Annotated in this window: 454 protein-coding genes, 7 tRNA genes, 1 other RNA gene, 6 pseudogenes, 1 riboswitch and 1 other annotated feature (2 of these 470 running past the window's edge); of the genes and pseudogenes, 299 read left to right on the forward strand and 169 right to left on the reverse strand. The window is 30.6% G+C overall.

The window, feature by feature from the left end:
- The 3 genes in view from M6G78_RS03700 to M6G78_RS03710 are tightly spaced (at most 5 nt apart) and all read right to left on the reverse strand, a layout consistent with a single transcriptional unit that may run on beyond the window.
- Positions 1–265: the beginning of a hypothetical protein gene (locus tag M6G78_RS03700; protein WP_138267889.1), read on the reverse strand. Its footprint begins 617 nt before the window's first position; only the first 265 of its 882 coding nucleotides appear in the window; its start codon is at positions 263–265; the stop codon falls past the left edge of the window.
- A gap of 3 nt (positions 266–268) precedes the next feature.
- Entirely contained in the window at positions 269–1150 is an 882-nt protein-coding gene (locus tag M6G78_RS03705; RefSeq protein WP_138267888.1) for a ParB/RepB/Spo0J family partition protein, read from the reverse strand.
- Positions 1151–1155: 5 nt separating this feature from the next.
- Complete coding sequence (locus M6G78_RS03710; RefSeq protein WP_138267887.1) at positions 1156–1920, reverse strand: ParA family protein; 765 nt, start codon at positions 1918–1920, stop codon at positions 1156–1158.
- 646 nt (positions 1921–2566) lie between these two features.
- Here M6G78_RS03710 and guaB point away from each other — a divergent pair.
- Positions 2567–4030, forward strand: coding sequence for an IMP dehydrogenase (guaB, locus tag M6G78_RS03715; RefSeq protein WP_138267886.1), 1464 nt, complete (start codon positions 2567–2569; stop codon positions 4028–4030).
- Positions 4031–4042: 12 nt separating this feature from the next.
- Positions 4043–5590 carry a glutamine-hydrolyzing GMP synthase gene (gene guaA, locus M6G78_RS03720; RefSeq protein WP_253229638.1) on the forward strand — a complete coding sequence of 516 codons (1548 nt, stop codon included), beginning with the start codon at positions 4043–4045 and terminating at the stop codon, positions 5588–5590.
- 160 nt (positions 5591–5750) lie between these two features.
- Here the strand turns inward: guaA and M6G78_RS03725 are convergent, their stop codons facing one another.
- On the reverse strand, positions 5751–6254 hold the full coding sequence (locus M6G78_RS03725; RefSeq protein ID WP_253229639.1) for a hypothetical protein: 504 nt from the start codon (positions 6252–6254) through the stop codon (positions 5751–5753).
- A gap of 19 nt (positions 6255–6273) precedes the next feature.
- A complete protein-coding gene (locus M6G78_RS03730) occupies positions 6274–6798 on the reverse strand; it encodes a helix-turn-helix domain-containing protein (protein WP_253229640.1) in 525 nt (174 codons plus the stop codon).
- A gap of 294 nt (positions 6799–7092) precedes the next feature.
- On the opposite strand from M6G78_RS03730, the gene M6G78_RS03735 reads away from it, so the two are divergent.
- The 6 genes from M6G78_RS03735 to M6G78_RS03760 all read left to right on the forward strand — a co-directional run bounded on the left by M6G78_RS03735 (position 7093) and on the right by M6G78_RS03760 (position 11665).
- Positions 7093–7290, forward strand: coding sequence for a helix-turn-helix domain-containing protein (locus M6G78_RS03735; protein ID WP_253229641.1), 198 nt, complete (start codon positions 7093–7095; stop codon positions 7288–7290).
- Between the two features lie 3 nt (positions 7291–7293).
- The gene (locus M6G78_RS03740; protein ID WP_253229642.1) at positions 7294–8367 is read left to right on the forward strand and encodes a site-specific integrase; all 1074 of its coding nucleotides are present in this window, start codon (positions 7294–7296) and stop codon (positions 8365–8367) included.
- Between the two features lies 1 nt (position 8368).
- Positions 8369–8698, forward strand: coding sequence for a hypothetical protein (locus tag M6G78_RS03745; RefSeq protein ID WP_253229643.1), 330 nt, complete (start codon positions 8369–8371; stop codon positions 8696–8698).
- Positions 8699–8709: 11 nt separating this feature from the next.
- Positions 8710–9870, forward strand: a complete 1161-nt coding sequence (locus M6G78_RS03750) for a helicase RepA family protein (protein WP_256476246.1) — start codon at positions 8710–8712, stop codon at positions 9868–9870.
- A gap of 259 nt (positions 9871–10129) precedes the next feature.
- On the forward strand, positions 10130–11263 hold the full coding sequence (locus M6G78_RS03755) for a plasmid recombination protein (RefSeq protein ID WP_305883222.1): 1134 nt from the start codon (positions 10130–10132) through the stop codon (positions 11261–11263).
- 24 nt (positions 11264–11287) lie between these two features.
- Complete coding sequence (locus M6G78_RS03760; protein WP_253229645.1) at positions 11288–11665, forward strand: TnpV protein; 378 nt, start codon at positions 11288–11290, stop codon at positions 11663–11665.
- 108 nt (positions 11666–11773) lie between these two features.
- Here the strand turns inward: M6G78_RS03760 and M6G78_RS03765 are convergent, their stop codons facing one another.
- Both M6G78_RS03765 and M6G78_RS03770 read right to left on the reverse strand, forming a co-directional pair.
- The gene (locus M6G78_RS03765) at positions 11774–12157 is read right to left on the reverse strand and encodes an integrase core domain-containing protein (protein WP_371922820.1); all 384 of its coding nucleotides are present in this window, start codon (positions 12155–12157) and stop codon (positions 11774–11776) included.
- A 36-nt stretch (positions 12158–12193) separates the two neighbouring features.
- On the reverse strand, positions 12194–12550 hold the full coding sequence (locus M6G78_RS03770; protein WP_253229899.1) for a hypothetical protein: 357 nt from the start codon (positions 12548–12550) through the stop codon (positions 12194–12196).
- A gap of 517 nt (positions 12551–13067) precedes the next feature.
- Between M6G78_RS03770 and rsmI (M6G78_RS03775) the strand changes: the two genes are divergently transcribed.
- From rsmI (M6G78_RS03775) to M6G78_RS03790, 4 genes are read left to right on the forward strand one after another with little or no spacing between them, the layout of a single operon-like run.
- Entirely contained in the window at positions 13068–13970 is a 903-nt protein-coding gene (gene rsmI / locus M6G78_RS03775) for a 16S rRNA (cytidine(1402)-2'-O)-methyltransferase (RefSeq protein WP_253229646.1), read from the forward strand.
- Positions 13963–15054, forward strand: coding sequence for a tRNA guanosine(34) transglycosylase Tgt (gene tgt, locus M6G78_RS03780; RefSeq protein WP_253229647.1), 1092 nt, complete (start codon positions 13963–13965; stop codon positions 15052–15054). The genes rsmI (M6G78_RS03775) and tgt overlap by 8 nt, the downstream gene beginning before the upstream one ends.
- Complete coding sequence (locus M6G78_RS03785) at positions 15055–15846, forward strand: Rmt family 16S rRNA (guanine(1405)-N(7))-methyltransferase (protein WP_253229648.1); 792 nt, start codon at positions 15055–15057, stop codon at positions 15844–15846.
- Positions 15847–15863: 17 nt separating this feature from the next.
- Positions 15864–16301: a hypothetical protein gene (locus M6G78_RS03790; RefSeq protein WP_253229649.1), complete on the forward strand. Its 438-nt coding sequence runs from the start codon at positions 15864–15866 to the stop codon at positions 16299–16301.
- 532 nt (positions 16302–16833) lie between these two features.
- Here M6G78_RS03790 and M6G78_RS03795 read toward each other — a convergent pair.
- Entirely contained in the window at positions 16834–17019 is a 186-nt protein-coding gene (locus M6G78_RS03795; RefSeq protein WP_253229650.1) for a hypothetical protein, read from the reverse strand.
- 302 nt (positions 17020–17321) lie between these two features.
- On the opposite strand from M6G78_RS03795, the pseudogene M6G78_RS03800 reads away from it, so the two are divergent.
- A pseudogene (locus M6G78_RS03800) lies at positions 17322–18530 on the forward strand (GTP-binding protein).
- A gap of 3 nt (positions 18531–18533) precedes the next feature.
- Positions 18534–19133 (forward strand): hypothetical protein, encoded by a 600-nt coding sequence (locus M6G78_RS03805; protein WP_253229651.1) that lies wholly within the window; start codon positions 18534–18536, stop codon positions 19131–19133.
- Positions 19134–19150: 17 nt separating this feature from the next.
- On the opposite strand, the pseudogene M6G78_RS03810 reads toward M6G78_RS03805, so the two are convergent.
- Positions 19151–19378 (reverse strand): annotated as a pseudogene (locus tag M6G78_RS03810) (IS3 family transposase); the annotation flags it as partial.
- Positions 19379–19437: 59 nt separating this feature from the next.
- The gene (locus M6G78_RS03815; protein WP_253229652.1) at positions 19438–19707 is read right to left on the reverse strand and encodes a transposase; all 270 of its coding nucleotides are present in this window, start codon (positions 19705–19707) and stop codon (positions 19438–19440) included.
- A 612-nt stretch (positions 19708–20319) separates the two neighbouring features.
- On the opposite strand from M6G78_RS03815, the gene M6G78_RS03820 reads away from it, so the two are divergent.
- The 6 genes and pseudogenes from M6G78_RS03820 to M6G78_RS03840 all read left to right on the forward strand — a co-directional run.
- Entirely contained in the window at positions 20320–20673 is a 354-nt protein-coding gene (locus M6G78_RS03820; protein ID WP_076779364.1) for a hypothetical protein, read from the forward strand.
- A 136-nt stretch (positions 20674–20809) separates the two neighbouring features.
- Positions 20810–21637 (forward strand): ParA family protein, encoded by an 828-nt coding sequence (locus M6G78_RS03825; protein WP_253229653.1) that lies wholly within the window; start codon positions 20810–20812, stop codon positions 21635–21637.
- Positions 21591–22526 (forward strand): ParB/RepB/Spo0J family partition protein, encoded by a 936-nt coding sequence (locus tag M6G78_RS03830; RefSeq protein WP_076779359.1) that lies wholly within the window; start codon positions 21591–21593, stop codon positions 22524–22526. Before M6G78_RS03825 ends, M6G78_RS03830 begins: the two co-directional genes overlap by 47 nt.
- Before the next feature lie 257 nt (positions 22527–22783).
- The gene (locus M6G78_RS10350; RefSeq protein WP_371922821.1) at positions 22784–23353 is read left to right on the forward strand and encodes a thioester domain-containing protein; all 570 of its coding nucleotides are present in this window, start codon (positions 22784–22786) and stop codon (positions 23351–23353) included.
- 15 nt (positions 23354–23368) lie between these two features.
- A pseudogene (locus M6G78_RS10355) lies at positions 23369–24493 on the forward strand (collagen binding domain-containing protein); the annotation flags it as partial.
- A 166-nt stretch (positions 24494–24659) separates the two neighbouring features.
- Positions 24660–25898, forward strand: a pseudogene (locus M6G78_RS03840) (lysozyme family protein); the annotation flags it as partial.
- A 192-nt stretch (positions 25899–26090) separates the two neighbouring features.
- Here the strand turns inward: M6G78_RS03840 and M6G78_RS03845 are convergent.
- On the reverse strand, positions 26091–26513 hold the full coding sequence (locus M6G78_RS03845; protein ID WP_087161969.1) for a response regulator transcription factor: 423 nt from the start codon (positions 26511–26513) through the stop codon (positions 26091–26093).
- A 60-nt stretch (positions 26514–26573) separates the two neighbouring features.
- Positions 26574–27260, reverse strand: a complete 687-nt coding sequence (locus M6G78_RS03850; protein ID WP_253229654.1) for a D-alanyl-D-alanine carboxypeptidase family protein — start codon at positions 27258–27260, stop codon at positions 26574–26576.
- A gap of 393 nt (positions 27261–27653) precedes the next feature.
- Here M6G78_RS03850 and M6G78_RS03855 point away from each other — a divergent pair, with 393 nt between their 5' ends.
- Entirely contained in the window at positions 27654–28274 is a 621-nt protein-coding gene (locus M6G78_RS03855; protein ID WP_140398027.1) for a Spy0128 family protein, read from the forward strand.
- 193 nt (positions 28275–28467) lie between these two features.
- A complete protein-coding gene (locus M6G78_RS03860) occupies positions 28468–29430 on the forward strand; it encodes a helix-turn-helix transcriptional regulator (protein WP_087161966.1) in 963 nt (320 codons plus the stop codon).
- A gap of 117 nt (positions 29431–29547) precedes the next feature.
- On the opposite strand, the gene M6G78_RS03865 is transcribed toward M6G78_RS03860, so the two are convergent.
- The 3 genes from M6G78_RS03865 to M6G78_RS03875 form a co-directional block, all read right to left on the reverse strand.
- Positions 29548–29997, reverse strand: a complete 450-nt coding sequence (locus M6G78_RS03865; protein WP_076779351.1) for a hypothetical protein — start codon at positions 29995–29997, stop codon at positions 29548–29550.
- A 19-nt stretch (positions 29998–30016) separates the two neighbouring features.
- Entirely contained in the window at positions 30017–31459 is a 1443-nt protein-coding gene (locus M6G78_RS03870; protein ID WP_253229655.1) for a response regulator transcription factor, read from the reverse strand.
- Positions 31460–31750: 291 nt separating this feature from the next.
- Positions 31751–32326 carry a hypothetical protein gene (locus M6G78_RS03875; protein WP_204550137.1) on the reverse strand — a complete coding sequence of 192 codons (576 nt, stop codon included), beginning with the start codon at positions 32324–32326 and terminating at the stop codon, positions 31751–31753.
- Between the two features lie 657 nt (positions 32327–32983).
- On the opposite strand from M6G78_RS03875, the gene M6G78_RS03880 reads away from it, so the two are divergent.
- The 5 genes from M6G78_RS03880 to M6G78_RS10360 all read left to right on the forward strand — a co-directional run bounded on the left by M6G78_RS03880 (position 32984) and on the right by M6G78_RS10360 (position 38893).
- Positions 32984–33295, forward strand: a complete 312-nt coding sequence (locus M6G78_RS03880) for a hypothetical protein (RefSeq protein ID WP_253229656.1) — start codon at positions 32984–32986, stop codon at positions 33293–33295.
- Positions 33296–33440: 145 nt separating this feature from the next.
- The gene (locus M6G78_RS03885; RefSeq protein WP_253229657.1) at positions 33441–35198 is read left to right on the forward strand and encodes a leucine-rich repeat protein; all 1758 of its coding nucleotides are present in this window, start codon (positions 33441–33443) and stop codon (positions 35196–35198) included.
- Between the two features lie 530 nt (positions 35199–35728).
- Positions 35729–37591, forward strand: a complete 1863-nt coding sequence (locus M6G78_RS03890) for a hypothetical protein (protein WP_253229658.1) — start codon at positions 35729–35731, stop codon at positions 37589–37591.
- Positions 37592–38383: 792 nt separating this feature from the next.
- A complete protein-coding gene (locus M6G78_RS03895; protein ID WP_083582569.1) occupies positions 38384–38752 on the forward strand; it encodes a hypothetical protein in 369 nt (122 codons plus the stop codon).
- Positions 38753–38764: 12 nt separating this feature from the next.
- A complete protein-coding gene (locus M6G78_RS10360; protein WP_083582714.1) occupies positions 38765–38893 on the forward strand; it encodes an HTH domain-containing protein in 129 nt (42 codons plus the stop codon).
- A gap of 20 nt (positions 38894–38913) precedes the next feature.
- On the opposite strand, the gene M6G78_RS03900 is transcribed toward M6G78_RS10360, so the two are convergent.
- The gene (locus tag M6G78_RS03900; RefSeq protein ID WP_226385040.1) at positions 38914–39171 is read right to left on the reverse strand and encodes a hypothetical protein; all 258 of its coding nucleotides are present in this window, start codon (positions 39169–39171) and stop codon (positions 38914–38916) included.
- Positions 39172–39362: 191 nt separating this feature from the next.
- Here M6G78_RS03900 and M6G78_RS03905 point away from each other — a divergent pair, with 191 nt between their 5' ends.
- The 14 genes and pseudogenes from M6G78_RS03905 to M6G78_RS03970 all read left to right on the forward strand — a co-directional run bounded on the left by M6G78_RS03905 (position 39363) and on the right by M6G78_RS03970 (position 52852).
- Positions 39363–39728 carry a type II toxin-antitoxin system PemK/MazF family toxin gene (locus M6G78_RS03905; protein ID WP_076779338.1) on the forward strand — a complete coding sequence of 122 codons (366 nt, stop codon included), beginning with the start codon at positions 39363–39365 and terminating at the stop codon, positions 39726–39728.
- Positions 39729–40075: 347 nt separating this feature from the next.
- Complete coding sequence (locus M6G78_RS03910) at positions 40076–40525, forward strand: sigma-70 family RNA polymerase sigma factor (RefSeq protein WP_076779336.1); 450 nt, start codon at positions 40076–40078, stop codon at positions 40523–40525.
- A gap of 714 nt (positions 40526–41239) precedes the next feature.
- Positions 41240–41758: a type II toxin-antitoxin system PemK/MazF family toxin gene (locus M6G78_RS03915; protein WP_087175046.1), complete on the forward strand. Its 519-nt coding sequence runs from the start codon at positions 41240–41242 to the stop codon at positions 41756–41758.
- A gap of 134 nt (positions 41759–41892) precedes the next feature.
- Entirely contained in the window at positions 41893–42078 is a 186-nt protein-coding gene (locus M6G78_RS03920) for a MarR family transcriptional regulator (protein WP_087175036.1), read from the forward strand.
- A 3-nt stretch (positions 42079–42081) separates the two neighbouring features.
- Positions 42082–43155: pseudogene (locus M6G78_RS03925) on the forward strand (tyrosine-type recombinase/integrase).
- Positions 43156–43160: 5 nt separating this feature from the next.
- On the forward strand, positions 43161–43505 hold the full coding sequence (locus tag M6G78_RS03930) for a hypothetical protein (protein WP_230107085.1): 345 nt from the start codon (positions 43161–43163) through the stop codon (positions 43503–43505).
- A gap of 370 nt (positions 43506–43875) precedes the next feature.
- Positions 43876–44919 (forward strand): RNA-binding domain-containing protein, encoded by a 1044-nt coding sequence (locus M6G78_RS03935; protein WP_253229659.1) that lies wholly within the window; start codon positions 43876–43878, stop codon positions 44917–44919.
- Positions 44895–45275: a winged helix-turn-helix transcriptional regulator gene (locus tag M6G78_RS03940; protein ID WP_253229660.1), complete on the forward strand. Its 381-nt coding sequence runs from the start codon at positions 44895–44897 to the stop codon at positions 45273–45275. Before M6G78_RS03935 ends, M6G78_RS03940 begins: the two co-directional genes overlap by 25 nt.
- Before the next feature lie 50 nt (positions 45276–45325).
- On the forward strand, positions 45326–46357 hold the full coding sequence (locus tag M6G78_RS03945) for a hypothetical protein (RefSeq protein ID WP_253229661.1): 1032 nt from the start codon (positions 45326–45328) through the stop codon (positions 46355–46357).
- A gap of 125 nt (positions 46358–46482) precedes the next feature.
- Positions 46483–47961 carry a hypothetical protein gene (locus M6G78_RS03950; protein WP_253229662.1) on the forward strand — a complete coding sequence of 493 codons (1479 nt, stop codon included), beginning with the start codon at positions 46483–46485 and terminating at the stop codon, positions 47959–47961.
- A 521-nt stretch (positions 47962–48482) separates the two neighbouring features.
- Positions 48483–48764 (forward strand) — a binding site (T-box leader).
- A 122-nt stretch (positions 48765–48886) separates the two neighbouring features.
- Complete coding sequence (locus M6G78_RS03955) at positions 48887–50575, forward strand: carbon starvation protein A (protein ID WP_253229663.1); 1689 nt, start codon at positions 48887–48889, stop codon at positions 50573–50575.
- Positions 50576–50789: 214 nt separating this feature from the next.
- Positions 50790–51956 carry a DUF4062 domain-containing protein gene (locus tag M6G78_RS03960; protein ID WP_253229664.1) on the forward strand — a complete coding sequence of 389 codons (1167 nt, stop codon included), beginning with the start codon at positions 50790–50792 and terminating at the stop codon, positions 51954–51956.
- 95 nt (positions 51957–52051) lie between these two features.
- Positions 52052–52561, forward strand: a complete 510-nt coding sequence (locus M6G78_RS03965; RefSeq protein ID WP_253229665.1) for a helix-turn-helix domain-containing protein — start codon at positions 52052–52054, stop codon at positions 52559–52561.
- Between the two features lie 99 nt (positions 52562–52660).
- On the forward strand, positions 52661–52852 hold the full coding sequence (locus tag M6G78_RS03970; RefSeq protein ID WP_253229666.1) for a PF20097 family protein: 192 nt from the start codon (positions 52661–52663) through the stop codon (positions 52850–52852).
- A gap of 39 nt (positions 52853–52891) precedes the next feature.
- Here M6G78_RS03970 and M6G78_RS03975 read toward each other — a convergent pair whose 3' ends face one another.
- Entirely contained in the window at positions 52892–57271 is a 4380-nt protein-coding gene (locus M6G78_RS03975; RefSeq protein ID WP_253229667.1) for an InlB B-repeat-containing protein, read from the reverse strand.
- A 514-nt stretch (positions 57272–57785) separates the two neighbouring features.
- On the opposite strand from M6G78_RS03975, the gene M6G78_RS03980 reads away from it, so the two are divergent.
- The 8 genes from M6G78_RS03980 to M6G78_RS04015 all read left to right on the forward strand — a co-directional run bounded on the left by M6G78_RS03980 (position 57786) and on the right by M6G78_RS04015 (position 65840).
- Entirely contained in the window at positions 57786–59153 is a 1368-nt protein-coding gene (locus tag M6G78_RS03980; RefSeq protein WP_253229668.1) for a GDSL-type esterase/lipase family protein, read from the forward strand.
- Positions 59154–59471: 318 nt separating this feature from the next.
- Complete coding sequence (locus tag M6G78_RS03985) at positions 59472–59885, forward strand: MerR family transcriptional regulator (RefSeq protein ID WP_138269238.1); 414 nt, start codon at positions 59472–59474, stop codon at positions 59883–59885.
- 2 nt (positions 59886–59887) lie between these two features.
- Complete coding sequence (locus M6G78_RS03990; RefSeq protein ID WP_253229669.1) at positions 59888–60628, forward strand: ABC transporter permease; 741 nt, start codon at positions 59888–59890, stop codon at positions 60626–60628.
- A gap of 126 nt (positions 60629–60754) precedes the next feature.
- Positions 60755–61387 (forward strand): DUF4230 domain-containing protein, encoded by a 633-nt coding sequence (locus M6G78_RS03995; protein ID WP_253229670.1) that lies wholly within the window; start codon positions 60755–60757, stop codon positions 61385–61387.
- Between the two features lie 357 nt (positions 61388–61744).
- A complete protein-coding gene (locus M6G78_RS04000; protein WP_253229671.1) occupies positions 61745–62980 on the forward strand; it encodes a hypothetical protein in 1236 nt (411 codons plus the stop codon).
- Between the two features lie 144 nt (positions 62981–63124).
- Positions 63125–63820, forward strand: coding sequence for a response regulator transcription factor (locus M6G78_RS04005; protein ID WP_253229672.1), 696 nt, complete (start codon positions 63125–63127; stop codon positions 63818–63820).
- Positions 63807–65237, forward strand: a complete 1431-nt coding sequence (locus M6G78_RS04010) for a HAMP domain-containing sensor histidine kinase (protein WP_253229673.1) — start codon at positions 63807–63809, stop codon at positions 65235–65237. The genes M6G78_RS04005 and M6G78_RS04010 overlap by 14 nt, the downstream gene beginning before the upstream one ends.
- Before the next feature lie 87 nt (positions 65238–65324).
- Entirely contained in the window at positions 65325–65840 is a 516-nt protein-coding gene (locus M6G78_RS04015; RefSeq protein WP_253229674.1) for a hypothetical protein, read from the forward strand.
- Positions 65841–66222: 382 nt separating this feature from the next.
- Here the strand turns inward: M6G78_RS04015 and M6G78_RS04020 are convergent, their stop codons facing one another.
- The 3 genes from M6G78_RS04020 to M6G78_RS04030 all read right to left on the reverse strand — a co-directional run bounded on the left by M6G78_RS04020 (position 66223) and on the right by M6G78_RS04030 (position 69738).
- Positions 66223–67182, reverse strand: a complete 960-nt coding sequence (locus M6G78_RS04020; protein WP_253229675.1) for a hypothetical protein — start codon at positions 67180–67182, stop codon at positions 66223–66225.
- A gap of 57 nt (positions 67183–67239) precedes the next feature.
- A complete protein-coding gene (locus tag M6G78_RS04025; RefSeq protein ID WP_138269515.1) occupies positions 67240–67653 on the reverse strand; it encodes a cupin domain-containing protein in 414 nt (137 codons plus the stop codon).
- An 84-nt stretch (positions 67654–67737) separates the two neighbouring features.
- Positions 67738–69738 carry a BglG family transcription antiterminator gene (locus M6G78_RS04030; protein WP_138269516.1) on the reverse strand — a complete coding sequence of 667 codons (2001 nt, stop codon included), beginning with the start codon at positions 69736–69738 and terminating at the stop codon, positions 67738–67740.
- A gap of 275 nt (positions 69739–70013) precedes the next feature.
- Between M6G78_RS04030 and M6G78_RS04035 the strand changes: the two genes are divergently transcribed.
- Positions 70014–70649, forward strand: a complete 636-nt coding sequence (locus M6G78_RS04035) for a class II aldolase/adducin family protein (protein ID WP_138269517.1) — start codon at positions 70014–70016, stop codon at positions 70647–70649.
- Between the two features lie 4 nt (positions 70650–70653).
- Positions 70654–71801: pseudogene (locus M6G78_RS04040) on the forward strand (iron-containing alcohol dehydrogenase family protein).
- Positions 71802–71821: 20 nt separating this feature from the next.
- On the opposite strand, the gene M6G78_RS04045 reads toward M6G78_RS04040, so the two are convergent.
- The 8 genes from M6G78_RS04045 to pflA form a co-directional block, all read right to left on the reverse strand.
- Positions 71822–72172: a heavy-metal-associated domain-containing protein gene (locus M6G78_RS04045; protein WP_138269520.1), complete on the reverse strand. Its 351-nt coding sequence runs from the start codon at positions 72170–72172 to the stop codon at positions 71822–71824.
- 4 nt (positions 72173–72176) lie between these two features.
- Positions 72177–72329, reverse strand: coding sequence for a hypothetical protein (locus tag M6G78_RS04050; RefSeq protein WP_171020662.1), 153 nt, complete (start codon positions 72327–72329; stop codon positions 72177–72179).
- Positions 72330–72340: 11 nt separating this feature from the next.
- Positions 72341–72502, reverse strand: coding sequence for a FeoB-associated Cys-rich membrane protein (locus M6G78_RS04055; protein ID WP_207734448.1), 162 nt, complete (start codon positions 72500–72502; stop codon positions 72341–72343).
- Between the two features lie 61 nt (positions 72503–72563).
- Positions 72564–74744, reverse strand: a complete 2181-nt coding sequence (feoB, locus tag M6G78_RS04060; RefSeq protein ID WP_138269522.1) for a ferrous iron transport protein B — start codon at positions 74742–74744, stop codon at positions 72564–72566.
- A gap of 42 nt (positions 74745–74786) precedes the next feature.
- The gene (locus M6G78_RS04065) at positions 74787–75005 is read right to left on the reverse strand and encodes a FeoA family protein (RefSeq protein ID WP_138269523.1); all 219 of its coding nucleotides are present in this window, start codon (positions 75003–75005) and stop codon (positions 74787–74789) included.
- 35 nt (positions 75006–75040) lie between these two features.
- Positions 75041–75253, reverse strand: a complete 213-nt coding sequence (locus M6G78_RS04070) for a FeoA family protein (protein WP_347559333.1) — start codon at positions 75251–75253, stop codon at positions 75041–75043.
- A gap of 283 nt (positions 75254–75536) precedes the next feature.
- On the reverse strand, positions 75537–77765 hold the full coding sequence (gene pflB / locus M6G78_RS04075; protein WP_138269524.1) for a formate C-acetyltransferase: 2229 nt from the start codon (positions 77763–77765) through the stop codon (positions 75537–75539).
- A 23-nt stretch (positions 77766–77788) separates the two neighbouring features.
- Positions 77789–78490 carry a pyruvate formate-lyase-activating protein gene (pflA, locus tag M6G78_RS04080; RefSeq protein WP_138269525.1) on the reverse strand — a complete coding sequence of 234 codons (702 nt, stop codon included), beginning with the start codon at positions 78488–78490 and terminating at the stop codon, positions 77789–77791.
- A 241-nt stretch (positions 78491–78731) separates the two neighbouring features.
- On the opposite strand from pflA, the gene M6G78_RS04085 reads away from it, so the two are divergent.
- From M6G78_RS04085 to M6G78_RS04095, 3 genes are all read left to right on the forward strand, one after another.
- A complete protein-coding gene (locus M6G78_RS04085; protein WP_253229676.1) occupies positions 78732–79901 on the forward strand; it encodes a cation diffusion facilitator family transporter in 1170 nt (389 codons plus the stop codon).
- Between the two features lie 54 nt (positions 79902–79955).
- A complete protein-coding gene (locus M6G78_RS04090) occupies positions 79956–81149 on the forward strand; it encodes a deoxyguanosinetriphosphate triphosphohydrolase family protein (protein WP_253229677.1) in 1194 nt (397 codons plus the stop codon).
- A gap of 101 nt (positions 81150–81250) precedes the next feature.
- A complete protein-coding gene (locus tag M6G78_RS04095; protein ID WP_253229678.1) occupies positions 81251–82444 on the forward strand; it encodes a hypothetical protein in 1194 nt (397 codons plus the stop codon).
- Positions 82445–82465: 21 nt separating this feature from the next.
- On the opposite strand, the gene udp is transcribed toward M6G78_RS04095, so the two are convergent.
- Both udp and M6G78_RS04105 read right to left on the reverse strand, forming a co-directional pair.
- Positions 82466–83239 (reverse strand): uridine phosphorylase, encoded by a 774-nt coding sequence (udp, locus tag M6G78_RS04100; RefSeq protein WP_371922826.1) that lies wholly within the window; start codon positions 83237–83239, stop codon positions 82466–82468.
- Positions 83240–83259: 20 nt separating this feature from the next.
- Positions 83260–83796 (reverse strand): TIGR00730 family Rossman fold protein, encoded by a 537-nt coding sequence (locus M6G78_RS04105; protein WP_253229679.1) that lies wholly within the window; start codon positions 83794–83796, stop codon positions 83260–83262.
- A 210-nt stretch (positions 83797–84006) separates the two neighbouring features.
- On the opposite strand from M6G78_RS04105, the gene M6G78_RS04110 reads away from it, so the two are divergent.
- Positions 84007–84465: an S-ribosylhomocysteine lyase gene (locus M6G78_RS04110; RefSeq protein ID WP_253229680.1), complete on the forward strand. Its 459-nt coding sequence runs from the start codon at positions 84007–84009 to the stop codon at positions 84463–84465.
- 23 nt (positions 84466–84488) lie between these two features.
- Here the strand turns inward: M6G78_RS04110 and secA are convergent, their stop codons facing one another.
- Positions 84489–86984, reverse strand: coding sequence for a preprotein translocase subunit SecA (gene secA, locus M6G78_RS04115; protein WP_253229681.1), 2496 nt, complete (start codon positions 86982–86984; stop codon positions 84489–84491).
- Positions 86985–87205: 221 nt separating this feature from the next.
- On the opposite strand from secA, the gene dcd reads away from it, so the two are divergent.
- The gene (gene dcd, locus M6G78_RS04120) at positions 87206–87727 is read left to right on the forward strand and encodes a dCTP deaminase (RefSeq protein WP_138268294.1); all 522 of its coding nucleotides are present in this window, start codon (positions 87206–87208) and stop codon (positions 87725–87727) included.
- Between the two features lie 69 nt (positions 87728–87796).
- Here the strand turns inward: dcd and M6G78_RS04125 are convergent, their stop codons facing one another.
- Positions 87797–88018, reverse strand: a complete 222-nt coding sequence (locus M6G78_RS04125) for a hypothetical protein (protein ID WP_253229682.1) — start codon at positions 88016–88018, stop codon at positions 87797–87799.
- Between the two features lie 647 nt (positions 88019–88665).
- On the opposite strand from M6G78_RS04125, the gene dnaA reads away from it, so the two are divergent.
- The 3 genes from dnaA to bilS all read left to right on the forward strand — a co-directional run bounded on the left by dnaA (position 88666) and on the right by bilS (position 91920).
- Positions 88666–90039: a chromosomal replication initiator protein DnaA gene (dnaA, locus tag M6G78_RS04130; protein WP_138269670.1), complete on the forward strand. Its 1374-nt coding sequence runs from the start codon at positions 88666–88668 to the stop codon at positions 90037–90039.
- Positions 90040–90223: 184 nt separating this feature from the next.
- Complete coding sequence (gene dnaN, locus M6G78_RS04135; RefSeq protein ID WP_138269669.1) at positions 90224–91327, forward strand: DNA polymerase III subunit beta; 1104 nt, start codon at positions 90224–90226, stop codon at positions 91325–91327.
- A gap of 89 nt (positions 91328–91416) precedes the next feature.
- A complete protein-coding gene (gene bilS, locus M6G78_RS04140; RefSeq protein WP_138269668.1) occupies positions 91417–91920 on the forward strand; it encodes a flavodoxin family protein BilS in 504 nt (167 codons plus the stop codon).
- Between the two features lie 35 nt (positions 91921–91955).
- On the opposite strand, the gene M6G78_RS04145 is transcribed toward bilS, so the two are convergent.
- Both M6G78_RS04145 and M6G78_RS04150 read right to left on the reverse strand, forming a co-directional pair.
- A complete protein-coding gene (locus M6G78_RS04145) occupies positions 91956–93614 on the reverse strand; it encodes a hypothetical protein (RefSeq protein WP_253229683.1) in 1659 nt (552 codons plus the stop codon).
- 3 nt (positions 93615–93617) lie between these two features.
- Positions 93618–95690 carry an RND family transporter gene (locus M6G78_RS04150; RefSeq protein WP_253229684.1) on the reverse strand — a complete coding sequence of 691 codons (2073 nt, stop codon included), beginning with the start codon at positions 95688–95690 and terminating at the stop codon, positions 93618–93620.
- A gap of 184 nt (positions 95691–95874) precedes the next feature.
- Here M6G78_RS04150 and M6G78_RS04155 point away from each other — a divergent pair, with 184 nt between their 5' ends.
- The 3 genes from M6G78_RS04155 (at position 95875) to M6G78_RS04165 (ending at position 98173) form a co-directional block, all read left to right on the forward strand.
- Positions 95875–96480, forward strand: a complete 606-nt coding sequence (locus tag M6G78_RS04155) for a TetR/AcrR family transcriptional regulator (protein ID WP_253229685.1) — start codon at positions 95875–95877, stop codon at positions 96478–96480.
- A gap of 113 nt (positions 96481–96593) precedes the next feature.
- Positions 96594–97454: an ABC transporter ATP-binding protein gene (locus M6G78_RS04160; RefSeq protein ID WP_138267863.1), complete on the forward strand. Its 861-nt coding sequence runs from the start codon at positions 96594–96596 to the stop codon at positions 97452–97454.
- A complete protein-coding gene (locus M6G78_RS04165; protein ID WP_138267864.1) occupies positions 97454–98173 on the forward strand; it encodes an ABC transporter permease in 720 nt (239 codons plus the stop codon). Before M6G78_RS04160 ends, M6G78_RS04165 begins: the two co-directional genes overlap by 1 nt.
- 24 nt (positions 98174–98197) lie before the next feature.
- Here the strand turns inward: M6G78_RS04165 and ybaK are convergent, their stop codons facing one another.
- Positions 98198–98665: a Cys-tRNA(Pro) deacylase gene (gene ybaK / locus M6G78_RS04170; RefSeq protein ID WP_253229686.1), complete on the reverse strand. Its 468-nt coding sequence runs from the start codon at positions 98663–98665 to the stop codon at positions 98198–98200.
- A 136-nt stretch (positions 98666–98801) separates the two neighbouring features.
- Here ybaK and M6G78_RS04175 point away from each other — a divergent pair, with 136 nt between their 5' ends.
- The 5 genes from M6G78_RS04175 (at position 98802) to M6G78_RS04195 (ending at position 101553) form a co-directional block, all read left to right on the forward strand.
- Positions 98802–99212, forward strand: a complete 411-nt coding sequence (locus tag M6G78_RS04175; RefSeq protein ID WP_253229687.1) for a MarR family winged helix-turn-helix transcriptional regulator — start codon at positions 98802–98804, stop codon at positions 99210–99212.
- A 25-nt stretch (positions 99213–99237) separates the two neighbouring features.
- Positions 99238–99786 (forward strand): ferredoxin domain-containing protein, encoded by a 549-nt coding sequence (locus M6G78_RS04180; RefSeq protein WP_253229688.1) that lies wholly within the window; start codon positions 99238–99240, stop codon positions 99784–99786.
- Between the two features lie 105 nt (positions 99787–99891).
- Positions 99892–100218 carry a helix-turn-helix transcriptional regulator gene (locus tag M6G78_RS04185; protein WP_253229689.1) on the forward strand — a complete coding sequence of 109 codons (327 nt, stop codon included), beginning with the start codon at positions 99892–99894 and terminating at the stop codon, positions 100216–100218.
- A 10-nt stretch (positions 100219–100228) separates the two neighbouring features.
- On the forward strand, positions 100229–100993 hold the full coding sequence (locus M6G78_RS04190) for an EFR1 family ferrodoxin (protein WP_253229690.1): 765 nt from the start codon (positions 100229–100231) through the stop codon (positions 100991–100993).
- Positions 100994–100995: 2 nt separating this feature from the next.
- Positions 100996–101553 (forward strand): DNA-3-methyladenine glycosylase I, encoded by a 558-nt coding sequence (locus M6G78_RS04195; protein ID WP_253229691.1) that lies wholly within the window; start codon positions 100996–100998, stop codon positions 101551–101553.
- A gap of 5 nt (positions 101554–101558) precedes the next feature.
- Here the strand turns inward: M6G78_RS04195 and M6G78_RS04200 are convergent, their stop codons facing one another.
- Positions 101559–103028 (reverse strand): FAD-dependent oxidoreductase, encoded by a 1470-nt coding sequence (locus M6G78_RS04200; protein WP_253229692.1) that lies wholly within the window; start codon positions 103026–103028, stop codon positions 101559–101561.
- Between the two features lie 211 nt (positions 103029–103239).
- Here M6G78_RS04200 and M6G78_RS04205 point away from each other — a divergent pair, with 211 nt between their 5' ends.
- Positions 103240–103992: a threonine/serine exporter ThrE family protein gene (locus M6G78_RS04205; RefSeq protein ID WP_253229693.1), complete on the forward strand. Its 753-nt coding sequence runs from the start codon at positions 103240–103242 to the stop codon at positions 103990–103992.
- A gap of 1 nt (position 103993) precedes the next feature.
- A complete protein-coding gene (locus tag M6G78_RS04210; RefSeq protein WP_138267873.1) occupies positions 103994–104440 on the forward strand; it encodes a threonine/serine exporter family protein in 447 nt (148 codons plus the stop codon).
- A gap of 25 nt (positions 104441–104465) precedes the next feature.
- Here M6G78_RS04210 and M6G78_RS04215 read toward each other — a convergent pair whose 3' ends face one another.
- Positions 104466–105806: an MATE family efflux transporter gene (locus tag M6G78_RS04215; protein ID WP_253229694.1), complete on the reverse strand. Its 1341-nt coding sequence runs from the start codon at positions 105804–105806 to the stop codon at positions 104466–104468.
- A 93-nt stretch (positions 105807–105899) separates the two neighbouring features.
- On the opposite strand from M6G78_RS04215, the gene M6G78_RS04220 reads away from it, so the two are divergent.
- Positions 105900–106649, forward strand: a complete 750-nt coding sequence (locus M6G78_RS04220) for a MerR family transcriptional regulator (protein ID WP_138267875.1) — start codon at positions 105900–105902, stop codon at positions 106647–106649.
- An 8-nt stretch (positions 106650–106657) separates the two neighbouring features.
- On the opposite strand, the gene M6G78_RS04225 is transcribed toward M6G78_RS04220, so the two are convergent.
- Positions 106658–107590: a sugar-binding transcriptional regulator gene (locus M6G78_RS04225; protein ID WP_138267876.1), complete on the reverse strand. Its 933-nt coding sequence runs from the start codon at positions 107588–107590 to the stop codon at positions 106658–106660.
- Between the two features lie 176 nt (positions 107591–107766).
- On the opposite strand from M6G78_RS04225, the gene M6G78_RS04230 reads away from it, so the two are divergent.
- Both M6G78_RS04230 and deoC read left to right on the forward strand, forming a co-directional pair.
- Positions 107767–108864 (forward strand): galactitol-1-phosphate 5-dehydrogenase, encoded by a 1098-nt coding sequence (locus M6G78_RS04230; protein ID WP_138267877.1) that lies wholly within the window; start codon positions 107767–107769, stop codon positions 108862–108864.
- A gap of 47 nt (positions 108865–108911) precedes the next feature.
- Positions 108912–109583: a deoxyribose-phosphate aldolase gene (deoC, locus tag M6G78_RS04235; RefSeq protein WP_138267878.1), complete on the forward strand. Its 672-nt coding sequence runs from the start codon at positions 108912–108914 to the stop codon at positions 109581–109583.
- Positions 109584–109639: 56 nt separating this feature from the next.
- Here the strand turns inward: deoC and M6G78_RS04240 are convergent, their stop codons facing one another.
- Entirely contained in the window at positions 109640–110509 is an 870-nt protein-coding gene (locus tag M6G78_RS04240; protein WP_243112181.1) for a Sir2 family NAD-dependent protein deacetylase, read from the reverse strand.
- On the reverse strand, positions 110463–111233 hold the full coding sequence (locus M6G78_RS04245; RefSeq protein WP_138267880.1) for a protein-ADP-ribose hydrolase: 771 nt from the start codon (positions 111231–111233) through the stop codon (positions 110463–110465). The genes M6G78_RS04240 and M6G78_RS04245 overlap by 47 nt, the downstream gene beginning before the upstream one ends.
- Positions 111234–111839: 606 nt before the next feature.
- Between M6G78_RS04245 and M6G78_RS04250 the strand changes: the two genes are divergently transcribed.
- Entirely contained in the window at positions 111840–114647 is a 2808-nt protein-coding gene (locus M6G78_RS04250; protein ID WP_253229695.1) for a vWA domain-containing protein, read from the forward strand.
- A gap of 120 nt (positions 114648–114767) precedes the next feature.
- Here the strand turns inward: M6G78_RS04250 and M6G78_RS04255 are convergent, their stop codons facing one another.
- On the reverse strand, positions 114768–115271 hold the full coding sequence (locus tag M6G78_RS04255; RefSeq protein ID WP_347559332.1) for an ion channel: 504 nt from the start codon (positions 115269–115271) through the stop codon (positions 114768–114770).
- A 6-nt stretch (positions 115272–115277) separates the two neighbouring features.
- Positions 115278–115520, reverse strand: a complete 243-nt coding sequence (locus M6G78_RS04260; protein WP_243112235.1) for a helix-turn-helix domain-containing protein — start codon at positions 115518–115520, stop codon at positions 115278–115280.
- A 152-nt stretch (positions 115521–115672) separates the two neighbouring features.
- Positions 115673–115785, forward strand: a riboswitch (FMN riboswitch).
- Between the two features lie 82 nt (positions 115786–115867).
- Between M6G78_RS04260 and M6G78_RS04265 the strand changes: the two genes are divergently transcribed.
- Positions 115868–116434 (forward strand): ECF transporter S component, encoded by a 567-nt coding sequence (locus M6G78_RS04265; RefSeq protein WP_138269242.1) that lies wholly within the window; start codon positions 115868–115870, stop codon positions 116432–116434.
- A gap of 111 nt (positions 116435–116545) precedes the next feature.
- On the opposite strand, the gene spoVG is transcribed toward M6G78_RS04265, so the two are convergent.
- Positions 116546–116824 (reverse strand): septation regulator SpoVG, encoded by a 279-nt coding sequence (gene spoVG / locus M6G78_RS04270; protein ID WP_138269243.1) that lies wholly within the window; start codon positions 116822–116824, stop codon positions 116546–116548.
- A gap of 272 nt (positions 116825–117096) precedes the next feature.
- Here spoVG and murC point away from each other — a divergent pair, with 272 nt between their 5' ends.
- The gene (gene murC / locus M6G78_RS04275) at positions 117097–118497 is read left to right on the forward strand and encodes a UDP-N-acetylmuramate--L-alanine ligase (protein WP_138269244.1); all 1401 of its coding nucleotides are present in this window, start codon (positions 117097–117099) and stop codon (positions 118495–118497) included.
- A 24-nt stretch (positions 118498–118521) separates the two neighbouring features.
- Here murC and M6G78_RS04280 read toward each other — a convergent pair whose 3' ends face one another.
- Both M6G78_RS04280 and M6G78_RS04285 read right to left on the reverse strand, forming a co-directional pair.
- Positions 118522–119442 carry an AEC family transporter gene (locus M6G78_RS04280; RefSeq protein WP_138269245.1) on the reverse strand — a complete coding sequence of 307 codons (921 nt, stop codon included), beginning with the start codon at positions 119440–119442 and terminating at the stop codon, positions 118522–118524.
- Between the two features lie 15 nt (positions 119443–119457).
- Positions 119458–120099, reverse strand: a complete 642-nt coding sequence (locus tag M6G78_RS04285; protein ID WP_138269246.1) for a GNAT family N-acetyltransferase — start codon at positions 120097–120099, stop codon at positions 119458–119460.
- Positions 120100–120455: 356 nt separating this feature from the next.
- Here M6G78_RS04285 and M6G78_RS04290 point away from each other — a divergent pair, with 356 nt between their 5' ends.
- On the forward strand, positions 120456–121841 hold the full coding sequence (locus M6G78_RS04290; RefSeq protein WP_138269247.1) for an MATE family efflux transporter: 1386 nt from the start codon (positions 120456–120458) through the stop codon (positions 121839–121841).
- Positions 121842–121927: 86 nt separating this feature from the next.
- Here M6G78_RS04290 and M6G78_RS04295 read toward each other — a convergent pair whose 3' ends face one another.
- The 3 genes from M6G78_RS04295 to M6G78_RS04305 form a co-directional block, all read right to left on the reverse strand.
- Positions 121928–122245: a thioredoxin family protein gene (locus tag M6G78_RS04295; protein WP_138269248.1), complete on the reverse strand. Its 318-nt coding sequence runs from the start codon at positions 122243–122245 to the stop codon at positions 121928–121930.
- A gap of 18 nt (positions 122246–122263) precedes the next feature.
- Complete coding sequence (locus M6G78_RS04300; RefSeq protein WP_207734421.1) at positions 122264–123271, reverse strand: permease; 1008 nt, start codon at positions 123269–123271, stop codon at positions 122264–122266.
- Positions 123272–123347: 76 nt separating this feature from the next.
- Positions 123348–123650 carry a helix-turn-helix transcriptional regulator gene (locus M6G78_RS04305; RefSeq protein ID WP_138269250.1) on the reverse strand — a complete coding sequence of 101 codons (303 nt, stop codon included), beginning with the start codon at positions 123648–123650 and terminating at the stop codon, positions 123348–123350.
- Positions 123651–123832: 182 nt separating this feature from the next.
- Between M6G78_RS04305 and M6G78_RS04310 the strand changes: the two genes are divergently transcribed.
- The gene (locus M6G78_RS04310) at positions 123833–124369 is read left to right on the forward strand and encodes a stage V sporulation T C-terminal domain-containing protein (RefSeq protein ID WP_138269251.1); all 537 of its coding nucleotides are present in this window, start codon (positions 123833–123835) and stop codon (positions 124367–124369) included.
- Positions 124370–124395: 26 nt separating this feature from the next.
- Here M6G78_RS04310 and M6G78_RS10365 read toward each other — a convergent pair whose 3' ends face one another.
- Both M6G78_RS10365 and M6G78_RS04315 read right to left on the reverse strand, forming a co-directional pair.
- Positions 124396–124689 carry an EamA family transporter gene (locus M6G78_RS10365; protein ID WP_371922822.1) on the reverse strand — a complete coding sequence of 98 codons (294 nt, stop codon included), beginning with the start codon at positions 124687–124689 and terminating at the stop codon, positions 124396–124398.
- Between the two features lie 5 nt (positions 124690–124694).
- A complete protein-coding gene (locus M6G78_RS04315; protein ID WP_371922823.1) occupies positions 124695–125267 on the reverse strand; it encodes a DMT family transporter in 573 nt (190 codons plus the stop codon).
- Between the two features lie 137 nt (positions 125268–125404).
- Here M6G78_RS04315 and M6G78_RS04320 point away from each other — a divergent pair, with 137 nt between their 5' ends.
- From M6G78_RS04320 to M6G78_RS04340, 5 genes are all read left to right on the forward strand, one after another.
- The gene (locus tag M6G78_RS04320) at positions 125405–126052 is read left to right on the forward strand and encodes a DNA alkylation repair protein (RefSeq protein WP_253229696.1); all 648 of its coding nucleotides are present in this window, start codon (positions 125405–125407) and stop codon (positions 126050–126052) included.
- Between the two features lie 61 nt (positions 126053–126113).
- Positions 126114–126785, forward strand: coding sequence for a response regulator transcription factor (locus M6G78_RS04325; protein ID WP_253229697.1), 672 nt, complete (start codon positions 126114–126116; stop codon positions 126783–126785).
- The gene (locus M6G78_RS04330; RefSeq protein WP_253229698.1) at positions 126785–128116 is read left to right on the forward strand and encodes a HAMP domain-containing sensor histidine kinase; all 1332 of its coding nucleotides are present in this window, start codon (positions 126785–126787) and stop codon (positions 128114–128116) included. The genes M6G78_RS04325 and M6G78_RS04330 overlap by 1 nt, the downstream gene beginning before the upstream one ends.
- 84 nt (positions 128117–128200) lie before the next feature.
- Positions 128201–128965 (forward strand): hypothetical protein, encoded by a 765-nt coding sequence (locus M6G78_RS04335; RefSeq protein WP_253229699.1) that lies wholly within the window; start codon positions 128201–128203, stop codon positions 128963–128965.
- Positions 128966–129185: 220 nt separating this feature from the next.
- Positions 129186–130358 (forward strand): LuxR C-terminal-related transcriptional regulator, encoded by a 1173-nt coding sequence (locus tag M6G78_RS04340; protein WP_253229901.1) that lies wholly within the window; start codon positions 129186–129188, stop codon positions 130356–130358.
- A gap of 30 nt (positions 130359–130388) precedes the next feature.
- Here M6G78_RS04340 and ftsY read toward each other — a convergent pair whose 3' ends face one another.
- The 5 genes from ftsY to plsX form a co-directional block, all read right to left on the reverse strand.
- Complete coding sequence (ftsY, locus tag M6G78_RS04345) at positions 130389–131285, reverse strand: signal recognition particle-docking protein FtsY (RefSeq protein ID WP_253229700.1); 897 nt, start codon at positions 131283–131285, stop codon at positions 130389–130391.
- Entirely contained in the window at positions 131272–134850 is a 3579-nt protein-coding gene (gene smc, locus M6G78_RS04350) for a chromosome segregation protein SMC (protein ID WP_253229701.1), read from the reverse strand. Before smc ends, ftsY begins: the two co-directional genes overlap by 14 nt.
- 10 nt (positions 134851–134860) lie before the next feature.
- Positions 134861–135550, reverse strand: a complete 690-nt coding sequence (gene rnc / locus M6G78_RS04355) for a ribonuclease III (protein ID WP_138269260.1) — start codon at positions 135548–135550, stop codon at positions 134861–134863.
- Between the two features lie 91 nt (positions 135551–135641).
- Positions 135642–135866: an acyl carrier protein gene (gene acpP / locus M6G78_RS04360; protein ID WP_138269261.1), complete on the reverse strand. Its 225-nt coding sequence runs from the start codon at positions 135864–135866 to the stop codon at positions 135642–135644.
- 59 nt (positions 135867–135925) lie between these two features.
- Positions 135926–136912, reverse strand: coding sequence for a phosphate acyltransferase PlsX (gene plsX / locus M6G78_RS04365; protein WP_253229702.1), 987 nt, complete (start codon positions 136910–136912; stop codon positions 135926–135928).
- Positions 136913–138102: 1190 nt separating this feature from the next.
- Here plsX and M6G78_RS04370 point away from each other — a divergent pair.
- Positions 138103–139584: a replication initiation protein gene (locus M6G78_RS04370; protein WP_253229703.1), complete on the forward strand. Its 1482-nt coding sequence runs from the start codon at positions 138103–138105 to the stop codon at positions 139582–139584.
- A gap of 12 nt (positions 139585–139596) precedes the next feature.
- Positions 139597–140079 carry an HD domain-containing protein gene (locus M6G78_RS04375; RefSeq protein ID WP_253229704.1) on the forward strand — a complete coding sequence of 161 codons (483 nt, stop codon included), beginning with the start codon at positions 139597–139599 and terminating at the stop codon, positions 140077–140079.
- A 28-nt stretch (positions 140080–140107) separates the two neighbouring features.
- Here M6G78_RS04375 and ilvC read toward each other — a convergent pair whose 3' ends face one another.
- The 6 genes from ilvC to M6G78_RS04405 all read right to left on the reverse strand — a co-directional run bounded on the left by ilvC (position 140108) and on the right by M6G78_RS04405 (position 147362).
- Positions 140108–141133, reverse strand: a complete 1026-nt coding sequence (ilvC, locus tag M6G78_RS04380) for a ketol-acid reductoisomerase (RefSeq protein WP_138268392.1) — start codon at positions 141131–141133, stop codon at positions 140108–140110.
- A 190-nt stretch (positions 141134–141323) separates the two neighbouring features.
- Complete coding sequence (locus M6G78_RS04385) at positions 141324–142016, reverse strand: FadR/GntR family transcriptional regulator (protein WP_138268393.1); 693 nt, start codon at positions 142014–142016, stop codon at positions 141324–141326.
- An 80-nt stretch (positions 142017–142096) separates the two neighbouring features.
- On the reverse strand, positions 142097–143029 hold the full coding sequence (locus M6G78_RS04390; protein WP_253229705.1) for an AEC family transporter: 933 nt from the start codon (positions 143027–143029) through the stop codon (positions 142097–142099).
- A 101-nt stretch (positions 143030–143130) separates the two neighbouring features.
- Positions 143131–145350: a DNA helicase PcrA gene (gene pcrA / locus M6G78_RS04395; protein WP_253229706.1), complete on the reverse strand. Its 2220-nt coding sequence runs from the start codon at positions 145348–145350 to the stop codon at positions 143131–143133.
- On the reverse strand, positions 145337–146689 hold the full coding sequence (locus M6G78_RS04400) for a cell wall metabolism sensor histidine kinase WalK (RefSeq protein ID WP_253229707.1): 1353 nt from the start codon (positions 146687–146689) through the stop codon (positions 145337–145339). Before M6G78_RS04400 ends, pcrA begins: the two co-directional genes overlap by 14 nt.
- Positions 146679–147362, reverse strand: a complete 684-nt coding sequence (locus tag M6G78_RS04405) for a response regulator transcription factor (protein ID WP_253229708.1) — start codon at positions 147360–147362, stop codon at positions 146679–146681. Before M6G78_RS04405 ends, M6G78_RS04400 begins: the two co-directional genes overlap by 11 nt.
- 142 nt (positions 147363–147504) lie before the next feature.
- Here M6G78_RS04405 and M6G78_RS04410 point away from each other — a divergent pair, with 142 nt between their 5' ends.
- A complete protein-coding gene (locus M6G78_RS04410) occupies positions 147505–147675 on the forward strand; it encodes a hypothetical protein (protein ID WP_171020566.1) in 171 nt (56 codons plus the stop codon).
- A gap of 103 nt (positions 147676–147778) precedes the next feature.
- Here M6G78_RS04410 and metA read toward each other — a convergent pair whose 3' ends face one another.
- A complete protein-coding gene (gene metA / locus M6G78_RS04415; protein ID WP_253229709.1) occupies positions 147779–148723 on the reverse strand; it encodes a homoserine O-succinyltransferase in 945 nt (314 codons plus the stop codon).
- A gap of 71 nt (positions 148724–148794) precedes the next feature.
- Complete coding sequence (locus tag M6G78_RS04420; RefSeq protein ID WP_253229710.1) at positions 148795–150081, reverse strand: O-acetylhomoserine aminocarboxypropyltransferase/cysteine synthase family protein; 1287 nt, start codon at positions 150079–150081, stop codon at positions 148795–148797.
- 352 nt (positions 150082–150433) lie between these two features.
- Between M6G78_RS04420 and M6G78_RS04425 the strand changes: the two genes are divergently transcribed.
- Complete coding sequence (locus M6G78_RS04425; protein WP_253229711.1) at positions 150434–150910, forward strand: hypothetical protein; 477 nt, start codon at positions 150434–150436, stop codon at positions 150908–150910.
- A gap of 25 nt (positions 150911–150935) precedes the next feature.
- Here the strand turns inward: M6G78_RS04425 and M6G78_RS04430 are convergent, their stop codons facing one another.
- From M6G78_RS04430 to M6G78_RS04445, 4 genes are all read right to left on the reverse strand, one after another.
- Positions 150936–151457 carry a methylated-DNA--[protein]-cysteine S-methyltransferase gene (locus tag M6G78_RS04430; protein ID WP_253229712.1) on the reverse strand — a complete coding sequence of 174 codons (522 nt, stop codon included), beginning with the start codon at positions 151455–151457 and terminating at the stop codon, positions 150936–150938.
- 142 nt (positions 151458–151599) lie between these two features.
- Positions 151600–153666, reverse strand: coding sequence for an ABC transporter permease (locus M6G78_RS04435; protein ID WP_253229713.1), 2067 nt, complete (start codon positions 153664–153666; stop codon positions 151600–151602).
- The gene (locus tag M6G78_RS04440) at positions 153656–154423 is read right to left on the reverse strand and encodes an ABC transporter ATP-binding protein (protein ID WP_253229714.1); all 768 of its coding nucleotides are present in this window, start codon (positions 154421–154423) and stop codon (positions 153656–153658) included. Before M6G78_RS04440 ends, M6G78_RS04435 begins: the two co-directional genes overlap by 11 nt.
- A gap of 10 nt (positions 154424–154433) precedes the next feature.
- Entirely contained in the window at positions 154434–154910 is a 477-nt protein-coding gene (locus tag M6G78_RS04445; RefSeq protein ID WP_253229715.1) for a hypothetical protein, read from the reverse strand.
- A 490-nt stretch (positions 154911–155400) separates the two neighbouring features.
- Between M6G78_RS04445 and M6G78_RS04450 the strand changes: the two genes are divergently transcribed.
- On the forward strand, positions 155401–156939 hold the full coding sequence (locus tag M6G78_RS04450) for an FGGY-family carbohydrate kinase (protein WP_253229716.1): 1539 nt from the start codon (positions 155401–155403) through the stop codon (positions 156937–156939).
- Positions 156940–156950: 11 nt separating this feature from the next.
- Positions 156951–157913 carry an acetylxylan esterase gene (locus tag M6G78_RS04455; protein ID WP_138268405.1) on the forward strand — a complete coding sequence of 321 codons (963 nt, stop codon included), beginning with the start codon at positions 156951–156953 and terminating at the stop codon, positions 157911–157913.
- Between the two features lie 278 nt (positions 157914–158191).
- Here the strand turns inward: M6G78_RS04455 and M6G78_RS04460 are convergent, their stop codons facing one another.
- A complete protein-coding gene (locus tag M6G78_RS04460; RefSeq protein ID WP_253229717.1) occupies positions 158192–159076 on the reverse strand; it encodes an AbiJ-NTD4 domain-containing protein in 885 nt (294 codons plus the stop codon).
- Between the two features lie 385 nt (positions 159077–159461).
- Here M6G78_RS04460 and M6G78_RS04465 point away from each other — a divergent pair, with 385 nt between their 5' ends.
- The 4 genes from M6G78_RS04465 to M6G78_RS04480 all read left to right on the forward strand — a co-directional run bounded on the left by M6G78_RS04465 (position 159462) and on the right by M6G78_RS04480 (position 164233).
- Positions 159462–160124: a CopG family transcriptional regulator gene (locus M6G78_RS04465; protein WP_138268407.1), complete on the forward strand. Its 663-nt coding sequence runs from the start codon at positions 159462–159464 to the stop codon at positions 160122–160124.
- 30 nt (positions 160125–160154) lie between these two features.
- Positions 160155–162743: an ATP-dependent chaperone ClpB gene (clpB, locus tag M6G78_RS04470; protein WP_253229718.1), complete on the forward strand. Its 2589-nt coding sequence runs from the start codon at positions 160155–160157 to the stop codon at positions 162741–162743.
- Positions 162744–162846: 103 nt separating this feature from the next.
- Entirely contained in the window at positions 162847–163641 is a 795-nt protein-coding gene (locus M6G78_RS04475; protein WP_253229719.1) for a hypothetical protein, read from the forward strand.
- Between the two features lie 85 nt (positions 163642–163726).
- The gene (locus M6G78_RS04480) at positions 163727–164233 is read left to right on the forward strand and encodes a helix-turn-helix domain-containing protein (RefSeq protein ID WP_253229720.1); all 507 of its coding nucleotides are present in this window, start codon (positions 163727–163729) and stop codon (positions 164231–164233) included.
- A gap of 7 nt (positions 164234–164240) precedes the next feature.
- Here the strand turns inward: M6G78_RS04480 and M6G78_RS04485 are convergent, their stop codons facing one another.
- The 7 genes from M6G78_RS04485 to M6G78_RS04515 form a co-directional block, all read right to left on the reverse strand.
- On the reverse strand, positions 164241–164762 hold the full coding sequence (locus M6G78_RS04485) for a DUF6652 family protein (protein WP_253229721.1): 522 nt from the start codon (positions 164760–164762) through the stop codon (positions 164241–164243).
- A gap of 92 nt (positions 164763–164854) precedes the next feature.
- Positions 164855–167968: a type I restriction endonuclease subunit R gene (locus tag M6G78_RS04490; RefSeq protein ID WP_253229722.1), complete on the reverse strand. Its 3114-nt coding sequence runs from the start codon at positions 167966–167968 to the stop codon at positions 164855–164857.
- A complete protein-coding gene (locus M6G78_RS04495; protein WP_253229723.1) occupies positions 167965–168249 on the reverse strand; it encodes a hypothetical protein in 285 nt (94 codons plus the stop codon). The genes M6G78_RS04490 and M6G78_RS04495 overlap by 4 nt, the downstream gene beginning before the upstream one ends.
- Positions 168250–168264: 15 nt before the next feature.
- Entirely contained in the window at positions 168265–168618 is a 354-nt protein-coding gene (locus M6G78_RS04500) for a hypothetical protein (RefSeq protein WP_253229724.1), read from the reverse strand.
- A gap of 26 nt (positions 168619–168644) precedes the next feature.
- Entirely contained in the window at positions 168645–169862 is a 1218-nt protein-coding gene (locus tag M6G78_RS04505; protein ID WP_253229725.1) for a restriction endonuclease subunit S, read from the reverse strand.
- Positions 169859–170881, reverse strand: coding sequence for a virulence RhuM family protein (locus tag M6G78_RS04510; RefSeq protein ID WP_253229726.1), 1023 nt, complete (start codon positions 170879–170881; stop codon positions 169859–169861). Before M6G78_RS04510 ends, M6G78_RS04505 begins: the two co-directional genes overlap by 4 nt.
- Position 170882: 1 nt before the next feature.
- Positions 170883–172445 (reverse strand): type I restriction-modification system subunit M, encoded by a 1563-nt coding sequence (locus M6G78_RS04515; protein WP_253229727.1) that lies wholly within the window; start codon positions 172443–172445, stop codon positions 170883–170885.
- A 182-nt stretch (positions 172446–172627) separates the two neighbouring features.
- On the opposite strand from M6G78_RS04515, the gene M6G78_RS10300 reads away from it, so the two are divergent.
- Complete coding sequence (locus tag M6G78_RS10300) at positions 172628–173176, forward strand: sugar O-acetyltransferase (RefSeq protein ID WP_305883220.1); 549 nt, start codon at positions 172628–172630, stop codon at positions 173174–173176.
- Between the two features lie 117 nt (positions 173177–173293).
- On the forward strand, positions 173294–173716 hold the full coding sequence (locus M6G78_RS04530) for a hypothetical protein (protein ID WP_253229728.1): 423 nt from the start codon (positions 173294–173296) through the stop codon (positions 173714–173716).
- A 129-nt stretch (positions 173717–173845) separates the two neighbouring features.
- Here M6G78_RS04530 and M6G78_RS04535 read toward each other — a convergent pair whose 3' ends face one another.
- Complete coding sequence (locus M6G78_RS04535; RefSeq protein ID WP_253229729.1) at positions 173846–174523, reverse strand: Crp/Fnr family transcriptional regulator; 678 nt, start codon at positions 174521–174523, stop codon at positions 173846–173848.
- Between the two features lie 138 nt (positions 174524–174661).
- Between M6G78_RS04535 and M6G78_RS04540 the strand changes: the two genes are divergently transcribed.
- The 3 genes from M6G78_RS04540 to hcp are packed head-to-tail and all read left to right on the forward strand — an operon-like array spanning position 174662 to position 176837.
- A complete protein-coding gene (locus M6G78_RS04540; RefSeq protein WP_138268419.1) occupies positions 174662–174994 on the forward strand; it encodes a cupin domain-containing protein in 333 nt (110 codons plus the stop codon).
- A gap of 16 nt (positions 174995–175010) precedes the next feature.
- Positions 175011–175199, forward strand: coding sequence for a ferredoxin (locus M6G78_RS04545; protein WP_253229730.1), 189 nt, complete (start codon positions 175011–175013; stop codon positions 175197–175199).
- A gap of 6 nt (positions 175200–175205) precedes the next feature.
- Complete coding sequence (hcp, locus tag M6G78_RS04550; protein ID WP_253229731.1) at positions 175206–176837, forward strand: hydroxylamine reductase; 1632 nt, start codon at positions 175206–175208, stop codon at positions 176835–176837.
- A 547-nt stretch (positions 176838–177384) separates the two neighbouring features.
- Here the strand turns inward: hcp and M6G78_RS04555 are convergent.
- A tRNA-Arg gene (locus M6G78_RS04555) sits at positions 177385–177459 on the reverse strand.
- A gap of 188 nt (positions 177460–177647) precedes the next feature.
- Here M6G78_RS04555 and ptsP point away from each other — a divergent pair.
- From ptsP to upp, 5 genes are all read left to right on the forward strand, one after another.
- Complete coding sequence (gene ptsP / locus M6G78_RS04560) at positions 177648–179363, forward strand: phosphoenolpyruvate--protein phosphotransferase (protein ID WP_371922827.1); 1716 nt, start codon at positions 177648–177650, stop codon at positions 179361–179363.
- Between the two features lie 457 nt (positions 179364–179820).
- The gene (locus tag M6G78_RS04565; protein WP_253229733.1) at positions 179821–181983 is read left to right on the forward strand and encodes a X2-like carbohydrate binding domain-containing protein; all 2163 of its coding nucleotides are present in this window, start codon (positions 179821–179823) and stop codon (positions 181981–181983) included.
- Between the two features lie 246 nt (positions 181984–182229).
- Positions 182230–183822 (forward strand): ClC family H(+)/Cl(-) exchange transporter, encoded by a 1593-nt coding sequence (locus tag M6G78_RS04570; protein WP_253229734.1) that lies wholly within the window; start codon positions 182230–182232, stop codon positions 183820–183822.
- 16 nt (positions 183823–183838) lie between these two features.
- Positions 183839–184915 (forward strand): MORN repeat-containing protein, encoded by a 1077-nt coding sequence (locus M6G78_RS04575; RefSeq protein WP_138268425.1) that lies wholly within the window; start codon positions 183839–183841, stop codon positions 184913–184915.
- A 177-nt stretch (positions 184916–185092) separates the two neighbouring features.
- On the forward strand, positions 185093–185722 hold the full coding sequence (upp, locus tag M6G78_RS04580) for a uracil phosphoribosyltransferase (protein ID WP_138268426.1): 630 nt from the start codon (positions 185093–185095) through the stop codon (positions 185720–185722).
- Between the two features lie 23 nt (positions 185723–185745).
- Here the strand turns inward: upp and M6G78_RS04585 are convergent, their stop codons facing one another.
- The 3 genes from M6G78_RS04585 to M6G78_RS04595 form a co-directional block, all read right to left on the reverse strand.
- Complete coding sequence (locus tag M6G78_RS04585; RefSeq protein WP_138268427.1) at positions 185746–186240, reverse strand: pyridoxamine 5'-phosphate oxidase family protein; 495 nt, start codon at positions 186238–186240, stop codon at positions 185746–185748.
- Positions 186241–186252: 12 nt separating this feature from the next.
- Entirely contained in the window at positions 186253–187086 is an 834-nt protein-coding gene (locus M6G78_RS04590; RefSeq protein WP_253229735.1) for a pyridoxamine kinase, read from the reverse strand.
- Positions 187087–187200: 114 nt separating this feature from the next.
- Entirely contained in the window at positions 187201–187656 is a 456-nt protein-coding gene (locus M6G78_RS04595; protein ID WP_138268429.1) for a hypothetical protein, read from the reverse strand.
- A 278-nt stretch (positions 187657–187934) separates the two neighbouring features.
- Here M6G78_RS04595 and M6G78_RS04600 point away from each other — a divergent pair, with 278 nt between their 5' ends.
- From M6G78_RS04600 to M6G78_RS04635, 8 genes are all read left to right on the forward strand, one after another.
- Positions 187935–188696, forward strand: coding sequence for a DeoR/GlpR family DNA-binding transcription regulator (locus M6G78_RS04600; protein ID WP_138268430.1), 762 nt, complete (start codon positions 187935–187937; stop codon positions 188694–188696).
- A 22-nt stretch (positions 188697–188718) separates the two neighbouring features.
- Entirely contained in the window at positions 188719–189006 is a 288-nt protein-coding gene (locus M6G78_RS04605; protein WP_138268431.1) for a PTS galactitol transporter subunit IIB, read from the forward strand.
- A gap of 31 nt (positions 189007–189037) precedes the next feature.
- Complete coding sequence (locus M6G78_RS04610; RefSeq protein WP_138268432.1) at positions 189038–190306, forward strand: PTS galactitol transporter subunit IIC; 1269 nt, start codon at positions 189038–189040, stop codon at positions 190304–190306.
- 11 nt (positions 190307–190317) lie between these two features.
- Positions 190318–190638 (forward strand): hypothetical protein, encoded by a 321-nt coding sequence (locus tag M6G78_RS04615; protein WP_138268433.1) that lies wholly within the window; start codon positions 190318–190320, stop codon positions 190636–190638.
- A complete protein-coding gene (locus M6G78_RS04620; protein WP_253229736.1) occupies positions 190635–191771 on the forward strand; it encodes a hydrolase in 1137 nt (378 codons plus the stop codon). Before M6G78_RS04615 ends, M6G78_RS04620 begins: the two co-directional genes overlap by 4 nt.
- Positions 191772–191876: 105 nt before the next feature.
- Positions 191877–192542 carry a response regulator transcription factor gene (locus tag M6G78_RS04625; protein WP_253229737.1) on the forward strand — a complete coding sequence of 222 codons (666 nt, stop codon included), beginning with the start codon at positions 191877–191879 and terminating at the stop codon, positions 192540–192542.
- A complete protein-coding gene (locus M6G78_RS04630; RefSeq protein ID WP_253229738.1) occupies positions 192539–193555 on the forward strand; it encodes an ATP-binding protein in 1017 nt (338 codons plus the stop codon). The genes M6G78_RS04625 and M6G78_RS04630 overlap by 4 nt, the downstream gene beginning before the upstream one ends.
- Before the next feature lie 296 nt (positions 193556–193851).
- Positions 193852–196455: a calcium-translocating P-type ATPase, PMCA-type gene (locus M6G78_RS04635; protein WP_253229739.1), complete on the forward strand. Its 2604-nt coding sequence runs from the start codon at positions 193852–193854 to the stop codon at positions 196453–196455.
- Between the two features lie 34 nt (positions 196456–196489).
- Here the strand turns inward: M6G78_RS04635 and M6G78_RS04640 are convergent, their stop codons facing one another.
- From M6G78_RS04640 to M6G78_RS04650, 3 genes are all read right to left on the reverse strand, one after another.
- Positions 196490–196699, reverse strand: a complete 210-nt coding sequence (locus tag M6G78_RS04640) for a helix-turn-helix transcriptional regulator (protein ID WP_138268457.1) — start codon at positions 196697–196699, stop codon at positions 196490–196492.
- 99 nt (positions 196700–196798) lie between these two features.
- Positions 196799–197113, reverse strand: coding sequence for a DUF6442 family protein (locus tag M6G78_RS04645; RefSeq protein WP_138268437.1), 315 nt, complete (start codon positions 197111–197113; stop codon positions 196799–196801).
- A gap of 131 nt (positions 197114–197244) precedes the next feature.
- Positions 197245–198438, reverse strand: a complete 1194-nt coding sequence (locus M6G78_RS04650) for a hypothetical protein (protein ID WP_253229740.1) — start codon at positions 198436–198438, stop codon at positions 197245–197247.
- Between the two features lie 332 nt (positions 198439–198770).
- On the opposite strand from M6G78_RS04650, the gene M6G78_RS04655 reads away from it, so the two are divergent.
- Positions 198771–200363, forward strand: a complete 1593-nt coding sequence (locus tag M6G78_RS04655; protein ID WP_253229741.1) for a Na/Pi cotransporter family protein — start codon at positions 198771–198773, stop codon at positions 200361–200363.
- 63 nt (positions 200364–200426) lie between these two features.
- Here M6G78_RS04655 and M6G78_RS04660 read toward each other — a convergent pair whose 3' ends face one another.
- The gene (locus M6G78_RS04660) at positions 200427–201806 is read right to left on the reverse strand and encodes an MATE family efflux transporter (protein WP_371922828.1); all 1380 of its coding nucleotides are present in this window, start codon (positions 201804–201806) and stop codon (positions 200427–200429) included.
- The gene (locus tag M6G78_RS04665; RefSeq protein ID WP_253229743.1) at positions 201793–202254 is read right to left on the reverse strand and encodes a MarR family winged helix-turn-helix transcriptional regulator; all 462 of its coding nucleotides are present in this window, start codon (positions 202252–202254) and stop codon (positions 201793–201795) included. Before M6G78_RS04665 ends, M6G78_RS04660 begins: the two co-directional genes overlap by 14 nt.
- A gap of 217 nt (positions 202255–202471) precedes the next feature.
- Between M6G78_RS04665 and M6G78_RS04670 the strand changes: the two genes are divergently transcribed.
- The 5 genes from M6G78_RS04670 to M6G78_RS04690 all read left to right on the forward strand — a co-directional run bounded on the left by M6G78_RS04670 (position 202472) and on the right by M6G78_RS04690 (position 204608).
- Positions 202472–203578, forward strand: a complete 1107-nt coding sequence (locus tag M6G78_RS04670; protein ID WP_253229744.1) for an SLC13 family permease — start codon at positions 202472–202474, stop codon at positions 203576–203578.
- A gap of 126 nt (positions 203579–203704) precedes the next feature.
- A complete protein-coding gene (locus tag M6G78_RS04675) occupies positions 203705–204280 on the forward strand; it encodes a hypothetical protein (RefSeq protein ID WP_138268443.1) in 576 nt (191 codons plus the stop codon).
- A gap of 81 nt (positions 204281–204361) precedes the next feature.
- A tRNA-Met gene (locus M6G78_RS04680) sits at positions 204362–204437 on the forward strand.
- 12 nt (positions 204438–204449) lie between these two features.
- Positions 204450–204526, forward strand: a tRNA-Met gene (locus M6G78_RS04685).
- 7 nt (positions 204527–204533) lie between these two features.
- Positions 204534–204608 (forward strand) — tRNA-Glu (locus M6G78_RS04690).
- A 276-nt stretch (positions 204609–204884) separates the two neighbouring features.
- On the opposite strand, the gene M6G78_RS04695 is transcribed toward M6G78_RS04690, so the two are convergent.
- Positions 204885–206249, reverse strand: coding sequence for a PTS galactitol transporter subunit IIC (locus tag M6G78_RS04695; protein WP_253229745.1), 1365 nt, complete (start codon positions 206247–206249; stop codon positions 204885–204887).
- 286 nt (positions 206250–206535) lie between these two features.
- Here M6G78_RS04695 and M6G78_RS04700 point away from each other — a divergent pair, with 286 nt between their 5' ends.
- Entirely contained in the window at positions 206536–206958 is a 423-nt protein-coding gene (locus M6G78_RS04700) for a PPC domain-containing DNA-binding protein (protein WP_253229746.1), read from the forward strand.
- A 22-nt stretch (positions 206959–206980) separates the two neighbouring features.
- Here M6G78_RS04700 and M6G78_RS04705 read toward each other — a convergent pair whose 3' ends face one another.
- On the reverse strand, positions 206981–207700 hold the full coding sequence (locus M6G78_RS04705; protein ID WP_253229747.1) for a MerR family transcriptional regulator: 720 nt from the start codon (positions 207698–207700) through the stop codon (positions 206981–206983).
- Between the two features lie 231 nt (positions 207701–207931).
- On the opposite strand from M6G78_RS04705, the gene M6G78_RS04710 reads away from it, so the two are divergent.
- The 12 genes from M6G78_RS04710 to M6G78_RS04765 all read left to right on the forward strand — a co-directional run bounded on the left by M6G78_RS04710 (position 207932) and on the right by M6G78_RS04765 (position 227347).
- Positions 207932–217570: a DNRLRE domain-containing protein gene (locus M6G78_RS04710; protein ID WP_253229748.1), complete on the forward strand. Its 9639-nt coding sequence runs from the start codon at positions 207932–207934 to the stop codon at positions 217568–217570.
- 23 nt (positions 217571–217593) lie between these two features.
- Entirely contained in the window at positions 217594–218529 is a 936-nt protein-coding gene (locus M6G78_RS04715) for a DUF6560 family protein (protein WP_253229749.1), read from the forward strand.
- A 110-nt stretch (positions 218530–218639) separates the two neighbouring features.
- The gene (locus M6G78_RS04720) at positions 218640–219563 is read left to right on the forward strand and encodes a DUF6560 family protein (RefSeq protein ID WP_253229750.1); all 924 of its coding nucleotides are present in this window, start codon (positions 218640–218642) and stop codon (positions 219561–219563) included.
- A gap of 256 nt (positions 219564–219819) precedes the next feature.
- Positions 219820–220200 carry a DUF5412 family protein gene (locus M6G78_RS04725; RefSeq protein WP_253229751.1) on the forward strand — a complete coding sequence of 127 codons (381 nt, stop codon included), beginning with the start codon at positions 219820–219822 and terminating at the stop codon, positions 220198–220200.
- A 208-nt stretch (positions 220201–220408) separates the two neighbouring features.
- Entirely contained in the window at positions 220409–220825 is a 417-nt protein-coding gene (locus tag M6G78_RS04730) for a hypothetical protein (protein WP_253229752.1), read from the forward strand.
- 65 nt (positions 220826–220890) lie between these two features.
- Complete coding sequence (locus M6G78_RS04735; protein ID WP_253229753.1) at positions 220891–222090, forward strand: hypothetical protein; 1200 nt, start codon at positions 220891–220893, stop codon at positions 222088–222090.
- Positions 222091–222114: 24 nt separating this feature from the next.
- Positions 222115–222816 carry a hypothetical protein gene (locus tag M6G78_RS04740; RefSeq protein ID WP_253229754.1) on the forward strand — a complete coding sequence of 234 codons (702 nt, stop codon included), beginning with the start codon at positions 222115–222117 and terminating at the stop codon, positions 222814–222816.
- A 296-nt stretch (positions 222817–223112) separates the two neighbouring features.
- Positions 223113–224378: a pitrilysin family protein gene (locus M6G78_RS04745; RefSeq protein WP_253229755.1), complete on the forward strand. Its 1266-nt coding sequence runs from the start codon at positions 223113–223115 to the stop codon at positions 224376–224378.
- A gap of 82 nt (positions 224379–224460) precedes the next feature.
- Positions 224461–225090, forward strand: coding sequence for a hypothetical protein (locus M6G78_RS04750; protein WP_253229756.1), 630 nt, complete (start codon positions 224461–224463; stop codon positions 225088–225090).
- A 26-nt stretch (positions 225091–225116) separates the two neighbouring features.
- Positions 225117–225524: a DUF5412 family protein gene (locus tag M6G78_RS04755; protein WP_253229757.1), complete on the forward strand. Its 408-nt coding sequence runs from the start codon at positions 225117–225119 to the stop codon at positions 225522–225524.
- A 293-nt stretch (positions 225525–225817) separates the two neighbouring features.
- A complete protein-coding gene (locus tag M6G78_RS04760; RefSeq protein ID WP_253229758.1) occupies positions 225818–226336 on the forward strand; it encodes a hypothetical protein in 519 nt (172 codons plus the stop codon).
- A gap of 45 nt (positions 226337–226381) precedes the next feature.
- Positions 226382–227347, forward strand: coding sequence for a DUF6560 family protein (locus tag M6G78_RS04765; RefSeq protein ID WP_371922824.1), 966 nt, complete (start codon positions 226382–226384; stop codon positions 227345–227347).
- A 120-nt stretch (positions 227348–227467) separates the two neighbouring features.
- On the opposite strand, the gene M6G78_RS04770 is transcribed toward M6G78_RS04765, so the two are convergent.
- Positions 227468–227815, reverse strand: a complete 348-nt coding sequence (locus M6G78_RS04770; RefSeq protein ID WP_253229760.1) for a type II toxin-antitoxin system PemK/MazF family toxin — start codon at positions 227813–227815, stop codon at positions 227468–227470.
- A gap of 200 nt (positions 227816–228015) precedes the next feature.
- Between M6G78_RS04770 and M6G78_RS04775 the strand changes: the two genes are divergently transcribed.
- The 11 genes from M6G78_RS04775 (at position 228016) to recR (ending at position 238127) form a co-directional block, all read left to right on the forward strand.
- Positions 228016–229530, forward strand: a complete 1515-nt coding sequence (locus tag M6G78_RS04775; RefSeq protein ID WP_138268450.1) for a DUF3794 domain-containing protein — start codon at positions 228016–228018, stop codon at positions 229528–229530.
- Positions 229531–229594: 64 nt separating this feature from the next.
- On the forward strand, positions 229595–230413 hold the full coding sequence (locus M6G78_RS04780; RefSeq protein WP_253229761.1) for a putative ABC transporter permease: 819 nt from the start codon (positions 229595–229597) through the stop codon (positions 230411–230413).
- Between the two features lie 87 nt (positions 230414–230500).
- Positions 230501–231394 carry a DUF5655 domain-containing protein gene (locus M6G78_RS04785; RefSeq protein ID WP_253229762.1) on the forward strand — a complete coding sequence of 298 codons (894 nt, stop codon included), beginning with the start codon at positions 230501–230503 and terminating at the stop codon, positions 231392–231394.
- Positions 231395–231485: 91 nt separating this feature from the next.
- Positions 231486–232559, forward strand: coding sequence for a hypothetical protein (locus tag M6G78_RS04790; RefSeq protein ID WP_253229763.1), 1074 nt, complete (start codon positions 231486–231488; stop codon positions 232557–232559).
- Between the two features lie 63 nt (positions 232560–232622).
- Positions 232623–232835 carry a hypothetical protein gene (locus M6G78_RS04795; protein WP_138269151.1) on the forward strand — a complete coding sequence of 71 codons (213 nt, stop codon included), beginning with the start codon at positions 232623–232625 and terminating at the stop codon, positions 232833–232835.
- A 25-nt stretch (positions 232836–232860) separates the two neighbouring features.
- On the forward strand, positions 232861–233337 hold the full coding sequence (ispF, locus tag M6G78_RS04800; RefSeq protein ID WP_253229764.1) for a 2-C-methyl-D-erythritol 2,4-cyclodiphosphate synthase: 477 nt from the start codon (positions 232861–232863) through the stop codon (positions 233335–233337).
- A complete protein-coding gene (gene cysS, locus M6G78_RS04805) occupies positions 233338–234744 on the forward strand; it encodes a cysteine--tRNA ligase (protein WP_253229765.1) in 1407 nt (468 codons plus the stop codon).
- Positions 234726–235136 (forward strand): ribonuclease III domain-containing protein, encoded by a 411-nt coding sequence (locus M6G78_RS04810; protein WP_253229766.1) that lies wholly within the window; start codon positions 234726–234728, stop codon positions 235134–235136. Before cysS ends, M6G78_RS04810 begins: the two co-directional genes overlap by 19 nt.
- Positions 235136–237154 carry a DNA polymerase III subunit gamma/tau gene (dnaX, locus tag M6G78_RS04815; RefSeq protein ID WP_253229767.1) on the forward strand — a complete coding sequence of 673 codons (2019 nt, stop codon included), beginning with the start codon at positions 235136–235138 and terminating at the stop codon, positions 237152–237154. The genes M6G78_RS04810 and dnaX overlap by 1 nt, the downstream gene beginning before the upstream one ends.
- 15 nt (positions 237155–237169) lie before the next feature.
- Positions 237170–237520, forward strand: coding sequence for a YbaB/EbfC family nucleoid-associated protein (locus M6G78_RS04820; protein ID WP_138269156.1), 351 nt, complete (start codon positions 237170–237172; stop codon positions 237518–237520).
- Position 237521: 1 nt separating this feature from the next.
- Positions 237522–238127, forward strand: a complete 606-nt coding sequence (gene recR / locus M6G78_RS04825; RefSeq protein WP_138269157.1) for a recombination mediator RecR — start codon at positions 237522–237524, stop codon at positions 238125–238127.
- A 35-nt stretch (positions 238128–238162) separates the two neighbouring features.
- Here the strand turns inward: recR and M6G78_RS04830 are convergent, their stop codons facing one another.
- Positions 238163–238543, reverse strand: coding sequence for a helix-turn-helix domain-containing protein (locus tag M6G78_RS04830; RefSeq protein WP_253229768.1), 381 nt, complete (start codon positions 238541–238543; stop codon positions 238163–238165).
- A gap of 204 nt (positions 238544–238747) precedes the next feature.
- Here M6G78_RS04830 and M6G78_RS04835 point away from each other — a divergent pair, with 204 nt between their 5' ends.
- From M6G78_RS04835 to M6G78_RS04845, 3 genes are all read left to right on the forward strand, one after another.
- Positions 238748–239227 carry a sigma factor-like helix-turn-helix DNA-binding protein gene (locus M6G78_RS04835; protein ID WP_253229769.1) on the forward strand — a complete coding sequence of 160 codons (480 nt, stop codon included), beginning with the start codon at positions 238748–238750 and terminating at the stop codon, positions 239225–239227.
- Positions 239228–239325: 98 nt separating this feature from the next.
- Positions 239326–239781, forward strand: coding sequence for a MarR family winged helix-turn-helix transcriptional regulator (locus M6G78_RS04840; protein WP_253229770.1), 456 nt, complete (start codon positions 239326–239328; stop codon positions 239779–239781).
- Positions 239772–240617, forward strand: a complete 846-nt coding sequence (locus M6G78_RS04845) for a DegV family protein (protein ID WP_253229771.1) — start codon at positions 239772–239774, stop codon at positions 240615–240617. Before M6G78_RS04840 ends, M6G78_RS04845 begins: the two co-directional genes overlap by 10 nt.
- Before the next feature lie 26 nt (positions 240618–240643).
- Here the strand turns inward: M6G78_RS04845 and M6G78_RS04850 are convergent, their stop codons facing one another.
- The 3 genes from M6G78_RS04850 to gatC all read right to left on the reverse strand — a co-directional run bounded on the left by M6G78_RS04850 (position 240644) and on the right by gatC (position 242064).
- A complete protein-coding gene (locus M6G78_RS04850) occupies positions 240644–240817 on the reverse strand; it encodes a hypothetical protein (RefSeq protein ID WP_253229772.1) in 174 nt (57 codons plus the stop codon).
- A gap of 63 nt (positions 240818–240880) precedes the next feature.
- A complete protein-coding gene (gene ispE / locus M6G78_RS04855) occupies positions 240881–241765 on the reverse strand; it encodes a 4-(cytidine 5'-diphospho)-2-C-methyl-D-erythritol kinase (RefSeq protein ID WP_253229773.1) in 885 nt (294 codons plus the stop codon).
- 14 nt (positions 241766–241779) lie between these two features.
- On the reverse strand, positions 241780–242064 hold the full coding sequence (gene gatC / locus M6G78_RS04860; protein ID WP_138269163.1) for an Asp-tRNA(Asn)/Glu-tRNA(Gln) amidotransferase subunit GatC: 285 nt from the start codon (positions 242062–242064) through the stop codon (positions 241780–241782).
- A gap of 177 nt (positions 242065–242241) precedes the next feature.
- Between gatC and rplI the strand changes: the two genes are divergently transcribed.
- The 4 genes from rplI (at position 242242) to M6G78_RS04880 (ending at position 245305) form a co-directional block, all read left to right on the forward strand.
- Positions 242242–242685, forward strand: a complete 444-nt coding sequence (gene rplI, locus M6G78_RS04865) for a 50S ribosomal protein L9 (RefSeq protein ID WP_138269164.1) — start codon at positions 242242–242244, stop codon at positions 242683–242685.
- Between the two features lie 34 nt (positions 242686–242719).
- Positions 242720–244093: a replicative DNA helicase gene (gene dnaB / locus M6G78_RS04870; protein WP_253229774.1), complete on the forward strand. Its 1374-nt coding sequence runs from the start codon at positions 242720–242722 to the stop codon at positions 244091–244093.
- A gap of 15 nt (positions 244094–244108) precedes the next feature.
- The gene (locus M6G78_RS04875) at positions 244109–244711 is read left to right on the forward strand and encodes a hypothetical protein (RefSeq protein ID WP_253229775.1); all 603 of its coding nucleotides are present in this window, start codon (positions 244109–244111) and stop codon (positions 244709–244711) included.
- 114 nt (positions 244712–244825) lie between these two features.
- A complete protein-coding gene (locus tag M6G78_RS04880; RefSeq protein ID WP_253229776.1) occupies positions 244826–245305 on the forward strand; it encodes a hypothetical protein in 480 nt (159 codons plus the stop codon).
- Positions 245306–245348: 43 nt separating this feature from the next.
- Here the strand turns inward: M6G78_RS04880 and M6G78_RS04885 are convergent, their stop codons facing one another.
- From M6G78_RS04885 to M6G78_RS04905, 5 genes are all read right to left on the reverse strand, one after another.
- The gene (locus M6G78_RS04885) at positions 245349–245699 is read right to left on the reverse strand and encodes a P-II family nitrogen regulator (protein WP_138269168.1); all 351 of its coding nucleotides are present in this window, start codon (positions 245697–245699) and stop codon (positions 245349–245351) included.
- 12 nt (positions 245700–245711) lie between these two features.
- Positions 245712–246947 carry an ammonium transporter gene (locus M6G78_RS04890; RefSeq protein WP_138269169.1) on the reverse strand — a complete coding sequence of 412 codons (1236 nt, stop codon included), beginning with the start codon at positions 246945–246947 and terminating at the stop codon, positions 245712–245714.
- 172 nt (positions 246948–247119) lie between these two features.
- Positions 247120–247899: an HAD family hydrolase gene (locus M6G78_RS04895; RefSeq protein WP_253229777.1), complete on the reverse strand. Its 780-nt coding sequence runs from the start codon at positions 247897–247899 to the stop codon at positions 247120–247122.
- Between the two features lies 1 nt (position 247900).
- Positions 247901–248551, reverse strand: a complete 651-nt coding sequence (locus M6G78_RS04900; protein WP_253229778.1) for an HAD family hydrolase — start codon at positions 248549–248551, stop codon at positions 247901–247903.
- A gap of 138 nt (positions 248552–248689) precedes the next feature.
- On the reverse strand, positions 248690–249499 hold the full coding sequence (locus M6G78_RS04905; protein ID WP_253229779.1) for a glucosaminidase domain-containing protein: 810 nt from the start codon (positions 249497–249499) through the stop codon (positions 248690–248692).
- A gap of 130 nt (positions 249500–249629) precedes the next feature.
- On the opposite strand from M6G78_RS04905, the gene M6G78_RS04910 reads away from it, so the two are divergent.
- The 6 genes from M6G78_RS04910 to nrdG all read left to right on the forward strand — a co-directional run bounded on the left by M6G78_RS04910 (position 249630) and on the right by nrdG (position 258180).
- Complete coding sequence (locus M6G78_RS04910) at positions 249630–251825, forward strand: transglycosylase domain-containing protein (RefSeq protein ID WP_253229780.1); 2196 nt, start codon at positions 249630–249632, stop codon at positions 251823–251825.
- 13 nt (positions 251826–251838) lie between these two features.
- Complete coding sequence (gene ligA, locus M6G78_RS04915; protein ID WP_138269183.1) at positions 251839–253815, forward strand: NAD-dependent DNA ligase LigA; 1977 nt, start codon at positions 251839–251841, stop codon at positions 253813–253815.
- A gap of 151 nt (positions 253816–253966) precedes the next feature.
- Entirely contained in the window at positions 253967–254719 is a 753-nt protein-coding gene (locus M6G78_RS04920) for a TIGR02206 family membrane protein (RefSeq protein WP_138269174.1), read from the forward strand.
- 262 nt (positions 254720–254981) lie between these two features.
- A complete protein-coding gene (locus M6G78_RS04925; protein WP_138269175.1) occupies positions 254982–257315 on the forward strand; it encodes an anaerobic ribonucleoside triphosphate reductase in 2334 nt (777 codons plus the stop codon).
- Between the two features lie 11 nt (positions 257316–257326).
- A complete protein-coding gene (nrdD, locus tag M6G78_RS04930; RefSeq protein ID WP_138269176.1) occupies positions 257327–257662 on the forward strand; it encodes an anaerobic ribonucleoside-triphosphate reductase in 336 nt (111 codons plus the stop codon).
- Positions 257662–258180: an anaerobic ribonucleoside-triphosphate reductase activating protein gene (gene nrdG / locus M6G78_RS04935; RefSeq protein WP_138269177.1), complete on the forward strand. Its 519-nt coding sequence runs from the start codon at positions 257662–257664 to the stop codon at positions 258178–258180. The genes nrdD and nrdG overlap by 1 nt, the downstream gene beginning before the upstream one ends.
- A gap of 11 nt (positions 258181–258191) precedes the next feature.
- On the opposite strand, the gene M6G78_RS04940 is transcribed toward nrdG, so the two are convergent.
- Positions 258192–258749: a GNAT family N-acetyltransferase gene (locus tag M6G78_RS04940; RefSeq protein ID WP_138269178.1), complete on the reverse strand. Its 558-nt coding sequence runs from the start codon at positions 258747–258749 to the stop codon at positions 258192–258194.
- 185 nt (positions 258750–258934) lie between these two features.
- Here M6G78_RS04940 and M6G78_RS04945 point away from each other — a divergent pair, with 185 nt between their 5' ends.
- The 4 genes from M6G78_RS04945 to M6G78_RS04960 all read left to right on the forward strand — a co-directional run bounded on the left by M6G78_RS04945 (position 258935) and on the right by M6G78_RS04960 (position 262594).
- Entirely contained in the window at positions 258935–259840 is a 906-nt protein-coding gene (locus tag M6G78_RS04945) for a PHP domain-containing protein (RefSeq protein WP_171020631.1), read from the forward strand.
- 13 nt (positions 259841–259853) lie between these two features.
- Entirely contained in the window at positions 259854–260729 is an 876-nt protein-coding gene (locus tag M6G78_RS04950; RefSeq protein ID WP_138269180.1) for a PHP domain-containing protein, read from the forward strand.
- 140 nt (positions 260730–260869) lie between these two features.
- Positions 260870–262378, forward strand: a complete 1509-nt coding sequence (locus M6G78_RS04955) for a Mur ligase family protein (protein WP_253229781.1) — start codon at positions 260870–260872, stop codon at positions 262376–262378.
- Between the two features lie 15 nt (positions 262379–262393).
- Positions 262394–262594 (forward strand): hypothetical protein, encoded by a 201-nt coding sequence (locus M6G78_RS04960; protein ID WP_138269182.1) that lies wholly within the window; start codon positions 262394–262396, stop codon positions 262592–262594.
- Positions 262595–262805: 211 nt separating this feature from the next.
- Here M6G78_RS04960 and M6G78_RS04965 read toward each other — a convergent pair whose 3' ends face one another.
- Complete coding sequence (locus M6G78_RS04965) at positions 262806–263138, reverse strand: helix-turn-helix domain-containing protein (RefSeq protein WP_253229782.1); 333 nt, start codon at positions 263136–263138, stop codon at positions 262806–262808.
- A 129-nt stretch (positions 263139–263267) separates the two neighbouring features.
- Here M6G78_RS04965 and M6G78_RS04970 point away from each other — a divergent pair, with 129 nt between their 5' ends.
- Genes M6G78_RS04970 through M6G78_RS04995 form a run of 6 tightly spaced genes read left to right on the forward strand, consistent with a single transcriptional unit; the run spans position 263268 to position 267017 of the window.
- On the forward strand, positions 263268–264410 hold the full coding sequence (locus M6G78_RS04970; RefSeq protein ID WP_253229783.1) for an immunoglobulin-like domain-containing protein: 1143 nt from the start codon (positions 263268–263270) through the stop codon (positions 264408–264410).
- Between the two features lie 21 nt (positions 264411–264431).
- Positions 264432–264722 carry a hypothetical protein gene (locus M6G78_RS04975; protein ID WP_138269750.1) on the forward strand — a complete coding sequence of 97 codons (291 nt, stop codon included), beginning with the start codon at positions 264432–264434 and terminating at the stop codon, positions 264720–264722.
- Positions 264723–264741: 19 nt separating this feature from the next.
- A complete protein-coding gene (locus M6G78_RS04980; protein ID WP_138269751.1) occupies positions 264742–265179 on the forward strand; it encodes a zinc ribbon domain-containing protein in 438 nt (145 codons plus the stop codon).
- Between the two features lie 18 nt (positions 265180–265197).
- Positions 265198–265938 carry a hypothetical protein gene (locus tag M6G78_RS04985; protein WP_138269752.1) on the forward strand — a complete coding sequence of 247 codons (741 nt, stop codon included), beginning with the start codon at positions 265198–265200 and terminating at the stop codon, positions 265936–265938.
- 21 nt (positions 265939–265959) lie between these two features.
- A complete protein-coding gene (locus tag M6G78_RS04990) occupies positions 265960–266529 on the forward strand; it encodes a zinc ribbon domain-containing protein (RefSeq protein WP_253229784.1) in 570 nt (189 codons plus the stop codon).
- Positions 266530–266567: 38 nt separating this feature from the next.
- The gene (locus M6G78_RS04995; protein WP_253229785.1) at positions 266568–267017 is read left to right on the forward strand and encodes a hypothetical protein; all 450 of its coding nucleotides are present in this window, start codon (positions 266568–266570) and stop codon (positions 267015–267017) included.
- Between the two features lie 22 nt (positions 267018–267039).
- Here M6G78_RS04995 and M6G78_RS05005 read toward each other — a convergent pair whose 3' ends face one another.
- The 7 genes from M6G78_RS05005 to radA form a co-directional block, all read right to left on the reverse strand.
- Positions 267040–267606, reverse strand: a complete 567-nt coding sequence (locus tag M6G78_RS05005; protein ID WP_138269347.1) for a sugar O-acetyltransferase — start codon at positions 267604–267606, stop codon at positions 267040–267042.
- A complete protein-coding gene (locus M6G78_RS05010) occupies positions 267607–268191 on the reverse strand; it encodes a sugar O-acetyltransferase (RefSeq protein ID WP_253229786.1) in 585 nt (194 codons plus the stop codon). It lies immediately after the preceding gene.
- Positions 268184–269107 (reverse strand): ribonuclease HIII, encoded by a 924-nt coding sequence (gene rnhC, locus M6G78_RS05015; protein ID WP_253229787.1) that lies wholly within the window; start codon positions 269105–269107, stop codon positions 268184–268186. The genes M6G78_RS05010 and rnhC overlap by 8 nt, the downstream gene beginning before the upstream one ends.
- A gap of 9 nt (positions 269108–269116) precedes the next feature.
- Positions 269117–270229 carry a PIN/TRAM domain-containing protein gene (locus tag M6G78_RS05020; protein WP_253229788.1) on the reverse strand — a complete coding sequence of 371 codons (1113 nt, stop codon included), beginning with the start codon at positions 270227–270229 and terminating at the stop codon, positions 269117–269119.
- 186 nt (positions 270230–270415) lie between these two features.
- Positions 270416–270805, reverse strand: coding sequence for a DUF1284 domain-containing protein (locus M6G78_RS05025; RefSeq protein ID WP_253229789.1), 390 nt, complete (start codon positions 270803–270805; stop codon positions 270416–270418).
- A complete protein-coding gene (locus M6G78_RS05030; RefSeq protein WP_253229790.1) occupies positions 270798–271331 on the reverse strand; it encodes a biotin transporter BioY in 534 nt (177 codons plus the stop codon). Before M6G78_RS05030 ends, M6G78_RS05025 begins: the two co-directional genes overlap by 8 nt.
- Positions 271332–271450: 119 nt before the next feature.
- On the reverse strand, positions 271451–272818 hold the full coding sequence (radA, locus tag M6G78_RS05035; RefSeq protein WP_253229791.1) for a DNA repair protein RadA: 1368 nt from the start codon (positions 272816–272818) through the stop codon (positions 271451–271453).
- Positions 272819–273223: 405 nt separating this feature from the next.
- On the opposite strand from radA, the gene M6G78_RS05040 reads away from it, so the two are divergent.
- The 4 genes from M6G78_RS05040 (at position 273224) to M6G78_RS05055 (ending at position 282554) form a co-directional block, all read left to right on the forward strand.
- The gene (locus M6G78_RS05040; protein ID WP_253229792.1) at positions 273224–276976 is read left to right on the forward strand and encodes a DNA-directed RNA polymerase subunit beta; all 3753 of its coding nucleotides are present in this window, start codon (positions 273224–273226) and stop codon (positions 276974–276976) included.
- A 91-nt stretch (positions 276977–277067) separates the two neighbouring features.
- Positions 277068–280736, forward strand: a complete 3669-nt coding sequence (gene rpoC, locus M6G78_RS05045) for a DNA-directed RNA polymerase subunit beta' (RefSeq protein ID WP_253229902.1) — start codon at positions 277068–277070, stop codon at positions 280734–280736.
- Between the two features lie 82 nt (positions 280737–280818).
- Positions 280819–282060: a homoserine dehydrogenase gene (locus M6G78_RS05050; protein ID WP_253229793.1), complete on the forward strand. Its 1242-nt coding sequence runs from the start codon at positions 280819–280821 to the stop codon at positions 282058–282060.
- A gap of 14 nt (positions 282061–282074) precedes the next feature.
- Positions 282075–282554 carry an ACT domain-containing protein gene (locus M6G78_RS05055; protein ID WP_138269356.1) on the forward strand — a complete coding sequence of 160 codons (480 nt, stop codon included), beginning with the start codon at positions 282075–282077 and terminating at the stop codon, positions 282552–282554.
- Positions 282555–282577: 23 nt separating this feature from the next.
- On the opposite strand, the gene M6G78_RS05060 is transcribed toward M6G78_RS05055, so the two are convergent.
- Positions 282578–284329: a 3D domain-containing protein gene (locus M6G78_RS05060; protein WP_253229794.1), complete on the reverse strand. Its 1752-nt coding sequence runs from the start codon at positions 284327–284329 to the stop codon at positions 282578–282580.
- Positions 284330–284667: 338 nt separating this feature from the next.
- Between M6G78_RS05060 and M6G78_RS05065 the strand changes: the two genes are divergently transcribed.
- The 3 genes from M6G78_RS05065 to M6G78_RS05075 are packed head-to-tail and all read left to right on the forward strand — an operon-like array spanning position 284668 to position 288207.
- Positions 284668–285417, forward strand: a complete 750-nt coding sequence (locus tag M6G78_RS05065; protein WP_138269358.1) for a DeoR/GlpR family DNA-binding transcription regulator — start codon at positions 284668–284670, stop codon at positions 285415–285417.
- On the forward strand, positions 285417–286319 hold the full coding sequence (gene pfkB / locus M6G78_RS05070; protein WP_138269359.1) for a 1-phosphofructokinase: 903 nt from the start codon (positions 285417–285419) through the stop codon (positions 286317–286319). Before M6G78_RS05065 ends, pfkB begins: the two co-directional genes overlap by 1 nt.
- Before the next feature lie 7 nt (positions 286320–286326).
- Positions 286327–288207 (forward strand): fructose-specific PTS transporter subunit EIIC, encoded by a 1881-nt coding sequence (locus M6G78_RS05075; protein ID WP_253229795.1) that lies wholly within the window; start codon positions 286327–286329, stop codon positions 288205–288207.
- A 57-nt stretch (positions 288208–288264) separates the two neighbouring features.
- On the opposite strand, the gene M6G78_RS05080 is transcribed toward M6G78_RS05075, so the two are convergent.
- Positions 288265–288948, reverse strand: a complete 684-nt coding sequence (locus tag M6G78_RS05080; protein ID WP_253229796.1) for a metallophosphoesterase — start codon at positions 288946–288948, stop codon at positions 288265–288267.
- 120 nt (positions 288949–289068) lie between these two features.
- On the opposite strand from M6G78_RS05080, the gene M6G78_RS05085 reads away from it, so the two are divergent.
- The gene (locus M6G78_RS05085) at positions 289069–289959 is read left to right on the forward strand and encodes a DMT family transporter (protein ID WP_138269362.1); all 891 of its coding nucleotides are present in this window, start codon (positions 289069–289071) and stop codon (positions 289957–289959) included.
- A gap of 1 nt (position 289960) precedes the next feature.
- Positions 289961–290137: a DUF4250 domain-containing protein gene (locus M6G78_RS05090; protein ID WP_138269363.1), complete on the forward strand. Its 177-nt coding sequence runs from the start codon at positions 289961–289963 to the stop codon at positions 290135–290137.
- A 28-nt stretch (positions 290138–290165) separates the two neighbouring features.
- Here M6G78_RS05090 and M6G78_RS05095 read toward each other — a convergent pair whose 3' ends face one another.
- From M6G78_RS05095 to M6G78_RS05120, 6 genes are all read right to left on the reverse strand, one after another.
- The gene (locus tag M6G78_RS05095) at positions 290166–290678 is read right to left on the reverse strand and encodes a VanZ family protein (RefSeq protein ID WP_253229797.1); all 513 of its coding nucleotides are present in this window, start codon (positions 290676–290678) and stop codon (positions 290166–290168) included.
- Positions 290679–290764: 86 nt separating this feature from the next.
- Positions 290765–291415 (reverse strand): YitT family protein, encoded by a 651-nt coding sequence (locus M6G78_RS05100; RefSeq protein WP_138269263.1) that lies wholly within the window; start codon positions 291413–291415, stop codon positions 290765–290767.
- Between the two features lie 177 nt (positions 291416–291592).
- Positions 291593–292495, reverse strand: coding sequence for a DMT family transporter (locus tag M6G78_RS05105; RefSeq protein ID WP_138269264.1), 903 nt, complete (start codon positions 292493–292495; stop codon positions 291593–291595).
- 26 nt (positions 292496–292521) lie between these two features.
- An RNA gene (ffs, locus tag M6G78_RS05110) (signal recognition particle sRNA large type) lies at positions 292522–292787 on the reverse strand.
- A 165-nt stretch (positions 292788–292952) separates the two neighbouring features.
- On the reverse strand, positions 292953–294323 hold the full coding sequence (locus M6G78_RS05115) for an MATE family efflux transporter (protein WP_138269265.1): 1371 nt from the start codon (positions 294321–294323) through the stop codon (positions 292953–292955).
- A gap of 235 nt (positions 294324–294558) precedes the next feature.
- A complete protein-coding gene (locus M6G78_RS05120; protein ID WP_253229798.1) occupies positions 294559–296244 on the reverse strand; it encodes a CoA-disulfide reductase in 1686 nt (561 codons plus the stop codon).
- A 283-nt stretch (positions 296245–296527) separates the two neighbouring features.
- Here M6G78_RS05120 and M6G78_RS05125 point away from each other — a divergent pair, with 283 nt between their 5' ends.
- From M6G78_RS05125 to M6G78_RS05135, 3 genes are read left to right on the forward strand one after another with little or no spacing between them, the layout of a single operon-like run.
- Complete coding sequence (locus tag M6G78_RS05125; RefSeq protein WP_138269267.1) at positions 296528–297424, forward strand: DMT family transporter; 897 nt, start codon at positions 296528–296530, stop codon at positions 297422–297424.
- Between the two features lie 15 nt (positions 297425–297439).
- Positions 297440–298348 carry a UDP-N-acetylmuramate dehydrogenase gene (gene murB / locus M6G78_RS05130; protein ID WP_138269268.1) on the forward strand — a complete coding sequence of 303 codons (909 nt, stop codon included), beginning with the start codon at positions 297440–297442 and terminating at the stop codon, positions 298346–298348.
- Positions 298349–298358: 10 nt separating this feature from the next.
- Positions 298359–298832 carry a hypothetical protein gene (locus tag M6G78_RS05135; RefSeq protein WP_138269269.1) on the forward strand — a complete coding sequence of 158 codons (474 nt, stop codon included), beginning with the start codon at positions 298359–298361 and terminating at the stop codon, positions 298830–298832.
- Between the two features lie 20 nt (positions 298833–298852).
- Here the strand turns inward: M6G78_RS05135 and M6G78_RS05140 are convergent, their stop codons facing one another.
- The 4 genes from M6G78_RS05140 to M6G78_RS05155 all read right to left on the reverse strand — a co-directional run bounded on the left by M6G78_RS05140 (position 298853) and on the right by M6G78_RS05155 (position 300519).
- Positions 298853–299092 carry a heavy metal-binding domain-containing protein gene (locus M6G78_RS05140; protein ID WP_256476263.1) on the reverse strand — a complete coding sequence of 80 codons (240 nt, stop codon included), beginning with the start codon at positions 299090–299092 and terminating at the stop codon, positions 298853–298855.
- A gap of 158 nt (positions 299093–299250) precedes the next feature.
- Positions 299251–299562, reverse strand: a complete 312-nt coding sequence (locus M6G78_RS05145) for a YbjQ family protein (protein ID WP_138269270.1) — start codon at positions 299560–299562, stop codon at positions 299251–299253.
- Positions 299543–299770 (reverse strand): hypothetical protein, encoded by a 228-nt coding sequence (locus M6G78_RS05150; protein WP_138269271.1) that lies wholly within the window; start codon positions 299768–299770, stop codon positions 299543–299545. Before M6G78_RS05150 ends, M6G78_RS05145 begins: the two co-directional genes overlap by 20 nt.
- A gap of 8 nt (positions 299771–299778) precedes the next feature.
- Positions 299779–300519, reverse strand: a complete 741-nt coding sequence (locus M6G78_RS05155; protein WP_138269272.1) for a tyrosine-protein phosphatase — start codon at positions 300517–300519, stop codon at positions 299779–299781.
- Positions 300520–300738: 219 nt separating this feature from the next.
- Between M6G78_RS05155 and M6G78_RS05160 the strand changes: the two genes are divergently transcribed.
- On the forward strand, positions 300739–301089 hold the full coding sequence (locus tag M6G78_RS05160) for a cupin domain-containing protein (protein ID WP_138269273.1): 351 nt from the start codon (positions 300739–300741) through the stop codon (positions 301087–301089).
- An 11-nt stretch (positions 301090–301100) separates the two neighbouring features.
- Here the strand turns inward: M6G78_RS05160 and M6G78_RS05165 are convergent, their stop codons facing one another.
- From M6G78_RS05165 to M6G78_RS05175, 3 genes are read right to left on the reverse strand one after another with little or no spacing between them, the layout of a single operon-like run.
- On the reverse strand, positions 301101–301622 hold the full coding sequence (locus tag M6G78_RS05165; protein ID WP_138269274.1) for a hypothetical protein: 522 nt from the start codon (positions 301620–301622) through the stop codon (positions 301101–301103).
- Positions 301623–301625: 3 nt separating this feature from the next.
- Positions 301626–302687, reverse strand: coding sequence for an endonuclease (locus M6G78_RS05170; RefSeq protein ID WP_138269275.1), 1062 nt, complete (start codon positions 302685–302687; stop codon positions 301626–301628).
- A gap of 60 nt (positions 302688–302747) precedes the next feature.
- A complete protein-coding gene (locus tag M6G78_RS05175) occupies positions 302748–303251 on the reverse strand; it encodes an HD domain-containing protein (protein WP_138269276.1) in 504 nt (167 codons plus the stop codon).
- Between the two features lie 167 nt (positions 303252–303418).
- Here M6G78_RS05175 and M6G78_RS05180 point away from each other — a divergent pair.
- Positions 303419–303501: transfer RNA gene (locus tag M6G78_RS05180), tRNA-Leu, on the forward strand.
- Between the two features lie 98 nt (positions 303502–303599).
- Here the strand turns inward: M6G78_RS05180 and M6G78_RS05185 are convergent.
- Positions 303600–304436: a GH25 family lysozyme gene (locus tag M6G78_RS05185; protein ID WP_138269277.1), complete on the reverse strand. Its 837-nt coding sequence runs from the start codon at positions 304434–304436 to the stop codon at positions 303600–303602.
- Positions 304437–304669: 233 nt separating this feature from the next.
- Here M6G78_RS05185 and M6G78_RS05190 point away from each other — a divergent pair, with 233 nt between their 5' ends.
- The 9 genes from M6G78_RS05190 (at position 304670) to M6G78_RS05230 (ending at position 312843) form a co-directional block, all read left to right on the forward strand.
- Positions 304670–305629 (forward strand): GerMN domain-containing protein, encoded by a 960-nt coding sequence (locus tag M6G78_RS05190; RefSeq protein ID WP_253229799.1) that lies wholly within the window; start codon positions 304670–304672, stop codon positions 305627–305629.
- A gap of 12 nt (positions 305630–305641) precedes the next feature.
- The gene (rph, locus tag M6G78_RS05195; protein WP_138269279.1) at positions 305642–306367 is read left to right on the forward strand and encodes a ribonuclease PH; all 726 of its coding nucleotides are present in this window, start codon (positions 305642–305644) and stop codon (positions 306365–306367) included.
- A gap of 8 nt (positions 306368–306375) precedes the next feature.
- The gene (locus M6G78_RS05200) at positions 306376–306966 is read left to right on the forward strand and encodes an XTP/dITP diphosphatase (protein ID WP_138269280.1); all 591 of its coding nucleotides are present in this window, start codon (positions 306376–306378) and stop codon (positions 306964–306966) included.
- 13 nt (positions 306967–306979) lie between these two features.
- Complete coding sequence (locus tag M6G78_RS05205) at positions 306980–307456, forward strand: YfcE family phosphodiesterase (RefSeq protein ID WP_253229800.1); 477 nt, start codon at positions 306980–306982, stop codon at positions 307454–307456.
- 8 nt (positions 307457–307464) lie between these two features.
- A complete protein-coding gene (locus tag M6G78_RS05210; RefSeq protein WP_253229801.1) occupies positions 307465–308271 on the forward strand; it encodes a CPBP family intramembrane glutamic endopeptidase in 807 nt (268 codons plus the stop codon).
- 140 nt (positions 308272–308411) lie between these two features.
- A complete protein-coding gene (locus tag M6G78_RS05215; RefSeq protein WP_253229802.1) occupies positions 308412–308834 on the forward strand; it encodes a MarR family winged helix-turn-helix transcriptional regulator in 423 nt (140 codons plus the stop codon).
- Between the two features lie 46 nt (positions 308835–308880).
- Entirely contained in the window at positions 308881–310617 is a 1737-nt protein-coding gene (locus M6G78_RS05220; RefSeq protein ID WP_253229803.1) for an ABC transporter ATP-binding protein, read from the forward strand.
- Positions 310617–312497 (forward strand): ABC transporter ATP-binding protein, encoded by a 1881-nt coding sequence (locus M6G78_RS05225; RefSeq protein WP_253229804.1) that lies wholly within the window; start codon positions 310617–310619, stop codon positions 312495–312497. The genes M6G78_RS05220 and M6G78_RS05225 overlap by 1 nt, the downstream gene beginning before the upstream one ends.
- A 157-nt stretch (positions 312498–312654) precedes the next feature.
- Positions 312655–312843, forward strand: coding sequence for a ferredoxin (locus M6G78_RS05230; RefSeq protein WP_253229805.1), 189 nt, complete (start codon positions 312655–312657; stop codon positions 312841–312843).
- Between the two features lie 23 nt (positions 312844–312866).
- On the opposite strand, the gene M6G78_RS05235 is transcribed toward M6G78_RS05230, so the two are convergent.
- On the reverse strand, positions 312867–313838 hold the full coding sequence (locus M6G78_RS05235) for an AIR synthase family protein (RefSeq protein WP_253229806.1): 972 nt from the start codon (positions 313836–313838) through the stop codon (positions 312867–312869).
- A gap of 90 nt (positions 313839–313928) precedes the next feature.
- On the opposite strand from M6G78_RS05235, the gene M6G78_RS05240 reads away from it, so the two are divergent.
- From M6G78_RS05240 to M6G78_RS05250, 3 genes are all read left to right on the forward strand, one after another.
- Positions 313929–314096, forward strand: coding sequence for a hydroxymyristoyl-ACP dehydratase (locus M6G78_RS05240; protein ID WP_138269288.1), 168 nt, complete (start codon positions 313929–313931; stop codon positions 314094–314096).
- 154 nt (positions 314097–314250) lie between these two features.
- A complete protein-coding gene (locus M6G78_RS05245; RefSeq protein WP_253229807.1) occupies positions 314251–315318 on the forward strand; it encodes an NADH-ubiquinone oxidoreductase-F iron-sulfur binding region domain-containing protein in 1068 nt (355 codons plus the stop codon).
- A gap of 19 nt (positions 315319–315337) precedes the next feature.
- Positions 315338–317083 (forward strand): NADH-dependent [FeFe] hydrogenase, group A6, encoded by a 1746-nt coding sequence (locus tag M6G78_RS05250; RefSeq protein ID WP_138269290.1) that lies wholly within the window; start codon positions 315338–315340, stop codon positions 317081–317083.
- Positions 317084–317108: 25 nt separating this feature from the next.
- Here the strand turns inward: M6G78_RS05250 and M6G78_RS05255 are convergent, their stop codons facing one another.
- Entirely contained in the window at positions 317109–317615 is a 507-nt protein-coding gene (locus M6G78_RS05255) for a DUF4358 domain-containing protein (RefSeq protein ID WP_253229808.1), read from the reverse strand.
- Entirely contained in the window at positions 317612–318313 is a 702-nt protein-coding gene (locus M6G78_RS05260) for a glycerophosphodiester phosphodiesterase family protein (protein WP_253229809.1), read from the reverse strand. The genes M6G78_RS05255 and M6G78_RS05260 overlap by 4 nt, the downstream gene beginning before the upstream one ends.
- A gap of 113 nt (positions 318314–318426) precedes the next feature.
- Here M6G78_RS05260 and M6G78_RS05265 point away from each other — a divergent pair, with 113 nt between their 5' ends.
- From M6G78_RS05265 to M6G78_RS05300, 8 genes are all read left to right on the forward strand, one after another.
- Positions 318427–319491: a hypothetical protein gene (locus M6G78_RS05265; protein WP_253229810.1), complete on the forward strand. Its 1065-nt coding sequence runs from the start codon at positions 318427–318429 to the stop codon at positions 319489–319491.
- An 83-nt stretch (positions 319492–319574) separates the two neighbouring features.
- The gene (locus tag M6G78_RS05270; protein ID WP_253229811.1) at positions 319575–320198 is read left to right on the forward strand and encodes a YhcN/YlaJ family sporulation lipoprotein; all 624 of its coding nucleotides are present in this window, start codon (positions 319575–319577) and stop codon (positions 320196–320198) included.
- Positions 320199–320449: 251 nt separating this feature from the next.
- Positions 320450–321310: a diadenylate cyclase CdaA gene (gene cdaA, locus M6G78_RS05275; protein ID WP_171020672.1), complete on the forward strand. Its 861-nt coding sequence runs from the start codon at positions 320450–320452 to the stop codon at positions 321308–321310.
- A complete protein-coding gene (locus tag M6G78_RS05280; RefSeq protein WP_138269622.1) occupies positions 321297–322514 on the forward strand; it encodes a YbbR-like domain-containing protein in 1218 nt (405 codons plus the stop codon). The genes cdaA and M6G78_RS05280 overlap by 14 nt, the downstream gene beginning before the upstream one ends.
- A gap of 7 nt (positions 322515–322521) precedes the next feature.
- Complete coding sequence (locus M6G78_RS05285) at positions 322522–324093, forward strand: NAD(P)/FAD-dependent oxidoreductase (protein WP_171020671.1); 1572 nt, start codon at positions 322522–322524, stop codon at positions 324091–324093.
- A gap of 10 nt (positions 324094–324103) precedes the next feature.
- Positions 324104–325453, forward strand: a complete 1350-nt coding sequence (glmM, locus tag M6G78_RS05290; protein WP_138269620.1) for a phosphoglucosamine mutase — start codon at positions 324104–324106, stop codon at positions 325451–325453.
- Positions 325453–326181 (forward strand): elongation factor P 5-aminopentanone reductase, encoded by a 729-nt coding sequence (ymfI, locus tag M6G78_RS05295; RefSeq protein ID WP_253229812.1) that lies wholly within the window; start codon positions 325453–325455, stop codon positions 326179–326181. The genes glmM and ymfI overlap by 1 nt, the downstream gene beginning before the upstream one ends.
- A gap of 122 nt (positions 326182–326303) precedes the next feature.
- Positions 326304–327170 (forward strand): DegV family protein, encoded by an 867-nt coding sequence (locus M6G78_RS05300; protein WP_253229813.1) that lies wholly within the window; start codon positions 326304–326306, stop codon positions 327168–327170.
- A 36-nt stretch (positions 327171–327206) separates the two neighbouring features.
- Here the strand turns inward: M6G78_RS05300 and rplS are convergent, their stop codons facing one another.
- From rplS to M6G78_RS05315, 3 genes are all read right to left on the reverse strand, one after another.
- Positions 327207–327551, reverse strand: a complete 345-nt coding sequence (rplS, locus tag M6G78_RS05305) for a 50S ribosomal protein L19 (RefSeq protein WP_138269617.1) — start codon at positions 327549–327551, stop codon at positions 327207–327209.
- Between the two features lie 241 nt (positions 327552–327792).
- Positions 327793–328293, reverse strand: coding sequence for a flavin reductase family protein (locus M6G78_RS05310; protein ID WP_253229814.1), 501 nt, complete (start codon positions 328291–328293; stop codon positions 327793–327795).
- A gap of 35 nt (positions 328294–328328) precedes the next feature.
- The gene (locus tag M6G78_RS05315) at positions 328329–330332 is read right to left on the reverse strand and encodes a UvrD-helicase domain-containing protein (RefSeq protein WP_253229815.1); all 2004 of its coding nucleotides are present in this window, start codon (positions 330330–330332) and stop codon (positions 328329–328331) included.
- Between the two features lie 98 nt (positions 330333–330430).
- On the opposite strand from M6G78_RS05315, the gene M6G78_RS05320 reads away from it, so the two are divergent.
- Positions 330431–331105 carry a hypothetical protein gene (locus tag M6G78_RS05320; protein ID WP_138269725.1) on the forward strand — a complete coding sequence of 225 codons (675 nt, stop codon included), beginning with the start codon at positions 330431–330433 and terminating at the stop codon, positions 331103–331105.
- 43 nt (positions 331106–331148) lie between these two features.
- Here M6G78_RS05320 and M6G78_RS05325 read toward each other — a convergent pair whose 3' ends face one another.
- Both M6G78_RS05325 and M6G78_RS05330 read right to left on the reverse strand, forming a co-directional pair.
- Positions 331149–331592: a hypothetical protein gene (locus M6G78_RS05325; RefSeq protein WP_253229816.1), complete on the reverse strand. Its 444-nt coding sequence runs from the start codon at positions 331590–331592 to the stop codon at positions 331149–331151.
- A gap of 25 nt (positions 331593–331617) precedes the next feature.
- A complete protein-coding gene (locus M6G78_RS05330; protein ID WP_138269723.1) occupies positions 331618–332730 on the reverse strand; it encodes an aminopeptidase in 1113 nt (370 codons plus the stop codon).
- 135 nt (positions 332731–332865) lie between these two features.
- On the opposite strand from M6G78_RS05330, the gene rimM reads away from it, so the two are divergent.
- Positions 332866–333354 carry a ribosome maturation factor RimM gene (rimM, locus tag M6G78_RS05335; protein WP_253229817.1) on the forward strand — a complete coding sequence of 163 codons (489 nt, stop codon included), beginning with the start codon at positions 332866–332868 and terminating at the stop codon, positions 333352–333354.
- A gap of 9 nt (positions 333355–333363) precedes the next feature.
- Complete coding sequence (gene trmD / locus M6G78_RS05340; protein ID WP_253229818.1) at positions 333364–334032, forward strand: tRNA (guanosine(37)-N1)-methyltransferase TrmD; 669 nt, start codon at positions 333364–333366, stop codon at positions 334030–334032.
- Between the two features lie 24 nt (positions 334033–334056).
- On the opposite strand, the gene M6G78_RS05345 is transcribed toward trmD, so the two are convergent.
- The 5 genes from M6G78_RS05345 to M6G78_RS05365 all read right to left on the reverse strand — a co-directional run bounded on the left by M6G78_RS05345 (position 334057) and on the right by M6G78_RS05365 (position 337326).
- Positions 334057–334878 carry an EFR1 family ferrodoxin gene (locus M6G78_RS05345; RefSeq protein WP_138269720.1) on the reverse strand — a complete coding sequence of 274 codons (822 nt, stop codon included), beginning with the start codon at positions 334876–334878 and terminating at the stop codon, positions 334057–334059.
- A gap of 10 nt (positions 334879–334888) precedes the next feature.
- Positions 334889–335335, reverse strand: coding sequence for a GNAT family N-acetyltransferase (locus tag M6G78_RS05350; RefSeq protein ID WP_253229819.1), 447 nt, complete (start codon positions 335333–335335; stop codon positions 334889–334891).
- Positions 335336–335348: 13 nt separating this feature from the next.
- Positions 335349–335996, reverse strand: coding sequence for a pentapeptide repeat-containing protein (locus M6G78_RS05355; RefSeq protein WP_138268927.1), 648 nt, complete (start codon positions 335994–335996; stop codon positions 335349–335351).
- A gap of 17 nt (positions 335997–336013) precedes the next feature.
- Positions 336014–336904 (reverse strand): radical SAM protein, encoded by an 891-nt coding sequence (locus M6G78_RS05360; protein WP_207734412.1) that lies wholly within the window; start codon positions 336902–336904, stop codon positions 336014–336016.
- An 86-nt stretch (positions 336905–336990) separates the two neighbouring features.
- Positions 336991–337326: a hypothetical protein gene (locus M6G78_RS05365; RefSeq protein ID WP_138268926.1), complete on the reverse strand. Its 336-nt coding sequence runs from the start codon at positions 337324–337326 to the stop codon at positions 336991–336993.
- Positions 337327–337434: 108 nt separating this feature from the next.
- Between M6G78_RS05365 and M6G78_RS05370 the strand changes: the two genes are divergently transcribed.
- The 5 genes from M6G78_RS05370 to rsmA all read left to right on the forward strand — a co-directional run bounded on the left by M6G78_RS05370 (position 337435) and on the right by rsmA (position 343513).
- Positions 337435–338682 (forward strand): pyridoxal phosphate-dependent aminotransferase, encoded by a 1248-nt coding sequence (locus tag M6G78_RS05370; protein ID WP_253229820.1) that lies wholly within the window; start codon positions 337435–337437, stop codon positions 338680–338682.
- Positions 338675–340111 (forward strand): D-alanyl-D-alanine carboxypeptidase family protein, encoded by a 1437-nt coding sequence (locus M6G78_RS05375; RefSeq protein WP_253229821.1) that lies wholly within the window; start codon positions 338675–338677, stop codon positions 340109–340111. The genes M6G78_RS05370 and M6G78_RS05375 overlap by 8 nt, the downstream gene beginning before the upstream one ends.
- The gene (locus M6G78_RS05380; protein WP_253229903.1) at positions 340098–341012 is read left to right on the forward strand and encodes an RluA family pseudouridine synthase; all 915 of its coding nucleotides are present in this window, start codon (positions 340098–340100) and stop codon (positions 341010–341012) included. The genes M6G78_RS05375 and M6G78_RS05380 overlap by 14 nt, the downstream gene beginning before the upstream one ends.
- A gap of 65 nt (positions 341013–341077) precedes the next feature.
- On the forward strand, positions 341078–342643 hold the full coding sequence (locus M6G78_RS05385) for a polysaccharide biosynthesis protein (protein WP_253229822.1): 1566 nt from the start codon (positions 341078–341080) through the stop codon (positions 342641–342643).
- Positions 342644–342646: 3 nt separating this feature from the next.
- Positions 342647–343513, forward strand: coding sequence for a 16S rRNA (adenine(1518)-N(6)/adenine(1519)-N(6))-dimethyltransferase RsmA (gene rsmA / locus M6G78_RS05390; protein ID WP_138268921.1), 867 nt, complete (start codon positions 342647–342649; stop codon positions 343511–343513).
- A 30-nt stretch (positions 343514–343543) separates the two neighbouring features.
- On the opposite strand, the gene M6G78_RS05395 is transcribed toward rsmA, so the two are convergent.
- The 3 genes from M6G78_RS05395 to M6G78_RS05405 all read right to left on the reverse strand — a co-directional run bounded on the left by M6G78_RS05395 (position 343544) and on the right by M6G78_RS05405 (position 347127).
- Complete coding sequence (locus M6G78_RS05395) at positions 343544–345448, reverse strand: YgiQ family radical SAM protein (RefSeq protein WP_253229823.1); 1905 nt, start codon at positions 345446–345448, stop codon at positions 343544–343546.
- Positions 345449–345451: 3 nt separating this feature from the next.
- The gene (locus M6G78_RS05400) at positions 345452–346333 is read right to left on the reverse strand and encodes an MBL fold metallo-hydrolase (protein WP_253229824.1); all 882 of its coding nucleotides are present in this window, start codon (positions 346331–346333) and stop codon (positions 345452–345454) included.
- 95 nt (positions 346334–346428) lie between these two features.
- Entirely contained in the window at positions 346429–347127 is a 699-nt protein-coding gene (locus M6G78_RS05405; RefSeq protein ID WP_138268918.1) for a class II aldolase/adducin family protein, read from the reverse strand.
- Positions 347128–347439: 312 nt separating this feature from the next.
- On the opposite strand from M6G78_RS05405, the gene M6G78_RS05410 reads away from it, so the two are divergent.
- The 4 genes from M6G78_RS05410 to M6G78_RS05425 all read left to right on the forward strand — a co-directional run bounded on the left by M6G78_RS05410 (position 347440) and on the right by M6G78_RS05425 (position 357952).
- Complete coding sequence (locus tag M6G78_RS05410; RefSeq protein WP_138268917.1) at positions 347440–347919, forward strand: PTS sugar transporter subunit IIA; 480 nt, start codon at positions 347440–347442, stop codon at positions 347917–347919.
- A gap of 45 nt (positions 347920–347964) precedes the next feature.
- Positions 347965–348405, forward strand: coding sequence for a hypothetical protein (locus M6G78_RS05415; protein WP_138268916.1), 441 nt, complete (start codon positions 347965–347967; stop codon positions 348403–348405).
- Between the two features lie 702 nt (positions 348406–349107).
- On the forward strand, positions 349108–357093 hold the full coding sequence (locus M6G78_RS05420) for a Cna B-type domain-containing protein (protein ID WP_253229825.1): 7986 nt from the start codon (positions 349108–349110) through the stop codon (positions 357091–357093).
- 247 nt (positions 357094–357340) lie between these two features.
- The gene (locus M6G78_RS05425; protein WP_138268914.1) at positions 357341–357952 is read left to right on the forward strand and encodes an SIS domain-containing protein; all 612 of its coding nucleotides are present in this window, start codon (positions 357341–357343) and stop codon (positions 357950–357952) included.
- Between the two features lie 130 nt (positions 357953–358082).
- Here the strand turns inward: M6G78_RS05425 and M6G78_RS05430 are convergent, their stop codons facing one another.
- Positions 358083–359027: a TIGR01212 family radical SAM protein gene (locus M6G78_RS05430; RefSeq protein WP_253229826.1), complete on the reverse strand. Its 945-nt coding sequence runs from the start codon at positions 359025–359027 to the stop codon at positions 358083–358085.
- A 245-nt stretch (positions 359028–359272) separates the two neighbouring features.
- On the opposite strand from M6G78_RS05430, the gene rpe (M6G78_RS05435) reads away from it, so the two are divergent.
- The 14 genes from rpe (M6G78_RS05435) to M6G78_RS05500 all read left to right on the forward strand — a co-directional run bounded on the left by rpe (M6G78_RS05435) (position 359273) and on the right by M6G78_RS05500 (position 370323).
- Positions 359273–359920 carry a ribulose-phosphate 3-epimerase gene (rpe, locus tag M6G78_RS05435; RefSeq protein ID WP_253229827.1) on the forward strand — a complete coding sequence of 216 codons (648 nt, stop codon included), beginning with the start codon at positions 359273–359275 and terminating at the stop codon, positions 359918–359920.
- A 31-nt stretch (positions 359921–359951) separates the two neighbouring features.
- Entirely contained in the window at positions 359952–361025 is a 1074-nt protein-coding gene (locus tag M6G78_RS05440; protein ID WP_138268911.1) for a galactitol-1-phosphate 5-dehydrogenase, read from the forward strand.
- Positions 361025–361504 carry an RpiB/LacA/LacB family sugar-phosphate isomerase gene (locus M6G78_RS05445; protein ID WP_253229828.1) on the forward strand — a complete coding sequence of 160 codons (480 nt, stop codon included), beginning with the start codon at positions 361025–361027 and terminating at the stop codon, positions 361502–361504. The genes M6G78_RS05440 and M6G78_RS05445 overlap by 1 nt, the downstream gene beginning before the upstream one ends.
- A gap of 142 nt (positions 361505–361646) precedes the next feature.
- Positions 361647–362330: a ribulose-phosphate 3-epimerase gene (gene rpe, locus M6G78_RS05450; RefSeq protein WP_253229829.1), complete on the forward strand. Its 684-nt coding sequence runs from the start codon at positions 361647–361649 to the stop codon at positions 362328–362330.
- A 1-nt stretch (position 362331) separates the two neighbouring features.
- Positions 362332–363006 (forward strand): ribulose-phosphate 3-epimerase, encoded by a 675-nt coding sequence (rpe, locus tag M6G78_RS05455; RefSeq protein WP_138268908.1) that lies wholly within the window; start codon positions 362332–362334, stop codon positions 363004–363006.
- A 20-nt stretch (positions 363007–363026) separates the two neighbouring features.
- Complete coding sequence (locus M6G78_RS05460) at positions 363027–364079, forward strand: zinc-binding dehydrogenase (protein ID WP_253229830.1); 1053 nt, start codon at positions 363027–363029, stop codon at positions 364077–364079.
- Between the two features lie 184 nt (positions 364080–364263).
- The gene (locus M6G78_RS05465) at positions 364264–365025 is read left to right on the forward strand and encodes an SDR family NAD(P)-dependent oxidoreductase (protein WP_138268906.1); all 762 of its coding nucleotides are present in this window, start codon (positions 364264–364266) and stop codon (positions 365023–365025) included.
- A 1-nt stretch (position 365026) separates the two neighbouring features.
- Complete coding sequence (locus M6G78_RS05470) at positions 365027–365407, forward strand: hypothetical protein (protein WP_138268905.1); 381 nt, start codon at positions 365027–365029, stop codon at positions 365405–365407.
- A 276-nt stretch (positions 365408–365683) separates the two neighbouring features.
- Positions 365684–365968, forward strand: coding sequence for a PTS sugar transporter subunit IIB (locus M6G78_RS05475; RefSeq protein WP_138268904.1), 285 nt, complete (start codon positions 365684–365686; stop codon positions 365966–365968).
- An 86-nt stretch (positions 365969–366054) separates the two neighbouring features.
- Complete coding sequence (locus M6G78_RS05480) at positions 366055–367365, forward strand: PTS transporter subunit IIC (protein ID WP_253229831.1); 1311 nt, start codon at positions 366055–366057, stop codon at positions 367363–367365.
- Between the two features lie 174 nt (positions 367366–367539).
- Positions 367540–367616: transfer RNA gene (locus tag M6G78_RS05485), tRNA-Arg, on the forward strand.
- Positions 367617–367790: 174 nt separating this feature from the next.
- On the forward strand, positions 367791–368978 hold the full coding sequence (locus M6G78_RS05490) for a CHAP domain-containing protein (protein ID WP_253229832.1): 1188 nt from the start codon (positions 367791–367793) through the stop codon (positions 368976–368978).
- Between the two features lie 93 nt (positions 368979–369071).
- A complete protein-coding gene (locus tag M6G78_RS10305; protein ID WP_138268901.1) occupies positions 369072–369722 on the forward strand; it encodes a rubredoxin in 651 nt (216 codons plus the stop codon).
- Position 369723: 1 nt separating this feature from the next.
- Positions 369724–370323, forward strand: coding sequence for a rubredoxin-like domain-containing protein (locus M6G78_RS05500; protein WP_253229833.1), 600 nt, complete (start codon positions 369724–369726; stop codon positions 370321–370323).
- A gap of 30 nt (positions 370324–370353) precedes the next feature.
- On the opposite strand, the gene M6G78_RS05505 is transcribed toward M6G78_RS05500, so the two are convergent.
- From M6G78_RS05505 to M6G78_RS05525, 5 genes are all read right to left on the reverse strand, one after another.
- Positions 370354–370629 carry a hypothetical protein gene (locus M6G78_RS05505; RefSeq protein ID WP_138268900.1) on the reverse strand — a complete coding sequence of 92 codons (276 nt, stop codon included), beginning with the start codon at positions 370627–370629 and terminating at the stop codon, positions 370354–370356.
- Between the two features lie 74 nt (positions 370630–370703).
- Positions 370704–371522, reverse strand: coding sequence for an SDR family NAD(P)-dependent oxidoreductase (locus M6G78_RS05510; RefSeq protein WP_138268899.1), 819 nt, complete (start codon positions 371520–371522; stop codon positions 370704–370706).
- 27 nt (positions 371523–371549) lie between these two features.
- The gene (locus M6G78_RS05515; RefSeq protein ID WP_138268898.1) at positions 371550–372302 is read right to left on the reverse strand and encodes an SDR family NAD(P)-dependent oxidoreductase; all 753 of its coding nucleotides are present in this window, start codon (positions 372300–372302) and stop codon (positions 371550–371552) included.
- A 282-nt stretch (positions 372303–372584) separates the two neighbouring features.
- Complete coding sequence (locus M6G78_RS05520; RefSeq protein WP_138268897.1) at positions 372585–372869, reverse strand: PTS sugar transporter subunit IIB; 285 nt, start codon at positions 372867–372869, stop codon at positions 372585–372587.
- Positions 372870–372988: 119 nt separating this feature from the next.
- A complete protein-coding gene (locus M6G78_RS05525) occupies positions 372989–373294 on the reverse strand; it encodes a PTS sugar transporter subunit IIB (protein WP_138268896.1) in 306 nt (101 codons plus the stop codon).
- 316 nt (positions 373295–373610) lie between these two features.
- Here M6G78_RS05525 and M6G78_RS05530 point away from each other — a divergent pair.
- The 13 genes from M6G78_RS05530 to M6G78_RS05590 all read left to right on the forward strand — a co-directional run bounded on the left by M6G78_RS05530 (position 373611) and on the right by M6G78_RS05590 (position 384896).
- Positions 373611–373685: transfer RNA gene (locus M6G78_RS05530), tRNA-Arg, on the forward strand.
- Positions 373686–373701: 16 nt separating this feature from the next.
- A complete protein-coding gene (locus tag M6G78_RS05535) occupies positions 373702–374535 on the forward strand; it encodes a PIG-L family deacetylase (RefSeq protein WP_138268895.1) in 834 nt (277 codons plus the stop codon).
- 167 nt (positions 374536–374702) lie between these two features.
- Positions 374703–375803 (forward strand): hypothetical protein, encoded by a 1101-nt coding sequence (locus M6G78_RS05540; RefSeq protein WP_253229834.1) that lies wholly within the window; start codon positions 374703–374705, stop codon positions 375801–375803.
- A gap of 296 nt (positions 375804–376099) precedes the next feature.
- Positions 376100–377236, forward strand: coding sequence for an ATP phosphoribosyltransferase regulatory subunit (locus tag M6G78_RS05545; protein ID WP_138268043.1), 1137 nt, complete (start codon positions 376100–376102; stop codon positions 377234–377236).
- A 1-nt stretch (position 377237) separates the two neighbouring features.
- Positions 377238–377864 (forward strand): ATP phosphoribosyltransferase, encoded by a 627-nt coding sequence (gene hisG / locus M6G78_RS05550; RefSeq protein ID WP_138268044.1) that lies wholly within the window; start codon positions 377238–377240, stop codon positions 377862–377864.
- A gap of 4 nt (positions 377865–377868) precedes the next feature.
- Positions 377869–379152, forward strand: a complete 1284-nt coding sequence (gene hisD / locus M6G78_RS05555; protein WP_138268045.1) for a histidinol dehydrogenase — start codon at positions 377869–377871, stop codon at positions 379150–379152.
- On the forward strand, positions 379152–380210 hold the full coding sequence (gene hisC, locus M6G78_RS05560; RefSeq protein ID WP_138268046.1) for a histidinol-phosphate transaminase: 1059 nt from the start codon (positions 379152–379154) through the stop codon (positions 380208–380210). Before hisD ends, hisC begins: the two co-directional genes overlap by 1 nt.
- Positions 380211–380789 (forward strand): imidazoleglycerol-phosphate dehydratase HisB, encoded by a 579-nt coding sequence (gene hisB, locus M6G78_RS05565; RefSeq protein WP_138268047.1) that lies wholly within the window; start codon positions 380211–380213, stop codon positions 380787–380789.
- Positions 380786–381391, forward strand: a complete 606-nt coding sequence (gene hisH / locus M6G78_RS05570; RefSeq protein WP_138268048.1) for an imidazole glycerol phosphate synthase subunit HisH — start codon at positions 380786–380788, stop codon at positions 381389–381391. Before hisB ends, hisH begins: the two co-directional genes overlap by 4 nt.
- Positions 381392–381393: 2 nt before the next feature.
- Positions 381394–382098: a 1-(5-phosphoribosyl)-5-[(5-phosphoribosylamino)methylideneamino]imidazole-4-carboxamide isomerase gene (hisA, locus tag M6G78_RS05575; protein ID WP_138268049.1), complete on the forward strand. Its 705-nt coding sequence runs from the start codon at positions 381394–381396 to the stop codon at positions 382096–382098.
- On the forward strand, positions 382092–382847 hold the full coding sequence (gene hisF, locus M6G78_RS05580) for an imidazole glycerol phosphate synthase subunit HisF (RefSeq protein ID WP_138268050.1): 756 nt from the start codon (positions 382092–382094) through the stop codon (positions 382845–382847). The genes hisA and hisF overlap by 7 nt, the downstream gene beginning before the upstream one ends.
- A 1-nt stretch (position 382848) precedes the next feature.
- Entirely contained in the window at positions 382849–383490 is a 642-nt protein-coding gene (gene hisIE, locus M6G78_RS05585) for a bifunctional phosphoribosyl-AMP cyclohydrolase/phosphoribosyl-ATP diphosphatase HisIE (RefSeq protein WP_138268051.1), read from the forward strand.
- Between the two features lie 29 nt (positions 383491–383519).
- Positions 383520–384896, forward strand: coding sequence for a citrate/2-methylcitrate synthase (locus M6G78_RS05590; protein ID WP_138268052.1), 1377 nt, complete (start codon positions 383520–383522; stop codon positions 384894–384896).
- An 8-nt stretch (positions 384897–384904) separates the two neighbouring features.
- Here M6G78_RS05590 and M6G78_RS05595 read toward each other — a convergent pair whose 3' ends face one another.
- On the reverse strand, positions 384905–385807 hold the full coding sequence (locus M6G78_RS05595) for a DMT family transporter (RefSeq protein ID WP_138268053.1): 903 nt from the start codon (positions 385805–385807) through the stop codon (positions 384905–384907).
- A gap of 57 nt (positions 385808–385864) precedes the next feature.
- Complete coding sequence (locus M6G78_RS05600; protein ID WP_138268054.1) at positions 385865–386059, reverse strand: hypothetical protein; 195 nt, start codon at positions 386057–386059, stop codon at positions 385865–385867.
- A gap of 75 nt (positions 386060–386134) precedes the next feature.
- On the opposite strand from M6G78_RS05600, the gene uvrC reads away from it, so the two are divergent.
- Together uvrC and M6G78_RS05610 are read left to right on the forward strand one after the other, a co-directional pair.
- On the forward strand, positions 386135–388003 hold the full coding sequence (uvrC, locus tag M6G78_RS05605) for an excinuclease ABC subunit UvrC (protein WP_138268055.1): 1869 nt from the start codon (positions 386135–386137) through the stop codon (positions 388001–388003).
- Positions 388004–388012: 9 nt separating this feature from the next.
- Positions 388013–388504 (forward strand): phosphatase PAP2 family protein, encoded by a 492-nt coding sequence (locus tag M6G78_RS05610; protein ID WP_138268056.1) that lies wholly within the window; start codon positions 388013–388015, stop codon positions 388502–388504.
- Here M6G78_RS05610 and M6G78_RS05615 read toward each other — a convergent pair.
- Positions 388501–389088, reverse strand: a complete 588-nt coding sequence (locus tag M6G78_RS05615; RefSeq protein ID WP_138268057.1) for a YitT family protein — start codon at positions 389086–389088, stop codon at positions 388501–388503. The genes M6G78_RS05610 and M6G78_RS05615 overlap by 4 nt on opposite strands.
- Positions 389089–389166: 78 nt before the next feature.
- Here M6G78_RS05615 and M6G78_RS05620 point away from each other — a divergent pair, with 78 nt between their 5' ends.
- Both M6G78_RS05620 and M6G78_RS05625 read left to right on the forward strand, forming a co-directional pair.
- Positions 389167–389970, forward strand: coding sequence for a MerR family transcriptional regulator (locus M6G78_RS05620; RefSeq protein ID WP_138268058.1), 804 nt, complete (start codon positions 389167–389169; stop codon positions 389968–389970).
- A 139-nt stretch (positions 389971–390109) separates the two neighbouring features.
- On the forward strand, positions 390110–391009 hold the full coding sequence (locus M6G78_RS05625) for a helix-turn-helix domain-containing protein (RefSeq protein ID WP_138268059.1): 900 nt from the start codon (positions 390110–390112) through the stop codon (positions 391007–391009).
- Between the two features lie 23 nt (positions 391010–391032).
- Here the strand turns inward: M6G78_RS05625 and M6G78_RS05630 are convergent, their stop codons facing one another.
- The 5 genes from M6G78_RS05630 to M6G78_RS05650 all read right to left on the reverse strand — a co-directional run bounded on the left by M6G78_RS05630 (position 391033) and on the right by M6G78_RS05650 (position 395850).
- Complete coding sequence (locus M6G78_RS05630; RefSeq protein WP_138268060.1) at positions 391033–391950, reverse strand: SufD family Fe-S cluster assembly protein; 918 nt, start codon at positions 391948–391950, stop codon at positions 391033–391035.
- Positions 391943–392674, reverse strand: a complete 732-nt coding sequence (locus M6G78_RS05635) for an ABC transporter ATP-binding protein (RefSeq protein ID WP_138268061.1) — start codon at positions 392672–392674, stop codon at positions 391943–391945. The genes M6G78_RS05630 and M6G78_RS05635 overlap by 8 nt, the downstream gene beginning before the upstream one ends.
- 99 nt (positions 392675–392773) lie before the next feature.
- Positions 392774–393703 carry a DMT family transporter gene (locus tag M6G78_RS05640; protein ID WP_138268062.1) on the reverse strand — a complete coding sequence of 310 codons (930 nt, stop codon included), beginning with the start codon at positions 393701–393703 and terminating at the stop codon, positions 392774–392776.
- 36 nt (positions 393704–393739) lie between these two features.
- Positions 393740–394567 carry a 16S rRNA (cytidine(1402)-2'-O)-methyltransferase gene (gene rsmI, locus M6G78_RS05645; protein ID WP_138268063.1) on the reverse strand — a complete coding sequence of 276 codons (828 nt, stop codon included), beginning with the start codon at positions 394565–394567 and terminating at the stop codon, positions 393740–393742.
- Between the two features lie 2 nt (positions 394568–394569).
- On the reverse strand, positions 394570–395850 hold the full coding sequence (locus M6G78_RS05650) for an adenylosuccinate synthase (RefSeq protein ID WP_138268064.1): 1281 nt from the start codon (positions 395848–395850) through the stop codon (positions 394570–394572).
- A gap of 194 nt (positions 395851–396044) precedes the next feature.
- Between M6G78_RS05650 and M6G78_RS05655 the strand changes: the two genes are divergently transcribed.
- Positions 396045–396866, forward strand: a complete 822-nt coding sequence (locus M6G78_RS05655) for an MBL fold metallo-hydrolase (RefSeq protein ID WP_138268065.1) — start codon at positions 396045–396047, stop codon at positions 396864–396866.
- 3 nt (positions 396867–396869) lie between these two features.
- Here the strand turns inward: M6G78_RS05655 and M6G78_RS05660 are convergent, their stop codons facing one another.
- Positions 396870–397358 carry a hypothetical protein gene (locus M6G78_RS05660; RefSeq protein WP_138268066.1) on the reverse strand — a complete coding sequence of 163 codons (489 nt, stop codon included), beginning with the start codon at positions 397356–397358 and terminating at the stop codon, positions 396870–396872.
- A gap of 155 nt (positions 397359–397513) precedes the next feature.
- On the opposite strand from M6G78_RS05660, the gene spoIIIAA reads away from it, so the two are divergent.
- From spoIIIAA to M6G78_RS05705, 9 genes are all read left to right on the forward strand, one after another.
- Positions 397514–398428 (forward strand): stage III sporulation protein AA, encoded by a 915-nt coding sequence (gene spoIIIAA / locus M6G78_RS05665; RefSeq protein WP_253229835.1) that lies wholly within the window; start codon positions 397514–397516, stop codon positions 398426–398428.
- Positions 398425–398943: a stage III sporulation protein AB gene (locus M6G78_RS05670; RefSeq protein ID WP_253229836.1), complete on the forward strand. Its 519-nt coding sequence runs from the start codon at positions 398425–398427 to the stop codon at positions 398941–398943. The genes spoIIIAA and M6G78_RS05670 overlap by 4 nt, the downstream gene beginning before the upstream one ends.
- An 11-nt stretch (positions 398944–398954) precedes the next feature.
- The gene (spoIIIAC, locus tag M6G78_RS05675) at positions 398955–399152 is read left to right on the forward strand and encodes a stage III sporulation protein AC (RefSeq protein ID WP_138268069.1); all 198 of its coding nucleotides are present in this window, start codon (positions 398955–398957) and stop codon (positions 399150–399152) included.
- Positions 399139–399537, forward strand: coding sequence for a SpoIIIAC/SpoIIIAD family protein (locus M6G78_RS05680; RefSeq protein ID WP_253229837.1), 399 nt, complete (start codon positions 399139–399141; stop codon positions 399535–399537). Before spoIIIAC ends, M6G78_RS05680 begins: the two co-directional genes overlap by 14 nt.
- Positions 399534–400691, forward strand: a complete 1158-nt coding sequence (locus M6G78_RS05685) for a stage III sporulation protein AE (protein WP_253229838.1) — start codon at positions 399534–399536, stop codon at positions 400689–400691. The genes M6G78_RS05680 and M6G78_RS05685 overlap by 4 nt, the downstream gene beginning before the upstream one ends.
- 1 nt (position 400692) lies before the next feature.
- The gene (locus tag M6G78_RS05690; RefSeq protein ID WP_253229839.1) at positions 400693–401205 is read left to right on the forward strand and encodes a stage III sporulation protein AF; all 513 of its coding nucleotides are present in this window, start codon (positions 400693–400695) and stop codon (positions 401203–401205) included.
- A complete protein-coding gene (locus tag M6G78_RS05695; protein WP_138268073.1) occupies positions 401198–401761 on the forward strand; it encodes a hypothetical protein in 564 nt (187 codons plus the stop codon). Before M6G78_RS05690 ends, M6G78_RS05695 begins: the two co-directional genes overlap by 8 nt.
- A 13-nt stretch (positions 401762–401774) precedes the next feature.
- Positions 401775–402404, forward strand: coding sequence for a SpoIIIAH-like family protein (locus M6G78_RS05700; protein ID WP_138268074.1), 630 nt, complete (start codon positions 401775–401777; stop codon positions 402402–402404).
- A gap of 115 nt (positions 402405–402519) precedes the next feature.
- Entirely contained in the window at positions 402520–402696 is a 177-nt protein-coding gene (locus M6G78_RS05705; protein ID WP_371922825.1) for a toxin-antitoxin system protein, read from the forward strand.
- A gap of 26 nt (positions 402697–402722) precedes the next feature.
- Here M6G78_RS05705 and M6G78_RS05710 read toward each other — a convergent pair whose 3' ends face one another.
- From M6G78_RS05710 to M6G78_RS05735, 6 genes are read right to left on the reverse strand one after another with little or no spacing between them, the layout of a single operon-like run.
- On the reverse strand, positions 402723–403634 hold the full coding sequence (locus M6G78_RS05710) for an RluA family pseudouridine synthase (protein ID WP_371922829.1): 912 nt from the start codon (positions 403632–403634) through the stop codon (positions 402723–402725).
- A gap of 6 nt (positions 403635–403640) precedes the next feature.
- Positions 403641–404384, reverse strand: a complete 744-nt coding sequence (locus tag M6G78_RS05715) for an RNA-binding protein (protein ID WP_138268077.1) — start codon at positions 404382–404384, stop codon at positions 403641–403643.
- 6 nt (positions 404385–404390) lie between these two features.
- On the reverse strand, positions 404391–404858 hold the full coding sequence (locus M6G78_RS05720; protein ID WP_138268078.1) for a cell division protein SepF: 468 nt from the start codon (positions 404856–404858) through the stop codon (positions 404391–404393).
- Entirely contained in the window at positions 404848–405549 is a 702-nt protein-coding gene (locus tag M6G78_RS05725; protein ID WP_138268079.1) for a YggS family pyridoxal phosphate-dependent enzyme, read from the reverse strand. The genes M6G78_RS05720 and M6G78_RS05725 overlap by 11 nt, the downstream gene beginning before the upstream one ends.
- Before the next feature lie 10 nt (positions 405550–405559).
- Positions 405560–406924, reverse strand: a complete 1365-nt coding sequence (locus M6G78_RS05730) for an HlyD family efflux transporter periplasmic adaptor subunit (RefSeq protein ID WP_253229840.1) — start codon at positions 406922–406924, stop codon at positions 405560–405562.
- Between the two features lie 13 nt (positions 406925–406937).
- Positions 406938–407561: a sugar transferase gene (locus M6G78_RS05735; protein WP_138268081.1), complete on the reverse strand. Its 624-nt coding sequence runs from the start codon at positions 407559–407561 to the stop codon at positions 406938–406940.
- A gap of 161 nt (positions 407562–407722) precedes the next feature.
- Between M6G78_RS05735 and M6G78_RS05740 the strand changes: the two genes are divergently transcribed.
- From M6G78_RS05740 to M6G78_RS05750, 3 genes are all read left to right on the forward strand, one after another.
- Complete coding sequence (locus M6G78_RS05740) at positions 407723–408823, forward strand: LCP family protein (RefSeq protein WP_253229841.1); 1101 nt, start codon at positions 407723–407725, stop codon at positions 408821–408823.
- 4 nt (positions 408824–408827) lie between these two features.
- On the forward strand, positions 408828–410738 hold the full coding sequence (gene abc-f / locus M6G78_RS05745; protein WP_253229842.1) for a ribosomal protection-like ABC-F family protein: 1911 nt from the start codon (positions 408828–408830) through the stop codon (positions 410736–410738).
- A gap of 61 nt (positions 410739–410799) precedes the next feature.
- On the forward strand, positions 410800–411390 hold the full coding sequence (locus M6G78_RS05750) for a hypothetical protein (protein WP_253229843.1): 591 nt from the start codon (positions 410800–410802) through the stop codon (positions 411388–411390).
- 25 nt (positions 411391–411415) lie between these two features.
- Here M6G78_RS05750 and M6G78_RS05755 read toward each other — a convergent pair whose 3' ends face one another.
- Entirely contained in the window at positions 411416–412408 is a 993-nt protein-coding gene (locus tag M6G78_RS05755) for an isocitrate/isopropylmalate dehydrogenase family protein (RefSeq protein WP_253229844.1), read from the reverse strand.
- A 202-nt stretch (positions 412409–412610) separates the two neighbouring features.
- Between M6G78_RS05755 and M6G78_RS05760 the strand changes: the two genes are divergently transcribed.
- The 5 genes from M6G78_RS05760 to M6G78_RS05780 all read left to right on the forward strand — a co-directional run bounded on the left by M6G78_RS05760 (position 412611) and on the right by M6G78_RS05780 (position 416748).
- Positions 412611–413411, forward strand: coding sequence for a Cof-type HAD-IIB family hydrolase (locus M6G78_RS05760; RefSeq protein WP_138268086.1), 801 nt, complete (start codon positions 412611–412613; stop codon positions 413409–413411).
- Between the two features lie 51 nt (positions 413412–413462).
- Entirely contained in the window at positions 413463–414260 is a 798-nt protein-coding gene (locus M6G78_RS05765; RefSeq protein WP_253229845.1) for a Cof-type HAD-IIB family hydrolase, read from the forward strand.
- Between the two features lie 3 nt (positions 414261–414263).
- Positions 414264–415055, forward strand: coding sequence for an HAD-IIB family hydrolase (locus tag M6G78_RS05770; protein WP_253229846.1), 792 nt, complete (start codon positions 414264–414266; stop codon positions 415053–415055).
- 2 nt (positions 415056–415057) lie between these two features.
- Positions 415058–415861, forward strand: a complete 804-nt coding sequence (locus tag M6G78_RS05775) for an HAD family hydrolase (RefSeq protein WP_253229847.1) — start codon at positions 415058–415060, stop codon at positions 415859–415861.
- Positions 415862–415935: 74 nt separating this feature from the next.
- Positions 415936–416748, forward strand: coding sequence for an HAD-IIB family hydrolase (locus M6G78_RS05780; RefSeq protein WP_253229848.1), 813 nt, complete (start codon positions 415936–415938; stop codon positions 416746–416748).
- Positions 416749–416773: 25 nt separating this feature from the next.
- Here M6G78_RS05780 and M6G78_RS05785 read toward each other — a convergent pair whose 3' ends face one another.
- The 4 genes from M6G78_RS05785 to M6G78_RS05800 form a co-directional block, all read right to left on the reverse strand.
- Complete coding sequence (locus M6G78_RS05785) at positions 416774–417409, reverse strand: SdpI family protein (RefSeq protein WP_253229849.1); 636 nt, start codon at positions 417407–417409, stop codon at positions 416774–416776.
- A complete protein-coding gene (locus tag M6G78_RS05790; RefSeq protein WP_253229850.1) occupies positions 417390–417674 on the reverse strand; it encodes an autorepressor SdpR family transcription factor in 285 nt (94 codons plus the stop codon). The genes M6G78_RS05785 and M6G78_RS05790 overlap by 20 nt, the downstream gene beginning before the upstream one ends.
- A gap of 90 nt (positions 417675–417764) precedes the next feature.
- Positions 417765–418373 (reverse strand): GNAT family N-acetyltransferase, encoded by a 609-nt coding sequence (locus M6G78_RS05795; protein WP_253229851.1) that lies wholly within the window; start codon positions 418371–418373, stop codon positions 417765–417767.
- Positions 418374–418447: 74 nt separating this feature from the next.
- Complete coding sequence (locus M6G78_RS05800; protein ID WP_253229852.1) at positions 418448–418960, reverse strand: putative ABC transporter permease; 513 nt, start codon at positions 418958–418960, stop codon at positions 418448–418450.
- A 116-nt stretch (positions 418961–419076) separates the two neighbouring features.
- Between M6G78_RS05800 and M6G78_RS05805 the strand changes: the two genes are divergently transcribed.
- From M6G78_RS05805 to M6G78_RS05815, 3 genes are read left to right on the forward strand one after another with little or no spacing between them, the layout of a single operon-like run.
- Complete coding sequence (locus M6G78_RS05805) at positions 419077–419679, forward strand: N-acetylmuramoyl-L-alanine amidase (protein ID WP_253229853.1); 603 nt, start codon at positions 419077–419079, stop codon at positions 419677–419679.
- Between the two features lie 44 nt (positions 419680–419723).
- Positions 419724–420152 carry a hypothetical protein gene (locus tag M6G78_RS05810; protein WP_253229854.1) on the forward strand — a complete coding sequence of 143 codons (429 nt, stop codon included), beginning with the start codon at positions 419724–419726 and terminating at the stop codon, positions 420150–420152.
- A 56-nt stretch (positions 420153–420208) separates the two neighbouring features.
- Entirely contained in the window at positions 420209–420820 is a 612-nt protein-coding gene (locus tag M6G78_RS05815; RefSeq protein ID WP_305883221.1) for a M23 family metallopeptidase, read from the forward strand.
- A 61-nt stretch (positions 420821–420881) separates the two neighbouring features.
- Here the strand turns inward: M6G78_RS05815 and trxA are convergent, their stop codons facing one another.
- Positions 420882–421217 carry a thioredoxin gene (trxA, locus tag M6G78_RS05820; protein ID WP_279222098.1) on the reverse strand — a complete coding sequence of 112 codons (336 nt, stop codon included), beginning with the start codon at positions 421215–421217 and terminating at the stop codon, positions 420882–420884.
- A 127-nt stretch (positions 421218–421344) separates the two neighbouring features.
- On the opposite strand from trxA, the gene M6G78_RS10275 reads away from it, so the two are divergent.
- The 7 genes from M6G78_RS10275 to dnaJ all read left to right on the forward strand — a co-directional run bounded on the left by M6G78_RS10275 (position 421345) and on the right by dnaJ (position 428124).
- Positions 421345–421470 carry a hypothetical protein gene (locus M6G78_RS10275; RefSeq protein WP_256476278.1) on the forward strand — a complete coding sequence of 42 codons (126 nt, stop codon included), beginning with the start codon at positions 421345–421347 and terminating at the stop codon, positions 421468–421470.
- Positions 421471–421698: 228 nt separating this feature from the next.
- Positions 421699–422376, forward strand: a complete 678-nt coding sequence (locus M6G78_RS05825; RefSeq protein ID WP_253229855.1) for a Crp/Fnr family transcriptional regulator — start codon at positions 421699–421701, stop codon at positions 422374–422376.
- A gap of 31 nt (positions 422377–422407) precedes the next feature.
- Positions 422408–423169 (forward strand): SDR family NAD(P)-dependent oxidoreductase, encoded by a 762-nt coding sequence (locus tag M6G78_RS05830; RefSeq protein WP_253229856.1) that lies wholly within the window; start codon positions 422408–422410, stop codon positions 423167–423169.
- Between the two features lie 196 nt (positions 423170–423365).
- The gene (gene hrcA / locus M6G78_RS05835) at positions 423366–424406 is read left to right on the forward strand and encodes a heat-inducible transcriptional repressor HrcA (protein ID WP_253229857.1); all 1041 of its coding nucleotides are present in this window, start codon (positions 423366–423368) and stop codon (positions 424404–424406) included.
- A 9-nt stretch (positions 424407–424415) separates the two neighbouring features.
- The gene (gene grpE / locus M6G78_RS05840; protein WP_138268102.1) at positions 424416–425039 is read left to right on the forward strand and encodes a nucleotide exchange factor GrpE; all 624 of its coding nucleotides are present in this window, start codon (positions 424416–424418) and stop codon (positions 425037–425039) included.
- A gap of 25 nt (positions 425040–425064) precedes the next feature.
- Positions 425065–426912: a molecular chaperone DnaK gene (dnaK, locus tag M6G78_RS05845; protein WP_253229858.1), complete on the forward strand. Its 1848-nt coding sequence runs from the start codon at positions 425065–425067 to the stop codon at positions 426910–426912.
- 72 nt (positions 426913–426984) lie between these two features.
- On the forward strand, positions 426985–428124 hold the full coding sequence (dnaJ, locus tag M6G78_RS05850) for a molecular chaperone DnaJ (RefSeq protein ID WP_138268104.1): 1140 nt from the start codon (positions 426985–426987) through the stop codon (positions 428122–428124).
- Between the two features lie 79 nt (positions 428125–428203).
- Here dnaJ and M6G78_RS05855 read toward each other — a convergent pair whose 3' ends face one another.
- Together M6G78_RS05855 and M6G78_RS05860 are read right to left on the reverse strand one after the other, a co-directional pair.
- Complete coding sequence (locus M6G78_RS05855; protein ID WP_253229859.1) at positions 428204–431314, reverse strand: FtsX-like permease family protein; 3111 nt, start codon at positions 431312–431314, stop codon at positions 428204–428206.
- 33 nt (positions 431315–431347) lie between these two features.
- Positions 431348–432052: an ABC transporter ATP-binding protein gene (locus M6G78_RS05860; protein ID WP_253229905.1), complete on the reverse strand. Its 705-nt coding sequence runs from the start codon at positions 432050–432052 to the stop codon at positions 431348–431350.
- A 173-nt stretch (positions 432053–432225) separates the two neighbouring features.
- Between M6G78_RS05860 and M6G78_RS05865 the strand changes: the two genes are divergently transcribed.
- From M6G78_RS05865 to M6G78_RS05885, 5 genes are all read left to right on the forward strand, one after another.
- A complete protein-coding gene (locus M6G78_RS05865) occupies positions 432226–433068 on the forward strand; it encodes a fumarate hydratase (RefSeq protein WP_138268108.1) in 843 nt (280 codons plus the stop codon).
- 1 nt (position 433069) lies between these two features.
- Positions 433070–433624 (forward strand): Fe-S-containing hydro-lyase, encoded by a 555-nt coding sequence (locus M6G78_RS05870; RefSeq protein WP_138268109.1) that lies wholly within the window; start codon positions 433070–433072, stop codon positions 433622–433624.
- A 98-nt stretch (positions 433625–433722) separates the two neighbouring features.
- The gene (locus M6G78_RS05875) at positions 433723–434367 is read left to right on the forward strand and encodes an HAD hydrolase-like protein (protein ID WP_171020550.1); all 645 of its coding nucleotides are present in this window, start codon (positions 433723–433725) and stop codon (positions 434365–434367) included.
- Positions 434368–434483: 116 nt separating this feature from the next.
- A complete protein-coding gene (gene ileS, locus M6G78_RS05880) occupies positions 434484–437582 on the forward strand; it encodes an isoleucine--tRNA ligase (RefSeq protein ID WP_253229860.1) in 3099 nt (1032 codons plus the stop codon).
- Positions 437583–437742: 160 nt separating this feature from the next.
- Positions 437743–439290: a hypothetical protein gene (locus tag M6G78_RS05885; protein ID WP_253229861.1), complete on the forward strand. Its 1548-nt coding sequence runs from the start codon at positions 437743–437745 to the stop codon at positions 439288–439290.
- A 98-nt stretch (positions 439291–439388) separates the two neighbouring features.
- Here M6G78_RS05885 and M6G78_RS05890 read toward each other — a convergent pair whose 3' ends face one another.
- On the reverse strand, positions 439389–439634 hold the full coding sequence (locus tag M6G78_RS05890; protein WP_253229862.1) for a helix-turn-helix domain-containing protein: 246 nt from the start codon (positions 439632–439634) through the stop codon (positions 439389–439391).
- A 127-nt stretch (positions 439635–439761) separates the two neighbouring features.
- Between M6G78_RS05890 and M6G78_RS05895 the strand changes: the two genes are divergently transcribed.
- The 3 genes from M6G78_RS05895 to M6G78_RS05905 all read left to right on the forward strand — a co-directional run bounded on the left by M6G78_RS05895 (position 439762) and on the right by M6G78_RS05905 (position 441911).
- Entirely contained in the window at positions 439762–440019 is a 258-nt protein-coding gene (locus tag M6G78_RS05895) for a DUF6809 family protein (protein WP_253229863.1), read from the forward strand.
- A gap of 75 nt (positions 440020–440094) precedes the next feature.
- Positions 440095–440610 (forward strand): SLOG family protein, encoded by a 516-nt coding sequence (locus M6G78_RS05900; RefSeq protein WP_253229864.1) that lies wholly within the window; start codon positions 440095–440097, stop codon positions 440608–440610.
- 101 nt (positions 440611–440711) lie between these two features.
- Positions 440712–441911 carry a MalY/PatB family protein gene (locus M6G78_RS05905; protein WP_253229865.1) on the forward strand — a complete coding sequence of 400 codons (1200 nt, stop codon included), beginning with the start codon at positions 440712–440714 and terminating at the stop codon, positions 441909–441911.
- A gap of 32 nt (positions 441912–441943) precedes the next feature.
- Here M6G78_RS05905 and rbr read toward each other — a convergent pair whose 3' ends face one another.
- On the reverse strand, positions 441944–442483 hold the full coding sequence (gene rbr / locus M6G78_RS05910; protein ID WP_138268116.1) for a rubrerythrin: 540 nt from the start codon (positions 442481–442483) through the stop codon (positions 441944–441946).
- Between the two features lie 255 nt (positions 442484–442738).
- Between rbr and rpsU the strand changes: the two genes are divergently transcribed.
- The 23 genes from rpsU to secD all read left to right on the forward strand — a co-directional run.
- Entirely contained in the window at positions 442739–442918 is a 180-nt protein-coding gene (rpsU, locus tag M6G78_RS05915; protein WP_138268117.1) for a 30S ribosomal protein S21, read from the forward strand.
- 16 nt (positions 442919–442934) lie between these two features.
- Positions 442935–443378: a GatB/YqeY domain-containing protein gene (locus M6G78_RS05920; protein ID WP_138268118.1), complete on the forward strand. Its 444-nt coding sequence runs from the start codon at positions 442935–442937 to the stop codon at positions 443376–443378.
- Positions 443379–443424: 46 nt separating this feature from the next.
- On the forward strand, positions 443425–443868 hold the full coding sequence (locus tag M6G78_RS05925) for a DUF523 domain-containing protein (RefSeq protein WP_253229866.1): 444 nt from the start codon (positions 443425–443427) through the stop codon (positions 443866–443868).
- A gap of 169 nt (positions 443869–444037) precedes the next feature.
- On the forward strand, positions 444038–444262 hold the full coding sequence (locus M6G78_RS05930) for an acyl carrier protein (protein ID WP_138268120.1): 225 nt from the start codon (positions 444038–444040) through the stop codon (positions 444260–444262).
- 165 nt (positions 444263–444427) lie between these two features.
- Positions 444428–444874 carry an acetyl-CoA carboxylase biotin carboxyl carrier protein gene (accB, locus tag M6G78_RS05935; protein ID WP_171020551.1) on the forward strand — a complete coding sequence of 149 codons (447 nt, stop codon included), beginning with the start codon at positions 444428–444430 and terminating at the stop codon, positions 444872–444874.
- On the forward strand, positions 444875–446245 hold the full coding sequence (accC, locus tag M6G78_RS05940) for an acetyl-CoA carboxylase biotin carboxylase subunit (RefSeq protein WP_253229867.1): 1371 nt from the start codon (positions 444875–444877) through the stop codon (positions 446243–446245).
- On the forward strand, positions 446229–447104 hold the full coding sequence (gene accD / locus M6G78_RS05945; RefSeq protein WP_253229868.1) for an acetyl-CoA carboxylase, carboxyltransferase subunit beta: 876 nt from the start codon (positions 446229–446231) through the stop codon (positions 447102–447104). The genes accC and accD overlap by 17 nt, the downstream gene beginning before the upstream one ends.
- Positions 447101–448024, forward strand: a complete 924-nt coding sequence (locus M6G78_RS05950; RefSeq protein WP_138268124.1) for an acetyl-CoA carboxylase carboxyltransferase subunit alpha — start codon at positions 447101–447103, stop codon at positions 448022–448024. The genes accD and M6G78_RS05950 overlap by 4 nt, the downstream gene beginning before the upstream one ends.
- 1 nt (position 448025) lies before the next feature.
- A complete protein-coding gene (locus M6G78_RS05955; protein ID WP_253229869.1) occupies positions 448026–448994 on the forward strand; it encodes a beta-ketoacyl-ACP synthase III in 969 nt (322 codons plus the stop codon).
- A gap of 9 nt (positions 448995–449003) precedes the next feature.
- Complete coding sequence (locus M6G78_RS05960) at positions 449004–449948, forward strand: DUF561 domain-containing protein (RefSeq protein ID WP_253229870.1); 945 nt, start codon at positions 449004–449006, stop codon at positions 449946–449948.
- Positions 449948–451036 (forward strand): nitronate monooxygenase family protein, encoded by a 1089-nt coding sequence (locus tag M6G78_RS05965; protein ID WP_253229871.1) that lies wholly within the window; start codon positions 449948–449950, stop codon positions 451034–451036. Before M6G78_RS05960 ends, M6G78_RS05965 begins: the two co-directional genes overlap by 1 nt.
- Positions 451036–451953, forward strand: coding sequence for an ACP S-malonyltransferase (gene fabD, locus M6G78_RS05970; protein ID WP_253229872.1), 918 nt, complete (start codon positions 451036–451038; stop codon positions 451951–451953). The genes M6G78_RS05965 and fabD overlap by 1 nt, the downstream gene beginning before the upstream one ends.
- Entirely contained in the window at positions 451950–452690 is a 741-nt protein-coding gene (gene fabG / locus M6G78_RS05975; protein ID WP_253229906.1) for a 3-oxoacyl-[acyl-carrier-protein] reductase, read from the forward strand. The genes fabD and fabG overlap by 4 nt, the downstream gene beginning before the upstream one ends.
- Positions 452691–452701: 11 nt before the next feature.
- A complete protein-coding gene (gene fabF, locus M6G78_RS05980; RefSeq protein ID WP_253229873.1) occupies positions 452702–453940 on the forward strand; it encodes a beta-ketoacyl-ACP synthase II in 1239 nt (412 codons plus the stop codon).
- A 2-nt stretch (positions 453941–453942) separates the two neighbouring features.
- Positions 453943–454371: a 3-hydroxyacyl-ACP dehydratase FabZ gene (gene fabZ, locus M6G78_RS05985; protein ID WP_256476280.1), complete on the forward strand. Its 429-nt coding sequence runs from the start codon at positions 453943–453945 to the stop codon at positions 454369–454371.
- Between the two features lie 72 nt (positions 454372–454443).
- Positions 454444–455205: a class B sortase gene (gene srtB, locus M6G78_RS05990; RefSeq protein WP_253229874.1), complete on the forward strand. Its 762-nt coding sequence runs from the start codon at positions 454444–454446 to the stop codon at positions 455203–455205.
- 216 nt (positions 455206–455421) lie between these two features.
- On the forward strand, positions 455422–456603 hold the full coding sequence (locus M6G78_RS05995) for an iron-containing alcohol dehydrogenase (protein ID WP_253229875.1): 1182 nt from the start codon (positions 455422–455424) through the stop codon (positions 456601–456603).
- A 14-nt stretch (positions 456604–456617) separates the two neighbouring features.
- On the forward strand, positions 456618–456857 hold the full coding sequence (locus M6G78_RS06000; RefSeq protein WP_138268134.1) for a glutaredoxin domain-containing protein: 240 nt from the start codon (positions 456618–456620) through the stop codon (positions 456855–456857).
- A gap of 164 nt (positions 456858–457021) precedes the next feature.
- Positions 457022–458176, forward strand: a complete 1155-nt coding sequence (locus tag M6G78_RS06005) for a cysteine desulfurase family protein (RefSeq protein WP_253229876.1) — start codon at positions 457022–457024, stop codon at positions 458174–458176.
- Positions 458177–458188: 12 nt separating this feature from the next.
- The gene (locus M6G78_RS06010) at positions 458189–458566 is read left to right on the forward strand and encodes an iron-sulfur cluster assembly scaffold protein (RefSeq protein WP_138268136.1); all 378 of its coding nucleotides are present in this window, start codon (positions 458189–458191) and stop codon (positions 458564–458566) included.
- 69 nt (positions 458567–458635) lie between these two features.
- Positions 458636–458770 (forward strand): six-cysteine ranthipeptide SCIFF, encoded by a 135-nt coding sequence (scfA, locus tag M6G78_RS06015; protein ID WP_138268137.1) that lies wholly within the window; start codon positions 458636–458638, stop codon positions 458768–458770.
- Between the two features lie 61 nt (positions 458771–458831).
- Positions 458832–460196, forward strand: coding sequence for a thioether cross-link-forming SCIFF peptide maturase (gene scfB / locus M6G78_RS06020; protein WP_253229877.1), 1365 nt, complete (start codon positions 458832–458834; stop codon positions 460194–460196).
- 54 nt (positions 460197–460250) lie between these two features.
- A protein-coding gene (gene secD / locus M6G78_RS06025) for a protein translocase subunit SecD (RefSeq protein WP_253229878.1) crosses the window boundary here: on the forward strand, positions 460251–461373 show its 5' portion. The gene runs 170 nt beyond the window's last position; the window shows 1123 of its 1293 coding nt (coding positions 1–1123); it begins with the start codon at positions 460251–460253; its stop codon lies beyond the right edge, outside the window.

The raw sequence follows: 461373 nt of genomic DNA on the forward strand, positions 1-461373 counted from the left end.
CAATGGAAGTATAAACCAAGATAGGAACTATTGCAATAAAAGCACCTACAAACAACTTCCAGAATTTATCCATTTTACCGCTTACCGCAAGTTTAAATCCACATACAAGCCATATAATCATTTCCGCTATAAGCATAACTCCCGCAATGATTACATTATTTACTCCGATTATCAGACTTACAAGATAAATTATAAAACATAATAATAACTGAAGTCCGTTTACTAACATAGCTGTTGCAAAATATTTTGTTTCTTTATTATTCATAGTTTATTTTTCCTCTATTTTAAAAAGTTCTAAAAGTCTTGATAAATCATCATTTGAATAATAATCTATCACAATACTGCCTTTATTATTTCCATTATCTTTTAATTTTACTTTTGTTCCAAATGTAAAAGACAATCTGTTTTCCAAATCTTTAATATAAGGATTTTCCTTCTTTTCTTTTTTTATAGGTTTTTCTTTTTCTTTACCTTTAAATTCTTTAGCCAATTTTTCACTTTCCCTAACAGAAAGCTTTTTACTTATAATAAGTTCCAAAAACTCTTCTCTGTATTCTTCTTCCACAGAAAGAATCGCTCTTGCATGCCCCGCAGAAATAAGATTATTTCTTATTGCATCTTTTACTATTTCGCTTAAAGATAAAAGTCTTAATGTATTTGCAATTGAAGCCCTGCTTGTTCCAAGTCTTTTTGCGATATCTTCTTGAGTCATATTAAAACTTTCTTTAAGCTCATTATAAGCCACAGCTTTTTCAATTTCATTTAAATCCTCTCTTTGAAGATTTTCAATCAAAGCAACTTCGCTTATTTCTTTTTCGCTGTATTCTTTAACGATAACAGGAATTTCTTTAAGACCTGCAACAATGGCAGCTCTGTATCTTCTTTCCCCTGCAACGATTATATAATCATCATCTTTTTTAACAACCAGTAAAGGTTGAATAATTCCATGTTCTTTAATAGAGCTTGCAAGCTCGTTTATTTTTTCTTTATCAAATTGTTTTCTAGGCTGATTTGTATTAGCTCTTATTAAATTTATGTCAATATGTTTTATGTCTCGTTCTTCATTTTCAGAAAAAACTCCATCCACATCTTCCTGCGGAATCAACGCCGAAAGTCCTCTTCCAAGCCCTCCTGACTTTTTCTTTGCCATATTATTTATTCCCCTTTCTTAATAAGCTCATCTGCAAGCTGCATATAAGCTTTATATCCTTTTGAAGATGGATCATAATCAACAATAGTTTGTCCATAACTTGGTGCTTCCGCAAGTCTTATATTTCTTGGAATAATAGTTTCATAAACTTTTTTTCCAAAAAATCTTTTAACTTCTTCCACAACCTGCATTGAAAGATTAGTTCTATTATCAAACATAGTAAGTAATACCCCTTCAACCTTTAATTTAGGATTGATACCTTTTTTTACAAGGTTGATTGTATTCATAAGTTGGCTTACCCCTTCAAGTGCATAATATTCACATTGAATTGGGATAAGAACACTATTTGAAGCGCAAAGTGCATTTACAGGTAAAAGTCCAAGAGAAGGTGCACAGTCTATTATTACATAATCATAATTATTTACTATGCTTTTTATCCCTCTTTTTAATATTGTTTCTCTTTTAGGTCTTCCCGCAATTTCTATTTCTGCACTTGCAAGATCTATGCTTGAAGGAATTAAATCCAAATTTTCAACTTCTGTTTTTATTACAACATCAGCTGCATCCATTTCATTTACTATAATATCATATGTACTGTTTTCCAATGTTGTTCTATCGATATCAAGTCCGCTTGTAAAATTACTTTGAGGGTCAAGGTCTATTCCCAAAACTTTTTTACCCATTTTTGTAAGACAAGCGGATAAATTTACGGCAGTTGTAGTTTTCCCTACCCCGCCTTTTTGATTAAATAATGATATAATTTTAGTCATAAACATTCTTCTTCCTATATTTTTTTACTAACACATTGTAACATAGAAAAACTACCCCTTCAATAAATTTAATATTAAAAATTGTTTCACGTGAAACATAATATTACTAAATTTCAAAGGAGTAAATTTAAACTGTTCATATTAAATATCACATTAATGTTTTATATATTATAAGAAATAAACATAAATATTATATGAAATTAAAATGAAAAAATGATTATATTTTTTTCTAATATAAAATAATTAATAAGAAAGTATATATATTATAGATTAAATATATAAATGTATAATTAAAATTAAAAAAATTTAGTTAATAATTAGCTGTATATCATACGATGAAGCTATATAAGACACAAAGTAATATTAAAATATAACTTAATTTATAAATATTTTATAACCATGATTTATTATATATGAATAGCAAAAATAAAAAATATATACTATATAATAATAAGATAAATAAAAGCAGTAAATGTTTCACGTGAAACATTTGGAAAAACTGAAAATATTTTCTTATTTTTTGTTAAAATTACTGTTTACAAAAATCAATTTTTGCATTAATATATATATAAATTAAATATAGTTTACATTTTAGAAGATAGGCAAAACATATCTTCGATTTTTTTATATTTTAAAGGAGGCTATCATGGGAAAAATTTTAAAAGAAGGATTAACATTTGACGATGTATTATTAATACCAAGAAAAAGCGATGTTATCCCTTCACAAGTAGACACATCAACATATTTAACAAAGAAAATTAAACTTAACGTTCCACTAATAAGTGCCGGAATGGATACAGTTACAGAATCAAAACTTGCTATTGCTATGGCAAGACAAGGCGGTATCGGTATAATTCATAAAAACATGACAATAGAGCAACAAGCAGCCGAAGTAGATAAAGTAAAAAGAAGTGAACATGGTGTTATAATAGATCCTTTCTTCCTATCACCTGAACACGTAATCGAAGATGCAAATGAAATAATGGCAAGATATAAAATATCAGGTGTTCCAATTACAGACGAAAGCGGAACATTGGTTGGTATAATCACAAATAGAGATTTAAGATTTGAAAGAGATCCTAAAAAGAAAATTAAAGATGCAATGACTAAAGATAATTTAATCACTGCACCTGAAGGAACAACTCTTGAAGAAGCAGAAAAAATCTTAAAGAAAAATAGAATAGAAAAACTTCCTATAGTAGATGAAAATTATAAACTTAAAGGTTTAATTACAATTAAAGATATTGAAAAGAAAATCCAATATCCAAATGCGGCAAAAGACGAACAAGGAAGACTTCTTGCAGGCGCAGCCGTAGGTACTGCTGCTGACACAATGGAAAGAGTTGCAGCTTTAGTTAAAGCTAAAGTTGATGTTCTTGTTCTTGATACAGCTCACGGACATTCTACAAACGTATCAAACTGGTTAAAGAAAATTAAAGACGCTTATCCTGATTTACAAGTTATCGCAGGTAACGTTGCAACAGGAGAAGCAACAGAAGATTTAATTAAAGCAGGGGCAGATGCAGTAAAAGTAGGTATGGGTCCTGGTTCAATTTGTACAACAAGAATCGTTGCAGGTATCGGGGTGCCTCAAATCACAGCTGTTATGGACTGTGCAGAAGTTGGAGATAAATACGGCGTTCCTGTAATCGCAGACGGTGGTATTAAATTCTCAGGTGATATTTCAAAAGCAATCGCAGCAGGTGCAAGCACTGTAATGCTTGGAAGCATGTTCGCAGGAACAGAAGAAGCACCTGGAGAACTTATCATATATCAAGGAAGACAATTTAAAGCATACAGAGGAATGGGTTCTGTTGCAGCAATGTCACAAGCAAATAACTCTTCAGACAGATACTTCCAAAGCGGAGCTAAAAAACTTGTTCCTGAAGGAGTTGAAGGAAGAGTTGCTTATAAAGGAAGCATAGCAGATAATGTATTTCAACTTATCGGTGGTCTTCGTGCCGGTATGGGATACTGCGGATGTGCAACAATTGATGAATTAAGACATGATGCAAACTTCGTTAAAATAACAGCAGCATCACTTCAAGAATCACATCCTCATGATATTTCAATAACAAAAGAAGCACCAAACTATACAAGAGAATTTTAAGGAAAATAAAATATGAGTAACAAAAATGAATTAGTAGTAGTATTGGACTTTGGAGGGCAATATAACCAACTAATCGCAAGAAGAGTTAGAGAGTGTAATGTGTACTGTGAAATAAAACCTTATACAATTTCCCTTGATGATTTAAAAGCCTTAAATCCTAAAGGTATCATTTTCACAGGCGGACCTAACAGTGTATACAAAGAAGATTCTGCATCATATACAAAAGAAATCTTCGATTTAAACATTCCAATCCTTGGAATATGTTATGGTTCACAATTAATGGCTCATAAACTTGACGGCGAAGTTGCCACAGCTCCTGTAAGTGAATATGGTCACACAAACGTTAAGCTTGATACTTCTTCCCTATTATTTGAAGGAATCGATGAAGAAAATGTTTGCTGGATGAGCCATACAGATTATATTAAAAAACAACCTGAAGGTTTTAAAATAACAGGTCATACACCTGTATGTCCCGTTGCGGCAATGGAAAACAAAGAAAGAAATCTTTATGCTGTACAATTCCACCCAGAAGTAATGCATACAAAAAACGGAACAAAGATGATTCATAACTTCCTATACAATGTATGTAAATGTAAGGGTGATTGGAAAATGGATTCTTTCGTTGAAGAAACCATTGAAGCAATTAGAAAAAAAGTAGGAAACGGAAAAGTACTTTGTGCCCTATCAGGCGGAGTTGACTCTTCTGTTGCAGCAGTACTTCTTGCAAAAGCAGTAGGAAAACAACTTACTTGCGTTTTCGTAGATCACGGTTTACTTCGTAAAAACGAAGGAGATGAAGTAGAAGCAGTATTTGGTCCGGACGGTCCTTATGACTTAAACTTTGTAAGAGCAAATGTACAACAAAGATTCTACGACAAACTTGCAGGAGTAACAGATCCTGAAACAAAAAGAAAAATCATCGGTGAAGAATTCATAAGAGTATTTGAAGAAGAAGCCAAAAAAATCGGTGCGGTTGATTTCCTTGTTCAAGGAACAATCTATCCTGACGTTGTAGAAAGCGGACTTGATAAAAGTGCGGTTATAAAATCTCACCACAACGTTGGAGGACTACCTGATCATGTAGACTTCAAAGAAATTATCGAACCACTTAGAGATTTATTTAAAGATGAAGTAAGAAAAGCAGGAAAGGAACTTGGAATACCTGAGTATTTGGTAATGCGTCAACCATTCCCTGGTCCTGGACTTGCAATTAGAATAATCGGTGAAGTTACCGAAGAAAAAGTAAAAATAGTTCAAGATGCCGATGCAATATATCGTGAAGAAGTTGCAAAAGCAGGAGTAGACAAAGACCTTGGACAATATTTTGCAGCACTAACAAATATGCGTTCAGTAGGTGTTATGGGAGACTTCAGAACATACGACTACGCAATAGCACTAAGAGCAGTTATGACATCTGACTTCATGACAGCAAGTGCCGCACAACTTCCATGGGAAGTTCTACAAAAAGTAACAACAAGAATCGTAAACGAAGTGGACCATGTCAACAGAGTACTGTATGACTGCACAAGCAAACCACCTGGAACGATTGAGTGGGAATAAGTTCGCACCCGTGAAAAAGCCCGCGAATAAAGGCTTTTCGCCGTTTGAAAGCCCTCTGTGGCAACAAAATGGCAACATTATTTGAATTATTGTAAAAGTAAAGAGCTATCAGATTTTTTGAAAGTCTGATAGCTCTTTTTGTATGCTGTAAAATTTGAATTCACCGATTATGTAAGTCTTCTTTGTTAGTGTTTTCAACCCAGCTATACTTTTCACTTTTATAAAGGTTATAGAATTCATCTCTATCATTATAATGATGTCCAAACAAATTTGGGCGAACTTCATCTCTTACAGAGAGAATCAACTCTTTCGGTGCGTTGTTATCAACCAGAGATATCATAGATAGAGCGTATCCAGCATATAAGCCATCAATATATCCATCCTGATGCATATTGTCAATCAAAAGATTATCGGGCAATCCCGCATATTCTTTGGGAAGAAGACCTTTATCTTCAAGTGTGGAAGACCAAAGAGAAACAATTTTCTCTTTATCTTTTTTGCTAAAAAGTTTTTCAAAGTCAATGTCTTGGACTTTTCCCTCTAAATACTCGAATAAACGCTCAAAAAGCAGATTGCAAATGCCTAATGCTCCTTGATTAACTTTGCTTTTTACGCCATCAGAAATGCCTTCACCTAGTCGGACTTTGCTTTCTTTTTCTGACATTATCATTTCCCCCTATCATTTATTTCAGTTTATCTTTATATGTTTCAAGAAGTGTATCACTGAGTGCCTGTGACGGGACTTTTACATAGCTAGAAGTTTCATCATACTTCGGGTAATTGTAACGCCACTTGTCGTAGTCCTCACGGCTGATGTCACCGTTATGGTAATTTTCAGCTTGTTCTGCCCACGCATTTATCATTTCGGAAAGCTCAGCAGCGTCTTTGCCCTTGCGGGGATCAACACGCAGAGAAACGCCGTTTTCCGTCTTTTCAACTGTCAATCCATAGCGATCCTCTAATGTAAACAGTGTGTGCATTAAACCAAGATAGCTGTCAATGTCGGGTACAGATAGAGCCAGCGGCGAAACTCCAAGCACGCCGGCAAGGTTTTCGGTTAAATCAGATTTCGGTGTTCTTGAGCCTGATTCATATTGCGCCATACGGATGTCAGCGGTCTTTTCGGGAAAGCCGACTACCGTTCCTAAATACTTTTGTGTCATTCCCCGCAGATTGCGGAAGAAACGAATTCTTTCACCGATTGCCATAGCAATTACGCTCCTTGTTTATGTAATGTGCAATAAGTATAGCATATATATTTAAGCGATGTCAAGATAACAATAGCAAAAAAGTTAAATATTTTTTCATAAACCACTTGACTTTACGGAATATGCTTAGTATAATATGAAATGTGGACTTAAACAAATAAGTTATAGTTCAAAATTAAATAACTGTCGCACATCACAGTAATGGTGTGTCCGCTCGGGCAAATCGGAATGCGGTCAGAAAGTTCTCCGACACTAAATAATTGAATTATCAAAAATCAGTAAGGGGGTGATTATATGGAAAGTACAAGCTTTATGAAAGTTGATGAAGTAGCTCAGGAATTGGGTGTTTCCAAATCCTATGCTTATAAAATCGTCCAAAAGCTAAATGCCGAGTTAAAAGAAAAAGGCTTTATGACAATTTCAGGGCGAATAAACAAACAGTATTTTATGGAACGCACCTGCTATGGTGCAGCTAAGAAAGAGAGGGATTAAACAATGGCAGTATATAAAGAAGAAAAAACTAACACTTGGCGTGTAATTTACCGTTACACTGACTGGAAAGGTGAGCGAAAGCAATCTCAGAAACGAGGGTTCAAAACAAAGCGTGAAGCACAGGCTTGGGAGCGAGAACAGCTTAACAAGCTGGGCGGTGATTTAGATATGAGCTTTAAGAGCTTTGTGCAGCATTATACAGAAGATATGCAGACTCGTATTAAGGAAAACACTTGGGCAACAAAAGAGCATATCATCCAGAAAAAGCTAATTCCTTATTTCGGTAAGCTGAAGATGTGCAACATAACCGCACAACAAATAATCACTTGGCAAAACAAGCTTATCAATTATAAGGACGATAAAGGCAAGCCGTATTCTCCCGTATATTTGAAAACAATTCACAATCAGCTGTCTGCGATATTTAACCACGCTGTCAGGTACTACAAACTGAAAGAAAATCCTTGTCAAAAAGCCGGCAGTATGGGGAAAAAGAAAAATCGTGAAATGCTTTTCTGGACGAAAGAGGAATATTTGAAGTTTGCCGATGCGATGATGGATAAGCCGTTATCATATTATGCGTTTGAAGTACTTTACTGGACGGGTATTCGAGAGGGAGAATTATTAGCTCTTACCCCTGCTGATTTCGATTTTGAAAAGCGAACGGTCACAATCAATAAATCGTTTCAGCACTTAAACGGCAGAGATATTATTACTTCCCCGAAAACAGAAAAAAGCAACCGCACAATTCAGATGCCGAAGTTCCTTTGTGATGAAATGCAGAACTATCTGAAAATGCTTTACGATGTAGGCTTGGAGGACAGAATGTTTCCTGTTACAAAAAGCTATCTGCACAGAGAAATGGACAGAGGCGCAAAAGAAGCTGGCGTAAAGAGAATCCGTATTCACGATATCCGTCACAGCCACGTTAGTTTGCTGATTGATATGGGATTTTCAGCAACGGCTATTGCAGACCGTGTGGGACATGAAAGCATTGATATAACTTACAACTATGCGCACTTGTTCCCGTCAAAGCAAGCTGAAATGGCAGATAAATTAGATATGGAAAGGGGCGAGTAAAATGTCACTGAAAAACAGAGATGAGCATAACCGCTGGCGTAACAAAACCGTAGCGTTTCGTGTATCGCCGGAGGAAGATAAGCAAATTGAAACTTATGTACGGCTTTCAGGACTAACTAAACAGGATTATATCACAAGGCGACTCACGCACAGAGATATAGTCGTGCAAGGTAATCCGAGAGTGTTCAAAGCCTTGCGAAATCAGCTTGCCGAGGTGCTTGCAGAATTGCAGCGTATTGAGTCGGGAAGCGAAGTTGATGATGAGTTGCTGAATGTAATTGAAATGATAGCCGATATTCTCGGCGGATTAAAGGAGGAATCAGAATTATAGATAAAAAAGAAATGACCGCTCTGAATGTATCTGTTGGCGCAGATACGGAGCAGTCAGCAAATGTATGTACAGATAGTATAACCGATTTGGAACAAGATTTCAAGGAAATTGAAGAAATGCAAAGAGAAATGTTTCGTCAAATGCAACCGTCATATTTGAAAACGGTTTCAATGACTGATTTGTATGAAACGGATTTTGAGGCACAAAGCGCACTGATAGATAATTTGCTTTATCGAGGAACATATTTATTTGTCGGTTCTCCGAAAGTGGGTAAAAGTTTTATGATGGCGCAGCTTGCGTATCACATCAGCACAGGCAAGCCTCTTTGGAATTACAAAGTGAAACAGGCAACCGTACTCTATTTTGCACTTGAAGATGATTACCCACGCTTACAGCGAAGATTATTCAAAATGTTCGGTGCTGACGGAACGGAAAATCTATACTTTGCAACGCAATGTAAAACGTTAGACGGAGGTTTGGACGAACAGATAAGAGGGTTTATTCGGGAACACCCGGATACAGGACTTATAATAATCGACACATTAAAGCGAGTGCGTGAGGTGGGTGGAGCCGATTACAGTTACGCAAGCGATTATGATGTGGTTGCGAAGCTGAAAGCATTAGCTGACAGTTGCAAGGTTGCAATGCTGATAGTTCACCATACCCGAAAGCAACAAGCCGGTGATAAGTTTGATACTATTTCCGGTACAAACGGTTTGCTCGGTGCAGCCGATGGTGCGTTTGTGCTAAGCAAAGAAAAACGAACTTCAAATAATGCTACGCTCGACATTACCGGCAGAGATCAACCCGACCAAAGAATACAGCTTGTGAAAGACCCGGAAACATTGGTATGGAATTTTGAAAAAGCGGAAACAGAGCTTTGGATTGAACCACCGGATCCATTGCTTGAAAAAATTTCAAATACTCTTTTTGCGGAAAGTAATTCTTGGAGCGGAACGGCTTCTCAACTGTGTGAAATAATCGGCGACGATATTAAGCCGAATGTTTTGTCTTTGAAGTTGAGCATAAATGTAAACAGACTTCTAAAAGATTATGACATTCATTACAAAGCAAGCCGAACGCACAGCGGTCGCAAGTTATCTCTATGGAAAGACAGCGTGTCAATGTGTGACGACCGTGACAAACATTTTGAGAGCTGTGGCACTGTATAAAACATTGTCACCACCGTCACGGTTTGTCACGCAATAAAGTTTTTGCAGGGTGCAGGTGGCTTTTTTCAAAAAGCCGTTCCTGCCCCTCGGAGAGCGCAAAACCTGCTTGCAGGTTGCATTTTTGATAGGCTCGCCTGTCAAAAGTGCTTTTGCGTTACTCTTGGCAAGAGTAACAGAACCTGAGTTAGAGATAATTCAGTGAGATAACCATATTATTATACAGATTTGAGGTAGATAAATGAAGAGAACGATCAGCGCAATGGTGGGTAAAGGCTCCGTCACGCACAACAGCCGCAGCTTCACAGCGGAGAATGTGGACAGCGAGCGCACCCACCTCAATATAGATTACTGTAACGAGCCAATCAAGAAAGTGTATCACGAAATGTTTGATGAAGCTCTGAAACAGTACAATGATAAGCAGAAACGTAAGGACAGAAAAATTCCCGATTATTACAAGCACATCGAGTCCGGAAAGCAGGAAAAGCTGTTCCATGAGATCATCTTCCAAATCGGCAACAAGGACGATATGTCAGCGACAGGAGAGCACGCCGAGCTTGCGAGGACAGTCCTCGACGAATACTATCAGGGCTTCCAAGAGCGTAATCCCTACCTGAGAGCGTTCTCAGCTCACCTTCATATGGACGAAGCGACGCCGCATATCCATATCGACTTTGTGCCGTTCACCACCGGGAGCAAGCGAGGTTTGGAAACACGAGTTTCGCTGAAACAGGCTTTGCTCCATATGGGCTTCAAAGGCGAGGGCAAAAGCGACAATGAGCTGAATCACTGGATACTTTCCGAAAAGAAAGTCCTCGCTCAGATTATGGAGCGGCACGGAATCGAGTGGGAGCAGAAGGGTACCCACGAGCAACACCTGTCCGTCCTTGATTACAAAAAGCAAGAGCGAGCCAAAGAGGTTGCCGAGCTTGACAGGGAGATTGAGGAAAAACAATTAGAGGTCAAAGGACTGAAAGCTACAGTTGAGAAAATCAAGGAAACAAAGGAGCTTCTCGGCGACGTCGAAAAACAGCTTGACGAAGATCTACAGCTGCAACTCCCTGAGCCGCAGGGGCTGATGACGGCAAAGAGCTACAAGAAAAAGTTTGTAGAGCCGCTAATCAAGCGCCTGAAAAATCTTGTCCGAACCGTCCTCGCCAAGAGCTATCAGGGCTGGGAAAACTACCACCGTATCAATAATCTGAACGGCAGACTGCACCGTGAGAACGAACATCTGAAATATGAAAACTCCAAGCTCAAAGAGGTCAACGGTATGCTCCGTGAACAAAATAAAGCCTATCGCCTGTTGGAAAAGGTTTTCGGAAAGCACAAGCTCAATGAGATTATCGAGCAGGCGAGAGGATTTAAAAAGTCAAAACAGCGTGACACACGCTAATATATTTTGAAAGGTTGATGTATAATGGAAAAGAGAATTTACGACAAGAAAACAGGTATTCACTACGAGCTGCAAGGAGATTACTATCTGCCGTGTTTAGAACTCCCCAAACAACCGAAGGTTGAAATCGGGATATGGGGCAAGCGGCATTTGAGGTACATCAAGCAGCACCACAAAATCCGCTATACCAATCTGATGACAAGCTGTAAGCTCACCGCCTACCTCGCCGACATCGACGAGCAGGCAGAGGATATGTTCTTCCGGTTAGTAAAACAACTCTCCGAAAAAGAAGACGTAACCGAACAGCTCAAAGCGGAAAACCAAATGATGTGGGTTGCGAGAATGAACAATATCCGTAATCGTGCGGAAGAGATTGTAAATGCAGAGTTGATTTACACCTAATCAGCATAGCTGCCAAGTGGGACACTCTCCTGCTTGGCGGCGTGTTTTTTGTTTTTTTGATGCTCATCTTATCTATATGTTGGTTTGTCAATGATGTGTTACACAAATTCAAGAAAAGGTGACCTCGCCAGTATTGAGGAAATGGTAAAGGAACTCGCGAGGAGATTTCCAACCGAGAGGACGCATAGGAAAGTTGTTGTATTTTCTGCTTTGAACAGCTAATTGCTTTTTGAAATCGTCAAATGAATAGAAAATATGTGAAGCGTAGAAGTATTCATTATCCTTACGATGAGAACGCTCCACTTTTCCATTATGTCTGGGCGTGTAAGGTTTAATAAGCTTGTGTATGATACCTAACTCTTTCAGCTTTTCCTCAAACAGAGTCAGATCATTTTCCTTCTGTAATCGCTTAGTGAATTCACAGCCATTGTCAGTCTGGACACAATCGACCTTGAACGGAAAGGCTTTGAGCATATGTTCAAGAAAGATCATGGATGAGTAGCTGTTATGCTCTTGAAAAGCCTCAATTTATCTAAAGCGTGAGTATTCATCGATAGCAGTATACTGAAAGAAACTCTCATCTTTAACCGCATGCAGCAGGAACATATTTAACGTCGATTTGAACTCGTTGACGGGATAGCACATCTTTTCATAAGGTTTAGGGATGTATTTTGGGTTCGGCAAAGTCTTTCTCGGCTCTCCAAGTTTACGCAGAATCCTGTAAAGAGAAGTAACGCTCCTTGTGTAGCCTCTTTGCCTTAGCTTCACCCAAAAGACAACCAAGCCGGCGTGTGGATTACGGCGGCGCATATCCCTTATTAACTTCAATTCATCCTCGGTATGTTGATTGGGGTGTGAATGGGGGCGATGGGACTGATCCGCCAAGGATTGCAGCGTTCCGTCATATCTGTTCTTCCAACGATAGACATACTGGCGGCTGACGTTGTGCTTGATAAATAACCTTGAACCCATTGGATTCAAAGTTCCCCAAAAACAAAACGCTGGCATGATCGCCAGCGTTTGTTATCATCTGGTCAATGCAGAAAGTGTTCAAAAGTGGTCTTTTTTAATCTTTGCACTTGACATATCATACAGAATGTGATATAATGATATAATCTATTATTGTAGATGTTGCTTGCCGGACATTATATTCGTTAATTTTTTGTAACGTGAATTTGATATCTTCCTTTCATCGGAAATGGAGGGCGAAATCATGGTAGTCATTATAGTTCTAGTAAATAAAGAAGTTGTCTTCTTTGACATGACTGAGTCCTGCCCCAGTGACTGCTGGGAATAAGAACATGAATGTTATAATTCCCGCTAGTATGCAGCCTAGGTAGAAATTAATCTGCTTGGGTTGCTTTGATTTTTATACAATATTTATTATTTTGGAGTGAATGAATTGAGTGGAGTTTTATATGTTGTTGCAACACCAATCGGCAACATGGAGGATATAACTGATCGTGCGAAGCGAATCCTTGGCGAAGTGGATATTATAGCCGCTGAAGACACGCGCAATACCATAGGATTGTTACGCCGTTTAGGGATTAATAATAATTTAGTTGCTAATCATAAGTTTAATGAGAGACATCAATGTGATTATTTGATTTCACAGCTTTTGGAGGGAAAAAATATTGCAGTAGTATCTGACGCTGGAACACCTTGTATATCTGATCCTGGCTCTATAATTGTCGATGCGGCTGTAAAGAATAACATTCAGGTCATTGGTGTATGCGGTGCAAGTGCTGTTATAACAGGTATTTCAATTTCCGGTTTTAGTGCTTTGACCTTTGCTTTTTATGGGTTCTTCCCGAAAACGAATCATGAAATTCGTGAGAAGATTGAACAGGTTAAGGAAAATGGAATTCCTGTATCCGTTTTCTATGAGTCTCCTTTACGGATCAAAAAAACTATAAATTTATTGTGTGAATTGTTGTCTGATTCCGAAATGTGTTTATGCAATGATATGACAAAAATGTACGAGCGAGTGTATAGAGGAAGCCCACAATCAATACTTGAAGAACTAAAAAAGAACCCCTCATCAGAAAAGGGAGAATATACACTCATAATTAAAACAAATGTTGTACGCAAGATCGTTGCTAAACCAGTTTCAACCACCTCACTCGAATCACAGATAGTTGATTATATGATTACTCATAATGCTACTGCCAAGCAAGCAGTGAAAGAGTTGTCTAAGAAGAATGGAATGACAAAGAATGAGTTGTATGCGGCTTCCTTGCATTTAAAAGAAATGTTTACAAAAGGTCCTAATAAAAGCGATAGCGAGGATGACATAAATGAGTGATTTATTACATCTTAGACATGGTAATATCAAGCTTCCAGCATTTTTCCCTGATGGAACTTACGGAGTAGTTCGATGCATTGATGTAGGTGATTTAATTGATTGTCAAATTCCTGGGCTCGTTATGAATAGTTATCATTTATTATCGAAACCAGGGGTAAATATTCTAAAATCATTTGGAGGATTAAATACGTTTACTGGTTGGGAGCGCCCAATCTTGACGGATTCTGGTGGCTTTCAGGTTTTCTCAATGATTAGAGAAAACTCAAAATATGGAGAAATAAGAAAGAATGAGATTATATTCAGACCAGATGGTGATAAAAAAAGAATAATACTTACCCCTGAAAAAAGCATTCAATCCCAATTCGTTTATGGTTCAGATATTATGATGTGTTTAGATTATTGCACTCATCCAGATGATTCGATGGAAATTAACGAGTTTTCTGTAGAAGTAACAATCGAATGGGCTAAGAGATGTAAAATTGAATATGAAAAGCAATTAAAGTCAAGGCATATCGACAAAGATAAACGACCTTTGCTGTTTGCTATTATTCAAGGTGGCAATTTTCCTGAATTAAGAAAATATTGTGCCTCAGAATTAATAAAAATCGGCTTTGACGGTTTCGGTTTCGGAGGATTCCCCGTTGACTCAAAAGGGAATTTGGTTGATGATATTTTAGAGCTCACAGCTCAATTGATGCCAGATGATAAGCCGAAATATGCAATGGGTTTGGGAAAACCAGACGGAATAATAAAATGTGTCAAGTGGGGATATAACCTTTTTGATTGCGTTATACCAACACGAGAAGCTCGTCATAATCGTCTATATGTATTTGATGATGAATCATCACTAAAGTATCATTGCTATTATATTCTGGACGAAAAACATATCCGAGAAAAAAAACCTATTTCAGATGTGTGTGATTGTTATACTTGTAGGCACTATTCCAGATCATATCTTCAGCATTTATATAAAGTTGGCGACTCATTGGCGTACCGACTTGCAACAATTCATAATTTAAGGTTTTATAGTATGCTGATGGAAAGAATAAATGATAATAAGACTAATATTAATGGAGATCAGTAAATGAATGATGTTTTTGAAGAAGTAATAAAGAGTAGAAAATACTCAAACATAGATAGATCTATTGTAATGCGCATTTGTGAAGAAGCGCTACATAAATACCCCAAAAAGAAAGAGGCAATAAAAGCCGCTAAGAATCAGCTCCATATAATACATGAGTCATTTTTAATGGCGGATTGCTATAAGGTCGCATATTCAATTCTGGATGATGAAAAAGATTCCATTATTCTTAATGGATTGAATAAAGATACAAGTATAAGAATAATGGGATTACACGCTTCAACCAAAGAACGAATTGCGAATATTGAAGAAACTTACAGCTGGCTTTCAGAATATATAGATATCGAAAGCACTTTGATTGATGTTGGGTGTGGTTTTAATCCCTTTGCAATTCCGTTCATAATTAACAGGCCTAAAAGATATTATGCATATGATATCAGCAATGAATCAGCAGAACTTTTGAACTACTTTTTTTCTATGGCAAAATTAACTGATTATAAGGCGATGATTTTAGATGCAACTGTGAATACTCCCTCTGAGAGTGCAGACGTATTATTAGCCTTCAAATTACTCCCTTTGCTACAACAACAAAAAAAGGGACGTGCGTTTTCATTTTTAGAAGAAGCCTTATTTCATAAAGCAATCATTTCCTTTCCAATTAAGAGCTTATCCGGAAAAGAGAAAGGAATGCTCGACTTTTATACTCGTTTTTTTGAGGAAGGACTTCCACAAGGCATTGACATCATTGAAAGAAAAGTTATAAACAACGAACTGTTTTATGTTATCTCCAAATAGAGGGAAGTGCAATAATAATGGATGTAATTAACATTACGATTGAAGATGCAAATTATAATTATTTAGTATTTGAAAACAATTCGCAAATATCCTCCAAGATTACTGAAATGGGTATACATTGTGCGCTAGGAATAATCAAAATAATCGGTGATTCATGTCAAATTATTTTTCAAAACGGAACAACAATTAGTGCCAGTCCAACAGAAGCAGATTATATAGACTTCGGTGAAGGTGCAAAAGAATACTGGGGAACTTCACATTATAAACTTATAAAAGATTACTATACCAACGATAATCCAATGAATTGGAATAAAGAAAAACATCCTGGATATCTTCAAACACAATTGCTAATAAACTCTATATATGATTCATCAAAACGATCCTCACCTATTATACTTGACGACAATTGTCAAGTTAGAACACATGACAAAACATATGATATTGACAATGCGTAGGATTATATTCATTATATATCGTAGGGATAGCCAGCATGGCCGTCCATATGTTATATGATTTCTGTATCACAACAATCTCGAACTTCACCTCGAAGTTCACTTGAATAAACGTAACCGCCAACCCCACCAGCTGTTTTAACCAATTCGAACTAACAAATATCTGCTTACACCTGGTGAATAATCAATTATTAGTAACTAGATTAAATTCAAGGTTAAAGCGGAAGTTCTGATCTGAACTTCCGCTTTTGGTTTTATATTACGTTTATCCCTGTCAGCTGGCCATACGATAATGCCTCCCAATGAGCAAGTGTGTTTCGCACATCACGCATTTTTTCAGCATTTCAAACTCCGGCAAGTCAATGATTTTTTGCGAACGGCAGATAAAGTACAGCTGTCCGATTTCCAAATCAGTAGCCTTGTCAACAATATCATTGTTTGAACTCTTGATTGGGAGAAATCGTGAGATCTTGCTTTCGTACTTCCTGATGAGGTCAGCTCTGAAATTCTCGATCTTTGGAAATACAAGTTTTATCTAAGCTTCCCATACAGCCATCCTCACTCGTTCTTTAAGATTAGTGACCTTGACTTCGTTTTCTTCAAAGACCTTTGCTGAAACTTTGTAAGGATCCTGTATCAGGTCTGTTCTTCTTGATGCGAGCAGTGCCGCAAGCTCCACATTGTTGTGTGCTATGTTGCTTGCGGCTTCGCATAAGTACATCTTTTCGGCTCTGCTGCATTTAAGGTCGGAAACCAATGTCAGACAAAGCATCATGCAGTCGTAGTCCGTTACATAATCGTTATACCTGAAAGCTGTCAGATGTTTTGAAACCGGTACGTTGACACCCTCCAAGATGATAGTGAACACACCATGTTCATGTACATCTTCACAATTATCCAGGTACTCGGCAAGAGAAGATGTCCATTTAGAAGCATCGTCCGGCTTTATGCCCGTAAGACAAACATAACGTTTGTTCAGCGGTGTTATCTTATTCTGTCCAAGAAACCTTTCAGGACTGCCGTGTGTTGTTGGCCAATACTTCTTTTGCTCCTATAGGTGTTTTTGCTCATGCAAATGCCGGTAAAACTACTGTTACCGAGAATATTTTAAGAGATACTGGAGTTATAAATACTGTCGGAAGAGTTGATAGTGGCAATACGATTACAGATAATATGGGCGTAGAAAGAGAAAGAGGAATTACAATAAAGTCGTCATATGTTACTTTTTAAATAGACGATACAACATTTCAGCTTCTCGATACACCTGGTCATGTTGATTTTTCTGCTGAAGTTGTACGTGCCATGAGTATATTGGATGCGGCAATATTTGTAATTTCGGGTGTTGAGGGAATTGAAGCTCAAACAACGGTCATTTGGAATATGTTGCAAAAAATGAATGTCCCTACCATTCTATTTATCAACAAACTTGATCGAATGGGGGCTGATTATAATCGTGTGTTAACCGAATTGCGAGAGTCTTTATCAAACAGAATGATAACACTTCAGAATATAACAAACAACCATGAATTGGCCATTACAAGTTGTTCGCCAGCTGAGATCCTTGAACAGTTAGCTGAGTTTGATGATATTTCATTAGAAAAGTTCCTTGATAATGAAAGTGTTGATGCCAAATGGATTGATCGAAGAATAGGTGAATTGTATTGTGAGAAAAAGGTCTTCTGTGTTTTAGGAGGAAGTGCGCTTTCTGAACTTGGTGTTAGTGATCTTATACAGGCCGTTCATAAATACATTCCAACATTTAAAAAAATAAATGATTGTACTGATTTTTCGGCTGAAACATATATGGTTAAACGAAACGATGGAGTTAAGGAAATATATGTAAAAATACTTTCTGGTGAACTTATGAACAGAGATATCGTTTCCGTATATGAAGATAACCAAAAAGTTAAAACTCTGACAGGAATAGAAGGCAACAAGAGAATTGCTCTTGATAGCGCTAATGAGGGGCAACTTGTCATACTTACTGGCATTGACTGTTCAGCTGGTGATGTATTAGGTATCAATTATGAGCAAACACACAAAAGAATATCTGTTTCTCCAATGTTCACCGCAGTTTTATCTATAACTGGTGAAGAAGAAAAAATTAGACTTTGGAATGCTGCCAAAGAGCTTAACGAGGAGGACTCGTTTTTAAATGTTCGTCTTAATCCAGATACTAATGATATACAGATAGATTTGATGGGAAAACTTCAGGGCGAAACTGTAGTATAAATTTTGGCGGAAAGGTATGATATTCACGCTTTGTTAAGCGAACCAACAATAATTTATAAGGAAGCTCCTGTTGATACCGCAATCGGGAAAGCAAGTTACACTAAAACCTCAAATGTTGCAATTAAAATTGAACCGACTAAACGTGGAGCCGGGGTTATATATCATTCGTTGCTTGCAACAGATTACCTATTTACAAAATATCAAAAGCAAGTAGAACGGTTAATGCATCAATATATAAAGTATGGAAATTATGGATGGGAACTGACAGATATAGATATCAGTCTGATTGGCGGAAAATGTGATAATGTTGGTTCAGATCCATTGGATTATGCTATTGCGGCTCCAATTGCATTAGCACGAGCTATATCTGAAGCGGGAACAAAATTATTGGAACCTGTTGTTGCATATACACTTTCTATTCCATCGGTTTATTATTCAGAAGTTATTGGAAGGTTAATGGGAATGAGAAAAGGCTTACCGTCTTTACAAGGCACTTTGGTGATATCCGAAAGCAGCTTTGTTACAGGTTTTTCCGCAGTAAAATCACGCTTAATTATGTTTTCGGCTTCCTGCTCTTCGTCAGTCGCTTTTGTAATTCCGTGAGGAATTCTGCGTTTATGCAGTAATCCACCCTCGTTCATAGTTCGGTAAACAGTTCTGAGGCTGACTTTTTTACCTCTTTGTTCCAACGCTGTTTGTATGCGGTTTATGCCGTAATTTCGGTTTTCCGGTGCTTCACCGATTAGGTTTTTTATTTCGACCAGAAGAAGCTCTCTCTTTGCAGGCTTTGCTGTGTTTCTGAGCCAACGGTAAAAGCCGGACTCGGTTACGCCAAGAACCTTGCACATTTATTTTACCGTATATTTGTCACGAAATTTTACAATGAACAGATGTCTTTCGCTTGTTTTTACTTCTTCCGGTCTTTTGCGAAAAAACCGAGTGCATCTTTTAAGATTTCGTTTGCAGTCTTTAGCTCTGCGTTTTCCTTTTCAAGTTCACGAATGCGTTTCTCGGCTTCTGTTTCGGGAAGCCTTGGACGCTTCATTTCTTCTTTACGTTTGTTTCGCCAATCCGACAATGTGTAATACGGCAGTCCGAGTTGAGCGGCTGCTTTCTTTACACTTACTTCGTCTGATAGCTTTAATGCCTCTTCTTTAAAATCTTTACTGTACTTCATTCTAAACACACCTTTCTGATTCTGTTATATCAGATTTTAGTGAGTTTGTCGACTGTACTTAAAGGATAACACTTCATTTACATATTGCATTCCGAAGAATCAATAACATACAAAAGTTATCCAAATTCAATAGTACCATTCGAATTGTCTATGATGTAGTATAAGGAAAGTATGATTCTCTTTCAATATATTAGAAAATATTATTTAATTTTTCGCTTTAAAGAGTTGATTCGAGGGATTGTTTGTATTATAATAATCTTGTATCGTGGCAACAAAATGGCAACAGAGTTTTTGATAGCCTGTATTTTATTTACAATACAAATAATAGAAATACTCCGTGCTAAAATACTTAAACAAATACTGTTAAGATTGTTTTGTAGGGAGCGAGTTCGAGTAGTAAACAGAGAGCCGGGAAGCCGCATAAACACTGGGTTTCCCGGCTTATCATATGCTCCGTGGTACTATTTTGGAACTAAAATTGCAATGAGTAAAAATGAATAAAGAGATAGAAATGTGCAGAAAGCCGTTTGTTCTTTTAACTGAGAGCAGGCGGCTTTTTGGCGTTCTATAAATATATGGCTGCCTGCCAAAAGAGAAAGAGAGGAATTATTTATGAAAAAAATGAGAAAATCCGCTAGTAATGTGAACAATGCTGTTAATCTGATCTCCGGAGCCTATACCTTGCCCCTGATCGACAAACTGTTTTCCAACAGCCAGAGGATTGAGAATATGGATGATGTTTATTTCGCCATAACTGCATTGGTGGATACAGACAGAATCAGCGAGGCGTTCCATATGATAAGAGGATTGTTTGGAATTTCCGGTATGGAATATCCGCAGGAGATTGCACAGTTGGAAAAATCGGAAGAACTGCAGGAATCTTTTGTGTCGGAATTTATTTTTGATTTTTATGATGTGATAGAGGATAAGAGGATAGAAACAGAAGAACAGGAAATTCCCGTTTAAAATGCGGGAATATTACATAGCCGGAAGGTTTTCAATTTGCGAAAATCATCCGGTTTTTTCATGCCTATTTTTATACATAGTCATTTCCCTACACGGGAAGATGGCTATTAAATTTTCAGGAAAGGAGGGAACCGTTATGGCGAATTGCAAAGTAATTGCGATTGCCAACCAGAAAGGCGGAACGGGGAAAACCACCACGACTGTCAACTTAGGGATCGGACTTGCCAGAGAAGGGAAAAAGGTCCTTCTGGTAGACGCTGATCCACAGGGCGATCTGACCACTTCATTAGGGTGGCCGGAGCAGGATAATCTTTCTGTGACGCTTGCCACACAGTTAGAGGGCATTGTGGCTGACCGGGAAATGGATAGCCACGCCGGGATTTTACACCATGAGGAAGGCGTTGATCTGATCCCGTCTAACATTGAACTTGCAGGACTGGAAGTTATGCTTGTCAATGCCATGAGCCGGGAACTGACGCTGAAAAACTATCTGAATGAAGTGAAAAACGGATATGATTATGTGTTGATTGACTGTATGCCGAGTTTGGGTATGCTGACAATCAATGCACTGGCGGCGTCAGATAGTGTAATTGTTCCGGTACATGCTCAGTATCTTCCGGCAAAGGGAATGACACAGCTTATGAAAACAATCGGGAAGGTACAAAGGCAGATCAATCCGGCGCTGAAGGTAGACGGAGTGCTTTTAACACTTGCGGATATGAGGACAAATCTGGCCCGTGTGACCGCAGAAAGTATCCGGCAGAATTATGGGAGGATGGTCAAGGTTTACCAGACGGTCATTCCGGTTGGCGTGAAAGCAGCGGAAACGAGTGCCGCAGGACAAAGCATTTACAGCTATGACAAAAACAGTACAGTCGCTAAAGCCTATGCGTCATTTACAAGGGAGGTGGTACGGGATGGCGAAAGGCAGAGAAATAAAATTGCCCCTTCCCGCAGCCGATGATCTGTTCAGCACGCAGGAGGAACGTGATGAGGCTAAGCGGGAGTATGTGGCAGATATTCCTCTGATAGAAATCAGCGACTTTCCCAATCATCCGTATAAAGTAAAGCAGGATGAAAGTATGCTGGAACTGGCGGCGAGTATCCGGGAGAAAGGCGTGGTCAATCCTGCTCTGGTGCGTCCGAAACCGGAAGGCGGTTATGAAATGGTAGCAGGACACCGGAGAAAATTCGCCAGTGAACTTGCCGGGAAAGCAGTCATGCCCTGTATCGTGCGAAATCTGACAGATGATGAGGCTACGATTATCATGGTTGACTCTAACCTGCAAAGGGAGAAAGTCTTACCCTCAGAGAAAGCCTTTGCTTATAAGATGAAACTGGACGCAATGAAACGGCAGGGGAAGCGCAGTGATTTAACTTCTGTGCCACTGGCACAGAAGTTACAAGGAAAGACATCAAGACAGCTTTTAGGAGAGCAAGTGGGAGAAAGCCAAGACCAAATCCGCCGCTATATCCGTCTTACCGAACTTATCACACCTATTCTGGATATGGTGGATGAGGGAAAGATTGCCATGCGCCCGGCAGTAGAACTGTCTTACCTGCCGAAAGAGCAACAGCAGGTGCTTTTGGACACAATGGAGCAGGAAGACTGTACTCCAAGCCATGCACAGGCGATTAAAATGCGGAAATTTGCGGAGGCGGGAAAGCTGAATGAGGACGTGATCCTGTCGATCATGACCGAAGAGAAACCGAACCAGGTGGAGCAGTTTAAAATCCCGAAAAAGAGGATTGACAAATATTTTTCTCCGGGAACCACGCCAAAGCAGATGGAGGACACGATCATTAAGGCATTGGAGCTGTACCGCAGACGGGAACGAGGACGGGAAAGGTAAGAGGACGCCTGGGGGAAAGTGGGTTCCTTTGGTGCTTCCCTTTTTCCGGGGTTTCCGGAGTCTCCGCTCCGGTCAGTGCTAAACGTGTGTCACCGGCACACAGCACCCCCTCCCCACACCCTACCCCTTCCGGATTACCAGCAGTTTACCAGCCGAAAAGAAGAATAAGGAGCCGGTGGCTATCCACATTCCACCGGATCAGTACCCAGCCCTGCCAGCAAGCAGGGATTTTTTTATGTGGGCCGAAAGGCTCGGAAATGGAGGAGAATGAAGTGAAGAAAATCAAACAGTTATTCAGGAAAGGAGTCGCATTGGCACTGGCGGCGGTCACGACACTGTCCGTCCTGCCGGCGGCCACGGTATCGGCTGCGTCCCAGCGGGCAACGATCACATTCGCTTACTGCTATGACGGGAACGGGAATACCATCCGTTATCAGCAGACGGCGTCTCATAACGGAATTACGTTCAGCCATGCGGGGGAGGCCAGAACCCGGATCTATGCAGACGGGGATAATGCCTACTGTATCGAGCCGGGAATCTCCCTGCATACCGGGAACACGCTGGAGAAGTACGCTTCTGTTGTGTGGAACAACTTAGGAAAGGCAAAACAGGACGCTGTGAATTTGGCGCTTCTGTATGGCGCACAGGGAAGTATGGGCAGCATGTCCGGTACAGAGGATGAAAAAGTCCTTGCCACACAGATGGTCATCTGGGAGATTGTGACCGGGTGCAGGAATGCGTCTGCGCCTTATGCCCAGACAGACGCCAAATTTTATAACAGCCTTTGCGTAGGCGGGGTGAACAGCGGGATAGCGGCGGCCTATTAGCAGATTATTTCCGGCATGGTCAGCCACGGGACTATCCCCAGCTTTGCGTCCGGAAGTACAGACAGCACTCCCCAGGAACTGAAATGGGACGGCAAACAGTATGTATTGAAACTGACAGACAGCAACGGCGTTCTGTCAAAATTCAATTTCACATCATCCAACAGTGATGTGAAAGTCAGCAAATCCGGAAATACACTGACCATCACGTCCAGCAAAGCGATTGCCGGGAACGTGCAGTTATCCGCAACCAAGAAGATCCCTACCGTGAGCAGCAGCGCCAAGCTGATTGCTTACGGAGATCCGTCTTTGCAGGATATTGTCACAGGTGTGGAGAATACCGCAGCCGTGAAAGCATATCTGAATGTGAAAATCCCTTATGGGCACATCCAGATCGTGAAAACTTCCGAGGACGGCGTGGTGGCCGGATTGAAATTCCAGATCACTGGCAACGGGATTGACCAGACTGTTACCACCGGGGAGGATGGAACGATCAAGGTGGAGAACCTTCAGCCGGGAACCTACACGGTAACGGAGCTGACGGAGAACCGGTATGAACCGCAGAAAGCGCAGACGGTGGAGGTCAAAGGCGGGGAAATCGCTGCGGTGGATTTTTCCAATATCCTCAAGCGTGGAGATTTGAAAGTGACCAAAACTTCCGAGGACGGTCTGGTGGAAGGCATGAAGTTCCATCTCTACGGAACTTCTCTTTCCGGTATTCCGGTGGATGAATATGCGGTTACGGACAGTACAGGTGTTGCCACGTTTTCTGATATTCTGATCTCCGGCGATACGCCTTATACGTTGGAAGAAGTGGAGACCGCAGACCGCTATGTGGTCCCGGCGGCCCAGAGCGTGACCATCAACTGGAACGAAGTGACCAATGCCACGGTTCATAACGTACTGAAGAAATTCCGGGTAACCGTCACAAAGACAGACCGGGAGACAGGAATCCCGCAGGGAGACGCTACGCTGGCAGGAGCAGTGTATGGGATCTATGACGGGGAAACTCTGATCGATACCTATACCACGGACAGCAACGGCAGCTTTACCACGAAATATTATGTATGTGGAGACAACTGGACAATCCGGGAGATCAGCCCGTCCGAAGGGTATCTGTTGGACGATACTTCCTACCATGTGGGAGCGGAGGCTGTTCTGTATACGGTAGAACTGAACGATACTTCCAATGATGTGACGGAACAGGTCATCAAGGGAAGAATCTCTATCATCAAGCATACCGATGACGGAAGTACGCAGATTGAGACACCGGAGGAAGGCGCAGAGTTCCAGGTGTATTTAAAGAGCGCAGGCAGCTATGACAGCGCAGAGAACAGGATACACCGCAGTCCGGACTACGGAGGTTACTGCCAGAGCTGCAGGCCAGGGAGCAAGAGCAGCGGTTCTGACTACCCAGAGGACCGCTCTGGCTGCGAGGCAGGCAGCGATTACCGCAGCGCAGGCCGCAAAAGCGGCCGCGAAAGCTGTGGCTGCTGCAGTAAAAGCAGTCATTGCGTCAACGAAGGCTCTTGTTTCTGCTATTCTTGCAGGCGGTTGGATCGTGGTGCTGATCCTGCTGATCGTCATCCTGTTTGGCGCATTGTTCAGTATGGTAGGAGGAAGTAATTCCAGTACCGTGACACCTGTCAGTGCTGAGGTAGAGGCATATGAGCCGCTGATCCGGCAGTATGCCAGACAGTATGGGATTGAGGAATATGTGGAGCTGATCAAAGCGGTCATGATGCAGGAAAGCGGAGGACAGGGAACAGATCCCATGCAGGCATCCGAGTGCGGTTATAATACCAGATACCCGAATACGCCAAACGGGATCACTGATCCGGAGTATTCCATTGATGTTGGTATCCAGAACCTTGCAGTTTGTCTGCGTGAGGCAGGTGTGGAAAGCCCGGTAGACATGAACAACATTAAACTGGCATTACAGGGATACAACTATGGAAATGGGTATATCTCATGGGCGAAAGAGAATTATGGAGGATACACCTATGCCAATGCAGTGGAGTTTTCCACGATGATGGCAGAGCAGAACGGATGGAGCGGTTACGGAGATACCGAGTATGTATCTCATGTACTGCGATACTACGTGTTTGGCCGTATCCCTACAGGAACCGGAAGTCAGGCGATTGTGCAGGTGGCGTTGACGCAGGAAGGAAATGGAGGCGATACCTACTGGAGCTGGTACGGATTTACAAAACGGGAGGAATGGTGTGCCTGTTTTGTAAGCTGGTGTGCTGACCAGTGTGGATACATTGAGGCGGGAGTTATCCCTAAATTTTCTCTGTGTTCTGCAGGCATGGAATGGTTTGAGAGCCGTGGTCAGTTCATGGACGGCAGCTATGTTCCCACATCTGGAGATCTTGTTTTCTTTGACTGGGGAAATGACGGGAGTGTTGATCACGTAGGGATTGTGGAGAGTGTGGTAGACGGAACCGTTTATACAATAGAAGGAAACAGCGGGGATAAAGTGGCCAGACGGAGTTATCCGATAGGATATGCGAAGATCGTGGGATATGGAGTGCCGGCATATTGATTGAACGGCAAAAGAAAAGTGGGAGATTTTCTGCTATTTCTTTTGCCATACATAATGGCTTTAAGATGTGTCTACATATTATTTATATTGAATGTTGATCATTCTTTCATTATTTGGATATTTTAGAATTTTTTTAATTTGAAAAATTAGAGAAGAAAGAACAGCAGCCTGAGTGGATCAGACTGCTGACTCTTATTTCTCTGCTTGTATTTCAAAGCAATATCCGACTTCCCGGACGGATCGGATGGTAAAAGGGGCATTGGGAGTTGCCTCATACAGCTTCTCCCGTAGATTGCAGATGTGAAAGCCGATGGTGTTGTTTTCACTACCAGACGGGTAATTTCCCCAAACTTTCTCATAAATCTGATTGTAAGTAAGCACATACCCCTTATGAGTTACGAGTAGCAACAGGATTTCATACTCTTTTGTCGTGAGCTGAATTTCCTGGCGGTCACGAAAAACCTTCCGCTTGCTCGGATAAATCTCCAGACCTGGGAGGGATAGTATCGGCTCCTTGGCTAGCTCGAATTTTTCTATTTCCGGATGGCATTGGAGAATGGAAACGATCTCCTCAAATGCTTTAGAGTCTTGCTCTTGCAACTCCAAAATGATCATTCTCCCAATAATATCACCACCTTATTTAATGTTTTTTTCTAAAAGACTTATTACCCCAGGCTATTCCAATGTTTCAATGTATTCCTCTAAACAAATATTTTGAGAAAAGATTTCAAATGCAGCATCATTTCCGACATACCGATAATGCCAAGGTTCGTAAATTGTATGGGTAATATCCGTTTTATTCTCCGGGTATCGTTGTATAAATCCATACTTATACGCATTTTTGGAGAGCCACTCATAAACTTCTTCACTGGTACTTTGAGATTTATCTGCATTGATGTCAACAGCCAGTCCTAATTGATGTTCACTCGTTCCGGGAACAGCAACCCATTCCTTGGCTTTCTTCTCAGCTTCTTCGCTAGAATAACCTTCGTTTTTGTATGCCTCTATTTTTCCTTCCAAAATCTGCTGTTGTGTTTCTGCGGTACGATAACCATCAGCTACAAAAAGTCCAAGACCTTCTGCTCTGGCAGCATCGAACATCTCTTGGAGAGAAGGATAGATTCTGGAATCAACTTTCTGGCCATTTGACAATTCTGTCAGTTCCACTGTATAGTCATCTGGGATGTAATTATCTCTATTGACCAGAATTAAGTTCCAACCATATTCTCCGCTGGCAACATGATGATACTGAAAAACATCTCCCAAATTGGGTAATATGTTTCTAAATCCAACGATGCCGAGCAGTAGCAGTGAAAGTAATACAATAAGACGTTTTGTTCGTTTTTTCCTTCGTACTCTCATTTATTTAATTTGTGTCCTCCGATATACAATAAATAGAATCGGAAAGATTAGGCAGAACAAAATCAGGTACAAAGGAATAATGACAGATACGCTACCAAGTATATTTCCGCCAATATGATATAGACTGAAATCCTCCAGATTTTTATTGATGGACAATAACTGATCTGGGAACAAAGTCATAACACGCGCAAATGCCTCAAGCCGTCCCACAAAAGGCGGGATACAAGTGATTATAAACGGAATCGTAATTGCAAATACCGTAGAATGCGTTTTAGCGGAAGACCCGCAGGTGCTGGTGTTGACTACTTGTTCTTCGGAGTTTACCGACGCAAGAACTGTGATCCTGGCTTTCATGGAACCGAGTACAGTAAGGGAAGATGTGAGGAATATAAAATGAAGAAGAAACGATTCGGAGTCATCGGAATCGCACTGGCTATACTGTTTCTATTGGGAGCAGCCCCGTCGGTTTTAGCTGCCGGCCTGCCATCTGTTGCCATACCGGTCAAGGTGGAGGTGGAAGGAGCGGCGCCATCGGTTCCGGAGGAATTTGTGGTTCAAATGGAGGCGGAGGATCCTTCCTATCCAATGCCGGAGGGAAGTGTGGATGGAATCTTTGAAATGGTAATTTCGGGAAATTCTTTTATGTCTTTTCCCTCCATGTCCTACACGGAGCCGGGCATTTATACTTATACCATAGAGCAGATAGCGGGTTTGAATCCATTATGCGCCTATGACCCATCGGTTTATCATCTGAAAGTATCGGTGACAAATGCGCAGGACGGTTCAGGACTGACGGCGATGGTTGCGCTCCGTTCGGAGGATGCGGACGAAAAACTGGCGGAGGCAATGTTTACAAACCGATACGGCACATCGCCCGTTCCACGCGATTCCAACCCGCCCAAGACTGGTGATGAATCCAATATATTGCTGTATGGGTATTTGGCGCTTGTAAGTATCGCCGGCCTTGTGGTGAGCGTCGTCATACAGAAAAGGGGAAAACGGCGCTCAAGCTGATATTGGGCGCGTTGGCGCAGGAAGGTATACGGCGTGATACTTGCGCTGTTTGCCCGAAAACTGGATTATGCTATGGAACAGCGCCTTGTGATGCTTATTACAGGGCGCTGTTTTGTATGGGCGGCGATGCGTATGCATACCTCAATACAAGGAAAAGAGAAGACGTGAGACATAGGGTTATGGGAGAGTTACTATGGAGTTCAAAGACGTTCTAAACCGATATATGGAGCGGACCGGATGCTCCGCCAGGGATCTGGCGGAACGCTCCGGCCTGTCCACAGCTACAATTAGCCGATATCGCTCTGGAGACCGTGTGCCGGAAGCAGATTCCAGGCAATTGGAGAATTTAGCCAAGGGGATTGCGGCGATAGCAGCCGAAAAGAAAATTCGGGAGATGGAAGAGGAAGCGGTTCGGCAGGCGCTCTCCGAGCAGGCACAGGGGCCTGGTATCGAGATAGAAAAACTCAGATTGAATTTTGATACCCTGCTGAAGACATTGTCCGTCAGCGTATCCGATCTTGCGCGTTTTTTGAGCTACGATCCTTCGTACCTGTCCCGTATCCGAAAGGGGCAGCGCAAGCTGTCCGATCCTCAAAAATTTACGGCGGATGCCTTTTTAAAGCTTGATGCAAAAACAGAAGGTACAAGGCGGTCAATCCTGTCATCCCTGCCGCTCTACACGGCCGACGATGAGCTTGTCTTTCAGGTTTTGAGGGACAATCGTGTTTCGGAGAAAAACCAGATCAGGATCATGGAACATATTGCTTTTCAAAGGGAATTGACGGAAGAAATTCTATCCCACGACTCCATCTTTGAAGCGTATCCCAACTTTTCAAAAGATGAGTTTGCCCAATACCCCATGACGCTATCCTTGGCTGGCGCTTTTTATGAAGAGGATATCGTCTACACCTATGAGCAATATCGGGAACATCTGGAGATGATGAAGCGCTTTTCTCAGATGCATAAAAACTACCATATTGAGGAAAACAAATCTCCTGCGTTCCGCCATATCCAAATTCTTATCCATGAGGGAAGCTGGGCGATCGTGTCCAAGGAAAAAACGCCGGCGATTCATTTTGTTATCCGGCACCCCAAAATGCGAGAAGCCATGGAAAACATCACAATGCCCATTGTGGAAGGGGAAGAGTATAAATGAGGCTAAATCCGAGTCCCTTGCGTTTGAAAAATGGGTATAAATAAACCAGGCATTCCCTGCTTGCACAGCCTTAGCTGGATACAAGTAAGGAATGCCTGGTTTTGCGATGTGCCTTTTTTACTCCATCGCTTCCCTGTACTCTGGATATGTTTCTTGGATTTTCCGCGCCAGATCCCAAATCTCCTCGTCGCCGGAAAGCACATAGGATGTTCCGCCGGCGCCATGGAACCGGTTTTCATCAAACCAGAAGAGGCAGGTATCCCCATCCGCTGTCTCAAACTCCAGGATCCGGCTGTCTGTAGAGCCGCTGAAAGCTTTGGATACAATGGTCGTTTCCCGTAATGCCTGCAGGATTTCGGAGATGATTTCTTCATCCGTCGTTTCGTAGCGTCCTAGGATGTTATCGTTGTGATGATAGGTAAGCGCGACCGGCAGCTCTTCCAGCGACTGATCCAGAAATTCCTGCTGGCTTTCGGTGCAATAGGCCCGAAGCGATGTGTCTTTTGGGGAACACCCCGCCAGTACGCACAATAAAATCAGCAAAACGGTAATTTTAATCCTCTTCATCCGAATCCCTTTCTGACTGTCATAGCCTGCGCTGTTTTTCTATGTAGAGCTGGTACAATCCCAAGCGTGATTTTACACCCGCTTTCTCATAGATCGCCGCGATATGCCGCTGACAGGTTCGCCGGGATATATACAGTCCATCTGCGATCTCCTGAATACTTTCCTCTGAATTGACCAGCTTGTCAAATACTTCGGTTTCCTTGGGCGTAAGGATAAACAGCTCCGACAAAAGACGGAACGCTTCCTGAGGGTCCAGGTCTGTCGTGATATCCTTGGGGGTGCCGGATGAAACCGGCATCCAGGCTGTATAAAGATAGATGACTACGCTGACGGCCACAAACAGGACCAGTGCCAGAATGATGGATGCCATGCCATTGCTGTCAGAAACAAGCAACGCTACAGAGGCGTTGGTAAGCAAAGCGGCGCTCACGTTATTCATGGCGCGCCCCATACCGGCCCACAGCGCTGGCGTGGGCATATGGCGGGCAAAATCCAGAAAGCTGGTGGTGAAGAATACCACAAAAAATCCAGCCGAAAGATAAAATACGATCAGGCCGATCAAAAACGGGCCGCCCAGCTTGAGTACTACCAAACAGATGACGGACATCAGCATGACGCAGTACATCATCATGGACATAAATTTCCGCTTTCGGATATCAAAAAGAAAGCCGGCAGAAAGGCCGCTTACCGCCAGCAAAAGCCGCGGCCATTGCCCGATGTCAGTGCCTGCTGCATGATGCATGGTGACCGCGTTGTCCAGCGTACTGAAGATACATGCCATCAGGATGACAAGCAGTGCAAGGAGTCCGCCGGCGGCGATCTTCTTTCGGGTTCCCTTCCCATCATCCTCTATGGCGGGGGACTGGAGTTCTTCCGCTTCTGCGTTTTCCTGGCGGCAAAGCCTTTCTGCCTTCAGCAACAGCGCTAACGCTACAAGGGCAAAGAGTGAAAGTATCAAGGCTTCCGCAGTTTCCAGATCCACAAGATTGTTATTTAGAAACTGCAGGAAGATCCCAAGGGCATAGGAGACACCAACCATACGCGCCAGATGGGTGCGATCCCTCGCCAGTTTGAAAAACAGGTAGTGGGCCGCGCTTCCCAATATCCCCAGAAACAGGAACAATGTCATTCCGGAGAGCAGAGTGGACGAATAAGAAACATGTTTTTGAACCAAAAAATTGCATACTGCCGCTGCTAGTGCAAGGATAAAAAGTCCAACGATTTGTACCCGCCTTTTCAAAAAGCGATGAAACAGCGGATAGAGCAAAAAACCGACAGCGCTTATTCCTAACGCGTAGTTTTGCGCAATCACCGGTTTTTCATCCCCTGCCGTAAGCGAGATCATATTCACATATAGGTACTCGGCGCCAAGAAATAGAAAAGTAAAAATACCAAGCAGCAGAATCGCATAAATGGATTTTGGATTTGTGAAGCTTTTCTTTATTATTATCATACGTCCCATTCCACCCCCTTTCTCCGCAATGGTACAATTATAGATTATTATACTATAAACGTCATGGATTTTCAACGATTTCGGTCGGTTAGAGACTTTTTTTCGCTGACGTTTTTGCGGAATATACAATCCTTCCTGTTTGACCTAAACCAGGGATTCTCCTGGATAAAACCGTATATTTTTGGAGCTACGTTCCGCATCCGGGAACTACCGGTTTTTTGCGCCCGCACATGCCATTTTACCGCAGCCACACGGTGCAGCCGCGGTAAACAAGGAAATATCCTGAATGAGAGAAGCTGTCTAGTAGGTGATATTGTGGACGTAAAAATAAATCAGCAGGGCACCCAGCCCAGCGCCGCTTATCAGGCTTGCCCACGTCCAGAATAAAGACAGCAGAAGCCCCAGGAAAATAAACACGCAGAACACCACGACAAAAGCGTCTCTCTGGAAGAGCATGATGAATTTGATACAGGCGATCACAACCCCTGCCATCATAACGAGAGCCCCAAGAAGAGCCAGAACAAAAACGTACACCCCCGCCATCTGGAGAATTGAGATCAAGATATTAAAGCCAAGACCTATCCCCGCGATCAGGCTGCCTACTTTGATGAGGCTGTCACGGGTAGCGCTGAACGCGCCAAAGAAATAGGTTGCGATTAACCCGTTGGAGCCAATGAGCAGCATGTTTACAATAATGACCCATTCTGCGCTTATGTAGTACGATGTGGAAACTGCCAAGCTAATAATGGCGGTGAGGGCAGTGAGGAACCCACCGATGGCGCCAATGAGATGGTACGGCCTGAACCTTGCATACATACGATATATCCTCTTTCTGATCCTGCGTTCCGAAAAGGCCAGCTGAAGCTTTTTAGACATTCTGTGTCCTGGCCGGTCTTCCATCATGTGAACTTTTAGTTTTTTATCATAGCAGGAAGCTGGTGTTTCTAACAGGCCGCTTTAGCGCCAAACTAAAAAAACACTGTGGCGCACCTGCGCCATTTTGAGAAACGAAGCTTTGAGCGGAAAATTGAGGCCATCCACCCTGTACAGAGTATAATACCTCTTAAGTTTACAGGACGTAGCAGGCCGCCTGTCATGATCGGCAATCCCTTTTGCACAATCAAGGTGTTTTGGAATTTTCACACAAAAAATAGATTGGCGCAGGTGCGCCATGCGTTTTTTGATAAATTGGCGCGAAAGCAGCCTGCACAGATCCTTAAAAAACGATACAGTAAAACCATAAAAGGACAAAAAAAGAGTTTGGATCGACTTTGGCGTTACAGTCCGAGCAGCAAAGCGATTCATGAGACCAGGACAGAAGAAAGGAGGCACGAATGAAAAAAAAGAGGGGCAGCGGCACTTCTGGCAGCCATCTGTTTGCTGGCGGGGTGTGCAGCATCAGATCCTGCGCTTCCAGCAGAGACTCCGACCCCGACAGAGACTTCGTCCCCGGCATACCAAGGGGACTCCCTTTTTGCTTACTGCACCGAAAAGCAGCGGGAGCTTTTGGAGCTGCCCCATGAGGAACTGCCGGTGGAACTGATCTTTCACCATTGGACAGAGACGGCGGCGGACTACGAGACAAGGGACGAAACGATGATCGCCGGGGTCTTGCAGGCACTGCGGGATGTGTCGGTGGAATCCGAGTCACCCATCGTCCCTACAGATACCCGGGGGCTTACATTTGTGACGGCGCAAGGGGATACCTACAGTTTCTGGTTTGATAAACGCCGGTTCGAAGGGGTGGATGGCAGGTGCTATGTCCTTTCCGGAGATGAAAAGCTTTGGGAACTGGTGTGGGGGATTCGGGCGACAGACCCAGACTATCAGGATCTAATGAGATAAGCGGTATTTCCCCATGATTTCCACGAAAAATGCGGATTGGCGCAGGTGCGCCACATAATTTTTGGGAAATTGGCGCTAAAGCGACCTGCACAAATCCCGAAAAAGGCGCTACAGTAAGTATTATTTGACAAGGAGGAGAAACCAAATGCAAGCAAAAAAGAAAAAGAAACTGACGGCGTTGCTGCTTTCCCTGTGCATGGTGTTGGGAATGCTGCCCATGACCGTGTTTGCGGCGGGAGGCACCACAACCAGTGGTCTGACCTATGAAGACAACGGCGACAGTGTGACCATAACGGGCTCCGCATGGGGGAGCGCAAATCGCACAATCGGGTTCAAAATAAACGGCAAGCCGGTCACTGCTATCGGTAAGAGGGCGTTCTCTCATAATAATACCTTGACGAGCGTAGCGATTCTAGACAGCGTAACCTCTATCGGAGAATTTGCCTTCTACAATTGCAAAAGCCTGAGCAGCGTGACCTTTACGGGTAATACGGCCCCCGAGCTGGAGGCAGATAACGTATTCGACGAGTGCGCCGCCCTCACCGCCATTCATGTGCCTTGCGGAGCTGACGGCTACACGGCGGCAAACGGCTGGCCTGAGGATAAGGTGCAATACGAGCATGTCTGGGCGGAAGACTGGACCAGCGACGGCACACATCACTGGAAAGCCTGCACGGCAGAGGGCTGCGCCGAAAAAGACCAGTACGGAGTGCATCAGATAGCAAACGGGGTTTGTACGGTGTGCAAGGCTGAAGTAGAAACATCCGGGGTACAGACGTATGCGGTAAAGGTGAACGGCATCACCGTCACCAGCGCCAACGCCAGCGACATTCTGGGTGATGCCGACGGTGACGGCGCCACGGCGTACTATGATCCGGCGGCCAACACCTTGACACTGGATAACGCCCAGCTGACATCCAGCGGCTTCGGCGCTGTATGGGCGCAGGAAGAGAACTTTACCCTTGTGCTGAAAGGTGAGAATCAGATTACCGGAGAAGGGGACTTCCCTCACTCCGCGGTTTATTCCCACGGGGCTATGACGGTCAAAGGAAACGGAAGCCTGACCACCAGCGGCACCTATTTCGGTCTGTTTGGCAACAATACCATTACCATTGAAGACGGGGCGTCTGTAGATCTTACCGTTGACTTTTCCAGCGACGAGCAGGATCAGCCATATGCCGCAGTCAGAGCAATCGGCGGACTGACGGTGGACGGCGCGACGCTGAATGCGAAGAACAATGCAACTCAGGATGCCAGTTTCGGCACTCCGGGCATTAATACTGACCTTACGGCGATTAACGGAGCGAAGGTGAATATTTCTTCCGTAAACGATCACGGCATCTGCGGTGATGTCATCGTCAGCGGAGCCGGAACCGTAGTAAATGCCTCTTCTGCAAGCGGCGAGCACTATGGTATCTTTGCTGGCCAGGAAGATATCTTTGGTGCATTGGGCGGCGATCAGAAGGGGATCTTCACCATCTCCGACGGAGCGGTTGTCACTGCCAGCGGCGGAAAGGGCGCCATGCGCTGGAAACCTGACTTATCTGGCTACACCGATCCTGTTGTAGCGGCCGGTGATTCTGCTGCGGCTGAGGAAATTATTGGCGATCCTGCCGGCACAGAGTATCAGAACGAAAAATATGTGCAGGTTCGTTCCTCTTTGGAGCCGGTTGAACCCACTGAGCCAACGGATCCTACTGACCCGACCACTCCTACCGACCCGACTGAGCCAACCGATCCAGCCAAGCCAGAACAGCAGGGCAAGCCTTCTGGGCAAACAGAAAGCCCACAGACCGGGGACAGCAGCGATATGGCGCTGTGGATCGGCCTGATGCTGGCTTCCTGCGGCGGCGTGCTGGGAATGCTGTTCTACAGGCGGAAAAAGGCGGCGGCCGAGAAATAAGACTGAGAGATAAAACAAAACCGGCAAAAGCGCCTGCGGGCGGGCTTCGTGCAAAAACCACAGCCCGCCCCGGCGCAGCCGGTATCTTTTTCAAGAAGGGATATCCCTTCTATCCTTTGGTATGCACCAAAGGATAAGTGACTCTGTTTGACAAGAAGGTATTCACCGGCTGGTACAGGGATAAAGCCTGCACCGCCGGCCCGGTAACAGGGCTTAAAATCCTTGAAGAGCTGAAAGAGCGCCCTGTCAGGGAAGCGCCCTATGCGCCGATGGATCTCTACGCCAAATGGGAGACGCAGGAAAGCTGAAAACGCAGAAGGGATATCCCTCCTTTATGCTTTGGTGAATACCAAAGCATAAAGAACTTTAACTGCGGCAAAGAAGGTTATTCGTTCCGCCCTGGCTGCCTGAACCGACGCACCGGGGAACGGATGGCATAGAAATATAGAGAAAAAGGCGGTGATACCCTAAAGAGAATCATCAAACCGTTTATTCACATGAATTTTATCTTGAAAGGAGAAAAATCAATCATGAAACTAAAGCGCAAACTTCTTGCAGGACTGCTGACGCTTTGTATGGCTGTTGGAATGGCTGTGCCGGCGTTTGCGGCGAACGGCCCCTCGTCCGGGGACTACAGTTCTGCATACCTCAGGCTCGGTAATTCGGAGGATGGGTATCAGACGCTCTTTGCCAACAGCGGCCAGATTGACGATGTATCAGGTGCTGTTTATGATAAGGCGAGCAACACCGTTACTCTGACCAACTACAACAACCCGACCAATATCCTTGTCGCCAACGAGATGGGCGACGATTTGAAGCTTAATCTGGTGGGAGACAACCATATCTCCGAACTGGTTGTATACGGCTTCGGCTGGGGCGGCAATCTGGAAATTACCGGAGACGGCTCCCTGACCATCAATGAAAACAAAACATCTCAGACTGCGGCGATCCGCTTTATGGCTGAGGGAACACAGGGTCTGCTCAAGGTCGGCTCAAACGCTTCTGTGACAGCGTATAAGAGCGCAGGTGAAAACACTTATTCTGCGGCCTTTTTATCTACTACCTCCTCAACCCTTCCCTTCCAAGGCAATCTGGAAGCAGCCCTTACCATGACCCCTGACTCCGGCGTGGAAGGCGAATATGCAGTGGGTGCAACTGTTATTTATGAAGATGAAGAAAGTTATGCTAACAGAACATGGCAGCTTGCCACAAAGGACAATGACGGCAAACTCTACGGCATTTACTTCTTCGAGGCTAATGAGTATTCAGAGGGTCAAACTGATGTGTTTGAGCTTGTAAAGGTTGACGGACTTGCCAGTGGAAATGAATATCTCGCGGTAGCTGTCAGCAAAACCGCCGGCGTAGCATGGCCCGAGGGCTATACTAAGGACCCCGAGGGAAAAACCGTTGACGCAAAAATTTCAAATACAATGAACATGACCTTACTTCAAAAAGACGGCGAAACCTTCTATTGGGGTCCGGATAAGATTGAATATCCTCCTGAAGGCGGAGTAGGAACATCTTGGTATTCCGTTTACAAGGGACTTACCGACAAGATGGAGATTGTGGATCATTGGGGCGATAAAAAAGAAGCTGTAATTGCAGCTCCTGTTGAGGGTATGAGAAATCTTACCACGGATCATAAGGCAATCCCCGAGGGCTACAGCCAGGTTATGAAAAAAACAGGTACATTCGATTACTTCTGCACCAACGATGTAATCAAGTCAGTGCCCGTTAAAGACCCGGTAGAGCCGACTCCGACGCCCGGTGATGAAGGAAAAATTAAGGATCTGACCAATTCCGATACCGGGGTTTCCATCTCCCTGACCAACGGCGTACCCGAGGGTGCTAAACTTTATGCCGACACTATGGCAACAGAAAGCGTTTTGGAAAGCAACCCCGAATTAAAAGAGGAGCTTCCCGGCTTACTTACTGTTTACCAAATCACCGTTAAAGATGCCGACGGCAAGACCGTTGAGGTTAAGAATAACCCTATGACGGTTAAAATCCCGATGACTGAACAGCTTAAGGGCTACAAATACTATCAGGCGGTATATCTGGGAGACCCGCTGGAACGCTTTGATGCAGTGGTGGAAGGTGACTTCCTGGTATTTGAGACTACCCATCTGAGCCAGTATGCTATCCTTGGCTCCAACACACCGTTTGAAACCAGCGAAAAGCCCACCGACCCCACTACTCCTACAGACCCTACAGACCCGACTGACCCAGCCAAGCCCGAACAGCCTGGCAAGCCTTCTGAGAAAACAGAAAGACCCCAGACCGGCGATAACAGCAATATGTTCCTGTGGGTCGCTCTGCTGTTTGCCAGCGGTGGTGTTCTGACCGTGTTGGGTGTTACAGACAAGAGAAAAAAGAAAGGGATCACTAAATAACATTGACAAACCCGAAATAGCATTATGATAAGCGGGCAGTGACCGAAAGACTGTCACTGCCCGTTTTCAAAAAACTCGATGTGAATATATGCTGGAAGTGAACATTTCTCGCTTTCGCAAAAAGCAGTCACGCAAACTGATTGAAAATTGAAAGGTTAAAGATAAAGGTCGGTGACGGTAAATATGTCTCCTGAAAAAAGAATAGACAACCGGAGTCACTCTCCAGCATGATTTTAAGACGCTCAGCAAGAAATTACTTGCTGAGCGTTTTTCTTTACTCTCTCGACAAAATGCCGTTCCTTTCAGCGCGAAAACAGGCAGTTCGCCAAAAAATTTACTTAAAGGCATTAGAAATCCGAAAATGCCGTCGTTCTTATTTTATAGAAAACCATCTTGAACAGGAGGTGAACCCGATGTACCTTGCGTCGTTGCTTGAAAACATAAAATATGGGATTTTGCCGTAAGAAACGGCGTTTCCGCCGTCCTTCGGTGACAAGGTAGGAAATGAGAAATAACACAGGAAAGATACAGGTGTTGAAATAGCAAAGACTGTCTTTGCGCAGACACACAGACACCTATATTTTTTTGACCTTCCCGGTCGACAGAATTCAAAACAATATCCGAGAAGCGCCAATAAAAGCACCGAAAAAACGGGAATTTTACTTGGCTTGACTTTTTGCGGCCTTTACGCCTTAAAACAGCGGCAATCCGGCAGCTCTGTCGGCTGCCGCAGCCCTCCGTATCAATCGTTTTTGAAACCAACCAAAAACGATTGAACGGAGGCACATAACCTTGAAAAAACAACCCAAAGCGGTTTATATCATAGAAAACGGCGGGTACACGGAATTGACCTATGAGGAATTCTGTCGCCGTGAGCAAATCTGCCCGTTATATGCGGACAAGCTGTTCCTGCCTCTCTACGGCAGGCTTATGGAGGTATCCAAAGAGGATTACGCAGAATTCTACCGAGCAAAGCGTCGACAGAAATATCTGGACGAACGCTCTGCGGACAACGGCGACTTCTCTTACGATATGCTGACCACCGATGAATTCAGCGGCGAGGACATCCTCATCGCCGAGCAGCCGGATGTATGCGACGCCGTAGTGGAAAGCATTATGACGGACAAGCTCAGGAAAGCCATCCTCAAGCTGACCGATTAGGAACAGCTCCTCATCTACCGCCATTATTACGCCGATATTTCAGGCACCGACCTTGCCGAAATTTACGGCGTATCACAACAGGCAATCAGCAAGCGGATCGCAAAAATCAGAGCAAAGCTCAAAAATCTTTTAGAAAATTAAAAAACTTGGTTGTAGCCCCCTCAACTTTTCGGCATGGAAAGTGAGGGGGCTTTCTCTATAGCCTCCGCCCGTTCTTTGAAAACCGAATAGTACAGCGCATCCTTTACCTTCCTTCTGCCGTCGGCGAAGCCGATAAGCCACACGACCTTTTGAGTCGGACGGTGCGGCGCATCCGCACCGAAGGCCATGAAAAGCAGAAGCAATAATGATACTTGCGTCCAGTCACAGGCCGAGCGTTGAAGCGGTATGAACAAAATGCCGTGAGCCGTCGCAGCCAATGAGGGCGCCTCGCAGAGATCCTGGGAGTGGTGGGATTCCAATGAGGTCAAATGCATGACCGGAGGATGTGTTCCCTTGTTCGGGGCGTCGTGGACGAATACGGACAGAACCAAGAACGATTGATACAAAACACAAGGCGGTCGTTTGCCCAAAAGCACTCGGCCGCCTTTTACTTAAACGGAGGCTAACTATGAAAGAGATTAAACGAGGCGAAATCTATTCCGCCGACTTCGGCGTAGGCTTCGGCAGTGAGCAAGGCGGCGTTCGTCCGGTTTTGATTTTGCAGAATAATACTGGCAACAAGCACAGCCCCACCACCATCGTGGCGGCGATCACAGGCAGAAAGACAAAAGCGGCTCTGCCCACCCATGTAGCGATAATAACAAGCGGTCTCAAGACCGAATCCACCGTCCTGCTCGAACAGATCCGAACGATAGACAAAGCGAGGCTCGGCGAGTATATCGGCAGGCTCGACAGCAAGACCCTCGCCACCGTTGACCGTGCCATTGTAGTGAGCCTCGGTATTAAATATTTGGAGGGGCTGCTCAATGGATAAAAGAACCGACATCAACACTGCATCATTCGCTTACAGCGTGAGCCTTTTACGAATAAGAATCAGCGGCTACCCGCCAGGAGCAGGAACAAAAAGACAGTCTATACATACCGCAGTCCTCCATGGGATTGCGGTATTTTTTTGTTCGACATTTTTTACCACTTTTCATCATTACTTTATTTCGTATGACGATTTTTGTCATGCGTGTGCATCTGCTTTCATGCAGGTGCTTTTTTTATTTGTCGGAAAATGTCGTGTTGTAATATACACCAGTTTGATTGAGCCTTCCTGCAGAAGCCCTCCATTCTTCTGAATTTTCTTAAAAGTTCAGAAGAATGGAGGCAGACAGCTTGAAAGCTGATAACAAGAAAATATGGATTCGTGGTCAATTTGTAGAAGTCACGGATGAGGTATATGCAGCCTATATGAAAGGCGATAGAAAAATAAGATATTTTGAAAATGATTTGAAAACAGGACGGACGGTTAAAGATAAGGATGGAAATATAAAACAAACCCTTCCAAGCCGAGAAGATTCTTTGGACAGGCTTATGGAAGATAACGCACAGCAGTTTCTTGATAGCCATGAGAGCGTGGAGGATATTGTAATTCAAAAAATTTCTGCTGAAAAATTACATATGGCGCTCTTAAGGTTGCCAAAGAAGGATCAGGAATTGATTTATGCGTTGTTCTATGAAGAAAAAACGGAACGAGTATATGCAGAGCAAATAGGCGTTTCTCCAAGCACTGTTCATAGAAGAAGAGAAAAGATTATAAAAAAATTGAAAAACTATTTGAAATAGCGGAGCAGACCTCTCACTTAACGGCAAATAAAGTGAGAGGTCTTTTTATGGTCGCTTAGGACCTTGAAAAGTTCATACCCATTCATCAAGTACGTTCCTGTTGCTATCGTGATGAGCGTAAGCCACGTTAGCGGGTACGCCATGATCCGGACGGGTAAAGGCAGCGAAATCCCACATATTTAGAAGAATCGGTTTGCGGCTGTTTTATCTGTCCGGGGAGCGGAAAATACCCGGCTATAACTATCAGATTGCTACTGATAAGGCGATAACAGGCAACAGGTATCATGATACTCCTGTCCGGTCATAAAGTCGAGCATATAGGGGCCCCCGGAAAGAAGGATTCTTTTCGGGGAAGACGAGGAGCTATGCAGCGATGGAGCCTTGCCGCCTGCGGCGAGGCGAGCATAGCGGAATCAGCTCTGAGGATGTCGCAACAAGTGAGGGCAGCTTTGGGAGAACCTCAGAGGGGCATAGGCCCGTGGAGCTGATTCGCAATCAGCCGCTTGATGATTTCCCCGCATGAAATACATGCGATAACAGCCGGGGCGTCGAGGACAAATAGGCTGAAACAGGCAATTATGGTAGCCGGATACAAAGAAATGTTTTGCGTCCGGCTGATACATACCCACTGTGAATAATGGTTTCAAAAGAGCGGAGGGAGAGCCATACGGAACAAAGAAAGTTCTAAGGCGTACAGAGGAAGGAGATATGATTGTGGAAGAACAAGAAGTGCGGCGTGGAGAGATTTATCACGCAGATCTGAATCCTGTTTTCGGGAGTGAGCAGGGCGGATACCGTCCTGTGCTGATCATCCAGAACAACCGGGGAAATCGGCATAGTCCAACGGTCATTGTTGCAGCTATCACGAGCAGACCAAAGACAAAACTGCCGACACATGTACCGATTAATGGAATCAAAGGACTTGAGAAAGAGTCTTTTGTCCTATTGGAGCAGATCCGGACACTGGATAAAGGACGTCTGGATGATTTTGTTGGCAGGCTGAACCGGGAGCAGATGATAAAAGTGGATAAGGCACTGCGTACCAGCATGGAGATCAAAAAACTGGATAAACCGATTTTAATGTGCTTATGCCCGGTGTGTGCAAAGCCATTTTACAATTCAAAGGAACACTTTATCATTCGGGCAGATCAGGAACAGACAATAAAGGAAACATGTATGTTCTGTAATGTACGACAGGGATACGATTATTTAATAAGGAAGAAATATTATTGAATGAAGCTGATTTGATGAACATGGATCAGTTTTATTTGGGTGTGTCAAGTCTGCGATAGAAAATATCGCACATTTCACTTATTCATTGATGTGCGATATAGTAGGCGCAGGACGTCTGGAAAGAAGGAATGATCATGGAAAATACATTATTTGTAACTGCAGAAATCGTGGCAAAGGATCTAGGAGTGTCAAAACCCTTTGCTTACAAATTAGTTCGTCAGATGAATGATGAGTTGAATGCGAAAGGATACCTTACTGTGGCCGGCCGGGTGAGTAGGAAGTATTATGAAGAGCGATTTTATGGATTGAAAGAAGGTTAAGTGATGGCAGCATACAAAGATACGGAGAGAAATACATGGTATGTGGCATTTTATTACCGGGACTGGCAAGGTAATAATAAGAAAAAGAAGAAAAGAGGATTTAAGACCAAAAGGGAGGCTCTGGACTGGGAAAAAACATTCCGGCAGAAACAAGAAGCTTCTCTGGATATGCTATTTAAAGATTTTGTGGAAGTCTATGCGGAGGATATGAAACCCCGGTTAAAGTATAACACATGGCTTACCAAAGAGCATATCATCAAGACAAAATTACTGCCTTATTTCGGTAATAAGAAAATGAATGAAATCAAAGCGGCAGACGTGGTGCGGTGGCAGAATGAAATGATGTCATTCCGTGATGAAGATGGAAATGGATATTCAAAAGTATATCTGAAAACCTTACAGTCACAGTTGAGCGCTATATTCAATCACGGGATCAGGCTATATGAACTGAAAGAAAACCCGGTCAGAAAGGCTGGAAGTATGGGTGGAGAGAGGAGAAAAGAAATGTTGGTTTGGACGAAGGAAGAATATAAGAAATTTTCAGAGGCAATTATTGATAAACCGCAGGCATATTACGCATTTGAAGTTCTGTTCTGGACTGGCTTGAGAGTGGGAGAACTTCTTGCTTTGACACCTGCAGATATAGATTTTTCTGCTAAAACTATTTCTGTTACGAAATCTTATCAGAGAATAAAGGGAGAAGATTATATTACTGATCCTAAGACAGAGAAAAGTAACCGTACCGTATCCATTCCGGATTTTCTTTGTGAGGAACTTCAAGAATATCTGGCTATGCTGTATGGATTTAAAGATGATGACCGGATGTTCCAGATCACATAAAGTTTTCTTCATCATGAGATGATTCGGGGATCAGAAAAGGCGGGAGTAAAGAGAATCAGAATCCATGATATTCGGCATTCCCATGTTTCTATGCTGATTGATATGGGATTTTCAGCGGTGGATATTGCCGGGAGAATGGGGCATGAAAGTATTGATATTACATTGCACTATGCTCATATGTTCCCGTCCGCACAGAAGGATATGGCTGAAAAACTGAATATGGAAAGGGTAGGGTGAAGAGTATGTATAAAAGACCAAGGCAAAAAGCACAGCCAAAGAAAAAGAAAGATGAACATAATCGGAAAAGAGATATAATCGTTAATTTTCGTATGTCTCCAGAGGAACGGGCAGAATTGGAACAGAGAATTTTAATAAGTGGGAAGAAAAAACAGGATTACATGATCCAGAGCAGTCTGGAACAAAAACTGGAGATCGTGGCCAATAGGAAGATGTTAATGGATATTCAGCATAGAATGGATGAGATTGAGACAGAACTGAAAAGAGTTGTATCCGCAGACGCAGTGGATATGGAAAAGCTGGCCGGACTGAAATCGCTAATTGAGTTGTTCCGGGCGGTAGAGGAATAAGAGAGTGACCGTATTGTGCAGAGGCATGGTACGGTCATTCTTTGGTGTGAAGGATACATAGAACAGTTATAAAAGGCTGTTGTAATGTGGATTTAGTATGTTATACTGAATGAAAGGTGCAGGCTCACTCGCTGAGGAAATTGTAATGGTCGGTTCGGGCATTCTATCTTAAAAATAATCATGAATCATTACCTTTAGTGAGAAATTTGCAAGAGGATTTTTTCTCGAATTGGCTTACGCTTTGTAAGCCAATATCAGAAATAATACACAGTGCGTAATGGCTTGAATGAGATATGAAAAATGAATTAGAAAAGCAAATAATTTCATCCTAAAAATGAGTAGATAAATAATAAGGGAGATTCTTTATATTATGAAAATAACAGAGTTGTTAGGAGAAGCAACAGAATATGATAAAAAGCAAGCAGTTGAAACTAAAAAACCTAAAAGCTGGCTGAAGACAGTCAGCGCATTTGCAAATGGCTCAGGAGGTATATTGGTTTTCGGCGTAGCAGATAATGATGACATTATTGGCCTTACGGATATAAAAAGCGCATCAGAGTTTGTCAGCCAGAAAATAAAAGAGAGAATTGATCCCTTGCCAGAAATTTTTATGGAATTGCATAAGGTAGATGGGGATAAGGATATATTAACAGTAAAGGTCATGGAAGGAGAAGAGACGCCTTATTATTACAAGGGAGACGGAACTATGGAGGCTTTCGTCCGGATAGGGAATGAAACCGTTACTGCAAATGCGGCTGAATTAAAAAGACTTGTACTCAGGGGAAGAAATTCATCTTACGATTCACTTATTTCATCATATAATTTCAAGGACTATTCTTTCTCTAAATTACGGGAACGTTACTATGAATGGAATAGCAGTAGCATGGAGGAGAAAAATTTTGAATCGTTTGGTATTGTCGACGGTAATGGAAAATTGACAAATGCTGGAGCTCTTTTGGCTGATAACTGTCCAATTCGCCATTCAAGGCTATTTTGTACCAGATGGAATGGGCTGGATAAAAGTGGAGGGCGGATTGACGCTTTGGACAGTGCGGAGTTTACTGGAAGTCTGATTATACTTCTGAATGAAGGATTTAGCTTCGTAAAAAGGAATATGAAAACAGCGTGGAAAAAGACAGCTAACTCAAGGATTGAATTGCCGGACTATTGTGAGAGAAGTGTTTTTGAAAGTATTGTCAATGCCCTTATTCATCGAGATTACCTGATCAATGGAAGTGAAGTTCATATAGATATATTTGATGATCGGCTTGTAGTATATTCTCCGGGTGGAATGCCGGACGGTACGAAAATCCAGGAACGGAATATTGATACTGTTCCATCACAAGGCGTAATCCGGTATTGGCAGATATATTTAGCCGACTGGGATATATGGAAAGACAGGGCAGTGGGTTGAATAAAATAAGAAATGCTTATCGGAGTGCAGAGAACTACACACCAGATAAGGAGCTGGTGTTCTATTCTGACCGGGTGGAGTTTACTGTTACATTGAAAAATCTGAATTTTTCAGCCTCAGAAAATGAAGCTAAAAGTGAGGCAAAAAATGAAGCTGAAAATTACAGACTGACAGAATTAGAAGAAAGGCTGTGTAACCTGCTTTTAGAGTATCCTGAACTGACGCAGTCGGAGATTAGAGAAAGATTGGATTTATCAAGAAGTAAGGTCCAAAGAATGATGAGGAAATTAACAGAAGATGGTATAATTATACGAGAAGGATCACGGAGAAAAGGATATTGGACGATCCATCTTTAAAGCTGATTGCTTTATAATAACGAAAGTTAAAGTTGTAGGAGGAGATCAGTATGGCCTATACTGTTAAATCTTCTGAACGTTTGCGACCATCGGCAGCGGACACGGAAACTAAAGCACTACTATATCTTATGAATTTCAGGGACGATAGCGATGAAATATTCTTCTTTGTTGTGGACTTTTTTAATGATCTGACTGGAATGAATAAGATGGGTGATAAACTATGGGATTTGCAATCTAAGAGAGATAAACAGCCATCACCGTATATTATAGGAACGGAGTTAGTGACTTTATATAAAAATTTTGTAAGCGAATTTGAGTTTGCATATTACATAATTTTTTTGGGTGGCGTTAGTAGTTCGTTAAGAATAGATGATACACTTACACGCTTTGGAATTGATAATATAAAATCAACAGCAAAACCAAAACTAATAAATGGACTCAGAGATGAATGTAAGAAAAAGACATATATAGACGATAATGATATAGATGATACGAAGATTGATCAATTTCTCAAAAAGGTTTATTTTGTTATTGATGATCAGAGCAAAAGCGAATATGTAAAGAAGATTATAAAACTGAATCCAACCATTATTCCATCAGAAGATACATTAGTCGCTATTTTTAATGAAATTCGAGATGCTCAGTCGGGAAAGAAAAATGCAAGTGTTGTTGAGGGCGTGACATTAGTTGCACCTGATGAGGCATTAAATTATGGTAGGCACCTAACTACTACAGAAATCCGGTTATTGGTTTTGAATCGAATTTTAAACCAGGACGTTATAGGCGCTAAAGTGCCTCATTCTTTTATAGATATTTATGTTCAATTTCCAGAGGAAAAAAGAAAAAACTTATTGGAAGACTGCCAGCTAGATTTATCAAGGGCGCTTTTTAATACAAACTGCCAAGAAGATTTTTGGAAATTATTTGAAAATATATATCAAACGATTTTAGAAAATCCTACGGATAAAGTTGAAGAACTGTATAGGAAATTAGATAAGCTAATCATTGGGCGTTGCTTAGATTTTGATGTACTATCACTTAAATATTTTGTTTCAGTTATAAAGGATGGTATTAGTCTATGATTATAAGAGCTGTATACATTGGGAATTCTGAAGAAGCATATATAAATAAGGAATTTAAAGAAGGCTTGAACATTATTTCTAGTGATGACAATAATAAAGGAAAAACTATAGTTATTCAGGCAATTATGTATTGCTTGGGAAACATTCCAGCTTTCCCGTCAGCTTTTGATTATGAAAATTATTATTTCATTCTCTACATAGAACAAGATGATAAGCTAATTAAAATCTGTAGAAAGAATAAGAATTTTGTCATAAGAAAAGATGAAGAGTATACTGTCTTCGATAATACTGCTGAGTTTAAACGGTATTGGAATAAAAACATACAGAAATTACCTATTATAAAAAAAGAAAATATTTATAAAATTGTTGATCCTGAGCTGTTAGTACAAATATTTTTTGTGGGACAAGATAAAAAAGTAACATATGATATCGTAAATAAAGGATTTTATAAAAAAGAAGATTTTTATAAATTAATTTATTCGATGGCAGGTATTAATGGGGATGCAGCACCTATAGAAGATATAGAAAAGGCAAAGAAAAAAATAAAAGAACTTAAAAATGAAAGAGATATTTTATTGAAGGAAAATAAAATTTTAAAAAAGAATTTAGCACTTGAGTTTTTAAGCTCTACAAATGATAGGACTGCATTGGAGGGAATGCTAAAGGAAGTTGAAAGAATTAAGAATAAGCTGGTCAATTTGAAAAAAGAAAGAAGTAATGCAGTTTCACGAAGAACAAAAAATGAAATAGCATTGAAAGAGTTACGCTCTTTAAACAGAACAATGAAGACGGGACAAATTTCATGTATGGATTGTGGATCGACACATATAGCATATGAGAGTGCTGACTCAGAATTTTCATTTGATATTTCAACTTCAAAAATGCGTACTCAAATATTGAATTCCGTACAAGAAAAAATAGATATTTATAATGAAGAAATTACACGATTAACTAATGAAATTTCATTATGCCAAAAAGAATTGGACGCTTGTATGGAAACCGAAGATATTCCAATCGAGGCTTTATTAGTAATTAGACAGGAAATGGAAGGCGCAAGAAATGCAGATGATCGCATAAAAGAGATTGACACGGAAGTACAAGAACTTTCAGGACAGTTAGAAATGAAAAGTGCTATATCAGAAGATATAGAGAAAAAGATAAAAAATCTTTTAAATGGTATAATAAATACTATGAATGGATTTTATTCCAAAGTTGATTCGGCAGGTACAGAACCATATGCTGATATTTTTACAACGAAAGATAAAATTTATTCTGGAAGTGAAGCAACAGAATTTCATTTGGCGAGAATGTATGCATTTGGAAAAATTTTAAAACATGATTATCCCATAATTGTGGATTCTTTTAGAGCAGAAGATTTATCAACGGAACGAGAAAACAAGGTACTTAATGAATTTAAAGAATTAGATAATCAGATTATTTTTACTACAACACTAAAGGCTGAAGAAGGAGAAAAATATGCTTTTGATAGTTCTTTGAACAACATTAGCTTTAGCGGTCATGTGACTAATAAAATGCTGTCAAATGCTTATGTTGATGAATTTAGGAAAGTGGCTGAGGAGATGTTAATAACAATCAATAGTTAATATTAAAAGGAATTGTGGAACTATTATGGTACTAAAACCTGTGGGTACTCAAAATACCCCTAAAAAACAGTATAATATGGATACGAGAATTGCAAAAAATCCGTCAGAAATACCACAATCGCACAATGACTTTGGGGAGTTCGAATAAAAATACAAAGCCTAAAATCTAACAAATAGATTTAGGCTTTTTTATATGTAAAATATGAAACTTATAAACATAATAGAAAATATTTAATTATAAAATAGAATTTTAAATAAATTTTTATAAATAAAATAATTAATTATTAATATCCCATAAATATTTCAACATATTAAATATGATAAATACAAAAATTTAAGCTATTATATAAATATAAAACGTATACAGAAAAAAGTAAACGTTTGAAATATAAAATATTAATTTTACTTATAATTATAATAAAATTCAAACAATAAAAAAAGAAATGGAAAGTTACAGAATATTCTAAATTTTCTGTTGACAAATAAAATTTTTGGTATATAATAGGTTTTAATTTAAAAGAACAAATGCAATGAACAGGACAAAACTTCCTTGACATAATATGTTTTCAGAGAGTTTCCGGTAGATGCGAGGAAACAACATAGTTGGAAAGTTATCACCTGGGAGCAGTTATGGTGAAAGATATTTATATATGTAAATCCATTAGCCAAAACCGGTATTCCCCCGTTAAAAGGAAAGCTGTTGAACTAAAAAAATTTATAAATTTAGTCAAACAGAATTGAGAGACCGAATATATTCGGTAATAGAAGTGGTAACACGGAGATAGAAAAACTTCGTCTTCTAACAGAGTAATCTGTTAGGAGATTTTTTTATTTCTGCAAAACCAACAAAAAATTTTTAGGAGAAAATATCTTTAAAATATGATGTTTTCTAATTGCATAAAATATTTTTAAAGGAGATGTAAGTATGAATACTTTATTAATTGTATTAATTGCAGCTATATGTCTAATTGCAGCATATACTTTGTATGGACGTTGGCTAGCAAAGAAATGGGGAATTGACCCAAAAGCAAAAACACCTGCCGTTGTTCACAATGACGGTCAGGATTATGTACCAACAGACGGATGGACAGTATTTGCCCATCAATTTTCATCTATCGCAGGAGCAGGCCCTGTTACAGGAGCAATTCAAGCAGCTGCATTTGGATGGTTACCGGTATTTTTATGGATTGTAGTGGGAGGTATCTTCTTTGGTGCCGTTACAGACTTCGGAGCATTATATGCCAGTGTTAAAAATGATGGTAAATCAATGGGGCTTCTAATTGAAAAATATATCGGTAAAGCAGGACGTAAGTTATTCCTTGGATTCTGCTGGTTATTCTGTTTAATCGTTATAGCAGCGTTTGCAGATATGGTAGCAGGAACATTTAACGCATATGAAGTAAACAATGGTGTACAAACACTTGCAAAAACTGCAACAGTAAATGGTGCAGCAGGAAGTATTTCATTATTCTTTATTCTTTTTGCCGTTATCTTTGGTGTTGTACAACATAAGGTAAAACTTACCGGTTGGAAAGAAGTAGTACTTGGTTTACTATGCACAGTACTTGCCTTTGTATTTGGTATGAATTTCCCTATACTTTTAGGAAAAGAAATGTGGGTATACATAGCATTTATTTATATCTTCGTTGCAGCAGTATTACCAATGTGGTTTGTAATGCAACCAAGAGACTATATGTCAACATTCATGTTTATTGGAATGATTGCAGGAGCAGTGCTTGGTCTTCTATTTGCACATCCAACAATGAATCTTCCGGCATTTACAGGATTTAAAAATGCAGAACTTGGAACACTATTCCCTATCCTATTTGTAACAGTTGCATGTGGTGCTGTATCAGGATTCCACAGTCTTGTTTCTTCAGGTACTTCATCTAAGACTGTATCAAATGAAAAAGATATGTTAAAAGTTGGATATGGTGCAATGGTTCTTGAAAGTCTTCTTGCAGTTATCGCCTTATGTGTAGCCGGTGCTGCTGCCGGAGCTGACGGAACAGCTGCTGTTGGAACACCTTTCCAAGTTTTCTCATCAGGGGTTGCAGGATTCCTTGAAATGTTTGGTATTCCAATTTATGTAGCACAAAGTTTCATGACAATGTGTGTATCTGCCCTAGCATTTACAACACTAGACTCTGTTGCACGTATCGGACGTATGTCATTCCAAGAATTATTCAGTGTAGATGATATGGAACATGCAGAAGGTTGGAGAAAACTTCTTTGCAATAAATACTTTGCAACAATTATTACATTAGTATTAGGATATGTATTAACACAAGTAGGATACTCTAATATATGGCCATTATTCGGTAGCGCTAACCAATTACTAAGTGCTCTTGTTTTAATAACATTATGTGTATTCTTAAAGATTACAGGAAGAAAATTAAAAACTTTAGTTCCTCCATTTGTAATTATGTTAATTGTAACATTCACAGCACTTGTACAAAGATTAATCGCCCTAGTAAAAGCTTTCTCAGCAGGAACAGGTGTATTCATGGTTGATGGTCTTCAATTAATAGTTGCTATCCTTCTAATGATTCTTGGTGTAACTATTGTTGTTACCTCAGGTAAAGAACTTATTAAAAGAAAAGCTACTGAATAATTTCAAATAGCAATAAATATTTTGGAAATGAATAATTAAATATAATATTAATAGACATCAGACAGTCAAAGATTGTCTGATGTTTTTTTAGTAATTTATAATAAACCACCTCTAATAAAATTTAATATTGTAAAGTAACATATTTTTTGATAAAATACAAATAGAACATATGTTTTATTTATAGATGTAAAATAAAACAAGAAAGGTCGAAAATATGAATATAGATAGACATACTCCAGTAGTTTTTATTAGCTCTACTTGCTATGACTTAAAACAAATTCGAGAAGATTTAAAATATTTCTTTGAAAATAATTACGGTTTTCAAGCTATGATGTCAGAATTTGATTCATTTCCTATAGATCCGTGCATTGGAACTTTTGAAAACTGCTTAAATAATGTTGACAAATCAGCGGATATTTTTATTCTCATTATTGGAAATAGATATGGAAATGTAACAAATAATGGCAAATCTATTACAAATTTAGAATATTTACATGCAAAAGCTAAGGGAATCCCCGTATTTGTGTTTATAGATAAACAGTTAAATAGTCAAATAAAAATATGGGAATCAAATAAAAATGGAAACTTTTCAAATATTATCGATAACCCTAAACTGTTTGAATTTATTTCAAAAATTTACAAAGAATCAAGACAATGGATTTACACATATGAATCTGTAAAAGATATAACAACCACAATGAAACATCAATTAAGCTTGATATTTTCCGATGGATTAATATATAAAAAAATATCACAAACTACAGGATCAAGTATTTTAGATAGTAATATTTCAACTAAAGCATTGCGTGTTTTAATTGAAAAACCATATGCATGGGAATATAAATTTTTCGCATATGTTATTAAATATGAATTTGATAAATTACAAAAAAATAGATGGGATTTTAAATATGGTTTATTTACGACAAATATTATTAAAATAAGCCCTGATGAAATGCTAGAAACTATTTCTATAAAAATAACAGAAATTATAAAATTAAGTAATATTATGGAAACTCTTTTAAATTCTACAATTCAAGATGCCATAGGAGAGGAGGGGGAATCAAGTGATCTAGGTATGATAATATATGTTTCAAAGCAATTTGCCTCACTTTATGAAAGGTTTATTGCTTGGGCATTATATTTTAAAACAATACATGCAGATGAAACGTTTAAAAATTTACTAAAATTGTTATATGAACTTCCAAAATCAATACTTAACGATATGGATAATTTTATAGAAGAATTATACATTAAGATTACTAATTTACCAGATGTTGATGATAATATCCAACATGATATTAAACTATCATGTAAATTGAAAGAAATAAATATAGAACCCATTAACAAAGAAATTAAAAAAATTTATAGTATTATATCTTAAAGCTAAAACGCCAACTATATGTTAACCTCCATTGCTTGAAGCAATGTCAAAGTTCTTATACAATAATTGTAACAAAACATAAGGAGGTTCTCTAAATGCTAAGTAATAATATTAAAGAAATAAGAAAAGCAAAAGGACTTTCTCAGGAAGAACTTGCAATAAAATTAAATGTTGTTAGGCAGACAATATCAAAATGGGAAAACGGATTGTCGGTTCCCGATAGTGAAATGTTAATATCAATATCAAAAGTTCTTGAAACACCTGTAAGCACTCTGCTTGGAGAAGATATTAAACCATTAGAAGTTGATGATTTAAAAGCGATATCTAAAAAACTTGAAATTATAAACGAACAATTAGCACATAAGAAGTTATCAAAACAAAAATTCTTAACGTGGTTGCTTGTATCAATATGTATAGTAATAATTGTAATTTCTTTAGTATTAATAGCCTTAAACAGTCCTTATCTAAATTGGGATTATAGTAATCCAGAAACAGCAGTAATGGGAGTAGGATTGCACGCATTTGAATGGATATTTATTAGATTAGCGCCTATTTTATTTATAGGATCAATAACTGGAATATTTTTTATAAAAAAACAAAAATAAAAATTCAACCACTATAATTATTAACAATAACTTAACTTAAATAAAACATATTGCACTCCACTACCCTAAATCATATAATTAGAAAAAAGGAGAAAAACCATGATCTGTCCGTTTTGTAATAAAGAAATGATAAAAGGTAAAGTGTGCAGTAATGATGCACTATGGTGGACGGAAGGAACAGTAAAAAAACGCCTTAACGATGAAGGCGGAATTATTGGAAGATTAAATGGCGACAGGATAAGTGCATATAGATGTGATAAGTGCAAAAAAATAATTATTAACGAAAAATAAAGAATTAAAAAACAGAACCTCTAAAGGTTCTGTTTTTTATTAGATTTTTCTTTGTCTTCTAATGTTTCTTATGCTTAGTCCTATACCGATAACAGAAATAGTCATTAGGAAGATTAAACCTGAAATATCGTTATTATCCCCCGTTGCTGCACTGCTACTGTTTGTAGACCAGTGCGTCTTAAATTCAAGATTAGATGTTACTTTAATTTTTTGACCTGAACTGTATTTGTTATTAGAACCTTCAAAGTATTCAAAAGTTGCACCATTTTTCTTAGGAGCATCAGGTATTGTAATTGTACTTCCATATTCGGCAGTTATTACTTTCTTACCTTTTGAACCGTCAGCCCAGGTTCCTCCGTTAGGGTCAAAGGTTATAGTAAGAGTTATTGGTTCCCAGTTTGCAGTGTATTTCAAATCTCCGCTTGAACCTTTCTTAACCGTAACATCCTTTTCAGGAGTATCTCCGTTAGAACCGGTCCAGCCTATGAAGTTATATCCTATTTTAACAGGATTATTAAGTTTGAAAGAATCTGTTTCATATGTATAAGTAACTGGATTTGCCTTTGAAAGGGTACCTCCGCCTAAATCATATTCTATGTTATAGTCCGTTAATTTCCACTGTGCATATAATGTAATAGTAGAATTTTTTTCTCCATTATTAGAAATAAATTCCGCTTCATCAGCATATGAAGTTCCGCTTCCGTCGGCTTTTGTATTCCAACCGACAAAGTCATAATATTCTCTTGTAAATTCACATGGAATAAGTTTAGTGTTATTTTCATAATAAGTGGTCTGATCAAGCATTGAACCGTCACCGCCGTTAGCATCAAATTTAATAAATGTTTGAACAGGATTCCACTGTGCGTATAATTTAACATTACCGCCATTTTCAGATGTTAAGTTCTTAACACTTTCCATATCGGCATATAATTTTTCTTCACCGCTCCATTTTTCTCCCTCTGTCCATCCTGCAAATTCATATCCATATCTTACGAATTGATTTGCAAATAAATTTTGAGGTTCATCATATACCATATCTTGAGTTATTGTAGGACCTCCATTTTCAAAGTTAGGAATAAACTGGATTGTATATAAATTTGCCAAAGGATGAGCATCAATTTGAACTTCACCTGTAACGGTTATAGTTTGATTAGCCTTTGTAGGATCATCCTTTTCAAATCCTGGAGTACTTCCAACAGCTGTATAACTTTCAAAGGTATACCCTTCATCTACCTCTGTTCCTATTTCAAGCTGTGTTCCAACTAAAACTTTTTCTTTAGTTGTATTTCCTTTAGATTCTATCCATGAGGTTGCATGATCGTCTGAAGATATGCTTACAGTACAATAATTAAAGTTATATGCTCCACCGGGAGTATCAACTTCTATTGTTCTATCATCTGTATCATATCCTTCCAATGCACCGCTGAATCTAACTTTGTAGGTTCCCTCAGGTATAGCAGCAGTATCAGATATTGCATAAACTCCGCTTTCCATATGTTCAAATACACCGTTAAACTCTTCACCTGTATTATAATTTATTAAAGTAATATCATTTTCTGGATTATTTGTATCCACTGATTTTCCATTATCTGTAATTAATATTACAGCACTATCCGCTTCAACCCAATTCGGATAAAGTGTTATACCCTCAGGATCTCCGTTACTATCTAGATTACATAAATTTACTACAGAAGATTCATCTAAATACTTGCTTCCAAAAGCAAGAGTTGACCAATATGTAAATATATTATCTGTTTTTGTAAAAGTGCAAGGTTCTAATTTTTCGGCAGTATCAAATACCATTTCTTGAGTTTTTGTATGTCCTTCTTCATCATCAAAGGTTACCGTATAAGTCTTTGGCTCCCACTGTGCATATAACGTAATATTTTTAACAGACGCTCCATATAAATTGTTTACTTCCTGCTTATCAGTAAAGCTGTCTCCGCTTCCGTCTGCTTTTGTATTCCAGCCTTTAAAGCTCCATCCTGGAAGTGAATAAGCATTTGCACTTAGACTTGTACTTTCATTGTATTTTAAAGTCATGTCTGACATACTTCCTGACATTTCAGTTGAAGCATTTTTTGGTTTGTTGGAATCAAATTTAACATTATATGAATCATATGCCCATACAGCATAAAGCCTTATATCATTCGTAGCCTCTATTTTATCTCCCGGTTTATATACTACGTTTTTTGAACTTTCATTAGTATCCCATCCAAGGAAAACATGCCCGTCTTTTGTAGGAATATTATCAGGAATTACCGTAGAAGTACTTTCCGGATATGTATAAACATTACTTGGCATATTACTTGCTTTTCCCTCTTGATTCAAGTCATGGAAAGAAACGGTATTATAACTCATATCAATCTCAATTTCTAATTCAGAATTATATAAATCCCCGTTTTCTTCATCAAACCCTAGTTCAACAAAACTAGCAACCGAAGAAAAATGATGGTTTAAATTACTTTTATATAAATCCGCAGTAATATCAAAAGTCCCTTCAGGAACATATATAACAGCATAACCTTCGGCGTCTGTCTTTCCTTCTTTTAAAGATTCAAACTGCGTATCATCATTAGGATATGAAACATCTACATCGGATAAACTCTTTCCATTTTGATCTACAACATGAACTTTAAGCTTATATCCTTTATGAGGACACTCCGTTCGACCTGATGTTTTGTATGTACCGGAGTAATATAAATTACATATCAATTGAGGCGGAAGAATATTTCCCGCAAGCCCTCTGCTAAACATGAGTACATTAATGGAAAAGCTATACCCTAAAAGTTTTAAACTAACTTCTCCGTCAATACATTCAAAATCTTTACATGCATGATATATTTTTTCTTCTTCAAAGTAGTGTCCTGAATTTAAAGTTCCAGAAATATCAAAGCCGGATTCAACATCTGCACTTAATGAAATAAGTTTTACTATTTCAAAGGAAACACCAAAAGCCAGTCCTGTAAATATACTTCCTGTAAGACTAAAACCTTGAAACTTAGTATCACTTCCCTTAGACTTATTGTTTACAAATGGTCTTCCTTTATTTGTAAGTCCAAGTTCATATCCAGAGTTCAAATCATAATCGAACCTTACACCGCCTGATGCACTTCCGGAAACTCTGGCACTAACACCAACATCAAATTCAATTAAACCAGGTAAACCTATTGGAACTTGAAGAATGGGAACATCAAAAAATATCGAAGGAGAATCTATGTCAATTTCAGTATCTTTGCAATGCAAGTCATTTTCATAGGAGATTGCACATATATTACTTTTACCAAAATCAATACATAATTCAAAGGTTATTTTTCCTTGTGGTTTTGCACTTATTGTTCCATAAGAAGCAAGAGGTAAAGAAAAGGAAGTTGAATACTCTTTTTCAGTATGTCCTTTATAAGCTTCAAATATAGTTTGTAAATTAGAATATTCGACTTCTCCCTCATCTGTGTTTGCATTCAAATGTTCCCCATAAATAATTGCACCGTTTGCATCATCCATTTGCGCACTATTTATGTTAAGCATATAAAAATTAGTTTTTACACCAGAAGATTCAGATGATTTATCAATTACAAAAACAGGAGTTTTTCCCTCTATATTATTTAACTCATCAGCAAGTTTAGAATCAACATTTCCAAGGGAAAACATAAGAGAGTTTTCATCATTTGTAGGAACAATATTAACCTGTAAACTATCAGTTCCTTCTTCAGAAGCACTTTCTTCTTTTATTAAAATAACATCATCCTTAAGAACCATAAAAGTATCATTATCTTTTAGTTCTTCATCATCGCTTGCAACCTTATCAACATCAATTAAACGATCTCCCTCGTCTTTATAATTCTCTGCGGTCATGTTCCTAAGTTCATAAATATCTTTTGTATATGAATTAGAAAGAAAATCATAAGAAGCAACGTTCCCTTTTTCATCAAGCATATAAATTTTTAATATAAAATACATAGGAATAGAACTGTCATTTTCATATGAAACATTAGTCTTTACAATCTCTGTCGCAGAAGATGTAACATCTTGTGTCTTCCTTGAAATCAAACGAGAAGCCGCATCATTTTCACCGTCAAATTCTTCATCATAAAACTCAATAACAACTTTACTTGCCTGACCATACCACTCTATGATCATGGTTTTATTAGAAATATCAACCTCTACATTCGTTATTTCAGAAGAATATTTTGTATCAGAATAAGAATTAATATCTACATTAGAAGAATTATCAGAATTCTTTGTAATAGATATATTACCATTATTAGATGTTTGATTATTATTTTGTATATCTGTTTCTGTCTTTGTATCCTCACTTGATGAAGCGAACACAATAGAATTATTAAAGTTCGCCATCATGGATACTACCAAAGAAAATGTAACCAATAATGCAATTAATCTATTAGTAAATTTCTTCATATAAATACCCTCCCTATAACTATTTAACATGATAAACATTTTTTTCAAATATTATTTATTAAAATATTTATTTAAATCATAGTGTTAAAGAAAAATACAATGTATACCATTACATAAATTATACCCAAAAAAAAAGTATTTTCATATCCTACATTTTCGCATGAAAATGGGTAATATAGCCATATTTTTAATAAAAGTAACATTATAAAAAATTAATAAAAAAGGATGAAAAAACAAAAAATATTAATTACATTAAACATACAAAAATTTATGTAAATGAAAATGATATTAATAATTAAATAAAATTAAAATCAAAGTAAAACAAATAATAGCTAATAATAAAATAATATAAGCAAGCCATAAAAATATAAAGAAAAAGTATATTTATAAATAATAAAAAATAATCTTTTTTATCCCCCATTTTTGTTTAAAAACGGAGGATGTGTAAAGTTTTCATTTAAGATATAATATTATCAACATAAAATCATCATTTTCAATTAAAGGAGAAACATACATGAAAAACAGCTTAATAAAAAAAATATTATCTTTTTCCCTTGCTTTCTTCCTTGTAATTTCATTTATACCTAATGAAATAAAAGCGGCAGGCGAAAAGAACTACCTTGCACTTGGAGACAGCATATCAACAGGATACGGTTTGTCACAAAACGGCTTCGTTGATCAGATTACAGACAAATACGGATACAACTTAACAAACAAGGCAGACAATGGCGAAACAAGCCAAAGCCTACTTGATAAACTAAACAGTAATTCATTAAAATCAGATATCGAAGATGCCGATGTAATAACACTTACAATAGGCGGAAATGACTTAATGAATGCCTTGTATGATTTTTTGGCAGAAGAATATAACTCTGAAAATGCAACTTCATATAACGGAGATTATATAAAAGAAGAACTTAATAATGGAAATTTAACTATAATTTTATTTGCAGCAGGAAAAATTAGTACGTTCATGGATTCACCACAAGCAAAAACCGCCCTTTCTAATTTTAAAGATAACTTAAATGATATAATCTCTTATATTGAAACAAATAATCCTGATGCATGGATAATTATTACAACACAGTATAATCCATATAAATTCCTTCCTCAACAAGGACAAGAAACTTCCATGGCAACCACATTGGAATTAATAAATACAACTTTTGAACAAGGAGTACAACAATTAAATCAAGTTATTAAGAAAGTAAATACAAGCTCTTCAACATTTGCGGTTGCAGATGTATATGAAAGATTTAATGATGCTAATGAAAATCCATGCAATGCAAGCTTCGAAGCTCCATTAAATTTAAACCTTGATTTCCATCCAAATGCATATGGACATGAGTTAATAACCGATATGATTGCGGGAAAAATTGATGAATTACAATTCGTTAAAGACCAAGACGAAGCTCTTAATTTATTAAATCCTACATTAATGAAAATTATGGAAATGGATGAATTAAAAACGACATCAATATCAGAAGTTAAAACAAAACAACAAGCAAAAACATGGGTGGAAAACCAAATAAAACCTGTTTTACCTAATGGGATGAAAGTAAACGTAACAATATTAGACTTTACTTCTGCAAAAGAAGGAACAAAAGATAATGTTAAAGGAACTAAAGGAAGCTTCAATCTCACAGTACAACTTGAATATAACGGATTTTACTCAGAAATAATACCAATAGATACTGTTATTGAAACAACAGCATATACAAATACAAGTGATAACAACAATACTAAAGAAGAAAAAGATAAAAATATCAATACTCCAAATACATCTGATGAAAACAATGTTATGCCTTATGTATTATTAATGATTGTAAGCGGTTTTTCAATAACAGTTCTAACAACCGCAATTAAAAAGAAATATCAATAATCAAACCTCTCCTTTTAAAAAGAGATAACAAAAGTTATCTCTTTTTTTTTTGCATTTTTTACACCTTTATAAAAAATAATTTAAACTATCACGCGAATTTTACAATTCATTTTATGGACAAACTTTCTCGCGAATTTTACAAACCCTTTTATGAACAAACTTTCCTCGCGAATTTTACAAGCTCTTTTATGCATAAACTTTCCTCGCGAATTTTACAAGCTCTTTTATGAACAAATATTAATTACAACCGTAATTAGGGTATTGCTATGACGAAAACGTCATACAGTATGCTAGGGATACGGGGAAAGGAGAACTTTAATGAAAAAAATAAAAGAAGTAAGTAAAATTGCGGGAGTAAGTATTCGGACATTACAGTACTATGATAATGAAGGCTTAACAAATCTTCATAGAACAAAAGATAATCACCGTTTATATCAAAAAAAAGATTTAGAGCAAATATGGAAAATATTAATATTAAAAGAAATGAATTTTGAAATTAAAGAAATAAAGGAAATACTAATCCTCACCCCAAATAAGCAAAATGCTTACCTCAAAAAAAGAAAGGAGGAAATGAAAAAAGAAATAAAAGAATTAAAAAAGGAAATAAAATTTATAGAATGGATAAACTCAAATAACTTTCCAATTCTTCCCAATATTCCCCTTCCCATATCATATAAGGAATATATTTTAAATCTAAAAGATACAATGATAAAAGAAGTAAAGGAGAAATAATTATGAAAAAGGTAAAATATATTGTATACATACTAATATTATTATTAATATTAACATTAACGGGCTGTAATACTCAAATATCTAACACTACAAATTCAAGCAATTTAAATTGGGTTGAAAAAATAGATACCTCTGAAGAACTAAAAGAAAAAGTGAATAATGATATTAACGATACTATTACAAAGCTAAACAACGACTTTGAGACTTTAAAGAATGAAATAAATACATATGGAAAATACAGTAAAAACAGAGAAAAAGTACAAGAATTTTACATAAACATATCTAACACACAAAAACAATTAAATATAAGACTTAGAGAATACAGCCTTTCTTACACTCAAAGTATCGTCAATTCAAATTTATCAAGTGATGAAAAATACGAAAAACTTGAACAGTTATATGAAATTATATATGAAGATGCAGCTGATGACGTATATGAAGAAATTGATAATGGAGTTTTAAAAAATATGTATGATACATATTATGATGGAGTGTTAGAAAATGCCTATGACAAAGTATCATATGAAAAATGGTATCATATGGCATCAAAAGAATATGATATGTGGTCAGATACAAGTTCAGATATATATGATGAATGGTTAGATTTAAAAAGTGATATAGATAATCTTTATATAGATATAGGTAATGAAATATGGGAAGAAGATATGGAAAGAGCAAATGAAAAGTTACAAAGTTTTAAAGAAGATATAGAAAATCTAAAAAACGAAAATGAAACAAATTAAAAAAATAGGATATGGTTTAAACCATATCCTATAAAATTACATAAGCTATTCCTTGTCAATTTATGTAAAAAAATATAACTTTTATTGTATAATGTTTATAGAAATTAACACGGAGAATTTTTATTTATGGAAAAGAATAATAAAAAAGAAAAGAAAAATAATAAACTTTTAAAAATATTAAAAAATCCATTAATGCAAAAAATTATAATACTAATTATCGTTGCTATTGCATCCGGCTTTATAGCAATAGGAATAAAAGATACTTTTATTACAGATAGCAAAACAACAAAAATAGGATTTGAAAATATTGGAGAATTTGCAACACAATCTGCATATTGCACACAAATAAACGTAACAGATTCCTCAAGAGAATTATTTGGAAATAAAATTCCTTTTACTCAAAGTAAATATATATACAGCTACAACATTACCATAAAAGCAGGATACGACTTTGGAAAGATACAATGGGATATTAAAGATGATACAATAGAAGTAAAGTTACCCGAGGTTAAAATTTTATCCAGCGAAATAGATTTAGACTCATTTAAAGTCTACCATGAAGAAGAAAGTATATTTAATAAAATTACCTTAAGCGAAAATAACCAAGCACTGAAAAAATTACAAAGTGAAGCACAAACACAAGCAATACAAAACGGTCTATATGATAACGCAAGAAAAAATGCAGAAACTATGCTAAAAAGTTTTTTTGGAAATGTATATGACTTAAATAAATATAAAATAGTTTTTATTGACAAATAAGGGAGTAAATATGAAAAATAAAATAAAATTAATAATTAAAGGAATTGTTCTAGTAATAGTTATATTCTACTTTATATTATTTCTTACAAGATAAAAAAACTAATTAATAAAGGAAATAAAAAATATAACATAAACTTTAGATTCTTATATTGACAATAATAATATACATTATTATTTAAATTAAAACAAAGCCTCAAAACTTTGTTTTTTTATTGCATAAAATAATATAAATACCAAATTTTTACAATTTTTTTAAGCAAAATTATTATTTTTATGTAATAATAGTATATATAAAAATTCATCGTTATAAAAATATGTATCTAAAAAACGTAATATAAGAAAGAAAGGAGCAACTTTATGAACACAAAATACAAAAAAATAATAACATTTATGGGTATATTTGTATCATTAACAATAGTTTTAACATTAAACTTCACAACAACAGCATTTGCATCAAACATTGATAAATTTACCGATAATAATTTTAGAAATTATGTTTTAAATAATTTCGATTTAGATGGTGATAATGAAATTTCTACAGAAGAAGCAGAACAAGTAAAAAAAATAGATATTCACGGTATGTCTATAGAAAATGTTAACGGAATAGAAATTTTTATTAATTTAGAAGTATTTTCATGTAGAGATAATAATATAACATCACTGGATTTATCGCAAAATACAAAACTTAAAACCCTGCTATGCCTACATAATAAAATTACAAACTTAAATATTTCGAATAATAAAGAATTAACAAGACTCGATTGTTTTGATAATAAGCTTAACAGTTTAAATTTAGAAAATAACGTTAAATTAGAAGACTTAACATGCGGAGCAAATAATTTTAATACATTGGACGTATCAAATAACATAAACCTAAAAAACTTTACGTATTTGATAGGAGAAATGACAGAAATTGATTTTTCCAATAACGAACAATTAGAATATGTTTGGATATCTACAACACCAATTAAAAAATTAGATTTGTCAAATAATCCAAATTTAAAGCAATTGCTATGCTATGGGACAGATATTATAACCATTGATTTGTCAAACAAACCATATTTAACAGGAGATAATGTAAACATAACAAGCAATAAAATGATATCATTACATAGTAATTTAACTAATAATAAAGATATTAATACACAAAACCAAAGAGCTGTTACAGTTGATGTAAATACCGCTGATACATACGATTTACGAAACTTGGATACAAATATTAATCCTGACAATATTACTAACATAAAAGGCGGCACAATAAATAACGGGATCATTCAAAACATCACAGACGGTATGACAATAACATATACATATAAAGAAAATGGAGCAGAACTTAACGCAACGATAATATTTAAAAAGAAAGATATTGATGATAATAACAATAATAATTCAGGTGAAGGAGAAAACAATCAAGAAAATAATAATAAACCAAATAATGGTATATCAAATAATGACAATAACAAAATCACTTCCTCCCCTAACACCTCTGATTTATCAAATATAAAAAGCTGGATTAGTGTATCGATAATATCTATTTCTATGTTATTAATATTAACAATTATAAAAAAGAATTTTACAAAAAATAAAATCTAATTTATTTAAATAAAAATACACCTATAAAGATTTTCATAGGTGTATTTTTTTACAAATAATGAATAAATAGGACTTTTAATTTTGCCATAAAAAAAACAAATTTTTCATATATAATTAAATTGTATAAATATAAGGAGAAAAAATATGAATAAATTATTAATAGTCGATGACAACAAACAAATAACATCAATTCTTGAAGACTATGCAAAAAATGAAGGTTATAAAACTATTATCGCCCTTGACGGAGAAGATGCCCTCGTAAAGTTTGAAGAAGAAAAACCGGATATAATTCTTCTTGACGTAATGATGCCTAAAAAAGACGGATTTTCTGTTTGCAGGGAAATAAGAAAAACATCAAATGTTCCTATAATGATGATTACAGCAAGAGGTGAAGACTTTGAAAAAATAATGGGGCCTGAAATAGTAGCAGATGATTACATCGTAAAACCATTTTCTCTTGGAGAAGTAATGGCAAGAATAAAGGCAATAATGAGAAGAGTGGAAAACAAGGAAAATAAAAAACAATGTTTGACCTTTGATAATTTACAAATAGATATGGACACATACAGTGCATATATAAATAATGAAAAATTACCCCTTACAAAAAAAGAAATAGAAATACTTTGGACATTATGTAAAGCACAAAACAAAGTATTTTCAAGAGAACAGCTTTTAAATATGATATGGGGATATGATTATTTTGGAGACAACAGAACAGCAGATTCTCATATAAAAAGGTTAAGAGCAAAAATAGATAAATTTGAACATATTTCCTGGGACATAACAACCATATGGGGTGTAGGGTATAAATTTGAGGTAAAAGAAAATGAAAAAAAGTAAAATAGCAATAAAGTTAACACTGAATTTTACCATTGCCCTTTTAATTTTTTCAATAATAATAGCAGGCATATTCTTATGCCTTTTTAAAAATTATGCTATAAATATGCATAAAGAACAAATGGAAGAATATGCTACCGCTTTAAGTGATGTATTATCAGGCGAAGAAAGTATCGGAAACGGAAGAGGAATGGGAGGATATGGTGCATATATAAAATTTATAGATAAAGTATCAAAATCAAGCATATGGGTAGTAGATACAAACGGTAATTTAATCAATAAAAATATGGGACATTCAAGCGATAACTACAATACCTCTACCCTACCAAGTAATGCAGAGGCTATACTTGATAAAGTACTAAACGGAGAAAACACAAGTATAGAACAATGTAACGACAACCATTCTCAAACAAATATAACGGTTGGAGTACCAATTCAAAAAGAAAACGAAATAACAGGAGCTGTATTTATTTCATCAAATATAGATGAAATACCAAGAGATGTAAAACAGGCCCTTACCATTTTAGCATTTAGTATTATCATATCTCTTATTATTGTAATAATTTTATCTTTTATTCTTTCTCGACTATTTACAAAACCTCTATCAAAAATGAAAGAAGTTGCATCAAATTTATCAAACCACGATTATACGGCAAGATGCAATATTAAACAAAATGATGAAATAGGAGAACTGGGAGAAATTCTCGACATACTTGCAAAAAGACTTGAAGAAGCAGACAAACAAAGTGAAAAACTGGATAAAATGCAAAAAGATTTTATAGCAAATATATCACATGAACTTAGAACCCCTATAACCGTAATGAGAGGTTCCTTAGAGGTACTACAAGAAAATGTAATTACTGATAAAGATAAAATACAAGAATACTACAAACAAATGCTTCTTGAAGCAAAATTTTTAGAAAGACTTGTGGGAGATTTATTGGACCTTGCAAGACTTCAAAACACCGACTTTAAAATAGAAATAAGCAAACTTAATTTAACAGATGTAATAAATGATGTAGTAAGAAGCGCAATGCAAATTGCAAATAATAAAAACATTACAATAAATAAAGAGATAGAAAATAACATATATGAAATAAATGGAGATTATGAAAGATTAAGACAAATGTTTCTTATTATCTTAGATAATGCAATAAAATTTTCTAAAGAAAATTCCTGTATTGATGTAACATTTAAAAATAATCAAATAATCATAAGAGATTATGGAGAAGGAATAGACGAAGAACACCTGCCTCATATATTTGATAAATTCTATAAAACATATGATAAGAAAAATGAAACAGGAAGCGGACTTGGGCTTGCAATAGCAAATCAAATTGCAAAAAGACATAATATAATATTAGAAGCAAAAAATGCAGACAAAGGTGGAGCAGAATTTATATTTACATTAAAAAAATAATAACTTAAAAAAGAAATAGAAAAGACATAATTTTGCCATTTTTATTTTGTATTATATAGCCATAGAAAAGATATGGAGGATATAAAAATGAAAAAAAGAACAAAAATAATTACAACAACATTATTAACTCTATCTATTTTTGGCTTTTCAACACCGATTTTTGCGTCAAATCAATTTGATGCAAAGGCAGAAGCTATTGCAAAGTTAACAAATAAAACAGTAGAAACAATCATTGAACAAAAAATAAATTTAGATATGACTTTTGGAGAAATTGCAAAAGAAAACGGAGTATTAGATCAATTTAAAAAGGCTAACTTAGAACAAAAAGAAGCAATATTAAATGAAAAAGTTGAGCAAGGTATTTTAACAAAAGAAGAAGCCGAAAATATTTTAAACAAAATAAAAGAAAATCAAGCAACATGTGATGGCAGCGGCAGCAACTCTCAAAATCTTGGTTTAGGTTTGGGACTTGGAAACGGAAATGGCAGCGGAAACGGTAGTGGACGTGGCAATGGTAGTGGTAATGGAGCCGGTAACGGCGGTCAAGGGCAAGGTAAAGGCATAGGCGGAATGAAATTACAAGACGGTTCTTGTTATCAATAAAAAAAACGATGTAACAAACCGTATTGTAAATTTAAAAGATATTAAACTATAAAAAAAGAGGTTTAAAACCTCTTTTTTTTAAAGTATATGACATAAAATTCATAAAATGGGTTACTTAATTAACTTTAAAACAAACAAACAAATATAGGGATAGTTAAACATTAAGTATTACCTGGGAAATACGTCATTCGTACTTTAAAAATATTTTTTTATCCGATAAAGATAAAAATATAGTTAGCTATTATATAGTATTAAATCAATATTCAAGGATTTGATAAGAATGTTAGTTACTGCTAACTTTATATAGATAATATCATGTATAAATTTAATTGTCAATGATATTTTTTATTTTTTATAAAAAAATCAGGTTTAATACCTGATTTTAATTATACATTTCCATTGTTTTTAATATATTTAAAAGTTCTTCAAAATTTTCATAGGAAGTGGGTATTATAACGGTTCTGTTAAAACCCTCTTCTTTTCCCATTCTAAATAATCCTTTAAATTTAACTCTATTTGAATTTATTTTTAAGTTTTTTACAGATACTAATTCTTCACTATAAGGGAACATTTTCCCGCTTTGAATTATTTTTTCTATTATCTTGTTATCATCAATATAATCTATGGTTTTACTATTCTGTAATGTATTTGTAATATAATAGAGGATAGAACGTGACGGACTACCAAAAACAGGTTTTGGTGCATTTGTATTATATCTAAAGTTAGCCATATCATAATCAAACATATATAGTCTTTTATTTACTCTGTCATAAGCAAAGGTAATAAGCATTGATTTTGATCTTATACCTATTATTCTTGCACCTAATGTTAAACATAATGTTATAATTATCACAAATAATAAAGAAAGCCATTTTTTGTATGGTGAATTGATAAGCAAAATACTGCCTGCACAAATTACAACAACAAATACAATTATCATTATAAATACATACAAAAGATTATATTTTTTATATAAAGAAGAAGAATCATCGCTGTATTTCCAAATTGAAAAATCCTTAATATAACTATATTCACCTAAATAACTTTCATCATACCTTTCTTGATTATATGCGTTATTCTTTTTTTCATCATTAATATTAGTATTTTTTAATGTTTTTTCTTTTTTAATATATTTCTTTTTTACAAGAAATATACCAAGTATAAAAAGACCAATAAAAAGTAAAAAACAGAAAAAAAGAAATAACATCATTTTATAAGGCATTAAATAATTAAAATAATAATAATCAAGAACACCATTTAAAACAAGAAGTCCTAAAGTAATTAAACCAAGAACAGAAATGACAATAAGGAATATTCCTAAAACTTTTCTTAAAATATTCATAATAAAAACCCCTCATACAATATATAATTATTATATCATATAAAGGGAATTTATATTTTATAAATTATTATATGTTTTATCATCTACTTCTTCAAGCCATTCGTTTGAAGTACTTTCTCCCGGAACTTCTATGGAAATATGAGAAAACCAAGAATCTTTTTTTGCTCCATGCCAGTGTTTAACATTTGCAGGAATTGTAATAACAACTCCCGGTTTTAATTCGACAGCTTCTTTGCCTTCTTCTTGATACCAGCCATATCCTGCAGTACAAACAAGAATTTGTCCGCCTCCTTTATCTGCATGATGAATATGCCAGTTATTTCTACATCCCGGCTCAAAAGTTACATTTGCCAAAAATAGTCCACAACTTGGATCAGTTAAAGGATTTAAAAAACTTTCTCCCTTAAAATATTTTGCAAAGTTTACATTTGGTTCACCTTTTCCAAATACATTTATTTCATCAAAATTCATTTTATACCTCCAAAAGTCTTTTTATATATTTATACTAAACCCTGGAGTCTACTCAAAGTCAATATAAAAAAAGAAAAAACAATCTTAATGACTGTTTTTTTCTTTATTTGAAATTATATATTTAATATTATTTATAAAATCTTTATAATTATTAGATTTAATTAAAATATTTACATTATCCATATCATTCATAAAGCATTCAATAAATTTGAAAAACTCTCTTATTTGATTCTTTTCTTCCCTTTTTATTGAAAGCATAAAAATCAGCTGAGCTTTTCCTGCTCCCCAAGATATAGGTTCATCCATTATTGCAATTCCAATAACATTCTGTTTCCCGTAAAAATGAATTGGATGAGGTATTGCTATCATATTATTAATAAGAGTTGAAGATAATTCCTCCCTTTCTAGAACTTCTTTAAAATAATCGTTTGTAACAAAATCATTTAAGAGCATTGAGTTTGCCATTAAAGCAAGAACATCTTCCTTTTTTGTTAAATTAAGTTTAGGGAAAAATACTTTTTCACTGAAATTATCCAAAAATTTATTTGGAATACGATTATATATACTGTTCTTCTTTATTTCACTTATTGTCTGAAGAATTTTTATTTGTTCTTCATAAGGAAATTCTATTGAAATCTTTAAAATAGGGACTTGTGTATCTCTTATTTCATTTTTATCCAAATCACAAGTAGTTAATATTAAAATAGGATCTTCTTTTAAAATATCATTTAACTTAAATGTAGGATAAGGCCCTATTATATTATAATCATTTGAACAAAGATTTTTAACCTGACAAGAAAGTAAATCAGAATAGCTTTTTACATAATGAGAAATGATCGCTATATTTTTTTTGTTTGGCGAATTATCAAGTCTAAGTCTTTCAATTGCAGCCGCAAGATGTGCTGCAACATAACTCACTTCACTTTCAGATAATTCAACATTTAAGGTATTCTTAAATATTTTATATATATTTAAAGAAAGCTCAAATATAAAAGGATATTGTTTTTTTATTGTTTCCAAAATTGGATTTTCAGATAATTGATGGTATTTTATTCTATTTATTAATGATCTAATATGGAATATTAACCCCATATATAATTCTTCATCATTTTTCAAGTTTAAATTATAATCATCTTGGATACTTTCTATCAATAAATCAACTATTCTTGTTATTTCTTTTGGTAATTTATTTATCTGTTCAGTATCATTTTCTTCTAAAATATGACAAATATTAAAGAAAGAAAGTTTTACTGCAAGCTGCTTTATCTCCTCTTCTTGTATTTCGTTAGAAAGTTTATCATAATCTATTATTTCATAAAACATTATTTTAGCAATATTTTCAATGTTGTTTTCAACATTAAATTTAGAATCAACCATTCCAACAAAAGTATTATTATTTTGTATCCTTATCTTTGCTGTATATAAATATAAAGTTATATCTGCGATGTTTTGATCATTTAATATTAGTTTATTTTTAAGCAAAATATCCTTTATCTTATTATTTATATCTATATATTCTTCATTACTAAAAATTTCCCCTGAAAATTCAAGTTCATTTTTTTTGCTGTTATAGTTCATCATTAAAATTTCATTTATTAAAAATCTTATTGAAATTTCAAGTCCTGCAATTTGTATATGATTTTTTTCTCTTATAAGCATTACAGGAGGATGAACATTTGAAAGCAAAGCCTTGATTCTTTTTATATCATTTTCAAGAGTACTCCTGCTTATATAAAATAAATCTTCCAAATCATCAAGTAAAATTGATTTTGAATTTAACAACAAATAAAGGAAAATATCATAAAGTCTTTTTTCATTGTTATTTTGAAATGAATCTTTTTTTGAAAGCATACTTATCAATAATTCATTGTCATTACATTCAAGCTTATACCCTTTCCCTCTTTCTGAAATAATATTTGCAGAATAAGGTTCAATATCATAATTTATTATACTTATATCGTTTCTTATTGTTCTATCACTGACACCGAGTTTTTCTGATAATGCTTTTCCCGTAATCCAGTCTTTCTTTTCATTTAAAATTCTCAGTATCGTTAGCTGCCTCGATTCATTGTATTTAACGTTCATTGATACTCTCCTTAATAATTTTAATTAATTTTACATTATATAATATTCATTAACAATTAATTTTTTTCTGCTTCCAAAGGAAAATTTATATTTCTTTTTGTTATCAAATATAAAAATTATTTATTATAATTTATTTTTTTTAAAATAAATACTAATATACTTATTTTATAATATTTTTTTATTTTTCTTTCCGTTAAATTAGGAAAGCTTGTATTTGTAACTTACTTTCTTAAAAAATATAATCCTATTAAATATTATACTTAGGAGGATAAACTATGAATTACGAAAAAATAAGAAAAGAAGTATTGGAGGCATCTTTAAAATCAAATAAACTTGGACTTATTCATGGAACAAGCGGAAATATTTCCGTTAGAGATAAAGAAAACAATGTTTTTGCAATTACACCAAGTGGAAGAGAATACGAAACAATGAAACCTGAAGACATTGCAATATGTGATTTAGACGGAAACTGGATAGAAGGAGAATACAAACCTTCTATAGAAGCAATGATGCACGCAGGAGTATATAAGAATAGAGACGATGTTAATGCAGTTGTGCATACACATTCTAAATTTGCAACTATTATGTCAATGAGAGACGGTAGTCTTCCAAGAGCAACTCTTCCTGCTTGTATGTATTATCCTATTAACATTGCAGCACCATTTTATATGGCAGGCACACAAGAATTAGCTGACTGCGTTGTAGAAACATTGGGAGACAGAAGCGATGTAGTAATAATCAAAAATCACGGTTTACTTGCAACAGGTAAAGATATTGATGCAGCCATGACATGTGCAATATATACGGAAGAAGGAGCAGAAGCTGCTTATTACTGTGTTCTTGCCGGATTTGATGATTATATTCCTGAAGAAGAAGCAATTAACTTAAATAAATCTTGTAAAGGAGAATAAAAAAATGCTAAGAGATTTTAACTTCTTACTTCCTACAGATGTTCGTTTTGGATGTGGAGTAAGAAAAGGTATTTTAGAATGCGTAAATGCTTTAGGTATAAAAAAACCTTGTATCGTAACAGATAGTTTTCTAATATCTTCAAAATATGGTCAAGAGCTAAAAGAAAAATTACCAAATGCAGCAGTATTTAGTGATGTCATAGCTAACCCAAATATAGAAACAATATCAAAATGTACAAAGTTTTGTAAAGATAATGACTGTGACGGTCTCATTGCTTTAGGAGGCGGAAGTTCAATAGATACAGCAAAAGCAACAAGCGTTGTAATTAAAGATAATAATCCAATAGATTTATATCTTGATGGAAAAGGAGAAGATAAACTTGAAATTAAAGAAACTCTTCCAATAATAGCAATTCCTACAACTTTTGGAACCGGTTCGGAAGTTTCTCAATTTGCGGTTATTACAGATGAAAATACAAAAAGAAAAGACTCAATAACATCATCAAAAATTTACCCGGTATATTCATTAATCGACCCTGAAGTATCTTATGAATTACCAAGAAATTTAACAATATCAACAGGACTTGATGTTTTATCTCATGCGATAGAATCCTTAACAGGTAAGCTATATAACTCTCTTACAGAATTAATGGCAAGAGAAGCAATAAGAATTATTTTTGAATATCTTCCAAAATGTTTGGATAACGATAAAAAGCAAGAAATGAAGTAGCATTTGCCTCAATGCTTGCAGGTATTGCAATGAGCCATTGCTGCGGAACACTTCCTCATGGTATGGGATGTCCTTTATCAGGACATTGTAATGTTCCTCATGGACTTGCATGTGGAGTAATTCAAATACCTACAATTGAAATCGTCGGAAAAACATGCCATGAACAACTTGAAATATTAATGAAATATATAGATTCAAACTTTAAAGCAGAAGATGAAAGCTGTGCTTCAAAAGCATTAATCAAAAAAATAAAGACTTTATTTGATGAACTTGGAATAGACGGAACATTAAAAGACTTTAACTTAACAGATGAAAAAATAAAAGCTATGGTTCCCGATGCAAAAATACATGGATGCACAGGACTTACTATGGAAGAAATTGACGAAAACACAATTGAAAAAATTTATCAATCATTAAAATAAAAAACTCCTAATGGAGTTTTTTATTTTATTTCAAAGCCAGCTTTTCTAATAGCTTTGTAAATTTCTTCTTTATCAATTTCCCTATCATAAGAAATTTTTACAAATCCTTCTTCATAATCAGCATGAGAAACCAAGCCATCTATTTTATTTAATTCTATTTGAATACTTTTTTCACAATTCTTGCAGTGCATACCTGAAATTTTTATTGTCTCTGTTCCAATAACAGGATTTTCAAGTTTCTTTTGAGGATTTATAACAGTCTTTGAAGAACCTGTACAACAGGAACTTTCTCCCTTAAAATGTTTTATTGTTCCTTTTACTGCAAAAATCAATAAACAAACAACAAGAATTAATATTATTATATCAATCAAAATATCACCTCTTATTATTATTTACGAACTGCCTATCTTTTTTATCTTGTTTTTTCTTTTTTATAAACATATATAATTGATATAAACTCATACCTACTATATAAATGACTATAACCAAAAGAAAAAACCAAAACATTGAAGCTGTAGAATTACCCATTTAAAACCTCTTTATTTATAAATATTTTCAAAAGAAGAATTAGAACAAGAACTACATCCGCTGCAGCCACTGCAGCTACATACACAACCACCATTTTTTTTCTTTTTAAAGTGGTTATATAAAACAAAAGCACTATATCCAATAATTAAAGCTATTATTATAATATCAATCATTTTTATTTCCTCCTTAATAAAAAGTCAGGCATATATTTATACCTGACTTAAATAAAATATATTATGCTCCTTGTACAGATCTTTTTGCATATACTTTTTGATTTTTGTATGGGTCAGGTCTTAGTAATTGGAATAATATTAAAGCTGCAAGTACAAAAGCTATTAAAGTAAGAACCGTAAAAGGACCACCCAGTATAAATGAACCTATTTGATATACACATAAGCAAACAACATATGCAAATACGTTTTGGAATAAAATAGCAAACCAGAACCATTTTCTTGATTGCATTTGTTGTGCCATTGTTGCTATTGCCGCCAAACATGGAGAGTCAAGCATATTAAACAATAAGAAAGAGAATGCGGCAAGCGTTGATGGGAACCAAGTCTGTACGGCTTGTGCTACGGTAATTGGATCTTCACTTGCACTTTCCGCAACACTTGCAAGCACACCCATTGTAGAAACAATCGCTTCTTTAGCCGTAAAACCTGAAAGTGACGCTGCAACCGGTTGCCATTCACCAAATCCCAATGGAGCAAACAAAGGAGCTATTGCACCTCCGATAACGGCAAGAAGACTGTCCTTACTTTCAACCATCGTAAAACTTCCGTCAACAAATCCAAATCCGCCTAGGAACCACATAACAACACAAGCAAGGAACAAAATTGTTCCGGCTTTTATTATAAATCCTTTTAATCTTTCCCAAACATGAAGTAACACTGTTTTTACTTGCGGAATATGATATTGAGGCAGTTCCATAACAAACGGAGCCGGTTTTCCTGAGAAAGGTTTTGTCTTTTTAAGCATAATTGCAGAAACAAGAACCGCAACTATTCCAAGAAAGTACATCAAAGGAGCAACAAATCCGCCTGCTTCATAACTTCCTGTTGCATAACTTGCCATAACACCGCCCATTAATGCAATAACAGGTAATTTTGCACCGCATGGAATAAATGTAGCAGTCATAATAGTAAGTCTTCTGTCATTATCCTGTTCAATGGTTTTTGAAGCCATAATACCAGGAATACCACATCCTGATGATATTAAAAGTGGAATAAAGCTTTTTCCCGATAAACCAAAATGTCTGAACACTCTGTCCATAACAAAGGCTATACGAACCATGTATCCGCAGTCTTCGAGAATTGATAAAAACAGGAATAATATTGCCATTTGAGGTACGAAACCAAGAACAGCACCTACCCCGCCGATTATCCCATTAACAACAAGACTGTTAATCAAATCAGATGCACCTATATTTGTTAAGAATGTTTCTGCCCATCCTTGAATTGCACCCACAAAAGTATCGTTTGTCCAGTCGGTAACAAAAGTACCTATGGTAGTAACGGATATATAATAAACAACAAACATTACCGCAATAAAAATTGGAATACCTAAAATACGATTAGTAACAATTTTATCTATTTTATCCGACACCGTTAATTTTTCCTTACCCTTTTTAACGGTTGTCTTAACGATTTTTTGAATATATTTATATCTTTCATCCGTTACGATGCTTTCCATATCGTCATCGTGTTTTTCTTCTATGCTTTTTCTTTTTTCTTCCAAAACTTTTTTCCCTTCGGAAGAAATATGTATGTTTTCCATAACTTTACTGTCATTTTCAAGAAGTTTTACACTGTACCATCTTTTCTTATCTTCACTTATAGAATTTGGAATTATGCCTTCAATTTCTTTAATTGCACTTTCCAGTTCTTTTGAGAATATTTCATTTGGTCGTTTAACTTCATTTTTCTGTGCAACTTTTATTGCTTCGTTAACAAGTTTATCAAGTCCTGTTCCTTTAAGAGCAGATGTTTCGATTACAGGGCAGCCCATAAGCATAGATAACCTTTCTGTGTCTATAGACATTCCTCTTTTTTCTATTAAATCTGCCATATTTAAAGCAATTACAACAGGTACACCGGTTTCGATTAACTGTGTCGTCAAATACAAGTTTCTTTCTATATTTGTTGCATCCACAAGATCGATTATTACATCGGGATTTTCCTTTAAAATATAATCACGGCTCACAACTTCCTCTAACGTATAAGGTGAAAGAGAATAGATACCTGGAAGGTCGGTAATTATTATATCTTCCTTCTTTTTTGATTTTAATTTACCTTCTTTTTTTTCCACCGTAACCCCAGGCCAGTTACCAACATATTGATTGGCACCGGTTAAAGAGTTGAACATTGTCGTTTTACCGCAGTTGGGGTTTCCGGCAAGTGCAATTTTGATTGCCATTATTTTACCTCCTAGAAATTGATTGTTTTAGATTGTTTTAAACTACTTTACCTGTACACATTTGGCGTCTTCTTTTCTTACGGAAAGCTCATAACCCCTTACCGTAATTTCAACGGGATCTCCGAGAGGAGCCACTTTTCTGATATAAAGTTCGCTTCCTTTAGTTATTCCCATATCCATGATACGCCTTTTATAAGCACTGTCTCCTTCGATTTTTACAACAGTAACACTACTTCCTACTTTTGCATCTCCTAAAGTCATTTTTATCTCCCTTCATAAGTTTTATATTTAAAACACTAAACCATTATATGTTTGGCCATATCTTTGTTAATTGCAACTCTAGAATCTTTAATATTTACTATTACATTTCCTCCAATCATGGATATAACAGTAATTTCACTTCCGTTAACAAAACCTAAGTTTTCTAAAAATCTCTTGGTTTCTTCATTACCGCTTACCCTTTTAATTGTTTCAACACTTCCTATGTTTACCAAATTTAAAGGCATCATTTACCATCCTCTCTTATTATGAATAAAGTTATTGTAAGTTTTCATTTATATTTTCAATATTGTTAGCTATCGCTTACATCTTACTAAAGTTAGTATATGCTAACTTGAAAAATAAGTCAAGTAAAATTTGGAATTTTTTATTTATAAAACTGCTAAAATAAAGGGAATAAATAACTAATCTTAAAAAACCAATAAAGAAAAACAAATAATATAATGGAAATAATTGTAAAATTTTCATTAATAATAAAAAAGACAGGTATTTCTACCTGTCTAAAATTTTTAATTAAATACTTTCATGGAAAGTTCTCTTGATAACTTCAAGTTGTTGTTCTTTTGATAGTCTGTTGAAGTTAACGGCATATCCTGAAACTCTGATTGTAAGAGTTGGATATTTTTCAGGATGATCCATTGCATCAATAAGAACTTCTCTGTTCATAACATTAACGTTTAAGTGATGTGCTCCTTGATAGAAGTAACCATCTAAAATATTTACAAGATTTTCAATTCTTTGATCTTTTGATTTTCCAAGTGCATCAGGTACAATTGAGAATGTATTTGAGATACCGTCTTGGCATACATTTCTGTATGGAATTTTTGCAACAGAGTTAAGTGAAGCAAGAGCCCCGTTAATATCTCTTCCGTGCATTGGGTTTGCACCAGGAGCTAAAGGTTCACCAACTTTTCTTCCATCAGGTGTACTACCTGTTTTCTTACCATACATAACGTTACTTGTAATAGTAAGAGCAGAAAGAGTATGAATTGCATCTCTGTAGATATGATGTTTTTTAAGTTGTTTGAAGAAGTATGTTACAGCATCTACTGCAAGTAAATCTACTCTGTCATCATCATTTCCGTATTTAGGGAAATCTCCTTCAATTTCGAAATCAACTGCAACTCCGTTTTCGTTTCTGATTGGTTTTACTTTTGCAAATTTAATTGCAGAAAGTGAGTCGGCAGCAACAGAAAGTCCGGCAATACCAAATGCAGTAATTCTTTCAACATCTGTATCATGAAGAGCCATTTGAACTGCTTCATAAGCATATTTATCATGCATATAGTGAATGATGTTTAATGTATCTACATATAGTTCAGCAACATATGAAAGAACTTTTTTGTAGTTTTCCATTACTTTGTCAAAATCAAGAACTTCATCTTTGATAGGTTCAATTCCTGGAACTACTTTAATTCCTTTTAATTCATCAACCCCACCGTTGATTGCATATAAAAGTGATTTTGCAACATTTGCTCTTGCTCCGAAGAATTGCATTTGTTTACCTATTGCCATTGCTGATACACAACATGCAATACCGTAATCATCACCATAAATTGGTCTCATTACATCGTCATTTTCATATTGAATAGAGTCTGTGTCAATACTCATTTTTGCACAGTATTTTTTAAAGTTTTCAGGTAAATGTTCACTCCAAAGTACTGTTAAGTTTGGTTCAGGAGCAGTTCCTAAGTTTGTTAGAGTATGTAAGTAACGGAATGAGTTTTTTGTAACCAATGTTTTTCCGTTAATACCCATACCACCTATTGATTCTGTTACCCATGTAGGGTCTCCGCCGAATAATTCATTATATTCAGGAGTTCTAAGGTGTCTTACAAGTCTTAATTTAATTATGAATTGGTCAATTAATTCTTGAGCTTCTTTTTCTGTTATTACATTGTTTTTTAAATCTCTTTCAATGTAAATATCAAGGAATGTAGAAGTTCTTCCAAGAGAAGTAGCTGCACCGTTATTTTCTTTAATACCGGCAAGGTAACCGAAGTATAAAGCTTGTACGGCTTCTTTTGCATTTGTTGCAGGTTTTGAAATATCTATGCCGTAAGACATAGCCATATTTTTAAGTCTGCCTAAGTTTCTGATTTGTTCGCTTACTTCTTCTCTAAGTCTTATTCTATCTTCACTCATTGGACCATCTAAGTTTTCAAGGTCCATTTGTTTTTCTTCAATAAGCTTGTCCACACCGTAAAGAGCAACTCTTCTGTAGTCCCCTATTATTCTTCCTCTTCCGTATGCATCAGGAAGTCCAGTTAAAAGCCCTGCTGTTCTTGCAAGTCTTGTTCTTTTTGGATAAGCATCAAAAACGCCGTCATTGTGTGTTTTTCTGTATTCTTTAAAATGTTTTTCAATATCTTCGTTTAGTTTATATCCATATTGTTCAAGGGCAGAAGTTGCCATTCTCATTCCACCATAAAGATTTACAATTCTTTTTAATGGAGCATCTGTTTGAAGTCCAACAATAACTTCATTGTCTTTATCTATATAGCCAGGTTTAAAATTTTCAATACCGGATACGGTATCTACTTCAACATCAATTATACCTTTTTTAATTTCCTCAACGATTAAGTCATGAGCTTTTGCCCAAACTTTATCTGTTTTTTCAGTTGTTCCTTCTAAGAAAGAGTCATCTCCTTCATAAGCAGTGTAGTTTCTTTGAATAAAATCTCTTACGTTTATTTCTTTTTCCCAAACACCGCTTTTAAAATCATACCATGGATTAGTCATATAATTCCTCCCTTGACTTAAATTTATTTATTAAAAAATATCTTTTGATATTTTTCAACCACATCTTTTTCCATAGGTTCTGTATCCTCTAGGGGATAATCAATACCCATGACCTTATACTTTTCCCTTCCAAGCTGATGGAAAGGAAGAAGTTCAACTTTTTCAACATTTTTTATTGTATCAATATACCCTTTTAAAGCTTTCATATGTTCTTCACTATCTGTAAGCCCAGGCACAACAACGTGCCTTATCCATATTGGTATATTGTTTTCTTGTACTTTTTTAATAAACTTTAAAGTTTCATCTTGTTTTCTTCTTGTTATTTCATTATATTTTTCATAATCTTCATGTTTTATATCATAAAGAATTAAATCTGTATATTTAAGTATTTCGTCATAATCACCCTTACCATACCCTGCGGTATCAATGCAAGTATGAATATCATTTTCTTTACATTTTTTTAAAAGTTCAAGCAAAAATTCCGGCTGCATTAAAGGTTCCCCTCCGGAAAAAGTAACTCCCCCGTTATTTTTAAAATAAGGTTTAAAACGCTTTATTTTATTTATAACTTCATCTACCGTCATTTCTTCACCTGCACATAAATCCCAAGTATCCGGATTATGACAATATTGGCATCTTAAATTGCAACCTTGTAAAAAAACTACGGTTCTTATACCCGGTCCGTCCACAAGTCCCATAGACTCGATAGAGTGTATTTTTCCCATTTTGCCTCCTTAGAAATTAAGCATTTTTTATTTTTCTTTTATTAATTATTTAACCTTTTATTATCTCCTCCTTATAAGTATTGTTAATCAAACAAATATCTTGTTTAGATTATTATACTATAAAATGTTAGTTATTGCTAACATTTTTTTCTCGAATTGATAAATTTTTAAATTTATTATATAATATAAAAGGTCTACAAATATTGTAACATATGCATAAATAAAAAGATAGAGGAATATCATGGTTAGTTATTTATCAAAGAAATTTATTAAAGATTATAAAAATGTAAAAAATGAAAATGTAAGAAGAGCTTATGGAATGTTATGTAGTATAGTAGGAATATTACTAAACATTTTTTTGTTTGCAATAAAATATTTTGCGGGCATAATAAGCGGCTCAATAGCAATAACGGCAGATGCTTTTAACAACCTTTCTGATGCAGGTTCTTCGGTAATCACTCTTATAGGTTTTAAATTTGCGGGAATGAAACCAGACATTGAACACCCATTTGGACACGGAAGAGTAGAGTATATTTCCGGATTTGCTGTTTCTGTAATGATTATACTGATGGGAGCCGAGCTTTTAAAATCATCAATTGATAAAATTTTTCATCCTGAAAGTATAGATACAACTGTTGTTTCATTTATAATTTTAATAGTTTCAATACTTGTAAAATTATATATGTCTTTATACAACAGTAAAATCGGAGATAAAATAGAATCAGCTGGAATGAAAGCCACAGCAACAGACAGTAAAAGCGACTGTATAGCAACATCGGTTGTTTTAATATCAATGTTAATAGCAAAATTTACGGGAGTAAACATAGACGCATATGCAGGTTTGCTCGTTGCAGGATTTATTCTTTATGCGGGATATGATGCGGCAAAAGAAACATTAAGCCCTCTTCTTGGTCAAATTCCGGAAAAATCTCTTGTTGATTCAATAGAAAAAATTGTTTTAAGCTACGATGAAATTGTAGGAATACATGACCTTGTTGTTCATGACTATGGCCCTGGAAGACTTATGATTTCTCTTCATGCCGAAGTACCTGGAAACGGAGATATTTTTATTCTTCATGATGCAATAGACAGAGCAGAGATAGAACTTAACGAAAAATTAAACTGTGAAGCTGTAATCCATTTAGACCCTATCGACACAGACAATGAAGAAGTAATGGAAATGAAGAGCAAAATTACTAAGCTTATCAAAAAAGAAATAGATGAAATAATTACAATACACGATTTTAGAATAGTAAAAGGAAATACTCATACTAATGTTATTTTTGACGCGGTTATACCGCCAAAGTATAAAATGACAGATAAAGAAGTTGAAACAAAAATAAAAGGTTTGGTAAAAAATAATTTTAAAAATTGCTTTGCAGTTGTCAAAGTAGAAATTACATATGTTTAAAAATATCCCTCTATAATTTTTATAGAGGGTTTTATTTAATAAAAGGAGGTTTATATGAATACTAATTATTTAAAACTTTCTGATGAACTACAAAAACAAATAATAAACGACAGAAAAGAAAACAAAATCAATCCATATGCTTTTAAGGATGAAAATATATTAAGAAGGGACATGAATAAAGATAAAGCAACTATTTGGAGACCTGCATTTGTAAGAGATATAGAAAAGACAATGCATATACCTTACTACAACCGTTATTCAGACAAAACCCAGGTATTTTCATTATATAAAAATGACGATATATCAAGAAGAGCTTTTCATGTTCAGCTTGTTTCAAGAATTGCAAGAAATATAGGAAAAGTACTAAACCTAAACATAGACCTTATAGAAGCAATAGCACTTGCCCACGATATAGGACATACACCTTTCGGACATGGAGGAGAAAGAATATTAAGTGAAATATATCACGAAAATACCGGAAGATATTTTAACCATAACGTGCATAGTGTAAGAGTACTTGATAAACTATCAAACCAGAACATATCTTTACAGGTTCTTGACGGTGTTCTTTGCCATAACGGAGAACTTGAACAGAAAAAATACAAACCCTGCACACTTAATGGATTTAAAGAATTCGATGAAAAAACAAATAAATGCTACATTGATGAAAAATATATATCATCTCTTCTACCATCAACTTTGGAAGGCTGCGTTGTAAGAGTAAGCGATATTATTGCTTATCTTGGAAAAGACAGGCAAGATGCTCAAAGACTTCATATTCTAGAAGATGAAAGAATTTTTAAGAAAAATAAAATGGGAAATACAAATTCTGAAATTATAAATAATTTATCCGTAAACATAATACAAAATAGTTACGGTAAAAACTATCTTCAAATGGATAAAGAAGTTTATGAAGCACTAAAATGGGGTAAAAAAGAAAACTACAAACTAATATATGAAGACAGTAAAGTAACCAAAGATTACGAAAAAAACATAAAACCAATGTTATTTGGTATTTATAATAAATTTTTAAAAGACCTTAAAAATAAAAATACAAATTCACTTATATATAGACATCATATTAAATACGTAGAAAATTTTAGTAAGTTTAAATATAACGACACAGACCCGAACGATATAGTAGTAGATTTTATAGCAAGCATGACGGATGACTATTTTATAGATTTACATGAATATCTTTTCCCGAAAAGCAAATATAAAGTTAAATATATAGATTATTTTGAATAAAAGCAAGAGGATAAAAACTCTTGCTTTTTATATAATATTTAATATAATTGTAAGATTTATAAATATATATATTTGATATAATATTATAAAGAGGGAAAGATATGAAAAGAGCAATAGTAAAAGAATCCAAATTTGTATTAATATTAGGTATTATATCAGGAATATTTTTTTTTATTATTTCTATTATTTCTTTAGTTTCATCAATATTAGATAATGACATTATGACATTTATATTTTGTTTAATTGCTTTGGGAAGTTTTTTATTTCTTTCAATTTACTTAGTAATATCATATTTAAGAAGAAAACTTATCTTATATGATAATTATTTTACCTATACGAAAACATTAGGAAAAACAAAAAAATATGAATATAGTGAAATATCATCTGTTCAAATTCTTAATAAAATGGGAGATAAAAAACTAATAATATATAAAAATGATAAAAAAATCGTATCCATAGAAAATAATATGGCAGGATATAAAGATGTAATAAAGTTTTTTAAAGAAAAGAAAATAAAAATAAGTAAATTTGATTCAAAAAAAGACGGTAATATTTTTCAAAAAATAAAAAACAGTTATGAAGACAATAATAAATTTGAAATAGAATATATTAAAAAAAATTTTAAAATAAACCAAATAAAAAAAGAACAACATTTTGTTAAAGTATTTAATATAGTTATAATAATATGCCTAATAATATCTTTTTTTCTTACATCAAAAATAAATATAATAATATCAATTTTAAGCTTAATTATATACTATATACTTTATTTATACTATTATCCTAAAATGGTTAGTGAAATACCTAAAAAAGCAGAATCGTATACAATTCCTTTTCCTTTTATAGGAGTTCTAATATGTATTTTTATGGTTATGTGGCAAAGCGAAACTATAAATGACAATAGTAATATATTGTTTATACATACATTAATTTACTCCATTATTATTCTTATACCTTTTTTAATAACAACAATATTAAAAAAAATTAAAACAATAATATGGAAAAAAATAACTGTTTTTCTGTTTATAGTTGTAATTTCTTTTTGTACAGTATCACCACTAAATTATATACTTACATTTAGCGAACCTACTTATGAACAAGTAACAGTATTAGAAAAATACATGAGTTCATCATCTTATGATGATAGTTATTATTTTACAGTAATATTAAATGGAAAAACACAAGATGTATCAGTAAATGAAGAAATTTATGAAAATACAAAAATAAACGATAAAATAAATATATGTAACAAAGAAAGTATTTTTGGATATAAATATTTTACGGTACAAAAATAAAAGCAGTACATAATGTACTGCTTATTTATTATCATTTTTTATAAGTTCTCTTATTGCTTCAATAGCAACTTTTATAACTTCATCTGTATCATGAACTTGAATATTGCTAAGTCCCGCTTTTTCTCTTTCTTGATTTGCTATTGCCAAAAAACAGGCTCCGCATCTTACTTTTAAATAACTTGCAACTATAAAAAGAGCCGCACTTTCCATTTCGCTGGCTTTACAACCAAGCTTACACCATGCATTCCATTTTGATAAAAGTTCATCTTTATTAGGAAGAGTTTCCGGTCTATGTTGACCGTAAAAAGAATCTTTACTTTGAACTACGCCGACATGACTGTTTATATCAAGTTTGTCCGATGCATTCTTAAGCGCCGTTATTATTTCAAAATCAGCAACTGCAGGATATTCAATCGGCGCATATTCCTTTGATGTTCCTTCAAATCTTATTGCTCCGCTTGCAATAACCATATCTCCACCTTTTACATCAAGATCCATTCCTCCACATGTTCCAACTCTTATAAAAGTATCCGCTCCACATACCTTTAATTCTTCCATTGCTATTGCCGCAGAAGGACCACCTATACCTGTTGAAGTAACGGAAACTTTTACTCCGTCAATCTCTCCTGTATAAGTAACAAATTCTCTTGAATCGGCAATAAGTTTTGGATTATCAAAATACTTTGCTATTTCCTTACATCTTTTAGGATCTCCTGGAAGAAGAACATATTTTCCTACTTCTCCCTTTTTTACACCTATATGGTATTGTTTTCCGCTACCTTCAGCATAATCAATCATATCCATATCCTCTCTTATTAATAATTTTCCAAATAATTAAACATATCATCTATATTATCAGTTACAAAAAATAAATCAAAAACTTTATCATTCATCATATTTTCACCTGACATTTTTTTCATAAATGAAAACATATCGTCAAAAAAATTATTATAGTTAAAAACAGCGATTGGTTTATTTATAATTCCTTTATTTTTAAGTACAAGAACTTCAAAAAATTCATCAAGAGTTCCTATTCCTCCGGGAAGAATAATAAATCCGTCACAATTACTTTCCATATAAAGTTTTCTAACACTCATATTTTCCTTTGAAATTAATGTAGTGCAATCTTTATATACAAATGTTTCCATGTCAGAATCGTCTAAAATTATTCCTATTGTCTTGCCATTACTATCATTTACTTCCTTTGCAAGTCCACCTAAAAGACCGTTTTTCCCACCGCCGAAAATTAAATCATGTCCTCTTTTTGCAAGAGTTTTTCCTATTTGTTTTGAAACTTCTATCATTTCTTTATCTAAATTTTTTGAATAAGAACCGTAAATACATATATTCATATTACCACCTCAAATTAATTATATAATATATAATAGATTTATTTACGTTTATATTAAGTTTTTAATAAAAATATATAAAAAATATAAATATAAGAATTTAAATGCACAAACTCTTTAACCAAACATATAAAAACAAAGTTTCTTTATAAGTGTTTATTTTTATATTATATGTTATTATATTTATATATTAAATTTTTCGGAGGAAATAAAATGGAAAAAATAGCAAGTTTTATGGTAGACCATAACGTACTTGAACCGGGTATATATTTATCAAGAAAAGACAGGGGAGTTATAACATACGATTTAAGATTTATAAAACCAAATACACCTCCTTTTCTTTCAAATGTAGCACTTCATACAATAGAGCATCTTTGTGCAACATGCTTAAGAAACTCTTCTTACAGCGATAATATTATTTATTTTGGACCTATGGGATGTAGAACAGGATTTTATCTTTTAACTTTAGGCTTAACACATAAACAAGTAGTGGAAATAATAAAAGAAACAGTAAATAATTTATGTGAGTATGAAGGAGAAGTTCCCGGTAAAAGCGCTGTGGAATGCGGAAATTATAAAGAACTTGATCTTAATGAAGCAAAAACAGAATTAAAAAAATATAGAGAAGTTATAAAAGATTTAACTGAAGATGATATTTACTATAAAAACTAAAAAGACACCAAAAGGTGTCTTTTTTATTTGTTTCTTCCACAGCATTTTTTATATTTCTTTTTCGAACCACATGGACAAGGATCATTTCTTCCTATTTTGTTTTTATTTACAACAGGTTTTTTCTTTGCGGGTTTGTCAGGACTGTTTGTAAACATTTCTTTAGGAGCTTCGTTTACTATTTCTTCAACTTTTTTCATATGGAATAAATATTTTACCGTATCTTCCTTAATTACTTCGTTCATTTCTTCAAACATTGCAAAACCTTCTTTTGTATATGCCTGAACCGGGTCGATTTGTCCGTAAGCTCTTAAGTTGATACCTTGTTTTAATTGATCCATATTATCAATATGTTCCATCCAATTTGAATCAACTACTTTTAATAATACAAGTCTTTCAAGCTCTCTTAATTCTTCAGTTGAAAATTCGTTTTCTTCTTTATATTTATATAATGCATAAACGCCGTCACTTATAATATTTTTAAGTTCATCAGTATCCGTTATGCTTTCATCAATATCAATATTTAAATCGAAAGTTGTAAATATATTTTCCTTGATTTTATCAAAATCCCAATTATCATTATAGCTTTCATTTGTTGTATAAGCATCAACAATATTTTCTATAACATAATCTATCATTTCATGAATTGCACTTGAAACATCTTCGCCCTTTAATACTTTCTTTCTTTGAGCATAAATAACTTCTCTTTGTTTGTTCATTACGTCATCATATTGAAGAACATATTTTCTTATACCGAAGTTCTTACCTTCGATTTGTTTTTGAGCATTTTCAATTGTCTTTGTAAGCATTTTACTTTCCAAAGCTTCATCTTCTTCAAGACTTGTTCTGCTTGCAAAGTTTTGTATTCTTTCTCCGCCAAATAATCTCATTAAATCATCTTCAAGAGAAATAAAGAATTGAGAAGAACCGGGGTCTCCTTGTCTACCTGCTCTACCACGAAGCTGATTGTCAATTCTTCTACTTTCATGTCTTTCAGTACCTAATATATGAAGCCCGCCAAGCTCTTTTACACCTTCTCCTAAAACAATATCGGTACCTCTACCTGCCATGTTTGTAGATATTGTTACAGCACCCATTTGTCCTGCATCTGCGATTATTTCTGCTTCCTTTTCATGATACTTGGCATTAAGTACGTTATGCTTAATTCCTTCTTTTTTAAGAAGTTTACTTATTCTTTCACTGTCTTCTATTGCTATCGTACCAACCAACACAGGTTGTCCTTTTTCGTGTCTAGTTTTAATTTCTCTTATAATTGCTTTATCTTTACCCTTCTTTGTAGTAAAGATTGCATCTTTCATATCAACTCTTATAAGAGGTTTATTTGTAGGAACAGGATATACATTCATATTGTATATTTCTTTAAATTCTTCTTCTTCTGTCTTAGCAGTACCTGTCATACCTGCAAGTTTATTAAACATTCTAAAGTAGTTTTGGAATGTTATTGTAGCTAAAGTTACGCTTTCTCTTTCAACTTTAACTCCTTCTTTTGCTTCAATTGCTTGATGTAAACCTTCAGAATATCTTCTTCCTTCCATTATTCTTCCCGTAAATTCATCTACAATTAAAACTTCACCGTCTCTTACAACATAGTCTCTGTCTTTAAACATTAAAGTGTTTGCTCTTAATGCTTGGTTAAGGTGATGTTGTAATTCCATATTATTTATATCAGAAAGGTTTTCTATATTAAAAGCTCTTTCTGCTTTTGCTATACCTGATTCAGTTAAGTTACAAGTTTTATCTTTTTCATCAACCGCATAATCCTCAGGTTTTAATGTTTTGATAAATGAATTAGCATCATAATATCTTCTTGTACTTTCATTTCCGCTTCCTGAAATAATAAGAGGAGTTCTGGCTTCATCTATAAGAATACTGTCGACTTCGTCCACTATAGCATAATTAAGCTCTCTTTGAACAGTATCATCTATTCTTTTAACCATATTGTCTCTCAGATAATCAAACCCGAATTCATTGTTTGTTCCATAAGTTATATCTGCATTGTATGCAGCTTTTTTTTCGTCAAAGTCAAGTCCGTGTACTATCAATCCCACACTCATTCCAAGATAATTAAACATCTTACCGTTCCATTCGCTGTCTCTTTTTGCAAGGTAATCATTTACGGTTACTATATGTACACCTTTACCTTCAAGAGCATTTAAGTATGCGGGAAGAGTAGCCATTAAAGTTTTACCTTCACCTGTTTTCATTTCAGCGATATTTCCTTGATGAAGAATAATACCACCAATTAACTGTACTTTAAAATGTCTAAGTCCCAAAACCCTGTCCGATGCTTCTCTGACTGTGGCAAAAGCTTCAACCAACAAATCGTCCAAAGTTTCTCCGTTTTTTAATCTATCTTTAAATTCATTTGTTTTATTTTGAAGTTCTTCATCACTCAAAGATTTGTATTCATCAGACAAAGCATCTATTTTATCTGCAATTTTTTCAAGTTTTTTTATTTCTTTATTATCCAACGATTTTGCAACCGCTCCAAGTAATCCCATAATCTTCAATTCCTCTCTAATAAAAAGATTTTCGTAAATTATATTGTATCATAATATATCATGAAATATGTAAAATTTAAGTAATTTTTAATAAATTATGTATCTTATTTTAATGAAAACATTAATTATTAAATTATTCATATTGATAAAAAACATTTATATGATATACTGACTTTAAAATATAATTATTATACATTATACATCCTATCGGGAGGAAAACAATGATTTTATCGGGAAAAGAAATAGAAAAAAATATCGGAAAAGATATAATAATAGAACCTTTTGACAAAAATAAATTAAATCCAAACAGCTATAATTTATCTCTTTCAAACGAACTTTTGGTATATGACAATTACGTTCTCGATATGAAAAAAGAAAATAAAGCGCATAAAATAATAATACCAAAAGAAGGATTAATACTTGAACCAAATAAACTTTATCTTGGAAGAACAAATGAATTTACCAAAACCAATAAATTTGTTCCTATGCTTGAAGGACGTTCTTCTACCGGACGATTGGGACTTTTTATTCATGTTACGGCAGGATTTGGTGATGTTGGTTTTTCCGGTTATTGGACTCTTGAAATATTTTGTATCCAACCTATTAAAATATATCCAAATGTTGAAATATGCCAAATATACTACCATGATATTAAAGGAGAATACGAATTATATAAAAGCGGTAAATATCAAAATAATACGGGAATACAACCAAGCCTTATGTTTAAAGATTTTGAAAAGTAAAAAAGGAATACAAAGGTATTCCTTTTTTAATGATAGATTCTTTTATTTTACCTAAAGAGTTATTTTTATTTAAAATTTTCTTACATCTAAAGATATAATATTATTAATTCCCATTTTTTCACATACAGGCTTTAATAAAAAATAAGGACAATCAGAAATTATTACATCATCTTTTTTTCTTTCTTCTAAATAAAATTCTTTTATTTTATAATCTTTTTCATTCCAAAATATTTCAATTAAAAAATCAATATCATCTATATAAGAAAGAAAAGAGAAAAAATATTTTTTCATTGTTTCTTTATTTATTTTTTTTATAAAAAATAAAAACTTATAAAATATAATTTTAAAAAAATAAAATATTAATTCAGGATACATTTTAATACAAAATAAATAAAAATCTAAACAGGTATCACCTTTATATATTACCTTATCAAAATCATAAACTCTCATTTTAATCTCTCTTTATAATTTAAACTTTAATTAAATTATAAAAAATTATATAAAATAGTAATATCTTTAATGGATAAATATTTTGTAAACAATATGTAAATAAAATTATTGACTTTATAAAATTTTTTTTAAATTTTTTTATCCTTTTTTATAAAAAAACACAAAATACATAAAAATATATAAAAATTTTTAATATATATTGTGTTTTTTATGTATTTTTCACCTGTTTATAACTCAAAATTTAATTGTTGATAAATTGTTTTTTTTTGCTATAATAGGTAAAAAGACCACTTATCTACATATATTTTGTAAAGTTATTAACAATTTGTTGGTGTTTTATGGATAAGCCTTATTTTTTTTCTGCATTTTTCCTAAAAATACGCTTTTTTCGTTCGTTTATATGTTGATAACTCATATGTGAATAATTTGTCAAAAAGAATAAAAAAAATTAGATTGATTTATATATCAATATTATTTTGGAGGTTGTAATGTCTTTTGAACAAGAACTATGGAATAACGCACTAGAATATCTGGAAGATGAACTTTCGGATTTTGTATTCAAAGAATACTTTGAATCATCCATTACACCCCTAGCCTTTGAAGATGATACTTTCTATCTTCAAGTACCGGATGAGGGAAATAAAATTTTACTTGAGGGGCAATATGCGGTACTGGTTGAAAACGCATTAAAATACTATACTCAAAGATACATAAAAGTTAAGTTTGTGGTCGCTTCTTCAAACGATATGGTATATACAAAAGAAGAAGCATTAAAAGAAATAGCGGCAACAAAAGAAAATAAAAAAAACGTTGAATATAACATATATAATACTTCATATATTCAGCTTAATCCTAAATATACATTTGATTCCTTTGTTGTAGGTGCAAATAACAGATTTGCTCACGCAGCATCAGTTGCGGTTGCAGATGCTCCGGCTAAGAAATACAATCCGCTTTTTATATATGGAGGAGTTGGACTTGGTAAAACTCACTTAATGCACGCAATAGCACAACATATTTTAAGAAAAGACCCTACAAAAAAAGTAGTGCTACTATCAAGCGAACAATTCTTAAATGAGTTTTTAGATGCAATACAAAATAAAACAAACGTACAATTTAGAAATAAATATAGAAACGCAGATGTACTTTTAATAGACGATATACAATTTATTGCCGGAAAAAACGAAACACAAAATGAATTTTTCCATACATTTAACGCACTTCAAGGTTCAAATAAACAAATAGTGCTTACGTCTGATAAACCACCTAAAGAAATACATAATCTTGAAGACAGACTTCGTTCAAGATTCTCTCTTGGACTTATATGCGACATATCAATGCCTGATTTTGAAACAAGACTTGCAATTTTAAGAAAGAAAGCTAAAGAAGAAAACTATCAGGTAAGTAACGAAATACTTAATTATATAGCAGAAAATATTGAATCCAACATAAGAGAACTTGAAGGCGTACTTTTAAAGGTAATGGCATTAAGCGAATTTTATAATAAACCTTTAACATTAGACCTTGTAAAAAAAGGATTAAAAGATATAATTGATATAAGTGATAAAAAAATATCTCTTGATTTAATAACAAAAGTTGTTTGTGAATATTACAATATAACAAAAGATGATATTTTATCAAAAAGAAGAACAAAAAATATAGCATATCCAAGACAAATATGTATGTACTTATCAAGAGAACTTACTGATAACTCTCTACCTACAATAGGAGAATATTACGGAGGAAGAGATCATTCAACAGTAATACACGGATATGACAAAATAAAAGAAGATTTAAAAACAAACGGCGGACTTCAAGAAGAAATAGATAAGATAACATCAAGCATAAAAAACAGTAAATAACAACTTATTAATAGACTTATCCTATAAATATTTTGATTTATTAACATTAAAAAACAGTCAAAAAATGCTTATTAAAAAGGATAAATGAAGTTATCAACATTATCAACACTACTAATACTATTACTTTTTAATAAAAAATAAATATTATATAGATAGGTCCCACTAAACATGAAAGGATGAAAACATGAATATAAAAGTAGACAGAAATGAATTTCTAAAAGCACTTGTAACAGTAAGTAAAGCAACAACACTTAGAAATGTAGGCTCTTTAGAAGGAATACTTCTTGAAAGTTATGATGATGTACTTTCCCTATATGCTACAAATAAAGAAATACAAATATCTACAATAATAGATGCAAAAGTAATAAGAGAAGGTAAATTACTTATTAATTCAAGAATACTAAGTGATATAGTAAGAAGCTTTGATAATGGAGAAGTTGAAATAGATGCAGATGAAAATAACAATATTAAACTTACTTGTTTAAATTCTAAATTTAATATTTCTGCCATGGATTACAGAACTTTCCCAAATAAAGAAGTTTATAATATAAATGACTTTATAAAAATGGATAACGCTACAATAAGAAACATGATTAAAGAAACATCATTTGCTTGTGCAAGTTCTGATTCTGTTTCACCTATTTTAACAGGTATACTTATAGAAAATAATGATGAAGATATTAAATTCGTTGCAATAGACGGCTTCAGAATGGCTATAAGAAGCGAACAGTCAAAGGAAAGATATATGAATAATATAAAATGTGTCGTTCCTGCAAGTACTTTAAACGAGCTTAATAAAATACTTACAAATTATGAAGATGATGTATTCTTAAATATTAATGATAAAAAATTCATAGCAAGTGTTGGAAGAACACAAATTGTTTCAAGTTTATTACAAGGTCAATTTATTGATTATGTAAATCTTCTTCCAAAAGAAAGCAAAACAATTGTTAAAATGAACAGAATGGAATTATTGTCAGCTTGTGAAAGAGCTTCAATCATTTCAGATGAAGGAAGAGCTCATCTTATAACAATGCATTTTAGCGAAAATAATTTACTTCTTACAAGTAAATCTGCTTTTGGTAATGTAGAAGAAAATATTTCTATTAATTTAAGCGGAGAAGATCTTGATATATCTTTCAACAGCAGATATATAATAGATGCTCTTAAAGTTATTGAAGATGAAAAAGTTATACTTGAATTTAATTCTTCAAACAGTCCTTGTTTGATAAAACCGGTAAATTCAAAGAAATATACTTATCTAATAATGCCTGTAAGACTTTCTTAAAAAGAACCTTTTTGGTTCTTTTTTTGTTAAAAGTATTTGAAAAAATATAAAAATATATATAATAAATAGAAATACATAAGGAGAAAGTTATGAAATACAGTATATATTATAATTCTTTAACTGGTAATACAGAATTTATTGCAAATAAAATAAATGAAATATTAAAAGATAAAATTGTTAAATTTGAAAAATATAATGGTGTTTATGAAGACAATAATGAAGATATTGTTTTTGTGGGATTTTGGACAGATAAAGGAAATGCAACCGATGAAATAAAAGAACTTTTAAGTAAGATAAAAAATAAAAAGATAGTTTTATTTGGTACTGCGGGATTTATGAGTAATAAAGAATATTACGATAAGATAATAGATAATGTAAAAAAATCAATAAATGAAAGCTGTGAATATATTGATTACTTTATATGTCAGGGTAAAATGGGAATGGGAATAAGAAAAAGATATGAGAATATACTTAAAGAAAATCCTGATAATGAAGGAATAAAAGATATGATAAAAAATTTTGATATAGCTCTAAATCATCCAAATGATGAAGATGTTAAAAATTTGGAACAATTTTTAAGTGAATATAAATAAAAAAAGAATAACTAATGTTATTCTTTTTTTATTTGTTATTTTATAGCTTCTGTTTTATATATAAATTTAACGCTTCCATTCATACCGTCACTAAGTCCTGAAAAGTTATCATAACTGTTTGCATTATCTACTACACTATGAATTCTTCCTTTTAAACTATCAAGACTTCCAAGTGTACTTACTAATTTTTCTATTCCTTCTTTATCAAAAGTATCCATTCCTTCTTCTAATTCTTTAGAACCTTTTTCAAGGGATGATATTCCTTCAATTAGTTTATCGCTTCCTTGTTTTAATGTTGTAAGTCCGCTGTCTAAATCTTTGCTTCCTTGAATTAAAGGATTAATACCTTGATTTATAAATTGATCTACTCCTAAAACTATCTGGTCGCTTCCCTCAGTTTTTAATCTATTACTTGATAAATATAATGTATCAAGACCGCTTTCAACACTTGAAGCACCATTTAAAATAGTACCTTCTTCATTACTAGTTAAGCTGTACTGAATTTGTTTTTGTGCATTTATAGTTTGTGATAAAGTAGATTGCATTGTTTTTAAATTTGCAAGTAAAGGACTGTCAGGCTGAGATTTTTCAAGTTGTTCAATTGTAGTATTTAATCCGCTTAATACTTGTTCATTGTAGCTTATTGTTTCACTAAGGCTGTTACCTGCTGTATTTATTCCATCTTTAAGTTTAGTGCTTCCGTTTTTTGTAGCTTCTATACCTGATGATAGTTTTCCTATATTATCAGATAAAAGGCTTGCTCCGTCTTTTAAATCATTAGCACTGACTTTTAGTTGTTCGCTTCCTTTTGCAAGTTGTTTTGCACCGCTGTTTAGTTTATCTATCCCTGTTGTAAGAGTTCCTGATTTATCTATTAAAAGATTAATACCTTCGTTTAATGATTTTGAACCGTTAACAAGTTCTTTTGAAGAACTGCTTAACTTATTTAATGAATTTGTTAAATCCATAATACTGTCAACATCGTCTAAGTTAATGTCTTTATATACTTCATTTGTTACATAACTCATTGTTCCGTCCATTGTAAAATCTTTTGCATCAAAAGTTATTTCTGCATATGAAGGAATATCAAAACCTCTTACTGAAATAGATTCATCAAGTCCCGGAAAAGCATAACACATTACAATCGTATTTTCTCCTTCATCTACACTTTTTCCGTTTGTAACTTTTATATTACTTATTTTATTTGAATCTAAAATCATTCCTGATACTGCCATAAAAGCATTATTCTCAAATGTTACGTTATCATAGTCTATTCTTATTTTTATTTTACCGCTTTTATGTGCAATATCTTTTGCAGATATTTTTTCACCGTTTAAATAATAAGTCATTTTAATATTTACTGGAAGTTTTTTATTTGAAGTTCCTTGATATGTTATATCTTTTCCTTGTGAATTCCATACTACTTCTGAAAATTTTTTATCAAAAGTTTCATTTCCTTTTAAATTTTCAATATCATTTAAGTTTGTTTTATCTTCTATTTTTTCTCCTTTTTTACCGCCTTTTAATGTTACGCTTACGATTTCTTTATTAACATTTCCGTCGGCATCTGATATAACATAAACGCTTTCTTCTTTACTTACGTTTGAATCTTTTGCAAATACGCTTGGAGTACAAATTGATAAAGCAAATAAAGATGATAATATTAAAGATAATACTTTCTTTTTATTTTTCATTTTTTATTCTCCTTCTTTTACGTTAAATTTATAAGTTGTTTTTATTATTAATTTATCGAATATCATAAGTGCACTAGGAAGCATTAGTATTACTACAAACATACTTATTATTGCGCCTCTTGATAAAAGAGTACAAATTGCACTTATCATATCTATTTTTGAATATAAAGAAACTCCCAGAGTTGATAAGAAAAATCCTAAAGCACTTACGATAATTGAGCTTGTTGAAGTTTTTAAAGCTAATAATACCGCATCTTTTTTTGCCATTCCTTTTTCTCTTTCTTCTTTATATCTTGTAGTCATTAATATTGCATAATCAACAGTTGCTCCAAGTTGTATGGTTCCTATTACTATTGATGCAACAAAAGGAATTGTAGTATTGGTGTAGAAGGATAGTCCCATATTTATAAATATTGCAAATTCGATTATTGTTACCAAAATTACCGGTATTGAAATTGATTTGAATACTGTAAGTATTATTAAGAATACTGCGGTTATTGATATATAATTTACAACTTTAAAATCATGGTCTGTAACATCAATAAGGTCTTTTGTACAAGGAGCTTCACCTATAACCATTGAATTTTTATCATATGATTTTGTTAAATTTTGTATTTTTGTTATTTGATTATTTACTTCATCTGATGCTGTTTTATAGTTAGAATTAATAATCATTAGTTTATAGTTATCGCTTTCAATTTGATCTTTTAATTCATTTGGTATTATTTCATCAGGCATTGATGGATCAATTATTGTATCCATTGATAAAACATCTTTTACTCCATCAATATTTTCTATTTTTTTTGTTAATTCATAACTTTCTTTTCTTGAAATATCTTTATCAAGAAGAACCATATGAGTTGAACCTATATTAAATGTTTTTTCTATTTCGTTATTTGCTTTTATACTTTCACATGTTTGAGGTAATGTATCATATAAGTTATAGTAAACTTTTGTATTGTTGTATCCGTATATTGAAGGTATCAATATTACTACGAATAGAATTGCAAATACTTTATAATTTTTTATGACAAAATTACTAAGCTTATCAAAACTTGGCATAAAGTTTTTATGTTTAAATTTATTAATGGATTTTTCAAAAGTAAGTATTAGTGATGGAAGAATAGTTACACAAGATATTATTCCTATTACAACCCCTTTTGCCATTACTATTCCAAGATTAAGTCCTAAAGTAAATGTCATAAAACAAAGGGATAAAAATCCTGCTATTGTAGTTATTGAACTTCCTACTATAGATGTAAAAGTATTTGTTATTGCATGAGCCATAGCTTCGTTTTTATCTTGGTAATTAGCAAGTTCTTCTTGGTATCTGTGATATAAAAATATAGAATAGTCCATCGTAACAGCTAGCTGTAAAACAGCGGCAAGAGCTTTGGTTATAAAAGATATATCATCAAAGAAGAAGTTACTTCCAAGGTTGTATATTATTGAAATACCTATACTAAGTAAGAAAAATACAGGTATCATAAAAGAATCCATTGAAAAACCTAAAATTAATCCAGTAAGTATAGCGGCAATGATTACATATACAACTGTTTCATGGTTGATAAGATTTTTTATATCCGTTACTACAGAAGACATTCCGCTTACAAAACATTCTTCGTTTGAAATATCTCTTATATCTTCAACCGCCTGCATAGTTTCGTCTGAACCCATTGAAGTATCATAGAATATAGCCATTAAAGTTTCATCTTTATTGTTAAAAGTGCTATAAATATTATCCGGCAGTATTTCTTTTGGTACGGATAAATCCAAGATATCGTCATACCATATTACTGAGTCAACATGGTTTACTTTTTCTATTTTTTCTTTTAAATTTTCAACTTGTTTATTATCCATTCCTTTTACTATATACATGGAAAATCCACCTTTACCGAATTCATCCATAAGTACATCTTGACCTTTCATCGTTTCCAAATCTTTTGGAAGATAAGAAAGGATATCATAATTTATTTTTGTGTTTATAAACCCTATAACAGAAGGTATTAACAGTAAAACAGCAATTAATAAAATAAGAATTCTATGTTTTACTATTTTTTGTGATATTTTATTCATTAGCTCTCCTCCTTTTATAATAAAAATGACTATTAGTCATTTTTATTATATGGGATTATAATACAAAAATGACCAATAGTCAATATTATTTATATAAAAAATTGACTATTAGTCATTTTTTATAATTTAATCAATTGACAAAATATTTTTAATGTGCTACTTTTTTATTAAGGGAGAGATTATTATGGGTATTATTGAAGATAAGAAAAGAAAAAAATTGGATAATCTTCTTGATTGTGCTTTTATTTTATTTACCACAAAAGGAATAGAAAATACATCTGTATCCGATATAACAAAAAAGGCAAAGGTTGCAAAAGGGACTTTTTATTTATACTTTAAAAATAAATACGAAATTAAAGATATACTTATATACAATAAATCGAATGAGATTTTTAATATGGCTAAAAAGGCTCTTGATAGGGAAAATATAAATTCTTTTCATGAAAAAGTTTTGTTTTTTGTAGATTATATAGTTAATACGCTAAATAATAATCCTGTAATATTAAGCTTTATATCGAAAAATTTAAGCTGGGGTGTTTTTAAAAAAGTAATAATAGATAATAATGAAGACAGTAAATTTAAAACATATTTTGAAGATATGATAAAGAATTCGGGTTATGAGTTCGATAATTATGAATTTATGTTTTATACGATATTAGAACTCGTTAATTCAACATGTCACAATGTAATTTTATATAATGAACCTGTATACCTTGATGTATTAAAGAAATATTTATATAAAGATATAAAATCTATAATAGATAATCATATAATTAAAAAAGACCTTTAGGGTCTTTTTTATATAGATAAGTTGTTGACTACTTATTTAAAAACATATATAATTTAAAATAAGTTTTTTTATTTGGAATATCAAATAAAAGTAAAGATCAAACGAGGTAATATATGAATAAAAATAAAGATGTAGTTATTAAACTCGAACACATTAATAAGAAATTTGGAGAAAAAGAAGCATTAAAAGACGTTACTTTTAATGTAAAAAAAGGAGAAATTCTCGGTTTTCTCGGACCTTCGGGAGCAGGTAAAACAACTTTAATAAAAATTCTTACAGGACAAATAACATCGGATCTTGGTATAGCCGAAGTTTTTGGAAAAGAATGTATAAAACTTCAAAACGAAGATTATGAAAAAATAGGTATGGTTCTTGATGACAGTGGTGTATACGAAAGACTTACATGTTTTGATAATATACTTCTTTTTGCTGATATTTATGGTATGTCAAGACAAGATGTTCATGATATTTTTGATAAAGTAGATCTTGCTGACGATAAATGGGAAAAAGCGGGAAATTTGTCAAAAGGTATGAGACAAAGACTTGTAATAGCAAGAGCAATTTTACATAGACCGGAATTGCTTTTTTTGGATGAACCTACAAGCGGTCTTGATCCTTTGACTTCTCAAAAAATACATAATTTATTGTTTGAGCTTAGAGAAAAAGGAACGACAATATTTTTAACTACGCATAATATGGAAGAAGCTACGAAATTATGCGATCACGTTGCTCTTCTTAACGAAGGTGTAATTGTAGAATACGGAGTTCCCGATGAACTTTGCAGAAAATATAATGATAGAAACGAAGTTACAATGTTATTAAAATCAGGCGAAGAAGTTATTTATCAAAATAATAGTGAATATGCAGATAAAATAGCTAATCACTTTAGAAATAATGAAGTTGTTTCAATTCATTCATCAGAACCAACTTTGGAAACTGTATTTATTTCACTTACGGGAAGGAAGTTAATATAATGAATAAAACTAAGAGCAAAAATAATTCGTTTAGAAAAATAAAAGCCATATTTATAAAAGAATTTAAGGATGCATTTAAAAGTAATAAAATAGTATTTATGTTTTTACTTTTCCCTGTTTTTACGTATTTTTTGGCATTTGTAATGAAAGGTAATGCAGGATCAAATCCTTTAATATTTTTAATGATGCATATATCTATGGTTCCTGTTATGGTTACGGCTGCATTAATTGCGGAAGAGAAGGATAAAAATACTTTAAAAGTTCTTATTTTATCAAACGTAAGACCTATGCAGTATTTGATTGGTGTGGGAAGCTTTGTTTTTATTATAAATATAATTACTTCTTGTTTATTTTTACCTTTATTACATTTACAACTTGTTTTTATACCTAAATTTTTGATTGTAATTTCAATAGGTATGCTTTGTTCTACCATATTGGGGGCAATTGTTGGTATGATAGTTAAAGGAGGAGCAAATATAGCCGCAGCTACTCTTCCTGTTTCAATTGTATTTGCGATTTTTCCTTTATTAGCATCAGGTTCTGGAAATCCCTTTTTGGCAATGGTGGCAGAATTGTTATACAGCGGCCAGCTTATAACTATAATATTTGACGTAGCAAACAATTTTACTTTTATAAGGTTGTTAATAATGATATTAAATGCAATATTCTTCTTAATTGTATTTACTTTGGTATATAACAATAAAAAATTATCAGATTAAAAAAAGCACTTTAAAGTGCTTTTTTTATACTATATTGTCTATTTTAAAATTAATTATTTTTTTTAAATCTTCTATATTTACTTCTACTTGATATCCAACTTTTCCTGCAGAAAATATTATTGTTTCAAAATCTTTTGCTGTTTCATTTATAACAGTTGTAAAAAACTTTTTCATACCAATAGGAGAACATCCACCGTGTATATACCCTGTTAAAGGCAGAAGTTCTTTTTCTTTAATCATTGATATTGATTTTTCACTAACGCTTTTTGCGGCTTTTTTAAGATTTAATTCTTTATTTACAGGTATTACAAAAACATAATGCTCCTTGCTCTTTCCTACTGTAACAAGTGTTTTAAAGACTTGATTTTCATTTTGGTTTAAAGATTTTGCAACATCGTTTCCGCTTAAACCTTGATTAGGATCATATGAATAACTTTTATAGTTAATTTTCTTTTGAGATAAAATTCTCATTACATTTGTTTTTTCACTCATAATTTACCTCTTTTATATAAATTAATAAGTATATTATAATGAAAATTTTTATATATTAAAGATAAAATTAAATATTTATATGCTTTACAACATTTATATTTTATGTTATAGTGTATATACACGAAAGGGAATTTTTATGAAAAGTAAAGGATGTTATTGTATTAATTTTAGAAGAGCTGCAAATAACATAACAAAATATTATGACGATTATTTAAAGGAAAGCTCTCTTACTTTAAATCAGTTTTCTTTAATAAAAAATATTTTAAAAATACAGCCTGCTTCAATAAGTGATATAGCATCTAAGGTAAGACTTGAAAGAACAACTGTTGTAAGAAATTTAAAAACTTTGTTTAAAGAAGGGCTAATAGAAGATATTTCAAAAGAAAATGAGAGAAATAAACAAGTTATAGTTACAAAAAAAGGAAAAGAAATTTTAGATATTGCCATACCTTTATGGGAGGAAGCTCAAGATAATATTGAAAAAATTTTGGGAATGGATAATTATAATAAATCTCTTGAAATTTTTGAAATAATAGACAATTTATAAATTTTTATATAAAGGAGATAAAAAAATGTTTTACGAAGAAAGACAAATGGAAGAAAAAGCTTTAATGGAAACAGCGGCAAAAATGTGTGCTGCGGCAAGAACGGCTCCAAAAACAAAAGGTGTAGATGATATTATTACCCTTGTTTTGACAGGCAGTGAAAAAGTTAAACTTGCAGATAAAATGGATGAAGTTTATCTTAGAGAATTTGGTGAAACTGAAGGACATTATGTAAGAGATGCTAAAAATTTAAGAGCATCAGGTGCAGTTGTTTTAATAGGTGTAAAAAAATCTTATAAAGGACTTCCTCATTGTTCTTTCTGCGGATTTAAAAACTGTGGAGAAAATAAAGAACATGGCGGAAGATGTGCTTTTAATACAATAGACCTTGGTATTGCTATTGGTTCTGCAGTTTCTGTTGCAGCTGATAACAGAGTTGACAGCAGAGTAATGTTTTCTATAGGTAAAGTATTTGAAGAAATGGACTTCATAAAAGAAAAAGATATATTATGGCAAGGTATTCCAATTAGTATAAGCGGTAAGAGTCCTTACTTTGATAGAGTAAAGAAAAAATAAAAAGACAATGTATATTGTCTTTTTTTATTGTTTCGATTTACTTAACCAATATTGATATGAAAAATCTTTTATTTTATAATATCTTTATTAATGGAAGGTTTATTTATGAAGAAAAAATGTGATGAAAATATAATAAAGGAGTTTAAGGATTGTAAGAATGTTATTTCTGCTTTAGGAGATGAAACAAGGCAGGCTATAATAATTTATATGACGATAAATTGTGACGGTAATGGTTTTAGAGTAGGGGAATTATCTGATAAAGTATCTGTTTCAAGAACATCTATATCACATCATTTGAAAATATTAAAAGAGAATAAAATTGTTGATATGAGAAAAGAAGGAACAAAAAATTATTATTATATAAATAAAGAAAGCAGCAGCTTAAAAACCTTAATTAACTTATTTAAAGATTTGGAAGAATATATAAAATAAGGAGATAAATATGAAAAAAGTAAATAATATATATTTTAGCCCTACATTTTCTACAAAAAAGGTTGTGGAAACAGTTGGAGAAACAATAAGTGATGAAATTTTTAATTTAGATTTATCAAATAAAGATGAAGATTATTCAAAGTATGAATTTAGTGAAAATGAAATTTGTGTAGTTGGAGTTCCATCTTTTGGAGGAAGAGTTCCTTCAACTGCGAGGGATAGAATAAGTAAATTAAAGGCAAATAATACTCCTTGTGTAATAATTGCTACTTATGGTAACAGAGCTTATGAAGATACCTTAATAGAGCTTAAGGATATTTTAAATAATAATGGATTTAATGTTTTTGCCGCAATGGGGGTAGTTTGCGAACATTCTATTATGAATGAATTTGCAAAAGGCAGACCTGATGAAAATGATATAAATGAAATAAAAGATTATGCTGTAAAAATAAAAGAAAAAATTGAAAATAATAATATTGAAGAAATTGAAGTACCCGGTAATAATCCTTATAGAAAATATAGTGCTGTTCCAATGGTTCCAAAAGCAGGTAAAAACTGTATAAAATGCGGTAAGTGTGCAGCTGAATGTCCTGTTGGTGCAATTGATTTTAATGAACCTGATAAAACAGATAAAGATAAATGTATTTCTTGTATGAGATGTATAAAAGTATGCGACTATAATGCAAGAAGTTTAAATAAAGTTATGTTAATGGCTGCAAGAAAAAAACTAAAAAAAGCATGTGAAGGAAGAAAGGAAAACGAACTTTTCATATAATAATGGATAATAAAAAAAGATGTAAGTGGGTAGATTTAAAAAGCGAAATTTATATAGCTTATCATGATAATGAATGGGGTGTTCCTGTTTATGATGATAGAAAACTTTTTGAAATGCTTATTTTGGAATCTTTTCAAGCCGGTCTTTCATGGATAACAATACTAAAGAAAAGAGAAGCATTTAAAAAAGCATATGATAATTTTGATTATAATAAAGTTATAAATTATGATGAAGATAAAATAAATGAACTTTTAGAAAATAAAGATATAATAAGAAACAAAAATAAAATAAAATCATCAATATCAAATGCAAAAATATTTGTAAAAATACAGGAAGAATACGGGAGTTTTTCTAATTATATATGGTCTTTTACAAATGGAGAAATAATAAAAAATAAAGATGATAATTTTAATACAACAAGTCCCCTTTCTGATAAAGTTTCAATGGATTTAAAGAAAAGAGGTATGAAGTATGTTGGAAGCACTATTATTTATTCATATCTTCAAGCTATAGGAATAATAAATGATCATGAGTTGGATTGTTTTAAATATAAAGGTTAAGAAAGTTATTCTTTCTTAACCTTTTTTTCTATACATTCTAAATCATAAATACTTGGAGAATAAATAATATTTCCCATATAATCAAATCTTGAACCGTGACATGGACAGTCCCATGTTTTTTCATCAGGATTCCACGTTAGTTCGCAGTTTAAATGAGGACATTTGCTTGGAACAATATAACAGTTTCCTTCTTCGTCTTTATATACTCCTACTTTTTCTCCTTTATATTCTACTATTCCTCCATGACCTAACGGAAGAGACTTAAGTGTAGTATCCGGAATATTTAAAAATTCTTTTCCTATTCCTTTTATTGAATAAGGACCTTCTTTAAGTATTGATTTTTTTATTCCTTTTGTATCAAACCTTTCGGGAGAAAATATACTGTCTTTATAATCAAATCCCTTAAGTATCATATCACTTATTATATTTGCAGCAACCATTGAAGACGTCATACCCCATTTATTAAAACCTGTAATTACATAAACATCTTTAAATGCTTTTGAAAACAAACCTATATAGGGTACTTTGTCAATAGTCATACAATCTTCACTTGCATAATGTCCTATTTCTTCAAAGCCTGGATATAATTTTTTTATTTCTTCTCTTAGATTTTGATATTTTTCTCCTGTTTTGTTTTCCCCGCTTCTGTGTTTTTCTCCTCCAAACAATAATATATCGTCGTAACCTCTGAAAGAGTATCCTTTTTCATCCACATTTAAATATATATCTTTTAATTTTTTTGTATTTTTTAAAATTAAAAAGTATGAAAGTTCTTGGTGCATTCTTAAAAAATAATATCCCGGAACATTTAAAAAAGGAAAAGAACATGCAAATATTATTTTATTTGCTTTTATTTTATATCCGCTGTCCGTAATAAGAGTTTTTCTTTTGGCTTTTACCTCTTCTATAAAAGTATTTTCGTATATTGTAAGGTCTTTTAATATGTGTTTTATAAATTTAAATGGATTGAATTTTCCTTGATTTTTATATTTTATTGCTCCTTTGAATTTTAAAGGAAGTAAGCTTTCTTCTATATACTCGCAGTCAATATCGCATTTTAAAAGAGCATTATATTCTTTTATTAATTTGTTTTCATCTTCTTTTGTATATAAATAAGCATTGCATTTTTCAAAATCGCATTCTATATTTTCTTCTTTTATTATATTTTCATATTCTTCTATTGCTTTTTTATTTAAATATGCATACTCCATTGCTTTATCAATACCAAAATTACTTATAAGTTCTTCATATATAAGTGAGTGTGCAAGAGTTATTTTTCCCGTTGTATAAGCCGTAGTTTTTTGGCATATTCTGTCTTTTTCAAAAATAACTGCTTTTATACCTTGTTTTTTTAACTTATAAGCAGTAAGAATTCCTGATATTCCTCCCCCTATTATTGCAACATCTACATTTATGTTTTTATTTAATTCTTCATACATCGGTAAGTTAACGGTGTTTTCCCATAATGAATTCATAATAATACCTCTAAGTCTATTTTTTATATATTATTGACAATTATAGGAAATATATAAGGTCGAAAAATAAAAAATAAGAAAAGCTGTTTTACAATTTAAGATTTATAATAAAATAATGAAAAATTTATATATAAAATTTTAATTATATATACAAAAACATATTAAAAATTAATATAATATAATAACCCAATAAATATCGAAAGGATTTAAAATGCAGGAAGAAAAACTTGTTTCATATATGTTGGATTTGGGTGAGATACTGCTTACTTCTGGAGCTGAAGTTAGTAGGGTAGAGGATACTTTAATTAGAATAGGAAAAGCTTATTTATTACAAAAAGTAGATATTTTTACAATAACTTCTACTATTATTCTGACTGTTAAATTTTCAGATAGTAATATAATTACTCAAACAAGAAGAATAAAAAAATATGAAACAAACCTCGAACAAGTTGAATACGTAAACCAGCTATCCAGAGACATATGTGTAAAAACATTAAGCATTAATGAGTTAAAAAAAGAAATAGATAAAATAAGGAATACTAATAAATATGATAAAAAACTTATATTTCTTTCATATGTTTTTGTCTCAGGTGCTTTTTCAATATTTTTTGGCGGAAGTTTAATGGATAGTATTGCTTCCATGATAACCGGAGGGGTAATGTATTTTACGGTTAATTCATTAAACAAATTAAAAATAAACAATTTTGTAACGAGCCTTTTATCTTCTCTAATAACGGCATTATGTGCAGTTATTTTGAATAATATTGGAATAGGAGAAAATATAGATAAGATTATTATAGGAAATATTATGCTTCTTATACCAGGTATTACTCTAACAACATCTTTAAGAGATATGATAAACGGGGATATTATTTCCGGTCTTCTTGGAGTTTTGGAATCAATTTTAAAGGCAATAGCTATTGCAATGGGTTTTGCTTTTATATTAATTCCTATAGGAGGTTAAAATGTTACAAGGTATTATACAGATAATTATGGCGGTTATAGGTTCTCTTGGTTTTGCGATTTTATTTAACATAAAAAGAGATAAACTTTCTATTATAGGTATTGGTTCTGCCATAGGCTGGATTTGTTATTTATTTTTCTTTAGTTTTAACGCAAATAAAGTTATAACTCTTTTTATAACAACAACCATACTCTCTTTATTTTCGGAAATTTTAGCAAGAAAAATAAAAACTCCCGTTATTGTTCTTTTAGTTCCAATACTTATACCTTTAATTCCCGGAGGAGATTTATACTATACAATGTATAATCTAGTAACAGGCAATATGGATAAATTTATATATTATTTTTCTCTTGTAATGAAAGAAGCTGCGGCTATATCTTTTGGAATAATCATTATTACGTCAATAATGCAGATATTTACAAAATTTCAACGATATAAATTAAAATAAAAAATCATGCTTATGCATGATTTTTTTATATTTGTCTTGGTATTTTTTTCGTTTTAAATATTAAAATCAACGTTATAATAAAAGTCGTTATTTCAGCAAAAGGAACAGCCATCCACATTCCGTTTAAATCAAAGAATAAAGGAAGAATTTTTAAAAACAGTATTAAAAGTATAAAGGATCTAAGAGATGTTATAACCGCTGAGTATTGACCTTTTGCATAGGAAGTAAGTCTTACTGCCGTAAAAATACTAAGTCCCGAGAAAAAGTATCCTATGGAATATATTCTCATTCCCATTACACCTAAATTGTATACATTTGTTCCTTTTGTTGCAAAAAATAATACTGCCAAAGGAGCAAATATAAAAGATATTATATATAAAACACTTGGTATAATGCTAAAAAATCTATATGAATATTTTTCCAGTTTAATAAGTACGTCTTTATTTTTATTTCCAAAGTTATAACCAAGAAGCGGAGATATACCCATTGAATATCCGGTATAAATACCAAGGAAAATAAATTGTACGTACATTATTATAGAAACAGCAGCAACACCGTCATCTCCCGCATATGTAAGAGCTGTTTTATTAAAAACAACAGTTGTAATTGCTATTGCAAGCTGATTTATAAATTCAGAAGAACCATTTACAATGCAAGGAGGTAGAAAGTTTAATTTTATTTTTTCTATTTTAAATTTTATATTATTACTATATTTTATAAAATAAATTATTCCCAAAATCATTGAAAGGATAAGTCCAAGTATTGTTGCTATTCCTGCCCCAAAAATTCCAAGTGACATTTTACCTACAAATATATAATCGAGAATAATATTTAAAACACCTCCCGATGCCGAAACTATAAAACTTATTTTTGGGTTTCCGTCAATTCTTATAAAATAAACAAAAATTTCTTTAAGCATAATGGCTATTGTTCCAAACAGCCAAATTTTTATATATATTTCACAGTAATCTAACGTTATACTTGTTGCACCGAGAAAAACTAATATATCCGATAAATAAAGAAGTATTACCCAGGAAATAATAATTCCTATTATTAAGCTTGAAACAATACAAAATTGAAACATTTGATTTGCTTTTGTTTTGTCGTTTTTTCCAAGATATATAGAAGAAAGAGAACTTCCTCCTACCGCAAACATCATTGCAATTCCGGTTAATAAATTAACTATTGGATATACTATGTTTATTGCAGCAAGTGCATTTGTTCCTACATATTGTGAAACGTATATACCGTCTACTATTGTATATAAAGTAGTAAATAAAGCAGTAAGATATGTTGGTATTATAAATTTTAAAACCTTATAGAAATTTATATTTTTTACATCCTTAAACATTAAAATATTTTTCATTTTTCCACCTCGAAGTAAATTATAAAGTTTAAACATAGTTTAAGGTCAATGGTTTTTATGATAAAATATATTAAAACTTTTAGGAGAATAAAAATGAAAGATGTTTTTTCAATAGGAGATATATCTAAATTTTTTAATATTCCAACTTCAACACTTAGATTTTGGGAAAAGAAGGGGTTATTGTCTCCAAGAAAAGAAGATAATAATTACAGGGAATATTCCCTTCCTGATTTAATGAAAATATCCGATATTGTTTTTTATAAAAATTTGGGAATTCCTTTAAAAGATATTTTAAATTTAAAAAATAAAAATATTATAGAACAAGAGTTTTTTTGCAGTGAACATTTAAAAGAACTTGAAAGTCAAAAAGCATTGATTAATAGACAAATACAAAGATTAAAACAACATCAAAAAGCTTTAAATATAATAAATGAACTTAAGGATAAGGATTATATAATTGCTGATATAGATACTGAATGTATTGTATCCTTTGAACTTACACAAAAAGAAAAAATAAAAATGTATATAAAAAATCCATATTTATATTCCAGAGTTCAACATTCAAATGCTACCGATAAAGAACAAAGGGGAATAACCGTAATAAAGCCGAAAAATAATAATGATATTATATGGCAGAAAAATAACGATAAATATGCTGTTTGTTTGATGAAAGAAGAAGTAGTAAAAGATTATCCAAATAACCTTAATAGTCTTTTATCAAAAGTACAGAAAAAATACGAAACAGGGTATATTATAAGCAGATTTTTAACTTCTGCAAGGGAAGAAAATAAAATATATGATTTTTATAAAACTTATATTGAAATAAAAAAAGAGATTGATTAATCTCTTTTTTATTTATTTAGAAGATAGTTTGCCGTATTTTCATCTGTTATTAATTTATTAACATATCCGCTTTTAACTGCAAGATAAATTGCGAACATTTTGCTTTCTCCACCTGCAACAGCTATTTTGTAAGGTACTTTTTTATAAACGTCACTGCTTATTCCTATGATTCTGTCAAGTATATCTAAAGCTCCTTCGTTACCGTCTCTATCTAGGAATATTGAAGATACAATATCGCAGCATATATCTCTTTGTTTTAATTCTTTTAAATCTTCATCTTTAAAGTATCCTGATTTATGTATTGTTGCATTGTCGTCTGCAGGATTACCAAGAGATGTTATAACGCAGTCTAATTTTTTATACATATCGAATACTTCTTTTATTGAACCTTCATTTATTATTATGTCTTTGAATTTTTTATTGTCTACTATGGAAGGCGCAAGAAGCACCATTGCTTTACTGCCGAATACTTCACCTATTTTTGCGGTAATTTGATTTGAATGACGGTCTATTGATACATTCCCATATCCTCCAAGAAGAGAAACAAAAGTTTTTTCAGGGTATTTTATGTCACTTTCAATATTAATATGACTTAAAGTGTTTCCCCAGCCTATACCTATATTATTATATTTTCTTACCATATCTTTTAATTCTTCACCGGCACCGTCTGCAAGAGAACGAGTTAATTTTTTACTGTCTTTAAAATATGGAACAACTTTAAAGTCTACATTAGGATATTTATTTTTTAATGCTTCCTCCAAATCGTTTAAAGGAGTAAATTCTTTTATTTTTATTTCGACTATTCCTTCATCTATACATCTTTTAAGTGCTCTTGATATTCCTATTCTTGAAATACCCATGCTGTCCCCTATTTGCTTTTGGGTCATGCCGTCAAGATAGTACATTTTTGCTATTTTTGAAAGGGTATTATTATCTAACATTTTTTTCTCCTAAAATTATAAAAGTGGTTGACATATAAAATCTTTTATTATATAATACGGTTGAAATTGAACATATGAGCATTTAAAGTGTTCATATGAACAAATAAATATTAACATATCAATTAAGTGATGTCAATAAAATATAAATATTTTTAAGTTTCTTAGGAGGAAAAAAAATGCAAGGCAAAATGAAAGCTGGCAGACTTCATGCTATCAACGACATAAGATGTGACGAAGTGGATATTCCACAAATAAAAGATGACGAAGTATTACTTAGAGTATACTGTGCAGGTATATGTGGTTCTGACTTAGGTAGAGTTTTCTCAACAGGTACATATCACTTCCCTACAACACTAGGTCATGAATTCGGTGGTGAAATAGTTGAAATCGGTAAAGGTGTAAAAGACCTTGACTTAAGAGAAGAATTAAAAGTAGGTCAAAGAGTTGACGTAAACCCTATGACAGGATGCGGAAAATGTAAAGACTGCTTAAATGGTAATATAAATTTATGTGATACATACGGCTACACAGGTTCAAGAAGTGACGGTGGTTTTGGTCAATACGTTGCAGTAAAAGCTACACAATGTTATGTATGTCCTGATGACTTTAGTTGGGATATGATTTGCCAAATCGACCCTGCTGTTATTTCATTACACGGTGCTTTAAGAGCCGGTATCAAAGTTAACGATGCAGTTGTAGTATTCGGTACAGGTCCTGTTGGATACTATATGGTTCAATGGGCAAACATCTGCGGAGCAAGAATGGTAATCGCAGTTGATATTAAAGACGAAAAACTTGACTTAATCAAGAAAGTAGGCGCTACTTATACAATTAACTCATTAAATATGACAAATGAAGAAGTTGTTGCAAAAATTAAAGAATATACTGGTGAAGATGGTCCTGAAGTATGTATAGAAGCAGCAGGTTCTCCTATAACATTTAACCAAGCATTACAATGCTTAAAGAAACACGGTACATTTACATGTATAGGTACTCCACACGGAGATGTAAATGTTCTTGATAAATCTTATGATAAATGTATTTTAAGAAAAGAACTTACAATAAAAGGTTCTTGGTGCTATAACTTTACACCTGAATATGAAGAATTCTGTGCAACAATAGATGCTGCTAAGAAAGGTTTACTTGACTTAACATCAATTATTTCTCATAGATTTAAAGTTGATGATGTAAAAGATGCATTTGAATTAATTGAAAGAAAAGAATTCTTTAACAAAATCGTAATTACACAAGATGGTTACGAACCTGGAAAATAGTTTTTAATTAAAATAAAATATAAATAAAATTTAAGGAGAAAATTAATATGTTAACAAAATACGAATTAGCAAGAGCAAATGACCACTCTTTATTAAAACCACAATTAACTTATGATGAAGTAAGAAAAGGAATCCAATTCGCAAAAGAATGGAAATGTAGAACTGTATGTGTTACTCCATCAAGAGTAAAAATGGCTTATGATATTCTAAAAGGTTCTGAAACAGCAGTATGTGCATGTGTTGGTTTCCCAAACGGTGCAGAACTTACAGAATCAAAAGTTGCTGATACTCAAAGAGTATACAACATGGGTGCAACAGAAGTTGATATCGTACTTAACGTTTCAGCTTTAAAATCAGGTGATTATGATACAGTATTTAACGATGTTCATGCAGTAGTAAATGCTTCTCCTGCTAATATCAAAGTTATCTTAGAAAACTGCTTATTAACAAAAGATGAAATCGCAAAAGCTTCAAGAATTTGTTCTGATGCTGGTGCTGGATTTGTTAAAACATCTACAGGTTTCTCATCAGGTGGTGCTACACTTGAAGATATCGCAATCATGAAAGCAAATATCGATACAACAAGAGTTCAAATTAAAGCTGCCGGCGGTATTTCAACAGTTGCTGATGCTGAAGCATTCTTAAAAGCTGGTTGTTCAAGACTTGGTATTTCAAGAACACAAGCTATGTTTGATGAAATTGACGCAGCAAGCAAATAATAACTTACATTTTTCCTAATATATAAAAAAAGAAGAGAATATTTTCTCTTCTTTTTTTATAATATATCATTTATAGCAGTTTTTATGTCTTGTTTTAATAATATTGCTCTATTTTGTATTTGTAATGGAATATTATCATCTTGGTTATTAATTGAACAATAAAATGAATTTTTATTGTTAAAGGTCATTTGCCAAAACGGATATTTTATAATTGATGGTGTATTGTATCCAACACCGAGTTCTAAAAATAAAATTTTTTTATCTTTATTTTTATTTAGAAAATTTTCATATCTTTTATATGCTTTATTCCAACCTTCATCTTCAACAAAAGTATCATCTTGTCTTAAATTCATTGTTAAAGGTTTATTACAGTATGGACATTTGGGAATTAAATATGAAGGTATTTTCATATCTTTCTGCTCTTTAACCATTTTTATTACTTGCTCTTTATTGTCAAATGTTTCATTATGACAAGGTGTAGAGCATTGAAACAAACCATAATCACCTTGTGTATAAAATAGTCTGGTTTTATCAATTCCCGCTTTTTGAAATAAATGGTCTACATTTGTTGTAATCACAAAATAATCTTTATCTTTTAAGATTTTTAAAAGATTACTATACGTTTCATTATCATTATCTTTATATCTATTAATAAATATATATCTGCTCCAAAAAGCCCAGTATTCTTCTAGTGTATCAAATGGATAAAAGCCGCCTGAGTACATATCCTGTATGCCGTATTTTTTATGAAAATCAGAAAAATATTTAAAAAATCTTTCTTTTGAATAAGTAAAACCTGCTGATGAAGAAAGTCCTGCTCCTGCTCCTACCAGTATAATATCAAAATTATTTATTTTTTCTTTTACAATTTTAATTAAATCATAGTAGTTTTTTGTATATTTCATAGTCTTTTGATTTGAAAACATCAAATATCACCTCAATTGTTGATTTTGTTTCATCTAAATATTTAATAACTGTATCAACGGCAATCTTAGCTGCTATATCATTTGGAAAATGAAATTCTCCTGTTGATATACAACAAAATGCAATAGATTTTAATTTATATTTGTCAGCAAGTTTTAGACATGAAGTGTAACATGATTTAAGAGTTTCAATGTCACTATTTTTAAGTATATTATCTATATAAGGTCCAACCGTATGTATTATATATTTACATGGTAAATTATATGCTTTTGTTATTTTTGCTTTTCCTGTCGGTTCTTCGCTTTGTTGTATATTCATGATTTTACTGCATTCTAGTCTTAATTGAATTCCTGCTTTTGAGTGAATGGTATTATCTATGCATTTATGACATGGTATAAAACATCCAAGAAGTGAAGAATTGGCTGCATTTACTATTGCGTCAACTTCTAGTTTAGTTATATCTTCTTTTATTAAATATATATTTTTCTTTAAAGGTTTTAAATTTGTTATATTAATTATTTCTTGTTTTTTTAATTCTTCATTTAGATATTCATCTTGAATTTTTAAAAATTCTTTTGCTATATTTTTTGCAGGACGAATATTCATTAGAGAGCGAAGTAGGATTTTTTGTTCATCTTCATATCTTGGTATTTTAATATTTTTATAATCTTCTTTTTCGTTTAATAAATAGTTAATTAAATATTTTCTTCTATCATTTTGATTCATTTTTTCCTCCTTTATATATAATAAATAATTAATATAAAAAAATAAAGTAGGCACTTTTTTGTAATATGGTTACTTTTTAGAAACTAATATCATTATTTAAATAAAAAAAAAGTTTAAAAACTTGCTTGATATTGCTATTTTTTAATTTTTTGTTTTTTCTAAGATATTTTAATTTTCGATTTTATCATTAAATATAATAATTAATTTCTCTTATTCGTTTTGCTTTAATAACTTACAATGACTTCATAAAATTTTCTATATCTAATCATATTAAGTTATATATAATGTCGTTATTATACCTGTTATTATTCAGTTTTATATTAAAAAATATTTATATTAAAAAATAAATGTATACTTTTTGTATCAAATCAATTTATTTAAATTATTAAACTTATTTGTCTGATTTTTTTTATTTTATATATTAATCATTACAAATATGAACTATGTATTAATTATAACATTATTATCACAAAATGTATTATTTTTGTAATTTTTATTATACATATTTTCATATCTAAAAAGAATTTCAAAATTTTATTTCATAAGACATTTAAAGAAAAGACAATCCAAAATATCAATAAAATAATAGGAGGAAAGTAAAAAAATATGAAGAAATTACTTGGATTTGTATTATCAATAATGATGTTAATAAGTATGTTACCCACTGTTACAGCAGCAGAACAAAAAAATATTACTTCACCTGAAGTAACACATAAAGCTACAAATTTAGATAGTAATTATATTTCAGAAGTAACAATGACTGTTCCTGCTGAAGAATATAGACAGACAATGGATATTGTGTTCGTATTAGATGGTTCAACCAGCAGCGATGCTTCTGATTTAGCAAATGATGCAGCCAATATGTTAAATAATCTAACAAAGATATCTAATATTGACGTAAATGCAGGATTAGTAATATTTGGCGGAAGTAATCCAATTTTGTATTCAAGTGATAGTATGGAAAATATTAGTGATGAGAGTGTTCTCAATAATTTAATGGAAAAAATGACCGATAAAAGTTACAATGGACAAACTGGACGTTCAGGAAGTAATCTTCAAGCCGGTATAGAAAAAGCACGTTCATTACTAAAATCTGGTGTTGCAGAATCGGATAATAAGTATCTTGTTTTGCTTACAGACGGCGGTGCACGTATGTGGGTTAATGATAATGGACAAGCTTTGGCACAACTACCATATCTGAACAACTGGAATACCAATGAAGATTTTATAGCACGTTATATAAATGGAAAGCTTAACCTTAGAACTTTTGGAGAAATAATTAATGATGCAAACTCAGGAAAAGATATAGGTAAATATTCAATTACAGAAGATAAAAAATCAGATAAAAATTATCTCGTTAGTAATTTAGAACCTGGAATGGATGTAAATACATCTATGGATTATTATTCAAATTTAGAGTCTGCAACTTATTTTGCCGGTCAGTCAATAATTGAAATGAAAGAAAATAATGAAGCTAATGTTATATGGGTAGATTATCCATATAATAAAGGAACAAAATTTGGTGATTATACAGAGTCTTTCAAGTCCTGGATGGCTGATAAAGGTTATGTTACTCGTTATGATAGTGATAGTATTTCAGACCCATTTGCTGAAGTTAATGATACATTAATATATTATATGGGAAAAGGTTCAAAAGTAGAAAATATTATTGGTTATGGCAGTGATAATTATGGTAACTCATATGACTTTGATATGGTTAACCTTGATAACTTAAAACTAACTATTGGAACGAAGACTTTAACAACAACAAAGATTAGCGATAATAAATATGCTTTTGGACAAAAAGATAATGATGGAAATTATCCATTTGAATTAATCTATTATCCAAATGGAAAAAATGATAATGGTAAAGATAGTTTTGATCTTTTAATTAATACAAATGTAAAAATGGATGATTTTGTAAAATTACATTATAATGTAAAACTAACAAATCCACAGACAATTAATGGTACATATGGGGTTTATGATGAAGACGGCAGTGAATCTTTGGATGCATTAAAAGTAAGTAAAGAAGCCACATTATATCCTATCAATTCACAAGGAGAAGAGGAGGATTCTGTTCCATTTTCTCTTCCAACGGTTTCTTATACTGTAGATAATAAATCACAGACTGTTTCTGTGAATATTGCATCAATGACAGTTTATACAGGCGGAAAAGGCTATGAAGGTGTTGTAATGGATCAGCAAGGATATGTAGCAGCATCTAATAAAAACACTCTTCCAGAACCTGGATATACTATTGATTTACCGGAAAATGTTGATAAATGGCTTAAAGAACAGCTTGGTGTAAGTGATGATACGACATTGGATATTTCAAAATATTTGACATTTACCTATAATGACGGAAAAGAAACTCGTAAATGGAGTATTGAAAAATATGATCAACATAAAGGAAACAGCAGCCAGGTAAATGGATGTTACCTATATCGCTTAGTTTCTTCTAAGGGGCAAGATCCAATTCGTCTTGAGTTCCGAGATGAAGATGGAAATATAATGATTAGTGATGATTTTACAGTTGACCAGGATACTCCGAATAAAACTTATACTATGTCTATTTATGCAGGGGCATTAAATCAGGGATTAGTTAAAGCTGAAATTAAACTTCCAAATTCAGATTCAAGTTACAGCTTTGATATAAATGTTGTTAGTGCTGAACTTAAAATTAGAGGTGTAGTATCTGATGAAGAAAATCCTACTACTGAAATTGTTACGGGAGAAGAACCGAAAGAAGCCGTAAGTGAAGTAACAGCACAGGTACCTAGTGAAACTAAATATTATTATAAAGGTTCAGATAATCAGGTTTCGAGTATCGAAGTTGCAGATTCGAGTGCAGTGAACCTCCTTGTTGATGATGTTATTCCAAGTGCAACTTCTACTTTGGAAGAAGCATCATTAGAAGAATTTGATGTACTTCCTGATAATTATAATATTGAAATGAAATATCTTGATTTGGTATATACAAATAATTCAAATGCTGTAGTTGGTGCAAATGAACCTATTACAATTTACTGGCCTTATCCTGAAGGAACGGATGAAAATACTGAATTCTTTATTGTTCATTATAAAGGTTTAGACCGTAATGATAATGAAGCTTTAACCGATAATTATGAAATGGAACTGTTCAGTGAAAATCAAAAAAATGAAAAATATAAGTTAACAAATACTGATAATGGAATTCAAATTACTGTGGATTCATTCTCTCCTTTTGCTTTAATTTGGGAAGATACAAGCGCATCAGGTACAAAAACAGATAATACATCATCTTCAAATTCGTCTTCTTTAAATACACCAAATACTGAAGATAAAAATATGGTTGGAGCATGGATATTACTGTTTGCAGTTTCTTTCACGGCAGTGACAGTATGTGTTAGAAAAGAAAAAGTAAATAAATAAGTTTTAATATTATTAATAAAAATAGTACCGTAGTTTTATTTATCGGTACTATTTTTATTTTATAGAAAAATAAAAATTATATTAATTTAAATATAGAAAAAATAAGAATCATTGCTTAATTTACATTGTCATTTTTAATTTTTTTATTTTTTCTTGTATCTGTTTTATTTCTTCATCGTTTAACTCGCTTAAATGCTCCAGCTTATCCATAAATACAGTTATGGTATATTCTTCCCTTCTTTGAATTACTTCTAAATAATGGCTCACTATGACCCCTGAAAGCATAGCTATCATTAAAGCTTGATATAGAGTAATATATACCGTTAAAAGTTTGCTTATTGTTGTTGTAACAACAATATCCCCAAAACCTATTGTCGATGAAGACACAAAAGTATACCATAAAGCATCTCCATATGATGATACCCCAGGTTCTTTTATCATTATTATAAATGCTACCATAAAAATACTTAAAATAAATCCTATGGTTATCTTTTCACCGTTACATCTTCTTACTATAGACCAAAAAAGTCTTGCTTTTTTCATATATAAAACCTCTTTTTTATATATCATAACATAAAATAAAAAAAGAAGAGAAATCTCTTCTTTTTTATAATAATAAAATATAAATAATTATTCAAAACCTTTGTCTATATCATTAAATAATTCATCGTTAAAGAAGTCTCTTATGCTTATTTCAAAAAAATCACATAAGATTTTAATTGTCTTTATTCCCGGGTTTTTACATTTTCCATCGAACATACTGTAAAGAGTAGTAGGAGGAATACCTGCCATGTTTGCAAGTGAATTTATGGAATATCCGCTTTCTTCACATAGCGTCATTATTTTTTTATTTATAGCTTCTCTAAGTTGCATTTTATTCACCTCCATTTATTAATATTACATAAATTAAATTTAGCCAAAATCAAATTTCTTTTCTTATATTTTACATGATTTTATTAAATATAAAAAGTAACCTATGGCGACTTTATGTTGACTTTTTTAAAAAAATATTATAATATAAGGTAAACAATCTTCAGGGTTGGGTGAAATTCCCTACCGGCAGTTATAGTCTGCGAGCGAAAGCTGAAAAGGTGAAATTCCTTTACCGACGGTAAAGTCCGGATGAGAGAGGATACATAAAGTATTTTTTTTAGTAATTTCCTGAAGGGCGATTACTATTTTTTTATGTATACCTTAAATTTTAAGGAGGTATAAAAAAAATGAAAGACACTAGAAGACTTGTAACAGTTTCAATGCTTATTGCATTGTCAATCGTATTAATGCTTTTAGTACGATTCCCAATTATGCCATCGGCTGCATGGCTTGAATACGAACCAATGGATGTTCCACTTCTTATTATAGGTTTAATGTTCGGACCTGTAACAGGAATAATATCCGTTATAATTTCAAGTTGTATACAAGCACTAACAGTAAGTGCTATGAATGGTTGGGTAGGTGCATTAATGCACATAATCTCAAGCAGCGCACTTGTAGGTGTTGCAGGATTTGTATACAGCAAAAACAAAACAAGAAAAGGTGCTGTATTAGGGCTTGTTCTTGGAGCTTTAGCAATGGTTCTTGTTATGATTCCGGCAAACTTGGTTATTACAACTAATTTCTACGGTATGCCATTAGAAGCCGTAAAAGCTTCACTTCCTGTTGCGGTAATACCTTTTAATATTTTAAAAGCCGGTATTAACTGTATAATAACTTTTATTGTATATAAACCTATCAGTAACTTTATAAAAACAAGACCTGATAGTGCAAGAGTAAATACAACAAAATAGAAATAATAATAAAATCTTTACTTAATGAATCCATTTAGCCTCTCAAAACGAGAGGCTTTAATTTTTTTCATATAAAAAAGCCCCTTATAAAGGGGCATTCGTTCTTAATAATTATTCTGCTTCTTCGGCTAGCTCTTTTAGTTTATCCTCATAAGCTTCCAAAACTTTGTTTTGCATTTCGACTCTTGTTTCAAGGTTTATCGGATGTGCAATATCTTTGAATTCACCATTAGGCATTTTTCTACTAGGCATAGCAATAAATACCCCATTGTCTCCTTCAATTATTTTGATGTCATGAATTACGAATTGATCATCAAAAGTAACAGATACGATCGCTTTCATCTTTCCTTCGTCATATGTCTTTCTTACCCTAATGTCTGTGATTTGCATTTGTCTTTCCTCCCTTTATTCTGTTAAATATATTATACATTATAAATTTAAGAATTGCAATAACGATTACATACCTATGAATAAAGGATTTCATAATTTTTCAACATGATGTTTTTACTTTAAATATTTGCCGATTTTTTTAATATAATTATAATATAAATAAATATTGTAAAAATCATTGAAAGATAGTAAAATATATTAAGTATATAATAAGCATATAATGAAATAAATAAGTGTTAAAGTTTATATAAAAACAATACGGCGGTGAAAAAATGAATATAGATTTAGAAAATATAAAAAAGATATATTTTATTGGAATAGGCGGAACCAGTATGTCTGGTCTTGCTTTAATGTCAAAAATAAACGGTAAAGAAGTTTTAGGTTCAGATATGAGACCTTGTGTTTATACCGAAAAATTAGAAAAGAACGGAATTAAAGTTATTATAGGACATAATAAAGAAAATATAACCGACGATATAGATTTAATAGTTTATTCTGCTGCAATCAGAGAAAATAATCCTGAAAGAGTTGAGGGAAAAAATAAAGGTATTCTTGAAATAGAACGTTCAATTTTCCTTGGACTTATAAGTAAATATTATAAAAAAACCGTAGCTGTAAGCGGAACTCATGGAAAAACAACAACATCTTCCCTTATGTCTTTGGTATTTTTAAATGCAAATCTTGATCCTTCAATTTCAATAGGAGGAACTTTAAGAAAAATAAACGGAAACTCAAGAGTTGGGGACAGCGACTATTTTGTAATAGAAGCATGTGAATTCGTAGACAGTTTCCTTCATTCAAGACATTTTGTAGGAACAATACAAAATATTGAAAGAGATCATCTTGATTACTTTACAGGTGGTATAGAACAAATAAAAGAATCATTTAAAAAGTTTGCAAAAATTACTCCAAAAGACGGTTTACTTGTTGTAAACGGAGATGATAAAAACGTTCTTGATATTTTAGACGGACTTGAATGTAAAATAGTTAAAGTTGGTCTTTCAGAAAATAATGACTTTGTTGCTAAAAATATAACATATAACGAACTTGGAAAACCAAGATTTGATGTATATAAAAACGGTGAATTTTATTATCACTTTGAACTTAATATACCGGGAGAACACAACGTACTTAATGCTTTAAGCGTTGTTGCAGTTTCAGATTTCTTTATGATTGACAAAAAAATTGTAAATGACAGTTTTAAAGAATTTATGGGTGCAAAAAGAAGATTTGAAAAAAGAGGAGTTGTAAACAATATTACTGTAATAGAAGATTATGCTCATCATCCAACAGAACTTAAAGTTACTATTGATGCTTGTAAAAATTATGAACATAAAAAATTATTCGTAATATTCCAACCTCATACTTATTCAAGAACATTCCTTTTATTTGATGAGTTTGTAGATGCAATGAAAGGTGCAGACGAGCTTATATTAAACGATATTTACTCAGACAGAGAAGATAACGAATGGAATATATATTCTGAAGACATAGCCGAAAAAGTAGTTGAAAAATACGGCATACCTTCAAGAGTAATAAGTGAATTTTCAGATATAAGAGATTATATTGTAGAAAATGCTAAGCCGGGGGATTTTGTTCTTGTTGCCGGAAGCCAATCAATAAATCAAGTTGCTTACGATATAGTTGATAAATTAAAAGAAATATATGAATAAAAAAGACCGAGATTTCTCGGTCTTTTATAATATATAGCAAAGAATCGGAATTGTGATAAAGGAACATACGGTTGTTATAAATACTCCTTTTGATGCAAGAGCAGCGTTTCCTTCATATTTACCTGCAAACATTACGGTTATGTTTCCAACAGGCATTGCCATTACTATTATGGTAAGCCCTAAAATTAATGGATTTGTAATAACATGTTTTAAAATAAACATTGCAGCTAATGGAATTAATATTTGTTTTATTATTGTATAAGGATATAATTTATATTCGTTAAATATTTCTTTTACAGGAATTCTTGCTAATGAACAGCCTATTAAAATCATTGCAAGAGGACTTGTTATACTCCCTACCATTTCAAAAGTTGAGCTTAAGAAAGAGGGAATATTTATAGAAAATATAAAAATAATTATTGCAAGAACGCTTGATATCATTCCCGGGTTTATGACTTTTTTGAAATCAAATTTTGTTTTTTCTTTACTATCCATATTAAATAGATAAATTCCGAGGCTGTAAACAAATATGCCGAATACCATATTAAAAAGGCTACATAGAAATACGGCACTTTCTCCGAATATTGTTTTTGTTACGGGATATCCCATAAATCCAATATTAGAAAATATTGTCATAAACATATAAAGTCCGAAATTTTCTTTTTCTATTTTTAATATTTTATTTAATAATATTGCTATAAAAGGAAGTATTAAATACATTAAAAAAGCAATAAGTAAAATAAGAAAAACAGTGCTTTTATTATATGATATTTCACCAGTTGTTACGGATGATAGGATCAAACACGGGGTTGTTACATTTAAAATCAGTATATTTAACTTACTTGATACATGTTTATCCATATACCCTATTTTTTCTAAGATATATCCTAAAGTCATTACCAAAAACAAAACAATCATTTGTGTTATTATATTGCTTAAATCCATTATGCTCCTTTCTTTTTACCACATTAAACTGCTTAGTATTTCAAATTCTTTTTGAGAATAAGTTTCTTTTTTCTCTTTGTAAGGGAAATTTTTTTCAAATTCTATAAAGTCATTTTCGTTTATATTAAAATCTTCACTTTCAACAAATCTAAAATCTTTTACATCACTAAGATAATCTTTTTCAAGTTCTAAAGCCAAAAGAGGAACGGCGTTTTTACCATCTTCGGTTTTTATATCAAATTTTAAAGCAAGGGTAAAACCGAACCTATGGTATAAAAGAGGATTTCCATATATTATAATTGCTTTATATCCCATTTCTTTTGCTTTTTTTATTGAATAATTTATTAAATCACTGCCTATTCCTTTGTGTTTATATTCAGGTATTATGCTAACAGGACCAAAAGTAAGTACATCTTTATGTTTATTTTCTTTTATTAATTTAGCATTTGAATATCCTATATGCCCTATTAATTGTTCATCTTTTTTAACTACAAAAGAAAGCTCTTTTATATAATCATCGCTTTTATGAAGTTTATTAAGCACATAATGTTCTACACATCCTTTTGTATAAACATTAAAAAATGCTTCCCTTGTTAAAAATTCAGTATTTTTATAATCTTCTTTGGTTTCTTTTCTAATAATATAATCTTTATTCATATTTATTCTCCTTTTATATTTAATTTAAAAATTGATACTAATAAAGGACACTAAAATAAAGATAACAAAGTTATCTTTATTAAATATACAAATATATTACATTACCGGTAACAAAAAGACACCACCTTTATTTTTATAAATTTAACACCTATATAATAACATATTTACAGGTATAAATTTAAAATAATAAAATTTAAAAAATAAATATTTTATTATTATTATATTGTATTAAAAAACTAATTTTGGTATAATCTTGTGATATTACAATAAATTTTTATTTTTTACTTATTTTTCTATATATTTTGGCAAATAAGAAAGTTATTTGTTTTATTGTTATTTTCATTTGGAGGTGTGATATGGAAAGTATCAATACCGCTAATCCTCTTGGGTATGAAAAAATTCCAAAACTCTTAAAAGGTTTTGCAATTCCAAGTATAATAGCGATGATTGTTAGTTCTCTTTATAACATTGTTGACCAAATTTTCATAGGTCAAGGTGTTGGTTATCTGGGTAATGCCGCAACGAACGTTGCATATCCTTTAACAACTATCTGCCTTGCAATAGCTCTTTTAATAGGAGTCGGAGGAGCTTCAAGATTTTCTCTTCGTCTTGGTGCAGGAGAAAAAGAAAAGGCCGCAAAAGTTGTTGGTAGTGCAATTTCAATGATGTTTGTTTTCGGTATACTTTATGCATTTTTAATTGAAATATTTTTAGTTATTTTGCTTAAAGCTTTTGGTGCTACAACACAAGTAATGCCTTATGCCATATCTTATACAAGAATAACTGCTCTTGGTATGCCGCTTCTTGTTGTAATAAATGGTATGAGCAATCTTGCAAGAGCAGATGGAAGTCCTAAATATTCAATGATGTGTATGCTTGCAGGTGCTATTGTAAACACAATTTTAGACCCTATATTCATTTTTGTATTTAATATGGGAGTTGCAGGTGCGGCAATTGCTACAGTAATAGGCCAAGTATTCTCTTTTGTTATGGCAATATTATATATAAAAAATTTCAAGCACGTACATTTAACAAGAGATTGTTTTGGGCTTCATTTTAAAGAATGCGTTAAAATTGCTTCTCTTGGTATGAGTAACAGTTTAAACCAAGTGGCGATTACTTTTGTACAAATAGTTTTAAATAATTCCCTTACATTTTACGGTGCGAGATCAATATATGGAATGGAAATTCCTCTTGCTGCCTGCGGTATAGTAATGAAAACAAACGCAATTTTACTTGCAGTAATCATAGGAATTTCTCAAGGAACTCAACCTATAGTAGGTTTTAATTATGGGGCAGAAAAATACGACAGAGTAATAAGCGTTTATAAACTTGCAATACTTTGTAATCTTGTAGTATCTTTTATAGGTTTTATAGCCTTTCAATTTTTCCCAAATCAAATTATTTCAATATTCGGTTCGGGAGATGCCCTTTACTATGAATTTGCGGTTAAGTTTATGAGAACATTTTTATTTATGGTTGTATTAAATGGTGTTCAGCTTATATCATCAAATTTCTTTGCTGCTATAGGAAAACCTATAAAAGGGCTTATATTATCAATGACAAGACAGGTAATATTCCTTATTCCTTTAATAATAATTCTTCCTTTATTCTTTGGACTTAACGGTATACTTTTTGCTGCTCCCGTTGCGGATTTTATTGCTTTTATAACAACAACTGCAGTTGTATCTAAAGAATTAAAAATAATAAAGAATAAGGAAATTAAACTTAGTACAAATTAAAAAGAAAGACTTTTATGTCTTTCTTTTTTATATGATTGATTATTATATTTTTATAATAATATTTTACTGTTTAAAATTATTTCTTTTTATATTATTTCTTTTAAAATATCTTCTACTTCTTTTTTTGATAATACTTTTCCTTGTGATACAACTTGTTCATTTATAACAAGGGCAGGTGTAGACATTACGCCGTAATTTGAAATTTCAACAAAGTCTTTAACATGTAAAACATTCATATCTATGTTAAGTTCTTCTAAAGCTTTTAAAACATTATTTTCAAGATTAATACAGTTCTTACATCCAGAGCCTAATATTTTAATTTGCCCATTTGTTTTTTCTTCATTATTATCATTATTTTCACATTTACAAGTACTGCATCCACATGATTTTTTTAATATTTTCATTTTTCTCTCCTTTAATTTTTATATTAAAAATCCTTGCATATAGTTAAATATATAGCCTATTAAAATAATTCCAAAAGTACAAATTGATATAAACAATATAAGAAGTTTTGGTTTAACGGCTTTTTTAAGCATTATTATTGAAGGTAGGCTTAGTGTTGTAACTGCCATCATAAAAGAAAGAATTGTTCCAAGAAGTGCTCCTTTTGATAAAAGTGCTTCTGCTATTGGAATTGTTCCGAATATATCTGCATACATAGGTACTCCTACCAAAGTTGCAAGAATTACACCAAAAGGATTGTCGCTTCCAAGTATGCCGGTTATTATATCTTCAGGTATCCAGTTATGAATTATTGCCCCTATTCCAACACCTATTAATATATAAGGAAATACTTTCTTAAATGTAGATGTCATTTGATTTTTTGCAAACATTATTCTTTGTTTTTTCGAGCGGTTAGGAATTTTTACGTTGATGCTTTTTGCATTTTTAATAAAATCTTCAACGTATTCTTCCATGTGCATTTTTTCAATTATGCTTCCTCCAATAACTGCAAGAATAAGTCCTATAATTACATAAAAAATTGCAACTTTATAACCGAAAATGCTCATAAGCAAAACCAAACTTCCAAGGTCTACCATTGGAGATGATATTAAAAAAGAAAATGTAACTCCAAGAGGAAGTCCTGCTGATGTAAAGCCCATAAATAAAGGTATTGAAGAGCATGAGCAGAAAGGAGTAACGGTTCCAAGTAAGGCAGAAATTATATTTGCTCTTATTCCCTTAAATTTTCCGAGTATTTTTTTACTTCTTTCAGGTGGGAAATAGCTTTGAATGTATGAAATAATAAAAATTAAAGTACAAAGTAGTATAGTTATTTTTATAACGTCATAAATAAAAAACTGAAGGCTTCCACCCATTCTTCCATTTAAATTAATTCCAAAAAGAATAAGAAAGTTTCCTATTAATGAATTTAACCATTTCATTGAAAGAATTTGATTTTGAATAAATAATAATACTGACTGAATCATATTAATTCTCCTTATAATTTTTTCATATCAAAAAATTTTGATATGTTGCTTAAAATAAAAGTCATCTTTTAGATGACTATTTACAGCAATTCGTAGTGTTTTCATTTTCCATTGTTATTTCTCTAAGTCTTTTTATTGCATGTTCACTTCCTAGTTTACTTAATTTGTAATGTGTCCATTTACCATCTTGTCTGCTTTGAACAATGCCTGATTCACATAATATTTTCATATGATATGAAAGAGAAGACTGCCCTATATCCATTTTATCTATTAAAACACAAGCACATTTCTCTCCGTTTTTTAATAAATCTATTATTTTTAATCTTTTTTCATCGCATAATGCTTTAAAAATTTTTACATCTTTTGAATAGTCTTCCATATTATTACCTCATATCAAAATATTTTGATATGAGTATAATATAATTTTTTTTATATACTGTCAATAAATATATCAATTTTGTTTGATATGTATATATTATTTTATGTTTAATTAAGGATAAAAAGTATAAAATTTCTAAAATTAGAAAAAATATATATGAAAATATTATAAAGGAGATAGTAATGAAAGCGACAGGTATTGTAAGAAGAATTGACGATTTGGGTAGAGTTGTAATACCGAAAGAAATAAGAAGAACTTTAAGAATAAGAGAAGGAGATCCTTTGGAAATATATACAGATAACAGCGGAGAAGTAATATTAAAAAAATATTCCATGGTAGGAGAACTCTCAAGCTTTGCTCAGGAATATGTAGACAGTCTATTTTTAAGTGCAAAAATAACAAGCGTAATTTGTGACAGAGAAAATATAGTTGCAGCTTCAACGGGAGACAAAAAAGAGCTTATGGATAAAAAAATAAGCAAAGATTTAGATAAGATAATTTCAAAAAGACAGCTTGTTACTTCCTTAAACGGAGAAGTGGATATAGTAAAGGACAAAAAAAACGAACATAAATATGAAGTTATCTCCCCTATTGTTGCAAACGGAGATCCAATAGGAGCCATAGTACTTTTAAGTAAAGACAAAAATATTTCCGTTGAACAGGCAAGTCTGCTTGCAAAAACAGGTTCAATATTTTTAGGAAAGCAAATGGAGCAATAAAAAAGAACACAAAATGTGTTCTTTTTTTATTTTTTCTCGCTTAAAAACAGTCCCGATAAAACCAGTATCGTTCCTATAATCATAACAGGAGTTATAGGTTCTTTTAATATTATAAACGAGGCAATAATTGTTATTACCGGTGTTATATAAATGTAAGCACTGGTTTTTACCGTTCCCAAGATTTTTATTGATATATTCCAAGTTACAAAGCAAAGGGCACAGGCACAAAGTCCTAAAAATAAAATATTAAATATTAATACTTTTGAATTAAATAAAGTTAAATCAAAGGTAAAATCAAAAAACGGAAGCATTAATATCATAAAAATCAACCCATAAAAAACATTCTTCTGGTTGACGCAATCATATTGTATCCAAAAGTTGATATTTTTCTGCTTAATAGAGAATAAAAAGCCCATACTAAAGCTGCAATAATAGCAAGTATATCTCCTATAGGATATACTTTTACTCCGCTCATATCTTTTATGCTTATTAAAATAATTCCAGTCATTGCTATAATAAAGCCGTATAAAAAGTTTTTATTTATTTTTTCTTTTAATATAATCCAAGAAAGCATTCCCGTAAAAAACGGAGCTATGGAAACAAGAACACCTATGTTTGAAGCATTGGAATAAGTAAGGGCCATGTTTTCCAAAAGATAATATAAGCTTACTCCCGTAAGACCTGCAAAGATAAAATATATTTCTTCTTTTCTATCCTTAAGTTTAAGTCTTTTTGGATACATAAGAAATAAAAACAAAAACCCTAAAGTAAATCTATAGAATAAAATTTCCATAGGGGTAAAAGTTCTTAAAAGTATTTTGGTTGATACAAAAGTTGTCGACCATATCATTATTGTAAATATTGCAAGAAGATGTCCTAATTTTTTATTATTTTCCATTTTTAAAGCCTTTCTTTATTTATGCGTTTAATATTCTACATTAATTTATTTCTTATTTCAATTTAATAATTTAATATAATGTTTCATGTTTTTATTTATGTGTTAATATTGTTATATAAATATTTAAGGAGAAAATCATGGATATTTTTGAAGTTTTATATGAAAAAAGAGATGAAGAAAATGCCGTTAATATGGCTAAGTATATGAAAAATAAATTTGATTTTTTAGGTATAAACAAACCTGAACTAAAAAAAATCGAAAGAGAATATTTTAAAGAAATAAAAAACAAAGAATATATTGATTATGATTTTGTAAATAAATGTTATGGAGATTCTAATAGAGAGCTTCAATATTTTGCCATTGATTATTTAATAAATAAAAAGAGATATTTAACAAATGAAGATGTTCCTTTCATAAAAAATCTTATAGTTACAAAATCATGGTGGGACACAAGCGATATGATATATAAGCTTATTGCGGATATGGCATTAAAGTATGAGGATATAAATGAAATTCTTATAAGCTGGAGCAAGGATAATAATATATGGATTAGAAGAGTAAGCATAATTCATCAGTTACATAGAAAAGAAAAAACAAACACCAAACTTTTGGAAAAAATAATAGTAAATAATTTTGGAAGTGACGAATTTTTTATAAACAAAGCAATAGGCTGGGCTTTAAGGGATTATTCAAAGACTAATAAAGAGTGGGTAAGTAATTTTATTAATAAATACAAAGATAAAATGTCTAATTTAAGCATTAAAGAAGCAAGCAAATATTTATAATTTTAATCTGACTTTAATTTTAAAAAAGTAGCATAAATAATAAAAAAGAAAGGAGAAAATTATGAGAATTCTTGTTGTTGAAGATGAAAAAAACCTTAATAATTTGATCGTTAAAAGGTTAAAAGCAGAAAAATATAGTGTGGATAGTTGTTTTGACGGCGAAGACGCTGTTTATTACATTGAAAATACCGATTATGATGTTGTGATTTTAGATATTATGATACCAAAAATTAACGGTTTTGATGTTATAAGAAGAATAAGAGATAAGGGAATTGAAACTTATATAATAGCACTAACCGCAATGGATTCTACGGAAGATATAGTAACGGGGCTTAATCTTGGGGCAGATGATTATATGGTAAAACCATTTTCTTTTTCCGAGCTTATTGCAAGGATTTATGCAGTAACCAGAAGAAATACAAAAAACAAAACCAATGTTTATAAAGTAGCGGATTTGGAAGTTGATTGTAACAGTAAAACCGTAAAAAGAGCAGGAAAAGAGATTGAGCTTTCTTCAAGAGAATATGGAATACTCGTATTTCTTATAAAAAACAAAGGGATGATTTTATCAAGAGAACAAATTGAACAAAACGTATGGAATTATGAGTACGAAGGTGCTTCAAATATGGTTGATGTATATATAAGATATTTAAGAAAAAAAATGGATACAGGATATGAAAAGAAACTTATTCATACAAAAAGAAATATAGGATATGTTTTAAAGGAAGAATAATGAGAAATTTATCACTAAAGACTAAACTTAATTTTTGGTATATATTTGTAATAGCCCTTATACTTATTTTTACTTTGGCATTTTTATCCGTAAGTATGGACGGATTTACCAATGTTACATTAAAACAGACTCTGCAAAATGAAATTAATGAATGTGTTCAGGAAATAAATGAAGAAGGCTATGATGAAATTTTTGACGATGATTTTGAATTTTACAAAGATGGAGTAGAAATAGCAATATATAGAAATAATGAGCTTCTTAGAGGTAATGTTCCTTCAGATATAAATGGAGTTTCATTTAATGATGGCGTAAATGAATATGACGGAGAGTCCAATAACTGGTATGTATATGATAAGATGACAAATATTGACGGAGTATTTGTAAGAGGATATATTTCAATTTCTACACTCCAAACGTTAAACACTTTTTTGATGACAATATTTATACTATTAATACCGATAATTCTTATTGTTTCATCAGTGGTTGGATATTTTATAACAAAAAGGACTTTATCACCTATTGATAAAATTGTTGAAACGGCGGTTAACATTTCAAACGGAGATGATTTATCAAAAAGAATAAATTTAAAAACAAAATCAAAAAATGAAATAAGCATAATGGCAGATACTTTTGATGCAATGTTTGAAAGGCTTGAAAGATCATTTGAAAATGAAAAAAAATTCACTTCTGATGCTTCTCACGAGCTTAGAACACCTGTTTCCGTAATACTTGCATCTTGTGATTATGCCTTATATGAAGGAAGCGAAAAAGAGCAACGAGAAGCTCTTGAAATTATAAAAGAACAGGGCGAAAAACTTTCTTCTTTAATATCTCAGCTTCTCATGTTTACAAGATTTGATTTTAACAGAATAAAAATACAAAGAGAAAAAATCAATTTAAACGAACTTATTGAGAGCGTTTTGGAAGAAATGGAAATAAAGGCAGAGGATAAAAACATAAAGTTAAATATGGACATAAATGAGGATATAAACATATATTCTGATACGGTTTTGATAATGAGAGTTTTTATAAACCTTGTATCGAATGCCATAAAATACGGAAAAGAAAACGGGTATGTTAATATAAATGCATATGAAACAGATAAAGAAGTAATATGCACAGTTGAAGATAACGGAATTGGAATAAGCAGTGAGAACATAGATAAAATTTGGAACAGATTTTATCAGGTTAATCCTTCAAGAGATAATGAGAATAGTCTTGGACTTGGTTTATCAATGGTAAAAACCATAATAGAAAAAATGGGCGGTAAAATAACTGTTACAAGCAAAGAAAATGTTGGAACTACTTTTAAAATAATTTTAAAAAAATAAATTCTTTAATTTTACTTTAATTTTTCTTTCCTATCATTTAGGTAGAAAAAAGAAGAGAACGAAAAAAAATGGGAGGAAAGAAAAATGAAAAAAAGAACAGTTTTAATTATGGTAACAATAGTAGGTATTGCTTTAGTAGGTGCAAGTGTATTTGCAAAAGATTTAGGTATGAATTATATGGAAAATCCATTTGAACAACCAAGTACAAATTCTACAAACTTAGCAGATGAAAATACATCATTAATAGAAGTAAGTTCAGTTAAACAAGATGATGACAATAAAAATATAATAGATATTCATTTTACAACAAAAGTTATGTGGGATAATAATGCAAGTATAACTTCACTTACAGACAGTAGCGGTAACAGTTATAGTGCAAAGATTATTGATAAGGATGATGACGATTTAGAAATTTATGTTGAAGGTATTAAAGACGGAACAAGTTATACAGCTGACATTCAAGGCATAAAAGCGAATAATGATAATTCTTATACAAATTTAAAAGTAACTTTTGAAACTGAAAAAACAAAAGAAACATCTAATAACTCAAAATCAAGCTTAAAAGTTAAGGAAGTTGACTTTGACAGAGAAGATAAAGAAGTATCATTCGACTTTGATAAATTTATCGAATTAAAATCAGATGCTTATATTATCATCAAAGATTCAAACGGCAATGCTTATTCAAGTAAAAATTCAAGAATCATATGCGACGAAGACGATATTGAATTGTTCCTTGACAAAAACTTAAAACAAGGGAAAAAATATACATATGAAATACATGGAGTTAAAGAAAGCGGAAGCAATTCTTATGAAACAATAAAAGGAAGTTTTACGGCTTACGATGATTAATTTGATTGGTTACAGTGGAGTATATAAAAACCTTATGTATTTTATTACATAAGGTTTTTTATTTTACATATTTTAATAAATCAGATATTGAAAAAAATAAAAAAAATTAATATAATATATTTAAACATAATTATGAATAAATATAAATTTAATAAGCTATTTTATAAAGACAGAAATCATTTTTGATATATTTTTTTCGGAGGATTACGCAGTGGATTATATGACGGTAAAAGAAGCGGCAAATATTTGGAATGTATCCGTTAGAATGGTTCAAAGATATTGTTTTGACGGCAGAATTAAAGGAGCGAGAAAAGACGGTAAATCGTGGGTAATACCAAAAAATGCTACCAAACCTGAAAAAATAATTAAAAAAGCAGTGAATATCAAAAGCGGATTTATAGATACTTCCATGCTTATGCCTCTTATGAACACTCCTTTTAAGCCGGGTAAATGCATAGATTATATAAACAGCATAGAAAACGAAGATAAGAAAAATATTGCTTTATGCGAATATTATTATTTTAGCGGACAAGCAGATAAAGCGGCAAAAGAATCCGAGATGTATTTAAACAGCAATAATTTATCTTTAAAACTTTCTGCTTATCTGATTTATGCTTATTCAAATCTTTCTTTGGGTAATGTTAAAAATACTCAATATGCTCTTTCCATGCTTAAAAAAATAGCTTCAAGTAAAAAGGATATTCCAATATTAAAAGATGCAAGTGCATTTATTGCCACGGCAGCAGCGATTTTATTACATCTTCCTCTTCCAAATGAAATACCGCCAATGAAAGAATATATTAATTTTCTTCCTGAAGGACTTAGAATGTTTGCGCTATATGTTCATGCTCATTATAGATATTTACAGGGAGAATATGAAAGAAGCATCGGTATAGTGGAAACTGCTATTGCATTGCAAAAAGAAACATATCCTATTTCTTCTATATATTTACATTTAGTTGCAGTTATGGATTATATGAGCATAAAAAATGTAAAAAAAGCACAAAAACATCTTCTTGCCGCTTGGGATTTAGCTAGACCTGATGATTTAATCGAAGCTTTTGGGGAACATCATGGACTTCTTGGAGGGATGCTTGAGGCTGTAATAAAGAAAGACTGGCCTGATGATTTTAAAAGAATAATAGATATTACTTATCGTTTTTCAGAAGGATGGAGAAAAGTACATAATCCGATAACAGGAAGAGATGTTGCGGATAATTTAACCACTACGGAATTTGCGGCTGCAATGCTTGCTGCAAGAGGGTGGACAAATCAAGAGATAGGAGAACATATGAATATATCTGCCAATACCGTAAAACAGTATATGTCTTCCGCTTTTCAAAAGCTTGGAATAAATCAACGTCAGGATTTAAAAAAATATATGTTGGATTAAAAAAACTCTGCATTTAGCAGAGTTTTTATTTTATATTATTGCATCTACAAAATCATCAACATCAAATTCTTCTAAATCTTCAAGTCCTTCTCCAAGACCCACATACCACATAGGCGGTTTATCTTCTCCGGCTAATGAAACTATTACTCCACCTTTTGCGCTTCCGTCAAGTTTTGTCATTATTATACCATCAACCTTGGCACTTTCATTAAAGCTTTGTGCTTGAATTACACTGTTTTGTCCTGCTCCCGCATCTAAAACAAGAATTGTATATAAATTATAATCGCCTTTGAATTTATCGCAGACTCTGTAAATTTTGTTAAGTTCATCCATTAAATTCTTTTTGTTTTGAAGTCTTCCTGCGCTGTCTGCAAGAATTATATCCATATTTTTTGCTTTTGCAGAATCAAGGCAGTCATAAATTACACTTGCCGGATCTTGCCCTTGTTTACTTTTTACGATTGGAACGTTTAGTCTTTCTGCCCAAGTTGCAAGCTGTTCGCTTGCTGCTGCTCTGAAAGTATCTGCTGCCGCTAAAATTACTTTTTTATCCTCTTTTAAGAATTTATTTGCAAGTTTTGCTATTGTTGTTGTTTTTCCCGCACCGTTTACTCCAATGAAAAGTATTAAAGCGGGTTTTTTAATTTCTTTATCCCAAAGATTTAATTTTAGTCTGTTTTTAATTTCTTCTTTAATTAAATCATGTAGTTTGTTTATGTCTTTTACATCTTTTTTAGTGGCATTTTCCTTTACGTTTTCGATTATTTCTTCGCTTACATTAAAAGGAATATCGCTTAAAATAAGAACTTCAATTAGCTCTTCATATAAATCATCATCTATTTTGTTTGATGAAAATACATCTTTTAACTTTGATAGTAAACTTTTTTTTGTTTTATCAAGTCCTTTATTATATTTATCTTTTGACATTTATTTCACCGCCTTCATGTATATCTTTTAATTTTACGCTTACGATTTTTGTTATACCTTCACTTCCCATGGTTGCTCCGTAAAGTACGTCGGCTATGCTCATGGTTATTTTTCTGTGAGTTACAACAATAAATTGGTTGTCTTTAATTATTGATTTTAAATATTTGCAGAACCTTGCAACATTTGCATCGTCAAGTGCTGCGTCGATTTCGTCAAGAACACAGAATGGTGCAGGTTTTAATTTAAGTATTGCAAATATCAAAGCTATTGCAGTCATGGATTTTTCTCCACCTGATAGAGAAGAAATGTTTTTAAGTTTTGTTTTTGGAGGAGAAGCGACAATATCTATTCCGCTTTCCATTATATCATCGGGATTTGTTAAAATAAGCTTTGCGTTTCCTCCGTTGAATAACTGCTTGAATACTTCTTCAAATTCTTTGTTTATGTTGTTAAATTCTCTTAAAAATCTTTCTTCGATTTTAGAGTTCATGTCTTTTATTATGTGTAGAAGTTCTCCTTTTGAATCTTCAAGGTCATCTTTCTGTTCACTTAAAAATTCAAATCTTTCTTTTACTTCTTTATATTCTTCTATGGATTCAACATTGATGTTTCCCAGTTTTTTTATGCTTGCTTTTAAGTCCTTTACTGTTGTTTCAGTTTCAAGCATATTTTCAATAGGCTTTTTATATTCAAGTGCTTGTGCGTATGTTAGGTTATAATCTTCTATTATTCCTTTTTGAAGATAATCCATTTCAAGATTTGTTTTGTCTTTTTTATTTTCAAGCTTTTGTATTTGCTCGCTTAAACGATATCTTTCTTCTTGAAGATTTTTTAAGTTGTGGTTAACTTCTTCAAACTCTTCATTTGATTGTTTTTTCTTTTCTATTAAAGAAGCATATTTGTCGTCTAAGTTTTTCTTTAGTTCATCATAATCTTTATCAAGCTCTTTAGCCTTATTTATTTCTTCGTTTAATAAAGAAATATTTTCTTCGTTTTCTTCAATTTCTTTTAAACTTTCTGATGTGCTAAGTTCAATATTTTGAATGTTTTTGTTAAGTTCAAAAATAGCTGTATTTATTCTATTTAATTTTTCTTCTTGTTTATAAAGATTAATTTCTTCTTTATTTAGTTTTGTTGCCATATCAAGATATTTATCTTTATATAAACCAAGACCTATCTTTGATATTTCATCTTTCTTTTCTTCAATTTCTTTATTTAATTGCTCAATTTCTTCTTTTGATTGTTCGTTCATAAGAAGGATTTTTTCATCTGAAGTCTTTAAGTTTTCTATTCTTTTCTTGTTTTCTTCAAATGTTTTTATTTTCTTTTCAAGATTTTCTTCAGCTTCTCTGTTCTTGTCTTCTTCCTTGCTAATAATAAGAGTAAGTTCGTTTATTTCATCAGCTTTTAACTTTAACTGTTCATCTTTTTCTTTAAGTTTAATATCAAAAGAACCGCTTTGTTTTAAGTATTCGTTATAATCTTTTACCGCTTCTTTTATTTGTTTGTTTAGTTTTTCGATTTCGTTTTTTCTTGATAAAAGTGAACGGTCATTGTTTTTATTTTGTCCACCTACCAAAGCTCCTCCCGGGAATAAAACTTCTCCGTCAAGAGTTGCTATTTTATATTTATGTGCGCTTTTTTTTGCAAAGTCATTTGCATTTTTTAGATTATCAAATATAAGAAGTGTGCCAAGAGCATTTTTAACGATATTTTCAAACTTCTTATCATATTTTACAATATCGCTTGCAACACCCTCAAATCCTTTTGCATTTGTTATTACAGAGTTTAAGTTATATATTTCTCTTGGTTTTATTATGTTATGAGGTAGGAATGTTATTCTTCCCCACTTGTTTTCTTTTAAAGCTTTAATTGCTCTTGCAGCTGTGCTTTCATCTTTAACTACAACGTGTTCAACGGTAGATGTAAGGGATTTTTGTATTGCATCCATATATTTATCGGGTACGGAAATAAGATCCCCTAAAGTGCCGTAGACTTCCTCAGAAAGGCTTGTGTTTTTTGCAAATTCAAAAAGTTTTTTGATTGCGAATTTATAACCTTCCTTGTTTTCTTCATATCCCGTTAAAATGTCTCTTTGTCCTTTTAGAAGTTTTACTTTGTTGTATTTTTCAAGAAGATTTTCTTTATAATCAGCTTTTGCTTCTTCTATTAAATATCTTTCTTCTAAAAGCTTATTGTTTTCATCGTCGAGCTTTTCAAGTTTTTCTTCGTTTTTAAGGTTATTTGAAGTAAAGTCCTGTTTTTCAAGTTCTTCTATTTCTACCTTTAATTCTTTGTTTTCTTCTTCAAGTTTTGTAATGATGAATTTATTGTTTTCGATTCTGTTAAAGCTGTCTGCAAGAAGGCTTTCTTTATCTTTTAGTAACCTTTCTTTTGTTTTAAGATTTATGTTTTCTTTTTCGATTGCACTTTCTGTTTCGTCTGAAAGTCCTTTTAATCTTTCCACTTCTTGTTTTAACTTAGAAAATTCTTCTTGCAATTTTGTAAATAATTCTTCTTGTTTTTCTTTATTTTCCTTATTTTCATTTAAAGATAAGACTGCTTGTTCTTTTTCTTCTTCAAGCTTTATAATACCGTCTTTTAAAGCTTTAATATTTTCTGTATGAGTTAATATTTTATTTTTATTTACTTCAACTTCAACTTTAGAATTTTCGTAATTTGAAATGAAGTCGTGTATTTCTTTATTTGCGTTGTTTATTTCTTCATCAAAAGAATTTACTTCAAGTTTTAATTTAGAATATTTTTCATCCAAAACAGAGATACTCTCTTCTTGTTTTGTTAAAGTATCTCTCATTATTTTTTCGTCTTCTTCTATTTTTGAAAGTTCTTCTTTGTATTTGTCTGCTTTATGAACGAATAAATTAAGCTCTATTCCCTTAAGTTCATTGCTTAATTTTATATATTCTCTTGCCTTTTTGGAATTTCTTTTTAAAGTAGGAATTCTTTTTTCAAGTTCTGAAATTATGTCTAAAATTCTGTATAGATTATTTTGTGTTTTATCAAGCTTTTTAATTGCTTCGTTTTTTCTGCTTTTATATTTAACTATCCCTACGGCTTCTTCAATCATTAATTTTCTTTCTACCGCAGAGTTGTTTACAATGCTTTCTATTTTACCTTGAGAAATTATTGAGTATCCTTCTCTAGATAGACCCGTATCCATGAAAAGTTCTTGAATGTCTTTAAGTCTTACGGAGTTTTTATTTATGTAATACTCACTTTCTCCCGAACGATAAAGTCTTCTTGATACATTTACTTCGCTGTATTCACTTGGTAAAATCCCCGAAGAGTTGTCTATTGTTATGCTTACAAAAGCATATCCGAGAGCTCTTTTTTCTTCAGTTCCGGAAAAGATGACATCTTCCATCTTTCCTCCTCTTAGGGATTTAACTCTTTGCTCTCCTAAAACCCATCTTATTGCATCTACAATATTGCTTTTTCCGCTTCCGTTTGGACCTACTATTCCCGTTACGGGATTGTCAAATAAAATCTCGACTTTCTGTCCAAAGGATTTAAAGCCGTATATTTCAACTTTTTTTAAATACATTTGTTACCGCCTAAATTAATTTTAATTTTTTTAGTGTAGCAAAAGCAGCGTGTTGTTCGCTTTCTTTTTTGTTTTTTCCGTCCCCTTCACCCATGTCCTTGTTGTTTATTACAACTTTTGAAGTAAATACTTGATCGTGTTCCGGACCTTTTATTTGAACTAATTCATAAGAAAAGTCTTTTATGTTTTTTGAGTGAATATATTCTTGAAGCAAGGTTTTATAATCATAAGTAAGTTTTCCGTCAATTGCCTTTTTTGTTATGTCAGAAAGAAGGTTAAGAGCAATTTTGCTTACTGTTTCGTAGTCGCTGTCTAAATATATTGCTCCAAGCACAGCTTCAAAGCAGTCTGCAATGATGTTTTTCTTATATTTGCCTCCGCTTATCATTTCTCCTTTTCCAAGAAGAATAAATTCTCCAAGGTCTAGTTTTTCGCTTGCAATATATAAAGAATCCGCACATACGATTAATGCTCTAAGTTTTGTAAGAACGCCTTCTTTATCTTTTTTTAGTGTATTATAAAGATATGCTCCCACGCATAAATCAAGCACAGCGTCTCCCAAAAACTCAAGTCGTTCGTTGTTTTCGAGATTTTTGTTTTCATTGCTTTTTGATGAATGTGTAAGAGCAACTTTAATTAAATCTTTATTGTTAAAAGTATAACCAAGTTTTTGTTCCAATTTATAAATTTTATTTTCCATTTTCTCCCTCGTAAACCATGTAAAAAATTACAGAAGTTTCCTTTAATTTTTTAAATAGTTTAAGGCTCCTTTACGGAGCCCTTTTTTATTTTTATAGTGATTCTAAATAATCAACAACATCTTTAACTGTTTTCATATCTTCAAGTTTATCTTCTTCTATTTCGATACCGAATTCATCCTCGAAGTCAGCTATTAATTCGATCAATGTTAAAGAGTCAACGTCCAAATCATCAGTAAAAGAAGTATCCATTGTAACGGCTTCTTCACTTACTTCTAACTGCTTTACAATAATGTCTCTGACTTTTTCAAAAATCATTTACAATAAACCTCCATACATTTACTTAATATTATATATATACTTATATCATATATTTTCTATTTAGCATAGATATTTTTTATTTTTTCTAAAACTTCGTTTTCTTCAAATTTTATGGCTTGTTTAATTGCGTTTTTAAAAGCTATTTCATCTGAGTTTCCATGAGCTTTTATTATTCCTCCGTTTACTCCAAGAAGGGGAGCACCGCCGTATTTTTTAGATGAAAGTTTGCTTAATTCTTCGTTTAAAACGCTTTTTGCAAGAACATAACTTAATTTTGTTTTTGTATTTGTTAAAAATACATCTTTTAGTATGTCCTTCATTAAATTTCCCATACCTTCAATTGTTTTTAATATAATATTTCCCGTAAAACCATCACATACTATAACGTCGTTGTCGCTGTTCATTATTTCAGTTCCTTCAACGTTACCTACGAAGTTGATTTCTTTGTTGTTTTTTAATATTTGATGTATTTCCTTATATAGTTTATCGCCTTTTTCTTCTTCTGAGCCTATGTTTGCAAGAGCAACTTTAGGGTTTTTAACTCCCATTACGTTTTCCATATAAATGCTTGACATTGTTGCGAATTGTTCTATATAGTCGCTGTTACAATCTGCATTTGCACCGCAGTCCATTAAAAGTACAGGTTTCTTTCTTGCAGGTAACACTGCACCAAGGGCAGGCCTTTTTATCCCTTTTATTCTTCCTGTTACTAAAACTCCCGCAGATAAAACAGCACCTGTGCTTCCTGCTGTAACTAAGACACTGTTACGGTCTTCTTTTATCTTGTTTGCTGCAACAACCAGTGAAGATTGTTTTTTTCTTCTTATGGCAAGTGCGCTTTCATCATGACATGTAATTTCTTCAGGAGCATGGATAATACTTATTTTATCCATACTTAAGTTGTTGTCTTCAAATACTTTTTTTATTTTTTCTTCGTGTCCTACCAAAGTTATTTCTCTATCAAATTCTTTTACTGCAAGTACGGCACCTTTTACCATTGCATCAGGTGCATAATCTCCGCCAAAAGCATCTACGTATATCATATTTTTATACCTCTTTTTTTATAATTATATTCTATAAATTATATCATAAATTTAATTTCTTTTCTATATTGTGAGTATGCATTAATAATGTATATTTATGCATAATAAAAATAAGCTGTGTTTTATAGGTGTTATTAAGGTTATCAAGTTTTCCACAACTTATCAACAAATTGTGAAAAAGTAGCATATAACCACCGGTTTTTATATATATGAGGTATATTAAATATCTTCTTAGTTATTTATATTCTTCCTCTGTATTTATTATTTAAAGGAACAAAAAATCCTTTTATAATAGGTATTTCGACAATTTAATGAATACAAAAAGTAAGCTATAAGACTACAAAAAATCAGTTATATAACTACAAAAAGTAAGTTTTTATTATAAAAATATTCTTTTTAAAAAATCTTTAAGTAAGCTATAAAGATACAAAAAGTAAGGCTTTTAAATACAAAAAGTAAGTAGGCATTTTTCGTAAAAAACCCTTTAAAAAAGCCATTTTAAGTTGAAAAACATAGAAATATGCTCTTTCAAATTAGGAAAATAACGATAAAACGGATAAAATAGATTGTATTTATAATAAACTTTAACAATTTATTTAATTATAAACATACAAAAAGAGTATTTTATATTTATATTACATTCTTATAAGACAAAAATATTTTAAAGTGTATACAAAAAGTAAGCAATTTTTATTTAAATTAATATTAAAAACTACAAAAAGTAAGTTAAAAATGTACAAAAAGTAAGCTGTTTTTATAACGAATTTAAAAAGAGTACAAAAAGTAAGATAAAAGTATACAAAAAGTAAGTGAAATTTATAAAATTTTTGTTAATAAGTACAAAAAGTAAGTTGTGTTATATAGGAGTATTAAAATGTATACAAAAAGTAAGTTGTTTTAAAAATAATTTTGATAATAGATACAAAAAGTAAGTTAAAAGTATACAAAAAGTAGGTTATTTTTATAATAAATTTAAAAAGAGTACAAAAAGTAAGTTATTTTTGATATTAATTTAATAAGTGTACACAAAAAGTAAGTATGCTTTTTCTCCGTTTTTAAAAAAGGTACAAAAAGTAAGTTAAAAGTATACAAAAAGTAAGTTGTTTTTGTTGACATTTTTTGACAAGTAATGTAAAGTATTAGAAGTGTATACAAAAAGTAAGTAGTAAAGATATAATCGAGGATTTAGAATGAGTGAAAAAAATGATTTAATCAATTTGGAAAACAGTTTTGTAACGCAGGTTACAATGCTTAACGTTGTTGCCGAGGCAAGATATGATATGCCTTTGGTTTCTCAGAAATTATTTATAGAAGCACTTTCCAGAGTCGATATTGACAGTGATGATTTTTCAGTTATAAGAATAGGGCTTAGTGAATTTGCAAAAAGAAACAACGTAAACAAAGATTATCTTTACAGAGAAAAGGAGAATATTACATCTAAAACCCTTACGGCACAAATAATGATAAAGGATTTAGATACCGACAGCTACACTCAAAAGAATTTATTCTCTCAGTGCAGTTATAAAGACGGACAGTTTATTTTTGAATTCTCTGAAAAAATGAAACCGTACTTTTTGGACATATATTCTAAGGGAGGTTATTACTTTAAATTTATTAAAGAATATATTTCAAGATTCAAATGTAAATATACAATGAAACTTTATCTTCTTTGTCAGTCAAATTTATATAAATGTCAAAGAAATCAAGAAGTTAGTTTTTCTCTCGATACTCTAAAGAGTTTTTATGATATAAAAGGAGGAAAATATTCTTCTTATAGAAATTTTAATGAGAGAGTATTAAAACCTGCTTTTGAAGAGATCAACGAAAAAACAGATTTAAACGTTGAGTATATACCGGTAAGAACAAGCGGAAGAAATATTGATAAAATCATTTTTAACATAGTAAGCAAAAAATTACTTGAAAATGCGAAGTATACAGTTACCGACAGTACATTCAATAATTTCCTTGATTTTATTAATTATGATAAAGATGAAGATAAAAATATAAACAATAAAGTAGAAATGTTTAAAAACTGGCAGGAACATTATGATATATATTTGATTTTTTATGTTTCCGAAAAAGCAAAAAAACTTGCCAATAAAAATATTTTCAGTTATATAGACGTAAGCCTTAAAAATACATATTTAAAGGGATATAACGTATATGAAAGTTTATTTGGAAAACATGAAGAACAAACTTATATAATGACTAATGCCGAAACAGAATCCTTTGGGGATAATATGTATATAGATTATCTTTCAAAATTTGATAAATATATTGCAGATAATGAAAATACTGCACAAGATATCTATAATAATTGGAGAAAAGATGTAAGAAAATCTTTTGATAATGCTTTAAAATTCTGTAATGACATAATGGTAAGCATAGATGAAGAAGACGAAAATGTTATCTTAAACGTAAGAGACAGAATAAAACAAAAGGATATTATGTCAAATGAATTTTTTGAAGTTTATACAGATATAACTTCAAAGGTTAATTATATAAAAGATTATATTAGTAATAGCGGAATGAACATAAAAGAGGGAATGGAATTTTTAAACGGAATAAGCATGGATATACTTGATCCAACCCTTGAAGATGTATATTTCAAAATTGTATCTTTAAATGAAAAAGAAAAGAAAATGAGAAAGAAAAAATTATCTAAAGCTTAAGGAGATATAAAAATGCAAGAAGAACTTTTAATAAAAGCAATGATTGAATATAATAAACACGACCCAAAGAGAATACAGCATTTAATAAAGGTACACTCTCTTGCAAAAACAATAGGAATTCTTGAAAATATAGATAAAAAAGATTTATTTATTCTTGAAACTGCAGCAATTTTACACGATATAGGAATAAAAGTAAGCGAAGAAAAGTATGGTAAATGCAGCGGAAAGCTGCAGGAAAAAGAAGGTCCAAAAGAAGCAGAAAAAATGCTTGAAAAATTTGGATATGACAGGGAAGTAATAGATAGAGTATGTTATTTAATAGGTAATCATCATACTTATGATAATATTGATGGGATTGATTATCAGATTTTGGTAGAAGCAGATTTTCTTGTTAATATTTATGAAGATAATTTAAAAAAGGAAAGTATAGAAAATATTAAAAATAAAATATTTAAAACAAAAACGGGAATCAATTTTATAGAAAATATGTATTAAAAAAAAAAGCACCGTTAGGTGCTTTTTTTTAGTTATTGATTAATTTATCGCTTTCGTCATTCCAGCTGTATAATTTACGGATTTCTTTACCTACTTCTTCTGATGGATGTTCAGCAGCTAATTTTCTCATAGCCCTGAAGTGAACTTGTCTTCCTGCATCAGACATATCAAGTAAGAATTCTTTAGCAAATGAACCATCTTGGATATCTGAAAGAACTTTTTTCATAGCTTCTCTGCTTTCTTTTGTGATGATTTTCTTTCCTGTTATGTAATCACCATATTCAGCTGTGTTAGAAATAGAATATCTCATTCCTTCAAATCCTGATTGGTAAATTAAGTCAACGATCAATTTCATTTCATGGATACATTCAAAGTAAGCATTTCTTGGGTCATATCCAGCTTCAACTAATGTTTCGAATCCAGCTTGCATTAATTCGCATAAACCACCGCAAAGTACTGCTTGTTCACCGAATAAGTCAGTTTCTGTTTCAATACGGAATGTTGTTTCAAGAACACCTGCTCTTGCTCCACCAATACCTGCTGCATATGCAAGTGCGATATCTTGAGCTTTGCCTGTTGCATCTTGTTCAACAGCGATTAAGCAAGGAGTACCTTTTCCTTCTAGATATTCAGAACGAACTGTATGACCAGGAGCTTTAGGTGCAATCATTGTTACATCGACATTTTTAGGTGGAACGATACATCCAAAGTGGATATTGAAACCATGAGCAAACATTAACATGTTTCCTTCTTCTAAGTTTGGTTCGATATCTTTTTTATACATGTCAGCTTGTTTTTCATCGTTGATTAGAATCATGATGATATCAGCTTTTTTTGCAGCTTCTGCAGCTGTATATACTTTAAGTCCTTGTTGTTCTGCTTTTGCCCAAGATTTTGAGCCTTCATATAGACCAACAATTACGTCACATCCAGATTCTTTAAGGTTTAATGCGTGTGCATGACCTTGGCTACCGTAACCGATAATAGCGATTGTTTTACCATCTAATAATCCTAGATTACAATCTTCTTGATAAAATATTTTAAAATCACTCATTTTAAAAACCTCCGTATTTGTATGACAACTTTATATTACTTGTATGATGTTTATTTTAAATGGTATTCCTAATATTGTCAAGACTTTTCTGAAAATTTTAAAAAATTTTTATTCCAAGCTTTATTACTGTATATTTTATGTTTTATTTTAATTTATTTTAATAAAAAAAGACTTCATATATTTGAAGTCTTTAAAGTTCTTCTGTCCAAAAAGCATGATGCAAATGTATGGTAACCGCACTTTTTAATGCTTCTGAATCTCTTTTTTTTAGGAAATTCATTATCATAGCATGGTCTTTGTATGCATCTTTTGCAATAATGTCAAGATTATAGTTTAGGGCAAATGTTTTTTCTATTGTTTGTGTAAGTACCGGCATAAATGAACTTATAAATTCGTTGTGAGATGCTTTTATTATTGCACAGTGAAAGTCATTTTCCGATTTTATTCTTTCTTTTGCCGTTGGATTTTGCAAAATTAAATTTTGACATTTTTCTCCAAGTTTTAATATTTCTTCTATTTCTTTGTCGCTTGCTCTTTTACATGCAAGGGCAGCTGCACTTGGTTCGAATATCATTCTTGTTTCATATAAGTCTCTAAGGGTAATCTTCATATCAGTAAACGAATTTATCCCCATATCGTTTTTTGCATATCTGTTTAAAGTATCATTTACGAATGTTCCCCTGCCTCTTTGAACATCTAAAATACCTTCTGAAACAAGAGTTTTAACAGCTTCTCGAAGGGTAGAACGGCTAACTCCCAGTTTTTTTGAAAGGGAATTTTCGTTTGGCAGTTTTTCTCCCGTTTTATATATTTTTTCTTTTGTAATTAAATCTCTTAATTTATCAGCAGTTATTTGTGTTAAGTTTTTCTTTTCTTCTTGCATGATATTTCTCCGAAAACATTAAGTGTATATTGATTATAAGTAACTTGTCTGATGTTTGTCAAGAGTTATCATACAAATATTTATATTAACACATTATAAATACCTATCATAATAGGAATTGTAATAATAGATAAAAGTGTCGTTAAAACATAAAGACTGCTTGAATATTTTGCATCTAAGTTGTATAGCTGTATCATTGAAGTAACCGTTGCACAGGAAGGAGTAACACATGCAAGATAAACTATCATTAAGATATTTTTTCCGTCTATAATATAACTCGATGCATTTGTTATATATAATAAAAATAATGTAATTAAAGGATATATTATAAGCCTTAAGAAACATATAAAATAATATCTTGTTTTCTTAAATAGATTTATTATGGAAACTTCCCCCATTACCATTCCGGCTATTAACATTCCAATAGGTCCCATCATAGAACCTAATGTATCTACGGTATCAGTTATAATACTTGGAAGATTTATTCTAAATATAAATATCAACATTCCTATAAATATAGAAATAATATTTACATTTAAAATTATTTTCTTTATTTCAATTTTCTTTATTCCTTTAAGAAGACTGTTACAATGTGTCCAAAGAAGTATTAGTTGAACTACAATAAAAGCACAGGAATATATTACATATTCTTTTCCTAAAATGGAGCTTATAAGAGGAATAACCAATATCCCCGCATTTGTATAAATTATATTTACTTTTTCTGCTACATTAAAATTAAATAATTTATTTAACAGTGATGTAAGAATAATAAAAAGAATATGAACCAATATAGAAATTATAAATGCAAATATTAAACCTGTTTTTATTTTTTCATCATATTCAATCATAAATGAGTTTATTATCATACAGGGAGTTAGTAGATAAACAAGTATTGCAGATATACTCTTGCTGTCCTCTGATTTTAATACTCCTACTTTTACGATAATATACCCTAAAAACATTATTATAAAAAGTTCTAAAATTTCTTTTGCTAAAATTAAACTAATATCCATGTTCTGTCCTTTTTTAATTAAATATAGTTAAAGTATAGTATAAATAAATAATCTTTAAAAGATAAAAATAAAAAGTCTTTACTTTAAGTAAAGACTTTAATTTATATTTTTTTGAATTTTGCAACTGATGCCATGAATTTTTTAATGCCGATTTCAGGGAATGCTGCTGTGATTTTCATGTCATCTTCGCTTCCTTCAATGCTTACAACAGTACCTTCTCCCCATGCATTATGGTCTATTTTGTCTCCCGGGCTAAGTTTTTCGTCAAATGTATTGTTTTGTTTAAAAAGATTTTGTGTTTGTCTTATTGTATTTGCATAAGGGTCATACATCTTTTTAACATTGTTATTAATAATTTCTTTTTCCTTATTTGATTCTTTTATTGCACTGATTCCTTCAATAAGTTCATCGGGAACTTCAAGTAAAAATCTTGAAGGATTTCTCATTTCGTTTCTTCCGTAAACTCTTCTTGTTTCGGCTGAAGACATATAAAGTTTTTTTCTTGCTCTTGTTATTCCAACATAGCAAAGTCTTCTTTCTTCTTCCATTTCGCTTTCTTCGTTTACGGCTCTGTATGTAGGGAATAAATTTTCTTCCATTCCCGGCATAAATACAATGTTAAATTCAAGTCCTTTTGCATTATGAAGAGTCATAAGTAGTACCTTAGAGCTGTTTTCATCATAAGAATCAACTCCCGCAACAAGTGCTGCATTTTCAAGGAAAGCTTCAAGAGAACCATCTTCTTCGTTATTTTCAAAATCTCCCGCAGCATTTACAAGTTCGTCTAAGTTTTCAAGTCTGTTTTGTGCGTTTTCAACTTTTCCTTCTTTAAGCATTTGTTCGTATCCGCTTAAGTGAATTGTGTTTATTACAGTATCCATTAAAGAATTTTCTTTTGCTATTCTTTCAAGTTCTTCCATTGTATCTTTAAATAAAGTAAGCTTTTCTTTTACACTTCCTTTAAATAAAGGGCAGGTGTCTATATCTTTTATAACTTCATACATGGATATGCCTTTCATGAAAGCATAATCTCTTATTTTTTCTATACTTGCAGGACCTATTCCTCTTTTTGGAGTATTGATTACTCTAATAAATGCAATATCATCTTTTGGATTTACTAAAAGTTTTAGATATGCAAGAATATCTTTAATTTCCATACGGTCATAGAATTTTGTTCCCGCAACAATTTGATAAGGGATATTTCTTCTCATAAGACCTTCTTCAAGTACACGGGATTGTGCGTTTGTTCTGTATAAAATTGCTATGTCACTATATGGAATGTCATGATATTCATTTAAGCAGAATATTTCCCTGGCAATAATTGAAGATTCTTCCAAATCCGAATTTGCATGAAGATATTTTATGATTTCTCCTTCTTCATTATCGGTAAACAAAGTTTTACCCATTCTCTTTTTATTATGCTCGATTACACCGTTTGCGGCATTTAAAATATTCTTTGTACATCTGTAATTTTGTTCAAGTCTTATTATTTTGGCATCTTCAAAGTCATCTTCAAATTCTAAGATATTTCTTATTGATGCACCCCTCCAACCGTAAATACTTTGGTCATCATCACCGCATACACATATATTTCTGTGACCTTCAGCCATTTTACTTATTATTGCATACTGAGAAATATTTGTATCTTGATATTCGTCTACAAGAATATATTTGAATCTATTTCTATATTTATTTAATACTTCAGGACATTTCGCAAAAAGAATATTTGTATTTAAAAGCAAATCATCAAAGTCCATGGCATTTGCACTTAAAAGTCTTTTTTGATATTCACTGTATATTTGTGCAATTCTTGCCTCTGTATATCCTTCGTCAAAATCTCCATGCTCGTCCATGTAGTCGTCGCTTGTTTCAAGATCGTTCTTTAGTAAAGAAATTTGCGCTTTAACGCTTTCTACCGGAAATTCTTTATCTGAAATATCAAGTTCTTTAAGTATTGTTTTTAAAAGTCTTTTTGTATCATCATCGTCATATATTGAAAAATTACTTGTAAACCCTAGATTATCCCCTTCCATTCTTAAAATTCTTGCACAAATTGAGTGGAATGTTCCCATCCATATATCAGAAGTGAAAGGAATTCCCATTGAGTCAATTCTTTCTCTCATTTCTCCTGCTGCTTTATTTGTAAATGTAAGAGCAAGAATTTCCCAAGGTTTTGCATATCCATTTTCTATTATATAAGCAATTCTATGAATTATTGTTCTTGTTTTTCCGCTTCCTGCTCCCGCAAGAATAAGAAGAGGTCCGTTAACACAGGTAACGGCCTTCTGTTGTTTATCATTTAACATACTAAGTAAGTCCATTTTCATTCTCCTCGTAAGATATTAAAGGAAGTGTTATTATAACATCAGTTCCTTTATTTTCAATGCTTTCAATGTTTATATTTCCATTTAAGTTTGTAACTATCCATTTAGCTATTGGAAGACCAAGTCCGCTGCCATTTTTTCTTTTGCTTCTGGCTTTGTCTACTCTGTAAAATCTTGTAAAGACTTTTTTGATTTCTTCTCTTTTCATTCCAATGCCTTGGTCTTTAACTTTAATTGTAATATTATTTTTTGCTTTATCTACTTTTAAAGCCGTTATAATGTTTGTATTTTCATATGAATAATTTACCGCATTGTCTAAAAGTATCATCATAAGCTGTGTAAACTTATCTTCATCAACATTTGCCATAACTTTATCATATGAGCAGTACATATAAGCTCTTATTTGTTTTTTTATTGCAATAGGCTCTATTTTTTCTATTGCGTCTTTTACAAGGTGTACTATATCACATTCTTTATTGTTAAATGGGATTTGACCTAAATCTGCTTTTGAAAGAGTAAGTAAATCTCCAACCATTTTATCCATTCTGTTTATTTCACTTTTTGCATATTCAAACCACATTTCCTGTGATTTTACCGTTTCGTCTTCATTTGTTTGTATAAGTTCAAGATTTGTTTTAATTACCGCAATAGGCGTTCTTAACTCATGGGATGCATCAGCGATAAATTGTTTTTGATTGTCTATTGTATCTTTAATTGGAACCAAAGCTCTGTCGGCAGTGTAAAATCCTCCAAGAAGAGATATAATTACGCCCACTATTATTGCAATAATCAAAGCTGAAAGAATTATGTTAAGATTTGAGTTTTGCTCTGTATTATCTTTTGCCATTAAAATAAGCTGCATATTTCCGCTATCGTTAATTACAAGAGTTGTGCAGCTTCTAAATGAGACATTGCCATAAGAATAGTTTGTAAAAACATACTTCCCGTCTTGTTCTTTTATTTCTATGTTTTTATCGTCTGGATCATAGAAATAGCAGTAAGCAATATCCGCAAAAATATTTTCGTCAACGTTCATTTTGCCATAGCTATATGTTTGATTTAAGTTTTCGTCAAAAATAACGATTTTACATTTACCTGAATCAATTTGTTGTTTAAAATATTTTAATTCTTCATTATAAGATAAATCACTTGTATTTTTAAAATTGCTTTTTGTATATCTTTTTGCTTGATATACCATATTAATAAGTTCATTATCGGAAGACTCAGAAAAGGAATAAGATGAAAGCAGGTAAATAAAAGCAGTCATTGAAAGTAAAATGACCAGTAAAACAAAAGTATTTATAAAAATCAGTTTGTTTTTTATTTTATTTATCATCGCTTTTTTCCTTTAAGGAATAACCGAGCCCTCTGTTGGTTATTATTTTTACGTCTGCATCGTTAGATAATTTTTTCCTTAAGTAATGTATATATATTTCAACGCTGTTATCTATTGCATAACTGTCAATTCCCCATACTTTATCAAGTATATAATCTTTTGATAAAACATGGTCTTTGTTTCTCATTAGGGTTTCAAGAAGATTTGCTTCTTTTTTAGTTAAGTTTTCCTTTCTTTCTCCTACCGTAAGAGATGCATCGTTTGTGTTTAGGCTTACGTTTCCTATGCTTATTATATCATCAGAGATACTTCCCTTTCCTCTTCTTGACAAAGCTTTAATTCTTGCTATAAGTTCCTTTGTGTCAAAAGGTTTTGTAAGGTAATCATCAGCCCCAAGGTCCAAACCTTTTACTCTGTCGTCTATATTGTCAAGAGCCGTCAAAAGAAGAATCGGAGTATAGTTGTTTTCTTCTCTTAAAGTTTTTAAAACACTAAGTCCATCCATTTGAGGTAGCATTATATCTAAAACTATAACGTCATATATCATTTTTCTTGCAAGCATTAAACCTGATTCGCCGTCTTCAACGGTATCTGCAAGAATTTGGTTTTTCCCTAAAAGAGCAACCAAAGGTTTAGCCAAAGTAACTTCGTCTTCTACTATAAGTACTCTCATATTAATCTTTCCTTTCTGCTTTTAATATTATAATTCATAAAATTAAATTTAACAAATTTTTTTACAAATTTTAATTTTTTAAGGTAATTTAAAGGTTTTAATCATATAATAATGGCATATAAGGAGAAAAGGGAGTGTTTATATGAAGTGTCCTTATTGTTCTAGTAAAGAAATTGGTAAAATTGGAAGAAAGAAATATTTTTGCAGTAACTGTTTTTCAGAAATAGTAGTTAATTCTGATAAAATGAAAGTAATTTCATTAAATGAAAAAGGTATTGCGAAAGTTATTAAAACTTGTTCAATAGCTGATTAGCATAGATAAATTTAGAAGTACCCCTTAATCCCCTCAATACTTCTAAAAATCTATTACAGATTATATAGTAAAAAGCAGCTTTTAAAAGCTGCTTTTTATTTTTTTATTCTATAAAACCAAACTCTTTATCTATTTGGTTAAGTTTTTCAAGGTCGAAAGGTGTAGTTTGATATACATGATAATTTAACCAGTTTGAAAAAAGCATATTTCCATGTGCTCTCCATCTGACTATTGGTTTTTTAGTATCGTCATCATCTGGGAAATAATGTTTTGGAACTTTAGGATTTAAACCTTTTTTCTTGTCTCTTTCGTATTCTTCTTTTAATGTATTTGGATCATATTCGCTATGCCCGAATACAAATATTTTTCTTTGGTCTTTGCTTACAAGTAGATAAGCACCTGCTTCTTTACTGCTTGCAACAATTTCAAGGTCTTTTTCTTTCTTAATATCCTTAATAAGACACTGGGTATGTCTTGAATGAGGCGCATAGAAAACATCGTCAAATCCTCTTACTATTGGTCTTCTTCTTAAAACTCTATGCTCGAATACTCCAAACATTTTTTCCGGAAGATCTTTTTTATTTATTCCGTAGTAGTGGTTTAAAGCTGCCTGTGCTCCCCAGCATATAAACATGGTAGAGAAAACATTTTTATCTGCGAAATCAAAAATCTGCTGAAGTTCTTCCCAGTAGTTTACATCATCAAATTCAAGTTTTTCCACAGGGGCACCCGTTATAATCATTCCATCGTATTTTTTATGTTTTATATCATCAAAATTTTTATAGAATGTTTTTAAATGCTTGTAAGACGTATTTTTACTTACATGGCTTTTCATATTAATTAAGTCAACTTTTACCTGTATAGGTGTATTACTTATAAGCCTTAGAAGCTGTGTTTCCGTTACTATTTTCGTAGGCATCAAATTGACAATGGCAATTTCCAGTGGTCTTATGTCTTGTGTTTCCGCTCTTTCCTGATGCATTACGAATATATTTTCCCTGTCGAGCTGTTTTGCCGCAGGTAAATCTTTTGGTATTATAACAGCCATATTTCATCATCCTCTTTTCTATTATAAAAATTACTTTATTACATCATGATTTATGTTAATAAAAATTCTGTTTATACTAGTTCAAGAGCTTTATTTAAATCTTCGATGATGTCATCAATATCTTCAATACCAACTGATAATCTTATTAAATCAGGTTGAACGCCTGCTTCAATTAGTTCTTGGTCATTCATTTGACGGTGAGTATGGCTTGCAGGGTGAAGTACTGATGTTCTTGCATCCGCAACGTGAGTAACAATTGCCGTCATTTCCAAATTATCCATCATTTTTACTGATGCTTCTCTTCCGCCTTTTAATCCAAATGCAATTACACCGCATGTTCCGTTTGGCATATATTTTTGTGCAAGGTCATAATATTTATTTCCTTCAAGTCCCGGATAATTAACCCATGCAACTTTTTCGTGATTATCTAAGAATTTTGCAACTGCTAAAGCATTTTCGCAGTGTCTTTGCATTCTAAGATGAAGTGTTTCAAGTCCCAAATTTAAAAGGAATGCATTTTCAGGGGACTGAATTGAGCCTAAATCACGCATTAATTGAGCTGTTGCTTTTGTTATATAAGCAAGTTTACCAAATCTTTCAGTATAAACAAGACCGTGATATGTTACATCAGGAGTTGTAAGACCGGGGAATTTGTCTTTATGTTTATCCCAGTCGAAGTTTCCGCTGTCTACTATTGCCCCACCTACACATGTTGCGTGTCCATCCATGTATTTTGTTGTAGAGTGAGTAACAATATCTGCACCCCATTCAAAAGGACGGCAGTTTATTGGTGTTGCAAAAGTATTATCAATAATTAAAGGTACTCCATGTTCATGTGCAGCATTGGCAAATTTTTCAATGTCTAATACTACAAGAGCAGGATTTGCTATTGTTTCTCCTACAACAGCTTTTGTGTTTTCTTTGAATGCTTTATCAAGTTCTTCTTTTGATATATCCGGATCTACAAAAGTACATTCAACTCCCATTTTCTTTATTGTATGAGCGTAAAGGTTATATGTACCTCCGTATACTGCAGTTGAACAAATAATATGATCTCCTGCCTGAGCAATATTCATAACCGCATAAAAGTTAGCAGCTTGTCCCGAAGAAGTAAGCATTGCCGCAACCCCTCCTTCAAGTTCGCATATTTTCTTTGCAACCATATCATTTGTAGGGTTTTGAAGTCTTGTATAAAAATATCCTTCTGCTTCAAGATCGAAAAGCTTTCCCATTTCTTCACTTGTTGAATACTTAAATGTTGTTGATTGTATTATAGGAAGAATTCTTGGTTCTCCTGTTTTAGGCTGATATCCGCCTTGAACGCACTTTGTGCCTTGTTTTTTATTTGTAATGTCCATATTTAGTCATCTCCTGTATAAAAGTTAATGTAGAAATAATCTTATCAAATATTTTGTTATAAGTAAATATATAAATTATTATTTAGAAATAGATTTTATCTATAACCAGTTATAAGATTAACAGGTCATAAAATATATTTGTACACTTAAGATACTATATAATTTATATATAATGATAAAATGGAAAATTAAAATGAAAAAGAAAATTTTAAAATGTTTATGTGCTTTTTTAGTTTGTTAATGCTTGTTTCTTTATCCGCATGTTCTAATACGGGATGAAGAGACTTTTAATGAGTATATACATATTATTACAACAGCCGAGAATCCTGAGAAGCTTTTTGAAATAGGAACTATGGAGAGAGATTCTAAGGAATTATTTGAGCAATCAGGGCTTTCTGTAGATGAATATATGAATGATATTACTAATACTAATATAGATGAAGATACACAAAATAAATTAACATCAAAGTTATCATATAAAATTGTTTCTGTAAAACAAAATGAGAGCAGTGCCATCTTAACAGTTGAATTTACCAATATCGACTATTCTAATTTAATGGATAATATAATGGATAGACTTTTTAATGGTGACTATTCATCAGAAGATATGGCTAATTTTAGCGAGGATAAAATAAACGAGCATATAGAAAAGTTATACGAGGAAGAGATAAATAAAATTTATGAAAAAGGTAAAATGGCGACAGTTACCTATGATGTTAATATGATAAAAGAAAACGGAACATGGATGGTTGAAAGCGACCTTGAATTATATAGTATAATTAACGGACAAATGCTTGATTTTATCAATATGGATAGTTTTAATTACTAATAAAAAAAGAGGGGTAACCTCTTTTTTATTTTATATAAAATTTACTTGTATCCACACCTTCAAATTCCAAAAGATTTATTTTTTTTTCTATACCGCCAGCATATCCCGTTAAGTTTCCGTCTGATCCTACTACTCTATGACATGGAATTATTATACTTATGGGATTATGAGAAACGGCTCCTCCAACAGCCTGAGGTGACATGTTTTTTTTGTTCATTTTTATTTTTAACTTTTCAGATATTTCTTTGTATGTAGTAGTTTTTCCGTAAGGTATTTCACATAGTATATTTAATACTTCCATTTGAAAATCACTTGCATTTGGTTTTATGTTTAAATCTACAATACTTGGTTTTCTTCCACTGAAATAATCATCAAGCCACAATTTTGTTTTATTTAGAATTTCTATATCTTCATTTTTTAAAGGGGTTTCTTTTATTTTATTCATGAAATATTTTTGACCTTCTATATATAGACCTATTAAATATTTATTATCGCTTATAAGGGTAATTTTTCCCAAAGGTGAATAATATGTATCACAGTAAAGCATTGATTTTCTCCTTGTATATTTTGTTTTAAGTTTTATTTTAAATGTAAGTACAATATATTATTTAATTATACTATATAATTTGATTTGAATTATATACGATGATTATTTTATATTACTTAAAAAAAGAGGCTTAAGCCTCTTTTTATTTTTCTTTTATTATTTTTTTACTTGAAAAATATGTAATAAGAAAATATCCTCCGTATATTAAAATTATTGCTATTGCCGTTACAATTATAGAAGGAAGAATATTCATATGCCCTATTGTTGAAAGAATATAATCGGAGAATTTTAGACCGAATATAGAGTGTATTACTGCAAGCAGTAATGGAAGTATAAAGAATATTCCTATTTGCATAAATAAAGCTTTATTTATCATTTTTTCGCTGGTTCCTATTTTTCTTAAAATCTTATATCTTTCAATATTATCAGCACTTTCCGAAAGTTCTTTTAATGCAAGTATAGCCGCAGATGTAATAAGGAATATTATTCCAAGATATATACCGATAAAAGTAACTGTGGCGCCAAGCCCTTTTGATGATTCATAATTATACATTCTAGTTGAAGTTGATATGTTGATTCCATAATCTTCAACATCTTTAAACCCACTGTTTTCATCTATTTCTTTTGTAAGTTTATTTTCAAAATCAGCTTTTTGTTCTTCATTTCCTAAATTATAATTTGCATTAAAGTAGTTTATTTCCTTTTGTTCATTTGTAAATTTAGTACTGTCAGGAACAATTATTATACCTAAATTTATTGCTTGAATTGAATCTTCGATAAATCCATCGTAACATTCACTTACAGAAGGTTTATAAGTTTTGCCGTTTATTGTAATTTCTGTTCCCATCTTTAATGCTTTGTTTCTGTAACCTGTCATCATGTCATAGTTACAAACTACTGCATATTCTCCTTCTTTAAGACTTATTTCTTCATTCCCAAAAACTCTTGCGATTTTATTATAATCGGAAACTTTCATTATGCTTTCTGCTGCATCAAATTGTGCCGTAGGGGTTTCTTTTTTTATTTCATCTATAATACTTTTTAAAGTATCTTTTAATGTAACTGTGTCTGCGGTATAAGTGCTTACTTCATTGAAGTCTTTAAAATCATTTTCCACATCGTATCCCATATCTTCAAGTACTTCATTTATGCTTTTTTCTGAAAAGTCAACGGCAGAAGGGGAGTACTCTCCGTTATTTGGTAACATCATTGTCTTTGATATGGTTATGTCAACGGGATTATATTTTGTAAGTTCACTTGTAAGAGACTTATTCATAGCAAGCCCTGCTGAGAGCATACATATTGTTGTAAAAAGCATTAAACATATTATGCTCATTGAAACAACCGTAGTGTTTATTTTTGAATTGATTTGTTTTAAAACAAACATATTAAGGTTTTTGTAGTAAAGTTTTTTACATGATTTTACAAGTTTTAAAACAAATCCAGAAAGAGAGAAGAAAAATAAAAATGTTGAGGCTGCGCCTATTATTATATATTTTACTATATCTCCCTGAGATAAATCTAAAGTGTCAATTGTTACTTTATAATATGCAAATCCAAGCATAATAATTGAAATAATAAATAGTAATACAGAAAGAAAAGGACTTCTCATTTTTATTTTTTCAACTTTTTTACTTCCCGTTATTAAATCTATTAACTTATATTTGTTTATTACAAAAGTATTGAATATCATTACAAATATATACATTAAAGAAAAGTATAATATTGTTTTAAAAAGTGCCCCAGAAGAAAAAACAAATTTGAATTCGTTCATATCCGCTTCAAACATACTGGCAACTATTATAGACATAAACTGGGAAGCAAAAATGCCGAGTATTAACCCCACAAAAAGAGATATTATACCTATAAAAAGAGTTTCTAAAAATAATATTTTTGAAAGTTGCCCTTTACCCATTCCAAGAATAAGATATATTCCAAATTCTTTTTTTCTTCTTTTTATTAAAAAATTATTTGCGTATATTATCAAAAATCCAAGTACGATTGATATAAAAACAGATAATCCCGAAAGCATTTTTACCATTAAACCAACAACGTCATAGGATGATTTTGCAAAATTTTGTATTGGTTCTTGTGTATCCATGGAATTAAATACGTAAAATACTGCAATACCTAAAATAAGTGTCATGAAATAAATGGCATAATCCTTTATGCTTTTTTTAATGTTTTTCATGGATAACTTAAATAACATCGTTAAGCTCACCTCCAAGAAGTGTCACAACTTCGATTATTCTATTAAAAAATTCTTTTCTGCTGCTGTCTCCTTTTAGAATTTCATTAAATATTTTTCCGTCTTTTATAAATAAAACCCTTTGTGCTTTTGATGCTGTAAAAGCATCGTGTGTAACCATTAAAATTGTGGCAGATAGTTTTTTGTTTAAAAGTTCAAGACTTTGGAGAAGCATTTTCGCGCTTTTTGAATCTAATGCTCCTGTTGGTTCATCGGCAAGAATAAGTTTAGGATTTGTTATTATTGCTCTTGCGCAGGCTACTCTCTGTTTCTGTCCTCCCGACATTTCATAAGGATATTTATCAAGCACATCTTCTATTCCAAGGGCTCTCGATATGTTTTTTACTCTTTTTTCTATTTCACTTACTCTCATTTTTTGAATGGTCAGTGCGAGGGCTATGTTTTCATAGGCGGTAAGGGTGTCAAGAAGGTTAAAATCCTGAAATATAAAACCGAGTCTGTTTCTTCTAAATTCGTTTAGGTGTTTGCCTTTTAAGTTGGTTATATTTATATCTCCAACAAAAATATCGCCGCTTGTTACTTTGTCTATTGTTGATATAACATTTAATAATGTTGTTTTACCGCTTCCGCTTGAACCCATTATCGCAACAAATTCGCCGTCTTCCACATCAAAACTTATATCTTTTATGGCTTTTGTAAGATTTGATTTATTGCCATAATATTTTTCTATATTTTCAACTCTTAATACTTTTTCCATTTTTTTCTCCTTAAATGTATTTTGCGGTGATTTCGATTTCTCCGCTGAAATCTTCTCCTATAATGCTTAAATAATATTCACCATCCGTTAGGGTTAAATCTCTTCCCCCGCTTTCCGGTCCTTCTATATCAAAACTTGCTATAATTCTCGTTTTTGAATCGTTTTTTATAATTATTTTTGCTTTTCCTTTTTGAATATCTGCATTGTAGCTTATATTAATGTTTTTGTTTTTTCTGTCTACTTCAACCGAACCGAATATTACTTCTTTTATATTTTCATCTTTATATAAAGAGGTATACTTGCCGGTGTTTGTGTCTACATAAAAAATTCTTTCTCCCATTAAGTCTTCATCGGAAGTTAAAAATTTTTTTCCTATAAGATTTAGTATATCATTATATTTTGTTATTAATTGATTTTTGTTTATGCTACATCCTGCAAATATAACAGACAGCGAGCATAAAATTATTATTGCCGTTTTCTTTTTCATGTCTTTCCTCCTTTCTTTAATTTGATTATAGAAATGCGGGGAAGTTTTATCCATCGATTAAAATTACATAACCTTACAATTTTGTAAGGTTATGTAATTAAGTTTATTTTAATTATTAACATTCCTCATTTTGATTGATTTTTTATAGTATTTATAATATAATTAAATTGCTTACTTTTCATGGTGTGTACCATTACATATATGGCGCTCCTTGAACCCTTTGTCTCAATCGGGGCAAAGGGATTTTTTATTTGAATTTTTATAATATTTAATCCGAAACCCGTGTAATATAATGTAAATTATTTTGCTGAAAACACGTTTTTTTATTAACATTCTTTCTTTGTCGGTTTCCATAACGTTTGTTGCAATATTTTGTAATTAAAAAGTTTAACATTTAAAATTTCATATAGTTCTTAAATATATTTTATTATTACTAAATATGATATAATATATATAAATTTTACATTAATAATGCAAAACAGGTGAAATAATGGAGAATATCGTTTTAATAATAGACTGCGGAACTCAAAGCATAAGAGCGATGCTTATAAATGATAAAGGCGAAATTTTAATAAAAGAAAAAGAAAAATATGAATATATAACAAAGGAAAAAGGAAGTATCGTTGAATTTGATGCAAATGATTTTTTTGAAAAAATTATCTCATTACTTTTAAAATTAAAAAATAAAAACGAAAAATTATACGAAAAAATAAAAGGTGTCAGCATAACAACACAACGAGACACTTTTGTATTGGTGGACAGAAACGGAATTCCCATAAGAAATGCCATTTCGTGGCTTGACAGAAGAAAAGCGAAAAATTATAAAAAACCTAATATATTATATAGAATGCTTTTTTCTTTAGTTGGTATGGGAGCCATGACTAAAAATTTAATGAGTGAAGCAAGGTTTAATTGGATTATAGAAAATGAACCCGAAATATGGGATAAAACATATAAATATTTGTTGTTGCCTCAATTTTTAAATTATAAGTTTACGGGTAAGTACATAGAAAGTGATGCGGGAACGGTCGGTCACATTCCTTTTGATTACAAAAAGAGGGAGTATGATAAATCTTACGGAATTAAAAGGCAGCTTTTTGACATAGACCAAAGGAAGCTCGCAAACGTGATTCCTTCGACAAAAATAATAGGAAGTATATTGGATGAAGTTTGTGAAAGAGCGGGAATAAAAAGAGGAACTCCTCTTGTTGCAAGCGGAAGCGACAAAGCTTGCGAAACAATCGGAGTAGGTTGTATAAAAGAAGGAATAGGCAGTATATCTTTGGGAAGTCAGGTTACGATACAGGTAACCACAGGCAGATATTATGAACTTACAAGGTTTGTTCCTCCTTTTTGCAGTGTGATTCCAAATACATATAACCCTGAAATTATTTTATATAGAGGTTTTTGGCTTGTTACATGGTTTATAAAAGAATTTGCTTATAAGGAAGAACAAATATGTAAAGAAACCGGTAAAGATATATATGATGTAATGGATGAGAAGTTAAAAGAAATACCCGTAGGTTGTGATGGTCTTATTCTTCAGCCTTACTGGGGACAAGATATTCTTCGTCCCGAAGCAAAAGGAACTATACTTGGTTTTAATGATAAACATACAAGAATGCATATTTACAGGGCAATAATTGAGGGAATAGGATACTCCTTAAAAGAAGGAATAGAGAGAATTGAAAAAGTATCTAAAGTTAACGTAGATAAAATAGCATTATCAGGCGGAGGGTCAAGAAGCGACATAATATGCCAGATAATAAGTGATATTTTAAATAAAGAAGTTTATAAAATTCAAACCTATGAGGCAAGCGGTATAGGAGCTGCTATGGCAGGTTTTATAGGCCTTAATGTTTTTAAAGATTTTGATGAAGCAAAAGAAAATATGGTAAGACAGACAAAAACATTTTCTCCAAATGAAGAAAATGCAAAAAAATATAATGATATTTATAATAATGTATATTTAAAAATATATAAAAATGTAAAAAAAATATATACAAAAATGAATAATATTAATTTATAGGGGGGAAAATTATGCCACTAAAAAGTACAGTTGAAAACTATAAAGATTATATGGGGATATCTCCAAAAGCAGAGGATTTTGATAAATACTGGGCAGAAGGAGTAAAAGATTTAAAGGAAACTGATTTTTCTTATACTCTTGAGAAGAGGGATTTCCCAATGAAAGATATCGAAATATACGATATGTATTTTAAAGGAATGAATGGGGAAAGAGTTCACTGTGAACTTGTTAAACCTAAACACATTGAAGGAAAAATTCCGGGAGTAATGTCATTCCATGGTTACACATCAAATGCAGACAGTATTTATTCAAAAGTTCCATATGCTTATAATGATATGGCCTTTTTAGCTTTTGAAGTTCCGGGACAAGGAGGAAAAAGCGAAGACAATTATACTGCGGACGGACCTACTCTTTATGGTCAAATAATAAGAGGCGTAATGGATGAAGACAAGAAAAAATTATTTTTCAGAAATATTTATCTTGACGCCGTAAAAGCTTTTGTTCTATTTGAAAATATGGATTTCATAGATGAAAACAGAATTGGCACAACAGGAAAAAGCCAAGGGGGAGCATTAAGTCTTGTTGTTGCGGCCTTTAATAAAAATGTTAAGGCTAGTGCTGTTATTTATCCTTTCCTTGCAGACTTTAAAAAGGTTTTTGAAATGAATATGTGTGAAGATGTGTATGTTGAATTTAAAAATTGGTTTAGAAAATACGATACATTACACGAAAAAGAAGATGAATTTTTTGAAAGACTTTCTTACATAGACGTTCAAAATTTTGCGGATAAAGTAAAATGTGATGTATTATTCTTTACGGCGCTTCTTGATACAACTTGTCCGCCTATAACACAATTTTCAATATACAATAAATTAAAATGTAATAAGGAATTAAAAGTATACTGCGAATATACTCATGAAAGACTTCCTTATTCAGACGATATAATATATGAATTCTTTAAAGAAAAACTTTAATTAATAAGCACCCTGAAGTTAATATTCAGGGTGTTTTATTTTTGTTAAAATTTAAAAAATTATTAAATTTGCTCTTGTATGTCTAAATATTTTATAAAATTAATATGTCTATAATTATTAATTTTAATTTTATTATTTTTATCATATGCAGGGATAAGTTGGGAATATATTTAATATATAAATATAAAACGTTTCGATGTTATAGTATTATTTTATATTAATTATTTTTCTCTTTTTAATGGAAAGTTAGTGTATATATTTATTAATAAAAAAATTTTTTAATTAATAGAACTTGTAATACCTTTTAAGTAATTTATAAAAGCTGAACATGATATAAGCATAAATTTTGCTTCTTCAAATGTTGCGTCTTTGCCGTCTAATTGTCCTGTATGGCGTATTCCAGAAGCATCACTAGTATATCCATATAACTTTTCAAAGGCTGTTTTAAGTGAAGGATGAATTGTAATATTTTTCTGTTCCATTTTTTTTAAAGCAGCTCCTAAAGTATCGCTTTTACCCAGTATTTCAGAGCATATAGCTTCAACAGAAGAAATACTTTCTTTTATTGAATTTGCATAATCTGGATGATTTCTATCTGAGATTAAAGTCAATGCTTTGTTTAAATGTTTAGTTGTTTTTTGAAATGGTACGGTTAATGCTTCTTCTATAGAATTTATCTCATTATTATCAGTAATTGAAATAATTATTCCGTTAATATATCTATATCCAACATATTCTTTTTCTAAAATATCATTAATATATTCTTTAACTGAACAACCTGAATATCTATTATATATATTTTCTTTTTCAAATTTGTTTGCCATAAATTCTAAAATAGTTAAAACAATATCATAATCATAATTAGCTATAGTGTTATTTATTATTTCAAACATTTTTTTTTCTATATAATAAGAGTTGCCTGAATAATCTACTGGTTGTTGGTATACTTGACTTAATACATCTATCCATAAAGCATTTTTCCCATCATTATCATATTTATATACATTATGATATAATGCATTAATCCCATTCATAATGGCTGTACGTGTACGTTTATCAAGAGAATCATATTGAATTATTTTATTTTCACTTTTTATACCATTTCGATCAGAGAAACCTCCTCTTAATGCAACTGATAAAATAGGTGCTTTATTTGATTTCAATTAAATCCCTCCTAAATTTATTATAATGAATTATAGTTAGTTTATTTTTATAATATCATAAATTTTTTATAAAAATACATTTTTCTACATCATATATAATAATTTTATTTTATGTTTGTTAAAATTTAAAAAAAATTATTAAATTTCCAAACAAGTTTTTATATTTTTTGTCAAATTTAAGGTATAAAATATTAAAATTAAAGGTAAAAAAATACATTTGATTAGGCTAAAACCCTTTATTTAAAAGGGTTTTGGTTGTTTGAAAGGTTTTAGATAAATAAATATTATAAAATTATTAATTTGTAATTAAAATTATATAATTCTATTGACAAATTATATAATCAGGTATATAATTTAGCCAAAATAAAGGAAAGGTGCAGGTAAAATGGGAAAAAGTGTATATAGTTTAGTATTAATGGATGAAGTCGTAGAAAAAGTTGATGAAGCGGCTTATAAAATGGGTACAAGCAGGTCTAATTTAATAAATCAAATTTTGGCTGATTATGTATCATATACAACACCTCAAAAACAGGTTGAAGGAATCTTTACATCCCTTGAAAATATGTTTAAGGAAATGAATACTTTTCAAGTTTTAGCTAATCCATCTCCTTATTTTATGAATATAACCAGCTCTCTTAGATATAAATACAGACCAACCATAAAATACGGAGTAGAGTTATATGACAATTCAAAGTATTCATTTGGAGAGCTTAAAGTTACTTTAAGAACGACAAATCAGACTTTAATAAGAGATATGAACAGATTTTTGAATTTTTATTCAAAGCTTGAAGAAAAATATATTAGAGGAATACTGGAGGATAATTTATGTTACAAGATAGAAGAAAAGAAATATACAAGACAATTTGTTTTACCAAAGGAACAAGGTATTGACAAAGTTGACCTTGGAGTTTTAATCGGAGAATATATAAAGGTATTTGACAGCGTGTTAAAAGTATTTTTAAATGATCTTCCATATATTGATGACGCATGCTCCGATGCTGAAAAAGAGTATGTTACTTTAATGCAAAAGGTTCATGCAATTATATAATGATTATTTAACATAAAGGAGGGTTTTAAAATGAATGCAAATGACTATACTGAAAAATCACTTCTTGCACTTCAAAATGCACAGAATTTAGCTATAGATAACAATAACTCGGTTATGGAAGCCGAACATTTATTATACGCATTACTTGATGACAGAGGAGGGCTTATTCCTGAACTTCTTGAAAAAATGCAGGTTAATGTATCTGGATTAAAATCGGAAGTAGAAAATAAAATAAAATCTTTTCCTAAAGTTTCATCAAGCAGCGTAGATAACTTATACGCAAGCAACAACTTAAATAGAGTTATTCGTCTTGCAGAAAATATAGCAAAGAATATGAAAGACGAATATGTTTCCGTTGAACATTTATTCCTTGCAATGTTTAATGAAGGCGGAAGCTTTATAAAAGATGAATTTAGAAAATATAATGTTACAAAAGATAACTTCACAAAGAACTTGTCTTTGGTGAGAGGAGGGAGAACAGTGAACAATCAAAATCCTGAAAACACATATAATGTACTTGAAAAATATGGTTCCGACTTGGTGGAACTTGCAAAACAAAATAAACTTGACCCTGTAATCGGCAGGGACGATGAAATAAGAAATGTAATAAGAATACTATCAAGAAAAACAAAGAATAACCCTGTTTTAATAGGTGAACCTGGTGTTGGTAAAACAGCAATCGCAGAAGGTCTTGCTCTTAGAATTGTAAGAGGAGATGTTCCAAACAACCTAAAAGACAGAAGTATTTTCTCTCTTGATATGGGTGCTCTTGTTGCAGGTGCAAAATTCAGAGGTGAATTTGAAGAAAGAATCAAAGCCGTACTTGATGAAATCAAGAAAAGCGAAGGTAAAATTATTCTATTCATTGATGAACTTCATACGATAGTAGGCGCAGGTAAGACTGACGGTGCAATGGATGCCGGCAACCTATTAAAACCACTTCTTGCAAGAGGGGAATTACACTGTATAGGTGCAACTACTTTAAATGAATATAGAGAATACATCGAAAAAGATGCTGCACTAGAAAGAAGATTTCAACCTGTTATGGTAGGAGAACCAAGTGTTGAAGATACAGTTGCAATCCTTAGAGGTCTTAAGGAAAGATATGAAATATATCACGGCGTAAAAATCACAGACCAAGCTCTTGTTTCTGCAGCAATTTTATCAAACAGATATATTACAGACAGATTCTTACCTGATAAAGCAATTGACTTAATCGATGAAGCCTGTGCTTTAATCAAGACAGAAATGGATTCAATGCCAACAGAGCTTGATGAAGTAAACAGAAAGATTATGCAATATCAAATTGAAGCAACAGCTCTTAAAAAAGAAAAAGACGAACTTGCAAAGAAACGTCTTGAAGAAATCAACAAGGAAATCGCTGAACTTTCTGATAAGTTTAATGCCATGAAAGCAAAATGGATGAAAGAAAAAGACACAATCGGAAAAGCTCAAAGATTAAGAGAAGAAATAGATAGAGTAAACGGCGAAATAGAACAAGCTCAAAGAGTAAACAATCTTAATAAAGCAGCCGAACTTAAATATGGTAAATTGCCAGAACTTCAAAAAGAACTAAAAGCCGAAGAAGAAAAATCAAAAGAAAAACATTCAACTCTTCTAAGAGATAAAGTTACGGAAGAAGAAATCGCAAAGATTGTTTCAAAATGGACTCATATCCCCGTATCCAAACTTGTTGAAAGCGAAAAAGAAAAACTTCTTCACTTAGAAGATACACTTCACAAGAGAGTAATCGGTCAAGACGAAGCGGTAAGACTTGTAAGCGATGCGATAATCAGGTCAAGAGCCGGCATTCAAGACCCATCAAAACCAATCGGTTCGTTCTTGTTCCTTGGTCCAACAGGGGTTGGTAAAACAGAACTTGCAAAGACACTTGCTTATACACTATTTGATAATGAACAAAATATCATACGTATTGATATGAGTGAATACATGGAAAAATTCAGTGTGTCTAGACTTATAGGTGCACCTCCGGGATATGTAGGATATGATGAAGGGGGACAACTTACGGAAGCAGTAAGAAGAAGTCCTTACAGTGTAGTACTTTTCGATGAAATTGAAAAAGCTCATCCTGATGTATTTAACATCTTGCTTCAAATTCTTGATGACGGAAGAGTTACAGACTCACAAGGAAGAACAATTGACTTTAAAAATACAATCATTATCTTAACATCTAACCTTGGAAGTGAATATTTGCTTGAAAGTACAGAAAAATACGGCGATATTACAGAAGAAACAAAAGATAATATAGATAAACTTCTTAAATCACACTTTAGACCTGAATTTTTAAACAGACTAGATGAAATAGTTATTTATAAACCACTTAAGAAAGAAGAAATATCTAAGATTGTTGATCTTATGCTTGAAAAACTTAAAAACAGACTTGAAGATAAATTCTTACATTTGGTTATAAGTGATAAAGCAAAGGCATTTATAATCGATAACGGTTATGACCCAATATTTGGTGCAAGACCTCTTAAGAGATTTATTCAAAGTCATGTTGAAACATTAATAGCTAAAGCAATTTTAGCAAATAACTTTGAAAGCGGAACAACATTAAAGGTAGATGTAGAAAATGATAAATTAGTCGTAAGATATTAATAAAAGGACCTTAATTGGTCCTTTTATTTTTTTTGTTTATAAAGTAAAATATGATTAGAAGCATACGATAAGTTTTATTTTAAGTTATAAAGAGGTAGGGGAAATGAAGGTATTAAAAAAACTTATTATAGTTATTATTCCTATTTTACTTATTGCCGGATATTCTACATTTAAAAATATAAATTCCAATTGGCCTAAAAAGTTTAGTCATGAGTTTGATATATTCTTTGGTAAAGGTAACTGGGAAAGCGTATCAGAAGAAACAAAAGAAAGTATAATATATGATGAATATATTATAGTTCATTCTGCTCCTTATTTATCTGAGAATGTACCGGGTAAGTTCAAAGAGTGGAATATAACCTATATGAACTCTGATAATAAAAGAGAAATGGCAATCATTTCAGACCATACTTTTAAAATAAATAATGATAAGTATTTTATTTTCAGCAAAAAAAGATATTCAGCCAAACAGGCTCTTACATTGGAATTTATGAATATTTCTTTTTCTATCTGCGGGGATAAGGTTATGAAAGAAAGTATATCTCCTTATTTAAGTGAAAAAGAAATGGAAGCTTTAACTGTAGATATATCTTATAATGGCGGTAACCCAAAACCAGAGTTTTACGATGATTTAATAAAAGAAGACTGGTTTAACGTAAAAGATGTAAGCGCTAACGATTATTTAAATTATGATAAACATGAATTTTATATTTACATACGTTCCTATGATTATAAATTAAATAAATTAACCGATGAAGAAAAACAACATCTTTTTGACAGCATGGAAAAAATAGAAAAAGACTTGCTTAAAAAGTATGGAAAAAATGCTTCATTTGAAATATATATAGATGAAAATCACAAAGTAGAGTATAAAGACGGAGTAAAAATTGCAAATTAACGTGAGTTCTCACTCTCTGTCCTTTATAAAAAGCATAAAAAATATCATAATGAGATAAAGTATTGGATGGAAAAGGAGAATTAATATGAATCAATCTCAGATTGGTAAATTTATAAAAAGTCTAAGAGAAGAGAAAAACTTAACTCAGGAACAGCTAGCAGAAAAATTAAATGTAAGCAATAAATCTGTTTCAAGGTGGGAAAATGGTAAAACTATGCCGGATTTGTCTTTGCTTGATATGATTTGCAATGAATTTGATATAACTATAAGTGAGCTTTTAAATGGAAGAAGAATGAATATTGATGAGTTAAAGCAGTTAAAGGATACTGTGGAAAGGCTTATTAATTATTCTATTGAAGAAGAGTCATCTAAAGCAAAAAAAGTAAACAGATTTTTAATCTTAGGAATTTTGTTTACCACTCTTGCAATTTTAAATAATTATATTCCTTATTTAGATTTTATTTTTAGGGAAAACATAGCTCAGTTTGTAAACGGACTATGTTATGGGCTTGGTATTTCTTTTGAACTTATCGGTTTATATAACAGTTCAAATAGAATATATTTAAAAGAAAGAAAAGGCAAAAAAAGATAAGTAAAACTTATCTTTTTTTGTTTTCTTTTCTTGCTTTGTTAAAGATTATTATAGAGCTTATTACGTCTAAAATAAAAATTAAATGCATTATGATATGTATTGTCGCTTCTTTGTTTGATAAAATATTTTCTTTTTTCATTTTTAGAACAGCTTTTATTCCGTATGAAGAGGATACCATAATGAGTATATAATTCATACATGCGAGAATAAGACAAATAATCGGAGAGGCCAAAAGCAAAGCCGGAACGACCATTGCCATTATAAATATCATTCCCACAATAAACATAGTGACAAAAAAAGGAATATGTATAAGTTTTATTGTCATATTCCAAAATGCAAGAGTGTAAAAGTCGTTTTCCTCCTTAAGCATATAAGCATTTATTATGTTTGCCGCATATACGATAACCGTGAATATGAGATATTGAAAAAGAATGAAAAGTTTGGTGTCTTCATCCGGTAAAGCAAACATTAAAAGAAGCATATAAGGCCAACAAATTAACAATAACGGTAAAATAATTCTTTTTTTCATTTTATTAATTCCCTCTAGTTTCTTTTATATATTATAAAGGATTTTTATTCAAGAGTATATAAAAAACACAAAGATAAATTTTATCTTTGTGTTTAACCTATACCAAAGAATTTATCAAAAAATTCTTTTAGATTTTCAATAACCTTTTGTTTTTTCTCTTTTCGTTTGTTTCCCTCTTTAGAAAATCTTGATACAGGAGGCATTATTTTGTCAATGTCCGTTCCTGTTGTTTTTATATATCCGTCTCTAAACGCATTTTGAATAAACTTTTTAGTGTCTTCTTCTTTTAAGTTTTCTTCTTTAATTATTTTATCAAGTTCTTTTTCTTTTTCTTTCTTTATAAAATTTCTCCACTCTTCGTCTATATTGTCTGTTTCATTGACTCTTTCAATAAAGTTTTCAATTAGAACTTTTTTACTCCTTAATTCATAACTTGCATCAACTGCGTTTTGTATATTAATTAATACTTCTTTGTCTTTGCAGTGACTTTCATGATATTTTTTCACAAGCATTAATATATAATCAATATTTATATCTACTTGCTTTATAAGTTCTATTTCAAATATAACATCATTGGTTATATCTTCTTTTTCCATATCTTTTTTATTTATCCATTCATCTCTAATATCTTGATATCTTCCTGTGTAGTTTTGTATGTCTCTTATGGATATTATGTCATTTTCTTCAAATTCGTCAAAGGAATTTAAAAGATTTCTCATTCTAAGTATAGAGCCAAAAAGCATTATAAATTCTTTTTGTCTTTCTTCCCCTGTTATTCTTTCTTCACTTAACGGGAATTTCTCTTTTAATTTATTTATTAGGTCGATATAACCGGGTTTGTTTTCTCCCTTTTCGTTTGTATAGCCATAAAAATAGTCTTTGAATTTTCTTATTAATACAATTCCTCCTGCGTCTTTATCGCCAAATAATGCAAGAGCATCATCTACTTCTTTTTGAAGATTTCTAAAACAAACTATATTCCCAAATGTTTTAATTGAATTTAAAATTCTGTTGGTTCTGCTGAATGCTTGAATCAAGCCATGCATTTTTAAATTTTTATCTACCCATAATGTATTAAGAGTAGTTGCGTCAAAACCTGTTAAAAACATATTTACTACAATAAGCAAATCAATTTCCTTATTTTTCATTCTAAGGGATACGTCTTTATAATAATTTTGGAATTTATCACTTGTTGTATCATAGGAAGTGTTAAACATTTTGTTATAGTCTCTTATTGCATCTTCCAAAAATTCTCTGCTGTTTGTATCTAAAGCGGAAGTATCTTCGCTGTTTTCTTCTCCTAAAATTCCTTCTGCTTCTTCTTCATTTTGGCTATAACTGTAAATAAGAGCGATTTTTAATTGTTTATTTCTATTTTCATTCATCTGTTTTTTAAACTCGCTGTAATAAGCCTTTGCCATTTCAACGCTTGCTACTGCAAAAATGGAATTAAAACCGCTTAATCTTTGTTTTTGTTTTATTTCTTCAATCTTCTTATCTTTATTTGTGGCAACTTGTTCAATATTTTTTAGGGAATTAAAAACATAGGTTTTGTTTCCCCTATATGTTTTTTGGTCAAAGTGGTCTAAGATATATTTTGTAATAAGTGAGATTCTTTCTTTTGCCATATATACATTTTCTCTGTCTATGTCGTATACCTGCTTATCTTTGATATTATCTTCATAGTCTATTGTCTTATTGTATTCTACTCTAAAAGGCAGAACATTTCTGTCGTTTATGGCATCTACTATTGTGTATGTATGAAGTAAATCCCCGAATGTTTGAGCTGTTGTTAAATTGCTGCCATTATTTATTCCTTTCGCATTTACGGCAAAAATAGGCGTTCCCGTAAAACCGAATAAATAATATTTCTTAAAGTTTTTTACTATTGCTTTGTGCATTTCGCCGAACTGACTTCTGTGACATTCATCAAAAATTAATACAATTTGTTTATCATATATATCGTGTTTTTCATTTTTCTTTACGAAAGTTGAAAGCTTTTGTATTGTCGTTATTATAATTCTTGCATTATCGTCTTCAAGCTGTTTTGTCAATACGGCAGTTGAAGTGTTGCTGTTTGCACATCCTTTTTCAAACCTGTCGTATTCTTTCATTGTCTGATAATCCAAATCTTTACGGTCTACGACAAATATAACTTTATCTATAAAATCTAAATTAGAGGCTATTCTCGCAGTTTTAAAGGAAGTAAGGGTTTTTCCGCTTCCTGTTGTATGCCAAATATATCCGCCTGATGCAATACTTCCGTATTTTTTATAGTTGTTTGCAATTTGTATTCTGTTTATTATTCTTTCCGTTGCCGTGATTTGATAAGGTCTCATTACCATAAGCATATTTTCTGATGTAAATATGCAGTATTTTGCAATTATGTTAAGAATTGTATGTTTTGCAAAGAATGTTTTTGCAAAGTCTATTAAATCGGGAATTATTTTATTGTTTGCATCTGCCCAAAAGCTGGTAAATTCAAAACTATTGCTGGTTTTATTTTTGTTTGAATTTTTTGTTGTGGCTTCTTTTATGGCATTATATCTGGTGGAGTTGGAATAATATTTTGTATTTACTCCGTTTGAAATAACAAATATTTGAACATATTCAAAAAGACCGTCTCCCGCAAAGAAAGAATCTCTTTGATAGCGGTTAATTTGATTAAAAGCTTCTTTTATGTTTATTCCCCTTCTTTTTAGTTCAATATGAATAAGAGGAAGTCCGTTTACGAGAATTGTAACATCGTATCTGTTATCGTAGATTGCCCCTTCTTCTTTTGTCACTTCGTATTGATTTAAAACCTGCAAATGATTGTTATGAATATTGTTTTTATCTAAAAGAGAGATATTTTTTGATGTGTTGTCATCTCTTTTTAATACTTGGATATAGTCTTCTTGTATCTTCCTTGTCTTTTCAACTATATGTTCATTTTTATTTGCTATGGAATCTTTATAAAATCTTTCCCATTCCATATCGCTGAATTCATAGTTGTTTAATTTTTCAAGCTGTTTCCTTAAATTAAGTTTAAGTTCATCTTGTGTATGTATATCTACATATTCATACCCTTGAGACATTAGCAGATTTATAAATTCTTTTTCAAGTTCTGCTTCGCTTTGATATGCTTTTGCAGTTTGTATTCCCGGTTTATATTCTGTTATTACGGTGTTTTCGGTTGTTGATGCAACTATGTTAAAGTAGCTCATGTTTGTTCTCCGTTAATATATTTTTCAAATTTTTCTTTATCAAAATATGTACATCCCATAAAGTACGGATAAAAATAATCCCAATTTTCTAATGTAAATTTTTTTGATTTTAATGTTGGCATTATAATATTCGAATATGTTGGATCATGGTTAAAAATATCTGATATCCAATATTCAATCAATATATATAATGCACACAAAGCTTGAATAGTATTTTTTTGATTAGCCAATTTGTAGTTTTCTTTTCCGTCTGTTAGTTCATCTCTATGATGTTTTACCAAATTATATTCTTTCCATCAATCTGGTGAAGAATTACTTTTAAGATTTTCCCATGGTTTAAAGGAAAGGTATTTATAGTTATTTAATTTGATTTTTTCTTCTGCAAAAGTTGTATAATTAGCATTTAAAATTTTAATATAATCTGTAATACGACAGTTGTTTGTGTTTAAGCTATTATCTAATTTTTTACAAAAGGTTTTGCAAATTGTATCAATTTCTCCACATATAGATAAAAATAATTGTAAATATCTTGTTGAAAAACAGTCATCATTATCACTATCTATTGAACAATACGCCTCAAATGAAAAAAAATCATTTTCTAATTGCATATAGTAATTCCAATATTTATTTACAAAATCAATTAAATTCATAATTAATTTCTCCTTATTTCTCCATTTTACTTCTCCTTAAAATCAAGCAGTTTATCTCTATAATATTCATATTGTTTCTGTCTTTTTTCTATTTCAGCAGGAAGACCATTGGTTATATCGTTACAAAGGGTATCGAACTTTTCTATAAGATTAGCAATTTTTTCTTGTTCTTCAAGTGGTGGAATAGGTATTTTAATTTTCTTTAATGCAGGAACACTAGAGTGAACAACTTTACTTTTTACTTTTCCTTTACTTTTTTGCATTTGTGCAGAATTTGTTGATAGAGCATATCCAATATATTTAGGGTTTTGCTTATGTTTCATTATTACAATGTCACCACCTGCTAAACATTTTTCATTTCCTAAATAAACAATAGATTTTGCTATTTCTTCTACACTTTCGCCTGTTATAGCAAATAATACGTCTCCGTACTCAAAATATTTTTTTGAATTTTGTTTATTTTCATCAGTATGGGATATGCATTTATTAAACAAAATATTATAAGATGTATATATTTCTCCATATCTTACACAAGGTATTCCTGTTTTAGATACTTCATTTCTTTTTATGCCTGCCCCTCTATACATATCTATTGAAATCTCTTCCAAAGTTTTATATTCAGCATTTCTGGCATTTTTTATCAACTCATCCCTATAATACTCATACTGTTTTTTTCTTGCTGTAAGCTCTGCTGTAAGCTCTGCTGTAAGCTCTGTAAAGGTATCCAAAATACGCACGATCTCTTCTTGCACGGGAAGAGGGGGGATTGGGATTTTGAATTTTGCAAATTTTGACATGTCAACTGATGCAAAATTACCTTGTTTTGTATATTTGAGGCAATATCTATCAAGTTTAAAACAATAATAAAATAAGAATTTGATATTGAATTTATTTTTGTATTTATCTTTTATTGTTAAATATGTAAAACGTTGATTTGCTAAAGATTTACAAGTTAATAGTGCATGTTCTCCAATCGTGGCAGATGTTGAAACAATAATACTATTTTTAGGGAAAAGTTCTCCCTTTATAGCACAAGGAGTAACATGTTGAATTGAATCATTAAGAATTCTTCCATGTTCTCTTATATCTTCCATTCTAAACCAAGGAATATTTCCGTTTTCCCAATATTCTTTTTTCTTTTTTGACGGTGTATATCCGTTTTTAATATTAAATATTTTATCTAAATATTTATACTCCACACCATCGGGACAGAGTTCATTTATCAGTTGTTCTAATTTGCTCATATGTTTTCACCGTTTTCTTTAAGCATTTTGTTTATTTGTTTATCAAAATCAGATTCTATTTTTTGTGTCTTGTTGAATTGGTCGTATTCCAAATAGGCTTTTTCCTTTGCATCCTTACTTGATATTTTGCCTTTATCTTTTAATATTTCATATCTTCTGAATTCCAAAAATGCATTTATGCTTTTTGCAAATTCTTCCATTGTAAATGTGTTTTCTCTCTCGATTAGGTCTTCAATATAATCAAAATATCCGCTTACTGCTCTTTCGAGACTTTTAATTTGTTTCTCATCCAAATAATTTTTTGCAACTGTTACATCTGATTTTAATATTCTTCCGGCAGGAGCATTTTTCCATGTTGTAAGCCCCATATGTTCTTTGTTATGATCTGATTTTGTATATACTATTTCTGCTGCTGTTTGACCTGTTATTGCAAAATGAAATTTATTTTGCACCATAGCATAAAATCTTTTTGTAATATCTGAATTTTTGTCATAATCAATGCTGCATTCTGCAAAAATATCTGTTATTTGCTGCCATATTCTTCTTTCGCTCGCCCTTATAGAACGAACTCTTTCCAGCAATTCTTTAAAATAATCTTTGCCAAATAAGGTTTTGCCTTGTTTTAGTCTTTCATCATCCATTGCAAAACCTTTAATCATATATTCTTTTAATATTTTTGTTGCCCAAATTCTAAAATTTGTTGCACGAAGAGAATTTACACGGTAACCTACTGAAATGATTGCATCAAGATTATAAAAGTTTGTCATATGAGTTTGTGTTTTATCTTCAATGGCACCATGTTTAGTGGTTGTTGCAAATTCTGCAACAACCATGGATTGTTTTAATTCTCCTTCTTCAAAAATATTTTTTAAATGTCGGCTTATTGTTGATTTATCTACGTCAAACAGTTCAGCCATTGCTTTTTGTGTAAGCCAAATTGTTTCATCTTTTATAAAAGCATTTACTTTTATATTTTCTTCTTCTATTTTATACATTAAAAATTCAAATTGATTTTTCATGTTATCCCTCAATCTCATTGATTATTTTGTCGATTTCGGCTCTTAAAATTTCTTCTTTTTCTACTATCTCTTTTATTTCTTTGTTTAATACATCAATATCTATTACTTCTCTTGTATCTTGTGGTTCAACATATGTATTTACAGATAAGTTGTAATCTTCTTCTTTTATCTTTTCGTATTCCACAAGAGAAGAAAAATGTTCTTCTTCTTTTCTTTCTTTAAATACTGATAGTATTTTATCCATGTTTTCTTTTGTAAGTTTATTGTTGTTTGTTACCTTTATGCATTCTTTGCTCGCATCAATAAATAAAGTCTTGTTATCGGTTTTGTTCTTTTTCATTACCATGATACACGTTGCTATTGATGTTCCAAAGAATAGGTTTTCCGGAAGCTGGATAATAGTATCTATAAAGTTATTATCAATAAGATATTTTCTTATTTTTTTCTCTGCTCCCCCTCTGTACATTATTCCCGGGAAGCATACTATGGCAGCTGTTCCGTTTGTGGCAAGCCAGCTTAATGAATGCATAATAAAAGCAAGGTCTGCTTTTCCTTTAGGTGCCAAAACTCCGGCAGGGGAAAACCTTGGGTCGTTTATTAAGGTTGCGTTGCTGTCTCCTTCCCATTTTATTGAATAAGGAGGATTTGATACGATAAGCTCAAAAGGTTCATCATCCCAGTGTTTTGGTTTTGTTAAAGTATCTTCACAGGCTATATCGAATTTGTCATAGTCTATATCGTGAAGAAACATATTTATACGGCATACGTTATAGGTTGTTATATTTATTTCCTGACCGTAAAAACCGTTTCTTACATTTTCTTTTCCAAGTACTTTAACGGATTTTAAAAGAAGCGAACCTGAACCGCAGGCAGGGTCGTATACTTTGTTTACTTCTTTTTTCCCTACTGTTCCAAGAAGCGTAAGAAGAGTCGAAACATCTGCCGGTGTGAAGAACTCGCCTCCCGATTTTCCTGCATTTGATGCATACATTGTCATAAGATATTCATAAGCATCACCAAAGGTATCTATATCGTGATTTTGAACATTATCAAGTTTCATGTTGTTTATGCCGTCTAAAAGTTTAACGAGTCTTTCGTTTCTTTTTTTAACCGTTGAACCAAGTTTGTTGCTGTTTACGTCAAAATCATCAAATAGTCCCGCAAAAGAATTTTCTGAATCGGTTCCTTTTGCCGAATTTTCAATATTTCTAAATACTTTTTCTAATGTTTCGTTTAAATTTTCATCGCTTTTTGCCTTATTCTGCACATTGCAGAAAAGTTCGCTTGGAAGAATAAAAAAGCCTTTTGAATTTACTATATCTTCTCTTATTGTTTCTGCTTGTTCATCTTCTAATTTAGCATAGTCAAATTCAAGGTCACCGGCGTCTCTTTCTCCTTTGTTTATATATTCTGATATATTTTCTGATATGTATCTATAAAACATTGTGCCAAGGACATAATTTTTAAAGTCCCAGCCGTCAACTGCTCCTCTTAATTCATCGGCTATAGCCCATATAGCTCTATGAAGCTCATCTCTTTCCATTTCTTTTTTATTGTCTGCCATAATTTTTATCCTTTGTTATATATTTAATTTTATTTTACATAATTTTTAAACCCATTTCAATTTTATTGGATATTTTGTAGAAATAAGAATTTTGTTAGGGAAATTTTTCCTTATAAAACTTATAATAAATAAATCAAATCTTTTAATGTATATTATAATAAATAAAAAAACAGGAGATAAAAATGAACGAATGGGAAAAGGCTCAAAAAGGAATGCTTTACGATGCAAATTATGATAAGAATATTTTAAAGCTTAGGGATAAGTGTGCTGATTTATGTTTTGAATTTAACAATCTAAAACCATCAGATAAAGAAAATCAAAATAAACTTTTAAAAGATATTTTAGGTCAGATAAAAGGAGGAGTAACAGTAACACAGCCTTTTTACTGTGATTACGGTTTTAATATATCTATTGGAGAAAACTTTTATTCAAATCATAACTTAACAATTCTTGATGCAGCAAAAGTTACAATAGGAGATAATGTGTTTATAGGACCAAACTGTGTTATAACAACGGCTTCTCATCCAAAAAATAAAGAAGAAAGAAGAATAGGACTTGAATTTGCAAAGCCTATAAAAATAGAAAATGATGTTTGGATAGGCTCAAACGTCGTTATTCTTCCGGGAATTACCATAGAAGACGGGGCGATAATTGGTGCGGGGAGCGTTGTAACAAAGGACATCCCAAAAGACAGCGTGGTTTATGGAATTAAAGGAGAGATTAAAAGATAAGGGTTTATTTAGGGGGATTTATTATAAGTTATTAAATTCTTAAGAAAAAGTTAATTGTAATATAAAATAAAAAAATTATAATAAAAATAAAATATTACAATAAATTAAGGGAAATAGATGAAAACAAAATATAAGTATAATCCTCCTTTTTCTTATAGCTTACATGATATGTATGTTAATAATATTAAAATTATTGATAGTAACATAAAACTTGAATTTGAAAATGGATATGTAAAACTTGTTGAACCGTACAACGTAATACCGGGCAGTATTATTATTGAAAATGTAGATTTTGATTTTTCAAGTGTGGTTATTCAAAACAGTCTTGGTGAATATGGAATGTTCAAAAGTGAAAAATTAGAAATTGGAGAGTTTATCAAAAAATATGATGATTTTACATTTGAAATTGTAGATGAACTTTACGGGTATAATAAATTATTCTATTCAGGTTATCTAAGACGTAAACATAAAGATGAGATTTATGCCATGGATTTATATGTTTATTTTACCGGTGATATTATTTATGAAACAGAAGAATAAAAATACCCTTTAATATATTTAAAGGGTACTTTTATATTTTAAATATTATGATTAATGCAATTATAATTTTATATTATTTAATAATATAATTGAATTTTTTATAATATGAAAACACAATTTTTTTATTATTTAAATATCTTCATCAATTTTCTTTACATTAAACCAAGAGCCTTTTGTATCAATTATTCCCAATTTTTTTAATTTGCCAATTTCTGCCGACATGGCACTTCTTTCTACCCCCAAATAATCGGCAAGAGCCTGCCTGTCAAAAGGTATTGTAAATTCACAGCTGTTGTTTTGTTTTGCTTGATCTAAAAGATACAGCATTAGCTTGTTCTTTGTTGTCTTTTCTGACATATATCTTATTTTTTTATTTAATGATAGTGTTTTTTGTGCCATCTCTTTTAATAAATTTTTGATTACTAAATTATGATAATGACAGGAAGCGGAACACATTGTCATTACTTTATCTGTATTTAAAAGCATTATTTCGCTGTCTTTATCTGCTACCGCACTTACGGGAAAAGTATTAAGCCCTGCAAAAGCAAATACTTCCGCAAACATTTCAGATTCTTTTAATACTGTTAAAACGCTGCGGTTTCCGTAAAAGTCATCTCTTATAATTTTAACTTTTCCCATAAGTACGATTCCAAAATTTTGAGCCAGGTCTCCTTCAAGAAATATCGTTTCATTCTTTTTTACATTTATAATTTTCCCATTAAGACATTTTATCATTGATTTTAATTGATTTTCTTGAACACCTTTAAATAAAGGACATTTTAATAATATATCAAAATATTTATCCATAAACTTCTCCTTTTGTTGGAAATACAACATATTCTTAGGTTTGATTATAGTATTATACATTTACAAAATCAAATAAAAAATAAATATTCTACATGAATAAGTAAAAATATTTAAGAAAAGCTAATATGGAGGAAAGTTATGAATACAAAAATAAAAAATATAAATCAAGCACAAGTAGTTTTATTAAAAGATGAAATATCTTATCAAAAAGGTCAGGTTGTAAGTAAAACCCTTGCTCAAAATAGTGCATTAAGCATTACATTATTTTCATTTGATAAAGGGGAAGAAATAAGTACACATAAATCTGGCGGTGATGCTTTTGTTACTTGTCTTGACGGAGTAGGTAAGATCACTATTGATGATAAAGAATATATTCTAAAAGAAGGTGAATCTATTGTAATGCCTGCTAATCACCCTCATGCGGTATATGGTGAAGAAGCATTTAAAATGCTGCTTGTTGTTGTATTTTAAGAAAGGAGTATTTAATATGAAAGCATTTGTAAATGAAGAGCTTTGTATTGGATGTGGACTATGTTGCACATACTGTGATGAAGTTTTTCGTTTAAATGAGGATGGGAAGTCAGAAGCTTATAAAGATGTAAATGAAAATAATTTAATTAAGGTACAAGAGGCGATTGATAATTGTCCTGTATCTGCAATTAGTATGGAGGAATAAAAAAATATGGGAAATAAAATGTTTTGTTATCAATGTCAGGAAACTGCAGGATGCAAAGGCTGTACTGCTGTTGGAGTGTGTGGGAAAAAACCAAATGTTGCAAATATGCAGGATTTATTAATATATGTAACTAAAGGATTATCTTTTGTTACAACACGTCTTAGACAAGAAGATAAAAAAGTATCTGACGATATAAATTATCTTGTATCTATAAATTTATTTACAACAATTACAAACGCAAATTTTGACATAGACAGTATTAAAGACAGAATTACTTTAACATTAAAGACAAAAGAGGATTTAATAAATAAGTTAGGTAATAAAGAAAATCTACCAAAAGCGGCACTATGGAATGGAGAAGGAGACTGGGAAGAACTTGCAAAGACGGTAGGTGTATTATCTACAAAAGATGAAGATATTCGTTCTTTAAGAGAGCTTATAACTTATGGATTAAAAGGTCTTTGTGCATATTCTAAACATGCAAATGCACTATTAAAGACAGATGAAGAGGTAGATAGCTTTATTCAAGAAGCTTTATCGCTAACTTTAGATGATAGTTTAAGTGTTGAAGATTTAGTAAATTTAACTTTAAAAACCGGAGAATACGGAGTAAAGGGTATGGCTCTTTTAGATGAGGCAAATACCGCTGCTTACGGAAATCCTGAAATTACAAAGGTAAATATTGGAGTAGGGAAAAATCCGGGAATTTTAGTTTCAGGTCACGATTTAAGAGATATGGAAATGCTACTACAACAAACGCAAGGAAGCGGAGTTGATGTATATACTCATTCTGAAATGTTACCTGCAAACTATTATCCGAAATTAAAGAAATATCCTAACTTTGTAGGAAACTATGGTAATGCGTGGTGGAAACAAAAAGAAGAATTTGAATCATTTAACGGACCTATTTTAATGACGACAAACTGTATTGTTCCTCCAAAGGATAGTTATAAAGATAGAGTTTATACTACAGGTGCAGCAGGTTACCCAGGGTGTAAACATATTAAAGGAGAAATAGGACAGACAAAAGATTTTTCACAGATTATTGAACATGCAAAAAAATGCAGTGCTCCGACACAAATAGAAACAGGAGAAATTGTAGGCGGTTTTGCTCATAATCAAGTATTTAAGTTAGCCGATAAGATAGTTGAGGCTGTAAAAAGCGGAGCTATTAAAAAATTTGTCGTAATGGCAGGGTGTGACGGTAGAATGAAAAGCCGTGAATATTATACGGAATTTGCAAAAGCTCTTCCAAAAGATACGGTTATTCTTACTGCCGGATGTGCAAAATATAGATATAATAAATTGAATTTAGGCGATATAAACGGTATACCCAGAGTGTTAGATGCAGGTCAGTGTAACGATTCATATTCTCTTGCAGTAATTGCAATGAAACTTAAGGAAATCTTTGGCTTAGATGATATTAATGACCTTCCTATTGTTTATAATATTGCATGGTATGAACAAAAAGCTGTTATAGTTTTACTTGCTTTATTATCTTTAGGCGTTAAAAATATTCATCTTGGACCTACACTTCCTGCATTCCTTAGTCCTAATGTTACTAAAGTTTTAGTCGATGAATTTAAAATAGCAGGAATTGGAAGTGTAGAGGATGATATTAAATTATTCTTTAATTAAATAAAACAGCCTAATAAGGCTGTTTTTTATTTTGATAAATGTTTGTTAATACAATGATTATTTTCTCTTTTTTAAATTCTCAATTATCAAAACTTAACAATATATTAACAATTTATGATATTGATAAAAACGAATTATTATTTTGTTATAATACCTTAAATATTATTAGTGATTGTACTTAAAAAAGGAGAAAGTACTTATGGATTTTATAATTGAAATTATATGTGAATTATTTTTATGTGTAATATCAGTTATTTTTGAAGATAAAAAAGTAAGTAAATGGATTAGGTATCCTTTTATTGGTATAATTTTCATATTATATACTTTTATTATTGGAGTACTTATTTGGGCAGGGATAAATAGCTTTCAAAATGATATAATAAAGTCAGTTGTGTTTTTTTGTTATCTGCAATTTTACTGTTTAGCGGTATAATGAGCATAAGAAAAATCTATGAAAAAAAAGATAATTTTTAATATCCGTAAAGATATTAATAAAAAACCTCTTAGTATTTAATACTAAGAGGTTAATTTTTTATTATGATTATTATGGCACCCCCTGCGAGAATCGAACTCACAACTAACCCTTAGGAGGGGTTTGTTATATCCATTTAACTAAGGGGGCGCTTTAGGTAAAAAACCATTATATATAATAGCATATTATAAGTTACTTATCAAATAAAACAATCCTTATTTTTAAAGGCTTTTTAAAATACAAATAAATTAAATGTAAACAGTTTTATAAAAAACACTATGATTTTATTTTATTTTATAATATAATATATTTATCTATAACAAAGAAAAGAGGTTTTTATCATGAAAGGAATTAATGCATCGCCTGGAGTTGCGATTGGTAATGTATTCTTATATGTAAAGGAAGATTTAGTTGTAACACCGGGCAAAATCGAAGCATCAGCAGTTGATGCAGAACTTAAAAAATTAGATGACGCTATTGAAAAATCAAGAGCCGAATTACAAGCTTTAAAAGAAAAAACAGCTAAAGAAATCGGGGAAGAAGAAGCTGAAGTATTTACTGCTCATATGATGTTCTTAGATGACCCTGGATATATTGGTGAAGCCCAAAATAAAATTAAAAATGAATTGATCGTTGCTGAACAAGCATTAAACGAAGTTACAGAAGGTTTCGTTGCAATATTCGGGGCTATGGACGATGAATATATGAAAGCAAGAGCAACAGACTGTCAAGACGTTGCAGACAGAATTTTAAGACACTTATTAGGTCTTGAAAGTGCTGATTTATCACAAGTTGGTGAAAACGGAATTATCGTAGCCGTTGACTTAACACCATCAGATACAGCTCAAATGAATAAAGATAAAGTTATCGGTTTTGCTATTGATGAAGGAAGTAGAACTTCTCACTCAGCTATTATGGCAAGATCACTTGAAGTTCCTGCTGTTGTAGGTCTTGGTAATATTACAAGTGAAGTTAAAGGTGGAGAAAAAATTATCGTTGACGGTACAGACGGTAACATCATCATTAACCCAACAGATGAAGAAATTAAAGAATATGAAGCTAAACAAGAAGCTTACAAACAAGAACAAGCTGAACTCGCTAAACTTAAAGATATGCCAAGTGAAACAAGTGATGGACACAAAGTTGAACTTTGTGCAAACATCGGTAGCCCTAATGACCTTGAAGGTGCAAACAAATACGGTGCTGACGGTGTAGGTCTATTCAGATCAGAATTCTTATACATGGATTCAAAAGAAATGCCATCAGAAGACGTTCAATTTGAAGCTTATAAACAAGTTTTAGAAGGAATGAACGGCAAACCGGTAATCATCAGAACACTTGATATCGGTGGTGACAAACAACTTCCATATCTTCCAATGGAAGAAGAAATGAACCCATTCTTAGGTGTTAGAGCTGTAAGACTTTGCTTCCAAAACGTTGATATGTTCAAAACTCAACTTAGAGCTTTACTTAGAGCAAGTGTATACGGAAACGCTCATATCATGTTCCCTATGATTTCTAACGTACAAGAAGTTAGAAAAGCTAAAGGTATCTTAGAAGAATGTAAAGCTGAACTTAAAGAAAAAGGAATCGAATATGATGAAAACATCAAAGTTGGTATCATGATCGAAATCCCTTCTGCTGCTGTTACAGCTGATATTATCGCTAAAGAAGTTGACTTCTTCTCAATTGGTACAAATGACTTATGTCAATACTCATTAGCTGTTGACCGTCAAAACCAAAACTTATCAGAACTTAACCAACCACTTTCACCAGCAATAATCAGACTTGTTAAAAACGTTATTGATGCTTCTCATAAAGAAGGTATCTTCACAGGTATGTGTGGTGAAATGGCAGGGGATCCAACAGCTGCATTATTACTATTAGGTCTTGGACTTGATGAATTCTCTATGTCAGCTCCTTCTATCTTAAGAGCTAAAAAAGTTGTAAGAAGCTTTACATATGAACAAGCTAAAGAAATTGCTAACGAAGTTTTAGAAAATGCTGAAACTCAAGACGAAGTAAAAGCTATCTTAGCTAAATACTTAGACTAATTAAAAAAATTAAAATGATAGTGTAACCTCATAATATGGGGTTACACTTTTTTTGCATCAATTCATTTTTTATCATTTAGTAACTATTTTTATTTTTTTATATAAATAGTCAGTGTTAATAACATAGATATAAATATATTTAATTAAACTTAAAATGTATTGTATATTAATATATTTTGTGAGTTTTTATGTTTATATTTTTACTAATCATTATATATAATTTGTATTTTTTATTCATTGTAGGCTGTTAGATTTATGTAGTATAGATTATTAAATAGTTAATAGAAAATTTATATTTATTCTTTTATTTATGATAAAGTGTATCTTTAATTAATATTTATGCAACATATAGAATTAAAATATATTGAACAAAAAAAATAAACATGTTAGAATTATTCCATATCTATAATTAAAATAGGTCGTAAAAAATAAAGACAATATTCTAGGAGGAAATTCCATGATACAATTAAAAGTACCTCATAAATTTTTTGTGCTATTTATGTCATTGGCATTGGTAATAGGGTTATTTTCTTGCCCTATGCCGGTAATGGCTTTAAGTGAAGGAAATGTAATTGATATGTCAGATACAAATCCTGCTGCATCAGGAGATGGTTGGACATATGCAGATGGAGTTTATACAATATCCAATGGCGCAAATGTAACAGTTGTTGGTGATAATGGAGGAAGTGGTCGTAGGATTTTAATCGAAGCCGGTGCTACTGCAACAGTTACATTGTCTGGAACCAGTATTACTCAAACAAATTCAAATGCTGCACCTATAGGATTAGATAATAATACTAATCTTACATTGATACTTGCAGAAGGTACAGAAAATACTTTATCAGGAGCGAGTACACAAGCTTCAGGTATTCAAATGGGGCTTGCTGGTCAAGAAACGGTTACATCGACTTTAACAATTGAAGGTACAGGTACATTATATGCTACAGGTGGTAATCGTTGGCCTGGGATTGGAGGTCGTGCCGGAGGAAAAAGAACTATCAATATAATGAGTGGAACAATTATTGCTCAAGGTGCTAATCAAGGTGCTGGAATTGGAAATGGTAGAAGTACACCTGCAAATTCAAACTTCGTTAATATATATGGTGGAGATATTACTGCTATAGGAGGTAATAATGCTGCCGGAATTGGTGGAGGAGATAACGTTGGAAAAGATGACAATGCAGGCGTAATTACTGTATATGGCGGTTTGATTAAAGCCCAAGGTGGAAATAATGGAGCCGGCATTGGAAGTGGAAATTATAATTATTCTGGTGGAACTCTAAAACTTGATGGAAATGGTATTATATTTGCTTCTAGCGTAAGTGATGGTGGATCATATAATAAAACATCTGGGGTTTTATTTCAAGGAAATTCCGGAACTGTTTATGGCAATGTTATTTTAGAAAATGACTTTGAAGTTGAGAGTGGAAAACAGCTTACTGTTCCTGCAAATACTTCGTTGACAATTGCTAAGGGAATTACAATGACCGGTAATGGTAATATTCAAAATAACGGAAGCATAAAGGTTAATCTTGGCGGTACTTATAACGGAGAAAAACCTGCCGGACAGGCTCTTTTATATCAAATTGTATCAAATATAGATACGGATATATGTAGTTTAAGTCCTCAAGTACCTGATTATATACAACAAGATAATAATCTTGCTTTTTCTCTTAATATTAATGATGGATTCTCAAAAACAGATAATTTTGCAGTAAAAGCAAATGGAGAAGCTCTTATTGAGCAAGATAATCAATATACTGTTTCTGTAACGGAACCTATAGAAATTACTGTTGAAGGTGTGGAAGATATTACATATCCTGTTATTAATGGGGTAACTAATGGAGAAACTTATTACACTACACAAAGTGTTAGTGTTTTTGATGCAAATCTAAAATCTGTTACATTAAATAATGCCTCTGTTCAAGAAAGTTTTGTCTTAGATGGAAATACAGATACAACATATAATATTGTTGCTACAGATAAAGCCGGTAACATCACAACATGTACGGTTACTATGAAGTCAATTGCAAGCATTGCTGATCCAATTAAAGATATTACAGTTGATAATGTAACTTCTGATGATAAAACAACTATTGAAGAAATAAAAACAATTATAGAAAATATAAATACTGATAACGCTACTGAAGAAGAAAAGACAGAATTAAATGATATATTAAATAAATGTGAAACTTTGATTGAAAAAATTGAAACTGTTACAGATTATAATATTATATCAGGAAATAACAGTCAGTGGACTAAAGGTGATAGTAGTTCAATCAGTATTACAGTTAATGGTGATGTTGAAAAATTTGTAGGAATTGAAATTGATGGAAAAGCTGTTGATGAAAAAAATTATACAGTAAAATCTGGAAGTACTATCATTACATTAAAACCGGAATATCTAAATACACTATCAGTTGGAAAGCATACTTTAACTGTAATTTATACAGATGGTGAAGTAACTGGTGAATTTGAAATATTAGATAAAAATAAAATAATTACACCAGAAACGGGAGATGATAACAATATTGGATTATGGACTATACTATCTATTATTGCCGGTTGTGGATTAGTTGGAGCTGTGAGTTTCAAAAGTAAAAAGAAATATATAAAATAAATAAAAAAAGCACCTTTTAAATATGATAAAAGGTGCTTTTTTATTTAACAAGTTTACATCCCTTTTAAATTAAAGGAATGATATATTAATATTTCTTTAAAAGTAAATTTGATTGATATATATATTTTAGTATAAATGATATTATGATAATTTATTATATGTATTTAACCATATAAAAAAATTTATATCTGTTATTTTTATGTGTTAAAATATAATCAAATAAAGTATGAATAAGAGGATAAAACATTGAACGATACAATGGCGAAAAATATAAAAACCAGACTTTCAAACAAAAAAGGAAGCGAACAAATAAAATTTGTATTAGAAGGGGTTCTTATTGGGTTAGTTGCAGGGATAAGCGCTATAATTTATAGATTTCTTTTAACAAAAGCCGAAGCTTTTTTGTTTGGTACCATAAAAACAATAAATGGTAATTTTTTGTATATGTTCTTTTGGGGAGTATTTATAATACTACTTTCTTTAATTATTGGTAAGTTAATTAAGTTTGAACCAATGGCGAACGGCAGCGGTATTCCTCAAGTAAGTGGAGAAATGAAAGGATATTTATCCCAAAATCCAATTAAGGTATTAATTGCAAAAATAATAGGAGGAACTCTTTGTATTGTATCAGGATTTTCTCTTGGAAGAGAAGGTCCTTCCATACAGCTTGGAGCCATGTCTGCAAAACTTCTTGCAAGAATTCAAAAAAAAGGGAAAACTAAAGAAAAAGTTTATCTTTCATGTGGTGCAGGCGCAGGTCTTGCTGCTGCATTTAATGCTCCTTTGGCAGGGGCTATGTTTACAATGGAAGAAATACATAAAAATTTTGACGGAAGAATTATTGTAAGTGTAATGACAGCATCTATTACGGCAGATTTTCTTGCAAAAAGTATCTTCGGGCTTTCTCCTGTATTTCACTACACAAATCTTCAAACAATCCCATTAAAATATTTTGGTCTTATAATTATTCTAGGGGTTATACTTGGAGTATGCGGTAGTATATATAATAAGGTTATGGTCTATTCTCAGCATATATATGCTAAGCTAAATAAAATAAAAACCGAATATAAAATACTAATTCCTACTGTGTTTGCATTTATTCTTGCATTTACTCTTCCAGATGTACTTGCAGGGGGAAATCAAATGGTAAAAATACTTGAAAATAATCAGTATATTTTATCAACACTTATTACTTTGCTTATTGTAAAATTTATTTTTTCTGCCATTTGTTTTGGCTCTGGAGCTCCCGGAGGGATTTTCTTTCCTTTGCTTGTTTTAGGTTCTTTTATAGGTGCTATTTTTGCTGTAGTTTGCACAAATCTAATTGGTATTTCTGCGGATTTTACGCAAAAGTTTATAATTCTTGCAATGGCGGGATTTTTCTGTGCAACCGTAAGAGCACCTTTTACTGGTATAATATTAATAGCGGAAATGACAGGCTCTCTTTCTCATATGATATCAATAAGCCTTGTCTGCATAATATCTTATGTGGTTGCTTATATATTTAAAAGTGAGCCTATATATGAAAGCTTACTTGATAATATATTAAAAAAACAAAAAATAGAACTTAAAGAGCCAAGCAATGAAACAATGTTAGTAACATATAATATAGCTTTTGAAAGCGAAGTTGATGGTAAGAGGCTTGATGAAATTCAGTGGCCTAATAATTGTTTGCTTGTAGCAATAGAAAGAGGTAATAAAGAGTTTATCCCAAGAGGGTATAATAAAATAAAAGCCGGAGACTTTATAACCGTACTAATAAATGAAAACGAAATGAATTATATGAATGAAATGTTAACGCAGATGTGTTGTGAAAAAGAGAAAAAGTATATTGATTAATGTTAAGAGGTAATATATGGAAACTCACTGTCTTTTATCCAGAATGAATATAGGAACATTAAAAAAATTAAGAGGAAAATTGCTTTTTGTTAATGTTTATGTAAGTGACAATGAATATAAATGGACGAATGGAGAAATAGAAGAAAAAAGCCAAAAATTATTTGATATATTTGATTATTTAAAGAAATGTATAAATGAAGAAAATGTATTTTTTGAATATTACGTTTCATCTTATTATTTAAATATATCATATCCTTTTGAAAGAACAAGCTGTGAAAAGTGGTTAAAAGATTTTGCAAATGGATTTGATTGCCTTAATTTGAAAAATGTGCATGATAAGATGTATTTAAAATACGACGTGGACCAGGTGGCATTTTTATTTATTACTAAGAGACCATCTCTATGTTATGCCATAAGTGCAAAAGAGTCTTTTTATGATTTTTGTGAGTTTGCAGTATTATATGGTGAAAATTATAATTCTGTAATTCATGAAATTCTACATTTGTTTGGAGCTGCTGATTTATATTTTCCTAAAGAAATTTCAGATGTTGCAAAAGAAATGTTTCCCAAAAGTATAATGTTTAATTCAACTTATAATAAAATAGATGATTTTACAAAGTATGTAGTGGGTATTCATGAAAAACCTTCTTCTTTGGCAAAAACCTTTATAGATAGAACAAAGGATATAAACTGTGAATATATTGAAAATTCTATAAAAGGGCAGTGGCAAGACGGGTTTAGAAGAGTTACATATGCAGGAGGCATGGTATACGAAGGTAATTTTAAAAATGGTATGCGTGAAGGAGAGGGGAAAGTATTTTATACAAATGGAGCAGTATATGAAGGAGAATTTAAGAATAATAATATAGAAGGTTTTGGTAAAATGCATTTTGCGAACGGTGCATTGTATGAGGGGGAATTTAAAAATAATAAAAGAAGCGGAATTGGCAAACTTATATATCCAAATAAGGTAATATATGAAGGAGAGTTTAAGGATAATGAATATAATGGTCAGGGTAAACTCACTTATCCAAGCGGTAAAACATACGAAGGGGAATTTAAAAACGGTAAAATAGTAAAAAATAAAAGATAAGGTTTTGCCTTATCTTTTTTGTAATAATAAAAAATTCTTGATTTATAAATGTAATGTTTAATATTTATAATATTTTAACATAGTTTCGTAAGAAATTTTTAATAATTAAATATTTGCCTTTAGGGTATTATTATAATAAAATACTTTTAGTATAGAAAACAGAAGAGAGGTAACGGAATGTCACAAGTAATTATCCTTGATCACCCTATTATTAAAGATTATGTATCAACTTTAAGAGATGAAAAAACAAACATAAAAGATTTTAGGGAAACAGTAAAAAAGTTATCTTTATTTATCGGTTATGAAGCAGTAAGAAATGTTGAAACAAAGAAAGAAAAAATAAAAACTCCCCTTTGTGAAACAACGGGTGAAAAGATTATAAATGATAATATAACGGTTATACCAATACTTAGAGCAGGACTTGGAATGATGGATGGAATGCTTGAACTTCTTCCAAATGCTAAAGTAGGTCATATAGGACTTGAAAGAAACGAGAGAACTCTAAAAGCAGAAGAATATTATTTTAAAATGCCAAATAATTACGAAACTATGGACGCTTATGTTGTTGACCCAATGCTTGCAACCGGCGGTTCTGCAGTTGATGCCATTGATAAATTAAAAGAAAGAGGAATTAAACATATTAAATTTTTATGTATAATATCTTCTCCTGAAGGAATAGAAAAACTTCAAAAAGAACATCCTGATGTTGATATATATACTGCTGTAATAGATGAATGTTTAAATGAACATGGTTATATTCTTCCTGGACTTGGAGATGCGGGAGATAGAATTTTTGGTACGATATAAAAAAACGCACTTTTGTGCGTTTTTTAATTTTCACCGTATTTAAGTTCTTTTCCCTCTTTAGAATATTTTTTTCTTTTTCCTGTTATTTCATCTATATTTATTTTTATTACATTTGTTCTTTCTAAACTTCTGTTTATTGCATCATCAAACATTTCCATATTGCTTTTTGCATATCTAAGGCATATTAATTTTAATGCATGTATCTTTTCTTCTTTTTCCTTTACTTCCTCTGCTTTTCCATATAAAACTGCACTTTCAAATTCCATTGTAAACTCTTCAGGTTTTGGTCTGCACCTTGATACAGCGCATATGCAGATTTGATTGTTGTTTTTAAGTAAGTCTATCTTTTTTCCTTCCATTGCACAGTGAAAGTATAAATGATTTTCTTCAAGTACAATGCTTATTGGTATACAGTATGGATTGTTGTTTTCATCGGTTAATGATAAAACTACATATGGTGACTTTTTCAAAACGTCAAGGGCAAAATTTTTATCCATTTCTCTGTCTTTTCTTCTCATATTAAACCTCTTTTATTTTAAAAATTGAAGATTATCTTCTATATTCATTCCCATTCTTTTGTCTACAACGATTTTTTCGTCTTTTTCCATAGCCTTTCTTACAAAATCCGAAGCAGCTTTGCATGATTCTTTTAATGTAAGTCCTTTTAAGAATTTTGTTATTAAAACCGCTGAGAATACATCTCCCGTTCCCGGGAAACGTACGTTTATATAATCATAAGGAATAGAAAAATAATCGTCTTCAAAGTGTGAATATCCTTCTATATAGTAATTATTATCTTCTTTGTGTTTTACGCTTGTAATTACAACAGATTTTGAACCTATTTTTTTAAATTCATCTATATACTCTTTTATTTCTTCTTTGGTTAAAGCTGTTTTTTTCATTTCATCATATAATATAAAAGATGCTTCCGTTAAATTTGGTGTTACTATATCTGCCATAGAACACATTTTTCTCATGTTTTTTACGACATTTTCGCTAAGTCCCAAATATAACTTGCCGTCATCACCCATAATAGGGTCAACCATTACTATTGGAGATTTTTCTTTGTTGTCTTTTATTATTTTTTCTATTAATTCAACCTGAGGATCTGAGTTAATAAATCCTGTGCAAATACAATCGAATTTAAAATTTAATTTATTCCATATATCAATTGTCTTTTCCATGTAGTCTGTCATATCCATTATTTCAAACAAACCATAATCAAGAGTGTTTGATACTATTGCTGTTGGTAAGTTATGCACTCTAAATCCAAGGGAAGAAACTATCGGCATCATTGCGGATAATGCAACTTTGCCAACTCCCGGCAGGTCGTTTATAAGTAAGATATCTTTGTCTTTGTCCATTTTCTTTCTCCTGATAAATAATATATTGCTAACATTATAATACTCAAAAGGAGAAATTTAAAGGATAAATTATATTGATTATTTTATTTTAATAAAAAAAGAGCATATGCTCTTTTATTTGTTTACTTTATTTAATGCTTTTTGTTTGCTTGGAGTTATATATACATTTAATTTTTTTAACTTGTTGTGAAATTCTCTTAAGTTATCAAAAATATAATTTATTGTTACTTTCTTTCCGTTCTTTTTATATATTACAAACTTGTTGTTATAAGGTCTGTAAATGGCTGCAATTTCATCTTTTTTTACTGTTTTTGTAGGGAGCACACCGCTTGAAAATGTTATTGTATCTTCACTTATGGATACTTTTGAAAGGAAGGCTTTTAAAATATTTATTGTTCCAATTACAAATACTAATGCAATAAAAAATATTTCAAGCCCTTCAACTGTTCTTCCTGCTTTTTTTGCTATGCTGAAAGTATTAAATATAGATAAAATTCCAAGAACGTATATTATAAGTCCAAAAGTTACATAAACTTTTTTGTTTTTCTTTTCCATTTTAAAAGTATTCATTTTCTCACCTCTGTCAGGTAATTATCATATCATAAATTTTTAAATTCTTAAAGAGAATTATTAGATTTATGATTGTTGTAATATTAAATATTTTAATAGATTTTTGGGTATCATAATACTTTCCTATGCGAAATAAATATCCCTAAAAAAACTTACGAACGAAATAAAACGAAAGTAAATAGCATAAAAAACAAGCTAAATAAACGCTTTCAATTTACTTTTTATTTTGTTTTGGTTATAATTTATTTAAAGATAACATAAAGAAGGTTAAAAAAGTTATGTATAAGAATAAAAGGCAATATGCGATTTTGGAATATATATACGAAAAAAAAGAAGCTACGGTTAATGAACTTTCAAAAAAGTTTAATGTTTCCAAGGTGACTATAAGAAAAGATTTGATAGAACTTGAGTCAAAAGGAAAAATAAAGAAAAATCATGGCGGAGCAATACCGGCGGAAAATATAATGCTAAATGAAATGCCTTACTACAAAAAGAATATGACGGCAATAAACGAAAAGAGAAAAATCGGGCAACTTGCGTCAAAATTAATTCAAGACAAACAAATTGTGATTATAGACAATGGTTCAACAACAAATGAAATTGCATCTTTCTTAAATGATAAAGAAATAGTTGTTGTTACCAATGATATAAGAATTGCCAATAAATTATGCGGATATCCGAGTATGAATATTGTAATATGCGGAGGTTATATAAAAACGCCGGGATATGCTGTTTTTGGAGCTATGGCAGAAGATTTGTTTAAACATACTTTGGCAGATATATGTTTCTTATCCGTTGATAGTTTAGATATAAATACAGGACTTTCGTATAACTTTTTGGATTCAATCGCAATAAAAAAACAAATGATTAGAAATTCAAATAAAGTAATTGTTCTTTGTGACAGTTCTAAAATTGGAAAGCAGTCTTTTGCAAAACTTTGTGATGTAGATAAAATAGACGTTTTAATTACCGACAGTATGGATATAAAACTTAAAAGACGCTTTGAAGAAAAAGGTGTAAGAGTTTTAATAGCAAAATAAAAGGAAAGGAGGGGAAAGAAACATGAGCGTAAAAATAGTTGTTGCCTGTGGAAGCGGTATTGCTACTTCAACTGTTGTTGAACAAAAACTTAAAGATATTGTAAGCGATAATAATCTAGATGTTAATTTTACAAAAACATCAATAAGTTCTTTAGAAGGAATTATAGATGATTTTGACCTTGCAGTAGTAACCAGTAAATTTAATATAGAAAATTCAAAAACTGAAGTGCTTTCTGCAACATCGCTTCTTACAGGAATAGGCGAAGATGAATTTGTGGAAAAATTTGTTAATAAAGTAAAAAATTTATAGTAACGTTTTTATTAATTAAAGGAGGAAAAAAATGGATACATTATTGGTAGTAGTAAAATATGTAACTGATTCTCTTGGAACAATGGTTGTTATGCCTTTATTCCTTATACTTTTAGGGCTTGCCTTTAGAATGAAATTATCTAAGGCTTTACGTTCAGGTTTACTTGTTGGTATCGGATTTCAAGGTATTAATCTTATAATAACTCTTCTTTCAAATGCCGTATCTCCCGCTGCAACGGCTTTGGCAGAAAAGGTAGGACTTAATTTTAATATTATTGACGTAGGTTTCCCAACAATTGGTACAGCAGCATGGGCAACTCCGATAGCTGCTCTTGTTATTCCAATTGCAATTTTAATTAATGTCATTATGCTTAGTTTAAAATTTACAAAAACTCTAAATATCGATATATGGAATATGTTCCACTTTATTCTTGCAGGAGGAATCGCATATTTAGTTTCAGGCAGTGTTGTTGTTGGTCTTATAGTTTCTGCGATATTCTCTATAATAACTCTTTTGCTTGCAGATTGGGATTCCAAAACATGGCAGGAGTATTTTGGACTTGAAGGAACCAGTTGTACTACTCTTGCAATAATGACAAGTGCAATTTGTTCTTTTATTGTGAATAAAGTTATAGACTTAATACCAAAAGTAAGAGATTTTGATATTAATCCCGCAAAAATAAATAAATTAAAGGGAATAAGCGATCCTATGTTTTTAGGTTTTGTAATTGGTATCGTAATAAGTTTAATAGGAGGACTTCCTGTTGCTCAAATTCTTAATACAGGTGTTGGAATTGCAGCTGCAATGGTTCTTCTTCCAAGAATGGTATCTCTTCTTATGGAAGGACTAGCTCCAATATCTTCTGCAGCATCAGCATTTACAAAGAAAAGATTTAAAGGAAGATCTCTATTAATTGGTATGGATTGTGCTCTTGGTATAGGAGATCCTACAGTTATTGCAGCATCAACAATTATGATTCCTTTTGCAATTTTACTTGCAGTTCTTCTTCCTGGAAACGGATTTTTACCTATAGTTTCTTTAACAGGTCTTACATATTTTTGTGTTCCCGCTGCGGCTTATTCTAAAGGAAATTTATTCAGAACAATAATTACAATGCTAATATTCTATACTTTGCATATATATGTTATAAATGCAATAAGTCCGCTAATTACCGAACTTGTACACTGGGCAGGTGTTGCACTTCCTGAAGGAGCTTCTCTTGTTGCAGGCGGAAATCCAGAACATGCATTATTATTAATCATTAAACCTATTCTTTCTCTATTTGGGCTTGCTAATTAAGGAGGTATATTATGGTAGAGGTACTTCTTGTTTCTAATAAGAATAAAGATGATGTTGATAAAATAATTGATATTATCTATAATTTAGGAAATGAGTTTTTTATTGAAAGCAACGTAACAGTGGTTGAAAGTGAAAATGCTGATAATATCAATTTTGATTATGATTTTGCAGTAACCTTAAATGATAAAATTCATTTAAGTAAAAAGACAATTGATGCTACTTCAATTATTCGTGATATATCAGCGGAAAAAACGAAAAAGGATATACAAAACCAACTTTTAAAAGCAAAAGCAACTCATAAAAGGTTAAGAGAAAGCGGGAATGAAATATGAAATATGATATTATCATAGAAAATGGTACGATAATTGATCCTTTGAGAAATATAGAGAAAAAGGAAGATATTTATATAATAAAGGATAAGATCGTAAATAAGCCAAGTAAAGATGAAAGTGTTTCATATAAGCAGAAGATAGATGCAAGTGGATGTTATGTAATGCCGGGACTTGTAGAAAATCATACTCATATTTTTTACGGCGGAGGAGATGTAAACTTAAATCCCGATGTAATAATGCTTCCAAGCGGTGTAACTTCAGCGATAGATCAAGGTTCTTCCGGATGGTCTACGTTTGAATCTTTTTATAGAAATGTCATATTAACTTCCATGATGAACATAAAGTGTTATCTTAATGTTTCAAATACAGGGCTTATAACCGAGGATTATTTTGAAAATATAGATCCAAAGTATTTTAATGAAGAAATGATAAAATATTATACCGATAAATATAAAGATACTATAATCGGTCTTAAAATAAGAATGGATCATAATTCGCTGAGAGGTCTTGGGCTTAAACCTTTGGAAAAAGCAGTTGAAATTGCAGACAGATTAAATTTATCATTGTCTGTGCATGTTAAGAATTTACCTAACATAACTGAAATTGCAAATATCTTAAGAAAAGATGATATATGGATTCACATATATCAGCAAAAAGGTCAGACTCTTTTTAATGAAAAAGGTGAAATCCATAAAGAAATTCTTAAGGCAAAAGAAAGAGGAGTTTTATTTGATGTTGCAAGCGGAAGAGGAAGTTTTTCATTTGATATGATTAACAAAAGCTTGAAACAAGGATTTAAACCGGACTTGTTGGGTACAGATCTTGTAACGTATAACGTATATGAACGTCCTATATTCTCTCTTCCTTATACAATGTCAATGTATTTAAATCTCGGTTTTTCTCTTATGGAGCTTGCTAAAATGTGTATACAAAGACCTGCTGAAATGATGCATTTAGAGGATATATCTACGTTAAAAGAAAATACTGCAGCAGATATATGCATTATAAAAATAAAAGAAAAAGATTTTATATTCAGTGATAAATACGGCGGTAAGCTTAACGCAGACAGATTAATCATTCCATTGCTTACTTTAAAAGACGGTAAAGTTTTATATAGAAATATTGAATTTTAAAACGGCAGTATCTGCCGTTTTTTTAAATTAATCAATCATTAATAAAATTTTAAGCATGGATTAAAATTTCTTGTGCTAAAATATAAAAGGACAAGGAGAAAAGATATGCCTAAAATATTAATAGTTGAAGATGATAATAAATTAAGGAATGAACTTAGTTTATATTTAAGCAATAACGGCTATGATGTTGATGAGATAACTGATTATAAAAACAGTGTAGATATAATAATAAATTGTGACTCTGATTTGGTTTTACTGGATATAAATTTACCTATGATTGACGGTGAGTATATCTGTAAGGAAGTAAGGAAAACATCGGATATTCCAATAATAATGCTTACAAGCAGAACATCGGAAATGGATGAGCTTATATGTATAAATTATGGGGCAGATGATTATATTACAAAACCCTATAATCCAAGAATACTAATTGCGAGAATAGAAGCACTATTAAAAAGAGCAAATAAAAATGTAAGTGATACTATTTCTTATATGGGAGTTAGGGTAAATCTATCAAAAAGCACATTTACTTATAATGACAAAGAGTTTGATTTAAGTAAAAATGAACTTAAAATTCTACATTTTTTGATAAAAAACAAGTCTAAAATAGTATCCAGAGATTCTCTTATGGATTATCTTTGGGATAATAATGCATTTGTCGATGATAATACATTGACAGTAAATATAAACAGACTCAGAAGAAAACTTGAAAGCGCAGGGCTTGGACATTTTATAGAAACTAAAAGGGGGCAGGGTTATATAATATCATGAAGTTAAAAGATTATTTAAAAGATAGATCATTTAGCATAGGTTTATTTGTGTTTTTATTTTTCTTAACGGCTTTCTTTCTTTTTATATTTAAAGTAAGTGTAATACTAAAAATTAATATATTAATATTTTTGATAATTATACCTTCTATTTCTTTTATGATAGATTATCAAAAAAAGAAAAGATTTTATAATAGGTTATATAGAAACTTAAAGAAGCTTGATAAGAAGTATCTTATAAACGAACTTATTGGCAGTGCGGATTTTCTTGAAGGAGAGATATTAAATGATGTTTTGTATACTGTAGATAAATCCATGTCAGAAAATGTTAATGAGTTTAAAAGAAAAAACGAAGATTTAGAAGATTATATAGAGCTTTGGTGTCATGAAATAAAAACTCCAATTGCAACATCTTCCATGATAATCGAAAATAACAGAAACGAAGTAACGGAAAGTATAGAAGAGGAAATTGGTAAGATAGATAACCTTGTGGAACAGGTTTTGTATTATGCAAGATGTAAACATGTAGAAAATGATTATGTGATAAAAAAAGTAAATCTTGAAGATGTTGTAAAAACAGCTGTTTTAAGAAATAAAAAAGATTTTATACAACGTAAAATAAGTCTTGAAATAAATGGGCTTAATGTATATGTAAATTCCGACAGTAAATGGCTTGAATTTATAATCAATCAAATTATATTAAACAGTATAAAATATTCAAAAAAAGAAAAAGCAAAATTATGGATATACACCATAAAGAAAAAAGACTGTATACAATTATACATAGAGGATAACGGAATAGGAATAAAGAGAAGTGATCTTCCAAAAGTATTCGATAAAGGTTTTACAGGTGAAAATGGCAGAAAGGTATATAAATCAACCGGCATGGGACTTTATATATGCAAAACCTTATGCGACAGCTTATATCATAAAATAGAAATTCTTTCACAGGAAAATGCAAAGACTGCCGTTATTATTACTTTTCCTCTAAGTTCTTATGTAAATATGAATGATTAAAAGTAGCATATTACTCTTTTTTTATATGTATTAATCATATGGAATATTACATAAAAATTTTACAAACAATAATTGTAAATTAATTATTTTCTTGTTGATTTTTTCCGTATTTTAATGTATATTATTTACTAATAAAAGGGAGTAGCTGGCACGTATAGTGTGTATGATGTCGCCAATCTCGATAGATACTAAATCTATCCGTATCATAATGAAACAGCGAGACTTTTATTGTATATTAAAGTACAATAAAAGTCTCTTTTTTATTGTACGGTATGATTATGAAAGGAAAGAAAAGTATGGGTAATTATTACAATCAGGATTTTAATGATGTAAGAAAAGAAATTAATGGTACAACCGAAGGCTTAAGCAGTGAACAAGCTAAAAAAAATCAAGAAAAATACGGCTACAACGAATTAAGCGAAGGTAAAAAGAAAACTGTTTTACAAATTTTCCTTGAACAATACAAGGATTTCCTTGTTATTATTCTTATTGCTTCTGCAATAATATCGATGTTTCTAGGAGAAGTTGAAAGTGCGGCAGTAATTTTGGTTGTTATTACAATCAATGCAATTTTAGGAACTGTTCAAACAATAAAGGCAGAGCAGTCTTTAAACAGTTTGAAACAGCTTTCATCGCCAAACGCAAAGGTAATGAGAGATGGTATTGTAATTGAAATACCAAGCAGAGAAGTTACCATAGGAGATGAAGTTCATCTTGAAGCAGGGGATTTTATACCGGCTGACGGTAGAATAATCGAATGTTCAAGTTTGAAAGTTGATGAAAGTGCTCTAACAGGTGAAAGCTTGGCAGTTGAAAAAACAGAGGAAACTTTAGAAGGTGAACTTCCTTTGGGAGATAGAAGAAATATGGTTTATTCCGGAAGTTTTGTAACTTACGGAAGAGCGAGCTTTGTTGTAACGGGTATTGCAATGGATACCGAAGTAGGTAAAATTGCAAGTATGCTTAAAAATACTCAGGAAAAGAAAACACCTCTTCAAGTAAACCTTGATAAATTTGGACAAAAACTTTCAATTGCAATTCTTATATTATGTGCTCTTTTATTTGGGCTTCAAGTAGTACAAGGAGGAAATGTTACAGATGCATTCTTATTTGCGGTAGCTCTTGCCGTTGCTGCAATTCCTGAGGCATTAAGCTCTATTGTAACTATAGTTCTTGCTTTTGGTACACAAAAAATGGCAAAAGAAGGTGCTATTATTCGTAAACTTCAAGCCGTTGAAGGTTTAGGTAGTGTATCTATAATTTGTTCTGATAAAACAGGTACTTTAACACAAAATAAAATGACTGTTGAAAACTATTATGTAAATGAAAAAGATATAACTTCAGATAAGATAGATATACATGATAATTCACAGTCAAGTCTTCTTTTATACAGCATTCTTTGTAATGACTCTACAAATATTGACGGAAATGAAATTGGAGACCCAACAGAAACAGCTCTTATTAACTTAGGTGAAAAGTATGGTTATAGTGCTCTTAATTTAAGAAATAAATATCAAAGATTAAGTGAAATTCCTTTTGATAGTGATCGTAAACTTATGTCTACTCTAAATAATATTAAAGATACTTACGTTATGATAACAAAAGGTGCCATTGATGTTATTTTAGACAGAGCTACACACATAGTAAAAGATGGTAATACCGTAGAAATTACTGATGAAGATAAAGAAAAAATAGAAAAACAAAATATGGAATACTCAAGAAACGGTTTAAGGGTTCTTGCGGTATGTTATAAAAATTTTGATGAAGAAAAAGCATTGGAACTTGAAGATGAAAACGGGCTTACTTTCCTTGGTCTTATTTCAATGATGGACCCACCAAGGGAAGAAAGTAAAGCAGCAGTTGAAGAATGTATCAAAGCAGGTATCAAACCTATTATGATTACAGGAGACCATAAGGTAACAGCTTCTGCAATCGCTAAGAGAATTGGTATTTTAAAAAATGAAAGTGAAGCTTGTGAAGGCAGTGTAATAGAAAACATGAGCGATGAAGAACTTAAAGACTTCGTAGAAAACATAAGCGTGTATGCCAGAGTTTCTCCTGAACATAAAATAAGAATCGTTAGAGCTTGGCAGGAAAAAGGCAATATAGTTTCTATGACTGGGGATGGCGTAAATGATGCACCAGCATTAAAACAAGCTGATGTAGGGGTTGCAATGGGTATAACAGGTACAGAAGTATCAAAAGATGCATCATCTATGGTTTTAACAGATGATAACTTTGCAACAATCGTAAAAGCAGTTGAAAACGGAAGAAACGTTTATAATAATATAAAAAGAGCAATACAATTCCTTATTTCAGGAAACTTTGCAGCAATCCTTGTTGTTCTTTTTGCTTCTTTGGCAGCTCTTCCTGTTCCATTTGCTCCGGTACACCTACTATTCATAAATCTATTAACAGATTCTCTACCTGCAATCGCACTTGGTCTTGAACCTCATAATCCTGATGTTATGAATATGCCTCCAAGACCAAAAGATGAATCTATTATGAATAAGAAATTCTTAACAAGTGTAGGAACAGAAGGTTTTGTTATAGGAGTTATGACTGTTATAGCATTCTATATCGGATATCAAGACGGAAATGCACTTCTTGCAAGTACAATGGCGTTTGCAACACTTTGTTTATCTAGACTTGTTCATGGATATAACTGTAAAGCAATGAAGCCAGTACTTTTTACAAAGAGATTTTTTAACAATAAATATATGCAAGGAGCTTTCCTTATAGGTTTTGTTCTTTTAAATGCAGTATTATTAATACCTGCTATGCAAGGACTATTCTCAGTTCAAACTCTTAATATGAGCCAATTATTTACAGTATATGGTCTTGCATTATTAAACTTACCTATAATTCAGTTATTAAAGAGAATAAGAAATTGTAAATAATAAAAAATCCTATGGTTATCCATAGGATTTTTTTTTATTCAAAATAAAATAATTCTTCAAATTTTTTATCAAGGGCAATTGCTAAAATCAAAGCGAGTTTTGCAGTAGGATTAAATTGTCCGGTTTCGATTGAACTTATTGTCTGTCTTGATACTCCTACCATTTTTGCAAGGTCGCTTTGAGATAATCCTTTTTCTGCTCTTGCGATTTTTAATCTGTTTTTTAATACTAATTCTTCGTTCATATTAATTTTACCAATAAAGTTTTTCTTAATTATAACATATTTTATCATTCATAATAATTTGCTTTTTATTTTTTATAATGAATAATATATTTAATTTGTTTATATAATCATTGTAAAATGCTCAACAAGATTTTTTATAAGAAAGATAACACATATTATCATAATTATAATAGAAGATTTTTCTTTAGTTTTTATATATTTATAAATATATTCTCCAAGGCAACCTGCCCAAAACATAGACATGATACCGCTTATATCTATATCATGAATAGTATCAAATATAATTATAATAACACCTACAATCATTAACATTAATAAATTTGCATTTTGTGCATATGAGCTTATTTGTTTTTCTCTTTCATCTCTAACATTATTTTCTTTTCTGCTTTTTTCTAGTATTTCATTTTTATCCATTTTATTTCCCTCAAATATATTTATTATGGCTTTAATATATCACTTTATGTATATAATGTCAAGTATACTTGTCAAAATATCTATAAAACTTGTCATAAGCTTTTAATAAAAAACAGAGGCTTAACCTCTGTTTATAATAATCTTTGTATTTTTTTTGCTTCTTTTAATATTTCATCATAATCATATTTTTCTTTTACATCATCAATAGATTTTTCTTTTAATTTATTATCTTCATAGTATTTATATATAACATCATAAATAGTTACTACATTATCTTCATAAGAACCATTTATTTCTTTTTGCCAACCATTTATATCAAGGTTATTTAGCATTATGCAAAGTTGTGCACCTATAGAGTATAAAGATTGTTCACTTACGTAAGTAGCCGGTATTTCATCTTTGCTCATTTTTGTAAAGGTATTATAAAATGCAGTTTCTTTTTCTTCGTTGTCTTCTCCAAAGAAGATAAGGTTGTAAGGAGTTTCAGTTAACCTTGCTGCTCTTATGGCAACGTAAAAAGCACTTCCTTCGTAAGTTATTTTTTCTCTTTCGTCTTTAATATATGTTTCGTTTAATTTTTCTCTTTCTTTTTCCACCGTAACATATTCACTTATTAAAGTATTGAGTTTATTTACATTTACATTGTCTTTGTTGCATTCTTTTCTTATATTGTCCATTATTTTGTATTCAACACCTATATAAGAAAGTTCTTTTGCCGTAAGACCTACACTTGCCGGATTATCATATTTAGGCCAGTCTTTTTGAATGTAGTAGTTAAAGGCTTGTTTAGTAAACATTGCTGAAAAAGCTTCATTTGGGTATTCTTCGTTATTAAAACTTTTTGAATTGTATTTAAAATAAAATACATTTTGGCTTTTGGCAATATTTAATTCATCATTTTTTGATGAATAATTACTGTTTAGAGCTGATAAATAATCTTCTACATCATTGAATCTATAAACACTATCAAAATAGAAACCTTCTGGCATGCTTACTTTTTTTACGTTTTCATCTTCAATTCCATTTATGTTAATGGCAAAATAGGAAATATCTTTGTTTGTTTTATTCCCTTTATCATCACTTTCGTCTTTTCTTACAAGAAGTAAAGGTCTTTGTTTTAAATCAAGATCCTGCCATATAACAGCTTTTGATTTATATAAAACTTTATTTAGTTCGCTTAACATTTTTTTATCGGTATTGTCAAGTTCATTATATTTGATCGTTTTGCTGAATGATTGATAGTTTTTATTTTTGCACCCTGTAATATTAAGGCAAAGTAAAATACAAGTTAGCAAAACAAATATTCTAATTATACCTTTTTTCAATTCTATCCCTCCAATATATATATTTATACCACATAAAAAGCAAAAAGTCATTTTTTTTTTAATTTTAAAGAGTAAAAAGTCGTATTTTGTACGTTTATAATGTAATGATTACATAAAAAATGTTCATATAATTTTATTTTTGTTAAGTTATACATGTAGTTATATATGTAATATTTTTGATAACAATATAAATAAGCTTTCTAAAGTAAAATTTATGTAAAGTGAATGTAAAAAATGAGAATACTCTATATACATTTAATTTACAAAAATTTACAATAAATATGCTTAATTTATACGAAAACTTTACATAAAAAATTAAAGGGAGAATGTGTATGACAATATCGAATGTTATAAGTTTACTTGGAGGACTTGCTCTGTTTCTTTACGGTATGCAAATGATGAGCGGAGGACTTGAAACGGCAGCCGGCGATAAAATGAAGAGTATACTCGAAAAGCTTACATCAAACAGAATTATAGGCGTAATAGTGGGTATGCTGATTACCGCAGTCATTCAATCATCCAGTGCGACTACCGTTATGGTTGTGGGATTTGTAAATGCGGGAATGATGTCTCTCAGACAAGCGGTATGGATAATCATGGGTGCCAACATAGGTACTACGATTACGGGGCAGTTGATTGCTCTTGATATAGGTGCCATTGCACCGGTTATTGCTTTTATCGGTGTTGTAATGGTTGTATTTATAAAAAATGCAAAAGCAAACTGTATAGGTGAGATTATAGCTGGTTTAGGTGTTTTATTTATAGGAATGGAAATGATGAGCACGGCTATGCTTCCTCTCAGAGAATCACAATCGTTTATAAGTTTAATGACAACATTCTCTAATCCTTTCTTCGGGATTTTGGCTGGTGCAGTATTTACTGCTGTTATTCAGTCATCAAGTGCATCAGTTGGTATCCTTCAAGCTCTTGCTTTAAACGGACTTATAGGTTTAGACGGGGCTGTTTATGTACTATTTGGACAAAATATAGGTACTTGTATAACCGCTGTTCTTGCTTCAATCGGAACAAACAGAGAAGCAAAACAAACAACCGTTATTCATTTGACGTTCAATATTATCGGTACTATAATTTTTACCGTGATTTGTATGTTTACTCCGTTAACATCTTTTATAAGTTCTCTTACACCGACAAATCCTGCAGCACAAATAGCAAATATGCATACATTGTTTAATATTGTAACAACGTTGCTGTTATTACCGTTTGGTACATACCTTGCATCGTTTGCGGAAAAAGTATTGCCTGTCAAAGATAAAGAAGAAACGGAAGATGTTTTTGAAAGTCCTCTTCCAACTCTTTCATATCAAATAGGTACATCTGCAATACTCGTTGAACAGATAGAAAACGAAATAAAAAACATTCAAAATATGGCTTTTAAGAATGTAAATGAAAGTCTTTCACAATTGGTAAATTTTGACAAACAAAAAGAAAAAGATTTATTAAGAAGCGAAGATAAAGTAAATACAATCAACTTAAAACTTTCGGAATATATTACCGAAGCTCTCGGTATTGAGCAAAACAGTGAAAACAGCTTTAAAATGAGTGTTTATTATCATCTTTTGATAGATATAGAGAGAATTTCAAATTACGCTGTAAGAATACAGAAATATCAGGAAAAAGTAACTTTAAACAGCGAAGAAAAAGACAGAATAGGACAACTTCAAAATCTTATATTTATGGCATCAAAAGATTTAAAAGATCTTAAAAAAGAAGAAGAACATTATGGACGAATTAAGGCATTCTGCAAAGAAATAAAAAGACGTCAAACAAAGAGAATGAAAGAAAAGAGTATTTCTTTTGAGCTTACTTTATTCTTCTCTCAGCTTGTAAATGACGTGGAAAGAATAAATGAACATATGCTTGCAATAGCAAGAGATTATAATATGATAGTAGTTCATGAAGCATAAAACTAAAAAGACCTGTATTTTTACAGGTCTTTTTAGTTTGTTAAATAAATTTTTAAACTTTTATTAAATAATTATATTATCACTGTCCATTTCTTTTATTATCTTTTTAAGACTTATCATAAACATTGTACATGTTGTTGCTATTGCAATAATATCTGCTATTGGTTCTGCTAAAAATACTGCTTTTAGCTTATCATTCATTAAAGCCGGTAATATATAAATTAACGGGATAAGCAATATAATTTTTCTGAATATTGCAAGGAATGTTGATATTTTTGCTTTTCCAAAGGCGATAAAAGTCTGCTGACATGCAACTTGAGCACCCATAAATAAAAGAGCCGCCATATATATTTTAATAGCCCATAATGAGAGTTGTTCAAGATTTGGGTCTAAAGTAAAAATATTTATAAGTATTTTAGGGCAAAATTGTGAAACTGCCCAAAGTAAAGTCGAATAACAAAGACAACTTAAAAGAATTAACTTAAATCCTTTCTTTATTCTTTCTTTGTTTCTTGCTCCGTAGTTATAGCTTATTATAGGTTGTCCTCCCTGGGTAATACCTTGAAGAGGTAACATTGCAAATTGCATTATGCTTGATAAAATTGTCATTGCACCTACAGCCAAGTCCCCTCCGTATTTAAGAAGTGAAGAATTAAAACAAAGAACAAGTACGCTTTCTGTGCTTTGCATTATGAAAGGAGCTACTCCCAGTGCAACAGATGGTAGTATAATGTTTTTGTCTAATTTAAAGTTTTCCATTTTTAATTTTAATATTGTATTATTTCCCGTTATAAACTTAAATGCAAATAATGCACTTAATGCTTGAGATATTACAGTTGCTGTTGCGGCACCTTCTACACCCATATTCAAACCAAAAATAAAAATAGGGTCAAGAATAATATTTGTTACTGCGCCGATTAAAACCGTAAGCATGCTTATTTTTGAGAAACCCTGTGCTGATATAAAGGCATTTAGTCCGAGGGTAATTTGTACGAAAATTGTTCCTATTGCATATATGGTTATGTAATTCGAGGCATAGGTTATTGTATTTTCGCTTGCGCCGAAAAGATAAAGTAAAGGTGTTTTGAATATAAGCATAATTAGAGTTAAAATAACTGATACTATTACTAGTGAGCTAAAACAGTTACCTAATATTTTTTCAGCTGTTTCATTGTCTTTTCTTCCCATAAATATGCTTGCTCTTGGAGAGCCTCCAACTCCAAATAAATAAGCAAAAGCGGAAACGATCATTATAAGAGGGAAACATACCCCAACTCCCGTTAAAGCCGTTGCTCCAACCTCTGGGATATGCCCTATGTACATTCTGTCTACCATGTTATATAAAGCATTTACTATTTGAGATATAATAGCAGGTAAAGCCAAAATCATAAGCAATCTGCCAACGGGTTCTTTCCCAAGATCAACTTCTTTAGACATTTTTATCTTCATAGTTTTTTGCCCTTTCTTCAAAGATGTTTAATATTTTTTTTATTGTTTTTTCCATTTGGTTTATTTCTTCAATGGAAATTTCTTTTAAAATAATTTTGTCTATTTCGTCTTTTGCGTTTAAAATTTGTTTTATTATTTCATTTGATTTGTTTGCAAGAATTATATGCTGAACTCTTTTATCTGTATTGTCTGGTTTGATTTTTATTAAATCCTTTTTTAAAAGTGAATCTATGCTTCTGCAAACAAGCCCTTTTGATACATCAAGATATTTACATAATTCTTTTGATGTATTTTTTGTAGGATTATTGTTTAAAAAAATTAAGATGTTTATTTCATTTGGCGAAAAAGAGTCGTCCTCTAACATATTAGTGAATGCTTTTGCGTAAACTTTTCTTATATTTGCAAAATGTTTTAATACTTTTTCTATATTCGTTAAATACATAAATATTCCCCCCCCTTATTAGTTTACTTGTAAACTAATTGATTATTATTTTATCACTATTGTTTTTTTTGTCAATAAAAAAGACATTTTTATTATGTAAATATATGCTTGTAAAAAGGTTTTTAATTGTTGTAAAATATTCATGAAAAAAATGATAAAATGTAATTTCAAATATGAAGTTTTTATAAATTGATATTAATCGGGGAAAGGGATTTATATGTTAAATAAAATTTTATTAAAAATTAAAAGTGAGTTTATACTTTTTGTATCTTTTATAGTTGCTTTGATATCGGTTTTTTTTGTTCCGATTTCAAAAGAATATATTTCCTATATTGACTTTAAGGTGCTTGCGATTTTATTTTCACTAATGATTGTAATAGACGGACTTCAAAAGCATGGATTTTTTACTTCTTTTGCTCAAAGGATATTATACGGAAAAAAACGTCTTAGATTATTATATTTAATTCTTGTTTTGCTTCCGTTTATAAGTTCTATGTTTATAACAAACGATGTTGCTCTTATAACATTTGTTCCATTTTGTGTTTTAATACTTAAAATGATAAATAAACAAGAGTATTTAATATGGACCATAGTAAATCAAACTATTGCAGCTAATCTCGGAAGTATGGCAACTCCTATAGGAAATCCTCAAAATCTATATTTATACGGTAAATTTTCCTTGAGTTTTGGAGGGCTTGTTTCTATTATTTATCCTTATGTGCTACTTAGTTTAATATATCTTTTACTAAGCTGTCTATATATAAAAGATGAAGTAATAAGTGTAGCGTTTGATAAATACTTTACTTTTGACATAAAGCAGACTGCTATTTTTATAATGCTATTTTTAATATGTCTTTTATCAGTTTTTAATATATTGGATTATAAGATACTTTTGGTTATTATTGTTTTAGCCATACTGATATTTGATAAAAAGCTTTTAAGATATGCAGACTATTCACTGATTTTAACATTTTTATGTTTTTTTGTATTTGCAGGGAATATAAGCAGAATTCCTCAAATTAATGATTTTATATCTTTACTTATGGAAAAAAATGCTCTTATTACTTCGATAATTACAAGTCAGATAATAAGTAATGTACCATCAGCACTTTTGCTTTCTGTATTTACAAATAATTACCATGCTTTAATTTTAGGGTGTAATATTGGAGGTCTTGGAACGTTAATTGCTTCTTTTGCAAGTTTGATTTCCTTTAAGATATATTTAAAATCAGAAAAAGTGGAAGCAAAGAAATATATTATAACATTTACTATTCTTAATGTTATTTTACTTGTTTTATTTACAATAATTGCACTTGTTTTATGATATAATTATTAATCTTATATAAAAAAAGAATAAATAATGTTATATTTATTCTTTTTATTTATTAAAAAGTGGAACTTTTTAGTAAATTAGTTTATAATAATTTAAAAATTTACATAGGAGTCATGTATGGATAATATAATTGATTCAATAATAATGTTTATAGATAATTTGGCGCTTCCAATATCCTTAAATACGATATTATCAAATCATATTATACCTATTATAAGTAATGTTTTGGTTATGGGATTTATATGGATTGTAGCAAGTATATTCTTATATTTTTATACAAGAGATAAAAGAGTTTCTATTTTAATCATTATCGGGCTTTTCCTTTGCTCTATAGTGGGCAATGAAGTTATGAAACCTGTTTTATTTCATTTTAGAGAATTTTTAAGTACAAACGGTGTTGGAATATATCTGCCTGAAATTGGAAGATATACTTTTCCTTCTGGATATATAATGATGTGCGCAAGCAGTACCGTTTTGATTTATTATACTAATAAACAGTTTGGTTTATATGCACTTTGTATTACCGGCTTGGTTGCATTTTTAAGACTTTACATAATTACAACTTATCCAGTTGATTTCTTTATAGGTCTTGGGCTTGGAATAATGATAGGAGCATTCCTTGTTTTATTCTTAATGAAAAAGAAAAAAGAGTATGAAGAAATTGAAGATTTAAGTGATAAATTTCACTTTTAAATTATGTAAAAAAAAAATTAAAAAAATATAAAAATAGTATTGACAAGATATATATGGTTATACTATAATATATCGTGCTGACGCGGGGTGGAGCAGTTGGCAGCTCGTCGGGCTCATAACCCGGAGGTCGCAGGTTCAAGTCCTGTCCCCGCAACCAAAAAGTAAATATGGCGGGATAGCTCAGTTGGCTAGAGCACACGGTTCATACCCGTGGTGTCGTAGGTTCAAATCCTATTCCCGCTACCATATATATGGCCCCTTGGTCAAGCGGTTAAGACGTCGCCCTTTCACGGCGAAAACAGGAGTTCGATTCTCCTAGGGGTCACCAATTTGAGATATAACTACCGTAACGGTAGTTTTTTTATTTATATAGTTTAATAATAGGGTGTATGTAAATAGTAAGTTTAGAAGTTTTTATTTTATACAAAATTTTTTATTTTTTCTAATCTCCATTCTATATAAGTATGACTATTAAAATAAAAAGTATAGTATAGACTTTAATCATAAATTTGAGAAAAAAATAAGAATAGTAAAGATATATGAAAGTTTTAAATAAAATACTTTGGTATTAAAAAGCATCCTTAAAGGATGCTTTTAATTTTTATTATTTTTCGTTTTTAACTTGTCTTCTGATTCTAATACCGTTTGCGATTGCACATGCTAAGCTGACAACTGAGAAAATTGCGATTGCGCCAAATCCTCTGAACCATTCTGAAATTTTAACAAGTATAAAGTTAAGAGGTGTTGAAGCATTTGAAATACAACTAACCAAGCTGAAGCCTTCCGGAAGTTGATAAGATGCACTTATTGCAGCTTGTGTAAATACCGGTGCAATTGCGGTTGAAAGAAGTACACCGATTGCCATCATTGATATTGCAATAAGTAAACTTCTAAATGCATTTTCGTTACACATTGGAACAATTAATGCCATTATGTAAGGTGCAGAGCTTAGGTCTGTAAATGGTAAGAATTGATTCCCAGGTACGATTAATGCAAGTAAAATAATTACAGGAGTTAAGATTAGTGCTGTTGCTATGGTTGTAGGATTACCAAGGGCTACTGCGGCATCCATACCGATATATATTTTACTTCTATTTTTGAATTTTTTGTTTATTATAACTTGTGCTCTTTCTGAAATTGGTGTTAATGCTTCACCAAAGTATTTTGCCATTGCAGGAATTAAAACAAGTGTAGCTCCAAGAGTTATGGCAATTAATAAATATTTATCGTATGCTTTTATTCCATAAGCAAGGATACCTATGATAAGTCCGATTACAAATCCTACAATTAAAGGATCTCCAAGTACCCCAAGTTTTTCTTCCATTTTCTTTGCATTGATGTCTATTTTGTTAAGTCCAGGAATTTTATCGATAATTTTATCAACTACAAAAGAAATACTCGCAAGGACTACTGTCATTGTATGAGGGAAACTTATTCCTTCCATTTTTGTAACTCTTGCTATTCTCTCTGCCGTTAAGTCCGCAAGAACCAAAGCAATTACAAATTCACATACTGCGGCAAGAAGTCCTAGAGGAACTGATGATGTAATAATTGCAACCAGCGAACCTGTAAAAGCAAGCTGCCAGAAATTCCAAATATCAATGTCTGCTGTTTGTGTTAAGTTAAGTACAAGCATAACAACATTTACAAGCAAGCATACAGGTATTATTATCGCTCCTACCTGTGTTGAAAATGCAATTTGAGCTGCAGTCGGCCAGCCAACATCAAGTATATTTAGATTTAAATTTAGATTTTCAACCATTTGTTGTGCTGCCGGACCGATAGTGTTACCAAGTAGATTGATTACAAGGTTTATTCCTATAAATGCAACCCCTATGGTAAGTCCTGATTTTAAGGCTTTGCCAAAGCCTGTGCCAATACAAAGGGCAATAACGAAAATGATAATAGGCATCATAACGCTTGCCCCCAAGTTTGATAAGATATCAAAAAAGCCTACAATATAATCCATGATGTATCCTCCCTAAAACGTAATAACTTAAATAAATTATATAACTTTTTTTATATACAGTCAAAGAAAACATAATGATTTTTATTTATAATTATTTGATAATTGTCATTACTTTTTTAGTAATGATTTTTATATGAATAAATAATCTTTTATATATTGCAATAAATGGATAAAATTTCTTTGTAAAATATTAAATATATATTAAAAAAAGGCTCTTTGCTTGTGATTTATCTGTCAAAAGATTATAATGAATTTAAATAAATATTTTGTCTGAGGAGGCAATTATATGGAATTTAGAAAATTTAAAGATAAGTATATTATAAGACTTAACAAAGGAGATGAAGTAATATCTTCCATTACCGATTTATGCAGAAAAGAAAATATCAAACTTGGTAGCTTTGTTGGTCTTGGGGCGGCAAATAAAGTAAGTATAGGACTTTATGATACTGAGCAGAAAGTTTATCATAGGACTTCATATGAAGAAGCTATGGAAATTACTTCACTTATAGGGAATATTTCAACTTTTGATGATGAAGTATATCTTCATGTTCATATAACACTTTGCAATAAAGATATGCAGGTGTTTGGCGGACACTTAAATGAATGTTATATTTCTGCAACCAGTGAAATTACTTTAAATATAATTGACGGAAAAGTTGAAAGAGAATATGATGAAGAAACAGGACTTAATTTATATAAGTTTTTATAAAAGGAGTGCATGCACTCCTTTTTTATTTGTCGTCATATGTTTCTATCATATATCCAATGTAATGACATTTAGGACATGTTAGTTTTCTTGTTTTTGGTGTATGATAAGAAAATAAAAATTTAAAAACTGTTGGTTTAAATAGTTCTTTACACTTAGGGCATATATATAAAGTATTGTTATAATATAGTCTAAAGGATATTAGACCGAGAATGATTACAATAATCATTATGGGAATGAAAGGAATCCATATTCCTTTTATTATCCAGAGTAAAATTGTTCCAATAAGAATAATGTTCATTATGATTCCGATTATAACCATATTAATATGGACCTTTTTTAACTGATTATTTCTTTTCATTATAGTTTCTATGTCTTTAAGTGAATTTACCGGAAGATTCTTTTTGTCTAAAACAAAGTTTTTTATTAATTTTATAGAATTTAATTTTTGTAATATATCTTTTTCTTCTTTTTTTAATATTTTTGTTTGTTCATCCAATATGTCTAATATTAGTTCGTCTTTAATATCTGTTTCTATTATTTCTTTGATTTGCGTAAGAGAAAGTCCGATTGATTTTAAAAGGCATATTAAATTTAAATCTTTAAGACTTTCTTCATCATATAATCTTCTCCCTCCTTCGCTTAACTTAACAGGTTTTAAAATTCCTTTTTTATCATAATATTGAATTGTTCTTACTGATACATTTGCTAGATTTGCTATTTCTCCGGTTGTATATAATGACATAGTATCACCTCCTTAGTGAAAGACTACAATATTACCTTGGGTAACGAGCAAGTGTTTTTTATATTATTTTATATTATTTTCTTATCAAGTAATTAAATAAATATTAAGAAAGTCTTAAATCTATTGTAAAGGATTTAGCAAGGTGCTATTTTAATTATATGAAATTTATGTGAAAAAAATATAAAAATAAAATGATGAAAATAATAAAATTATATGATAAGGAGAAGAGGGATGAATACAAAATTATCTAACAAACTTATTTCAACAACTTTAGCGTTTATGATGTTTCTTGAAGTTGTACTTTTAGGTTATGCACCAGTTGTCAGTGCAAAAGAAAATACAGAACTTCCTAAAGAAACTTCAAGGCAAAGTGATGTAATTGAAAAAAGCGAAGATTATACTGTTTATGAAAATGAAGATGGAACAAGAACGATCGATATGTATACATCTGATGTACGATATAAAAATGAACAAGGAGAATATATCGATTATGATAATTCTATTGTAACAATGCCTATAAGAAGAAAACGAAGTGTTATGGATAATTATAAATATACTAACAAAGAAGGTATGGTAGATATCAAGCTTCCTGAAGATTTAGCATCTGATGTCCCAATAAGTATTCAGGATAAGGACAATAATGAAGTAAAATTTTATCCTGTTTTTGAAAAAGAAGTTTCTAAAGAAGAAACAAAGGGTGAGCTTAAAAAAGAAACTGTAGAAGGAATATATTACGAAAAAGAAGAAAAGAATACAAAAATTGTATATGGCAGTGACGATGAAAATATTGATATGGAATATATTCCAATAGATAACGGAATTAAAGAAAATATAATTATAAATAAACCCACTGATAAGAATATATTTACATATAAAATAGAATGTAGCGGAATGATTCCTCGCATTCCTGAAGTTGGTGGTGTTATTTTCTATGATAAAGATAATCCTAAAGAAGAAGTAGGTGCAATTCTTACTCCTTATATGACAGACAGCAGTGAAAATGGTGGATATAGTGAAGATCTAAAGTATTCTATTGAAAAAAGCGAGGAAGGAACTGATACATATATTTTAACACTAACGGTTTCAAAAGATTATTTGGAAAGTAAGGATAGAGTTTATCCTGTAATCATTGATCCTACATATACTGCAAAAGCTACAAACGGTGTTAAAGATGTATATATTGAAAGCGGATATCCTACATCTAATTTTTATGTAAGTACCATAAGAAAAATGCCGATAGGTTATGGATCAACTGATAAAATATGTAGAACTCTTATAAAATTTCCTGAATTACAAGCAAAAATAAAAGGGAATTATGTAACAAACGCAAATCTTAAACTATATGAACTATCAAATGGATCTCCGTTTTCAACATTAGAAGTTCATAAAAATACTTCATCTTGGGCTCTTGGAGAAGTAACATGGAATACAAGACCTAAGTATGCGGCTACTGTTTATGCTTCAAAAAAATTAAGTAATGCAAGTTCTGCACATTCACTAAATATTACAAAACTTGTACAAGAGTGGGCAAAAGGTACTCAAGCAAATTATGGTATTCTTTTAAAAGCCAGTGTAGAAAGTTCTTCTACAAAGAATTATAATTCATTTCACGGGACGAGATCATCGACATCATCTAAAAGACCTACTCTTTCCGTAACATATACGGTTCCTTCTCCAAAACCGCCTGCAAAAGCAACGGTAACGGTAAATTCTTCAAATACGATATATTTAAAAAAGGGGACTGATTTAACCATAAAATGGAGCGGAATAAAAAGCAATTGCCTTGAAGCCGTACAGTCAAGATATATAAAATATGGTGCTGATAATGTATTTGATAATGCAACTGAGCTGAAAGCTTATTCTTCCGTAGGCTCCGTAGCGGCAAGCGGTACCTTTACTGTACCGGCGGCTACTACATCAAAATGGAGTGAGGGAAGATATGCTATTGGTGTAAGGGGGATTGATAAAGGCGGAAATAAAGGAAGCGGAACATATTGCTATATTTATATAGATAAAACTGCACCCAAACCAGTGAGTAATATAAAACTTAGTTCATCAAGGAGTTCATCTGATTCAAATACCGCAAAACTAAAAGTAACATATGCTTCGAGTGTTGATTCTGGTACAAATCCATCGGGTATAGGAAAATATAATATTATTCTTTATGGACAGGATGGAAACGTAATTCAAAATATTTTTACTACAAATAAGAATACATATACGTTTGAAAATGTAGAGCCAAATCAAAATGTATATGTAAAAATATCTGCAGTTGATAAAGCAGGTAATACCTCAAGTGTTGTTCAAAGTGACGAACATTTAATATCTAATATGGTTTTACCTGACATTAAAGAAGAAAATGGTCTTATATCCAATATCAAAGATAATCCTTGGGTAAATAACGATAACAATAATATATTTATATCATGGGATGTTAATTATAAAGATTCTGATAAAGAGCTTGATTTAGGAAAAATAACTGCAAATATTGTAAAAGCAGACGGTAGCTCTATTGAAGGATTTTCAGAAAAAAATTTAGAATTTGAAGATGGAAAAACTATATATCCTAAAAAATATGATAGGTATAAAATTAATAGTTTATTTGAAAAATTTGCCACTCTTCCTGATGGTAAATATAAAATTATTATAAGATTTTACTCTTCTGATAATGTTGGATTTGATGAAGGACAAATAGTATATAATAAAGATAATGTAGCACCAAATTTAAATATAATATCGCCACAAGAAAATAAAATTTTGAAAGGTATTGTTCCGATTTCATATGAAGCCAGTGATAATACAACTGGTAGCGGAAATATTGGTGAAAAAAGAGTATACATAATCGATCAACAAAAAAATGAAAAATTATTAAGTGAAAGTCTTGATACATACAATCTAAATACAACGGAATTTGATGAGGGGAAATATCAAATTAAAGTTGTTGTTTTTGATATGGCAGGAAATAAATCTGAACAAATAAGAAATGTTAGTATATCAAATCCACCACCTACTCCTATTATAAGTTTTGAAAATTATTTTGGAGGATTAAATTCTAAAGTTAAATTAAACTATAGTTGGGTTAAAGGTGATGAAGGCATAAAAAAAGTTGATCATATAGAATATGCTATTAATAATAAAGATAATTCATGGATTACAATAAATAATTCAAACCCTAATGTTGATGATGCAACAAAATATGATGAAAAATTTGTAGAATTAAATTTAAACGGTCTTGAAGAGGGGGATAATATTGTCTACTTTAGAGCTGTTGATAGTGATGGAATATATGGTACGACAAGAGAAGTAAAATATACTGTTGATAATACATCTCCTAATATTGATATTGAATCACCACTTACGAATTCAAAATTTATTGATATTTTATTTATCAAAGGTAGTATTTCAGATGAATATTTAGATACATATGAAATATTTGTTGCAAAAGGTGAAAGTCCTGCAATTAATGATTTTACTCTTATAAAAAAGATAAACAATACAAAAGAGAGAAATAATATAGAAGGAACAATCGGAGTTATTAATTTAAAAGATAAGGAATTATATCCGGTTGGAAATAAGTTCACAATAAAAGTTAAAGCTACAGATAAATGTGGAAATATATCTGAAAAAACATTTGTTGTAGAAAAAAAAGAGGTTATTAATCATGATGCAGATTTTAAAATAGAGAAAACTAATACTGCAGATGGAGAAATTGTATTAATTGACGATGAAAAAGCATTAATTAATGTTAAATCTTTAGATGGTAAAGAATATAATTCTTCCAATCTTGATTATTTTGTAGATGGACATAAAGTTTTAAAAGATAAAAATGGTAAATTTGATTTTTCAGATATAGAAAAATATTCAGATGATAGTACTCATAGTGTTTTAGTTCGTGATAATTCTACGGATCAAAAAAAATATTCTGCTCAAACCTATGAATATAATCTATACGACAGTATTACCACAAATGATGAGGAATTAAAAAATACAATTAAATCAGATAATATGATTACTTTAAATAATACTACTGAAGGCGAATATATTATAAAAAATTCTGCTATAAATACTTTTGCTGAAAATGGTCTTTCTTTGAAAGTAATATCAGATGATAATATACCTCAAGGATGTAGTATAGAATATTATTTGAAATTAAATGACAACGAATATATAAAAGTAAATAATAATGAAGAATATTATCTTGGAGGTGACGCAGAAGGTTATATTTTAAACTCTCTCAATTTAGATTCTTTAGAATTTAAAGCAGTTTTAAAATCTAACGGAAAAGATAAGCCTGCAATTAATTCTGTAAACATTATTTTAAAAGGTACAAGTTCAGATATACTTAAAATTGATATGATGAATAAGTATAATCCTAAAAATATAATGGCAGTTCCTCAACTTAATTATAAAACAAAAATAAGTTGGGAAAATGTTGCAAAAGAAGATGATAATGTAACTTATGAAATATATAGGAGCACTACCCCTGATTTTAATCCAAATACGACCGAACGTGTTCAAGAGGGAGTTAAAGAAGATTATTGGTATGATAATTATACTCCTATAGATGAGTTTAACAATGCAAATAATAATGAAGGTATTACAGCAAGAAGTGCAGAGGTATCAGGGAAACGTTTTTACTATAAAGTTAAAGCTGTAAAAGATTTTAATGGCCATGTAAGAAAAAGTAGTGGAAATAACTCTAAAGCTGTTATTTTGCCATCTATGAATGAGTATACAAAACGTCTTGGTATAAAAGATTATTGGGGATATAATGAATTTACAACCTCAACTGGAATAGGATATATTGAACAAAGTTTAGGAAATTTTGTATATAATCAAAGTGATGCATATGTAAAAGGAAAAGAACTTGATATAGAACTTACAAGGACTTATAATTCTCTTTCAACATCTAAGACACCAATGGGTTATGGATGGGATTTTAGTTTTAATCCTATACTTCTTTCAACATATAACGAATATGGCGATGAGCAGGGAATGGTTTTTAAGGATGGAAGCGGTACAATTTATAATTTCCTTAAAATAAATTCAGATAAAGCAATTGAAGAAATAAAAGACGAAAAAACCAATAAAGTAAAAGAAATTTATACTCACTATAAAAGTCCATTAGGAATTTATGTACATTTAAAGAAAGTTGAAAAATTAGACTTTGAAGATAAAGATAAAGATGGTGATTTTAGCGAAGTAATAGATGTAGTTTACATAATAGAAACTTCGGATAAAATAACATATACATTTAATAGGTCTTCTCAAATATTAAGTGTTAAAGATACAAATAACAATCAAGTTGACTTTAAATATAATGAAAGAGGGCAATTATCAGAAGTAGAAAACTATAATGGGAAAACATTAGAAGAAATTAATAATACAGACAGTAAGCGTCGTTCGAGAATTACTTTTGATTATACTATCGGAGAGGAGCAAAGTGATTTAATTCAATCAGCGACCCTTCCAAGCGGACAAGTTGTAAAATATAAATATAATTCAGATGATATTCTTATCAAATCTTCATTATATGAAAATGAAGTTTCTGAAGAACCTTATATAGAATATTCATATGATTATGCAGATGGTCAACTAAGTAAAATTATTGATCCTAATGGATATGAATATGATGTTGGATATTATTCCCAAGGAGAAGACAGAGATAGAGTTGAAAGTGTTCAATATCCAAATGGGGATATGAAAAAATATATATATAAAAGAGATAATGGAGAAAGCGGAGACTTACAAACTTATAATGAAACAGTTGAAGAAATATATGTAAATAATGATGGGATATTATCAAATATATTTAACCCAAATACAAAAATTGGTGAAAGCAAAGTTAGATACAATGTCGATGGTAACATTATTTATTCTAAAGATATTTTGGGAGAAGAAAGCCAAAGTACATATATAGGAGGATTAGAAAGAGAGAATACATTAAATGTTACTTCTTATGATGTAGATGAAAACGGAGTAATAAGACAAAAAAGCGAAGAAGTAAAAAATACAACAGAATATGATGATATAGCAGATAACAATACAATTGTAGGTAAGATTGCAGACAGTAAAGGTAATATTGTTAAAGAAAGCGATAGTGAAGGGAATATAACAAAATACAGCTATAATGATAACAGCGCAAATAATGATACAAACCCTACTGAAATGAAAATAAGTTATGACAATGACAAATCTATGAGCGAAAGTTACAAGTATGATTCTAAAGGTAACTTGGTAGAAATGACAGATAATGATTCAAAAGATAAAATTGTTTCTACATATAATGATAATGGTCAGGTTATAAAAGAAGAAAACAGTATTGATGGAAACGTTACGGATACAACCTATTATACATATGATGAAATGGGAAATATTATATCAGAAGAAACTATTGCAGGAAGTACTGCTAAAAATACATCTACTGATAAAACCGAAAATAAATATGATATATATGGAAGATTGATACTGGAAAGAGATGCAAGAGGATATGTGACTGAACATGTTTATGACGCATTAGATAGAGAAATCAGAACAATTTATTATACAAAGAAAAGTGAAAGTATTGATAATATTGATAAAAGCGAATATGTAGATGAAATTTATGAATATGATAAAAATGGTAATCTAACAAGAGAGAAAGACAGAGAAGGCAGAGAGACAATTTATGAATATGACAATGTTAACAGAATTATATCTAAACAAGTTAGATTAGGTGAATTTTCTAAAAAATGGACTGTAAATTATTCTGTTGAAGATGTTGAGGTATATTTCCCGAGCGGTACCGTTTATTACGATAAAGCATATGTAGAAACACAAAAGAATCCTGACGGGGAAGTAACTTCCGTAATTTACAGAGATAAAGCGGGGAATGTGGTTAAAAACATAAGCAAAGGAAATGTAACTTCATTTAAATATAACAAAAATGGCGAAGTTATAGAGTCATACATTATAGGTCAAGATGATTTGAATAATGATAATATCCATAATGGAACAATCGTTATTGCCACATATGATAAAAACGGAAATAATACGAAAAATATAGCTAATCCTGTTTGGAGTGAAGAATTAAATGCATATAAAATAAGTGATAAAGATACTATTGTATATAGTTATAAGTATGATTCTCTTGGAAATAATATAGAATCGACGGACCCTAAAGGTAATATAACGACGTTTGCATATGATACAAATTCGCAAGTTACAAAGGTAATTCTTCCTACGGTTGAAGGAAGCAATGCAAAAAATGTAACAAATCATACATATGATATTGTACAAAAGGCTACGGGAAATACAATTACGAGAACTTTGAACAGTGAAGGACAAGTCAGTGAAACCGAAGAAGACGCTAACGGTAACGTAGTAAGAGAGACCGACCATGGTTATGATAAAGAAGACGATAAAAAAATCGAAACTTTATATACATATGACCAAAACGGAAATATGCTTACACAGACAACAAGCAGCGGAACCGTTTATTATGAATATGACGATATGAACAGTATGATTAAATCTGTTACCAAAAAGAATGATGAAGGTGAAGATATAAACTATAGTACATATACATATGATAATTTCGGAGAAATGACATCAAGAAAAGATTATAAAAACGGAACACTGGAAAGAGTTGCTCTTTATAAATATGATGCACTGAAAAGACTTACTCACTATTATGAAGGAGAAGAGCCTGAAAAAGACAGCGAAGGGAATTATGTAAATGTAAATTATGTTGTATATTCTTATGACATAGAAGAAAATTTAACTTCAATTACATATCCGAATGATATAAGCATTAAAAAAGTAACTTATGAATATGGGAAATACGACAGACTTGAAAAAGTATATTCAAGCGAAGATTCTTCAAGCAAAGGCAGTCTTATAAGGAAATATTATTATGCAGGTGATAATCGTGTAAATAAGATTGAAGATTACAGAAACAATAATGATTTCATAGAAAAAACTTATGCATATGATAAATTCGGAAGATATACCTCAATAAATATTAAGGATAGTACGAAGCAAGAGCCTACGGAATATTATAAATATGCATATGATAAAAACAGTAATATAATAAGTGAAGAAATGTGCAATACCAATGAGGTTGCGGCTTTTGCGGATGAAGAAAATACTGATGATGATTCCGAAGATCGGTTGTCAAAACATATACAAGCAGACGGTATATATCATATAAGAAGAGATTACTCTTATGATGAATTAAACAGAATAAAAGATGTAAAAGAGTATGAAATAACTTCTTCTTATGATGAAAATACCGATGGGAACATAAATTCAGAAAACTTATATATGACAACATCATATACATATGACACAATAGGAAATATTAAAAGCGTAACAAAGAATAATAAAACAAGTCTTTATGTTTATGATGAAGATGGTTTGAATTTCTTAACCGCCATTAAGGACAAAGACAGCGGAAAAGATAAGGTAACATATGAATATGATGCCGACGGAAATATGATAAAAGAAAATGACATCGAGCATGAAAAAGTTACTTTAAACAGCTATGATGAAGAAGGGCAGTTACTGAAAACTATAATTACCGATACAAAAAATAATACTACAGATACGACAATTAATAAGTATAATGGTGCAGGAGAGAGAATAGAAAAGGACGTTAACGGTGAAAAAACATATTATTTTGTTGTAAATGATGCTGTTTTATATACTTATAAAATTACAACTGATTCAAGCGGAACCGAGAACAGAACAATAACATCTCAAAATGTCGTTGCACCGGATGGAAGCATTATTTCTTCAAAGAGAAGTGAAGGATATTATATTTATAATCTTGATTTAAAAGGAAGCACCGTATCCGTAGCGGCTCCTGACGGAAGCTACAAACTTGTATATGCTTATGATATATACGGAGAGCCTGTAAAAAGAGGAGACAAAGACTTTTATAACGAAATTACTTTTACGGGAGCGGTATATGACGAAAGCACGGGGTTATTCTATTTGTCAAGCAGATACTATGACCCTACAACAGGAAGATTTATCTCCATGGACAGCTACAGGGGAGAGCTTGACGATCCGCTAAGTCTTAACTTATATGCCTACTGTCAGGGTAATCCGATTACATATGTTGACATAGACGGTAATATGCCTCAAATATTAATCGGAGCAATAATAGGCGGCGTAACTTCCTTTGCTCAAGAAATAATAACCCAAACTGTTTTGGAGGGAAAAGGACTACGAGAGGTTCAATGGGAAAAGGTTATAGCAAAAACTGGTGCAGGAATAGGAATAGGAGCGTTAACAGGAGGGATTGGTTCATTTAAAATTTTTGCAAAATCAATAACTGCTCAAGTTGTCATAAATGCAGGGGGTGGATTGGGTCTAGATATTTCTAATCAGTTTATGGATCAACATGGAGTCGGGTTTAAAAATAAAAAGATTAATTGGGGACAAGCTGCCACTTCGGCTTTTGTATCGGGAACAAGTACATTTTGGGGTGGTGTCGTAGACAGTGTAAATAAATCAAACCCTTCAAAAATTAAAGCTTCGGATATTGCAACGGGATTGGAAAGTTCAGAACCTGTTGCCAAAGCAGTAAAGAAAACAGTAAAAAATCAAGTCAGCAAAATAAAAGCAACAGCAAAAACAGTCAAGAAAAAAATTGTCAAAACAGCAAAAAAAATAAAGAAAAAAGTTAAAAAAACTGTAAAAAAAATAGTGAGAAAAGCAAAAAAAGTGTATCATACCGTAAGGAAAAAAGCCAAAGCTGTGGTTAGAACGGCAAAAAAGGTTATAAAAAAAGCTAGAACCGTTGTAAAAAAGACAGTTAAAAAAATAGCAACATCCGTAAAAAGAAGAGTCGTCCGTTTTATAGGCAGATTCAAATGGTGGTAAAAAAAAGAAAGAGAGGTATTAAAATGAACAATATAAACATTGAAAATAGAATGAAAGAAGAGACATATATTGTCTCTTCTTCAAAAGGATTGATGATAATACTTGGTATAGTAAGTATGTTACTTTTATACGGAGGTTGTACTTATATATATCAGGTTATAAGTAAAGGAATTGCAGGAGAAAAGATATTATACATAGTACTCTTTGTGGGAATATTCGGCTTATTTTTCGGAACATTGTGGAACAGAGTAAGCTTTAAAATAACAGTAACAAGGGATAAATTAAAGGTAAGAAATATGTTCTTTAGAGAAAAAGAATATTATTTTAATGATATATCTGATTATACATTTACCTACGGAAAATGGAACAGCAACGTAAATGTGTTTATGGAAGAAAAAAAGATATTTTCCATAGATTCAAGTGATAATAACTTTAATAGATTATACGGTGACATAAAAAATGAGGTAGAAAGGAAAAATCAGGGGAAATCATCCATTAAAGAAAATGTAAAAGAATATACTGTAGAAGGAGTAAAAGAGGACAACAAAAAGGAGCTTAAAAAGGGAATTGTTTATTTTATATTATATGCTGCATTTATATGGCTTATAATTTTTCCTCTCGGAGAAGGTTATCCATCTATATTAAAGTTTTGTATATTATTTTCTATATATTTATTTATATTAGCTTTGTTTTTCATATTGTCATTATTTACAAAAATAATAGTTAAAGGAGATTCAATAATATTAATAAAACCTCCGTTTAAAAAGAAATATCGTAAAATGAGCGATATTGAAAAAATATATCATTATCCTGATCATATAGAAATATATATGAAAGATTATACATTTTTTTCAAAATTTACTTCTTTTTCAACAGATAAAGAGCAATATAAAAATGTTGATATATTTTTAAAACAAGCAGAAGAAAGTGGTGTTATGATAAAAAAAATCGGTTTTTAATGATTTTAATATGTTGAAATAAAAATTGAGAGGTTTTAATTATATAAGAATAGGTTGATTTAAAGAATAAAATAAGAACTATATTTGTAATGGAAAGGGAAAAGAATAAATTGAGTGAAAACAAAGATATTTATACCGTCTCTTCTTCAAAAGGATTGATGATAATACTTGGTATAGTAAGTATGTTACTTTTATACGGAGGTTGTACTTATATATATCAGGTTATAAGTAAAGGAATTGCAGGAGAAAAGATATTATACATAGTACTCTTTGTGGGAATATTCGGCTTATTTTTCGGAACGCTGTGGAACAGAGTAAGCTTTAAAATAACAGTAACAAGGGATAGATTAAAGGTAAGAAATATGTTCTTTAGAGAAAAAGAATATTATTTTAATGATATATCTGATTATACATTTACCGACGGAAAATGGAACAGCAACGTAAATGTGTTTATGGAAGGAAAAAAGATATTTTCCATAGATTCAAGTGATAATAACTTTAACAGATTATACGATGATATAAGAAATGAGGTAGAAAGGAAAAATCAGGGGAAATCATCCATTAAAGAAAATGTAAAAGAATATACTGTCAAAAAGAAGAAAGAAGAAAAAAAAAATCTTATTAGTTTAATTGTTGCTTTAATAATGACTATTCCGCTTATTGGTGGTTTTTTGTTAGCTCTTGGTGGTTCACCAAGAGATATATTTATAATTTGTAGTATAGCAGCGATAATGTTTTTTGTATTTATATTATTAGCTATACAAGAGTACTTTACAAAAATTATTGTTAAAAAGGATACGATTATATTAATAAAACCACCGCATGCTAAAAAATATTGTAAAATGAGCGATATTGAAAAAATACATAATCATCCTGATATTATAGAAATATACATGAAAGATGATACTCCTTCACAATTTGCTACTTTTTCCAGAGAGAAAGATGAAAATGTAGATATTTTTTTAAAACAAGCGGAAGAAAGCGGTGTTTTAATAAAAAGTTCTGATTTTGATACTTATAATATGCTTAAATAGGTATTATTTTTGATATATTTAGACTAGGTAAATAGTGCCATTATAAACAAATATGAGATTGTTTACATTGTAAAACATATTTTAAAATTATTAATATTAATAATTATTTCAATTTTATGTTTTATTATTACGTAAATAATAATATTTTTTATCAGAAAAAATAAAAAAATTAGAAAAGAGACAGATATTGTCTCTTTTCTAATAGTATAACAATATGGATTAAGATATTATCTATTTTCACTGAAATTTTTATAGAATGAAATGGAAAATATTAAAAGATTTTATAAAAATAACATCCATACTATTTATATGTATTTTATTTATCTTTGCTATTTTGATATTTAATTATCCTAAAATATCAATGCAGAAGTTCACTCCTGAGGGAGAGTATTTATATTCTGTTAAATCTCCTTATGATGAAAAGAAAGTAAATATTTATTTGTTTAACGGGGGAGCGACAACAAGTTATTATATTCGAGGTGAAGTGGAATTTGAAAACGGAGAAAAAAGAAATATATATTTTAATGATGATGAAGAAAATGCGAAAGTAAAATGGACAGGAAAAAATTCTTTAATAATTAACAATCACATAATAGAAGATGTAAACCGAGATTTCTATAATTTTAAATTTGAGTAGAAAAGGAGAAAAGAAAATAATTACTCATTCCTTACATTTAAAGAAGAAGATAAGATTTTAAAAGATTTATCAACTGTCATAAAAGAAATTGATAAAGAAAATATTTAATATTAGTAAAATGTAGTAAAATATATCTATATAAAATATTAATTTAGTAACGTATCATTTATCTAATAATTACAATATATGAAAAAATGGGGGTGGCAATATGATTAAAAGAAATATTTTATATTGGTTATGTATAATTATTTTTCCTTTTTATTTGATAATTGGAATACCAAACATAATGGAATATTTTACTACATCAAATGTTTTGGGAGATATGGATACAAACATTATTTTAGCAGTTTTACATTTATTTTGTGCGATATTTTTATGTTATCTTATTACACGCTGGCATAGATGTGCATCTAATATAGTTAGTACAGTATGTTTTGCACTTTGCTTTATTGCGTTAGTGATGATATTAATATCTGAAACATTTTATCCGTTGTTTTTACTGCCAAGCAGTGTAGAACAGGATTTATCATTACTATATATGCTTAATTTCTTGTATTTATTACTGATATTTTTTAGTAATAAAGCAAGATTGCAAAAACAAGAAGAGGAATATTTTGAAGATTAATTTATTACATGGTTTAAAAGAAGAAAATAATTGAATAATTAACATATTTTTATTAGAGGGGAAATATGAAAAAAACATTTAAAGTATTTTTGTCATTAGGTGTATTAATATTTGTATTTATGTTAATTGTAAATTTTATTGATGAGAATTTTTTAAGATACAATGTAGAAATAAATGACAAAAATGTAAAAAATACAAATATAGAAAAATATTACTATTATTTTAATGATGATTATAGCGAGATTGTTCTTGCAGGAGTTAGTGATGATTTAAAAATAAATAAAAATATAGCAAGCATTGCTCCTAGATATCTTTATTATGGACCCCGTCCACGTATCATACAAAATAAAGATAATGTATATATTATGTATAGTGGTCTTAATTATAAAAACGATGATGAAAATATATATTATGATGAAGATAAAAAATATTGTATGAGAATGTTTTTATATAAAAATAAACCGATTATATGTGATTATAATGTTTCTGATAACAAGATATATGATGTAAATATAAAACATAAACATGATACAATTTTATTGGATGGAGTTATATATAAGAATAAATACATAAATATTTTTGAGAAAAATAAAACACCATTTTACAACATAATTGAAAGATGGAGTAAAACCACAGGCTATATTAACAATAAAAAACTTGATCACCCAATCGTCGGACTATCTTCTTTAAATATTAAAGGCTGTTTAGTTGATAATATTTATTATTATCCGGCTTTAGATGGTATCTATGCATACAATCTTGATAATGATACAGATAAGAAGATGATTGATTTAGATCTAAGAAACTGCGAAGATGTTTATTTAATAAAAAATAACCAAAATTTTATTTTAATAAAAGAAAATATTCCATTAGTAAAAAATGATGAATATATTGGCATGGCTGCAAAAGCAAATGATACAGAAATTATTAAATTTGATAGTCAATTTAAAATAATAAAAAGTATAAAATTAAATAATGATATAGAAGATATTACGATAGGACAAAAGGGAGCTGTCATAACTTATGGAGAATTTAAAAATGGTAATTTTGAGTTAAATTACAAATATATTAATTTTGCAACCTTGAGAGAAGATATTATATATGAAAGAAATCTAAAACTAGATGATACTATTACGGAATTACATTTCCCTGATATAGACCAATATTTATATAAATGCTTGTTTATGGAAAGTAATAAAAGTTTTATATTTATAGATACAAATAAGCATGAGATTGATAATGTTGTTAAGGAGAGAGATATTTAAAAATAAATATGTTGAGGTTTTAATATGAAAAAGAAACTTTTATTTCAAACATTGCTGTTTTTTGCTTTTGTGATATTCATATTTATTTTTTCTTATAATATTCTTTTAAGATTATCTAATGTGAAGAATGAACAAGTAAGTGGACAGATTGACTTTTCTTATGTTTATAAATATAAATTATCTTATAGTGAGGAGGATATCACTGATTATATAAATCAAATAGATAAAACATGTGAAGAGCATGGTTTAAAATGTGAAAAGGATACATCAATTTTATATTTTGATAAAGATGGTATATTTATTTATAGATATTATAAAGGTGATAGAGAAAATTATAAGGGCTTGGAAATTACAATTGATATTTCCAATAAATCTTCTGATTTAGAAAAATTATATAAGGAATTAAAAGAAAAAAAATTCTTGGATTTTGAAAGAATTTATGTAAATGATTTTTTTATGCATGATTATAAAAATGTAAATCAAAAAAATATGCAAATAGAACATAATAGTAAAATAATTGCTATTGTATATGAAAATTTAAAATATTCTTTTGGTTTATTTGAAGAAGCAGGAAGTGAAGCACCTTATTTTACAAAGGGATATTATTCAGGAAATATTTATATAAGAAGACCTAAAGAAGAAGTTAAAATTCACTTAGAAAGTAAGAAAGATATTACAAGTAAAGATTTTCAGTGGATAATAAACAATGTTTTTCCTTTCAAATAATATTAATGATATTACATTAATGTTGTTTTAATAAGCTTTATAAATTAAAGATATTAACATAATGAGTAAAAATAATATAAGGTTACAATTACTTATATATTACAATCATAATAAATATATTGGTACTAAATAAATGACGAAAGCAGAAGCATAAAAAGAGTACGTTTCTGCTTTTATTGTTATATTTTTGTTATTTTAATACAGTTTTTATAAAAATTAATCTTGGATGAATAGATTTAAAGTAAATATTTTAAAGTACTGCTATATATCTAATTAAAGGTAAAGGATGTGAAGTTATGAAAGCAGTAAATATTGTTACTCATAAAAATAATAATTTAAGCAATATTTGTGTTGGATTTTGTTTTTATGGTGGTGTTATATATGAAAATAATAAAGTCAGAGGTATTTCGCATTTGCTTGAACATTTATTTTTTAGAAGGTTAAATAATTTTTCTCAAAGAGAATTATATAAAAATTTAAATAAAATAGGTGTGTCTTTAAAGGGAGTAACCTATAAAGATCATATAAAGTTTTCTGCCACTGTGCTGCCGAAATACTTTAATAATTTTGTTGATATAGTTATTAATTTATATGAAGATTTTAATTGGAGCGATAGAGAAATTTTTTCTGAAAAAGAAGTCGTAAAAAGGCAAATAGAAGAAAGCGGCGAGTCGTATTTTCGAGATATTGTAAATAGAAATTATTATAAAGGCAGCTGTATTAAGAATTCAATAATGGGAGAAACATATCATATAGATAATCTTTCATCAAAAATAATTCATGACTATAAAAAAAGAATATTTAATAAAGAAAATTCTTTGATTATTCTTACGGGAAACTTTAATCAAGATAACATTCATTATTTAGGAAAAAAGTTAAATGAGATAGAGGGGTTTAAACATAAGGAGTTAGTTAGGCAAAAAGCCATACCAGATAATTTTTGTAATAGGAATAAGAATAATCATATTATTATACCCAGTGAGTATGATATAAATGATATTGAAATTATTATTGATATAGATAACTCAGTTGATATTAATATGGTTGAGATGTTGTTTAATATTTTTGCCATAGGAGATGGTTCTCGCTTGACATTTAAGCTTAAGGATACTTTAGGCTATGTTGGGGATATGGACTGTGAATATGATTTTTATAAAGAGTTCAAGACAGTTACATTAAGTTGTAGTGTAAATAACAATGTTCTTGTTGAAACAATTAATATCATTTTTGAAGAAATGAATAAGATGAAAAAGAATTTAACAAATAATGATATAGATGAGGTTATTGTTTTTTGTAAAGATTTTTCTTATATCATTGATTCTTCACAGGATTATAATGATTTAATTTCAAATGAATATTTCCTTTTAAACAATAAAGATTTTAGCATTAAAGATAAAGTAGATAAGCTAAATAATATAACAGCAGATGATTTAATGAAAACTGCAAAGATACTTTTTAAACCTGAAAATATTAGTATTTATGTAGAAAATAACAGTAGAATAGAAAGGAAATATAAAGTTGTTGATTGTATAGAAAATAATTTATGTAATTTAAGTTTATAACAATATGTTAATAATTAAAAAATGTTGTTAAATATGTGCTTTCTTTTACACATGGAAACATATTTAAAAAAGGAGAACATATATGTCAAAAATAAAAAATTTATATTTTAAGCTAAAATATAGAATAAAATACAGGAAAGAACGAGGGCTTGATATGGATAAGTATTATTCTAATTTGGGTTACATAGAAAATACAAAAGAAATAGATGAAAATGATAAAAATTTTGAAATAAAAAACAGTTTTAAAAATATCATGACTAAACTTGATTATGTTGTTTTTGATAGAAATAAGGAAATAAATTACAAAAATATATTTTATAAATTAGATAATATAATATCACGCTGTAAGGAGAACAACTATATACAAGGTGAGATTGATTCTGAAAATATTAATAAAGAGATACATTTTAGTCTAACTATACTTAAATCCTCAAAAAAAGCTTATAAATTTTTTGAGGCAGAAAAAAGTATGTATGATGATTTATATAATATGGTCAAGTGCATTAATGAGCAAAATAAATTTATTGTTTATATTGATAAAGAGGAAAATCTAGATAGAGAAATAAATGATGATGAAAGTTCATTATATGTTGATTATCCGATTATTAACATTGCTTTGTTAAAAGATAATTTGGTTTTAACCGGACAAGCTCCAACGATTATGGAAAAAGAGATTTTAAATACAGCAAAAAAGCTTGGATTTAACGTATAAAAATAAAGATTTTAAAGGAATATGAAATGAATAAAAAAAGATATGTTAAACCTCTTGTATTTATCATTATTATATTAGCTTTTGTAATGGGAATGATTTACAAATATACAATATCCATGTCAAATTTACCTGAAGGGGAGCTTATTTATACAAGCACTTCAAATAGTAAAGAGTATACTTTTAACGGATATTTGGTAAATAGCGGTGCAATGGTAGCTTATGCAGTAAGAGGCGAGATAGTAAACAACAAAACAAAAGAAAAAAGAAATATTTACTGGGATTATCACGTAAATACAGTTAATGTTAAATGGATAGGAGAAAAAACAATTATTGTTAATGATAAAAAAATTGATGATATAGATAGGGATAAATACGATTTTAGAAACGATAAAAAATATGATGCAGATTATAATATCGAGCATTTTATGAAATAATTATTAAAATTTTAAGATGTTATAAGTCTTGGGTTGTATAGTTTTAATAGTATTTTTTAAATAATTAAATATTTCTTAACAAACATGTAAATCTATTGTAAAGGTTTATAAGAAGTGCTAAGTTATATATGAAGTTTATGTGAAAAATACTTTATGTAAATCTGAAAACCTAAGGCTTTTTTAGGTTTAATGAAATTTAAAATTTATTGTAAAAAATAAAACAATAAAAAATATAATGTCGAGGTTATAAGAAAACTTGTTTTAGTATAGAAATAAAAGAGAAGGGATTATAATTGCAAAATAACAATAAAAACACACACCAAATTAGTGCGGAAGAAAATAAAAGTTACTATAATAAAAATTTACGTTTTGTAGTAAGAACAGATATATCTGTATTATTAGGAATAATAGGACTTTTTATTTTGATAGTTTTGCTCCCATTTATAGATTTTAAAGAAGGTCCGGGAGCAACTGTACTTCTTGAAATATACTTTATAAAACTTTTTTGTAATTTAATATATTACTATGTAAATAGAATATATGTGTATAAAGATAAACTAATTTATAAAAGATTTTTGCTTAAAGATAAAGTTTTTTATTATAAAAGTGATATAACGGATTTTAAATGTTGTCAATTTTTTAGTAAGAAAATAAAATTTTATAAAGTAGATCCAAAAACAAAAAGGAAAAAGAAATTATTTACATATTATTTAAAAACAAAGAATACAGAAAGGTTGCTTCATTATTTACATAGCAAAGGAATAAAAGGGGATGTGTTTATACCATCAGATGACGATTATTATATACCATAAATATAATAAATATTTAAGTAATGTTTTATGAAAGTAATATCCATTATGAAAGAGGGAATTAAAATGAATAATACAAACATTGAAAGAAGAATGAAAGATGATACATACATTGTCTCTTCATCAAAAGGGCTAGTAATAATACTATTAGTGGTAAGTCTTATTATGTTATACGGTGGAGGAAGTTATATCTATGATGTTGTAAGTAGGGGAATAGTAGATGAAAAAATATTATATGTAGCTATTTGGACAGGTTTATTTATATTATTCTTTGGAACATTATGGAACAGGATAAGTTTTAAAATAACCGTAGAAAGAGACATGTTAAAGGTAAGAAATATGTTCTTTAAGGAAAAAGAATATTATTTTAATGATATAACAGATTATAAGTTTATAGACGGAAGATGGAACAGCAACGTAAATGTATTTATTGAAGGTAAAAAGATATTCTCCATAGATTCAAGTGATAATAACTTTAACAGGTTATACGATGATTTAAAAAATGATGTGGGGGATAAAAATCAAGTAAGGTTAAAAGATAAAGAAAGTGCAAAAGAATATGCTGTCAAAACCAAGAAAGAAGAGAAAAAAAATCTTATTAGTGCAATTGTTGCTTTAATAATGACTATTGTGATTTTTGGTTGTTTTATATTAGCTCTTGGTGCTTCGCCAAAGGATATATTTATAAGTTGTAGTATATGTGCGATAATGTTTTTTGTGATTATATTATTTGCTATGCAAGAATACTTTACAAAAATTATTGTTAAAGAGGATACGATTATATTAATAAAACCACCGTATGCTAAACAATATTGTAAAATGAGCGATATTGAAAGAATACATTATTCTTGTGAAATTATGGATATATATATAAAAGAAAATGCTTTTTCTTCAAAATTTGCTTCTTTTTCCAAAGAGAAATATGAAAATATTGATATATTTTTAAAACAGGCAGAAGAAAGCGGTGTTAGGATAACAACTTCTGATTTTGATACTTATAATATGTTGAAATAATATAGTTTTTATATATTTAAAGTATTTAGATAATTTTATGGTAAAAATTATTTTTAGTTCTTTATTGCATTAAAATTTATTTGTATAAATATAAAACACCTCTCCTTATGGAGAGGTGTTTTAATTAAACATTCCAAAACTTATGGAAAGTCCTTCATTTACTTTATTCATTGTGTCTATATCCACATGGCCTATTTTTTCTCTTAATCTTTGTTTGTCTATAGTTCTTATTTGCTCAAGTAATATTACGCTGTCTTTGTTAAGTAAGTCATTTTTAGCCGAAAGAGAGATATGAGTGGGAAGTTTTGCTTTACTCATTGATGATGTAATTGCAGAAACAATAACGGTAGGGCTGTGTTTGTTTCCCATATCATTTTGTATAACAAGAACAGGTCTTAAACCTCCTTGTTCGCTTCCCACTATAGGGCTTAAATCTGCGTAATATATATCTCCTCTTTTTATGTTCATTTGTTTTACTCCAGTTTATTTATATATTCTTTTGTTTTAATTCTTTATCCTCATATTTATAATATTTAAAAGAATCAAACTATGTTACTAATAAAATCTTTGCCTTTAATGAGATTTTTTATACCTAAAAATAAAATTTAAAGTCATATTTTTTATATAAAAAAATATATTTTAAAAGGAGTATATTTAGGAGGAATAAAATGGAATTTGAACAAATGGTAAAAAAAATTAATTTAACCGGTAAGGAAGATAATATTGATATAGTTACAGAAGTTTTTGAAAGCGTAAAAATTCTTGATAATATGTCAAATATAGAAAGAATTTTGCTTACAAACAGCGATGCAATGATAAAAAACATATCCTTAAAGAATGGTAAGTTCGTTTTAAAGGGAATTTTAAGAGTTAATATTTTGTATCTTGGGGAAAATGAGAGTCTGTGCGGTATAGATAAAAATATAGAATTCTTTGTTACCCTTGCAGAAGGAGAAAAATGGGATAAGCTTTATAATCTAAAAACTCAGATTCAAAATATTGAATTTAGAGTGGTGAAGAAAAGAAGAATTGAAGTTAGCGCTAATGTAAGAGTATTTGGTATTTGTATGGCAGGAGAATATATAAACACAATAAGCGAAGAGGGAATGAAAGCACTTGAAGTTAAAACTTGTCATGATACGTTGAGTATTTTTGATACCAACTCTACAAAAGAAACATTTACTTTTAAAAAGGATATACCTTTAAGTGACAGTATAAATATTATTTTTGTCAGTGCAGCTTTAAGAGATATTAACACTAATGCGTCGGGGGTGGGCGTATTATACAGTGCAAAAGTTGAAATACTTCTTATATATAAAGACGGTTTTGAAGAAGACAGTGAGGTAACGATAGAAAAACTGGTTTATCCTATAAATCATTTCATTGAAAAAGACCCTAAATTGAAATGCGACTATTATAATATAATCCCTAGCATTGAAAACGTGAATGCAAGGTATGTAATGGAAGATGAAGATTCTTTCATAGAAATTAGTATGGATATGATTTCAAATACTTTGTTTAGTGAAAATAAAGAAATAGACGTTGTTCTTGACGCCTATAGTACGAATAAATCCATAAAGCCGGTTTTAAAAGAACAAAATGTAATATCCCTAAAAAGTGAAACGGAAAAAAATATAAAAGTAAGTAATTCAAAAACCTTAATGGATATGGATATGATAGGTTCTGTTATAGGGGACAGTGAAAATATTAGGTACGAGTATTCCATAGATGAAAACATATTAAGCATAAAAGGCGAAATAGAAGTAAATATGGTTACATATATAGATAACGACAGTAAATATTATGTTGATACCATAAATCTGCCTTTTGAAATGAAAGAAGAAGTAGATTTTTCAGGCGGAGATGACTTATTTATAAATATTGATATAAATAATTTAGTCATAAACAGCTTAAACCAAACAATAAGCATTGATGGCGATATAAATATATGTGTTTATGTACTTGGAAGTATGAATGTTATGAATTTATATGGAGTTGAACAGATAGAAAATGTAGAAGAAAAACAAAAAGATATAAAAGTAAAGATATATTACAAAGAAAGAAACGAGAGTTTATGGGATATAGGAAAGAAAAACTTTATAAAATCAGATGATATTTTAGATATGAATGATATTGAAAATGAAAGCGATATAGAAGACGGTTATCCTCTTATTATAAGGTAGTTTTATTTACATTCCCTTATTATGTTGCTATAATATGTTTTATTATATATAAGGGAGAAGAGCTTTGGAATATACGACAATATACGATTACTTTAGTTTCTTTATAATATATTCTTTTTTAGGCTGGTGCGTTGAGGTTATATATCAAACCTTTAAAGAAGGTCGTTTTATAAACAGAGGATTTTTGCATGGACCTGTTTGTCCGATTTACGGTTTTGGTGTTTTATTGGTAATATATTTTTTAGAGCCTTTAAAATCAAATTTTGTTATTTTGTTTTTTGGTTCTTTGGTTTTTACTACACTGCTGGAACTATGTACAGGTTTCGTGCTTGAAAAATTATTTGCAATAAGATGGTGGGACTATTCAAATAACAAGTTTAATTTAAACGGATATATATGTTTATCTTTTTCGTTAATTTGGGCTTTTGCTTGTGTGTTCGTTGTGAATATTATCCACCCTCTTATAAACTTGTTCGTTGATGTTATTCCATATAATGCAGGAATTATTTTAATTATTTTTATTTTATTAATAATGCTCGTTGATTGTATTTTAACTGTTAATACAATATTAAAATTCAAGGCAAAATTAGAAAGACTAAGTCAAATTGGAGAAAAGCTTACACAGTTATCTGATAATATTGGTAAGAAACTTTCCGACGAAACCCTTGAATTTATGGATAAAGGTGAAAAATTAAAAGAAGATATGTATCTTGAGAAGCTTGCTATAAAAGAGCTTAAAGATGAGAAAAAGGATATTATCGAAAATCATTTGATGAAATTCAGATATTATGAATATTTCAAATTCCATCCAAAAGTTAAATTTCAAAAATACAATGATGTTTTTGAAGAGCTACTTGAAAGAAGAAAAAAGAGAAAGCATTAATGCTTTCTTTTTTTATATTGAACATAAAAAATTTATTTTATATAATTATATTAATATAGTTTGCTAAATGGAAATTAGGAGAAAAATATGTCCGAAATAAAATTATTTAAAATAAACAATGAAGTTGAACGATTGGTTCCTACACAAGTTTTACTTGAAAAAGAACTTCAAAATTTAATTGAAAATAATATGGAACAGTTTTTTGGTGTTCGTTTTTTATATAGCGAATATAGTATACCAAGTGGGAGAATGGATAGTATTGGGATTGATGAAAATAACTGTCCGGTAATTTTTGAATATAAACGAAGCAGTAATGAAAATGTTATTAATCAAGGATTGTTTTATTTAGATTGGTTGCTTGACCATAAAGCGAATTTTAAACTTCTTGTTATGGAAAAATTAGGAAGTGATGCTGCAGAATTAATAGACTGGTCTGCTCCTTGTGTAATTTGTGTTGCAAATGATTTTACAAAATATGATGTACATGCAGTTAATCAAATGCAAAGAAATATAAAATTGGTAAAATATAAAAAATATAATGATGAACTTATTTTATTTGAACACTTAAATGCTCCGATTATAAAAAATAGTGTAGATAGTACAGTAAATGAAGAAAAGAGAAATTCATCACAAAAAACTCATTTAGAAAAATTAAATAATTTATCAAAAGATTTACATATTTTATATGATTCAATTTGTGATTATATTGAATCTTTAGGGGACGATATTGTTTCTAATCAATTAAAACTTTATTTAGCATATAAAAAAGTTCAAAATATGGCATGTATTGAGGTTTATAATAAGCAAATTATAATATATTTAAAACTTAATCCCGATACAGTTATATTAGAAAATGGATTTACAAGAGACATGAGAAATGTTGGTCATTATGGAACTGGAGATTTACAGATTACCATAAAAAACAATAATGATTTTGAGAAAGCAAAACCTTTAATCGAAAGAGCATATAATGAAATGTAGAAAAATAGCCTTGAATAAAGGTTATTTTTTTATTAATAAAAGAACATCATTTTGAATACATTTAAGTAAAGACTTTTTTAAGGAGAATGATGTGAAGTTACAGTGTCTGCATTTTAATAACAGAAAAACTTATAGATACATTACTCATTTTGAAAATGAGTATTATTTATTTTGTGAAGATCCCCTATCTTGTATATATTCTCTTGTTAAATATGATAAAGAAAAAAGTACTGCAAGGGATATTCTTCTTTTTGAAAATTATTTTGATTATAAGATTGATGATTATGATAACAGTATTTATGTTTTAGGGGTAGTAGGAAGTAAACTTGCCTGCTATAAAATAAGAAAAAACGTAATTGTAAATATTTTTAATTTTAAATTAAAAACTTATGATAAAGTAATAGATTTTTTTGTTTTAAAAGGGTATGTGTTTTTTTATTTAAGGTCAGTGGATTTTAATGAACTGGTTTTATATATGTATGATTGTAACGGCAGGTTCATTTTGGTTGAAGATTTGGTTTTGAAAAATCTTTTAAACGCTCCTCTTCTTTTTTCCTTTGAAAATAAACATATAGTTGTTATTGAAGAATTTTACATAAAAAACTTTTTTACCTCTTTTGATATTGCAGATGAGAATAATTTCAGGAATAACATTTATGTAATCTCATTTGATGAATTTATTTACTCTATAATACATAAAAAAATAATTTTATATGATATTTTAAGGTCAAATAAAGGTTTGAATTATATAACTATATTAAGTAAATTAAATAATGTTGTTGTTTTGTTTTTGTCAAAGCCTTTTTTAAAAAATGAAATATTATTGTATGATGTAATTAAGATGGAAATAACAAAAAAATATAAGAGCGAAGATATATTTTTAAATAATATTTTTTGTGGAAATAAAATATATTTTAAGGCTACAAACAACTACGATAATGAAATAATTTATGATGAGAAGATAAATAAAATTTTTTCATGGCAAAAGAATGATTTATTAAGTCCCTTTATGTTTATGGGCTTTCTTGAAGATAGGTATATTATATTTAAAAAAGAAAATATATATGAAAAAGAGAACGTATATAACATTTTTGATACAAAAAACAAATTAAGCAAAACCTTTTCTTCAAAGCTTGTTATAGTAAATGATGAATTATTGCTTTAATGGGAAAAATAAATTTATTTTTAATTCATAATATGATAAACTATAAGAAATGGGGTAATTCGTATGTCAAAAGAATTTGTTGTTGAAACATATTTATTTTGTGAAAATTGTTTGGAAGATACGATGCACAGAGCTCTTTATAAAGATGGGGAAATAGTTAAACTAACATGTCTTCAATGCGATAATGAAATCATGTTAAACAGACCTGCCCCAAGAATAAAGAAAGAACGTGGCTTTTCAAAATTTTTTACAAAATTTCTTGTGTTCAAATCATAAAAATTAAATTAGAAGAGGTAGAAAAATGCGTATAGGATTTGGATATGATGTCCATAAACTTGGTAAAAACAAGGATCTTATTTTAGCGGGCGAAAAAATAGAGTATTCTGAAGGGCTTATAGGTCACTCTGATGCGGATGTTTTGGTTCATGCTTTAATGGATGCACTTCTTGGAGCTTTGGCTCTTGGTGATATAGGAAAGCATTTCCCGGATACGGATGATAAATACAAAGGCATAAGCAGTATGCTTTTACTTAAAGACGTATGCAGGATGATAGATAAAAATGGATATAAGCTTGTCAATGCTGATATGACTCTTGTTATGCAAGCACCAAAAATCGCTCCGTATATACCTAAAATGCGAGAAAATATTTCTTTTATTATGAATACTCCTATAGAAAATATAAGTATAAAAGCAACCACGGAAGAAAAACTTGGTTTCAGCGGAAGAAAAGAGGGAATCAAAGCTTACTGTGTATGCTTGCTTGAGGAGAAAGAATAGATGAAATTATTTAATACTTTATCAGGTAAGAAAGAAGAATTTGTACCTATACATGAAAATGAAGTAAATATGTACGTTTGCGGTCCTACTGTTTATAATTTCTTTCATATAGGAAACGCAAGACCTTTTATTATATTTGATACTTTAAGAAGATACCTTGAATATATTGGATATAAGGTTAATTACGTACAAAACTTTACGGATATAGACGATAAAATAATAAACAAGGCAAAAGAAGAACATTCTACGGCAAAAGCCGTATCCGATAAATACATTGAAGAATACTTTAAGGATGCAAAAGGACTTGGAATAAAAAAAGCAACTGTTCATCCAAGAGTAAGTGAATGTATAGATGATATTATAGGTTTAATCAAAGATCTTGAAAAAAACGGTTTTGCTTATAACGTAGATGGCAATGTTTATTATAGAGTAAGTAAATTTAAAGATTACGGAAAGTTATCAAAAAAACCTATAGATGAACTTATGTCGGGAGCAAGAGTTGATATAAGTGATGAAAAAGAATCACCTCTTGATTTCGCATTATGGAAAAAACAAAAAGAAGAAAGTGAAATTGCTTTTGATTCTCCATGGGGTAAAGGTAGACCGGGATGGCATATAGAATGTTCTGCAATGAGCAGAAAATATCTTGGAGATACTATTGATATACATGGAGGCGGAGAGGATTTAATATTTCCTCATCATGAAAATGAAATTGCTCAATCTGAAGGAGCAAACGGTAAAGAGTTCGTTCACTATTTCGTTCATAACGGATATATTAATATAAATAATGAAAAGATGTCAAAATCAAAGGGTAACTTCTTTATGGTAAGAGATATCGCAAAGGATTTTGATCTTGAAGTTGTAAGACTTTTCATGTTATCTGCTCATTATAAAACACCTGTAAACTTCTCGTTTGATATATTAAAACAAACAGAAAGCGGTTTAAAAAGACTATATAATACTAAAGAAAATTTAGAATATATGCTTAAAAATGCTAAATCAGAAGAGTTAAAGGAAGATGAAAAAGAATTTGTTTCTTCTCTTCCAAAATATAGACAAGAATTTAAAGATGCAATGGAAGATGATATCAATACTGCAAATGCGGTAAGTACAATATATGAACTAAGCAAAGATATCAATTCAAATATAAACGAAAATTCATCTAAAGAAATGATTAAAGCTGCATATGATATGTATATGGAATTAAACACGGTTTTAGGTCTTCTTCAAAAAGAAAAAGAAGAAGAAATTCTAGAGGATGAAATTTTAGCATTAATCGAACAAAGACAACAAGCAAGAAAAGATAAAGATTTTGCTTTAGCAGATAAAATAAGAGATGATCTTTTAAAAAGAGGAATTGTTCTTAAAGATACAAGAGAAGGTGTAAAGTGGGAGAAAGTAAAATAGATAAAAAAGACATTCTTGCTATAGGAAGCAAAGAGCTTGCGTATCTTGGGGACAGTGTTTACGAAGTAAATATAAGAAAAAGACTAATAAGGCTTGGTATAAGAGGCGTAAAGGATCTTAATAAAATGAGTATGAATTACGTTTCGGCTTTGTATCAAGCCGATATTTTTTCTTACTTAAAAGAATTTTTAACACAAGAAGAGTTAAAAGTTGCAAAAAGAGGGAGAAATACTAAGATAAAACACGCATCAAAAAGCGTAAGTATTGCAACATATCGTTTGGCGACAGCTCTTGAATGTGTGTTTGGGTATTTATATATGCTTTCTGATATAGAAAGAATAGATTTCCTTATGGACAAGGTGTTTGAATATAAACTTAAAGAGGTAGAATAATGAGTTATACCGTTTTATACAGAGAATTCAGACCTAAAAATTTTGAAGAAATAATCGGTCAGGATAATATAATAAATATTCTTAAGAATCAGATAAAAAATGATTCTATTTCTCATGCCTATCTTTTTAGTGGAATAAGAGGAACAGGTAAAACATCTACCGCAAAAGTTTTTGCAAAAAGCATATGTTGTCTTAACAATAAAGACGGAGAAGCCTGCAATGAATGTGCATCATGTAAAGATATAAATATGGGAGACAGTGCCGATATTATAGAAATTGATGCCGCTTCAAACAGAGGTATAGACGAAATAAGAGACCTTAAGGAAAAGGTAAGCTATATGCCAAACTTTGGAAGGTATAAAGTTTATATTATAGATGAAGTTCATATGCTTACTCAGGAAGCTTTTAATGCTTTACTTAAAACATTAGAAGAACCACCAAGTCATATAGTATTTATATTTGCAACAACAGAACCAAATAAAATTTTACCTACAATTCTTTCAAGATGTCAACGCTTTGATTTTTCTAGAATAGACAGTGATGTTGTTGTAGGACACTTGGCTGATATTCTTGATAAAAAAGGAATTGAGTATGAAAAAGAAGCGCTTTCTTTAATAGCCTTAAACACTGAAGGTGCTATGAGAGATGCTTTAAGTTTACTTGATAAAGCTATTTCGGTTCTAACGGACAATAAGGTCACAAAAGAAATCGTTGATGACATATTGGGGCTTATAAGCGATGAAGAAGTATATAATCTTGCAAATGGCATTTTAGAAGGGGATGTGGAAAAGAGTATCACTTCCGTACATGAATATATGGAAAAAGGCAGAGAAGTAGGAAGTATAATAACTCAGCTTATGGAATATTATTCAAATAAAATAATAGCCATGAACGTAAAAAATCCTGAAAAAATAATAAATAAAAGTAAGCCTTATATAGATTCTTTATTAGAAAAGTTTAACTCAAAAGAAGACAGTAAGAGAATAAGCGATATTTTATATTCTCTTTCAAAACTAAAAAATGATATGAGATTTTTCTCTGAGCCGGAATTTTTATTTACGGCAAAGATAATTAATCTATGTGAAGGTGATGGTGAAAGTTTTGTTTCTATAGAAAAAGATAATGCTCAAAATATTAATAGTATGCCTGACAGCGAAGAAATTGAACTTTTAAACGATAGAATAGAATCTTTGGAAAGAGAAATAAAAAAATTATATGCCCTTAAAGAAGATGTTGAAAATATAAAAAATATGGATTTTTCCGATGTAAACATCCCTAAAAAAGAAGTTATACATTTAAAAGAAAAACCAAAGAAAGTTTCACCTGAAAAAGATGAATATATTGTTGATAAAAAAGAGATTGCTTGGGCAGAGAAAGTTTTGTCTCTTACTCAGCGTTATATTATAAACAGCAATAAAGATCCTCTTGTAGGTATGAGTGTAAATAAATTTAAGGTAGTTGAAGTAGGATTTAATTCTATTACAATATATCCCGATAAAGCTTTAAATATGATGGATTTCTTCTTTGATAATGATGGAGATAAAATATTCAAAGAAGCTCTAAGTCTTAAAGCCGGTAAAAAATTAGATGTAACTTATATTGACAAAAAGATAAAATTAAGATATAAAAATGATAGCAGTAAAAACAGTTTAAAAAGTCTTAAAAAAGATTTGAATATGAAAAAAGATTTTAAGACTGATTTTAAAGCGGAAATAAAAGAAGATGCAAAAGAAGACATCAAAGAAGAAGCAAAAATTAATACAGATGAAATTTATAAAGAACAAAAAGAAGAAATTATAGACACTTCTTTGAATAATGACAACAATGCGTCTTTAGAAAGTACAATGCCTGATTATGACATTAATGAAATTATTTCAGGCGAAGATGAGGAATTTGTTTCCGATGAAGAACTAGCTGCGATAGATAATGAAATAGTATTGGATGATGACGATATTATGGATTTAGGAGAAGATTATGACGCATCAATCATGGAAATATTCGGTGCGAAAGAAGAATAACGGAGGTATAAAATTATGGCAAAAGGAAGAATGAACGGTTTCGGCGGTGGCGCAGGAATGTCAGGAATGATGAAACAAATGCAAAAAATGCAAGCTGATATGCAAAAAATGCAAAAGGAACTTGAAGAATCAACTTATGAGGCAACAAGTGGCGGCGGAGCTGTTAAAGCAGTTGTAACAGGAGAAAAACTTGTTGAATCTATCGAAATTGATCCAGATATGTTAAAAGAAGAAGATGCTGATATCATATGTGATATGGTTGTTGCTGCAGTAAACGAAGCAATTAACAAAGCAAATGAAGATGCAAATAATAAAATGGGTTCTATTGCGGGAGGACTTGGCGGATTAAATATTCCGGGACTATAAAATGAGCGTTTATTCAAAACCTATATTAAATTTAATAAATGAACTTTCAAAACTTCCGGGAGTAGGAAGAAAAACGGCAAGCAGACTTGCTTATTATATAGTTAATATGGATAAAGCTGATGTTGACAGTTTATCCGATGCAATAAAAGCCGCAAAAAAAGAACTTAAATTTTGTTCTGTTTGTTACAATATAACAGACAAGGATCCTTGTGATATATGCACAAGTTCAAAAAGAGACAGATCTACAATACTTGTGGTAAGTGAATCGAAAGATTTAATTGCCATAGAAAAAACAAAAGAATACAAAGGTCTTTATCATGTTCTTGGTGGAGTTATTTCTCCAATGGAAGGAATAATGGTTGAAGATATAAGAATTAAAGAACTTATAAGCAGAATCGGAACAAGTGATGAAGTTAAGGAAGTTATTTTGGCAACTGGTTTTAATGTTGAAGGAGAGACAACTGCAATGGTTATAAAGAAATTGTTAAAACCTTTTGATGATATAAAAGTAACAAGAATTGCAAAAGGACTTCCTCAAGGTGCAGATCTTGAATATACCGATGGTGCAACTTTGGCAAACGCAATTATTGGAAGAAATGAAATTTAAAAAAGTACAATTAGGTTGTACTTTTTTTATTTTGTTTATTTTTTATTTAATAAAATAAGCAAAAGTTCTTTTTTATCTTCAACGCTCCAGCTTTTATAGTCTTGAAAAGCTACCATTTGAGAATCTTTAAGCATATTTTTTAATGTTAAATTTAGATAGTTTTCATCGTTTAAAAGAGTTTCGTCCAAAGAAGAAAATTCTTGTTTTCCCTTCTTTTCTTCTCCTCTTAAAAGATAATCAGTACTTACATTAAAAGTATCGCTTATTTTTTTTATCATTGTTGATGGAATATTTCTGTTTCCTTTTTCGTACATACTTATTGTATTTGGATGAATTCCAAGTTTTTCAGCCATATCTTTTTGAGTAAGTTTATTTTCTTTCCTTAAATTTTTTAATCTATCTCCAATTGTTTCCATTTTTATTTCTCCAAGACTATTTCTTATTTAAAGAATATCACATTATGTTGGTTTTTTCAATAAAAATCCACGTTTATCAGTGGAAATATCAATAAAAACACACATTTTGTTTACTTTTTCTTGACAATCACACGTATTGTGTGATAATCTATTCTTGTAGAAAAAATGTTCGATGTAGATATTGTGCGTTTTAGGAGGTAGGATATGAAAAACGAATTATACAAACAAACAGAAAGAAGATTATATGATTATCCTTTTTTGGTAAAAAGAATTGAGATGATTAAAAAGCGTCTTGAAGAACTTGAAATGAAATCTTTAAAAGGATGTCATACTTACTTATTATCCACTGATCAAAGTTGCTTTGAAGATTTTATAGCAGCGGAAGCATCAAATATTTCCGATTTTAGAATATTACTTCAACAGGAATTAAAAGAAAAAGAAAACATAGTTTTTGAAATTGAAAAAGCTTTGGAGTGTTTAACAGAGCTTGAGCGTCAAATTGTTATAATGAGATATTTTAAAATGTTAAGAATGTCGGAAATAAGTGATGAACTTGGATACTCCAGAGAGTATAGCAGTAGAGTAAGAAAAAGAGCTGTAAATAAAATCGGTATGGTTCTTTGGGGGGTTACAAGTGAGGAAATGGAAAAAAAGAGAAAAGAAATAAAAAATTTTCCAATTTAAACAAGAATAGAGATATTCTTGTTTTTTATTGACAAATTCTTTCTTGTTTAATATAATAGAAAAAATTGTTTACTTTGTGAACTAATTTAGGAGTTAATATGGAAAAAATCAGTGAAGAGTTCTTAGATGCATGGCTGAAGATATCAGTTATACTTAGAAATAAAAGATATATGATTAATTTATCATTTAATGAAGGTATAATATGTCATCTTCTTTACAAAGAATCATTAACAGGCAGTGAAAAAGGTGTTGCACTTAAAGATATCTGCTCAAAAACTCATATTTTAAAATCTCAGGTAAATAAACTTATAAAACAGCTTGAAGGTAAAAACATAATAAGAAGAAATAAAAGTCTAAAAGATAAAAGATTGGTTTTAGTAAGTTTAAGTGAATACGGAGAAAAAGTATATAAAAATGAGTATGCTAGAATCATTAAGCTTGTAAATGAACTTGTAAAGAAAATCGGAGAAGAAAAAGCAAAAGCAGCCACAGATATTTTTGAATTAATAGCAAATAATGTAGAAATATTTAACGGGAGGGAAACATGTCAGTAAAAATATTAACGGATTCATCTTCTGATTATGAAGCTTATGAAATTAAAGAAAAAAATATAGAGGTTGTTCCAATTGCAGTATCATTTGGAGAAGAACATTATCTTGACGGAGTTGATTTGGATAAAGATACTTTCTATAAAAAATTGGAAAGCTCTTCTGAATTTCCTAAAACAGCACAGCCAACCCCTAATGAATTTTTAGAGTATTTTAACAAAGCAAAAGAAAATAACGATGAACTTGTTGTAATACTTCTTTCAAGCGGACTTAGCGGAACAGTTCAAAGTGCAAATATTGCAAAAGATATGTGTGAATATGATAATATTTTTATCATTGACAGTGTGCATGCAGTTACGGGAGTAAGAATGCTCGTTGATAGTGCAATAAAACTTAGAGATGAAGGTAAAAGCGGAAAAGAAATATATAATGAAATATTGGTGTTAACAACAAAAGTTCGTTCTGTTGTTATGGTGGATACCCTTGAATACCTTCATAAAGGAGGAAGACTAACAAAAGCTCAGGCGACTTTAGGGGAAGCCGTAAATATGAAACCTATTATAAGTATAGATGAGCTCGGTAAATTGTATATGAAAGATAAGTCTCTAGGAAAAACAAGAGCTTATAAAAAAATAATTAAATTATTTAAAAGTTTTGATATTGATACAAATTATCCTGTATACTTCCCATATTCAAACGAAAAATCAAATTGTGAAGAGCTTGTAAAGAAATTAAAAGCAATGGATATTGATGTGGATGAAAAATATATGTATAACATTGGACCAACTGTAGGCGCTCATCTTGGAAGCGGAACTTTTGGTTTTACATTGGTTGTAAAATAAAAACGAATTCCTTTTGGAATTCGTTTTTATTTATTTCTTATTAACATTATGAAAGAAAGTATCAAATTCAAAATAATTCCCGCCATTATGCCAAAAACAATTTCCTCGTTTTTTTCTCCTTGTGCAAGTTTTAATATTCTGCAAATAAGTACTGATAAAAAGGGAATTAAAATATATATTATATTAAAGTATTTTTTCATATGTATCACCTAAATATAAATTTAATATATATTATAAACTAAAAAACGACCGTTTCGGTCGCTTTATCTTAACTCATATGTAAGAAGTGCATTTTCGCTTTCCGTAAAGTTTGTTAAAAATACTGTATCATATTCTTTTATAAATTCTTCATATGCTTTTTGTGCTTTTGATAAGCTGTCATAAAGAGCAAATACACTTGGTCCTGAGCCACTCATTTGAACCCCTAAAGCATCAAGCTTTTTGAATTTGTCTTTTATGTATTTTATTTCAGGATATTTTTCTAAAACAAAAGGTTCAAATACATTAATTAATCCCTTTTCAAGTTTTTTCTTGTCTGCTTCCAAAAGTCCTGTCATTAAAGCTGTAAAATCAGGTCTTATAAGGTCTGTTGCGTTATCTATAAGGTCATATGCAAATTTTGTACTTACTCCAAAATCAGGTTTGCATAAAACTACATAGCAAGGAATATATGGATAAATCGGTCTTATTTTTTCTCCGATTCCTTCGCACATGCCTGCGCCGCTATGGATTAAGAAAGGAATATCTGCGCCTATTTTTTCACCTATTGAACAAAGCTCATCTCTTGAAAGATTAAGTTCATAGATTTTGTTATATGCTATTAGTGCAGCAGCTCCGTTTGCACTTCCGCCGCCAAGCCCCGCACAAACGGGGATTTTCTTTTCTATATGAACAGAAAGCAGCTCATCTTCTTTATTTAATTTACTTATTTCTTTTATGCATTTATAAACTATATTACTTTCATCCTTTGGTACTTCGGTATTATTGCATGTAATAACAATTTTATCGGATTTTTCAAATGTTAAATAATCATAAATATTTATGGAATGCATTACGGTTTTGATATTGTGATAATTATCTTCTCTCTTTCCTACAATATCAAGTCCTAAATTTACCTTAGCCGGTATTTTTATTTGTAGTTTATTCATCTTATACCTTCGGTTTATAACATTTTAGGAACGTTTATACATCTTTCGTCTTTGCTTGGAGCATTTTGTAATGCTTCTTCTATTGTTAATCCCTCTTTTACTTCATCTTCTCTTACTACATTTTCAAGATTTAAAACATGGGCTAAAGGTTTTATTCCATCTGTATCTATATTATCAAGTGCTTTTGCGTAATCAAGCTGTTTTTCAAGTGTATCTGTGTATTTTTCTGCTTCTTCTTCGCTTATTTTTAATTTTGCAAGTGAAGCTGTATATAATACATCATCTTTTGTTACTTTCATAATAATCTCCTCGTAAACATAATTTAACTATTAATTTATTTTACTTTTTTTGTAAACAATAGTCAAGAAACAATACTCATTAATGTAATATATTAATGATCTTCTAATAATTTTTTATTATTATTTTAATAACTTGTGCTATAATAGGAATAATTAAATATAATAGGAGGATAGCGCGTGAAAGTAATATTACTTGAAGATATAAAAGGTATCGGAAAAAGAAGAGAAATTAAAAACGTAAAAACAGGTTATGCAAATAACTTTTTATTTAAACAAGGCAAAGCTGTTGAAGCGACAAAAGCCAATATAGAAAAAATGGAAGAAGAAATAAGACTTGAAAAAGAAAATCATGCAAAAAATGTTGCTGAAGCAAAAGAAAAGAAAGAACAACTTGAAAAAATTAAAGTTGATTTAAAAGCTAAATCAGGTCCTGACGGTAAACTTTACGGTTCTGTTACTTCAATGGATGTAAGTGATGCAATAGAAAAAGCAAGCGGATTAAAAATCGATAAAAGAAAAGTTGTTATGGATAACATAAAAAACCAAGGTGAATACGAAGTTAAAGTTAAACTATTTGAGAATGTTGTTGCAAGTGTAAAAATTAATGTTGTAAGTGAATAATATTAATATAAGTAATTAATACAAGGAGCGAAAATTGGCAGATAAATTAAGTTTAAAGGTCATGCCGCATAGCAGTGAAACAGAAAGATGTGTTCTTGGTTGTATGCTTATAGACAGTGAAACTGTAAATATCGTAAAGGAAGTCTTAAGTGAAGACGATTTTTACGACGGAGAACATAAGTGGGTTTATAAAGCCATTGTTTCCCTTGCCGATAGAGGAAAAGCGGTAGATACATTGACTCTTTCAAATGAATTGAAAGAAAATAATGTATTTGACAAAATAGGCGGATATGAGTTTTTAACCAAAATAGGAGACAGTGTTATATCAACAAATCATGTTGATGATTATTGTACAATTATTAAAGAAAAGTCAATAAGAAGAAGGCTTATTAGAGAGCTTGGGAGTGTTATTGATCAGTGTTATGGAGATTCTATAGAATCTTTTGATATAATAGAAGAAGCTCAAAGAGCCGTTTATAATATATCCATGGATAACAGCACAACGGACTTTACATCCCTCTCAACAGCTGTAAGTGATGCTGTCAACGAATTAAACAGAATACAAAAATTAGATGAAAAAGTAATCGGAGTTCCTTCAGGTTTTGCTGCCATTGATGATATAACATCAGGTTTCCAAAAAGGAGATATGGTTTTAATAGCTGCAAGACCAAGTATGGGTAAAACTGCTCTTGCTGTAAATATTGCTCAAAATGCCGCTATAAGATACAAAAAATCAGTTGCCATTTTTTCTCTTGAAATGCCAACGAGACAACTTGCAAACAGAATTATGTCGGGAGAAGCTGAAGTAGATTCTTCAAGACTTAGAATAGCCAATATTTTTCCGAGTGAATGGTCAAGTTTATATGATACCGTAAGGGAAATAAGAGAGAAAAAAGTAAAATTGTTTATAAATGATACTTCGGGTATTTCCGTAGGGGAACTTAGAAGAAAATGTAGAAAATTAAAAGCAACAGAAGGTCTTGATTTAATAATTATCGACTATTTGCAGCTTATGACAATAAATGAAAGAAGCGAAAGCAGACAACAAGAAATTTCAACCATTTCAAGAACATTAAAATCAATCGCAAAAGAACTTGATTGTCCTATCATTGCATTAAGTCAGCTTTCTCGTGGTCCTGAAGCAAGGACGAATAAAAGACCAATGCTTTCGGATTTAAGAGAATCTGGAGCCATAGAACAGGATGCCGACCTTGTAATGCTTCTTTACAGAGATAAATATTATAATCCTGAAAGCGAAGATGATTCCACAGAAGTAATTATTGCAAAACACAGAAATGGTAGTGTTGGTACTGTAAAACTTAAATTTAGAGGTGAATACACTAAATTTATTACAATAGAAGATGACCCTACAAGCTCAGAGGCTTATAGTGATGAGAATTTAGGATAGGAGATGAATTTAAAAATGAGAGATATTTTTGAAAAAGATTTTATTGTTAAGGTATTGATACCTTTGGCGGTAACAATGCTTGTTTCGGGAGTTTTGTTTATTTTAGGAAATGCATTTATTCTTTTGGTTGCTGTTATTATTTTTGCAGGACTTTTCTTCTTTACAAAATATAATAAAGATTTAGTTGAAGAAGAAATATATTATGAAGAAGAAGATACTTCTCCAATAAGAGAATTAAGAGAAGAATTAAATCTTTCAAAAGATTATACAAATGATTCAAAGGCAAACAGCTATGACTATTTGAAAGATAATATGATTAATGAAGATAATATGTCTTTTCTTGATGTAGAGGATGAAGAAGGAGAAGCTCTTCATTTTGAAAAAGCAGATATGTCTTTAACACAACAAATTAAAGCAAGTGTTGATGAAGATTATCCGGAACCAACTCTTAAAAAACCTGTAAGAAAAAGTAAAGCAGTTTCTGCTCCAAAGAAAAAAGCAGGTAATGTTATTTCAAAATCAATTAAAAGTGTGAAAAACAGAAAAGAAGTTCCAATAAAAAAAGAAATAAATTACGATGATGATTTTGAATTTGAATATGGTTCTTATGATGAATAATTAAAATTTATTCTTACTTAAAATAAAAAAATATGATAAAATATATTAAAACGCGTGGTCATAAAATGGCGTAAATCCAGTTTATGACTGCGCGTTATTTTTTTGGAGGTAAATATGGAAAGACGTAAAACAGAATTTGTAAGAGGAATTATAATGTGTTTTATAATGGTATTTGGCATGAATTTATTTGAAACAGTTCTGCATTTAGGCGCATTAAATATTAATGTTTTTATTGAGAGTTTTAATACATTTATTTTTGTATTTATAGCGGCGTATATTATTCAAAATTTAGTGGTAGGAAAGGCAAAAGATTATATTATAAAAACATTTTTGAAAGAAGAAAAAAGCAGTCTTGCTTTTATGTTGTTTAATGCGGTATTTATAGTTACGTTCATGTCAATGATAATGACAGTAATAGGAGGTATAATAGGAGGGGAAAGCTTCGCTGATGTTTTAAATAATTACTTTAATGTATGGCCGAGAAATTTTTGTATGGCATTTTTCTTAAACATACTTGTTGCTTCTCCCGTATGTAACTATTTATCGGGGAAATTAAGGAATTTGAATAACTTAAATGCCGAAAATGCGGAATAGACATAAAACCGACTTAAAAAGTCGGTTTTATTTTTTATCTTACTTAATCTTGTAAAGCATCTTTTCCAGTTTCTTTTGTTCTGATTCTTTTTACGTTTCTTATTTCGTAGCTGAAGATTTTTCCGTCTCCGACTTCTCCGGTAAAGGCGGATTCTTCAATGGCTTTTATTGTTTTGGCTTCCCATTCTTCGGAAGAAACCACGATTTCAAATTTAATTTTTGGTCTCATCATTATGTCAACTTTTGTTCCTCTTACATATTCGCTAAATCCTTTTTGAGCTCCGCAGCCCATTACCTGGGAAACGGTAATTCCGTTTACGCCTATTTTATTTAAAGCGTCTTTAACGTCTTCCAGTTTTTCTTCTCTTACAATTGCTTCTATCTTGATTATCATAATATATCCTCCTTAATCCAATCCGTTAAATGACGGGTATGCACTTTCTCCGTGTTGTGTTACGTCCAAACCTATCTTTTCTTCTTTTTGGGTTACACGAAGCGGAGTGAAGATTCCAACGATTTTTGCACAGATGAATGTTCCTATAGCTGCAATTAGTATTGATACGACTATACCTATTAATTGAGCCGCAAACAATTTTATGTCTCCAAAAACCAATCCGTTCCATTGAGCTACGGAATTGATAGAAGTCATTGCAAACAATCCGGTTGCAATACCACCCCATATACCGCCTATTCCATGGCATCCGAATGCATCCAATGCATCATCGATTTTTAATTTTCCTTTTAAGAATGAAACGCCAAAGTAGCATATTGGGCTGACGAGCAGACCTATTATAATCGCTGCCCAAATCGGAACATATCCGGCTCCCGGAGTTATTCCGACAAGACCTACCACAAGACCCGTTGAAGCTCCGACTAATGTAGGTTTTCCGTTTTTCAAAGTTTCAATAAGAGCCCAAGAAACAAGAGCTGCTGCCGATGAAACCGCCGTTGTCATAAATGCGTGTGCCGCAAGTCCGTCTGCCGCAAGAGCACTTCCTGCGTTAAATCCGAACCAACCGAACCATAACAATCCTGCACCCAAAAATACAAACGGTGTATTGTGACCTTTGAATCCTTGCTCAAATCCTTTTCTTTTTCCGAGCATTAACGCAAGTACAAGTCCGCTTACTCCTGAACTTATATGTACGACATTTCCTCCCGCGAAATCAACGGAACCGATTGAAGCCAAAAATCCGTTTTCTCCCCATACCATATGGGCCAAAGGATAATAAACTATCAAAGACCAAAGAATTATAAAAGGTACCAATGCTTTGAATTTCATTCTTCCTGCGACCGAACCCGTAATCAATGCCGGTGTAATTACGGCAAACATCATTTGAAATGCCGCATATGCCAAATTTGGAATGGTGTCGGAATAATAATCGGGTTCCATTCCTACTCCCGAAAATCCAAACCATTTGCTTCCTCCGATAATTCCTCCGTGATCTCCTCCGAATGACAAAGCATATCCGAATAATACCCACATAACGATTGCGATACCCATGATTATGCCACATGCCATCATTGTGTTACCGACATTTTTTCTTCTTACAAGACCTCCGTAGAAAAATGCCAAGCCCGGTGTCATAAGAAAAACCAATGCGGCACAAATCAAAATAAAACCAGTGTTTCCAGTATTCATTTTATTACCCCCGTTTTTTATAATTTAATAAAAAACAAAAAAGGCACTTAGAAATTAATTTCTAAGCGCCCTTGCTTTTTATTTTTAATATTTATGAATTATATCAGTTAATTATTTAAATGTCAACCAAAAAATAATAATTTATTTGATAAATATAAAAGTTTATGTATTTTTATGCTTTTAAAATTATCTTTATCATTTCACTCACCGCATTTTCGTTATTGGTTTTGTTAAGTAAAAATTTGGCTGCCTTTTTTGCGTCTTCGGATGCATTTTTGACTGCAAAAGAATATTTTGTGTTTTTTAAAAGTTCTATATCGCTTCCTTGATCACCTATCGTGGCAATTTCGTCTTTTGTTACGTTATAATGTTTCATAAGTTCTTTAAGCCCTGTAAATTTATTTACTTTTGTCGGTCTTATGTCATATACGTTTCTGTCAACGGTTCCGTACATGCTCTTTGGCAGATAACTTTTTAAATGTTCAAGGTCCTTTTCATTTTCAAAACGTACGGAAATTCTGTAACAATCTTTTAACGTGCTTAAATCTCCCTTTTTTAAGCTTTCTTCTTTTATCCAAGTTATCACATCTTCATATAAAGGACCTTTTTTGTCGTAAAAGTAACCGTCTTTGTTAAGAGGCATAAAGTCTCGGTTTTCTTCATTGAATTTTTTTACCAAAAATGAATATACGTCGTTGTCTATCGTAACAAGTTCTTTTATACCATTTTTGTAATCTATTAATATGGCTCCGTTTACGCCTATATGTACACTTTTAAATAAATCAAGTTCTTTTACTATGTCTATCATGGATTCTTCGTTTCTGCCGGATATTATGCTTGTTTTAATTCCTTTTTCTTTGCATAATTGTATTGCATTTTTATCCTCTTTTGATATGGTTCCGTCATCTCTCAGTAAGGTTTTATCCAGATCTAAAATAAGCAACTTTATCATTTTATTCACCCTTTACGATGTTTATAAGCTCAAGAGGTGTCTTTATATGGTAATTGGCATTGCAAGTTTCTTTTTCTTCTTCACTGCCATAGCCATAATCTGCCATAACTGCATAAGTGCCATTTTTTTTGCCTCCTATTATATCGGTAGGTTTATCTCCTATCATTAGAACCTTTTTAGGATCTTTAATGTTTAATTTATCCATGGCTTCTTTAACCAAATCTGATTTTTCTCCTCTTGTCTGCATTGTATCCTGTGCAATTACTTCTTTAAAAAATTTTTCTATTTCAAAATATTTTATTTGAAGTTTTACATTTTCTATTGGTTTATTTGAGGCTATTGCCATTTGTACTCCCATGTTATCAAGAGTTTGTAGCATTTCATAAACTCCATCATACAACGTTGCTTCAAAACATCCATGTTCTTGTACGTATTTTCTATGTATCATAATGGCTTTTTTGCCTTCTTCTTGGTCAAATCCGTACTTTTCAATTATTAGTTTTGCAAAAGGAGGTCCAATCATTTTTTTTACGTTTTCTATTGTTTCCGTTATTCCATATGCTCCAAGTGCCTTTACAAATCCTTTTGCTATTCCAAGCCATGAGTCTACTATTACTCCGTCAAAATCAAATATTACAGTGTTATATTTCATAATTATTCCTCTTTTCTTTATATATTATTTTATAATAGCAAAGTATTTTTTTCAATTATATTTAGATGGTTATCGTTATTTATGAAGTGGAATTAAATATTTATGGTCTTATAAGAATGTAAATTAAATATATGTTATTTAGCGATAATGGCTTCTTCTGATATTAGATTTCTCTTTTTTGTTAATTTTATGAAATAATAGAAATAGAAAGTAGATTAGTAATAGGTTTAGCAATATGCTTAAGGTTTTGTTTATTGCCTCTTTTCTTTGTAAAACAATATTTTCTTCTGTCATATCTTCTGCTTTATTTATATTTTTTATTTTGTTTAAATGAGTTAAAACTTTGTTTCCGTATCCTTTGCCGGGATAAGCCCATCCTTTTTTGTAAGGATTATCAGAGTATCCAAGGTATTCCACATATATGGCTTTTCCTCTAAGGGAGTCGTTCCATCTCGGGTCAACACATTTCCCATTTAAAGGTTTGGTTGAAGCATAGCACTTTAAATGCTGAATTACGGCTCTTATTCCTATTTCCATTGTTTTAAAACTTGCACCTTTTACTCCTCCTCCCGTGGTTCCAAGTCCTGCAAAGTTATTTTGTTCTTTTTTTACATCTCCGTTAAAATTTAAATATCCTGTTTCATGCATCATTAATGCAAATGCTATATCTGCTCTTACACCTTCTTTTTTTGCTTCTTTAATGGTTGTTTTGACGAAGTCTTGTGCATACTTTTTAGTAATGGGATTATTGCCTTTTTTATCGTTGTTTTTTATTAGATATGTATACATTTGATTTGCGCTACACTCGCAGTTTTCACCCATTATTTTAGTGAGTTTTTTTTCATTCTTTCCATTTACTAAAGGCATAAAAAGTGGTAATATTAATAAAGTTATCAAGGTGAATAAAATAATTATGTGAAATTTATTAAAATTTTGTGAATAATTCATTAAAAGCCTCTTTTTTTACATTTTTTATATTATTATTATTATAAATTAAAAAAAATAATTTTTTTGTAATTTTTAATAATGATAAATAATTAAATTATAAATATAATTTGTTTAATGAAAGGGTACTAAATTGAGAAAAACATTAACAAAAATCATTGGTATTTTTATAATTGGTATTATTTTGGCGGGAGCAACTTTATTTGTTTCTGTTTCCCTTAGCTTACCTGATATTTCGGGATATACTTATTCTCCTAAACTTAAAACTCAAATTTTAACAGAGGATAATCAGTTGGTTGGTGAAGTTTATGATGAAAACAGAACCCTTGTTTCCATTGATGATATGCCTGATGATCTTGTTAATGCAGTTGTTGCCGTTGAAGATAGAAGATTTTATCAACATCACGGATTTGATATTAAAGGTATATTAAGAGCCATTGTGGTTAATCTAAAAGGAGACGGTATTCACGAAGGTGCTTCAACACTAACACAGCAGGTTGTAAGAAGATTATTCTTATCTGATGAGAGAACTTATACAAGAAAGATAAAAGAAATTTTACTTGCAGTAAAATTTGAACAGGAATTTACAAAAGAAGAAATTTTGGAAATTTATCTTAACGATGTATTTATGGGGCAAGGAACATATGGTGTTGAAGAAGCTTCAAAGAGATTTTTTGGTAAGCATGTACAGGATTTAACTTTAGAAGAATGTGCTTTGCTTGCAGGTATTCCACAGGCTCCTACCGTTTACAATCCAACTACAGATTCAGGTTATGAACAATCCAAAATAAGAAAAGAAGAAGTTTTGGATGCAATGGTAGAAAGCGGATATATAACTGAAGAAGAATGTGAAGAAGCAAAAGCAGTAAAGATTTCTATAAAAGAAGGAGATTCTGAAAAAGGATTTAATGGAAGAACAAGAGAAGGCTGTGGTGCTTATTCTCAACAAGTTTTGGATGAAGCTCAAGATGTATTGGTAAAAAGTTTTACTGAAAAAGACCAAATGAGTGAAGATGCTGCAAAAGCAAAAGTTGAACAGATGATTAATCAGGACGGGCTTAAGATTTATTGCAGTATGAATATGAGTTTACAAACTTCAGGTATAAAAAGTGTAAAAGAATTTATGTCTGCATATGGTCTTACTGATAGAGCGGATATGGCTTTTGTTACTGTAGATGGTTCTAATGGAAAGGTTCTTGCATATTATGGAGGTGCATCATCTATTGATATGGCAAATACTCCTCGTCAGCCGGGAAGTACCATAAAACCTCTATATGTATCCAAATATTTAGAACTCCCTGATAAATCTATATATACTACCGTTCAAGACGGTCCGATTAATCTTTATGGGTATTCACCTAAAAATGCGGGTAACAGATATTATGGAAGGGTTACAATTAAACAGGCTATTACAAATTCATTAAATACAGCATGTTTAAGACTTTTTGAAGAACTGGGAACTGATGAAAACGGCAATTTAGAAGGATATAATGCTGTAAAAGACTTTGGATTTACAACTCTTGTAGATGTTGAGGATAATGCTGTTTATAATGATAATAACTATGCATTTGCCCTTGGAGGTCTTACTTATGGCTTAAAACCTTTGGAACTTGCCAGTGCATATTCGACATTTGCAAATGACGGAGAAAAATATCCTTATTATTTCGTTGAAAAGATAACAACAAAAGACGGTGACGTTCTTTATGAAAGAGAAGAAGCAAAAGCAGAACGCATAAGAACAAGTGAAGCAAATGAAGGAATAGTTGAATGTATGAAAGGTGTTGTAACATCAGGTACAGGTACATTGGCTCAGACTCAATATGAAACATTTGGTAAGACAGGTACTACAAATGATGATAAAGATTTCTGGTTCTGTGGCGTAACAGGTAATTTAGCAACAAGTATTTGGGTTGGAACACCTGAAAATGATGTTATATATGGTATTTCTTCATCAGGAGTTGCATCTTTCTATTCAAGATATGTAAATAATACAGATGAAATAGATGATTTTGGTAAGATTGCAAATGTAAGTGAAAATTCTTCTTCAGATACAGAAGAAGAAGTAAATTACACTAGTTTATTGGTTGTAAAAGATAATATTGATGTAACGGATAGAGAATACTTTACAAGACTTGAAGTTGAAACTATCTCTATTCCACAAGATGAAGTGGATAAATATAAAAATAGAGTTGTTACTCAGGTTACTGTAGATAGTGCCAGCGGACTTTTATTTAATGAAGAAAAGTGCGATAATGCAAACAAAGAAATCAGATATTATATAAAAGGAAGCGAGCCAACAAAGAAATGTAATAAACTTCATATATTTTAGAAGGTAAAATATGATAGATGCAAAAAAAGAAATAGAACAATTAACAGAAGAATTATTGGAACATAACAGAAAATATTATGAGGAAGATAATCCAAGTATTTCTGATTATGAATATGATATGCTTCTTAGAAAGCTTATGAAGCTTGAAGAAGAATATCCTGAGTACAAAAAAGAATATTCCCCTACCGACAGGGTAGGGGGAAAGGCTCTTGATGGGTTTGAAAAAGTAAAGCATGAGTATAAGCAGCTTAGCTTGGCTAATGCTTTTTCTTTTGACGAACTTTTAGAGTTTGATAATAGAGTTAAAAAAGAAATAGAAAATCCTGTATATACATTGGAAAATAAGTTTGACGGACTAACTATAGTTCTTACTTATGAAAATGGTATATTAAAAACAGGAGCAACAAGAGGAGACGGTGAAGTTGGTGAAGATGTTACTTTAAATGTTAAAACCATAAAAACAATTCCTCTTAAATTAAACAAAGATGTTAATTTGACCGTAAGGGGCGAAGTTTTAATATATAAAGATAACTTTGAAAAGATTAATAAGCAAAGAGAAAAAGACGGAGAAAGTCTTTTTGCAAATCCTAGAAATATGGCAGCAGGTTCAATAAGACAGCTTGATTCAAAAGTTGCGGCAAAGAGGGATTTGGATTGTTTTATATTTAATTTAGAGCATATAGACGAGGTGGAACTTTCTTCTCATAGTGAAAGTCTTGATTATTTAAAAACTCTTGGATTTAAAGTAAGTGAATATAAAAAGTTTAGTAATATAAATGAAATATTTAAGGCTTTAAATGAAAAAGAAGAGGAGAGAAAAAAACTACCTTATGAAATAGATGGAGCTGTAATAAAACTTGATAATTTAAGAGATAGAGAAGTTTTAGGTTCTACAAATAAAAATCCAAGGTGGGCAATTGCTTATAAATTTAGTGAAACAAAGGTAAAAACCTTACTAAAGGATATTATTGTAAATGTAGGAAGAACCGGAACATTGACCCCTGTTGCAATTTTAGAAGGTGTAAATATAGATGGGTCTTTTGTAAGTCGTGCAACTCTTCACAATGAAGATTATATAAAAGACAATGACATAAGAATAGGGGATAAAGTTATAGTAAAAAAAGCCGGAGAAATAATTCCTCAGGTTGTAAGTTCCGTAAAAGAAGAAAGAAATGGTGAAGAAATAATCTTTGAAATGCCAAAGACTTGTCCTGTATGTGGTCATGAAGTTGTAAGGGAAGAAGGCATAAGCGCAATAAAATGCGTAAATATAGACTGTCCGGCTAAAATTTCCAGAGAAATAATTCATTTTGCTTCAAGGGATGCGATGAATATTGATACTTTGGGAGAGAGAGTTTTGGAAAACTTAATTGAAGCGGACTTAATTCAAGATGTAAGCGATATTTACAGATTAAAAGATAAAAAAGAACAAATAGAACAAATGGAAAAAATGGGTGAAAAATCCGTTTTAAACATGATTGAAGCAATAGAAAAATCAAAAGAAAATTCTCTTGAGGATTTGATTTTTGCGCTGTCCATAAATTTAGTTGGAAAGCAGGGAGCAAAACTTCTCGCAAAAGAATTTAAAAGTATGGATAATTTAATGAACGCCACATATGATGATCTTATATCTATTAATGAAATAGGGGATAAGATGGCAAATGAAATTATAAAGTTCTTTAATAATGAAAAGAAAATATCTTTGATTAATAAGTTAAAATCTTTAGGAGTTAATATGGAATATATTAATGAAGAAAACGAAGATTTGAAGTTTGAAGGTATGACATTCGTTTTAACGGGAACATTATCCAAATATAAAAGAAATGATGCGAAGAAGATAATTGAAAGCTACGGAGGTAAAGTTTCTTCTTCCGTAAGTAAAAAAACTACTTATGTTCTTGCCGGTGAAAATGCAGGAAGTAAAGAAGAAAAAGCAAAGACTCTTGGAATAAAAATAATTTCTGAAGATGATTTCGAAAAAATGATATAAAGAACTTCTTTTGAAGTTCTTTTTTTATGTAAAAAATAGATAAATTTTGTAATATTAAAATAAAATGTATTATAATGTATTTGTAACATCAAAATTGAGAAATTAAAATTATTTAATTTACTGTTACAATAAAAAATAAGGACAAGAATAAATGACATTAAAATATTTTTTTTCAAGACCGGAAGATATTCCTACAAATTTAACATGGAGTACATACGGAGTTGAACATTTAACCTGGCTTATTGCTATAGCATTATTTATAGTTTATATGTGCCGTATATTTAAAAAAGCCGATTATGAAAAACAAAATAAAATATTAAAAATTTTTGCAATAGTTATAGTTATACAAGAAATCATTAAAGATATTATTCATATTTATGCAGGAACTTTTAATCTTGGGCATTTACCATTTCATTTATGCGGTATATCTATATTTTTTACTTTTTGGTATGCTTTCAAACCCGGGAAAATTTGCGGTGAATATTTATATGCGCTTTCTCTTCCCGGAGCAATGGCAGCATTATTATTCCCTGATTGGACAGAATATCCAATGCTTCATTTTTCATGCATAAATTCTTTTACCATTCATACATGGCTTGTTGTATTTGTATTTATGCTTTTATATAGCGCAAGATTAAAACCTAATTATAAAGTTTTGCCAAAGACAGCATTGTTAGTTGGTATAATTGCCGTTCCCGTATATTTTATGAATAAAGCATGGGGAACAAATTTTATGTTTTTAAGTTCTCCTGCACCAGGCTCTCCTCTTGAGATACTATATAATGTGTTTGGAAATTTTTATATTCCTGCAGCTTTGTTGCTTGTTTTATTTGTTTGGGTGCTTATGTATGCTCCATGGCAGATAGCTTATTCGAGACAAAATAAAATGGAAGAAATTGTATAAAGACTAATGTAAAATCATTAGTCTTTTTTTATTGGATAAAAATACTTGAAAAGCAAAATCAAAATTAAAATTACAAATAAAATTCAGTTAAACATAACAGTAAAAGTATTTTATTACATGAATATATCGGATTATTATTTTTATTATTTAAAACACTATATATTGTGTATCTTTTCTGCTTGACAAAGTAATATGCACAAGATATAATTGAATACGTTCAGTGGAGAAATATAATTTTATTAATATATATGGAGAAATAATTATGGTAACAGAGATTTTAAAAAGAGACGGAAGAACAAGCAAATATGAAAAAAGAAAGATAACAGATGCTATTTATAAGGCTGCGGAAGCTGTTGGCGGGCAGGATTATCAAATAGCCAGAGAACTATCTGATCAAGTTGATAAAATATTAAATGAAAGATATGTTGACATTATTCCAACTGTTGAACAAATACAAGATATAGTAGAAAAGACACTAATTGAAAGTGGACATGCTAAAACTGCAAAAAATTATATTTTATATAGAGCCGAAAGAAATAAAGTAAGAGAAATGAATACAACTCTTATGAAAATTTATGAAGATTTAACTTTCAAAAGTTCAATAGAAAATGATGTTAAAAGAGAAAATGCCAATATTAACGGTGATACTGCAATGGGAACTATGCTTAAATATGGTTCTGAAGGTGCAAAAAACTTCTATGGTATGTTTATTTTAGATGAAAAACATGCTGCAGCTCATTCAAAAGGTGATATTCATATTCACGATTTAGACTTTTATACTTTAACAACAACATGCTGTCAAATTGATTTAACAAAATTATTCAAAGGTGGATTTTCAACAGGTAACGGATATATAAGAGAGCCAAAAGATATAAGAACTTATTCTGCTCTTGCTTGTATAGCTATTCAATCAAACCAAAATGATCAACATGGCGGACAAAGTATTCCAAAATTTGATTATGATTTATCAGCAGGAGTTGAAAAAACTTATAAGAAAATATATGTAACTAACATGGGTAAAGCATTGGAACTTCTTGCAGGTATGGAAAACGGCGAAGAAGTAGCAAAAGAATTATATAAAGAAATAGAAGAAAAAAGCGGTCTTTATCCAAAATTAGATGATAATGAAGAGTTTATGAAGCTTGAAAGAGAAGCTTTAGATAAATTGGATCATAAAGATATTGATACATTGATTTCATTTACAAAGAAAAGCTCTCTAAAAGAAACAGACAAAGCAACATATCAAGCAATGGAAGCATTGGTACATAACTTAAATACAATGCATTCAAGAGCCGGTGCGCAAGTTCCTTTCAGTTCAATTAACTATGGAACAGATACTTCAAGTGAAGGCAGAATGATTATAAAAAATATTCTTCTTGCAACAAAAGCAGGACTTGGAAACGGAGAAACTCCTATATTCCCTGTTCAAATCTTTAAAGTAAAAGAAGGAATAAATTATAATCCTGGAGATCCTAACTATGATTTATTTAAACTTGCAATGGAAGTATCTAGCGAAAGATTATTCCCTAACTTCTCATTTATAGATTCTCCATTCAATCTTCAATATTATAAAGAAGGAGATCCTGATACTGAGATTGCATATATGGGATGTAGAACAAGGGTTATGGCCAATGTTGATAAGACAAAAGAAATTGTTACAGGAAGAGGAAACTTAAGCTTTACATCAATTAACTTACCAAGACTTGCTATTGAAGCAAAGGGAGACATTGATAAATTCTATCAAACATTAGATGAAAAAATTGATTTATGTGCAGATCAACTTTTACATAGATTTAAAATACAATGTGCAAAGACAGTAAGAAATTCACCTTTCTTAATGGGTGAAGGTGTATGGCTTGATTCAGAAAACCTTAAACCTGATGATACTGTAGGTGAAGTATTAAAACACGGTACATTAACAGTTGGCTTTATCGGACTTGCAGAAACACTTACAGCTTTAGTTGGTAAGCATCATGGTGAAAGTGAAGAGAGTGAAAAACTTGGTCTTGAAATTGTTAAACATATGAGAGAAAGACTTGATGATATAACAAATAAAACTCATTTGAATTTCTCTTTAATTGCAACTCCAGCAGAGGGATTATCTGGTAGATTTGTAAAAATGGATAAGAAGAGATATGGAATTATTCCTGGTGTAACAGATAAAGATTATTACACAAACTCATTCCATGTTCCTGTAGGATATGAAATAAGTGCATTTGAAAAAATTAAGAAAGAAGCTCCTTTCCATGCACTTACAAACGGGGGGCATATAACATATGTCGAACTTGACGGAGATACAACAAAGAACCTTGAAGCATTTGAAAAAATAGTAAGATGTATGAAAGAAATGGGTCTTGGTTACGGTGCTATTAACCATCCTGTTGACAGAGACCCTGTTTGCGGATATAACGGTGTAATATATGACGAATGTCCATGTTGTCATAGAAAAGAAAATGATACTGAAGTGCCTTTTGAAAGAATAAGAAGAATAACAGGTTATTTAGTTGGAACATTAGACAGATTTAATAACGGTAAAAGAGCGGAAGAGGCAGACAGAGTAAAACATTCATTAAATTCTGAAATGGAAAGTTTATAGGAGGTAAAAAAATGAATACAGCAAAAGAACTAACATATGAAACAAAAATAGGTGAAACAAACGTATATGTTTACGGAGAAATAAAGGATTTAACAAAAGAAGAAATTAAGGCATATATTAAAGATGTTGAAAAACAAAAAAACAGCGAAGTTCTTGAACTTAATTTATATGCAGACGAAGATGGTTTTATTGGAAGAAGTGCAAAAGTAAAACCGATTCCTTTCGACAGAATAAGAAGAATAACAGGTTACCTTGTAGGAACTCTTGATAGATTTAATGATGCAAAAAGAGCAGAAGAATCAGACAGAGTAAAACATTCACTTAACTCTGAAATGGAAACTTTATAATGGATCAAGAAAAAGAAATAAGAATTGCGGGAATAGTAAGAGAATCAATTGTGGACGGTCCCGGAATAAGATTTACACTTTTTGTTCAAGGCTGTCCTCATAACTGTCCTGAATGTCATAATCCTCAAACTCATGATTTTAATGGAGGGCAAATTGTTTCTCATGAAAAAGTGCTAAATGCAATTGGGCAAAATCCTCTTTTAAGCGGAGTTACATTCTCCGGAGGAGAGCCTTTTATGCAGGCAGAAAGTTTATATTTTTTAGGAAAGAAAATTAAGGAAAAAGGTTTATCTTTAATAACATATACAGGATTTAGATTTGAAGAGCTGCTTGAAATGAATAAAAAAAATCCATATATACTTAAACTTATTGAACTTAATGATTATATTATGGATGGAAAATTTGAAATTGAAAACAAGACATATAATAAAACCTTTGTTGGCAGTTCAAATCAAAGAAGAATAGATGTTAAAAAGACAATAGAAAATAATTATAATGTAATAGAAAAAGACTTCTAATGAAGTCTTTTTTATTTTGTGATTATCATTACTGTTTCTTCGTACCATTTACCTTCAAAGAATTCTCCTTTTTCAAGTTTTGAATGAGGAGTAAAACCTGCTTTTTTGTATGCGGCAACGGCTCTTTCGTTTACTGTTCTTGGGCATATTTCTACAAGGTCGGCATTTTTTTCGTTAAAAAGGTATGTATACAATGTTTTTAAAGATTTTGAACCAAGCCCTTTGCTATGGCCCATGTGACCTGCTATAAATATATCTATTCCATAGGCATTTTTATAATTTTCAAGTTTATGTTCTTTGTATGCTTCCTTTTTTAAAGGGAAGAACTGCATATATCCGCTGTCTTGTCCTTTATATTCTATTATACAGCACTGCATATTTTCCTCACCATGAATTCGTGGAAGATATTTTTTCTTTAGTCCTTCAAGTGAGTTATCTTTGTCTCTACCTCCGTAAAACCTGCTTACTCTTTCGTCATCTCTCCACTTCCCAAGCATTGTAAGTTCTTCATCGGTATCTTGTAATTTTCTGATTTTTATGTCTTCGCTCTCGCAAATATATTCTTTCATCTTCTTTCTCCTGTTTTTTGGGATAAATTTTGTGTGTTCTCACATTTGTTCCTTTTTTACATTGTAAATACCAAACATTGTATATTGTGATAAAATAATTATAGCATATTAATTTATTTTGCTTAATTGAAAAGTAAAAAATATTGATATATAATAAATTTATAAATTTGTAAATGAGGTTTGTTATGGAAAAAATAGTAGATTTACATATGCATAGTACGTATTCAGACGGAACTTTTACTCCCGCTCAAATGATAAACATGATGAATGAACTTGGTGTAGATTATGCGGCAATAACGGATCATGATAATGTAAAGGCATATGAAGATATTAAAAATACAACATTTAAATTAGATAAACCGATAAACATCATTCCCGCAACGGAACTTGGATGCTCTTTTGATGGTGTTATAAGAGATGTCCTTGGATATGGGATTGATACTAAGGTTATAGATGAATTTGTAAGTGAAAGATATTCTCCAGAAGCAAAACTTGAAAAACAAAAAAGACTTTTAAATGAATATAAAAGAGTTTTCAGAGATGCCGGAATAGTATTTGACAACGGGCTTGAAGTTCATAGAGGAAATAAAAGCGAAGCGTATATAACAATTTACAACAGCCTTATAAAATATCCCGAAAATATAAAGAAGTATCCTTTTATATCTAAAATTACTATGTTTTTTTGGAATTATTGTTCAAACAGTGACAGTAAATTTTTTGTAGACGAATCAAAGGAATATCCTACAATTAAAGAAGGAATAGAACTTATACATAAAGCGGGAGGTCTTGCCTTTTTGGCTCATCCGTGTATGTACAGAATAGGCAAATTAAGGACTCTTCAGCTTATAAATCATGCCATGGAATGTGGTATAGACGGTATAGAGGTTCTGCATTCTCAGCATACTTTTGATGATAAGTTATTCCTTGCTGAAGTTGCAAGAAAGTATAAACTTTATAAAAGTGGTGGAAGTGATTTTCACGGAGGAACAAAACCTGATATAAGTATGGTTAAAGGAAAAGGCGATTTAATAGTTTCATATAATATGATTAAAGATTGGGTAGATAAAGTAGATAAAATAATATTAAAATAAAGAAGGTGTTTTTATGAATATAGATTTGCATTTACATACTAATAATTCTGACGGTGATGACAGTACAAAAGAGATTATACAAAAAGCAAAAGATTTAGATATAAGTTTAATCTCTATTACAGATCACGATACCGTTAATGCATATGATGATTTAAAAGACATTGATACTATGGGAATAAAAATTATTCCTGCAGTTGAGCTTTCCTGTGCTTATGAAAGTGAAATGAGGGATATACTCGGATATAATATAGATATAGAGAAAATGAGAAAAATTTTAAAAAGTCTTGAATCCAAAGAAGAGGATATTAAAAGAGAAAAAGAATTATTAACAGAGTATATTGATGTATTTAGAAAAAACGGAATTATAGTTGATGATGGTTTAAAAATAGAGGACGGAGAAAAAAATGAGGGATATAAAAGAACTATTATAAGTGCATTAGGACATGAAGAAAATATAAAAAAATATCCATCTCTTATGAATCCGTCAGCGTTTTTTTGGGATAATTGTGCAAATAAAAAAAGTAGTTTTTATGTTGATGAATCAAGATTTTTTAAAACAATAAAGCAGACAATAGATATTATTCACGAAGCAGACGGAATGGCATTTTTTGCTCATCCTTGTATTCATCATATGGAACATGATAGAGTGGAAAAAATGCTTGACTATGCAAGAAGTTTTGGGCTTGATGGGGTAGAAGTTTTACATGCAAAACATTCTATAAAAGACAGAGAATTTTTAATCGATTATGCAAATAAGCATAATATTTATAAAAGTGGAGGAAGTGACTATCATGGCTCACCTAAACCTGACATAAAGATTCTTACAGGCAGGGGAGATTTGAATGTAAGTTATGATTTAATTGAAAATTGGGTTAGTAAAATAATTTAAAACGGCGTTTTGCCGTTTTTTTTTTTTTACAAAATAATGTTTATAAATTGTTAAGGTTTTATAAAAGGAATTTGTAATTATTTAATGATATTTTATATAAAAGATTACAAAGTATTACGTATTTTTATGGAGGAATAATCATGCAAAAATTCATCAAAGATATTTTAATGGAGTTATCACGGGAAGGAATTCTTGTAAGTTATAAAAATTTGAATATAAAGGAGGCAATCCATGGTATAAGTTATAATTCTACAATGGACTGCGAAAATAAGATTTTTGTATGCAAGGGATTTAATTTTAATAGGTTGTATCTAAAGGATGCGATAAAAAAGGGCGCTGTTATATATGTGAGTGAAAAAGTGCATTTTGAAGATTTTCCTTACATAATAGTTTCTGATGAAAGAAAGGCTCTTGCTGTTTTATCTAAAATATTTTATGGTAAAGAAGTTGAAAAATTAAAAAAGATTGGTGTTACCGGAACAAAAGGGAAAAGTACTACTTCCTTTTTTATAAAAAATGTTTTGGATACGTATTTGCTGGGTAAAAGTGATATTCCTTGTGGTATCATATCATCTATTAAAACTTTTGATGGTAGCATTACAAGAGATGCCGTTTTAACAACTCCCGAATCTTTGGAAGTATATAAGACTTTAAGTAATGCTTCCAGTTTAGGTATGGAATATTTTGTTTGTGAAGTTTCTTCCATTGCTTATAAATATAACAGAGTTTATGGTATTAATTTTGATGTAGGAGTATTTTTGAATATAGGTTATGATCATATTTCAGATATTGAGCATAAAAACTTCGATGACTATTTTTCATCAAAATTAAAATTAATAGAAAATAGTGAATATATAGTTATAAATGAAGAATTGATGTCTTTTGATAAGGTTCAAAATGCATTAAAAAATAAGGATAAAAATAAGATTATAACTTATGGCAAAAGCAGTAAGGCTGATTATCAGATAATATCTTCAAATTCAAATAATATGGGTAATGCCTTTAAAGTGAAATATGGCGGAAAGATATATGATTACAGTATTAAATTAAAAGGCGGATATAACATAGAAAACGCAGTAGCATGTATTGCCGTATGTGATACTTTGGGAATTGAATATAAGTATATATATAAAGGAATATTGAATGTAAAAGTAAAAGGGAGAGGGGAAATATATAAAACAAAAGATGGTAAAAAAATTATAGTTGTAGATTATGCTCATAACGGACTTAGCCTTAGTAAGTATTTTGAGTTTATACACGAAGAATATCCGGGAAGAAAACATATTTGCGTAATAGGCTCTACGGGGGATAAAGCAATAAATAGGAGAAAAGATATTGGGCAAATTTGTGAAATGAATTGTGATGAGCTTATTTTAACTACTGATGATTCTTCTAATGAAGACTTTAATGATATCTGCTTGGATATTTTAAAATATATAGAAGATAAATCTAAGGTAAAGATAATAGAAGACAGAACGAAAGCCATTGAAGAGGCTATTAAAGATAGTCTTGACGATAATGTCGTTATATCAATTCTTGGTAAGGGAGCTGAAAACACTCAAAAGATAAAGGGTAAAAAGTTATTTTATATTTCAGATAGTATCAACGCAAAAAAATTTGTGGATAAATATAATGAAGACATATCATAAAAAGAAAATGTAATTATGAAAAAATTTATTGATATGTTTAATTTGTTTTTTTCTTATGGCAGAATGTGCAAAGATGATTTTAACAATAAGGTTTTCAAAAGCATTGATATAGCTGTTGTTAACGTATCATTTGAAGGCAAGAAAATATTTCATAGTGATAAATTATGGATAAATGATGTGTTTTCAGGAATTAAAAATGCAAAAAGCAACTTGTAAGTAGAGTATTCAAAACGAACCTAAAGTTTAGAAGTATATAAAAATTGATATAAAATATCTCACAGGCATAAATACATTATTTATATACGTAAATAAAAAAGATTAGTATATTGAACAGCATTATCAAGGAATTCATGAAATAGATTATTATCCTCATAAAAAATTACAATATAATATGTATTATGTAAAAAAAAGCGGTATATATCCGCTTTTATTTTTTATGTTCATATAATAGTCCTTCCATATATCCACGAACTTTTATTTTTTCTTCGTAAGTTAGTTTAGAATATATATTTAAAAATATTGATTCTTCAATTTCGTTATTTGTATATGCATAATATGAGGGTATGTCAAATTTAGATAAGCCTAGTAAATAGTCTGTAGATGTATTTAAAGCCTTTGCAATCTTTATAAGTGTTTTTATACTTGGAAATGCTTTTCCATTTTCGTATGCTGATATTGTTTCCTGACTTATTTCTATTTTTGTAGAAAGTTCTATTTGGCTCATATTTCTTTTTTGTCTAATTTCTTTAATTTTTAACATCTTTTCTCCCAAGTAATATAGTATATATTTTTTATAGATGATATCAATATTTCTTGACTATTATAGATATAGTATCTATAATTAATATAAATAACATATATATCAATATAAGATAGGGGAATTGTAAATATGTCAGAAAAGCCAAAAGAAGCATATGATGAATTAAAAAAAGAAGAAGACAAAGATATAAATAATAAAGTAAACAAAAAAATAAAGTTTTGTCGAAACTGTGGGCAGGAAATAAGTGAGAATGATATTTTTTGTATGAATTGTGGCTGTAAATGTTTATATGATAAAAAAACTTCTGAAAAAAATAATAATAAAAGTTTTAAAGATGATATTGAAAAAAACAAATTTCCTAAAAAGAATTTTAAAGAATTTATTTTAAGGAAAAAGAAGCTGATTGGGGTGTTAATAGGAGCTCTTTTAATTATTTCGGGAATTTTATTTTTTATAATGTTTAAATTACAATCTCCTTCAAATTTTATTGAGGTTACCAAGGAAAATATTGAGGCAGGAGAAAATATATCGGTAAATGATTTTGTAGAAATAAAAGATAAATATAAAGATAATTATTCTATAAAGCCAAAACAAGATAAGTATAATTTTAAAACACTTGGAGAAATTTCAATTCCATATATAGTTACAGATAATAATGGAGAAGAAAAAGAAGTTGATTGTACGTTTAATGTAGTTGATACAACTGCTCCCGAAATTAATACAAGCAAAGATTTAACAATAAAAAAGGGATCAGATTTTGATATATCAAAATTTGTTTCTATAAAGGATAATCTTGATGGGGATATTGATATAAAGAATTTGAATATAGAAAACGGAAATGTAAATACAAAAGAAGAAGGTGAATATACATTAACTTTATCGGTAACAGATAGTAATGGAAATAAAAATAAAAAAGAAGTAACTTTTATTGTTAAAGAAGAAATAAGTGTTGATGATGTAATGCAGACTTTACTCGGATTATGGCTTCCAACAGAATATGCGAGTATGTATAGTGAAACAGGTGTTACAGGTGATGCAATGATACTGTATGTAAAAGAGGGTTCAAAGTATTATCAAAAAGGTTATGAAAGTTCTGCTAAAATAACAATAAAAAGTATACAGGAAGGCGGAAGGATTATAGAATATGACCTTGCAGGTTTTGAAGGTATAAATAGTTATTCATCTCATGTAACGATTGATATGGGGCTTACAGGGGATAATATGATTAATATTAACGGTGTAAGTTATACATGGGTTGGTAGTGGATATTAAAATTGAAGGGAAAATTTTAAAATGAAATATTGCAATAGATGTGGAAATGAAATTGTTAATAATATCAGCATATGTCCTAATTGTGGGAATATATTAATTCCTGAAAGTAAACTAAAAAAAGATGAGTTTAATCTAGCTTATTTTTCTGCCGGAAGTGTCTTAGGTGGACTTTTAGGGTTGATTGGTTTAGGAATATCAATTCTTATTCTTATTCTAAAAAGAAAAGAGCCTAAAAGGTATAGTTCTGTAGTATACGGAGCACTGTTAGGATGTATAGTAGTATCGATTTGTATGATGATATTTAATTTATAGAAAATTAATAGGAGAAATTATGAGTTTTTGTAAAAATTGTGGAAATGAATTAAATGAAAATGGAAACTTTTGTACAAAGTGTGGTATGAAAGTTGAGAAAGCAGTAAGTATACCAAAAAATTACTGCACAAATTGCGGAGCTGAAATAAAAGAATATTCTGATATTTGTTTAAATTGCGGAATGTTGATTTCAAAACAAGAAAGCGTAAATGATGAAAAAAATTATAATGTACTTTCGATATGTGGGTTTGTTGTTTCTATTATAAGTCTATTTTTTGGATTGTTAGGTTTAATATTAGAAATATTGGCAATGATAATGGGAGTTATTTCTTTAAATCAGTTGAAAAATAATGATAAAGAAAAAGGACAAGTATTTTCAATTCTATCAATCGTCATTGCGTGTTCATATATTATTTTTTATTTATTAATTATGGCAACTATAGTTTCATATTTTTAATAACGAGGTTAAATTAATATGATTGTGATTTGTGATAAATGCGGTAAAGAATTGAAAGGCAGTAATATCAAATACTGTTCTTGTTGTGGAAACAAAATAAGTAAACTTAATAAAGATAATTATAGAGAAAAGTATAATACTACTTTGTCAAAAAGTAGAAAAATAATGTGTCCTATATGTTGTAAATTGGTGAATCCTATTGTTAAGGAAGGTTGGTATTATTGTTCTTTATGCAGTCGTAAAATTCAAAAAGAAGCATTTGAATTTGATAAAGAAAGTATTCAATGCAGAAAAAATAAGAAAATAGAAGAGATGAAAAAAGAAATAGAAGAAAAAAAGAAGAGTGATGAATTTTATTATATATGTGATAAGTGTAATCGTGTTATTAAGTATTCATCTAAATTTTGCAAATACTGTGGTGAGATAAATAAACAAAAGAATTTTAATAGTGATGAAAACTTTACTTCTATAAAAATACAATTAACATCTACAAATAAATATATAGCCGGCAGTCCAAATGATCTTATCGGAACACCGAGAACAATTTATTTGGATGGTGAAGAAATTGGTAAGATGGGAGCAGAAGATGTAAAAATATTTGTTACTAAACTTAAAGGTAAACATATCTTAACAATATATAGAAATTCAGATATTTTTAATTGTTCACAAATAGATATACCATTAGTTATTGAATCATGTAAGGAATTTAATATAAAAGTTGTATTTGGATATAAGATTACATACGAATTTTTAAACTAAGGAATGAAAGGGGAATTAGATATGTATTGTACTCATTGTGGAAGTAGAATAGATGATGATAGCTTGGTCTGCAGTGAATGCGGAGAAAAAGTAGAAGTATTTGAAAATATACAAGTAGATCAACAGGTACAAAATATAAATGATAATAAAAAATATAATTTTAAATCAAATAAAAAGATAAAAATTATTATAGGTACTATATTAATTTTTTTATCTATAATAATTTTTATAGGCATAAATCAATCTAATAAGTATAAAGAATTAGTAGGTACATGGGAAAACGCAAATGTAGATTCATATAAAACAGAGACTTTTGAATTTTTTAATCGTAATGTAACGTATAATTATAAAAATAATGATTATTATACTATAGAAGATGAAAAATATTATGAGTCATCATATAAATGTAGAGGTATGGTAAAAAATAAAGGAGTATTAACATTAAAAGATAGAGAATATACTCTTACAAGTGAACCTGTAAAATATTATTATTATATTTATATAGAAAATGGAGAAAAGTATTTAGAACTTACGGATTATTACAATGGTCAAATGTTTACAGGAACGTATTTATTTAGATTTGTTCAATAATTTTATTTTTAATTATAAAAGTGTTTTGGAGGAAAAATATGAATAATAAAACCAAAGTGTATAGAATGCATTTAAATCCAGACTTTAATTGTAACCTTGGACAAGATGATGTTATAAAATTGTGTAAAGAGAAAGGCATAATAGGTGTAGGTTGGGAAGATATAAAGGTACATAAAGATTATAAAGATGAAACAATTTTGAAAGAAGTATGTGACAATTCTAAATACACAAATAAACCATTTAACTCCTTAAAAATATTAAGTAAAATCAATGCTGGAGATATGATTTGGACTAAAGACAAAGAAAATAATGTGTATTATTTATGCATCGTTACAAAAACATGGTTTGAAACTAACCCCGATATTTACTATGAAGATATGGATATAAAAAATTTTGTATGCTGTAACTGGAATAAAATTGATAAAAGAAATATTCCAGAAAATATATTAAGAAGTTTTAAAGCGCAGCAGACTATATTACAAGTATAGAAAAAGCGGTATATAACCGCTTTTATTTTTTTATTTCTCTAATTATTTTGCATGGATTTCCACCGGCAATAACATCACTTGGGATATCTTTATTAACAACGCTTCCTGCTCCAATTATAGAATTTTCTCCAATTGTTACACCAGGAAGAATTATAACATTTCCTCCTATCCATACATTATCTTCTATGTTTACTTCCTTTGCATAACAATATCCAGCTTTTCTTTTTTCAGGATGCTCGTTATGACCTACGGTATATATGGAAACATTTGGAGCAATTCTTACATAGTTTCCTATGTTTACTTTTGCCTGTGCCAGAATTGTGCAGTTATGGTTTATAAAGGAATGTTTTCCGATTTTTATATGGTTGCCATAATCACAAGTGAAAGGAGGAAGTATATCAACGCTTTTGTCTATTTCTCCAAAAAGTTTTTTTAATATTTCTTTTCTTTTATCAATGTCAACTGTGTTACATCTATTGTATTCATCCATAAGTTTTTTATTTTCAAGTAACATTTGAAAAAGAGATGAATCTTCTATATATTCTTCTCCTATAATCATTTTTTCGTATTCACTTACGTTTCCACTCATCTATTTGTCCTCTGTTAAATTTTTTATGACTTTACATGGATTCCCTGCTGCAATAACATTTCTTGGAATATCTTTGTTGACAACACTTCCTGCTCCAATTATGGAATTTTCTCCTATGGTAACACCAGGCAGTACTGCACTGTTCCCTCCAATCCAAACGTTATCTTCAATAGTTATTGTCTTAGCAAATTCATAACCTTCTTTTCTTTTTATAGGCTCTTTTACGTGATTTACAGTGTATATTCCAACATTAGGAGCAATTCTTACATTTTTTCCTATTATGACTTTTGCTTCATCTAAAATAACACAATTGTGATTTATAAAAGTCCCTTCATCAATAGATATGTGTTTTCCATAGTCACAATTGAAAGGTGAATAAATAAATACATTTTCTCCCTTAAACCCTAATATTTTATTTAAAAGTTCTATTCTTTTATTCATATTTTTTAGGGAAGTAAGATTATATTCTTCAACTAAAGCTTTGTTTTTTATTATTTTCTCTATTAGGTCATTTGATGGTTTGTAATCATAACCTTGAAGCATTCTTTCTTCATTTGTTAAATTCATATTAATTTCTTTATCCATTGTTATTTAAAATTTCCATAGAAGTTTTAAAATGCATTTTACATACATTTTTTAATTCTTCTTTCCCGTATTTGTTTATAAATTCCTTTCCTTTTTCTATAACTATCATGTTAGCCCCAAGGGGAAACTCAAAGTTGTAGTGCTTATTCATATTTTCAGTACTTTTTATTAAAGCATCTCTTGCTAGAATACTGGCAGCCGCAACGGCAATATTCTGCTCTGCTTTTGGTTTAAAAATAATTTCTTTCAAATTAAGTTCTTTTAGTCCTGATTTTATCTGCTCTTCTCTTCCAAATTTATCAACTAAAAGTTTTTCAAAAGGATGTTTTTTATATACGTTTTTTATATTTGTTACATGTGCCCATGCAAGTATGGCATTTATATTTCCTATTTTTGAATATAACTCGTTATATTTATTTTGTTTAATTCTTAAAATGGAATAATTGCTTGTAACTTGTTTTATTTCTTTTGCCAATTTTGTTATTTGAATATCACTTAAATCTTTCGAGTCTTTTACTCCAAGTTCTTTTAAAATGTTGTATTGATTTTCATTTAAGTAAATACTTCCTACAATAATTGGAGCATAGAAATCTCCTTTACCAACTTCATCGCTGCCTGTTAAAGGTGGGGAGAGTATTGGGTATGGAATATTTGTATTTCCTACATTAAAATTAGGGGAACTGATATTGTTCCCCTTAAATTGCTCGTATATATTGTTTAGTGTAATATTTAATTGTTCATCTTTGCTTTGAGATGTATCTAAAGTAATTCCTTTTTTCTTGCTGGAATAAATTCTTATAATATTGGAGTTTATTCTAAATTGTATTCCATAAGCAATCTTTTTTTCTTCAGATACACTATGCTCTTTTAATGTTTCTTTTATTAAAAGGTATAAATCTTTAGGTGTCTTGTTCATTATGCCTCCCTATATGGGTTTTACAAAAATCATTCTTCCTGCGGCTGTTTGAAGCACACTTGTTACAACAGTATGAATTTCTTCACCTATTCTGTTTCTTCCTTCTTCTACTACTATCATTGTTCCGTCTTCCAAATATGCAATACCTTGAGAGTTTTCTTTTCCTTCTTTTATTACTCTAACGTAAAGTTCTTCTCCCGGTAATACAACGGTTTTTACTGCATTTGAAAGTTCATTTGTGTTTAAAACTTCAACACCTTGGAATTCTGCGATTTTATTTAAGTTGTAATCATTTGTTACTACTTTTGCATCTATATCAATGGCAAGTTTTAATAACTTTGTATCAACTTCGCTTATATCAGGATAATCTTTATCAAGATTTACAACTTCTATTGGAAGTTCTTTTTGTATCTGATTAAGAATATCAAGACCTCTTCTTCCTCTGCTTCTTTTTACGCTGTCTGCTGAATCGGCAATTTGTTGTAGTTCAAACAATACAAAGTTTGGAAGTATTATCGGACCGTCTATAAAGCCTGTTTTTAGAATATCCAAAATTCTTCCATCAATTATTACGCTTGTATCTAAAATTTTGGCTACTCCTATTGGAACTTTTGGATGTTTTTTGCTTTGTTTTGTTCTGGCATTTTCATTCAAGAAAGGATTAAGTCCTTTAAAGAACTTCTCTACATCCGGAGCTTTGTATGTAGCTATTGAAATAAATACATATATACATATCGCATATATAATTATAGTTATAAGACTTGCAATCCATCCCGGAAGCCCCATGTTTTGAAATGGAAGAGATAAAAGCGCAGCAAGTATAAGGGCCAAAATCAATGAACCGATTAACATACCTATTTGTGTAAGTGTAGTATTGTTAAGTTCTATACTTACTTGGTCAAAGATACGTTTAAATAGTTTTGCGAAAAAAGGAATAAAAATAATAAATATAAAACCGAATAAAATAGCTGCAAAAACATAAATCATACCTTTCCCAAATGCAGAGGTTATGTTAATTCCAAGTTTTTGATACAAATGTCCGCCGTTAATAATCCAATTAGCAAGTTGTGAACCTACAATTGCACCAAGAACAAAAATAATGGCATATAATGCTTTTTTCATTTGTTGTCACCTCCTTATTAAATTTTAAAATATCACAAGGTACAATACCTTAATATAATTGTATAAGAAATATATGTAAAAGTAAATATGAATTTTCTTAAAGTTATCTTAAAAATATAAAAAAAGAATGTGATTTTGTAAGTAAAAGAAAGTTTATATATAAAAAAACAAATAAAAGAGTAATATTTATGTGTTTTTTATGTAATGTTTGTTTTCACAGATTTCATTCCATACGCATAAACCACATATATCTTTCCTTTTCCCGGGAAATATTATTTTGTTTAGCACTTTCTCTTTTAAATCTTTATAATCAAACTTATCATCTATACTATTTATCTCACATAAGGATAGGACTTTTTTGTCGAAATCTGAAACTTCTTTGTTATCTACACAAATATTATTTTGATTATTGGGACATTTTTTGCATATATCATCTGTTTCACAAGTTAGTTTGATTTTAGTATTATGAGATAAATTATTAATTATATTTTGCATGTTTAGAGTAAACTCTTTATTGTATCCTTTTCCTTCAAAGAAAAGGATACAAAGTAAATGGTGGGGACGTAAATTAATCATTTTTTATCCTCGGTTTTATAATTTTACTTACACCGTAAGCAAGAGCAATTTTAATAATATCAGGAATAACAAAGGGGACAACGCACATTGCAAGTATTGCAGTTATATTTATTGCTCCTGTGTTAGCTGTGTACAAGAAATAAAACCATAATGTGCCAAGAGTGTAACATATTATTAAAGAGATAAATGAAAATAATATTAATAGCATTGTATTTTTATTATATAATTTTTCGGTTAACATCATAAAAATTGGGATAATAAGAAATCCTATTATATACCCACCTGTATTTCCCATTAGTATTCCTATTCCTGCAGTAAACCCTGAAAACACAGGAATGCCTATAATTCCAAGCATTATGTATACTCCGACTGCGACTATGCACATTTTTGCTCCAAGTATAAAAAGTACAAAATATATGGCAAACGTCTGCATTGTAAAAGGTATAGCCGTTGGTATTGATATCCAAGCTGAAATTGCAATAAATACAGAACATAATGCTGCCAAAACCAAGTTTTTTGTCTTCATAAAATTGTATTCTCCTTTTGATAATAATTTTTTGTGCCTTATTTATGAAAGCAAATTTATAATAATATACAAAAAAAGAAAGTGTCAACTAATATTTATATATAGGTTGACACTTTCTTCTATTTATTGAATAAATGGAAAATTGTTTGTTTTAAACTGCTTACTTTTATTATTTCCATTCCTAAAGTATCTATTTGTTCATTTTCTGAAGTGTATTTAGGAATAATTGCCTTTGTAAAGCCCATGGATTTTGCATCCTTTATTCTTTTATAAATATTATTTACGTTTCTTATTTCTCCACAAAGTCCAACTTCTCCGATTATTATTGTGTCTTTTGGGATTTCTTTTTTTAATATTGATGATATTACTGCGCATGCAACTGCCAAGTCACTTGCGGTTTCTTTTACTTTTATGCCTCCTACGACATTTAAGTAAACATCTGTTTGAAAAAGTTTTACGTTTGTCATTTTTTCTATTACAGCCAAAATAAGTACAAACCTGCTATAATCAAAACCGGTTGAAACTCTTCTTGGAACTTGAAAAGAAGACTGCATTGCAAGTGCTTGTATTTCTACTAACATACTCCTGTTTCCTTCCATTAATGCGCAAATCACACTTCCGTAACTTCTGCTTTCCATCTGACTTAATAATAATTTTGAAGGGTTATTTATACATTCAAGACCTTTGTTTGTCATCTCAAATACGCCTATTTCCTCGCTTGAGCCAAATCTGTTTTTACTAAGTCTTAATATTCTAAGGTCGCTGTTTGCTTCATTTTCAAAATACATTACAGTATCTACCATATGTTCTATTGTCTTAGGCCCTGCTATTGTTCCTTGTTTTGTAATATGTCCTACAAGAAATATGCTTGTATTTGTAGCTTTTGCAAAATTCATTAATGTGTTTGTACATTCTCTAACTTGTGTTATTGTTCCCGGTGCACTTGGTATGTTTTCGCTTTTTACTGTCTGTATGGAATCTATTATAAGTAAGTCTATTTTGTTTTCCTTTGCGCTTTCAATTATTTGCTCTATATTCGTATTGGAAAGAACAAGAATGTTTCCTCCTTTTAGTCCGAGTCTGTCAAGTCTTAATTTTAACTGGGTTAAGCTTTCTTCGCTTGAAGCATAAAGAACTTTTTTGTCTTCAAGGGATACATTATATGCACTCTGCATAAGAAGGGTAGATTTCCCTATTCCCGGTTGTCCTCCTACAAGAACGATGCTTGAAGGAACTATCCCTCCTCCAAGCACTCTATCCAGTTCCGATATTTTTGTAGAAAAACGTATTTCTTCATTTGTATCAATATCATTTAAGTTTGTGATTTTTGGTGTGAATATATTTTGTTTATGGTTTACTATCTCAAGTTCTTTTTTTGAAAACTCACTGAATGTGTTCCATGATCCGCAGTCAGGGCATTTCCCCCAATATTTAGCACTTTCGTATCCACATTCGCTGCATACAAAAATTTTTTTATCTTTAGCCAAATTTCTATCCTCTTTACTTAAATATTTGTATAAAATTATAGCATAATGTCTCTAAGTTTTCATAAATATTTGGTTGCTAAAAATATTATATTTAAAAAATAAAATTTATAGTAAAAAAAGGGTGTTATTTATGATAAAATAAAAAAAAGATAATTTAGCTAAAAAGAGCTGTAAAAAAGGGTAAAAAATGGAAAATATTTAATAAATTTTTGTACTTGCCCTTGACTTATATATACTCTTTTGCTAAAATATTAAATTACTGAAAATACAAAACAAGCCTAAAATTTGTGTTGATTTTATGCAGTTTAGGACGGAGGAAATAACAGCAAATTGATTAAATCTTTTATTTGAAAATAAGATAATTTTGCTGTGTTTTTCATGTTTAAAAATAAGGAGAGTGGTACAGTGATTCATCCAGAGAAAATTGGTAGAAGAGAAAGAATGAGTTTTTCTAAAATCAAAGATGTAATGGAAATGCCAAACTTTATTTCTATTCAAACCGATTCTTATAAATGGTTTATAGAAGAAGGTTTAAGAGAAGCATTTTTAGATGTCTTTCCAATTACAGATCCAAGTGAAAACTTAATACTTGAGTTTGTAGATTATATTTTAGATGACGATCCAAAATATGATGTTGAAGAATGTAAAGAAAGAAAAACAAATTACTCTGCTTCTTTGAAAGTTAAAGTAAGATTAGTTGTTAAAGAAGACGGTGAAATTAAAGACGTAAGAGAACAGCATGTATTCATGGCAGATTTCCCTCTTATGACAAAAACAGGTACATTTATCATAAATGGTGCCGAAAGAGTTATCGTAAGCCAACTTATCCGTTCCCCTGGAGCATATTTCTCAATTGAAAGAGATAAGTATGGTAAAGAATTATATAATGGTCAAATCATACCTAACAGAGGTGCTTGGTTAGAGTATGAAACAGATGCAAGTGATTGCTTATATGCAAGAGTAGACAGAACAAAGAAAGTTCCTATCACTGTTCTTATTAGAGCTCTTGGACTTGGAAGCAATGAAGAAATAATAAATTATTTCGGTGAAGAAAAAAGACTTATGACTACATTTGAAAAGGATACTTCTACAAATGTGGAAGAAGGTCTTATTGAAATATACAAAAAATTAAGACCTGGCGAACCTGAAAGTGTAGACTCAGCAAAAGGTCTGTTCATTCCGATGTTCTTTGATCAAAGAAGATACGACTTAATGATGGTTGGTAGATTTAAGCTAAATAAAAAATTAGCTCTTGCCACAAGAATTACTGGACAATATGCATTCAAAGACATAGTTAATCCTATGACAGGTGAAATACTTGTAAACAAAGATGAAATTATAGACGAACAAACTGCATGGGATATCCAAAACTGCGGTATTAACACAGTTGAAGTAAAAGTTAGCGATGATAAAGGATTTAAAATTATCGGTAACGGAACTGTTGATATAAATAAATATGGTTTACCTTTTGACGTAAGCGATTTAGGTATTGACGAAAGAGTAAACTTAAAAGTCTTAAATGAAATACTTGAACAAGATATTTCAAACGAAGAAAAGAAAGAACAAATTAAACTTAGAAAGAATGAACTTTTACCAAAACATATCACTGTTGAAGATATTTATGCTTCAATCAGTTATAACTTAGGTCTTGACCATGGAATTGGGACATTAGACGATATTGACCACTTAGGTAACAGAAGAATTCGTTCAGTAGGTGAATTATTACAAAACCAATTTAGAATTGGTTTATCAAGACTTGAAAGAACAGTTAAAGAAAGAATGATTTCTTTTGACCCTGAAGAAGTAACACCATCAAGTCTTGTTAACGTAAAACCAGTAAATGCTGCGTTAAAAGAATTCTTTGGTTCTTCTCAGCTTTCACAATTTATGGACCAAACAAACCCTCTTGGAGAACTTACTCATAAGAGAAAATATTCTGCGCTTGGTCCTGGCGGTTTATCAAGAGATAGAGCCGGATTCGAAGTTAGGGACGTTCATCATTCCCATTACGGAAGAGTTTGTCCTATTGAAACTCCTGAAGGTCCAAACATCGGTCTTATCGGTTCTCTTGCAACATATTCAAGAGTTAATAAATATGGATTTATCGAAACTCCATACAGAAAAGTTATAAATGGTAGAGTTGTTGGTGATATTGAATATATTCCAGCTGATGAAGAAGGTAAATACACAATAGCTCAAGCCAACGAACCTTTACTTGAAGATGGTACTTTTGAACATAAGAAAGTAACAGGTAGAGCAGGCGTTGAAAGGGATTTCGTAACAGTAGAAAAAGAAAAAGTTGATTATATGGATATTTCTCCAAAACAAATCGTTTCTGTTGCTACAAGTATGATTCCTTTCCTTGAAAATGACGATGCCAACAGAGCCTTAATGGGTGCCAACATGCAACGTCAGGCTGTGCCTCTATTAAAACCTCAAGCTCCAATGGTTGGAACAGGTATGGAGCACAGAGCCGCAAAAGACAGTGGGGTATGTGTAGTAAGTGAAGTTAGCGGTGTTGTAAAAAGAGTTACTGCTACTGAAATCATCATTACTGATGACGAAACAAAACAAAACATAAAATATAAATTACTTAAATATAAAAGAACTAACCAAAATACATGTATCAATCAAATCCCAATTGTAAAACTTGGGGACAGAGTTGAAAAAGGCGAAATTATTGCCGATGGTCCATCAACTGAAAATGGGGATTTAGCTCTTGGTAGAAACATTCTTATCGGATTTATGACATGGGAAGGTTATAACTACGAAGATGCTATCATAATAAATGAAAAACTTGTTAAGGAAGATGCTCTTACTTCAATCCATATTGAAGAATTTGACTGTGAAGCAAAAGAAACAAAACTTGGAAGTGAAGAAATAACAAGAGATATTCCAAATGTAGGCGAAGAAGCTCTTAAAAACCTTGATGAAAGAGGAGTTATAAGAATCGGTGCCGAAGTTAAATCAGATGATATTTTAGTTGGTAAAGTTACTCCAAAAGGAGAAAGCGATCCAACAGCAGAAGAAAAACTTCTTCGTGCAATCTTTGGTGAAAAAGCCAGAGAAGTAAGAGATACTTCACTAAAAGTTCCTCACGGGGAAAAAGGTGTTGTAATCGACGTTAAAGTTTATACAAAAGAAAACGGTGATGAACTTAAACCTAACGTAAATAAACTTGTAAGAGTTTATATTGCAATTAAGAGAAAAATCCAAGTAGGGGATAAAATGGCCGGACGTCATGGTAACAAAGGGGTAATCAGTAGGGTTGTTCCTGAAGAAGATATGCCATTCTTACCAGACGGTACACCACTTGAAATACTTCTATCTCCAATGGGGGTACCTTCTCGTATGAACATTGGACAGGTACTTGAAGTTCATCTTGGAAGAGCTTGTAAAGAGCTTGGATGGGATATTGCAACTCCTGTATTTGATGGTGCAAAAGAAGAAGACATTATGGAACTTCTTGAACAAGTTGGATGTTCTCCAGACGGAAAAGTTCAACTTTATGACGGAAGAACAGGGGAACCTTTTGACAACAAAGTAACCGTTGGTTACATGTATATGTTAAGACTACATCATATTGTTGATGAAAAGATGCACGCCAGAGCAACAGGTCCTTACTCACTTGTAACACAACAACCACTTGGCGGTAAAGCTCAAATGGGTGGACAAAGATTTGGTGAAATGGAAGTTTGGGCACTTGAAGCTTACGGTGCTGCTCATACATTACAAGAAATTTTAACTGTTAAGAGTGATGACGTTTCAGGTAGGGTTAAAACATATGAAGCTATTATCAAGGGTGAAAACATCCCAAGAGCAGGTGTTCCTGAATCATTCAAAGTTCTTATTAAAGAGTTCCAAAGCTTGTGCTTAGATGTAAATGTTCTTGGAGAAAGAAACGAAATCATTGACATCAGAGATGATGCAAACGGTGATGTTGTTGAAGATTTAGATCAAGTAGAAGAAAATGCAGATAAACCTGTAAGCGAACTTGATGATATGGAAGTTTTAGATGATGAAATTGTATTTGATGATGACGAAGGTGAAGATCTTATTTCAGATAATTCTGAAATAAGAAGTGAAGATTTGGATTTCCTTGAAAGTAATATTTTAAGTTCTGACGGTGATGATGCCGAAGATGAAGAATTTCTATAAAATTTAAGGTTACTTTAGGAAAATATAAATGGAGGTACATTCCTTGAAAGAATTTAATGATGTAAATATAGATAAAAAAGAAAATACAAATATGGGCGAAATTGATTTTAAATCAATTCAAATTGGTTTAGCATCAAAAGAAAAAATTCTTGAATGGTCATATGGTGAAGTAAAAAAACCTGAAACTATCAACTACAGAACATCAAAACCTGAAAAAGACGGACTTTTCTGCGAAAAGATTTTCGGACCTACAAAAGATTATGAATGTTATTGTGGTAAATATAAACAAATAAGATATAAAGGCGTTATTTGTGACAGATGTGGTGTTGAACTTACAAAATCAAAAGTAAGAAGAGAAAGAATGGGGCATATAGCATTAGCTGCCCCTGTAACTCACATTTGGTATTTCAAAGGTATTCCAAGTAGAATTGGTTTACTTCTTGAAATGTCACCAAAAGAACTTGAAAGAATTATTTATTTTGCTGCTTATGTAGTAACAGATCCGGGTAATACTCCTTTAGATGAAAAAACAGTTTTAACTGAAACTGAATATAAAGAATACAGAGAAATATACGGAAACGAATTTACTGCAAAAATTGGTGCAGAAGCAATTCAAGATTTACTGGGACAAGTGGATCTTGAAAAAGAAAGCAAAGAATTAAAACAAATAATCGCAACAGAAACAACAAGACAAAAAAGAAGCAAAGCAATTAAGAAATTAAAAATCGTTGAAGACTTTAAAAACTCAGACAACGACCCTAGAGATATGGTACTTGAAGTTATTCCTGTTATTCCTCCTGAACTTAGACCTATGGTTATGCTTGACGGCGGAAGATATGCTACAAGTGACTTAAACGACTTATACAGAAGAGTTATAAACAGAAATAACAGACTTAAAAGACTTCTTGAACTTAATGCTCCTGACATTATCGTTCAAAATGAAAAGAGAATGCTTCAAGAAGCTGTTGATGCATTAATTGATAACGGCAGAAGAGGCAGACCTGTAACAGGACCTGGAAACAGACCACTTCGTTCTCTTTCTGATATGCTTAAGGGTAAACAAGGTAGATTTAGACAAAACTTACTTGGTAAGAGGGTTGACTACTCTGGACGTTCTGTTATCGTAGTAGGACCTGAACTTAAGATGTATCAATGTGGTCTTCCAAAAGAAATGGCAATTGAATTATTCAAACCATTTATAATGAGAGAACTTGTAAAGAGAAAACATTCTTTAAATATTAAATCAGCTAAGAGAATGGTTGAAAGACAAAGCCCTGAAGTTTGGGATGTTCTTGATGATGTAATTAAGGATCATCCGGTTTTACTAAACCGTGCCCCTACACTTCATAGACTTGGTATTCAAGCATTTGAACCAATTTTGGTTGAAGGTAGAGCCATAAAACTTCATCCACTTGTTTGTACAGCTTTCAATGCTGACTTCGATGGTGACCAAATGGCTGTTCACGTTCCTTTAAGTGTTGAAGCTCAAGCTGAAGCAAGATTCTTAATGCTTGCTGCTTACAACATCTTAAAACCTCAAGATGGTTCTCCTGTTGTTTCACCTACACAGGATATGATTCTTGGTTCATATTATTTAACAATTCCTCAAGATAACCAAAAAGGTGCAGGAAAAGCTTTTGCTTCAATTGCAGAACTTGAAATGGCTTACTATAACAAGGAAGTTGAAATTCATGCTCCTGTTAAAGTAAGAATGAAAAAAGTAATTGATGGAAAAGAACATGTTAAAGTAGTTGAATCAACTGTTGGTAGATTCTTGTTTAACCAAATTATTCCTCAAGATTTAGGATTTGTTACAAGACAAACTCCGGCAGATATGTTTAAACTTGAAATTGATAAAGTAGTAGATAAAAAAGTTTTATCTGAAATAGTATATAAATGTTTCACAAGACATGGTGCAGCAAAAACATCAATGGTTCTTGATGACATTAAGAAAATAGGTTTCACTTATTCTACAAAAGCTGCCGTAACAGTAAGTATTTCTGATATGGAAGTTCCTGAAGTTAAACATGAACTTCTTGAACAAGCTGACGAAAAAGTAGAAAAAGTTCTTAAACAGTATAAGAGAGGTATGATTACCGAAGCCGAAAGAAAAAGAGAAGTTATTGATATTTGGAATGAAACTACAAACCTTGTAACAAATGCGTTACTTGATAACCTTGACCCATTCAACCCAATCAACATGATGGCTGACTCAGGTGCCAGAGGTAGTAGAAACCAAATCAGACAGCTTGCCGGAATGAGAGGTCTTATGGCATCTCCTAACGGGGATATCATCGAACTTCCTATACGTTCAAACTTCCGTGAAGGTCTTGACGTACTTGAATTCTTTATCTCTTCTCATGGTGCGAGAAAAGGTCTTGCGGATACGGCTCTTAGAACAGCCGACTCTGGTTATTTGACAAGAAGACTTGTTGATGTAAGTCAAGATCAAATAATTAAAGAAGAAGACTGTGGAACAAAACATGGTTATGAAGTTACTGCTATTAAAGTAGGTAATGATATAATCGAAGAATTAGAAGAAAGAATAACAGGAAGATATGCTTTCGACGATGTTGTAAATCCAAATACGGGAGAAGTTATTGTTGCTAAAAATGAACTTATTACAGCAACAAAAGCAAAAGAAATCGTTGATTGTGGTATTGAAAAAGTAAATATCAGAGCGGTATTTAACTGTAGAAGTAAAATAGGTGTTTGTGCTAAATGTTACGGGGTTGATTTAACAAGCATGAAACCTGTAAGTATAGGTGAAGCTGTTGGTACAATCGCAGCGCAATCTATCGGGGAGCCTGGTACACAGCTTACAATGCGTACATTCCATACAGGTGGGGTTGCTTCAGCTGAAGATATTACTCAAGGTCTTCCAAGAATCGAAGAATTATTTGAAGCAAGAAGACCAAAAGGTCAAGCTATCATTTCTGATATTGACGGTGTTATCGAAATTACCGAAGAAGACGGACACAGCAAAGTTATCGTTATGAATAACGATAACGGAGAAGTATTCGAATATGATATTCCATATGGTGCAAGAGTTAAAGTAAGACAAGGGGATAAAATAGAAGCCGGTGATGAAATTACAGAAGGTAGTATTTACCCTGAAGACTTATTAAGAATCAAAGGAATTGACGGAGTACAAAAATATATTTTAACAGAAGTACAAAAAGTATATAGATATCAAGGGGTTCATATTTCAGATAAGCACGTTGAAATCATAATAAGACAAATGCTTAGAAAATATGAAGTTGAAGATGCAGGAGAAACAGAATTACTTCCTGGTACAAGCGTTGACTTATTTGAATTTGACTCTGCAAATGAAAAAGCAAGAGAAGAAGGAAAACGAGAAGCAACAGGAAGAAGAAAACTTCTTGGTATTACAAAAGCATCACTTTCTACTTCATCATTCTTATCTGCAGCATCATTCCAAGAAACAACAAAAGTTCTTACAGATGCAGCTATTCAAGGAAAAGTGGATCCATTACTTGGACTTAAAGAAAACATTATCCTTGGTAAATTAATTCCTGCAGGTACAGGTATCAAAAAATATGATCTTGAACTTGTTAAAAATAAAGATGACGATGATGATTTGTTAAAAGATATATTAAATGAATTAAATGAAGATTCTGATAATGACTTAACTACAATAGGCGGTGAAGATTTAACAATTCACAGCATTGATGAAGATGATGATTTTGATGCTAATGTTACTTCAGATTTTGATTTAGATAACAATGATACAATATAAAAAATAATTAAAATCTACGGCTTTTAATAAGCCGTAGATTTTAGTACATATATAAAAGCAGTTAAGAAGAGGAGTAAAAGTAATGTCTAAAATAGGATTGTTAGGATGCGGAACCGTTGGAACCGGAGTATATGAAATAATCAATGAAAAAAAAGGGAACTTCTTCGAACAAGACGACTATACAATTAAAAAGATTTTAGTCAGAGATACATCTAAAAAAAGAGAAGGTATTCCAAGCGAGCTTTTGACAAGTAATCCAGATGATATTTTAGAAGATGATGAAATATCTTTAATAGTTGCGGTTATGGGTAGTTATGAACAAGAATATCCTGCAATTAAAAAAGCTTTAATGAAGAAAAAAGATGTTGTTACCGCAAATAAAGAAATTATATCAAAACACATGGAAGAACTTCTAAATCTTTCAAAAGAAAACGGAGTTACATTGCTTTTTGAAGCAAGTGTAGGCGGAGGAATCCCTATTATTGAATCTATAATAGATACAATAAAAATAAATAAAATAAACAAAGTTCAAGGTATATTAAACGGAACAACAAATTTTATTTTATCTAAAATGACAAAAGATGAAATGGACTTTGATGAAGTATTAAAAATAGCTCAAGATATGGGGTTTGCCGAAGCAGATCCGACAGCTGATGTTGACGGTTTTGATATTTCGAGAAAACTTACTATTCTTTCATCTTTATGTTACGGTGCATATATAGACAACGATGATGTATGCACAAGAAGTGTAAGAAACATAAGTTTATCTGATATAAAAACTGCCGATGAACTGGGATATGTTTTTAAATATATGGCTGAAAGCGAATTATATGATGATAATACATTTGGAGCAACAGTAACTCCTGTATTAATCGGTAAGAATTCTGTTACAAGCAATGTAAATGATGAATATAACGTTATAAATATAAACGGTAATATAATCGGACAGCTTTCTTTCCTTGGAAGGGGTGCCGGTAAAGAAGCAACTGCTAATGCCGTTGTTGCTGATGTAATAAAGGTTCTAACAAAATCTGTACATGATTATACACATTTAAAATTTGGAAATCAGTATAACAGTTGCGGTATAGAAAGATATAAAAATAAATTCTATTTAAGAGTTTCCGTGGAAAATGAAACAGAATTTTCAAGAGCTATTGATATAGTGTATAGAAATATAAACAACATTAATCTATCTTATGAAGACGGAAAAATATTCTTGGTTACGGAAGAAATAACAGGAGAATTTATGAGTACGTTGTGTGATAGATTATCCCATGTTACTGAAGATGTATTTTATGCTAGAATAATCGATGATATATTATAGGAGGAGAATTAAATATGAGAAAAGATGATAGCATTATAAAAGCAATTACAGTTGATGAAGACATCGCAAAAATATCTGTAATGGAAGTTCCTGATAAACCGGGTATTGCATTTAATTTATTTAGTAATATTGCCAATGAAGGAATTAAAATCGAAAGTATTACTCAAAATGTAAACAGAAGCCAAGTAAATGATATTACTTTTACGGTTCCAACAGATGAATTTGAAAAAGCCTTTAAAATAACAAGTGATTTCGCAATTGAAGTTGGTGCTACAAAAGTACTTTATGATAAAGGAGTTGCAAAATTATCAGTTATAGGTTCCGGTATGGTTGCAAGTACTCAAGTAGCCAGCAGAGTTTTTAAAGCGTTATATGAAAAAGGCGTAAATATTCAAATGATTTCTACAAGCGAAGTAAAAATTTCTTGTGTAATAGAAAAAGATAAAGCAAAAGAAGCTTTAAAACAAATTTATAAAGAATTTGAAGTTGAATAAAAAAAGACCTTAAAGGTCTTTTTTTATTGAAGTATATATGCTTCCATTGTTCTTCTTCCAAATGCCAAAGCGGCTGAGTGAGAGTCGAAATAAATATCAATTCTACCTGAACTTATAGCTCCGCCTCTGTCTTCTACTACGTATACTCCTCCGTTAGAGTTACCTGAAAGAGCAGGGAAGTATACTTTTGTTCCAAATGGTAATCCGCTCCATGCGGCGATTGTTCTTCCTGCTGTTGCACGTGTTCCACTTGCTGTAATTCCCGTAGATACATCGCAGCACTTTGCACATGCACAGTAAGCTGTAACTTCAACCGTAATTTTTTGATTATATTTTACCGGTGCGCTTCCGCCATTTTCAGCTATAAGTATGGTATCATCGGAATCTTTTGCAACTTCTACGATTTTGTTTTGAACTTTTGTTTCAACTGTTTTTGTTAAATTTTTTGTCTTTACAACTTCACCTTTAGAATTTGTTGTAACAACACTTATGTAATTAATTTTACCATTTTTACCTTTTTGAACAACTTTTTCATCTTCGCCGTCCAAAGTGTCTACTTCTTTATATATTGTTTTATATTTAACTTTTTCTGTTTTGTTTACAAGTTTTTGGTTTTCATCTAAAACTGCATAAACGGAAGTGTTATCATGCACAATACTTGAAACTTTTTTACCATCTGATACTTCAAATCCGGCTTGTTCTATAATGGCATTTTCATTTATAAGCCCTGTATCTACTTTAACAATTTCGCTTCCGTCTGTTACAAGAACTTTTGATGCTGTTGTGATTTTTATTACATCATTGTCCTTTAAATTTGCATCAAGAGATTTAGAAATTGTATCGGTGCTTGAAGGGGTAATTTTTGCAATGCTTAAAGCATCTGCCGTTGTAAGAGAACCGATTTGTTTAACCGTAACCGGATCGTCATCATCAACTATTATACTAACAGTCATTGTCGACATACTAATAAGAATTGCGCTTACACCTATCATTGCGGTAATAAAGAAACATATGCATAAAGGAATAAGTTTTTTGTTTAAGTAGGCTTTTATTTTTCTTTTGTGTTTACTTTCATTAACAAAATCTTTTTGCTCATCAAGCTTGTCTAAATGATCTAAAGCCTCGATGACATCCATATTCTCTTCTTCAATTAATTTCTTTGCCTTTAAAGTATCGTCGTCTATTTCCTCAAGGGAGTCTTTTATTAAATTAGTTTCTTCAGAATTTATTGTAGTATTATTTTCATTGGCTTTATTATTACTTTCCTGTACTACGTTAATTTCTTCTTTATGATTTTTGCTGTTTTCTTGTATTAAATTAAGTTCTTCTTTATCTTCATTTAATACTTCTTCAGTTTTATCTTCCTTTGTAACTTTACTAACAATATTATCATTTGATGTAATTGTACTTTTTAAATCTTGAAGATTAAATTCTTCCGTTTCAAAGTTTTCTTCTTTTGTTTGAAGATTGTCTTCTAAAATAGAGGTTTCTTCATTAAAAATATCTTCTTTTGTATTTTCCAAGTTTGAAGATGTGTTTGAAACTTCATTAATAAATTCTTCTTCGTTAAAATCTTCTAAAGCTAAATTAACATCTTTATCAAGGTCAATATTTTCTTTGTAGTTATTTTCAGAATTTAAATCATCTAAAGTTAATGTCAATTTGTCATCTAAGGAAGATTCATTTTTAATTTTATTTTTTTTCAATTTAACTTTGTTTTTCGGTTGTTTGATTTTATCAATCTTATCCAAAAAATTATTTTTAAATTTACTCATATTTAATCAATCCTTCTAAAGATTTTTTGTATATCAAATATACATTAATTGTAGGCTTTTGTCAAATTTTAAAGCATTTTAGGGGTATGTAAAATATACCACCACTATATTATGTGGTATATATATTTGTGGTTTTATAAATAAATATTTTTTTATTTATAAAAATTTAATTATATTTGAATGAATAAATATTGTAGCTAAACAAAAAATAAAAAATAAAACCATATTTATCAATATAAGTAAAATTTTACTGATTATTTTTGATTAAAAATGATTAAAAATGATTGACAATAAACAAAAGTGGTGATATTATACGCTTATAAAAAGGAAGTGATAATATGCTGACAGAAAAAAGATATGAAAAAATTTTAGAAATTTTAGAAGAAAAAGGCATTGTTACAGTAAAAGAAATTACTGAAAGATTAAATTCTTCTGATGCAACAACAAGAAGAGATTTTAATGCTTTAGATAAAATGGGGAAACTTAAAAAAGTTCATGGTGGTGCAACAAAAATAACAAGTAGCAGATTTGTTATTGAAGAAGAGCCTATAAGTCAAAAGGAAAACATAAACAAGGAAGAAAAAGACACTGTTGGTAAATTTGCCGCATCTTTAATTGAAGAAAATGATTTTGTATATATTGATGCAGGAACTTCAACAGGAGAAATGATTAAGCACATAAGTGCAAAAAACGTTACGTTTGTTACAAACGGTCTTTATCATGCTTTAAATTTATCAAAGCTTGGTTACAAAGTTTTTATATTAGCAGGTGAAACAAGAGAAATGACAGGATCTGTAGTTGGGAGTGAATCTGTAAAAAGCATACAAAAATACAACTTTACAAAAGGCTTTTTTGGAACAAACGGTATTGATTTAAATGCCGGATATACAACATATAAAGAAAGTGAAGGGCTTATAAAAGAAGCTGCTATAAAAAAATGTAAAGATGCATTTATTTTAACAGACAGCTCAAAATTTAATAAAATTGCCCCAATTACTTTTTCAAGTTTAGATAAAGCAACAATTATTACTTCTAATTCCGTTGATGAATTATTTATGGAAAAAACAAAAATAATGGAGGCAAAATAATGATATATACAGTTACATTTAATCCTGCGCTTGATTATGTAATGATTATAGACGAATTCAAAAGCGGTAATGTAAACAGATGTGAAAATGAATTTTTAAATCCAGGGGGAAAAGGAATAAATGTTTCTACCATGTTAAGCGAACTTGGTGAAGAAAATGTTGCCCTTGGTTTTATTGCAGGATTTACAGGCAGGGAACTTGTAAATAAATTAAATGAAAGAAATATTAAAACAAACTTCATAGAGTTAAAAGAAGGTTTAACAAGAATAAACGTAAAAATAAAAGGAAATATTGAAAGCGAAATAAACGCAAAAGGTCCTAATATTGACAAAGAAGATTTGCAAAAACTTTTAAATCAAATAGATACGTTAAAAGATAACGATATCTTGGTTTTGGCAGGAAGTATTCCTTCATCTATAGATGATGATATATATGAACAAATTATGAAAAGACTAAGTGAAAAGAATGTTCATGTAGTTGTAGATGCAACAAAGGATTTACTTAAAAATGTACTAAAATATAAACCGTTTCTAATTAAACCTAATCATCATGAATTGGCAGAATTCTTTGATGTTAAGATAAATTCTGATGAAGAAATTGTGGAATATGCAAAGAAACTTCAAGAAATGGGTGCTGAAAACGTGCTTGTATCAATGGCTGCAGACGGCGCAATCCTTGTTACCAAGGAAAATGAAGTTATCAAAACAAATACTCCAAAAGGAAAGGTAGTAAATTCCGTAGGGGCTGGAGATTCCATGGTTGCAGGATTTATTTATGGGTATTTAAAAAATAAAGATTATAAGGAAGCTTTAAGATTCGGAAGTGCAGCAGGAAGTGCAAGTGCATTTTCAGAATCAATAGCTACAAAAGAAAAAGTAGAAGAATTATTAAAGGAGCTTTAGAGGGAAAATGAAGATTATTGATTTATTAAAAAAAGAAGGTATTGCCCTTAACCCTGAAGTTAAAGATAAACAAGAAGCAATAGATTTTCTTGTTGATTTAATGGATAAAACAGGCAATATATCAGACAAAGAAGAATACAAAAAAGGTGTTCTTGCAAGAGAAGCGCAAGGAACAACAGGAATCGGCGAAGGAGTAGCAATTCCTCACTCAAAAAATAAAGCCGTAAAACAAGCAGGCTTAAGTGCAATGGTAATAAAAGACGGCTTAAACTTTGAGTCTTTAGACGGACAAGATGCTTATTTATTCTTTATGATTGCTGCACCTGATACAGATGCTAACGTACATTTGGAAGTATTAAGTAGACTTTCTACATTATTAATGGATGAAAACTTCAGACAAAGTTTAATTAATGCAAAAGATAAAGATGAATTCTTAGCAATGATTGATAAAGCTGAAAAAGAAAAATTCAAAGAAGAAGCTGAAGAAGAAGATCAAAGTAACGATGGTTACTATGATGTACTTGCCGTAACAGCTTGTCCAACAGGTATTGCTCATACTTACATGGCTGCTGAAGCACTTGAAAAACAAGCCGAAAAAATGGGCATTAAAGTAAAAGTTGAAACTAACGGCTCAGGCGGAGTTAAACATAAACTTACAAGTGAAGAAATAGAACATGCAAAATGTATTATCGTTGCTGCCGACAAACAAGTTGAAATGGCAAGATTTAACGGTAAAAAAGTTATTCAAACAAAAGTTGCAAACGGAATTAATAAAGCAGAAGAACTTTTAACAAATGCTATGAACGGAAATGCTCCTGTTTATGAACATAGCGGAGAAGTAAAAGTTGAAAGTGAAGAAAAAGAAAGTATCGGTAGACAAATTTATAAACACCTTATGAATGGTGTATCTCATATGCTTCCTTTCGTTATTGGTGGTGGTATTCTAATTGCTCTTGCATTCTTATTTGATGATGCAAGTCTTGGTGCTGATACATTCGGAACAAACACTCCATTTGCAGCATTCTTAAAAACAATAGGTGATACAGCATTTGGATTTATGCTTCCTATATTAGCAGGTTTCATCGCTATGAGTATTGCAGATAGACCTGGACTTGTTACAGGTTTTGTTGGTGGTGCTCTTGCAAATGCAGGTGGTTCAGGCTTCCTTGGAGCTTTACTTGCCGGATTTATTGCAGGATATTTGATGATATTCCTTAAAAAAGTATTCTCAAAACTTCCTCATAGTTTAGAAGGAATGAAACCTGTACTTATTTATCCACTACTTGGTGTATTATTAATCGGTGCTATCATTACTTTTGTAGTAAATCCTCCTGTATCTTTACTAAATACAGCAATGACAAACGGATTAAATGCAATGGGTGAATCTTCAAAAGTAATTTTAGGTGTAATTCTTGGTGCAATGATGTCAATCGATATGGGTGGTCCTTTCAATAAGGCTGCATATGTATTCGGTACAGCATCTCTTACAACAGGAAGTTATGATATTATGGCAGCAGTTATGATTGGTGGTATGGTACCTCCTCTTGCAATAGCTCTTTGTGCAACTTTCTTTAAAAATAGATTCCCTAAAGAACAGAGAAGTTCTGCTCTTACAAACTATGTAATGGGACTTTCATTTATTACTGAAGGTGCTATACCATTTGCAGCTGCGGATCCACTTAGAGTAATTCCATCATGTGCTATTGGTGCTGGTGTTGCAGGCGGTTTATCAATGTTATTTAACTGTACACTTCGTGCTCCTCACGGTGGATTCTGGGTAATTGCCATAATTGGAAATCCTTTATATTATATACTTGCGTTAGCAATAGGGTCTTTTGTGGGAATGGCTTTACTTGCTATACTAAAAAAACCTGTTCATGATAAATAAAACCTAAATATAAAAAAGCTCGGTATATGCCGAGCTTTTTTATTATAATAAAGTTAATTATAAAATCGGTAAAATTCTTTTATATAAAGCAATGCGTTTATCATCAATATCCATATCTTCATGGAAATGTCCGAAATAATGTTTTTTAAACGTACAAAGTTTTTCGACTTTTTCAAGATATTTGTTTAATTTGTATTCGTCTTTTAAACCTTTCTTAAAGATGTTTTTATTTATTGAGTAAGGTGCGGTGTGGCTTATTATGTAGTCTATTTTATAATTATGTAACTTTAAATTCTTTAAACCTTCTTCATATTCTTTTTTATTTGGCATTTCTTCAGCCCACCAGGTTCTTCCGCTTTCTCTCATTGATTTATCTATGGAGTTTCCTCCACCAAAAGTAAAGAATTTTTTATCTTCTATTGTATAAACTTGTCCTCTCATTAAATGGATTATACTTGGCTTTATAAATTGAACATTGCCTCCCATCCATTTTGTAACTTTATATCTTTTCAGTAAATCAAAATTTTCATGATTTCCGTCTACCCATAGTGTAGTAAAATTTTTATTTTCAAGTTTGTTAAGATAAAAATTATCTCCTCTTCCGTTTCCCCAAATTCCCCCAAAGTCTCCGCATATTATTAAATAATCATTTTTTGTCATATCTCTTTGTTCTGGGAAATACTTTTCTTCCAGTTTTTTTATATCAAGGGGAATATGGGTGTCTCCTGTAACGTATATCATATTTATACCTCATTTAATCGTAAATATATAAATCCTTTCAATTATTTATGGTTATCTTTTGTTATAAATGCTATAATAACAAATTGGATATAAATGTATTTAATGGAAAGGACATATTTAATGAATATATTATCAAAATTATCTAATAAAAACAAAGGAGTTATGTTTATTATTTTATCTTCCTTTTGCTTTGCTGCAATGAACGTTTTTGTAAGAATGGCAGGAGATCTGCCTTTCATTCAAAAGAGTTTTTTTAGAAATTTTATAGCATTTTTTATAGCTTTATTTTTACTTCGCAAAAGCGGGATAAAATTTGAAATGCCAAAAGGGTCTAGGTTAGATTTAGTTCTAAGAGCTACATTTGGAACCATAGGAATTTTTTGCAATTACTATGCAATAGACCATATGCTTGTAAGTGATGCATCAATGCTTAATAAACTTTCACCTTTCTTTGTAATAATATTTTCTTATTTTATTTTAAACGAAAGAATTAAGCCATTTCAAGCATTATGTGTATTAATTGCATTTGTAGGAGCTCTTTTTGTAATTAAACCTGGATTTACGGGAATGCCTGTTTTCCCTGCTTTAATAGGTACAATGGGAGGGATGTGTGCAGGTATTGCTTATACATATGTAAGAAAGCTTGGAACTCAAGGTGTTAAAGGACCTTTTATAGTTTTCTTCTTTTCTGCTTTTTCATGTCTTGTATCTCTTCCTTATTTAATATTTGAATTTACTCCAATGAGTGTATATCAAATATTTATTTTACTATTGACAGGGCTTGCAGCCTCAGGAGGGCAGTTTTTTATAACGGCAGCATATACTTATGCACCTGCGGGAGAAATCTCAATATATGACTACTCACAAATTATTTTTGCTACGTTCTTGTCCTTTGTTTTTTTAGGACAAATTCCGGATATGTTAAGCGTAGTTGGATATGTAATAATATGTATTGCATCAATAATAATGTTTTTATATAACAATAATAAAATAATGTTAAAGGAGAAATAAAATGGATTTACCAAAAGACCCAATAATACTTTTAAGTTTTATAAATACAAAATTAAGAGATTTTTATCCAAATTTGCATGAGCTTTGTATGGATTTATCAGTAGATGAAGAAGAAATAATAAATAAACTTTCAAGTGTAGGGTATGAATATAATAAAGAAAGAAATTGTTTTGAATAATTAAAAGCCAAACTATTTAGTTTGGCTTTTAATTATATAATTTAAGTAATAATAAAATGGAACTTACAAAAACCATTAAAATGGTAGCAAGGACTATTATTATTTTATCTGCTGTTTCTTTTTTTAATATTTTTGTAAATATATTATAAAATACTACACCAAGTAATCCTCCTAGTATATTTAGTATAATATCAGTAATATCACTTGCCCCAATTCCTAAGATGTATTGTAGTATCTCAAAACTAAAGCTCGATATTAAAAATACAACAATGTTATTAAAATAAGATTTTTTTCTTTTTATATTGTATAAAATACCAAATGGAAAAAATAAAATAATGTTTCCCGTTAAGTCTAGTCTGTTTACTATTCCATTAAACAAGTCATTAAAGGGTATTAAATTAATGCTTCTTGAAAAATATCTATTATAAGAAAAAAGCTCAACAGGGGTTACATACTTAAATAAAATTTGAGAAAATAAAAAATAAACATAAAAAATTATTAATAAAAATAATAGAATATTCCATAATGATAATTTCTTCATAATATTATCCTTCCTTTTGCTAGTAATATAACAAAAAGTTTTTAGGATAATATTTAGAAAAAATTAAAATTGTATGAATTGTAAAGTTAATTTAAAGAAGGGAAGATGTTATTTAGGAAAGGTAAGTATCTATGATAAAATTTAACGATTAGTCCTACTAATACAGCTGATATTATAGTTCCAATTCCTATACCGTTCATTCCTCTAAAGAATAGAAAAGATAAAATTGTAGCACTTGACATTAATGTTACATCAAATATTACTTTAATTGTTCCAAATTCTTTTTTAGTTACGGTTGATATTGCGCTTACTATTCCTTCTCCCGGAATCATAATAACTTTAGGTAAAACTTCAAGAGTAATTCCGAAAGCAAGAATTGCACATCCTAAAATTAAAAATATTCCTTTTGTTATAAAAGTTTGTGGGTTTAAAAAATAAAGCATATTCATGCTTATATCGATAAATAAACTAAATACTATATTAACCACTATTTGTAAAAGTTGTATGATTTGAAAATTTTTACGAAGAAGAATAATTTGTATGATAATAAATAACATATTCATTATAAATGTAAATTCTCCAAGAGTAGGAGTAAATTTAAGGCTTAATACACAAGGAAGACTGGAAATAGGTGATGTTCCAAGTGCTGCTTTTGTAATAAAAGCAATACCAAAGGAATTTATAATAACTCCGATAATGAAAACAAGATATCTTTTAAATAAACTTTCTTTTGCCATGTAATTATCAACTCCTTTTTTTAATATATTATAAATCAATTATATCAAAATTTATGAGTTTATGGAATAAAAAGTAATAAAATATAATATAGTTTAATATATTTTCATCGTTTACAATAATTTTGCTCGTATAGATAAATTATGTAAAACGTTTAATTGTAATTGAATATTAATTTATTATGATTGTGTTTGGCTGTTTAATGCTTTGCTTTTTAAAAATATATAAACACCTATGAAAATTATTATTCCTCCGATAATTTGATAATAGAATATTTTTTGTGAAAATATAATATAATCATAAAAGGCTGCAAAGATAGGTCCTAAAAGATTTATTACACTTACGGTTGTTGCCGAAACATATTTAACTGCAATATTAAATATTGCATGTCCAAGCATTGTGCAGAAAATACATAAACCAAAACAGTTTAAATACATTTCTTTTGGATAACCTGTAAAAGGAGTTTTGGTAATTATGGCAATTAAACCTAATACTATGCTGCAAACACTAAACAAAATAAAGAGGAAAGTATATTCCTCTATATCTTTAAGTGCTTTCTTTGAACATAAAAGATATGCACAAAAGAACAATGCAGTAAATAAAGAGATAACAAATCCAATAAAAGAACCGCCTTCTTTTGAACTAAGTAAGGTAAATATTCCTATGAAAATAAGACCTAAAATAGCAATAATCATTGCATTTATGCCTTTTTTATTTATTTTTTCCTTAAAAAGAAAATATGATGCAATGGCTATTGTTATAGGTTGTAGTGCACCTGTGATAGTTGATATAAAACCATTTGTATACATAAGTGAAGAAAAATAACAAAAAAAATGAAGAGCCATAAAAATACCGCCAAGCAAGCAGTATTTTAGGTTATGCCATTTTAGGTCTAAAGAATGATTTCTTTGTCTATAAAAAACAAAAGGAACCATAATAAGAGCAGAAAAGCTCAATCTATAGAACCCGATTATTATAGGCATACCTCCATAACTTAATGCATTTCTTGTAAAGATTACTGCCGTATTTGCAAAAAGAACAGAAAGAATTAATATGATATAAAATTTTTTACTATTATTCATTGCCTAAACTCTTATTAAATTTTAAGCCACACACCCACCATCGACATGATAGAATCAAGTGCTTACCCGAGTATAGACTCAAATCAGGTGATTTCGGGGCACATCATAGCACTTACTTACCACTGCTTGCTCTCGCACCTGATGGAGTTTGTAAGGTATAATTGCACGAAGCCCAATTCTCAACATCCATAAAGGAGTGCTAACCTTAATTGTATCAGCCTCAAAGCGGGAATTCGGTCTTGCTATAGCGGATTGCAAGTACAGGGCACCGCTAACTCCCCACTTAGTGTGGCTTATTAATTATAAATTTTTTAAAAGGTTAAGTCAAGGGGAAAGGGAAGAATAATATTTATATATTAAATATGGTATATAAATAAAATATTGAAATTTTATATATTTATAATTTTATGTGATTATTTGTTCTATTTGAATTAAAAAGCAGAGGGGGCTCTGCTTTTTAATTTATATCTTTTATTTCATTTTTCTTGATTTCAGGAAGTACCGTTAGAAGCATTGTTATGAAACAGGCCGCTCCTCCGATAAAATTCGATATTGGTTCAGCCCAAAATACTCCGTTTACATGGTAAGAAAAGAATTTTGGTAAAATAATAGTTAAAGGTACAACAATGATAACTTTTCTAAATATCGAAAAGAATACCGCATGTTTTGATTTTCCTAGGGATACAAAGACTTTTTGTCCTGCAAATTGAAGAGCCATCATGAAAAATCCAAAGAAGTAAATTTCAATAGCAGGTATGCTTTTTGAAATTAAATTTGGGTCATGATTGAATATTTTTATAAATATATCCGGAAATTCTATTACCACAAACCATGCTATGAAAGTATATAAAATACATGTTATACACATGAATTTTATTGCTTTTTTTAAACGGTCGTATTTTTTTGCTCCGTAATTATAACTTAGTATAGGCCCTGCTCCGTCTGTAAGCCCCATTACGGGAAGAGTGAATATTTCTCTGATGGAATTTAGTATGGTCATTACACCTACGTATAAATCACCGCCGTATACTTGTATGGTAGCATTGCATACTACTTGTACGGTGCTGTTAGTAACGGCCATAATAAATCCCGACATTCCAAGACCTATAATTTTTTTTATTCTGTTTAATTTTAATTTCATTGTTTCTTTTGTAAGTTTTATGAGAGCTTTTTTGCTTGTTAAAAAATGGAGTACCCATATGCTAGAAAGAAACTGAGATATAATAGTTGCAGTTGCGGCACCTTTTACACCCATGTTTAGATAAAATATAAAGAAAGGATCAAGTATTATATTTACTCCTGCACCAAAAAGAGATGTTAACATTCCTATTTTTGCGAAACCTTGTGCATTAATAAAACTGTTCATTCCAAGGCTAGTCATTACGAAAATATTTCCAAGCAGATATATAATTATATATGCACTTGCAAAGGGATATGTTGCGTCACTTGTGCCAAATAAATATAATATAGGTTTATGAAAAGTGATTCCTATTACTGTAAGAAATAAAGCAACGATAATCATCATTACAAAAGCATTTCCCATTATATTACCTGCTTCTTCATCGTTCCCTCTGCCTCTTTCCATAGAAAACAAAGGAGTTCCACCGATGCTGAATAAGTTTGTAAATGCCGTTACAATCATGATTATCGGAAAACAAAGCCCAAGTCCAGTAAGGGCAAGTGTTCCTGTTTGTGGTATTCTTCCTATGTAAATTCTGTCTATCATGTTGTAAAGAAGGTTTATAAGTTGTGCCATTGTCATTGGTATTGCAAGTTTTAGTATATGTTTTGACACACTTCCTTCGCCAAAGTTTGCTGTATTATTCATTGTTCCTCCTTTGGTTTATTATTTATAATTCTATTATATACCTTTACATTGCTTTTACAAAAAAGGAATGCTTATTTGTTTTAAATTTATATATAAGTTATAGGTAATAAACAATAGATTTCATTGTTTTGTTTGTTCTGCGATTTAAATATAAAGATTTAAACGAACTTTTTAACGAATATTTATAAAATCAAAGAAAAGTCCTTGGATTTATTCAAAGGACTTTTTTTATATTTTATTTGATATAGTTATTTTTATAATGCATTGATTTGTAAAAGTCTGTACCTCCCGATAGAACTTGAACATTTTTAAACCCATTTTCTTTAAGTATTCTTGCGGCATTGTAAGAACGTACCCCTATTTTGCAATATGGTATTATTGTTTTGTTTTTGTTAAGTTCAAAACATCTTTGTCTCAGTTGTCCAAGAGGTATATGATAAGAAGGATCAATTTTATACATAGCTCTTTCAAAGTCTTCTGTAACATCTAAAATGATAAAATCATCTTTACCTTCTTTAATCATTTCATCAAGTTCATCATATTCTATAAAATCTACCATATTGTTTAGAACATTTTCTGCTACATATCCAAGCATATTTACAGGATCTTTTGCTGATGAGAATGGAGGAGCATATGCAAGTTCAAGATTTTGTAAATCATAAATTGTTGCATTTAATTTCATTGCCGTAGCCATAACATCAATTCTCTTGTCTACACCTTCTTTTCCAACTATTTGTACTCCGAATATTTTACCTTTTTTATCAAAAATCATTTTTAAAGTAATAAAGTTTGCATTTGGATAATATCCTGCATGAGATTTTTGATTTATTATTATTGTGAGATAATCTTTATTTTTTTCTTTTCCCGCTTGTTTAAGTTGTTTTTCGTTAAGCCCTGTTGAAGCGGCATTTAAGTCAAATATTTGAGCAATGGAAGTTCCCATTGTCCCCTCGTATTTTTTGTTGTCTCCCGTTATATAATCAGCCAATATTCTTGCCTGTTTATTTGCAGGACCCGCAAGAGGTATCATTGTTTTTTCTTTAGAAATAAAGTTTGCTACTTCAATAACATCTCCTATGGCATATATGTCTTTTTCAGATGTTTCCATATGTTCGTTAACGATAATTCCACCTTTTTTGTTAAGTGAAATTCCTGCATTTTTTGCAAGCAAACTATTTGGGTTTACCCCTATTGAAAGTAGCACCATATCACTTTCTACTTTTTTCCCGCTTTGAAGTAAAATATTTAATTGCTCTTTTTCTTCCTTAAAAGCTTTTACTCCATCTTTTAAAATTAAATTTATGCCTTTTGATATTATTTCTTCATGGAGAAGATTTGCCATTTCAATATCAAGAGGTGCCATAACCTGATCCTGCATTTCTATTATGGATACATCAATTCCCTGTCTTTTAAGATTTTCTGCCATCTCAAGTCCGATGAAGCCTCCTCCTATTACACTTGCTTTTTTAGGTTTATTGTTAGTAATAAAAGATTTTATTTTGTCAGTATCGTTTATATTCCATAAAGTAAATATTTTTTCATTATCTATTCCCTCAATAGGAGGTTTTATAGGACTTGACCCAGTTGAAATAATTAGTTTATCGTATTTTTGATAATACTCTTCATTTGTAATTAAATTTTTTACTTTAACTTGTTTGTTGTTTTTGTCTATTTCTATTACTTCGTTTTTTATTTTTACGTTTATGTTGAATTTTTTTTTCATTGCTTCCGGTGTTTCCAAAAGTAAATTTGCTCTTTGATTTATTACATCTCCTATATAGTAAGGAAGTCCACAGTTTGCAAAAGATATATAATCTCCTCTTTCAAATATGATGATATTTGCATTTTCTTCTTTTCTTCTTAATCTTGCAGCTAAAGTTGCTCCGCCCGCAACTCCTCCTATAATAACAATATTTTTCATGATAATATTTTCTCTCCTTTGATTTTATGAATTAATTATATATTAAAATAAAATTTATTTCGGTGACTTAATCACATAAGCAATTTATTATTTATAAAAAATGTAATTAATGTTTTACAATATAAAAGAAATTTATATAAAATAATTAAAATATCTATTTAAATAAATTATGAAAGAAAAATGAAACTTTGAAATATACAAGTAAATAATTAAATATAAACTTTTTAGAACTAAAGTTTTATGCTATAATTAAGCGGATATTATTTATTAAAGGGGTAAAAATATGGAAATAAAAAATAAATCAATGCTTGCCGATTTTTCACTTTTAATTATGGCATTAATATGGGGAAGTGGATTTATATTTACTAAAAATACATTGGATTCATTAACAGGAATTCAACTAATATTTATTAGATTTTTAATAGCATTTGTAACGCTTTTTATTTTTAACATTAAAAAACTTAATTTGATAAAAAAATCTACAATATATAAAAGTATAATTATAGGATTTGTTCTTTTTCTTGGATTTGCATTCCAAACTTATGGACTTGTGGAAACACCAGCAGGTAAAAGTGCTTTTTTAACTGCGGTATATGTAGCAATAGTTCCTTTTATTGCAATGTTTATAGGTGAAAATAAACCTGAAAAGCATAATTTTATTGCAGCTTTTCTTATGATAATAGGAATATTCTTCCTTACTATGAATCCAAAGGAAGGATTTAGTATAAATTATTATGACGGCATTACTCTTATAGGTTCTATATTTTGGGCTTTCCATGTGTTCTTTGTTGGACATTTTTCAAAAGGAGAGGATCCTATTATACTTTGTATGATGCAGATGTTTTTTGCGGGAGTATTTGCATTTGTACTTTTACTTTTTAACGGGGAAATATCAACATTTAACATAACAGGAAATACTATTCCTACTTTACTTTATTTAGGTGTAATTGCTTCGGCTGTTACTTTCCTTATTCAAAATGTTGCTCAAAAATATACTTCTCCTACACATGCAGGAATACTTATGAGTATGGAAAGTGTATTTGGAACTATATTAGGTATTATTTTCCTTAATGAAGTTTTTTCTATGCAAATGCTTGTAGGTGCTGTTATAATATTTACAGCTTTAATTTTAGCGGAAACAAAATTTGAATTTTTAAAGAGAAAAACTTTAAAAGAGTAATGTTAAAGGAGAATTATGATAAATACAATTTTTGTTGAAGAAATAAAAAAAATAGTCGGTGAAGAAAATGTTTTGTTAAACGAGCCGATGAAAAAACACACTACATTTAGAAGTGGTGGAGAAGCTGAATTATACATAAATGTTTTAAGCAGTGAAAATTTAGTTGAACTTATTAAATATCTTAAAGAACATAATATAGAATATAGTGTTCTTGGAAGAGGAAGTAATGTTCTTGTTAAAGATGGAGGAATAGATTCAGTTGTTATAAGTACTTCTATGATGAAAAATTTATCTGTTAAAGATAATATAATAGAAGCAGATGCTGGAGTTTCTCTTGCTTTAATTGCAAACGAGGCTTTAAAAAACGAACTTGAAGGTTTTGAGTTTGCAAGCTGTATCCCCGGAAGTCTTGGGGGAGGCGTTTTTATGAATGCCGGTGCCCATGGTGGAGAATTAAAAGATGTATTGGTTGATGTTACTGTTTTTGATGGAAAAGATATAAAAGTGCTTTTACCTGATGAGCTTGATTTGAGTTATAGACACAGTAATGTTGAAGAAAAAGGATATGTTGTTCTTTCGGCAAGAATAAAACTTAGAAAAGGCGATACGGAAAAGATTAAAAATAAAATGGCAGAAAATAAAGAGTATAGAGTAAATGCTCAGCCAATGGAACCATCAGCGGGGAGTACCTTTAAACGACCTGAAGGATATATTGCAGCAAAACTTATTGATGATGCAGGACTTAAGGGTTTCCATGTAGGTGATGCTTACGTAAGCGAAAAACACGCAGGTTTTATTGTTAACAAAAATAAAGCTAAAAGCAGAGATATTCTTGAAGTTATTGATTATGTGAAAAAGGAAGTATACAATAAATATAACGTAATGCTTGAAGAAGAAGTAAGAATCATAGGTAAAGATTCTTAGGAGGTATATTATGAATTATGCTGATTTTAAAGTTATAAAAGATAAACTGGAAAGAAGAGCCAAAATATTATCAGTTTTTCCTATATTTATATTTTTGGCTATGATATTTCAAATAGTGCTTTTAATTGTTCAGGTAAACACAAGAGCAACATGGTTTAATTTTGTACTTGTGGATCAATTGTTTTCCAATGCACGTATTTTTGCGGGGGTTGACAATATTGTTCTTTCGATTATGTTTTACGGGGCAGTTGCATTGTGCGTATTGATAATCGGATGCTGTGCGTACTTTTGTTATAAAAATATAAGAGCATCGTATTCCGTATTAATATTTTTATACTTGATAGATTCTCTTATTGCCGTATTATCTATCGATTATGTTCAAATCGGTGTGCATTTTGTATTTTTGTGCTTTCTTGTGTACGGAAGAAGAACTTTAACACATCTTAACAGTATTCCCAAAGAAGTATGGGGATACGGTAAATAAAAAAGAGCTTTTTGCTCTTTTTATTTAAATTTTACAGCAGTTCCATAGGCCAATATTTCAGCTTTTTCCTTTATTCTAGGTGATGAGGCATATCTTATGCTGATTATTGCATCTGCCTGTTTGTTTTGTGCAACTTTGACCATGTTTTTTGTTGCGTCTGCTCTTGCTTTGCTAAAACTGTTTGTTTGAATTCCTTCGCCTCTTACCATTCCCAATATTTCCAATTCTTTACCCGGAATTGTCTCTGTGGTTGTCAACATAATATCGTTCTTCATGAGTTACTCCTTTTTGTTTTTTATATTTTAAACTATACACTATATTTGCTTGTTAAGGAAGAGGATATATTATTTTATTTTTAATTAAATGATTAAAAAATAAATAAAATAATAAATAAAAAAGAGCCAATTGTTTAGCTCTTTTATTTGAATTTTACGGCAGTTCCGTAAGCGAAAACTTCTGCTGCGCCTTGCATAATTGATGATGAAGAATACCTTAACGCAACGATTGCATCCGCACCCATGTTTTCTGCTTCCATAACCATTCTTTTGGTTGCCATCGCTCTTGATTCGTCCATCATTTGTGTGTAAGATTTAAGTTCTCCTCCTACAAGATTCTTAAATGTTTGCGAAATGTCTTTCCCCACGTTTTTTGTTTGAATGCAAGAACCTTTTGCAAGTCCTAAAGCTTCTATTTCCTTTCCAGGAACTGTTTCAGTAGTTACTAAGATCATCTTCTTCTCCTTTCTCAATTTCTTTTAATCTTTCTGAAACTGCATTAATCATTGTTTTTATTAAAAATATCATTATTAAAGTTATAATTACTTTAAAAATTAAAGAAATATTTAAAAATATGATTGATAATATATATATTATAAGAAGAATACAAATAAGTATTCCAATTATAATAGGTGCTATTTTTTCTTTGTTTTTATCTTTCACTTTTTCACCTAAAAAATTATATCTTCAAGAAATCTGTTTCTTATATCGTTTATTTGTTTATTTGTAACGTCACATGATAATAAATAATTTTCAAAAGAAGAATATTCATCCATTATATATTCTATTGTTGCATCTATAAATTCGGGTTTTGATAGAAATACTCTTGATTTTGTTATGTTATATTCTCTTACAAAATTAGGATCTTCTCCCATATATGTATATGAAACTTGATAGTTTGCAACTATGTCTTTTAAGCTTACGTTTGCAATGCCAAGAAGCAGCATTGAAACAATTCCAGTTCTGTCTTTTCCTGCGGTACAGTTAAATATAAGTCCTCCATTTAGGTTATTTGATATTATATCAAATATGTCTTTGATTGCTTTTTTATTAGACAGTCTTTTTATATATCCTTGTATCATATCAAAGTAGCCGTCTTCTTTTGTTATGTCTGCCTGCATATCTTTTACGCTTAGTGGCACATTATAATATTTTATGCCGTCTATATTTTTTAGTTTACTTGGTTTTTCTTTAACTTCTTCTTCACTTCTTAAATCCAGCACTGTTTTTATACCGTATTTAATCAGAAAATCAATATCTTCGTTTGTTATAATGCTTAAAGATGAAGAACGTATAAATTCTTTATATTTTGTTATTTTTTTATCTTTTGTAATATAACCACCAAGGTCTCTTGTGTTTTGTGTTCCTTTTAGTGGAAGTGTTCCGGAAATATGTAGTTCTTTAATATTCATTTTAATTTTCCCTTTTTATTTTATTGTACCATAAAATTTTTATTTAATATGTCTTTTGTTAATTCTTAATTATTATTTAGAAAAATTTAACATGTATTTTACCTAATGATTATTAATTTACTGTTATAAGTTTGTTTTGAAAAAAAATTTAAAATATTTATTTGTGGATGTATAATTAATATAAGTATTATATTTTCTAATAAAAGGGAGGTAGAAAAAATGAGCGATATTGTATTTAAAAATGAAGACATTAATTTGAAGGAACATAGGCGTGTAAGCAAGAATACGGGTAATGTCACTTATGAAATGCATCTTGTAGATGATGAAGATACAAAGATGATGGTAAAAATAATGATATACCCAAAAGGAGTTTTTACACCTTGGCATACTCATGACTGCGCTCATGGCATGTATGTAATAAAAGGAACATTATACACGAACTTAGGGGATTTTGAAGCGGGAAGTTTTGTTTGGTTTAAAGAAGGAAGTAAGGCTTTTCACGGAAGTAAAGATGAAGATGTTGAAGTGTTGTTTATAACAAATAAAGAATTCAATATAAATTACTTATAAAAAAGAGCATTTTAAATGCTCTTTTTTCTCATGTCTATTATTTGTATATTGTAGTTTTTTAATTTTTCTAAAAATATATTGTAGCCTATATCATCATTTTCTATTTTTAATACGGGATTATTGTCAATAAATAAAATTGTTGCCATGTTGATAATTCTGCATGAAGTGAATTGATAAAAATAAAAAGTGTTTCCCTTTGAATCCGTTATTCTTTCGTCTTCTACAATTACTTTTCTGTTTATGGCTTTTTGAACTGAAAAAAGATTCATTATTATTACAAATATAAAAAGTACATCCCATATTATTGAATCATGAAATATAAGACCTTGTTTGTATAATGCAAATCCGGCTACAACCAAAATTAATATTACTGTGTGAAATACTACTTTTGATTTTGGTTTTTTCATTATGAAATAGTCTTTATTATTTATCGTTTCTGTTTTTTTATTTACTGTTTTATTCATATATTTTGTCCATAAAGAAAAACAAAATATTCCCAAAAATATTCCTATTATTGTTGCGATAATACTCATTTTTTACTCCTTAAGTGTTATATTTATTTTAACCGGATTGTGGTCTGCAAAATTAAACTTTGTATCTATTGTTTCTATGTTGTTAAGTTTTATGTTTGGAGAAAGTATAAAACCGTCAATTACATGGTACTGCGTGTTTGGGCTTTTTTCATCAAATTCTTCATTTAATAATCTTGATGTAGGAGTTTTGTCGTCGGTAACAATGTTCCAACTTTTTAAAAAATTATCTATATCAAGTTTCCCAGGTTTAAAGTGTTTATCTTTTATAAGAGGGTATTTATTTATATTTGTATTAGGAAAGATTTGATTAAAATCTCCGCCTGCTATACAGTAATTTCCTTTTTCGTACTCTGTTTTTAAAATATCCGTAAGTATCTTTGTTTGTTTTATTTTCCCTTCTCCTTTGTCATATGCTTCCAAATGTAGATTTACCAGAATAAGTTCTTTTTTTGAATTTTTAATCTTAACTCTTTCAACAAGAAGACATCGTTTTAATTGGCATAATCTTATTGGATATTTAAAAGAAACAGGAAGAGAATATCTTTTTGCCGAAATTATTTCATATGGATTTAGAGTTAATATTCCGCTTTCAACTTTTCCTATTGTGTCTTTAATTGGGTATGGGATATATTTACATGAAAAATTTTTTGCAAAATAAGCTGTCTTTTTAAATACTTTTGATAAGTATCTTACTTGGTTTGTATTATATCCTCTTTTTGACTTTGTGTCTATTTCTTGTATAAAAATTATGTCGGCGTTTGTTTTTCTTATATTTTCTTCGATTCCTTTAAGGTTTCTTATTACCATTTTTTTTGATTCTATTCTGGTTCTTTTCCCACCGTCCATGAAAAAGTCACTGTCGGCACTATCGTTACAGTAGCCTATATTATATGTAAGAACACTTAAAGAATCGTTAATATGAAGTTCTTTTTCTTCGCCTTTTCTTATAAGAAGTGCATCTTCTATTTCTTCAGGTTTATATTCATTTATTGTTAAATAAAAAAGTAAGGATAAAATAAGTATTATAAGTAATCCTATTAAAGCAGTTATTATTGTGAATATCATTTTCTTTCTCCCTTTTTATAAATTATATCATAAAAAAATAAAAGAAGAATATATCCTCTTTTATTTGTATGAATTGATATTTTTTAATTGTTTACTTTTAATTTTTTCCATGTAGTGTTCTTTTGATTCAATTATTGCACACCACTTATCAACCAAACATATTATAATTGCTTCTTTGCTTTTTGGGATGGCTCTAAGAGTTAGAGGCCACATATGAGAATGTATAATGTTTTCTTCTTTTTTTGTTAATTCAAAATGTTTCTTTGCGTTTTCAAGTGCTGCTTTAGGATGATTAAACCCATGCATTTTTTTTCTTTCTACTGTTTTATCGTGCCAGTCGTAAAGATAGAAATCATGAAGCATTGCTCCTCTTAGAAGTTGTTTTTCCTGTATCTTTAAATTAAATTTTTTAGATAAAATATAACTGTATAAAGCGACATTTAAAGAGTGCGCATAGGTTGTTGTTCCACCATGCTGTATATATCCTTGCATTTTTTGTACTTCTTTATTTGAAATTATTTCTTTTATTTCATTAAAGAAAATCATTTTTTCTTCTCTTGTCATTTTTTTACCACCTTAAAAGTATTATATTATATTTTTATATTAATACATATATATTATGAACTTATTAAGAAAAAATTATATTTTTTTTAAATTTTTAAATAAAAAATTACAAAAAGTTATTGACATATTTTAATTTTTTATATATAATAATAAAGCTTTATGAGTTTGCGGATGTGGCGGAATTGGCAGACGCGCTAGACTTAGGATCTAGTACTTCGGTGTGGGGGTTCGACTCCCTTCATCCGCACCAGTTTAAAATTAAACCGATTGTTTTACAATCGGTTTTTTTGTTTTATATTAAATATTATATATATTTTAATTTTACAAAAAAGGAGCATAAGCTCCTTTTTATTTTTTTATTAAAAGCTTTTCTCCAGGATGAATTAGTTCAAGGTGGTTTAGTTTAATTAAGGCATCTTTCGTTGTATTATATTTTTCTGCTATTTCTTTTAAGGTGTCACCGTCTTTTACTGTATAGGTGATATATTCCTTTTGTTTATTTTTTTCTTCATCTGTAATTAAAATTTCTTCTTTGAATCTATCCATATCTACATGCCCGCTTATACCTTTAACATCTCCTCTGCTGGAATATTGAAATCCTGACCATTTTGACCACTCGCCTGTTGTATATGGACTTCTTACTCCATAATCGGCAATCCATAATGGATATTTGTTAAGGTCTTTTTCCCAGACTGTTTGTACATCGTATGCATTTGAATAGAAAGCAGGTTTATAACCCAGTAAGTTTTCCAAAGTTTCCATATATACTTTAGCAATGTCATTACATTCTTTTTTGCTTAATCCGTCAAGTTGTTCAAAATCCATGGCAGGTCTTAGTTGTTGGTCTTTATTTTTTATAAGAGAATAAAAGAAATGAGCCTGTTCTCTAGCCTGTCTTGTATTTCTTGCGGTTACGTAATGATAAAATCCAATTTTTAAATCTTCTTTTTTAGCTTCTTTATAGTTTCTTTCAAATTTAGTGTCTGTATAATTGCTTCCTTGTCCTGCCCTTATATAAACAGCTTCTATGCCATCTTTTTTTACTTCTTTAAAATTAATATCTCCTTGCCAAACGCTTACGTCTATGCCTTTATATTCGCTGTTTGCGCTAATCATTCCGGCAGAACATACACAAATCAAAAAACAAATGCATAATATTATTACTGCTTTTTTATTTTTTTTCATATACTACCTCCTCAAGGTATAATATGGTTTTATAAAAAATCTGCTACAGAAAAGAGAGTATATAAAATATTTCGTTTTTGTAATTTCCCCATATTATTTATTTTATAAAGATATAATGAGATTATATGGACATGTTCTTAAGGGAAAAATTAAGAAATTAAAAGATTAGTGATAATCATATTTTTAATATGAAATAAATTTGTGTTATAAAAATTATAAACAGAGGTTTTATTATGAGAAAAATAATTAAATTCTTATTGCTTTTATCTATTATAGGGCTTTCTTACATAACAATAAAAGATCCTACAATGATTTCAAGAATGCAGGATAAAATAGCTGGTTCGATAAAAAGTGAAGTTGAATCAAACAAAAGTAAAATAACCGTTTATTATAAAACGGCAGATTCATATGTTGTGCCTCTTACAAGAATAGTTTCAAGTGAAGAAGCAAAATTTGATAATGTAATAAACCTTATGACTGACAATGAAGAAAATGGAAAAGTTGCAAGTAAAAATGGACTTTTCCCAACTGTAATTGCAGGTAGTATTAAAAGTGTAAAATTAGAAGATAATACAGCAAAGGTGGATTTAAGTGAAAAGGCTCAATTTGTGGATGAAGAAGATGAAAAAGCATTTATTATTTCAATTGTTTATGCTCTTACTGAATTTGAGAATGTTGACAGCGTAAGTTTTGAAATGGGAGATAAAGAAACTCTTACATATGGCAGTGAAATGAATAAATTATATTATCGTGAAAACATAAATGAAATTGAGAAAAATAAAAATTCAAAATCAAAACATACTATGTATATTGCTAAAAAATGTGAAAACGTATATAATTATATACCGTATAGTGTGTATACAGATAAATCAGATTTAAGCTTAAAAGATATACTTATAAATCATTTTACCATATGCAATACGAAAAAATATTCTTCAATGATATTTGCAACCACAGCAAATATAGAAGATGTAATAGTAAAAGGGGAGAGTGTATATATACATTTAAGCAAAGAATTTTCTTTAATGGACAAGACAATGTTAAGTTTATATAAAAACAGTGTTGCACTTACGGTAAAAGAAAATTCTGATGATATAAAAAAAGTTCGATTTGTGATAGACCAAAATGATAATAAAGATGGTATAATTGAAACTGAACTTGTAAACGACTATTCAAACGAAGAAAGACAATAAAGGAGTGAGTTGATGGAACGTATTGATAAAAGAAATTATGATGAAAAAAGACCAGTAAAAATCACAAGAAATTATACAATGTATCCTGATGGATGCGTTTTAATAGAGGTAGGGAATACAAAAGTTATATGTTCTGCTTTTATAGAAAATAAAGTTCCTCCGTTTTTAAGAGGAGAGGGAACAGGATGGATAACATGTGAATATTCAATGTTACCTTCTTCAACACAAACAAGAAAAAAAAGAGATATAAACAGACTTAAATTAGACGGAAGAAGTGCAGAAATACAAAGACTTATAGGCAGAAGTTTAAGAAGTGTTGTTGATTTATCAATTCTTGGAGAAAAAACAATAATGATAGACTGCGATGTTATCCAAGCTGACGGAGGTACAAGAGTTGCAAGTATTACCGGAGCGTTTGTTGCTTTATATGATGCTTTAAATAAAATGGTTGAAAAGGGAGATATTGAAAGACTTCCTCTTACATCTTTTGTTGCGGCAATAAGCGTTGGTATTGTAGATAACGAACCTCTTCTTGACTTATGTTATGTTGAAGATTCAAGTGCAATTGCAGATATGAATGTTGTAATGAACGAATATGGTGAATTTATTGAACTTGGTGTAACAGGAGAAGAAAGACCTGTAAAAGAAGAAGAACTTACAAAACTTATTTCTCTTGCAAAAAAAGGAATAAAAGAATTAATTGATATTCAAAGAGAAGTTTTAGGGCTTAGTAAATAGAGGTTAAAATGAAAGAAGTAATAATAGCATCTGCAAATAAACATAAATTAGAAGAAATAAAAAGTATATTAACAGATTATAAAGTAATAAGCATGGAAGAAGCAGGCTTTGTTGATGATATTGTTGAAGATGGAAAAAGCTTTGAAGAAAATGCACTTATAAAAGCTAAAGCCATCAATAAAAAAACTGGTAAGCTTGTTTTAGGTGATGATTCCGGACTTATGGTAGATTATTTAAACGGAGAGCCCGGAATATATTCTGCAAGATATGCAGGAGAAGAAAAAGATGATGATAAGAATAATAAGAAACTATTAAAAGCTTTGGAAGGTGTAAAAAAAGAAGACAGAAAAGCTAAATTTGTATGCTGTGTAGGAATATGTTATGAAGACGGAAGTGTTGAAACCGTAAGAGGTGAAGTTGAGGGGGAAATAGGTTTTAAAGAAGTCGGAGATGGCGGCTTTGGGTATGATCCTTTGTTTTATATAGAAAGTCTTGATAAAACTTATGCTGAACTTACATTTGACGAAAAGAATTCAGTAAGTCACAGAAGAAGAGCTTTTACAAAAGCTAAAGAAATACTTGATAAAAAACTTAAATGAGTCGAGGTGTAATATGGACAAAATACTCATAGTAAGCGACACACACGGAGATATAGAAACACTTGAGAAAGTTTTAAGAAAGGAAAAGAAATTTAATTATCTTTTTCACTTGGGCGATCATCATAACGATATAGATGATGTTGATTTTGATTTAACAAATGTTGAAGTAAAAAAAGTCAGAGGCAATTGTGACTTTATGAAGGAGATAGAAGAAATCTTTTTTGAATTTCATGGTAAAAAGATTTTTATGACTCACGGACATTTGTACGGAGTAAAAAATACTTATAGTTCGATTTTTTATAAAGCATGTGAAATAGGTGCGGATATTGTTTTGTTTGGACATACTCATGAAAAACTAAACATAAATATGAGCGGTGTTCATTTGTTTAACCCGGGAACTTTAAGCATGAGAGGCTATGGCAAAAGAAGTTATGGAATAATGGAAATAGACGAAAAGGGAAATTACAAAATAATACATAAATATATATAGGAGTTTTAATGAAGAAAGATAATATAATAAAGAAAATATTATTATGTATATATCCCGTTATTTTTTGGTTGATTTCTCAAGTAGGAGTAAGTATTGCTTTTCAGTTTTACTATGCATTAACAAGCATGAAAAAGGGAATATATGACTTAGAGGATTTAACAACATTTATAAGTGAAAATACTGTTTTTATTCTATTAATATCTTCTTTGATTAATATTATATTTTTTGGATTTATTTTATTAAAAAATAAGAAACTACATTTTCATTTATATGAAAATCAAAAAAATATTAAATATATCGTAAGTATTATTTTCCTTGGAATATCATTTTTTATGTTTTCCATGGGTATAATTGATATTTTTGATCTTACAAAATATTCATCCAGTTATACGGAAACAATGGCTTTGCTTTCCTCAGGAGGAGTATTAATTAATATTATTTCTGTTGGCATTATTACCCCCATAAGCGAAGAATTTATGTTAAGGGGAATAGTATATAATAATTTAAAAAGATATGTTAATTTTAAAACCGCAATAATTTTACAGGCTTTGATTTTTGGCGTCATGCATATGAATATAATTCAAAGTACATATGCGATTATTGCGGGAATAATAATTGGATATATTTATGAGAAGTCACAAAGTCTTATTATGTCATGTGTTTTTCATATAAGTTTTAATATTTGCAATCATCTTTTTTCACTTCCGATTTTATCGGATATTATGAGTTATAGTTTACTTATGACCATTATAGGTGTTTTAATTTTTTATATATCATTTAAATATTTTTTAAATGCAAATAAAAAGATAACTTAGGTTATCTTTTTTTTATGAAAACAATTTGTGAAAACAAAATGAAAAATAAAATTTTTTTATTGACAATTAAAAAAATATTCATATAATAGTTAGGTAGCTAACATGATAGTTAGGTAACTAACATAATAAGAGGGTAAATTATGAAAGCAAAAAAAGAAGTTGGAATGATAATAAGACGATTATCAAATGAAATTAGTAAAGAAATGAATAAAAAAATGGCAGCTTATGGCATCACAGGTGTTCAAGGAAGAATAATTTGTCATGTTACAGAATCAGAAGGAGATATATTCCAAAAAGATATTGAAGCATGTTTGTTTTATAGACGTTCTACCGTTACAGGAATATTGAATACCATGGAAGAAAATGGGCTTATTGAAAGAGTAAGTGTAGATTATGATGCAAGGCTTAAAAAAATTGTTGTTACAAAGAAAGGTTTGTGCATAAAATCACAAATAGGAAAAGATATTAAAAATATGGAAAGAACATTAAAAAATAGGCTTTCTAAAGAGGAAATTGATGCTTTTTTTGCGATAACAGAAAAAATGTTAAATAATTTCAAATAGTTACTATTTTCTTATTATGAAATTAATTTTGTTGGGAGGTATATGTATGTTAAAAACATTAATGGGTTCCATTAGAGAATTTAAAAAAGATTCTTTTCTTGCACCTTTTTATGTAATTATTGAAGTATTAATGGAAGTATTAATACCTTTTTATATGGCTGATATTATTGATATCGGTATTGCAAACGGAAATCTTAATTACATAATAAAATTAGGGTTGTTTTTATTCTTTTTAGCAATTATTTCTCTAATAACAGGTACTTTGGCAGGGAAATATGCCGCAAAAGCTTCTGCGGGATTTGCCAGAAATTTAAGAAAAGATATGTTTTATAAAATTCAAGATTTTTCATTTGCAAACATAGATAAATTTTCTACTGCAAGTTTGGTTACAAGGCTTACAACTGATGTTACAAATGTTCAAATGGCTTATCAAATGATAGTAAGACTTCTTATAAGAGCACCAATCATGTTGATATTTGCATTGTTTTTCACAATTAAAATTAATTTTGATATTGCTATTATATTCTTTATAGCAATTCCGGTGCTTGCATTGCTTCTTTTCTTTATTGCAATAAAGGCACATCCTCATTTTGAAAGAGTATTTAATACATATGACAGATTAAACAGTGTGGTTCAAGAAAACGTAACGGGTATAAGAGTTGTTAAGGCATATGTAAGGGAAGATTATGAAATTGAAAAATTTGATGGTATTTCTAAACTTATTTATAAATTCTTTACAAAAGCCGAAAAAATAGTTTCTCTTAATGCTCCGGTAATGCAATTTACAATATATACATGTATTCTTCTTATTTCATATTTTTCTGCAAGGTTTATTGTTGTGGGAACAATGACAACAGGAGAGTTAACAAGTCTTGTTGTATACGCAAGCCAGATATTATCAAGTTTAATGGTATTATCTATGGTATTTGTAATGGTTCTTATGGCTCAAACTTCTGCAGAAAGAATTGTTGAAGTATTAGTTGAAGAAAGTACTCTTAAAAATAAAGAAAATCCTATTATGGATGTTAAAGACGGTTCAATCGATTTTGAAAATGTTGATTTTACATATGGTAAAGATGAAGGAAATGGAAACAATCTTCCATTAAAAGATATAAATTTACATATTGATTCAGGTGAGACTGTTGGTATTATAGGTAGTACCGGTAGTTCAAAATCTTCTCTTGTTCAGCTTATTCCAAGACTTTACGATGTTACAAAAGGTCGTGTTAAAGTAGGTGGAATTGATGTAAAAGATTATGATTTGGAAACACTTAGAAATCAAGTTGCAATGGTTCTACAAAAGAATACTCTATTCTCAGGTACTATTAAAGAAAACCTAAGATGGGGAGATGAAAATGCAACTGATGCAGAAATTATTCAAGCATCAATGCTTGCACAAGCGGATGGTTTTGTAAGTGAATTCCCAGACAAATACGATACAAAGATAGAACAAGGCGGTACAAATGTTTCAGGTGGACAAAAACAACGTCTATGTATTGCAAGAGCACTTCTTAAAAAACCTAAGATACTTATCTTGGATGACTCTACGAGTGCCGTAGATACAAAAACAGATGCTTTAATTAGAAAGGCGTTTAGAGAAAAAATCCCTGGAACTACAAAGATTATTATCGCTCAAAGGATTTCTTCAGTTGAAGATGCTGATAAGATAATTGTTCTTGATAATGGTAGAATTGACCAAATCGGTACTCATGAAGAACTTCTAAAGACAAATGCAATATATCAAGATGTATATAATTCTCAAATGAAGGGAGGCCAAGAATAATGGATAAAAGAACAAATAAAAAGCCTCATTATTTGAAAACAGCTGCTAGACTTTTAAAATATGCACTAAAAAGTTATAAAATACAATTTATATTCGTATTTGTTTCTATTATTATAAGTTCTATTGCAAGTATGGCAAGTTCTGTATTTTTGATGTACTTGATAGATGATTGTATTACACCTTTAATAAATAGTGTTGCTCCTGATTTTACAATTGTTGTAAGAGCGATTTTAACATTTGCTTGTATATACTATGTTGGTGTAGCTTGTACATTCATTTATATGAGATTAATGGTAAATATCGGTCAAGGTGTTCTTAAAAAAGTAAGAGATGATATGTTTGAACATATGCAGACTTTATCAATAAGATATTTTGATACTCATCCTCACGGAGAACTTATGAGTCTTTACACAAATGATACCGATACTTTAAGACAGATGATTTGTCAAAGTTTACCTCAAGTATTTTCTGCAATAGTAACAGTTGTTGCGGTATTCTGTGCAATGATTTATATTAGCATTCCTTTATCTCTTCTTGCAATTTGCATGATTGCAATTATGACACTTGCAACCAAAATAATTGGTGGAAAAAGTGGTGAATACTTTGCAAAGCAACAAAGAAACATAGGTATCCTAGATGGTTATGTGGAAGAAATGATGAGTGGTCAAAAAGTTATAAAAGTATTCTGTCACGAAGAACAAAGTAAAGTGGATTTTGACAAAATAAACGATCAGCTTTATGAAAGTTCTGCAAAAGCACACAAATATGCAAACATTATTATTCCGGTAATAGCAAATATCGGTTATATACAATATGTTTTAACAGCAATACTTGGTGGAGCACTTGCAATTTCAGGTGTTGGCGGACTTACTCTTGGCGGTATCGCTTCATTCCTTCAACTTACAAGAAACTTTAACTTCCCATTCAGCCAAATTTCAGGTCAGTTAAATCCTATTATTATGGCCCTTGCAGGAGCTGAAAGAATATTTAACATGATGGATGAAGAAGGCGAAAAGGACGAAGGATATGTTACTTTGGTTAATGCAAATATAGATGAAGATGGTAATATTACCGAAAGCGAAAAGAGAACAGGTAAATGGGCTTGGAAACATCCTCATGGAGACGGAAGCGTAACTTATACTCAGTTAAATGGTGATGTTAGATTTATTGACATGACGTTTGGGTATAATCCTGAAAAAATAGTTTTACATAAATTAAATATTTATGCAAAACCCGGTCAAAAAATTGCCTTTGTAGGTTCAACAGGCGCAGGTAAAACAACTATAACGAACTTAATAAACAGATTCTACGATGTTACTGATGGTAAAATCAGATATGATGGAATAAATGTAAACAAGATTAAGAAAGATGATTTAAGAAGATCTCTTGGTATAGTTTTACAGGAAACTAATTTGTTTACAGGAACAATTAAAGAAAATATTAGATATGGTAAACTTGATGCAACAGATGAAGAAGTATATGCTGCTGCAGAACTTGTAAATGCCGATCATTTCATTAAGATGTTGCCTGATGGATATGATACTGTAATATCAGGTACAGGTGAAGAATTATCACAAGGTCAAAGACAGCTGCTTAGTATAGCAAGAGCTGCTCTTAATAATCCACCGGTTCTTATCCTTGATGAAGCAACTTCAAGTATCGATACAAGGACAGAAAAAATCGTTCAAGATGGTATGGATAAGTTAATGGAAGGAAGAACTGTATTTGTTATTGCTCATAGACTTTCAACAATAAGAAACTCAGATGCAATAATAGTATTAGAACATGGTACTATTATCGAAAGAGGTAACCATGAAGAACTAATAAAGAAACATGGTACATATTACAGACTATATACCGGTGCTTTGGAATTATCATAGAAAAAAGAGGCTTATGCCTCTTTTTTTATTATTCATATCAATTCTTCTTGTGCAGTATTGTTTATAATATTTATATTTTTATGCTAATAAATAACAAAAGGAATATAAAAGATTAATTTGTAAATAATATTAATTGATAAATTTAAGGAGGATTAAAATGAAACTTAGAATAAATAAAGACAGCTGTATTTCCTGTGGTCTTTGTACATCCATATGTGAAGATATATTTGAAATAGAGTCTGATGGTAAAGCAGGTGTAATAAGGAATCCTGAAAATGATTCTGAAATAACACTTGCAAGGGAAGCAATAGGAAGTTGTCCTGTAAATGCAATAAGTAAGTATTAAAAAAACAAGCTAAATGCTTGTTTTTATATTACTTTATATAATTCATCTTGTGATGGCGGAGATAATATTTCTTTTACTCCGTTTTTTAAAATGTAAATTTCTTTTTCCTTTGTTAAATATCCTATTGTGGATGAAGGTATATTTTGTTTATTTAATTCTTCTATTAATTTCTCGTCATTATCGGTTATAAACAACATTACTCCGCTGGATATTAGCTTATATGGGTTTATGTTAAAATGCTTTGCGATTTTTTTTGTTTCATCTAAAATTAATATTTTATCAATATCTATAATTGCCCCAAGCCCTGAATTTTCTGCCATTTCCCAAACTCCCCCTAAAATTCCGCCTTCTGTTGCATCATGAAGAAGACTTACATTAAGATTTTTTGCTATTAAACCTTCTTTTATTACGGACGTATCTTTTATTAGCTTTGATGTTTTTGATATTTCTTCTTTTGTCAAGAACTTTTCTACCTCTTCTTTTAAATCAAGGCTTATAATAGCACTTCCTTCAAGCCCTGCATATTTACTCATTACTATTTTATCATTAGCTTTTGGAGTAGGATTAACAATATTTTCTTTTCTTCCGATACATACTCCGCTTAAGATAAATTTATTTACGCTTGAAGTAACTTCTGTGTGTCCTCCGATTAAATCAACATTATTTTCTTCGCAGGTTAGAAGTATTTCATCTATTATTTCTTCTATATCTTCTATATTGGCATAGGTTGGAATAAGCATTGTTACCATCATTGCAACAGGTGTTGCCATTGATGTTGCAATATCGTTGCATGAAATATTTACGCATAGTCGGCCTATACCGTTTTTACTTCCTGTTATAGGGTCTGTGGATATTGAAAATAAATCACTTTCAAAATTTAAAAGAGCTGTGTCTTTTCCTATTCCTGCACCTATTAAAACTTCTTTGTTTTTTATATTAATTTTATCAAATAAGATTTTTTGTAATGTATGATTGGTTAATTTTCCTTCTTCCATGTTTTTCCTTCATAATAAAAAGATATTTTTTTATATTTTAGCACAAAAACGTCAATACTCATAGTAATTACTTATATTTGGAGAGGATTCATGATTAATATTATTTGTACCCTTGATTGTAAATTTCAAGAAAAAGGAGTGTGTACATTAAATACGGTGCCTTTTTATATTTCATCACTAAACGAAAAATGTATGTATTATCTTCCTAAAGATGAAAAAAATGATGAAGATATAAAAGATAATGAAAAACTCACTTAAAACAAGTGAGTTTTTTTATTTTTCTATTTTAAATTAAGTTGAAAAATTAGACATATTTTGATATTATAACTGTGAATGTGTAATAAAAAGGAATAATAAGATTTTTCGTTTAAAGTCTTATATATAAACTATTTGGAGGTAAATAAAAGAAGTTATGGAAAAAGTTGATCCAAAAGTTTTGGTTAATCAAAAGAAAAATGCTATTAAATATTGTGGTGCAACAAATCCTGAATGTATCGATGATTATATAGCATTTGATGGTTACAAAGCAAAAGAAAAAGTTTTAAAATGCGAAGTTGATGTAATTAAACTTGCAAGTGATGCTTTACTTGTTGATAGAAGAAAACAAGACGAACTTTGCTGTGATAATTGGAAAGGTGCTGAGGTTGTTGTTTGCGAAACACTAGATGCTTTAGCTGCTGCAGATAATAAAGTTTTAATCGAAGCTCCTCACGTAATTGTTGAATCAATGCTTATTGTTATGGAAGTAAGCGGTGCAAAAGAAGGTTATATCGTAGCAAAAGATGACCTTGCATTTAGAAGAGTATCAAAAGCTGTTAACGATGCAAAAGCTTACGGTTTATTAGATAAAGAAATAAGTGTTGTAAAAGAAAGCAAAGAAGGCTTAAATGTAAATGCAGAAATTTTAGCTAACTTACTTGTAATTGTTCAAGACAGCTATAAAACACTTCCTGAAAAAGGATTTAAAGGTGTTGCAATCGGTGGTAAAGTAAAAAATCCTGGAATTTACAATGTTGAAAACGGCGTTACATATGAACAACTTATTGAACTTGCAGGCGGTGCAACAGGAAATGTTAAATCTATCAAAGTAGGAGCTCCTTATGGTGAATATTTACCAGCTTGTGAAGTTTCTAAACCTGTAAACTTTATGGCTTTAATGATGAATGGAATAATAAGAGGTACTGCTCTTGTTGTTGTTATCGATGAAACAACTGATATGGCAAAAGAAATATCAGATTACTTACAATTCTTATTAATTCAATCTTGCGGTAAATGTTTCCCTTGTAAGGTTGGGGTAAAAAGAATGGATGAAATGGTTAAGAAAATCGTTTCTGATATTTCAGAAAAAGATGATTACAGCAAAGTAAAAGCAATTGCAAAAAATATGAGTATCGGAACTCTTTGCCCTATAGGACAAAAGGGTGCAGCTCCTATTTTAAGTGCACTTGAAAATTTCAGTTCTGATTTTATAAAAGAGTAGTCAAGGAGTAAATGAAAAGATGGTAAATTTAAAGATAAATAATGTTGATGTTTGCGTTGAAGATAAAACAACGGTTCTTGAAGCTGCAAGACAAATCGGAATTAATATTCCTACATTATGTTTCTTAGAACATAACAAAATTGGTGCTTGTAGAATGTGTGTAGTTGAAATTAAAGGTTCTGATGTTTTAAGAAGTGCTTGTAACTTCCCTGTAAAAGAAGGAATGGAAGTATTTACAAACTCTCCTAAAGTAAGAGAATCAAGAAAAAATACAATGGAACTTACACTTTCTGACCATAACAGAGATTGTACAACTTGTATAAGAAGCGGGAACTGTGAACTTCAAACTCTTGCAAATGATTTAGGAGTAAGCACAGTTCCTTTCAGCGGAGATTTTTCATCAGATGCATATGATGATAAATCTGTTTCAATCGTAAGAGATGAATCTAAATGTATTTTCTGTAAAAGATGTATAAACACATGTAGTAAAATTCAAGGTATCGGTGCTTTAATCGGTAAAGATAACGGATTTGATTCAAAAGCAAGACCTGTTAAAGGTGATTATTTAGCTGATACAAACTGTATCAACTGTGGACAATGTGTTATTAACTGTCCTGTAGGTGCCTTAACTGAAAAAGTAAATGTAGATGAAGTATGGGAAGCATTATGTGATGAAAACAAACATGTTGTTGTTCAACCTGCTCCTGCAATAAGAGCTGCTCTTGGAGAAGAATTCGGATATGAAATCGGCACAGATGTAACAGGTAAAATGGTTGCCGCACTAAGAAGACTTGGCTTCGATAAAGTTTTTGATACAGACTTTGGTGCTGATATGACAATTATGGAAGAAGCTCATGAACTTGTAGACAGAGTTACAAACGGAGGAACTCTTCCAATGCTTACAAGCTGTTGTCCTTCATGGGTTAAATTCTGTGAACAAGAATTCCCAGAACTTATTCCAAACCTTTCTTCTTGTAAATCACCTCAAGCGATGGCAGGTGCTTTAATAAAAACACACTATGCTGAAACAAATAATATTAATCCTGATGATATTTATGTTGTAAGTGTTATGCCTTGTGTTGCTAAGAAATTTGAAGTTGGAAGAGAACAATTAATGGAAGGCGATAACTATGACAGCGATGTATGTATCACAACAAGAGAACTTGCAAGAATGATTAAAGAAGCAGGTATTGACTTTAAAAATCTTGAAGATGAAGAATTTGATCCAATTTATGGTGAAAGTTCAGGTGCCGGTGTAATATTCGGTGCAACAGGCGGGGTTATGGAAGCTGCTGCAAGAACTGCAGTTGAAGCCATCACCGGTGAAGTATCTGAAAAAATTGATTATGAAGAAGTAAGAGGTCTTGAAGGACTTAAAGAAGCTGTAATCAAAGCTGGTGATAAAGAAATAAAAGTTGCTGTTGTTCACGGTGGAGCAAACATAAGAAAACTTATGGATAAAGTTAAAAAAGGTGAAACTGATTATGACTTTATAGAATGTATGGCATGCCCTGGCGGATGTGTAAACGGTGGTGGACAACCAATCGTAAACAGTCAACTTATTAATGCAGGTTTATCTCTTGCAAAAGAAAGAGCAAAAGTATTATATAACCAAGATAAGAACGTTAGACCAACAAGAAAATCTCATGATAATCCAGCGGTTAAAAAAGTTTATGAAGAATATTTAGGTGAGCCAAATTCTCATAAAGCTCATGAAATTTTACATACAACATATGTTGACAGAAGTAAAGATATATTAAAATAAAAAAGACCCTTAAGGGTCTTTTTTATTATTTCTCTTTCTCTTCAAAAAGAGATAAAATTGTATCCATTACCTTATTGTTATCATAAGAAATTACATATATAAAATAATTTCCGTTTTCGTAGAATGTTCTGTTTAAGACAAGATTGTATTCTGTCTTATCTTGTTCTTTCCATATTTTTTCATAATTTATCATGTATTTATCTAATGCTTCTTTTACTTTTTCTTTATTTTCTTCTTTTACGTTAGCAATGATGAATAAAGAACTTTTAGAAGAGAGTGCGGATTGTTTTATTATAATTTCATTGAAATCTTCTTTATTCAACTTATATATGTTTTTTATTTCTTCATCATTTGGCACTGTCATATTATAAAATATGGGAAGATTTTTCCCGTTTTTTTCATAGGTTAAATTTTCAAGTTTTATTGCTGTTTTATTTAGATTTAAAGTTGTAACATAATTTTTTTTATTTCCACACCCTGTAAAAATAATAAGGCATATAAATAATAAAATTATAAAATATCTTTTTTTCATTTATTTCCTCTTTTTAAAATTTTGTCTGCGATATTTGTTATTATCATATCCACATTAAAATGTTTTATATAATTATATGCAAGCATATTGTTAATAGTATAACAATTTATTTTTATGTTATTTTCTTTTGCTTCCTTGACTATTTTTTTATCTATATTTAAAAAATGAGGATGTATTGCATCAAATTTGTTATCTACTGCATATTTAACGATATTATCAAAAAATCCTTGATATAATGCTCCGACTTTAATTTCTTTGTCTATATCTTTTACTATTTTTAACGCTCTATGGTCAAAGGAAGAAATTATGATTTTGTCTTTTATGTTATAATCGTTTATTAAATTTAAAACCTTTTCTTCTATTCCACTATAAATTTCACTTGATGCTTTTAATTCTATATTTAAAATAATATTTTTGTTTTTTATAAGTTCTAATACTTCAAACAGCTGAGGAATAGGTTCAATACCATTTACTTTTATTTCTTTTAGTTCTTCATAAGTTAAATTTTTTATATAAGCGTCATTATTACACATTCTTTTTAAATCGAAATCGTGAAATACAACTATCTTTTCATCTTTTGTAAGATGAACATCAAGTTCAATTCCATCAATATCATATTTTAATGCTTCTATAAAAGAACTAATTGTATTTTCCGGTTTTATATTAAGCATTCCTCTATGTGCACATATTTTTGACATTTTATTCACCTTCTTTTGTCTAATATATAATACTTTAAAAATAAATACAATATGTTAAGTTATCATAAATTAAAATTCTCGGAATATAAATATAATAAGTTAGGAGGGAAAATATGCTAAATATTAATAATGAAGAATTTGTTAACTTAAAAAACGATAATGCAAAAATGCATTTTGATATAAAAGAAAATGAAGATTTTCTTTCTATTACTTTGAAAATAACTTATCTTCCAATAAGTGAATATGCTGTTGTTTTTATTATGGGAAATAGAGAATATACTGCGGCTATATTTAAAACAGAAAAAGAAAAGAACTTACAAAAAATAATAAATATAGAAAAAAATAAAGTAGAGAGTTTTAATAAGATTGAAATAGTTGATATATATTCAGGTGAAATTTTATTTGAATATGAAAATGAGAAAGAACTTGATATTCCTTTTTTTGATGAACAAAAAGAAGAAAACGGGAAAATTATTTTAAAAGAAGATATAGATATTATAAAAGAAGAGAATGAAATAATGGATTTAAATATAAATAATAAAATAAAACCAGAAAATGAAAAGGAAGAGGAAGATTCTAAGGAAGATAGAAATTCTATTTTAGAAAAAGAAGAACAGCTGGATATTTTGGAAGATTTATTTGATATTTTTTCAAATAAAAATGAAAAAGAAAATAATAAAAATATAAATGATGAAAAAGAAATAAATCAAGAATTTGAATTTCAAGATAAAGATGAAGAAGAAGATAAAAATAAAATAAAAAAAATAATTAATGCAAATAATATATTAATAGATGATGTTTTAAAAAATTTTTCATTAGAAAATTTTACTGATTTAGATAGTAATTATAAGTTCTACATAATGGATGAATTTGAAGAAAAATTAAATAATATTAATATTATTTATAATGGTTTTGTTATGCCGATTCTTTATCCTTATATGGGATTTAAAAATAAAAAATTAGAAAATGCAATTCTTCCAAGTTGGATTTTTGGAAAGTTTTTTAAAGATGAAGAAGTAAAATATTATATTTATGGTGTGCTTGGCTCAAAAATAGACAATACTCAGCCTTTTATGGGCTCAACGGGATTTATTTATTATGAACCTACGGTTTATGACGGTTTTGGATACTGGTTAATGTATATAAGTGTAAATACAGGGAAAATTTGTCTGCTTTAATAGAAAATAATACTTTTTAATCAATTTATTACCAGCATATAAAATTCTTCTTTCTAAATACTAATACAGAAAGGAGGATTTTAATGAATAAAAAAACTTTAATAGCTATGATTATTTCTGCTTTTATGTTAACTTCTTTTGTTGGATGTGGAAATTCAAATACGGATAATGCTGTAAAAAATCAAATGAATAATGCAGCAAATGATGTTAAAGATGAAGTAGAAAATATAGGAGATGATGTGAAAAAGGGTGCTGAAGATTTAACTGAAGATTTAACTGATAGTGACTCTTCAAATGGAGTAAAAAATAATAACGGAGTCAATCCATATCAATTTGATTATAACGGAATGTACAGACAGTATACTAACAACAATACAGGATATTATAATTCTTCCGAATCATATAAATATAAACAGGAAGGCGACGGTGTTTATACTTCTGTAAAGAAAATTTCCGGAATAGAAGACGTAAAAATTGCAATAATCGGGAATAAAGCATACTGTGCGGTAAAAACAAAAACAGGTTCTTCAAGTTTATCAGATGAAAAAAAGGCTAAAATTAGCACTTTGATTAAAGAAAAATATCCTCAAGTAAAAAATGTTTATTTTTCTGATAAAGTAGAGCATTACAATTCATTAACTAATGTAATAAAGCAAGGACTTGATAATATAACAGATGATTTATTAAATTTATTTGAATTGAAATAATAAAAGGCACTTTATGTGCCTTTTTTATATTGAGTTTTTTTAATACATAATTATAAAATGTATATAGAATGTAGTTTATTTTACTTTTAATAATTCTTATATAAATTAATTTATATATTAATATTTCATTAAATTTAAACAATTTTAATAAAATAATGTATAATATTATTGTGTTTTCACTATTGAAAATATTAAAAAAATAATATAAGTCAATAATATAAAAATAAATTTACTTAGGGAAGGTAATGATAATGTCTCAGATAACATCGTTGTTTACTCAAATTTTTGAGTCCTTTAGCATATTATCTGCCGTTGATATTCTTATAATGACATTTATTATATATGCAATTATAAGACTTATAAAAGGAACTCAGGCAGAACAGGTTGCAAAGGGGATAATTATAATTTTGGTTATCACTCAGGTCAGTGATTGGTTAGGGCTTGTGACCGTAAACTTTGTTTTTAAAAATATAATAACCGTAGGATTTTTAGCTTTGCTTATTATGTTTCAGCCAGAGCTTAGAAAAATGCTTGAAACAATCGGTAAAACAAATGTAAAAAACATAAAAGATATTTTTGTTGACAAAGATTTAGATTCTCCTTCTGTTGCGGTGGATCAAATTGTTCAAAGTATAAGTGATTTATCAAAGACAAAAACAGGACTTCTTGTTGTTATAGAAAGACAGGTTCCTCTTGATGATGTTGTAGAAACCGGGGTAAAACTTGATAGTTTATTAAGTACAGAGCTTATAAATAATATTTTTCAGTATGCTACGCCTCTTCATGATGGAGCAGTTATAATAAACAGAGAAACTTTAAGAATAAGGGCTGCGGCATGTCTGCTTCCTCTTTCTCAAAACAAACAGCTTTCAACAAGTATAGGAACAAGACATCGTGCCGGAATTGGTGTAAGCGAACATTCTGACTGTGTTTCATTAATGGTATCTGAAGAAACAGGTGTTATTTCTTATGCTATTAATGGGAAATTATCAAGGTTCGTGGGGGAAAGAGGTATTAGAAGAATTCTTACTGAAATTTTAGTAGAAGAACCTGCTCATAAAAATTCTAAATCAAAAATATTAAGGAGAAAAGGTAGCAATGGGAAAGAATAATAATAAAATAGTAACTTTATTGATATCTTTTTTGCTAGCTCTTCTTTTATGGGTATATGCAAATAATGATAGTGACAACATGGTATACAGTAAAATCGAAGATATACCTATTGTTCTTACAAATACTTCAGTACTAGAGCAAAATGATTTTATTATTTCTGTTTCAACTGATAATATAGACAGTATGAAAGTTTATGGAAAAGGCTCTTTAGTAAAAAGCCTTGATAACAAAAATATACAGGCAAGTGTAGATTTAAAAGACATTTCAAGCGAAGGGACTTATACACTAAATATTAATATAAAAGGTGTTCCAAATGATGTTACTATAGTTGATCAAAATCCTAATACAATTAAAGTCACAGTTGATAAAAAAGGTAACAAAAGTTTAAGTGTGCCTATTATAAAGTCAACCGGGGAAGTTAGGGAGGGCTATAGTGTGTTATCTCTTTCTCCAGAAGTAGAAGATGTTAATATAAGCGGACCTTCCGATAGTGTTGATAAAGTTGAAGCTATAATGGGGAATGTTGATGTAACAAATAAAAGCGATGATTTTTCATCAACTGCAACATTGTATGCAGTTGATGAAAATAATAAGAAAATAGCAGATGTAACACTATCTCCTGCAACAACAAGGGTAAATATTGAAATAGGAAAAATTAAGAATGTTCCTATAAATGTAAAAACATCAGGTAGTGTTATGGATGGATATAAAATTACGTCTATAAAACCAAGCACAACAACCGTAACTATTTCTGCAACAGATGATGTTTTAAATACTATAAACGAAATAAATACTGAAAGTATTTCATTGGATGGGGTTAGTGAATCTTTTGATAGAAATGTTAAATTGGACATTCCTCAGGGAGTGCATATTGTAAATACAAGAGATATCATTGATGTTAATGTGTTTATAGACAAACAAAATCAAAAAACCGTATATATAAATTCATTTACATTTGAAAATTTAGGAAGTGATCTTACTGCAGAAGTTTTAGATGATAATATAAGTGTTTTATTAGCAGGAGAAGAGAAGTATTTAAGTTCTATAACAGAAAAAAATCTTATAGGAGTAGTTGATTTATCAGGATTAAAAGAAGGGGAACATAATGTTGATATAAAGATAAGTACACAGGGGTTACCTGAAGGTGTAAGTATAAGAAGTGTAAGCCAAAACAGTGTTTTGGTAAAAATAACAAAGGAATAATATTAAAGTGAGAAAATATTTAATAGAAAATATAAAAATAAATATAGATAATTTATCCGGTGTTGGTGAAAGAGAAGCTATAATAAACAGGCTTAGATTAACTGAACAAAAAGTAAAACATTTTAAAATTTTAAGAAAGTCTTTAGATGCAAGAAAAAGACATAGTGATGGAATATATTATGTTTACAGTGTTATATTGGATTATCCCATAAAACCTCATAATGTAGGGTATAAAGTAAGCTTGTATAAAGAAAAAAGTATTCCTAAACTGGATTTAACAAAGAAGAAAAATATTAAACCGATAGTAGTAGGCAGTGGTCCAAGCGGTTTGTTTGCCGCTTTATATCTTGCAAAAATGGGATATGAACCCCTTGTTTTTGAAAGGGGAGAGGATATAAAAAACAGAGTTAAAACAGTTAAAAATTTCTTTGATAACGGAGTATTAAATGAAAATTCCAATGTTCAATTCGGACTTGGAGGGGCTGGAACTTTTTCAGATGGGAAAATAAACTCAAGAATAAAAGGAAATTTAAAATATGAAGTTTTAGATACATTTATAAAATGTGGTGCACCAAAAGATATAAGATATCTTAATAAACCTCATCTTGGTACAGACAAATTAAGAATAATTGTAGATGATTTAAAGGCTTTAATAGAATATTACGGTGGAAAATTTTATTTTAATTCTACCGTTACTGATTTAATTATAGAGCAGAATGAAATAAAAGGCGTTATTATAAACGAAAAAGATGAATATTTATCGGATACTGTTGTTCTTGGTATAGGCAATGGTGCAAGAGATACTTTTAAAATGCTTGAAAAGCATAATGTTAATATGGAGAATAAGCCTTTTGCCGTAGGATTTAGGGTAGAGCATTTAAGAGAAGACATAGATAAGTGTTGTTATGCTTCTTATTCCGGACATAGTGAACTGGGTGCAGGAAGTTATAATCTTACATTTCATGATAAAAATACAAAAAAAGGAATATACTCTTTTTGCAACTGTCCCGGAGGTGTGGTAATTGCAGGTGCAAGTTCAAAAGGTCAAGTTGTTACAAACGGAATGAGTTTCAGAAGCAGAAATATGATAAATACAAATTCTGCAATAGTAGTAAATGTAAGTGAAAGCGACTATGGAAGCGGGCTTTTTGCTGGAGTTGAATTTCAAGAAAAGCTTGAAAGAAAAGCTTTTGAAATGGGTGGAAAAGATTATAAAGCACCTTATATGAAGATAACTGATTTTTTAAATATAAAAGGCAGTGTTGATGTTAAACCAAGTTATTTGCCTGGAGTAAATGAATGTGATTTAAACGAACTTCTACCTGATAATTTAATATCATCAATCAAAGATTCTTTTGGTTATTTCCATGGATTTTTTAATACCTTCTATAATGGTATAATAACCGGAGTTGAAACAAGAACTTCATCTCCTATAAGAATTTTAAGAGATAAAATAACTTTAGAAAGTGAAAATATAAAAGGGCTTTATCCTGTAGGAGAAGGTGCAGGATACGCAGGCGGTATACTTTCCAGTGCTGTCGACGGCATAAAAGCGGCTCAAGCAATAAACGAAAACTAAGGGGGTTAATATGGGAAGATTATTTGGAACAGACGGAGTAAGAGGGGTTGCTAATACTCAGCTTACATCAAAACTTGCTCACAAAATAGGATATGCAGCAACAATGAAACTTACAAAGGATAATGGAAATCCTCCTACATTTGTAGTAGGTATGGATACAAGAATATCTGGAGATATGATTTATGCAGGTCTTGTAAGCGGAATTATGTCTGCAGGAGGAAACGTACTTAATGCGGGAGTTATTCCAACACCTGCCGTTGCTGTATTGGTTAAAGAATTTAATGCCGATAGCGGTATTGTTATTTCAGCATCACACAATCCATATGAATATAATGGCATAAAATTCTTTAGTAAAACAGGGCATAAACTTCCTGATGAAGTTGAAGATGAAATAGAAAGATATATTTTTGAAAAGGTAAGAGATAGAAGCATTTCAGGAGAAAGAATAGGAAGAGAAACAAAAATAGCTTATCCCGGAGAAATTTACATTAAATATCTTTTATCAAAAATAGGAGTAAAATCTTTAAGTGGACTTAATATTGTTTTGGATTTATCAAATGGTGCTACATATAAAGTAGGTGAAGAAGTGTTTGAAAAACTTGGAGCGAATATTAAAGTTATCGCAAATGATCCAAACGGAATTAATATAAACGATAAATGCGGTTCAACTCATATTGCTAATTTATCAAGAACTGTTTTAGAAAAGAATGCTGATTTTGGTATTGCTTTTGACGGTGACGGAGATAGAGTTATCATGGTTGACAGCAAGGGACAAGCTTTTGACGGAGATAAGATAATGTATCTTTTAAGTTGTTATATGAAAGAAAAAGGAAAACTAAACAAAGATACTCTTGTTTTAACTGTTATGAGTAATCTGGGAGTTAAAAAGGCACTTGAAAAGAAAGGCATTAAAATAAGTGAAACAGGTGTAGGGGACAGATATGTTGTAGAAAGAATGCTTAATGAAGGATATAACATAGGCGGGGAACAATCAGGACATGTTATTCTTTCAGATATAAATTCTACGGGAGACGGAATTGCCACAGCTTTACTTGTATGTAAAGTTGTAAAAGAATGTGGTAAAAATATTGATGAGCTTGCAAAAGACGTTTCTATTTATCCACAAGTACTAATTAACGCAACTGTTGATAATGATAAAAAACATGATTATGAAAAAGACAGTGTGATTTTAGAAGCTATAAAAGCAATTGAAGATAAATATGCAGGAAACGGAAGAGTATTAATAAGAACAAGTGGTACAGAACCTTTGGTAAGAGTTATGATTGAAGGTGAAAACCAAAGTGAAATTAAAGAAGATGCAACATCTCTTGCAAAACTTATTGAAGAAAGATTATCGTAATGAATAACAAAACAGTAGTTATAAGCGGAGCAAGCGGAGGAATTGGGATTGCAATTTCAAAAGCTTTTTATAATGAAGGTTATAATATAGTTTTGCTATATAACAAAAATAAAAAAGCTTTAGAAGATGAATTTTCTTTAACTGATAAAAGAGTATTGATGCTTAAAGGAGATTTATCGAAAGAAAGGGATGTATTAAAAATAAAAGAAAAGGTGTATTCTTCTTTTAACAGTGTCGATATAATAGTAAACAATGCAGGAATAAGTCTTGTTAAGTTTTTTGATGAGACTACCTGTGAGGAATGGGATAACGTTTTTGATGTTAATGTAAAAAGTGCTTTTATGCTTACAAAAGCTTTTTTACCTGAGATGATTAATAAAAAAAGAGGAAATATAATAAACATATCTTCCATGTGGGGAATAAGTGGAGCAAGCATGGAAGTATGTTATTCTGCTTCAAAAGCTGCTCTTATAGGAATGAGCAAGGCTCTTGCAAAAGAAGTTGGTCCAAGTGGTATAAATGTTAATGTCATTGCTCCCGGAGTTATAGATACAAAAATGAATAATCATTTGTCGAAAGAAGATATGGAGTCTTTAATTGAAGAAACTCCTATAAACAGAATCGGTAAACCTGAAGACGTTGCAAATGCAGTTTTGTTTCTTTGTGATAGAAAAGCTTCTTTTATAACCGGAGAAGTTATAAGTGTAGATGGCGGTTTTATTTTATAATTTTTAAATGATGGGAATTAAAATTCGTTATTAACAATATTTTTAAAACATAACTATAATGATTGACAATAAAAGTTTAAAATAGTATATTTTATATTAATACCTTATATGGAGAATATGTAATGAAAGTAAATATTTTAACGGATTCTACTGCCGATTTAACAAAGGAACAAATGAAAGAATATAATATTAATGTATATCCTCTTAATATTTATTTTGGAGAAGAGGAATATATTGATGGTATAACCATTAATCACAGAGAGTTTTTCGACAAACTTGCAACATGTAAAGAACTTCCTACAACAAGTCAGATTCCTGTAGGGAAATTAAGAGATTTATTCTTGCAATTTACTGAAAACGGAGAAGAAGTTGTAGTAATAACTTTATCTTCTAAATTAAGCGGTTCTTATAATTCTGCAGTCGTTGTAAGAGATTCTCTTGATAATGACAGAAAAAACAGAGTTCATGTTATTGATTCAACATGTGTTACTTTAAGTCTTTGTAATTTAGTTTTAGAAGCGGCTAAGTTAAGAGATAAGGGGCTTAGCGGGCAAGAAATAGAAGATGAAATAAACAGTATTAAAGGAAACAGTACTTTACTTGCATTAATTGAAGACTATAAGTATCTTATTCTTGGCGGAAGGCTTTCAAAGAGTGCTGCATTTATTGGTAATACTTTAAATATAATGCCTGTAATAGAAATAACAGGTGGAGAAGTTGTTCCAATAAAGAAAGTAAGAGGAAGAAAAAAAGGATATCAATTTATTATAGATAAAGCAAGAGAATACGGAATAGATAAAGATAAAGCATTTTTTATGGGACATATAGATGATGAAGAAGCTTATTCTCATTTTGAAAAATATATGTTGGATAATTTTGATGAACTTAAAGATATTGATATTTTGCCTGCCAGCAATATTGGTGCTGTAGTGGGAACTCATGCAGGTCCTCACTGTGTGGGTATAGCATTTTTTAAAAAAGAAAAATAAAAAAGAGCAACAAAAAAAGTCCTTATAGGACTTTTTTTAGTTTCTTTTTTCTTTAACTTTAGCAGCTTTACCAACTCTATCTCTAAGATAGTTAAGTTTAGCTCTTCTTACACTACCTCTTCTTGTAACTTCGATTTTGTCAATTCTAGGTGAGTGTATTGGGAAAGTTCTTTCTACACCAACGCCATAAGAAATTTTTCTTACAGTAAATGTTTTTTGAACTCCACCGTGTTGTTCTTTAAGCACAATACCTTCAAAAACCTGGATTCTTTCTCTTTTTCCTTCTACTACTTTAACGTGAACTTTTACAGTATCACCAACGTTAAATTCAGGGATATCAGATTTAAGGTTTTCGTTTTCTACTAATTTAATTAAATCCATTGTTTGTGCCTCCCTTCATCTTCAAGCATTCTTACTTACATCTTTAAGCAGAGGAACACCCATAATAAAAAAGCTATTTAAGCTCATAGCCTAAAAAGTATATCATATAAGAAAAATTTATTCAACTAAATTTTTGTTTTTTATAATAAAAATTGTAAAAATATATTAAATAAAAAGCTTTAATAAAGCATTATTTGACTATAAGTAGAATAATAAAAAGAACTTACAAAAGTATGCTCTTTTAGTTTTCATAGCAGTCTTCTATATTTGCATAGAATATAACATGGTAATCATTATTTCCTTTATAGAATCTGTCTTCTATTCCTTCTTTGTCAACAATGCCCATAGGATCCATAGCTTGTTTGTAAATTATCTTACATTCAAAATGTAGTTTTGCTTCTTCAATAATTGGAGATGAAACTTTCTTTGAGTCTTTTAAATGTAAGTTTGTTTCTTTGTATTTGTCAAAATCCCTACCTGATTTTGTTCCCATAAAAGCAATTTCTTCTTTCATTGTATCAAGAGCTGGAACGCTTACCGTAAAGTCTTCTGCGTTTTTAATTAAATCATATGTAAGTCTTGAATATCTTACCATTACTGTAATTACGTCTTTGCCCCATACTTTGCCGACTGTTGCCCAGCCTATTACCATTGTATTAACTTCATCATTATTTTTTACTGTAAGAAAAGCTCCTTTTGGTAGCTGATTATCTAATAGTTCAAATGCTTCTTTTGAAATCATGTTGTTCCTCCTTTTTTATTTATTATATCACTATTTTATAGGAATATGTTTGAATCTTTTTTGTATTCCATAATTTCTTTAACAAAACATGACATACTGCTTTGATTTACCATTAAAAATATTTTCTTTTTTGCTCTTGTAAGGGCTACATAAAATAATCTTCTTTCTTCGCTGTGGGGAAAATCTTCTTTATTTTTAAGTAGCATTTTTATTAATTTATCATCGGTTATATTACATGGAAACCCCATTAAGCTGTTAAATGTATTAAGTATAAATACATAATCACATTCCAGACCTTTCGCTTTATGTACAGTTAGAAATTTGATTTTTAAATCTTTTCTTTTTTCAAGTATTACCGATATTTCGTTATTTTCATGAAGTATTATATTTACTTCGTTTGTTTGAGCATAAGGAATTATATCTTTTTTGTATCTGCCAAGAAGCATAACTTCGCTGTTTTTAGGCAGTTTGTATATTTCTTTTAAAAATACTCTGTATAATTCACTTTTTTTCCTTGCTGTAACAAAATTAATTGGAAGAATGTTTATTTTGCTGCTTTTAAGAGTTTTTTTAATTTGATATGGATTTTTTAATATAAATTTGTTTGTTACATTTGCAATGGTTCTATCAAATCTATAATTTTTTTCTATGAAATATTTTTTTGCATTATAATCTTTTTCAAAGTCATAAAAAATATTAATATCGCTTCCAGTGAAACGGAATATACTTTGATAATCATCTCCCACGGCAAATATATGTGAGTTGTGTTTTTTATAAATTTCATTTATAAGTGACATTCTGGAATAGGATATATCCTGAAACTCATCTATTAAAATATGTTTGTATCCTTTATTATATAAAGAATTTTTTACATATTCTCTGGCAGTTAAAATCATATCATTAAAATCTATTTGTTTTGTGTCTTTAAGCATTTTTTGATATGCCTTATATATTGGGAGAACTACTTTAAAAAATGCCTTTGCTCTTTGTTCTTCCTGCTTTGAGCTGTAATTATTTATATTAAGAATGTCATTTTCATCTCTTGCGGTAGTTTTCATAAGGGTAATAAAGTTAGCCGTTAATTTTTTTATAAAATTTATGTTATATCTAAATAATTTATGTACTTCTTTGCCTACATTTGAATATGACAGCTTAATATCTATATTATTTTCTTTAAGTTTTTTCTCTATTTCTTCTTTAAAAATTCCTTTTTCAAAATCATAAGAATATGTAAATATTGCCTTGTTTTTAAAAATAGGGTAATTATGTAAAAACTTAATGTATGCATCGTAATTTTTATATGCTATCTTTGGTATATTAGGATATCCCCATAAAGGTTTTTCACCTTTAGAATTTATATTTATATTAAATATAAATTTATCATATTTCGTAAGATAAAAACCTGAGCATAATTTTTTAAATTCGTTTCCGTATATATTCGTATTAAAATATTCATATTCGATGTTGTTTAAATATAGATAATTTGCAATGACATTTTCTTCAAATGTCATTTTATATTCATTATCAAGGCTTATAATTCCTTTATTAAAAAGATAGTTCTGCTCGTCTTTTTTATTTTCAAACTGTAAAAAGCTTATATATTCCTGATAATAGTTGATTATAAAATCGTACATTTCAAAATATTCGTTTGATTTTAATTTTGTATCTATATATTCGTTTACGAATTTTGCAATTGTATCTTTATATATGCTTATATCTCCGCTGTGTACATTATCTATAATATCTTTACCAAGTTTATGGAAAGTGCATACATTTATTTTTTCTTTTGTTATTTTTGAAATTCTTTCAATAAGCTCATCTGTTGAAGAATTTGTAAAACTCAGTACGAGTATTTGCTCAGGCGGAATTTTTTCTTCCTCAATCAAATATTTTATTCTTGCAAGAATGGTTGTGGTTTTTCCGCATCCTGCTCCCGCAATGGCAAGAATATTTCTTTCCTTGGAATTTACACATTCTATTTGTGCCTCATCAAGTTTTTTATCTTCAATTTGTGTTACTAAATTAATTTTTTCCATCATAAAATTTATTATATCACGTTTATAAGTAACACAAAATGATAATCTTCATATTATAAAGTGTAAAACAAATAAGAACATAAATTTAGGAGGAATAAAAAGTGGAAGAAAGAAATACAAGAGGTGTGGAATGTCTAATTGTTGATAAGGTGTATGATGGATGTTCAAAAAAAGAATGTATGCAAAATATGCCTTTTGAACTTGAATTAAATGGTGACTTGTCTGATTATACATTCCTTTATGCACAGTTTGGAGCTTCTGAAATAGAGCATTATGAATGCGAACCATTCTTCACAGAAATGGATGAATGTCATGCAAGATTAAAATGCGTTGTTGCTATCCCTATTTATGCAGTACTTAGAAGAAAATGCGATTGCTGTACTATTACGGTACCTGCAAAACCAATGTGCGGAAATACCGTTCAATCAGATAATAAAATTAGAATACCTGTAAGTACAATCTTTGATTTAAACAGAAAATTCGTAAGACAAGGAAGATTCTCTCCAGTAAGTGAATGTTTTGTTGAAGCAAATTGTGTAAATAAAACTTGCGGTAATCAAATTTCAATGACTCTTGGTTTTGTTATTGTTGTAAATGCAATATCTAAAGTAAGTCTTAAAGTTCCAACATTTGGTTACTGTGAACTTCCTGACGAATGCAGAGAAGAAGAATGTGCTCCAAACTTCTGTGAAACTTTTCTTAATGAAGATATTTCAGCATTTGGGGACTTTTTCCCAACAAGTGGTTCATGCAATAGTTGCGGATGCGACGACTAATTTTTATCCAACATAAAAAAGACGAGATTTTATCTCGTCTTTTTTAGTTTTTAAATGTATTTAAGTACTCAATAACTTCTTTTGGAACTTTAAAATTGAACTGTATTTTATTAATTTCGAATGTTAAATATCTTGAATCTTCATAAGTTAAGATACGGCCTTTTTTTTCAAATTCATAATCCGCACTTTCTTCTTCATCTTGATTCTTTGTTGAATATAAAATAAATTCTAAATCTACCTTTGAGTCTTTAGGTAAATCTTTCATTCTCCATTCTTCTATTTTTAGACTTGTTATAAAATCTTCAATATTATTGTGTCCCGAAATTAAATCTAACCTTTCCTCATTTTTCATTACATCAATTCTATCGGATTTTTCGATGTTTGAGCTGTATTTAGTCATGTCTACTTCTTGCTGTTGCGTAAAGCCACAGCCGCATATTCCTATTAAAATTAATATTGATAAAATTGCTGTTAAAATTTTTTTCATAATAATTTCCCCCTAATTAATAAGGTTATTTTAGATTTTCAGGGTTTAGTCCTTGTAATTCTTCCGGTATAAATAAACCGTTTTTTCTGATTAGTACATCGTCAAAATAAATTTCTCCGCCACCTTTTTCTTCTGTTTGGATTAAAACAAGGTCCCAGTGAAGTGACGATTTGTTTCCGTTATCGGCATCTTCATAACAACATCCTGGTGTGAAGTGAATACTTCCTGATATTTTTTCATCGAATAATGTATCAAGCATTGGTTCGCTTATATATGGGTTAATTCCAATAGCAAATTCACCTACATATCTTGCTCCTTCGTCAATATCAAGAACTTGATTGATTCTTTCGTTATTGTTTGAAGTTGCTTCAATAATTTTTCCGTCTTTAAATGTTAGTTTAATATTATCATATATAAAACCTAAATGGTCGCTTTTTGTGTTATAAGAAATAGTACCGTTTACGCTGTCTTTTATAGGTGCTGTATAAATTTCTCCGTCAGGAATATTCATATTTCCACAGCATGGAACAGCAGGCATTCCTTTTATTGAGAATGTAAGATCTGTTCCTGGTCCTACTATTCTTACTTTATCTGTTTTTTCCATAAGTTCTTTTAATGGTTCTACTGCTTTTGCCATTTTAGAATAATCAAGACAGCAAACATCAAAGAAATAATCTTCAAAAGCTTCTTTGCTCATTTTTGCACTTTGAGCCATTGAATTGTTTGGATATCTTAAAATAACCCATTTTGAGTTGTCTACTCTTTCTCTTAAAACAGGTCTTAATACAGATGATTGAAGAGAAATATTTTCACTTGGAACATCGCTTAATTCACTTGCGTTTGCGCTGCAGCCTACACCTATATAAGCATCCATTCCTTTCATTTGATATAATTCATAATCATTTTGGAATTCTAATTGTTCTTTGCTTACTCCCATTAATATTTCTCTGTTTACACTTGAGTCAGTAAGTTTAAGATAAGGGAATCCTCCTGCTTTATATACTTCTCTTACAAGTGCTTTTACAAGATCTCTTGTATCTTCTATTCCGCCTGCATTTATTAAAACTTTTTCACCTTTTTGAACATTGGTTGAAAAAGTGACTAAATTATGTGCTAATTGTTCTATTCTTTTGTCCATAATTTTTTATGCCTCCATATGCAATATTGTTATATAATATTTTACCATATTTTATTAATATTTATTATAGATATGGAAAAGAAATTTTATTTTTGATAAAATATAATAATATAAAAATACAAGGAATGGATAATTATGAAAGAAAATATTGTAATTGGAAAGATTTTTAATGTACACGGTATAAAAGGAGAGTTAAAAGTTCTTCCTTTAACTGATGATATGAATAGATTTAAAGAGCTTAAAAGATGTTTTATAAAAGGAAAAGAATATAATGCTGTATCTGCAAGAATAAATAAAAATCATATTATTTTAAAGCTTAAAGAAATTGATGATAGAAATATTGCCGAAAAGTTAAAAAATAATTTTATAGAAGTTTTAAGAGAAGACAGTGTAGATTTAGATGAAGGTGAATATTTTATTGAAGATTTAAAAGGGCTTAAAGTTCTTGATGAAAAGGGAGAAGAAATAGGAGTAATGGTTGATGTATTAACTCCTGCCGCTGTTGATATATATGTATTTAAAATAGATGGAAAAGAACAAATGTTACCTGCTTTGGAAGAAAATATACTTGAAATAGTTGAAGATGAATATATTAAAATAAATAAGAAAAATTTAGTTTATTAGGGAGAACACATGATTTATAACGTACTTACGCTTTATCCTGAAATGATAGAAGCTTACAAAGATGTAGGGATTATAGGAAGAGGAGTAAAAAACAACAAACTTGAAATAAATGCGATAAATATAAGAGATTATTCAAAGGATAAACACAAAAGAGTAGATGATGAAATTTACGGGGGAGGAGCAGGAATGCTTATGAAAGCAGAACCTGTTTATGACTGTGTAACTGACATAAAAAAACAAAGAAATGTTCCCGTTATATATTTTTCTCCAAGAGGAAAAGTTTTTAACAGTGCTCTTGCGAAAGAATATGCAAAACTGGATGAAGTTATACTTTTATGTGGTCACTATGAAGGAATCGATCAGAGAGCCATAGACCTTTGTGTAGACGAGGAAATATGTATAGGGGATTATATTTTAACAGGAGGGCATATTGCGGCAATGGTATTTATGGATACAGTAAGCCGATATGTTGACGGGGTTCTTGGGAACAGTGAAAGTTATAAAAACGAGAGTTTTGAAAATGGAATGCTTGAGGCAAGTCAGTATACAAGACCAGAAGAGTTTATGGGGCTTAAAGTTCCACCTGTTTTACTTAGCGGACATCATAAAAAAATAGAAGAATACATGAATGAAGAAGCATTGAAAGAAACGAAAAAAAGAAGAGAAGATTTACTTTAAAAAAGCTGTGGAGTTCCACAGCTTTTAAAATATTTCGTTTTCTGCTCTTCTTTGATACATCTCTTCAAGTTCGCTTTTATGATATAAATATCCTTCATCATCATAATACCTTGCACCCATAGGGCATTTTTTTATACATGCACCGCATTTTATGCATATATTATTATACTTTGCTACGTTGTCTTTATCTATTGAACCCATAGGGCAGACTTCTACGCATAACTTACAATTATCACATTTATGATTTACTTTTGGAAGTACTTTTCTTATATCTATAAAATTTCCTTTTCTGTCTCTTGGTTTATAATATGTACGTATAGGGTTTTCTCCTTTTACATTTACAGGTGAAATATCAGTTATTTTTTCTTTTTCTATTCTTTTTAAAATTAAATCACATAATTTATCTACTTCTTTAAAATCTTCACTGTCCGGTCTTCCTTTTGCAAGAGTATATGAAAAAGAATGTTCTCCTACAAATGCTCCGGCTGCAATAGAATGAAGGTTGTTAAATTCCAAAATGTTTCTAAGTTCAATTAATGAATCATCATAATTTCTATTTCCAAATAAAACTATCGGAACGCATAAAGCATTGTTCCCTTTAATGTTGTTTGTTATAAATGGAAGCAGTATGTTTGGAATTCTTCCTGCATAAGTAGGTATTCCAAAAATAAGAAGTTCATCACTATCAAATTCAAAATTTTTTTCTCTTTCATTTTTGTTTGCAAAGTTTATTATATTGGTTTCTATTTCTAAATTTTTACTTAATTTATCTACAATATATTCACATATTTTCTTTGTTGTATCAGTTGCACTAAAGTACATAGCTGTTATTTTATTTATTTTCATGGCTTTCTCCTTATAGGATTTTTTTTAGATAAATCATATCTTTTAGTTTTATGTTATCTTCGTGTATTTCATGGTCGTAATTATTTAAAAAGTAATCTTTTATTCTTTTAACAGGTTTAAATCCAAGGCTTTGATAAAATTTAAGTGATTTTTTTGTTTCTCCTGTTCCTACAATCATTACACTTGCTTTTTTCTTATACATTTCAAAAATAAATTTAATTAGCTTTGCTCCGTATCCTTTGTTTTGATACTCAGGTAAAATGGAAATATTTTTTATTTCAAATATTTTGCCGGATATTCTTTTTATACATATTTGACCTATAATATCTTCATTTTCTTTTACAATATACATATCGCTTTTACTTAGATATTTTTTAATTAAATCGTAATTTTCATCTCCTAAATATAAAAGATCAAGATATTGTTCTTTCTTTAAATTTACTTTTTGTATTTTCATATTTTCCCTCTTTTTAAACTATTTTTATTCCAAGAAGTTTTGCAAGCTCTATAGCTTGTATTTCATTTACTTTAATTCCTTTTAATTCTTTAAAATTATCAGATAAAACTATACCATCAATATTGCTTGTTGAAAAATCAATTCCTGCAAGTTTTGTATTAAAAAAGTTTGTTAAAATGAATTTACATTCTTTTATTTTAATTTTTTTCATAGTGCTATCACTTATAGTTGCGTTTGTAAAATCAGAAAAATTAAAATTTACATGATTAAAAGAAGTCTGCATGAATACTGTATATTGCAAATTTGAGTGTATAATTTCTGCATCTTTTATAATTGCTTTGTTAAAATCACCACCGAGAAATTTTGAACTTTCAAAATGTATTTTTGAAAAATAACCTTCACTAAAATTGCTATTTGAAAAATCGCAGTTTTTGAAAATCACGTTTACAAAAGCGCTTTTTTCAAAATCACAATTTAAAAATCTGCAATGTTCAAATATAGTATCACTAAAATTTATGTTAGAAAAATCATAATTATCAAGGTTTTGATTTTTTATGATTTTTTCTTCAATATCAGTATCATTTTCTCTTGCTTCATTGACTATATTTTGTATATCGTTTATTTGAATAAAGTCATGTAAATTTAAATCTATATTGCTCATTTATGTTTCCTTTATTTTTAGAATAGACTCATTTGTGTTTTATTATAGCCTTTTTTAATTATTTCATCTATTTTTTTATGGTCATATTCAATATTGTTTTTTATGCATTCATTTACAAATATATCCCAAAGCTTTTCTCTGTTTGTGGAACAGCACCAGTATTTATCTTGAAAGGTGTTAATATATTTGTCTTTTACTTTTGGAAAAAGCTCATCAAGTTTTGAATAATAATACATTCTTTGATTATCTCTTAATGAAACACAAAAATCTTTATATGCGTAAATATAGCTTGCATTATATATTTTTGCAAGTTTTACCATATTGATTATATTTTCTTTTGTGTCATTTATAAATGGTAATGTTGGGGTCATTAACACTCCGGTTGTAATATTATTGCTCCTAAGCTTTTTTACTGCTTTAAAGCGTTTTGTGCTTGATGGCGCATTTGGTTCTATTTTTTTTGCTAAGTTATCTGATGCAGTTGTTATGGTAATATTCACACAGACTATTGAGTGTTTCGCTATGTCTTTTAGTATTTGGATATCTCTTGTGATTAAATCTGATTTTGTTATTATACTTACACCAAAACCATATCTGTTAATAAGCTCTAATGATTTTCTTGTTAAATTTAATTCTTTTTCAAAAGGGTTATAGGGGTCGCTCATTGCTCCTGTCATTATAACGCCTTTTTTCTTTTTACTTCGTAGCTCATTTTGCAGTATATTTATAGCATTTTCTTTATATGATACTTCATCAAAATTTTCGATATTGTAGCAGTTGCTTCTACTGTCACAGTATATACAGCCATGCACACATCCTCTATATAAATTCATATTATAATTTGAACAAAACCAACCTGATTGATTATATCCAGAAAGAATTGTTTTAGCTAAAATTGATTTTATCATTTTATTTACCTGTTTTAATTAATAAAAAACCCACAAATATAGTTTTGTATACTTGCAGGGTATTATTTATATATTAAATTATAAGATTATTTTAAATATTTGTTTCTTATAAATTCAAGATCGTCATATAATAAATCTTGTTTTGTCATAAAAAATTCATCTTGTTTTCCGCCATTGGCAAAATAATCCATATAAATAGCTGCTTTAGTTAAAACCCTGTCTTCCATTATATCATTTCTGGCTTCTAGGTTTGCTATTGCAATTGTCATGAATAATTTATACATTCCCATAACGGGTTTTTTGGGATCATGAAGTAATATGTCTGTAATTTCTTCCATAGAAAGTCCGTCTTTTAATACTTCGTATGTGTTGTTAACTTCTTCTTTAACTAGTTTATAGCTGTTGTTTGCGTTAATTTTCATATTAAATCACTCCTTTTACTATATTATACTTTAAATTTTTTAAATTACTACTATTTAAAAAAAATTTTTGATATAATCATGATATTAAATGGTGTGGGAGGAGAAGATATGTCAAAAAATATGGTTGCGGATCATGCGATAAGACCCGTAGAGAATGATACTATTTTTACAATTTCAGCAAAGGCAAGCGAAGCCGTTGAAAAATACGGTCCTGACAAGGTGATAAATTCATCAATGGGCGTACTTTTGGAAGATAACGGAGATTTTGTGGCATTTAAAAGTGTTTATGATTATTTAGAAAGTTTAGAAGCACCTAAAATAGCTGCTTATGCAAGTATTGAAGGTGATAAAGATTTTTTAAAGGCCGTAAAAAAAGCATGTTTTAAAGATCATATGCCAAACGCTTATATAGAAGCTGTTGCGACACCGGGAGGTTCAGGAGCAATACATCACAGCGTATTTAATTATACAAATATTGGAGATACGGTCATAACATCAAGTTTATACTGGGATCCATATAACACAATTTGTCTTGAAAGCGGAAGAAAGCTTGATACATATAATATGTTTAACGAAAATGGCGGACTTGATATTGATGCTTTTAAAGAAAAATTTAATTATTATTTAACTAAACAAAAAAGACTTTTAACAATATTTAATACACCTGCGCATAATCCAACAGGATATTCTGTTTCAGATGAAGAGTGGGATGAAATTTTAGTAGTATTAAAAGAAGCTGCAAAGGATAAAGACAATAAAATAATTGTTCTTGTTGATATTGCATATATTGATTTTTGCGATGAAAAATTTAATAGACGTAAATTTATGGAAAAATTTGCGGGTCTTGATGAAAATATTCTTATCTTGATTGCTTTTTCTGCTTCAAAAGGTTATACAATGTATGGACTTAGAAATGGAGCTTTATTATGTGTAACATCAAAAGAAGAAATTGCAAAAGAATTTTTCTATACAAATTTACATTCAAACAGAGGAACTTGGTCAAACGGAACAAAAGGTGCCATGAGAGTTCTTACTGATATTATAAATGATGAAAATCTTGGCAATAATTTTATTAAGGAAAGAGACCACTATGTAAAAATGCTTAGAAGAAGAGCTGATGTGTTTTTACAAAAAAGCGAGGAAGTAGGCCTTAAGTTATATCCTTACAAAGACGGTTTCTTTGTTTGTATTCCTTGTAAAGATCCGGCAAAAGCGGCAGATTTACTAATGGAGGAAAATGTTTTTGTAATTCCTCTTCAAACAGGGCTTAGATTTGCTCTTTGCGCTGTTGGAGAAGAAAAGTGTGCTTTAGCACCAAAAATAATAAAAGAAGTTTTAAGCAAATGGGATGAGTAAAAAGAAAAGAAAAGCATTAAAAGATATTTTTAATGGAAAAAAGAGAGATACTTTAAGAAATAAAAGTAGCTCTTTAAGCTCTGATTCTTTTCGATATGAACAAAATCATTCTAATAAAAGGAAAAAAGTTCGTATTCGAAAAAGAAATGATGGGCTTAGCAGACAATTGAAAAGAATAAAAAAACAAGTTAAATATAATATAGGTACTTTTTTACAAAGGATAGCAGGAAGGGAGAATGTATCCAATAAAAGAGATACAAGACATATTAATAAAAATCCTAATGCTGTAAGAAGAACAAAAAGAGTTGAGCCTTACGAAAGGCATTCTTCTTACGGCGGTTATCGTACTTCGACGGTTTATACAAGAAGAAGGATTGCAAGAAGACGAAGACGTACAATTGTAAAAATAAAGCGTATATTTTTTATAGCTTTTGTTTTTGTTACTGTTTTTCTTTTTAGTTTCATTGCATATTACAAGCCTTTTAAAACTACGGTAGTAGGAGATGTTACATTAAGAGGTGATGTAACTTATAAGACTCAAATTATAGGTGTAGATACAAAAAACATAAAAACAGGCACTAATTATGCATTTAACGTTCAAAATGTCATAGAAGACCATTTTAATAATAAAGTAATTGATAATGTAGATAAAAGTTTAATTACAATTAATGTGACAAGTGAAAATTTAAAAAATAAAGTTAGCGTAAATAAAAATGTAATTAATATTGATGATAGTGTTACAAGTGGCAGTGTCTTAAATATGGTTGTTAGTTATAAAAAATTAAGTAAATCATATAGTTATACTATAAAAGATAACTTAAGTGAGGAAATTGATAAAAATATGATTATAACTAACCCTAATGAATATGATGCCGTTGTTAATAAAGAAAGACATTTGTCTTCAAGTTACAAGCCTTCGGACCTTGTAAAGCCGAATATTGATTTTATGCAGTCCAATGAATCCGTAATGTATCTTAGAAAAGATGCTGCAAAAGCACTTGAAGAACTTTGTAAAGATGCTCAAAGTTCTGGTTATAAATTTTATGGTGTAAGCGGATTTAGGTCATATAGTTTACAAGTTGATGTTTATAAAGATAATATTGCCCAGTATGGTAATGAAGAAGATGCCAATTTTTACTCTGCCAAACCGGGAGAGAGTGAACATCAATTGGGGCTTTCTATGGATTTAAGTACAAAAGAAGTAAATTACCAGCTTGTGGAAAGTTTGGGAGATACTCCTGCGGGAAAATGGCTTGAAGAAAATTGTTATAAATATGGTTTTATAATAAGATTTCCAAAAGATAAAGAGAAAATAACGGGATACAGTTATGAACCTTGGCATATAAGATACGTCGGAAAAGATTTAGCAAAAATAATTCATGATAATAATTTAACTTTAGAGGAATATTTTGAAAGTGATAAATACTAATAAATTCAGCACAGTATACGAATATACGGTAGGGAAAAAATACGAGGGGGAGAATATATATTCATTTTTGGAAAATGAATATGATTATTCTTCCAGGACCTTTAGATATATAATAAGAGAGGGAAAGCTTCTTGTTAATGACAAAGAAGCTTTGTTTGTTGATGTTTTAAAGGAAAATGATAATATAAAAATATTTTTCCCTATTGAAAAAGCAGATGCTCCATCAAGTGATATCGATATTAATATTATATATGAAGATGATGATATAGTGGTTATAAACAAAGAAAGCGGTATGGTTGTTCATGTTACCCGTTCACATCCTCTCGATACTCTTCAAAATGCCATTTATTATAAGTGGGATAAAGAAGGCAAACATCTTAAAACAAGGTTTGTTAACAGACTTGATATGGATACTTCGGGGCTTGTTGTTATTGCCAAAAATAAGTATGTTCATCATTTTATACAAAATCAAAGTATAAGAAATGAAATAGATAAAAGATATCTTCTTATAGCTGAAGGAATACTTGATAAAAAAGAAGGATACATATCAGCTCCAATAAAAAGAGAAGAGGGGCATGCTTTAAAAAGAATAGTTAGTGAAGATGGAAAAGAATCCATAACAAAGTATAAAGTAATTGAGGAATTTAACGGTTATTCTTTAGTTGAGGCAAAACTTATAACCGGAAGAACTCATCAATTAAGAGTTCATTTCGCTCATATAGGACATCCTATTTTGGGAGATACATTATATAACGAAAACAAAAGTGAACTGATTTCACATCAAGCTCTACATGCAAAATCAATATCTTTTGTTCATCCAAGAAGTAAAAAGATGGTGGAATTTAAAGCAGAGCTTCCCGAAGATGTTGTTTTTGTGATGGGAAAATTAAAAAAGAGTTAAAATTGTTGAATTTTAGTAATTCGGGTTTATAATAGAAGAAGTACTATTTTCAGGAGGAAATTAATTTGAGCGCTAGTAAAAAGAAAAATTATTTAAAAGGTGCTGCTGTTCTTGCTTTTGGTGGAATAGTTGCAAAGTTCCTTGGGATGTTTTTAAAACTTCCTTTGGTAAGAATTCTTGGCGATTTTGGTATGGGGTTATACGGAAATGCATACCCTGTATATACATTTTTACTTGCTATTTCTGTTATAGGACTTCCGGTTGCTATTTCAAAAATGGTTTCTGAAAGAATAAGTTTAGGAAAATACGATGGAGCTTACAGAGTATTCAAAGTTGCTGTTACTACTCTTGCTTTAATTGGTGCAGTATGTTCAGCTATTATGTTATTCGGAGCTCATTTCTTTATTTCAATATTTAAGTGGCATCCAGATACGTATTATTCAATACTTGGTTTGGCTTTTGCGCCTCTTTGTGTTTGTATTTTGTCATCATTTAAAGGTTTCTTCCAAGGTATGCAAAATATGACACCTCCAAGCATTTCACAAATAGTTGAATCAATAACAAGGGTTGTTGTAGGACTTGGGCTTGCCGTATTTTTATATAAACAATTTGGTGTTGCTTTTGGTGCTGCCGGTGCGACTTTTGGAGCTACTGCCGGTGCTTTGGTTGCCAGTTTATTCTTATTCTTATGTTTTTTAAAGATAAGACCGAGAATAAAAAGACAAATAAAAAATCAAAAAACAAAGTCTACCGAAGATGTAAAAACCATACTTAAGATTTTAGCAGCAATTGCAATTCCAATTACGATTGCTTCTCTTGTTACTTCTTCAATGAATTTGATTAACTCATTTACTGTTTCTGCATTTTTACAAAAGGCAGGATTTAGTGTTGAAGAAGCAACGATTTTATGGGGGCAATTATCACAAAGAGCACAGACTATTATAAGTATACCTCTTATATTGTCTTCATCTCTTGCTGCCAGCTTGGTTCCGACAATTTCTGAATCATTTGTAAGAAAAAACACAGAGCAGATAAGACAAAAAACATTTTTAACTTTTAAAGTTGTTTTAATGCTTGCTCTTCCTTGTATTGCCGGTCTTATTGTTATGGCAAGTGAGGTAACAACATTATTGTTTGGCGATGCTAACGGAGCAAATATGCTTAGATTGTTATCCATTGGCATAGTGTTTACTATGATATCAACTACAATGCAGGGGATATTGCAAGGTGTTGGACTTTTAAAAGTTCCTGTAAAAAATTTAGCTGTGGGTTGTGTTATAAAACTTGTTTTAAATGTAATATTAATACAGATTCCTTTCTTGAATATTTACGGTGCAATTCTTGGAACTTTAGGCGCTGACTTTGTTGTGGCAAGTCTTGATTACAGAGCAATAAAGAAATTCCTTGGTTCTACTTATAGAGGTCTTGGTATGGCTTTTATAAAAAATCTTTTTTGTGCAGCCGTAATGGGAATTATATGTTTTATATTAAAAACATTCCTTGCGGGTTTTGTAGGCAACAGTATTTTAACTGTAATTGTAATAATTGTTGCTGCTGTTGTTTACTTTGCATTAATATATATTACTAAAGTTCTTAACATAAAAGAAGTAAGAAGTGTTATAGGAAAATAAAATATGAAAGCAACAAATAAAAATACAATAAACGAAATAACATCAAAATATGATTTTAGATTTAAAAAGGATTTAGGACAAAATTTTTTAACAGATGAAAATATAGTGTTAAAAATTGTTGATGCCTTAGAATTAAAAGATGACGAAGCTGTTCTTGAAGTCGGTCCCGGTATGGGCAGTCTTACTCAAAAGTTAGCAGATAGAGCATATAAAGTGTATGCTGTTGAAATAGATTCAAGAGCTGTTGAAATGCTGGAAGAAACTTTAAGTGAATATGAAAATATACAAATTATTAATAAAGATATATTAAAAACTAATTTAAAAGATATTTTAGCTGAAGAAATAAAAGAAGGAAGAAAAATAAAATTTATTTCAAATCTTCCTTATTACATCACATCTCCAATTCTTATGAAAGTATTGGAAGATGAAGTTGAGTTTAATAATATTGTTGTAATGCTTCAAAAAGAAGTTGCAACAAGGCTTAACGCAAAAGTAAATTCAAAGGATTATTCATCTTTTACGGTTGTTGTTGATTATTATGCAGATGTTGAAAGATTGTTTAATGTTCCTAAAACTGTATTTGTTCCAATGCCGAAGGTTGATTCTACGGTGCTTAGAATTACACCGAGAAAAAAAGAAGGTATTGAAGTTGATGATGAAAAAGTATTTTTTAAAGTCGTTAAAGCTGCCTTTTTAAACAGAAGAAAAATGGTTTTTAATTCTCTTGCTAACGGATTATCTTTAAATAAAGATTTGTTAAAACAAGCTTTGATAAATTCAGGATTAGATGAAAAAGTAAGAGCTGAAAACATAACAATAGAGCAGTTTGCCAAACTCTCAAATGAAATAAATTCTTTTATAAATAAATAAAAAACATTTTGTGGAAACACAAAATGTTTTTTATTTATATCTTCTCTTTCTGCTGTTTGGTTTTCCTTTGCCGCTTTTGTTTGTTAATTTTTTAGAAGATGTTTTTCTTTTATTGTTTTTATTATTTTTAAATTCTCTCTTTTCAAATACCAAACAGTTTTCATAAGGACCTATTAAATCTGTTCTGCCTATTTTTATAAGAGCTTTTCTTATTCTTTCTTTGTTTTCAGGTTTGTAATATTGCATAAAAGCTCTCTGCGTTTGTTTTTCTTCATATGTTTTTGGAACGAATACTTTTTCATTTGTCAGAGGATTTTTTCCTGTATAAAACATACAAGTTGATAAAGTTCCCGGTGTTGGATAAAAATCCTGTACCTGTCTTGGTCGTATATTATGTTTTTTCATATACAGTGCAAGCTCCAATGCTCCTTGTATGGTACATCCCGGATGTGATGAAATAAAATATGGAACCAAATATTGTTTCATTCCAAGTTCTTTGTTTACTTTGTTGTATTTATCTACAAATTTTTCGTAAACTTCTCTTCCCGGTTTTCCCATTTGTTTTAATGTTTTATTGTTTATATGTTCCGGAGCTATTTTAAGTTGTCCGCTTATATGATGTTTTACAAGTTCCTTTAAAACCGTAGGGTCTTTTTCTAAAAGAAGATAATCATATCTTATGCCGCTTCTAACAAAAACCTTTTTTACGTTTTTTACATTTCTTGCCGCTCTTAACACATCTAAAAATTCGCTGTGATCAACTTCTAAATTTTTGCAAGGAGAAGGAGATAGGCAAGTTTTGTTTATCCCAACACATGTTCCGTATTTCATTTGTTTTTGACATGAAGGATTTTTAAAGTTTGCTGTTGGTCCTCCTATATCATGAATATATCCTTTAAAACCGTCTATTTTTGTAAGCAATTTTACTTCGTCGATTATGCTTTTTTTACTTCTTGACTGTACCATTCTTCCTTGATGAAATGTTAGAGCGCAAAAAGAGCAGTTACCAAAGCAACCTCTATTTGATGTTACAGAAAATTCTATTTCTTTTATTGCCGGAATTTCTTTTTTATACATAGGATGAGGTTTTCTTGCATAAGACAGTCCGTATACTTTATCCAGTTCTTCTCTATTTAGGGGCATCATTGGTGGGTTTTGGACAAGATAAGTTTTATCCATAAATTGAATTATTGTTTTTCCTGTTATCGGGTCTTGGTTTTGATATTGAACTTTAAAAGCCTTATTATATTTTTCTTTATCTAAGCATACTTCTTTATAGGAAGGGATAATAATTGCATCTTCAATATTGCTTATATCGCTTGTCATATAACAAGAACCTTTAACATCGGTTATATCTTTTAAGTTTTCACCGTTTTTTAGTCTTGTCGCAATTTCTCCCAGTATTTTTTCTCCGCTTCCGTATGTCAGCATATCGGCTGTGGAGTCTGTAAGTATGGAGTGTCTCACTTTGTTGTCCCAATAATCATAATGTGCAAATCTTCTAAGGCTTGCTTCTATTCCTCCGATTATTATATTAACCTTTTTGTATGCCATTCTTATCATATTGCAATATACTATTACGGCTCTGTCGGGACGTTTCCCTGCCACTCCGCCTTCTGTATATACATCGTCATTTCTTTTTTTCTTTGATGCCGTATAATGATTTACCATGCTGTCTATATTTCCGCTGTTTACAAGGAAAGCATATTTAGGTCTGCCAAGTACCATAAAGGATTCTTTTTCTTTCCAGTTTGGTTGAGGGATAACACCTATGGAAAATCCAAGGCTTTCAAGATGTCTGCCTATTATTGCAGTTCCAAAAGAGGGATGGTCTATATAGGCATCTCCTGTTACTATAATAAAATCGAGCTGGGATATTCCTCTTTCTTCCATTTCTTTTTTTGTTGTTATTAAAAATTCATTGTTTATTTTCATTTTTTATTTCCTCAATTTATATAATAAAAAATTATCCTTAAAAGTTATATCTATTTTCTTTTTATCTATCAAATAAGATAACATAGCTTTTATTGTTCCCTCAACAAGATTATATTCAACAAAGTTGATTTCAATATTATAATAATCAAACATCTTTTTTGTTATCATATTAAGGCTTAAAGGAACTTTTAAAAACTTACATATTAAGTCAAGTTCTTCTTCTATTTTATTTTCATTAATTTGTATAAGCTCAGTTATGTCTGTTAATGCTTGTTCATGGGTTGGAATGAAAAGTTTTCCTTTTAGTGTTTTTAAATATTCAAGAGTATATAGAAATTCTTCTATGTTATATATTGTTGGGATATGGTAAGTATTTAAAGCTTCTATAGGGAAGAGACTGTCTGCAATAAAATAAATATCATCATCGGTTTTTATTCCTATCATGTCATAACTATGTCCGGGAAGATTAATTATTTCCATTCCCTTTGGGATTTCCTTTAGGTTATATGATAAATTTTCAGTAGGGGTTGCCATTAAAAACTTTTTTTGTATTCTCTTTGGTGGATATGCTCCGTAAATAAAAGCTGGTTCAAGTACTGTATATTTTATAAAATGGCTTTCAAATTCACTTGAATATATTTTACAACCTGTTTTATCTTGTAAAATTTTATTATTTCCTATATGGTCTGCATGAGCATGAGTATTTATTATACCCTTTAATACCCAGTTATTTTTATTTATTATTTCAAGGATTTTATTTGCCTGGATATTTGTCATCGCACAGTCTATTAAAAATATTTCATTATCATTTATTTTATAAATTCCTACGTTGTTTTCGCTTTTTATATAGTAAGTGTTTTTCCCAAGCTTTATTAATTCGTACATAATTAACCTCTATACTTTTATTATAGATATTTTAACATAAAATTTTAAATAATAAAAAAAGAAAGGCAAAAGCCTTTCTTTTAATTCAAAATTAATTATTTTTTATTTGCAATGTGGTGAGGACCCATTGAATCTGGAGCTGAATATTTTTCTCTTCTTAATTGATATAATTCATCAATAACATCTTGAGGAATTGTAGCTTTTTCAACGATTCCCATAGCTCTTGCTGCAAATTCTTGTTGAGCGATGAATTCTAAGCTTTCCATTCTGTAGTATGCTGTAAGTACATCAGGACCGTATGTAACAGCACCATGGTATCTCATAAGTACTGCATCATGGTATTCGATATAATCTTCAATATCTCCGCATATATCGAATGTTCCTGGTAAACCATATTTGATTACTGGAATTTCACCTAAGTTAAGTGCAGCTTCTGTACAGATTGGTTTATCTAAAGGCATGTTTGCAGCTGCAAATACTGTACCATATAATGGATGAGCATGAACTACTGCGTTTACGTCTGGTCTTAATTGATAGATTTTGTAGTGAAGTTTGAATTCGCTTGTTCCTTTCCATGGACCATTTTCTTCTACTAGGTTACCGTCTTTGTCAACGATGCACATCATGTCTGGTGTCATGAAACCTTTTGATACACCTGTTGGTGTGATTAGGAAATTACCATCTTCTAATCTAATTGAAATGTTACCATCATTTGTAGAACAAAGTTGTCTGTCGTACATTTTACGTCCTACATCACAAATCGCTTCTCTTAATTGTTGAATATCTTGACTCATTTTTTCCTCCTGGATATGTTTCTTATTAATTTAACGTTATTATATAACATTTGTTTTTAATTGTAAAGTACTTTTGTTCAAAATTTTTTTTACCATTACATTTGTTACACTAAATTTATCGACTTTAATATAAAAATGTTATTTTTTTGTATTTTTAAACCTTTAAAACCGTTTATATAGGCACTTTAAAAGATGATGTTCAAAAGGGTATACTGTTTACTTATTGACATTTAAAAAATTTTTTTTTATAATTAATTAAAATAATTATATGAAGAGCTATTTATATTTAGATAGTTTAAGGAGGAGATACCAATGGCAGATTTAGAATTTAACAAAGATCTAATATTTTTCGATGTGGAGGCTGATAGCAATTTAGATGCATTAGATCAAGTTGCTCATAAATTATTTGATCTTGGTTATGTAAAAGAAAGCTATATCGAAGCTGTAAAAGAAAGAGAAAAAGTATTCGCAACAGGTCTACCTGTAGAAGATTTTGCAGTAGCTGTTCCTCATACAGATGTTGAACATGTAAACAAACAAAGTATTTGTGTTGCTACACTTAAAAAACCTGTTACTTTTGAAGTAATGGCTGGTGCTGGTGAAAAATGTGAAGTTTCAATTTTATTTATGCTTGCATTAAAAGAACCACATCAACAATTAGCTATGTTACAAACAGTTATTTCTCTAATTCAACAAGAAGATAAATTAAAATCAATTTATGAATCTAAAGATAAAGAGTTAATAATGAAAATCGTTCAAGACGAATTAGCTAAACAAGTAGAAGAAGCATAATAAGTTATAAGAGAATATTCTCTTTAAGAAGGAGTTAGACGTATAATGTATTTAATAATAGTAGAATTTCTGATGCGAATGTCTTTTGGCGAACATCTATATTTTATTTATGAATGGATAGTTGAGCATACATATATTATTGGATGTATAGGCTTTTTATATGGTTGTGTTCTGTTTTATGGTGCGGTTTGTGCGAAAAAATGGATACCAAGAGATTTTAATGATTTTGTATTTATTGAAAGTTCAAAGATACTTAAAAACAATTCATCTATAAGTATTGATGATTTATCAAAACAAATTTATGATAAATGGGTGGAACACGTTCCTAATTTACCAAGTAAATACAGAATACCTTCTAAAAAAGGCTGGTGGATTGTAAAACCAACAGTGCAAGCTTTAGAAGAAGATTTAAAAATAAACAGACAATCCATAGTAACTATGTTTAAGAATAATAAAAAAGAAGAGATGGCATCTGAGAAAAATTAAATATATAAAAGCAGATACTTCTGATATACACTATTATATAAATGTGTCTAAGCTGCTTTGTTTAAATGAAGTAAATAAAGGGGAAATATAAAAAATATTTCCCCTTTAATATTTTCATTATCAATTTTTATTTAGATTTATGAAAATTTAGATAAATACTTTTAAGTTCAAACAAAAATATTTTTGACAGTTTATAACTTTTTTCATAATATTTCTTTTTCACAATTTTATATCATCATGGGGAAAAAAATATTTTTTGTTTTACATTTTTATGTTCTATAATAATTTAACTTAAAAATGAAATATTATCAAATAATATGTTCATAGTACATTTTATAAAAAAAACGTACTATGGTTAAACGTTTAAAGTTGTGATAAAATATATATATATAATGGAACAAATAAAATATATTACATAAAAGAAATTTTTTTAAATAAAAAAGACAAAAAAAATAAATAATAATACTTTGTAAATTTTAAATGTATTATTATTTATTTGTTACAATTTGTATACATTTTCTGACAAAGTTTATAAATTTCATTTGTAATAATATATGTTGCTTAAATTCTGGAAATGCATACATATTGTAAATGTATTTTTATACATAAAATTTTAATGTTTTTACTTTTATCTTTATTTTGTTCATGTTGATATATTTTAGTTCGTTTATTTATTTAAAAGACAGGAAATGGAGGAAGGTTATGAAAAAGAAAACATTGAAAGACAGGTTGTTTTGTGTTTTTTTGTCTTTATTAATTATTTTTACATCATTGCCCTCGAGTATTTTTGCGAAAGTTCAAGATGATGTTTTTGATACAAATGGACAAAAAGATTCTAACGTAATTGAAGAAGTTGACACTAATGACGTATATGTAGATTGGGAATTTGAAAACAGTGAAATTACTTCTTCGCAAGAAGGGATACTTAACATTGAAGCTAAGCTTAATACTGATAATGTCAAAGATATTAATGCTGTAAGTGTTGAGATTGTTTTGACAAATGATGAAGCAATTGCTTTAGGTATATTATCAGAAGATGGATTGAAATTAAATGAAGATGCTTTTAAAAGTGAAGTAGAAAATAGCGAAAATGGACTTGACTCTTTAGGAAATAATATACTTCCTAAAATGGAAGAAGATAAAAGTGTTCATTTGGTGATTGGACTTGATAAGGAAAATTCTTCTTTATCTTATCAATATAAATTTAATGTGCCAAGTAGTTTAACGCTTCCTTTTACAATTAACGTTGATGAAAATGATATTGTAGTAAATGCAATGGGACAAAGCAGTGAGGCAATTGATGGCGTTAATGTAGAAAAAAATACGAATAAAATTACAATAACCAAAGAAGAACAAAAAGAAGATTTAAATAATGATATTAAAGAAAATAAAGCTTTAAAAGAAACAGAAAGTTTAGAAAACAAAGCTATAGAAGACAGTGTTACAATAAATAGCTATTTAACAAATTTTTCTAAAGAAATTTTTTGGGTGGATAACAACAACGAATCTTCAATCAGACCTAATATTTCTTCCTATTCTCAGCCTATATTACAATTCTCTTTTGATGGAAAAACGTATAAAACTTTAACCAAAGACAATATGGAAGAAGTGGGGCTACAGTCTTATCCTAAGTTTTCTGTAGATAACACAGGTGTTGGAGTATATACTATATCGGCAGGAAACCGTGTATTACCATCGAATGTTACCTATGAAGATATTTATGGAAATAAGACTTCATATGATGTAAGCTGGGAAATCATACCGACTGATGTAAGCGGATATGCGATGGTTGAAGTAACAGATGAAAATAAAAATGAATATCCTTCTGTAGATAATACAGGCTGGTATTACATTTTACTTAGAGACCTTCGCTTTACTTGTGTTGCCAGAATGGGGGATAATGATCATTGGGAAGAAGTAAGTGATGCCCTTTTAAATGATTTCCGTCTTGTAATAGAAATAAAAAATAGAAGATATGAAGAGCATATTCTATCAGAATTTGAAAACACATATTTAACAGATCATCCTGATGATGACAGTATGACATTAGCTATTGATAATACATGGAAATATAATATTGATGGCTCTTTAATTACTTATTATATAGAAGAGATTCCTGATAGTTCAGGTAATGCTGACAACAAGGTTTATGTTGAAAATGCTTTTGATGAGGATGATTATTTGTCTGTAAGTTATGACAATTCTTCTTCTCCTAACTATGGCTCTAGGATAGATAATTTATATAGTGAAGGAACTGTAATACTAACATTAACAGGTGAGAAAACCTATGAAGCAAAAAAAGTTTGGCTTGATGATGGAACGACTGAAACAAAACAGGATAGACCAAGCGGTATTTTCCAATTATGGAGATATCGTGAAGGTACATCTTTTTCAACTGCTTCTGTTGTAAGAAATGATGATGGAACGATGGTTGAAATTAAGCTTAATAATGCTACTGATGAGCAGACTTTAATATTTGAATTAGATGGAAGTCGTAATTTGCCAAAATATGATGCTGAGGGATATGAATACTTTTATGTTTTAAGAGAGTATCTTGAAGGTGATAATGCAGGAAATTATGAGCAGGTTTTTGGAAGTGTTGATCAAAACGGAAATATTACAGACAGAGTTGATATAAACGGAGAAATTAAAGATACTACAAACACTTCAGATAGAGCAAATAATAATGATTTTATATATAACGGCGGAGTTATAACAAACAGAATAAAAGGAACCGTTTCAACCGAAGTTACAAAAATTTGGGAAGCTTCATCTTTCCAATCAGGATTTGATGATGTCAGTGTAGAATTCTCATTACAACAAAGAGTAAAAGGCACACAAACGTGGATTAATACGACACAGACTTTGGTAATGGATGATTTCTATGCAGAAAATTTGACTGACACAAAAACAAAATCTATGCCTAAATACGACAATCTAGGCAGGGAACTTGAATACAGATGGGTTGAAAGCGGTGTATATAAAGCAGGCGGAAGCAACCTGTTTAAAGCAAATGCTGACGGAAGCGGAACTTTTGCCCTTACATTGGATAACAGGGAAATAGAATTTCTTTCAACTCCGACAATAGATGAGGATAATCCTCAGCATACTATTGTTACCAATACCATAGAAAACACAATAAAATATGATGTGATAAAAAAATGGCATGATGCCGATGGGCATGAGATTAATGCTCCGGCAGGGGCAAAGATTAAGTTTAATATTTATCAAATGTTAAATAATGAATATACATATGATGATCCCGTTGCCGTATTTGAAATGGACGGTGTTGTCGATACTGATAAAACTTTGGTAAATGCTAATCTTGGAATATATGCACAGGAAATTTCTCCTTGGATGGTAAGGGTAACGCCTTTGGATGAATTTAATGAAGAAGGAATGCAGTATGAATATTTCTTAACAGAAGCAAATCAGGATTATTTACCTGATATGGAAACCACAAGGACAGTAGAAGGATATGAATCAACTATTGTCAATGCACCGGGACCTGGAAATAGAATACTTGTTGCAAAAGGCTGGATAGACGACAGCGATATTGCTCATAGAGAAAATGTAACAATTTCTGTATACAATAGAGAAACCAATGAAAAAATAAATGAAGTTACATTGGGTGATGGTGTTTGGTATGATTATGTCGGTATAGGCAATTTAAATGAAGAGAACGTCTATATTTTGGAAACAAAAGTAGGGGATACAAATATTCCTTTGGATACATATTATTTGGATCAGGGACAGACTCCGAACTATGATAATCCTAAAGCTCCGGATGAATATGATGACGAAGGTGATACCAACTATACGTCAATTCAATATGAGACACAATATCATAGATATGACGTAAAATATACTAGCGAAGAAATAGGCGGTGAAAAAGTATATAAAGCCGTTAACAGAAGACTTGGAAATATAAATTTAACAGTAGAAAAAACATGGGTTGACGGAGACGGTTCTCTTAGAAGTGAGATTCAAAAAGAATTACAAAATATTGAAGAAAACCAAAATGTTTCTCTTTCTTTAGTTGCTCAGCTTGATTTTGCAACCGACAATAATCCTTCTTATTATAAGATAACAAGAAACGGTGTTGATAATGCGGACAGTGTTGTTATAGGCAATTCTGATAACTATGTTGCCATAAAAGATAATAATGGAAATAATGTTTCATCAACACAAAAAATTCTATGGGCAGACGGTGAAAATAGTAAATGTTATTTCTTTAATCTTCCTAAATATAACAAATCCGGTTCTGTTGCAAGTTATAAAATAAGCGAAGTCTGGGTAGATTCGAACGGAACATATGTTGCACTTTCTACGATAAAGAATAAATATCCAAAATTATATGAATTATACAGTCAGTATTCTTCATCTATTACATCAGATGAGTATACTGTCGGAGATCATTTTGCAAATGATACACAGGATATTAGCATTAGGAATGCATTAACGGGTTCAAAAACTTTATCATGGGAAAAAGTATGGAAAGATGATTATATGTTCGAAAACGGACATAGAATGGACTTGTATCTTGATATTTATCAAGTAACTCATGAAAAAGATGAAAATGGAAATGTTGAGGAAAAAACTTCATTGTATGTTTCTAATTATAGATGGGTTTATAGTGATATAGAGGGTAGTGATCCTGTTGATCAATGGAAAGTACTCTTTAATAATGTTCCAAAATATGATGATTTGGGATATGAAATTATGTATTATGCCGTTGAAAGAACTAATGTAGATTTTAAAAAGTTTGATTATCAGGTAGGGAATTATTATGTTGTTGATGAAGAGGCAGAAAATCAATCTATATACCTGGGAACAAGAGATGAAGTAGATAGTGAGTATGAAGATTATGTGCTTGATTTATCAAATGTTCAAGATAAGCCAAACGTATCTGATTATGCAAACTATGCTTTAATTGAAGGCGGTATATTTGAAAATACAATATATTCTGATTTAACAATTCAAGGTCAGAAAATATGGTCTGCAGTACCTTCTTCTTATCCAAATGAAGACTTGCCTGGCGTTACATTTACTTTGTATCAAAAACTGGCATCAGAAAGCGGGGATGGAAGTCCTGTAGCAACAATAACGGTTGATAAATGGTCAGATATATATAAAAACGGTTCATATTTATTCCAAGTATTATATTTGGGTGAAAATGCTTTAGATTCAAATAATGATACTATATATGCCGGTCAAGGAGAGGCAAAGAAAATACCTAAATACAATGAAGACGGTAAGCTATATTCTTATGAATTAAAAGAAAGCGAAATTTATTGGGCGGACGGTGCAAATCCTGCAATAGAAGATGTATTTGACAATAAAGATAACCATACTTATTTAGTTGAAAATGCATATAACAGTAAAAAAGGCGAGCTTTCAATAAAGAAATTTATGGAACTTTCATTTGATGAAAACGGAGATCCTAAAGCTTTCCCTGGAGTAACATTTACACTATACCGTACTTATACGAAAAATGACGGAACTACCTCGCAGAAAGAAGCTGTTATGTATAAGACATGGACGGCAAATGAAGTTCAAAATGCGTATGAAACTAAGCATTTGCTTGGTTTGAATCCTGATGCGGGAACAGATGCAGACCCTCTTGAAAAAGAAATTTTATTTGAAGATTTGGACATATATGCACCAAATGGCTCCAAATATGTTTATTCAGTGGAAGAAAATAAGAATTATCTTGGAGGTATTGATAACTGGGTTGTTAATACAGATTTTGAAAAAGAAAATATTCCTAATATAAAAACCGATACATATGCCGGAATAGAAACCGGAGATTTATATCCTTCAAGTGAATCATTGTTTGGTCCTGCCCCAAGTGCAACATTTGTAAATGCACCTGATGATGTTAGAGATACTGTTAATATAAGAGGGACGAAAGTATGGAATGATTATAAAGATACTTTTGGATTTAGACCTGGTGATATTGAGCTTACCCTTTATAAATATGCAAATGAACAACCAGGGCAGGGTAACTCTATTTCGGAAGAAAAGGTTGATGAAAGTCTATATGAAATAACTTGGACTCAAAAAAGCGAAAATAATTGGACTTATGAAATTACCGGCAAGGTTACGGGAGAACTTGAGAAATATGCTCCGAATGGTATGGTTTGGAAATATGTTGTGAAAGAAACTCTTTCTTCTGATTCTAATTATGTCGTTTCTCCTTCAGACGGTAATAGTTACTTAGGAAAAGTAACTGAAAATAGGAGAGAAAATGATAACAGTAATATTATTATGAATAATTTATCAAATAATATTACAACAAATATTCCATATAGTAAAAACTGGGTAGATAATGACGGAAATATAATAGACAATGATTATTTAGGATATGACCTTACGGTAGATTTTGAACTTCAAGTAAGCGAAATGGATAGTTCGGATAAAAGTTATAAAAATGCTTATGAATATTTTAAAGATAATTTAACCGAAGCGAATTATAATGCAATATTTAACGGTTATCAATTTGATAGAAGTTTAACCGGAAGAATAAACGACAGTACAATATGGGGCGTAAATAAAAGTTATGCGAATTTACCAAGAATTATTATAAAAAAAGATGCTCAAAACAATGAAGTTACAAGGCTTCAGTACAGAGTTTTAGAAAAAACAATTCATTATGGTAGTGATGACAGTGTAGCAAGTCCTACAACAGTAACAGTCGTTGAAACTAATAATGGCTCTGGTTATATTTATAACTTTAACGGAGGAATGTTTACTCCGGCATACTGGGCAAATGGAAAAGATCAACCGGAAACAACATATAACAATAATGCTACAAGGGTTATGTATAATCGTTTGGAAACAACGAGCTTTGAATTTACGAAGAATTGGGTAGGAGATAATAACAATATTTATTCTCAAAGACCAAAAACATCTCAAAGCGGATATACATGGCAGGCAAGCTTTATTGTACAAAGGAAATCTGCTGCGGGTGACTGGGAAAATGTTGAAATATATGCAAGCAATCAAACAAGTAAAGATATGATTGTAACCATATATGGAACTAATAGCGATGAAGACAACAGTGTTACAACAACCGTAAGCGGACTTCCAAAGTCTGATGTAAACGGAAATGAATATGAATACAGGGTAAGAGAACTGGACAGCAATTACACTTTAACAGACGGGCATGTTAAAGATGAAGATATTGTTGGAAACAATGGAGATAATACTTATAACTCTACTTATACAACAACTTATAATAGCAATACAGTAACAAATACCCTTGATTCAACAAAAGTTTATGCTTTGAAGAAATGGAATCCTTCTTCAAAAGAAGTAAACGTAACATTAGAAGTAAAATATCTTGCTTCTAATGGAACAACATGGAGGTCTTTTTCTACACCGGCAAAAGTAACTTTAACCGCTAATCCTGTAAGCAATCCTACAAAACCTTATTATGAATGTGAAGAATGGAGAGCTGTATGGAACGATTTACCTCTTGTTGTAAGCGGAAGTAAACTTGATGCAAATGGGCATACTCAATATAAAGTTTTTGAAACAGTACCAAGCGGATATATCCAAGAAAGTACAAATGAAGTTTCCATAGATAGTTATACTCAGTTTGAGTTTACAAATGTCGAATCAACTTCTTATAGTGTTGAAAAAGTATGGTATGGGGTAGATTCCACAAAACAAGGTATTGTAAGAGTAGGACTTTATAGGACAATAGGTGAAATTGGTGATTCCAATAGTGAACCTGTAATGCAAAGCGGCACAACAAATCAAATGACAGTACTTCTTACAAAGACTAACTTAAAAGCAACATTCAATTCTCTTCCTAAGTATGACGTAAACGGTAATGAATATATTTATTATGCAAGAGAATTATCAATAGACGGAATAAGTATAGAAAATTATGATTATCGAATACTAAATAATGATGAAGCAGGCAAAACAACAATAACAAATATTGGCAAAAAAGAAATAACCGGAAAGAAAATCTGGCAGGATAGTTCCAATGAATACAACACAAGACCTTATGATATCACAATTAACATATATAGAAGCGTAAAGGGAAGCGATAAAGTTAAACTTAATACCGCTCCTATATGGACAAATACAGATACAGATGAATGGGAATATAAGTTTGAAGGACTTCTTGCAACAGATGATAACGGAAATATATATACTTATGAAGTTGAAGAAGTTGTTCCTGAGGAATATGCTGTAACATATGATGGATATAATATTATAAATACATTAAGTGATACCATAAATATTCCTATTAAGAAAGTCTGGGATGATATGGATAATTACGATAAAGTGCGTCCTAAGAATATTAAAGTTGAACTTTATGCAGATAATGTAAAAGTTAATGAAGCAACCTTAAAAGGAAAAACAAACACATGGGAATATGTATTTGAAAATCTGCCTGAATACAATTCATTAAATAAAAGAATTGTTTATACCGTAAAAGAAGTTGAGGTCCCTGATGGATATAAGGTAACATATGATGGCTATACTATAACTAATTACAGAGATGTTGTTATAGATGACAAAACACGTAAATCTTCCGATGATACCGACAGTGCAGCAACTTCGGACATGAATAATATTAATTTATACATAATCTTGGTATTATGCTCATTTATGGTAATTGGAATTGTAAGCAGCAAGTTAATCAGAGATAAACGTTTTAGAAAATAGCATAAAAAGAAAAAAGAGAGGATAGTCTCTCTTTTTTCTTTTTATTTTAAATAAAAATAGAATATATATAAAAAGGTTGTTGATTAAAATAGTTATTGTGCTGTTTTGTTATTGGAGAGCATCATGATATAGTTTAAATACTTTGAAATATTTTCATTTTGAAACTAATCGAAACATATTGAAAAAAACATCAAAATTGATATAATGTATTTATATAAATACAGATACAGAAAAGGAATGATTTAGCATGGAAAAAAACGAAATAATATCAAAAGGCAAAAAAGTTATTGAAATGGAGAGATATGAACTTGGAAGATTAATGGATTCTCTTGATGATAACTTTGTTAAAGCCGTAGAAATGATAACTGACTGTAAAGGTAAAATTATTTTAACAGGAACGGGAAAATCAGGTTTAATCAGCAGAAAAATTGCCGCAACACTTTGTTGTACAGGTAAGCCTGCATTTTTCTTAAGTGCTTACAACTGCGAAAATGGGGATATCGGAGCTATTCAGCCAAATGATTTAATTATTGCTATTTCAAACAGCGGAGAGACAAATATTTTAAAGGAATTGGTTATTCCTTCAGCAAAAACAATTGGAGCAAAAGCAATTTGTTTAACAGGAAATACAGAGTCTACACTTGCAAAGCAATGTGACGTTGCATTATATATAGGAGTAGAAAAAGAAGCTTGTCCAACAGGTGTAAATGCTACAACTTCAACAACAAATACTTTAGCAATGGGAGATGCTTTGGCGATGGTAAGTGAAGAAATAAGAGGTGTTACAAGAGAGCAGGTTCTCTTCTATCATCAAGGCGGCGCATGGGGCGAAAAATTAAAAGAAGAATTTGAAAAATAATTAATGTATATAATAAAAACACACTGCAAAAAGCAGTGTGTTTTTTATTGTTTATTATTTTATATTTATGACTATATTTATAAAAATAAAACAAGAAAATTTCAATATGTATTTTTAATATTTTTAATACCTAATTTTTATTGTATTTTTTACCTTGATATGCTTCTCTTATTTTAAATTCATGATGAAGAGTGTTTAATACTTTCTTTTTGTTTCCACTCCAAAGAGGAGCAATAAGAATTTTCTTTGGTCCGTCTCCGGTTATTCTATGAATTACTATATCTTTTCTTAAATGTTCAATACAGTCAATTACCATATCAATATATTCATCCATGGTATAAACTTTAAACTTGTTTTCTATATAATCTTTTGCAAGATCTGTATTTTTTAGAACATGAAGAAGCTGAAGTTTTATGCCTTGTATATCTTTTTTGTTTAAGTATTCTATTGTATCTATTATATCTTTTCTATTTTCTCCGGGAAGTCCTAAAATAGTATGGACAATAACATCTATGTTTTCTTTTCGTAACTTGTTTACAGCTTTCTCAAAACATTTAAGATCATATCCTCTTCTTATATATTCTGCGGTTTTTTCGTGTATTGTTTGAAGTCCCAGTTCTATCCAAACGGGTTTTATTTTATTTAGTGAGCTTATTAGTTCAATAATATTATCATCTAAACAATCCGGTCTTGTTGCTATGGAAAGGGCAACAATATTGGGATGATTTATTGCCTCGTAAAAGACTTGTTTTAGATACTCAAGTGGTGCATAGGTATTTGTATAAGCTTGAAAATAAGCAATAAAATCAGAAACATTGGATTTGTTTTGCATTATTTTTATTTGTTTGTCGATTTGGGTTTGTATGCTTTCTTTACTTTTACCCGCAAAATCTCCGCTTCCTCCTCTGCTGCAAAATATACATCCTCTTGTATCTATTTTTCCGTCTCTGTTTGGACAAGTCATTCCTGCGTTAATTGAAACTTTGTAAACTTTTCTGTTAAACCTTTCTTTTAACATGCAATTAAAAGAGTAATAAGGTTTATCTTCCCACTTTATTTTTATGTTTTCTTTCATATAAATATGATATCATTTAAAAGTTTTTTTTACAATATCATGATTTTTTTATGATTGTTTTTTATAAAATTATCATAAAAATTTATAAATTAAATAAAAAAAACGCGAAATAAAAAGGATGAAATCGTATAAAATATTATTATTTCTTTCTTTTGGAAAATAATGCAAAATGCTTGAAAATTTTTACATAAATGCTTATAATAATTGGTAATAAGAAATAAATATAATTAAAGGAGAAAAGAAAAATGGTAAAATTATCACCTTCAATTTTCGGAGCTGATTTCGGTAGATTAAACGAACAAATTAAAGCTGTTGAAGACTGTAAAGTAGAAATGTTACATATTGATGTAATGGATGGGAACTATGTTCCAAATATCGCATTTGGTCCTGATCAAATCGCTATGCTTAGACCAAATACAGACTTATTCTTTGATGTGCATATGATGGTTAGAGAACCAGACAGATACATTGAAAGAATTGTTAAAGCCGGAGCTCAAATGATTACTGTTCATGCGGAAGCTACAACTCATTTACACAGAAGTTTAATGCTTATTAAATCTTTTGGAGTAAAATGCGGTGTTGTTTTAAATCCTGCAACTCCACTTGATGTACTTAAATACGTTTTAGATGATGTTGACATGGTTCTTTTAATGACTGTTAACCCAGGTGGCGGCGGTGGAAGCTTTATTCCTGGTATGGTTGAAAAAGTTAGAGAACTTAAAGAAATGATCGGAGACAGGGACATTGATATAGAAGTTGACGGTGGTGTAAATACCGAAAATGTTAAATCTTTGGTTGACGCTGGTGCGAACGTAATTGTTGCCGGTTCTTTCGCATTTACAGGAGACGTTGAAAAGAATTTACAAGCTTTAAGAGAAGCTGCTGATAAATAATTTTATTTAATTAATAAGGAGATGAAATAAAATGAAAGCTGCAAGACTATATGGAGTTCAAGACTTAAGATTAGAAGATGTTCCAAAACCTGAAGCAAAACCTGGTGAAGTTTTAATTAAAGTTAAAGCTGTTGGTATTTGCGGTTCAGACTTATCAAGATATCGTAGCCACGGACCAAAATTCCCTGAAAAAGGAATCTTTACTTTTGGTCATGAATTCAGTGGACAAATCGAAGCTGTTGGTGAAGGCGTTACTAAATTTAAAGCTGGAGACAGAGTAACTGCTTGTCCTGCTCTTCCTTGCTTTGAATGTGAATATTGTAAAAAAGGTGAATATGCAAGATGTATGACACTTGAAGTTATCGGAGCCGTAAGAGACGGTGCTTATGCTGAATATATTACAATGCCAGAAGTTAACGTTGTTCCAATTCCTGACAATGTAACATATGAACAAGCTGCTGTTATCGAACCTACAGCTGTTGTATATCATGGTTTATATAAAACAAAGATGCAACCTGGGGATGATGTAGCTGTTATGGGTTGCGGTCCTATTGGATTACTTTCAATTTTAGTTGCAAAAGTATTCGGTGCTAAAAGAATTATTGCAATTGATATTATGGAAGAAAAACTTGAATGGGCTAAACAATGCGGTGCTACAGATGTAGTATTATCTAAAATAGATGATTACAATTCAGCAAGAAACGGTGTGCTTGAAGTAACAAACGGAAGAGGCGCTGATATCGTTATCGAATCAGGCGGAACTCCAATCACATCTGCTCAAGTACTTGGTCTTGGATGTAAAGGTGCTAAAGTATTATACTTAGGCATTCCTTACGGAGATGTTAATATTCCAAGAGAATACTTTGAAAAAATCGGAAGAAGCGAACTTACTGTATATGGTTCTTGGAATGCTATTCAACAAGGATTCCCTGGGAAACCTTGGACTTCTACCGTAGCAGCACTTGAAAAAGGATTAATCGATTATAGTCCAATAATTACGCATAGATATGCACTTGATGATATCGAAGAAGTATTTAAAGCTAATTTTGAAAGAAAAACATTATTTGGTAAGATTATGTTCTTCCCAGAAGGAGTAGAAAAATAATGGAAGGTCAATTTAAAACTATTGCAATCGGTTCTGATCATGCAGCAATCGAAGAAAGAAAATTACTTATAAAAGAATTAGAATCTTGGGGAATCAAGGTTATTGATATGGGACCTGATGCTCCTAAGCCTCCTGTTCAATTCTCTTTAATAGCAGAAAAAGTTGCTCTTGAAGTTGTTAATGATGAAACAGGAGAAACAGGTGGTATTTTAATGTGTGGTAACGGTGTCGGTATGTCTGTTGCCGCAAATAAAGTTCCAGGTGCAAGAGCTGCTGTATGTAACGAATTATTTACAGCTAAATTTGCTAAAAGCGATACAAAACTAAATATTTTAACTATGGGAGCTAGAGTTATTGCTCCAAGAATGATGGCTGAAATAGCTAAAGTTTGGATTGAAACAGAATATTCAAAAGAACCAAGATTTACTGAAAGACTTGGTGTAATGGCTGAAATGGAAGCAAAATATCGTACAAAATAAATTTAGTTTAAGACAATAATCCTAAGGAAGACATATTGCCTTTTCTTTAGGATTTTGTTTTTATTATTGACCCTATTATTAAAAAAAGGTATAATAATGTAAGAATAATAGGGTATAAATTTTATGAAAGGATATAACATTTATGGATAAGATTGCAGCTTCGATTATGTGCGGAAATGCTTTAGAATACGGTGAAGAATTAGATGCGCTTAAAGAAGCAGGCGTGGATATGATCCACTTTGATGTAATGGATGGTGAATTCGTAAATAATTTAGGCATGGGGCTATATATGCTTGAAGCAATGAAAGAATATACAGATATGATATTTGATGTTCATTTAATGGTTGTTGAGCCTGATGCTTATTATGAAAGAATCGCAAAAACCGGAGCAGAATATATTTGTATTCATGCTGAAGCGGTAAAGCATTTACACAGAAGTATAATGGCTATTAAAGCTGCCGGCGCTAAAGCTGGTGTTGTTTTGAATCCATCTACTAACTTAAATGTTTTAAAAGAAGTTATCAAAGATATTGATTTGGTTTGTCTTATGACTGTTAATCCTGGTGGCTCAGGAGAAAAATTCATTCCAAACCAATACAAAAAAATTGCTGATTTAAAAGCAATGAAAGAAAAATATAATCCTGACTTGTTGATTGAAGTAGACGGTAATATTGGACCTGAAACAATCCCTGGATGTGCAAAAGCAGGTGCAGATGTTTATGTTTGCGGAACAAGTGCTATTTTTAAAGGAGATAGAAATTTATATAAACCTTTAACAAAAGAAATGAAAGATATAATACATAAAGCAGTAGGGGAGGACAAATAAGATGAATGATTTAAAAGTATCAGCGTCAATTATGTGTGGTAACCCTATGAAGTTCGGATGGGAACTTGAAAAGCTTGAAAAAGCCGGTGCAGACATGATTCATTTTGACATGATGGACGGGCATTATGTTGAAAATATAGCTATGGGTATATATATGCTTGAACATATGAAAAAGAAAACAAAAATTCCTTTCGATGTTCACCTTGCAATGTTCCATCCTGAAAAACATATTGAAAAATTATGTAGTATTTTAGATGAAAATGACTTTATTCACGTTCATCCTGAAAGTACTATACATATACACAGAGTATTAAGAGATATTAAAAGAATGGGTGTAAAAACAGGTGTTGCATTAAATCCTGCAACAAATGAAGATGCACTTGAATATTTAATCGACGATATCGACATTGTTCTTGCAATGACGGTTTCTCCTGGATTTGCCGGTCAAAAATTTATCAAACAAACTCTTGGTAAAATTGAAAATATAAGAAAAATGGCAAATGACAGAAATCCGGATTTAATGATAGCCGTTGATGGAAATATTAATGAAAACACAATTCCAAACTGCGTAAAAGCAGGCGCAGATGTTTTAGTGGCAGGAACATCATCTATCTTTAAAGGTGATGATGCTGATTATAAAGAGCTTATTCAAAAAATGAAAGACTCAGTAAAATAAAAGAAAGAGGTACAATTCAAATGAGTGAAATGATGAGAGGCTTATGCCTAAATGAAGACAGACAACTTGAACTTAGAGAGTTCCCTGTTCCAGAACCTAAAAGAGGTTATGTAAGAGTTAAAGTAAAAAGAGGCGGTATCTGCGCTACAGACTTAGCTTACTGGAAATTTGGTTCTGATAGATTAGGTGAACTTCCTGTAATTATCGGACATGAAGGTTGTGGTGTTGTTGATAAACTAGGTGAAGATGTTACTGATGTTAAAGTTGGTGACAGAGTTGTTGTTATGACTACATACAAAGTATGTGGTAAATGTAAAAACTGTGCAGTAGGTAACACAAACGTATGTATCGAAAGATTAGGTATCGGTTCTAAAAAGAACGGATGTTTTGCTGAATACGTAGAAGTTCCTTCAACAAGCTGTATCCCAATGCCAGATAACATGAGCTTTGAAGAAGGTGCTTTAATCGAAGTATTAGCTTGTGGTATCCATGCTGTTAGAGAAACAACTACTACTCACTGTGATGAAGTTGTTGTAGTTTGTGGTCCTGGACCAATCGGTACACTTGCTGCTTTAGCTGCTAAAGCTAATAACTCAACAGTTATCTTAACAGGTATCAACCAAGATAAACACAGATTAGAAATTGCTAAAACATTAGGTATTGATTACTGTGTAAACCAACAAGAAGAAGATTTAAAAGCTCTTGTTATGGATTTAACAGATGGCTATGGTGCTGATGTTGTTGTTGAAGCTTCAGGTGCTTATCCATCATTAAATACATGTCTTGACATCGTTAAGAAAACTGGTACAATTTCTCAAATGGGCGTATTCCATGGTCCATCTCCAGACTACTTAGACTTAGGTAGAATTCAAGAAAAAGAAATCAGAATCCAAGGTACACTTTCTCAAAAACCAACAGCTTGGAGAAGAGCTATTGATTTAGTTGCTGCAGGCAAAATCAATATTAAACCTTTAGTATCTGATGTTATGAAACTTGAAGATTGGGAAGAAGCTTTCAATAAAGCTGCTAACGTAACAGGTTTCAAAGTATTATTTGACCCAGAAATGAAATAGTAAAATAAATACTTAAAAAAGGTGCTTTAAGCACCTTTTTTATTTGCTCAAAATAATAAAAAAGGTTTTAATCGTTACAATTGTCATCAGGTAAATATAAAAATTACAATAGTAATTGACAATGATGTTCATATGTTATATAATAATGACAACAAAATACAATGTTTAGGAGAGTGAAATAATAATGGCTAAGAAAAATGTAGTTATTACAGGCGGAGCCAAAGGTATTGGTAAAGCTATTTGTGAAAAATTTATTAAAGAAGGTTACGAAGTTATCATCGTAGACTATGATGAAGCTGGTATGATTGAAACTCAAAAAGAATTACAAGAAAAAGGCGCTACAGTTTATGCTGTAAAATGCGATATCTCTAATTTAGATGATTGCAAAAAAGTTGCTGAATTAGTTGAAAAAGAATACGGTTATTTAACAACATTAGTTAACAATGCTGCAATCGGTCCTGGTGGAGATCCAAAAGAAATCAGCTTAGACCCAGTTTTATTCCAAAGAACAATGGGAATTAACGTAAACGGTCCTTTCCATATGATTATTTCTTTACTTGACTTATTACTTAAAGCTAAAGAACAAGATCAAGTTCCTTCAGTAGTTAACGTTGCTTCAACAGCTGCATTTACTGGTGGTGGCGGAAGCGTTGTATACGCTGCAAGTAAAGGTGCTGTAGTTTCTATGACAAGAAGTTTTGCAAGATTCTTTGGTGATACAGGTTTAAGAATCAATGCAGTTGCTCCAACATTAATTATGACACCACTTATGGCTGAAAGATTCAAAGATGATCCAGAAGCTTTACAAAAGAGAAAAGATTCAGTTCCTCTAGGAAGATTTATGGATGTTACAGAAGTTGCTGATATAGTTTACTTCTTAAATACACCTTCATTCATCCATGGTGAAGTTATTATTGCTGACGGCGGAAGAAGCTTAAGTGTATAATATGGATACAAACAAAGATATAGATATTAAAGAAAAAGATAATTTGAACGAAGAGAATAAAAACGAAGATAAAGAGTTTCATTTAGATTCGACAAGTGGAGAAGATAGAAGAAAAATACTTGCCAGCTATAAGAAAAGTTTAAGAAAAAGAGCTTTTGCTCCTTTAATAGGCGGTAATGTTGGTATTAATCCCATAGACCTTTTAAAAGAAGAAGAAGCTGAAAAATCTAAAAATCAAACATTGGATATTTATGATTTAATGGAAAGAAGAATAGCCATGTTAGAAAAAAAGGTCGATCAGGCTCTATCTATGGCACGATTTTCATTTTATGTAAGTGTAGTTGCTATTTTATTGATGTTTTTATTGCTTTATATAAAATAGGGAGAACATTCTCCCTATTTTTATGTGAATAGTAATATTATTGATTTTAGATAATATATATTAACGTAATTTAATTTGTTGTTTTACTTTTATATTTTATTGACAAATTAAAGTTAAAGTATTATACTATTATTGTAACAAAGTTTCATTGATGTTTTATTGTAACAATAATGAAAACCTTTCGATAGATTATCGAGATGCTTGACAATTTAATATTAAATAATTAATTAGGTTAGAATATTTTTCGCTTACAGATTTAATCGGGGGTGATTAGATATGAAAACAATATTGGTGGCTTGTGGAACAGCAATTGCTACTTCTACAGTCGTTGCCAAAAAAGTAAAAAGACTTTGCGAACAAAATAATATTGAAGTAAAAACGGTTCAGTGTAAAGCTGCCGATGCTGCTTCTAAAGCAAATGAAATATTACCTGATTTGGTAATAGGAACTTGTGATTTGCCTGGAACATTCCCTTGCAAAACAATTAATGGAAGGGCATTCTTAACAGGTATTAAGTTACAAGAATGTATTGATGAATTATTGGAAACATTAAAAAGTTAAATTCATTAGGTATTATAAGAAGATTTACGTAGGCGGGAATATTTAACATAGAAAACAAACAATTTTAATTTTAAAGGAGAAAAACAATGCAAGTCGTAACAACTATATTTAGTTATATAATTGACATGGGTGCATCAGTTATGATGCCTATTATCTTTACAATTTTAGGACTTATCTTAGGTGCTAAATTTGGTGAAGCTTTAAGAGCTGGTATGACTTTCGGTGTTGGTTTCATTGGACTTAACGCTGTTATAGCTATTATGTCTAATGCAATTTCAGTTATCGGTGCAAAACTAGTTGAAAACTTAAACTTCCCATTAACAGCATTTGACGTTGGTTGGGCTGCTGGTTCAGTTATCGCTTGGTCAACAGAAGTTGTTCCATTCGTATTTATTGCTGTAATCATTACAAACATTGTAATGATAGCTTTAGGCTGGACAAAAACAATGGACGTTGATATCTGGAATTACTGGCATGTATTATTTACAGCATCAGCTATTATCTTAGTTTGCGGAGAAGCTAACCCTGTATTAGCATGGGTATTTGCTATCGGTCAAGCAGTATTAATGATGGGTATTATATTCATCGTTGCTGACTGGGTACAAGCAGACTGTGCTGAAGTATTCGGACTTGAAGGTATTTCATTACCTCATATCCAATCTATGTGTAACTGTATCGTTACATATCCTGTTGATAAAATAATCGGAATGATTCCTGGTCTTAAAGACATTCACTGGACAAGTGAAGGTATTGCTGAAAAACTTGGTCTTCTTGGTGAACCAATGATTATGGGATTTGTTATCGGTTGTATTCTTTCAGGTTTGGCTCAATTTACAACTGCTGGTACAACTATCGCTTCAGGTATTCAACAAATGTTAATCGATGGTATGAACATTGCTGCCGTTATGGTTCTTATCCCAAGAATGGTTGCATTATTGATGGAAGGTTTAATGCCTATCTCTGAAATGACTCAATCATTCCTTGAAAAGAGATTCCCAGGTAAAGAATTATACATCGGTCTTGATGCTGCCGTAACAACAGGTCACCCATTCGTTATTTCATTAGCATTACTTGCTATTCCAATTATTTACATTGAAGCTATAATCTTACCATGGAACACAGTTCTTCCATTAACAGACTTAGCTGCATTAGTATTCTATGTACAATGTGCTGTATTACCAAACAAAGGTAACTTATTCAGAGGTATTATTGAAACAATCATTATGTGTGCAATTTACCTAACATTCTCTACAATCGCAGCAGATGTTATGACAGGTCTTGCAAGCTACACAGGTCTTGCTGTTCCTGAAGGCGCTACACAAATTACAAGTATCGCTTTAGGTTCTCAATGGATTACATGGATTCCATTCCTAATTGCTAAATGGATTATGCTTTAATTTAAACTGGTAAATAAGTAAAGTACATTATTAAATAATTAATCTGGTCACACCCAAAGGGTTCTCGTTTGAGGACCCTTTTTAATTTGAAAATTAATATTGCAAAAACAAAATCTTATGGTATAATAGATTGGTAATACATATGTATTGTTTTTTCATTTTTATATAATATATGCGCCCTTAGCTCAGCTGGATAGAGCGTTTGACTACGGATCAAAAGGCCGGGGGTTCGAATCTTCCAGGGCGCGCCATTCGACATTAAACACCATTGAGGTGTTTTTTTTATTAAAAGTTGTTATTTATAGAAGTAAATAAATTATAAAATAATTTAAAGAAATATGAAAAATATAGTAAATATTTGACAAAATATGAAAAATATTATAACATTATAATGACTAAAACTATAAGTAAACTTTGGAGAAACTATGAAGAAAAAATTTATTGCGATTATTTTAATGCTATTTTGTGTTACTGCTTTTATGGATTTTCCATTTGTAACTGTTAGTGCAAAAAAGTCTACAGAGCAGCAGTTAGAAGAGAAAAAACAACAAATAGAAAATAAAGAATCTGATTTAAAAGATGCATCAAGTGAAGCTGATCAACTTCAAAGCGAAATAGATGATTATGAAAGTAAGATTTCTGAATTAAACAAAAAAATAAAAACTCAGGAGTCTAAGAGAGATAAAGTTGAAAAAGAACTTGAAGAAGCTCAAAAGAAATTAGATAAAGCAAAAGAGAAGAAGGAAAAATATGAAAAAATATTTGCTCAAAGAATGGAAGTTATGTATATGTATGGTGGTAGCGGGTATTTAGATGTAATCTTTTCTTCTTCCGGATTATCTGATTTAATAAGCAATATATCTAATTATAAAGAGTTAGTTTCATATGATCAAAGTATAATAAGTAACTTACAACAGGCAGAAGCAGAAATTGCAACGCAAACAAAAAAAATAGAAGACGATAAGAAAGAGTTAGATACTATAATTGCAGGTTTAGAATCTGATAAAGAAGATCTTAATGTGTTGACAGAGGCTAAAAAGTATCAATTAACTGACGCAAATGAAAGTATCGAAGCGATTGAAGAACAACTTGACATGCTTGAAAAAGAAGCGATTGAGTTAAGTGATAAACTATATGAAGAAAATATAAAAAATGGTAATTACTCAAGTGGTAATGCATATTACGGTAGAGGCCGTACAGCTGTTGTAAATGCTGCAAAAGCTCAAATAGGTAATTATAATGGAGAAAAATTCTGGAGTTGGTATGGATTTAATTATAGAGTTTCATGGTGTGCATGCTTTGTTTCATGGTGTGCAAATGAGGTAGGTTATATTAAAGCCGGCGTAATTCCAAAATTCTCATATGTTGATAATGGAGCTAATTGGTTTAAGGCAAGAGGAAGATGGAAAGGCAGAAGTTATAAACCATCTCCGGGAGATATTATATTCTTTGATTGGGATGGTAATGGAGTAGGAAATCATGTAGGTATAGTTGAATATGTAAGTGGAGGAACTGTACATACAATTGAAGGTAATACGTCTAATATGTGTGCAAGAAGAAGCTATTCTATAGGTTCTTGGAATATAATGGGATATGGTGTTCCTAATTATTAAAAAACGGTGCAAAAAAAGCACCGTTTTTTTTGTGACTAAGTCACAGAAAATAATTATATATAATGTTATATTATAAAAAAAGGGGTAAATAAAATGCAGTATATTTGTAAGATATGTGGTTATGTTTATGATGAAGAAAAAGGGATTCCGGATAAAGGAATTAAGGCTGGAACAAAATGGGAAGAATTTCCTTCTAATTGGAAATGTCCTCTTTGTGGTGCAAGTAAAACAGATTTTAAACCAGTAGTAGAAGAAATAAATAATGAAATTGAGTATGAACCTCATGTTTCAAAAGAAATGTCTGCTATGGAAATGAGCATTTTATGCTCAAATTTGGCAAAGGGATGTGAAAAACAATACATGGAAAAACAGGCAGATGGATTTAGAAAATTATCAGAAGTGTTTTTACAAAAGGGTGAAGGTGTTAAAGACTGTAATATAGATGATATGCTTGATATTTTACAAAAAGATTTAGATGTGCTTTATCCATATGCAAATCAAATAGCAAGAAAAAATTCTGATAGAGGTGCACAACGTGTTATGGTATGGGGAGAAAAAGTTACAAGAATGTTGGATTCCTTGCTTAGAAGATATAAAGAAGAAGGTGAAAGCATGATTGAAAAAACAAATGTATGGATTTGCAGTGTATGTGGATTTATATATTTGGGGGAAGACGCACCGGCACTTTGTCCTGTATGTAAGGTTCCGGATTGGAAGTTTGAAAAAGTTGAAGGGAGAATGTAAAATGTCAGAAAAATATGCAGTTCGTAATTTAAGATTATGTACAAAAGATTGCTTGTGTTTATATGTTTGTCCTACAGGAGCAACAGATACAGAAAATAGTATTATTGATGTAGAGAAATGTATAGGGTGTGGCACATGCAGTGAAGTATGTCCTTCAGCGGCTATTTCAATGGTTCCAAAAAAATTACCTGTACAACAAAAGAAAAAAGATGATACAATAAAAGCATTAAGAGCTATTATTTCAAATAAAATAGAATTGGAAAACATTGCAAGAAGTTGTAACAGTGCATTAATGGTTGCTGCCGAAAAATCGTCAAGACTTGTTGCAGAGGATCTAAGCAGAGAAGCGGGATTTATGATTCCTCAAAGTGGAAATTCAAAAGCTTTCTTAGAATCTTTGATAGGCGATGAGACGATTCCTCAGGATATTATAAAAGATTTATTAAATACAATTAATTTTAATGAAGAAAGTTCATATGAAAAAAATGAAATCGTGAAATGGAAATGCAGTGTATGTGGTTATATTCATGAAGGAAAGAATCCGCCGGCACTTTGTCCTGTTTGTAAACAGCCTGCAGAAAAATTTTTCAGAGTAGAATAAAAAAAGAGAAGATTATCTTCTCTTTTTTTATTATTTTAATTTGTTGATTGCATCATAAAGTTTTTTAGCACCCATTTGAGGATAGTTAAGTGCTAATCCATCAATTACAGGAATATCTGTATCAGGAACTTTTACACCAACTTTAACGATAGCATCAGGAGTTTCTGAAGCTATTAATTCTTCAATATTATCTGTAATAACGTTACATTTTACAACTTCAACATCTTTTCCACAGTTAGTGTGAATTAAATCTTCAAATTTAGCAAATTTAGCATCTTTCATGCTTGCTGCGATAATAATTTTCATGTTCATTCTCCTTTTCTTATTACTTACAATATTATAATTTATATTACAAATGATTGCAAGTGTTCTTATACAAATTAGTACAAGTTAAGTTTTGAAGAGGAAGGGTTTAAAGTTTTTAATCCACCGTCAATATATATTGTTTGACCTGTTAGGTAATCTGATAAATCAGTTGCCAAAAATTCGATAACTTTTGCACAGTCTTCTGTATTACCAAGTCTTCCCATAGGAACTTTTTCTGTAAGTTCACTAAATTGCTCTTCAAAATGAGCATCCCATTTTACTGTATGTATATATCCCGGTGCAACTGCATTTACGTTTACTCCATATGGAGCAAGTTCTAATGCAAAAGTACGTGTTAAAGAGTCCACACCTGCTTTGCCTGCAGAATAATGAGCTTGAGTAATAAATAAAGGTACTGAACCACCAACGGAAGAAATATTAATTATTTTACCGCTTTGTTGTTTTTTCATTTGTTTCCCAACATATTTACAGAAAATAAAAGTTGAAAGTAAATTAATATTTAGAGCATGAACAAATTTATCTGTATCCATCTCAGTAGCAAGAGCAGGTCCTGCTCCTCCTGTTCCTCCAACATTATTAATTAAAATATCAATATGTCCAAATTCTTTTATTACTTCATCTACAACCATTTTGCCAAATTTATCATCGGTTGCATCTCCTTCAAATGCCATTGATTTTCTTCCCAAAACTTCAATTTCTTCTTTTACGGTTGGAGCAAGAACATCTTTTTCTTTAAATTTTGTTGCTTTTACATCTAAATCTGTAATAACAACATCTGCTCCAAGTTTGGCAAGTCTAAGAGCATATTCTCTTCCTATGCCTCTTGCAGCTCCTGTAATTAAAGCAACTTTTCCTAAAAGTTTTTCTTCCATTTTATTGTTCTCCTTAATTTTGTAAATTTATCTTATAGTTCTCCCTCCATCGACGTGGATTTTTTGACCTGTTACATAACTTGACATATCACTTGCGAAAAATAATACAGCTTGAGCTGTTTCTTTTGGGTCTCCAAAACGTCTTAAAGGAATTTCTTTCGTTACTCTGTTTCTCTTTTCTTCATCAAAGAATTCTTTTACCATGTTTGTTTCTGTAGGTCCTGGAGCAACTATATTACATCTTATACCGTTTACTCCATGATTTTGTGCGATTGAGCGCATTAAAAGTTCTACCGCAGCTTTACTCATTGCATATGGACCGTTTCCGCTGCTTGGTTGTGCAACCGCAGAAGATGATATGCTTACAATGCTTCCTCCTGTTCCTTGTTCTTCCATTTGTTTTAAAGTAAGTGTTGTCATATAATATGTTCCATCTATGTTTGTTTTTATTACTTTATGATATTCTTCATCCGTTATATCAAGGATATTACCTTTTGAAAGTCCCATTCCTGAGTTATTAACTAAAATGTCAATATGTCCAAAAGCATCAAGAGCTTCTTTTATGATTTTTTTGCAATCATCATAATTGGATATATCACCTTTTACTGTTATTGCTTTTGAACCCATTTGTTCAATTTCTTTTTTTACTTCATTGGCTTCTTTTTCGCTTGATCTGTAATTTATCACAACAGATGCATGGTTTTTTCCGAACAGCTTCGCAACTTCCTTACCTATGCCTGTTCCTGCACCTGTTACAATTGCGACTTTGTTTGTTAACATTTTAATTCTCCTTTTTTATTTGCATTTATTTTTGTTTTAAATTCTATTAAAACAATGTTATCTTTATTATATGATATCACATTATAAATAAAAGTGTCAATAAACATAATTATCTTTTGTAAAAAATTACAAATGGTAATTCTCTTTAAACAAAAAAAGAACAGATAAAAATCTGTTCTTTATGTAAAGTACTATTTCATTCGGTCTAATAGAATTGTGTTTCGTTCTTTAAGATAAATCTTTTAACAATAAATACTTAAAAATAAAATGTAATTAAATTAATTATTTAACAGCGTTAATTAAATCTTCTTTGAATTGATTTAAACCAACACCTGTAAGTAGGCATCTACCATTTAAAAGAACTGTATCACCGATATCTCCAGGAATATCTGTTGTACCAACGATTACGTCTGGTTTAATAACTTTTACTTTTGAAGCAGTTTCAGCAGCTTTACATTGAACTGTTTTTACTTGAATACCAGCTTCTTTACAAATTCCTTCACATTTTTTTGCAGCTACTGTAGATGTAGCAATACCTGTTCCACATGCAACTAAAATAGTTTTCATATAATAAAATCCTCCATTAATTAAATAAATAATAAAATCCTATTATTTACCAAAATATGTACTTTTAAAAAGATTTATTTAAAGCAACTTTTATTACAAACGGTTATTCCGTTTTGTACTTAATTTGAATTTGAACTTAACAGCTTGACAATAACGGAAAACAATTCTTTTTTAAATTCTGAGATCCCATTTTCTGTAATTAATGATTTTCCGTTTATGACAGGTATATTAAATTCTTGGTTTAATTCAGCGGTTGTAACGATTATATCTGGATCAATCATTTTTGCTCTTGCTTTGGCATCGCTGACTTTGCATTGATAAGTTTCAATATCAATATTTTCTTCTTTGCAAATTGATTTAAGCTTTTCTGCTGCTAAAGTTGATGTTGCGACACCACTTCCGCATATAACAAGTATAGTAATCATAATTATCCTTTCACGTTACTTTTGCACAACACTATTATAACATAAATATAAATAATTTAAACAATAAAATTATGTTTTTTTTAAAAAAGTTCGATACTGTTACATTTGTCATGCATTAGAATTAATAACAAATTTTTTTATAAAACTTTATATTTCTAAATAGCATTTTAATGTTTTATTTGTATTTTTTCAATATATTTATACAATAAATTTATAAAAAATATATATTTTTTTAAATGTTAAATTTTTATTAATAATTGTGTATAATATTGATGAAGAAAGTCATAAATGATAGAATTATAAATTATATTATCGTGCGCCTGTAGCTTAATGGATAGAGCAGGCGGCTTCGGCCCGCTTAGTGGGGGTTCGACTCCTCTCAGGCGTACCATTTGGAGATTGTTAATATGGAGAGGGAAAAAAAGAGAAGAATATTATTTTTAATTCTATTTTATATTTTCATGATGTTTGTTTTTGTTCTTTTGCTTGGCGGTAATATAAAATATAATCCGACAATACGATACTCCGTTAAATCTTTATTTGCCGGACTTGATTATGAAAAATTGGTTTTACATAATAATTATGATGCACATATAAAATCACCTTTTTTAAAAAAAGATGATTTGGATAAAATGGATTTATCAAATGTAGAAAATTTAATGATAATAGCTCATCCTGACGATGAAGCTTTGTGGTCAGCAATGGAACTTATTAATGAAGATTATTTGGTATTATGCATTACAAATGGTAAAGAAACAGGGAATATCAGATATAATGAACTAAATGATGTAATGAAAAAAACAAATGATAAATGTATAGTACTTTCTTATCCTGACGCATATAAATTTAGGAGAGTTGATTGGAAAGAAGCCGGAGTAATGGATTATATAACAAAGGATATTGAAACTGTTTTGTTATATAAAAATTGGAATAAGGTTGTAACGCATAATCCTGAAGGTGAATATGGACATATTCATCATATATACGTTAATAATATTACTACCGGATTATATAATAAATATATAAATAAAGATACATTGTTTTATTTTACAAAATATTATGATAAGGGAGAACTTTTTAAGGTTGACAATTATCTTTCTCCATTAACTCAACAACAGGTTGAAGAAAAGATGGGTCTTTTAGATTTATATAAATCTCAACCCGGAGCTTTTGTAAAATATGGACAGATGATTAAGTACGAAAAGATAGTAAATGCTAAGGATTTTGAAAGCAGTATATAACTTGTAATTAGATAGTTTTATGTTATAATTATATCAAATTATTTTTGTTTTGGAGGATTATTATGAACGCAAAAAAAGCTTTGGTTATTGTTGAGGGATTGGTTGTTGCAGCTCTAGCAGTTTGGGTTTTATTTTTTAAATAATATTATTTATTAAAGGGGATATATATGGATAATTTTATTAATCGTGCAGTAATTAGAGATAGAGCCAAGGAGTTACTTAAAGGAAAATTCTGGTATATTATAGGTTCATTTTTCCTTGTTTATTTGGTTCAATTAGCATTTTCTGTCATAGGTGGGTTCATTGCAGACGAGTCTTTTATTTTAAGTATTGTAATTTCTATTATAAATTTATATGTTTCTGCAGCATTTACAATAGGTTTATTTAGGCTTATTTTTGAATTGGATGATGGAAAAGAATTTAACATTACAAATCTTTTCTTATATTTTACAAGGTTTAAAGAATGTTTAATTCCTGCATTAATAGAGCTTATTTTTGTATTAGCTTGTGTTATATTATATGTTATTTTTGCTATGATATTTCTAGCAGGGGATATTTATTCATTAATGTATGCTTATCCATATGTATCTGATAACATGTTATACAATGTTCTTGCATCAATGATGCCTAAAATGTTCCTTTTTATAATCGTATTAGGAATAATCTTTTCTTTTTTAAATGTTGTTCCTTTAAGTGGATATGGAATTGCTGCAAAAGATGATAAACGACTTTTAAATAACTTATTCTCAAATGCTTTTAAAATAGGTTTAAGTAATATAAAAGATTATATATTAATGTTATTGTTTTATTTTGTTTTGGGACTTGGGCTTGTTATCTTGTATTTCATATTTTATATGATAGTAGGTTTTATTGCTTATATGTTATGGCCTGTAGGTATTATTCTAATTTTAGCTTTATTCTTTGGTGCATTTGTATTTTTTGTATGGAGTGAAATGTCTTTTGCTTTATTATGTAAGAAATTTATTGAAAAAGAAATATACTTAAAATACGAACAATATGGCAGTTACTCTAATAACAATTTTAATTATGGTAATCAATATAATAATTATACAAACGATACAAATGTTTATAATGAAAATAATCAAGATAGTGTACACTATGAAACCAATGTTGCTGAAAACAAAACAACTGAAGATAATATAGTTGATGTAGATAAAAATAATAATATTGATATTGATACAAGTCTTGAAAAAGGTGAGTTTGATATTGAAGCTCTAAAAAGACAACAAGAAAATAAAGAAATGTAAAAAGAACGAGAAATCGTTCTTTTTTTTATGAAAAATCTAAATATAATCATATAAATTTAAGGATAATTTAAGATTAATAAAGTAAAATAATAAATGTATAATTATAAATAAAATTTTATAAAAATTATTTATTTTGTTAGCTTTTTTGGATTTATAAGGATATAACTATTTAAATTGATTTTATAAATATAAATAGATTAAATTTTCTGAATTTTTACTTATTTATGTTTCCCATATAGATAAAATATGATATAATGAATTAATTATACTTAACTTGTAAGCTGGGGGAGGTTTATATGTTACAAAAAGAAGACAATACTCAAAAAAAATATGCGTTTATGAAAGATACTTTAAGTATGCTATATAAAAAATATGGTTATGAACAAATAACAATACCAATGTTTATGCCTTATGATTTATATAAAAAATATGATATTAGTCATAGCAATGAACAATTAAAATTAATTGATGGGGAAGGTAATATTCTTGTAATAAGACCTGATGCAACCTTTCATGTTTTAAAAACTGTTGCTAATATGAAAAATAAAGAAAGCGAAAAATATTTTTACGAATCAAAAGTATTTAGAAATAAATTTAAAGATTATACTTTAGATGAAATTAACCAAACAGGAGTTGAATGTTTCTTAAAAGAAAGTGACTTGGTAGACAGTGACATTATTGCACTTGCTCTTAATAGTGTTTTTGCTCTTGGAATTGAAGATATAAGACTTGATTTATCTCATGCAGATTTTGTTTATGGACTTATAGAAGAAATACATGAAATAAAAAAAGAAGAGGTAGAAACTGTTCATAAATACATAGAACAAAAAAACAGTGCAGACTTAATAAGCTTTTTGGACGGAAGAAATATAGATAAAAAATATCTAGATAAACTTATTGATATATGTATGCTTTTTGGTGACTTTGAAGATGTAATGAATAAAGCAAGAGACATAGCCGTTAATGATAAAATGAATAATGCTCTTGATAAAATTGAAGGCGTTTATGAACTTTTAAAAATTCATGGTCTTGATAAGTTTGTTTACTTAGATTTAGGTTTTACAAACGCAATGCATTATTACAGCGGAATAATGTTTAAGGTTTATTCTATTGATGCCGGAGGAGAAATCATTACAGGGGGAAGGTATGACAGACTTGCAAAGAAATTCGCAGGTAGACAAGGTGCATGTGGATTTAGTCAAAACTTAGATTTAACTTCTCAAATACTTAAAGAAGATACAAAATTCTTCGGGGTAGATTATATAGTTCATTGTTTGGAAAGCGATAGTAAAAAAGGTATTGAAGTTTCAAATAAATTAAGACAAAAAGGCTATAATGTTTCAATGGTAGCAGATAAGAGTTTTAAGGTTGTAGCAAAAGAAAATAATAAAACCTTAAAAGAAAATGAATTATTAGATATTTTAGGAGAGTAATATGATAAAAATAGCAGTTGCAAAAGGAAGAGTAGCAAAACAAGCCATAAAGTTGTTTAATGAATTCGGTATTACTTTTTCCGAATTTGATTTGAATAGAAAACTTATTTTAAACAGCGATGATAACAGTGTACAAATGGTTCTTGTAAAACCAAGTGATACTCCTATATATGTAGAAAGCGGAGTATGTGATTGTGGTATTGTAGGTAAGGATATACTTCTTGAAGATAATCCTGATGTATATAGATTGTTCCCTTTAAATATTGGAAAATGTAAAATGTGTGTTGCAGGATTTAAAGGTACAGATGTAAAGAATATGAAGCAAATTGTTGCTGCTTCAAAATTTGTAAATATTGCAAAAGAATATTTTGACAAACTTGGAATAAAAGCAAAAATTATAAAAATAAACGGTTCCGTTGAGCTTGCACCCCTTCTTAAAATGTCAGATGTAATAGTTGATATTGTTGAAAGCGGGGTTACTTTAAAAGAAAACGGACTATGTGTATTAGAAGAAATTTTTGATATATATTCTGTTTTTATCGTAAATAAAGCAAGTTTAAAAATGAAACATTCTTCATTAAAACCATTTATAGAAAACTTAAAAGCAGCAAATGAAAGAATGGAGTAAAAAGATGAAAATAATAGATTTAAAAAATAAAGAAAATTATTTAGATATATTAAAAGAAATTTTACAAAGACATGGTAATAAGTTAAACGAAGTAGAAAAAATTGTTGAAAATATAATTAATGACGTAAAAGAAAATAAAGATGAAGCTTTAAAAAGAATGATGAAAGACTTTGACCATGTTGAAGTTAAAAGTTTAAGAGTTGATAAAGAAGAAATAAAAAAAGCATATGAAAATGCAGATGAATATTTTATTGAAGTATTAAAAGAAAGTAAAGAAAATATAGAAAAATATCATAAGAACCAAAAATATTCTCATTTTGATATGGATGAAGGAACAAAAAGACTAACTCAAAAAGTTACTCCTATCGAAAGAGTGGGATTATATATTCCAGGAGGGAAAAGTCCTTATCCTTCAACCGTTCTTATGAATTCGATACCTGCAAAAGTTGCTGGAGTAAAGGAAATTGCCCTTATTACTCCTCCTGATAAAGAAGGAAAAGTAAATCAAAATATTCTTGCTGCGGCTTATGTTTGCGGAGTTGATGAAATTTACTTATCAGGTGGTGCCGGAGCAATAGCGGCTCTTGCTTATGGAACAGAGAGCATAAAACCCGTATATAAAATTTGTGGTCCTGGAAACTTATTTGTTGCAGAAGCAAAAAGAAAAGTTTATGGTGATGTAGATATAGATATGCTTGCCGGACCAAGCGAAGTTTTAGTGATTGCCGATGAAAATGCAAATCCTGTTTATGTTGCTGCTGACTTATTATCTCAAGCAGAACATGACGAGAATGCGGCTTGTATTTTGGTTACTACAAGCGAAAAATTGGCAAAAGAAGTTGAAAAAGAAGTATACAGACAATTAAAAGAACTTACAAAAGAAGATATAGCTTCAAAAGCTGTTGAAAATTACGGAATGATATTCCTTGTTGAAGATATAGACAAAGCCTTTGATGTTGCGAATGAAATAGCACCGGAACATTTGGAAATATCTCTTGAAAATCCTTTTGACTATATAGATAAAGTCCAAAATGCAGGAAGTGTATTTATGGGTGAATATACTCCTGAACCTGTGGGAGATTATTTTGCAGGCTCAAACCACACAATTCCTACATCAGGTAAAGCAAAGTTTTATTCCCCATTATCAACTTATGATTTTATGAAAAGAACAAGTATAGTTTATTATTCAAGAGAAGAACTTATGAAGCATAAAGATAAAATCATTGCATTTGCAAACAAAGAGGGGCTTACTGCCCATGCAAAAGCTGTTGAAAGGAGATTTGAATAATGGATATAAGAGAGCTTGTTGTTCCAGCCTTAAAAGATTATGAATGTTACAAGGCTGCGGGACAGGATTACAGAATAATATTAAATGCAAATGAGCATTATGAAAATTTTCTTGGAACAAAACTTCAAAATGATTTTATTGAAAAAATGAAAAATATCAATATAAATCGTTATCCGGATCCTGATGCAAAAAAATTAAGAAAAGCATATGCAGATTTAATAAATGTTGATATGGATAAATTGATTGCAACTTCAGGCTCAGATGAAGGTATTACTATAATCAGTGCTACTTTTGTGGATAAAGATGATGTTGTAATGAGTTGTGATCCTACGTTTTCAATGTATGGTCAAGCAGCTATTTTAGCAAAGGGTAAATATATAGGAATAGAAAGTGATAAAGAAGATTTTACTCCTGACATTGATACATTAATAAAAAGAGCAAATGAAGAGAATGCAAAAATAATTTATATATGCACACCAAACAATCCAACAGGATATTTGTATTCAAAGGATGACATAAAAAAAGTTATTGACAATACAAGTGCTATGGTTGTAATAGATGAAGCATATATTCATTTTGCAGAAGGTGAAAACCTTGATTTGCTTGATTACAGTAATAGAGTAATAATTTTAAGAACCTTATCCAAAGCATTTAGCGGTGCGGGACTAAGAGTTGGGTTTATAATTGCAAATAAAGAAGTTATTGATTTCTTATATGCTGCAAAAGCTCCATATAATTTATCAGTTACTTCTCAAACAGCAGGAGAGGTTTTGGTTGAAAACCATAAATACATAGAAGATGAAATAGAAGTTATAAAGGAACAAAGAGACAGGATAGTCGATGTACTAAAAGAGTGTGAAGGAGTATTTATATTTCCACTAAACGCAAACTTTATAACAATAAGAAGTGATAAGGCATATAAACTTTATGAAGAATGCGAAAAGAAAAGCATATCTATAAGGGCATATGGAGAGAGCCTAAAAAATATAGTAAGAATAACAGTTGGAAGCAAAGCAGAAAACGATGAACTTATTGAAGTAATAAAGGAGGTTTTCTAAATGAGATCAAGTTATGAACATAGAATAACAAAAGAAACCGACATTGAAATTAATTTGAATTTAGACGGAAGTGGTAATGTTTATGCTGATACGGGGGTAGGTTTTTTTAATCACATGATTACTCTTTTAGCATCTCATTCAAAATTTGATATAGACATTAAAGCAAAAGGTGATTTTGAAGTTGATAATCATCATACCGTAGAAGATATAGGTATTGTTTTAGGTAAATGCTTTAAAGAAGCTGTAGGGGATAAAAGAGGCATTAACAGATATTCAACTTTTTTCATTCCTATGGATGAAGTTCTTGCAAGAGTAAGTGTTGATGTTAGCGGCAGAGGATATCTTGTATATGAAAATCCTTTTAATGTTGAAAGAATAGGGGACTTTGAAACTGAAATATTAGAAGACTTCTTATATGCATTTTGCATAAACGGAGGGCTTAATCTTAATATAAAAATATTAGACAAAGGTAATAATCATCATATGTGTGAAGCTATCTTTAAAGCTTTAGCCAGAGCTTTAAAAGAAGCTGTTACAATTACAAGTGATGAAATTCCTTCAAGTAAAGGTGTATTATGATAGGTATTATAGATTACGGTGCAGGAAATTTAAAGAATGTATACAATGCTCTTTTAAGGCTTGGATTTGACAGTGTTATTACAAATGACAAAGACGTTCTTTCGAAATGCGATAAACTTATTATTCCAGGCGTTGGAGCTTTTGGGGATGGGATGGAAGGTTTAGTAGAAAATGACTTGATAGACTTTATTAATAATTGGGTAGAGGAAGGTAAGTATCTTCTTGGGATTTGTCTTGGAATGCAGTTATTATTTGAAAAAAGTTATGAAATGGGAGAGCATAAAGGTCTTTGTTATATAAAAGGAGAAATTGTTCCTTTTGATATACCTAAAGAATATAAAGTTCCTCATATGGGATGGAATGAACTTGTTATTAATAGAGAAGATAACATTGTTAAAGGCATAAATAACGGAGAATATGTTTACTTTGTTCATTCTTATCATGCAGATAAGATGAATGATGAAAACTTAATTGCTTACAGTGAATATCATTATAAAGTTCCTGCAGTCGTTAGAAACGGTAATGTTATAGGTATGCAATTTCATCCTGAAAAAAGCGATAAGACAGGAGAAAAATTACTTTTAAACTTTTTGGGAGAATAAATATGATAATTTATCCAGCAATAGATATAAGAAACAGTAAATGTGTAAGACTTTCACAAGGAGATTATGACAAAGAGACAGTTTACTTTGACAGTCCTTTGTCGGTTGCAAAAGATTTTGAAAAAAAAGGTGTTAAATATCTTCATGTAGTCGATTTGGATGCTGCTTTACTTGGTCAGATGCAAAACTATGATGTTATAAAAAGCATCATAGAAAATACAAGTATGAAAGTTGAAGTAGGCGGAGGAATCAGAGGAGAAGAACAAATAAAAAAATATGTGGATATCGGTGTTGATAGGGTGTCCATAGGAACAAAGGCTGTTAAGGATTTTGATTTTTTGAAGGAAATGGCAGATAAATACCCATATAAAATCAGTCTTTCATTAGATGTTAAAGATGAATATGTATATATAAAAGGCTGGAGTGAAAACAGCGGTATTTTAATATGGGATTACCTTGAAAAAATAAAAGATTTACCTCTTGTAAGCATTGTAGTTACGGATATAAAAAAAGACGGAATGCTTTCAGGTCCAAGCTTTGAGCTTTACAAAAGATTAAGTGAAGCTACAAAACATAATATTGTCGTTTCAGGAGGAATATCTTCTCTTGAGGATATTAATAAATTAAGAGAAAACGATACTTATGCTGTTATTGTAGGTAAGGCATTATATGAAAATAAATTTAAAGTAGAGGATTTGGTATGTTAGCAAAAAGAATTATACCTTGTCTTGATGTTGATCACGGCAGAGTTGTTAAAGGTAAAAATTTTGCAAATATAAAGGATGTTGATGATCCTGTTAAACTTGGAAAAAATTATTCTAAGCTTGGTGCCGATGAGCTTGTGTTTTATGATATAACTGCATCAAGCGATGAAAGAGATATCTTTATTCATACAGTTGAAAATATTGCAAAAGAGGTTTCTATTCCTTTTACAATTGGAGGAGGAATAAGAACGGTAGAAGATTTTAGAAAAGTTCTTTTAGCCGGAGCAGATAAGGTAAGCGTAAACTCAAGCGCTGTTGTGAATCCAAGCATAATAAGTGACGGAGCAAAAAAATTTGGTTCCCAGTGCGTTGTTTTATCTATTGACGCAAAGAGGAATGAAAAAAACAGTTGGGATGTTTATGTAAAAGGTGGTAGAGAAAATACTCATATTGATGCAATTGAATGGGCAAAAAAAGGTGAAGACCTTGGAGCCGGTGAAATTTGTATTAATTCCATTGATACTGACGGTGTAAAAGATGGGTTTGATCTTGAGTTAATAGAAAAGCTAAATGATGTTTTATCTATTCCTATTATTGCATCCGGAGGAGCAGGAAAAATGGAACATTTTTTGGAAGTTTTAAAATGCGGAGCAGATGCGGCTCTTGCTGCCAGTGTATTCCATTTTGGTGAAATAGATATAATGGATTTAAAAAGATATTTAAAAGATAATGATATAGAAATGAGGATATAAAATGGAATTTAAAGATTTTAAATTGGACGAAAACGGACTTTTACCCGTTATTGTTCAAAATTATAAGACTAAAAAAGTTCTTATGCTTGGTTATATGAACGAACAGGCTTATAATGATACATTAAAAACAGGAAAAGTTAATTTTTATTCAAGAAGCAGAAAAACACAATGGTTAAAAGGAGAAAGCAGTAAGAATTATTTAAATGTTGTAAGTATCGCAAGTGATTGCGACAATGATACTTTGCTTATAAATGCAAATCCTGACGGACCAACTTGTCATACAGGAAGTGAAAGCTGCTTTTTCAATGATATAGTAAAAGCTGATAAAGATGAAAGTGCAGAAATCTTATTTACAATTCAAGATACAATAAATGAAAGAAAAGAAGGAATAAAAAATCTTGAAAAGATGCCTACAAAATATGAAGGTTCTTATACTCAGTATCTTTTAATTGAAGGTATAGATAAGATTTGTAAAAAAATTGGTGAAGAAAGTGCGGAAACTATTGTTGCCGCTAAAAACAATAATAAAGAAGAAATTATAGGGGAAGCAAGCGACCTTATATATCATTTGCTGGTGCTTTTAAATGACAGAGATGTAAACATAGAAGACATATTTGCTAAGTTAAATTCAAGACATAAATAATATATTTTATCAAACAAAGGAGGGGTAAAATGAGACATAAAGGAACAGAAATAAATTTCTCTGATATTACGCCTGAAATAAAAAAATTAAGTAAGACATGTGAAGATAACTGTTTTATTGATCAAGAACTTTATAAGATACATAATGTAAACAGAGGGCTTAGGGATAAAAACGGTGTTGGTGTTTTAACTGGGCTTACAGAAATATCTGATGTTTGTGGAAGTAAAATTGTAGATGGCAAAAAAACATCAATAGACGGATATTTAAGATACAGAGGTATTCCTATCGAATCTTTGGTTGACGGATTTATTGAGGATAATAGATTTGGTTTTGAAGAAGTAACATATTTGCTTCTTACTGGAAAGCTGCCTAAAAAAGATGAACTTAAATCATTTGAGGCTCAAATTGCAAAATATAGAAGTTTACCGCCTTCTTTTGTTAGGGATATTATAATGAAATCTCCAAGTGTTGATGTTATGAACACTATGGCGAGAAGTGTATTAACGCTATATGCTTATGATGAACATCCTGATGATATTTCAATCGATAATGTTCTTAGACAATGTATTCATTTAATATCAATTTTCCCTATGATTGCAGTATACGGATATCAAGCAAGTATGCATTATAATAACGGAGAAAGTTTATTCATTCATTCTCCAAAACCAGACCTTTCGACTGCGGAAAATATTTTACATATGCTTCGTCCTGACAGCAAATATACAAAGCTTGAAGCAAGGATTCTTGATTTGGCTTTAGTTTTACATGCAGAACATGGGGGAGGAAACAACTCTTCATTTACAATGCACGTAGTATCTTCTTCAGGTACGGATACATATTCTTCCGTTGCTGCTTCTCTTGCATCTTTAAAAGGTCCAAAACACGGTGGTGCAAACGTGAAAGTTGTGAATATGTTTGAAGAAATTAAAAGAGCTGTTAAAGACTGGAAAGACGAAGAAGAAGTTTCTCGTTATTTAAATAAGATTTTGGATAAAGATGCTTTTGATAAACAAGGTTTAATTTATGGTGTAGGTCATGGTATATACTCTTCTTCTGACCCAAGAGCATTGATATTTAAGTATTTTGTTGGAAAATTATCGGAAGAAAAGGGGCTTAAAGAAGAATTTGAATTATATGAATTAGTAGAAAAATTAGCGCCTGAAATTATAGCTTCAAGATTTAGAACATATAAAGACATTTGTATTAACATAGACTTTTACAGTGGATTTGTTTATAAAATGTTAGGCATACCAAAGGAACTATTTACTCCTTTATTTGCTATTGCAAGAATTTCAGGTTGGTCTGCTCATAGACTTGAAGAACTTATAAATGCAAGTAAGATTATAAGACCTGCATATATGAATGTTCAAGAAAAAAGAGAGTATATTCCTATTGATGAAAGATAAAAGATGCTTTATGCATCTTTTTTGTTTTTATAATATAACAAACTTCCAAGAAGTATCATAAATAAACCTATAACTTGAATTATGGTGAATTTTTCACCTAAGAATATTATTCCTGCAAGAGTTGATATTAGAACGGTTATATTATTCATAAGCCCAACACTTATTACGCTTATGCTTTTTACTGCATAATTATTTAAATAAAATACAAGTATTGTTGCAAGCAGGGATAGATATAGTATTCCAAAGATAAAATCTTTAAGAAAAATTATTTCTAAAATATCTATTGTAGGGTTTAGGAAAAAGAAAATAAAAAACATTATTGTAAATGCAATAAATCCATAAAAAATTTGGTAAATTGATACTGTATTTATTTCTTTAATTTTAAGCTTCTTTAGTTTTCCTTGGTAGTAGGCTCTTGAAAAAATAGATAAAATAATAAGCATGGTTCCTAAAAAAGCAAACTGAGTTTTATTGCTATTTGAAGATGAAACACTTGCAATGAGCGTACCTAAAACACATATTCCCATAAACATACTTTCTTTTAAGTTAGGTTTTTCTTTTAATAAAAAATAACTTACTATAACATTTGCAATTGGAATAAGGGCTATAAGAACACTTACGGTTGTTACGGGGCATAACATTACCCCTATTGTTTGAAAAGAAAAATTTATTACCGGATTATAAAAAGACAGTCTAAATAAATCTTTATTTTTAAAAGACAGATGTATTTTTATTTTTCTTATATAAAAAATTAAAAGCATAAATATAAATGCAATAAAAAATCTAATGCTTAAAACTAAAAAAACATTATTATGGGATAATTTTATTAAATCTTTTATAAAGATATACTGCATTCCCATTATTAAACTCATTATTAAAGTTGCAATATATCCTTTTTTATCGCTACTCATAATAGTAGTATATGTAAAAAAAATTCAAATATAAAAAAAACAGAGAATAACTCTGTTTTAGTCAAGCATGCTATATGCAATTTTATCAAGTTCTTCGCTTGTTAAATTTTCGTTTATATCAATTTTTTGAACCAAGTCATAAAAGGTTCCTTTTAAAAATTTTTTTAAAGTATATCCTAAAAAAACTTTTTTTGTTACATATATGTCATACTTGTCATTACTTGCTCTTAATTCGTTAAAATTACTTTTCATGTCATACTCCTATGTTTTATTAAATTATATGATATAATAACCAAGTAGAAAAATCAATAATTTAAAGGTATTTTTATGAGAGAAAACTTCAGTGAAAATTTAAATAAAAAAATAAAACTACTTCCTCAAAATAGTGGCGTATATCTTATGAAAGATGAGAATGGTACTATTATTTACGTTGGAAAAGCAAAGGTTCTTAAAAATAGGGTAACCCAATATTTTAGAAAAAATTCAAATCATACACCTAAAGTTCTTAAAATGGTTGAGAATATTGCTGATTTTGAATATATTATTACTTCCAACGAAATGGAAGCGTTGATTTTAGAGTGTAACTTAATAAAAAAATACAGACCTTATTATAATATTTTAATGCGAGATGATAAAACATATCCATATATTAAGCTTACAACAAAAGATGAATATCCAAAATTATTTATAACAAGAAAATATGTAAATGACGGAAATAAATATTTTGGACCATACGCAAATGCAACATATGCAAAGAAAACAGTAAGTACAATAAATGAACTGTACCCAATTGCAATGTGCAAGAAAGAATTAAAGTATGGCGTTAAAAAGGGTAATGTATGTCTAAATTATCATATCGGACAATGCCTTGGAGTTTGTCAGGGAAATGTTAATAAAGACTTATATAATTCATATATAAAAGAAATAACAGATATTCTAAATGGTAAAACAGGTAAAATAATATCAAGTCTTGAAAGCAAAATGAATGCTTACAGCGAAAATTTAGACTTTGAAAATGCCGGTAAGGTAAGAGATAAGATTTTTGCAATAAAAGGGCTTAAAAGCGAGCAGAATGTCTCTAATGCCACAGCAGACAACATGGATATACTTGGTCTTGCAATGGGGGAAGATATGGCTTGCGTACAGGTTTATGCCTTAAGGGATAAAAAAATTGTTGGAAGAGAGAATTATATTTTAAAAGGGCAAAACGAAAAAGATGCAGGAGAAGTTTTGTCTGCTTTTGTAAAACAATTTTATACAAATACTCCTTTTATTCCTCCTCTTATATTGGTAGAAAGGGAGTTTGATGATATTGAAAATATACAAAATCTTCTTAGTGAATTAAAAACTACAAAAGTCCAAATTAAAGTTCCTATAAGAGGAGAAAAGAAAAAATTATTAAAACTTGCTACTGATAATGCAAAATTAAATCTTGAAAATATTGTAGGCAAAGAAAAACAAAGAATACTTATGGAAAAGAAAGCCGTTGAAGAAATAAATGATTACGCTGGAATAATAAAAGAAGGTAACTTTAGATATGAAGCATATGATATTTCAAACACTTCCGGAGTTGACAGCGTCGGTGTTATGGTAGTGTTTGACGGAGCAAAAAGGAATAATAAAGCTTACAGAAAGTTTAGAATAAAATCAGTAGAAGGTCCAAATGATTACGGAAGCATGGTTGAAGTAGTATTCAGAAGACTTAACAGAGCAAGAAAAGAAATGGAAGAACAAGATGAAAATGCAAGGTTTTTACCTCTTCCTGATATTATATTTGTAGATGGTGGAATAGGGCATGTGAATGCAATAAAAAATGTTGTAGATACGTTTGGATTTAATATTAAAGTTTTAGGGCTTGGAAAAAACAACAAACATAAATTAAAGGAAGTTGTTAAAGACAGCGAAGAAGCAAGAAACATAAAAGATTTTGAATATGCAAAAAAACTTCTTAATGATATAAGTGAAGAGGTTCATAGATATGCTATTGATTATCATAAAAACTTAAGAAGTAAAAGTTTCTTAAAAACGACATTGGAAGAAATTGAGGGAATAGGAAAAGTAAAATGCAGAAATTTACTTACTCATTTTAAAAACTTAGAGGAAATAAAGAATGCTTCAATAGAAGAGATTATGAAAGTTGACGGGATGAATGAAGCTTTGGCAAAAAAAGTTAAAGATTATTTGAAAAATGATTAGGGAGAGCGAATGGATAAAAATTTTTATTTAAAACTTTATGAACCATATAAAAAAGATTTAGCTAAAAAAAGAAGGCTTAATATTCTTGATAAGATAGTAACATATTCTGTATTTATTTCTTTTCCTGTTTTTTTGATAATAGGATTTCTTATGGGGAAAGATTTTGTATTAAGGATTGTTCTTACTACTTTTATTCCTTTTGTTCTTTTAAGTTTTTTTAGAAAACTATTTAACTTTAAAAGACCATATGAAGTTTTTAATATTACTCCTGTTTTGGATAAGGATACTAAAGGTAAATCTTTTCCAAGCAGGCATGTTTTTTCTGCATTTTTAATTGGAACTTCCTGTTTGTTTGTTAATGTTTATTATGGTGTTATTGTTTTGATTCTTGGTATTTTTCTTATGTACATAAGAGTGGTTGGAGCCGTCCATTTTTTTAGAGATGTGGTTTGTGGTATGATTTTGGGTGTATCTTTCGGAATATTGTTTATGATATTTTAAATGTTATTTTTTTTAGTGTCTTTTATAAATTCAATAATAAATGATGAAATTGTAACAGTTATTACCGATAAAAAAATTTTTTTTATTGGAAGATAAGAAAAAGACAATAACAGTACTGTAAGGTCCATTATCAAATAAGCATATGATATTTTTATATTTGTATTTTTTGTTATTGTAAGTGCCAAAGCATCATCTCCACCTCCTGCTCCTCCTTGTCTTATGATTAATCCCGTCCCCACTCCAATAAAAATTCCTCCCAAAATTGTAATAATAAACATATTGTTTAATTTTATTATTGGAGGGAATGTTTCCCAAATTTTAAAAAATACACTTAAACTGATTGTGGATATTAACGATACTGCAATAAATTTTTTACCTAAATATCTTATTGCAAGTATGTAGCAAAAAGTATTTAATATTGGAGAAAGAATATGTTGAGGAATGTTCATATGGTGGTGTAATAGTAATGTTAATCCTATTATGCCTCCTTCTGTTATGTTATATTGTTGGTGTATATTATAAATTCCGAATGAAATAATCATAGCTCCTAATATAATTATTAAAGTCATTTTTATTTTTTTCATTTTAAAACCTCCTTTATTAACATGATAAACTCTAGTATAATACTAATGTCAATGGTATTTTGATTCGGAGGCTCATAAATGAAAGAATATTATAAAATAAGCGAGATATCAAAGTTATATAATATAGGTGTTGATTCTTTAAGATATTATGAACGTTTGGGGATTTTAAAACCACAAAGGAGTAGAAATAATTATCGTATGTATTCTTTAAAAGATATGTATATTTTAAATATAATTAAAGATTTAAGACTATTAAATTTTTCTATGAAGAGGATAAAAGCATATATTGATAATTTGGATATTGACAATACATTAAAAATGTTAAATGAAGAATACAGTGCTATATCATGTGAAATTGAACGATTGAATGATAAGAAAAAATTGATTGAAAGTAGGGTTAAAAAATTAAATGACTTTTATAATTTTTCGTCTGATAAAATTTTAATAAAAGATTTAAAAAGCAGATATTTGGTTACGATTTCCGCCAATATTTCATCTGATGAAGAAATGGATATAGTTGTAAAAAAGCTTCATAGAAAGCATGAGAAAAAATTTTTGGATTTGGGAAATCAAACGATAGGTGCGTTTATATCTTTAAAAGATACTTTGAAAAAAGGAAAAATTTTATATAATTCTGTATTTTTATTGTCATGTTCTGATATTTTTAATTATGATTATAAATTATTATCGGGTAAGTATTTATCCGTAACTTACAAAGGTAGTTATAATCAACTTATGGAGAAAATAAACGATATGTATAATTACGCAAAAATAAATAAAATAGATTTGGATGGGGAACCTTTTGAAATCTATCATATCGATAATAGGTATACTATTGATGAAAATGAATTTGTAACAGAAATTCAATGTAAAATCAAATAATTATTATAATTTGCATTTTATACATTAATGATTATTCATGCAACCGCAAGTTTACATAAAAACTTTAAGTTGCAAATAAAAGTTGGTAGAAAAAATGGTAATGCTCTATTAATATTATTGCAAACAGGAGGTGAAAAAAATGAATTTTGGAACAAATTTACAAAACTTAAGAAAAAAGCATGATTTATCCCAAGAGCAATTAGCAGAAAAATTGGAAGTTTCAAGGCAAGCTGTTTCAAAATGGGAAAATGGTTCTTCTTATCCTGAAATGGATAAACTTATAATGTTAAGCGAGTTATTTAATATTGATATTGATATGCTTATTAAAGGAAATCTTGATATTGAAAATAATGAAGAAGGCAGAGAGTTATATGAGAAAATGTATAATAAGTTTACTAAGATGATTACTCTTGGAGTAGTTCTTATTCTTCTTGGTGTTACCTTTGTTGCTTCTTTTGAAGAGACTTATGCTAACAATATTAAAGCTTTTCCTGTTATAGTTTTATTAACTCTTATTGCAATATCAGTTTTTTTATTTGTTTATTATGGAATAAGCTGGGGTAACTTTACTGAAGAGCATCCTTATTTTGAAGATTTCTATACAAAAGATGAGAAAAGAAGATTTAATAAACTTTTTGCAGGCATGATATCCTTTGGTGTATTTTTAATACTTCTTGGAATCATTGTTGTTGTAATTGGAGAAGAGGTCTTACAGTTAGGTGAGGATTATCCTCCTATAATTACAGTATTTTTACTTTTGGTTACAATTGCCGTTGGAATATTTGTTTATTTTGGAATGCAAAAAGCAAAGTACAATATAAGTGAATACAACAAAGAATATAATAAAGAAAATGAAAGTTATGAATTAAGTAAAAAAGAAATTTTTTCAGATAAAATACAAGCTATAATAATGCTTATTGCTACAATAATATTTCTGCTTATTGGTTTTATTTTCGGATTATGGCATCCAGGCTGGGTTGTTTTCCCAATTGGTGGAATATTATGTGGAATAGTTTCAATTATATTTGATGAAAAATAAAAAACGAGGTTTGACCTCGTTTTTTATTTTAAAAATCCAGAAATGATTTTTTCTTCAGCTTCTTCTTTTGTAAGTCCAAGACTTTGAAGTTTTAAAATTTGGTCTCCGGCGATTTTTCCAATAGCTGCTTCGTGTATAAGTTCTGCATCTAAGTTAGAAGCTACAAGGGCTGGAGCTGCGGCAACTTTTCCGTTTCCAACAAGTATTGCATCACATTCAGAATGTCCGTTGCATTTTGCTTCTCCGTTCATTTTAGAAGTAAATTCTTGATAAGAATTTCCCTTTGCAACAGAACGTGATACTAAATCTGCAGATGAGTTTTCGCCTTTTAATGTTACATCAAAATCAGTTTTGGCAATTTCATCTCCGTCTGTCATTATTCTTTCTCTTACAAGAAGTTTTGCGCCTTCTTCAACTACGCCACTTGTTTTTCTTATTGAGCTGTCTACGCCTTCAAGTTGTATTGTGTCCATTTCAAGTACTGAATTTTTCTTAAGGTAAACATCTGTAACAGGATCAATTCTCTTTGTTCCTTTTCCTTTACCTGTTGCAATGTGTTTTTCTTCATATACTACATGAGCATTTTCTTCAAGGAAAAATCTATGTATTCCGTTGTGTCTTGCATCATGTCCATCATCTGTATGAACTCCGCATCCCGCAATGATTTTTACATCTGCATTTTCACCCACAAAAAAGTCGTTATATACAAGGTCATCTACGTTCCCGTGAGTTACACAAGCTGGAATGTATACATTTTCGCCCTTTGTATTTGGTTTTATATGAATTTCAAGTCCTGGAGCATCTTTTTTAGATTCTATTTTAATATTTTCACTTGATTGTCTACCTGCACACTTACCGTCTTCTCTTATATTAAAAGCACCTTCAAATTTTCCACTGAATCCTGAAACTACTTTTAAAAGTTGTTCTGTTGTTTTATTCATTTACTGCTGCCTCCTTTTCTTTAGGGCACATATTTGCTCTTTCTTCTTTGAATAATGTTGGTAAAATCTCTTTTTTATTTCCTTTAGCTCTTACTTTTCCGTCTGATATTACTACTATTTCGTCTGCTATTGAAAGTATTCTTTCTTGATGAGAAATAATAAGAAGAGTTCCTTTTGTATGTTTTCTTAAAATTTCAAAGGTTTCAACAAGTTTTGCAAAACTCCAAAGGTCTATTCCTGCTTCAGGTTCGTCAAAAATATATAGTTTTGCATCTCTTGCAAGAACTCCTGCAATTTCTATTCTTTTGCTTTCTCCTCCTGATAAAGAATCGTTTAATTCTCTATCAATATATTCTTCTGCACATAAACCGACTTTGCTTAGTAATGCACAGGCTTCTCCTTCATTAAGGTCTTTCCCCGCAGATAATTTAAGAATATCTCTTACGGTTAATCCTTTAAATTTTACAGGTTGTTGGAAAGCATAGGCTATTCCTTTTTTTGCTCTTGTTGTTATGTCTAAATTTGTTATATCTTCATTATCTAAGAATATTTTACCGTCTGTTACATTTTTTATTCCTGCAATTAATTTTGCAAGACTTGTTTTACCGCCTCCGTTTGGGCCTGTAACAACGATAAGTTTACCGTCTTCTATATCAAGATTAATATCTTTTATTATAGATTGACCATCTTCTGTATCCCATTTTATATGTTCAAGTTTTAACATTTTATTGCCTCCGTTTTTATATGAAAAGATATTTTATTTCTATTTCGTTGATAGTATATCATAAGTTTTTATTTAAGGAAAGTATTTCCTACTAATTTACTATTCTTTTTCTTTGTTTACTAAATATATGCCTATGCAAACCAAAATCAGTGATATGATTCCAAGAATATTAAATACGCTTCCTTCTTTTAGAAGTATCGCAGAAAGAATTACTCCGCATACAGGGTTTAAAAATCCATAAACAGCAACTTTCCCAACAGGATTATATTTAAGAAGTGTAGCCCATAATGAATAGGCAACTGCTGAAATAAAAGCCATATAAATTAATAGAATAATACCGTTTATTGTTATATTATTTATTTTTCCGCCTGTAAATATACCGATTAATATCATTATTATACCGCCGATTACAAATTGGTAACCGCTTAATATAACCGGTTTTTCATGTTTTGAATATTCTTTTATCATGATTGATGAGAATGCATAAAATACGGCAGAAAGAAAAATTAAACCTTCTCCACTTAATTTCATGTTAAAGTCAAAACTGCTTCCGTTTAAGTTTATAATTACAACTCCAATAAAGCCTATTAAACACCCAAATATTTTTGATGGGGTAAGTTTTTCATGTTTTAAAATAAGTGCGGGGATAAGGATTGCAAGAAATACATTTGATGCTTCTATTATTGATGCTTTTGTTCCCGTTGTGTTTGCAAGTCCAACATAAAAACATACATATTGCAGTACGGTTTGTACCATTGATAATTTTAAAATAGAAGGGTAGGCTTCTTTTTTAGGTATAAGAACTTTTTTAGAAAGAATGCTTCCGATAACTATTGCAAGTATGCCTGCCATTGTGAATCTAAGTCCTGCAAAAAGCATTTGACTTGCAGTATCATTTCCTGCTATGTTGAATAATTCATATCCAATTTTTATTGCAGGAAATGCACTCCCCCAAAGGATGCAGCAGATTGATGCCAAAAGGCAAATTATTATAGGTTTAGTTAATACTGTTTGGTCGTTTTTTTTCATTATATGTCCTTTCAAGTAAAAAAGCCCTTTGGGGCTTTATTTTTTCATAAGAAAATTATATAATTCTCTTTTGTTTAAATTATTTTCTTTTGCAAGATTTTTTATTATGTCTTTTGGATTTTCTCCGCTTTCAACTCTTTTTTGAAAAATTTCTTTTGTTTCTTCCATAGAAAGATTTTTCTTTTCTTCTTTGTTGCCTTCAACGACAACAACAAATTCTCCTTTGATATTTTCTTCATTTTCAAAAATATCAATAAGATTTATAACTTCGTCTCTGTAAGTTGTTTCATGAATTTTTGTTATTTCTTTTGAAATGGCAACCTTTCTGTTTCCTAAAACATTATTTATTGCTTTTAACAAATCTTTTAATTCATAAGGGGAAGAATAGAAGATAAGCGTTTTATCCAAATCCTTTAACGTTTTTAGTTTTTCCTCTTTTTTATTATATTTCTTTTGAAGAAATCCTATAAACAAAAACTCTTCACTGTTAAATCCCGATAATATCAAAGCTGGTAAGAGTGCATTTGCTCCCGGAACAACCGTAAATTTTATATTATTTTCTATAAGCTCTTTTACGAGTATGCTTCCTGGGTCTGATATAAGGGGAGTTCCTGCGTCAGAAATAAGCGCAATTTTCTTTTCTTCATTAATCAAGGAAAGAATATAATCTATTCTTTCCTTTTCATTAAATTTATGGTAACTTATTAACTTATTTTTTATTTCAAAATGGTTAAGAAGTTTTATGGAATGCCTTGTATCTTCACAAAGAATTACATCCACTTCTTTTAAAACTTTAACCGCTCTGAAAGTCATATCTTCTAAGTTTCCTATTGGGGTGGAAACTATGTATACTTTATCATTCATAATTAAAAATATTGTCTTCTTACTATTGTATCTTCTCTATCAGGACCAACAGAAACTATTCCGATAGGTATTTCGCAAAGTTCTTCAACTCTGTTTACATATTTTTTAGCATTTTCAGGAAGATCTTCAAATTTTCTTACTTTTGAAATATCTTCATTCCAGCCTTCAAATTCTTCATAAACAGGTTCACATTCTGAAAGAACGCTAAGTTCTGCCGGGAAGTCAGTTATAATTTCATCTTTGTATTTATATCCTACACAAAGTTTGATTTTATCCATTCCTGTTAATGTATCAAGTTTTGTGAATACTATGCTTGTAAGAGAATTAATTCTTACTGCATATTTTAGAATTACAGCATCAAGCCATCCGCATCTTCTTGGTCTGCCTGTTGTTGTTCCGTATTCATATCCTTTTTCTCTTAAGAAATCTCCGTCTTCATCGAATAACTCTGTAGGGAAAGGTCCTTTTCCTACTCTTGTTGTGTATGCTTTTGCTATACCGCATACATCATCAATAAAAGCAGGTCCAATACCTGAACCGATACAAGCTCCTGCAGCTGTAGGATGTGAAGATGTAACATAAGGATATGTACCAAAGTCTATATCAAGAAGTGTTGCTTGAGCACCTTCAAATAATACTTTTTTACCTTTTTTAATGTAATCATATATAATAACTGTTGCATCATCAACATATTTTCTTATGATATCTGCACATTTATTGTATTCTTCAAAAATATCTTCAAATTTTAAAGCTTCTCCGCCGTATACTTCTACGATTTCTTTATTTACGCTTTCAAGATTAATTTTTAATTTTTCTTCAAATAGTTTTGTATCTATTAAATCACAAATTCTTATACCGCTTCTTTTGATTTTATCTGTATAAGCAGGTCCGATACCTCTTTTTGTAGTACCGATATCATTTTTGCCAAGGGATTTTTCGATAAGTTCATCAAGTACTCTGTGATAAGGCATAATTACTTGCGCTCTTTTATCAATAATTAATTTGTCAAATTTAACACCTTGTTCTTTTAATGTGTTCATTTCTTGTACTAACCATGTAGGGTCTACTACCATTCCTGCGCCGATAATTGATGGTTTGTCTTGAATAACACCTGAAGGAATAACGTGTAATTTATATGTAATTCCGTTTGCTATAACCGTATGACCGGCATTGTTTCCTCCTGAACTTCTTACTACGATATCGCATCTATCTGTAAAATAATCTGTTATTTTTCCTTTTCCTTCGTCGCCCCATTGAGAACCGACTACTACTAAATTTCCCATCATTAATACCTCCTAGTACTTTTTCACGACACTTAATTGTACCTTATTTATATTGTTTTATCAATAGCAAAATCCTTAATTTATCGACTTTTTACATAACTTTCATGAATTTTCAGAATTATTTTATAAGTTGATTTTAAATATTTTTTTATTCTTATGTTATAATCGAGTTATAAGTAAAAAAGAGGTGTGATATGAAAATTACAGTACTAAACGAAAACATGGTTTACAGAAAAAACATAATCGCCGAACATGGACTTTCTGTACTTATAGAGCATGATAATAAAAAAATATTAATGGATGTTGGACAGAGTGATGTATTTTTAAAAAATGCACAGGCTTTAAATATAGATTTGAATGATTTGGACGCAGTTATTATATCTCATGGACATTATGATCATGGAGGAGGAATAAAATATCTTAAAAATTTAAGTAATATTCCTAGTATTTATATAACAAAGAATGCTCTTATTCCTAAATACAGCATAAATAAAAAGACAAATAAATATTATTTTAACGGGATAAATGAAAGTGATTTGAATTTATTTAAGAATAAATTATATTTTACAGATGAAAAGGAAGAAATCTTTAATAATTTTTATTTAATAAGTAACATACCTTATGTTAACAGTTTTGAAAATAAACCAAGTAAATTTTATTTAAAAAAGAATAACAAAATGATAATGGATGAAATGAAAGACGAGCAGGTTTTTGTGATAAGAACAAAAAACGGGCTTTGTGTTTTTATGGGGTGTGCTCATATGGGGGTAGTGAATGCAATAGAATATATAAAGAAATTGTTTAAGGGAGAAAAAATATATTCTTTATTTGCCGGTATGCATCTTATAAATGCTGATAGTGTAAGAGTAAATAAAACAATAGAATATCTAAAAAATAATAATATACAATATATTATGCCTTGTCACTGCAGCGGATATAGAGTTGTTTCCAAAATAGCCGATGAATGCGAAAAGAATTTCATTGAAGTGCAGTGTGGCAAAACAATACAGCTATAAAATTTATAGCTGTTTTTTTGTATCTTTTATAAACTTTATAATTTCTTTTATATTTTCTTCTTTTACATAATCTATGCCATTTTTCGTAATATCAATATTTTCTTCTTTTTCTGGCTTTAACAATTTTGGTGCAATTTTAATAATTGTTTTATGAATAAAATTAAGTTTTGTTAAATCTATTCCACCTTGAAGATAGAAAAAAGGGATATCAATATTATTGTTTTTAATTAAATTATTTATGTTATCTTTATCATCTTTTGAATATATTCCAACGCCTGCCAAACCCTTAATATTAAAATTTTTCCTTGCTTTTTTAAATCCGCAAATTTGACTTGCACATATCCATCCTATAAAAAAAATTTCAGCATTTTTATTTAAAATATTTAAAGCTTCATCAATATCATAACACTTTAAGCCTGTTTCTTCTTTTATCATTTGAGCATATCGTAGAGAATGTCCGGAATTACTTTTATATACTATTGTTTCTACCATTTTATTTCTCCTTAAAGTTATATAACTATTTTACACTATTTTTTTATTAACTTCAATTTTATTTATAAAAAGTTAAAGTTCATTCCTCTCTTTTCTCAAAAACGACACTATAAATAAGTATATTAATACTAAATTAAAGTTAAAGGACAAGTTATATGAATTTAAATGAAATACCAAAGGAAGTAACTGATATATTGCCAGAAAAAATGCTTCAAGTAATTGAGAAGGTTGAAACAAAAAATCAAGTTGAAGAAATAAGAATCAGGCTTGATAAAAATATACATATAGTATGTTCAAATGAGGATTTTTTAATTTTATATAAAGTTACAAAAAGCGATATAGAAGGAATATTAAATCTTGCAACGGATTATTCCTTTTACGCAAATGAAGAAAGTTTATTAAAAGGGTTTATTACATTAAAAGGCGGACACAGAATAGGTTTTAGCGGAAGTGTAATAAAAGAAAATGACAAAATAATTTCTATAAGAAATATTAATTCCTTGAATATTAGGATTGCAAGAGAGATTGTTGGAGTAAGTAACCTTGTAATGCCATATATATTAAATAAAGACAAAATACTAAATACTCTTATTGTTTCTCCTCCAAAAGTAGGAAAAACAACATTGCTTCGTGATATTTCCAGGGAAATATCCACGAATAAAAAAGGATATATAGGTAAAAGGGTATGTATTGTCGATGAAAGAAAAGAGATTGCAGCACTACATAACGGTATAAGCCGCTTAAATGTAGGACAGAAGAGTGATATTTTGGAAGGAATCGATAAAGCTTATGGAATGAATATGCTTATAAGAGCAATGTCACCACAAGTGATAATAACCGATGAAGTAGGGAAGATTGAGGATATTTCCTCTTTGGAAAATTGTGTTTTAAGCGGAGTTAATGTGATTTCTTCTGCTCATGGGGAAAGTATGCAAGATATATTAAATAAAAAAGAGTTTGTCCCCATTATTAAAAAAGGTATTTTTGATAGATATATTTTTCTTGAAAATAAAAATGGAATAAGAAAAATAAAAGAAATATATAACAGAAGTTTAGAGAGGTTAATATGATTGTTTTTAAGATTACAGGAATGTTTTTTTTGTTTCTATCCAGTGTGTTTTGTTCAAAACAGATTACATCAAAAATAAAAAAGAGAGTTTATGAACTTGAAGAAATAGATAATATTTTAAATGATTTTATTGTAAGTATAAATGTTGGACTTTACGATGTTAGTTTTTTACTTTCAGAAGCAATAAAAAGAACAAAGACAAAATACCATGATTTTTTACGTGAAGTAAAAGATAATCTTGAGAAAAAGTCTTCAAATGATTTTTCAAAGATTTGGTTTGGTTGTTTGAAGCATTATCACTTTGATATTACATTGGAAGAAAAGATACTTCTTGAAAATATCGGTGCAAGTCTTTCCTTTAATGATAAAAACAGAATGATAAAGCAGCTTACTTTACTTCAGACTTCTATTGAAAATCAAATACAAAAAGCGAGAAAAGATAAAGATACAAAAGTTTCGTTATATGAAAAAATGGGAGTTTTGGTAGGAGGTTTTTTAGTGATTATTTTTATATAAGGAGAGAGTAAATGCAGATAGATATTATTTTTAAAATAGCAGGTGTAGGTTTTATTGTTGCTGTTTTAAGCATAATTTTGAAAAAAAGCGATAGGGATGATATGGCAACAATGGTCGCTTTAGCGGGAATAATCGTTGTTTTAATGCTTATTGTAAATATGGTAAATGAGTTCTTCTCTACGGTAAAGACTATGTTTGGATTATATTAATATGGATATTGTAAAAATTGCTATGGTTGGAATTCTTGGCAGTGTTATAAGCTTGTTTTTTATAAAAGATTTTAAAGAATATGCTTTGTTTGTTTCTGTTATTGCAGGAATAATCATATTAGGTTTTGCCGTTAAATATTTATATGGTGTTATAGATGTAATAAATACTTATTCCGTTAAAGCAAATTTGGACATGCTTAACATAAAAGCAATATTTAAAATAATAGGAATATCTTACATAGGACAATTTGCGTCGGAACTGTGTATTGACAGCGGTAATAAAATGCTTGGAACAAAGGTAAGTTTTTTTACAAAAATACTCATATTGTATTTTTCTCTTCCGTTATTAATAAGTTTGTTTTCTTATATCGAGGAAGTATTATGAAAAAAATATGTTTTTTGTTTATATGTTTTTTTATTATTTTTTCCTTAGGCATTGTTTGTGCGTCTAATGAAGAAAATAATGAAGATTACAGCTATTTAATAGATGGAATATATGAGCAAGGACAAATTTATAAACTTGATATGTATACTAACGATAATAGTTTCTACGAACTTTTTAATTTTAATAATATCCAAACTTTCATAAAAGATGTTTTAAGCGGAAATTATTCTTTTGATTATGACAGGTTTATAAATACCATAAAAGATATGTTTTTTTATACCTTTAAAGAAAGCTCTTCTACACTTTTAACTTTTATTGCACTTTCTATATGTTTAAGTCTTATTAACTTATTAAATTCTTCATTCATGAACAAAGAGATAAGCGATGTTGCATTCTTTGGAGTGTATCTGGTTCTTATTATGGTTGTTGTTAAATGCTTTTTCGATATTGTAAGTACAGCTTATTCTCTTGTTAAAGCAATAACAGGTTTTATGAATGTGCTTCTTCCAATAATAATAGTTTTACTTAATTTAAGCGGTAATATTTTTTCCGGAAATATAATAAGCGTAAGTTTAGTATTTATAATAAATTTCTTTGCATCAGCTATGACATATTTTATTATTCCAGCTTTAAGTTTTGGTTTTATATTAAGCATAATAGATAACATTTTAATAGATATAAATATTTCTTATTTGGTATCTTTTATAAAACAGATGGTGTTGTTTCTAATGGGGATATTTTCATGTTTGTTTTTAGGTATTTTAGGTCTTCAAGGAAGTTTGTTTTCATCTATTGACAGTCTTTCATTAAAGACAGCAAAGTTTGCGGTAAGTAATCTCGTCCCTGTTCTTGGTTCTTTAATTTCTGATAGTACGGACACGGTGATTGGATTTATAAAGGTTATAAAAAGTTCTGTAGGAATTGTAGGTATACTTATTTTTATATCTTTGCTTATTATTCCGCTTATTCATATGCTTTGTTTGGTTGTAACTTTTAAAATATCCGCTTTTTTATCCCAGCCTATAACGGATGCAAGAATAAGTAAGGCTCTTAATGATACAGCCGGATTTTTAAGTTTGATTTTTGCTTGTTTTATGGTTGTTTCTATATTATTTATTATGCTTATTGGCATCATCTCAATGATAGGAGGGTAGGATGAATGGTTATTTAAAAAGTTTTATATATTTAATGCTTGTTATAAGTATTTTAAGGATGTTATCACCAGCTAAAGAATATGATAAATACATAAAATTTTTTGTTTCATTACTATTTGTGGTATCAATTTTATCGCCTATTATATCTGTGGTAAAAAAGGGGGAGTTCTCTTCTTTTTTAAATAAAAATTATGTAACTATGGATGAGTTGGAAACGAGTATCAATAATGGAAATATTGACATTAACACCCTTGTGAAAGATGAATATAAAAAGAAACTTGAAAATAACATTAATAGTACACTAAAAAAACAATATTATGTTAATGCTGATGTTTTGGTAGTAATAAATGAAGATGAAAATTCTGCGTATTATGGGGATATAAAAAACGTAACAGTTACTTTAAACGAGGAAGATATAAAGAAAAAAGACAAAATAAAAAGTTACATAAATAAAACATATATGATTGATATAGGGAATATAAATATAAAGACAGGAAGTGTATCAAATGGATAATAAGAAGATTTGTGATATGTTTAACAAATTTTTTAAAGATAGTGATAGTAGTAAATCATTGCTTGTTTTACTTTTAATAATAGGGTTATGTTTGATATTTTTTTCTTCTTTCTTTTCATCTTCGTCTAAGGAAGATATTAAAAAAAACAGTGAAGACATATCGGCAAATGAATATAAAGAAAGTTTAGAGAAAAGTATCGAAGATACCTTAAAAGATGTTAGCGGGGTAGGTGATGTAAGCGTAACAATTACACTTGACGGCGAGGTGGAAAAGAATATCGCTTATAATGAGAACAATTCTTCTTCTTCCTCATCAAATGATAATACAAATTCATCTGATAATAATACTTCTTCAAAAGATGCGGTAATGGTGAGGGAAGGTTCAAGTGAGACACCTTTTACAACAAAAGATACATATCCTGATGTTGTAGGAGTTGTTGTGGTAGCGCAAGGGGCAAATGATAAAACCGTAGAGTATTACATTACAAAAAGTGTAGAAGCTTTATTGGATTTGCCTAGTTATAAAGTGGTAGTTTTACCAAGTAATAATAAATAAGGAGAATGATCATATGAAAAATGTAAAGAAAAAAAATGCAGTATTATTGGGGCTTGTTGCTTGTCTTCTTGCCATAAGTATTGCAAATTATACGGTGTTTTATAATGATGATACCAGCGTATCAAATGTAGAAGATGGACCAAGCAATGCAACGTTGGTTTCAAATGTTACAGAAGAAGACATATTAAGCGGAAATGCAGAGCTTTCTTCTGAGTTTTTCAGCGAATATAGATTAAACAGAGATAAAGTTAGAAGTCAAAATTTAGAAGCTCTTCAAAATATTACAAAGGATACATCACTTGATAAGGATATAATAAAAGAAGCTGTGGAAGAAAGCGTTAGTATCTCAAAATTATCTGAAACAGAACTTGTTGTAGAAAACCTTATAAAATCAAAGGGTTTTGATGATGCAATTGTAATAATACATGAAGGGTATGCAAATGTTATTGTAGATGCAGCTACATTAACACCTTCAGATGCAGCACAGATACAAAATATTGTAAATAAAGAATGTAATATTGCCATTTCCAAAATAACAATTGCTACAAGCAATAATGGTGAAAAGGGAAATTCTCAAGATAATAATCAGAATGAAGAAAATACTAAAAACACTGAAAATGAACAAGAAAATCTACAAAATTAAATTTTTTGACAAAATATGACAAAATACGATTATATATTACTTTATCATATTTTAAAATAATGTAAAAATTTGGTAGTATACTATATAATAAAATATGATTAAGTAATATGGGAGGATGAAGAAATTGAGACCATTAAAAGCAAAAGTTAGTATTACCCTGGATGAAGAGTTGATAAAAGATGTAAAAAAGTTAGCAGAACAAGATGATAGATCATTCTCTCAATATATTAATGTTGTATTAAACAAACATCTTATTGAAATAAAGAAAAATGATAATAAAGAAGTTAAATAAAAAAGAATAGTAAAACTATTCTTTTTTTATTTATCAATTAATTTATAAAAATATTCAGGAAGCTCACTGTTAAATTCCATGTATTTTTCTGTTGAAGGATGAATAAATCCGAGTTTGTATGCATGTAATAGCTGTCCTGTAAACATTTTGTCTATTTTTTTATTATATCCATATACTTTATCTCCAACAACAGGATGAGATATATATTTTAAATGTACTCTTATTTGGTGTGTTCTTCCTGTTTCAAGATGTACATCTAAAAAAGTATAGTCTTCATATCTTTTTAATACATCAAAATGTGTTACTGCTCTTTTTGAGTTCGTCTGAGTTACGCACATTTCTTTTCTTTTTATTTTATCTCTTCCAATAGGAGCATCTATTGTTCCTTGATTTTCGTTAATCACTCCGTGGCATATGGTTTTATATCTTCTGTTTATTGAATGTTCTTTAAATTGTGCAGCCAAATGGTTATGTGCATGGTTATTTTTTGCTATTATTAAAAGACCAGAAGTGTCTTTATCTATTCTATGAACTATTCCGGGTCTAATAACTCCGTTAATTGTAGATAAGTCTTTTATATGATACATTAATGCATTAACAAGTGTACCGGTATAATTCCCATTGGCCGGATGAACTACCATTCCTTGTGGTTTATCCACAATAACGACATCGTTGTCTTCATAAACGATGTTTATTGGAATATTTTCTGCTTCTACGTTAAGAGTTTCTATTTCTGGCAGTATAACAGAAATACTATCATTTTCTTCTATTTTTTTTGAAGGTTTTATAATCTCTTCATTAATAAAGACTTTTCCGTCTTTAAAGAGTTTTTTTATTTTTTCTCTGGAAAAGTCTTCTAATTGTTCTGCTAAAAATTTGTCACATCTTTTATTTATATCTTCTTTTGAAATAATAAAATTCTTTTTATCCAAAATTATACCTGCTTAAATAAATTTTTTAACTAAAAGTTTTGTGTTACCTTTTTTTGTTTGACCGTTTTCGCTGTCTATAATTGCTCTGCCTTTTGTTCTTACGGATATCATATCACCTGCTTTGACATTCATTGCAGGTTTAGAAACAGGGGTATGGTTTACTTTTACTTTACCGCCTTTTACAAACATATTTGCTTCATTTCTTGAAAGTTTAAAAATATTTCCTATAACCGCATCAAGTCTCATAGATGGAACTATGATATTTTGTTCTTTGAATTTTGGCTCTACAATGGTTGCTTGTGAAATGTCATATTCTTTAAATGTTACGCTATGTCCGCCGATTTTAGTTAGTTCTTTTGTTAGAAATTCACTTATTGTATCATAAACAAAGATTTGAATATGGTCGTCAAGTATATTAATATCACCAATTTTTGATCTTTCTATGCTTAAAGATAAAATTGAGCCTAAAACGTCTTGGTGTCTTACATCAAGCGCTTCTTGTGATTTTAATACCTTAATAGGGTATTCTAAATTTTCAGGTTCTTTGTTATTAGGGAAAATACTCATGACTTTTCTTTCGGTATATACATGACCTCCAAAAAAAGCGCAATCCATATTTTTATATCTTCCTATTTCTCTTCCTGCTAACATCTGGTTTGTAGGATCCAAGAAATCAGAAAAGACACTTCCATCTTTTTTATCAGATAAAAGTGCCATATCTTCTATTCTGGATATGAAAATATCATATTCGTTCATTGTGTTTTATCCTTCGTATTCCCAAGTATCTTTATGTGATGTTGTGTAAGAATCATTAGGTCTTTCTTGAGTTTCAACTTCAACGCCATATGGTGCTAAAATAAATACGTTTTGAGCAATTCTTTTCATGCTTGCTGCAAGTACATAAACAGCACCGCTTAAAAAATCGAAGATTTTTTTAGCATCATCATTTTCTACTTTATCCATGTTTACAACAACGGTAATGCCGCCTTTTAGTTTATCACAAACTAAAGGAGCATCGTTAAAGTTTCTTGGTTCAATAAGCATTACAGTAGATGCAGCATGAGTTGCTACTGGTGCATTATCATTTCTTGAACTTGATTTTTTACCAAATAAACCACCTCTTTTTGGTTCATCTTCATAATATTCATCTTCATAGTATTCATCTTCGTAATATTCATCTTTGCCAACAATTTTTTCGCCTAATTCGCCTATAAAATCATTAAATCCCATTTTTCTCTCCTTTAAATATACTTGTCCCTACACGGACAATATTACTTCCTTGCTCTATGGCAATTTCATAATCATTTGACATTCCCATAGATATTATAGTTAAATCTATATTATCACATTTGTTATATGTTTTTCTACAATTATCATAAATTTTTCTTAACTTTCTAAAAACATTCACAATAATTTCTTTATTGTCTGTAAAAGGAGCCATACACATTACACCTTTTACTTTTATATTTTTAAATTTCATAGCATTCTCAAATATAAAGTCAACTTCATCTTCGTTAAAACCATATTTGTTTTCTTCTTTTGCGATATTAAATTCAATTAATATATTTGTTATAACGTTTTTCTTTTCTGATTGTTTGTTTATTTCTTCCATTAGCCTTATGGAGTCTACTGAATGTATTAAGGCAGTTTTTCCTATTAAATTTTTAACCTTGTTTCTTTGAAGATGACCGATAAAATGCCAGTTTATATCTTCACCTTTAAAAAATTCATATTTTGATTCAAATTCTTTTACTTTGTTTTCTCCAAGATTATTTATTCCAAAATCTAAAACTTCCTTTATTTCATCTGTTGTTCTGAATTTTGTTACAGCAAGGAGTGTAACATTTTCATCAAATTTGCTGTTGTTTTTGCTATTTTCAATGTTTTGTAGAATTTGTGCTAAGTTATCTTTAATACTCATTTTAAACCTCCTATGTTGGATTTGATATTATTTCCATATTTTCCTTTAAATCAGGGTTTTCACTTGGTTTAAGGAGTACGGTTCTAAATTCTTCACTGTAAATTTTAACTTCAACCAGTTCTTTTAAATTTCCGTCTGTAACGGCATATACATATGTTTTACCATCTTTTTCTATAATTGCTTTCTTAGGTATTTTATAAACAGTTACTTCATTTGTATGTATATCAAGTTTTGTTTTATCTACATTAATTAGATGGCTAAATTCATCTTTTAAACATATAACCAGAATTTTTTTATCTTCTCCGCAATCAAGGGAATTGATTAAATAACCTTCATCTGTTTTCCCTTCGTTATCTTCAAATTTAATAGTAGGATACGTTATTAAAATATCAACTCTTGTAAGGAGATAATCATAATAATCTCCGTCTGTTTTTAAATCGTGGTTTTTCTTAACAGATGCATTATATTCTTTTGCTTCTTCTTCACCTTCTACATATGTATCTTTATTTACTACTGCGCAAACATATGCACATTGATTGTTTACTATTTTTATTATTGATTTATCTTCACTTGTACTTTCAGGTTTGAAGTTTTTTAAATAATCAATATAGTCACTATCTAAGGCTGCCATTACATTGGTATTTAATACTTCCTCATAGCCTGTTCTTGAAAAATATATATTTCCGGTAAAAGAAAAGTTTAAGTTAGATATTGTAAGGTCTTTTTCATCAGAACTCATTTTGCTTTTTAGTTCTTCTTTGAGTTTTTTTAATGTTTCGTCATCTGCAAAAATATATTTCATGGATTTTTGCATCATTTCTTTTTGGCTTTTAAGTTTTGTCAGTTCTGTGCTGTATTCATTCATTTTTGTTGTATTGTTTGTTGATTTTGCCTGATTATAATTATTTTCAACATTACTTATTTCTTCTTCGAGTTTATTTAAATCTTTGAAAAAGACATCACGGTTTTCATAAGAATCGTTTTTAAGTCTCCAGTCTATAACGCTTATGGCATCATCTATATATTTGTTTGTTTTTATTTTGTATGTTTTTGAAAGTATAGTATTGGCACCTACTTTTTGTCCTTCTTTTACAGTATATTTTATTGATGTGCTTTCATTTAAATCAACATATTCTGAATTTGTGAAAATATAACTTTCAGCAGTTTCTGTCGTTATATCTTTTTGTGCATTTAAAAGAATAGTATTTTCAGAATGCAATATGGAAAATAAAAAAAAGACCAAAATAGAACCCAAGATAATTATTTCTTTATATCTTTTTTGAAAGAAATTTTTTTTATGTCTTTTCCTTTTAATCGGCATATTTTGTGAAACCATTACCGGATTGTTATTTATGTCTTTATTTTTTCTTTTCATAGTTATATACCTCTTATATACCTTTTAACACAACAAAAATTGTAGAGAAAAATATTTTAAGGTCTAAAAGTAAGGAATAATCATTTAAGTATTCAAGGTCTATTTTTACAACTTCATGAATATTTAATTTTGATCTTCCTTTTAATTGTGCAAGCCCCGTAAGTCCCGGGTATGCAATATTTCTTTGCAGTTCATATTCATTAAGTAAATTTGTTTCTATAGGTATAAAAGGTCTCGGACCTATAAGGCTCATATCTCCTTTTAATACATTAATGAGTTGTGGTATCTCATCAAAACTTGTTTTTCTTAAAAATTTTCCGAATTCAGTAACTCTAGGGTCTTGTTTTATTTGAACAAACCCATTTCTGGATTTCTTTAATAATTTTTTCTCTTCCTTTTCGCTTCCTTCTTTCATTGTTCTGAATTTAATTATGTTAAAGCTTTTTCCGTATCTGCCAATTCTTTCTTGAACAAAGAATATTTTCCCGCCGTCGGAAAGTTTTATTATAATTGCTATTACTACTCCGGGAATAATAAAAGCTATGCAAAGTAAAAGAGAACATATAATATCAACAAGTCTCTTTACAATGATAGTGCTATTATATTTCCTTATTTTTTCTTTACTTATTTCTTTCATAATTTTTCCTTATATAAGTAATAATTTGCTGATTATATATTATATCATTTTATAATAATTTTTACAAATATTTCTTTAAATGGTATAAAAAATTTAAAAAACTAATATAATAAAGAAATTTTATGGTATAATTAAAAATTATAAAACCAATGGAGAAATTTATGAGGAAAAATAAAGTTATTAAACCGAAAAAATCCTTTAAAAAACGTTCTGGAAAAAAATTATTAGAAACAAAAAAACAAAGAAGAAAAAAAGTTTTTGTCATATTACTAGCATTATTAATTATTTTTTCATCTAGCGGACTTGGTTTTGCAAAAGCTCTTGGATATGATGTTTTAAGCAATGATCCGTTTCAAAGTGAAAAATATGTCAGATTAAGCGATAAAACAAACCTGAATAATTCCGCAACTTTAGAAGATACCATGAATATACTTGTATTTGGTATAGATAAAAATGAAAAAAGAAGCGAAACTGCGACTATATTTAGACCGGATACAATAATGCTTGCAAGTATCAATACAAAAGATAAAACCATAAAGCTTATTTCAATTCCTCGTGACAGCAGGGTAGATATATATAATAGAGGAGGAAGAGATAAAGTAAATTCATGTTTTTATTATGCAAGTCTTGGTTTATCTGAAGCAGATATGAATAATCAAGAAAAATTATTTGATACGGGTGTTACATATTTAAAAAATACAGTAAGTGATGTTCTTGGCGGAATTAAAATTGATTATTATTTAGGAATAGATATGGACGCACTTCCTCAAATTGCAGATGTTATGGGAGGCGTAACCATAGATGTACATCAGGATTTATATGCAAAAAACGGACATGATACGTCTGAAGTAAAAATCAAAAAAGGAACGCAGGTTTTAAATGGAGACCAGCTTCTTTACTACAGCCGTTACAGAGCATATGTTGACGGAGATATAGGAAGAGTTCAAATACAACAAAAAATAATGAAAGCAATCTTTACGGAATTTAAAAATAAAGGAACTTTTTCTCAAATTCCACAAATTTATAATCTTGTACAGGATATGGTTGAAACAGATTTACAATTTGCGCAGATTGCATCTTTAGGGTTATCTTTTAAAGATTTCAATATAGACGATTTACAAACCTATACATTACCTGGTAATTTCGGTAATTTGGGGGGAGTTTCGTATTGGATTGTAGATCAGCCTGAAAGAGTAACCTTTATTAAAGAGTTATTTAACATAGATGCTGAGCAGTTATCTCAGGATCCAAGGAGTGATTAAAAATATGCAAATTAACATAAATAGTTTAAGTAAAAGTTTTGGAAGCGAACATTTATTTACTATTGATTCCCTTGTTATAAGTGATAAAGATAAGGTGGGCATTGTCGGCAGAAACGGAGCCGGCAAGTCCACCTTGCTTAATGTTTTAATGGGAATTGATGATGATTATACGGGCAATATTTCTAAAATAGATAAAGATAAAATAGGATTTTTAAGACAAAATCTTAATTTAAATTTAGATAACGATATTTATTCTGAAGTTTTGCTGGGCGCAGAAAAATACACAACAAAAGAAGAAGAAATAGAAGAGCTGTCTATGATGCTTGAGTTTGAATCGGATAAACAAAAGCTTATAGAATTAAATGAAAAATATCACGAACTTGTAAGTGAGTTTGAAGATATGGACGGATATAAGTATAAAAGTTTATTGGTTGGGATTATAAAAGGGCTTGGTTATAAAGAAGAAGATTTTTCAAAAAAAATCTCCACTTTATCCGGAGGGCAGAAAATGAGAGTTGCTCTTGCAAAGTTATTGGTTTCTTCTCCTGAAGTTTTAATACTTGACGAACCTACCAACTATTTGGATACGGACAGTATTTCATGGCTGGAAAATTTCTTGTATTCTTTGAAATCAACTGTTATTGTCGTAAGTCATGATAGATATTTTCTGGATAAATTTACAAATAAAATAATAGAAATAGAAAATAAGAAATGCTATGTATACAGCGGAAATTATTCTGATTATGTAATAAAGAAAAAACAAAGAGTTGATATTGAAAAAAATGCTTACAACAAGCAACAAGCAGAAATAAAAAGACAAGAAGAAGTAATAAAGACTCTAAAGCAATTTAACAGAGAAAAGAGCATTAAAAGAGCAAGAAGCAGAGAAAAAATGCTTGAAAAAATGGAAAGAGTTGATAGTCCTTATTATGCTAAGAATTCTTATATAAAATTTGGATATATTCCAATGATAAGTAAAAAAGCAATAACAGTTGAAGGACTTGACTTTGGATATACAAAAGAAAAGAAATTGTTTAATGATTTTAATATTACCATTTCAAGCAGTGACAGGCTTGGTATTTGCGGAAGAAACGCAACCGGAAAATCTACTTTTTTAAAACTTATTACCGGTATTTTGAAAGAAGACAAGGGGCTTATAAAGAAAAATCCTAAATGTCAGATTTTATACTTTGAACAAGAACATAACGATCTTGATGATTCTCTTACTATTTTAGAAGAACTTAGAAAATCCACAAATGCTGATGATGGTGAAATAAGAAATATTTTGGGATGTATGCTCTTTAGCGGTGATGATATAAATAAAAAGATATCTATGCTTTCAGGCGGAGAGAAGAGCCGTGTTGCTATAGCAAAACTTATGATGAAAGAATCCAATGTACTTATTCTTGATGAACCTACCAATCATTTAGATATTGAAACAAAAGAAGTACTTGAAGAGGCTTTATTAAAATATGACGGAGCAGTCATAAGTGTAAGTCATGATAGATATTATTTAAATAAAATATGCAACAGAATAATGTATTTGACCGGTAGCGATATAAAAGTATATGACGGTAATTATGACTATGCGATGGAAAGAGAGGCTCTTTTAAATACAGAAAAAATACAGGAAACAAAAAAGGAAGTAAAGAGCGAAAAAAAAGAAAAGAAAAATTCATCTTTAAGCAACAACAAGAGAAAAGCATATGAAGAAGAGCTTAAAACTATAGAACAGGATATAGAAAGTTTGGAAGAAGAAAAAACTGAATTTGCAAATAAGATGAATGATCCAGAATACTTCAATGATGCAAGTAAGGCGCAAAGTGTTTCCATAAGATTAAATGAGATAGAATTGTTACTTGAAGAAAAAGAATCAAGATGGCTTGAAGTCAGTGAGATTTTAGAAAATGATTAATATTTTAGCTATATATTTTTTAATATATAGCTTTTTTAATAAATAAAATGAAGGTATTGTTATGCAAAAGGTAAAATTTTTATCGAAAAAAGAAATAGATGATATCGTTAAAATTTATGTTGAGTCAAATTTAAATGAAGAGGGTACGATTTCCTTATTTAAAGATGAGAATACATTTAAAAGATATTTAAAAGTACTAATAAAAGCAAGTATTAAAAATAATATGTTGTATTCTTTAAGTGAAAATAAAGAGGGATTTGTTATATTAAATAGTACTCTAAATCCTTTAAGGTCAAGTGCAAAAATATATATGTTTTTAAATTTTATAAGAACTTTTGGTTTTAAGGGATATTATAATTTTTTGAAATCAATGAAAAGTGATAAATCTTCTTTATTAGATAAGTTAAGAATGGGAAATAAGGATTTTATAAAAGTAGAAATGCTTCTTGTTGAGACTGATTTTCAAAATAAAGGATATATGCATAAAATTATGAATGAAATTTTTAAATTTGCAGATGAGTATTCTCTTCCTGTTATATTGTCAACTGACAGCGAGCTTAAGAAAGATAAATACGTGCATATAGGTATGAAATATTTATATAAAAGAAAATTAAAAGGCGGAATATATCTTTATGAATTAATTAAAGAATAAAAAAGACACTTAAAAGTGTCTTTTGTTATAATCTTTCAATTACTTTCTTTGTAAATTCTTTTGTTCCAAGATTTCCGCCTAAATCTTTTGTTAGGTATTTTCCTTCTTTAATTAATTCTTCAATTGTTTTTTCTATTCTAGCGCCTTCTTCTGTGTAACCTATGTAATTAAGCATTTTTGCACCTGCAAGAATACATGCTGTAGGGTTTGCTATGTTTTTACCTGCAATATCAGGGGCTGAACCGTGTACCGCTTCAAAAATTGCACCGTCTTCACCAATGTTTGAACCTGTTGTAAGACCAAGACCGCCTATTAATCCTGCACAAAGGTCGCTTACAATATCTCCAAATAAGTTTGTTGCAAGTAATACATCATATTTTTCTGGGTGCATAACAAGATTCATACAAGCTGCATCTATAATTAAATCATTTAATTCAATTTCAGGATAATCCTTATGAACTTCATTTACAGCATCTAAAAAAACTCTGTCTGTAAGTTTACAAATATTTGCTTTATGAAGAGCTGTTACCATTTTTCTGTTTTCTCTTCTTGCAAGTTCAAAAGCATATCTTGCAATTCTTTCACTGGCTTTTTTTGTGATAAGTCTTGTTGTTTCTGCTCCGCCTTCAATTTCCTTTTCAATTCCTGCATATAATCCTTCAGTGTTTTCTCTGATTATTACAAGGTCAATATCTTCATATCTATTTTTTAGTCCTTCATATGTTTTTACAGGTCTCACGTTAGCATAAAGGTTAAGTTCTTTTCTTAAAGTTACATTTACGCTTCTAAATCCTTTACCTACAGGAGTTGTTACAGGTCCTTTTAGAGCTACTTTGTTTTTCTTTATACTATCAATTACTTTTTTAGGAAGTGGTTCACCGTATTTTTCAACAGCTTCAAGTCCTGCTATTTCTTCTTCAAAATTAATTTCTGCGCCTGTTGCTTTGATTACTTCAACGGCACTTGCCATTACTTCTTTTCCTATACCATCACCATAAATTAATGTTACGTTTTTCATGAATATTCTCCTTTTTTAAGCTTAACTGTTATTATACTTTACTTAAAGACATTTAACAATAGTAAAATGTCTAAATATTCAAAATATTAGACACTCGTATTAACTGGTATTATTTGACATAACCGTGTTTTTTATAGTAAAATTATAAAAGATAATTAAGTTTGAATTTAATGATTTTTATATATTATTTTAAGGAGGAGTTATGGACTATAAATTACTTATCACCGATTTGGACGGAACTATGCTTAATTCTAAAAGCGAAATTAGCGAAAGGAATTTAAAAGCAGTTCATGAACTTCAAAGAAGAGGGAAATTTATAAGTGTCGGAAGCGGCAGGCTTTATGTTGATGCAATAAAATATGCAAGACAACTTGGTTGTCAATATAATTACAATATTGCAAATGCAGGTCTTACGATATTTAAAGAGGGTGAAGAAGAATATGTTGCTCATTTTGAAGAAGGATATTATAAAAGAATAGTTGATATTTTAAGATACAATCATATTCCTTTTGTCGTTATGACAAGCGATTATGAAGGTTCTTTTTATGATGAAACAAGTGAAGAATTTGTCCATAGATGTAGAGAGTTAAATCAAGGAACGCTCATTGATTTTATTGAAGCTGATGTAAGAGATTTAAAAAACGTATATAAAATAAGTTCTTCTTACAGAAATGTTGATGATATTTTTCTTCATAGAGAAGTTGAAAGATTAAACCGTCAAATAAGAGCAGATATATCAGGAGAATATTTTATAGATTTATCTCCAAGAGGTATTTCAAAATGGACAGGTGCAATAAGGCTTGCAAAAGAAATGGGAATATCTACAAAAGAGATAATAGCAGTTGGAGATCAGGAAAATGATATGCAGATTGTTGCAAATGTAGGGCTTGGTGTTGCAATGAAAAATGCTGTGGACAGTTTAAAGAAAGTAGCAGATGTTGTTCTTCCTTATACCAATGATGAAGACGGAGTTGCTTATTTAATAGAAAAATATATGCTTTAAATTAATTAATGAATAATAATTGGTATTTGCTAAAATGTTAGGGAGGATTTTATGAAATATAAACTTATTGTAATGGATGTTGATAATACGCTTTTATGCACAGATAAAAGTATATCAAAGAAGAACCTAAAAGCCATAAAAAAGTGTATGGATAAGGGTGTAATGGTTTCTCTTGCCAGCGGAAGACCTGCACTTGATGTTTTATACTTTGCAAAACAAATAGGTATAGAAGATAATTATCACGTTTCCGATAACGGTGCAGGAATATTTAAAGGTAATGATAGAAAAATAATAAAAGAATTTAACAGAGATTTTTATCTTGATTTAATAGATAAACTTAAATATAAAAATATAGAATGTGGAGTTTTCTCCAGTGAAAACTTTGATTTTGTTTATGAAGAGGGCGATGATGTAATTGCAAAGGGAATAAAAATATACTTCCCTGTTACAAAATCAAGAATAGGTAATATCAGAGATATAAAAGGAGTATACAAAGTAAGTGCATATTTTCATGATGATGAAGAATATGAATTTGTAAAAGGACTTGAAAAAGAAGGTGAAATGCAAGGTGTAGTACCTGATCCTAACTTTTTTGATATGATGCCTTATAATGTTACAAAAATAGAAGGAACAAAAGCAATAGCAGAAAAACTTGGAATTTCTATGGATGAAGTTATTGTAATGGGAGACCAAGGTAATGATTATACAAATGTAAAATATGCAGGTCTTGGAGTTGCTGTGGCAAATGCAACAGATGATTTAAAAGAGGTTGCAGATGTAGTTTTAGAACAAAGTTGTGATGAAGATGCTGTGGCTTATGTAATAGATAAATATATTTTAGGAGAATAGACATTGAAGTACGAATTGCTTATTACAGATCTTGACGATACACTATTAAAAGATGACGGAACGATTTCTAAAAAGAATAAAGATGCACTTAGAAAACTTATAAATAGTGGCGGTAAAGTTGCTCTTGCCAGTGGGAGAGCAGAGCCAACAATGAAAGATGTAATAAAAATGGTAGGGCTTAGTGATCAAAAACATCTTGCTCATAATGGACTTAGTGTTTTTAATTTAGACGGATACAGAAAAGTGTACAATTTTATTCCCAAAGATGAAGTTAAAAGGATTTTAGATTTATTAAAGGTAAATAATATAGAATCAAATGTACTTAGTTTAGATGGAATATTTCATAATCACAGTTATAAACTTGTTGATGTTATGGATAAGTATGAACATGGATATCCTGTAATTGATGTTGATTATACACCTTATGATGTAGAAAATATATTCTTAATGTATGGTCTTATTAATAATGAAGAACAAAGGAAGATGATGCGTTCATGGGGGAATGATGTTATAGAAACGGGAGAGGGAAATGGTTTTGTAATATTCTTTGTAAGGGGAGAAGGAAAGTTTCAAGGGGCAAAAAGACTTGCAAAAGAGTTTGGGATTGATGAAGAAAAAATAGTATGTGTGGGAGACGGAGGGAATGACCTTCAAATGCTTAGGGATGCACCCCTTGGAATAGCGGTTAAAAATGCAGTAGACGAAGCAAAAGAAGCTGCAAAAGTAGTTATTGATAAAACAAATGAAGAAGATGCAATAAGTTATGTAATAGAAAAATACTTTTTAGGAGAATAAACATGATTAAATTATTTGCGGTGGATTTAGATGATACTTTACTTAGGGACGGTAATATAATTTCAAAAGAAGACAAACAGGCTATAAGAGATTTAGAGGAAAGTGGTGTTAAGGTTGTTATTGCTTCGGGAAGAAGTGAACCTACTCTTAAAGATGTAATATTAGAACTTGGACTTGAAAAAAATAAACATGTAGGAGTAAATGGTGCATTAGTTCTTGATTTAAATGGAAAAAATGAATTTTCTAAATACATTGACAGGGATACATATGTAAACCTTATAGAAAGATTAAGAAGTGAAAATAGAGAATTTTTCTGTTACTGTGATGGAGGGCTTATGTATGAACATGTGGATAAACTTAGACCTCAAGTTGAGTATTTCCACTCTGCAAAGGCTCTTATTAAAGGGGATGTTATGAGTATTCCTCAGTGTCCTAGAGTAAATACATATTATGGTGATGAAAAAGAGCTTGCATATGTAAGAAGTATATGTCCTGAAGGTTTATATTCAACTGCAAATAGCGGTATTTTGGATTATATGCCAATAGGATTAAATAAATTTTCAGGGTTAGAACTTGTATTAAAGGAATATGGAATAGATAAAAAGGATGTTGCATGTATAGGGGATCAAGAAAGTGATCTTGATATGTTCAATAACTGTGGATATTCTTTTGCAGTAAGTAATTGCGATGATTTTGCAAGAGAAGCTGCTGATATAGTTCTTCCAAGAAGTCACAACGAAAACGGTGTTGCATATGCGATTTATAAATATTTATTAAAAGACGAAGATAAATTATCGAAGATTTAAGTAGAAAAAAATAAATAAATTCGGTATAATAGCCATGGCTTAATGTTATGGCTATTAATTTTATGGAGGAAAAAATGATAAAATTATTCGCAGTAGATATGGATGATACTTTCTTGGATAAGAATGATAATATGTCAAAAGAAAACATACAGGCAGTAAGAGACCTTGTAGATGCAGGAGTTAAGGTAGTTATAAATTCAGGTAGAACAGAAGTTTTAATGAGAGAACATATTCATGATTTAGGTCTTGAAGATGTTAAACACGTTGCCGTAAACGGCGCTTTAATTCTTGATGTAAAAGGAGAAAATGAACTTATTTCTTACTTTAATAAAGAAGATTATGATAACTTTATAAAGATTCTAAGAAGGGAAAACAGAGGGTTTTTCTGTTTCCATAAAGACGGAATAATGTATGAGAATGCAGATGAAAAGCTTATGAATCATATAAAAAGATTCCATACTTTGAAAATGGCTTGTGAAGGAGATACTCTTTCTCTTGATAAATGCTGCAGAGTAGCAGTTGTAAGAAACAACGAAGAGGATGTTCCTTATCTAAGAAGCCTTGCACCTAAAGGAGTTTATACGACTGCAAGACCTTTTGGTTCTTGTGTAAGTTATATGCCTGACGGACTTAACAAAGCAAACGGCTTAAAAGTCTTAATGGATGAATATGGAATAACTAGTGAAGAAGTTGCAAGTATTGGAGATCAAGAAGTAGATACATATATGTTTGATATATCAAAATATGCATTTGCAGTAAAAAACAGTGATGAAAAAACAAAACAGAGAGCAAATATAGTGTTGCCTAGAACAAATAATGAAAATGCATTTGCTTATGCTGTTTATAAGTATATTTTAAAAGATGAAAATAAACTTAAATTAGTTTAAAAAAAGAACGCATATGCGTTCTTTTTTATATTCCTTTTTTATATAAAATAAATGAGTATGCAATTGGTACTATTACCATTACGGCAACACTAGTTAAGAAAATAGCTTGAGGTAATCTGAAGAATGCCGATGCAATTTGAATTATTCCCGCTATAACCCATATGAAGCCAGATAACCTATGAGTTTTATTCCAGTTTTCTTCACTGTTTAATGTCCATGGTAGTTTTACTCCCATTGTGTAATTTTGTTTGCATTTTGGAAGGTAGTTTCCGATAATGATAAACACCAGGCCCATTAATGCGAGAACAAAAGTTGATGTATTTATATTTTCATAAAGAGCAGATAATATAGATATAAAACAAAATAGTATTGTTAGTATCGGTATTATCCATTTACTTAATGTAAATATAACCTTTGAAGCATTTTTTCTTTTTGGGTCATTATTTATAAATACATTTACCAGTAAGTTTAAAGCAGCATAAACGAAAGGCATTACAAAGATAAATATTTCTTTTGATACATATCCGTCGGGATTTCCTGATGCGTCAAAATGTATTGGCAGACTTCCTGGAAGTTTGTCGTATACAAAAATACATAAAATTGTAGGTATAAAACAACATATTGTTGAAAGGATTATTTCTTTATTTATTTTTATTTTCATCTTTTCCTCCGCTGAACTGAGATAACCACAACATTAATTCTTCAAATACAGATGTGTTTATATCGTAGTAAATAAAGTTTTTATATTTTGTTCCGAATATTAAATCCGCTTGTTTTAATTTTGATAAATGATAGGATACCGTTGCAGCAGTCATATCGAACTTGGAAGCAATTTCTCCTGCCGACATTCTGCCGTCTTTAAGCATTACAAGAATATCTCTTCTAACCGGATCGGACAGTGCCTTTAGTGTATTTGCAAAACTCACTTTGTTATCTCCTTTCTTCTATTTAGATATTTTTCTAAATAGATATTATATCTTTCCTATAAAAAAGTCAAGAACTATTTAGAAAATTTTCTAAATAGTTCTCTTGTTTAAAATATTATTGTATTTTTGTATTATTTTATCTTTTTCTTTATTATCTAATTCATTTATAGGGATAATGGCTTTAGGATGTTTTTCAAATTTGCCAATTTCTAAGCTATACCATGCTGTGTCATACCAGTTATTATCTTTATACCCACTTTTTTCAAAAAATCCTATTTCTTTAAATCCTAATTTTTCATGGAATTTATTACTTCCCAGTGTTTTATGTACGGTTATACAGGCATATACTATTTTAAAGTTTTGTTTTTTTAGTATTTCTATTAATGCCATGTATAAATTTTTTCCTATGCCTTTTTTATTATATCCCTCTTTTATATATATAGACAGTTCTACCGTGTAGTCATAGGCTTTTCTTCCTTTGTATTCACTTGCATAAGCATACCCTATAATTTCATTGTTTTCTTCACATACCAAATAAGGATATTTACTTGTTATTTTTCTTATTCTTTCTTCAAATTCCTTAATACTTGGTACGTCATATTCAAAAGTAATGGGAGTATTTAATATATAAGGTTCGTATATTTTAAGAATGTCTTTTGTATCTTCAATTGTAACTTGTCTTATGTTTAATTTGTCCATTTATAATACCTTCTTAGTTTATAATAATTATCTATTTTAAATTAAATAAATAATATAGTCAATTTTAAATTAACTCAATTTGAATGTTTAATGTTATATAGACTTAATATCAAATCAATTGTAGTAAAAAATAAGAGAGTAAATACAGCATATACTATGGCTCTTTGAGATAAGTTTTCTTTTACAATTTCCAGTAAAATTGGATGAAGAAAGTTAAGCAGAAAAAGCCCAAAAACTCCAAATACAATGAAACCAAGAACGCAAACTCTGCCGTCTAAGTTAAATAGGTTATTTGAATAATCCCAGTATTTTTTATCAAATTTTTTTTCTAAAATGTAAGAGCTAATATATTCTATGGTGCATGAAAAAAATCCAACAAGAAAAAATAATGGAAGAGTATCTATATGGAAATTATAAAAAACTAATATAAGAAGAATACATCCAAAACCGTAAATGGGTCTTAAAGGACCGTAAAGAAATCCTCTTGAGTTAATTGGAACTTTGTTTTTTAAATTAATTAATGTCTCATAAATAAATCCAAGAAAACTATATATAAATATAAAAAGAATTGTTGTAAAGAAATTCATAAAAATACCTTTTATTTTTTATAATGTGTAAAACTAAATAAAAAATACGAAAAAGAATAAACAAAAAGAAATTTTTTTCATAGTATATTTTGAAGGATATTATTTTGGAGGTAAATATGGTAGATGTATATATTTCTCCGTCAGTGCAACATTTTAATTTAGGTTATGACGGATATGGAAGTGAAGAAGCAAGGATGAACGAGATTGCAGATATTGTGGAATACGAACTTAACAGGCATGGGCTTGTAACGGCAAGAAATTCTCCTAATATGACTCTTGCCCAAGTTGTAGAAGATTCAAACAGTGTTAATCCTAGAGTTCATGTTGCAATACATTCTAATGCTTCAAATGGAGAAGCCAGAGGTGCTGAAATCTATGCTCACAGGTTTGGCGGTGAAGGTGAAAAACTTGCAAGGGATATTTATCCTTATCTTGAAATGTTAACACCTACTGATGATTTGGGCGTAAAAGAGGGGTATTTAACCTTTAACGGAAAAGGAATGTATGAACTTAGAAAAACAGTATCTCCTGCGGTGCTTATGGAAGTTGCTTTTCATGATAATCCAGAAGACAGCGATTTTATCATAAATAATATATATGAATACGGTGTAGGTATTGCTAAAGGTATACTTGATTATTTTAATATACCTTATGTTGGAGACAGTAAAGAAAATATTGATTTTTTAAAAAATAAATATAACGGAAAATATTATGAATAAAAATTGCTTTCTTTTTTAATAATAAAATAAAAAAGGAAGTTAGTATGGATAACACAATTAAATTATTGGAATTTATTTATAAAAATGCAAAAATGGGTTCAACATCTATTGAAGACTTAATAGATGTTAACGAAGATTTAAGATTTAGAGACGAACTTGTTCATGAGAAAGAAACTTATGATGCTTTTGTTAAAAAAGTAATAAAAGTAATGAATGATATGGGCAAGGAAGTAAAAGATTTATCTTATTTTTCAGAACTTCAAAGTTATTTAATGATAAAAATGGAAACAATAAAGGATAAATCTGTTGAACATCTTGCGGGAATGATGATGCAGGGAAGTACGATGGGAATAGTTCAAATAACAAAGAAAATAAGAGATTATAAAGACAGCGACAAAAGAGTTGTTGCTTTAGCAAAAGAACTTCTTGAAATAGAAGAACAGAATTTTTATGAACTTAAAAAGTATTTATAAAACAGGCTATGCCTGTTTTTTAGTATAATTAAATTTTTATTTCATATATTTAATTGATGAGAAGAAAATTAAATATTAAAAGAAAATTTTATAAAAAAGTATTATATTTTATTTTAAATTTATTTTTTACTTTTATTATTTTATATCCTGTTTTAAATGATATTGATACAATATTCTATCTATTTAATAAAAATTATATTATAAGTAAAAACGAAACAAACCTTATAGAATATAAGGCTGAAAAATCTGATTTTATTAAACCTGTAGAGGGAGTAATTACAAGTGAATTTTCTTATAGAATTCACCCAATAACAGGTAAAAAAACAAAACATAACGGTATTGATATTGGAGCAAAGTGGCATGATGACATAAAAGCAACGGCAGACGGAGAAGTTGTTGAAGTGGGGTGTGATAAAGAAGGGTATGGAAATTACATAAAAATAAAACATGAGTATGACATATATTCTTTTTATGCTCATCTATCAAAAATAAGTGTAAAAAAAGGGCAGAAAGTAAAGCAGGGAGATGTGATAGGAAAAGAAGGGGGAGATCCTAAAAAAGATAAGAATCCAGGCTCCTCTACGGGGCATCATCTGCATTTTGAAATAAGGACATCTTCAGATGTTAAAGATTGTATAAATCCTCTTATATTTGTTGATTATGAATAAAAAAAGAGCATAAGCTCTTTTTTTTTTACAAACAATTTTATTTTTTAGGGGAATATATATATTATTTTAATGAGTTAATCAGTTCTACTAATTCATTTTTTGAAAGTCTGCCTTGAGATCTTTCTACTTGTTTTCCATTTTTGTAAATTAATAATGTAGGAATTGACATTACTCTATTTTTCATTGCAAGCATTCTTTCTTCATCAACGTTTACCTTGCATATTTTTACATCATCCATTTCTTCGCTTACTTCATCAATTATAGGTGAAAAAGCTTGGCAAGGTCCGCACCATGGAGCCCAGAAATCTACTACTACCAATTTGTCATCATTAATTTCACTTTTAAATGTTTTATTTGTTAAATTCATTACACTCATTTTATTTACCTCTTTTCTTATCTTTGATTATATTATAAATAAATAAAAATATAATACAGTGACTAAGTCACATAGAGATGAAATTTATAAATTTATTGACATAATAATGTTTTATAAAATAAAATAATAATAATTGGCAAAGAAAGATATGAAAAGATTATTAGTAACACTTTTAACTTTATTTTTAATATTAAATGTAGGTGTTGTATATATTTTGCAAATGAAAATCAAAATAGAGATGAAAAAGATTATGTTGTTACTTCAAATGGAATAGCGCTGAGAATGTAGATTTTTATATCTACATAATAAATGTAAACAACTTACTCTTACAAAAGATATTGATTATGTTATTAAAAAAGAGATAACAGATAAAAGTATAGATTTTTATATAACTTTTAAAGGAAATTATGAAGGTGTAGTAAAGAAGAGTGTTAATATAAAAGATAGTGAAAATATGGAAGTCGTAAAAAATTAAAAGAAGAAAAATAAAAAGGGAAAGAAAATGGAAACAAATAATATAGAAGAAGCTCTTTATGATTTAATTCCCGTATGGGATAAAATGGACGAAAAACATAAAAATCTTATTTTAAACAATATTGAATATAAAACATTTAAACAAAGTGATATTGTTCATGACAATGATGTAAGCTGTCTTGGTTTGGTACTTATAAAAAAAGGTAAGCTTAGAGCATATATGGTTTCTGAGAGTGGAAGAGAAATAAGCCTTTATTATCTAAATGATATGGATATTTGTTTAATGTCTGCATCTTGTGTCATGAAAGATATCTCAATTGATGTGTTTATAGATGCGATGGAAGAAAGCGAAGTCATAATAATTCCTACAATTATATATAATAGGATTTCAAAAGAGTCTTTAGTTTTCTCAAATTATATAAATGAAATAATGGCTTCAAGATTTTCTGATGTGATGTGGCTTTTAGAACAAGTTATGTTTAAGAAGTTTGACCAAAGGCTTGCTGAGTTTGTTCTTTACCATATGAACGATGATAAAAAACTAAATATGACTCATGAACAAATTGCAAATCACCTAGGAAGTGCCAGGGAAGTTGTAAGCAGAATGCTTAAACATTTTGTTTCTTGTGGGTACATAAAGTTATATAGAGGTGGTATTGAGGTAGTTGATGAAAAAGGTCTTTACGGTATTAGTGAGGGAAATTAATAATAATATATAAATACATAGGAGAAAAGATATGTTGCAAATTGATTTAACAGGAAAAAAAGCTTTTATTACAGGAGGAAGCAGAGGCGTTGGAAAAGCTATTTGTCTTACATTAGCAGATTGTGGAGCAGATGTAGCTTTTACTTATCTTTCAAGAGATGAAGCAGCAATGGAAGTAGTAAGAGAAATAGAGGATATGGGAAGAAAAGCTTTATGCTATAAATGTGATGTTGGTAATTTTGAGCAGATGAAAGAAGTTCTATCGGATGTTAAAAATAAGTTTAGTAAACTTGATATTATTATAAATAATGCGGGTGGCTCTAAGGTATTTGAAATTGATGAGCTTACCCCTGAATATCTTGACAGTGTATTAAAATCAAACTTATACGGTTCTTTTTATTCTATAATGGCAGGCGGTTTGGATTTATTAAAAGAAGCCGGTGGAGGAAGTATAATAAATATAGGTTCTTCTGCAATGTATTCAGGTATGGGCGGAGGCCCTCAGTATTCTTCTGCTAAGGCAGGGCTTATGGGACTTACGAGATATATGGCTGTTCAATATGGCAGTGAAAATATAAGATGTAATACTCTTGCAATTTCTCTTATAAAAACAGAACAGTTAAATAAGTTTGATGAAGAAATGACAAAGAAAAAAATCGCTACTGTTCCTGTTGGAAGACTTGGTACTCCTGAAGATGTAGCTTATATGGCAGCATTCTTATCAAGTGATATGGCAACTTATGTAAGCGGCGAAATTATCCTTATGGATGGTGCAAGAACATATGCAAAATAAAACTCCTTATGGGAGTTTTTTTGTTTTTATAAATGAATTATATAAGTTTTAAATAAATCATTTTGTAATATTAAAATTTCATTAAAAATAGAAAATAAATTTAAATAATCTATTGACAAAGTATAGTCGTGGTGGTATATTTATGACAGTGTTAGCACTCATGTTTAAAGAGTGCTAATAAGAAGGAGAAAGGAAAATGAACTGGGAAGATAGAAAGTTTATTATTTTAAATGCAATAATACATGATTATATTAAAACAGCAGAACCTGTTGGTTCAAGAACTCTTGAAAAAAAATATAAGCTTGGTGTATCTTCTGCAACTATCAGAAATGAAATGTCCGATTTGGAAGATATGGGCTTATTAATAAAACCTCATACTTCTGCGGGTAGAATTCCTTCTACTACGGCATATAGATTATATGTCGATAACTTTATGAAGAAAAATGCTTTAGATGAAAAAATAAGAGATGTTGTTAAAGCTGAGTATGAAAATTATATGTTTGAACTTAATAAAACAATAGAACAAACACTTAATATTCTTACTAAAATGACGAATTATACTTCTCTTGTTATGGCTCCAAGACTTTCATCTTTAAATGTAAAAGACGTAAAACTTGTTTACATTGAAGAAAAAAGAGTCATGATTATCGTTGTAACAAAAGAAGGTCTTATCAAAAATGCAGAGATAAGGTTAAAAGACAGCGTTACTTTAGAGCAGCTAGAAAAAATAAATAATTTCCTTATTTCAATAATAAGAAACAGACCTGCAAATGAAGTAATTGAACTTCTAGGTAAAGCAATTGACGGTTTAAGTGAAGATGAAAACAGAATTTTATCGGAAATAATGCCTGTATTTAGAAGTTTGGTTGAAAAGGCGCATTCTTCAAAGATTTATTCTAAAGGAGTAAGCAAAATATTAAACTATCCGGAATTTGAGGATTTGGAAAAAGCTAAACACTTTATTGATTCTGTAAACAGCAAAGATACATTGGAAAATGCAATACTATCTGCTGTGGATGATGATAAAGATATTCATATAGTTATAGGTAATGAAAACAAAGTTGAGGACTTTAGTGATTGTTCGATTATAACTGCCGATTATAAATTAAACGGCAAAACAATAGGAACAATTGGTGTTATTGGTCCTACAAGGATGAATTACGATTATGCTATTTCAACACTTGATGTTTTAAGTGATGAACTGACAAAGCATATTTCAAAAATATTTGAAAAGTGAGGTAGCTAAATGGATAATGGTAATATTAAAGATATAAATGAGCTTAGAAAAGAAAAAGAAGAAAAAGAAAAACAAAAAAATATGAAAGATGAAGAAAAAGAAGTGAAGAAAGAAGAAAACAAAGAACAGATAAAAGAAGAAAAAGTAAATGAAACAATAGAGGAAAAAGAAGAAGTTAAAGAAGAAAAGAAAGAAGAGAGCTTTGAAGAAAAATATAATAAATTAAATGAGAGCTATCTTAGAATTTTAGCCGATTTTGATAATTATAAGAAAAGAGCTGCAAAAGACAGAGAGGCAATGATTATTTATTCAACATCTAAATTCGCAGAAGGCTTATTTCCTATAATTGACAACTTCAAAAGAGCTCTTGAAAGTGAGGAGGATAAAGAAAGCGGTTTTTATGCAGGTGTTAACATGATATTCACTCAATTAAGTGAACTGTTAAAAAGTGAAGGAATTGAGACAATCGAAGCTATTGATACCGCATTTGATCCAAACAAACACAATGCGGTAGCAGTTGACAAGGTTGAAGATAAAGAAGATAATATTGTTCTTGAAGTTTTTCAAGACGGATATGTTTATAAAGAAAAAGTCTTAAGACCGGCTATGGTCAAAGTTAATAAGTTAAAATAGATTTTATAAAAAGGAGAGATTTAAAATGAGTAAAGAAAAAATTATAGGTATCGATTTAGGTACAACAAATTCATGTGTAGCAGTATTAGAAGGTGGGGAAGCTGTTGTTATAGCTAATGCAGAAGGCGCAAGAACTACTCCATCAGTAGTAGCATTTACAAATGACGGAGAAAGATTAATTGGTCAAGTAGCTAAAAACCAAGCAGTTACAAACCCAGAAAAAACAGTTGCTTCAATTAAAAGACATATGGGAAGCGATTATAAAGTTGATATTGATGGTAAAAAATATACACCACAAGAAATTTCAGCTTTTGTATTACAAAAATTGAAAAAAGATGCTGAAAGTTATTTAGGACAAACTGTTTCTAAAGCAGTTATTACAGTTCCTGCTTACTTTACAGATGCTCAAAGACAAGCAACAAAAGACGCTGGTAAAATCGCAGGTCTTGAAGTTTTAAGAATTATCAACGAACCAACAGCAGCAGCTCTTGCTTATGGTCTTGATAAAGAAGAAAATCAAACAGTTATGATTTTCGACCTTGGTGGTGGTACATTCGATGTATCTATCTTGGAACTTGCTGATGGCGTATTTGAAGTTAAAGCAACAAATGGTAATAACCACTTAGGTGGGGATGACTTTGATAATAAAATCATTGAATATCTAATTTCTGAATTCAAAAAAGCTAACGGTATTGATTTAAGCGGCGATAAAATGGCAATGCAAAGACTTAAAGAAAGTGCTGAAAAAGCTAAGATTGAACTTTCAAGTAAAACAACAGCTCAAATCAATATTCCATTCATTACAATGGACGCAGCTGGTCCTAAACATTTAGACGTAACTTTAACAAGAGCTAAGTTTGATGAACTTACAGCAGACCTTGTTGAAGCAACAATGGAACCAGTAAGAAAAGCAATCGCTGACTCTGGTTTATCAGCAAGCGATATTCATAAAGTAGTACTTGTTGGTGGTTCAACAAGAATTCCGGCAGTTCAAGAAGCTGTTAAGAGAATCACAGGAAAAGAAGCTGATAAAGGTATCAACCCTGATGAATGTGTAGCAATTGGTGCTGCTATTCAAGGTGGTGTACTTGCAGGGGATGTTCAAGACGTATTACTTCTTGATGTAACTCCATTATCACTTGGTATTGAAACTCTTGGTGGAGTATTCACTAAATTAATCGACAGAAACACAACTATTCCAACAAAGAAAAGCCAAGTATTCTCAACAGCTGCAGATGGTCAAACAGCAGTAGATATTCATGTTCTTCAAGGGGAGAGAGGAATGGCTGCCGATAATAAAACATTAGGTAGATTCCAACTTACAGGAATTCCTGCAGCTCCAAGAGGAGTACCACAAATCGAAGTAACATTTGATATTGATGCTAATGGTATCGTTAATGTTACAGCAAAAGATTTAGGTACAGGAAAAGAACAAAACGTTGTAATCCAATCTTCTTCTAACATGTCTAAAGAAGAAATTGATAAAGCTGTAAAAGAAGCTGAACAATATGCTAACGAAGATAAAGCAAAAGAAGAAGAAATTAATACAAGAAATAACGCCGATGCAGCAGTTTACAATGCTGAAAAGACATTAAAAGATCTTGGCGATAAAGTAACAGATACAGAAAAAGCTCCTGTTGAAGATGCAATTAAAGACTTAAAAGAAAAATTAGAAGGTTCTGATACAGAAGCAATTAAAAAAGCAACAGAAAAATTAAGTGAAGCTTTATATCCAATAGCAGAAAAATTATATGCTGATCAAGCTAACCAACAAAACGCAGGTGCAAATGCTCAAGGTACAAGCGGTGCTGGAAAACAAGATGATAATGTTGTTGATGCAGATTATGAAGTAGTAGATGATGACGATAAATAATTAAAACAACTTCACCCTGCTAAGTAAATACTTTGCAGGGTGCTTTTCAAATTTAAAAGGGAGTAGATAATAATGGCAAAAAGGGATTATTACGAGGTTTTGGGCGTAGATAAAAGTGCCAGCGAAGCTGATATAAAGAAAGCATATAGAAAACTTGCTATGAAATATCATCCTGACAGAAATCCTGGTGATAAAGAAGCAGAAGAAAAGTTTAAAGAAATAAACGAAGCTTATGAAGTTTTATCTGATGCTGATAAAAAAGCCAAATACGATCAATTCGGTCATGCTGCTTTTGACCCAAACATGGGCGGTGGAGCCGGTTTTGGCGGTGCCGGATTTGGTGGATTTGAAGATATGTTTGGTGATATCTTCGGTTCAATGTTTGGCGGCGGATTTTCTTCAGGTGCAAATAGACAAAATGCTCGTCAAAAAGGTAGAGATTTAAGAGTTAATCTTTCAATATCTTTTAATGACGCAATTTTTGGATGTAAAAAAGAAATCAAATTAAAAAGAACAGAAACTTGTGAAACCTGTGCAGGCAGGGGTGCAGTAAATGATGCTGACATTAAAACATGTGAAACTTGTCATGGAACAGGTCAAGTAAGAGTAACTCAACAAAGCTTGTTTGGAACTGTTCAAACAGTAAAAACTTGTAGTGAATGTAATGGTACAGGTAAGAAAATTATTAAACCTTGTCCTACATGTTCCGGTAGCGGTACTGTAAGAAAAGAAAGAGTTATTTCAATTAGAATTCCGGCAGGTGTTGATACAGGAAGTGTTCTTCCTTTAAGAGGCGAAGGTGAAGCCGGTAAAAACGGAGGTCCTAACGGAGATGTATATATTTACATAACTGTAAAACCTCATCAAATATTTACAAGAGACGGTAGCGATATTTATTGCAAAATACCGATAACTTTTGTTCAAGCAGCTTTAGGTGATCATATAATGGTGCCTACTGTTGATGGACAGGTTAAACTAAAAATTCCTGAAGGAACACAATCAGGTCAAGTATTTAAACTTAAAAATAAAGGTATTCAAAATGCCAACGGTTTTGGCAAAGGTAACCAATATGTTGAAATAAAAGTTGAAGTTCCTAAGAACTTAACTGAAAAACAAAAATCTAAGTTAAGAGAATTCGGGGAACTTTCAAGTGATAAAAACAATGAACAAAATAAAAGTTTCTGGGATAAGGTAAAAGATAACTTTAAATAAAAAGACTTCTTTAGAAGTCTTTTTTGTTTTATAAAATTTGACTATTATAAAAAAAGAGAAGTTCTAAACTTCTCTTTTTTTATTCTACGCTTTTTAGTGATTCTACCATGTTAATTTTTTTCAGTGTTCTGTTTAAGAAAATATTTACTATTACCGCAAATACAATCGTAAGAACTACGCCATATATATAACTTGATATTAAAATATCATTATAAAATTGTACGAAGTCAACAGCAACTGTGTTCATAAGGTATTGATGGAAGAATTTTCCTATTAAGCATCCTACTATTATACCGATTATATTAAGTATAATATTTTCTCTTACAATATATAAGTTTACTTCATTATTATAAAATCCTAAAACTTTTATGGTTGCAATTTCTCTAAATCTCTCACTTACATTAATATTATCAAGGTTAAACATTACTATAAATGCTAACATCCCTGCTGCGATAATTATTACAACAATAACAAAATCCAAACTGTCGAGCTGTTGAGAAAATCCTTCTGCCGTTCTTTGATTAAATTCAACACTTAATATATTTTTGTTTTTCAAAATTTCTTTACTTAGCTCATCATAAGTTTCTTCATCATTATTTGTAAGTCTTGATAAAATAAGATTTGCATTTACATCTTCATTTGTTAATTGTTCATAATAATCTTTACTGATGAATGCATAGTGGTAAATATAATTATTTACTACCCCTGCTACAGAAGCTTGATATTCTTTTCCGTTCATATCTTTTATTTTAATTGTGTCGCCTTTTTTTATTCCTGCTATTTCACTTAATCTGCTGGTTATTATAATGCCATTATCAGGAAGAGTTAAGATTTGTTCCGTTTCGTAGTCGGTTAAGTAAATATAGTTGTTCATTGCATCAGTATCTATCGGAACCATTAAAGAGAAATTATAACTTTTTTTATCTCCGTCTACTTCATAGGTATCTTGATAGAATAGTTTGCTTTCTTTTATTTCGCTGTTACTATTAAATTCCTGTTCAATCTCTTTTATTTCTTTTGTAGATACATCGCTGTCCAAAGATGTTTCCATGTTGTAATTTCTTACATGAGTATATTGTAAATCTATCATTGATGATACTGAATATCTAAGCCCAAATCCTGCGATTAAAAGTCCGCAGCATGCGCCGATTCCTACAACGCTCATTATAAGTCTTTTCTTATATCTCATGAGATTTCTTATTGTTATTTTCCATTTAAAGCTTAATTTGTTCCAAATAAAAGGAATTCTTTCAAGTAATGCTTTTCTTCCGCTTTTCATTACTTTTGGTCTAAGAAGACTTGCTGCAACTTCTCTTAAGTCTGCACTGCAAGCTACATAAGCACTGAGAACCGTACACATTACACCTACTACAAGAGAAATAACGATGTAGTTAGGATAAATTAAAGGGATAAGTTCAGGTGTTTTATATAAAATTCTATATGCTTCATAAATCATGTTTGGAACAAATGTAAATCCTATGATAAGTCCTATGATGCTGCCGATAAAACTTGCAAGGAATGCATAAACAATAAATTTCATGCTTACGGCAAATTTGCCAAATCCCAAAGCTTTTAATATTCCAAGTTCTGTTCTTTTTTCTTCAACCATTCTTGTCATGGTTGTTAAGCATACAAGTGCTGCAACGAGGAAGAATATTAAAGGAAATACTTTTGCGACTGATGTTATTTTTTTTGAATTTTCTGCGTAGCTAAAATAACTTTCGTTTGTGTTTCTGTCAAGTGTATACCACTTAACTTCTTCCATATCTTCAACTTCTGCTTTTGCATCATCTATTTTCTTTTGTGCATTTGCAAATTCTTCATCTGCTTTTTCTTTGTTTTTGTTGTATTCGCTGTATCCGCTGTCAATTTCTTTTTGTGCTGATGTTATTTGGTAAGATGCGTTTGCAAATTCTTTGTTTGCTGTATTTTCTTGTTTTTCTATTTCGCTGTATCCGCTTTTAATTTCTTTTTTTGCGTTTGTGATTTGAGTTTGTGCGATGCTTAATTCTTTTTCTTTTGTCTCTAATTCCGTTTTTGCATCTTTTAATTCTTGTTCTTGTTTAGAAAGAATATCTTTTAAGGCTTCTTTTTCCTCTTCTGTTAATGAAGCTACATAGTTATAAAATTCTTCTTCTTGTTTTTCTAATTCCTCTTTTGCTGTTTTTAATTCTGCTTTTGCGGAATTTATTTGTTTTTCTTTAGTTTCAAGTTCTTTTTCGCTTTTATTTAGTTCAGCTTTTGCGTTTGCAATTTCGTTTTTTAAAGTTGACTTCTGACTTTCAAGTTCATTTTTAGAATCAGAAATTTTAGAAGTGCTGTCTTTAAGTTTCTCTTCGGCACTGGATAATTCATTGTAAGCATCTTTTTTCTTTTCGTCCAGCTCTTTTTGTGAATCGTTTATTTCTTTATATGCTTTGTCTTTTTCTTCTTGTAACCTTTGAGTTTCTCTTAAAGATGTTGTTTCTTCTATTCTATCTTTGTAATCAGTAATGATTTGTTCATATTCTTCACTAAAACAATTTATATCTTTAGTTGATTTTAAATTTACGTATAAGTCAGTGTAGTAATCGCTGTCAAAAGCATCCATACTTAATATTAAGAATGTGTTTATTGTTCCGTCTCCAAGTTTTGAAGAGCCGTAATCATCATCGGTAATGTAATATGACCAGCTTGCTGTTCCTACTATTTTTAGTTCTTTTTCTTTAATTTTTACGCTTTCATAATCTTCTACTTTTAAAGTATCTCCGAGTTTTAAATTGTTTGCTTTTAAATAATTATCTGATATTACACATTCATTTGATTCTTTTGGATAACTTCCGCTTATAAGTTCATAATCCATCATTACAATATCTTCTTTGTTTGGCATACCATAAGCCTTAGCTACAATGCTTTTGTCGTTATGACCTAAAAGAAGATCTGTTGAATATGTGGCAAAAATATCTTTTGTGCCTTTATCGTTTTTTATTGCTTCTATGTCTTTATTACTAAAACCATATGTGGACATAAAACTTATATCGTACAAGTTGGTGTCTTCAAAATATTTATTTGCCGTATACTCCATTTGAGGTCCTATAACTCTTAGCCCGACAAAAAAGCACACTCCAAGAAGAGTGATTAATAAAATGGATATAAATCTGTTTTTTGTAAGTCTGATTTCTCTTAATAAGTCTTTTATTAATGTCTTCATTTAAGGCACCTTCATATGTTGTTATTTAAAATTCTACCATTCTATGTCTTCGACGTTTTTAACATTTTCGTTAATTATAATATCTTCAATTTGTCCGTTTTTTACCTTTATGATTTTATTTGCCATTTCCGTTAATGCAAGGTTGTGGGTTACCACTATTACGGGAATATTGTTCATAAAGCAAATGTCTTGAAGTAGTTTTAATATTGATTTTCCTGTTTTATAGTCAAGTGCTCCCGTTGGTTCATCACATAATAATAGTTTAGGATTTTTAGCAAGAGCTCTTGCTATTGATACTCTTTGTTGTTCTCCGCCGGATAATTGAGACGGGAAATTGTCAGCTCTTTTTTTTAGCCCTACATCTCTTAGAGCATCCACCGCGGATATGCTTGATTTTGATATTTCAGTTGCAAGTTCTATATTTTCTTTTGCCGTAAGGTTTTGAACAAGGTTATAAAACTGAAAAACAAATCCTACATCGTATCTTCTGTAAGAGGTAAGTTCTTTTTCGCTTAATTTACTTAAATCTTTGTCGTTTACGATTATGCTTCCTTTTGTGATTGTGTCCATTCCTCCAAGGAGATTAAGAAGTGTTGTTTTTCCTGCGCCACTTTGTCCCACTATAATCGTAAATTTGCCTTTTTCGATTTCAAAGCTAACATTATCCAAAGCTTTTACTTCGTTTTCTTTGCTGCCGTAAATTTTACTGACGTTTTGAATAATAATATTATCAGCCATATCTTTTCTCGCTTTCATTTATTCTACGTTTTCAATTAAACCTTTTCATTTATATTATTATACTATATTATTATGTTTTAACATAATAATATTTGAAATAACTTTGTGATGAAAAGTAGAAAATAAAATATACCTGTGCTATACTCTAATATATAAATTTTTTAGAGGTTATTATGAGACAAATAGATACTAAAATTATAAAAGAAGAAGTAAAAAAACTTATCCTTGAAGCAAATGTTTTTCTTGGAGATGATATTAAAAATGCTTTGATTGAAAGTGAAAAAGAAGAAAAGTCAGAGATTGGAAGAGGACTTTTAAGTGTTATAAACGATAATATAGATATTGCAGCGAAAGAAAACTGCCCTATATGTCAAGATACGGGTATGTGCCTTGTGTTTTTGGAGGTAGGTCAGGAAGTTTTCTTTACGGGTAATTACATTTATGATGAAATAAACGATGCTATAAGAGAAGCTTACGATGAAGGATATTTTAGAAAAAGTGTTGTAGGTTGTCCTTTAAGAAGAGAGAATACCAAAGATAATACACCTGGGATAATATATTATAACGTAGTAAAAGGTGATAAAGTTAAAATAAAAGTTATGCCAAAAGGTTTTGGCAGTGAAAACTGCGGTGATACAAAGATGTTAAAGCCAGCAGATGGATATGAAGGAGTTGTTGATTTTATATTACAAACAGTTGAAAAGGCAGGAAGCAAACCATGTCCTCCTATGATTGTTGGAGTTGGAATAGGAGGGACAATGGAAAAGGCTGCATTAATGGCAAAAGAAGCTTTACTTCTTGATATTAATCACAAAAATGAAGATGAGTTTTATAGAAATATGGAAGAAGAGCTTATTGATAAAATCAATAAACTTGGAATAGGTCCGGGAGGACTTGGCGGAAGCACTACAGCTCTTGGAGTAAATATTCTAACTTATCCTACTCATATTGCAGGACTGCCTGTAAGTGTTAATATAGGTTGCCATGTATCAAGACATAAGGAAACGGAGATTTAATATGGAAAAGAAAGTAAAATTACCACTTAGTGATGATGAAATAATGGATATAAATGCAGGGGATAAATTATATTTAACGGGATATATTTATACTGCAAGAGATGCTGCTCATAAAAAAATGGTTGAAACAATGGAGAATGGCGATAAACTTCCTTTTAATATAAAAGGAGAGTGTATATATTATGCAGGTCCATGTCCAGAAAAACCAGGTGAAGTAATAGGTTCATGCGGACCTACAACATCTGCAAGAATGGATAAATACACTCCTTTTTTACTTGAAAGAGGATTAAAGCTTATTATAGGAAAAGGGGAGAGAAACGACGAAGTAGAAAAAAGCCTTAAGGATAATAATGCTTTATATCTTGCGGCAGTTGGTGGATGTGGAGCTTTAATAAAAAAATGTATAAAAGAAGCTGAGCTTATAGCTTATCCTGAGTTGTTATCCGAAGCCGTTAGAAAATTATATGTAGAGGATTTTCCCGTTATTGTGGCAATAGATTCAAAAGGAAATAATTTATATAAAACAGAAAAAGAAAAATATAAAAGACCTTTCTAAAAAGGTCTTTTTTTATTAATCTTCTGATACTCTTACCCCTTTATTTTAAGGCGTTTTTATTATATAATTGAAAGGTAATTAAATTTTGGAGAATGGATATGTATAAGTATATTGTTTTTGATTTAGATGGAACTCTTATTGATACTGCTGAGGGGACGGTAAAAATGTTTCAAGAGGGGCTAAGATATGCAGGAATCATTGAAGATGACAAAGTAGTAAAATCTCTAATAGGACCTCCCTTTGCAAGAACTCTTGTAACAAAATATGGGCTAAGCGAAGAAAAAGCAAAAAAAGCCATAGATGTAAGTAACGAATACATGTTTGACAAAGGCGTTTATGAATGTAAACTTTTTGATGGAATGAGGGAAACTTTGGAAATGCTTAAAGCGAATAATATAAAATTATCAGTAGCGACAAGCCAGCCCGAAGATTCCGCATTGATAGAAGCAAAACATGTAGAAATACTTGATTATTTCGATCATTTTATTGCAAATAACCTTTATCAGACAAGAGGAAGCAAAAGCGATTTTGTTGGAATGTGCATTGATAAAATGGAAGTATCAGACAAAAGCAGTGCAATTATGATAGGAGATAAAAAACCGGATATAATCGGGGGGAAAGAAAACGGCATTGCTACTATGGGTGTTTTGTATGGATATGGTGATTTGTCTGAGATTAAAGAAAGTAATCCTATACATATTGTAAAAACACCGATTCAGATTAAAGATATTATTTTAAAATAGATTTATTATTTTTCTTGACAGTAATAATTACAATATATTAAAATTATATTTTAAGGGAAAGCGAAAAATAGCAATATTACAAGCTTTTTAATATAAATTTAGGAATGGAGTAAGATATGGTTTTTGAAGATTTGAATAAAAACAGTGTTAAAGACATGGAAAAAGAAATATCAAATTATTGGGAAGATATTGATATTCTTAAAAGGTCTCTTGAAACCAGAGAAGGCTGTGAAAACTTTGTATTCTTTGAAGGTCCTCCTACAGCTAACGGTAGACCTGGAATTCACCATGTTATTGCAAGAACATTAAAAGACAGCGTGTGCAAATTCAGAAACATGCAAGGTTACAGAGTTAAAAGAAAAGCAGGTTGGGATACACACGGACTTCCTGTTGAAATTGAAGTTGAAAAAACTTTAAATATGAACGGAAAAGGTGATATCGAAAAATACGGTATTGCAGAATTTAATAAAAAATGTAAAGAAAGTGTATTTACTTATGAAGCTCTTTGGAGAGAAATGACAAAGAGAATGGGGTATTTTGTAGACCTTGATAACCCATATATTACACTTGATAATAACTACATTGAAACAGTTTGGTGGATTTTAAAAGAATTCTTTGATGCAGGACTAATTTATGAAGGTCATAAAATCGTTCCTTACTGCCCAAGATGTGGTACGGGTCTTGCTTCTCACGAAGTAGCTCAAGGATATAAAAACATTAAAACAAATTCTGTTTATGTTGCATTTAAAATAAAAGATAAAGATGAATATTTCTTAGTTTGGACAACAACTCCTTGGACACTTCCTTCAAACGTTGCCCTTTGTGTTGGTGCTGATATTGATTATGTAAAAGTAAAATCAAAAGGAGTAACTTTCATTCTTGCAAAAGCACTTGCAAATACTGTTCTTGGTGACGAGTATGAAGTAATCGAAGAAATGAAAGGTAAAGACCTTGAATATATCGAATATGAACAACTTCTTGATTTCGTAAAAGTTCCAAACGGCAAGAAAGCGCATTATGTAATCCTTGGAGATTTCGTTTCTACTGAAGATGGTACAGGAATCGTTCATATTGCTCCTGCTTTTGGGGAAGACGACTACAACGTATCAAGAAAATACAATTTACCTGTATTAAATCCTGTTGGTGAAGACGGTAAATTCCTTGAAACTCCATGGAAGGGTACTTTTGTTATAGATGCAGATTTAGATATTATTAAATATCTAAAAGAGCATGATATGTTATTTAAGAAACAAAAAATTGAACATAACTATCCACATTGCTGGAGATGTAAAACTCCATTGTTATACTACGGAAAACCAAGTTGGTATATTGAAATGACAAAACTTAGAGATGACCTTGTTGCAGCAAATAATACTGTAAAATGGTATCCTGAATTTGTTGGTGAAAAGAGATTTGGTAACTGGATTGAAAATGTAAAAGACTGGGCAATTTCAAGAAGTAGATACTGGGGTACTCCTCTTAATATTTGGAGATGTGAATGTGGAAATATTCACAGTGTAGGTTCAAGAAAACAACTTGTAGAAGAAGCAATTGAAGATATAGATGAAAGTATCGAACTTCATAGACCATATGTTGACGATGTTCATATTAAATGTGATAAATGCGGTAAGACAATGACTAGAGTAACAGACGTTATTGACTGTTGGTTTGACTCAGGTTCAATGCCTTTTGCTCAACAACATTATCCATTTGAAAATAAAGAAGAGTTTGAAGAACAATTCCCTGCAAACTTCATTTGTGAAGGTATTGACCAAACAAGAGGATGGTTCTATTCACTTCTTGCAATATCAACATTCCTAATGAAAAAAGCTCCTTATAAGAGTGTTCTTGTAAATGACTTAATTCTTGATGCTAACGGTCAAAAAATGAGTAAATCAAAAGGAAACACAGTTGACCCATTTGATTTATTTGACAGATACGGCGCCGATGCACTTAGATGGTATTTACTATATGTATCACCTGCATGGACTCCAACTAAATTTGATGAAGAAGGATTAAAAGAAGTAATTTCTAAATTCTTCAATACATTAAAAAATGTTTATACATTCTTTGTAATGTATGCAAATACAGATAATGTAGACCCAAGAGAATTCTTTGTTGAATATAAAGACAGAGATGAAATAGATTTATGGATATTATCTAAATACAATAACCTTGTTAAAGCCGTAACTGCTGATATGGAAATTAATGAACATACAAAAGCAGTTAAGAAAATACAAGATTTTGTAAATGAAGATTTATCTAACTGGTATATCAGAAGATGTAGAAGAAGATTCTGGGCAAGCGAACTTGATAATGACAAAAAAGCCGTATACAATACAACTTACGAAGTATTAACAGGCTTAAGCAAACTTATTGCTCCATTTGCTCCATTTATTTCTGAAGAAATTTACAGAAAATTAACAGGTAAAGAATCAGTTCATATTGAAAGATATCCTGTCGCAAATGAAGATTTAATCGACGAAAAGAATGAATTTAAAATGGATTTAGTCAGAACTCTTGTTTCTCTTGGAAGAAGTGCCAGAGAAGAAGCAAATATCAAAGTTAGACAACCTGTAAAAGATATTCTTGTTTATGGTGCTGATAAAGAAGTTATAGCAGGGCTTGTTGATTTAATCAAAGAAGAGCTTAACGTGAAAGAAGTTACATTCCCTGAAAACCTTGAAGAATACATGAACTTTATTTTAAAACTTGACTTTAAAGTTGCTGGTAAGATTTTAGGTAAAGATGTTAAGAGAGCTGTTGCTGCATTAAATAGCTGTGATGCAAAAGCAGTAATTGACGAACTTGATAAAAATGGTGAAGTAACACTTGATACACCTGAAGGTCCATTAATGCTTAAGAAAGAATGGGTTGAAATAAGAACAGAAGCAAAAGAAGGCTTCAATGTTCAAAAACAAGATAATTTATTCGTAATCTTAGATACAAATCTTGATGAAGATTTAATCAAAGAAGGTTATGTAAGAGAAGTTATTTCAAAAGTCCAACAAATGAGAAAAAATAATGATTATGAAGTAACAGACAGAATTAATATAACAATTGATTGTAGCGATGTAATCAAAAATTCTATTGAAGAATTCAAAGCTTATCTTACAAAAGAAACTCTTTGCGATGAAATTATCTATGCAGAAAATGACGGTGCTAATGTTAAATTAAACGATCAAGAAGCAGTAATAAAACTTGAAAGAAAATAGATAAAAAATTAAGGATTTGCTATTTAAATTAATACTAATATTAAACAGACATATTAAATATATGTCTGTTTTTTTATGATAATGTATAAATGAAAATTTAATTTATTAAAAATGTTATTTTATGTTATTATAAAATTATATTTTTTTAGGGGAAATTAAATTGAGTACATTGCAAAATATATTTAATAATCGAGAAATTGCAATTGGCATTTGGATGGTAATTGCTATTATAATATATATATTTATAAAACCTGTAAAACAGTTTTTGAGACCTATTATTTCAATACTATTTTGCCGTAAATTTGTTGTTTTTTATATTGTATTTTTACTTCATTTATGCTTGGTGACGTATTATTTGTACTCTGCAGGATTTTGGTCTATAACATTATTAAAAGATACTATTTTCTGGGTTTTGTTCATCGAGCTCCCATTGTTCGTTAAGACTATTAAAGAGGCTAAATATAATCATTTCTTTACAAAGCTTATAAAAGATAATTTAGCCGTTGCAGTAATTCTTGAATTTTTTTTGAATTTTTGGACTTTTAGTTTACTTATAGAAATAATTATTTTACCTATAACGTTATTTATTTGTTTATTATATGATGTGTTTTTTACAAGAGAACAGAAGTATTTACAAGAAAAACATTATTTTGAATATATATTTGTTTTTTTAGGTGTTATTGTTATTATTAATTCTGGTATAAATTTGTATGAAAATCCTTTTGAATTTTTTAATTTAAGTACGTTGCAAGAATTTTTACTGCCATTATTACTACTCTTATTTAATCTTCCAGTGATCTATGGGTTGGCATTATATAATACCTACGAACAAGTCTTTATAAGAGTTAAAGGAAACAAAACGGAGAACATAAAAATGAAGTGGCGCATTATAAAATTTTCTGGTATTTACTTGTCCAAAATTACAGCTATACGCAATAATTTACAATATACTACTATCATTAGTTTAACTGATAATGATATGAAAAAAAATTTAAAAAAACTTAAAAATAAAATGTCAATGCAGATAGGAGAAAATTATATGAAAAGAGCAAATTATTATATTCTGTGGTGTATTATTGGTTTTCTAATTTCAATATTGGGAATTGTTATTTGTAATTCCCAAGTTTCTTTAAAAGATTTTGTTACATTTAATTTCATACTTGATATTTCACGTATTAAAGAAATAATTACATACATTTGCTCTTCTGGCGTTGTCTTTTCTTTCTGCCTTTTCATTTATTCTTTAGGTTTTAGAAAAAAGAAAAATGAGGAAATATCTCAGGTGAAAAAATATGCCTTACATGGATTTCTTTACTTGATAAAAAAACAATATGATATGCTTCAAGAATTTCCTCCAATTGATGACCCTAATGAGTTGTTTGTAAAATATGTTTTAAATATATATGATTTAAAAAAAGAGTGTGATAAAGATGTTGTTTCTTTTGAAAACTTGTTATATCCATGGGAATTAGATTTAATAAAACAATTGCAATCTTCCGTATCACAACTCATTTTATATATTGGAATAGATGAAACTGCAATTAAGCAATATTCTGTAGATCAATTTAGTATTTATTATTCAGATAAAAAAACGCCTTCTAAGCAGGATGAAAAAATAAATTTATTTATATATAATATTAAAAGTGAAATAGAAAAATATTCTAAACAAATACAATTGTGTTTTGAAGAGTTTAAATATTATTTTTAATAATATCAAAATAATTACTTTATAAAAATAATGTATAAATAATATTAGTTACATTATATTCGATATATAGAATAAACGGTAGTTATAATAACTACCGTTTATTCTAATAAATCTTTGTAATCAACATTTAAAGCTTTTGCAATTATTTTTAATTCTATATCAGTGACAAATCTTTTACCACTTTCTATTCTTTGTATTGCGTTTTTATCTATATCAAGACCATGGAGCTGTAAAATATCTGCAAATTTTCGTTGTGATATTTTCCCTTCCATGTTTTCTCTATAAAATTTTATTTTAGTTCCACTTATATTGTTTTTACCATCTTTAGCTTTATTTTTATACATTTTACACCTGAAAAAAATAGATTTAACATTTAGTGATTGTCAGTATGAAAATTATATGTTATTATGATAAAAGAAATGACATTCACTAAATGTCAAAATAGATAAATTAATATAAAAGAGTGGAGAAATGAGCGAAAGTATTTTAAATGAAATTCTATATTTTTATCTTGAAAATAATAAATGTGATGATAATCAAAAAATGCTAAATGAAATTATTGATTTGTTTGAAAAACTAAATAAGAACATTGATAAAACATACAGTGAAAGTTTTGAAGAGATCTTTGAAAAGATGCTTAGATATAATCAAAAAGAAAATGAATATTGTTTTAAAATGGGATTTAATATTTGTATGAGAATAGTTATAGAGATGTTTAGTTTTACATAATACATATTTTGACAAATTTCGCACTTTAATAAATGTATCTTTTATCTTGTAAAAAAATATTAAGGGGATAAGATAATGGATAAAAAGTGTGCCATAACGGGAATAAGGGATGTGAAAAATTTTGATGAAGAGAAAAAGACAATATTGTTTGAAAAGATAAAAAATATAATAGGATTACTACACGTGAAATATGAAATAAATACATTTTATTGTGGAATGGCTCTTGGCGCGGATTTGTTATGTGCCGGAGCTATTTTAGATTATAATGACAGATTTAATACAAATATTAAAATTATTCCCGTTATTCCTTGTAAAAATCAAACTAAATTATGGAAACAAGAAGATATTAAAAACTATAATTACATATTAAATAACTCTTTAGATGCAATAATTCTAAATGAAAAATATACAAGAACTTGTATGCTTGAAAGAAACAGGTATATGGTGGATAACAGTGAGTTTTTATTTGCTGTTTATGACGGAAGAGACAGCGGGGGGACAAGATATACTCTTGATTATGCAATAAAAAAAGAAAAGAAGATAATTTTTATAGACACAAAAACTTTTAAGCTATTTAAAAATTTTTATTAGGCTTAAGGTTTTATATGGAAAATATTTTACCAAAGTGATACTATATATAAAAATATAGAAATGAATAAATACAACTTAATTTGTTTTCTACGAGGTAAAATATGAAATACGATTTTGATAAAATAATTGACAGAAGAAATACTAACTGTGAAAAATATGATAGTTTAAAAAGGGCATACCCTCTTTCAGATGAAAATACCATACCTTTATGGGTTGCTGATATGGATTTCCCTTGCAGCGATGCAATAATCGAAAGCATAAAAGAAAGACTTTTAAATCCTGTTCTTGGATATACTTTCGTGTATGCTGATGATGAATATAAAAGTGCTGTTTGCGATTGGATGAGGGATAAACACGATTTTATAATTGATAAGAAAGATATATATTATTCCGGCGGGATTGTTCCTGCTATGTGTGTATTAATAACTTCTCTTACAAATGAAGGGGACAATATTATTGTAAACCAACCTGTTTATACTCCTTTTATGAATATAGTAAAGGATAATAACAGAAATCTTGTTAATTCTCCTCTTGTTAAAGATGAAAATGGAGATTATACTCTTGATTTTGAAGACTTTGAAAAAAAGATAAAAGACAATAACGTAAAAATGTTCCTGTTCTGTTCACCTCATAATCCAATAGGGAAAGTTTGGAGAAAAGATGAGCTTTTAAAAATAGGTGAAATATGTAAAAAATATAATGTGATAGTTTTTAGTGATGAGATACACTGCGATATTGTAAGAAAAGGAATAAAACATATTCCTATTGCATCTTTGTTTGAAAATGACGATATATTTATAACAGGAACTGCACCGAGTAAGACATTTAATATTCCGGGTATGAAGGTAAGTAATATAATTATCAAAAATGAAGAATATAAAAATAAGTGGAAATTATATACACAAAAAAGATTACATACTGCAGACCCTAACGTTTTTGTTCCGGGGCTTGTTAAGGCAGCATATAAAGAAAGTGATGATTGGTATAATTATATGCTTGAATATGTGGAAGAAAATTTTAAATACATAAAAAGATTCGTTAATGAAAATTTAGAAAATGTAGGTTTTGAAATCCCTCAGGCGACATTTCTTGGATGGTTTGATATGAATAAGTACGATATAGATTATAAGGAATTATCTGATTTATTTGTTACAAAAGGCGGTTTTGCTATTCAGCATGGTAAACAGTTTGGAGAAGAGGGGGTTGGCTATTTTAGAATAAACGTTGCAACAAGCAGGAAAAATATCGAAAAAGCAATGAATGGAATGAAAGAAGTATTAAAAGATATACCTGTTAAATAAAAAAAGAACATCATAAGATGTTCTTTTTATTTTTAGTAGTTTTTAGCTTTAATAAAGAAATGAGCTCTTGGATGGTCACATACAGGACAAACTTCAGGAGCTTCTTTTGCAACTACTAAGTGTCCGCAGTTTCCGCATTCCCAAACAACTTCTTCTTCTCTTTTAAATACTCTTCCTTTTTGGATGTTTTCGCATAAAGCTCTGTATCTTTCTTCATGAGCTTTTTCAATTTTTGCAACACCTTCAAAAGTTTCAGCTATATCATCAAAGCCTTCTTCTCTTGCTTCTTTTGCGAATGTAGCATACATGTCTGTCCATTCATAATTTTCGCCTGCTGCTGCGTCAAGAAGATTTTCTTCTGTTGTTCCGATTCCATGAATTAATTTAAACCAAAGTTTAGCGTGTTCTTTTTCATTGTTTGCTGTATCTTCGAACAATGCGGCAATTTGATTGTAACCGTCTTTTTTTGCTTTGCTTGCGTAGTAAGTATATTTATTTCTTGCTTCGCTTTCTCCTGCAAATGCTGTCTTTAAGTTTTCAAGTGTTTTTGTACCGTCTAATTTGTTAGCCATATATTTTATCCTCCTATATTCTTTTGTTAAAGCTATTATATCATAAAAAAAATTTTAAGTGTAATAAATAAAGAAAAGTTAAGTTATATTTAATATATTTATTATTGCTAAAAATTTTTATAATTATTTGTAAATTAAAGAATTTTAATAATCAAAAAAACGAATATTTTTTATTGACATATCTTGTATATTTTTTTATAATAATTTGTGTTGACTATAAACGTGATAACCCACGGTAGAGGGGAGGGTTGAGAGATGTCAGAAGTAAGATTAAGAGAAGGCGAATCACTAGAAAGCGCTTTAAAAAGATTTAAGAAAAAGACTGCTATGGCTGGTGTTATGTCTGAAATCAGAAAAAGAGAACACTATGAAAAACCTAGTGTAAGAAGAAAGAAAAAAGCTGAAGCAGCAAGAAAGAAAAAAAATAAAAGATAATTAGGAAGTGTTTTATATGTCACTTAAAGAAACTTTACTTGGCGATTTAAAAAAAGCCATGAAAGAAAAAGACAATATAACAAAATCTACTGTTACTATGGTTAGAGCTGCAATCTTACAAGTTGAAAAAGACAATAAAGTTGAACTTGGCGATGAAGAAATTGTAGATGTAGTTGCTAAACAAGTAAAGCAAAGAAAAGATTCTCTTGCTGAATTTGAAAAAGCGGGAAGAGAAGATCTTATAGCTGAAGCAAAAGCAGAACTTGAAGTTCTAATGAGATATTTACCAAAGCAGCTGACAAAAGATGAGGTTAAAGAAATAGTAAAAGAAGCTATTGAAAAAACCGGAGCTGAAACGGTAAAAGATATGGGCAAAATCATGGGCGAAGTTATGCCTAAAGTAAAAGGTAAGGCTGACGGGAAAATCGTTAATGAAGTTGCCAGAGAATTATTAGGCTAATTTAAGGAGTGTGTTACACTCCTTATTTTTTTACTGTGAGGTATATATGAGCAAGGAAAATATAATCGTATCGGCATGTTTGTTTGGAGAGAACTGTAAATACAGTGGCGGTAATAATGAAATAGAAAAAGAAATTATAGAGAAAATAGAAAATAAATATAATGTTATATTATGTTGTCCGGAATGTCTTGGAGGACTATCTACTCCAAGAGAGCCAAGCGAGATAAGAAAAGGAAAAGTATTTTCAAAAAGCGGAAAAGACGTTACTGAGGAATATAAAAAAGGAGCAATGATTTGCCTTAATATTGTAAAAGAAAACAATGTAAAATTAGCATTAATGAAAGCCAATTCTCCGTCTTGCGGAAATAAAAAAATATACGACGGAAGTTTTTCATCTGTTTTGATTAATGGTAAGGGAATAACTGCAAAGCTTTTTGAAGAAAATGGAATTGAAGTAATAAGTGAGAAAGAACTTGAAAAGTTATTCTAAATTTGTATGAAAATGTTTTTAATGATACTGAGTATTATTAAGAGTAAAAAAAGCATATAAATAATAAAAAAAGTTAATAAAATGAACAAAAAACTATTTACTTTATAAACTTAACAGTTTATAATACAAAAATACTTTGAATATCAAAGAACTCAGGAGGAATATAATTATGTTAGAAGATATTAAAAAGGTATTAGTAGATGCATTAGATATTGATGAAAGTTTAATTACACCGGAAGCAAGATTAAAAGAAGATTTAGATATTGATTCTTTAGCTGCTGTTGAATTATCACTTGAACTTGAAACAGAATTCGATGTTCAAATCGAAGATGAAGAATTAGAAAAACTTGTTACTGTACAAGATATTATTGACATTATTAAAGAAAAACAATAATATCACTTTTTTATTCAGTATAATATTTGGGCTTACGGGCCCTTTTATATTACATTTATTCATTATATTTTATTTTTTATTTATTCGGTTTTATAGGATATTATAGTTTGAATATCAAAGTATTATTTATTGATTTCTTTAAAATTAATTCAAAAGGAGAAAATTTTGGATACTAAAGCAATAAAACAAGTTATAGATATTTTTGAAGGCTCAAATGTTCATAAAATGGAAATTGAAGCCGGAGAAATGAAGATTAAACTTGAAAAAGAAGATAGCAAAAGTGTTGTAAATTATGTTAAACCACAAGAATATATTGTGGAATCACAACCAGTTATAAAAGAAGATACTGAAGAAGTTATAAAAGAAGAACCAAAAGGGAATTGGGTAAAAAGTCCTATTGTAGGAACATTTTATTCAAAACCAAATGAAAGTTCACCTGCTTATGTAAACGTGGGAGACAGTGTAAACAAGGGAGATATCGTTTGTATCATTGAAGCAATGAAAGTAATGAACGAAATAAAAGCTCCTTGCAGCGGAAAAATCATAAGTGTTGCAAAACAAGACGGTGAAATGGTTCAGTTTGATGAAAATCTAATATGTATAGGTGATTAAATGATAAAGAAAATTTTAATTGCAAACAGAGGAGAAATAGCAGTAAGAATAATAAGAACTTGTAAGGAAATGGGAATTAAAACCGTAAGTGTATATTCAACTGCGGATAAAGATGCCTTACATGTTCAAATAGCAGATGAAGCTGTTTGTATAGGTTCGCCTAAAGCAATGGATAGTTATCTAAATATGAGTAATATCATAGAAGCTGCTTGTCAGACAGGATGTGATGCCATACATCCGGGATTTGGTTTTTTAAGTGAAAATCCAAGATTTGCAAGACTTGTTATTGGATGTGGATTAATTTTTATTGGTCCAAATCCTGAAACAATCGAAAAACTCGGTAATAAGAGTGAAGCAAGAAAAATAATGATAGAAGCTGGGGTGCCTGTTGTTCCCGGTTCTAAAGAAATTATAAAAGATGTAGATGAAGGTAAAAAGCTTGCAAATGACATAACATATCCCGTAATTATTAAAGCCAGTAATGGCGGCGGCGGAAGAGGCATGAGAATTGTAAGAAAAGAAGAAGAATTTGAAGATGCTTTTAATGCTGCTACAAGTGAGGCAAAGGCTTGTTTTGGGGATAGTGATGTATATATAGAAAAATACATAGAAAAGCCAAAACACATTGAAATTCAACTTATAGCCGATAAGCATGGTAATGTTATACATTTATTTGAAAGAGACTGTTCTTTCCAAAGAAGAAACCAAAAGCTTATAGAAGAAGCACCATGTCATATGCTTAAAGATGATATAAGGCAGTCTATGATAAATGATGCAATAAAAGCATGTAAATATGTTGGATATGACAGTGTTGGAACAATTGAATTCTTGCTTGATAAAAGCGGCAAATATTATTTTATGGAAATGAATACGAGAATTCAGGTTGAACATCCAATATCAGAAATGATAAGCGGAGTTGATATAGTAAAACAACAAATTAAAGTTGCCGGCGGACAAAAACTTACTTTAAAACAAGAAGATATAAAACAAAACGGTTATGCATTAGAATGCAGAATAAATGCGGAAGATGTAGAAAGAAATTTTGCACCTTCCGGAGGAAAGATAAACTTTTTACATATTCCCGGAGGAAGAGGAATAAGAGTTGACAGTGCTGTGTATACAGGATATGAAATACCTCCCTTTTATGATTCCATGATTTTAAAACTCATTACTTTTGCACCTACAAGGTTAGAATGCATAAAGAAAATGAGAGTTGCATTGGAAGAGTTAATTATAGACGGAGTAAAAACAAATATAGAATTTCATTATTTGGTGCTTCACAATAAAACTTTTATTGAAGGAAAATACGATACGGGATTTTTTGAAGAGTTTATAAAGGAGTTGGAAGAACAAAGTGGAGAACTTATTTAGGAAAAGACAGGAAAGACTTGAACTTTTTAAGTCCAGAAGAATAACTTCTTCAAAAGAGGTTACAAAAAGAGAAGTTCCTGAAAATTTAATAAAAAACTGTGAAGTATGCCATAAAAATACTCCATATGATGAAATGATGGAAAATCTTTATGTCTGTCCAAATTGCGGTCATCATTTAAAGATAAGTGCAAGAGAAAGAATAAGACAACTTACGGATAAAAGAAGTTTTAGGGAAATGGATAAAAACATTGAAAGTAAAAATGAAGATAATTTCCCAGGTTATTCTAATAAACTTGATAAGTTAAAAAGAGCAACAGGACTTCATGAAGCAGTTGTTACCGGAGTTGGAAAAATAAACGGTCAAAGAATTGCCATTGCTGTTATGGACAGTAATTTTATGATGGGAAGTATGGGGCAAGTTGTTGGAGATAAAATTACTAGAATAATAGAGCTTGCAACAAAAAGAAAACTTCCCCTTCTTATAAGCTGTACCAGTGGCGGAGCAAGAATGCAAGAAGGGATTATGTCTTTGATGCAAATGGCAAAAACAAGTGCTGCACTAAAGAGATTTTCTGATGAGGGAGGCTTTTATATATCTTTGCTTACTCATCCAACCACAGGCGGAGTAAGTGCATCTTTTGCAATGCTTGGAGATATAATAATTGCTGAACCAAATGCTCTTGTAGGTTTTGCCGGAAAAAGAGTTATTGAAAATACAATCAATGAAACCCTTCCAAAAGAATTCCAAAGAGCTGAGTTTTTACTTGAAAAAGGTTTTATAGATATGATTGTAAAAAGAACAGACATGAAGAAAACCATTTATGATCTTATAGTACTTCATAAAGGAGTAAGACAATGAGCATAAAAGAATGTGAAATAAAAATAAGAGAATTGGAAGCAAAAAAGGCTTCTCTTTCTTTAACGGACAATGAAGAATTTGACAAAATAAATAAAGAAATAAGACAGCTAAAGAAAAAGGCATATGCAAAATTAGAGCCTTGGGATAGAGTATATCTAGCAAGACATCAAGACAGACCAAAAGCAAGCGATTATATATCACTTCTTTTTGATAATTTTTATGAGCTTCATGGGGATAGATGTTTTGGAGATGATAGTGCGTTAATTGGGGGTATTGGAACGTTTAATGATATTCCGGTAACCGTTTTGGCACAGGCTAAAGGAAAAACTTTAGAAGAAAATTTAAAGAGAAACTTTGGAATGATGAATCCTGAAGGTTATAGAAAGGCTTTAAGACTGGCAAAAGAAGCAGAAAAATTCCATAGACCTATTATTACAATAGTTGATACGGCAGGTGCGTATCCAGGAAAAGGTGCTGAGGAAAGAGGACAGGCTGAAGCTATTGCAAAATGTCTTTATGAGTTTTCAAATTTGAAAACACCTGTTATAAGCGTTGTTATTTCCGAAGGTGGAAGTGGTGGGGCTTTAGCTTTAAGCGTTGCCGATAAAATAATAATGCTTGAAAATGCAATATATTCCGTACTTTCTCCTGAAGGATTTGCGAGTATTTTGTGGAAAGATGAAAGCAGAGCCGAAGAAGCAAGTAAATATATGAAACTTACTTCTTTTGATTTGTATGAAAAAGGAATTGTTGACCATATAATCAAAGAACCTGAGGGAGGGGCTCAAAACGGACTTGAGTATGTAGTTGCTCAAATATCCGTTTATATTCAAAATGAGCTTATGGAATTATCAAATAAAAAAGACAGACAACTAATCAAGGAAAGATATTTAAAATATCGAAAAATAGGAATGATTTAAGATGAAAAATAGAAAAATTATTGGATACGGTTATTACATACCCAAAAATTTAATAACAAATCAAGACCTTGAGAAAATCGTAGATACAAATGACGAATGGATTAAAAGCAGATCTGGAATAGAAACAAGGTATATAAGCAGTGATGAAAATACAAGCGATATTGCTTATAATGCTGCAATAAAGGCTATTGAAGATGCAAAAATTGCTAAAGAAGATATAGACCTAATTATATGTGCAACATGTACTCCTGACAATATGACTCCATCTACTGCTTGTTTGGTTCAAGAAAAGCTTGGACTAAATGATTCACATGTAATGGCTTTTGATTTGAATGCTGCTTGTAGCGGTTTTTTATATTCAATGCAGGTTGCATCGTTTATGTTAAGTGAATATAAATGTGCATTAGTTATCGGAGCTGAAACATTAAGCAAGGTAATTGATTGGACAGACAGAAGCACCTGTGTTCTTTTTGGAGACGGAGCTGGAGCTGTAATAATGAAAAGAGAACAGACCGATAATGATATGTACTTTTATTCTAACGCAGAAGGGGATAATCAAGGGAAATTAAGAATACAAGGCTTAAGTTTAAAACAACCACTTCAAAATGAAGAAAGAAAAGTAGGTCATATTGAAATGTCTGGTAACGATGTTTTTAGATTTGCAGTAAGAGCCATGAGTGATGCTTTAACAGAAGCTTTAAATAAAGCAGGTAAAACAATAGATGATATTGATTTAGTAATTCCTCATCAGGCTAATTATAGGATTATAAAACACGTTATAAAAAAACTTAAGATAGATGAAGATAAAGTATATATTAACCTAAATAAATATGGTAATACCTCAGCTGCAAGTGTTGCAATTGCACTTGCAGAAGCTAAGGAAAAAGGATTAATAAAAGAAGGAGCAAAAATTGTTTTGATAGGCTTTGGAGCCGGATTTACATACGCTTCAGGGTATATTGAAATATAGTAAAAAATTATGACAATGTTAAATAAAATTTTAGGTATTAAATATCCTATTATCCAAGGTGCCATGGCAAACATTGCAACCGCAGAATTTGCGGCAAGCGTTAGTAATGCAGGTGGGCTTGGGATAATTGCAACAGGGGCAATGACTTGCGAACAAGCAAGAGAAGAAATAAGAAAATGTAAGAAATTAACAGATAAGCCTTTTGGGGTAAATGTAATGATGATGAACCCTCAAACAGAAGAAATCATGAATATGATATGCGAAGAAAAGGTTGATGTTGTTACAACGGGAGCAGGAAACCCAGGAAAATACGTTGAAAAATTAAAGAAAAGCGGAACTAAAGTATTTCCTATTACACCAAGTGTTGCTTTAGCAAAAAGGCTCGAAAGAAGCGGAGTTGATGCTCTAATTGTAGAAGGGGGAGAATCCGGCGGTCATGTTGGAGAACAAACGACTATGAGCCTTGTTCCTCAAGTTGTAGATGCAGTTAATATTCCTGTTATTGCAGCAGGTGGTATTGCTGATGGAAGAGGTTTTAACGCTGCATTATCATTAGGTGCAATAGGTGTTCAAATAGGAACTTGTCTTCTTGCAAGCGAAGAGTGTCCTATTCATGAAAACTATAAAAATGCAGTTTTAAAGGCAAAAGATACAGAAACAATCGTTACGGGAAAAAGCCTCAATGCTCCTGTAAGAGTTATGAAGAATAAAATGAGCAGAGAGTATGTTAAGCTTGAAGCCCATGCAGGAAGCAGGGAAGAACTTGAAAAACTTACTTTAGGCGGGCTTAGAAGAGCTGTTTTTGAAGGTGATATGGTAACAGGTTCTGTAATGATGGGACAAATTGCCGGAATGGTAAAAGAGATTTTACCTTTAGAAAAAATATTACAAAATATTATTGACGAATCAAAAGAAGAACTTGAAAAACTTATTGAAAAACACAAGGAGCTATAATGTTAAAAGAAGTAAAAATCAAAGATAAAATTTTACAAGTACCAATCATTCAAGGAGGAATGGGAGTAGGTATTTCTCTGTCTTCTTTGGCAGGTAATGTAATGAAAGAAGGAGCAATGGGCGTAATAAGTGCTGCTCATCCCGGATATAAAAAAGAAGGATTTAATAAAAATTCTCTAAAATGTAATGTGGAAGCAATCCTTGAAGAAGTAAAAAAAGCAAGAGAAATAAGCATGGGAAAAGGACTTTTAGGTGTAAATATTATGGTTGCAAGCAAAGATTATGCACAATATGTTAAAGCAGCCGTAAAAGCAAAAGTTGATGCAATAATTTCCGGTGCAGGGTTACCTCTTGAACTTCCAAAGCTTGTAGATGATAAGAGTATTTTGCTGGCTCCAATCGTTTCAAGTGGAAGAGCTATAAGATTAATACTTAAAAGATGGGATAAAAGACATAATACGGTTCCTGATTTTGTTGTGATTGAAGGAAGTGAAGCCGGTGGACATCTTGGGTTTAAAAAGGAAGAGCTTTTAAACGGAACATGTGAAAGTTTAGATAAAATCTTTGATGACGTAAAAAAAGAACTTCAGCCTTTTGAAGAAGCTTATGACAAAAAAATTCCTGTATTTGTTGCAGGAGGCATATTTACAGGAAGTGATATTGCTCATTTTATAAAAAAGGGCGCTGACGGAGTACAAATGGGAACAAGATTTATCGCAACAGAGGAATGTGATGCTGCTAAAGAGTTTAAAGATATGGTAATAAATTGTAAGAAAGAAGATATTGCAATTGTAAAAAGTCCTACAGGATTTCCCGGAAGAGGAATAATGAACTCTTTTATGAAAAAAACAGAAGAAAGAGGAAATATATCTATGTCTTCTTGTTTCAACTGTTTGTCACTATGTAATCCTTCCGATACCCCTTACTGTATATCAGGTGCTCTTATTGAAGCTGTAAAAGGGAATGTAGATAAAGGACTTGTGTTTGTAGGCAGTAATGCATACAGAGTAAATGAAATGACTACGGTGCATGATTTGATAAATGAGCTTGTAAGTGAAGCAAATGAAAAGTTAAAGGAGAATGATTAATGAAAATAGGATTTTTGTTTGCCGGACAAGGCAGTCAAAGTGTGGGAATGGGAAAAGAGTTATATGATGAATATGAAGAAGCAAGAAAAGTTTACGACAGCGTTAAACTTGATTATGACGTAAAAGAATTATGTTTTAACGGACCAAAGGAACAACTTGATGACACCGCATATTCTCAAAGTGCAATTCTTACAACTTCTATGGCAATAGCAAATGTTGTGAAAGCAAAAGGAATTAATCCCGATTATGTATGCGGACTTTCTCTTGGTGAATATTCTGCTCTTTGCTTCAGCGGTGTATTTAGCATTAACGATGCTGCAAACATAGTTAGAAAAAGAGGAGCAATAATGGCAAATGCACTTCCTAAAGGAACATCAAAAATGGTTGCAGTAATGAATTTTGATAAAGATATTATAAAAGAAACTTGTGAAGAAGTTAAAAAAGAAGGTATATGTGAAATAGCAAATTATAACTCTCCTGCTCAAATCGTTATAACAGGAGAAGTAAAAGCCGTAGATAAGGCTTGTGAAATATTAAAAGAAAAAGGTGCAAGAAGACTTATTCCTCTTAATGTAAGCGGAGCCTTTCATTCTTCTTTACTTGAAGATGCATCAAAGGAATTAAACAAAGTTTTAGGTGAATATGAAATAAAAACTCCTGAAATTCCTGTTGTTTATAATGTTACGGGAAAAGAATACGATGGTGACATAAGAGAAATTTTAACAAAACAAATCAAATCAAGCGTGTATTTCATGCAAATGGTTGAATATATGATAGATAACGGGGTAGAGGCTTTTGTTGAAATAGGACCAGGGAAAGTATTAAAGGGATTTGTAAGAAAAATCAATAAAAATATTCCGGTGTATAGTGTGGAAGATAAAAAATCACTTGAAGAAATGTTAGGAGCATTAAAATAATGGAAAGAAAAACAGCAGTTGTAACAGGTGCAAGCAGAGGAATTGGTAAAGCCATTGCCTTGGCTCTTGCAAAAGACGGTTTTAATGTAGTTATTAATTATAACGGAAACAAAGAAAAGGCAGAACAAGTAAAAAAAGAATGTGAAGATTTTGGAGTTAACGCAATAACAGTTAAAGCAAATGTTGCTGATTTTAGCGAAAGCGAAAATTTAATAAAAGAAGCAGTTTCAACATTTGGAAGTATTGATGTTTTGGTAAATAATTCAGGAATAACAAAAGATACATTACTTCTTAGAATGAAAGAAGAAGATTTTGACAGTGTAATAGATGTTAATCTAAAAGGAACATTTAATACCATAAAACACGCAGCAAGACAAATGATGAAACAAAGAAGCGGAAGCATTATAAATATGTCAAGTGTTGTAGGAATATCAGGAAACGCAGGACAAATTAATTACGCAGCAAGCAAAGCAGGGGTAATAGGGCTTACAAAATCTGTAGCAAGAGAACTTGCTTCAAGAGGGATAAGAGCAAATGCAGTTGCTCCTGGATTTATTGAAACAGATATGACAGATGAGTTAAATGATAAAGCAAAAGAAGAAATTTTAAAAACAATTCCTTTAAACGATACTGGTAAAAGTGAAGATGTTGCAAATTTAGTTGTATTTTTAGCATCTGAAAAAAGCAGATATATAACAGGTCAAGTAATCCACGTAGACGGTGGAATGTTAATGTAGTAGGAGGAAAGATGAAAAGAAGAGTAGTAATAAGCGGACTTGGTGCGGTTTCACCTATAGGAAATGATGTTGAAACAATGTGGAACTCAATCAAGGAAGGTAAATGTGGTGTTGATGAAATAACTCATTTTGATACAAGTGATTATAAAGTAAAATTAGCTGCAGAAGTAAAAGATTTGGATATGGAAAAATATCTAAAAAGAAGAGAAATTAAATTTAATGATAGATTTACTTCTTTTGCAAGAATTGCTTCAATGCAAGCTATGGAAGATAGCAAAATTGATTTGGAAAGTGTTGATAAAAATCGTTTTGGCGTTATAATTGCCAGCGGTATTGGTGGAATTGAAACTATTGAAAATGCTCAAAAAAATATGGAAAAGAGAGGACCTTCAAAGGTTTCTCCATATTTTATTCCGATGTGCTTAATTAATTTAGCAGCGGGCAATGTTGCAATTGATTTTGGTTTAAAAGGTCATTGTTCTTCTACTGTTACAGCTTGTGCAGCAGCAAGTAATGCAATAGGCGAAGCTTTCCATAAAATAAGAGACGGATATGAAGATTTAATGCTTGCTGGAGGAAGTGAAGCTTCTATTACACCTCTTGCAATGGCAGGTTTTATGTCAATGAGAGCTTTACATGAAGGAGACGATAAGGAAAGAGCAAGTATTCCTTTTGATAAAGACAGAAGTGGTTTTGTTATGGGCGAAGGTGCAGGTATATTACTTCTTGAAGAATATGAGCATGCAAAGAAAAGAGGAGCAAAAATATATGCTGAAATCGTAGGTTATGGTGCAACTTGTGATGCATTCCATGTAACAGCTCCAATTTCAGACGGAAGTGGTGGAGCTGGTGCTATGGTAAATGCTATTGAGGATGCAGGCATAAACTATAAAGATATTGATTATATTAATGCTCACGGAACAAGCACACCTCTAAATGATAAAACAGAAACTTTAGCTGTAAAAACAGCGTTTAAAGATCATGCAAAAGAACTTAAAATATCTTCTACAAAATCTAATACAGGACATCTTCTTGGTGCATCAGGTGCAATAGAGGCAATTATTTCAGTAAAAGCTTTAGAAGATGGATATATTCCTGCAACAATAAATTATAAAAACGAAGATGAAGATTGTGATTTAAACATAGTTCCAAATGAAGGTATAAACGAAGATATTAATTATGCCATGAGCAACTCTTTGGGATTTGGTGGACACAATGTTTCTTTAATATTTAAAAAGGCGGAAGAATAATAATGATATATAATTCAAATGATATACAAAATATAATACCACATAGATATCCATTTTTACTTGTTGATACAATAGAAGAAATAATAGACGAAACTTGTATAATAGGCAAGAAAAACGTAACTGCAAATGAAATGCATTTTATGGGGCATTTCCCTCAAAAACACGTTATGCCCGGTGTTTTAATCGTCGAAGCCTTAGCACAGACAGGTGCTGTTTTACTTCTTTCAAAAGAAGAAAACAAAGGTAAGATTGCGGTTTTAGCCGGTGTAAACAAGATGCGTTTTAAAAGACAGGTTATACCGGGGGATACGCTTACTTTAAAGGTTGAGCTAACAAGAATGAAGGCAGGCATAGGTTTTGCCAGTGCAATAGCTTTAGTTGGGGATGAAGTTGCAGCAAAAGGTGAGATAATGTTTGCTATTGATAAATAAAAGAGAGGTTACTCTCTTTTTTTATTGATTATAATGTTGCATTAAACTTAGTTAGGATATATAATATAAAACATGAAAAAGAAAAAAGTAAAAGTAATTAAAAAAAGAAAATCAACTGAACCTATAAAAAAAGATAAAAAAAGTATTGTTTTATATTTGTTAATAGCGGTATTTAGTATTACTCTGTTATTTTCGGCATATAAAATATATTCAATTATGTCTGAATATAACAAAGGAACTTCAACCTATGATAATTTAATAAGTGAAGTTAAAAAAGATAAAGAAATTGATTTTGATGCTTTGAAATCAATAAATCCAGATGTTGTAGGTTGGATATATTCTGAAGGTACTGTTATTGATTATCCTGTTGTTCAAGGAAGCGATAATGATTATTATTTACATCATTTATTTGATGGTACATCAAATTCAAGCGGTACTGTATTCCTTGATTATACAAAGAATAAAGACTTTACATCGAAAAACTCTATTTTGTATGCTCATAATATGAAAAACGGAAGTATGTTTGCAAGTTTAATGGGGTATAAAGATCAAGAATATTATGATGCTCATAAAACCATGGATTTATATACTCCGGATAAAAATTATGAAATAGAAGTAGTTTATGGATTTGTTATTGATGCATACAAATGGGATGATAATGGATTTGCTTCAGATGATAATGTTGAAGATTTGCTTCTTCATGCAAAATCAAATACAACATTTGACAGCGGTAAGACCATATCTTCTGATGATAAGATAATAACACTTTCTACATGTTCATATGAAATAGAAGAAGGAAGATATGTATTAATAGGGAAATTAGTTGAAAAATAAAAGGTAAGATTTCTTACCTTTTTTTTATTTTAATAAAAAATAAAGATTAAATTAATAAAAAGGTATTATATTTATATTATAGTTTTAAATATGATATTTTACATCATTCTACATAAACTTTGTCTGTTTTATGATAAAACATTTTGTGTAGCAATTTATAATATTGGAAAAAGTATATTTATGTGGTAAAATATATTCAAAATTAGGAGGTTTGTCATGAGTGGTTTTAATTTAGTTGTTCCGAGTAAAATAATTTTTGGTGAAGGGAAGGTTCATACATTAGATAAATACATATTGGAATATGGTGATAAGGTTTTATTGTTATGCGGAAAAGCTTCATTAAAAAACTCAGGGATGTTTGATAAAATAATTGGTAATTTTGAAACAGATAATATAAGTTATGAAATACATACAATAACCGATGAACCGGATGTTGAAACAATAGATAATCTTGCAAATGAATACAGAAATAAACCTGTTGATCTAATCGTAAGTATAGGTGGTGGAAGCGTTATTGATACAGGTAAAGCTTTGAGTGCAATGTTAAAAGAAGAAGGAAGTATTGTAGACTATCTTGAAGGTGTTGGAGATAAAGTCCCAAGTGGGAAAAAAGTTCCTTTTATTGCTGTGCCTACAACAAGCGGTACAGGTAGTGAAGCTACTAAAAATGCTGTTATAAAAGGACAAATCGGGGATGTGAAATTTAAAAAATCAATCAGACACGATAATCTTGTTCCAAACGTAGCTTTGGTTGACCCTGTTTTAACTTTAAATTGTTCTAAAAAGGTAACAATGCAAAGCGGTCTAGATGCTTTTTGTCAGCTTCTTGAAGCATATATTTGTACGAACTCTAATGCTTTTACGGATATGCTTGCTGAAAAAGGTCTTAGAAGAATGAGTGAAAGTTTGTTAAGAGCATATAATAACGGTGAAGATCTTGATGCAAGAAATGATGTATCTTATGCAGCTTTATTATCAGGTATATGTATGGCAAATGCAGGACTTACTACAATACATGGTTTTGCATCTGTAATTGGTGGTTTGTATGATGGCATTCCTCACGGTGCAATATGTGCAAGCTTACTTCATGGAGCGACTGTTGTTAATATTCAAAAGATAAAAGATTTTGAGCCTAACAATCCTTCTGCATATAAGTATGCTAAACTTGGAGCTTATTTAATGCGTGCAACATATTCTCCGGATAGACATGAGGTATTTTTCAGAGCTGTTGTTGACACATTAAAAGAATGGAATGAAAAAATGAATATTCCTAGACTTTCTGATTTTGGAATTGATAAAGATGATTTCTGGAAAATTTTGGATGAAGCTAAACAAAGAAATAATCCGGTTAAATTATCTGATAGCGAAATGGAACAAATTTTAGATATTAGTTATTAGAAAGGAAGATTATTATGGCAAGAGTAACTATTTATACAACCAAAACATGTCCTTACTGCAAAATGGCTAAGGAACTTTTAAAACAAAAAGGTATTGATTTTGAAGAAAGAATGTTAGAGTTCGGAAGTGATGAACTTATAGAACTTGTAAATAAAACACATCATAGAACTGTGCCTCAAATTTTCTTTGGAGAAGAATTTATAGGCGGTTATGATGATTTACAAAAATATTTAACAACAAAAGAATTTATTTAAAAAAGAAGGCAAAAGCCTTCTTTTTAATTGACAGAAAATTGCAATCGTTTTCCTTTTCAAAATTAAATAAATAAAAAGAAAATATGTTTTTATTCTTGCAAATATTATATTTTTTCCTTATTATAGTCATGCTATAAACAGACGTGTTTGAAAGGAGAAAATATATGAGGGTATATTTAGATAATGCGGCGACAACAAGACCTTATAATGAGGTTATAGATATAATTAACGAATATAATACTGAGCATTATGGCAATGCTTCATCCCTTCACTCTTTCGGCAGAGAAGCAAGAAAAGGAATTGAATGGGCAAGAGAAGAAATTGCAAATTTGATTAATGCATCAGCAAGAGAAATTTTATTTACAAGCGGTGCTACTGAAAGTGATAACTGGGCTATAAGAGGAGCGGCTTATCACAATATAGAAAAAGGAAAACATATAATAACTTCTGCAATTGAGCACCATGCTGTTCTTCATACTTGTAAACAGCTTGAAAAAGAAGGTTTTGAAGTAACTTATCTTCCTGTTGACAGTGAAGGTAACATCAATTTAAGAGATTTAAAAGATGCAATAAGAGAAGATACAACTCTAATAAGCATTATGGCTGCAAACAATGAAATAGGTACAATTGAACCTATTAAGGAAATAGGAGAAATTGCAAGAAAAAAAGGTATACTTTTCCATACAGATGCAGTTCAAGCCATAGGGAAAATGGATATAGATGTTGAAAAAATGAATATTGATATGCTTTCAATGTCTGCTCATAAAATACACGGACCAAAAGGAATAGGGTTCTTGTATATAAATAAAAAAGTAAGAATTGATGTTTTTATGCAAGGAGGAGGGCAAGAAAGAGCTTTAAGAGCTGGAACTTATAATGCACCTTGCATTGCAGGAATGGGTAAAGCCGTTGAAATAACAAAGGCAAACATGGAAAAAAATATTCCATATATGAAAGAACTTAGAGATTATTTTATAGATGAAATATTAAAAGATGTACCTGATACAATATTAAACGGGAGCAGAGAAAAAAGATTATGTAACAATATTAATTTTACTTTTAAAGGAATTGAAGGTGAAGCATTGTTATATGCTCTTGATTTAAAGGGTATAGCTTGTTCAACAGGATCTGCTTGTACGGCTGATTCTGGAAGTGAATCTCATGTTATAGATGCTTTAGGAGATAATAATAAGTTTGAAATAGGTGCAAGTGTAAGATTCTCTTTAAGTGAATTTAATACAAAAGAAGAAGTAAATTACACAATTGCAGTTTTAAAAGATACAATAAATAAATTAAGAAAATTAAGTCCATTTTATTAGGAGGTAAAGAAAATGTATAATGATAAGGTATTAGATCATTTCCAAAATCCAAGAAATGTAGGAGTAATAGAAGATGCTACTGTAGTAGCAAAAGAAGCAAGCCCATCTTGTGGGGATACAACAGAATTTTATTTAAAAATAGATGAAAATGATGTTATAACAGATATCAAATTTAGAACTTTCGGATGTGCTGCAGCAATAGCAAGTGCAAGTATGTCAACAGAACTTTTAAAAGGCAAAACAGTAAAAGAAGCAAGAGAAATAACAAATAAGAAAGTTGTTGAAGAACTTGGAGGACTTCCTCCTGCAAAAGTTCATTGTTCTGTTTTAGCAGAAGGTGTTATAAATAAAGCTTTGGATGAATATGAAGAAATGAAAAAGAACAAATAAACTTTATTGTAAATATAATTTATTTATGATATAATTTTAAGAAGAAAAAATATTTTTCGGAGGATAGATATGAAACATATTAAAAAAGTGAACGAAGTTAGAGAAGCAAGCAAAAATAAAGGCTGCGGAGAATGTGCTACATCTTGTCAATCAGCATGCAAGACTTCTTGTACTGTTGGTAACCAACCTTGTGAAAATAAATAAAAAAATAAATAGAATAAAAAAAGCAACCTAAAGGTTGCCTTTTTTTAAGTTAGAGGAAGATATGGGTATATATAAATATAAATTTAAAGATAAATATATTGTTTTAGATGTCAATTCATCTCTTGTTTATGATGTAGATGAAATGACTTATGATGTTTTAGATTATTATAAAGATAAAAATGAAGAAGAAATTGTTGCTATCTTAAAAGATAAATACGATGAAAATGAAATAAAAGAAGTAATAAATGAATTAAAAGAACTTGAAGAAGAAAACAGACTTTATACACCAGAAAAGAAAGTTAACAGAAAATTATTTGAAAAAGGCATTGTAAAAGCAATGTGTCTTCATGTTTCTCACGATTGTAATTTAGCTTGTCGTTACTGTTTTGCTTCCGGTGGAAATTTCAATATGAAAAAGGAAGTAATGAGCTTTGAAACTGCAAAAAAAGCAATTGATTTTATTATTAACAATTCAGGAAATAAAGTTCATCTTGAAGTTGACTTTTTTGGGGGAGAACCTCTTTTAAACTTTGATGTTGTTAAAAAGACAGTTGAATATGCAAAAGAAGAAGCAAAAAAATACGGTAAGATATTTAGATTTACATTAACAACAAACTGCGTTCTTTTAAATGATGAAATTATAGATTATTTAAATAAAGAAATGTATAATGTTGTTTTATCAATTGATGGAAGAAAAGAAATCAATGACTTTACAAGACCTACTGCAAATGGTAAAGGAAGTTATGATTTAATAATAGATAATATTAAAAAGGTTGCTAAATCAAGAGATGAACTTGGTCTTGATTATTACATAAGAGGTACTTATACAAAACATAATTTAGACTTCTATAAAGATGTTGAACATTTTTCTGATCTTGGTTTAAAACAACTTTCTGTTGAAAGTGTTGTTGCCGATGAAAAAGAAGATTATGCAATAACAAAAGAAGATTTACCTGAAATTATGGAAAGTTATGATAAACTAACAGATATCTATCTTGAAAGACTTGGAACTGATAAAGAATTTAGATTTTTCCACTTTAATGTAGATTTAGATGGTGGAAAATGTGAATATAAGAGAGTTTCAGGTTGTGGTGCAGGATGTGAATATGTTGCTGTTACTCCTTTTGGAGATATTTATCCTTGTCATCAATTTGTAGGTAACACTGATTTTATAATGGGTAATTTAGATGAAGGAATTACAAACGATAAATTAAGAACTGAATTTTATGATTCAAACAGTGTTCTTGACAAAAAAGAGTGTGAAAACTGTTTCTGTAAATATTTCTGTGGCGGAGGTTGTCACGCAAACAGCTATAACTTTAATGGCAGAATAAATGGTATTTATGAAGTTGGGTGTGATATTTTAAGAAAAAGAATAGAATGTGCCATTTATATTAAGTGTAAAGAGAAAGAACTTATTGACTAGGTTGTAATAACGTTGTAGAATATACAAATATTAATATATAGGAGAAGATCATATATGAAAAAAAAGAAAAACGGACTAAAGATGTTTCTTATTTTAGTCGTAGTTGCTTTTTGCTATTGTCTCTTTATGTTCGGACTTCCTTTAAGTAAAGTAATAGGTGTTTATGATATAGAACCTTTAAAAGATACCATAAATTATGGTCTTGACTTAACAGGAGGGGTTAACGTTGTTTTACAAGCCAAAGAAAGTAACGGTAATGAAGTAACAGACGAAACTTTAGATAAGGCAATTGAAACAATCAGAACACGTATAGATTCATTAGGTGTAAAAGAACCTACTATTTCAAAACAAGGAACTGATAAAATCAGAGTGTCAATTCCTGATGTTGAAGATCAAGAAGAAGCACTATCTTTAATTGGTAAAACTGCCAAGTTGGAATTTGTTGATCCTAATGGAAATGTTATTCTTGACGGTTCAAATGTAAAAAGTGCTAAGTATGAAATTCAAAAAAGTGATGGATATGTAGAACAACCTGTTGTTGCTTTAGAATTAGATAATGAAGGCGCAAAAGCTTTTGCAGAAGCTACACAAAATAATATTGGTAATGTAATTTCAATCAAATTAGATGGTGAAGTTATTTCTGCGCCAACAGTTCAAAATGCAATTACAGATGGTAAGTGTGTAATAACAGGTATGAAAGATTCTGAGGAAGCTACAGAGCTTGCGACTTTAATAACAGCCGGTTCTCTTCCTGTTGACTTGGAAGCTGTTGAAATAAGAACAGTAGGACCTACACTTGGTCAAGATTCTTTGACAAAAAGTTTAACTGCCGGAGTTATTGGTGTAGCATTGGTATTCTTATTTATGATAGTAATGTATTTACTTCCTGGTGTTGTTGCTGATATATCTCTTGCAATTTATATTATTGTATATTTGATTTTAATGTCAGGGCTTGGGGTTACTTTAACGCTTCCTGGTATTGCAGGTATTATTCTTTCAATAGGTATGGCTGTTGACAGTAACGTTATTATATTTGAAAGAATGAAAGAAGAATTAAGAGCGGGAAGAAGTGTAAGAGGCGCCATTGATGCAGGTTTTTCAAGAGCCCTTACTTCTATTATAGATGCGAATATTACAACAGTAATAGCCGGTTTGGTTCTGTTTTTCCTTGGTGCGG

It is taken from the genome of Anaerofustis sp. NSJ-163 (assembly GCF_024135845.1).
In the GTDB taxonomy this organism is placed as follows: Bacteria; Bacillota; Clostridia; order Eubacteriales; family Anaerofustaceae; genus Anaerofustis; species Anaerofustis butyriciformans.

Coding starts and splice junctions, on each gene's coding strand:
- M6G78_RS03705 (WP_138267888.1), bottom strand. CDS start 1,150: ATGGCAAAGAAAAAGTCAGGAGGGCTTGGAAGAGGACTTTCGGCGTTG.
- M6G78_RS03710 (WP_138267887.1), bottom strand. CDS start 1,920: ATGACTAAAATTATATCATTATTTAATCAAAAAGGCGGGGTAGGGAAA.
- guaB (WP_138267886.1), top strand. CDS start 2,567: ATGGGAAAAATTTTAAAAGAAGGATTAACATTTGACGATGTATTATTA.
- guaA (WP_253229638.1), top strand. CDS start 4,043: ATGAGTAACAAAAATGAATTAGTAGTAGTATTGGACTTTGGAGGGCAA.
- M6G78_RS03725 (WP_253229639.1), bottom strand. CDS start 6,254: ATGTCAGAAAAAGAAAGCAAAGTCCGACTAGGTGAAGGCATTTCTGAT.
- M6G78_RS03730 (WP_253229640.1), bottom strand. CDS start 6,798: ATGGCAATCGGTGAAAGAATTCGTTTCTTCCGCAATCTGCGGGGAATG.
- M6G78_RS03735 (WP_253229641.1), top strand. CDS start 7,093: ATGGAAAGTACAAGCTTTATGAAAGTTGATGAAGTAGCTCAGGAATTG.
- M6G78_RS03740 (WP_253229642.1), top strand. CDS start 7,294: ATGGCAGTATATAAAGAAGAAAAAACTAACACTTGGCGTGTAATTTAC.
- M6G78_RS03745 (WP_253229643.1), top strand. CDS start 8,369: ATGTCACTGAAAAACAGAGATGAGCATAACCGCTGGCGTAACAAAACC.
- M6G78_RS03750 (WP_256476246.1), top strand. CDS start 8,710: ATGACCGCTCTGAATGTATCTGTTGGCGCAGATACGGAGCAGTCAGCA.
- M6G78_RS03755 (WP_305883222.1), top strand. CDS start 10,130: ATGGTGGGTAAAGGCTCCGTCACGCACAACAGCCGCAGCTTCACAGCG.
- M6G78_RS03760 (WP_253229645.1), top strand. CDS start 11,288: ATGGAAAAGAGAATTTACGACAAGAAAACAGGTATTCACTACGAGCTG.
- M6G78_RS03765 (WP_371922820.1), bottom strand. CDS start 12,157: ATGATCTTTCTTGAACATATGCTCAAAGCCTTTCCGTTCAAGGTCGAT.
- tgt (WP_253229647.1), top strand. CDS start 13,963: ATGAGTGATTTATTACATCTTAGACATGGTAATATCAAGCTTCCAGCA.
- M6G78_RS03785 (WP_253229648.1), top strand. CDS start 15,055: ATGAATGATGTTTTTGAAGAAGTAATAAAGAGTAGAAAATACTCAAAC.
- M6G78_RS03790 (WP_253229649.1), top strand. CDS start 15,864: ATGGATGTAATTAACATTACGATTGAAGATGCAAATTATAATTATTTA.
- M6G78_RS03795 (WP_253229650.1), bottom strand. CDS start 17,019: ATGTACTTATGCGAAGCCGCAAGCAACATAGCACACAACAATGTGGAG.
- M6G78_RS03815 (WP_253229652.1), bottom strand. CDS start 19,707: ATGAAGTACAGTAAAGATTTTAAAGAAGAGGCATTAAAGCTATCAGAC.
- M6G78_RS03820 (WP_076779364.1), top strand. CDS start 20,320: ATGAAAAAAATGAGAAAATCCGCTAGTAATGTGAACAATGCTGTTAAT.
- M6G78_RS03825 (WP_253229653.1), top strand. CDS start 20,810: ATGGCGAATTGCAAAGTAATTGCGATTGCCAACCAGAAAGGCGGAACG.
- M6G78_RS03830 (WP_076779359.1), top strand. CDS start 21,591: ATGGCGAAAGGCAGAGAAATAAAATTGCCCCTTCCCGCAGCCGATGAT.
- M6G78_RS10350 (WP_371922821.1), top strand. CDS start 22,784: ATGGAGGAGAATGAAGTGAAGAAAATCAAACAGTTATTCAGGAAAGGA.
- M6G78_RS03845 (WP_087161969.1), bottom strand. CDS start 26,513: ATGATCATTTTGGAGTTGCAAGAGCAAGACTCTAAAGCATTTGAGGAG.
- M6G78_RS03850 (WP_253229654.1), bottom strand. CDS start 27,260: ATGAGAGTACGAAGGAAAAAACGAACAAAACGTCTTATTGTATTACTT.
- M6G78_RS03855 (WP_140398027.1), top strand. CDS start 27,654: ATGAAGAAGAAACGATTCGGAGTCATCGGAATCGCACTGGCTATACTG.
- M6G78_RS03860 (WP_087161966.1), top strand. CDS start 28,468: ATGGAGTTCAAAGACGTTCTAAACCGATATATGGAGCGGACCGGATGC.
- M6G78_RS03865 (WP_076779351.1), bottom strand. CDS start 29,997: ATGAAGAGGATTAAAATTACCGTTTTGCTGATTTTATTGTGCGTACTG.
- M6G78_RS03870 (WP_253229655.1), bottom strand. CDS start 31,459: ATGGGACGTATGATAATAATAAAGAAAAGCTTCACAAATCCAAAATCC.
- M6G78_RS03875 (WP_204550137.1), bottom strand. CDS start 32,326: ATGTCTAAAAAGCTTCAGCTGGCCTTTTCGGAACGCAGGATCAGAAAG.
- M6G78_RS03885 (WP_253229657.1), top strand. CDS start 33,441: ATGCAAGCAAAAAAGAAAAAGAAACTGACGGCGTTGCTGCTTTCCCTG.
- M6G78_RS03890 (WP_253229658.1), top strand. CDS start 35,729: ATGAAACTAAAGCGCAAACTTCTTGCAGGACTGCTGACGCTTTGTATG.
- M6G78_RS03905 (WP_076779338.1), top strand. CDS start 39,363: ATGAAAGAGATTAAACGAGGCGAAATCTATTCCGCCGACTTCGGCGTA.
- M6G78_RS03920 (WP_087175036.1), top strand. CDS start 41,893: ATGGAAAATACATTATTTGTAACTGCAGAAATCGTGGCAAAGGATCTA.
- M6G78_RS03930 (WP_230107085.1), top strand. CDS start 43,161: ATGTATAAAAGACCAAGGCAAAAAGCACAGCCAAAGAAAAAGAAAGAT.
- M6G78_RS03935 (WP_253229659.1), top strand. CDS start 43,876: ATGAAAATAACAGAGTTGTTAGGAGAAGCAACAGAATATGATAAAAAG.
- M6G78_RS03940 (WP_253229660.1), top strand. CDS start 44,895: ATGGAAAGACAGGGCAGTGGGTTGAATAAAATAAGAAATGCTTATCGG.
- M6G78_RS03945 (WP_253229661.1), top strand. CDS start 45,326: ATGGCCTATACTGTTAAATCTTCTGAACGTTTGCGACCATCGGCAGCG.
- M6G78_RS03950 (WP_253229662.1), top strand. CDS start 46,483: ATGTATTGCTTGGGAAACATTCCAGCTTTCCCGTCAGCTTTTGATTAT.
- M6G78_RS03955 (WP_253229663.1), top strand. CDS start 48,887: ATGAATACTTTATTAATTGTATTAATTGCAGCTATATGTCTAATTGCA.
- M6G78_RS03960 (WP_253229664.1), top strand. CDS start 50,790: ATGAATATAGATAGACATACTCCAGTAGTTTTTATTAGCTCTACTTGC.
- M6G78_RS03965 (WP_253229665.1), top strand. CDS start 52,052: ATGCTAAGTAATAATATTAAAGAAATAAGAAAAGCAAAAGGACTTTCT.
- M6G78_RS03970 (WP_253229666.1), top strand. CDS start 52,661: ATGATCTGTCCGTTTTGTAATAAAGAAATGATAAAAGGTAAAGTGTGC.
- M6G78_RS03975 (WP_253229667.1), bottom strand. CDS start 57,271: ATGAAGAAATTTACTAATAGATTAATTGCATTATTGGTTACATTTTCT.
- M6G78_RS03980 (WP_253229668.1), top strand. CDS start 57,786: ATGAAAAACAGCTTAATAAAAAAAATATTATCTTTTTCCCTTGCTTTC.
- M6G78_RS03985 (WP_138269238.1), top strand. CDS start 59,472: ATGAAAAAAATAAAAGAAGTAAGTAAAATTGCGGGAGTAAGTATTCGG.
- M6G78_RS03990 (WP_253229669.1), top strand. CDS start 59,888: ATGAAAAAGGTAAAATATATTGTATACATACTAATATTATTATTAATA.
- M6G78_RS03995 (WP_253229670.1), top strand. CDS start 60,755: ATGGAAAAGAATAATAAAAAAGAAAAGAAAAATAATAAACTTTTAAAA.
- M6G78_RS04000 (WP_253229671.1), top strand. CDS start 61,745: ATGAACACAAAATACAAAAAAATAATAACATTTATGGGTATATTTGTA.
- M6G78_RS04005 (WP_253229672.1), top strand. CDS start 63,125: ATGAATAAATTATTAATAGTCGATGACAACAAACAAATAACATCAATT.
- M6G78_RS04010 (WP_253229673.1), top strand. CDS start 63,807: ATGAAAAAAAGTAAAATAGCAATAAAGTTAACACTGAATTTTACCATT.
- M6G78_RS04015 (WP_253229674.1), top strand. CDS start 65,325: ATGAAAAAAAGAACAAAAATAATTACAACAACATTATTAACTCTATCT.
- M6G78_RS04020 (WP_253229675.1), bottom strand. CDS start 67,182: ATGAATATTTTAAGAAAAGTTTTAGGAATATTCCTTATTGTCATTTCT.
- M6G78_RS04025 (WP_138269515.1), bottom strand. CDS start 67,653: ATGAATTTTGATGAAATAAATGTATTTGGAAAAGGTGAACCAAATGTA.
- M6G78_RS04030 (WP_138269516.1), bottom strand. CDS start 69,738: ATGAACGTTAAATACAATGAATCGAGGCAGCTAACGATACTGAGAATT.
- M6G78_RS04035 (WP_138269517.1), top strand. CDS start 70,014: ATGAATTACGAAAAAATAAGAAAAGAAGTATTGGAGGCATCTTTAAAA.
- M6G78_RS04050 (WP_171020662.1), bottom strand. CDS start 72,329: ATGGGTAATTCTACAGCTTCAATGTTTTGGTTTTTTCTTTTGGTTATA.
- M6G78_RS04055 (WP_207734448.1), bottom strand. CDS start 72,502: ATGATTGATATTATAATAATAGCTTTAATTATTGGATATAGTGCTTTT.
- feoB (WP_138269522.1), bottom strand. CDS start 74,744: ATGGCAATCAAAATTGCACTTGCCGGAAACCCCAACTGCGGTAAAACG.
- M6G78_RS04065 (WP_138269523.1), bottom strand. CDS start 75,005: ATGACTTTAGGAGATGCAAAAGTAGGAAGTAGTGTTACTGTTGTAAAA.
- M6G78_RS04070 (WP_347559333.1), bottom strand. CDS start 75,253: ATGATGCCTTTAAATTTGGTAAACATAGGAAGTGTTGAAACAATTAAA.
- pflB (WP_138269524.1), bottom strand. CDS start 77,765: ATGACTAATCCATGGTATGATTTTAAAAGCGGTGTTTGGGAAAAAGAA.
- pflA (WP_138269525.1), bottom strand. CDS start 78,490: ATGGGAAAAATACACTCTATCGAGTCTATGGGACTTGTGGACGGACCG.
- M6G78_RS04085 (WP_253229676.1), top strand. CDS start 78,732: ATGGTTAGTTATTTATCAAAGAAATTTATTAAAGATTATAAAAATGTA.
- M6G78_RS04090 (WP_253229677.1), top strand. CDS start 79,956: ATGAATACTAATTATTTAAAACTTTCTGATGAACTACAAAAACAAATA.
- M6G78_RS04095 (WP_253229678.1), top strand. CDS start 81,251: ATGAAAAGAGCAATAGTAAAAGAATCCAAATTTGTATTAATATTAGGT.
- M6G78_RS04105 (WP_253229679.1), bottom strand. CDS start 83,796: ATGAATATATGTATTTACGGTTCTTATTCAAAAAATTTAGATAAAGAA.
- M6G78_RS04110 (WP_253229680.1), top strand. CDS start 84,007: ATGGAAAAAATAGCAAGTTTTATGGTAGACCATAACGTACTTGAACCG.
- secA (WP_253229681.1), bottom strand. CDS start 86,984: ATGGGATTACTTGGAGCGGTTGCAAAATCGTTGGATAATAAAGAAATA.
- dcd (WP_138268294.1), top strand. CDS start 87,206: ATGATTTTATCGGGAAAAGAAATAGAAAAAAATATCGGAAAAGATATA.
- M6G78_RS04125 (WP_253229682.1), bottom strand. CDS start 88,018: ATGAAAAAATATTTTTTCTCTTTTCTTTCTTATATAGATGATATTGAT.
- dnaA (WP_138269670.1), top strand. CDS start 88,666: ATGTCTTTTGAACAAGAACTATGGAATAACGCACTAGAATATCTGGAA.
- dnaN (WP_138269669.1), top strand. CDS start 90,224: ATGAATATAAAAGTAGACAGAAATGAATTTCTAAAAGCACTTGTAACA.
- bilS (WP_138269668.1), top strand. CDS start 91,417: ATGAAATACAGTATATATTATAATTCTTTAACTGGTAATACAGAATTT.
- M6G78_RS04145 (WP_253229683.1), bottom strand. CDS start 93,614: ATGAAAAATAAAAAGAAAGTATTATCTTTAATATTATCATCTTTATTT.
- M6G78_RS04150 (WP_253229684.1), bottom strand. CDS start 95,690: ATGAATAAAATATCACAAAAAATAGTAAAACATAGAATTCTTATTTTA.
- M6G78_RS04155 (WP_253229685.1), top strand. CDS start 95,875: ATGGGTATTATTGAAGATAAGAAAAGAAAAAAATTGGATAATCTTCTT.
- M6G78_RS04160 (WP_138267863.1), top strand. CDS start 96,594: ATGAATAAAAATAAAGATGTAGTTATTAAACTCGAACACATTAATAAG.
- M6G78_RS04165 (WP_138267864.1), top strand. CDS start 97,454: ATGAATAAAACTAAGAGCAAAAATAATTCGTTTAGAAAAATAAAAGCC.
- ybaK (WP_253229686.1), bottom strand. CDS start 98,665: ATGAGTGAAAAAACAAATGTAATGAGAATTTTATCTCAAAAGAAAATT.
- M6G78_RS04175 (WP_253229687.1), top strand. CDS start 98,802: ATGAAAAGTAAAGGATGTTATTGTATTAATTTTAGAAGAGCTGCAAAT.
- M6G78_RS04180 (WP_253229688.1), top strand. CDS start 99,238: ATGTTTTACGAAGAAAGACAAATGGAAGAAAAAGCTTTAATGGAAACA.
- M6G78_RS04185 (WP_253229689.1), top strand. CDS start 99,892: ATGAAGAAAAAATGTGATGAAAATATAATAAAGGAGTTTAAGGATTGT.
- M6G78_RS04190 (WP_253229690.1), top strand. CDS start 100,229: ATGAAAAAAGTAAATAATATATATTTTAGCCCTACATTTTCTACAAAA.
- M6G78_RS04195 (WP_253229691.1), top strand. CDS start 100,996: ATGGATAATAAAAAAAGATGTAAGTGGGTAGATTTAAAAAGCGAAATT.
- M6G78_RS04200 (WP_253229692.1), bottom strand. CDS start 103,028: ATGAATTCATTATGGGAAAACACCGTTAACTTACCGATGTATGAAGAA.
- M6G78_RS04205 (WP_253229693.1), top strand. CDS start 103,240: ATGCAGGAAGAAAAACTTGTTTCATATATGTTGGATTTGGGTGAGATA.
- M6G78_RS04210 (WP_138267873.1), top strand. CDS start 103,994: ATGTTACAAGGTATTATACAGATAATTATGGCGGTTATAGGTTCTCTT.
- M6G78_RS04215 (WP_253229694.1), bottom strand. CDS start 105,806: ATGAAAAATATTTTAATGTTTAAGGATGTAAAAAATATAAATTTCTAT.
- M6G78_RS04220 (WP_138267875.1), top strand. CDS start 105,900: ATGAAAGATGTTTTTTCAATAGGAGATATATCTAAATTTTTTAATATT.
- M6G78_RS04225 (WP_138267876.1), bottom strand. CDS start 107,590: ATGTTAGATAATAATACCCTTTCAAAAATAGCAAAAATGTACTATCTT.
- M6G78_RS04230 (WP_138267877.1), top strand. CDS start 107,767: ATGCAAGGCAAAATGAAAGCTGGCAGACTTCATGCTATCAACGACATA.
- deoC (WP_138267878.1), top strand. CDS start 108,912: ATGTTAACAAAATACGAATTAGCAAGAGCAAATGACCACTCTTTATTA.
- M6G78_RS04240 (WP_243112181.1), bottom strand. CDS start 110,509: ATGTTTTCAAATCAAAAGACTATGAAATATACAAAAAACTACTATGAT.
- M6G78_RS04245 (WP_138267880.1), bottom strand. CDS start 111,233: ATGAATCAAAATGATAGAAGAAAATATTTAATTAACTATTTATTAAAC.
- M6G78_RS04250 (WP_253229695.1), top strand. CDS start 111,840: ATGAAGAAATTACTTGGATTTGTATTATCAATAATGATGTTAATAAGT.
- M6G78_RS04260 (WP_243112235.1), bottom strand. CDS start 115,520: ATGCAACTTAGAGAAGCTATAAATAAAAAAATAATGACGCTATGTGAA.
- M6G78_RS04265 (WP_138269242.1), top strand. CDS start 115,868: ATGAAAGACACTAGAAGACTTGTAACAGTTTCAATGCTTATTGCATTG.
- spoVG (WP_138269243.1), bottom strand. CDS start 116,824: ATGCAAATCACAGACATTAGGGTAAGAAAGACATATGACGAAGGAAAG.
- murC (WP_138269244.1), top strand. CDS start 117,097: ATGAATATAGATTTAGAAAATATAAAAAAGATATATTTTATTGGAATA.
- M6G78_RS04280 (WP_138269245.1), bottom strand. CDS start 119,442: ATGGATTTAAGCAATATAATAACACAAATGATTGTTTTGTTTTTGGTA.
- M6G78_RS04285 (WP_138269246.1), bottom strand. CDS start 120,099: ATGAATAAAGATTATATTATTAGAAAAGAAACCAAAGAAGATTATAAA.
- M6G78_RS04290 (WP_138269247.1), top strand. CDS start 120,456: ATGGAAAGTATCAATACCGCTAATCCTCTTGGGTATGAAAAAATTCCA.
- M6G78_RS04295 (WP_138269248.1), bottom strand. CDS start 122,245: ATGAAAATATTAAAAAAATCATGTGGATGCAGTACTTGTAAATGTGAA.
- M6G78_RS04300 (WP_207734421.1), bottom strand. CDS start 123,271: ATGATTCAGTCAGTATTATTATTTATTCAAAATCAAATTCTTTCAATG.
- M6G78_RS04305 (WP_138269250.1), bottom strand. CDS start 123,650: ATGGAAGACTATTCAAAAGATGTAAAAATTTTTAAAGCATTATGCGAT.
- M6G78_RS04310 (WP_138269251.1), top strand. CDS start 123,833: ATGAAAGCGACAGGTATTGTAAGAAGAATTGACGATTTGGGTAGAGTT.
- M6G78_RS10365 (WP_371922822.1), bottom strand. CDS start 124,689: ATGATATTAATGCTTCCGTTTTTTGATTTTACCTTTGATTTAACTTTA.
- M6G78_RS04315 (WP_371922823.1), bottom strand. CDS start 125,267: ATGGAAAATAATAAAAAATTAGGACATCTTCTTGCAATATTTACAATA.
- M6G78_RS04320 (WP_253229696.1), top strand. CDS start 125,405: ATGGATATTTTTGAAGTTTTATATGAAAAAAGAGATGAAGAAAATGCC.
- M6G78_RS04325 (WP_253229697.1), top strand. CDS start 126,114: ATGAGAATTCTTGTTGTTGAAGATGAAAAAAACCTTAATAATTTGATC.
- M6G78_RS04330 (WP_253229698.1), top strand. CDS start 126,785: ATGAGAAATTTATCACTAAAGACTAAACTTAATTTTTGGTATATATTT.
- M6G78_RS04335 (WP_253229699.1), top strand. CDS start 128,201: ATGAAAAAAAGAACAGTTTTAATTATGGTAACAATAGTAGGTATTGCT.
- M6G78_RS04340 (WP_253229901.1), top strand. CDS start 129,186: ATGACGGTAAAAGAAGCGGCAAATATTTGGAATGTATCCGTTAGAATG.
- ftsY (WP_253229700.1), bottom strand. CDS start 131,285: ATGTCAAAAGATAAATATAATAAAGGACTTGATAAAACAAAAAAAAGT.
- smc (WP_253229701.1), bottom strand. CDS start 134,850: ATGTATTTAAAAAAAGTTGAAATATACGGCTTTAAATCCTTTGGACAG.
- rnc (WP_138269260.1), bottom strand. CDS start 135,550: ATGGAAAATAAAATTTATAAATTGGAACAAAAACTTGGTTATACTTTT.
- acpP (WP_138269261.1), bottom strand. CDS start 135,866: ATGATTTTTGAAAAAGTCAGAGACATTATTGTAAAGCAGTTAGAAGTA.
- plsX (WP_253229702.1), bottom strand. CDS start 136,912: ATGATATACGTAGATGCTTTTGGCGGAGATTATGCACCTGATGCAATG.
- M6G78_RS04370 (WP_253229703.1), top strand. CDS start 138,103: ATGAGTGAAAAAAATGATTTAATCAATTTGGAAAACAGTTTTGTAACG.
- M6G78_RS04375 (WP_253229704.1), top strand. CDS start 139,597: ATGCAAGAAGAACTTTTAATAAAAGCAATGATTGAATATAATAAACAC.
- ilvC (WP_138268392.1), bottom strand. CDS start 141,133: ATGAGTGATTTTAAAATATTTTATCAAGAAGATTGTAATCTAGGATTA.
- M6G78_RS04385 (WP_138268393.1), bottom strand. CDS start 142,016: ATGCAAGAAGAAAAGAAAAACTTAACACAAATAACTGCTGATAAATTA.
- M6G78_RS04390 (WP_253229705.1), bottom strand. CDS start 143,029: ATGGATATTAGTTTAATTTTAGCAAAAGAAATTTTAGAACTTTTTATA.
- pcrA (WP_253229706.1), bottom strand. CDS start 145,350: ATGGACTTACTTAGTATGTTAAATGATAAACAACAGAAGGCCGTTACC.
- M6G78_RS04400 (WP_253229707.1), bottom strand. CDS start 146,689: ATGATAAATAAAATAAAAAACAAACTGATTTTTATAAATACTTTTGTT.
- M6G78_RS04405 (WP_253229708.1), bottom strand. CDS start 147,362: ATGAGAGTACTTATAGTAGAAGACGAAGTTACTTTGGCTAAACCTTTG.
- M6G78_RS04410 (WP_171020566.1), top strand. CDS start 147,505: ATGAAGTGTCCTTATTGTTCTAGTAAAGAAATTGGTAAAATTGGAAGA.
- metA (WP_253229709.1), bottom strand. CDS start 148,723: ATGGCTGTTATAATACCAAAAGATTTACCTGCGGCAAAACAGCTCGAC.
- M6G78_RS04420 (WP_253229710.1), bottom strand. CDS start 150,081: ATGGACATTACAAATAAAAAACAAGGCACAAAGTGCGTTCAAGGCGGA.
- M6G78_RS04425 (WP_253229711.1), top strand. CDS start 150,434: ATGGAGAGAGATTCTAAGGAATTATTTGAGCAATCAGGGCTTTCTGTA.
- M6G78_RS04430 (WP_253229712.1), bottom strand. CDS start 151,457: ATGCTTTACTGTGATACATATTATTCACCTTTGGGAAAAATTACCCTT.
- M6G78_RS04435 (WP_253229713.1), bottom strand. CDS start 153,666: ATGTTATTTAAGTTATCCATGAAAAACATTAAAAAAAGCATAAAGGAT.
- M6G78_RS04440 (WP_253229714.1), bottom strand. CDS start 154,423: ATGGAAAAAGTATTAAGAGTTGAAAATATAGAAAAATATTATGGCAAT.
- M6G78_RS04445 (WP_253229715.1), bottom strand. CDS start 154,910: ATGAAAAAGAAAACGGCAATAATAATTTTATGCTCGCTGTCTGTTATA.
- M6G78_RS04450 (WP_253229716.1), top strand. CDS start 155,401: ATGGAGAATATCGTTTTAATAATAGACTGCGGAACTCAAAGCATAAGA.
- M6G78_RS04455 (WP_138268405.1), top strand. CDS start 156,951: ATGCCACTAAAAAGTACAGTTGAAAACTATAAAGATTATATGGGGATA.
- M6G78_RS04465 (WP_138268407.1), top strand. CDS start 159,462: ATGGGAAAAAGTGTATATAGTTTAGTATTAATGGATGAAGTCGTAGAA.
- clpB (WP_253229718.1), top strand. CDS start 160,155: ATGAATGCAAATGACTATACTGAAAAATCACTTCTTGCACTTCAAAAT.
- M6G78_RS04475 (WP_253229719.1), top strand. CDS start 162,847: ATGAAGGTATTAAAAAAACTTATTATAGTTATTATTCCTATTTTACTT.
- M6G78_RS04480 (WP_253229720.1), top strand. CDS start 163,727: ATGAATCAATCTCAGATTGGTAAATTTATAAAAAGTCTAAGAGAAGAG.
- M6G78_RS04485 (WP_253229721.1), bottom strand. CDS start 164,762: ATGAAAAAAAGAATTATTTTACCGTTATTGTTAATTTGTTGGCCTTAT.
- M6G78_RS04490 (WP_253229722.1), bottom strand. CDS start 167,968: ATGAGCTACTTTAACATAGTTGCATCAACAACCGAAAACACCGTAATA.
- M6G78_RS04500 (WP_253229724.1), bottom strand. CDS start 168,618: ATGAATTTAATTGATTTTGTAAATAAATATTGGAATTACTATATGCAA.
- M6G78_RS04505 (WP_253229725.1), bottom strand. CDS start 169,862: ATGAGCAAATTAGAACAACTGATAAATGAACTCTGTCCCGATGGTGTG.
- M6G78_RS04510 (WP_253229726.1), bottom strand. CDS start 170,881: ATGAAAAATCAATTTGAATTTTTAATGTATAAAATAGAAGAAGAAAAT.
- M6G78_RS04515 (WP_253229727.1), bottom strand. CDS start 172,445: ATGGCAGACAATAAAAAAGAAATGGAAAGAGATGAGCTTCATAGAGCT.
- M6G78_RS10300 (WP_305883220.1), top strand. CDS start 172,628: ATGAACGAATGGGAAAAGGCTCAAAAAGGAATGCTTTACGATGCAAAT.
- M6G78_RS04530 (WP_253229728.1), top strand. CDS start 173,294: ATGAAAACAAAATATAAGTATAATCCTCCTTTTTCTTATAGCTTACAT.
- M6G78_RS04535 (WP_253229729.1), bottom strand. CDS start 174,523: ATGGATAAATATTTTGATATATTATTAAAATGTCCTTTATTTAAAGGT.
- M6G78_RS04540 (WP_138268419.1), top strand. CDS start 174,662: ATGAATACAAAAATAAAAAATATAAATCAAGCACAAGTAGTTTTATTA.
- M6G78_RS04545 (WP_253229730.1), top strand. CDS start 175,011: ATGAAAGCATTTGTAAATGAAGAGCTTTGTATTGGATGTGGACTATGT.
- hcp (WP_253229731.1), top strand. CDS start 175,206: ATGGGAAATAAAATGTTTTGTTATCAATGTCAGGAAACTGCAGGATGC.
- M6G78_RS04565 (WP_253229733.1), top strand. CDS start 179,821: ATGATACAATTAAAAGTACCTCATAAATTTTTTGTGCTATTTATGTCA.
- M6G78_RS04575 (WP_138268425.1), top strand. CDS start 183,839: ATGGAAACTCACTGTCTTTTATCCAGAATGAATATAGGAACATTAAAA.
- upp (WP_138268426.1), top strand. CDS start 185,093: ATGTCACAAGTAATTATCCTTGATCACCCTATTATTAAAGATTATGTA.
- M6G78_RS04585 (WP_138268427.1), bottom strand. CDS start 186,240: ATGAGAAGAAAAGACAGAGAAATGGATAAAAATTTTGCCCTTGACGTT.
- M6G78_RS04590 (WP_253229735.1), bottom strand. CDS start 187,086: ATGGACAAAGACAAAGATATCTTACTTATAAACGACCTGCCGGGAGTT.
- M6G78_RS04595 (WP_138268429.1), bottom strand. CDS start 187,656: ATGAATACTTTTAAAATGGAAAAGAAAAACAAAAAAGTTTATGTAACT.
- M6G78_RS04600 (WP_138268430.1), top strand. CDS start 187,935: ATGTATAAGAATAAAAGGCAATATGCGATTTTGGAATATATATACGAA.
- M6G78_RS04605 (WP_138268431.1), top strand. CDS start 188,719: ATGAGCGTAAAAATAGTTGTTGCCTGTGGAAGCGGTATTGCTACTTCA.
- M6G78_RS04610 (WP_138268432.1), top strand. CDS start 189,038: ATGGATACATTATTGGTAGTAGTAAAATATGTAACTGATTCTCTTGGA.
- M6G78_RS04615 (WP_138268433.1), top strand. CDS start 190,318: ATGGTAGAGGTACTTCTTGTTTCTAATAAGAATAAAGATGATGTTGAT.
- M6G78_RS04620 (WP_253229736.1), top strand. CDS start 190,635: ATGAAATATGATATTATCATAGAAAATGGTACGATAATTGATCCTTTG.
- M6G78_RS04625 (WP_253229737.1), top strand. CDS start 191,877: ATGCCTAAAATATTAATAGTTGAAGATGATAATAAATTAAGGAATGAA.
- M6G78_RS04630 (WP_253229738.1), top strand. CDS start 192,539: ATGAAGTTAAAAGATTATTTAAAAGATAGATCATTTAGCATAGGTTTA.
- M6G78_RS04635 (WP_253229739.1), top strand. CDS start 193,852: ATGGGTAATTATTACAATCAGGATTTTAATGATGTAAGAAAAGAAATT.
- M6G78_RS04640 (WP_138268457.1), bottom strand. CDS start 196,699: ATGAACGAAGAATTAGTATTAAAAAACAGATTAAAAATCGCAAGAGCA.
- M6G78_RS04645 (WP_138268437.1), bottom strand. CDS start 197,113: ATGGATAAAAATGAAATACTAGAAAAAAGCAGAAAAGAAAATAATGTT.
- M6G78_RS04655 (WP_253229741.1), top strand. CDS start 198,771: ATGACAATATCGAATGTTATAAGTTTACTTGGAGGACTTGCTCTGTTT.
- M6G78_RS04665 (WP_253229743.1), bottom strand. CDS start 202,254: ATGTATTTAACGAATATAGAAAAAGTATTAAAACATTTTGCAAATATA.
- M6G78_RS04670 (WP_253229744.1), top strand. CDS start 202,472: ATGTTAAATAAAATTTTATTAAAAATTAAAAGTGAGTTTATACTTTTT.
- M6G78_RS04675 (WP_138268443.1), top strand. CDS start 203,705: ATGGATAATATAATTGATTCAATAATAATGTTTATAGATAATTTGGCG.
- M6G78_RS04695 (WP_253229745.1), bottom strand. CDS start 206,249: ATGGATTATATTGTAGGCTTTTTTGATATCTTATCAAACTTGGGGGCA.
- M6G78_RS04700 (WP_253229746.1), top strand. CDS start 206,536: ATGGAATTTAGAAAATTTAAAGATAAGTATATTATAAGACTTAACAAA.
- M6G78_RS04705 (WP_253229747.1), bottom strand. CDS start 207,700: ATGTCATTATATACAACCGGAGAAATAGCAAATCTAGCAAATGTATCA.
- M6G78_RS04710 (WP_253229748.1), top strand. CDS start 207,932: ATGAATACAAAATTATCTAACAAACTTATTTCAACAACTTTAGCGTTT.
- M6G78_RS04715 (WP_253229749.1), top strand. CDS start 217,594: ATGAACAATATAAACATTGAAAATAGAATGAAAGAAGAGACATATATT.
- M6G78_RS04725 (WP_253229751.1), top strand. CDS start 219,820: ATGAAATGGAAAATATTAAAAGATTTTATAAAAATAACATCCATACTA.
- M6G78_RS04730 (WP_253229752.1), top strand. CDS start 220,409: ATGATTAAAAGAAATATTTTATATTGGTTATGTATAATTATTTTTCCT.
- M6G78_RS04735 (WP_253229753.1), top strand. CDS start 220,891: ATGAAAAAAACATTTAAAGTATTTTTGTCATTAGGTGTATTAATATTT.
- M6G78_RS04740 (WP_253229754.1), top strand. CDS start 222,115: ATGAAAAAGAAACTTTTATTTCAAACATTGCTGTTTTTTGCTTTTGTG.
- M6G78_RS04745 (WP_253229755.1), top strand. CDS start 223,113: ATGAAAGCAGTAAATATTGTTACTCATAAAAATAATAATTTAAGCAAT.
- M6G78_RS04750 (WP_253229756.1), top strand. CDS start 224,461: ATGTCAAAAATAAAAAATTTATATTTTAAGCTAAAATATAGAATAAAA.
- M6G78_RS04755 (WP_253229757.1), top strand. CDS start 225,117: ATGAATAAAAAAAGATATGTTAAACCTCTTGTATTTATCATTATTATA.
- M6G78_RS04765 (WP_371922824.1), top strand. CDS start 226,382: ATGAAAGAGGGAATTAAAATGAATAATACAAACATTGAAAGAAGAATG.
- M6G78_RS04770 (WP_253229760.1), bottom strand. CDS start 227,815: ATGAACATAAAAAGAGGAGATATATATTACGCAGATTTAAGCCCTATA.
- M6G78_RS04775 (WP_138268450.1), top strand. CDS start 228,016: ATGGAATTTGAACAAATGGTAAAAAAAATTAATTTAACCGGTAAGGAA.
- M6G78_RS04785 (WP_253229762.1), top strand. CDS start 230,501: ATGTCCGAAATAAAATTATTTAAAATAAACAATGAAGTTGAACGATTG.
- M6G78_RS04795 (WP_138269151.1), top strand. CDS start 232,623: ATGTCAAAAGAATTTGTTGTTGAAACATATTTATTTTGTGAAAATTGT.
- ispF (WP_253229764.1), top strand. CDS start 232,861: ATGCGTATAGGATTTGGATATGATGTCCATAAACTTGGTAAAAACAAG.
- cysS (WP_253229765.1), top strand. CDS start 233,338: ATGAAATTATTTAATACTTTATCAGGTAAGAAAGAAGAATTTGTACCT.
- dnaX (WP_253229767.1), top strand. CDS start 235,136: ATGAGTTATACCGTTTTATACAGAGAATTCAGACCTAAAAATTTTGAA.
- M6G78_RS04820 (WP_138269156.1), top strand. CDS start 237,170: ATGGCAAAAGGAAGAATGAACGGTTTCGGCGGTGGCGCAGGAATGTCA.
- recR (WP_138269157.1), top strand. CDS start 237,522: ATGAGCGTTTATTCAAAACCTATATTAAATTTAATAAATGAACTTTCA.
- M6G78_RS04830 (WP_253229768.1), bottom strand. CDS start 238,543: ATGGAAACAATTGGAGATAGATTAAAAAATTTAAGGAAAGAAAATAAA.
- M6G78_RS04835 (WP_253229769.1), top strand. CDS start 238,748: ATGAAAAACGAATTATACAAACAAACAGAAAGAAGATTATATGATTAT.
- M6G78_RS04840 (WP_253229770.1), top strand. CDS start 239,326: ATGGAAAAAATCAGTGAAGAGTTCTTAGATGCATGGCTGAAGATATCA.
- M6G78_RS04845 (WP_253229771.1), top strand. CDS start 239,772: ATGTCAGTAAAAATATTAACGGATTCATCTTCTGATTATGAAGCTTAT.
- M6G78_RS04850 (WP_253229772.1), bottom strand. CDS start 240,817: ATGAAAAAATACTTTAATATAATATATATTTTAATTCCCTTTTTATCA.
- ispE (WP_253229773.1), bottom strand. CDS start 241,765: ATGAATAAACTACAAATAAAAATACCGGCTAAGGTAAATTTAGGACTT.
- gatC (WP_138269163.1), bottom strand. CDS start 242,064: ATGAAAGTAACAAAAGATGATGTATTATATACAGCTTCACTTGCAAAA.
- M6G78_RS04875 (WP_253229775.1), top strand. CDS start 244,109: ATGAGAGATATTTTTGAAAAAGATTTTATTGTTAAGGTATTGATACCT.
- M6G78_RS04880 (WP_253229776.1), top strand. CDS start 244,826: ATGGAAAGACGTAAAACAGAATTTGTAAGAGGAATTATAATGTGTTTT.
- M6G78_RS04885 (WP_138269168.1), bottom strand. CDS start 245,699: ATGATAATCAAGATAGAAGCAATTGTAAGAGAAGAAAAACTGGAAGAC.
- M6G78_RS04890 (WP_138269169.1), bottom strand. CDS start 246,947: ATGAATACTGGAAACACTGGTTTTATTTTGATTTGTGCCGCATTGGTT.
- M6G78_RS04895 (WP_253229777.1), bottom strand. CDS start 247,899: ATGATAAAGTTGCTTATTTTAGATCTGGATAAAACCTTACTGAGAGAT.
- M6G78_RS04900 (WP_253229778.1), bottom strand. CDS start 248,551: ATGAAATATAACACTGTAATATTTGATTTTGACGGAGTAATAGTAGAC.
- M6G78_RS04905 (WP_253229779.1), bottom strand. CDS start 249,499: ATGAATTATTCACAAAATTTTAATAAATTTCACATAATTATTTTATTC.
- M6G78_RS04920 (WP_138269174.1), top strand. CDS start 253,967: ATGACATTAAAATATTTTTTTTCAAGACCGGAAGATATTCCTACAAAT.
- M6G78_RS04925 (WP_138269175.1), top strand. CDS start 254,982: ATGGTAACAGAGATTTTAAAAAGAGACGGAAGAACAAGCAAATATGAA.
- nrdD (WP_138269176.1), top strand. CDS start 257,327: ATGAATACAGCAAAAGAACTAACATATGAAACAAAAATAGGTGAAACA.
- nrdG (WP_138269177.1), top strand. CDS start 257,662: ATGGATCAAGAAAAAGAAATAAGAATTGCGGGAATAGTAAGAGAATCA.
- M6G78_RS04940 (WP_138269178.1), bottom strand. CDS start 258,749: ATGAAAGAATATATTTGCGAGAGCGAAGACATAAAAATCAGAAAATTA.
- M6G78_RS04945 (WP_171020631.1), top strand. CDS start 258,935: ATGGAAAAAATAGTAGATTTACATATGCATAGTACGTATTCAGACGGA.
- M6G78_RS04950 (WP_138269180.1), top strand. CDS start 259,854: ATGAATATAGATTTGCATTTACATACTAATAATTCTGACGGTGATGAC.
- M6G78_RS04955 (WP_253229781.1), top strand. CDS start 260,870: ATGCAAAAATTCATCAAAGATATTTTAATGGAGTTATCACGGGAAGGA.
- M6G78_RS04960 (WP_138269182.1), top strand. CDS start 262,394: ATGAAAAAATTTATTGATATGTTTAATTTGTTTTTTTCTTATGGCAGA.
- M6G78_RS04965 (WP_253229782.1), bottom strand. CDS start 263,138: ATGTTAAAAATTAAAGAAATTAGACAAAAAAGAAATATGAGCCAAATA.
- M6G78_RS04970 (WP_253229783.1), top strand. CDS start 263,268: ATGTCAGAAAAGCCAAAAGAAGCATATGATGAATTAAAAAAAGAAGAA.
- M6G78_RS04975 (WP_138269750.1), top strand. CDS start 264,432: ATGAAATATTGCAATAGATGTGGAAATGAAATTGTTAATAATATCAGC.
- M6G78_RS04980 (WP_138269751.1), top strand. CDS start 264,742: ATGAGTTTTTGTAAAAATTGTGGAAATGAATTAAATGAAAATGGAAAC.
- M6G78_RS04985 (WP_138269752.1), top strand. CDS start 265,198: ATGATTGTGATTTGTGATAAATGCGGTAAAGAATTGAAAGGCAGTAAT.
- M6G78_RS04990 (WP_253229784.1), top strand. CDS start 265,960: ATGTATTGTACTCATTGTGGAAGTAGAATAGATGATGATAGCTTGGTC.
- M6G78_RS04995 (WP_253229785.1), top strand. CDS start 266,568: ATGAATAATAAAACCAAAGTGTATAGAATGCATTTAAATCCAGACTTT.
- M6G78_RS05005 (WP_138269347.1), bottom strand. CDS start 267,606: ATGAGTGGAAACGTAAGTGAATACGAAAAAATGATTATAGGAGAAGAA.
- M6G78_RS05010 (WP_253229786.1), bottom strand. CDS start 268,191: ATGGATAAAGAAATTAATATGAATTTAACAAATGAAGAAAGAATGCTT.
- rnhC (WP_253229787.1), bottom strand. CDS start 269,107: ATGAACAAGACACCTAAAGATTTATACCTTTTAATAAAAGAAACATTA.
- M6G78_RS05020 (WP_253229788.1), bottom strand. CDS start 270,229: ATGAAAAAAGCATTATATGCCATTATTTTTGTTCTTGGTGCAATTGTA.
- M6G78_RS05025 (WP_253229789.1), bottom strand. CDS start 270,805: ATGATTAATTTACGTCCCCACCATTTACTTTGTATCCTTTTCTTTGAA.
- M6G78_RS05030 (WP_253229790.1), bottom strand. CDS start 271,331: ATGAAGACAAAAAACTTGGTTTTGGCAGCATTATGTTCTGTATTTATT.
- rpoC (WP_253229902.1), top strand. CDS start 277,068: ATGGGCGAAATTGATTTTAAATCAATTCAAATTGGTTTAGCATCAAAA.
- M6G78_RS05050 (WP_253229793.1), top strand. CDS start 280,819: ATGTCTAAAATAGGATTGTTAGGATGCGGAACCGTTGGAACCGGAGTA.
- M6G78_RS05055 (WP_138269356.1), top strand. CDS start 282,075: ATGAGAAAAGATGATAGCATTATAAAAGCAATTACAGTTGATGAAGAC.
- M6G78_RS05060 (WP_253229794.1), bottom strand. CDS start 284,329: ATGAGTAAATTTAAAAATAATTTTTTGGATAAGATTGATAAAATCAAA.
- M6G78_RS05065 (WP_138269358.1), top strand. CDS start 284,668: ATGCTGACAGAAAAAAGATATGAAAAAATTTTAGAAATTTTAGAAGAA.
- pfkB (WP_138269359.1), top strand. CDS start 285,417: ATGATATATACAGTTACATTTAATCCTGCGCTTGATTATGTAATGATT.
- M6G78_RS05075 (WP_253229795.1), top strand. CDS start 286,327: ATGAAGATTATTGATTTATTAAAAAAAGAAGGTATTGCCCTTAACCCT.
- M6G78_RS05080 (WP_253229796.1), bottom strand. CDS start 288,948: ATGATATACGTTACAGGAGACACCCATATTCCCCTTGATATAAAAAAA.
- M6G78_RS05085 (WP_138269362.1), top strand. CDS start 289,069: ATGAATATATTATCAAAATTATCTAATAAAAACAAAGGAGTTATGTTT.
- M6G78_RS05090 (WP_138269363.1), top strand. CDS start 289,961: ATGGATTTACCAAAAGACCCAATAATACTTTTAAGTTTTATAAATACA.
- M6G78_RS05095 (WP_253229797.1), bottom strand. CDS start 290,678: ATGAAGAAATTATCATTATGGAATATTCTATTATTTTTATTAATAATT.
- M6G78_RS05100 (WP_138269263.1), bottom strand. CDS start 291,415: ATGGCAAAAGAAAGTTTATTTAAAAGATATCTTGTTTTCATTATCGGA.
- M6G78_RS05105 (WP_138269264.1), bottom strand. CDS start 292,495: ATGAATAATAGTAAAAAATTTTATATCATATTAATTCTTTCTGTTCTT.
- M6G78_RS05115 (WP_138269265.1), bottom strand. CDS start 294,323: ATGAATAATACAGCAAACTTTGGCGAAGGAAGTGTGTCAAAACATATA.
- M6G78_RS05120 (WP_253229798.1), bottom strand. CDS start 296,244: ATGAAAAATATTGTTATTATAGGAGGAGTTGCGGGCGGAGCAACTTTA.
- M6G78_RS05125 (WP_138269267.1), top strand. CDS start 296,528: ATGGAAATAAAAAATAAATCAATGCTTGCCGATTTTTCACTTTTAATT.
- murB (WP_138269268.1), top strand. CDS start 297,440: ATGATAAATACAATTTTTGTTGAAGAAATAAAAAAAATAGTCGGTGAA.
- M6G78_RS05135 (WP_138269269.1), top strand. CDS start 298,359: ATGAATTATGCTGATTTTAAAGTTATAAAAGATAAACTGGAAAGAAGA.
- M6G78_RS05140 (WP_256476263.1), bottom strand. CDS start 299,092: ATGTTGACAACCACAGAGACAATTCCGGGTAAAGAATTGGAAATATTG.
- M6G78_RS05145 (WP_138269270.1), bottom strand. CDS start 299,562: ATGATCTTAGTAACTACTGAAACAGTTCCTGGAAAGGAAATAGAAGCT.
- M6G78_RS05155 (WP_138269272.1), bottom strand. CDS start 300,519: ATGAATATTAAAGAACTACATATTTCCGGAACACTTCCACTAAAAGGA.
- M6G78_RS05160 (WP_138269273.1), top strand. CDS start 300,739: ATGAGCGATATTGTATTTAAAAATGAAGACATTAATTTGAAGGAACAT.
- M6G78_RS05165 (WP_138269274.1), bottom strand. CDS start 301,622: ATGAGTATTATCGCAACAATAATAGGAATATTTTTGGGAATATTTTGT.
- M6G78_RS05170 (WP_138269275.1), bottom strand. CDS start 302,687: ATGATATTCACAATAATAACTGCTTTAATAGGATTACTTATAATACTT.
- M6G78_RS05175 (WP_138269276.1), bottom strand. CDS start 303,251: ATGACAAGAGAAGAAAAAATGATTTTCTTTAATGAAATAAAAGAAATA.
- M6G78_RS05185 (WP_138269277.1), bottom strand. CDS start 304,436: ATGAAAAAAAATAAAAAAGCAGTAATAATATTATGCATTTGTTTTTTG.
- M6G78_RS05190 (WP_253229799.1), top strand. CDS start 304,670: ATGAGAAAAATAATTAAATTCTTATTGCTTTTATCTATTATAGGGCTT.
- rph (WP_138269279.1), top strand. CDS start 305,642: ATGGAACGTATTGATAAAAGAAATTATGATGAAAAAAGACCAGTAAAA.
- M6G78_RS05200 (WP_138269280.1), top strand. CDS start 306,376: ATGAAAGAAGTAATAATAGCATCTGCAAATAAACATAAATTAGAAGAA.
- M6G78_RS05205 (WP_253229800.1), top strand. CDS start 306,980: ATGGACAAAATACTCATAGTAAGCGACACACACGGAGATATAGAAACA.
- M6G78_RS05210 (WP_253229801.1), top strand. CDS start 307,465: ATGAAGAAAGATAATATAATAAAGAAAATATTATTATGTATATATCCC.
- M6G78_RS05215 (WP_253229802.1), top strand. CDS start 308,412: ATGAAAGCAAAAAAAGAAGTTGGAATGATAATAAGACGATTATCAAAT.
- M6G78_RS05220 (WP_253229803.1), top strand. CDS start 308,881: ATGTTAAAAACATTAATGGGTTCCATTAGAGAATTTAAAAAAGATTCT.
- M6G78_RS05225 (WP_253229804.1), top strand. CDS start 310,617: ATGGATAAAAGAACAAATAAAAAGCCTCATTATTTGAAAACAGCTGCT.
- M6G78_RS05230 (WP_253229805.1), top strand. CDS start 312,655: ATGAAACTTAGAATAAATAAAGACAGCTGTATTTCCTGTGGTCTTTGT.
- M6G78_RS05235 (WP_253229806.1), bottom strand. CDS start 313,838: ATGGAAGAAGGAAAATTAACCAATCATACATTACAAAAAATCTTATTT.
- M6G78_RS05240 (WP_138269288.1), top strand. CDS start 313,929: ATGATTAATATTATTTGTACCCTTGATTGTAAATTTCAAGAAAAAGGA.
- M6G78_RS05245 (WP_253229807.1), top strand. CDS start 314,251: ATGGAAAAAGTTGATCCAAAAGTTTTGGTTAATCAAAAGAAAAATGCT.
- M6G78_RS05250 (WP_138269290.1), top strand. CDS start 315,338: ATGGTAAATTTAAAGATAAATAATGTTGATGTTTGCGTTGAAGATAAA.
- M6G78_RS05255 (WP_253229808.1), bottom strand. CDS start 317,615: ATGAAAAAAAGATATTTTATAATTTTATTATTTATATGCCTTATTATT.
- M6G78_RS05260 (WP_253229809.1), bottom strand. CDS start 318,313: ATGTCAAAAATATGTGCACATAGAGGAATGCTTAATATAAAACCGGAA.
- M6G78_RS05265 (WP_253229810.1), top strand. CDS start 318,427: ATGCTAAATATTAATAATGAAGAATTTGTTAACTTAAAAAACGATAAT.
- M6G78_RS05270 (WP_253229811.1), top strand. CDS start 319,575: ATGAATAAAAAAACTTTAATAGCTATGATTATTTCTGCTTTTATGTTA.
- cdaA (WP_171020672.1), top strand. CDS start 320,450: ATGTCTCAGATAACATCGTTGTTTACTCAAATTTTTGAGTCCTTTAGC.
- M6G78_RS05280 (WP_138269622.1), top strand. CDS start 321,297: ATGGGAAAGAATAATAATAAAATAGTAACTTTATTGATATCTTTTTTG.
- glmM (WP_138269620.1), top strand. CDS start 324,104: ATGGGAAGATTATTTGGAACAGACGGAGTAAGAGGGGTTGCTAATACT.
- ymfI (WP_253229812.1), top strand. CDS start 325,453: ATGAATAACAAAACAGTAGTTATAAGCGGAGCAAGCGGAGGAATTGGG.
- M6G78_RS05300 (WP_253229813.1), top strand. CDS start 326,304: ATGAAAGTAAATATTTTAACGGATTCTACTGCCGATTTAACAAAGGAA.
- rplS (WP_138269617.1), bottom strand. CDS start 327,551: ATGGATTTAATTAAATTAGTAGAAAACGAAAACCTTAAATCTGATATC.
- M6G78_RS05310 (WP_253229814.1), bottom strand. CDS start 328,293: ATGATTTCAAAAGAAGCATTTGAACTATTAGATAATCAGCTACCAAAA.
- M6G78_RS05315 (WP_253229815.1), bottom strand. CDS start 330,332: ATGATGGAAAAAATTAATTTAGTAACACAAATTGAAGATAAAAAACTT.
- M6G78_RS05325 (WP_253229816.1), bottom strand. CDS start 331,592: ATGAAAAAAATTTTAACAGCAATTTTATCAATATTAATTTTAATAGGA.
- M6G78_RS05330 (WP_138269723.1), bottom strand. CDS start 332,730: ATGGACAAAAGAATAGAACAATTAGCACATAATTTAGTCACTTTTTCA.
- rimM (WP_253229817.1), top strand. CDS start 332,866: ATGAAAGAAAATATTGTAATTGGAAAGATTTTTAATGTACACGGTATA.
- trmD (WP_253229818.1), top strand. CDS start 333,364: ATGATTTATAACGTACTTACGCTTTATCCTGAAATGATAGAAGCTTAC.
- M6G78_RS05345 (WP_138269720.1), bottom strand. CDS start 334,878: ATGAAAATAAATAAAATAACAGCTATGTACTTTAGTGCAACTGATACA.
- M6G78_RS05350 (WP_253229819.1), bottom strand. CDS start 335,335: ATGAAAATACAAAAAGTAAATTTAAAGAAAGAACAATATCTTGATCTT.
- M6G78_RS05355 (WP_138268927.1), bottom strand. CDS start 335,996: ATGAGCAATATAGATTTAAATTTACATGACTTTATTCAAATAAACGAT.
- M6G78_RS05360 (WP_207734412.1), bottom strand. CDS start 336,904: ATGATAAAATCAATTTTAGCTAAAACAATTCTTTCTGGATATAATCAA.
- M6G78_RS05365 (WP_138268926.1), bottom strand. CDS start 337,326: ATGAAAATTAACGCAAACAACAGCTATAAACTAGTTAAAGAAGAAGTT.
- M6G78_RS05370 (WP_253229820.1), top strand. CDS start 337,435: ATGTCAAAAAATATGGTTGCGGATCATGCGATAAGACCCGTAGAGAAT.
- M6G78_RS05375 (WP_253229821.1), top strand. CDS start 338,675: ATGAGTAAAAAGAAAAGAAAAGCATTAAAAGATATTTTTAATGGAAAA.
- rsmA (WP_138268921.1), top strand. CDS start 342,647: ATGAAAGCAACAAATAAAAATACAATAAACGAAATAACATCAAAATAT.
- M6G78_RS05395 (WP_253229823.1), bottom strand. CDS start 345,448: ATGAAAATAAACAATGAATTTTTAATAACAACAAAAAAAGAAATGGAA.
- M6G78_RS05400 (WP_253229824.1), bottom strand. CDS start 346,333: ATGTACGAATTAATAAAGCTTGGGAAAAACACTTACTATATAAAAAGC.
- M6G78_RS05405 (WP_138268918.1), bottom strand. CDS start 347,127: ATGAGTCAAGATATTCAACAATTAAGAGAAGCGATTTGTGATGTAGGA.
- M6G78_RS05410 (WP_138268917.1), top strand. CDS start 347,440: ATGGCAGATTTAGAATTTAACAAAGATCTAATATTTTTCGATGTGGAG.
- M6G78_RS05415 (WP_138268916.1), top strand. CDS start 347,965: ATGTATTTAATAATAGTAGAATTTCTGATGCGAATGTCTTTTGGCGAA.
- M6G78_RS05420 (WP_253229825.1), top strand. CDS start 349,108: ATGAAAAAGAAAACATTGAAAGACAGGTTGTTTTGTGTTTTTTTGTCT.
- M6G78_RS05425 (WP_138268914.1), top strand. CDS start 357,341: ATGGAAAAAAACGAAATAATATCAAAAGGCAAAAAAGTTATTGAAATG.
- M6G78_RS05430 (WP_253229826.1), bottom strand. CDS start 359,027: ATGAAAGAAAACATAAAAATAAAGTGGGAAGATAAACCTTATTACTCT.
- rpe (WP_253229827.1), top strand. CDS start 359,273: ATGGTAAAATTATCACCTTCAATTTTCGGAGCTGATTTCGGTAGATTA.
- M6G78_RS05440 (WP_138268911.1), top strand. CDS start 359,952: ATGAAAGCTGCAAGACTATATGGAGTTCAAGACTTAAGATTAGAAGAT.
- M6G78_RS05445 (WP_253229828.1), top strand. CDS start 361,025: ATGGAAGGTCAATTTAAAACTATTGCAATCGGTTCTGATCATGCAGCA.
- rpe (WP_253229829.1), top strand. CDS start 361,647: ATGGATAAGATTGCAGCTTCGATTATGTGCGGAAATGCTTTAGAATAC.
- rpe (WP_138268908.1), top strand. CDS start 362,332: ATGAATGATTTAAAAGTATCAGCGTCAATTATGTGTGGTAACCCTATG.
- M6G78_RS05460 (WP_253229830.1), top strand. CDS start 363,027: ATGAGTGAAATGATGAGAGGCTTATGCCTAAATGAAGACAGACAACTT.
- M6G78_RS05465 (WP_138268906.1), top strand. CDS start 364,264: ATGGCTAAGAAAAATGTAGTTATTACAGGCGGAGCCAAAGGTATTGGT.
- M6G78_RS05470 (WP_138268905.1), top strand. CDS start 365,027: ATGGATACAAACAAAGATATAGATATTAAAGAAAAAGATAATTTGAAC.
- M6G78_RS05475 (WP_138268904.1), top strand. CDS start 365,684: ATGAAAACAATATTGGTGGCTTGTGGAACAGCAATTGCTACTTCTACA.
- M6G78_RS05480 (WP_253229831.1), top strand. CDS start 366,055: ATGCAAGTCGTAACAACTATATTTAGTTATATAATTGACATGGGTGCA.
- M6G78_RS05490 (WP_253229832.1), top strand. CDS start 367,791: ATGAAGAAAAAATTTATTGCGATTATTTTAATGCTATTTTGTGTTACT.
- M6G78_RS10305 (WP_138268901.1), top strand. CDS start 369,072: ATGCAGTATATTTGTAAGATATGTGGTTATGTTTATGATGAAGAAAAA.
- M6G78_RS05500 (WP_253229833.1), top strand. CDS start 369,724: ATGTCAGAAAAATATGCAGTTCGTAATTTAAGATTATGTACAAAAGAT.
- M6G78_RS05505 (WP_138268900.1), bottom strand. CDS start 370,629: ATGAAAATTATTATCGCAGCAAGCATGAAAGATGCTAAATTTGCTAAA.
- M6G78_RS05510 (WP_138268899.1), bottom strand. CDS start 371,522: ATGGAAGAAAAACTTTTAGGAAAAGTTGCTTTAATTACAGGAGCTGCA.
- M6G78_RS05515 (WP_138268898.1), bottom strand. CDS start 372,302: ATGTTAACAAACAAAGTCGCAATTGTAACAGGTGCAGGAACAGGCATA.
- M6G78_RS05520 (WP_138268897.1), bottom strand. CDS start 372,869: ATGAAAACTATTTTAGTTGCATGTGGAACAGGTATTGCTACATCTACA.
- M6G78_RS05525 (WP_138268896.1), bottom strand. CDS start 373,294: ATGATTACTATACTTGTTATATGCGGAAGTGGTGTCGCAACATCAACT.
- M6G78_RS05535 (WP_138268895.1), top strand. CDS start 373,702: ATGGAGAGGGAAAAAAAGAGAAGAATATTATTTTTAATTCTATTTTAT.
- M6G78_RS05540 (WP_253229834.1), top strand. CDS start 374,703: ATGGATAATTTTATTAATCGTGCAGTAATTAGAGATAGAGCCAAGGAG.
- M6G78_RS05545 (WP_138268043.1), top strand. CDS start 376,100: ATGTTACAAAAAGAAGACAATACTCAAAAAAAATATGCGTTTATGAAA.
- hisG (WP_138268044.1), top strand. CDS start 377,238: ATGATAAAAATAGCAGTTGCAAAAGGAAGAGTAGCAAAACAAGCCATA.
- hisD (WP_138268045.1), top strand. CDS start 377,869: ATGAAAATAATAGATTTAAAAAATAAAGAAAATTATTTAGATATATTA.
- hisC (WP_138268046.1), top strand. CDS start 379,152: ATGGATATAAGAGAGCTTGTTGTTCCAGCCTTAAAAGATTATGAATGT.
- hisB (WP_138268047.1), top strand. CDS start 380,211: ATGAGATCAAGTTATGAACATAGAATAACAAAAGAAACCGACATTGAA.
- hisH (WP_138268048.1), top strand. CDS start 380,786: ATGATAGGTATTATAGATTACGGTGCAGGAAATTTAAAGAATGTATAC.
- hisA (WP_138268049.1), top strand. CDS start 381,394: ATGATAATTTATCCAGCAATAGATATAAGAAACAGTAAATGTGTAAGA.
- hisF (WP_138268050.1), top strand. CDS start 382,092: ATGTTAGCAAAAAGAATTATACCTTGTCTTGATGTTGATCACGGCAGA.
- hisIE (WP_138268051.1), top strand. CDS start 382,849: ATGGAATTTAAAGATTTTAAATTGGACGAAAACGGACTTTTACCCGTT.
- M6G78_RS05590 (WP_138268052.1), top strand. CDS start 383,520: ATGAGACATAAAGGAACAGAAATAAATTTCTCTGATATTACGCCTGAA.
- M6G78_RS05595 (WP_138268053.1), bottom strand. CDS start 385,807: ATGAGTAGCGATAAAAAAGGATATATTGCAACTTTAATAATGAGTTTA.
- M6G78_RS05600 (WP_138268054.1), bottom strand. CDS start 386,059: ATGAAAAGTAATTTTAACGAATTAAGAGCAAGTAATGACAAGTATGAC.
- uvrC (WP_138268055.1), top strand. CDS start 386,135: ATGAGAGAAAACTTCAGTGAAAATTTAAATAAAAAAATAAAACTACTT.
- M6G78_RS05610 (WP_138268056.1), top strand. CDS start 388,013: ATGGATAAAAATTTTTATTTAAAACTTTATGAACCATATAAAAAAGAT.
- M6G78_RS05615 (WP_138268057.1), bottom strand. CDS start 389,088: ATGAAAAAAATAAAAATGACTTTAATAATTATATTAGGAGCTATGATT.
- M6G78_RS05620 (WP_138268058.1), top strand. CDS start 389,167: ATGAAAGAATATTATAAAATAAGCGAGATATCAAAGTTATATAATATA.
- M6G78_RS05625 (WP_138268059.1), top strand. CDS start 390,110: ATGAATTTTGGAACAAATTTACAAAACTTAAGAAAAAAGCATGATTTA.
- M6G78_RS05630 (WP_138268060.1), bottom strand. CDS start 391,950: ATGAATAAAACAACAGAACAACTTTTAAAAGTAGTTTCAGGATTCAGT.
- M6G78_RS05635 (WP_138268061.1), bottom strand. CDS start 392,674: ATGTTAAAACTTGAACATATAAAATGGGATACAGAAGATGGTCAATCT.
- M6G78_RS05640 (WP_138268062.1), bottom strand. CDS start 393,703: ATGAAAAAAAACGACCAAACAGTATTAACTAAACCTATAATAATTTGC.
- rsmI (WP_138268063.1), bottom strand. CDS start 394,567: ATGAATGATAAAGTATACATAGTTTCCACCCCAATAGGAAACTTAGAA.
- M6G78_RS05650 (WP_138268064.1), bottom strand. CDS start 395,850: ATGGGAAATTTAGTAGTAGTCGGTTCTCAATGGGGCGACGAAGGAAAA.
- M6G78_RS05655 (WP_138268065.1), top strand. CDS start 396,045: ATGAAAATTACAGTACTAAACGAAAACATGGTTTACAGAAAAAACATA.
- M6G78_RS05660 (WP_138268066.1), bottom strand. CDS start 397,358: ATGGTAGAAACAATAGTATATAAAAGTAATTCCGGACATTCTCTACGA.
- spoIIIAA (WP_253229835.1), top strand. CDS start 397,514: ATGAATTTAAATGAAATACCAAAGGAAGTAACTGATATATTGCCAGAA.
- M6G78_RS05670 (WP_253229836.1), top strand. CDS start 398,425: ATGATTGTTTTTAAGATTACAGGAATGTTTTTTTTGTTTCTATCCAGT.
- spoIIIAC (WP_138268069.1), top strand. CDS start 398,955: ATGCAGATAGATATTATTTTTAAAATAGCAGGTGTAGGTTTTATTGTT.
- M6G78_RS05685 (WP_253229838.1), top strand. CDS start 399,534: ATGAAAAAAATATGTTTTTTGTTTATATGTTTTTTTATTATTTTTTCC.
- M6G78_RS05690 (WP_253229839.1), top strand. CDS start 400,693: ATGAATGGTTATTTAAAAAGTTTTATATATTTAATGCTTGTTATAAGT.
- M6G78_RS05695 (WP_138268073.1), top strand. CDS start 401,198: ATGGATAATAAGAAGATTTGTGATATGTTTAACAAATTTTTTAAAGAT.
- M6G78_RS05700 (WP_138268074.1), top strand. CDS start 401,775: ATGAAAAATGTAAAGAAAAAAAATGCAGTATTATTGGGGCTTGTTGCT.
- M6G78_RS05705 (WP_371922825.1), top strand. CDS start 402,520: ATGAAGAAATTGAGACCATTAAAAGCAAAAGTTAGTATTACCCTGGAT.
- M6G78_RS05715 (WP_138268077.1), bottom strand. CDS start 404,384: ATGAACGAATATGATATTTTCATATCCAGAATAGAAGATATGGCACTT.
- M6G78_RS05720 (WP_138268078.1), bottom strand. CDS start 404,858: ATGGGATTTAATGATTTTATAGGCGAATTAGGCGAAAAAATTGTTGGC.
- M6G78_RS05725 (WP_138268079.1), bottom strand. CDS start 405,549: ATGAGTATTAAAGATAACTTAGCACAAATTCTACAAAACATTGAAAAT.
- M6G78_RS05730 (WP_253229840.1), bottom strand. CDS start 406,924: ATGAAAAGAAAAAATAAAGACATAAATAACAATCCGGTAATGGTTTCA.
- M6G78_RS05735 (WP_138268081.1), bottom strand. CDS start 407,561: ATGAAAGAAATAAGTAAAGAAAAAATAAGGAAATATAATAGCACTATC.
- M6G78_RS05740 (WP_253229841.1), top strand. CDS start 407,723: ATGAGGAAAAATAAAGTTATTAAACCGAAAAAATCCTTTAAAAAACGT.
- abc-f (WP_253229842.1), top strand. CDS start 408,828: ATGCAAATTAACATAAATAGTTTAAGTAAAAGTTTTGGAAGCGAACAT.
- M6G78_RS05750 (WP_253229843.1), top strand. CDS start 410,800: ATGCAAAAGGTAAAATTTTTATCGAAAAAAGAAATAGATGATATCGTT.
- M6G78_RS05755 (WP_253229844.1), bottom strand. CDS start 412,408: ATGAAAAACGTAACATTAATTTATGGTGATGGTATAGGAAAAGAAGTA.
- M6G78_RS05760 (WP_138268086.1), top strand. CDS start 412,611: ATGGACTATAAATTACTTATCACCGATTTGGACGGAACTATGCTTAAT.
- M6G78_RS05765 (WP_253229845.1), top strand. CDS start 413,463: ATGAAATATAAACTTATTGTAATGGATGTTGATAATACGCTTTTATGC.
- M6G78_RS05775 (WP_253229847.1), top strand. CDS start 415,058: ATGATTAAATTATTTGCGGTGGATTTAGATGATACTTTACTTAGGGAC.
- M6G78_RS05780 (WP_253229848.1), top strand. CDS start 415,936: ATGATAAAATTATTCGCAGTAGATATGGATGATACTTTCTTGGATAAG.
- M6G78_RS05785 (WP_253229849.1), bottom strand. CDS start 417,409: ATGAAAATAAAAATAAATAAAGAAATAATCCTTTCAACAATATGTTGT.
- M6G78_RS05795 (WP_253229851.1), bottom strand. CDS start 418,373: ATGGACAAATTAAACATAAGACAAGTTACAATTGAAGATACAAAAGAC.
- M6G78_RS05800 (WP_253229852.1), bottom strand. CDS start 418,960: ATGAATTTCTTTACAACAATTCTTTTTATATTTATATATAGTTTTCTT.
- M6G78_RS05805 (WP_253229853.1), top strand. CDS start 419,077: ATGGTAGATGTATATATTTCTCCGTCAGTGCAACATTTTAATTTAGGT.
- M6G78_RS05810 (WP_253229854.1), top strand. CDS start 419,724: ATGGATAACACAATTAAATTATTGGAATTTATTTATAAAAATGCAAAA.
- M6G78_RS05815 (WP_305883221.1), top strand. CDS start 420,209: ATGAGAAGAAAATTAAATATTAAAAGAAAATTTTATAAAAAAGTATTA.
- M6G78_RS10275 (WP_256476278.1), top strand. CDS start 421,345: ATGAAAAGATTATTAGTAACACTTTTAACTTTATTTTTAATATTAAAT.
- M6G78_RS05825 (WP_253229855.1), top strand. CDS start 421,699: ATGGAAACAAATAATATAGAAGAAGCTCTTTATGATTTAATTCCCGTA.
- M6G78_RS05830 (WP_253229856.1), top strand. CDS start 422,408: ATGTTGCAAATTGATTTAACAGGAAAAAAAGCTTTTATTACAGGAGGA.
- hrcA (WP_253229857.1), top strand. CDS start 423,366: ATGAACTGGGAAGATAGAAAGTTTATTATTTTAAATGCAATAATACAT.
- grpE (WP_138268102.1), top strand. CDS start 424,416: ATGGATAATGGTAATATTAAAGATATAAATGAGCTTAGAAAAGAAAAA.
- dnaK (WP_253229858.1), top strand. CDS start 425,065: ATGAGTAAAGAAAAAATTATAGGTATCGATTTAGGTACAACAAATTCA.
- dnaJ (WP_138268104.1), top strand. CDS start 426,985: ATGGCAAAAAGGGATTATTACGAGGTTTTGGGCGTAGATAAAAGTGCC.
- M6G78_RS05855 (WP_253229859.1), bottom strand. CDS start 431,314: ATGAAGACATTAATAAAAGACTTATTAAGAGAAATCAGACTTACAAAA.
- M6G78_RS05860 (WP_253229905.1), bottom strand. CDS start 432,052: ATGGCTGATAATATTATTATTCAAAACGTCAGTAAAATTTACGGCAGC.
- M6G78_RS05865 (WP_138268108.1), top strand. CDS start 432,226: ATGAGACAAATAGATACTAAAATTATAAAAGAAGAAGTAAAAAAACTT.
- M6G78_RS05870 (WP_138268109.1), top strand. CDS start 433,070: ATGGAAAAGAAAGTAAAATTACCACTTAGTGATGATGAAATAATGGAT.
- M6G78_RS05875 (WP_171020550.1), top strand. CDS start 433,723: ATGTATAAGTATATTGTTTTTGATTTAGATGGAACTCTTATTGATACT.
- ileS (WP_253229860.1), top strand. CDS start 434,484: ATGGTTTTTGAAGATTTGAATAAAAACAGTGTTAAAGACATGGAAAAA.
- M6G78_RS05890 (WP_253229862.1), bottom strand. CDS start 439,634: ATGTATAAAAATAAAGCTAAAGATGGTAAAAACAATATAAGTGGAACT.
- M6G78_RS05895 (WP_253229863.1), top strand. CDS start 439,762: ATGAGCGAAAGTATTTTAAATGAAATTCTATATTTTTATCTTGAAAAT.
- M6G78_RS05900 (WP_253229864.1), top strand. CDS start 440,095: ATGGATAAAAAGTGTGCCATAACGGGAATAAGGGATGTGAAAAATTTT.
- M6G78_RS05905 (WP_253229865.1), top strand. CDS start 440,712: ATGAAATACGATTTTGATAAAATAATTGACAGAAGAAATACTAACTGT.
- rbr (WP_138268116.1), bottom strand. CDS start 442,483: ATGGCTAACAAATTAGACGGTACAAAAACACTTGAAAACTTAAAGACA.
- rpsU (WP_138268117.1), top strand. CDS start 442,739: ATGTCAGAAGTAAGATTAAGAGAAGGCGAATCACTAGAAAGCGCTTTA.
- M6G78_RS05920 (WP_138268118.1), top strand. CDS start 442,935: ATGTCACTTAAAGAAACTTTACTTGGCGATTTAAAAAAAGCCATGAAA.
- M6G78_RS05925 (WP_253229866.1), top strand. CDS start 443,425: ATGAGCAAGGAAAATATAATCGTATCGGCATGTTTGTTTGGAGAGAAC.
- M6G78_RS05930 (WP_138268120.1), top strand. CDS start 444,038: ATGTTAGAAGATATTAAAAAGGTATTAGTAGATGCATTAGATATTGAT.
- accC (WP_253229867.1), top strand. CDS start 444,875: ATGATAAAGAAAATTTTAATTGCAAACAGAGGAGAAATAGCAGTAAGA.
- M6G78_RS05950 (WP_138268124.1), top strand. CDS start 447,101: ATGAGCATAAAAGAATGTGAAATAAAAATAAGAGAATTGGAAGCAAAA.
- M6G78_RS05955 (WP_253229869.1), top strand. CDS start 448,026: ATGAAAAATAGAAAAATTATTGGATACGGTTATTACATACCCAAAAAT.
- M6G78_RS05960 (WP_253229870.1), top strand. CDS start 449,004: ATGACAATGTTAAATAAAATTTTAGGTATTAAATATCCTATTATCCAA.
- M6G78_RS05965 (WP_253229871.1), top strand. CDS start 449,948: ATGTTAAAAGAAGTAAAAATCAAAGATAAAATTTTACAAGTACCAATC.
- fabD (WP_253229872.1), top strand. CDS start 451,036: ATGAAAATAGGATTTTTGTTTGCCGGACAAGGCAGTCAAAGTGTGGGA.
- fabF (WP_253229873.1), top strand. CDS start 452,702: ATGAAAAGAAGAGTAGTAATAAGCGGACTTGGTGCGGTTTCACCTATA.
- fabZ (WP_256476280.1), top strand. CDS start 453,943: ATGATATATAATTCAAATGATATACAAAATATAATACCACATAGATAT.
- srtB (WP_253229874.1), top strand. CDS start 454,444: ATGAAAAAGAAAAAAGTAAAAGTAATTAAAAAAAGAAAATCAACTGAA.
- M6G78_RS05995 (WP_253229875.1), top strand. CDS start 455,422: ATGAGTGGTTTTAATTTAGTTGTTCCGAGTAAAATAATTTTTGGTGAA.
- M6G78_RS06000 (WP_138268134.1), top strand. CDS start 456,618: ATGGCAAGAGTAACTATTTATACAACCAAAACATGTCCTTACTGCAAA.
- M6G78_RS06005 (WP_253229876.1), top strand. CDS start 457,022: ATGAGGGTATATTTAGATAATGCGGCGACAACAAGACCTTATAATGAG.
- M6G78_RS06010 (WP_138268136.1), top strand. CDS start 458,189: ATGTATAATGATAAGGTATTAGATCATTTCCAAAATCCAAGAAATGTA.
- scfA (WP_138268137.1), top strand. CDS start 458,636: ATGAAACATATTAAAAAAGTGAACGAAGTTAGAGAAGCAAGCAAAAAT.
- scfB (WP_253229877.1), top strand. CDS start 458,832: ATGGGTATATATAAATATAAATTTAAAGATAAATATATTGTTTTAGAT.